Origin of the sequence: Halomonas sp. H33-56 (assembly GCF_040147035.1) — a bacterium.
GTDB lineage: Bacteria > Pseudomonadota > Gammaproteobacteria > Pseudomonadales > Halomonadaceae > Halomonas > Halomonas litopenaei.
The window spans coordinates 1,197,709-1,659,081 of the sequence record NZ_JAMSHP010000001.1; the positions used below are offsets into that span (position 1 = coordinate 1,197,709).

The window sequence follows — 461,373 nt, forward strand, 5'->3', positions numbered from 1 at the left end:
CGTGATTCCCTTTCTGCTGCTGGTATATCCGGCCCTGGCCGGCTTTGGCGATGGCATCGACATCCTGTTGGCGGCGAGCCAGGGGGTGGTCTTCGTGCTGGCCTTCGCATCCTTGATGTCTCGCGCCGCCTTCACCGGCCGGCCGTGGCTGGACGTCCTGGCGCTGGTGGCCCTCATTGCCCTGGCGCTGACCCCTGGCTGGCTATCCACCCTGGCGGCGCTGGTGGGCGTGTTCGCGATGTTCGTCTCCAGGCGTCGCCAACTGGGCAGGCTCGACAGCGCCCATGAATCGGTTGTCGGCGCCAGCACCCACTCGGAGGAGATCACCCGATGAGCTTTCTACTTGGTAGCGGTGCGGGCTTTTCCGGTGATCGTACCGATGCCGCGATCGCCGTGGTGGCGGAACTGGCCCGGCGCGGAGAACCCTGCGCACTGGTCTTCGAGACCCTGGGGGAACGCACCTTGGCGGGGGCTCACCGGCGTCTGCGTGACGATCCCGAAGGAGGCTACGAGCCGTTGATCGAAGAATTGCTCGAGCCGGTTCTCGCCACCTGCCAGGACAATGGCATCGCGATTCTCGGCAACTTCGGCGCCGCCGACCCGGCCAGCGCCTGCTGTCGTGTGCACACTCTGGCGCGACGGCTGGAGCTGGGGGCGCTGGAGGTGGCGGAGGTATTTGGCGATGACGTCCGTGACCGGCTGGAGGCGCTCGACCTGACACGCTGGGAGGCCGAATCCAGAGACCTGCCCGAAGCAGGAGCCCTGGTGTCGGCCAACGTCTATCTTGGTGCGGCGCCGCTGGTGGAGGCGCTCGAGCTCGGCGCCGAGGTCGTGGTCGCCGGCCGGGTGGCCGATCCGGCGCTGTTTCTGGCCCCTCTGATCAAGCATTTCGGTTGGTCGTGGGACGACTGGGACCTGCTGGCGGCAGGTACCATGGCGGGGCACCTCGGCGAGTGCGGTTCGCAGGTCAGTGGTGGGTATTTCGCCGATCCCGGGTTCAAGGACGTCCCGGACATGGCGCGGCTTGGCTATCCGATTATCGAAGTCGAGGCGGATGGCACCCTGGTGGTGACCAAGCCGCCGGGGACCGGTGGCCTGGTCACGATCGAGACGGTCAAGGAACAGTTGCTCTACGAGGTCCATGACCCCAGCGCCTATCTGACGCCCGATGTGGTGGTGGACCTGACAAGCGTGCGTCTTGAGCAGGTCGGTATCGACAGGGTGGCGGTGACCGGTATCCGAGGCAAGCCTGCCCCCGACCGATTGAAGACCACCGTATGCCACGATGCCGGCTGGCAGGGAGAGGCGGAAATTTCCTACGCCGGCCCCAATGCGCTGGAACGAGCCAGGTTGGCCGCCGATGTGCTGCGTGAGCGTCTGAGCTTCCGTGCTCCACCGGATCTCAAGGCGCGTTTCGACATCATCGGGCACCTCAGCGTCTTCAATGATGACGCCGGCCAACTGACGGGGTCGGGAAACCGTGATGGCGACTACCGCCTGCGTTTGGCGGTAGAGCACCCGAAGAAGCGTTGGGTCGAGCGTGCCACCCAGGAGCTGCTGGCACTCTACTGCGCAGGACCTGCGGGTGGCGGAGGGGTACGGCGGCAGTTCCAGCGTCGCTTGCTCAGCTCATCCTATCTGGTGCGGCGCGAGGATATCGTGGCCGGCGCGAGGCTCAAGTCTGCAACCCGAGGAGAACCGGCATGAGTCAGGAGAGCAATGCTGCGAGGCGTGCTGCACCAGAGCGGCTGCACGATATTGCCCACGCCCGGGCCGGTGACAAGGGTGATCGTCTGAACATTGCACTGTTTGCCTATCGGCACGACGACTATGAGCGGTTGGTGTCATTGGTGACCGAGGACAGGGTCAAGGCCATGTTCGCCCATCGAGGGGTAACACGCGTGCAACGTTATCTGATGCCTGCGCTGGGCGGGATGAACCTGGTCCTTGATGACGTGCTCCAGGGTGGCGTCAATGGCGCGCTGAACCTGGATGGTCACGGCAAGACGCTTTCCTTTCTGTTGCTGTCGATGTCACTGGATAGTGTCTAGAACAAGGTGTCAGGCATGGGGCTCGAGGCTGGTGCTGTCATTTAGGCGACAGCACCAGAGTGGCATGGCCGTTGGCGGTACCTGGCGTGACGGTGCCGGTCTTCACGTAGCGGGCCAGAAAGTCGAGCATCAAGATGTTGCCGCCCTGCGCATGAAGGTTGGTGTCGATCCAGCGGTAGGCATCGAAGGCGCTGCCTTCGGGGGTGATCGGCAGTGGCGCCAGGCTACCTGTGTGGATCAGCTGGATACCCACGCCGCTGGCGCTTTGCTCTTCGTTGTCCAAGGCCAGAATGCCCTGATTCCCGCCGGGATCGTAGGCCGCCGCCTTGCCCAGCACGGCCCACTTGATGTCGCCGTCGGTGTGACACCAGGCGGTGACGTGCACCGGGGTGTCGGCGACGCCCGTGGCGGGCTGGCCCAGGGTGGTGAAGCGATGGCTGCCCACCTCTCCCAGTGACACCGAGACATTGTTGATGCCATGGCAGGGATTGATTCTAACCCGTGTACTCTGGGCCAGCTGCAGCCTGACCAGATTGAATAGTTCGTGGTTGGCCCCGGAGGGCGTGCCCTGGCTGTTCAGCAACGAGAACAGGCTGAAGCCGGCGTTGTTGTTGTTCTGAAGCTGTACACCGCTGGTGCCGGGGGAACCGGCCATGCGGTAGAGCGTGACCTTGATCTGGAAGGGGGGAAGCTGGCGCCAGTTGACGGCGTAGTCGCCGATGGGGCAGTTGATTTCTATCAAGGGGGGGTAACCCTCGGCGGCACCCGTCCCCAGCAGGGCGTCGCGGCAGGGGATGCCGTGGATCTCCCCGCCGATCGGCGGAAGGTTCTTGTTGGGGGAAGCGGAAACCCAGGAGAACGCATGGGCGTTGCCGTTGACCAGCAATTCGGTGGTATAGCCGACGCTGCCGCTGCCCCCGCCGCCGTAGGGATTGCGGCTACCGCTGTCCTGCATGATGTAGACGCGCCCGTCGGCGCTGTCCACGCTGATGCCGGGGACCGGGTAGTAGCCGCTGGACTGGGAGTAGTGCTGCTCGAGCCACCAGTACTTGATCGCGTCGTCCTGATTGTTGCAGGTAGCGACCCAGCCTCCTTTGATCGCATAGAGCTGGCTGCCGGGGATGACCGCCGTGGCGATGGGCGTGCCGACGGCCACGTTTTCGTCGAGCACGATCTCGGCGCCAAAATTTACCGTCAGAGGCTGGTCACTCCATGGTGGGTTGATGCGTCGGCAGCTGGCCTCCACCGAGGTCGCCGACAGCAGTGCGGCGATCGACAGCAGCAAGCCGAGAAGTCTGATGGCGAAACGCAGCGGAGCGCTCGCGCTGCGGGTCTTCAAGCCGATGGTGCGCATTCACGTTGTCTCCAGCAGGTCTTTCAGTGGCGTTGGCTGGCAGGGGCTGGTGACGATCGGTATCTCGTCGCTGTCCGTCGGAGGCGTCCAGACAGGACGTGCCCAGCAACGTCGTTCGCCTCCCAACGTCACCTGGAGCGAGGTACCGGGCGTCAGATCGCGCAGTAGCAGCATGCCGCCGGCGCCGACCACCCCCAGCTTGCGTCCGTCGGTGGCGCTGACTTCGGCGCCCAGCGGTACGCCCCGGCCGTTCTGCTCCAGCACGATCACCACCGGCAGCCCGGTTCGAGTGGCGAAGCGCAGTGGCACCACCGCGCCGGCATAGGGCGCGACATCGATCGAAGTTCGCTGAAATTCCACCGAGGTGGCGGCGCCGCGCGGGTCCAGCTGGACCGCGTTGTCGTGGTAGGCCGTCAAGTAGGGGACCAATGCCTCGCCGTCATCGTCGAGGGTCAGGTTGGCGGCGTTGGTGACGCGAGCGCCGGCGCCCCCCGGGGCGCTGACCAGGCCTACGGTATCGCCGGTGCTCTGGCCGAAGGTCACGCCGTGGCGGTGTATCAGCACGGCGCCGCTGGCGCCGATGGAAAGTTGTCGGTAGTCGTCGCTTTTCGAGCCTGCCGCGGTGAAGCGGCCGACGGAGGTTCCGCTCGACAGGTTGAGCCCGTAGGAGCGGTAGCGCTCATTCGGGCCGCGGGTCTGATTGGCGAACAGCCCGTAGGACAGCTCGCGTTCGTCGCCCAGGGTGCCGGTGAGGTCGAGGTGGGCATCGTCATGATGGCGGCTGTCACGACTGGCGGAGACACCCAGACGTGGGGCGAAGGACGCGTTGGACAGTGGCAGCGTCAGCGATACCAGCGCGCGGTGCTCGGCCTCTCCTTCGCGGTTGTCGGTGCGCGACAGGTTGAGGGCCAGGCTGACGCGCCCGATGCGGTGACTCAGACTCAGCTGGTAGGACGACTCGGTGCCGCCGCGATGCCAGTAGTCCGCCAGGCTGCCGGTTGCGGAGATGCGTGTACGTGGCCCGAGGGGCTGGCTCAGATTGAGCTGCAGGCGACTGCGTTGATCGATGGTCGTGCTGTTGTCTACGTATCCTTCGTCTGCCTGAGCGCCGTCGTCGTCAGCGTCGGCAATCCAGGCGGCGTCGGCCAGCGACACGAACCCCGTGGTCGAGTAGCGATACGCCGCCAGATTGATGTCGGTATCGGTGGATTGCAGGTGGCGGCTGTAGGAGGCCTCGAGACTCCAGCCGTTGCGACCTCCCTGGGGAAGGTCGGCATGGGCGTACTGGGCATCGACAGCAATGGCCCCCGCGGGGGTATTGAAGGCGGCGCCGATCAGTGGAGACCAGTAGTGTTCACTGAGCTGGGCGCCGCCGTAGGCGGTGATGGCGTTGCCGAGCCCCCGTCGATAGCCGGCCTCCAGCAGTGAGGGAGGGTCATCGAGGCCTTTGGCATGGTACTGACCGGCGGCCAGCGAGAGGCGCGATTGACCCGGTCTCAGCAGGCCCGGGACGGCAGCGTAGGGCACGCTATAACGCTCGACGCGTCCATCGGCCTCGGTGACTTTCACCTCAAGATCGCCCCCGTAGCCGGTGGGATAGAGGTCGTCGATCTCGAAGGGGCCGGGAGGCACGCTGGTCTCGAGCAGACGCCGTCCCTGCTGGGAGATGGTGACATGCGCCTGGGTTCTGGCGCTGCCGCGGACCACGGGAGCGTAGCCACGTCGACTGTCGGGCAGCATGCGGGTCTCTGTGCGTAGCGTAACCCCGCGCAGCGCCAGCGAATCGAAGAAGTCCCCTCGGGTGTTGATCTCGCCGGCCCGCAGCAGCAAGCCCTGGTCCGGCAGGGGCCGCTGAACGTAGTGATGAAGGCTGTCCCAGTCGACGTCGCCGTCATCGCTGCGGGAAACGTTGAGGCTGCTGCGAAACTGCCACAGGCCAAGGTTGGCGCCGAGCGTCGTGCCGAGAAAGGCACTTTGATAGTGCCCTTCGTCGGTGCTCGAGCGATAACCGTTCACTTGATAGTTGGCCAGCAGGGCGGTGGTGCCGGGCTCCCAGCGCGCGCTGTCGACCTGGCCACGAGGCAGCCGATGAAGCAACGCCTGGGGCACGCTGAGGTGGGCACGCAGGTCACCGATGGCGAGATCCAGGCTGGCGCCGGGCAGGGCGGCGTCCACCCCCAGAAAGCAGTTGGCGTCCAGCCGGCAGCTATGTCGCACTTCCTGTTCGAGGGCCGGCTCAAGGCGTGCGGCCAACCAGGCGTCCAAGGGCAGGGTAAGTCGCTGTGTTCCGTCCGGGATGTCCTCGACACGTAGCGGATAGCGTCCCAGCGGCGTCTGGTTGAGGGTCAGATCGACCAGATAGTCGCCTGGTAGCACGTAGTCCGGTCGGGAGAAGCGACGCATGTCGAGACTGGCGTCTTCGAGGAAGGCTGGGTCGAAGGTCACCTCGTCGGCCTGGACCGGCCGTGGCCCAGTTACCGTCGCCACCACTGCCGCCGCGACCACCAATGCCGCTCGCCACCGGTAGCGCCCGGCGGTGAAGCACCACCGGCAGGGGGGAGGATGTCTGGCAGCGGCCAGCGGCGTCGACTCGGTAGACGGTAGTGCCATGTCGTCGGTTCATTCGGTGTCCGGGATGGCCTCGCGCACCACGACGGCGCCGTAGTCGTTGATCGCCCGGTACCACAGTGATGACCCTGGCGCAGGCCTCGTCTGCAGTGACCAGCTTGCCTCGCTGTGCGGAGCCAGCATGTCGAGGGAAAGATCATCGTGGTCGCTGAACTGCCGCCAGGCACCGCCGATCAACGACACGTGGTAGTTCGAGGGGTTGTCGCACACCAGGCGCAGGTCGGGGCCAGGCGCCAGATGCCACTGAAGATTGGCGATGGCGTCGCCGGGTTCACCGGCGAGGCCCGTCGGACGATAGAACAGTTTCAGGCGTGTCAGGATGCCTAGCTGCAGTCGGTTGGTGGTCCCCTGGGGTAGCGGTGGCACCTCCTTGATGTTGAGCCAGTAGAGCGACTCCTGGTCGGACCTTTCCACGTCGCGAATGCGCAGGATACGCAGGGTCTGACTCTCACCGGGGTCGAGACGGAATACCGATGGCGTCACCAGAAATGGCGACTCGGCGTCCCGCGCCGGGCGCCCTCCGGCGTGGCGGTCGGCCCAGGCCTGGACCAGCACCGGGACACTATCCTGGTTTTCCAGCCGGAGCGTCTGCTCCCGCTGGACCTCCTGATAGATGACGCGGGTGCCATTGATGGTGATGCTGGCCTCGGCCTTGTGGCCTGGCAACGCCGCGATCATGAGCGCAAGACACAGACTCAGACCCAGGCCGAGGGCGTGTATCACCAGTCGCTGCCACGCCCGCATGGCAAAGGGCGAAGCGCCGGGGCCTTCTATCGCGGTCATTGGTAGACAATCTCGATATTGCCGCTGGCCTTGACGGTGCCGGCGGTTACCGTGGCGGCGGTGGACTGGTACCAGGCGCTCAGGGAAATGACCGTCGTGTCATCGCCTGCCACGATGTCCACCGGCGGGGTGCTGTCGTTGTCGGCCGCCTTGACCCAATCGTCGTTGGCGTCGTAGACGGCGATCCCCACGTCCTTGGCAGTGCTGTCGCTGGTGAGCAGGAACAGCCCGGTGACCGGATCCACCTGGGTGTCATCTCCGGTAAAGCGCACCGAGACCTTGTTGCGGCCAGTGGTGCCGGCGGCGCATTTCAGCACGAGCTGGAAGGCCTTCTGGCCAGCTCGGGTGCCGGAGGCACCGAAGGCGCTGGTGGACACCTTGGGTAGCGTCACGGTAGTGGCCGCCGTCGGTATGGTGCAGTTGGCCGCGACGATTTCGCCGGTGAAACTGATGGTACCGTCGGCGGCCTGGGTCGAGGTGCCGGCAAGCAACAGAGCGACAAGGCTCAGCCGGGCGATGGAGAAGTGACGGACGGGCATCGTGGTTTCCTCTTGTTCGGGGCAGTCGGCTTTTCACGGCGGTGGAGAAGGCCTGCGTGAGGGGATCGGGGAAAGGCTATTAGAAAAAGTAAAATTAGATTTGACGTAAATCAGTGCAGCGACGAACGAAGGCTGCAAGCGCTCGTTGTGGTCAATATGGCGTTCGGGTGGCAACGGTGGCCGCGTGGGGGTGGCATCGAGAGGGCATTCGAGAGGTTGATCGAGGGGGCGGCCGAGGAGGCCGGCGATGAGAAAAAGCCTTGCGGTGGTTCTTCTGCAACTTCGCTATGCTGTAACGGCCAACCCAGCGACGAATGGAACTCTCGAATGCCCGTTATCGGAAAACCGCTGATGCTTGCCCTGTGGCTATCGGTGGCCGTGTTGTTAACTGGATGCAGCGGCCTGCCCTCCCTGGAAGGGCGTAGCCAGACACAGCATCTGACGCTGGAGCAGGCCCGCGACACGGCGCTCGGCGAGATGCTGGCACCCTATGTGGATGCCCATCCCGGCAAGAGTGGTATCCATACCCTGCGCAATCCCCACGACGCCTTTGCCGCACGACTGTTGCTGGCGGAAGCGGCAGAGCGGACCCTCGATGTCCAGTATTACATCTGGCACGACGACATCACCGGCTCGATGCTGTATCAGGCCATGCTGGACGCCGCCAATCGTGGCGTGCGCGTCCGCATGCTGCTCGATGACACCAACACTGCAGGGCTCGATGACAAGCTGGCAGCGCTGGATGCTCACCCCAATATCGAGATACGCCTGTTCAATCCCTTCGTGGTGCGCTCACCGCGGTTTATCGGCTACCTGACCGACTTCTCCCGGGCCAATCGGCGCATGCACAACAAGTCACTGACGGTGGACAACCAGGCCACCATCATCGGCGGGCGCAATATCGGCGACGAGTATTTCGGCGCCGGCGACAACGTGATGTTCGCCGATCTCGATGTCGTCGCCGTGGGGCCGGTGGTCGAGCAGGTCTCTGAAGACTTCGATCTGTACTGGGCCAGCCAGTCCTCCTACCCGGCCAGTCGGGTGCTCGACTCGGCGGGGCGCCAGGGGCTGGCACGCTTCGAGCAGGCCTCGGCGGAAATCGTCCGTACCCCTGATTCGCTGGAGTACCGGCAGGCGCTGGACGAAAGCCAGTTCATCGAGTCGATCGAGGACGGTAGCCTTGAGCTGGTCTGGGCAAACACCAGAATGGTCAGCGACGATCCGGCCAAGGGCCTGGGGCTGGCCGCCGATGAAGACCTGCTGACCGGACGCATACGTGGCCTGCTGGGGCCGCCCCGGGACAGCGTGCATCTGGTGTCGCCGTATTTTGTGCCGGTAGAGAAGGGCACTCGCATGTTCGCCGATCTAGAGGCGCGCGGCGTGGAGGTGACCATTCTGACCAACGCACTGGAGGCGACCGATGTGGCCGCGGTGCACGCCGGCTACGCCAAGCGGCGACGCGAGCTGTTGGAGGCTGGCGTCCGGTTGTTCGAGCTCAAGCGCGCGCCAGATGCGCCGGGGCGCAGCGAATCTGCCGGCCCCTTCGGCAGCTCGGGTGCCAGCCTGCACGCCAAGACCTTCGCCGTGGACGGCGATCGGCTGTTCGTCGGCTCGTTCAATTTCGACCCACGCTCGGCGCGACTGAATACCGAACTCGGCTTTATCATCGAGAGTCCGGAGCTCGCTCAGGAAATGCAGCGGGTGTTCAATACCGACGTGCTCGACAACGCCTACGAGGTCAAGCTGGACGAAGACGGCAGCATGATCTGGCTGGAGCGCACGCCGCAAGGGGTAGTGCAGTACGACGGCGAGCCCAACGTGGGCATCTTCCGCCGGGCGGCGGTAACCTTGATCTCGGTGCTGCCGGTGGAGTGGATGCTTTAGCGTCCCAAGCGGCAAGTGCCGAGATGCCAGGACAAGACTCGGCTCGACACGGCTCGATACAAAGACAGGACGGCCAGCATTGCGCTGGCCGTCCTGGTGTTATCTGGGGGAACAGGACGGGCTCTGACGCAAGTGGCGAAAGTCACCAACGCTGGCCAAGGGCCTGGCAGGAGCCAGTCTCAGGTGTCCTTGGAAAACGCCTCGAACAGTTCCTGGCCTGTCAGATTGCGGGTGTCGTTGCCGAAGTGGTACCAGTGGGGCTTCTCGTCGATGAAGATCTGGAGGTCGAACCGCCAGGCTTCTCCGCTGTCGATCAGGCCAACGGGCACCGAAGTGTGCTCGCCGTTCTTCAATCGGTAGAACAGGTGGGTGCCGCAGTGGCGACAGAAGGCACGCTCGGCCCAGTCGGACGATGAATAGAAGGTGACAGCCTCTTCGCCTTCGAGCGTCAGCTGACTGACCGACTCCAGTGCCAACAGCGGGCCGCCGCCCCAGGTTCGACACATCTGGCAGTGGCAGGCGCCGACGCTCTGCTGTTCAAGTGCTACCTTGAGTGTCACCGCACCGCACAGGCAGGTACCGCTCAAGCGCATGGCCTGGTCTGCTGTCGCGTTCATGGACCGTGCTCTCGTCAGTGGGGGCTACTCCCCAAGACTAGCAGAACTGTGCTGGATGACCGCCTTGAAGAAGGGGGGGAAGGCGGGGGCGTCAGCCCCCGCTTGCAGCTCCAGGCTTTATACGAAAAGCCGGCGAGCGATGGTTAGACAAGGCAAAAATCGGTGAGAAAGCGCAGTTTACGAGGAGTAAGTGAGCATGTTGACCGGGCTGGCGCACCAGCCGGTTTTTAACGCCGTATTACCGAGCGCAGGCACTTTTCGTACAAGCCTTAGAGCCTGGCCAGCACCGTCTCGGCACTGGACGCCTCGATCACGCCGCGTTCGGTGTCGACGCCCAGATACTCGACTACGCCGTCGTTGACGATCATCGCGTAGCGCAGGCTGCGCACGCCCATGCCTGCGGCACTGGCATCCTTGTCCATGCCGATGGCTCGGGTGAAATCGGCGTTACCGTCGGCCAGCATGGTGATCGCTTCGGCGTTCTGGTCCTTCTGCCAGGCGCCCATGACGAAGGCGTCGTTGACCGCCAGGCAGGCGACCGCGTCGGCCTTTTCCAGCAGCTTGTCGGCGTTGACCACGAAGCCGGGCATATGGGTGTTGGAACAGCCCGGAGTGAAGGCGCCGGGGACAGCGAACAGCACCACCTTGCGTCCTGAAAAGAAGGCGTCGGTGGTCAGTGACTCTGGACCCTTGTCGCCGTTGGTAAAGAGGGTCACGTCGGGCAGGCGTTCGCCGGTAGCAATGGTCATGAGGTCTCCATCTGGGTGTGGTGAAATCGCGTCGGTGATGGTGGTGTCCGAAGAGTGAAGACGCTCACTCTTCCAGCGGTGGCGTGGGACGCACCAGAATCTCGTTGACGTCGACATGGTGAGGCTGGGAGATGGCGTACATCACGGCGTTGGCGACGTCGCGATCTTCCAGAGCATGTTCCGGTGGTTCATCGAAGAAGGGGGTGTTGACCATGCCGGGCTCGATGAGCGTGACTCGGATCCCGCTGCCGCGCAGTTCCTCGCGCAGGTTGTAGCCGATGCCGGAGACCGCCCACTTGGTGGCACCGTACATGGAGCCGGGGATGGTGGTGCGCCCCGCTGCCGAGCCGGTCAGCAGGATGTGTCCGTGGCTACGCCTGAGCTCTGGCAGGCAGGCCTGGATGGTCAGCCCCAACCCGTACACGTTGGTCATCAGCATCGACTTCCAGCTTTCCGGGTCGGCCTCGCTGAAGCCGCCGGGAGAGCCACCACGTCCGGCGTTGGCGAACACCGCGTCGAGACGACCAAAGCGCTCGAGGGTCTCGTCCACCATGGTCTTCTGGGCCTCGATGTCGGTCACGTCGACGCCGACCGTCAGCACGTTCTCCGGTCCCAGCTCCTGAGCCAGGGCCTCGAGTCCGTCCTTCGAACGGGCCGCCAGGACGAGGTGATAGCCCTCTCGAGCGGCTGCCCTGGCCGTGGCGGCCCCGATGCCGCTTGACGCTCCGGTGATCAGCAACACTCGTTCTCGCATCGCTTCCTCCTGGTCTCTCGGTGACGGGGCTTGACGGGCTATCTCTGTATGATTGATTCAGCATGCTCGTCCATTGCCTTTGTTGCAATCCTTCGGGCGGCGTCTGCGACTTTCAAGGGGCATCTTTTCCCGGATATCGGGTAGCAGAAAAGGATGAGTCCTGTCGGATATTGGCGGACGGACCTGCACGGGAGGGGCTCGTCAGGCTGGGCCCGATACGAGAAGGCCCGGCAGGATGCCGGGCCCAGGTCGTCTTGCCAGGGGTCGCAACAGCGGACTCAGCGCAGCGACAGCGCGCCCCTTGTCTCGCCTGAGGCAGCCTGTTCGTAGGCGGCGGCTTCTTCGGCTTCGACCTCGGGGCTGAAGCGCACCAGCAGCGCGCACAGCGAGGCCAGGATCACCGCCGCGCCCAGGTAGAACAGCCCCTGCTGGTAGCTGATCGATTCGGAACGGAACAGGAATCCCGCCGCCACCGCACCGGCGTTGCCGCCGGCGCCGACGATACCGGCCACCGCGCCGAGGGCGCGACGGTTGATGAAGGGCACCACGCCGAAGGTGGCGCCTTCGGCCATTTGCACGAACAGACTGAACACCAGCATCAGGCCGATGGCCAGCGCCAGTACGTGCATCTGGGAGAAGAACATCAGTGCCACGCCCTCACACAGCATGGCGATGAACAGCCAGCGTACGCGACCCTTGAGCCCGGCGTTGCGGGCGAACAGGTCAGAGAAGACCCCGCCCATGGTGCGAGCGAACAGGTTCATCAGGCCGAACAGTCCGGCGATCATGCCGGCGGTGGCCAGGGTCAGGTCGAAGTTGTCGAAGAAGTAGATGGCGGCGATGTTGTTGATGGTGAGTTCGACGCCGAAACAGGCGGCATAGACCACAAACAGCGCCCACACGCGGATATCCCGGGCGGCGGCGCCGAAGGTGCTGGACATGGAGCCTTCGCCGGAGGCTTCCGGCAACTCGCCGCGTGCGCGCAGGTCCTTGAAGTTGCCGTCGGGCGCGTCCTGGGTGAAGCGGTAATAGCACAGACCGGCGATGAACATCACCACACCTGGGACCACCATGGCCAGGCGCCAGCCCAGGGTCTCGCTGACGCCCAGCATCAACAGGCCAGAAAAGATCAACGGCATCAGGATCTGGGTAGTGCCACCGCCCAGGTTGCCCCAGCCGGCGGAGGTGGCGTTGGCCGTACCCACCACATTGGGCGCGAACATCACCGAGGTGTGGTACTGGGTGATGACGAAGGAGGCGCCGATCGCGCCGATGGCCAGGCGGGCCATCAGAAAGGACTCGAAGCTGTCGGCGAAACCGATGCTCATCACCGGGATGGCGCCCAGGCACAGCAGCCAGGTGTAGGCCAGGCGCGGCCCGATGCGGTCACACAGGACGCCGATGGCCAGACGCACGATTACCGTGATGGCCACCGAGGCGATGATGGTGTTGCCGATCTGGGTCTTGGTCAGTCCGAGGTCATCTCTGACCACGGCCATCAATGGCGCGATGCCGAACCAGCCGAAGAAGCACAGGTGGAAGGCGAACCAGGAGAAGTGAAAGGCTCGCATCTGGGGAGTCGAGAAGGAAAACAGGCGAATCCTGTTGGCCTTGTTGCGCAGATTCATGAACACAGCCCTCGCTGGGTGGACGAACACTCGAACTTGTGTGGCCTTCGCCATTGAAGGTCGGGTCCGACGCACTCGTACCGCTGGGGCCTGGTCTACGTCTGGCTCTCGCTAACCACTACTAAGCAAGCGGGATGCCTGTTTTTATTGAAACCTCGTTATATCAACACCTTGTGGTTTTCATGCGGAATAGCACTTCAGCAGGATCGCATCATTGCGCTGCATCATTGTGCACTCGACACCGCCCCAGTGCGCCGACTTGGTGCCAAAGAGAGAAGGTAGAGGAGCGCAGCGAAGAGAGAAGGAGCAGGAAGAGAGAGAAGGAGCAGGAAGAGAGAAGGTAGAGGGAGAGAGAAGGGAGAGAACGAGAGAGGAGAACGACTCAAGAAGATGTGCGAACAGAACTGCGAACAAAAGAGAACAAGGAGGAGGCGTCACCCGTCGCTGGCGGGTGACGCCGATGCTGGAGCCTCAAGCGATGGACTCAGTCGTTGAGGGCCAGGCGCTCACTGCTGTTCGGACAGCGCAGAAAGGCCGAATTGTTGAGCCAACGCTGGTCCGGGTAGTAGGTGAACAGGTACTGATTGTCGCGAATGCTGTTGATCAAGGGTACCGCCACCTCGGTACGTACCGCCGGGCAGCCGTGGCTGCGGCCGATGCGTCCGGTACGGTCGATGAACTCCTGGCTGACGTAGTCCGCACCGTGCATCACGATGGCGCGATCGAAGGCGTTGTCGTTGACCCCCGGCTCAAGACCCTCGAGTCGCAGGGAATAGCCGTTGCTGCCTACATAGCTGTTCTTGGTGCGAAACAGTCCGATGCTCGACTGGTAGCTCTCGGGCACGTTGGAGAACAGCGTGGCCATGGCGTCGCCGGAGTTCTTGCCGTGGCTCACCCATTCGCGAAACATCAGCCTGGGCTGGCGCAGGTCGAAGACCCACAGGCGGCGTTCGGTTGAAGGCAGGGAAAAGTCGATGACCGCCAGGCGCTCGGCGCCGGGGTCGGCGCAGTTGAGCGCCCGTGCGGCCAGGCGCAGTACCCCCGGGTTGGCCTTGGGGGCGAGGCGGGCCAGGGTCTGTTCGAGCGATGTGGCTGACGGCGCATTCGCCCTGACGGATGTCCTGAGAAAGTCCTGAGCGAGAACAGGCGCCGCAAAAAAGGCACTTAGGGTCAATAATAAGAGGTAACGAAAAATCGAGAGACGAGGTGATGCATTGTCATGAGAGGAGCTTCGTGACATCTCTAGGCTTCCTGTCGGTGATGTCGCGGATACGCGAACAGGCGTTACGCAAGATCAAATAACGCGATACGCTAATACACAGAGCGGAGAAACATGATCTTCGCGCACGCTAGAAAAATCAGGTCGGCTCGGCGGAACCCGATACCGACGACTCTATTATGACAATACCGCCCAGGATGGCCAGTATTGACGTCATGTTGCAGGGAGTAGATGCCATGTTTAGCCCAAATGTTCTATTGCGACTCATGCCAAGGAGGGGCGTCGCTGTAGCGCTTTGTTATGGTCTGCTGGTAGCCCCGGTCTGGGGGGCAACGGCAAGCGACGGAGGCGACGTCAGTGGCGAGGTCGCCAACGGCCAGGGGCTTGCCAGCGATGCCAGCGTCGAGCAGAACCTTCAGGATCTCGACGGGGTCGTGCCGGGTCCCCTGGCCAACGAGTTGGTCGGCGCCTCCGAGATGGTACAGCGATTCTACAGTCTGCGTGGCCAGCGTCCGGTGTGGACCGACATGGGCCGCGTGGAGGCCCTGGCCGACGGACTCAAGACGCTCGAGGATGATGGGCTCTCACCCTCGGACTACGCGCCCGACGCGCTGCTTGGCCAGGCCAGAGGGGCCGATCTCGAGACCCCCGGAGGCTTCGAGCTCGAGGCCACCGAAACGCTGCTGACCGCCATGGCCCATCTGCAACGTGGCAAGGTCGATCCACACCGCATCGACAGTGACTGGGAGGTCGATATTGCGCCACCGACGTTCGACCTGGTGGCGTTGTCGCGTGCCCTGGACGACGGCGATGTCGAGGCTGCGCTGGCGCTGGCACGGCCTCCTTTCGAGCCGTATCGTCAGCTAAGGGCCGCCCTGGCACGCTATCGCAACATCGAACGTCTGGGGGGCTGGCCACTGCTGCCGAGTCGCGAGACGCCGCTGAGTCCCGGCGATCAGGACACCGACGTCGCGCTGTTGCGCCAGCGCCTGGCGATGATCGGTGAACTGGAAGTGATGTCCGCCGACACCGGCCACTACCCGCACGTTGAGCTCGAGGCCCCCGAAGCTGAGGTGTACGACAGCACCCTGGCCGAGGCGGTACGCCGTTTTCAGCGCCGCCACCTGCTCGCCGACGATGGGGTGGTCGGACCCAATACCCAGACCGCCCTCAATCTTCCGGTGGGCTTTCGCATCGATCAGATCCGCGCCAACCTGGAGCGTGCCCGCTGGCTGCTGCATGGCCTGCCGGAGTCTTTCGTGCTGGTCGATATCGCCGGTTATCGGCTCAGCTACTTCCGCCCCGACGGCGACGTCTGGCGCTCACGTATCGTCGTCGGCCAACCCTACCGGCGCACGCCGACATTGCGTTCGGAGATTACCCACCTGACCCTCAACCCCACCTGGACGGTGCCGCCCACGATCTATCGTGAGGACATTCTGCCTCGAGTGAAGCGCGATCCGGGGTATCTGGCCAGCCGTGACATGGTGGCGTTATCACCCTCCGGCAAGCGTGTTGATCCCTATTCGGTCAACTGGTCGAGCCCCGGCGGGGTGATGCTGCGGCAGGGGGCCGGGCCTCGCAACCCCTTGGGGAGGGTCGTGATCCGTTTTCCCAATGACCACCTGGTCTACCTGCACGACACCCCGTCGCGAGGGCTGTTCAACCGTACTCAGCGTGCGCTGAGCTCAGGCTGCATCCGCGTGGAAGGGGTGGCGGAGCTGGCCCAGCTGTTGTTCGACGACTCGGACACCTCCGCCAACGTCGGCCGCCTGATCAACGACGGCAAGACCCGCAACGTGGCTCTGGATCGGCGCATTCCGGTGGTGCTCAACTACTGGACGGTGCAACCCGAGACCGATGGCCACCTGGCCTTCCGTCCCGATATCTACGACCGCGACCAGGCGGTGGTAACGGCGCTGGATACCCCGGTCATCCTGTAACAGGCCTGGAGTATCCACGACGCCGCTCTTGCAAGCGGCGTCGTGCCTTGTGAGGGGGAGGGGCGGGCCTGTCAGTTTCGCGTTGTACAACGCTGTCTGGCTGGCGCATTATTTGCCTGCGAACCAAGCGCTTTTCAGACAAGATCAAACAACAACGACATGGAATGAGGCGAAGTCATGCAACGATGGATGGCGGTGGCAGCACTGGGCATGGTCAGTACCGGTGTCTGGGCGCAGGATGACGACAAGCTGTTTCTGTTCAACTGGACCGAGTACATGGACCCGGCGCTGGTCGAGGCCTTCGAGCAGGAGTTCGGGGTGGAGGTGGTGCAGAACTACTTCACCTCAAACGCCGAGATGTTCTCCAAGCTGGCCGCCGGTGGTGACGCTCAATACGACGTGGTGGTGCCCACCGACTACTACGTCACCCGGCTGATCGACGCCGGCCTGGTGAGGGAGCTCGACGACCCGCGCATCCAGCAGGGGCGAGAGGATCTGATGGAAGCCTTCCGTCAGCCGCCCTATGACCCCGTAGAGCGCTACAGCGTGCCCTACCTGTGGGGCGTTACCGGTATCGTCTACGACACCAACACCTTCGCCGAGCTGCCGCACTCCTGGAGCGTGCTGTTCGACCCCGAGATCAATCCCGACCAGCCCTTCGCGCTGCTGGGTGGCGATCCCCAGGTATCACTCGGCATGGCCTGCGCCTACCAGGGAGCTGGGTTCGACTGCGTCGGTCAGGAGGCCTGGATCAACGCCGCCAAGCTGGTCAGCCAGACCCTGGAGCGGGGCAACTTCACCGGCTTCGTCGACAGTACCGCGGCGGTGGAGCAGGTGGCACGAGGCGTCAGTGCAGTGGCGGTGACCTACAGCGGCGACGTGGACTACCGCAAGGCCGATTCCCCCGAGATCTATGGTGATCTGGCCTTCTTCGCCCCCGAGGAAGGCGCCCAGCTCGGCATGGATACCTTCGTGGTGCCGGCGAGAGCCCCCCATCCGCAGCTGGCCCAGGACTTCATCAGCTTCATGATGCGTCCGGAAAATGCCGCCAAGGCGGCGAACTATGCCTACTACAGAACACCCAATGAGGCTGCCCTGCCGATGGTCGACGAGGCGCTGCGAGAGGCCTCCAGGCTCGATCCCGAGACCAGCGGTCACCTGGTGACCACGCCGCTGATCGAGGGGGACTCGCTGACCATGCTGCAGCAGCTATGGACCGAGGTGCGCTCACGTTGAGGTAGCCGTCCGGTCAAGGAATGGCGGTAAAAAAGCGGCCAGGCGACCCTTTCAGGGTAGCCTGGCCGCTCGCTTTTGCGCGGACGTCACCGCGCAAGGGGGCTCACCTCGGTGGATGTCAGCCCTTCAGCTGGTTGCCCACCGGCAGCTCCCGGATGCGCTTGCCGGTGGCGGCGAAGATGGCGTTGGTCAGGGCCGGCGCCACCGGGGGAAGCCCTGGCTCACCCACGCCGCCCATCGGCGCATCGGGATTGTCTACCAGATGGACACGCACCTCACGCGGGGCGTTGGCCTGGCGTGGCAGCAGGTACTGGTGGAAGTTGTCCTGTTCGATGCGACCGCCGCTTGCGCTGATCTCGTTCAGCAGGCCGATGCCGATGCCCATCACCACCGAGCCCTCCATCTGGGCACGGATGCGCTCGGGGTTGACCCTGGGGCCGCAGTCGAAGGCCACGTCCGCCTGGTGGACGATCACACTGCCCTGATCGTTGACCTCCACGTCCAGCACGATGGCGGTGTAGGAGCAGAAGCTGTGATGCACCGCCAGGCCCTGGCCGCGGCCTTCGGGCAACGACTTGCCCCAGTCGGCTTCCTCGGTCGCCCGCTCGACGACGCCACGCAGGCGACCGACATCGATGGTATAGCGCTCCGGGTCCTCTCCATAGTTCCAGGTGGCGCCGACGGCCAGCGGGTCGATCTCGCGCGCCGGCCCCAGAAGTTCCAGCAGGTAGTCGCGATGATCGCGTCCGGCGGCTGCGGCGAGTTCGGCAACGAAGCTCTGGATGGCAAAGGCGTGGGGCAGGTTGACCACCGAGCGGAACCAGCCGATGCGCTTGTGTGCCGGGGCCTCGCCGTTTTCCAGCGATAGCGCGGGAATGTCGAAGGGCAGGGGCGTCAGGCCCATGCCGAGTTCGTAGGTCGCCTTGTACTTGGGGTCGTCCTGGAAGATCGACATGATGGTCGGCGCCAGGGTGCGATGACGCCAGCCCTGGACCTTGCCGTCGCTGCCAAGGCCGGCTTCCAGGCGGTCCACCGACAGCGCGTGGAAGTAGGTGTGGTGAAGGTCGTCCTCGCGGGTCCACTGAAGCTGCACCGGGCGGCCGTCGAGGGCGCGACTCAAGTGCGCCGCCTCCACCACGAAGTCAGGCTTGGCCTTGCGCCCGAAGCCGCCGCCCAGCAGCGTCTGGTTGACCTTGACGCTGGCGCCGTCGATGCCGAGCTGCTTGGCGACCTGGTCGCGGGCGCTCTGCGGGTCCTGCACCGGCGCCCAGGTCTCGGCACCGTCTGCGTTTACCCGGGCGATGGCCACCGGTGGTTCCATGGTGGCATGGGCCAGGTGAGGCATGTAGTAGGTGGCGCTGTGGCGGGACTCGGCGTCGGCCAGCGCTGCCTCGATATCGCCGCTGGCTCTGAGCACCTTGCCGGGGGAATCGGCGCGCTGCTCGAGCATCTCGCGGTAGCTTTCGGTGTCGTAGCCGGCGTTGGCGTCGAGCCCTTCGGTATTCCACTGGATCTTGAGCGCCTTGCGTCCTTCGATGGCCGCCCAGGTGTTGTCGGCGATCACCCCCACGCCGCCGAGCGGGTGGAAGGAAGACGGCTGGGAGGTGCCCTCGAGCCTGACGGTCTTGATCACCCCGGGAATCTTGAGCGTCTCGCTGTCATCGACGCTGGCGACGCTTGCACCCAGCACATCGGGGCGCGCGATCACCGCGTAGGCCATGTCCGGCAGGCGCATGTCGCCGCCGTAGATGGCCTTGCCGCTGACAATATCCTCACCGTCCACCGCCGGGGCGCGCTCGAGGTTGCCGGTATCACTGTCGTGGCTGGGGCCGAGGGACTTGCCGATCAGTCGCCATTCGCTTTCGGGCTTGAGTGTCAGCGAGTCTCGAGAGGGGATATCGAGCTCCCTGGCCGCCGCCGCCAGCTCGCCGAAGCCGAGTTCGCGCCCGCTAGGCGTGTGGACGATGACGTGGACGCCGGCCTGGCATTCGTCCACAGGTACGTCCCAGCGCTGGGCGGCGGCCTGTTCCAGCATCCGACGGGCCGACGCGGCGGCCCGCCGCATGGGATCGAACCAGTGGCGCATGCTGCGCGAGCCGTCGGTGTCCTGGTTGCCGTAGGTGTCGGAATCCCCCGGGGCCTGGGTAGCCTTGACCTTGCTCCAGTCGGCACCCAGCTCATCGGCGGCCACCATCACCAGGCTGGTGCGGATGCCCTGGCCCATCTCGGCGCGATGGTTGGTCACGGTGACGCTGCCGTCCTCGTCGATCTGGATGAACACGTTGGGATTGTCGACCCAGCCGTAGGCCATGCCGGCGGCGCCGTACTGCTTGTCCTCGGCGGCGGCGGCCAGGTCCCAGCGGGCGGCTACCACCAGCGCGCTGCCGGCGGCCAGTCCCTGGAGAAAGCGTCTGCGGCTGACGTTGGCCAGCAGCAGCGTATCGACGGTACGGTTCATGCCTGCTCCTCCTGTCCGGCTGCACGATGGATCGCGGTGCGGATCCGGTTGTAGGTGCCGCAGCGGCAGATGTTGCCCCCCATGGCGCTGGCGATGTCATCGTCGCTGGGGTTGGCGTTGTCCTTGAGGAAGGCGGTCGCGCTCATGATCTGGCCGGCCTGGCAGTAGCCGCACTGGGCCACGCCGACATCCAGCCATGCCTCCTGCACCTTGCTGCCGACAGCGTCGGTGGCCATGGCCTCGATGGTGGTCACGTGCTTGCCCGCAGCCGCCGCTACCGGCGTGACGCAGGAGCGCACGGCGGCGCCGTCCAGGTGAACAGTACAGGCGCCACACAGCCCCATGCCGCAGCCAAACTTGGTGCCGGTCAGATTTACCACATCGCGCAGCGCCCACAGCAGCGGCATCTGTTCGGGCACGTCCAGTTCATGCTGCTGGTCGTTGATCGTCAGGGTTATCACCGTTCACCTCCTGGTGCTTGTTGTTGTCGATGCGCTCTTTGTTGGCGCTGTGCTCTTTGTTGGCGCTGTGCTCTTTGTTGGCGCTGCGCTCTTTAGTGTCGATGCGCTTGCGATATCGCTGCGCTCTTCACTGGCGCTGCACTGGTCGTTGTCGCCATGCTTGCCGTTGCCTTGGCGTGTCACGGTCGAGGCTTTGCCCCTGCAGCTGATCATAGGCAATTTACCTGCAACTTATTGTTCCACTTTGGGCCGAAGTCGGCGCCCTTGGCTAAGCGTACTTAGGTGCACGAGTGCCGTAGCACGGCCTCGGCTCTGCCGACCGAAAACGGCAGCGGGAGAGGACCTAAAGGAATGCGCGAGCGCAAGATCGGTAACAATGCGACTGGCAGAAAATCGACAGGTGGGGAGAAGAGACAGGAGAGACAGGAGAGACAGGAGAGACAGGAGAGACAGGAGAGACAGGAGAGACAGGAGAGACAGGAGAGACAGGAGAGACAGGAGAGGAGAAAAGACAAGGGACACGCCACCCGAAGGCGGGTGGCGTGAAGGATCGATCAGTTCTGGTCGACGCGATCCTTGGCGGCGCTGAAGCCCATCAGCGACACGTTGAGGTCCTGACGCTGGCCGCGCGGGTTGACGATGCTGACGGTGGCGGTGCTGCCGGCCTTCAACTGGTTGAGCAGTTGCGGCTGCAGCGGGATGTCGGCACGGCAGCCCTGGGGCACACACACCTGGTAGGGCATGCCCACCGGCTCGTTGGTATCGACCTTGAGCTGCAGGCCTGGGGCCAGACGTACGCCCAGCGGAACCAGGAAGGTCATGGCAGAACCGTCCAGCTGAGCAGGGTTGCCGACCACGACCCGAAGGACCGGCTCGCCATCGGCACCATTGACCAGCTGGGTCATGGAGCAGGAGCCGTCGGACGGGTTGACCGGGCAGTTGACCTCCCAGGACTGGAAGGTTTCGGTGTTGACGGCGGGTCCGGCATTACCGGTGCTCTGGGCGAAGGTCAGCGGCGACAGCGCCAGCAGGCTCAGCACACCGGCGGCACGCAGGCCGGACGCAAGGCGATTGAACATAAACGGCAGGCTCCTTTCCAAATCCATTGGCAGACAAAGGCTCGGGGCATAGTTCAACACGGAATGGGGCCTGTTGGCGACTGTCGCGAGGGGTTAAGGGCACTGACCACGGCGCCATGTCGGATTTTCTCTTTTTCTCAGCCCAGCCCAGCCCAGCCCAACCCTACACAAGATGCGGTCGACCTCGGGTAGCGTGGAAGCAGGAGCGACTGCGGGATCGATCGAGAGATCGACAGCGGGATCGACTAGAGTGGGGCGAGATCCTCGTAGCTGGCCTTCAGTACGATCCCGAAGTGCTCTTCCAGCGCCGCCAGATAGGCCGCGCCCGGGGGCAGGAGCTGTTCGCTTGCCGCGCCCCCGCGTCGGATCTTCAGGGTGAAGTCGGAAAGGCTGATCTGGCCCTCGGGGGTGGTCAGCGCGGCCATGCGCGAGGTGGTGAAGTGCAGGCCTGGCCAGGTGGAGGTGAAGTGATTGGCCATCTGAATATCACCTTCGCACACCGTGGTGAAATCGACGCTATAGAGGTCGACCCATTGGGCTCCCATCAATGATTGCAGCATGATCCCGTAGCAAGCGTTCTCCACCAGTCGTAGCGTCTGGTCTCCGATGTGGAGCGGGGTGTCCGGGGTCAGCGGTATCGGGGCACAGGGCGTATTGGTGCCGAAGCCGGCGTCGACCAGCCATTGGCGGTTGTCCAGCGTCACCAGCGATACCTGATGACTGCGCCCGGTGGGGGTTCCCGACAGATGCACACGTCCCAACAGGGCCCTGGCCTCGAATCCGAAGGCCTCAAGTGCCATCAGCAACAGGCCGTTGAGCTCGAAGCAGTAGCCGCCCCGGCGTTGACCGATAAGCTTGGCCAGAATGCCCTGGGCACTGACATCCACGCCGCGGCCCAGGCAGATATCGAAGTTCTCGAAGGGCAGCGAGGTGAGCTGGGCGCGATGCAGCGCGTGCAAGCACTCGGCAGACACCTCGACAGGTTGCACAAGGCCGATACGCTCAAGGTATTGGTCGCAGGGAAAGTCCGAGAGGGGCATGGGCGGTTACGCGTAGCAAAGTTCGGTTTAGCCTAGTGCGAGGGCAGCGGCCTTGCCAGCCTTCGCGCGTCGTCACCACGCATGCGGACAGGCTCGGTCGCTTGCCTGCCTGCCCGGCACAGCGCAACAGCCGTGCTAGGATGACCGATCCTTTTTCGATCGCTTGGGGGCTTGGCATGGAGGAGATGGGGCTGCGATGGCTCGCCGGGCAGGCCGTCAGCCTGGTGGCGCTCACGCTCTGTGTGATCGGCTTCGCCAGCCGGCATGACGACAAGCTCCTGGTATTGCTGCTGGGAGCCAACCTGGCCTTCGCGACCCAGTTTGCCCTGCTGGGGAGCTGGGTAGCCGCGTCGATCTCGGCCCTGATCATCCTGCGCATCGCTCTGGCGCGACGCTTTCCCGGCAATCTGGCGATCATGCTTGGCATGTTGCTCGCCACCTTGCTGGTAGCGGCGCTGACCTGGAGCGATGCGCGTGATCTTCCTGCCCTGGCGGCAGGGCTGCTTGGCACCTTTGCCATGTTCATGCTCAGAGGGGTGGCGATGCGTCTGGTACTGGCCGGCGCCGCCTTCTGCTGGATCATCAGCAATCTGCTGGCAGGTTCGCTGGGTGGCACTCTGGCCGAGACGCTGATCTTCGCCACCAACATCATCACCATCGTGCGCCTGAGGCGCCAGGCCTCGGCCGCCGCCCACTGATCCTGGCGGCTGTCGTCGATTCCTTGTGGTGGACGCGAAACGGTCACGGAATTGACATCCTTGTCTCGTATATATGAAATTCCATATATCCTGAGGCGCCCCCGATGACGATGTCACAAGAGTCCCGCAAGCAACGCGTGTTGTTTCTGTGTCACGCCAATTCCGCTCGCTCGCTGATGGGCGAGGCGCTGTTGCGCCACCTGGCCGGTGATCGCTTCGATGCCTTCAGCGCCGGTACCGAGCCGGACGAGCCGCATCAGAAGACGCTGGCCGCGCTCAAGGAGCAGTCCATCAGCACCGAGGGGCTCGCCAGTCAGTCCCTCGACAGCTTCGAGGGACAGCACTTCGATGCCGTCATCGTGCTGTGCGACAAGGCCCAGGAAACCTGTCGCGACTGGGAGGGCAGTCGCGACGAGCATCTCTATTGGGATATCCGCGATCCCCGTGGCATCGAGCGTGACAACGCCTACGCCCAGGCGCTTCAGGAAATCCGCGTGCGCCTGATGCTGTGGCTGCAGATCAAGGATCGTGATCGCGCCCGCCACCTGGCCGACGATTGATGGCGTAACCCTCTGTCGGCAGAGCCTGGCGGGTGCCGGGGCGCAATACTCACTTTCTAAAGCGAGACTTTCATGACGCTACGTATCGGTATCAATGGTTTCGGGCGGATCGGCCGCCTGGTGGTTCGCAGTCTGTGGCCGCGTATCGCCGCCGGGGAGGTCGACCTGGTTCGCGTCAACGATCCCGGTGGTGACGCCGCCACCTTCGCCCACCTGCTGGAGTTCGATTCGGTGCACGGCCACTTTTCGCCCGAGGGCGGGATCAATGGCGAGGGCGAGCAGCTGAACCTCGACGGTCGCGCGGTGGCCTTCAGCGGAGCAAGCGTGCCGGCCGACGCGGACTGGTCCGGCTGCGACGTGGTGATCGAATGCTCCGGCAAGCACAAGACTCTGGACAGGCTTCAGGCCTATCTCGACCAGGGCGTGCGGCGCGTCGTGGTCAGCGCGCCGGTCAAGGAGGAGGGCGTGCTCAACGTGGTCATGGGGGTCAACGATGATCTCTACGAGCCCGAGCGGCACCGCATCGTCACCGCCGCCAGTTGCACCACCAACTGTCTGGCCCCGGTGGTCAAGGTGATTCAACAGTGTTTCGGAATCCGTCATGGCTCCATGACCACGGTGCATGACATCACCAACACCCAGACCATCCTCGACGCGCCCCACAAGGACCTGCGTCGGGCGCGGGCCTGTGGCATGAGCCTGATCCCTACCACGACCGGGTCGGCCAAGGCGATCACCGCGATCTTTCCCGAGCTCGAGGGCAAGCTCAATGGCCACGCCATCCGCGTGCCGCTGGCCAATGCCTCGCTCACCGACATGGTCTTCGAACTTGAGCGCGAGGTGACGGTGGATGAGGTCAACGCCGCCCTGCTCAAGGCCGCCGAAGGGGAGCTTGCCGGTATTCTCGGCTACGAGGAGCGCCCGCTGGTTTCCATCGATTACCGCACCGACCCGCGCAGCTCGATCATCGATGCGCTGTCGACCATGGTGGTCAACGCCACCCAGCTCAAGCTCTACGCCTGGTACGACAACGAGTGGGGCTACGCCAACCGCACCGCAGAGCTGGCGCTGAAGGTGGGTCGTGGCTGAATCGTTGATGGCGCGGGTGAAGGCGCTGCCCTTCGAAATCCGCCAGTACCTGCTGATCACCGGCAACTACTGGGCCTTTACCGTTACCGACGGCGCCCTGCGCATGCTGGTGGTGCTGCACTTCCACCAGTTGGGCTATTCGCCCCTCGAGGTGGCGATGCTGTTCTTGTTCTACGAAGCCTTCGGGGTGATCACCAACCTGGTGGGGGGCTGGCTCGGGGCACGGCTGGGGCTCAATCGCACCATGAATCTGGGACTCGCTCTGCAGATCGTGGCGCTGGCCATGCTGATGGTGCCGTCCTCGGCGCTGAGCGTGGCCTGGGTCATGGCGGCCCAGGCATTGTCGGGCATCGCCAAGGACCTCAACAAGATGAGCGCCAAGAGCGCGGTCAAGGTACTGGTGCCCGCCGAGAGTGCCTCGGCAAGCTCTACCCTGTATCGCTGGGTGGCGATCCTGACCGGCTCCAAGAACGCGCTGAAGGGGGCCGGTTTCTTCCTCGGCGGCCTGCTGCTGACGCTGATCGGCTTTCGTGGTGCGGTCATCGTCATGGCGCTGATGCTGCTGGCGGTGCTGGTCCTCTCGCTGGTTCGCCTCAAGGCCGATCTGGGGCGCGCGAAGCGCAAGCCCAAGTTCTCCGAGATATTTTCCAAGTCCCGCGCGATCAATGTCCTGTCGGCCGCGCGCCTGTGTCTGTTTGCCTCCCGGGACGTCTGGTTCGTGGTGGCCTTGCCGGTGTTTCTCTATGACCAGCATGGCTGGAGCCACTGGACGGTGGGCGGGCTGCTGGCGATCTGGGTGATCGGCTACGGCGGTGTCCAGACCCAGGCGCCCCGGCTGACCTCGCTGATGGCAGGAAGCCAGCGACGCACGACGGTATTCTGGGCGCTGGCCCTGGCGGGGCTGCCAGCCCTGCTGGCGGTGCTGCCGCTGGCTCAGGTGGGCTGGCTGGTGGTGGGCCTGTTGCTGTTCGGGGTGCTGTTCGCCATCAATTCGAGCTGGCACAGCTACCTGATCGTGCACTACGCCCGCGCCGAGGGTGCCTCCATGGACGTGGGCTTCTATTACATGGCCAACGCCATGGGGCGCCTGCTCGGCACCTTGCTGTCGGGCTGGCTGTATCAAAGCCAGGGGCTGTCGGCCTGCCTGTGGGTGTCAGCGGCGCTGGTGCTGGCCAGCGCCCTGATGGCACTGGCCTTGCCCGGCGATGGTCAGCCTGAGCCCGCAGCCGCTGACGACGAGGCAAGGCCCGCTTAAGATAGTCGGCCCGCGGAGGAACCCCGTGACGCTGAACGAAGAAGGCCGCTGCCCAGGGAAAAAAGATGAACAGGCAAAGATGAACAGGAAACGCCGATGATGTCGCTGGACCCGTTACGCCTCTACAAGTGCCTGTCGGAAGAGACGCGCCTGTCGATCATGCTGTTGCTGCTGCAGGAAGGAGAGCTCTGCGTCTGCGAAATGACCGCGGTGCTCGAGGTGTCGCAACCCAAGGTGTCACGCCACCTGGCAGAGCTGCGTCGCTGTGGGTTGCTCCAGGATCGTCGCGATGGCCAGTGGGTCCACTACCGCCTGAGCGCCGAGCTGCCCGACTGGGCGCTCGACTGTCTCGAAGCCGGCGCCCGGGGGCGACGGGCCGAGCTTGAGGCATTGCACGAAGGACTGGCCAGGATGGGGGATCGTCCGCAGCGCTGCGAGAGCCTCTGCTGAGGCGCTGTCGCCTTCCATGGTCACCCTGATCGCCTTGCCCGGCCTTTGAAAAGACGCAGGCAACTTGCCTGTATTACAAGAAGAGGGCCTACACTGAAGCTGTGCACCGGCATGTTAATTCTCATGCTAACCAATTAACATGCCGGCCACTTAAACGATTCAGTGCAAGGACCTTGGATCATGATCATCTACTCCCTCATCCTGTTGTTGGTGGGGCTTTCGCTATTGGGGGGCGGCGCCTGGCTGGTCACCCTGGGTGGAAGCTGGTACTACGCCCTGGCCGGTCTGGTGCTGATCGCGGTGGGCGCCATGGCGCGCTCCCGTCGCGTGCCGGCGCAGCTGTTTTACGCCGGGCTGCTTGTCGCCACGGCCGCCTGGGCCCTCTGGGAATCCGGCTATGACTGGTGGCCGCTGGCCACCCGCATGGGCCTGTTGATGCTGCTAGCCATTCCGCTGCTGTGGCCGCCGCGTGCCGGCAAGCGTCTGGGTACGGCGGTGCTGCTGCCGGTCTGGGCGGTGCTGGGTGTAGGCCTGCTGGGTAGTCTGGCGGTGGACGCTCATCGCATCGAGGGGCGACTCAACGAGGACGAGATCGTCCAGTCACCCGAGCTTGGCGATTCGCCGGAGGCGAGCTGGCATGCCTACGGCCGCAGCAACCTGGGTCAGCGCTACTCGCCGCTGGACCAGATCACCCCGGATAACGTCGGCGAACTGGAACTGGCCTGGCAGTATCAGACCGGTGACAGGAAGGGCCCTGACGACGTCGGGGAGACCACCTACGAGGCCACGCCGCTGAAGGTGGGTAATGCGCTGTTTCTGTGTACGCCGCACAACTGGCTGGTGACGCTGGACGCCGATAGCGGCGAGAAACTTTGGCAGTATGACGCCAAGGTGCCTGCGGAAAGCTCACGCCAGCACCAGACCTGTCGTGGCGTCTCCTACCTGCCGCCGGCATCCGGCGATGGCGATAGCCTCGACGTCGCGGCGGCGAGCCAGCCGGCCGAGGCGCTGGAGCCGATCCAGTGCGACGCCCAGCTGTTCATGCCGACCTCCGATGCGCGCCTGCTGGCCGTCGATCCGGCCACCGGTGCCCGCTGCGCCAACTTCGCCGACAACGGCGAGCTGGACCTGATGCACAACATGCCGTTCACCCAGTCCGGCTTCTACTACTCGACCTCGCCCCCCGTGGTGGCCAATGGCCTGGTGGTGGTGGCCGGGGCGGTCAATGACAACTACGCCGTCGATTCACCCTCCGGCGTGATCCGCGCCTACGACGCCAGGACCGGCGAGCTGCGCTGGAACTGGGATTCCGGCAACCCGAACGAGACCGCGCCGATCGGTGAGGACGAGACCTACGCCACCAGCTCCCCCAATAGCTGGGCGGTGGCCAGCGCCGACGAAGAGCTGGGGCTGATCTACTTCCCGATGGGCAACCGGACCCCGGACCAGCTCGGCCACTTCCGCAGTGAGGCCGAAGAGAAGTTCGCCACCTCGGTGGTGGCGCTGCGTCTGGACAGCGGCCAGGTGGAGTGGGTCCAGCAGTTCGTCCACCACGACCTGTGGGACATGGACACCCCGGCGCAGCCGAGCCTGGTCGACCTGGAGACCGACGAGGGCATGCAGCCCGCGCTGGTGGTGCCGACCAAGCAGGGGGACGTCTACGTCCTCAACCGCGCCACCGGCGAGCCGATCTTCCCGATCACCGAGGAGCCGGCACCGCAGGGCACCATCGAAGGCGACTACGCGGCACCGACCCAGCCCAGGTCTGCCCTGAGCTTCCGTCCGCCGAAGCTGCGCGAGGCCGACATGTGGGGAGGCAGCCTGATCGACCAGATGGTCTGCCGTATCCAGTTCCGCTCGCTGCGCTACGAGGGTCAGTACACCCCGCCGTCCGAGCAGGGCACCATCGTCTTCCCCGGCAACTTCGGCGTCTTCAACTGGGGTAGCCTGGCGGTGGACCCCAAGCGCCAGGTGATGTTCGGCATGCCGCTGTATCTGGCCTTCACCAGCACCCTGGTGCCCAAGGATGGCGCCGAACTCGGCGAGACCAACCAGGGTGAGCAGGGGCTCAACGAGAACGCCGGTGCCGACTACGCGGTGGAGATGAAGCCGTTCCTGTCGCCGCTGGGCATTCCCTGCCAGCAGCCGCCCTGGGGCTACGTGGCCGGCACCGACCTGCGTACCGGTGAGGTCGCCTGGCAGCACAAGAACGGCACCATCGAAGACATGACAGCGCTGCCGCTGCCCTTCGAGATGGGGGTGCCGGGTATCGGCGGTCCGATCATCACCGACGGAGGAGTGGCCTTCCTGGCGGCGTCCGTGGACGACTACTTCCGTGCCTACGACCTGACCACCGGCGAGCAGCTGTGGGAGTCGCGGCTGCCAGCCGGCGGCCAGGCCACGCCGATGACCTACCTCAATAGCAAAGGCGAGCAGATGGTCGTGCTGGTGGCCGGGGGGCATGGCTCGATCGGCACCACCATCGGTGACTACGTGATGGCCTACAAGCTGCCGGATCAGGCGTCACAGTAGGCGAGCAGGGAGGGGAGCCGAACATCCGGCTCCTGCCCTGAAACAACGCCGTTGCAGCAAGAGCCCTCGTCGGATACCCGACGGGGGCTCTTGCTTAGGTAACGGGGCGGATGACCGGGGTGCGGCAAAACACCCGCTACCGGCCATAATAAAAGATTCAGATAATGGGGATCTTTGTGCCGCTTCGGGATCGTGTGTCCCGACGGCCTACCGCCAGGGACAGGGAGAAACGCATGTCAGATATCGTCCTCTACGTGATGATCTACGCGGCCGTGCTGTTGTCGATCTATCAGGTCTACTACATCTACTACGAGCAGCACTTTGCCGACTTCGAGAAGCGTCCCGGAATGGACGCCGAGGCGCTTGAGGAGCTGTCTCGGCTGGCCGAGCAGGCCAGGAATACCGGTGATCGCGAGGCCTTTGCCCGGGCGGTGAACGAGCGCTTCGATGGCCGCGTCGACCCCAGGGTAGCGCTGGCGGCCTTTTCTCGGGACGACGAGCCGGTCAATGCCGCCATGCTGCTACGCCGGCGTCGCCAGATCGTCACCAATGGGCGCATCATGGTCCGCCATCTGGCCAGCTGGACGACCCGCCCGCCGAGCCGGGACCTGCGTGGCACCCTGATCATCGTGATCATCGCGCTGTGCCTGTCGGTACTGGGGCTGGGTGGGCTCAGCGTCTATACCATCGGCTATCAACTGGGCTCACCGGCGTTCGCCTGGGCCAACGATCCCGCCGTCCTGCTTTCGTTGATCGCGCTGCTGATCGTCGCCACCCACCTGGTCTACAAGCTGGACGTCTACCTTCACGATCTCTACGAAATTGGCAGGCTGAATCCGCACTTTCGCTAGGGCTTGTCTGAAAAGTGCCTGCGCTCGGTAGTACGGCGTTAAAAATCGGATCAAAATGCTCATTTACACCCCGTAAACTGCGCTTTTTCACCGATTTTTGCCTTGTCTAACCTTCGCTCGTCGACTTTTCGGACAGCGCCTAGGTGGTGACGGTACTGCAGCGGCACGTCCAGGCTTCAGTCGCTGGTTCGCAGATAGGCGTGTCGGTCGTCTGTATTGGCTAGATGGTTGCCTTGCCTGGGTGCGTCGACCAAGCGCCAGATATTGAGGCCCCGCTTAGGCGGGGCCTTTTTGTGCAATGTGCCTGCGTCAGGCTTGTGCGCCCCTGAATCGTTGGCGGAAGGCGCGTTGCCGCTTCAGGAAGGCGCTGGAGGTTGAAAGTGGTAAGACCACATGGCTGGCACCAAAGTCGCCTTTTGCAGCCCAGACCTGACGACTATGGTTCAAGGCATTGACGAGAAAGCGTCGGATTTCGCGGAAACTGGCAATAAGAAGGGCGGCGATCAGCATTGTCGTGACCGGCGAGAGTCGCTGTTGATGTGCGTCAGGTGAAATGGTCGAGAAGTGGTCTTGAAGGCTCTTAAGAGGTAAGACCAGTTGGATGGGAGGATGACCAATGTTGGACAGCGCGATCCGTGAGGGCGAGTCGGTCAACGGCTATCAAAGAGTGTTCGAGGTCTTTCGTGAACGCGTCCTCAATGGCGAGTGGCGGCCTGGCGATCGTTTGCCCAGCGAGCGTGAATTGGCTCTGGAGCTCAAGGTAGGCCGACCGCTGTTGCGTGAGGTGATGCGCTCGCTGGAGATGCTCGGGGTCCTCGACATCCGTCACGGCAAGGGCGCCTATGTGGCCAAGGCCGACTTCAAGGTGTTGTCGGATTTCTTCGCCTTTTACCTGGCTCAGGAGAAAAACGCCCTCGACGACGTCATGCAGGCCCGGATAGCCATCGAGTGTCAGGCGGTGCGACTGGCCTGTGATCGCGCTACCGATAACGACATCGCCCGCATAGAGACCTGCTTCAAGCAGTTGATGGCCACGCTTGAGGATCCCGAGCAGGGCGGGCGCGCCGACTACCAGTTTCATCTTGCCATCGTCGAGGCCAGCCATTGTCAGTCGCTGATGACCTTGTACCACGCGATTTCCGCGCTGTTGCTCAAGAGCCACGTCCAGCGTCGACAGATCACCCTTGGTTCGGACGAGGTGATCGAGGCGCATATCGATTCTCACCGACAGGTGTTCCTGGCCATCGTCGAAGGCGACGGTGACAAGGCCAACCAGCGCCTGCGCGAGCATTTTTCCATCGGCGACGAACTGCGCCGCAAGAGCATCATCGCCGCCTATACCCAGGAAGCCGAAGCAGGCCTTGGCCGACGTTGAGCGCCAGCCATCGTCATGGCGCCGCGTCAGTCTGTTGCCAGGAAGGTGACGACGCACCATCGATACCGAAGTACGACAACGACAATACAACGCTACGAGAGGTGAGCCTGATGAATTTCAAGACCGCTGCGACCCTTGCCACTCAGGGGGTGGCCCTGAGCCTCGCGATCAGCCTTTCGGCTGCAAGCGCTTCTGCCGAAACGATTCGCTATGCCCATGTCGGGGCTGAAGGCGATCTGCAGACACGTTATGCCAGCGAGGCGGCAGAGGCCATCGCCGAGGCCTCCAATGGCGAGTTGGAGATCCAGGTTTATCCGGCCAGTCAGTTAGGTGGCGTTGCCGAAATGGTGGATGGTGTGCGCATGGGCTCCATCGGTATGGGACATCATGACTTCGCGTCCCTTGCGCGTATCGTTCCCGAGGCGGCGGTGTTCAACGCCCCCTATATCTATCGCGATGCGGCCCACGCCCTGGCCGCCACCGATCCCGAGACACCCGCGGTCAAGGAGATCAACGAACGGTTGATCGAGGACGGTGGGGTGCGCATCGTCGGGCGCATCTATCGCGGTGCACGGCATGTATCGTCCAACTTCGAAGTCAAGTCGCCGGCCGACCTCAAGGACAAGCCCTTCCGGGCGGTTCCGCTGGATCTGTGGATCTCCATGGTCAAGGGTTTTGGCGCCAACCCGACGCCGGTGGCGGTGTCGGAATTGCCGACCGCGCTGATGACCGGTCTGGTGGTTGGGCAGGAAAACCCGCTGACCATGATCGCCGCCAACAAGCTCGATGAAGTGCAGTCCCACGTGGCCCTGACCGGACATATGCACTCGGTGCTGGCCGTCTTCATCAACGAGGATGTCTGGCAGGGACTGTCCGATGACCAGCGTTCTGCAATCACCGAGGTCCTCGACGACAAGGCCGATGAGTCGCTCGAGTGGGCTCAATCGTCCGAAGATGCCCTGGTGGAAGAGCTCAGAGGCCGTGGCATGACGGTGATCACCGCCGACGACGGCCTCGATCTCGATGCCTTCCGTGAGCAGGTCAGCGCGCAGATCAGTGCCGACTTTCCCTCCTTTGACAGCTATGTCGAGCAGATCGCCAAGGTCGATTGAACCGGCAAGCATCGTCAGCGATGGGCGGGGCGACGCCCCGTCCATCGAGAGGAAATAAGGAGAACGCCGTGTCCGGCTTGAAGCGTTTCTGGCAGGGGCTTTGTGCGCTGCTGCTGGTCGGCATCGTGGTAGTGCCACTGTCGCAGGTGGTAATGCGTGATCTCTTCCTGTCACCGCTGGTCGGGGCCGAGGAACTGACGCGCTTTCTGCTGGTGTGTCTGGTCTTCGCCAGCTATCCGCTGGTAGTAGGCCACGGCGAGAACATCGGCATGAGTGAGCTCCGCGATATGCTGACCGGCCGGCCTCGTCGTCTGCTCGATACCACCATTTTCGTGGCGTCGGCGGTGGCCAGCGGTGTGGTGGCGTTCGCTACCATCACGACCATCGCCGATAACCTCAACAATGCCACCCCGACCCTCAAGATTCCGTTCTGGATCTTCCTGGGATCTACCGCTATCGGCTTCGCGGTGGCGGCACTGCAGCATGTGATACGGCTGCGTGGCCAGTCCGCGACTGCATCTCATGACGATCCGCCGGAGGTTTCCTGATGGGACTGGCCTTGATCGTTGCCTTTCTGGTGCTGTTTCTGCTGGGCTTTCCGGTGGTCTACGCCATCCTGTTGCCGGCTATCGCCTATGTGGTGGTGGAGGGCTTTCCGCTGGGGCTGCTGGGGCAGCGTGTCACCTACGCGCTGGACAGTTTTCCGCTGGTGGCGGTGCCAATCTTCATCTTTGTCGGCAACCTGATGAACCTCTCCGGTGTCACCGACCGCATCTTTCGCTTCGCCGACACCCTGGTGGGGCGAGCCCCGGGAGGCTTGGCCCAGGTCAACATCTTTTCCAGCCTGATCTTCTCGGGAATGTCCGGGGCGGCGCTGGCCGACGTGGGTGGGCTTGGCAAGATCGAGATCGAAGCCATGCGCAAGCGCGGCTTCAAGGCACCCTTTGCCGCGGCGGTGACCGCATCCTCTGCGGTGGTCGGGCCGATCTTTCCGCCGAGCATTCCGCTGATCGTCTACGGCTCGGTGACCAGCGTCTCGATCATTCAGTTGCTGATTGCGGGTATCGTGCCGGCACTGATCTGTGTCGCACTGCTGATGATTACCGCCGCAGTGCTGGCACTGCGCTCCGACATGCCACGCTCTGCTCGCTGGCCGACGGCCAGGGAGGTCGTCACGTCGCTGCTGCCTGCACTGCCGGCGCTACTGGCACCAGTGCTGATGATCGCCGGCATGATGCTGGGACTGTTTACCCCCACCGAGGCGGCGGCGGTGACCGCAGCCTATGTGGTGCTGATCAGTGGCATGATCTACAAGGAGCTTACCTGGGCCCATCTGTGGTCCGCGCTGCAGGCGACGCTGCGCAGTACCAGCGCGATCCTGATCATCGTTGCTGCGGCTTCGCTGTTTGGCTGGATCCTGGCGGTGGAGCAGATACCCCAGAGCTTTGCGGCCTTTATTTTGCAGATATCCACAGATCCGTTGGTACTGCTGTTGATTGCCAACCTGATCTTCTTCGTGGTGGGCATGTTTCTGGATTCCACTACCGCGACCCTGCTGGTGGTGCCGGTGATTGCCCCTCCGATGGTGCTGGCGGGTGTCGATCCCGTACATCTGGGGATTGTCGCCATCTTCAACCTGATGATCGGGCTGCTGACGCCACCCATGGGGCTGTCGCTTTACTTGATCTCATCGATTGCTCAGGTCAGCTTGCGGCAGTTGTTGAAGGCGTTGATTCCGTTCTACGTCCCGCTGTTCCTGACCCTTGCGATCATCACCTTTGCCTCCGATCTGGTGCTGTGGCTGCCGGGTCTGATGCGCTAACTTTCCCTTGCCAGCAATGGAGTTGTCATGAAACTCGTCATTGGTTCAGATCATGCGGGCTTTCCGCTGAAGGCCTCCGTCGTGGCCTTTGTCGAATCCCTCGGTCATGAGGTGCAGGATGTGGGCTCCTACGATGACCAGCCGGTCGACTTCCCCGATATCGCCAGAGAGGTGACCTCTCGTGTCACCTCCGGAGAGGTCGAGCGTGGACTGATGGTCTGTGGAACCGGAGTGGGCGCGGCCATCGCCGCCAACAAGGTCAGGGGAATTCGTGCCGCCGTGGGCCATGACGTGCACTCGGCGCACCAGTGTGTCGAGCATGACGACGTCAATGTGCTGTGTATCGGCGCACAGATCGTGGGCCCCTGGCTTGCCAATGATCTGATCAAGGCTTTTCTGGAGGCGGAGTTCTCCAGTGATGAAGAGTACCGCCGGCGGGTGGAGAAACTCCACGCCATGGAAGGTGGACAGGGGCCGGTCGAGGGCTAGACCGAGGGTCAGGTCGAGAGCGGCGTGGCCGATTCAGGGTGATGTGATGGCCGAACCGGAATACCAGCAACCGCCCTCATGGAGACAGCCAAAATACGATCCTCGAAAATATGACCACGGGTGCACCGATGCCGGCGGCTACATCAGCCGTCTTCCAGCACCACCAGGCCGTAGCTGCCGAGCTCCGGCAGTCCGCCTGCACTGGTGCGCAGGGATAGACCACCATCCTCGGCGACATCGAAGGCCATCACCTGGCCGGTGTTGCCGACCAGCTGATAGAGGGTGTCGCCGTCGGGGCTCAGCGCCATGTCCGAGAAGAACAGCAATTCGCCGTCGTCCTTGTAGGCGGTAGCATCCTCGAGGGCGATGCTGCCGTTCGGTTTGACGCTGTAGCGGCTGATGGAACTCGACAGGGCGTTGGCGGTGTAGAGAGTGTCGCCGTCGGCGTTCAGCGCGACCCAGCAGTTGGCGATCTCTCCTCCTTCCATGGCAGCGCCGGTCAGGGCGTCGGCGGTCTTCAGGGTGAGTCCGCCATGATCATCCAGCACATAGCTCGAGACCGAGCTGGTCTGCCAGCTGTAGAGCGGGCTCTGGGGTACCTTGTCGGCCTCCTCACGCAGGCCGAACTCCGGCGTCAGGAAGCGTGCCTCCGACATCAGCAGGGTCTCGCCCTGGTCCCCCTGGCCGATGGCGAAGCCCACCGGTATGGCGTGGAAGCGTTCGGCCGGCGCACGCGGGCTGTCCACGCTGGCGATCGGATCGGCGGACAGACCATCGTCACTGACCGCAAAGCTGTGAATCTTGCCGGTCACCAGCTCGTTGACGATGACGAAGGCTCCGGAACGCGAGAAGGCGATGGTCGAGGGGCGGGCGCCCAGGTCGCGCCGGCTGCCCTGGATCGCGATCAGTCCTTCGGGGGTGTGGCGATACAGCGCGATGGAGCCGGCCTGGTTGCTGTCACCCACGCTGGCGGAGGCGACGAGGTGGCCGTGGATGGCGACAGAAATCGGGAAACGGTCCGAGGCCGTCACGCTGTTGACGGCCTGAAGGCTGCCGTCGGGGGCGCGGTTCATCAGGCTGAGGGTACCGTCGCCTGGGTTGACCGCCACCATCCAGCCGCCGTCCGCGGAGGCCGCGATGGCGTTGGCGGAGATCAGGGGGTCATCGCCGTTGGCCAGCGGGTGGTCAGGGTTCTTCTCCAGAGCCGGAATCTCCAGATCACCGGTACCAAGGCCCCCGGTGGGATACTCGGAGGCTAGGGAAAGCGTGCCGTCATCGTCGGCATGGAAGGCGGCGACCGAGTTGCCTTCGGTCTTGTTGGTGACCACGTAGATCGTTTCTGCCGCCAGGCAGGTGGACAGCGGGGCAAGTGTCAGCAGCATCAGGGTGGGCAGGCGTAGCGTCATGGGCGGGGCTCTCCATGGGAAGGGACTCTCGATAGCTGTCTCTTACCTTAGGGCAGTCCTGCAGCGGTGCTCTTCATGGCTGTGCCTTGCCACAACACGGCCGGAAAAAAGGTCGATGCGATGCCTCGATGCGCGATCTTGCAAGGTTTGTGGTGCGCCAAAGAAGAGCGCCGACATCCCGGGATGTCGGCGCTGTGGGCAGGGGCTGTAAACCGCGACGCTCTGATCGGAGGCGCCGCGGTCAGCGCTCAGTTTTCCTTGAGCTCCAGGTCCGGTACTTCGACCTTGAACAGGCGGGTCAGATAGAGCAGGTAGGCAAAGCCGACGGCGACCCAGGTGAGTCCCACCTGGAAGGTGTTGAGCGACAGACTCGACCACAGCCAGATAGTCAACAGGAAGCCGACGCTTGGCATGACGCCGTAGCGCAGCAGGTTCTTGGGTTGCATCAGGTGCTCATCCACCAGGTAGTGCTTGATCACAGAAAGGTTGACGAAGGAGAAGGCGACCAGAGCACCGAAGCTGATCATGGTGGCGGCCAGCTCCAGGCTGATGACCAGCGCCATCAGCGAGATGGCGCCGACGATCAACGTCGACCCCAGCGGGGTGCCGTAGCGCTGGCTGAGCTTGCCGAAGACCTTGGGCAGGACCTGGTCGCGGCCCATGGCGAACAGGATCCGGGAGACGCTGGCCTGGGCGGCCATGGCCGAGGCGAAGCAGCCTGCTACATATGCAGCGGTGAAGAAGGCGACCAAAAAGCCCCCGCCGGCGCGGCGCATCACGTCCACCGCGGCCGAGTCGGCGCTGCCGAAGTTGTGATAGTCGGGAAACACCAGATGCCCGACCCAGGAGGCCAGAATGAACAGGCCGCCGCCGATCAGGGTGCACAGCATGATGGCGCGGGGGATGTCACGCTTGGGCTCGCGAGTTTCCTCGCACAGGGTAGAGACGGCGTCAAAGCCAAGAAACGACAGGCACAGGATGGCGGCACCACCGACGATGGTGGTCCACTGGAGCCCTTCGCTGTGGAAGGGCGCCAGCAGCGAGGGGGCTTCGCCACCGGCGATGACCTTCAGCGAGATGGCGATGAAAGTGGCCAGAAAGACGAACTGAAAGCCGATGATGATCAGATTCATCTTGGCCACCAGCTTGATGCCCAGGATGTTCAGTGCGGTCACGGCGACGATGGCTCCTACCACCCAGACGCCCTGATCGATGGCGGGGAAGACCTCCTTCATGTAGATCCCGATCACCAGGTAGTTGATCATCGGCAGGAAGATGTAGTCGAGCAGCAGCGCCCAGCCCACCATGAAGCCCACACGGCCACCGAAGGCGCGGCGTGTGTAGGTGTAGGCGGAGCCGGCGGTAGGGTAGTGCTCGACCATCTTGCCGTAGCTGTAGGCGGTGAAGAACATCGCCGCCAGGGTGATGACGTAGGCCATGGGCACATGGCCGCCGGTGGTTTCGGTGACCACGCCGTAGGTGGTGAATACGGTCAGGGGCACCATGTAGGCGAGGCCGAAGAACACCAGGGCGGGCAGGCCCAGGATGCGCTTGAGGCCGCTGTCCTGGCCGTCGGGGGCCTCGGGGAGGCTGGAACGTCGTTGTTGTGTCATGGGTCGGTTCCTGTTGTTGCTGTTGTTGTTCTGAGCGCGGCTCAGGGCGTGGTCTACCGCCCGTTTCAGGTTGCCGTCGTCGATGCGGTCTGGTGGCTGCGTCGGGGGAGACGTTTCGCCGAGCCGTGCACGGTCCCCGTGGCAAACCAGTATGGGAAACCGGCGGTGCTCGCGTGGCGCTGACGCCCGTCCGGGACAAGCGACCTACTGATGTCGTACGGGGCGTCGAGCGTTTTCGTCGAATCGGTCGTGCCTTGTGCCTTGTGCCTTGTGTCTTGTGCCGTGTGCCGGGGCTCAGGCGTTGTCGAAGCCCTTGAGCACGTTGATCGCATTGACCCCGATTTCTTCCACCGCGTAGCCGCCTTCCATCACGAATAGTGTGGGCAGACCGATGCGCTTGAGGCGGGCGCCGATGTCCAGGTAGTCGTCGCTTTGCAGGGTGAAGGAGCTGATCGGATCGTTCTCGAAGGTGTCGACCCCGAGGGCGATGATCAGCATGTCCGGGGCGAAGTCCCTGACGCGCGCGATGGCGTCATCCAGCGCCTGCGCCCAACGGGCGTAGTCGGTGCCGCTGGGCAGGGGGTAGTTGACGTTGTAGCCCTCGCCCTCACCTCGTCCGGTCTCGTTGGCGAAGCCGAGAAAGTAGGGGAACTCGTCCATGGGGTCGCCGTGCAGCGAGAGAGTGAGCACGTCGCTGCGCTCGTAGAAGATGTCCTGGGTGCCGTTGCCGTGGTGGAAGTCGATGTCGAGGATGGCGACCCGCTGGTGGCCCCGGTCCAGTGCCCGCTGGGCGGATACCGCCACATTGTTGATGAAGCAGTAACCGCCGTACTGGTCCCGCGCGGCGTGATGGCCGGGCGGTCGGCACAGGGCGAAGGCTGGCGCGCCGCTGTCGAGCACCTGGTCCACGGCGGTCAGGGCGATGTCCTTGCTGAGCAGGGCCGCCTCGAAGGTGTCTGCGTTCAGCGAGGTTTCTCCGGCCAGGGCGTAGTAGCCAAGGCGGCCCTCGATATGGCGGGGTATGGGGCCGCCGGGCATCCGCCGTGTCGGCCAGATATTGGGAATCGCTTCGCCTTCGTAACCGGCCGCCTGCCAGTCGCGCCAGGCAACCCGCAGAAAGTCGATGTAGTCCGCGTCATGGATGGCCAGCACCGGCTCCAGTCCATGCTCGTCGGGGCCGCGGATCTCGCCGATGGACTCGGTCCTGGCGCGTTCGATGATGTAGTCCACCCGCTCGGGACACTCGAAGGGCGCGACCAGTTGGCCGGCAAACAGCTCGGTGAGAGTGCGACGGTCGCGGGTGGCGTCGCTATGAACGATCAACATGGCGGTGTCTCCTTTGGCAGTTCCGGGGCAAGGTGACGAGTGTGCGGCCTGCATCGCGGCTGTCGCTGTCTACTCGATCACGGCGGCAAAACGGTCGTTGAGTCGGCTCAGCGCCGGGCCGATCAGCGGCAGGTGGCGCTCACGCGACGCCAGGGCCTCCTCGGTGGCGTAGCTCAGGGTGATGGTCTGGGCGCCCAGCCAGCGCAGGGGTTCGGGCTCCCAGCGACGAACCACCTGGTCCAGTGCACAGCCATCGAAGGCCCAGGGGGCCCGTGTCAGCGGTGTGTCCTGTCCACAGAGCATCTCTGCCAGGGTGCGCGCCATCAGGTGGCTGGCGGCGACGCCTTCGCCGGCATAGCCGCCGGCGGTGGCGATGCCGGCTCGCCGATCGACGAGGGCGTGGGGGCGAAAGCTGCGCGAGAGGCCCAGGGTGCCGCCCCAGCCGTGGCTGATATCGACCTCGCCGAGGTCGGGAAACAGATCCTGGAGCAGCGCCTTGCGCATCTGGATGTCGCCCTGGGTGATGGAGGCCTGGTGACGCGGACGGGCGTTGAAGCGGTAGCGACCCCTGGCGCCGAAGATCAGGCGACCGTCGCGGCTGCGATGGCCGTAGTTGATCAACCGGCTGGCGTCGGCGAAGGTCGGTCGCTGTGCCAGGCCGATAGCGTCCCACTGGCTCTGACTCAAGGGCTCGGTGGCGATCACCAGGCTGGAGACCGGGACCAGGTGGGGACGCAGCTGGGGCAGGGTGTTGTAGCCTTCGGTGGCCATCACGATCATCGGTGCGCGGATGCTGCCCTGGGGCGTGGTCACCTTGCCGGCGTCGATGCTCGTCGCCGGGCTTTGTTCGTAAAGCCTGACCTGCATGGCCGCGAGTCGCGCGACCAGCCCATCGATCAGCTTGCCGGGGTGCAGCGTGGCGACCTGACGATGAAAGATGCCACCGAAGGGGCGGCGGAAGCGGGCCCGGTCGCTGAGTTCGTCGGCGGACAGCCAGCGGCAGTCATGCTGGCGATGGCCGAGTTCCAGCAGGTGTGCGAGGTAGTCCCGCTGGAGCGCCTCCTGGGCCGGGTAGCGGGCCGCCGCGTAGAGTGCCCCGCCCTTGTGGAAGTCGGCGTCGATGGCTTCCTGCGAGAGGGTCGCGCCGATCTCGTCGACATTGGCGGACAAAAGCTCGCACAGCGCCTGGCGCCGGGCCAGGGACAGGCCCTTCAGGTGCCGCTCGAGGCCCGCCAGGTTGCCCACCACCCAGCCTCCGTTTCGCCCGGAGGCTCCGTGGCCGAAGCGCCTGGCCTCGAGCACCCGGATGTCTTTCTCCGGGGCCAGGCGCTTGAGGTGATAGGCGGTCCACAGGCCGGTGAAGCCACCGCCGACAATGACCACGTCTGCCTGTTCATCCCCGGTCTGTTCATCGATAGCCTGTTTATCCCCGGTCTGTTCACCGATGGCCTGTTCATCGATGGCCTGTTTATCAATGGAGAGGGGGGCGAGTGGGACTCGCCCGTTGTCTCGGTGTGACCAGAAGATGGCGTCGTTGGACGGTGCTTTCGTCATCACATGAATCCCAGTACCAGATAGAGGGCGGCGGCCAGCAAGCCGGCCAGGGCCGCGTAGGGCAGTTGGGTAAAGGCGTGCTGGAAGGGCGTGCAGCCGCTGGCTTGGGCCGTCAGCACCGTGGCGTCCGAATAGAAGCAGGCGTGGCTGCCGAAGGTGCTGGCCGAGAGGGTGGCACCGATCACCAGCGTCATGTCGGCGCCCAGATTGTGGCCCAGGGTGGTGACGATGGGCAGGATGATCACGAACACGCCCCAGTTGGAACCGGTGGCGAAGGAGACGAAGCCCATCAGCGCAAAGATGATGAAGGGCAGGATCTGGGCGTTGATCAGCGGTTCGACCGTGGTGATGATGTACTCGTTGAGTCCCAGGGTGGTGTTGACGTCATTGAACATGAAGGCCGCCACCAGCACCGCCAGGGCATCCAGCATCGACTTGAAGCCCTCCAGAATGTTGTCGAAGGTCTCGCCGGGGGTCAGCTTCTTCAGGCCGATGAAGGCCACGATCATGCCGGCCAGGGTCACGAAGATGCCCATCAGGAAATCGAGATCGAAGTACCAGGTGAAGAAGGCCAGCGACATCATCGGCAGCAGGAACATCCAGACGCTGCTGCGTGTCTGGTCCTTGGCCGCCAGGTGGGCGATCTCTTCATCGATGTGCTCGGCGCCGGGCGGCACGCAGCGACCCTCGAGCTGGGCGCGCTGCTCGGCGCGCTTCATCGGGCCGAACAGCGGAATCTTGCCGTAGGCGACCAGCGGCACCATGGCCACCGCGATCCACGGATAGAACATGAAGGGGATGGCCTGGATATAGGTCCAGACTCCCTGGCCGTCGGCGGCCAGGCCGTTCTTTTCGATCAGCGCGCCGAAGAACACCGCCCAGGTCGAGATCGGGATCAGTACGCTGATCGGTGCGGCGGTGGAGTCGATGACGTAGGCCAGCATCTCTCGCGACGTCTTGAAGCGGTCCGTCACCTGACGCATCGAGGTGCCGACCGCCAGGGAGTTGAGGTAGTCGTCGACGAACAGCACGATGCCCATGAACCAGCAGCCGAGCAGCGCCCGGGGCTTGCTGGTGATGTAGCGCAACAGGCTTTCGGCGAAGGAACGCGAGGCGCCGGATTTCAGCAGCAGCGCAATGATCGAGCCCATCAGCCCGCATACCGCGATCACCCAGGCCACGTCCTCGTCGGTCAGGACGTTGAGCAGGCTCTCGGAAAGGGTGGACAGGGCGCTGGTCGGCTCGATCAACAGGGTGCCGACGAAGGCGCCGGCCACCAGCGGCTCGAGCGCGCGACGGCTCCACAGTGCCAGCAGCAGTACAACGGCGGTGGGCAGCAGCACCAGCCAGCCGCCTGCGGGGAAAAACGCTTCCATGGATGTCCTCCTGGACGATCATTGTTGTTGGTGAAGCGACCTGGCGATGGCCGTGGGTCGCGTCGATCAGGAGCGTGGCGTGACAGCTATTGGTTGTCGTTGATGTTGTCGTTGGCGTCGTTGATGGTGAAAGGTCCGGTCGATATCGAGCTGCCGACGGCGAGTCGGCGGCGGACGCTCAGCGCAGTTTTTCGCGCAACTGGTAGTACCACATGCCCGCGGCCAACAGGCCGTTGCCGAGGCGCTCGCTGACCGGGATGCGCCAGTGGCGCATGTCGGCGAACAGGTCGAACTCCTCCAGCTGACCGCTGACCGCCCTGGCCATGATGTTGCCAACGATATGCGAGGTGGCGATGCCGTGGCCCGAGTAGCCCTGGGCGTAGAAGACGTTGGGTGACAGCTTGCCGAGCTGAGGGATGCGGTTGATCACGATGCCCGCCTTGCCCTGCCACTGGTAGTCGAGCGCGATGCCCTTGAGCTGCGGGAAGGTGTGTTCGAGCCGGGGGCGCAGTTCGGCGCCGATATCCGCTGAGTCCTGGCCGGAATAGTTGGCGCCGCCACCGAACAGCAGGCGACCGTCGGCGGTCAGGCGGTAGTAGTCGAGCACGAAGCGGGTGTCGTAGACCGCCAGGTCCTGGGGATTGATCGCGGCCTGCTGCTCCCGGCTCAGCGGGGCGGTGGTGACGATGCCGAGAGAGGCGGGGAACAGCTTGCCCTTGAGCGCCTTGCGCTCCAGCCGGTGATAGGCGTTGCCGGCCAGCACCACGCTGTCGGCGTGGATCTGGCCACGCTCGGTGACGACACAGGGGGTAGCGCCGTGGCGAATCTCGGTGACCCGGGTGTCCTCGAACAGCAAGCCGCCCAGGTCCTCAAGGGCGCGGGCCTCGCCAAGACACAGGTTCAGCGGGTGCAGGTGCATGTTGTAGTCGTTGCGCACCGCGCCATGGTAGAGCTCGGTGCCCACCAGTTCGCGCGTCTGATCGGCGTCCAGCAAACTCAGGTGCCGGGCGATCTCGTGGCCCTGGGCCGCTTCGACGTCGCGCTTAAGCTCGGCCATGTGGCTCGGTCGGTAGGCGGCGTGCAGGTGGCCGAACTTCAGGTCACAGGCGATGGCGTACTTGTCGACACGCTGACGCAGAATGTGGTGGCCTCGCCAGCGAAGATCCCAGACGAAGTTCTCGGCTGCCTCTCGCCCTAGCGGGCCGGAGAGCTGCTTGAGCATGGCATCCTGCCCCGACAGGCTGCCGGTGACCTGACCGCCATTGCGACCGCTGGCCCCCCAGCCGATCCGGTTGGCCTCGACCAGCGCTACCCGGTAGCCACGCTCGGCGAGTTCCAGCGCGGTGTTGACGCCGGTGAAGCCGCCTCCGATCACCGCAACGTCGACCCGATGCTCGCCCTCGAGCCTGGGGTATTCGGCTTCTTCGTGGATGGTCGCGGCGTAGTAGGACGCGCAGCGCGGTTCGCTCATGACGACTCCCGAAACGATGGCAGCTTGTTATTGGTGTGATCACATGTTGTGATCACACTAGCAGGGCTTGCAGATGCGCACAAGATGCGAATTCGACCCTGGGCGGCCCAGGCTGCGGCGTCTCGGCGTGGGCTATCGTCATCGAGATGGGCTAGTCTTGACGCCAGACGCAGGTAGATATAGCCGTGATGGTGGCAGGCCAGCGGCCTGTCGGGTTTTCCGCCGATGGTGACAGACGAGCGGTCGACGGGCGGCCGGCAAAAGAAGCAAAAGGGGAGTGATAGAAAAGTTATAGTGGGTTGGCGTGAGGAGTGAAGTGGAGAAAGGAATGGCGAGGGGAATGGCGAGGGGAATGGAGAAGGGAATAGAGAGCGGAATGGCAGAAAGGAATGGAGAGCGGAATGGAGAAGGGAATAAAGAGCGGAATGGCTGAGAGGAATGGACAGAGGAGTGACAAGGAAGCGCAATGACCGACGTTCATACTGACAATAGCGATGACGCCATGGTCGCGCCGATCGGCACGGAACCATCGCCTCCGCCCTACCTGCCGGATACCGCCTCGACCCGAATTCACCGGGACCTGAGGCGTCGTCTGTGCGAAGGGGCCTTCAGTCCGGGCGAGGTGCTTTCGATCCGCGGCATCGCCGCCTGCTATGACACCAGCGCCATGCCTGCTCGGGAGGCGCTGCGCTGGCTGGTGAGCGAGGGGGCTCTGCAGTTTGTCGACAGCCGCAAGATCATCGTGCCGCACTTGAGCCGGGAGCGCTTCACCGAGGTGCTGTTCGCCCGCAGGCGGCTGGAAACCGAGTTGGCCCGGCAAGCCTTTACCGCGATCGAGCACCAGCACATCGACGCCCTGGAGGCGTTGGACGATGGCATCAATCGTGCCATCGAAGCTGCTGATCTCAAGAGCTATATGCGTGGCAACCACGCCTTTCACTTTCTGATCTACCGGCTGAGCGGCTCGACGGTATTGCTGCCGCTGGTCGAGCAGCTATGGCAGCAATACGGTCCCAGCATGGGCTTTATCTGCACGCGTTGGGGCGGCTCCGCCATCGCCGACGATCACCATCGTGAGATTACCCAGGCGCTGCGCCGGGGGGACAGGGACGCCTTCTGTCGCGCGGTGACCGCCGACATCGAGCAGGGAATGCGGCTGCTGGACGACTACTACGCCTCGTCGAAGTGATTTCTGGGCTATCTTGATGACGTCCGGCGCCAGTCCTTCGGACCGCCGACCCGAGCATCGAAAGAACGTCGTTGAGTCATCAGGAAAAGCTCATGCAAATCTACCCTTACCTGTTTTTCGACGGCCAGTGTGAAGAGGCCCTGGCGTTCTATGCCGAGCTGATGAACGGCCGAGTGAGCGAGCTTCATCGCTACAGGGACATGCCCGCCGATGCACCTGATGCTGGATGCGGGGAAGCGGGCACACCGTCACCAGAGCACATCATGCATATGCAGATCGAGGTGGCGGGTCATGTGCTGATGGGGTCGGACGCCTCTGGGGAGGCGCCTCAGGGCTTTTCTCTGGCGCTGTCAGTGGACACGCGCGAAGAAGCCGAACGGCTTTGTTCCGGGCTTGCTGAAGGTGGAGAGATCATGTTGCCCCTGTCGGAAACCTTCTGGGCCGAGCGCTTTGCCCTGGTGAAGGATCGCTTCGGCGTCGCCTGGATGGTCATGTATGAAGGCGCACGTGGCGGCTGAATACCGGTGCGTCTTGATGCAGGGCGTCCAGCGGAGCCGGAGGATTCCCAGGCGGCATTCGCAAGCGGGGGCAAGGAGCACGACAAGCGCTCAAGCATGGGCGGCGAATAGCGACAAGAGAAGGAGGATGGGGGCAAGGATGGAATTTTCAGATGTCAGGGGGCCCTATATCAGCGAGCCGCAGATGCTGCCGGGCTTCGGTGAGAAGAGTGGTATCTACAAGGTCGCTGCCGCTGAGCCTCAATGGCTGTCCCGACTGGGGCTTTCCAATGACAGCCAGGCCAATCAGGTCGACCACGGTGGGGTGGACCGCGCCCTGTGTCACTACTGCGCCGATCACTATCCCCGCTGGAGCGAGCGCTATCCCGACGCCGGTGTGGTGCTGGAGGCCGGCGTGCTGGGTGAGAATATTGCGAGCCAAGGGGCCGATGAGCGCGAGGTGCGTATCGGTGACGTCTATCGCATCGGCGAAGCGCTGGTGCAGGTGACCCAGCCCAGGCAACCCTGCGCCAAGGTCGATGCCCGTACCGGCCAGCCGGGGCTGGCGCGGGCCTTTATGCAGGAGGCCCGGATGGGCTGGCTCTACCGCGTGCTGGAGGAAGGATGGATTGCGCCGGGGCCTGTCATCGAGGTGGTCGAGCGCGGTGATGAAAGGTGGAGCGTGGAGGCCTGCTGGCGGGTGCTGGAAGACCGCAGGGCGCCCCTGGATACCATGGCCGAATTGCACGGTGTCGAAGCCCTGGCGCAACACTGGAAGGACCAGTTGGTCCGGCGCATGGACTATTGGCGCGGGCGCGCCTGAGGACGGCAGGCGGGTGAATACCACGCGCTGTAGGGTGCTGCTGCGCCTGGCACCGAACCGACTGAGCCTGTCTTCTCTACACCTGTCTCTCGTGTGCCCCTGTCTCCTCTGGCTCTGTCTCCTCTGCCCCAGTCTCCTGGGCTGAAACGACAAGGCCCTGCTGTGTCGCAGCAGGGCCTTGTTGCAGGGCCTTGTTGCAGGGCCTTGTCGTGATCAACCGCAGCGGAGCATCAGATGTCGCTGTCGGCGGCCAGGTCGTTGGCCAGCGCCACTTCGGAGCCGGGCTTGGCGGTCTGAAGCGCGGCCAGGGTGGGGCCGGTTTCCTGCTGGAAGGAGGCCAGCGCCTGACCGGACAGGCTCTGGTTTTCCGGAAGGGCCACGCGCATCGCATTGACCTGATTGTTGTTGACCATGACCTCGTAGTGCAGGTGAGGTCCGGTGCTGCGACCGGTGTTACCCGACAGGGCGATCCGTTCGCCCATGGTCACGCGCTGTCCGGTGCTGACCAGCGGGCGCGACAGGTGCAGGTAGCGTGTCTTGTAGCCATTGTCGTGACGAATCACGATATAGCGACCCGCCGCCGGGTGGTTGCCGACCTTTTCCACGCGACCATTGGCCGGGGTCTCGATGCCGGTGCCGATCGGCACGGCGAAGTCCGTGCCCTTGTGCGGGCTGACGCGGCCGGTGATCGGATGGCGGCGGTTGAGGTTGAAGTTGGAGCTGATGCGGTAGCTGCCGGAGAACGGGTAGCGGTTGAAGGCCGGGTCGAGGCTCTGGCCTTCGGGGGTGTAGAAGTTGTTGTCCTCGGGATTGCGCACCAGCGTCAGGTCCATGCGCTCGCCGTCGTAGGACACCGCCAGCACGCGGGGGTCCAGGCGCTGGCCGTCGATGATGTCGGACTCGACCAGTACCCGGAAGCTGTCTCCGCGACGGGTGTCGCGGCGAAAGTCGAGCTTCTTCTCGAGCACCCGTGCCATCTCCGAGACTTCGGCACGGCTCAGGCCTGCGGCCTCGGCGGAGCGAGCGAAGCTGCCGCTCACGGTGCCGGCGTAAAGGCGTTGTGAGGCTTCGCCGGCACGCTCGATGGTCGCCACGTCAAAGCCTGAATCCTGGCGTTCGATCAGGTAGCCGTCGCGCACGTTCTTCATGATGCGCAGCGCCAGCAGTCGACCGTCCTCGCCAAGCTGATACTCGAAGGTGTTACCGACGCGCCAGCGGGTCAGCACGTTCTGGTCGGGCAGGTCCTCGAGCAGCGCCATGACCTCGCTGTAGCCCAGCCCCAGGGTCTTTTCGGCCATTTCGGCGAAGGTGTCGCCCTGCTGGACGCGATAGGTCTGCCAGGTCGGGACGAACGGCTCGTTGGCCGCAATCTCTTCCTCGAGCACGATCGGGCCTTCATCGAACAGTTCGAGCTCGTCTTCGCTGACATCCTCATAGGAAGTGGCGTCGCTGGCGACGTCCAGTGACTGCTGCTCCAGCAGCCCACTGGCCACGGTGCCGAGCACCACGGCGATATGCAGGGAGCCTTCGTCGAGCTTGAAGGCGGGCGGCTGCGGATTGCCGTCCAACGCAACTGGCGCCGCGGTGGATGAATCAGCGGCGCCAGGAAGCGTGCGAGAGGATTGTAAGGTAAGAGGAGGTAGTCCCGACGATGAACGCATGGCGTTCTCGAACTTGACGTCGGCGTGGGCCTCGTCGACGAAGTCGATGTCGACGATTTCGCTGGCCTTGAGCTGGGAAATCGGGATGTGCTGGCTGGTGGCATCCAGCGCCAGGTCGATGGCTTCGGCGACCTGGGTTCGCTCGAAGTTCAGCGATGGCAGTTCCGGCGAGGCAGACTCTCCTAGCGGAACCAGAACTGACTCCAGCGATTCATTGCCTCGCTGAACGTCTTCGTAGGTGGTGACAATCTTGTGGGCGCCCAGCACGGTGACCATGGTGGCAACGGGTAACAGCAGCAGCTTGTGCGTGCGGGGCAGCGAATGGAGGATTCGCATCATGGTAAAAGGGCCATAGAAAAATTGATGAAGGTAAATATATAGGCTATTGCACCATACCCCATGAAGTATGGTATGCCTAGACTGTATGGCCATACAGCGGATGGCGCATCGCCCGGTGGTTTATGTGACCGGGGGCGCCAGGAATGGATGAAGCTGTGACAAAACCCTGTTCGAACGCTGTTTATTAACTGTTGTTCATTGGACCCTTAGCGTTGAACAAATGCAACCCCCCGGTAAGTCGTAGTGCTTTCTACTCCCCCTGAAGGACGATAAGTCTCATTTTGTTGATATAAGTCCAATGACTGGCCAGGCGCCGTACAAGGCCTCGCGCGGGAGGGGCGTATCGTGATTTTCATCGATGCGACTTTCATCGATGCCAAGTCGTGTCATTGGCGCCGTCGGCTGGCATGCTCAATGGATATCGTCAAAAGGATTCAAGCATGTCGCGTGTCACGCTCGCACAGTGGCAGATGCTGGCCGCCGTGGTCGATCACGGTGGCTTTGCCAGGGCCGCCGAAGCCGTTCACAAGAGCCCTTCGACCCTCAACCATGCAGTGCACAAGCTGGAGGAGCAGTTGGGGGTCAAGGTGCTGGAACCGGTGGGGCGGCAGGTTCGGCTTACCGAGGAAGGGGCCTTGCTGCTGCGCCGTGCCCGCCAGTTGCTGGAGAGCTCCGACGCGCTCGTGGATATCGCCGCTCGACTGCGGGAAGGCCTGGAGGCCGAGGTGGTGCTGAGCATCGACCAGATCTTTCCCTCGAACGTACTGGCCAAGGCGATGGAAGCTTTCTCCAGCGCTCTTCCGCAAGTCAGGCTGCAATTGCACGAGTCGGTACTCAATGGTGGTGTGGAAATGCTCGAGGATGGCCGAGCCGACCTGGTGGTGTCAGGGGTGACCACGTCAGGCTACCTGGGCGAACCCCTGGTCAGCGTGCCTTTTATCGCGGTCGCTCACCCGGACCACCCTCTACATGCCATGAGCAGGCCGCTGGACCTCAGGGATCTGGAGCACCATCGCCAGGTCGTGGTGAGGGACTCGTCGCAAAGGGCGTCGCGCGATTCGGGCTGGCTCAAGGCCGAGCAGCGCTGGACCGTCAGCCATATCGCCACCTCGGTAGAGATGCTCGAGCACGGGCTGGGGTTTGCCTGGTTGCCCAAGACCCGCATTCGCGACCAACTGGCCAGTGGCCGGCTCAAGCCATTGCCGCTGCAGGCCGGCGGTACGCGTGAGGTGCCCATCCAGCTGTATCATCGCGACGCCGACCGGGCGGGACCCGCCACCAGGGCCATGGCGGAGCATCTGCGTCAGGCTGTCCGGGACTGCAGTTGCTGAGGTCTGGGCACATCGGAGGCAATGGGTTCGAAAGAATCGAAAGGTTGGCGGCAAAATGTGCGCTTGTAGTCGATTCTTTCCACCGTATGCTGGGCTCTCCAAGGCGCTTCACGGGAGAGACCGTATGGGACTGTTAATCGATGGGGTCTGGCACGACCAGTGGTACGACACCGAGAGTACCGGCGGCGAGTTCGTGCGAGAGTCCGCCCAGTTGCGAGACTGGGTCAGCGCCGATGGCGCGCCGGGCCCCGATGGCCAGCCAGGCATCAAGGCCGAGGCGGGACGTTTTCACCTGTACGTGTGTCTGGCCTGTCCCTGGGCCCATCGCACCTTGATCATGCGCCGACTCAAGGGGCTTGACGCGCTGATCGACGTCTCCCACACCAGTCCGCTGATGGGCGACAAGGGCTGGAGCTACAACGAGGCCGAAGGCTCCAGTGGTGACTCGATCAACGGCGTGAGCTTTCATCATGAGCTCTACACCCTGACCGACCCTCACTACACCGGTCGGGTGACCGTCCCGGCGCTGTGGGACAAGCAGCGCAAGCGCATCGTCAACAACGAGTCGGCCGAACTGGTCAGAATGTTCAACTCGGCCTTCGACGAGCTGACCGGCAATCGTCTCGACTTCTATCCCGAGTTCCTGCGCCAGACCATCGACGAGATCAACGCCGACGTCTACGACAACATCAACAATGGTGTCTACAAGGCGGGCTTTGCCTCCGATCAGGCGGTTTACGAACGTCACGTCTCGGCGCTGTTCGCCTGTCTCGACAGGCTCGAGGCGAGGCTTGCCAATCATCGCTATCTGGCCGGAGCCTGGCTGACCGAGGCCGATATTCGTCTGTTCACCACCCTGGTGCGTTTCGATGCCGTCTACCATGGCCACTTCAAGTGCAACCTCTATCGCATCGAGGACTATCCCAATCTGTCGCACTACCTGCGCGAGCTCTACCAGTGGCCGGGTGTCGCCGAGACCGTGGACCTGGATCATATCCAGCGCCACTACTATATGAGCCACGACACCATCAATCCCAACGCCATCGTGCCGTTGGGGCCTGTGCTGAGACTGGATCGGGACCACGACAGAGAGCGTCTGGCCTCAGAAGGCGTCTACCAGGGCTGAGTCAGACGCTGGCGGAGAGGATCCGCTGGTGAGCCGTGGGTGGGGGAGGGGACCGGCTCGTGAGCCGGTCCGGGCGGCTCGATCAGCGTGCGTGCCTGGCCAGCCAGCGATCGAGGGCGTTGGCAAACTCCCGTCGATCACTGTCCGAGTAGCCCTTGGGGCCGCCGGTGTGCTCGCCGCTGGCACGCAGCGTCTCCATGAAGTCGCGCATCTGCACGCGTGCCTTGATGTTGTTGCGATCCAGGGTCTCGCCTCTGTTGGTCATTACCATGGCCCCCTTGTCCAGCGCCTCCAGTGCCAGCGGTAGATCGGCGGTGACCAGCAGGTCACCGGGTGCGATGCGGCTGACGATCTCGTTGTCGGCGGCGTCGAAGCCGTGGCTCACCGCCATGGCCTTGACCCACTTCGAACTGGGCAACGGGATCTGGTGGTTGGCGACGAACCAGGTCTGGGTGGTGGTGCGTTCGGCGGCGCGGACGATGATGTCGCGAGCGACTCTGGGGCAGGCGTCGGCGTCGACCCATAGTTGGGGCATTGGTGTCTCCGGTGCAGAAAAAGGGGGCTCGATCATAAAAGGGCTGGTCAGAGCCACGAGTCGATGGTAGCATGCGCCCTCCTCGCATGTGTTGACCCCACCATCATGACGCAGCGACCTCCGACGCCCAAGCGGCCTCGAGAGTTCAAACAGATGCTGCAACGCGCAAGACGCGTTCGAATTGTGAAGATGGAGCACCCGACGTCGATCCCGACGCCCGCGGTGCAAACGGTCGCCACGATGGCTCCACGCAGTTGCGTGAGCCGATGCCAGGTGCGACCGGCGTCCCCGACTCCGAATGTTGACAACAGACTTGTTGACCTTGCTCTACCACGAGTAGAGCGACGTATTTCTGTTCGCCCCGAATACGGGCGCGTCAGGGACGCCAACCACGTTATTTTGCCGGTAACCCCGGCCTACCAAGGTGTGATTCATGACCTCGACGACTGTCGCTTCACCGTCTTTTGGTGATCTGGCCCTGCTGCCTGCCGTTCTCTCCGCCATCGAGACCCTGGGCTACGAGACTCCCTCGCCCATTCAGGCGCAGACCATTCCAGCCCTGCTGGAAGGCCGCGACATGCTGGGCCAGGCCCAGACCGGCACCGGCAAGACCGCTGCCTTCGCGCTCCCCATCTTGTCTCGTATTGAACTCGATCGGCGTGAGCCCCAGGTGCTGGTGCTGGCGCCGACCCGCGAGCTGGCTCAGCAGGTAGCCGTCTCCTTCAGCAAGTACGGCCAGAACCTCAAGGGTCTGGAAGTCGCCACCCTGTGCGGCGGCCAGGAATACCGTGAGCAGCTCAGCGCGCTGCGTCGTGGCGCCCAGGTAGTGGTCGGTACCCCCGGCCGCGTCATCGATCACCTGGATCGTGGCAGCCTCAAGCTTTCCGGCCTCAACGCTCTGGTGCTGGACGAAGCCGACGAGATGCTGCGCATGGGCTTCATCGACGACGTCAAGCGTGTTGTCGCCGATACCCCCGAGAACGCCCAGCGTGTGTTCTTCTCGGCGACCCTGCCCACCGAGATCGAGCGCATCGTCAATCGCTACCTGGTGGATCCGGTCAAGGTCGCCATCGAGGCGCGTACCACCACCGCCGAGAGCATCGAACAGCGCCTGGTGCGCGTCGATGGTGGCGCCAAGCTGGAAGCGCTGTCGCGCATCCTTGAAGTCGAGCCGGTGGACGCCGCCATCGTGTTCGTGCGCACCCGTGCCGCCTGTACCACTCTGATGGAGCAGCTGTCTGCGCGTGGCGTCAATGTCGCCAGCCTGTCCGGTGATCTGGACCAGAGCCTGCGCGAGCGCACCATCACTCGCCTCAAGCGCGCCAAGGTCGATGTGCTGATCGCCACCGACGTGGCCGCTCGTGGTCTCGACGTGCCGCGCATCACCCACGTCATCAACTATGATCTGCCCCAGGATGCCGAGGCTTACACCCACCGCATCGGCCGTACCGGCCGTGCCGGCCGCAACGGTGTGGCGATCACCTTCGCCGGCTTCCGTGAAGGCCGCAAGGTAGGTTGGCTCGAGCAGGCCACCGGCCAGAAGATGGCGGTCATGGAGCTGCCCGACGAGGCCGCCATTCGTGCCCACCGCGACAACGTCTTCCATCAGCGCGTGATCGCCTCCGTCACCAAGGGTGCCGAAGAGCAGCGTGCTCTGGTCGAGCGTCTGGTCGAGGAAGGCTACGATCCCATCGAGCTGGCCTGTGCCTTCTCCGCCATGGCGCGCGCCGACGAGGCACCCATCGGTCGCCTGCAGGCGCCGCGCAAGGAGCGCAATGACCGCGCCCCGCGTGACGGCAAGCCGCAGCGTCGCCGCGAGAGCCGTGGACCCAGCGAAGGCATGACCCGCTACCGCGTCTCCGTCGGCCACAAGGATGGCGTCAAGCCTGGCCAACTGGTCGGAGCCCTGGCCAACGAAGGTGGTATCGAAGGCGCCCGTATCGGCCGCATCGACATCCGTAACGGCTTCTCCACCGTGGAGCTGCCCAATGGTCTGCCGGCCAGCATCCTGGCCAAGATGGCACGTGCCCGTGTGGCCGGTCGTCCGCTGGAAATCAGCGAAGACCGTGGCGGTGATCGCGCTGAGCGTGGTGGCGAGCGCAGCGGCGAGCGTGCTCCCCGTCGTCGTCGCGATGACGAGGCGCCTGTGCGTCGCCAGTCGCGCGCCTGATCGAGGTGCCAGGGGCCTGAGCCGACAGCTTGTACAAGGCCCCTGTTGATCCGATGACGCATCGGATCACGACAAGGCAAGTTTCGTGAACGGGCCGGTGGATATCCACCGGCCCGTTTGCGTGTGCATGTTTCGCTGGCTTCCTGGGCGTTGGCTCCCGGGGATCGGGCCCGATGTTCATCCCATTCCCTTGCATGTCGACTTTCTCCCCGCCTGACCTACGTCAACCTCTGACCCGATGCTGCCGCTCCTGATGGTCGAAGCACGACATAATGTTGCAAAGTGTAACATCCAGGTGCGGTGACAGGGTCTCTCTTGTCCCGGCCGGGCTGAAGGCATGATTGCAATGGAGAGCGACGGGACATGGAACGGAAAACAGGCAAGGGATGGCTGCTTGGCGTCATGCTTTTTACCCTGGCAGGCAATGGATACGCCGCCACCGGCACCATCACGATATCCGGGAAGGTGCTTGCCACGACCTGTACGGTAAAGGTCAACAATGCGGGAACCGGGGATGGCACTGTGGTGCTTCCCACGGTCAGTGTCAGCGATTTGAAGAGCGGTGAGACGGCGGGTGACACCTCCTTCACCATCGACATGAACTGCTCCGCTGCCGTGGACAATGTGAAGCCGTACTTCGAGCCTACCAATGTCGATGCCGCCACCGGCTATCTGGTGAATACCGCAGGTACCGGCGGCGCCAAGAACGTCGAGATACAACTGCTCGACCATACCAACAAGGTGATCAATCTGATCGCCAATGATGCCACCGCGATGGATCTGGCCGACGACACCACGGCGACTCAACTTCGCTACACCGCGCGCTATTACGCCAGTGGCGCGGACGCCGTCGCGGGGACCGTCAGCACCTCAGCGGTGTATACCCTGAACTACCAATAGATCTCGCAGTCCGCCCGCACTGGCAGAAGTGCGCGGAGGTAGGGCGTCTGGCAAGGCTTCATAAAGGCTACAGAAAGGCATAGGGATCATGCGTGTACGGGAGTCGTGGGGAAGGGGAGTGGCGCTGTTGGCGCTGGTGGCGCTTTGCAGCCTTGTCAGTCGTGTCGATGCCAGTGTGGTGGTTTCGGGCACCCGGGTGATCTACCCCGCCGATGCCAGGAATGTGAGCGTCGCGCTGACCAATGCGGGCGATACGCCCTCGCTGGTGCAGGTGTGGATCGATCGTGGCGACCCGGACTCCACGCCGGAGAGTGTCGAGGTGCCGTTTCTGACGACACCGCCGGTGACACGCATCAATGCCCATGGAGGACAGGCGATTCGGATCGCCTATCTGGGCGAGGTGGCGCCTGTCGATCGCGAGTCTGTCTACTGGTTGAACGTGCTGGAGGTGCCCGCCACCCAGGCGGCGCCGGACCGAAACGTGCTGCAGCTGGCATACCGCACCCGCATCAAGCTGTTCTATCGACCCGTCGGGCTTGCCGCTTCCCCCGAGCAGGCCGCCGAGCAGCTTCACTGGGAGCTTGAGCGGGGGCCAGGCCGCTGGACGCTGGTGGCCCGTAATGAGAGCCCCTACAGTGTGTCGCTTCGTCGGGTCGGGCTAGGCAACGAAGAGCACCAGGTCACGGCTCGTGGCAGCCTGATCCCGGCCCAGAGCTCCCGCCGTTTCGGCATCGAACCGCTGGCAACCTCCCAGGGTTTCTTCGATTGGATCAATGACTACGGGGTGACGCAGCGGCGCCGATTCGAGCTGTGAAACGTCTGTCCGGCACAGCAGCCGGCAAGGTTCGAGGCTTGCGGCGGCACGGAGGCCTGTCTGTGCTCATTGCGCTGGGGCTGTCCCTCGTCACCGACGCCGGTCTGTCCGCCCGGGCCGACGACGGTAGCAGGGTGACCGGCGGTGCGTCCGAGCGCCGGGTCGAGTACGCCTTCAACGCCAAGCTGCTGAAAGGATCACTCCAGGGCATGGACCTGACCCGCTTCGAGCAGGGTATGACGGTCCCCCCTGGTCGCTATGAACTCGACGTTCTGGTCAATGGCCAGGCGTTCGGTCGCGAGACGGTGACGATCGGTGAGGACCCGGAAGGGACGCGTCTGTGTCTGTCGCTTGATGCGATAAAGCGCCTGCCGCTGAAGCCCGCGGCAGGGGGAGGCGACTCAGGCCGCGAGTGCGTCGATCTGGCCGCTCGCTATCCCTACGTCGATAGCTCGACCGACTCGGCGAACATGCGACTTGAACTGAGCGTGCCCCAGGCCTATCTGCGGCATCGCGTCAGGGGAAAGGTGCCGGCCGAGGCGTGGCAGGACGGCATCAATGGCGCCTTTGTTCGCTACAACAGCAATGCCTTCCGTGGCGAGCGCGACGGGCAGGAGTCCCGTGAGGACTATCGACTCGGGATCAACGCCGGGGTGAACCTCGGCGGTTGGCAGCTTCGTCACAATGCCAGTCTCGATGACGCCAGTGGCGAGACCGCCCACTATCATGTCACCAACACCTACCTGCGCCACGACGTGACGCCCTGGCAGGCCGACCTGGTCATCGGCGAGTATCAGACCTCCGGGATGGGATTCGAGTCGATACCCTTCACCGGCGTCCAGCTCGCCAGCGACGATGCCATGCTGCCTCCTTCCCGGCGGGGCTACGCCCCGGTAGTGCGAGGCACCGCTCGCACCAACGCCAGGGTGACGGTCCGTCAGGGGGAGGACGTCATCTACGAGACCAGCGTGACGCCCGGCCCCTTTGCCATCGACGACCTTTACGCCACCAATGTGGCTGACGACCTTGAGGTCACCATTACCGAGGCCGACGGCAGCGAGCGCGCCTTCGTGCTGCCCTATACCTCGGTGGCACAGTTGCTGCGACCCGGCGCCCACCGCTTCCACCTGACCCTGGGGGAGTATCGGGATGACGGCCTCGTCGACCTGCCCCGGTTCGTTCAGGCCGAATACCGACGCGGGGTCAGCAATCGGCTGACGCTATACTCCGGCGCCATCCTGGCCGAGGACTATATGGCGGGGCTTGCCGGTGGCGCCGTGTCGACCCTGTTGGGCGCCTTCGCGCTGGATGCCACCATGACCCGGGCGAATCACCTGGAGGCGCTGAGCGGTGAGCCGGAGAGCCCGCGTGGCGAGAGCTTTCGTGTGAGCTACAACACCCGTTTTGATCCCACCGACACCGAGCTGTCGGTGGTCAACTACCGTTTTTCCAGTCAGCACTATCTGAGCCTTTCGGACGTTGCGCTGCTGCGCGATGACGGCATGACATCCTCACCACGGGACCGCGAGCGCCAACGTCTCGAGGTCAATCTGACCCAGACCCTGGCCGGCGGCACCAGGCTGTTTGCCTCTGGCATCAGCGCCGACTACTGGGATCGCGAGGACGCGACCACCTATCAGGTCGGTGTCAGTCGTGGCTTCTCCTGGGGCACCCTGAGCGCCACCGCAGGCCGTAGCGAGACCGAAGGCGACTACACCAACGAGTTCTACCTCAATCTCAGCGTTCCGCTGGGAGGCCACCTGCAACTGACCTCCAATCTGGCCCATCGGGGCGATCATCGCTCGGGCCAGTTGAACCTCAGCGGCGACAGCGGCGCGCTGAACTATGGTGTCTACGTCAACCACAGCCGTGATGACCGGTCGCACGATTCAAGCTATGGCGGCAACCTGGGGATGGACACCTCCAGGGTACGTCTTGGCCTCAACCTCAGCGCCGGAGATGACTACCGCAGCTACAGCGCCAGCGCCGATGGCACCGCCATTGCCTATGCGGGTGGCCTGGTGCTGACGCGGGATCAAGGCGAGACCATGGCGGTCATCGAGGCGCCGGGCGCCAAGGGCGCGGCGATTTCTCAACATGACCAGGTGTTGCTGGACGGGCGAGGCAAGGGGGCGATCAGCGGACTGACACCTTACCGCTACAACCGGGTGGCGCTGGATCCCTCCGGCATGACCGATGGCGTCGAGCTCAAGGGCAATGCCAGGCGGGTAGCGCCTCGCCGAGGCGCTATCGTCAGGCTGACCTACGACACCCTGGTGGGGGCGCCGACCCTGGTGCGGGTGACCACGCCGGCGCCTTTCGGCGCGCAGTTGATCGACGCCGATGGAGACGTGCTGGCGGTGCTGGGTCAGGGGCGCATGGCAGTGGTCAGGGGAATCGATGCACACCGCGGCTATCAGCTTCGCTGGGGGCCGAGCCCGCGGGAGCGCTGCCGCCTGACACTGGAGCCGCAACGCGAGGCGACGCCGCACCAGGGTGCAGCGCCGCGTATCGCCCAGCGCCAGGCGACCTGCTTGCCTGGAGATATCTCGTCTGGCTAGCTTCGCCGATCGAACAGGGTTAGGGCGAAGGCGTCCAGCAGGCTGCTGGCCTCGGGGGTCTCGACCACAGACCGCTCGAGTGCCTCGACGTCCTCGTCCTGAGCGACAAGAATATCGCGCTGGTGCGCCAGGTAGGCCGCGGTCACCTGGACGGTGAATTCCGGGTGGAACTGCACGCTGTACTGGGCTGGGCCATAGCGCAGGGCCTGGTTGGGGTCATGGTCGTTGGCCGCCAGGACCGTGGCGGTCTCGGGGCGTGACAGGGCGCTCTGGGCGTGGGTCAGCTGGGCGGCGAAAGCATCGGGCAGCGCACCGAACAGCGGGTCCCCGCGACCGGCCTCGGTCAGCGTGAGGGTACGCGTGCCGCATTCCCGCCCCCTGGGGTGGTAGCCGGCGCTGCCGCCGAAGGCTTCGGCCATCAGCTGGTGGCCATAGCACACGCCAAACAGTGGCAGGCCACAGTCGAGCGCCTCCCTCAGCCAGGGTTTGAGCGCTTCGCTCCAGGCTTCCCGGTCGGACACCATGGCGTGGGACCCGGTCACCATCACCCCGTCCTGATCAGAGATTGCCGGCAGCGGTTGGCGGCGAACGTCGATCACCTCGATGACGCCGCCACGACGACGAAAGCCGTCGAGACGTGCGCTGAACAGGTCCTCGAAGTCGCCGTGCTCGGCGACGACATCGGCGAAGCTGTCACCGGTCTTGAAGATGGCAAGGCGAGGCGGCTCAACAGGCCTCGCCGGGCTTGAAGCAGTGTGGGTCACGGTCTTGGCTCGAAAAGGGGAATCCAGGGGCGCTTGCAGGTGTAGATTCAGCCGCGCGTGAGGCGATCACCGAGGGCGACCATGAAACGGCTGCCGGCGTCGAGCTGTTCGCGCTCGATGTATTCGTCGGGCTGGTGGGCCTGGCTGATGCTGCCGGGGCCGCAGATCACCGTGGGCAGGCCGGCGAGCTGGAACTGACCGGCCTCGGTGGCGTAGGCCACGGCGGCGCCGTCGGGGCTGTCGCCGAGCAGTTCGCGGCACAGGCCCAGCGCCTCGCTGTTGTCACGATCGGCCAGGGCCGGCACGGTGGTGTTGAGCGCCTCTGTGGTGATCGAGGCCTCGGGGGCGCGCTGGCGCATGCGGGCTTCGAGTTCGCGGGCGGTGGCCTCGACCCGGGCCAGCAGCTCCTTGGCGTCATCGGTGGGCAGGTGGCGAATTTCCCATTCGAAGCTGCAGCGCCTGGCCATGATGTTGATGGCCGTGCCGCCCTCGATCTTGCCCACGTGCAGGCTCGAGTGGATCACGCTGAAGGCCTCGTCGACTCGACCCTCTTCCTTGAGCTCCGCCATGACGTCCTCGATGCGGGTGACCAGGCGGGCGGCGACGTGGATCGCCGAGACCCCTTGATACACCTGGCTCGAGTGGGCTTCGCGTCCGATCACCGTGGTACGGAAGTTGCTGGCCCCCTTGTGGGCCACCACCGGCTCCATCAGGGTCGGCTCGCCGACCACCACGGCGGCAGGGCGGGGGTGTTCGGCCATCAGCGTCTCGATCATGCGCGGGGCGCCGACGCAGCCGATTTCCTCGTCGTAGGACAGCGCCAGCCAGATCGGCACCTCAAGCTCCAGTTCGCTCCAGCGCGGTACCTCGGCCAGGGCGCAGGCGATGAAGCCCTTCATGTCACAGGTGCCGCGACCGTACAGGCGCCCGGCATTGTCGCCCTCGCCGGCGGTCAGGGTGAAGGGATCGCTGGTCCATGGCTGTCCCACCACCGGCACCACGTCGGTATGGCCCGAGAGCACCACACCGCCCTTGACCGCCGGGCCGATGCGCGCCAGCAGGTTGGCCCTGGAACCGTCGTCGCTCTCGACCCGCCAGTGATCGACGCCGTAGCGGTCGAGCCACTCTTCGACGAAGGCGATCAATTCCAGGTTGGAATCCCGAGACACGGTGGCAAAGCCCACCAGAGTCTTGAGCAGGTCGTGTGCGGTCATGAAGGCTCCGTCGACTGAGGTCACAAGGAGCGTCAATGTACCATGGCCAGGCGACGCGCCCCAGCGTATCGCCCCGGGTTACCGCCCGAGCACGCTGCTCTCCCGGATCGCCCAAGACTGGTCCGCCCGGCAGCGACGTGCGGGGCGGATGGGACTCAGTCGGACAGCGCGACCCGACTCTCGCCATTGCCGGCGGGGTGCACCTGGATCTGCACCGGAATGCGCTCATGCATCTCCTGGACGTGGGAGATGACCCCGACCCGTCGGCCCTGGGCCTGGAGACCGTCGAGGGCGTCCATCGCCAGCGCCAGCGACTGGGGGTCGAGGCTGCCGAAGCCTTCGTCGATGAACAGCGACTCGATGGCCAGCTCCCCCGAGGCCAGCGAGGCGAGCCCGAGCGCCATGGCCAGTGACACCAGAAAGGTCTCGCCGCCGGATAGCGAGTGCACCGAGCGACGCTCGTCGGCGACGTCCTGATCGATCACCAGGAGCCCCAGCGGGCTGCCCCCTCTCACCAGACGGTAGCGCCGGCTGAGGCCCGCCAGGTGGACATTGGCCTCGTCGATCAGGCGCTCCAGGTTCCAGGCCTGGGCGATGCGCCGAAAGGTCTTGCCGTCGGCGGCGCCGATCAACTCGGCGATGCGGCCCCAGCGATGATGCTCGGCCCTGGCCCTTTCCAGGGCCTCGAGGCCGTCACGTTGGCGCTGCCGGCGTCGATCATCGTCGCGCACGGCGTGCAGAGCGCCATCGCGGCGTTGCTGGGCGGCCTCCAGCCGCGGCCGGTTGGCCTCACGTCTGGCGTCGAGGTCGGCCTGGCGTGCATCCAGCTGGCGTTGGGTGGCCTCGTCGAGCAGTGTCTGCGGGTCCTGCTCCGGCAGATGGCGGGCCCGCCAGGCGCGCCAGCCCTGGCGACGCTCGTCGCGACTAGTACGGGCGGTATGGCAGGCCTCGCGGGCGCTGTCCAGTCGGGCGCGCAGGGCCTTGAGCGCATCATCGGCCTGGTCGAGCAGCCGCTCCAGGTCGCCATCGGTGATGTCCGGGTGCTCGTTGCGCCAGCGTTCCAGCTCGGCGTCCAGGCGGGTCTTTTCGTCCTCCAGCACCGAGAGCGCCTTGCCCTCGTGCTCGATCCGCTGGGTCAGGCTCAGCACCTGACGCTGGGCCTGGTCATGGGTCTGGCGGGCCTGCTCATGGTCCTGACGTGCCTGGCGGACCTGAGCTTCGAGACGCTCGAGCCAGGCATCCGCCGAGCGGTCATCGCCGAGCGCCTCGGCCAGACGTCGTCTGTGCTCGTCGATGCTGCGGGTCAGTTCGGGACGCTGATCGTCGAGTCGCTTGAGTTCCTCGTCGAAGTTGGCAGCGCGCAAGGCAAGCGCCTGACGCTCTCGCTCGTCGTCTTCGATGGCCTCTGCCAGCGGGGCAAGCTGGCGCTCGGCGTCGTCCAGTGCCTGGAGGCGCTCGCGAGCCTGTTGCTGGCGCTGGCGGGCCTTTTCGCTGTGCTCGGTGAGCCAGGCTTGGCGGGCCTCAGCGTCGAGGGCGCGCCACTGCTCGGCGAGCGCCGGGTCGTCGAGCCCGGCCTGGGCTTCTTCGAGACCGGCCTGGGCCTCGTTCCTTCGAGGTTCAAGCGCGAGCAGGCTGGTCTCGGCCTGTTCGACGCTGGCCTTCAGCGCCTGAAAGCGCCCGAACAGGACGTCACGCTGCTCGCGCAGCTCGCCGAGTCGGCTTTCGGACTCGGCAAGCTGATCATCCTCCAGTGCGATCTGGGCGGCGAGCTGGGTGGCCTCCGGGGTGGCGGGGGGCGAGTCTCGCCAGGGGTGCTCGTGACTGCCGCACACCGGACAGGCGGTGTCCGGTTCCAGGGTGGCGCGCATGTCGGCGACGCTGTCGCTTCGGGTGGCGCGGGCGCGCTGGATAAAGCGCGTGAGCTGCTCGTGCTCCGCCGAGGCGTGGTCCAGGCGCGCCCGCGCCTGCTTGCCTTGGTCCAGCAGTTCGTCGCGCTGTGCGCTGTCGCGGCGGCGCTCGGCGTCGAGCCGGCGCTGTTGCTCATCGAGCTGGCGCAGCAGACGCCAGCGCTGCTCCAGTTCGGACAGCGCCAGCAGACGATGGCCGGCGTCCTCGAGGTGCTGCTGGGCCTCGGCCCTGGCCGTTGCGACCTGCTGATGCTGGCCAAGATGGCGTGACAGGGTGCGGGTGGCGGCGTCGCGCTGCTCCAGATGGCGGCGATGGCGCTCTGCCAGGGCTCGCTGCTGCCCGTCGAGATCCTCGCGCTGGCGCTTGCGCTTCTGGTGTTCGTCCTCCAGCTGTCGATGCTGTTGCTCGCGGCCCTTGAGTTCGCTGGCAATTTCACGGGCCTGGGCGATGGCGGGCCGGGCCTGCTCGAGCGCCTGCTCGCTGTCCTCCAGGGTCTGGCGGCGACGGCTGGTTTGCTGGTGCTGTTGTTCCAGGGCGGTGCGTGCCTGGGCCAGGGCTGACGTGGCTTGTTCGAGCTGCTGGCGCTGGTCCGGCAACTGTCGAGAAAGGCTACGCTGGCGCAGCAACTGGGGGCGCCAGGGTGCGACGCGCTCGAGCATCTCGCACTCACGGCGCTGCTCGCTCAGTGCCTCCCATCGGGCCTCTGCCTCGACCAGGCTGGCGTCGGCTTGTTCGCAGCGCTGGCGCCACTGGGCGTCCTGGGCGAGCCACTGGGCCTCTTCGTCCAGCGCCTTCATCTGCCGCTGGCAGGTGTCCAGCTCGCCTTCGGCCTCGGCGAGTTCCTGCTCCATGGCCTGGCGTGCGGTGTCGTCGCTGGGCGCGTCCTCGGCGAGCAGCGCCTGCTGGCGGGCCACCGCGTCGCGGGCCTCCTTGGCCCGGGCGTAGCTTTCGACCGAGATGCGCGAGTATTCCTGGGTATTGGTGAGCTTCTCGAGCAGGTCCGAGCGGGCGTTGTCGTCGGCCTTGAGAAAGGCCGCGAACTCGCTCTGGGCCAGCAGCACGGCGCGGGTGAACTGCTCGAACGATAGCCCCAGGCGCTCGGGGATCAGCTCGGCGAATTCGCGCTTCTGGGCGGTCAACAGGCGTTCGTCGTCCAGGTCGGTCAACGATTGCTCCACCGCCTGCAGCTTGCCGTCGGCCTTGTCCCGGGCGCGCCGCACGGCCCATCGCGCGCGGTAACGGCGAGCGTCGCGGCCGATGAAGTCGACCTCGGCGTAGCCGCTGGCGGCGCCGCGCCTCAGCAGGCTGCGGGGGTCGGCGGTGGCGATCCGCGAGCCGTCCAGGTCCTCCAGATGGGAGTCGCGCCCCGGGGCGTGGCGAAGCCTGGGCGTATTGCCGAACAGCGCCAGACACAGGGCGTCGAGCAGGGTGCTCTTGCCGGCGCCGGTGGGGCCGGTGATGGCGAACAGGCCGGCATCGGCCAGTGGCGCCGCGGTAAAGTCCAGCTCGACTGGACCGGGCAGGGAGGCCAGTTGGGACAGGCGCAGGGCGAGAATCTTCATGGCTGCGTGCTCCCTTCGGCGGCGCCCTGGTCTTGTCCATCCGCGCTCTGGTCTTCGGCATCCGCGTCCTGGACGCGCTGGCACAACCAGTCGAAGTCGGCGATCACGCTGTCGTCCGGCGCCTCGCCCCAGCGCTCTTTCCAGGTGCGCGAAAACAGCTCACGGGGTCCGATGTCCTCGAGGCGCTCGCCACGTCCGGGTGCCTGTGACTCAGTGACCGGCAGCTCGCGCTTCAGTCGCAGCAGGCGTACCGCCCGGTCGCCCAGCGCCTGCTCGATGCGCGAGCGCAACTCCGGCATCGGGGCGTCCAGGCGCACGTTGATCTCGAGCCAGTCCCAGCGCTCGACCGGGCCGGCCCCGTCGCGGGCCGGCAGCGCCTCGATCGCGCCCAGGATCTCTTCCAGCGGGGCAGGGCCGAGGCGACGCATGGCCACCGCCCGCGGCACGCTGATGGGCTCGACATGGGCAAGGGCGCCATCGGCGAAGTCCGCCATCAGCACCTGATGGGGGTAGTCGACCTCGCTGAAGTCCAGCGGCAGCGGGCTGCCGCTGTAGCGTATGCGTTCGTCGCCGACCCGCTGGGCGCGGTGCAGGTGCCCCAGGGCGACGTAGTCGATGTCGTCGGGAAACAGCGAGGCCGACAGCGATTCCTCGCCGCCGATGACGATAGGGCGTTCGCTGGCCTCGGAGACGGTGGCGCCACGCAGGTGGGCGTGGCTCATGGCGATCAGCGCCTGGCCAGGCTCGCGCTTTTCCCGGGCCGCCGCGATCAGTTCGCGATGGACCCGCTCGACGCTGGCCACATAGTCGTCGCCGGCGTTCGTCTCTCCTCCTGCTGCGCCCGCCGCTTGTCTGCTCTGCCGGCCACGACCGGTGATCTCCGCTGGACGCAGGAAGGGCAGCGCCAGGCACCAGGCGCGGACCTCACCCTGGGCATCGCTCAAGGGCACCAGCAGGCGATCGCTGTCCAGCGCGCCGTCATCGACGAAGCGCACCCGGCCAAGGGCATGGGTGCGCAGGTGCTGCATCAGCGGGGCGGGCAGCTCGATGCGGCTGCCGCTGTCGTGATTGCCGGCGATCAGCGCAATGGTCAGGTCAGGGCAGCGCTGGTGGACCCTGACGATAAAGTCATAGAGCAGCTCCTGGGCGCGCAGCGACGGATTGACCACATCGAAGACGTCGCCGGCGACCAGCAGCGCGTCCACCTGGCGTTCGGCGAGGATGTCGACCAGCCAGTCGAGGAAGGCGCGATGTTCCTCGTGACGTTCCTGGCCGTGAAAGCTCTGGCCCAGATGCCAGTCTGCGGTGTGGATGATCCTCATCCGTCCTCCCTGATGGAGCGCCAGGCCCTGCGGCCGGCAGCTTGTTGATCCCCGTGACTGGCGCGTAGTCTACCGCGAGCGGGTGGTGTCTTCAGCCACCGCAGGTCATCAACAGGGAGGTGACATGACCCAGCACCCCAGGACACGAGAGACTGCGCTGCACGACTGGGACCTGGCACCGAAGGAGGCCATCGCCTTGCAGCGTACCCTGGCAGGACGCCTGATACGCGAGGACGCCCTCGGTGAAGTGGAACACATTGCCGGAGTGGATATCGGCTTCGAAGATGGAGGCGACACCACCCGCGCCGCGGTGGTGGTGCTGTCCTGGCCGGGGCTTGCGCCGATCGAGCAGGTGGTGGCGCGTCAGCCGACGCGCATGCCCTACGTGCCGGGGCTCCTGTCCTTTCGTGAGATACCGGCGGCCCTGGCGGCCTTCGAACGACTCGACAGCCGCGTGGATCTGGTCATGGTGGATGGCCACGGCATCGCCCATCCCCGGCGCCTCGGGGTGGCGGCGCACCTTGGACTGTGGCTGGATCTGCCCACCCTGGGCGTGGCCAAGAAACGCCTGACCGGGCGCCATGGCGAGGTCCCCGAGGGGCGTGCGGAAAGTACCGACCTGATGGACGGCGACGAGCGCATCGGGGTCGTGCTACGCTCGCGCGCCGGCGTCAAGCCGGTGTTCGTGTCGCCGGGCCACCGGCTGTCGGTGGATTCGGCCAGGGCCTGGGCGGTGGCCTGCCTCGGCCGCTACAAGTTGCCCGAACCCACAAGGCTGGCCGACAGGCTGGCGTCACGGCGCTGAGCCGGCCTTCACTCAAGCATCCGAGAACTCGCCATGTCCGACACAGAGGTATCACCCGGCGTTGCGGCCACCGCAGCCTGGGTCGAGGAATTCGTGGTTGGCCTCAACGTCTGCCCCTTCGCCGGGCGTGAGGTCACACGCGGATCGATTCGCTATATCGAGGTCGACGGGCGCAGGCTCGAGGACGCCCTGGTGGCGCTGCTGGAGGCCTGCCACCACCTCGAGACGACACCCGAGGTGGAGACCAGTCTGCTGGTGTTCACCCGAGGGCTTGCCGACTTCGACGACTATCTCGACGCCCTGGCCATGGCCGAGGCATTGCTCGCCGACCGTGGCTACGAGGGCGTCTTCCAGCTGGCGAGCTTCCACCCTGACTATGTCTTCGACGGCGTGGATGATGATGATCCGGCCAACTTCACCAATCGTTCTCCCTGGCCGGTCTGGCATCTGCTGCGTGAAGAGGGTCTGGAAAGGGCGCTGGCCCACTATCCCGACCCCGAGGCTATCCCCGAGCGCAATATCGAAAGGTTGAGGGAGATCGGCAGCGACAGTCTGGCCGAGCGGCTGGCGGAATTGAAAGCGCGCTTTCGCTGAGCCGAAGGCGCACTCAGCTCTCTCATCAGGTTGGACCCACCTAGACGATATCCAGCGGCACCTTACGCTGTGGCGCCGGATACAGGGCGTCGAGTCGCGCAAGTGTTGCCTCGTCCAGGGTTACCTCCAGCGCCCTGGCGTTGTCGTCGACGTGCTCGGGGGAGGCGGCCTTGGGAATCGCGATGACCTCGTGCTGGCCCTCGACCGGTCGGATGGCCCAGGCCAGCAGCAGTTGCGCCGGGGTCAGGCCGAGGTCCGCGGCGAGCTCACCAAGTTGCGGGTCGGCCAGGGGATCTGCGCCGACGGCGCCGGCCTGGGCCAGCGGACAGTAAGCCATCAGCGGCATCCGTTGCCGGCGTTGCCATGGCCTCAGGGCAATCTCGATTCCCCGCGACGCCAGATGGTAGAGGACCTGGTTGACCGCGCAGTCGCCGCCACCGGGCAGGCGAGCCAGCGTCTGCATATCGTCCACGTCGAAGTTCGACACACCGAAGCGACGAATCTTGCCGGCAGCGACCAGGCGATCGAAGGCCTCCAGCGTTTCGTCCAGTGGGATGCTCCCCGGCCAGTGCAGCAGGTACAGATCCAGGTAATCGGTGCCCAGGCGCTCAAGACTCGCTTCGCAGGCGGCGATGGCGCTGTCGCGACCGGCGTTCCAGGGGTAGACCTTGGAGACCACAAACGCCTGGTCGCGGCGACCCTGGATGGCCTCGCCGACCAGGCGTTCGGCGGCACCGTCGCCGTACATTTCGGCGCTGTCGATCAGCCGCAGACCTCGCTCCAGCCCACGTTGCAGGGCGGCGATTTCCTGTCGCCGGGGCGCACGCCCTTCACCCATGTACCAGGTGCCCTGGCCCAGGGCAGGCAGGGCCTCGGCGGTGCTTCCGGTTTCCAGCAGAACCTTGGCAGTCGTCATGTCGCACACCTTTGCGGAATAGTTTTCCAGAGATGCGATCGACTATCGCAGCCATGACCGTCGGCGCGCAAGACGAGGCTGGACAGACCTCGGTACAAGATGCATGGTGAAGTCATCAGTTGTCCCGCCAGGGATGATTGGCCCCGCAGGTACCGCCCATCGATGGGAGGTGGCGGGGCGAGCGCCTCAGGAAGAGGCGCCACCGTAGTGTGTTTACCAGCCCGTGTATCTCAACTGGAAGGAGTCGTCATGAGTATCACCAACACCGCATCCGCGCAGTGGAAGGGCAGTCTCAAGCAGGGCAAGGGCGTTGTGTCCACCAACAGCGACGCGCTCAGCGATGTTCCCTATGACTTCAAGCAGCGCTTCGAAGGCCAGGCCGGGACCAATCCGGAAGAGCTGATCGGTGCGGCCCACGCCAGCTGCTATTCCATGGCACTGTCGATGATTCTGGGCGAGTCCGACCTTGAAGCCGACAGCATCGACACCAGCGCCGAGGTGACCCTCGATGAGGTCGACGGTGGCTTCGCCGTGACCAAGGTGCATCTGACCACTCGCGCCAGCATCCCCGGCGCCGACGAGTCGGTGTTCCAGGAGGCCGCCGAGAAGGCCAAGGCCGGCTGCCCGATCTCCAAGCTGTTGAACGCCGAGATCAGCCTGGACGCCAAGCTGGCCTGATCCGGCCGGGTCGCGTCAGCGACGTCGTTGCCACGATGTTGTTGCCACATGGAAAAGCCCGCCGATTGGCGGGCTTTTTCGCGCAGCTGCATTGACCCTCGAAGGCTCGTGCTCAGGAGGCGCTTTGCGTGGGACGTTCGGCGCGGGGTTCCGGTGGCACCTGGCGCTCGGCGTGGGGCTTTCTCGCCGCGTCGACCAGAGCGCGGATGAGTCGTTGCTGGGGGCGATTGAAGATCAGGAATTCCGGGTGCCACTGAACCCCCAGCAGGAAGTCGTGCTCACGGGACTCGATCCCCTGAACCAGGCCGTCCCGGTCACGTGCCACGATATCGACACCGCGACCGGTGTGTTCCACCGCCTGGTGATGAAGGCTGTTGATGCGACACCAGCTGACCCGCAGCAGCTGATGTAGTCGGCTACCCTCGACGATGTCAACGGTCTTGCGTGGCAGCACGGTGCGCCGGCGCTTGAGCCCTTCGTGGGTGGTGTAGATGTCGCTGTCCAGGGTGCCACCCAGGTGGACGTTGATCAGTTGCGAGCCGCGGCAGATACCGAGTACCGGTGTATTGCGCGGGATCTCGCGGGCCAGCAGCTCGAGTTCCAGTTCGTCACGTTCTGGATCGACGCGCACGTCGAGCTGCATCTCGCCGCCGTACAGATGCGCCTGGATGTCATCACCTCCGCCGACGATCAGGCCATCGAGCCGGTCCGGTCGTGGCCGCGACGGCGATAGCCTGAGCGGTTTGCCTCCATGGCGCCACACCGCGAACCAGTCGAAGCACCAGGCCAGCAGGCTCTTGTGGTCGGAGGTGGAAATACCGATCACCGGGCGTTCAGCCATCCTTGGAGTCTCCCTTGAGCTTGTGCTTTATCTTTTGCCACAGCGAGCTGTCGAGGTGACGGGCTCGATACTCCGCCATACGCTCATGCAAGGTCTCGGGCGCGCAGGCCAGGCGTTCTACCTCGAGCCAGCGGTTCCATTCGGTCACCGCGCCCCAGTCGGCTTCGGAAAGCTGAGCGTTGGGCAGACGGTAGTGAAAGGTGGGTCGCGGCTGGACAAGTTCCTTGCGAAACAGCTCGTGGGGATGGTCGGGCCTCAGGTGGGCGAACAACGGCAGCATGTCCAGATCGCGGTTGCGAGTGTCGTTGTCGGCCAGATAGTCATCGATCAACTGGTCGATATCGGGAGCATAGTCCTCGTCGAACAGCTTGAGGCAGTAGCGTTTGTGGAAGGGATTGGCGTGGGGCAGCACCTCCCGGGTGATATCGACCCGGATCTGTTCGCGCAGCCAGTCGGCGGACAGCAGGTAGGCGCGCAGATAGCGCAGGATGTCCTCGGCCTCGAGACTCGGGAGCTCCGGATTCAGATGCAGACCGAAACCGTACATCAGGCTGGCCTCGGTGCCCTTGGCGCCGTGCTCGCGCAGTCCGTCGAACAGCGCGTCGAGCTTGTCGAGCTCATCCCAGGGGACCGGGGGGCAGACGATCTCCGTCGGCACCAGTCCGGTGACCATGTCGCCAAGCAGCTCGCGAGAGCGACGGTCGAGGTCGCGGCGCATGCGATCCCAGTCGTCGCCGGGTGTCTTGGCCGCGTCCTCGGGTGATTCGGGGTGGACGTACTGAGAGTCCAGTTCGATCTTGAAGTCGCCCCACTGGGTGTCGCTGACCTTCATCCGGTGGGCGCTCTGGACCTCGATACGACCGTCGAACAGGGACTGGACCATCTCTGCGGTGGCCATGGGGTCCAGGCCGGCGAACTCGATTTCCACTCCCACCTTGCGGATGTCTCCGTCGGCGGTGGTGGGCTCGGGTGGCGCTTGAGCTTTCATGGCGGCATCCTGATAAGGCATTAGTGGGACGTTACTTCGCAGACTACCATAGGCGGTCACTTTTCATCGGCGGCGGCGCCGAGTCCTCACCGGCAGGGAGCACGAATGTTGCTGCATAGAAGTAAAATAGTTCACATATTTCAATGGTTTGTGCTTCTCTTTCTCATTGGGGCATGTATTTTGCCCGTTCAGGCGTCGGCCCAGGGCCTGGCGCTGGAGGCCCTGGCCGGGGGCGGTGAACAGGCCCCACAGGAAGCCTCCTCCGAAGAGCTGCAGCGATCCCTGGATACCCTGATCCAGACGCTGGAAAGCGACCAGAGCCGTCAGGAGTTGCTCGATAGCCTCAGGTCACTGCGCGACGCGGGCCAGGCCGCAGCGGAAACCGGCACCAGTTCCCAGGGACTGCTGGGGGCGCTTGCCGATACCTTCACCGAGCTTGGCGAGCAGGCCGAAGGGGCCGGTTCGCCCATGGCCCAGTGGCGCGCCAAGCTGGCGGAGGGCTGGCGCGATATCAATGGCCTGATCGCCGACACCAGCCATAGCGAGCTGGCCCAGTTCGCCGTGGAGTTCAGCATCCTGCTGACGATCTGGGGTGGCATGGTGATCATCCTGGTGGCGCTGGGGCGTTTGATCGGGTCCCGCCGGGGCTGGCCGATGGACCTGCCGAGAGAGCCCAAGGCGTGGCTGCTGGCGGCTCACTTTCTGCGCCGCATGCTGCCCTGGGCGCTGGCCTTTCTGGCGGTGCTGGGGGTGTCACAGCTGGTGCCCGGCAGCGCCGGGCGCACCGTCGTATCGGTGATCGCCTACGCCGCACTGTGCGGGCGCATCCTGTCGGTGGTGGTCGAGATCGTCATCTCGGTGTTCACCCGCGGGCATCGCTATACCGCGGTCAAGCTGCTGCAGCAGCGGGCTCTGCGTCCGCTGTTCGTCATCGGCGCACTGATCGCCCTCGGCGACGCCTTCAAGACCGAACGTCTGGTGGACCTGCTGGGGGTCGACCTGTCCTCGCTAGCCTCGGTGCTGGCCAATATCCTGGCCGCGGTGCTGACCTTCCGCTTCATCGTTCGCTTCAAGCGGCCGATCAAGCATCTGATTCGCAACCGCACCTACACCATCCGCAGCGATTGCTCGAGTCCCACCGAGGTCACTCGGGTGATCGGTCGGCTGTGGCATATTCCCGCGTTGCTGCTGGTGGGGGCCTCGCTGGTGGCGATCTTCGTCACCGGAGGCGATGTCGGTACCGCACTGGCCCGTTCGATCATCAACGCCGCCCTGCTGGTGCTGACGCTGGTGGTCACCGCGCTGCTGCGCCGCCAGAACGAGCGTCATGACCACAGCCGGGGTCGCCACCGCCACCACAGCGAGTATCGCCGCCGGCTCGAACGTTTCGCCTATACCCTGGGGCATGTGCTTGCCTGGCTGGTGTTCGCCGAGCTGTCGCTGCAGGTGTGGGGCGGCTCGCTGGTGGGCATCGGCCGCGAAGGGGTGGCCAGCGTGCGCATCGGCCAGGCGATCCTGGCGATCGCCTTTACCGTATTGCTGGCCTGGCTGGTGTGGATCTTCGCCGATACCGCCATCCAGCGGGCGCTGACCTCCTCGGCGCGCTCGCGCGGGCGTCGGGTCAACCAGGCGCGGGCCCAGACCATCACCCCGATGATTCGCAACGTGATCTTCGCAGCCATCGTGATCATCGCCTCCATCGTCGGCCTGGCCAATCTGGGGGTCAACGTGACGCCGCTGCTGGCCGGTGCCGGGGTGATCGGTCTGGCCATCGGCTTCGGCGCCCAGACCCTGGTGCAGGACCTGATCACCGGCATCTTCATCCTGATCGAGGACTCCCTGGCGGTGGACGACTTCGTTCAGATCAATGGCCACATGGGCACGGTGGAAGGGTTGACGCTCAGGACCGTACGCCTGCGTGACCTGGACGGCATCGTGCATATCCTGACCTTCTCGCGTATCGACTCCATTCATAACATGTCGCGGCAGTTCGGCGTGGCGCTGATGAAGATCCGCATTCCCTTCGACATGAAGATCGACGACGCCACCACCCTGATGCAGGAGACCGCCCGGGATCTGCGCCAGGATCCGATCATGCGCCACCACATCTGGTCACCGCTGGAAATGCAGGGTATCGATCGTTTCGAGGATGGCTGCGCGATCCTGCGGATGCGCTTTCGCACCTCGCCGGAAATGCAGTGGGACGTGGCCCGTGCCTTCAACATGCTGCTCAAGCAGCGCATGGAGGAGATGGGCGTCGAACTGGGCGCGCCGCGCCTCAGCGTCAGCATGGAAGGCCGTGGCGGCGGGCGTCTCGATGGTACCACCAGCGAGGGCGAGGCCGACCACCAGGGGCGCGATGCCAGCGGGCGCGCCCGAGGCCAGGCCGGGGTGGCAGACCCCCATCATCAAACCAGTGCTACCGGCGCCTCGCCCGATCCGGGGACCTGACGGCGTTGTGCTGTACCCCGCATACATTGCACTGAGGTGAGAAAAGTCGGGAAAGGCTGTCAGGAACTCGTGAGTGTCGACACCAAGTTAGCAAGTCGGGCGGCGGCAAGGTCTGGTACCAAGGCTCAGCGCCAAGGTTGAACCTCCGGAACGCGCCGTCGCCTGCACCAACTGTTTCGGGTGTCGTCGACTCTTGAAGGGAGTGACGTCACCGACCACATCGTCAACGAGCGGTATCACCCACGAGGGAGTCGTCACCATGACCGTTGCCAAGGATCTCGCGCTTTACCATTTCGCCCACTGCCCGTTCTGCGCCTTTGTGCGCCGTGAACTCGACAAGCTCGGCGTCGAGGTGGATATCCGCGACGCGGGCGCCAACCCGGCGCACCGCAAGGCACTGAAGGAAGGCGGCGGCAAGATTCAGGTGCCGTGCCTGCTGATCACCAATGAAGACGGCAGCGAGACCTGGATGTACGAATCCATGGACATCGTCGCCTACCTGAAGAAGCGCTTCAGCAAGGGAAAGGTGGCCTGAAGCAAAGCGTCTGACGTCGTGGGGCTCATGAACCCAAAGCGGCCTGAAGCAAGCGCGGCCACCACTTGGGACAAACGAGCCTTCGAATCGCGTGGCGTCACCGCCAGTCTCGCCACGCGAAAGACACTACAGCACGTCTGATGGAACCGATCTCAGGCAAGTCCAGCAAGCCTTGTGGCCACCAGTGGTGGCCTTTTTTGCGTCCGGCTGGCTGCGGCAGCTGCAGTCAATCGACTCCGTTTTCCAATCTCACATCGTCGGGGGGCGAGTCATCGGCGGGTGACACCAGGTGGATGATATTGCAGGGGCTGGTGATCCAGAACGAGTTGAATTCTTTCGGCAGCTGCTCGATCTCGTCGCAGCGCTGACAGCCACGCTGTTCGAGGTAGCTCGAGGCGGCCTGGATGTCGCTGGCCAAGATCTGAAGCCAGATCTCCGCCTGGCTCAAGTGCGGCTCGCGATCCAGCCACAGTATCTTGTCGCCGAAGGCAAAGCGCGGCGTCTCCCGGACACCGGGTGGCGTCAATTCCTCGAACTTCAGGATCTCGCGGTAGAAGGCAACGGTCGCCTCGTACTCGTGGGCCGGAATCTTCATGGCGATATTTTCGCCGGGAGAGAAGTCTGTGGTCATGGACCGTTACCTTGTTGTTTGAATTGAGGCGGGTACTTGGACGCAGGAGTTTGCGCCGTGATGGCCGCCACCCCGATGACCTGCACAGGGTGATGCAGCGCGGGTGACCCTCGTCCTGCCTCGCGGCCAAAGCGAACGTCACGTCTCGAGCGATTGTGGTGAGCCGGGCGGGGTCGCGCTGAACAGTATTGAGCATAGGCCGAATTGGCTCGGGCCGGTGCTGCCCGCTGGCGGTGACGCGTTCCGCTGTGTGGTGGCGAGTCGGCGAAAGTGCCCCCTTGCCGAGTTTGGGTCATATTGATGTTGGTAAAACTTCGATCTGATGTATGCTGAAGCGTACAGGTGGGAATGTTGCTGGCGCCGTGCCAGCGAGTGAGCGCCGGGAGAACGCGATGGAGCTTCTCGAAAAGGACCGTGCAGCGGGTGGCGGGGTGATGGCGCAGATCGACCTGCCCCGCGAGGTGTACACCGATTCAGCCGCTTTTATCAGAACCGTCAGGCAAGGGCTGCCGGGAAGCGTGCTCAAACAGGCGATCGATGCACTGTCGGCCGACCGCGATCTCTTTGTACGACTGCTGGAGACGGACTCCGGCAATCTGCATCGCTTCTACAAGCGCAAGGCGCTGGGGCGTGCGCAAAGCGAAGAAGTGCTCGACACGCTGAAGTTGTTTGTCGAGGTAGGTGAGGTGTTCGCTGACGAAGCGGTCGGTCATCAATGGCTGCACGCCGAGGTACCCGCACTCGCCGGCTCGCGCCCGATCGAACTCCTGGATACCTTTGCTGGCCGTGAACTGGTACGACAGGTGCTGCGCAAGATCAGTCACGGCGACTTCAGTTGATGAGGCTGTACCGTATCGCCCCTGAGCGTTTTCTGGCCAACCTGTCCGGGCGCGGTGCCAGCTATCACGATGGGGCGCGCTGGAATGACCCCGGCCATCCGGTGCTGTATTTCGGTACCAGTGCCTCCGTCGCCATGCTGGAAATGGGTAACTATATTCCAGACCCGCGCTTGGTCCCGAAGGATTTTCGCCTGGGCATCTATGACGTACAAAGCAGCGCCGTCGAGAAGGTCGGAGTCGATGAATTGCCTGATGGCTGGGACCTGTTTCCCCCTCCTGAACACACGCGGCGACTCGGTACAGCGTTCCTGTCGGCGGCCCGCAACTTGATACTGCTGGTGCCAAGTACCGCTGCTGCGGGCATTGATCAGGTGGCGATGGTGAATCCGCTGCACCCGGACATAGATAAAGTCTCGCTCATCGACATCCGGGCACGGATCTACAATCCGAGATTGTTTCAGGGCATCCAGTAGGGCTCCGGTTGCCGAGTCAGTTCGTTTGGCGCTCCGGCAGGTCTGCCAGGCAAATCGAGCCGATTCGGCAACGTCAGAGCGGACAACTCCGAGGTAGTGAATTCGCTCGCCTAGCTGGCGAAGGCGGAGTCCTTGCCCAGGTTTTCCGGCCCGAAGGAGTCCGGCAGCAGCTCGTCCATGGTGTAGCGCTTGAGCAGTTGGCCGTCCGCGTCCACCACCCGGATCAGGGTGTCGGGGGAGGAGAACTCGCGCAGGCGCTGACGGCAGTCACCGCAGGGGGTGCACAGATGCTCGCCGGGACCGATGACGTAGACCTCCTTCAGCCGGGTCTCGCCGCTGGTGACCATGGCGGCGATGGCCGAGGCCTCGGCGCACAGCCCCTTGTAGTGGGCGACCTCGACGTTGGCGCCGACGTAGCGGGTTCCCGAGTCACTGATCAGCAGGGCGCCTACAGGATGGCTGGAGTAGGGCACGTAGGCGCGGCCGCGTACCTCGATCAGCGCCTTGACGATATCGGCGTCGACGGTCTCTGGCGTCCTTGGATCGCTCATCGGGTAGTCTCCTGGCGGCTGGTTTGCTGGCGGTCGTCCTCGAGCACGGCCTCGAGGGCGATGGTCATCATCTCGTCGAAGCTGGTGGCGCGCTCGTCGCTGGAGAGGCTGTCGCCGTTGACGATATGGTCCGATACCGTGCAGATGGTCAGGGCGCGGGCGCCGAATTCGGCGGCGACGCCGTAGAGCCCGGCGGCCTCCATCTCGACGCCGACGATGTCGAACTTGCGCAGGCAGTCGATTAGCGCCGGGTCCGGGTGATAGAACAGGTCGGCAGAGAAGATGTTGCCGACCTTGACCGGGGTGCCCTGAGCGCCGGCAGCGTCCACGGCGGCGCGGGTCAGGTCGAAATCGGCGATGGCGGCGAAGTCGAGGCCGCGAAAGCGCGAGCGGTTGACGCCCGAGTCGGTGCTGCCGCCGAGGCCGATGATCAGGTCACGTACCTTGACGTCGTCGCGCACGGCGCCGCAGGAACCCACGCGGATCAGCCGTCTGGCGCCGAATTCGGTGATCAGTTCCTTGGCGTAGATCGATACCGAGGGGATGCCCATGCCGTGGCCCATGACAGAGATCTCGCGTCCCTTGTAGCGGCCGGTGTAGCCGTACATGTTGCGCACCTCGTTGACCAGGCGCGCATCCTCGAGAAAGGTCTCGGCGATGTATCTGGCGCGCAGGGGATCGCCGGGCATCAGCACGGTGTCGGCGAAATCACCACGTTCGGCCTTGATGTGGGGGGTAGCCATCTAAGCTCCTCGTCTATCCAATGCTCGTTTGCGCTCGATAAAGCTCTCACCGTCGGCCATGGGGGCAAGACCGAAATAGCTCGCCAGGCTCTGGCCGATGTCGGCGAAGCTCTGCCGACGCCCCAGCGATCCCGCCGGAAGCCCGGCGCCGCTGGCCAGTACCGGGATGAACTCGCGGGTGTGGTTGCTGCCTTGCCAGGTGGGGTCGCAGCCGTGGTCGGCGGTGATCACCAGCAGATCGTCGTCGGTCAGCCGTTCGAGCAGCGCCGGCAACTGTCGGTCGAAGGCTTCCAGCGCCGCCGCATAGCCGGAGACGTCGCGGCGATGGCCGTAGACCATGTCGAAGTCGACGAAGTTGGTCATGATCAGGCGCTGGGTGTCGCTCGCCACCGGTTCATCCATGGCCGCCAGGGTCGCCGCCATCAAAGCGTCATGGCCCGACGCCTTGATCAGACGACTGATGCCGCAGTGGGCGTAGATGTCGGCGATCTTGCCGATGGCCACGACCTCGCCGCCGGCGTCGTGAAGCTTCGACAGCACCGTGGGCGAGGGCGGCTCGACGCTGTAGTCGCGACGATTGCCGGTGCGCTGGAAGCTCGCGGCGTCGTCACCGACGAAGGGGCGCGCGATCACCCGACCGATATTGTAGGGCTCGAGCAGCCGCCGGGCGGTCTCGCACAATGACAGCAGGCGCTCAAGGCCGAAGCTGTCCTCATGGGCGGCGATCTGGAAGACGCTGTCGGCGGAGGTGTAGACGATGGGCTTGCCGCTGGCGCAGTGTTCTTCACCCAGACGGGCGATGATCTCGGTGCCTGAGGCGTGGCAGTTGCCCAGCACACCGGGTAGCGCCGCCTCCTCGATCAATGCCTTGAGCAGTAGCGGCGGAAAGCTCTGCTCCCTGTCCTCGAAGTACCCCCAGTCGAAGCGCACCGGGACCCCGGCGATTTCCCAGTGCCCGGACGGGGTGTCCTTGCCCGAGGACACCTCCATGGCGTGGGCGTAGGCGCCGTCGACCTCGCCCAGCTGGATGCCTGCGGCGCTGGCGCCGGTGGCCTCGCGGTGGGCGTGATAGAGCCCCAGGCGGGCCAGGTTGGGAAGTTGCAGCGGGCCGCGGCGGCCACGGTCGTCGGCCTGCCCGCGGGCACAGGCCTCGGCGATATGGCCCAGGGTATCGGCGCCGGCGTCGCCGAAGCGCTCGGCGTCGGGGGCAGCACCGATGCCGAAGGAATCCATCACCAGCACGATCGCGCGGCTCATGGTGTCTCTCCCGTTATCGAAGGATCGCACAAGGTCTCGTGCACCAGTGGCGGGGGCGTGCCCTCGTCGCCGAAGGTGAAGGCCTCGCGTACCCGTGCCGCGAGTCTGTCAGCGTCCGCCTGGCTGGCGGCGTGAATGCGCGCCAGCGGGGTGTGACGGTCGACCGTCTGGCCGATGGCGGCGATGGCGTCCAGTCCGACACGATGGTCGATGGCGTCGCCGGCACGGCGGCGCCCGCCGCCCAGCTCGACCACCGCCATGCCCAGCGCCTTGACGTCCTGGCGTGCCACCCGTCCCGGATGCTCGGCCAGGACGTCCTGGATCACCGGGGCCGGGGCGGGCAGGGCGCCTGCGTTTTCCAGCAGGTCGGTCGGTCCGCCAAGACCTGCCACCATGCGCTCGAAGCGCTCGGCCACGTCGCCGCTGGCCAGGCGTGCCTCGAGCTGGCGTTCGGCGTCCTCTTTGGACGTCGCCAGTCGGCCGGCCAGCAGCGCTTCCACCGCCAGGCGGCGGGTCAGCGTCAACAGCCGCGAATCGCGCTGCTCACCGCGCATGATCGCCAGGCACTCGCGTACCTCGATGGCGTTGCCGGCGCTTTCGGCCAGGGTCTGGTTCATGTCGCTGAGCACCGCCGTGGTCGGGGTGCCGGCACGTCGGGCGACGTCGGCGATGGTGGCTGCCAGGGTTCGGGTCTCGTCGTCGTTCGCCATGAAGGCGCCGTTGCCGATCTTGACGTCCATGACCAGGGCATCGAGGTTTTCGGCGAGCTTCTTGCCGAGGATCGAGGCAACGATCAGCGGCAACGAGGCAACGGTGGCGGTGACGTCGCGCACCGCGTAGAGGCGCTTGTCCGCCGGCGCCAGATCGCCGCTCTGTCCGACGATGGCCACACCGACGTCCTTGAGCAGGCGCTCGAAGGTGGTGCGCCGAGGAGTGACGTCATAGCCGGCGATGGCCTCGAGCTTGTCCAGGGTGCCGCCGGTGTGGCCCAGACCACGACCGGAGATCATCGGCACGTGGGCTCCGCAGGCGGCGAGCCAGGGGCCGAGGATCAGCGATACCGGGTCGCCCACGCCGCCGGTGGAATGCTTGTCGAGGATAGGCCCCGGCAGATCAAGCTGTCGGTAGTCCAGCACGCTGCCGGAGTCCCGGGTCGCCTCGGTCAGCGCCACCGTCTCATCCAGCGTCATGCCGTTGAGATAGGTGGCCATGGCGAAGGCGCCGATCTGCTCCTGACCGGCGCTGTCATCGGCGATGGCCATCACGAATTGGCGGATGGCCTCGCTGGACAGCGCCTGGCCGTCACGCTTGGCGGCAAGAATATCCTGCAACAGCATCAGTAGCCTCCGGACTGGCCCCCGCCGTCGACACCGACACCGGCGGTCATCAGCAGGTTGTCGAGCAGGCCCGAGGCGCCGAAACGGAAGGTCTCGGGACGGGCCCAGTTGGCACCCATGATCTCGGCGGCAAGCTCCAGATAGACGGCGGCGTCCTCGACGCTGCGAACGCCCCCGGCGGCCTTGAAGCCGACCGGGCGGTCCGCGTCGCGGATGACTTCCAGCATCACTCGGGCGGCCTCGGGCGTCGCGTTGACGGCGACCTTGCCGGTGGAGGTCTTGAGGAAGTCGGCACCACCGGCGATGGCCTGCTCGCTGGCCCGGCGGATCAACTCGGCGTCCTTCAACTCGCCGGTTTCCAGGATCACCTTGAGGGTGCGGCCGCTGGCGGCGGCCTTGCACATCTCGACCAGTTCCTGGCCGATCTGATCATCGCCATTCATGAAGGCGCGGTAGGGGAAGACCACGTCCACTTCGTCGGCACCGGAAGCCACCGCTTCGCGGGTAGCGCGGGCGGCTGCCATGACATCGTCTTCGCCGTGGGGGAAGTTGGTCACGGTGGCGATCTTGACCTGGCCGCTGAGGTTGTGGGCGGTGAGGGCGCGCCGCGCAGGCACCACGAACTGCGGATAGATGCACACCGCAGCAGTGTGGCCCAGCGGCGTCTTGGCCCGCTGGCACAGGGCCTCGACGACATGGTCGGTATCGTCATCGTTGAGGCTGGTCAGATCCATCAAGGACAGTGCCTGGCGAGCGATCACGGAGGGGTTGGTCGACTGGGGAGACATGGGAGGCTCCTGAAGTGGGACAGGCCGCCGCCTCGGGCGGCCGAAGATGTGAGGGCGGGCGCTGGATCCGCGACGTGGGATCAGGCGCCCAGGGTCATGAAGAAGCCGGCGATGCAGGCCGACATCAGGTTGGACAGGGTGCCGGCCAGTACCGCCTTGAGGCCATAGCGGGCGATGTCGTGACGACGGCTCGGGGCAATGCTGCCGAGCCCGCCGAGCAGGATGGCGATGGAGGACAGGTTGGCGAAGCCGCATAGCGCGAAGGACAGCACCGCGGCGGTGTGGTCGCTCATCACCTCGCCGGTGGCGGCCACGAGCTGCTCGCCGTCGATATAGGGGGCCAGGTTGATGAAGGCGACGAACTCGTTGACTACCAGCTTCTGGCCGATGAAGGACCCGGCCAGGGTCGCCTCTTCCCAGGGAATGCCGAGCAGGAAGGCCAGCGGCGAGAACACCCAGCCCAGGATCAGCTCGAGGCTGAGATCCTCGAATCCGACCCAACCACCGACGCCACCGAGGATACCGTTGAGCAGGGCGATCAAGCCGATGAAGGCCAGCAGCATGGCGCCCACGTTGGCCGCCAGTTTGAGGCCGGACGAGGCGCCACCGGCGGCAGCGTCAAGCACGTTGGCCGGCTTGTCCTCGTCCTCGATGACCTCGGAGACACGGTCGGCCTTGTCCGCCTCGGGATCGATCTCCGGCATGATCAGCTTGGCGAACAGCAGGCCGCCGGGGGCCGCCATGAAGGAGGCGGCCACCAGGTATTCCATGGGGATGCCGAGTGCGGCGTAGCCGGCAAGCACCGAGCCCGCCACCGAGGCAAGGCCACCGCACATCACCGCAAATAGCTGGGAGGCGGTCATGCGGGCGATAAAGGGCCGCACGACCAGCGGCGCCTCGGTCTGGCCGACGAAGATATTGGCGGTGGCGGACAGCGACTCGGTACGCGAGGTGCCGAGCAGCTTCTGCAGCGCGCCGCCGAGCAGGCGCACGACCCATTGCATGATGCCCAGGTAGTAGAGCACCGCCGTCAGCGACGAGAAGAAGATGATGACCGGCAGCACCTTGACCGCGAACACGAAGCCGACGCTGTCGGCGTTGGCCAGGCCGCCGAACAGGAAATCGATGCCGTCGTTGGCGTAGAGCACCACCTGGCTGACGGCGTCCGATACGGTTTTCAGGACCTTCTGGCCAAAGGGCACGTAAAGGACGAAGGCCCCGAGACCAGCCTGGATCAGGAAGGCGCCCCCCACGGTTCTCAGGCGAATGGCACGGCGGTTGTAGGAGAACGCGACGGCGATGGCGATCAGGGTGGCCATGCCGACCAGGCTCATCAGGAGTGTCATAGGTTCCTTCGCCTCATCAAAATATGAACGTTGAAGAATAGATCATCGCACTTCGGGCCTGGTCTGGCGTCCCGCATCGCGTTGATAGCGGGCAATTGCCTCGAACGGGGCGGAAATCTCTTATGCCGAATGGGGTATCAGAACAGGAATTATAGAGGTGATGGGGCATGGCGGCGGCTCGTGTCGAGTGATTGTTGTCGAGCGGAATTGGCCGGCACGGGCTGGGCCCATCCGTCAATGAGTGTATAGTAACACTTGATGTGAGAAAAATAACATTTGTGCAGTGGCGTTTTCTTACCTGCCCGGGCACTGGCTGAACCCGGTAGTTCAGGGCATGCTTATTGAAAAACGACGGCAGCAAGCCATGACCGTCGAGGCGCGGGGGAGAATCCATGAATCAGCGCAGTATTCAGCGACAGGAGCGCCTTTTGCAGGCGCTCGCCGGAGGCGGCAGCCTGAGGCTGGCGGACGCCGCCATCCTCTGCGGTGTGTCAGAGATGACCCTGAGGCGCGACGTGTCCACCAAGGACAGCCCTCTGATGCTGATGGGCGGGCATCTGGTTCGCCGCGACGACCCCCACTTCACGCCAGTCTACGACCTGGAAACTCAACAGGATCGCGGCGCCGATATCAAGGCGCGTCTGTGTCGCCGCGCCAGTGGCTACGTGGAAGACGGCGATACCCTGTTTATCGATTGCGGCACCACCCTGGTGCCGATGATCGCAGAACTGGCCAGCCGACGAGACCTGACGGTGGTGACCTACGCCCTTAACGTGGCCAATGCGGTCAGCCATTTCGATGGCATCCGACTGATCCTGCTGGGCGGCGTCTATCAGGGCGTCTCCCAGTCCTTCGACGGCGATGACATCGCCCGCCAGGTCCGGGGACTCGGCATCAATCGCGCCTTTCTCTCCGCCGCCGGGGTGCATGCCGCACGGGGCCTGAGCTGCTTTCACTTTCATGAAGTGGCGCCCAAGCAGGCCGCCATCGAAACCGCCGCCCAGCGGATCCTGGTATTCGACGACAGCAAGTGGGGCGTGCTGCGTCCCGCCTTCTTTGGCGCCCTGATCGACGCCGATGTCATCATCACCCACGGCGAGGGTGCCGCAGGCCTGTCACGTACGCCGGAAGTGGCGTCTCGGCTGGTTCATCCCTGATTCCCCGGTTTCGGTTTCTTGCCCAGCGTGGATCCTTGGCTTGTGGATTCTTGTCTTGTGACTTCTTGTCTTGCGGATCATTGGCCTTTCAGTCTCTGACGGCCTTTCTCGATAGTGGTCCCCTGGGCGCACGGTTGCGCCTCTCGTTGTGGTCTGTCCCTTCTGCTCGAGCCTTCCCTTGGCCCCCTTGCTGATCTGGCCCTCGTCGCCGATTCGCTCTTTTATGACCAGGCCCTTGGTGAGCCGGCCCTTCCTTATCGATCCTCCCTTATCTGTCCCTTCCTTGTCTGACACTTCACGGTTTGGCCCTCTCGGCATCGTCATCGCTTTCGTCCTGGCGTTGGGGCGATGGCGTCGGGGGAAATAACGTCAGGCGATAACGTCAGACGATAGCGTGGCGACGGATATCGTTCTTTTCCATCAGATCGCCTTTCCCATGGGGGTGGGGTCCGGCCTCGCTGACACGGTTCCTGGTGGTGCTTCCTGGGTGTGGTGTTGGGTCGCAGGGCAGGTTCTGCTGGCCCAGGCAATTGGCCATTTGTGCACTGTTGCGACGTCTTGGTGCGACAGATCAAGGAAAGGTGCGACACCCCTGCGGCAAATCGTCGCTTCTCAAGTCTGGTCGCTCTGTCGACAATACGCCCCGGTCGCATTCCATCTACTTCTTTTGTTCAGGTGTCGACGTCTTGTCGTGGTACCGAGGCAGGGTAGGGGATGCGAAATTTTGCGGGTCTAGTCCGTGGTTCGGCACATTTCATGCAACTTTTGCCAAAGGTGCATGCAATGTTCCACCTCAGCGGCCCCTGCACATCGCGCGAGCCTGAGCTCGTAATCTCTGGTATTCCGCCTCCAAGCCCTGACGAGGTTGCTACATGAGAAGAAAGTCGTACCTGCGCGTGCTCAGCGTTGTGCTGATGCTGGCGCTGCCCCTGTTGCTGGCGGGCTGCGAATCGGCGCTGCTCGACCCCAAGGGGGAGATCGGCCGTGAGCAGCGTACCTTGATCCTCACCGCCTTCGGTCTGATGCAGATCGTGGTGGTGCCGGTCATCGTGCTCACCCTGTGGTTTGCCTGGCGCTATCGCCGTGGCAACACCGATGCCACCTATTCACCCGACTGGGCCCATTCGACCAAGATCGAGGCCATCGTCTGGTTCATTCCCTGCGTCATCATCGTCTTCCTGGCGCTGTTGACCTGGTACACCTCCCACAGTCTCGACCCGCACCGCAGTCTCGAGGCCAAGGAAGGACAGAACGAGCCCATGGAAATCCAGGCCGTATCGCTGGACTGGAAGTGGCTGTTCATCTACCCGGAGCAGGGCATCGCCACGGTCAACGAACTGGCCTTCCCCGAGGACACTCCGGTGCGCTTCCGGGTGAGCTCCGGTTCGGTGATGAACTCTTTCTTCATTCCGCGCCTGGGTAGCCAGATCTACGCCATGGCCGGCATGGATAACGACGTTCACCTGATCGCCGAAGAGCAGGGCGTCTATCCGGGCCGCTCCACCAACTACAGCGGTGCAGGCTTCTCCGAGATGACCTTCGACGCCCACGTGGGTTCCGTCGAGGACTTCGAAGAGTGGGTGGAGAAGGTGCGTTCCTCGTCCGATACGCTGACCTTCCCCGAGGAGTACTACGATCTCGCCACGCCAAGCGAGGACAACGAGGTCCAGTACTTCTCCGAGATCACCCCGGCGCTCTATGAGCGCATCATCAAGAGCTTCCTGGCCGGCGGCAAGCATGCCGAGTTCGTCGAGACCTACGGCGGCGTGGTCAACGGGCACGGCGCAGGCGGCCATGGCGACGAGAGCGAGTCTCACGGCGAGTCCATGAGCGCAGAGGCAGCGGAGTAAATCATGTTTGGAAAACTGACGTTAGACTCGATTCCGATCCAGGAGCCCATCATCATGGTGGTGGCGATCGGTATCGCCCTGGGCGGGATCGCCGTGGTCGGCGGCCTGACCTACTTCAAGAAGTGGGGCTATCTGTGGCGCGAGTGGATCACCTCCGTCGACCACAAGAAGCTCGGTATCATGTACTTCCTGGTCGCGCTGGTGATGCTGATCCGTGGCTTCGCCGACGCCATCATGATGCGTACCCAGCAGGCCATGGCCTCGGCCGGAGCCGAGGGCTATCTACCGCCTGACCACTATGATCAGATCTTCACCGCCCACGGTGTGATCATGATCTTCTTTGTCGCCATGCCCATGGTCATCGGTCTGATGAACCTGGTGGTGCCGCTGCAGATCGGCGCGCGCGACGTGGCTTTCCCCTTCCTTAACAACTTGAGCTTCTGGCTGTTCGTTGCCGGTGTCATCCTGGTCAACGTCTCGCTGGTGGTCGGTGAGTTCGCCGCGACCGGCTGGCTGGCCTACGCGCCACTATCGGGGATAGAGTACAGTCCCGGCGTCGGGGTGGATTACTGGATATGGGCGTTGCAGATATCTGGCATCGGTACGACCCTGACCGGTATCAACTTCTTCGTCACCATCCTGAAGATGCGCACCAAGGGCATGACCCTGTTCCGTATGCCCATCTTCACCTGGACGTCGCTGTGCGCCAACGTGCTGATCATCGCGTCCTTCCCGATTCTGACCGCGACCATCGCGATGCTGACGCTGGATCGTTACCTGGGGACTCACTTCTTCACCAACGATTTTGGCGGCAACATGATGATGTACGTCAACCTCATCTGGGCCTGGGGCCATCCTGAGGTGTACATCCTTATCCTGCCGGCATTCGGGGTGTTCTCCGAGGTCATCGCGACCTTCGCTCGCAAGCGGCTGTTCGGCTACGGCACCATGGTGTGGGCGACCATCGCCATCACCTTCCTGTCGTTCATCGTCTGGCTGCACCACTTCTTCACCATGGGGGCCGGGGCCAACGTCAATGCCTTCTTCGGCATCATGACGATGATCATCGCCATCCCCACCGGGGTGAAGGTATTCAACTGGCTGTTCACCATGTACCGCGGTCGTCTGGAGTTCACCTCTCCGGTGCTGTGGACCATCGGCTTCATCATCACCTTTACCCTGGGTGGCATGACCGGTGTGATGCTGGCGGTACCGGCGGCCAACTTCGTGCTGCACAACAGCCTGTTCGTCATCGCCCACTTCCACAACGTCATCATCGGCGGCGTGGTGTTCGGCATGCTGGCGGGTCTGACCTACTGGTTCCCGAAGGCCTTCGGCTTCACCCTCGACGAGAAGTGGGGCAAGCGCTCCTTCTGGTTCTGGCTGACCGGCTTCTACGTGGCCTTCATGCCGCTGTACGTTCTCAGCTTCTTCGGTGCCGTGCGTCGCATGCAGTCCTATGACAACGGCGCCTGGCAGCCGTGGATGATCATCGCCTGGATCGGCGCCGTGCTGATTCTGTGTGGTATCGCCTGCACCGTGATCCAGTTCTACGTCAGTATCCGTGATCGCAAGAAGAACCAGGACGTCACCGGCGATCCCTGGGATGCGCGTACCCTGGAGTGGGCGACCTCGTCTCCCGCACCGTTCTACAACTTCGCGCATCTGCCCGAGATCAAGGACATCGACGACTTCTGGAACCAGAAGCAGGCCAACGGCGGCAAGGCCGGCGTGTCCAAGGGACCGTACAAGGACATTCACATGCCCAAGTACACCTGGGAAGGTCCGGTGATCGGTCTGATCTCCGCGGTCTTCGGCTTCGCCCTGGTGTGGCATATCTGGTGGCTTGCCATCGTGACCGCACTGGGCATGTTTGCCACCTTCATCGCGCGTATCTTCAACGATGACGTCGACTACTACGTGCCGGCCGCGGAAGTCGAGCGTATCGAGCGCGAACACCAGAACCGTGTGGAGATGCAGGCATAACCATGGCAACCGACACCCTCAACCAGCAAGGTCATGCCCACGGGCATGACCATGATCACGACCACGACCATCATGATGCCGCGGGCACCAAGGTCTTCGGTTTCTGGGTCTATCTGATGAGCGACCTGGTGATCTTCGGGTCACTGTTCGCCACCTACGCCGTGCTCCTTCGGGGCACGGCCGATGGTCCGACCCCGGGCGAGATCTTCCAGCTCCCGTTCATCCTGGTCGGGACCTTCCTGCTGCTGTTCTCGAGTTTCACCTACGGCATGGCGGTGCTCGCCATGAACGCCAATCAGGCATCCAAGGTGATGAAGTGGCTCGGGATCACCTTCCTGCTGGGCGCGGCCTTCGTGGCGCTGGAACTCTATGAGTTCCGTCACCTGATCCATGAGGGCTTTGGTCCGGATCGTTCAGGCTTCCTGTCGGCCTTCTTCCTGCTGGTCGGTACCCACGGTCTGCACGTGACCGCCGGTCTGATCTGGATCCTGGTGATGATGATCCAGGTGAAGCAGCGTGGTCTCGACGATATGGTGCGTCCGCGCATCATGTGTCTGAGCCTGTTCTGGCACTTCCTGGACATCGTCTGGATCTGCGTCTTCTCCTTCGTCTACCTGATGGGAGCCCTGTGATATGAGCGGACACGCCAACGACCATCACAGCCATGGCAGCGTCAAGTCCTATGTGATCGGCCTGATCCTGTCCATCGTGCTGACCGTCATTCCCTTCGGGGCGGTGATGACCGGCGCCTTCGACACCTTCGCGACGTTGATCGTGATCGTCGGTACCGCGGTGGCTCAGGTGCTGGTGCAGCTCGTGCTGTTCATGCACATGAACACCAAGGCCGATGAAGGCTGGAACTTCATGTCCTTCGTCTTCACCGTGGCGATCCTGGTTCTGGTCATCGGAGGTTCCCTATGGATCATGTACCACCTGCATCGCAACATGATGATCGGCTGACGCCGACTCGCATGATGTTCAGGGACACTCTCAGGGACTACCTCACCATCACCAAGCCGGGCATCATCGGCGGCAACGTGATCTCTGTTCTGGGCGGCTACTTCCTGGCCGCCCAGGGCCAGTTCGATGCCGTGGTGTTCCTGTCGGCGCTGTTGGGTCTGGCCCTGGTAATCGCCTCGGGCTGCGCCTACAACAACGTCATCGACAAGGACATCGATGCCCTGATGGAGCGCACCCGCAACCGCCCGCTGGTGCAGGGGCGGGTCAGCGAAGCGGCGACACTTCGGTTTGCCACCCTGCTGGGCATCGCCGGCTTCGGTCTGCTGGCGCTGGGGACCAATGCGTTGACGGTGGGTCTGGCGGCCTTCGGCTTCGTCATCTATGTGGGGGCCTACAGCCTCTACATGAAGCGCAATTCCGAGTTCGGCACTCTGGTCGGCAGCCTCTCCGGGGCGGTGCCGCCGGTGGTGGGCTATTGCGCGGTGACCGGCAGCTTCGATACCGGGGCCTTGACCCTGCTGGTGATCTTCAGCCTGTGGCAGATGCCGCACTCCTACGCGATCGCGATCTTTCGCATGGAAGATTACCGCGCCGCCAACATTCCGGTGCTGCCGGTGGTTCGCGGTATCGGTACGGCCAAGCACCATATCCTGGGCTATATCCTGGCCTTTATCGGTGCGACGCTGTCGCTGAGTCTGGCCGGCTACGCTGGACCCGGTTACTTCATCGTTGCCCTGGTGCTGGGCGTCTACTGGCTGTATATCGCGGCCAAGGGCTACCGTACCGACGACAACGTGCGTTGGGCGCGACAGGTATTCGGCATCTCGATCCTCACCATCACGGCGCTGAGCCTGATGATGTCACTGGACGCGACGCTGATGCCAAGCACGCCGATGTGGACCTCGATGTCCTGATCGGGTGGCGCTGAAACCGAAACCCCGCATCTTCACCGATGCGGGGTTTTTTTGTGTTTATCAGTCGTATGGGTGAAGCGTGACTGGAGATCAAGTGTTGTACAGGACTTGTATAGTATGTACGGTAACGTTGGTAGCGAAGCGAAAAATCGCTTCTATACTGCAAGTTAAGGACAACGGAGTCGCGGGCGCCGAGTGCCGGTCTCGGGACTTACTTCAGCGGTAGCAGGAGGGAGTCAGTATGCTGACACACGTCTGGGGATTGATGGCCCACCCGAATCGCGAATGGAAGCAGATCAAGCAGGAAAGGGAGACGATAACGCACCTGTACGCGCATCACGTGTTGTTGCTGGCCGCCATACCGGTGATCTGCTCGTACATCGGTACCACCCAGGTCGGCTGGAGTCTCGGCGGCGGCACGACCATCAAGCTCAGTTATCTAGACGCCCTGGGGGCGGGGATCGCCTTCTATCTGGTGATCCTGGCGGCGGTCTACATCGTCGGCAAGACCATCCGTTACTCGGCTAAACGCTTTCCCAAGACACCCAGCCAGAGCCAGTGCATCATCTTTGCCGGCTATGTGGCGACCCCGATGTTCCTGAGCGGCATCGTGGCGATCTACCCGATCATCTGGCTGTGCCTGCTGGCCGGCGTTATCGGCCTCTGTTACACCGCCTACCTGCTGTATCTGGGCATTCCCTCCTTTCTCGATATCAGCGAAAAGGAAGGCTTCGTCGTCTCCAGCACCACCCTTGCGGTGGGGGTACTGGTGCTCGAAGGCCTGCTCGGCATGACCGTCCTGCTGTGGGGCTACGGAGAGCGCATCATTCTGTCGCTGCTGGGGTGACTAGAGGGTGACTGGAGGGTGACAAGAGGTCGACTAAAGGTCGATTAAAGGTCGGCTAAAGAGTGACAAGTCGACGGGGATGACCCGAGAGCACTGAAACTCGAGGCGTGCAGGACCTGGCCGTTCAGTCCGACAACACGGGTAAGACAAGAGGGGCGACGCTGATGCGTCGCCCCTTTTTCTATCTGGGCCTTTCTGTGCGGCCCGATCTGGTGGGTGTCAGCCCGTTTACCCCTTGATACTGTCCAGCGCCTTGCGCAGGTGGTCGATGCTGCGCTCGGGCTGATGCAGCTTGTCCAGGCCGAACAGGCCAATGCGGAAGGTCTGGAAATCGTCGCCTTCATCGCACATCAGTGGGACCCCGGCGGCGACCTGGACGCCGGCTGCGGCGAACTTGCCGACCAGCCCCGGGTCGTTGTGGTAGCAGACCACCACACCGGGCGCCTCGTAACCCTCGGCGGCGACGCTCTTGAAGCCGTACTCGGCCAGCAGGCTGCGCACTCCCTGGCCCAGGGCCCACTGTTCCTGTTTCACCTTGTCGAAGCCGTAGGCGTCGGTCTCGCGCATGATCTCGCGTAGCTCGCGCAGGCTGTCGGTGGGCATGGTCGCGTGGTAAGCGTGGCCGCCATTCTCGTAGGCCTCCATGATCTCGAGCCACTTCTTGAGATCGGCGGCGAAGCTGGTGCTGGTGGTTTCCTTGATGATCTCTCGCGCCTGGGCCGAGAGCATCACCATGGCGCAGCAGGGTGAGCCGCTCCAGCCCTTCTGGGGGGCGCTGATCAGCAGGTCGACGCCAGTGTCCTGCATGTCCACCCAGACGGTGCCCGAGGCGATGCAGTCCAGCACCATCAGGCCGCCGTGGGCGTGCACCGCATCGGATACGCGACGGATGTAGTCGTCCGGCAGGATCATGCCGGACGAGGTTTCTACGTGGGGGGCGAAGACGATGTCCGGCTGCAGTCGCTCGATGGCCTGCTCGACTTCCTCGATGGGGGGCGGGGCGAACGCTGAGGTCGGATCGCTGTCCTGCTGACGTCGGGCCTTCTCCACGCACAGTTCGGCCGGGATCTTGCCCATCTCGAGGATCTGGTGCCAGCGGTAGCTGAACCAGCCATTGCGGATGACCAGGGCGCTGCGGTTCTGGGCGAACTGGCGGGCTACCGCCTCCATGCCGAAGGTGCCGCTCCCGGGCACGATGACCGCGCTGTGGGCGTTGTACACCTGCTTCAAGGTGGTGGAGATGTCGCGCATTACGCCTTGAAAGCTCTGCGACATATGGTTCAGGGCGCGGTCGGTATAGACCACGGAGTATTCCAGCAGGCCATCGGGATCGACGTCCGGGAGCAAGCCAGGCATGAGGCGCATCCTTACAGTGGGCGTTGAACAAGCCGAAGACGCGGACTGCGTCAGCGACGACGGCGCCGAGCGGCTAGGGCTCGGCGCTCATTATTCTCTACAGCATAAGGTCAAAGGGCGGTGGCGGCCAGAGGACGGCGGCTCGCGCGTGGCGCGGTCATTTTCCTTGTGTGACTGTCGTTACATCCGAGTCCGTCGTGATATGTGTTTTTGTACTGATTCGAGTAAAAAACGGACTAACCCGCCAATAAGGATTTTCATGAGACTTATCAGCCATTTCGCGTAGATGTCATCTCAGTAGCTGAAGCAGCGCGGCATGACCGATGGCTGGCAAAGCAAACTTTGACCATGCTGAGAAGACCGCTGCCAATAAGGCGTCGCAGCGTGTTTCGTCTAACGCCGTCGGTGACGCCGGGAGGTCCGGCCGGCGGAGCACGATCTTCCCAGGTGGAGGACGTCGATCATGAACGAACCATCATCATGTACGTGTCAGGCCGCTGGACTGACGCCTGAGCAGCTCGACGTGCTGCTGGCGCGAAACCCGCAATTGGCACAGGAACTGGCGGCACGATATCAGCAAACACTGGCCGAACCGGCAGAGCTGGACAGGCCAGATGACCTGGCCGCGGTGGGACTGGGGCCGGATGGGGCGCCGCTGGTCAGCGGTCCTGCGGAGCCCATGCCGCTGGCCCGTTTCGATCTCAGCAACGGCAACCGCGTCGAATTCGTCGGGCTTAGAGGCGACGACAAGGAGGCCCAGGTAGGTATGCGGGAGTTGGGCGTGAGCGATCGTGCGACCCCGCGAACCTTTGCAAGCGAAGTTGGCAAGTCCGCGCTGGATCACTACCTTATGCTCGCCCCGCAGGAGGTGCCCATCCCGAAGATGCTGCTCGAGCTGAATCCCGACATCGACCGCAAGGCGTTCAAGAATCGCACCGTGGAGCGGTTGGAAGAACCCATCGAGGTGGATCTGGACGAGTTGGGCATAACGCCGGACACTGCCAGGGCAGGGTCCTCAGCAGGAGGCGGACCAGGCCAGCAATACTGTGTCCCGGGCGATGGTTATCATCTGTTTCGCAACCACAATTGCGAGACCGTCTCCTTCCCGAGCAACACCTGGTGGTGGTGCGACCCGGAGGCCCACTATTCCTTCCGGGATCGCTGGACCTCTGACCGCAAGCGTCGCAACTCTCTTGGTGTCACCACTGCCTGCCATGGGCCGGCGGCCACCCTGCACTACTACAAGAATGTCTTTGGCAACTGGAAGCATCTACATACCTTTCACCTGCCTTCAGGCTACTGGCAGTGGACCCGGTATGAGGGGCTATCCAAGCGAGACCGCTGGATACGACATCGCTGTGTGACCGCGGGAGGCAGCAGCTTCGTGCGCTGCGTCAGCTTCTTCTACAACTGAGGCCTGTGTCATCTGCGCAGCGCTCGTTGCTTTCGTTGCAGGAGGGGGGGGGGGCAGGGCAACAGGGTCGGCGATCAAGCGAGCGACTCGTCGAACCATCTCGGCGCCATCACCGTTGTCGCGGTGGTGGCGCCTTGCTGTTTGGCGTCTGGTTTGGTGAGGGTTCCGGCCATGCGGGGTTGCTGCGGCTAGGGCGTCAGGCAGAGGTTTCGGATTCTGCGATGGGCTCGGGCAGGGCGCCCTGGTTGATCCGCGCGATGGCGGCGGCGGCGCGCTCCAGCGCCGGCAGGCAGTCCAGTGCGCGCTGTTTATCCATGCGCATCACCGGTGCCTGGATCGCCAGGCCGACGTTGGAGACCCCGGTGGGGTTGGGGGCCAGCACCGCGATGCACAGAAGCCCCGGTAGGAATTCCTCGTCGTCGAAGGCGTAGCCGTCGCGCTTGACCTGCTCGATCTCCGCTTCCAGAGCGTCGATGTCGGTAAGCGTGTTTCGGGTGAAGGCCTCCAGGGTGGCATCGGCGAGCAGCCGACGGCGCTGGGAGGCGCTCATCTGCGCCAGAAACAGCTTGCCGCTGGCGGAGCAATGGGCAGGCACCCGGGAGCCGGGGTGTAGATAGAAGCGCAGCGGAGCCGACGTCTCGACGCGGTCCAGATAGAGCACCTCGCTGCCGGACAGGGCAGTGATGTTGCAGCTTTCCCCGACCTCGCGGACCAGCTCAGCCAACACGCCGTGACGTGCGCCCTGAACGGTGTCGTTGAGCAGCAGGGTCTCGGCCAGCCGGCGCAGGCGGCTGCCCTTGCTGTAGTGGCGGTTGTCCGCTTCGCGCTGCAGCATGCCGGAGTTCTCGAGCTGCTGCAGCATCCGGTGCAGCGTCGGCTTGGGCAGGCCGGTCTCGTCCACCAGGCTCTGCAGGGTGAAGTACTGGTCCTTCTCCGCGATCACCTCGAGCAGCGCCAGCAGGCGCTGGGCCGGGGTGTCGCCCTCGATGATCCGGGTGTCAAAGCTTGCTGTGCTCATGGCGGGGTCTCCTCGATACTACAAGCCTATACGTATCTAAAAATTAATCAATGTGTATCGGAAAACGGAATTCGCCGAGATCACTGTCGTCTCTGACTGAAGCACGTCGGCGTCGGGAACCGGGCGGCGGACGTGAGTGGACAGGCACCCATGAGCCAGGACTCGGCCATGGCCAACCGGTTGTCGCGGTATCCGGCATAGGCTGCCCTGTCTGAGCTTGCACCGAGTCAAAAGTCCGAGCGGATTTCGGCACGGTAGCTGAAGCGGTCGGCCCTTCCCTTGGTGGTACGGACTTCCACGATACGGTCGTGGCTGGTGTAGGTCATCCGCTTGAGCACCACCACCGGGGTGCCGGGAGCGATGTCCAGCAGGGCGGCGGTGTGGGTATCGGCGGCTTCTGCGGTCAGGGTTTCGTCGGCCCGGACGACGGGGATGCCGAATCGGTCGAGGATCAAGGCATAGAAGTAGTCGGGAATATAAAGCTCGGAATCTTCCAGCCCCGGCACCAGTACGCTTGGCCACCAGCTGTACTCCACCAGGGTCGGGGCGTCATCGACCACTCCCAGGCGTTCGATATAGGTGACTGGACTGGTCTGGCTCAGGCCGAGGCGGGTATATACGTCATCGGGAGCCTGGCGGATAGCGCGATCGGTGGTGGTCTTGTGGATACGCACGTCCTTGCCGTCGGCGTCCCCGTAGCTGACAAAGCGAAACAGGGTTTCCTCGAAGTCGGTCCGCGAGACATAGGTGCCCTTGCCCTGATGGCGGAACAGCAGTTTTTCCCAGACCAGATTGGAGATGGCCTTCTTGACCGTTCCCTGACTGATCTGCAGCCGGTCGGCGAGCTGCCATTCGGGTGGAATGAGGTCGCCCGGGGCCAGGTCCCCCCGTTCGATCAGGCCGCGAATATGGTCCTGCAGCAGTCGGTACAGCGGTTTCCCCGGCTGTGCCACCATCACCTCGGGGGAGAAGAGGCCAAGGCGATCAGATTCGTTTTCACTGGTCATTCGCAAGATCCCGCTGCTGGCAAGGTCGGAAGGGGAGGCTGCTCGGGTCAGGCGCTTGTCTGACTCGCCGCTGCCCTGCAGCAGCGTGACGGCGCTCGCCTCTTTCACACCTTGATTCATCCGTTTCATTCTTAAGTGGTATTTCATCAATCTATCACGGGGCTCCTGTGCAGACACCTTTCCGGCCGTGTGACCCCTGGCCTCAGACCGGAAAGAGAAACAGCGGGCGGCGGGTGCGACGACTGATCTTGCGCGCCACCGAGCCAAGCACCATATGACCCAGCCCGGACTGGCGCTGTGTTCCCATGACGATGCAATCGGCATCGATTCTGTCGGCCTCCTGCAGGATGATTCGGGATGGCTTGCCAATGCGGACGTGAATCTCCTTCAGAGAGGCGTGGTAGCTGTCTTCCGAGGCCAGCGTCGAGTGGCCGAAGTCTTCAAGGCGGCGCTTGATTTCGTCGATGGCCTGCCGGGTCGCTCGTTCGCGATAGTTGTCCAGCGGGGAAACGGCGGTATAGCGGCTGGCCAGGCTGTCTTTCAACAGTGCCGGATCTTCGATGACGTGCAGCAGGTGGACCGCGGCGCCGAAGCGTTCGGCGATACCGATGGCCTTGCGGAAGACGTCGGGGCTGTGGGCGCTGAGGTCAGTGGCATACAGCAGCCGGGATATCTGGAAGCTCATGGCTTCATCCTCACAAAGGTTGGATGGCGCAGGCGGTGAGCCGACGTGGCCGAGGCACCTTCGACGCCAAGGCCGGGCTCGCCGGCGCCAGGCCCGGCCGAAACATCGATCAGGCAGGACCCTGGGTACCGCGAGCGCAGGCCAGGGCATCGGGCGCCAGGCTAGGCCGGTGCTTGATGCAGATGGTCGATCATCTCCGCAATCTTGAGGCGCTGGACCTTGCCGGAGGGCCCTCTGGGCAGCCATTTCACGATGTGAACATGTTCAGGCGCCTTGTAGTCACCGACCTCCTCGCGACAGTAGTCGAGAAGTTCTTGCTGGGTCGCCCGATGGCCTTCCTTGAGCACCACGACGGCCTCTACGACCTGCCCGTAGTGCCGGTTTTCCATGGGATAGGCGGCTGCCTCCAGCACCGCCTCATGGGCCAGCAGGGCGTCATCGATCTCGCGCGGGGCGATGTTCTCGCCACCCTTAATGATCAGCTCCTTGATGCGGCCCGTGATGAAGAAGAAGCCTTCCTCATCGCGATAGCCAAGGTCGCCGGTGTGCAGCCAACCCTCGTTATCGATGGTGTCTGCTGTGGCCTCGGGATTCTTGTAGTACTCCTTCATGACGTTGTCGCCGCGGACAACGATTTCACCGGTCTGGTGGCAGGGCAGTACCTGTCCTGTCGAGTCGAAGACACTGACCTCGTTGCGGTAGGCGATACCGGGGGATCCGTAGCGAGATTCGAAAGGGGGCAAGGGGTTGGACAGGATCTGGGCCGCGGTTTCGGTCAGTCCCATGGTTTCCACCAGGCTGACACCGAAGGTGGTCTCGAAACGGCGGTGGCTCTCCGCCGGCAGTGCCGAAGAGGCAGATCGCCCGAAACGCACCTGACGCATGCGCGGATCCTCGCGCAGGTCCTTCGACTCTGGCTTCTCGGCATGCTCCAGCAGGTAGGCGACAATCGTCGGCACGATACTGAACCAGGTGCACTGGTTGTCGAGCAGCCAGTCCCAGAATGCCGAGACACTCAGCTTCTCCGGCAGCACCACACTGCCGCCACTGATCAGTGGCGCCATGATGGTGACCACCTGGGCGTTGATATGGTAAAGCGGCAGAACGCAGAGGGCGCGATCCTTCTGGCACAGCGAGTGGGCCTCCATGGTGCACCTTCCCCCCGCGATCAGATTGGTGTGGGTCAGCACGACGCCCTTGGGCTTGCCTGTTGTGCCCGAGGTATACATCAACAATGCCGTGTCGTCGGGCGCTACCACGGGCAAGGGCGAAGACGCGATACGCTCTTGCTGCCGCGGCCCGTTGCGAGGACAGGCGACCAGAATTTCCTTCTCGCTCCCGTCGAGCAGGCCATCAAGGCGCTGCTCGTAGTGGGGCGATACGATGACAGTCGTGGCATCACAGTGCTCCAGCACGTAGCGCAACTGGGCATCCCCTGCGATGGCGTTCAAGGAGACCGCGACACGACCGCTGGCCATGATCGCCAGCAGCAGTGAGGCGGTCCACAGTCCGTTGTCCATCAGCATGGCCACATGGTCGCCGGGCTGGCAGCCGCGCGCCTGAAGAAGGCCATGCACCCACTCGACTCGCTCCTGGAGTCGGGACATTGAGACCGTCTCGCCAGTGTCGGGACAGATCAGGAAATCAGTGGCGGGTTGGCGTTCACACTGATGCTTGATGGTGTCTTGAATGGTCATCATCTGGCCGGCCTCTAGAAGGGATTGGCGATGCCGTGCTTGTCGAAAAAACCGGAAAACAGATCCTGTGGCAGAGGGGGAGAGGCCTCGATGGTGCGCACGATGCGGGTCGTGTTGAGGTAGTGGCGGTAGTTCATGTTGTCGGAAATGCTGTTCTTGCCCCAGCTACCGCAGCCCATCGACAAGGAAAACGGAAGGGCGTTGTCGAAGTTGCCACCATTGCCGAAGGCGTGGGCCTGATTGACGATCACCCGGCAGACCGGCATCTCCAGTCCCAGCTTCTCGATGTGCTCATCGGTGGTGCTGTGGATACCGCAGGAGTGCCCCTTGCCCTGGTATTCGAGCAGTTCCCTGGTGATAGCAAAGGCGTCCTCGAAGTCTCTGGCCCGGTAGAGGGTCAGCACCGGTGACAGCTTTTCGCCCGAAAAGGGGTAGTCCGCCCCGATACCGCTTTCTTCCACCAGCAGGATCGAGGCGTCGAGACACGCCGGACGATCGAGCCCCACGGTGCTGGCGATACTGCCGGCATCCCGGGCGATCACGTCACGACTGAGGTTGCCATCCGTCCACATACGACCTTCGAGAATCCGCTTTTCCTGTTCGGTCAGCAGTACCGCCGCGTGGTCGCGCAGTGCCGAGACCATGCTGTCGTAAACGCTGTCGAGGATGACCAGGCTGTTCTCCGAGCTGCAGCTGGTCGCATTGTCGAAGGTCTTGGAGGCAAGAATCTTGCGCGCGGCATCTGCGATATTGGCGCTTTCATCGATGATGACCGGGACATTGCCTGCCCCGACGCCGATGGCCGGGGTGCCACTGGAATAGGCGGAGCGCACATTGTTCTGGGAGCCGGTGACGACGATCAGGTCGACCAGTTGCATCAAGGCATGGGTGCTCGCCTTGGTCACCGGGTCCGGTAGCAGTTGCACCAGAACCCGGGGGGCTCCGATACGGGCGAGCTCGTCCTGCATGTAGTTCACCAGCCGTTCGCACACGGCGTAGCCCTTGGGCGAGGGAGCCAGCACGATGGCGTTGCGACCCTTGAGTGCGTTGATCGTCTTGTTGGTGGGCGTGGCCGCAGGGTTGGTGGAAGGCACCACGGCGCCGACCACGCCGATCGGGCGGGATATCTCGACGATGCCTGTGCTCGGGTCTTCGGAGACGATACCCACGGTACGCTTGCCCTCGAGGTCGGCCAGCAATCCAAGGGTCTTGCGGTGGTTCTTGGCGATCTTGTCGGAAACCTTGCCAAGCCCGGTGGTGGCCACTGCGAGTTGTGACAGCTCCTCATTTCGCGTGGGCTCCATCAACGCCCAGGCGGCGGCCAGCACGACTTCATCGACTTGCTGCTGGTCGTATTGCTCGAACCGGCGCTGGGCTTCTCGGGCTCGTTCGACAATGGGGGCTACCAGCCGGTAGGCGCTATTGTCGTCAGAAGAATGCTTGTGGTTGGTGTTCATGCTGCTACCTCGACGTGTCGATGGGGTAAGCAAGGGCGGCTCAGGGTATGGATTGCGGCTCCCTGCGGTGCAGGGGAATGAGGCCTGTGTTCCACGCGTCGCTACCCTTGCTTTCGTTGCCGTTGGCCTGAAATCCGCAGAGGTCACGGTGTCTCGAGCTGAGCGAAGAGTTCAGTCAGGTACGCTTGCTGTTGTTTCCACAGCGCCTCGAGGTCGGACGCTTCCATGACGCGAAGGGTCGATCCGCCTTCTTTCATCTGCTCGGCGATTCCCTTGTCCTGGAACATGTCGATGAAGTTGGAAGAGAGGTAGTCGACCGTTTCCGCGTCGACCCCTCTGGGAACCATGATCCCCCTGAGGTTGAGGCTGGTGTCGTCGACGTCGTATCCCGCTTCGATAAAGGTGGGTACATCCGGCAGGAAATCTTCGCTTCTTTCGAGATCGGCAATGCCGAGGATCTTGATGCGGTCCTGGTTGCGGAAGGCGTCGGACAAGTTGTTGAATCCCGCCATCACCTGACCACCGACAACAAACCTGAGGGCGTCCACTCCTCCTGAGGTAGGAAGGTACTTCAGGGTCACCTCGGCGCTTTGCTGAAGCTGAAGGGCAGCAATATGGTGTCCGACGTAGAGCCCGGCGCCCGAGACCGTCAACTTTCCAGGATTGGCTCTTGCGTACTCCACCACGTCATCGATGGAATCGAATTCACTGTCCTTGCCGACGATGAGTACGGCAGGGTCTGCGCCCCAGTTTGCAATGGGCTGCAGGTTCTCGATGCTGTAGTCGGTGTCGTACATGATCGACTGAGCGATGAAGTGCGGCACGTTATAGGCCGCAATATCGTAGCCATCGGTAGCGCCGGTACTGACAAACTGATTCCAGCCGATCTGTCCGCCTGCACCCGGGCGGTTGATCACCGTGACCGGCTGCCCGAGGTACTCATCGCCCTTCGAGGTGACGATCCTGGCCTGGAAGTCTGTCGCACCACCAGCCGAATAGGCGACCGTCAGATTCAAGGGCTTTTCCGGGAAGTCCGCCAGGCTGGGGAGGGGAGCAAGCAACAGACAGACCGCGAGGGTTGACGCTGTTTGACGCTTTACTGAGGTGGCGTGAATAGTCATTGTTTTATGCCTTCTACAGAAGTAGGCCTTTGGGAAACTGCACCTTTAACAGGGCAGTGAATACGCCGAAGAGCACCGCCAGAAAGCCGGTACCGATGACGATGTTGAGAAGGATCTTTCGGCTCGAGGAAAGCCCGGGCATATAGACGCTACTGATGACGACGAACCCCACCAGGGTGGTGACGTAGAAGCCGAGAATTCGTAGTGCGAGCAGCAGCAGGAAAAAGATGGCAAGCGCCGGGATGATGCTGCCCCAGGGGATGGAGATGGCGCCTTCCTCGGCCTGGCCTGGGGCCAGGATTTCCACCGCGAGCAGCACGACTGCCAGAGTCAGTACGATCAATGACACCACTCGGGGAAAGCTGTAGCCGTATGCCCCGCCTGCCCAGGAGGCGGCTACCAGGCCAAGTGCAATGATCAGTGCGCCGAGGGCCACCTGACGCGGTTTAGTGAGCATCATGGTTGGCCTCCGGATGTACCTGGACTCGATGATCGGGCGTCGCACGCTGGCGGGTCTTGCGGGCCTGCCAACTGGCGTAGAGGCTGTAGGCCACCGACAGCAGGCACAGCGAGACCAGCAGGATATTGAGCCAGCCACCGAACATGTAACGCAGCATGCCGTCGCCGGCCTGGGCCAGCATCTGACTCTGCAGGAAGTTGGTTTCGGCAATAGGGCCGAGAATGATGCCGAGTACGATGGGCCCGGGGGTGAAGCCGTACTGCATGCCGAAGTACATCAGAGAGCCCATGGACATCATGATGATGACGTCGGAGAAGCTGTTCTGGACGCTGTAGGTGCCGAAGATGGCCAGCGTGGTCACCGCCGCCGCCATGATGTGGCGAGGAATCCGAATGACGTACTTGCCGATCCCGCTGATCCACAGCCCACACACCACCAGCAGAATCTGGCTGATCAGCAGTGCTCCCATGAAGGTCCAGGCGACCGATGCATGCTGGGTGAACAGGTCTGGTCCGGGAAAGAGGCCTTGAATCAACAGGCCGCCGAGCAGCACCGCGGCGGTGGGGCTGCCCGGTATGCCAAGCGACAGCATGGGCACCAGTGACGCCCCGACCATGGCGTTGTTGGCACTTTCTGCAGCGATGATGCCCTCCGGCTCGCCCTTGCCGAAATTGTCCTTGTTGTGACTGAATTTCTTGCACTGGTCGTAGGCAATCAGCCCGGCAATCTGGCCACCGGCGCCGGGAATGATGCCGACGATGATGCCGGACAGGCTGCCGATCACCAGCGCCTTGACCTTCTTCAGGTTGAAGATGATCGCCTTGATCACGGAGGTGGGTGCCATGTCGAAGCGTTCGCCGCCGTTGGCACCCTTGGCGCCCTCTACCATCTGCAGCACCTGGGGTATCGCAAACAGGCCGATCAGGGCCGGGATGATGGTGATGCCGCCCTGCAGATGCTCGCTGAAGACGAAGCGTTCGGTGCCGGTCACCGGGTTGAAGCCGATCAGCGAGATCCAGACGCCGATCGCGCCGCCGAGCAAGCCCTTGAGTACCGAGGCGCTGCCCAGAGAGCCGATGACGGTGATGCCGAGGATGGCCGTCCAGAACAGCTCCGGGGGGCCAAACTTCAGCGCCACATTGACCAGGTAAGGGGTCAGGAAGATCAGCACCAGGACCCCCAGCACGCCCCCGACGGCGGAGCTGATAAAGCAGTAGTACAGCGCCTGGGTCGCCTTGCCGGCCTTGGCCATGGGGTGGCCATCCAGCATCGTTGCAATGTTGGCGGGCGCCCCGGGGATGTTGATCAGGATGGCGCTGACCGCGCCGCCGGCGACCGTCGAGGTATACAGAACGCCGAGCAGGATCAGCCCCGAGGTAGCGTCCATCTTGAAGGTGAAGGGGATCAGTAGCGCCACCGCCATCGTCGGACTGAGCCCCGGCGTCGCCCCCAGAATCAATCCGACGATCGTGCCGCCGATCAGGATAAGCAGGTTCCAGCCGCTGAGAACCTGCGGAAGGTAATGCAGTAGTTCCACCTTGAGCCTCCCGTGACGCCACAGGGGCGGGCGTCTGTTGTCGTTGTCATTCAGTTGGGATAAGCGCGTTTGCCTTTGGCGTGCTTTCTTTCACGGGCTTGATGGCGGTCGCATCAAGGTTGGTGAGTGTGTAGAGGGTCTGGATCAAGTCATTTAACAGATGTACATGAGTTGTATGTCTAGAAGTCTCCCGCGTGACTGTCAACGTATTTTTCCCTCCGAAATGCCGCTGCAATGCAGCAATGGCGGGCCTTTCAGCGGGATGCGGGTGTTCGGCAAAAGGAGCGTGATCGATCCTGCAGGCAAGGGTGCAAGGGGCGCGGATGGAGGGGCGGGCGAGCGGTGGGAGGCGCTGCAGGGGCTTGGCGGAGCAAACAGGGTGGCACGACGACGGTCTGTTTTTATAAAAAACGAACCGTAACGTATCAAATAATGAAATTCGTCTTGACCGGGCACGAATCGGCCGCTACCTTTGGATCAAGTTTCGCAAATCGGAACTTATGGTATCGAAAAGCTTGAGGCGACCGATCCGGAGCGGCTCAAGCCAAGACAAGGCCCGAGGCCCTGATGGCCGACGCCGCCAGCATCCGCTTTTGTTCCCTGGAGGAGCCCCATGAGTCACAACGACAACACCAACAAGCGCCAGGTCGTGAAGGGTAAGCAGAAGATGACGCCCTCCGAGGCCTTCGTCGAAACCCTCGTCGCCAATGACGTCACCGACATGTTCGGCATCATGGGCTCGGCCTTCATGGACGCCATGGACATCTTTGCCCCTGCCGGCATTCGTCTGATTCCGGTGGTGCACGAGCAGGGCGCGGCCCACATGGCCGACGGCTATGCCCGTGTTTCCGGCCGCCATGGTGTGGTCATCGGCCAGAACGGCCCCGGCATCTCCAACTGCGTGACCGGCATCGCGGCGGCCTACTGGGCCCACAGCCCGGTGGTCATGATCACACCGGAAACCGGCACCACCGGTATCGGCCTGGGCGGCTTCCAGGAGTGCAACCAGCTGCCGATGTTCCAGGAGTTCACCAAGTATCAGGGCCACGTCACCCACCCGGCGCGCATGGCCGAGTACACCGGTCGCTGCTTCGAGCGGGCCATGTCGGAGATCGGTCCGACCCAGTTGAACATTCCGCGTGACTACTTCTACGGCGAGATCGAGGCCGAGATTCCCGAGCCGCGTCGCATCGACCGCGGCCCCGGTGGCGTTCAGTCACTGGACGAGGCGGCGGCCCTGCTGGCCGAGGCCAAGTTCCCGGTGATCGTTTCCGGTGGTGGCGTGGTCATGGCCGACGCGGTGGAAGAGTGCAAGGCCCTGGCCGAGCGCCTCGGCGCGCCGGTGGTCAACAGCTACCAGCACAATGACTCCTTCCCCGCCAGCCATCCGCAGTGGTGTGGTCCGCTGGGCTACCAGGGCTCCAAGGCCGGCATGAAGCTGATCTCCCAGGCCGACGTGGTGCTGGCACTCGGCACCCGTCTCGGGCCCTTCGGTACCCTGCCGCAGCACGGCATGGACTACTGGCCGAAGGACGCCAAGATCATCCAGGTGGACGCCGACCACAAGATGCTCGGCCTGGTGAAGAAGATCTCTGTCGGCATCTGCGGCGACGCCAAGGCCGCCGCGGTCGAGCTGAGCCAGCGCCTCGAGGGCCGTGACCTGGCCTGCGACGCCTCCAAGGACGAGCGTCTTGCCAAGATCAAGGCCGAGAAGGACGCCTGGGAGAAGGAACTCGACGAGTGGACCCACGAGCGTGATCCGTTCAGCCTCGACGCCATCGAGGAAGCCAAGGACGAAAAGCCGTTCTCCGGCGGCGAGTACCTGCACCCGCGTCAGGTGCTGCGTGAGCTCGAGAAGGCCATGCCGGAAGACGTGATGGTCTCCACCGATATCGGCAACATCAACTCGGTGGCCCACAGCTACCTGCGCTTCGAGAAGCCGCGCAGCTTCTTCGCCCCGATGAGCTTCGGCAACTGCGGTTACGCCCTGCCGACCATCATCGGTGCCAAGACCGCCGCGCCGCATCGTCCAGCCATCGCCTACGCCGGTGACGGTGCCTGGGGCATGAGCCTGATGGAGACCATGACCGCCGTGCGTCACGGTATCCCGGTCACCGCGGTGGTGTTCCACAACCGCCAGTGGGGCGCCGAGAAGAAGAACCAGGTCGACTTCTACAATCGTCGCTTCGTGGCCGGCGAGCTCGACAACGAGAGCTTCGCCGAGATCGGCCGCGCCATGGGTGCCGAGGGCATCACCGTGGACCGTCTGGAAGACGTGGGCCCGGCGCTGAAGAAGGCGGTGGACATGCAGATGAACGAGGGCAAGACCTGCATCATCGAGATCATGTGTACCCGCGAACTGGGCGACCCCTTCCGCCGTGACGCCCTGAAGAAGCCGGTGCGTCTCTTGGAGAAGTACCAGGACTACGTCTGATACCGGCGGCGAAGGACTCCCCTGTCTGACTCGCCACGCAAGACTCTCTCGTCCGGTATGACGACATTGCCCTGGCCTGGTGCCAGGGCTTTTTTACATTCGCCAGAGGGTGGTAAAGAGCCCCGGCCGAGTGAAGGGATGGGCGGAGTCTCCGATAACAATGACCCCGGGAGAGCTATTCCGATGAAAGCGCTCAATCATATACGCGACATGGCCCGCCAGGACCCCAGACGTATCGTGCTGTGCGAGGGCGACGATGCGCGGGTGCTCAAGGCAGGACTGGCGGCAAGCCAGGCCGGCTATGCCCGAATCTTGCTGGTGGGGGATCGTCAGGCGATCGACGCCCGGGCCGAGGCCGAAGGGCTCGAGATTGGGGCGATCGAGCTGATCGATCCCGCCGACTCCGAGCACACCGATCGCCTGGCAACGCTCCTGCTGGAACTGCGCGGGCCCAAGGGCATGACGGCCGAGGATGCCGCCCAGCGGGTACGTGAGCCGCTGATCTTTGCCAACCTGATGGTCCGCGACGGCCTGGCCGACGGCTGTGTGGCCGGGGCGGTGCACACCACCGCCGACGTCGTCCGTGCCGCCATCCAGTTGATCGGCAAGGCGCCGGGGGCGAGCCTGGTGTCGAGCTTCTTTCTGATGATGTTGTGCAAGGAGTTCCATAGCCTGAAGGGGGGCATGATCTTCTCCGACTGCGGGCTGGTGGTGGACCCCGACGCCGAGGCGCTGTCGCAGATCGCCATGGCCGCCGCCGACAGTGCCGAGGCGCTGCTCGACGAACCGGCACGGGTGGCGATGCTGTCGTTCTCCACCAGCGGCAGCGCTCATCACGCCTCGGTGGACAAGGTCGTGGAGGCGGCGCGCAAGGTCAAGAACGCGCGCCCGGGCCTGGCCATCGACGAGGACGTGCAGCTCGACGCCGCCATCGTCGCCGAGATCGCCGAGCGCAAGCTGCCGGACTCCAGGGTCAAGGGCAACGCCAATGTGCTGATCTTCCCGGACCTTGAGGCTGGCAATATCGGCTACAAGCTAGCCGAGCGGATCGGCGGCGCCGAGGCTATCGGTCCGCTGCTGCAGGGCCTGGCGCGGCCTGCCAATGACCTCTCGCGGGGCTGCAGCGAAGAGGATATCGTCAACGTGATCGCCGTCACCACGGTCCAGGCCCAGCGCCTGTCGGTGGCGTAACATTCATCTGGCCGGCCGGGAGGGAAGATGACACTGGTACCCGAGGGAATGGAGCTCTCTGGCCTTTTGGCGGTAATACTGATCACGGTGCTGGCAGGCTACCTGCACACGGTGTCCGGGTTCGGTATCGGCATGATCATCATCGGCGTGGCCAGTGGCTTCGAGCTGGTCAGCGTCGCCACCCTGGTGGCGGTGGTCAGTCTGGTGACCCTGGTCAACAGCGCCGTGGCCCTGCCCGGCAAGCTGCATCATCTCGACCGGCGCCATGTGCTGGCGCTGGGGCTCGGCATCGTGCCGTCCATCGGCCTCGGGGTGTGGGCGCTGAACTGGCTGAGCGTCAGCGCCGAGGCGCTGTTGATGCTGATGCTGGGGGCGCTGGTGTTCTACGGCGGGCTCAGCGTGGGCCTGCGGCCGCGCCCACGCGCGGCCGTATCGTCCTCGGCAGGCTTCGCCGCGAACGGCGTCATGACTGGGCTGCTGGCCGGAATGTTCGGCATGCCCGGGCCGCCGGTCATCTACCACTGCTATCGCCAGCCGCTGCCCACCGAGACCATCCGGCTATTGCTGATCGCTTGCTTCGCCATGACCTCGGGGGTGCGCACCCTGTATGTCGGCGCCGCCGGCGGGCTCGATGCCCAGGTCTGGCTGTTGGCGTTGTGGACCCTGCCGGCGGTGGCGCTGGCCACCTGGGCCGGACGCCGCTATCCGCCGCCCTGCAGCGCCGTGCTATTGAGACGAGTGGCCATGCTGACGCTGATGGTGATAGGCGTGGGGCTGATGCTCGACGGCAGCCTGGCGCTGTGGACCAGGGCGTGAGGTTCGCACAGATACTACAACGGAACAGGAGTTTGCCCGTGAGAGTCGCCATGGAAGAGGCACCGCTTGGGGTGCTGTGTCTGGATTCTTCCTTTACCAAGCCGCTTGGTCATCTGCGCAACCCCGACACCTTTCGCCACCCGATACGCTACGAGGTGCTGCAGGGCATCGATATTCCCCGCCTGCTGCATGCACCCGGGGATGAGCTGGGCGCGCTGCTGGTGGACCGCGCCAGGCGTCTGGAGCGTGAGGGGGTGTGTGCCATCGCCGGGAGCTGTGGCTTCATGGCGCGCTATCAGGAACGGGTCGCGGCCGCGGTGACGGTGCCGGTGGTATTGTCCAGCCTGACCCTGCTGCCGTGGCTCGCCAGCGTGCACGGTGGCACAGGACGGATCGGCGTGCTGACCGCAGACGCGGGGGCGCTCAAGCGCGCCCACTTCGTCGGCGCTGGCTGGCAAGGGCCTCTGCCGGTGGTGCAGGGGCTCGAAGACGGTGATGAGTTTCGTCAGGTGATCCTGGAAGGTCGACGCGATGACCTGGATCTCGCCGCCATGGCGCAGGAGCTGGCACAGGCAACCCGAAGACTGAAAGCGCAAGCGCCGCTGGACGCGGTAGTGCTGGAGTGTACCGACCTGAGCGCTTTCGTGGAGGTGGTGCGACGGGAGGCGGGCTGCCCGGTCTACGATATTGTGCCGGCACTCGAGCTGATCCTTCGCTCCGCTGCCGGCAGGCAGCAATCGGCGCCGGACCCGCTCGTCACGGGCTGAGCGGCGACAGCGCGCGCCGGTGCCAGGTGTCGAGTCCCTTTTCCAGATAGGGCAGAAACCGCTGGCACTGGCGCGAACTGGTGTGAAAGCGCGAAGTGATCACGGCGATATCGAGGTCGATGGCGGGAACGAAGGGCAGGATCGCCACGGCGCAGTCGCGACGCATCAGAAAGCTCCAGGCCGAGACCGGGTCCACCAGGGCATGGCCGATGCCGGCATTGACCAGGCTGATGGCGGAAGGGAACAGGTGGGTTTCGGCGGCGATCTGCCAGTCGGCGCCGGCCTGTCTGAGCGCCTGCTTCAACTTGAGTGTGCTCTGGTGGTGCTCGTCCAGGGTCACCAGGGCCTTGCCGTCAAGATCCGCCGCCTCTACCTGAGCAAGGCCCGCCAGCGGGCTGTGGCGCGGTACCGCCAGGTGCATGCGCAGGGACAGGTGGCGGGCATCGAGGTCGTTAAGGTCATCCTGGCGTTCGATCACGCCGACATCGAACTGGCCCTCGGCCACCCAGTCCCGGATCTTGCGCGAGCTGAAGGTCTGCAACGACAGCCGGGTATCGGGATAGTCGGCCAGGTACTCGGCCATGATCCCGGGCATGGCGGTGGGCGAGAGCCCCGGCATGCAGCCCAGGATCAGCTTGCCCGCGCGGCCCTGGCGCAGGCCATCGGCGAGTTCGTCCAGATGTGATACCGACGCCAGTACCTTGTCGACCCCCTCCATCAGATAGCGGGCCTCGGGGGTCAGCTCGGTGCCGTAGTTGTTGCGGCGAAACAGCAAGAACCCCACCTCCTGCTCGAGATTGGCGATGGCCGAACTGACCGCCGGCTGGCTGAGTTCCAGACGACGGGCGGCCTTCGACAGGCTGCCGGTGTGCACAACCTCACGAAATATCTGGAGCTGGCGAAGCTGGTGACGAACCTTCATGGGCGTCCCTCCGGGCGCCCTCGGGAAGTGAGCGAGCGCCTCTAAATTATATTTATGGTTTCATAGTTATCTCAAAGTTGTCTTTATGGCAATGGCGGTCGATGCTGAAACCACCCCCAACAACCATAACGAGGGTAGTTTCATGAATCCCATCGACCTCGGCGGTCTGCTTCTGTATTTCGCGATACTGATCTACATCGGCTATCGCAGCGCCAAGAAGGTCTCCGGCAGCGCGGACTTTGCGGTGGCCGGCAACAAGATCATCTGGCCGGTGCTGTTCGCCACCCTGGCGGCTTCCTTCCTCGGCGGCGGCGCCTCCATGGGGCGTGCCGGCAAGTCCTTCGACGAAGGCTACGCCTTCATGGTCGCCGCCTCGGCCTTCCCCCTGGCCACGGTACTGGCGGGTCTGTTCATCGCCCCCCGGCTCAAGCGCTACGTCAACGCCCAGACCGTAGGCGACATCATGGCGCAGCACTTCGGTGCCAGCGCGCGACTGTTCACCGGCATCTTTTCGCTGGTGTTCTGCATCGGCATCCTCGGCGCCCAGGCCCTGGCGGTGGGCACCGTGTTCCACGCCATCCTCGGTATCGAGGTCTCCACCGGCATCCTGATCGGCATGGCGGTGGTGCTGTTGTATTCCACCGTGGGTGGCATGTGGGCGGTGATCCAGACCGACGTGGTGCAGTTTCTGATGCTGGCGGTGTTCCTGCCGGTGACTATGCTGATCGGCATCCATGATCTGGGCGGCCCCCAGGCGCTGGTGGAGCGGTTGCCCGAGGGCCACTTCAGCCTGATGGGCGACTATTCGGTGGGCATGTTCCTGTCTATCTTCATCGCCTTTCTGCTCGGCGAGACCCTGGTGCCGCCCTACACCCAGCGCGCCCTGTCGGCCCCTGACTCGCGCCACGCTCGTATCGGCTATTCGGTGGCCGGCGGCTTCGGCTTCCTGTTCTATCTGGTCAGCGCCACCATCGGGCTGGTCGCGCTGGTGCTCTATCCGACCATCTCGCCCGACCAGGCGATGCCGACCCTGATCCGCGACGCCCTGCCGGTGGGCATCACCGGATTGGTGCTGGCCTCGCTCCTGGCCGTGGTGATGTCCACCGCCGACTCCTACCTCAACTCGGCGGCGGTGATCTTCGTCGGTGACATCTACAAACCCTTTATCGAGCCTGACGTCAGCGAGAAGAAGCGGCTGTGGATCGAGCGACTGGTCAACCTGCTGATTGGCCTCGGCGCGGTGGTCTTCGCCCTCTACGCCACCTCGATCATCGATGCGCTGCTGCTCAGCTACGCGCTGTGGGCGCCGACCATTCTGCTGCCCTTCGTGTTCGCGGTGCTGTTCGATCTGCGCTGCACCCGCTCGGCGGTCGCCGCCATGCTCGCCGGCGCCCTGGTGACCATCCTGTGGAAGTGGGGCCCGTTCGACCTGCAGGCGGCGACCGGTCTGACCGCGCTGATCGCCGGCGTCATCGCCAATGTGCTGGTGTTTGTACTGGTCTACCGACTGTTCCGCTCGGTCCCCGACGCCCCTGTCACCGCCAAGGCTCAGTGAAGGAGATTCCCATGACCTTGTACGCTCTTGCTCTGTATACCGTCAGTGCCGTCAGCATCCTCACCGCGGTGGGGGTGGGTATCGCCTCCTGGCGCTTCTACCGCGACAACTGAACCCCACGATATCGCCCACAAGACGCGGCTGGCCCCAAGCACGGGCCGGCCGCCCTCGTCCAACAGGAGACTGTGCATGAATACCATCGCCGTCGTGGGTGCCGGCATCGTCGGGCTGGCCGTGGCGCGTTCGCTGGCGGGACGTGGCCACCGGGTACAGCTTTTTGACCCGGGCCCGCCGGGGGAGGGCACCTCCTTCGGCAACGCCGGCCTGATCGCCAACTACGCCACCTCGCCCATGGCCAGTATCGATACCTTGAGGCAACTGCCTGGAGAGCTGTGTCGGCGTGACGCCTCGCTGTCTGTTGACCCTCGCTATCTGGCCCGCCTGGCGGGCTTTGGTCCGCGCTTTCTCAAGGCGGCGACGCCGTCGCGTTTCGCCCGCCACAAGTCGGATCTGGTGGCGCTGATTCAGGATGCGGTCAAGGCTCAGCACGCGTTGCTGGAGTCGCTCGAGGCGCCGGATCTGTACGCCGACACCGGCTGTCTGCAACTCGCCCGCCAAGGCGACCCGCTGGCCGCGACCCTGGAGGCGTCGGCCCGTGCCAAGCGGGCCGATGGGGTGGCCTGTGAGGCGCTTACGGCGCAGGAGGTGCGCGATCTGGAACCCACGATCCATCCCGCGGATCTCGTCGGCGGCCTGTACTTCCCCGAGACGCGCCACCTCAAGGATTCCCTGGCGGTGAGCCGAGCCCTGTGGCAGCGCCTGGCAGGCGAGGGCGTGGTGCAGCATGGTGCCCGCATCAGGGGGTTGGTGCCGCTGGCCGCGGGGGGCTGGCGCCTGATCGGTGAGAAGGGCGAGAACGGCGAGTCCCGTGAGTACCAGGCCGACCAGGTCGTGCTGTGCGCGGGCATCGCCAATGATGCCCTGCTCAAGTCGCTCGGCGTGTCGCTGCCGGTGGTGAGCGAGCGCGGCTACCACGTGCGGCTTGAAACGCCGCTTTCGCTGTCGCGCCCGGTGGGCTGGCTGGCCCGCCACTTCTATGCCACCCCCATGCATGGCGGCGTTCGCCTGGCGGGCACCACCGAGTTTACCGCTCCTGACCGCGCCGCCGACGAGCGCCGCTGGGAAAGGCTCAAGGGCTGGGGGGAAGCGCTGTTCGGACGGCCCCTGAGCCTGGCGGAGCGCTGGATGGGCGTGCGCCACTCGACACCGGACGGCCTGCCGGTGGTAGGGCAGGTAACGGGCAGAAAAGGGCTCTTCGTGGCCTACGGCCACGGCCACCTGGGGCTGACCCAGTCCGCCCACACCGGCGAATTGATCGCGGCCATGATCCACGGCGAAGCCCTGCCTGACTACGTCGCCAGCTTGTCCCCTGCACGGTTTTAGGAAGGGCGATTCTAGACGAGCACTTTGAGATCAGCACTGATAGACGAGCGCTAGGCTTAGTCCGAAAAGTCGGCGAGCGAAGGTTAGACAAGGCAAAAATCGGTGAGACAGCGCAGTTTACGGGGTGTAAATGAGCATGTTGATCCGATTTTTAACGCCGTATTACCGAGCGTAGACACTTTTCAGACAAGCCCTAGTAACGACGCCTCGACAACATTAGCTCCACCACTTCGTCGAGCAGGGCGTTGTCGAGGGTCTGGTCCAGGGCGATGACCCGGTGGCGGGCGTAGTAGGGACTCAGGTCCAGGCCGACGCCGAGGCCGATGATATCGATGGGGCCGGGGCGACGGCCGTTGCCGCCGCCGAAGGTTGCGACCACCGAGCGCAGGTGGTTGTCGAGGTAGTGGCGGTCGTTGGCCAGGTTGGTGGCGCTGTCCGAGGGGCTGCCGTCGGAGATCACCACCAGCAGGCGGCGATTGACGTCTGCCGCCATCAGGCGCTGGCAGGCCCACTCGACCGCTTCACCGTCTATCCCTTCCTTGTACAGGTCGGCCTTGAGCAGGGCGGCAAAGCGCTTTCGCGCGCGTCGCCACGGCTGCTGGGCGTCCTTGAAGATCAGATGGCGCGCCTCGTTAAGCCGTCCCGGCGTGGCGGGGCGCCCGGCCTTGAGCCAGTCGCGCTGGGCTCGGCCGCCGTTCCAGGCGGCGGTGGTGAAGCCCAGCACCTCGCTGTCGACACCGGCCATGTCCAGCGCCCGGGTCAACAGCTCGACCAGCATGGCGATGGACTCGCCGTGGGCCTTCATCGAGCCGGAGCAATCGATCAGCAGGGTGACCTGGGCGTCACTGACCGGACGGTAGCGCTCGCGCCGAAAGACGCGCCGCTCCTGAGGGGAGGAGACGATCTGGGACAGTCGGCGGCCGTCGATGACGCCGCTTTCCTCGCCGTCCTGCCAGCCATCGCGATCGGCCACCGACAGGTGGCGACGAAACTGGCGGGCCAGACGACGCACATTGACCTTCTGGGCGTGCAGGCGCTCGTCCAGGCGCGCCCGGTACTCTTCCAACTGGGCCTGACGCACCAGGCTGTCGGCCTCGCGCTCGCTGTCGTAGGCGGTGGTGAAGGCGCGATAACGATGGGCGCCGTCGGCTAGGGTGCGGCTCTGGCCGGTGGCGGCCAGGGGCACCTCGTCGTCGAGTTCGTCCTCGCTGTCGAGCAGCAGTGCCAGCGCCCGGCGTGGGTCCTTGGCTTCGTCCTCGCGCTCGCCCTGGGGCTCGTAACCTTCGAGCTGGGCAGCGATCCAGTCGGCGATGTCGCGGGCGTGACGCTGGAATCCTTGCTGGTCGTGGCGCTCGCGCCGCAGTCCTGCCAGGGCGTGGCCCAGCGCCGGTACGATATTGGCGCGGGTCGCTTCCAGCAAGTCCTCGAATTCCTCGAGCATGGGCGCCGCCATCAGCCGTGACCGGCTGATCTGGATCACGCAGAACAGCAACAGGCCCAGCGCGCTCTCGGTGAGCTGGGCGTGGTGATAGTCCAGCGACCAGCGCTCGAAGCGTGCTTTCAGGTTGCGCGCCATGCCTGGGGCTGGCCCGTCCAGCAGGGCCTCGACCCGACACTGCTCGAGCCAGTCGTAGATCAGTCGCGGCTCGGGTTCCTCGGGGCGCAGGCGCTGGTGCAGCCGGTCGTCGCTGAAGCGCTGGCGCAATGCCAGGGCGTCGCTGACGGCGCGATAGTCGGCGAGCGACAGGCAGTCCTCGGCGAGCTTGAGGTGAGGCGCGCGCAGGGCCACCCGGGACGCCCCTCGGTAGAGCCTGCGACCGGCGTAGAACCAGTCGTGCTCACCGGTATGGGCGCGCAGCACGGCGGCTTCCAGCTCCTCCAGGTACTGCTGGCGGCGCTGGCGGGCGAGCGCCAGCGCCGCCTCGCCCGCTGCGCTCATGGCGCCTCCCCGGCGTCTGCTTTCTTGTCCAGTGAATCGCTGGCCTGTGAATCGTCGTCTGACGACACACTGGCCACGGATTCGCTGAGTTCGGCATCGAAGCAGCGCTGGTAGAACTCGGCGACCAGGGGCCGTTCGTGCTCGTCGCACTTGTTGAGAAACGATAGCCGGAAGGCCAGCGCCGGGTCGCGGAAGATCTCGCAGTTCTCGGCCCAGGTGATGACGGTACGCGGCGACATCAGCGTCGACAGGTCGCCGTTGGCGAAGCCCTTACGGGTCAGTTCGGCCACCGCCACCATGGCGTCGATGTGGCGTCGGCCACGTTCGTTGTCCTTGCTCGGCACCCGGGCGAGCACGATCTTCACTTCCTCGTCGCGGCGCAGGTAGTCGAGCTTGGCGACGATGTTCCAGCGGTCCACCTGAGCGTGGTTGAGCAGTTGGGTGCCCTGGTAGAGGCCGTCCTGGTTGCCTAGCCCCACGGTATTGGCGGTGGCGAACAGACGAAACATCGGATGCGGGCTGATGACCCGGTTCTGATCGACCAGGGTGAACTGGCCGTCGCGCTCCAGAATGCGCTGGATCACGAACATCACGTCGGGACGCCCGGCATCGTACTCGTCGAAGATCAGCGCCACCGGGCGCTGCAGCGACCAGGGCACGATGCCTTCCTGAAACTCGGTGACCTGGACCCCGTCGCGAATGACGATGGCGTCCTTGCCGACCAGATCGAGACGGCTGATATGGCCGTCCAGGTTGACCCTGACGCAGGGCCAGTTGAGGCGGGCGGCCACCTGCTCGATATGGGTCGACTTGCCGGTGCCGTGCAGGCCCTGAACCATCACCCGGCGGTTGCGGGTGAAGCCGGCCAGGATCGCCAGGGTCACGTCGGGATTGAAGCGATAGGCGTCATCGATGGCCGGCACATGGTCGTCGCGCGTCTCGAACACCGGGACTTGGAGGTCGGATTCGATGCCGAAGATTTCCCGGGCGCTGTGCCAACGCTGGGCGGGGAGGGCGTCGTCGAGCAGGGGTGAGGCGTCGGCCATGGTCGTCAATCCTGAAACGCGGTGGAAAGGTGTGTCGTCACTATAGACCTGTTTTAAAAAATAACGCAAATTGTATCGAAAAATGAGATTTGGTGGATCTTGTGTCGCTGCGACGATTGGCCTTTGGCGGTGATAACAGCGGTGATAACAGCGGTGATAACGGTGGTGGCAGCGGTCGCGATAGCGGCGCTGAATTGACATGGGCAGACGAGCGAGGAGGCGAGCATGAGCGATGTAGTGGTGGTAGGCGGCGGGGTCATCGGCCTGATGAGCGCCTGGCAGTTGGCCGAGGCGGGGCTTTCGGTGACCCTGGTGGAGCGCGGGCGCTGTGCCCGGGAAGCCTCCTGGGCCGGTGGCGGTATCGTCTCGCCACTCTACCCCTGGCGCTACAGCGCCCCGGTGTCGGCGTTGTCGGCACTATCGGAAGAGGTCTATCCGGGACTCTGCGATGAACTCAGGGAGACCACCGGCGTCGACCCTCAGTTCAGCCGACACGGGCTTCTGTACCTGGCGGTGGAAGATGCCGACGCGGCGCGTCGCTGGGCCAGGTGTCAGGCCAAGCCGCTCGAGGACATCGACGCCGATGCCATCCGCCGGATGGAGCCGGCGTTGGCCGACACCCATTGGGTCCGCCAGGGCCTGGGCGGACTGTGGATGCCGACCCTGGGTAGTCTGCGCAATCCGCGCCTGGGCCGTGCCCTGCGTGTGCGGCTCGAGCGGCATCCAGGGGTCGAGCTGCGCGAGGGCTGTGAGGTGACCGGCTTCAAGGTCGTGGCCGGGCAGATCCAGGGCGTCGACACCGCCACCGGCGTGCTCACCGCGTCCAGGGTGCTGGTATGCGGCGGCGCCTGGAGCGGTGCCCTGCTCAAGCACCTCGGGGTCGGCATGGCGGTGGCACCGGTCAAGGGCCAGATGATGGTGCTGCGACCGGCTCCCGGCACGCCGCGGCCGCTGTCGCGGGTGGTGCTGGCCGATGGGCGCTACCTGATTCCACGGCGTGATGGCCGCATCCTGGTGGGGTCCACCCTTGAGCATCAAGGCTTCGACAAGCGCACCACCAGTGAGGCCCGGGTGTCGCTGTATCGCAGTGCCGTGCGCCTGCTGCCGGCGCTCGCCCGGGCGTCGATCGAGCACCACTGGGCGGGCCTGCGTCCCGGCTCCCCCGGGGGGATACCCTTTATCGGTGAGGTGCCGGGATGTCGTGGCCTCCACGTCAATGCCGGTCACTTTCGCAACGGCCTGGTGCTGGCGCCGGCGGCGGCGCGGCTGGGCGTCGAGCTGATGCTGGGGCGCACCCCTTGCGTGGATCCGGCCCCCTATCGCATCCAGCGCGAAGAGCCGGCGGGCCCTGTCTCTACCCCTGGCTCGACGTCCGTGTCGGGGCTGGCCCAATCGACGGCGGGCAACTGGTGCTAAGTGGCAGACGACCGGCCCCTATAGGCTCAAGGTGAGTCGAGGCGCGCTGCGCCTCGCCACCACTTTGCTGACACAGCGTGAGCGACACCCACCCGCGCTGCCAATAACAAGGAGTCTCACCATGAGCCAGCCCGACGCCCAGTTTCTCGCCGACTTCGCCGACGCCCTCAACCGTCACGATATCGATGCGGTGATGTCGATGATGACCGACGACTGCGAATTTCATGCAGTCGCAGGTCCCGACCTGCTCGGCAAGACCTTTCGTGGTCAGCAGGAGGTTCGCGCCGGGCTGCGTGCCGCCTGGGAAAACGCGCCGGACGCCCAATGGCTAGACGGCGTGCATCAGGTCGTGGGAGATCGCGGCTACAGCGAAAGCACCTATAGCGGCACCACCGCCGATGGCATGCGCTCCGAGGCGCGGATGATCGACGCCTTCACCTTCCGTGACGGCAAGATCGCGGTGAAGAACGCCTACCGCAAGCAGCGCCCCGCCACGCCGGTCAACAACGGCTGAGCGACCTCGGATACCTGACTCGGGAGCTTCGACATGCTGGATCTACAGACCCCGCTGGCCGCTTCGTCGGACGATGCCGCCCGGGCCACTCCGGCCCAGGCCCCCTATGATCCCGCCTATGATCCGTTGACCGCCAGGCAGGTCGGTACCGGCTGTGACTATGCGCCGACCTACTGGATCGCCACCGCCGGCGAGCCCCCGGCCGACGATGGCCCGATCGTGGCGGACACCGACACCGATGTGGTGATCATCGGCTCCGGGTTCACCGGTCTTACGGCGGCGATCTTTCTGGCCGAGCGCTACGGCATCAAGGCCACGGTGCTCGAGGCCAACCGCGTCAGCTGGGGATGCAGCACCCGCAATGGCGGCCAGGCCCAGTGCGCCTCGGGGCGGCTCAAGCGGTCTCAGTGGATCCAGCGCTATGGCCTCGATACCGCGCTCAAGTTGCACCGCGAGTGTGTCGAGGGCATGCAGACCTTCAAGTCGCTGATCGCCGATATCGACTGCGACCCGCAGCCCGGCGGGCACCTGTATATCGCCCACAAGGATAGGGTGATGCCGAGCCTGGAGAAGGAGGCGCGGCTTCTGCGCGAGACCTTCGACTACGACGCTCGCATCATCGACGGCGACACCGTCAAGCGCGAGTGGGTGGGCGACAGCGAGGCGGCCGGCGCCATGCACGAGCCCGAGGGCATCGGTATCCACGCCGCCAAGCTGGCCTTCGGCTACCATCGCAAGGCGCGCGCCCTGGGGGTGAAGATCCACCCGGCGAGCCCGGTGCTGGGCTGGGAGACCCATGGCGACGTGCACCATCTGCGCACGCCAGGCGGCGTGGTCAAGGCGCGGGCGGTGGGCATGGCCACCGGCGGCTACGTCACCGGCCAGCTGAGCCCCCACCTCAAGAACCGGCTGCTGCCGATTCTGTCGAACTCCATGGTCACTCGGCCGCTGACCGAGGCCGAGATCGAGGCCACCGGTTTCCGCACCCGACAGGTGCTGACCGACACCCGAATCCTGCGCCACTACTATCGGCTGCTGCCGGACAACCGCGTGCAGATCGGCAGTCGCAGCGCCATCAGCGGCCGCGATGCCCCCAGGGAGCGCTACGCGGCGGTACTCAGGGCCGACCTGGAGCGCAAGTTCCCGGCGCTTGCCGGCATCGAGATCGACTACTCCTGGTGGGGCTGGGTCGACGTCAGCCACGACATGATGCCGCGCATCCATCAGCCGGACCCGAAGGAGAGCGTCTACTACGCCCTGGGCTATGGCGGCAACGGGGTGATGTACTCGGCCCAGGCCGGCAAGCGCCTGGCCCAGTGGATCACCGGGGAGGGCAGGTCGTTGGATCTGCCGATCTTCACCTCGAAGCTGCCCTTTCCCAACCTGCGCGAACGTATCGAGTCGGAGGCCTTCGCCCCCTTCCGCCGATTCGGCCAGCGCTTCCTCTATCGCTACTACTACTTCAAGGATGAGGTGCTCTGAACTCGATCGGTCCCGTTCTGGATATGGGTAACCCTCACGACGATGCCGCGACCCTGGGGTCGCGGCTTTTCAATGTCTGCAGTGCTGCGGTGGGTGCTGCGGCTACTTCACTTCCTCCGGTGGCAGCATCTTGTCGAGGCGGTCGAGAAAGGCCTGCTGAACCGCTGTCACGCCGTCTTCCCGCCAGGCCACCTCGGTGACCAGGCACTCCTTTACCCCCTCCAGCGGCAGTAGGGTGACGCCCTTGCGCACATAGTTGGTGGCGCACTCCAGGTGCACGGTGACGCCGAAGTCGCAGGCGACAAAGGCAAACATGGTCTCGCTGTTGAAGGTCTCCTGGGCGACATGGGGTTCGAAGCCCGCCTGCCGACAGATCTGCTCGAGCATCTGGCGAAAGTGCAGCCACATGCTGCGGGCGCCAAGAATGAACGGCTCCCGGGCCAACTCCTCCAGCCGGATGCTCTTGCGCCCGGCCAACGGGTGGTTGTCACCGACCGCGGCGATAAAGTGATCTCGCTGGATGGGACGGGAACGCAGCCCCGGGGTCAGCACCGGGCCGGTAACGAAGCCGAAGTCCAGGCGTCCCTCGGTCAATTCGTCGAGCTGCTGGGCGGTGGAGCCGAAGCTCAGGTCGAAGTGGATGTCCGGATTCTGGCGGCGAAAGTCGTCCAATAGTGCCGGCAACTCACCGGTGATGGCGAAGTCGGTGTAGCCGATGGCCAGCCGGCCCAGTTCTCCACGGCCCGCTCGCTGGGTCTTGAGCACCGCATCATCGACCTGGCGCAGTATCTGGCGGCTCTCCTCGAGCATGATGCGTCCCGGATCGGTGAGGCGGACCTGGCGATTGTTGCGCACGAACAGCGCTTCACCGATGGCGTCCTCGAGCTGAGCGATGGTGCGACTCAGCGCCGGCTGGGCGACGTTGAGACGCTCGGCGGCGCGGCGAAAGTGCAGGCTGTCGGCCACGGCGACAAAGGCGTAAAGGTGGCGAAGCTCAATGCGCATTGATGCCTCACAGGTATCAAGTGAACGTTAAATGATATTATACGCGCAACGATGGCGTGCCTAGGCTGGAAGTGTTCGCTTCACTTCCAACAACGACAACGTCGAGGTGACTCCATCATGCAAGACTCCTTTCACGGGGTGATCGCCTTCGCGCTGCTTGCCCTCATGCTGTGGGTCGGCAGCCAGCTGAGAAGCCGGCTGAGCTGGCTTCGGGCCTCGCTGGTTCCGGCCAGCATCGTCGGCGGCCTGATCGGTTTCCTGGCGCTTTCGCTGGATCTGCTGCCGGGCTACTCACCCGCCGACTTCACCGCTCTGACCTTTCATTTCTTCACCCTGAGCTTCATGTCGCTATGCCTTACCGGGGGTGGTCGCCAGGACGCGCCCGGTGGTGGCGGCAGTATCGTGCGCGGCGGACTCTGGCTGACGCTTGCCTGGAGCATCAGCCTGGGCATGCAAGGTGCCATCGGCTTTCTGGTGGTGACCGGCTATGACGCCGTGACCGGCAGCGACGTCAGCGGATTTCTGGGAGCCATCGTGACCCACGGCTTTACCCAGGGGCCGGGCCAGGCGCTGACCTACGGCACCATCTGGGAGACCGAGTACGGCATCGCCAATGCCGCCCAGGTGGGGCTGATCTATGCCTCTCTGGGATTCTTGATGGCGTTTGCCCTGGGCGTGCCGCTTGCCCGGCGCTACCTGACCAAGGGGTTGAACGCCAATCGCGCCTCGCGCCTGGATGACAACTTTCGCCTGGGCTTCTTTACCCGGGCGGGCGACGACGAGGGCAACCAGCAGGCTCCCGGGATGGGGCGCATGGTGTCGCACCCGGGCAATCTGGATTCGCTGGCCTACCATCTGGGCCTGCTTGCCATCGCCTACGTGATCACCCACCTGTGGCTGACCTTCGTGCAGGGCATCATCGGCAATGCCTCGCCGTTCGGCATCAACGTCGGGGTGCTGTTCAGCCACAACCTGTTCTTTCTGCACGGGCTGGGTGTCTGCGTGCTGATGCGCATGGTGATCGATCGGCTCGGGCTTTCCCACCGTGTCGATGACGAGACGCTCAAGCGGATCACCGGCAGCGCGGTGGACTTCATGGTGGTGGGGACCCTCATGAGCATCCAGTTCGCGGTGCTCTACGCGCTGCTGGCGCCGATCCTGCTGGTGACCGTGACGGTGACGATCGTCACCCTGGTGGGCTGTCTGTTGATCGGGCGGTTGAGCGGCAATCTGGGACCAGAGCGTACCGTGACCTCGTTTGGATGCTGCTGTGGCTCCACCGGTACCGGGCTCTTGCTGTTGCGCATGATGGACGCCGACTTTTCCACCTCGGTGCCCAAGGAGCTTGCCTTCTTCAATCTGGCCATCGTGGTGGTCAACCTGCACATCCTGATGATCTTCGCCCCCATCGTGCCGTCGCTGACGCCGGCGATCTATCTGCTGGTGTTCGGCGGCACCGCCATCGCCCTGATCGCCTGCATCCCGCTGATGCTGATGTGGGGGCGGCACGGCAGAGCCTCATCGCCCTCGTCGGGCTGGGCCGAGGGTGTTCCCACCCAAGGCCATGCCGCTGCCCAGTCAGACTCAGCCTCCGCGTCTTCGCCCACCATCAGCAAGGGAGCTGCCTCCTGATGAGCATCACCGTCTATCCCGCTCGACGCATCCTGACCATGAATCCGTCCCAGCCCGAGGCGACCCATGTCGCGGTGCAGGGAGATCGCATCCTGGCGGTGGGGGATACGCAAGCCATGCCAACCGACGCCCGCATCGATGATCGCTTTGCCGACAAGGTGATCCTGCCGGGCTTCGTCGAAGGCCACAGCCACGCTCTGGAAGGCGCCATGTGGGACTACCTCTATCTCGGCTATTTCAGCCGGGTCGATGCTGAGGGCAAGGAGTGGCCGGGGCTGAAGAGCGTCGCCGAGATGCAGGCCCGGCTGCGCCAGCATGCCGAGAGCCTGCCGCCGGGCGAGCCGCTGGTCGCCTGGGGCTTTGATCCGGTCTACTTTCCCGGCCAGCGCTTAAGTCGCCACCAGCTCGACGAGGCGGTGGGAGATCGACCGCTGGTGGTGCTGCACGCAAGCCTGCACGTGATGACCGTCAATTCGGCCATGCTGGCACTGTCCGGCATCAGCGAGGGGCCGCGGGTCGAGGGCATCATGCTCGACGAGGACGGCCAGCCCAATGGCGAGCTCCAGGAAATGGCCGCCATGTTCGTGGTGTTCGATGCCCTTGGCAGGAATCTGTTCGAGGCGGTGGCGTCACCCGAGGTGCTCAGGCGCTACGGCGCCATCGCGGCGGCCAAGGGCGTCACCACCATCACCGATCTGTACAACCCCTTGAGCGATGACGCCATCGCCTCGATGGTCGAGGTGACCCGGGAGGCCGATTTTCCGGTGCGCCTGGTGCCGGCCATGGGGGTGCTGGCGTGGTCGGCCGAGGAGGGCATCGCGCGGCTCCAGGCGGCGATGGGCCACAGCCATGAGCGGCTGGTGTTTGGCCCGGCCAAGCTGATGACCGACGGCTCGATCCAGGGCTATACCGCGCGGCTGAAGTGGCCCCACTACCATGACGGTCATCCCAACGGGCTGTGGAACGCCGAGCCAGAGGGACTGGTGGCGCTGGTGCACGCCTACCACCAGGCGGGGCTTCAACTGCACATTCACACCAACGGTGACGAGGCCGTGGAGTTGATGCTGGACGCCCTGGAGGAGGCGCTGACCCTATGGCCGCGCTTCGATCACCGCCATACCCTGCAGCACTGCCAGATCATCGACCATGCCCAGTTACGTCGCGCCGCCCGTCTTGGACTGTGCCTGAACATGTTCGCCAATCATCTCTACTACTGGGGCGATGTGCACCTGGAACGCACCCTGGGACCGACGCGCTGCCAGCGCCTGGAGCCGCTGGCCTCGGCCCGCCGACTGGGCATCGTCACCGCCATCCACAGCGATGCGCCGGTGACCCCGCTGGGGCCGCTGTTCACCGCCTGGTGTGCGGTCAACCGGCAGAGCGCCAGTGGCCAGACGCTGGGTCACCATGAGGCGGTGAGCGTGGAAGATGCACTGGAAATGATCACCCTGGGCGCTGCCATCACGCTGGGTATGGACGACCGTGTGGGTAGCCTGGACGTCGGCAAGTTTGCCGATATGGCGGTACTGGACGACGACCCATTGCAAGTTTCAGCACAGGATCTGCGACACATCCGGGTACACGCCACGGTGTCGGGAGGACAGGTGCATGAGGTGTGATGATCGGGTGCCGGTGACGGTGATCGCAGGTTTCCTGGGGGCGGGCAAGACCAGCTATCTCAACCGCCGGCTGGCGTCGGGGGATATCGAGGATGCTCTGATTCTGGTCAACGACGTCGGCGAGGTGAACGTCGATGTGGCGGCGATCGACTACCGCGATGATCGAGTGCTGTCGCTGTCCAACGGCTGCGTCTGCTGCACCCTGGGGGGCACCCTGGCCGAGCAGTTGTCCCAGGCGCTGCGACTCAAGGCCAGGCCAACGGAAATTCTGATCGAGGCCAGCGGCGTGGCCAATCCTCAACGGATCGCCGATATCGCCAGGCTGGCGCCGGGGCTTGAGCTTGCCGATATCGTGGTACTGGTGGATGCGAGCCAGGCTGGCCGTCTGGCGCTGGACGCCCAGGTGGGGGAGCTATGGCGCGCCCAGGTGCACGCCGCCCATCGTCTGCTGGTCAATCGTCTGCCTCAAGAGGACAGCGCGCGCGACCAGCTGCTCGGATGGCTGGGACAGCTCGCCCCAGGTGCGGCGGTGGCGACGGAGCCGGTACAAGTCGCTCCCGCGTCGTCCAGGACGACGTCCTCTGGCCCGGCCTTTTGGCAAGCGAATGGCGCCAAGCCATCGGCGGAGCCGTTCGCCGAGCGTGCCCGACACTCGGGGCTGACCGATGCCACCCTGCACCTTCGCCACCCCCTGGTGGCCGAGGAGTTGCAAGCGCTGCTCGAGCGCTACCGCGACTGCCTGTTTCGCGCCAAGGGCTTCGTCCGCTGTCGGCTGGCGGACGGGGAAGAATGGCGAAGTCTGCAGTTGAGCGGACAGCGCCTCGCCTGGCAGAGCCACGGGCCGCCCGCCACCGGCGCCGTGCTGGTGTGCATCGGTCGCCGGGGCGAACGCTTTACTCGGCTGATGGAGGAGCTTGCGCAGCTCGACAGCGAGACTGATACGGCGCCGATGGCACCGATCGGGCGCTAGCCCAGTGCCTCCCGGATTCAGCCGGTGCGACGTGCCTGGGGCAGCAAGGCCGCCAGGCGTTCGATGCCGCGCTCGATGCGGGTCTCGTCGATGGCCGAGAAGCCGAGCCTCAGGGTGGGGCGATGCGCCGGGGTCAGGAAGTGCACCTCGCCGTTCTCGATCAGGATGCTGTGCTCCTCGGCCAGCCGCTTCAGCAGTGCCACGTCGGTGTCGGCGGGGGCCTCCAGCCAGAAGCAGGAGCCGCCGAAGGTGGAGCGGATACGCAGCTCGGGCAGGTGGGATGCGAGGGCGTCACGCATCAACAGCCAGCGGCGCTGGTAGGTCTGGCGAATCTGGCGCAGCAGCGCGTCGTGGTAGCCACGGTCGAGAAACAGCGCCACGCTGCGCTGGTTGTTGGTGGCGGGGTGGCGCAGCATCAGCCGGCGCAGGGCGCGCGCCTCGGCGATAAAGGCGGGGGGCGCCACCATGTAGCCGAGCCGAAGGCCCGGCGCCAGGGTCTTGGACAGGCTGCCCACGTAGATCACCCGGCCATCGCTATCGAGGCTCTTGAGTGCCGGCGTCGGGTTGTCGACGAAGTTGGTCTCGCTCTCGTAGTCGTCCTCGATGACCAGATAGTTGTTGGCGCTGGCGCTGTCGAGCAAGTCGCGGCGGCGCTGCATCGGCAGGGTCACGCCGGTGGGCGACTGGTGGCTCGGGGTGACGTAGGCCAGGTGGCAATCGGCCAGGCGCTGGTCGATCACCAGGCCCTGGTCGTCCACGTCCACCGCGACGATATCGTCGGTGAAGGTGCGGGCGATATTGACCATGTCGACGTAGCCAGGGTTCTCCATGGCGAAGCGTCGACCCGCCCCCAGGATCAGCATGGCGGTGATCCATAGCGCCTGCTGGGCGCCCACGGTGATCAGGATCTCCTCCGGTCGGGCCCAGACGCCACGGCGGGGCAGCAGTCGCTGGTGGATCTGTTCGATCAGCAGCGGGTCGTCTTCGCTCAGGTGATCTGCCGACCAGCGGCGGATGGCCGGCACGCTGACCGAGTCGCGGCTGCACTCCCGCCAGTGCTGGGTGGGAAACAGGTTGGGATCGATCTGGCCGTAGAGGAAGGGGTAGTCATAGTCGAGCCAGTTGGCCGGCTTGACGATGGTCGGCTGGCGCGAGGGTCGCATCGTCAACAGCTCGTCCCAGGGCGTCGCTGTGCCGGAGTGAGAGGTGGCGCTGGTGGCTGGGGGGGCGATGTCGTCCGGGGGCGTGACGCGTCCGGCGAGGATATCCGGATTGACGAAGTAGCCGCTGCGCTCCCGGGCGACCAGGTAGCCGTCGTCCAGCAGTTGCTCGTAGGCGATCATCACCGTGTTGCGGGCCACACCCAGCTCCTTGGCGAGCTTTCGGCTCGAAGGCAGCGCCTCACCGGTGGGCAGGTGCCCCTCGAGGATGGCGTGGGCGATCTGCTCGCGAAGCTGGCACTGAAGGCTTTCCTGACGCTTTGCGTCGAGTCGAAACAGGGGGGCGCTCATACCGACGACGGGTTCCCGGATGGTGGTTGTTGGACGAGTTCCGGCGTGGCCCAGGCCTGGCGGCCACGCCCGCCTACGATCTTACAGCGTCGACGTCTTGTCGAGGGCTCGCGGGTGCCTGGCCCAATCGATGTGGGGCCACTGGTCCTATGGCGTCGATGCTCGACGGGGGAGAGTGAGTCACATGGCGGGTCGGACCTGACCGCGCTCGCCAGCCAATGACGATCAAGATGTGACACCCGCAACAAGATTCCGCTTTAAGCGGCACAACAATGATGGGAGTTCCGCATGCACACCAAGTCCCCTTTCCTCCGTACCACGCCCCCGCGCAACATGACTCCTGCGGCCATCGGCGCTGCCGCCTCGCCCCGGCGCTTCGGCCCACGCCCGCTGGTGGCGGCGGTCGCCCTGGCGCTGCTGGGCGCCGCTGGCTCGGCCCAGGCGACAACCTGGAAGATGGCGCTGGGCGACGCCGCCGGTGGCACCCAGCACGAGATGGGACAGACCTTCGCCAAGCTGATCGAGGAAAAGTCCGGCGGCGACGTCAGCGTGGACCTGTTTCCCAACGGCCAGCTGGGCAGTGAGCAGGACACCGTCAACAACGCCAGCATGGGCCTGCTCGACCTGTCGGTACTGGCGATCAACAACATCACGCCGTTCTCGCCCACGGTCGGGGTGATGACACTGCCCTACGTGATCCAGAGTCCCGAGGACGCCCGCACCCTGACCCAGGGCGAGATCGGCCAGGAGATGGTCGACAACACCATCCGTGACGCCGGCGTGCGGATACTGGGCTGGGCCTACTCCGGCTGTCGCCGTCTGACCAACTCGGCGAGGCCGGTGGCGAGCCCCGAGGATCTGGATGGCCTGGTCATCCGGGTGCCTAAGAACGAGATCATGATCTCCGCCTACCAGTCCTGGGGCGTCAATCCCAACCCGCTGGCCTGGTCGGAAACCTTTACCGCCCTGCAGCAGGGCGTCGTCGACGGCCAGGACAACCCCTACATCACCATCGACGCGATGAAGTTCTACGAGGTCCAGGATCACGTCACCGACAGCTGTTATGTGTTCTCCATGGAGCCGTTGATCATGGGTGAAGGCATGTTCCAGAGCCTGTCCGAGGAGCAGCAGCAGTGGGTGCTGGAGGCCGCTCAGGAGGCCACCGACCACAGTTACGAGTATCTGCTGGCCCAGGAAGACGCGATCAAGACCCGGCTGGTGGAAGAGCACGGCATGGAGATCACCGAGCCTGCCGACGGCGAGCAGGCGTGGATCGAACAGGCCACCTCCATCTGGCCCGACTTCTACGACAGCATCGGCGGCAAGGCCAAGCTCGACGAGGCGCTCGCCGCGCTGGGACGTGAGCCAGCCCCCTGATCTGTCACGACGTCGCTATCGTCTTGAATCCTCCCGGCGCCTGACTCCAGGCGCCATGAATCATGGCACCGCCGGACGTCTGCCATTGGACGCCAGGTGGTGCCTGCTCAGAGGTCGTCGTGATGAATCGTCTATGGAAGCTCGTGGACAACCTCGAGAACTGGCTGTGCCAGCTATTGCTGGTGACCTTTGTGGCGCTGCTGTTTGCCCAGATCATGCTGCGCAACCTGTTCAGCTATTCGCTGCCCTGGGCCGATGAGCTGGCTACCTACGCCTTCGTCTGGTTCGCCTACCTGGGGGCGGTCTACGCCGCCAAGAAGTCGGCCCATAACCGTGTCACCTTCCAGTTCCGTTTCTTCCCGCGCTGGGTGGAGCTGGCCTGCGGTGCGCTGACCGACCTGATCTGGATCGCCTTCAACCTGGTCTTCATCTGGCTCAGTTACGACTTCGTGTTCAACAAGATGAATACCTTCTGGAAGTCCCAGACCCTGGGCATCCCGATGAAGGGGTTCTACCTGATCCTGCCGCTGGCCTTTGTGCTGATGACCCTGCGCATCCTGCAGAACAACTACCTGCGCTTCGTCAAGCATCGCGAGCCCGTCGATCCCGAGGCCGAGGCCATCGCCGAGGCCAAGTCCTCGACGCTGTCGTCATCCAACGAGAAGGGAGACTGATCCATGGAGACGACCATCATCTACGTGCTGTTCGGGGTGTTCTTTCTGCTGCTGGTGCTGGGCGCGCCGATCACGGTGTCGCTGGGGGTGGCCGCGCTTGCCACCTATCTGTCGCTGGGGGAGAACCCCATGGCCTTCGTGCAGATCGCCTTCACCTCGGTGGGGTCCTTTCCGCTGATGGCGCTGCCGGCCTTTATCCTCGCCGGGGCCTTGATGGAAGCCGCCGGCATTTCGCGACGCCTGGTGGATATCGCCGAGGCCTTCGCCGGGCCGGTGACCGGCGGTCTCGCCGCCGCCACGGTGTTCGCCTGCATGTTCTTCGGCGCGATTTCAGGCTCAGGGCCCGCCACCACCGCGGCGGTGGGCATGCTGATGATCCCGGCCATGGCCAACCGCGGCTATGATCGCGGCTATGGCTCTGCCATCACGGCGTCCTCCGGTGGCCTCGGCGTGGTGATACCGCCGTCCATTCCCATGGTCATCTTTGGTATCTCGGGGATGGGGCTGCAGCCACCGGCGGAGGCCGTGGCCGCTCACGGCGCCTTCCAGACGCTGTCGATTCCGAAGCTGTTCATCGCCGGCATTCTGCCCGGCATGGTGATCGCTGGCTGCCTGTTGACCGTCAACTACATCATCTCGCGCCGGCGCGGCTACAGCGGGCTGAGCGACAGCTGGTCCTGGGACACCATCGCCAGGAGCCTGAAGCGTGGCGTGTGGTCGATCCTGGCGCCGCTGATCATCCTCGGCGGTATCTACAGCGGTCTGTTCACGCCCACCGAGTCGGCCATCGTGGCCATCGCCTACACCCTGATCGTCGGCATCTTCCTGCACCGCGAGCTCAAGTGGAAGCCTACGCTCAAGACTCTGGAGACCACCACCTGGATCACCGGACGGGTGCTGTTGATCCTGTTCACCGCCACGGTATTCGGCCGCTTGCTGGTCGAACAGCGGGTGCCGGCGGTGATCGCCGAGGGCATGCTGGGACTGACCGATAACCTGTACTTGATCTGGGCCATGGTTATCGCATTTCTGCTTTTTGTCGGCATGTTCATGGAAACCCTGGCGGCTATCATGATCCTGACGCCGGTATTGCTGCCGATCATGTACATGCTGGGCATGGACCCGGTGCACGTCGGTATCGTCGTCGTCTGTGCCCTGGCCATCGGCTTCCAGACGCCGCCCCTGGGGGAGAACCTGTTCGTGGCCTCGGGCATTGGCGGCGCCTCCATCGAGGAGATATCGATCAAGGCGCTGCCGTTTGCCGCAAGCTCGGTGTTCGCGCTGTTCGTGATCGCCTACTTCCCGGAAATATCGCTGTGGCTACCCCGTATGCTGGGGTATTGATTGCGCACCGTCAGCGCACCGCAAAAAAGGCCGGGTGTCTTCGCATGTCGCGGCGACCCGGCCTCTCGCCAAGGAGTCACGCCATGCCTGTTTCGATCTCGCGTCTTCTCTGTTGCCTGGGGCTGAAGGACGATTGCCGCCAGGTGCTTGCCCACACCCTGACGCTGGCCAAGGCCACCGGGGCCGAGGTTCACGTGCTGCATGCGGTCAAGTCGTTGTCCGATGACGTCATGCATACCCTCAAGGCCAACATCGGTGAACGCGCCACCCTGGATGGCTTGATGGAGCAGCGCCTGCGTCTGGCGCGAGAGCGTCTGGACGAATTTGTCGAGGCCTTCTGGCAAGAGCACGAAGCGAACCTGCCTGGGCGCGAGGTGGTGGCCGCCAAGTCGGTGCTGGAGGGTTACCCGGCATCGGAGATTACCCGCTACGCCGTGCGCCATGACTGCGACATGATCATCATGGCCACCAACAAGCGCGGCTTCGCCTCGTCCTATGCAGGCCGGGTGACCAAGGGCGTGATCAAGCGTGCCAGTGTGCCGGTGGTGGTGGTGCCACCGATGTAGCCACGAAGAACGTCAGTCTGGCTGGCCGAGCGTGTCCTGACCCGATCGGTCAGTCAGCGTACCTTGGCAATGCGTTCATGCGTTCATGCGTTCGTATGCTCAGTGGTCGAAGGTATCCTGCAGCTGCCCGGCGATACGCCGCATCAAGGGCGCCCACTCCATCAGCGAGTCGATGCTGTGGCGCAGCCGGGGCGCGTGGATCGCCAGCGTCGCCTGGATGCGCCCGGTCTGGTCGTACACCGGCACGGCGATGGCCACCATGCCCTGGATGAACTCCTCGTTGTCGGTGCTCAGCTCCTTTTCGGCGATGTCCGCCAGGCGTCGCTCCAGCTCGTCTGCTTCGGTGGCGGTGTAGGGGGTATAGGCCTCCAGCGGCAGGTGCTTGAGCAGCTGGCGGCGCTGGGCCGGCCCCATCAGCGCCAGAAACATCTTGCCGCTGGCGGTGCAGTGCAGCGGAAGACGTGAGCCCGGCGGCAGCTGTATGCGTACCGGCCAGTTGGTCTCCACCCGTTCGTAGTAGAGCACCTCGTGACCTTCGAGCAGGGTCAGGTTGCAGGTTTCGTTGACCTCTTCGGCCAGGCGCTTGAGCAGCATACGGCGCGGCGCCTTGAGGCTCTCGTTGGCGAGCACGCCCATGGCCATGCGGTGCAGTCGTTCGCCGGGAAGCAGATGCCGTCCTTCCACGTCGCGCACGATCAGATCCTGCTCTTCGAGCTGCTTGAGCAGGCGATGCAGGGTGGGCTTGGGAATGTCGAGCTGACGCTCCAGGTCCGAGGCGCTGACGCCGTGGATCGAGATGGCGATGGTTTCCAGCAGTACCAGGCCTCGTTGCAGCGTCGAATTGGTCGTGGTCCGAGTGCTTGCTGTAGACATACGCGATCCTTGACGACGGAAAATGGTGGCAGGCACTCATGATAACGCGGCAAGCCCGGTGAGGCTTGCCGCGTGCTCCTGCTTGCCTGTCGGTGTTACAGGTTCACCAGCATCAGTGACAGCGCCGGCCACATCGAGATGGCGATCCAGCAACTGATCAGCGCAATGAAGTAGGGGATGACGAACTTCACCAGGCGCAGGTAGGGGATCCCGGTGATGCTCGAGGCCACGTAGAGGTTGAGGCCGAAGGGCGGGGTGACGAAGCCGATGGCGGCGCCGACCAGGAAGATCACCGCGAAGTGGATCGGGTCGACCCCGGCGTTCTGGGCGATGGGCGCCAGGATCGGTGCCAGGATGATGGTCACCGGCAGGCTCTCGAGGATCATCCCGGCCAGCAGGATCATCAGCATGCAGGCCCCCAGGATCACGTAGTAGTTGCCCAGACCACTGAGCAGGTCCTGCAGCGCCTGGCCCGCGCCCAGCACCGACAGCAGTTGCTGCATCACCACCGAGATCGCGATCAACGGCGCCAGCATGCCGGCGATCTGGCCCGAGCGCAGCATGATCGAGGGCAGCGCGGTGAAGCGAATCTCGCGGGTGATCAGTAGCCCCGCGATCAGGGTGAAGCCCACGGTAATGGCGGCGGCCTCGGTGGGCGAGAACTTGCCCGAATAGATGCCGTAGATCACCACCCCGATGGTAGCGAAGCCGAGATAGGCGCGCCTGGCGAAGCGCGCGCTTTCACCCGCCTTGAACGGAATCAGGGTGCCCCAGCCGTGACGTCGCGCCACCAGGTGACAGGCCGCCATCATGCCGAACACCATCATCGCCCCGGGGATCATGCCGGCGATGAACAGGTCGCTGATCGACAGGTTCATCATGAAGCCGTAGACGATAAAGATGATCGACGGCGGGATGATGATGCCGACCGTTCCGCCGGAGGCGGCGGTGGCGGCGGAAAAGCGCTCGTCGTAGCCGTTCTTGACCATCTCCGGCTGCATGATCGAGCCGATGGTGGCGGTGGTGCCGGCGTTGGACCCGGAGATCGCCGCGAACAGGCCGCAGGCGCCGAGGGTGGCCATGCCCATGCCGCCACGCAGCCAGCCCAGTACCGAATAGGCGAAGTCGGACAGTCGCTTGGCGATGCCGGCGGCGTTGATCAAGTCGCCGGTCAGGATGAACAGGGGCAGTGCCAGCAGGCCGAAGAAGCTCAGGCCCTGGAACAGGGTGACCCCGATATTGGCCAGGGTGAAGTCGATGATCAGGCTGGTGCCGACCACCCACAGGCCGATCACCAGGAAGATCGGTACCCCCAGCAGAAAAATGGTGGTGCAGCCCGCGGTGACCAGGCCGATAAGCATGCCGTCGGTCATGACGTCTCTCCTAGTCCATGATGGACGGTTGCAGGTTGAACGGCTCGCGGCGCCGGAAGCGCGCGATGTCGCTGGCCAGGTTCTGCAGTACCCGGAAGATGATCAGCGCCCAGGCCAGCGGCGTGGCCAGGTAGAACCACCACTGCATCACGTTGTCGGTGCCCGGCACGATGGCGAAGTTCATGTGCGCCAGTTCCACCTGGGCGATGGTGAAGTGGATGACCAGGGCGCCGAAGCCGATCCACAGCACGGCGTCGAGCACCTGGCAGGCGAACTGACCGGTGTAGGGCAGACGCATGCGAATCTCGTTGAGCGACAGGTGGGTACGCTGCTTGACGTTGAGCGAGGCGCCGAACCAGGTCAGCCACAGAAACAGCAGCACCGGAATGCTGGTGCTCCAGGGCGCCTGCAGGCTGAAGAAGAATCGGCGGATGACCTCGACGAAGATGATGCCCGCCATGCCGCTGTAGGAGAACAGGATGATCACCTTTTCCAGATTGGCGTCGAGCCACTTGAGTGGCGCCAGCCAGGCGGGGGTCGGCCGATCGGCGACGTCGTTCGACGTCGCCTGGGCCGCGGTGGCCTTGTGATCGGTCATTACGCCCTCCACCAGCGCTTCGGCGCCACGTTGACCGCCGCCATCTCACGCGGGATCTCCCGGGCGATGGTGTGGATTTCCTTGTAGATGTCGACGTCGCCGGCCCAGGCATTGAGCCGCTCGCGCCACTGCTCCCAGGGCTCTGGGTTGAACTCCGGGGCGCATAGCTGCTCGGCCTGGGCGCGGATCTCGTCGGACAGCGGGGCCACCCGCACGTTGTTCTCGGCGAACACGGTGCCGGCGGCGGGGTGTTCGGTGGCGCCGACGATCTGGTAGCGGCCGGCCTCGTTCATGCCCTGGGTAAAGATCTGGGCGGCGTAGGCCGACTCCATCACTTGATCCTGCAGCTCGGCGTCCAGCGCCTCGAATTTCGACAGGTTCATGGCGGTGTGCTCGGTACCGGCGAAGAAGCGCAGGTCGACCGCCTGGGACACCACCGGCGCCATGCCGGCGTAAGCCACCGCGCTCATCCAGGTCTCGGCGCCGTCCAGCAGGCCCTGACGCAGGCCGTCCAGGGTCTCTTCCCAGGCCACCGGGACCGGGTTGAGGCCAAGCTGTTCCATGGCGATGCGGCCAAGCTGGGTGCCGGTGACGCGGTTCTTGGTGCCCTGCAGCACCTCGAGGCTGTCCACTAGCGGCTTGTCGGCCCAGCTCTGGCCCATCATCAGCCCGCGCAGGTCGCAGTGGGTGAACAGGAACTGCAGGTTGTGGCGCTGGCGCATCGGCTCGCGCAGCAGGGCCTCGCTGCGAGGGTCGTAGAAGAAGTGAAACATCGAGGCGACGCTCGGGAACATGTAGGCGAAGTCCAGCACGTTCAGGTAGGGCGCGCCGCCGGCGGAATTCTGGGTCGAGGCCGAGAAGATGTCGACGATGCCCTGCTGGGCCTTGCTGACGCAATCGAGCTGGTTGCAGACCTCGTTGGAGCCCATGAACTCGACGCGGATGGCGCCGTTGGTGCGCTCCTCGACGTCACGGGCGAAGAACAGCTGCCCGGACTTCTGGATATCGAGATTGCGCTCGTTGAAGCCCGAGGCGCCAAAGCGCAGCTGGAACTTGGGTTCGGTCTGATAGCGGCGTTGCTGCTCGGCGTCGGCGGCTCGGGCCAGGCTCGAAGCGGTGAGGCCAGCGCCCAGACCACTGGCGGCCAGCAGCGTGGAGGTCATGCCGAAGCGACCCGAGATATTCAGGAAGTCGCGGCGCGACACGTCTGATGAGAAGAGGCGTGAACTCATGGAAGGCTCCCAGTCTTGTGTTTGGTGTAGGGATGCAGGGGAGTGCCGGGGCGTTCGCGCTTGGCGATCGTCGCCTGGCACCGGGCCCGATAAAGGGCCTTGACCACACCTTAGAAGTCTCTCGGGAATAGATCAATAAAAATGATTTTTTTTGTCTCAATATTGATCTTTTGAGAAAAATGTCTAGCATAAATTGAGATAAAACGTCTCGATTGAGTGAGCGACATGACAACCACAACACCACCGCCAGAGGCTTTCGACTACATCATCGTGGGGGCGGGCTCCGCCGGCTGCGTGCTGGCCAACCGCCTGAGCGAGGACCCCGAGGTGTCGGTACTGCTGCTCGAGGCCGGCGGGTCCGACTGGAATCCGTGGATCCACGTGCCCGTGGGCTACTTCAAGACCATGCACAATCCGGCCACCGACTGGTGCTACCTCACCGATCCCGACGAGGGCATCGACGGTCGCCGGCTGCAGTGGCCCAGAGGCAAGGTGCTGGGAGGGTCAAGCTCGCTCAATGGGCTTCTGTACATTCGCGGTCAGCGCGAGGACTACGACGATTGGGCGCAGCTGGGCAACGACGGCTGGGACTACGACTCGGTGCTGCCCTACTTCAAGAAGTCGGAGTGCCAGGAGCGGGGCGCCGATGACTACCACGGCGCCGACGGCCCCTTGAAGGTCTCGGACCTGCGTCTGCGCCGCGAGATCGCCGAACGCTTCATCGAGGCGGCCAAGGCCTCGGGGATTCCCGAGAATCGCGACGTCAACGGGGCCAGGCAAGAAGGCGTGGGCTACTTCCAGCAGACCTCCTACAAGGGCTTTCGCTGCTCGACCGCCAAGGCGTTTCTGCGCCCGGCGCTCAAGCGCCCCAATCTCACCCTGGTCAAGCGGGCCCACTGTCAGCGGCTGCTGCTGGAGGGCAAGCGCGTGGTCGGGGTCGAGTACCGCCAGGGGCAGGGGACCCATCGGGCGAGCGCCAGGCTCGAGGTGCTGCTGTCCAGCGGCGCCATTGGCTCGCCGCAGATCCTGCAGTGCTCCGGCATCGGGGATCCCGACCACCTGGCCGAGGTCGGCGTCGACTGCCGCCATGCCTTGCCAGGTGTCGGCGAGAACCTGCAGGACCATCTGCAGATCCGGCTGGTGTTCAAGACCTCCTGTCGCACCCTCAACGACGAGGTGCGTCATCCGCTGAGAAAGCTGGCGGTAGGCACCCAGTACGCCCTGACCCGCACCGGGCCGCTGACCCTGGCGGCCAGTCAGGTGTGCATCTTCACCCAGTCGCGGGAGGGCCTGGATCGCCCGGATATCCAGTTCCATATGCAGCCGCTGTCGGCGGACAAGCCGGCCGAAGGGGTGCATCCGTTCTCGGCCTTCACCTCCTCGGTGTGCCAGTTGCGTCCGACCAGCCGGGGGCGTATTCGCATCACCAGCGCCGACCCCGCCGTCTATCCCTCGATCCAGCCCAACTATCTGAGCACCGAAGAAGACTGTCGCGTGGCGGTGGACGCCATCAAGGTGGCGCGACGCATCGCCGAGCAGGCACCACTTGCCGAGGTGATCACCGATGAATACGTGCCGGGGCGGGAGTATCAGAGCGACGAGCAATTGCTCGAGGCCGCCCGGCGCTACAGTCAGACCATCTACCACCCGGCGGGCACCTGCAAGATGGGCCACGACGACCTGGCGGTGGTCGATGACCGACTGCGGGTGCACGGCCTCGAGGGACTGAGGGTGGTGGACGCTTCGATCATGCCGATCATCGTCTCGGGAAACACCAACGCCCCGACCATCATGATCGCCGAACGCGCGGCGGACATGATCAAGGCCGATCGCCGTGCCCAGGCGCGCGCCGCCTGACGTGCAGCGCTGGAACCTCGACGGCGGATCGATGCCATCGGGGCCTGGCCTTACTCGAGGCCACGCTCTGGCCCTAACGTCGCGACGGCAGGCTGGGCCAGGATCAAATCAATGGCGTGTCATCGCCTGACCCGCTGAGCGCGACCCCTGATACGCGAACAACGAATAAACGAGAGGACGCCCATGTCCCAGCCAACGACCCACGCCAAGCCCGAGACGCCCGTGACCGGATGGCGTCGCCATCTGGAGCCCGCCCGGGAGCGCATGCCGGGGGTACTGATCTGTATCACCATTGCCCTGGCCACCACCTTTATCGCCGATCACTACGGTGGCCCGACCCTGCTCTACGCACTGCTGTTCGGCATGACCCTGCACTTTCTCAGCGAGCAGGGCCCTTGCCTGGTGGGGGTGGAGTTTGCCGCCCGCACCATCCTCAGGCTGGGTGTTGCCCTGCTGGGGGTACGCATCACCCTGGAGCAGGTGGCGGAACTCGGGATCGGCCCGGTGGTGACGGTGGTCGCCGGGGTGGTGCTGACCATTCTGGCGGGAAGCGTGCTGGCACGACTGCTGGGGCTGAAAAATGACCTGGGGCTGCTGACCGGCGGGTCGGTGGCGATCTGCGGCGCCTCGGCGGCGCTGGCACTGTCTGCGGCGATGCCGCGCAACGAGATCGCCGAGCGCAATACCATCCTGACCGTGGTTGGCGTGACGACGCTGTCCACCGCCGCCATGGTGCTTTACCCGCTGCTGGTCGGTGCGCTGGAACTGACCGATACCCAGGCCGGCATCTTTCTTGGTGGCACCATCCATGACGTCGCCCAGGTGGTCGGTGCCGGCTACATGATCTCCGACGAGACCGGCGATATCTCGACCTTCGTCAAACTGTTGCGGGTCGCCATGCTGGTGCCGGCGGTAATGGTGTTCATGCTGCTGTTTCGCCGCGCCCGTGGCGGTGAAGGCGGCAAGGTGCCGATGTTCCCGAGCTTTCTGGTGGCCTTCGTGGTGCTGGTGCTGATCAATAGCATGGGCGTGATTCCCCAGGTGATGGTCGAGGGCATGACCGACCTGTCGCGCTGGTGCCTGGTCACCGCCATCGCCGCACTCGGTATCAAGACCTCCTTCCAGAAGCTCGCCGTGGTCGGCTGGAAGCCCGTCATCCTGATGGTCGCCGAGACCGTCTTCCTGCTTGGGCTGGTGCTGGTGTGCCTGTATACCGGCATCGCCGAGTGGTAGCGAGCGGTTTCGGGCTAAAGCCCATACAAATGCCGAGGCCCCGGTTCTCCCGGGGCCTCGGCGTTTCTGACGGTCTATGGCGCTTTTCTGGTCGTTACTGACCGGCCTGGATCGCGGTCAGCGCAATCGTATAGACGATATCCTCCACCAGGGCGCCCCGGGACAGGTCGTTGACCGGCTTGTTGAGGCCCTGAAGCATGGGGCCGATGCTGACCACCCGGGCGCTGCGCTGGACTGCCTTGTAGGTGGTGTTGCCGGTATTCAGGTCGGGGAACACGAATACCGTGGCGCGGCCGGCCACCGGTGACTCCGGCGCCTTCTGCCGGGCCACGCTGGCGATGGCCGCCGCGTCGTACTGCAGCGGGCCGTCGATGGCCAGGTGCGGCGCCCGTTGCCTGGCGATGCGGGTGGCCTCGCGGACCTTGTCGACGTCGGCGCCGCTGCCGGACTCGCCGGTGGAGTAGCTGATCATGGCGACCCGCGGCTCGATGCCGAAGGCCTCGGCGCTGGTGGCGCTCTGCAGGGCGATCTCGGCCAGCGCCTCGGCGTCGGGGTCGGGGTTGACCGCGCAGTCACCGTAGACCACCACCTGGTCGGGCAGCAGCATGAAGAACACCGACGACACCTGGCCGTAGCCGGGGGCGGTCTTGATCAGCTGAAAGGCCGGGCGCACGGTGTTGGCGGTGGTATGCACGGCGCCGGAGACCAGGCCATCGACCTCGCCTTCGGCGAGCATCATGGTACCCAGCACCACGCTGTCATGAAGCTGGGCCTCGGCGGTCAGCGGGGTCAGCTTGCCACGCCGGCGCTCGACCATGGGTGCGACAAAGCGACCACGCTCGGCGTCCGGGTCGAGGATCTGCAGGTCGTCGGGCAGTTCAAGGCCACGCGCCTTGGCCACCTCGAGGATGGCGCGACGCTTGCCCAGCAGCACGCAGTTGGCGATGCCACGACGCTGGCACAGGATGGCCGCTTCCAGGGTGCGTGGCTCGTCGCCTTCGGGCAGCACGATTCGCCGACGCTTGTGCTGGGCCATGCTGACCAGTTGATGGCGGAAGGCCGCCGGTGACAGGCGGCGCTGGGCGTCGTCGTGAATCAGCGCCAGTAGCCAGTCACGATCCAGGTGATCGGCGACGAAGGCGCAGATGGCCTCGGCGCGCTCGTGATCATCCACCGGGATGCCGCCGGACATCTCGGTGAGCCGGGCCACGGTGGCGTAGCTGTCGGTGTCCACCGAGAGGACCGGCAGCCCCGAGGCCAGCGCCGGGCGACAGACGTCGATCAGCTGCTGGCTGGGTGACTCGCCGTGGGTCAGCAGGAGGCCCGCCAGGGGCACGCCGTTCATGGTGGCCAGGGCCGCCGCCAGCAGGGTGTCGTCGCGGTCCCCGGGGGACACGATCAGCTCGCCGGGACGCAGGGCGTAGAGCAGGTGCTCGGCGCTGCGGGCCCCCAGCGTCGAGTGGGCGACGCGGCGGCGATCGGCCTCGCCGTGGTGCAGGATCCTGGCATCGAGGGCGCGGGCCACGTCGACCACTCGCGGTGCGGTCAGGGAGGCCCGGTAGGGCACCGCCGCGACCACCGGCAGGGTCAGATCGGCGCCGCTGGCGAGCTGCTGCTGCCAGTGCTGGCGATGGGCGCGGGCCTCGACCTCGCTGACCGAGGCCAGGGTCTGGTCGATGGCCGAGCCGTCGCCGTCCCCCGGCAGTCGCATCAGCATGGCGCCCAGGGTACGCACCGAACCCACCGCGTCGATGCTCTGGCGATGGAACTGCAACTGCTTGGCCAGTTCCTGGGGATCGGCGATCTGGCCATCGGCGACCAGTACCACCTGGGCGTCGAGGGCACTGGCCAGGCGCACGTTGAGGTCGAAGGCGTAGGCGTTTCGCGGCAGTGGGCGAACGCCCTCCACCACGATCAGCGCCGGCGCCTTGCCGGTGGCAGGGCGGGCGACGCGGGCGTGACGCTCCACGGCGAGTTCCAGCAGACCATCGCGATCGTCGCGGCCGAGATACTGCTCCAGTGTCTGGCGCGAGATCGGACGCGGCGAACCTATGCCCAGGGTGCTGGCCACCAGCGAGCGGGCGCGTTCGTCGTTGTCACTTGCCTGCTCGCCACCTTCGGACTGGCTGAAGGGCTGCAGAAAACCCGCGTCCAGCCCCAGCGTATCCAGCGCACGAAGCAGGCCGAGGCCGGCGGAGGTGAGGGCGACGCCGTCGTCGATGGGGATCAGCAGCAGCGTGCGGGACTGGGTGCTCACAGAACCTCCTCGAGCCTTGGCGTGGACGTCAGGCTCACGATCAATTCCCGGGTCTGGCTGGCGATATAGCCTTCTTCGTCGGTGGGGATGACGCGGATCTCCGGCGCCGAGCTGGCGCCTCGGTCGTGGATCTGGCCTTCCTCGCCACGCCCGAGGCTCTCGTTGGCGTCAGCGTCCAGGCGTACACCGAGGGCCTCCAGGTGGCCCAGGGTCCGGGCGCGCACCAGAGCAGAGTTTTCGCCGATGCCGCCGGTGAAGGCGATGCCGTCGATCCGGGGCAGGGCACAGGCCAGGCCCGCCAGGGACTTGGCCAGGCGGTAGCAGAACACCTCGATGGCCAGGCTCGCGCCGGCGTGACCTTCACTGGCGGCCTGTTCGAGCTCACGCATGTCGTTGGTCAGCTCGGACAGCCCCAGCAGTCCGCTCTTCTGGTTGAGCAACTGATCGACGCCCTCCAGCGACATGCCCAGCTGGCGCGCCAGGTGCAGGTGCAGGCCGGGGTCGACGTCACCGCTGCGGGTGCCCATCACCAGGCCTTCCAGCGGGGTCATGCCCATGCTGGTGTCCAGGCTTCTGCCGGCCCATACCGCGGTGGCGGAGCAGCCATTGCCCAGGTGGGCGATCAGCCAGCCGCCTTCACCACGGGCGCTGACTTCTGTCAGGCGTCCGGTCACGTAGGCATGGCTCGAGCCGTGGAAGCCGTAGCGACGGATGCCGTGTCGGCTGTAGAGCTCTTCGGGGATGGCGTAGCGGTAGGCGTGGGGCGGCAGGGTCTGGTGGAAGGCGGTATCGAACACCGCCACCTGAGGCAGATCCTCGAACAGCCGGCGCGTGGCGACGATACCGTCGAGGTTGGCCGGATTGTGCAAGGGGGCCAGGCTGATGGTCTGGCGAATGGTGCGCACCACGGCGTCGTCGAGCAGGGTGGCGGCGGTGAAGCGCTCGCCGCCGTGTACCACCCGGTGACCGATACCGATGGGCCGGTGGACGTCAAGGTGCTCGAGGATGGTCTTGAGCGCCAGGGCGTGGGTCGCACGGGGAAGCGAGACCTCGCGGGTGCTGCCGTGTTCGTCTACAAGCTTGAGGCGAGCCTCGTGGCTACCCAGGCGCTCGGCGATACCGGACAGTCGGGGAGCGTCGGGGGCCTGATCGATCAGCGCGAACTTGATCGAGGAGGAGCCGCAGTTGATCACCAGAATCGGGGCTTTCATGCCATCTCCAGAAAAGACGCCTTGGTGAGGCGAGAATGCGTGGGATGGCGGCGAATCTAGCACCGCCCCGGGGCGCGAATAACTGGCCTGGGGAGGTAGTCGAACGGCTTTGCTGGTGGATCCGACGAAGCCGTGATGAGCGTCAAGTGCATGAATCTTTGGATTAGACTTTTGTCTAACTTTGTGCGGAAGAGCTGGGACCGGGCGTACAAGACATGCATCCCCGGGCAGTCGAACGCTGCCCGGGGATGCGCCGGGGAATGGCTTGTCTCAGACCTCCTTGTTCAAACCTCCTTGTACAGCTCAGCGCCTTGTTCACGGAAGACCCGGGCGCGCTCCTCCATGCCGGCCATGACGGCGTCGCCGTCACCCTCCAGGCCGTTGTCGCGGGCGTAGTCGCGGACCTCCTGGCTGATCTTCATGGAACAGAACTTGGGGCCGCACATGGAGCAGAAGTGGGCCACCTTGGCGGAGTCCTTGGGCAGCGTCTCGTCGTGATAGGCGCGGGCGGTGTCAGGGTCGAGGCCCAGGTTGAACTGGTCCTCCCAGCGGAACTCGAAACGCGCCTTGGACAGGGCGTTGTCGCGGCGCTGGGCGCCGGGATGCCCCTTGGCCAGGTCGGCGGCGTGGGCGGCAATCTTGTAGGTGATGATGCCGGTCTTGACGTCGTCCTTGTCGGGCAGGCCCAGGTGTTCCTTGGGGGTGACGTAGCACAGCATGGCGCAGCCGTACCAGCCGATCATCGCCGCTCCGATGCCCGAGGTGATGTGGTCGTAGCCCGGGGCGATATCGGTCACCAGTGGCCCAAGGGTATAGAAGGGCGCCTCGTCGCAGTACTCGAGCTGCTTGTCCATGTTCTCCTTGACCAGGTGCATGGGCACGTGGCCGGGGCCTTCGATCATCACCTGGACGTCGTGCTTCCAGGCGATATGGGTCAACTCGCCCAGGGTCTTGAGCTCCGCCATCTGGGCCTCGTCGTTGGCGTCGGCCACCGAGCCCGGACGCAGGCCATCGCCCAGCGAGAAGGCCACGTCGTACTGCTTGCAGATCTCGCAGATTTCCTCGAAGTGGGTGTAGAGGAAGCTTTCCTGGTGATGGTAAAGGCACCACTTGGCCATGATCGAGCCACCGCGGGAGACGATGCCGGTGACCCGGTTGGCGGTCAGCGGCACGTAGCGCAGCAGCACGCCTGCGTGGATGGTGAAGTAGTCCACGCCCTGTTCGGCCTGCTCGATCAGGGTGTCGCGGAACACCTCCCAGGTGAGGTCCTCGGCCACGCCCTTGACCTTCTCCAGCGCCTGATAGAGCGGCACCGTGCCGATCGGTACCGGCGAGTTGCGGATGATCCACTCGCGGGTTTCGTGGATGTTCTGGCCAGTGGACAGATCCATGATGGTATCGGCGCCCCAGCGGATGCCCCAGGTCATCTTCTCGACCTCTTGCTCGATGGAGGAGGTCACCGCCGAGTTGCCCAGATTGCCATTGATCTTCACCAGGAAGTTGCGCCCGATGATCATCGGCTCGGCTTCCGGGTGGTTGATGTTGGCGGGGATGATGGCGCGCCCGGCGGCGACTTCCTGGCGCACGAACTCGGGGGTGATCTCCTCTGGCAGACGGGCGCCGAAGCCCTGCCCGTGATGCTGGTGGCCGAGGATGCGCTCGACCTCGTCGCTGCCTCGATAGTCATCGGCCAGGGCCTGTCGACGCTGGTTCTCGCGGATGGCGATGAACTCCATCTCCGGGGTGATGATGCCGCGGCGGGCGTAGTGCAGCTGGGTGACATTGCCGGCGCTGCCGTCGGCGCCACGACGTGCGCGGCGCGGCGTGCGGGTCAGTTCGAAACGCAGCGGGGCGAGTGTCGGGTCGTTGGCACGCCGGCGACCGTAGTCCGAGGTCGGTCCATCGAGCCATTCGGTGTCGTCGCGCTCCTCGATCCAGGGCCGGCGCAATTCGGCAAGCCCGTGACGCAGGTCGACCTCGACCTGGGGATCGGTGTAGGGGCCGGAGGTGTCGTAGACCAGCAGCGGCGGATTGGCCTCGTCGGCCCCGGAGGTGCGGGTCGCTGACAGCGAAATCTCGCGAAACGGCACCCGCAGGTCGTCGCGGGAGCCCTTTACATAGACCTTGCGCGAACCCGGCAGGGGCGTAACTGCGGCCTGGTCGACCTGGGCGGTCTCGGCCAGGAAGTGCGCGCTATGGCGGGGTTTGTTTGCGGAAACGGGGTGATCGAGCGGCATTGGCTTGTCCTTCTCACGGCACTGGGTGCTGTCGTTGTTGTGTGCATCGCGTGAGGAAGGAGGGGGCGTCGTGGCCTGGGCCGTGAGCGCTTGATCCCTACGCTGGTCCTCACCGCGATGCCATGGCATCGGGGTTACCCCCAGATCAGGTTCAACGGGTCCCATGCGCTGCATGATCTCAGCCGCCTCTGGCGGCCCCCCGTCAAGCGTGGTGCTGATTGTGTTAGTCGCTTAGATCGAGTCCCATCTGCCAGAAGTCGATCTCGAGTCGTGTTGCGTCGGCGAAGATCCGTGACAGTCGCGCAAAGCGCTCGCCGGATACCTGGGCCAGCTGATCGTCGAGCCAGGCCTGCTCCTGGCGTGCGGCGGCCTGGAAGTCGTCGCTTTCGTACATGGCGATCCAGGCGTCGAAGGGATTGTCGGCACCGCGCAGGGTGTCCGAACGGGCGTTGAGGTTTCGTGCGATATCGGCGTAGCCGACCATGCAGGGGGCCAGCGCCACGTGCAGGTCCAGGAGGTCGCCGCGGCTGCCGGCGTCCAGCACGTAGCGGGTATAGGCCAGGGTAGCGCGAGCTTCGGGCAGCTCATTGAGTTCGGCCTCGCCGATGCCCCAGTCGCGGCAGAAGGCGAGATGCAGGCCGAGTTCCACGTCGAGGATGGTCTTCATGCCGTCGAAGGCGCCGCGCAGCTCGTCGAGGCTGTGGCTCTTGTAGGCCGCCAGGGCGTAGGCCCGGGAGAACTGCAGCAGAAACAGATAGTCCTGCTTCAGATAGTGACGGAAGCTGGCGTCAGCCAGTTCACCACGGCCAAGGGCGAGCACGAAGTCGTGTTCGATGTAGGCGTGCCAGTCATCGCGGCAGGCGTCGACAAGATCGGTAAAGCGGTAGCCCATGTTGCCTCCGGTTGGTGCGGATCCGGAGTGCGGCGGCTGAGGACACGGCGACGAGAAAGGAGGGAGGTGCGCGCGCAGGGGCTGTCACCACCGCCTGATTCCCTACGCCGGTTCAAGGTGTGAAGCCACACCGCACCCGGATCAGGTTCCACGGGATCGGCGCTGGCGGCCGGTGATTCGTCACCCTGGCCCTGCGCCATCTCAGCCGGATTCACCGGCACCCCGTCAAGCGAGTCTGGATCGAGTCTAGCATGACCTCGAAGGGAGTCCACCTCGGCTTGGCAAGAACCGATCCCGATCAGTAGATACGCCGCTGGGGGGAGGAGGTTTCCACGATATCGCGAGAGTGCAACTGCCCAGATATCTGGAGAAGTTTCCGCATGGTTGAGAATGCATTTTATCCGATTGAGGAAAAGTGGCGAAGTAGAGTCCTGATTGATCAATTCGACAAAGTTTCGACGATTTTGTTGTTATTTAAAGGGATGTTTGCGTGGTTTTTCTTGGATGTTCTCTGGATTGTATTTGCGTGTTTTGCGGCTGCCTGATAGAGAATATGTGAGAGAATCTAGAGTGAAAAAAGTACGTTTGTTTTATCGATATTCTGACAGTCGTTGTGCGCTTGATGACTCCTTTGTGAAGAAGGACAGAAGGTGACAGGTGTGTTGGTCCCGTCTTTATGGGAAGCATTGGTTCGCCGAGTTTTCATGGAAGCTAAAAATGCTTGCTTTGTTCTCTTTTGAACCACCCGTGGGGCAGGGAAATGGTGCATGGGAAAGGTTCTATGAAGGGCTCCGGGGCCGTTGTCAGTGCTCGTTTCTCAACACAATAGACAAATATTTCGCCTATCTTTTTTTATGCAAATATTTTAGAAAGGAAGACGAGATGCCAGTGTTGGCGTAAACACTCCTATTCGTCGTGGTAATGTGTGATTTAAGATAGACGTTATCAATTTTGTTCGTTCACGACCGATGTTATATATTATGTTTGAGGTGATTAATATGAATCCATATTCGACACTTCCAGACCGTGCCTTCTGGAAAAAAGCTGTATCAGAAAAGTCGATTTTTGACATATCCAATTTGTGGTCTCCAAAGTTCAAGATCACAAAGGATAGTAGGGTGGTTACCTTCGGTTCCTGCTTTGCGCAACATATTGGAAACGCTCTTGATAGCAGAGGGTTCAACTGGGTCTCGACAGAAACTCCACCTAGGGGGCTCTCGCAGGAAAATGCAAAAAAATACAATTACAATATATTTTCGGCAAGAACCGGGAATATATACACCACCTCATTGTTGAAGCAGTGGGTAGAGTGGGCAACAGGGATAAAAGAGCCGCCTGAGGAGATTTGGGAAAAGAACGGAAGGTTCTATGATCCCTTTCGCCCCGTGGTGGAACCAGAGGGTTTCTGTAGTAAAGAAGAGTTAATGCTCTCTCGAGAGGAGACAATAAAAGCGTTTAGGGAATGCATCTTCTCATCAGACTTCTTTGTCTTCACCCTAGGGTTGACTGAAAGCTGGTTCAATTCGGAATACGGCTACGAGTATCCGATGTGTCCCGGGACTTCAGCAGGGACCTACCTGAAAGGTATCCATGCGTTCAAGAATCAGATGTATCCCTCTGTGATGAATGATCTGCGAGATGCCATAGAAATAATGCGTCATGAGAATCCTGAGTTACGCTTTATATTGACAGTTTCCCCTGTTCCTTTGGTAGCGACAAACTCCAGGAACAACGTGATCGTCGCTACAATGGAATCCAAGTCAGTGTTGCGTGCCGTGGCTGGGCAGATTTCTAGAGGTTGTAATTATGTGGATTATTTTCCTTCGTATGAAATAATCAACAGCCCGGTTTTCAAGGGGGTGTTTTTCGAACCCAATCAACGAAGTGTTAACCCCCACGGTGTCGATTTTGTGATGAATCATTTTTTTTCTTCTCTGAGGAAAAAGTTTGGCGCTGAGATTTTCGGAAAACAAAACAAGAGGGTAGGTAGCGTAAAGAAAATGAATGATCTGGTTTGCGAAGAAGAGATCTTCGACGCCTTTGGAGGTAAGGAATGAAGAAAAATATTTGTGTGCTGGGCAATAGCCACGTTGGTGCTTTGAAAAGAGCCTGGGACCTGATGCCAGAGTGGCATCAAGAATATAATCTTGTCTTCTTTACCGCTAGAAGTAATGGCTTGGGTGGACTGATTCTCATCGATAATAAACTGGTTCCAAAAACAGATAGATTAAAGAGGACCATCACCTATACATCGGGTGGCAAGAGTGAGATTGATATCGTTGAATATGATCTATTCTTGATTTACGGACTTCAGATGGAAGTTTTTTTTGTCGAACCTGGAAAATTTTTTTCATCAGCAGTAATAAAGCAAACCGTGCTGGATAGTGTCAAGGGTACGACGTCCTGGAAGATCATGGAAATGATCAGGAGCGTGACCAATAAAAAGATATATGTTGGACATAATCCCCTGCCTATTCGGAAGAAAGGTGATGATAGAAGTTATCCTCCGGAAAGCTACCTGTCCGGAATAAAGTTGATGAACGATGAAGTGTATGATAAATGCAATGCCGAGTTGATCGCTCAGCCTGCTGATACCATCGTCAACGGATTTTTTACGGAGCGGGAGCTCTCGAAGGGAAGTAAAAGATTGCCTGTAGGGGATGCCATGGATGAGGAAGCGCATCCAGACCATGATATCAGGCATATGAACGAAGAGTTCGGGAAAAAGTGGCTATCCTGCTTTTTAAGTAGAGATTGACAAAGGGTTTTCCTGGCGGATGTGTGTTATCCGGAGCTGGAGAACGCTCTTTGTAGAGCAAAGCGTTACCACCAGACAGCGGCAAACAGATGAATCATGGATCACGCTACTATGCTTGACGTGTAGTAGTCCGCTGGGATTCCCCCTCCGGATGATGCAAAAGGAGGGGGAGGACACAACGCTGTGCCACGGCACCGGCTCAGTCGACGGGCTTCTCGCCGGAGACCTCCGGCGCCGATTCCGTGCCGTGCTCGCGAAAGGACTGCACCGGCATCTCGCGGGGGATTTCCCGTGGCGGCTCAGCCGGGGTCGCCGGCGGCGGTGGTGCCTCGGCGACGCGAAGCTCGCCTACCACCGCCGGGGGGCGGGTCTCGCTCGGGACCAGCAACAGGCCGGCGCGCCTCAGGGCCCGGCCGATGCTCAGGCTGGAGCTCCAGCGGACCAGCGGGGCGGCCATCACCAGGCCGAGCCACACCGGCGTCAGCCAGATGAAGAAGCTCGGGGTGAAGGCCCAGGTCACCAGCGCCCACAAGGCGCCGATCAGTGACCATAGCCAGGTGTGGCGAAAGGCTTCCTTCCAGGGCAGGGCGCGGCCCTCGCGGGACTGTGGATCCCAGGCCACGGTGCGGCCGCTCAGTACCTGAATCACGAAACGACTGTGGAACACCATCATCAGCGGCGCGATGAGCATGGCAAACAGCGTCTCGAGCAGCATGCTGGCGACGAGCCGGGCCCGTCCGCCATAGGCCTGCGGGTTCTGGATCAGCCCCAGCACCAGCCCCAGTACCTTGGGCATCAGCAGCATGCCCAGGGTGCCGATCAGCAGCGGCATGATCAGGTTGGGCGGGGCGATCGGCCAGTCGGGAAACAGCTGCGAACTCGAGGTGAAGAAGTTGGTCGGCACCAGCGCCCGGATCAGGGCGTCGATGGTGCTGATCACCAGAATCGCCAGCCACACCAGCGACGACAGGTAGGCGAGGGCACCGAAGAAGAAGTGCAGACGGCTGAGCACGTGCAGTCCGCGCCCGCCGAGCAGGCGCATATGCTGCAGGTTGCCCTGGACCCAGCGCCGGTCGCGTTTGGCGTAGTCGAGGATATGACTCGGCATCTCTTCGAAGCTGCCGCCCAGGTCGGTGCGCATGCGCACCTGCCAGCCGGCACGGCGCAGCAGCGCCGCCTCGACGAAGTCGTGGCTCAGGATATCGCCACCCAGCGGTGGCTTGCCGGGCAGCTCCGGCAGGCCACAGGCATCGGTGAAGGCGTCCACGCGAATGATGGCGTTGTGGCCGAAGTAGTTGGCCGCGGTGGCGTGCCAGAAGCTCAGACCGCTGGCCAGCATCGGCGAGTAGAGTGCAGCAGCGAACTGATTGGCGCGGCCAAACAGACTGTCCTGGCGCACCGGAATCGGCACCGTCTGCAACAGGCCAAGGCGCGGGTTGGCCATCATCTCGTCGATCAGCTCGATGACGGTAGTGCCGCTCATTAGGCTGTCGGCGTCGATCACCAGCATGTAGTCGTAGTGGCTGCCCCAACGGGTGCAGAAGTCGCCCAGATTGCCTGCCTTGCGTCCGACGTTACTGTCACGGTGGCGGTAGTGCAGTTGGCAGTGGCCTTCCAGGCGCTTCTGCAGCTCGGCCATGGCGGCCTTTTCCTCGGCCACCACCTCGTCGTCGGTGCTGTCGCTGAGCACGAAGGCTTCCACCTCGATGCCTTGCGGCAGGTCATCCAGATCCTTGCAGGTGGCCTCGAGTCCGGCGGCGACTCGCAGCACGTCCTCGTTGTGGATCGGCATCACCAGGGCGGTGCGGGAGTGGGAGCCTTCGGGCCGCATGGGATAGGAATGGCGCGGCTTCAGGCTCAGCGGGTCACGCCCGGTCAGGTTGAGCACGAAGCCGATCAGCGCGCTCCAGAAGGCCATGGTGATCCAGCCGAAGGTGATCGCGAACAGGCCGATGATCGCCATCTCGAGCGGACTGATGCCCTCCACGTAGAGGATCCTGAACATGGTCCAGACCCCCAGCGCCGTGGTGGCGGCAATGGCCAGGCCGACGCCAAGACGTCGCAGGCGTGGCCAGGGTACCTCGGGAGTATGGGCGTTCATCAGGGGCTCCAGATGCTGTTCCAGGTTTCGCTCAGGCGCTCGCCACGAAGCATGAGAGTCAGGCGGATATCAGCGGGCTGGTCGCCATCGGGCAGCAGCGTGAAGCTGGCGCGCCAGGTGTCGTCGTCGGGCAGCGGTGTGACCTTGGCCTCGGCGGTCTCGCCGCTGGAGGTGGTCAGGGTCATCTCGACCGGTTGGCTGGCATCGAGTCCCTCGAGCTCACCGCCGCGGAAGTCGATGATGAACTGGCGCAGGCGCTCGTTGGGGGGATCGCTCTGTCCCGGCACACCGCCCCAGCCCTGGCGCGAACGCACCACACGAGCCAGCGGTTCGGCCGTGGGGGTGTCGCCGAAGGTCCAGGTACGATAGCGATAGGTGCGGGAGTCGCCGGCCATCAGCGGGTTGGCGGGCACCCAGTAGGCGGTGATGTTGTCGTGGGCCTCGCTGTCGGTGGGGATCTCCACCAGCTCGACATGGCCTTCACCCCACTCGCCCTGGGGTTCGACCCACTGACTGGGGCGACGCTCGTAGCGGGCCTCCATGTCCAGGTAGGCGTTGAAGTGCTGGGGCCGCTGGACCAGGCCATAGCCCTTGGGCGAGGTGTCCTGCAGCCCGGAGATCTGGAGGCTTTCGGGGTTTTCCAGCACGCGCCATGTCCACTCGCCGGTGCTGGTGGCCATCAGCAGGCCGCTGGAGTCATGTACCCGGATGCGGTAGTCGTCCTCCTGGCGGCGATCCATCTCGCCATGCAGGAACATGCTGGTCAGCGGTGCGACGCCGAGCTTCTCGACGTCTTCCCTGGCAAACAGGCGTGCCTCGGTGTCGACCTGGGTGCGCTTGCCCGGGGCGATGTCGAAGCGGTAGGCGCCGGCCAGAGACGGGCTGTCCAGCAGCGCCAGCACGGTCATGTGGGTATCGCCGGGCTGCGGCTTGACCAGCCAGTATTCACGAAAGGCGGGAAACTCCTCGCCCTGGGGCAGGGCGGTGTCGATGGCCAGGCCACGGGCCGACAGGCCGTAGCCCTGGTCGCGGCCGACCAGGCGGAAGTAGGACGCGCCCAGAAATACCGCGAACTCATCCTTGTAGTCGGCGCGGTTGAGCGGGTAGTGCAGGCGAAAGCCGGCATAGCCGAGCCCACTCAGGTCGAGCTCGGCGAGGTCGGCGGCATCGTCGTCGTAGCGAAAGCGCTCAGGCTCGAAGGGCAGCGAGCGTACCTCGCCATCCTCCAGCAGGTGGATATCCACCGGCTGGTCATACAGAAAGCCTGGGTGGAAGAGCTCCACCTCGAAATCGCCATCATCCTTCCACAGTGCCCGCTCATCGCGGTAGCGAATCTGTCGGTAGCGATCGTAGTCCATCTCGGTGAGGGCCTCGGGCAGCTCGGCCGAGGCCTCTTCATAGGGGGACGCGGCCAGTTCCTTGGCCCGGTTCGTGACCTGTTCGAACAGCGCGCCGGTCTCGACGGCCATGGCCGGCGTCGTCAATGCGGCGCTGGTGATGACGCCGACGAAGGCGAGCGCCAGGTTGCGCGAGCCAGGTCGCCGCCGTGCAAGGGTGTGTCGTGCTCGAGATATTGCCGTGTCCAAGTGCGCTCTCCTTGCGAGCGGACGAACGCCCGGTGGCTCGGGTTCGCCCGCTGGGGGTGTAGGGGATCCTTCTGCCGTTCACATCGATGGCATGTTCTATGCGACTTTCTATGCCACTTTCTATGTCGCTTTCTATGCCAAATCGAGCCAGCCTTTAATCTAGCCTATTGGCCGAGACAAAAGTTGCAATAGATGTCATTCGAGTGCATTTGAGGGTTTGTGCTAATTCGGGTTCCGTGTCGCCGATTAGCGACGGTGTCGGGGTGGGCAGGTTACTGAGCGGTAACGTTCAGGTGGCCAAGAGCGAACGACTGGGAGTCCAGGAAGGGAGGTTGCATGTTTGGGGGAAGAGTCTTGCCGCGCCTACCATAGCCAGCTGGATGGCCTGGGCGGCGGCAGGCGCTGGTGCAGGGCACGCCAGCCGACGATGCAGCGGATCACGAACCAGGCGGTGACCAGCAGTGGGGGCAGTGCCAGGCCGATGATCAGCACCGACAGTACCACCGCGGCGACCATGTAGAGCAGGCCGATCCAGAAGGTGCTGATCAGAAACTGGTAGTGGGCACGCAGCCAGGGGGCGGCGTCGGTGCGATAGACGTAGGCGACGACCAGCGCGATCAACAGTGTCACGAATCCGCTCACCAGCCCTGCCAGGTAGAGCAGATAGAGGACGTGGCCGACGCGAGTCTCCGGCGGCGGTGACACTGACGCTGTCGTCACTTCATGTTCCTCGAGCTGTAGAGGCGGTAACGGCGGAAGTCGGGATCGCCACGTTGTTCTTCCAGGGTCTTGGTGTAGCGCTTGTATTCCCACTGGTACTGGGCCGGGTCGAGTGCGATCACCGCCTCGATGCTGGCATTGACCCCGCTGCAGGAGATGGTCTCGTCTTCATCGTAGACGCGCTCGTCGGCGGCCAGGAAGTACAGCGCGAAGCCCCGCCCGGGACGGCGCAGAGCGACGCCGGTCACGACCCTTGCATTGGTGCGCGACACCAGCTTGGGCAACAGGGTGGCAGTGTAGGCGGGGCGCTCGAAGAAGGGCGCGAAAACGCCGCTGCCCCAGCTGGGTTCCTGATCGGGCAGGATGCCGACGGCCTCGGATCGCTTGAGCGCCTTGAGCAGCGCCGCCACGCCTCGGGGGTTGGTCGGCACCAGGCTGGCGCCGCAGCGCTCGCGCCCGGCGCGGATGATCGGGTCCAGCGGTGCCAGCTTGGGCGGCTCGTACATGGCGGTGAAGGGGAAGTGGCTCGACAGCCAGAAGTTCAGCACCTCCCAGTTGCCGAAGTGAGGCGCCAGGATGATCACGCCCTTGCCCTCGGCGCGGGCATCATCCAGCAGTTCGCGGCCATGTACCTCGACGATGCTGTCGGCCACTCGGTCGGGGTCGCCCTGCCAGGCAAAGCCGAGTTCCAGCATGGTGGCGGTGGAATGCTTGAGGCTTTCGCGCCCCAGGGTGGCGCGACGGGCCTCGGTAAGGTCGGGATAGACCACTTCCAGGTTGAGCCTGGTCACCGCGCGTTCGCGCTTGAGCAGGGGGTAGGCCACATTGACCAGGGCGACGCTGAGTCGCCACAGGGTCGTCGGTGACAGTCGTGACAGTATCCGCCACAGGCGTGATATCGCGGTAGCCTGGAGTCGCTGTTGCCAGGGGACGTTCATATCAGATCAACCAACTTTCCACATTGTCCGGAGCGCGCTTTTCCTGCAGTGCCTTGAAGCCTTTGACGCAGCGCACGATCAACCACACCGCCAGGGCCAGCAGCAGCGGCAGGCCGATCACGATCAAGGTCAGGATCGAGGCCACGATGCCGTAGAGCAGGCCTATCCAGAAGGTACGGATCTGGTAGCGATAGTGCTCGTCTAGCCACTCGGGGCCCTTGCCACGGTAGACGTAGGCGATGATCACCCCGATCACCGCGGTGAAGCCGGTGACCAGGTTGGCCAGCAGCAGCGCGTAGCCCACCAGCGACATGGTGGTGTCGGCGGGGGGCGTGTCGCCAGGTGAGGGAGGCTCGACAGTGGGTCGTTGAGGCGTAAGGTCGTGTTGGCTCATCCATGGTCCCTTGGGTGCATGTCATACGGCCCCGTTATCATACCCAGCCTGTGCCGCATTGCCATGACAGGCGAAGCGACCCGCAGGGACGACCGACGTTACTCCTGTTTGAGCGGACGGCTGATCTCCAGCAGGTTGCCGTCCGGGTCGCGAAGATGCAGCGACTCGATCTTGCCGGTGGCACCCTGACGTTCCACGGGGCCCAGTTCCACCTCGACCGACAGGGCATCGAGGTGAGCCTTCACCTCAGCCAGCGGCAGATGGCTCTTGAAACAGACGTCGAGGCTGCCTGGGGTAGGGGTGGCGGCCCTGGGGGTCACGTCGGTGGCGGTCCAGTGCAGGCGCAGGGCCAGCTCGCCGAGCATCAGGTCGACCCGCTCGGTATCGCGATAGCGGACGTCCAGGCCCAGAACGCGGGTGTAGAAGTCCACGGCGCGGGAAATATCGGTCACGGTGATGACCAGGTGATCTAGACCTGACAGCATGCCTCTCTCCACAAATGATCCAAGTCCCAGAGAATACGACGATGCCAAGCTGTCCGCTATGCGCAAACCCGACGACGCACCACTTTCATGCGGACGGGCGCCGCGACTATTTTCGCTGTTCGGTATGTGACCTGGTGGCGGTGCCTCCCGAGCAGCGACTGGGACCGCAGGCCGAGAAGGCGGTCTACGATCAGCACGACAACCGCCCGGATGATCCCGGCTACCGTCGTTTTCTGGGTCGTCTGTTTGATCCCCTGAGCGAGCGTCTGTCGCCGGGTGCCGAGGGGCTCGATTTCGGTGCGGGGCCCGGTCCGACGCTGTCGCTGATGTTCGAGGAGGCGGGGTTTGCCACTCGGATCCATGATCCCTACTACCACCCCGCGCCGGAGAACCTGAAGCGGTATTACGATTTCATCACCGCCACCGAGGTGGTCGAGCACCTGTTCGCGCCCGGCTCGGTGCTGTTTGCGCTGGCGCGACAACTGCGACCCGGTGGCTGGCTGGGGCTGATGACCAAGCGCACGCCGGAGGACTTTGCCCGCTGGCACTATATTCGTGATCCCACCCATGTGGTGTTCTTCAGCGAGACGAGTTTTCGCTGGTTGGCCGAGGCACTCGGCATGAGTGTCGACTTCCCCGCGGCCGATGTGGTTCTGATGCGCCGTGACACGAGTCACTGAGGCCGGATTTATGCTTGACCAACAATGCGTTACAGATGCATGGGTGACGCCCTTCGAAAGACATTGACAGGCGCGAAAAGGGGGGTATATTCGCCGCCCAAGAGTCGTCGATACGCACCGCGACGGACGGACTCGAAACATCAACACCCACCCGCCGCCGCCGTCCGCGTCGTCCGCATCGCTGGAGCCCGACTCCTCATGTCTCCCCAACTTCTGGCCATGGCCCTGCCCCCCGTTCTGGGGCTATTCATTCTGGGCATCGGCAACGGTTTTCTGTCTTCGCTTATCACCCTGCGCCTGGACGCCGCCGGTGAATCGCCGGTGGTCATCGGCTGGGTCTCCGGCGCCTACTTCATCGGTCTTGGCCTGGGTGCCCTGTTCAACGACCGGCTGCTGCTCGCCATCGGCCATATTCGTGCCTACGGCAGCTTCGCCTCGCTGGTGGCGGTGACGGTGTTGCTGCAGGGGCTGATCCTGGATCCGGTGGCCTGGTTCGGCCTGCGTCTGATCGGTGGCTGGGCCACGGTCGGGGTCTTCCTGGTGATCGAGAGCTGGCTGCTGGCCTCCGGAGACTCCAAGGTGCGCGGGCGTCTGCTGGCGCTGTACATGATCGCCCTGTACGGCTCAGGTGTGCTCGGTCAGCTGCTTTTGGGCATCACCCAGAATATGGGCGAAACGGCCCCCTTCATGGTCATCGGTGCCCTGGCCTCGCTGTCGGTGCTGCCGATGGCGATGATTCCGCGGGTCACGCCACTGCTCGACAAGGTCGAGCCGCTGTCGCCGCTGCGCCTGATGATCCTCACCCCCACCGGGGTGGTGGGGGCCTTCGGTTCCGGCATGCTGGCGGCTGCGGTGTACGCCCTGATGCCGCTGTACCTCCAGCGTACCGGCTTTGATCTGGCCGAGGTCGGCCAGCTGATGGCGATAACGGTACTCGGCGCCATGCTGCTGCAGTATCCGGTGGGCCGCTGGTCGGATCGTCACGACCGCCAGCTGGTGCTGATCCTGATCGGTCTGTTCTGCCTGGCCATCTCGCTGGCGGTGCTGCTGCTGCCGTTGCCGAGCTGGGGGCTGGCCGCGCTGCTGTTCCTGCTGGGCGGTGGCGTCTTCTCGTTGTATCCGGTCTCGGTCAGCCACTCGGCGGACCGTGCACCCGCCGGCGCCCTGGTGCCCATGAGTCAGGGCCTTTTGCTGATCAGCGCGCTTGGCTCCTCGGTCAGTCCGCCGCTGGTCAGCCCGGTAATGGCGGCGCTTGGCGATACCGCCCTGTTCATGGCCTTCGGCGCCCTCGGTGGCGCCCTGGTGCTGTTCTTCGCCTGGCGTCGCCTGGTGCGTCCGGCGCCGGTGCCGGTGGTGCCGTTCTCCCCGGCGACGCCGTTGTCGTCGGTGGGTGCGGAATTCGTGGTCACCGACGAATGGGTGGCGGGCGCCAAGGAGCACGAGCATATGGAAGACCTGTCCGACGTGGTGCCGGACGTGGACGTGGCCGAGCCCATGGTGGGGCCGCCAGCGGAGGAAGGTCAGTACGTGCCTTATTTCGATGAAGACGGCTACCACGATGGCGTGCTCGAGGTGAACCACCACGAGTCTGATGAAGACGTCGCCGCTATCGAGCCAACGCCCGTCGAACCCGGCTGGGAGCAGGAGTCGCCGTCGGCGGCTGAGCCGGGCGAGGCACCCAAGGGCTGATCAACGTGGCCGGCGAACTTGTCCCTTTGGGTCGCCGTGGGCGGCCCAGACCTGGCAAGAGGCGCCGGCCTGAGCGGTCAACATGTGGCAGACAGTGGGCCTCAGTTCGGTCCGAACAGCAGCTTGAACAGCGCACGACGTACCGCGGGTGTCGCCTGCTGGCGGGCGTAGGCCAGCAGCACGTCGTGATGGTTGGGGTGACGGGCGTTCTGTACCAGGATCTGACGAGCTTGCTGTAGCTGGGTGGCCGACATGACAGTCCCTCCGGAGCATCGGGTGCCCACCATGGGCACTTGAGTCCCACAGTAGTCGCGGTCCTGGCTCGCTCCTTACGATGCCTGGTTGTGCTGCAGCGGCCTATTTCCTTCCCACGTCGAAGACAGATGGTTTTTCTCAAGTGGTATCTGAGCTGCCACCTCCGCTGCTATCTCATCCGCTATCTGCGGCCTCATCGAGCTGCGCCCGCCAGGCCATGATGCGAGCGAAACGCTCTTCCTGGCCATGATCGGTGGGGCGGTAGAAGCGCTCGGTCGGCACTGCCTCGGGCCAGCAATCGTGGGCCGACCCCGCCGGGTAGCCGTTGGGCTCGGCGTGGGCGTAGCGGTAGCCGTCGCCGTGGCCCAGGGAAGCCATCAGCTTGGTTGGTGCGTTGCGCAGGTAGGTCGGTACCTCCAGGCTCGGCTGGGCCGCGACAAAGGCCTGGGCCTTCTTCCAGGCCTGGTCGATGGCGTTGCTCTTGGGCGCCACCGCCAGGTGGATGGCGGCGTGGGCGATGGCGCGCTGGCCTTCGTAGTCGCCCAGACGCAGGTAGGCATCCCAGGCCGACATGACCAGTGGCAGGCAACGCGGGTCGGCGTTGCCGACGTCCTCCGAGGCGATGGCCGCCAGGCGACGGATGACGTCCAGCGGATCGCCACCGCCCTGGATAAAGCGGGCCATGTACAGAAGGGCTGCGTCGGGGCGCGATGAGCGTACCGACTTGTGCAGCGCCGACAGCAGGTCGTAGTAGTGATCGCCCTGCTTGTCGAAGGCGCTGGCGGTGTGGCCGATGACGTCCTCGAGCGCCTCGCGGGGCAGACGCTCTGCACCGCCTTCCGCCTGGGTGAAGTCGCAGGCGGTCTCCAGAAGGCCCAGGGCGCGCCGGGCGTCGCCGGCCGAGGCGCGCGCCAGTATCGCCAGCACTTCGTCGTCGACGCGGATGTCGCGGTGACCAAGGCCGCGCTCGGGGTCGGCCAGGGCGCGGCGCATGACCTCGATCAGCGCGGCCTCGTCCAGCGCCTTGAGCACATGGACACGGGCCCGGGACAACAGCGCCGAATTGACCTCGAAGGAGGGGTTCTCGGTGGTGGCGCCGATCAGCGTCAAGAGCCCCGACTCGACGTGGGGCAGAAGGGCGTCCTGCTGACTCTTGTTGAGGCGGTGGATCTCGTCGAGAAACAGTACCGTGGTCTGCCCCTGGCCCTGGGCCACCCGGGCGCGCTCCACCACCTCGCGAATGTCCTTGACCCCGGCCATGACCGCCGACAAGCGCTCCAGCCGTGCGCTGGAGGCGCTGGCAAGGATGTCGGCCAGGGTGGTCTTGCCGACGCCGGGTGGCCCCCACAGGATCATCGAGCGTACCTGGCCGGCTTCTACCATGCGCCGCAATGGTTTGCCTGGCCCCACCAGCGACGGCTGGCCCACGTAGTCGTCCAGGGACCTCGGGCGCATGCGCCAGGCCAGGGGCGCGGCGTCTTCCTGGTGGGCCTGTTCGAACATGTCCATCGACGACTCCTGAGAAGAATGAATTGAGCGCCAGACGTCAACGCTCAGGCGGTGTGTAGGAAATCAACCCTTCTTAATGTGGCAATTTTCGTCGGGCAAAAACTCGATTATGCGTCTAGGGTGATACATTCCGGTTCCCGCACGATCCGGAACCTGACCCGAGAAGGCCAGTCTAAGCTAGGGTGCCTTCAGCTCATGCTGACCACAGGAGGTTTCCGTCATGCCCATGCTAAAGCAACTGCGACGGGATCATGCCAACATGGCGCGCATACTGCACGTCCTGCAACTCAAGCAAAAGACCCTCGCGCAGGGAGAGCGGCCCAACTTCCAGCTCGTCAGGGAGGTGGTTGACTATATTCTCGACTACATGGCGGGTTTCACCCTGCCCCTGGAGCAGATCTGTACCGACCGTCTCAAGGAGCTGGCCCCCGAAAGCGAGGCAGTGGCCGAGCAGCTGTCCGGCGACTACCGCAAGCTCAAGGCCCGGCTGACGCGCCTGTCCCGTGACATCGACATGATCCTGATGGATGTCGCCATCCCCATGGACCAGTTTGCCGATGACCTCAAGCAGTACCTGGACAGCCACCGTGCTTACCTTCGCCAAGAGCGTGAGGAACTGTTTCCGCTGATCAGCGAGCACTTCTCGGACGTAGATCTCGATCGCCTGGCCCACGCCCTGCCGGAGAACGCCACCGCCGAACTTGAGCGACTCCAGGCGGCCTACCCTGAACTCTATGCCGAGCTACGCGAGGAGCCGGTACCCGCCTGATCGGTTTTTCCCTTGTTTTCCCCTTGCTTCTCGAGCGCCACGTCGTCGGCCCGAACTCCGGTTCGGGCCGCATGACGTCTGCGCTCACCTCGGCGCGCTGGCGTATCCGTGAGCGCCCTTGCTGCGCTTATGCAGGTCCGCCAATGTCGGGTAGAATGGCGCCCATGTTGATTCAGGCGCCGTTTCCCTTGCTCAGCCTCTTGCCCCTCCTCCTTCCCCGTATCCGGTCGGTCTCGATGGCGGCCCGATCCGATCGTGGGGGATATCTCCCCGCCGTCCGGCAGTGGCGGTGGGCATGGGCTTTGCCCGTCAGGGAGGAGGCTTGATGGCCGGGCCTGTGCTGGTGTTCGACTCCGGCGTGGGCGGGCTTTCCGTGGTGGCGGCGCTCAGACGCCATCTGCCCGATACGGCGCTTGCCTACTGCTGCGACAACGCCATGCTGCCCTACGGTACGCGGCCGGACCCTTGGTTGGTCGAGCGGATCGTCGCGGTGTGCGAGGCGGCGGTGAATCGTACCGGTGCCGATACCCTGGTGGTGGCCTGCAATACCGCCAGCACCCTGGCACTGGAGGCCTTGCGCGAGCGCCTGGACGTGCCGGTGGTGGGCACGGTGCCGGCGATCAAGCCGGCCGCCCAGGCCAGTCGCAGTGGGCATCTGGCACTGCTGGCCACCAGCGCAACGGTCGCCCGGCCCTACACCCAGCGGCTGATCGACAGCTATGCGCCGCACTGCCAGGTCGAGAAGGTGGCCGCCGACGCGCTGGTGGCCGAGGCGGAGCGCGCCATCCAGGGGCACGCTATCGATCCTGCGGTGGTTCGCCAGGCGCTGGCAGCGCTTGTGGAGGATGCCCGTATCGATACGGTGGTGCTGGGCTGTACCCACTTTCCCTTGCTGCGTCGCTGGCTCGACGAGGCCATGCCGCGGGCCGTCACCTGGGTAGACTCCGGCGACGCCATTGCCCGACGGACGGCCCAGGTGGCGGTGGGCCCGGACGCCCGACAGGGCCTCGATGCGGCCTGGGTCACGAGTCTATTGCGGGATTCGTCAGGTGCGACGGACGCCTCGGAAAGGCTGACGCGAGGGCTTGCGTCCTTCGGCTTTGCGGCCCCTTGTCTGCTGGACGTGCCCAGCGCTTGACCCATCTCTTGTACACCGTTCGGCACCGGCGCTGACCACGCCGTCATCGCCCACGTCATTTGTTTATTGTTCATCGTTTTTCCAGGAGTTTCCGTGGCCATACCCGTCGTTGAACCCGAACGCTATGCCGAACAGCTCGCCGCCAAGCGTGATCGCCTGGTCGAGCAGTTTGCGCGGTTTTCTCCGCCCGAACTCGAGGTGTATCCGTCACCGCCGAGCCACTACCGGCAACGCTGCGAGTTTCGCGTCTGGCACGAGGGCGACGATCTCTACTATGTGATGTTCGAGGTCAATCCCGAGGACCCCGACGACAAGCGACTGGTACGCATGGACCAGTTCGCGGTGGCCAGCGAACGCATCAATGCCTTGATGCCGGCGCTGCTCGACGCCATCCGTGACAACCCGGTGATGCGGCGCAAGCTGTTTCAGGTGGAGTTTCTGACCACCCTGGCGGGTGAGACGTTGATCAGCCTGATCTACCACCGCCCGCTGGAAGAAGACTGGGAGCGGGATGCCCGGGAACTCGAGCGCGAGCTTGGGGTGATGATCATCGGCCGCTCACGCAAGCAGCGGCTGGTGCTGACCCGTGATCACGTGTGGGAACGTCTCGAGGTGGACGGACAGGTACTGCACTACCAGCAGGTGGAAAACAGCTTTACCCAGCCCAATGCGCGCATCTGCGCCTCCATGCTGTCCTGGGCACGGGAGGTGACCGCCGGCAGCCAGCAGCAGGACCTGGTCGAGCTCTACTGCGGCAACGGCAACTTCACCATCGCCCTGGCAGAGAATTTTCGCCGGGTTCTGGCCACCGAGATCTCGCGCACCTCGGTGGCCAGCGCCAGGGTCAATCTCGAGGCCAACGCGGTGACCAATGCCTTTGTCGCGCGGATGTCTGCCGAAGACTTCTCTTCTGCGCTCAAAGGGGAGAAAACAGGCCGGCGAGTGGACGAGATGTGCCTGGGTGACTATGACTTCTCCACAGTGCTGGTAGACCCACCGCGGGCCGGTCTGGACGCCGACAGCTGTGATCAACTGAGTGAATACCCGCGTATCGTCTATATTTCATGCAATCCGGACACCCTGGCCGTCAATCTCGAACAGCTCACCAGGACGCACCGCATCGTTCGTTTCGCTCTGTTTGACCAGTTCCCCTTCACCCATCACTGTGAGTGCGGGGTCTTGCTGGAACGGCGCTCCTGAGGCGCCAACGAGCCTAACGCAAGCGTGCTGTCAAGGGGGGATGCGTAACCGTCATGCTCCATGAGAAGGCGGGCATCTGGATGGGGGTGGGGTGGGGATTGGCGTAAGCTTGCCGAATGCGCCGGGAGCGCCGGATGCGTAGCGCCGCGCAGCACGCTCGTCACTACCTTTACACAGGCCACAGTGAAGTGGCCGCCGCCAACCGAGGTGAGGATGTTACACGTCGCACAGGATGACAGTCGCGAGGATCTGCTCAAGCAACTCGAGGAAAAGCTGGAAGGACGCCTCGATCAGGAAAAGGCCGGTCTGGTGGGTGACTTCGCTCGCCATTTCTACTCCACGGTGCCGCTGGAGGATCTCAGCGAGCGGCGCCTGGATGATCTGTACGGCGCCACCCTGTCGGTGTGGCACTTCCTGCAGCAGTTCGATCCGGCCTCACCCAAGGTCAAGGTCATGAACCCTGACTTCGAGGAGCACGGCTGGCAGTCGACCCACACCTTTGTCGCGGTGCTGCACGAAGACATGCCGTTTCTGGTCGACTCGGTGCGCATCGAGCTCAACCGTCGTGGCATGACCGTCCACGCCATCCACAATTCGGTCCTGTCGGTCGCTCGTGACAAGCAGCACCGGGTCGAGCGTGTGTCGTCTCCGGGTGAAAAGGACGCCCCCGAGCATCGTGAGTCGCTGATCGCCATCGAGGTGGATCGTCACTCCGACCCCGAGGAGCTGTCGGCCATCGAGCAGAGCATCCACGAGGTGCTGAAGGAAGTGCGCACGGCGGTGGCGGACTTCGATCCGATGCGCGCGCGCATCCGCGAGACCATCGACGAGCTCAAGAATTGCTGCCCGGGCCCGATCGACAAGGCCGATCACGACGAGGCGGTGGCCTTCCTCGAATGGATGCTGGAAGACAACTTCACCTTCCTCGGTTATGACGAGTTCACCGTCGACAAGGACAACGGTGGCCAGAGCCTCAATCAGGTCGACGGCAGCGAGCTCGGTCTGTTCCGTCTGTCCGATGCCCAGTATCGCCAGCGTATCCGCACCGACCAGGGGGTCGAGGGCGATCGCTACGTGCTGGTGCCGCAGCTTCTGTCATTCGCCAAGAGTGCCTTCCACGCCCGCGTCCACCGTCCCACCTATCCGGATTACGTGACTATCGATCGCTATGACGACAAGGGCAACGTCATCGGCGAGCGTCGCTTCCTGGGGCTGTTCACCGCTGGGGTCTACAACGACTCGCCGCGTCATATTCCGATCCTGAGGCGCAAGCTCAAGACGGTGATGGATATCGCCGGCTTCAACCCCAAGGGCCACAACGGCAAGCAGCTGACCCAGATCCTCGAGGTCTATCCCCGCGACGACCTGTTCCAGATCGACACAGACGAGCTGGCCCAGACGGCGCTGGGTATCCTCGATATCCGTGAACGTCGCCGGGTGCGGCTGTTCATCCGCGAGGATCGCTTCGGTCGCTTCTATTCGTGCCTGGTATTCGTGCCGCGCGACGTGTTCTCGACCGAGCTTCGTCTGCGTCTGCAGAACCTGCTGTGCGAGGAACTCGACGCCACCTTCGGCGACTTCAACACCTACCTGTCCGAATCGGTGCTGGCGCGGATCCAGTTCATCCTGCGCTTCAACGGCGACACGCCGACCGACTACGACATCAAGGCGCTGGAAGAGAAGCTGGCGCGGCTCGCCCGCAACTGGCGCGATGATCTGCTTAATGCCGCCATCGAAGGCTTCGGCGAGGAACACGCCAACCAGCTGCTGGATCGCTTCCGCGACGCCTTCCAGGCCAGCTACCAGGAAGACTTCAGTGCCCGCACCGCGGTCTACGACCTGCAGCACATCGGCGAGCTGGACAACGGCAAGCCGCTGGCGCTGTCGCTGTACCGACTGATCGAGGAAGAGGGCAGCGGCGTCAACCTCAAGCTGTTCCACAAGCGCAAGCCGATTCCGCTGTCCGACGTGCTGCCGATGATGGAAAACCTGGGGCTCAGGGTCATCGGTGAACGCCCCTACGAGGTCGAGGCGGTGGACGAGAGCTACTGGATCCACGACTTCGATCTGGAGCATCACACCGACACCGAGGTCAACCTGCAGGAGATGCGCAAGCCGTTCATCGAGGCCTTCCAGCGCATCTGGGCCGGCGAGGCGGACAACGACCGCTTCAACCGTCTGATCATCGGCGCCAACCTCGACTGGCGTGAAGTGGCGATGCTGCGCTCCTACGCGCGTTATCTGAAGCAGATCCGCTTCGGCATCTCCCAGAACTTCATCGCCAATGCACTGGTGGCCCACCCGCAGATCACCCGCGAGCTGGTGACCCTGTTCGAGCTGCGCTTCGATCCCGAGGATCGTCCCGCCGAGGGTGAGATCGAGGCCTGCGTCGAGCGCATCAATGGCCTGCTCGACGACGTCGCCAGCCTCAACGACGACCGGCTGCTGCGTCGTTACGTGGAGCTGATCCAGGCGACCCTGCGCACCAACTACTATCAGAAGACCGAAGACGGCGGCTTCAAGGACTACCTGTCGTTCAAGCTGGAACCGTCCAAGGTCACCGGCATGCCCAAGCCGCGCCCGATGTTCGAGATCTTCGTCTGCTCGCCGCGGGTCGAGGGTGTTCACCTGCGCGGTGGCAAGGTCGCCCGTGGCGGCCTGCGCTGGTCGGATCGCCACGAGGACTTCCGTACCGAGGTGCTCGGGCTGGTCAAGGCGCAGCAGGTCAAGAACTCGGTGATCGTGCCGGTGGGGGCCAAGGGCGGCTTCGTGTGCAAGCGCATGCCGGAAGGTGCCGATCGCGAGACCACCCAGAAGGAAGGCATCGCCTGCTACCAGACCTTCATCCGCGCGCTGCTGGACGTGACCGACAATCTGGTCGGTGGCGAGGTCGTCGAGCCGAAGAACGTGGTACGCCACGACGAGGCGGACCCCTACCTGGTGGTGGCGGCCGACAAGGGCACCGCCACCTTCTCCGACATCGCCAACGAGATTTCCATCGAGTATGGCCACTGGCTGGGTGACGCCTTTGCTTCCGGCGGCGCCAACGGCTACGACCACAAGAAGATGGGCATCACCGCCAAGGGCGCCTGGGAGTCGGTCAAACGTCACTTCCGTGGCCTCGGCATCAATACCCAGTCCGACGAGTTCAGCGTGGTCGGTATCGGTGACATGGCCGGTGACGTCTTCGGCAACGGCATGCTGCTGTCCGAGACCATTCGCCTGGTCGGTGCCTTCAACCATATGCACATCTTCGTCGATCCGACGCCGGATGCGGCCAGCACCTTCAAGGAGCGCAAGCGCCTGTTCGAGATGCCGCGCTCCAGCTGGGAAGACTATGACACCTCGTTGATCTCCGAAGGCGGCGGTGTCTTCTCCCGTGCGGCCAAGTCGATCAAGATCACGCCGCAGATGAAGGAGGTCTTCGGCATCAGCGAAGACAAGCTGCCGCCCAATGAGCTGATCCAGGCGATGCTGCGCTCGAAGGTCGACCTGATCTGGAACGGCGGCATCGGCACCTACGTCAAGGCCAGCACCGAGACCGACGCCGAGGTCGGCGACAAGGCCAACGACGTGCTGCGCATCGACGGCAAGGAACTGAACTGCCGAGTGGTAGGCGAGGGCGGCAACCTTGGCCTGACCCAGCGCGGGCGCATGGAGGCGGCGGCGCGTGGTGTGCGCGTCAACACCGACTTCATCGACAACGCTGGCGGGGTCAACTGCTCCGACCATGAGGTCAACATCAAGATCCTGATCGATGAGGTGGTGGCCAACGGTGACATGACCGACAAGCAGCGCAATCAGCTGCTGGCGGACATGACCGAGGAAGTCAGCGAGCTGGTGCTGACCGACAACTATCGTCAGACCCTGGCGCTGGATCTGTCCGAGCGGCTGTCCCACCAGGGGATCGGGCCCTATCGCCGCTTTATCAGCGAACTGGAAGCGGCCGGTCAGATCGATCGCGAACTCGAGTTCCTGCCCTCCGACGAGGAGCTCCAGGAGCGTTCCGCCAATGACCAGGGCATGGTGTTGCCGGAGCTGTCGGTGCTGATCTCCTACGCCAAGAGCACGCTCAAGGGCGACCTGATCGCCTCCGACGTGCCCGACGACGAGATCATCGCCCAGCACGCCACCCGGGCCTTCCCCCAGAGCCTGGTGGAGCGCTACCGCGACCAGGTCCTGAGCCACCGCCTGAAGCGCGAAATCGTGGCGACCCAGCTGGCCAACGATCTGGTCGACCACATGGGCATCGTATTCACCCGCCGGCTGATCGACTCCACCGGCATGGGGCGTGCGGACATCGCGCGGGCCTACGTCATCGCCCGTGACAGCTTCCAGCTGCCCAAGCTGTGGGAGCAGATCGAAGCGCTCGACAATCAGGTCTCGACCGATATCCAGTACGGAATGATGCTCGACCTGATGCGCATGATTCGCCGCGCTTCACGCTGGTTCCTGCGCCATCGTTCGGGCCAGGCTGCCGGTGACTGCATCGAGTACTACCAGCCGCGTATTGCCCAGCTGCAGGAGAATATCGGCAAGCGTCTGCGTGGCGAGGAACTCGAGGCCTGGCAGGCCCGCCGTGACGAACTCGTCGACGCCGGGGTGCCCGAGGCGCTGGCCTCCACCGTGGCCGCGGCCGATAGCCTGTACGCGGCGCTGGGCATCATCCAGACCGCCCGCCAGGTCAACGAGAAGCCGCAGAAGGTGGCCGAGGTCTGCTACGAGATCGGCGCCCGTCTGGAGCTGCCGTGGATGATCCAGCAGGTTACCGCCTTGCCGGTGAAGGATAGCTGGCAGGCCCAGGCGCGGGAGACCTTCCGCGACGACATCGAGCGTCAGCAGATGGCGTTGACCGCCAGCGTGATGAAGATGGAGAGCGGCGCCCGCGATACCGCCGGACGTGTCGATCAGTGGCTCAAGCACCACGAGTCCATGCACAAGCGCTGGTGCCGCCTGATCAACGAGGTCGACAGTGGCGCCCAGGGCGGCTTCCCGCTGTTTGCCGTGGCGGTGCGTGAGCTGGTGGATCTGGCCGAGAGCAACAGCGAGGTCTAGACCCCGGGTCAGTGAGTCGACCACTAGAGGACGCCCACGGGCGTCCTCGTCGTAGCCAACACCGATCGAGTGAATCCGTGACGTTGGTTCACACAAGGTGGCGGTTCACACCAGGTGGCGGTTCACACAATGCAAGAAGGGCGCCCCTGGGGGCGCCCTTCTTGCGTCTGGCCTTCGTAGGCCTTGTCGGCAACCAACGGACCGAGGCTTAGCGGCAGCTGATGCTCCAGATCGCCTTGAAGCCTTCGCTATCGTCGTTCAGCGCCGCCAGGTTGGTGTCTTCGTTGACGGTGCCGCCTTCGACCATGGCCTCGGCGCGCTCACGCTTTTCCGGGCTGGTGTTGGGGCCAAGCACCTGTTGCTCTTCGATGATGAATTCGTCGCGATCCTGGGCCTCGCACTGCTCCAGTGCGCGCTCCTTGGCCTCTTCCAGGGCTTCCTGGCGATCGTCGCCGAGCCCGGTGACGATGTAGTCGGTGCTCTCTTTCTCCATCGAGGCGCTGTCGCTGGCGCAGCCGGCAAGGCCGAGGGCGGCAATGGCGCCGAGGGCAAGCATCATGGGGCGAGTCTTGATCATCATGCGGTCTCTCCTTTTCCGTCTCGGGGATCCCTGTTTCCAGCAGGGATGGGCGCTTGTCACCCGCGCCTTGCTGACCATGCTAACGAATCAGCACAGCAGCACAAGAGTAGCGTGCCGGCGACGGGGGGTGTCGCAGACAGGAGACGGCAGGCAAGGGATGGCAAACAAGAGTCGGCAAACAAGAGCCGGTAGATAAGTGACAGCAGATGAGGGGGCGCACGAAGCGGGAGGCAAGAGTCGGTAGACAAGAGCCGGTAGATAAGCGACAGCAGACGAGGGGCGTACCAAGCGGGAGGCAGGAATCGGTAGATAGGCGACGAGGTGGCGGGACCACCGATCGGCCATCAGTGCCCGTGGGGCAGTGATGGCCGGTCGATGAATCCGCTCAGCGAAGCGCTACAGCAGGAAGATCGTCGCCAGGCCGAGGAAGGACATGAAGCCGATCACGTCGGTGACGGTGGTCAGAATGACCGAGCCGGACAGCGCTGGATCGATGTTCATGCGCTTGAGCACGAGGGGAATCACGATGCCGCAGACCCCGGCGGCCAGCATGTTGATGACCAGGGCGGCGGCGATGATCACGCCGATCGCCACGCTCTTGAACCAGAGCACCGCCAGCACCGCCACCACCAGTGCCCAGACGATACCGTTGAGCAGGGCAATGCCGACCTCCTTGCGCAGCAGCCAGTTGCTGTTGGTCTTGCTGATCTGGCCAAGGGCGAGGCCGCGAATGGCCAGGGTCAGGGTCTGGCTGCCGGCGATGCCGCCCATGCTGGCGACGATCGGCATCAGTACCGCCAGCGCCACCACCTTCTCCAGGGCATCCTCGAACTGACCGATGACCCAGGCGGCGAGAAAGGCGGTCAGCAGGTTGATGCCGAGCCATACCGCACGACGCTTGGCGCTGGGCAAAACCGGCGCGAACAGGTCTTCCTCCTCGTCGAGGCCGGCCATGTTCATCAGCGCCTGTTCGGAGTTCTCCTGGATGACGTCGACGATATCGTCGATGACGATACGGCCGATCAACATGCCGTCGTTGTCCACCACCGGGGCCGACGTCAGGTCGTGGGTCTGGAACAGGGTGGCCACGTCGCGGGACTTCATGTCGCCCTGGATGACGTCGACGTCGGCGTCCATCAGCTCCGCCACCGAGGTCTCCTGATCATGGGAAACCAGCCGGGCCAGCGGCAGCACGCCGACGAAGTGGCCGATGCGGTCCACCACCATCAGGTTGTCGGTGTTGTCCGGGATCGACTCCTTCCAGCGCAGGAAGCGTTGCACTGTCTCGAGGGTGACGTCGGAGCGCACCCCGATGGCGTCGGTGCGCATCAGGCGCCCGGCGCTGTCTTCCTCGAACGACAGGGTCTCCTGCAGACGAGTGCGCTGCATCTCGTCCATGGTGCGCAGCATGTCCTCGGCCACCTGCTTGGGCAGGTCCTCGAACAGCTCTGCCAGGTCGGCGGTGTCCAGGCTTGCCGTGGCGGCGACGATCTCCTCGGGGTCCATGTCCTCGAGCAGGGTGCTGCGCACCTCGTCATGGACGTGCAGCAGGACCTCGCCGTCGTCCTCCGCCGGTACCTGTTCCCATAGCCTGATGCGCTCGCTCAGCGGCAGCGATTCGAGCAGCAGGGCGACCTCGGCGGGTTCGAGATCCTCCAGGGCCTCGGAGACCTCCTGGGGGTTCTCGTCTTCCAGGGCCAGGTGGATGCGCGACAGCTGGCTTTCAAACGTCTCGGTCACTTCTGTCATGGGCCCTCCCGGCATATGTCGCTGACTGACAAGACAACGATCGTGTCCTACGTTGATGGAGTTAGTAGAACACAACTATTTACAAAGAAAAGGAGTGGCGAATGGCTGGATCGAGCGAGGGCTACCACGAACCGGTGGAAGAGTTGACGGCGCAGACCCGGGATTACCATCGCGCCATCGTGTCGTTGATGGAGGAACTGGAGGCAGTCGACTGGTACAACCAGCGAGTTGACGCCTGTCAGGACGAAGATCTACGCAAGATCCTCGAACATAACCGTGATGAGGAAAAGGAGCACGCGGCCATGACCCTGGAGTGGCTGCGCCGCAAGGATCCCGCCATGGACAAGTATCTACGCGAGTTTCTGTTTACCGAAGGGGACATTGGACACTGACGACCTGGGATGAAAGCCCGTTTGGGCAAAACGGCTGAGGTCTGATTCAGGAAGTCGTCGTGGCGTCGCGGCTGCGCTATACTCGCGCCCGGCCGCGCGCCCTCGTCCTTTTTCGCCTCGGAGACGCCATGTACGATCTCGCCCGCTCCCTGTTGTTTCGCCTGGATCCCGAACGGGCCCACGGCCTGTCCTTGACGTCGCTGGACTGGGCGGCGCGCGTGAAGGCGACGCGGTTGCTGGCAGGTGCCCGCGTGGACGATCCGGTCAAGGTGATGGGCTTGAGCTTCCCCAACCGTATCGGCCTGGCGGCGGGGCTCGACAAGAACGCCGATCACCTCGACGCCCTGGGGGCGCTGGGCTTCGGCTTCGTCGAGGTCGGCACCGTGACCCCCAGGGCCCAGTCCGGCAACCCCAAGCCCCGGCTGTTCCGCCTGCCCGAGCGTGGCGCCATCATCAATCGCATGGGGTTCAACAACCTCGGCGTGGATCACCTGGTGGAGCAGGTAAAGGCCAGCCGCTACCGCGGGGTGATCGGCATCAATATCGGCAAGAACCTGACCACCTCGGTGGAGGACGCCGGTGACGACTACCTTTACTGCCTGGAGCGGGTTCACGCTCACGCCGACTACGTGGCGGTCAATATCTCGTCACCGAATACTCCGGGGCTACGCAACCTGCAGTTCGGCGACCACCTCGATGAGTTGCTCGGACGCCTGCGCTCGACAGGCACTCGCCTCGATGAACAGAGTGGGCGTCGTGTGCCGCTGGCGGTAAAGATCGCCCCGGACATGGACGAGGAAGAGGTCGTTCTGGTGGCGCGGGCGCTGGCGGACAATGGCATCGACGCGGTGATCGCCACCAACACCACGGTATCCCGTGAAGCGGTGCAAGGGCTTGCGCACGCCGATGAGCAGGGCGGACTGTCGGGTTGCCCGGTGTTCGATGCCTCCAACCTTGTGATCGAGCGGCTGCGCCAGGCGTTGCCCGACATGCCGATCATCGGCGTCGGCGGCGTCGACAGTGGCCAGGCGGCGGTGGCCAAGCGTCAGGCAGGGGCGGATCTGGTGCAGGTGTATTCGGGCTTTATCTACCGCGGACCGGGGCTGGTCCGGGAGTGCGCCAGGGCGCTGGCGTCGGCGCGCTGAAAGGGCGGGCAGCAAAAAGCCCATGGCGTCTTTTGCCATGGGCTTGGCGGGTCTTTCCTTTACCTCGACAGTACTGCGTTATCAGAGCACCATGGGGTTCTTGTGAATGCCGGACACTCCCGTCATGCCCGACCACTGGTCCCCACGACCTTCACGCCAACCGCTCATCCAGTATTCCCGTAGATTGATGTCCTGGCTGGGGCAGTCATCGCGGGATCTACCCGAGAGACCGGCCTTGTAGCCATGTACATAGGCACGCTGGAAGCGATCACGTTTCTGTCGTTTCATGGGTCTACCTCGTGACAAAGGTACCAATCTGACCTGCCCCTGCGGGAAATTCGGGGGATGCAAGCGGCAGGCCCGTGATGCCCAAGCCCTGCGATGTGCAGGCTCTCCCGAGTCGCACGAAATGAAGGCTTGTTGACAGGGACACATGTGTCGTATCTCGTAGCTACCATTCCATTGATAGCGTAAGCCGCTCGGCATTGTCGACTGTTGTTTTGTAACAACCTGTTCACCTTGTCGTCATGAAATGGTTAACCGAATAATGGCTTTCGCAGTCATCATTAATGTAGGAGAAGCAAGTGCCTGAGAAGCTTGACCTTCTGGCAACCTGTCCGCGGGGCATCGAACAACTGTTAGCCGACGAGCTAGTCACATTCGGCTTGACACCGGGCAAGACCACCGTGGCAGGCGTGAACGCCGAGGGCGATCTCGAGGGTGCCTACCGGGCCTGTCTGTGGTCGCGCCTGGCCAACAGGGTCATCCTGTGTCTGTCGCGGACGGAAGGCGTCGAAACGCCGGATGCCTTGCACGATGCCGCCGCCGCCGTCGACTGGCAGCGCCATCTGCCTGCCGGTGCCAGCATTGCGGTGGACTTTCATGGTCGCAGTGACGAGATTCGACACACCCGCTTCGGCGCCCAGACGGTCAAGGATGGCGTGGTCGACCGTCTTGGTGCGGCCGGCCAGGCGCGTCCCGATGTCGACGTCCGTAATCCCGACGTTCGCCTCTATGCCCACCTGCACCGTGGCCGCTTGACGCTGGGCATCGACCTGTCCGGCGACAGCCTGCACCGGCGCGGCTATCGTCGCGATACCGGCCACGCCCCGCTCAAGGAAAACCTGGCGGCGGCGCTGCTGGTGCGCGCCGGCTGGCCGGAGTTGGCCAAGCAGGGCGCGCCGCTGGTTGACCCCATGTGTGGCTCGGGCACGCTGTTGATCGAAGCTGCGCTGATGGCCGCCGACATGGCGCCCAACCTGAATCGGGAGCGCTTCGGCTTTGCCCGCTGGGCCGGCCACGACCCGGCGCTGTGGCGCGAGGTCCTGCGCGAGGCCGAGGCCCGGGCGAGCATCGGACGAAAACGCGCGCGCTCGGTGATCTTTGGCTTCGACCAGAGCCCGCCGGCGCTGTCGGCGGCCAAGACCAACGCCATGCGCGCCGGCATCCCGGCGCTGATCCACCTCGATGGCGCCAGCGTGCATCGCCTGGCGCGGCCGCGGGTGCTCGACCCCGAGCTTGCGGGGCTGGTGATCAGCAACCCGCCTTACGGCGAGCGTATCGGCGAGCTGCCGGAGCTGGTGCGGCTCTATTCGGACCTGGGCGAGCGGCTCAAGGCCGACTTCGGTGGCTGGCGCCTGGCGCTGTTCACCGGCAATCCGGACCTTGGCCACCGTCTCGGCATGCGCGCCCACAAGCAGTACGCGCTGAGAAACGGCCCGCTCGAGGCCAAGCTGTTGCTGATCGATATCGCACGCCGCGATGGCCAGAGCCAGAACCAGGGCCAGGGTCAGAACCCGGATCGGAGCCAGGGTCGCCGCCATGACGCTGAGGCAACGTCGGCGGTCGACGGCCAGGCTAGCCCGGCCACCGGGGCAGGTGAAGGGTCGGCATCCTCCGATACCCAGGCAACATCCACGGCACCTCGTAGCGAGGGCGCCCAGATGTTTGCCAACCGTCTGGAAAAGAACCAGAAGAAGCTGCGCAAGTGGCTCAAGCGCAGCGGCGAGAGCTGCTATCGGCTGTACGACGCCGACATGCCCGAGTATGCCCTGGCCATCGATGTCTACGGCGATCACGTCCACGTCCAGGAGTACGCCGCGCCCAAGTCCATCGACCCGTCCCAGGCCCAGCGGCGTCTGTTCGATGCCCTTGGGGTGATTCCCGAGGTGCTGGAAGTGGACCCCGGCAAGGTGGTGATCAAGCGGCGCAAGCGTCAGCAGGGCAAGTCCCAGTACGAGAAGCAGGGGCGAAGCGGCCAGCGCTTCCAGGTCACCGAAGGTCGCGCGACGCTGTGGGTCAACCTGCGTGACTATCTGGACACCGGGCTGTTTCTCGATCATCGCCCGGTGCGCCGTATGCTCGGCGAGATGGCTGCCGGCAAGCGCTTTCTCAACCTGTTCTGCTACACCGCCACGGCCACGGTGCAGGCAGCGCTCGGCAGCGAGGCCGAGGGCGGCGCCAGTGACAGTGTCAGCGTCGACATGTCCAACACCTACCTGGAGTGGGCGCGGGACAATTTCGCGCTCAACCGGCTCGACCCGTCGCGCCACCGGGTGGTGCGCGACGACTGCCTGCGCTGGCTGGAGACCGCAGGCGGCGAGTTCGACCTGATCTTCATGGACCCGCCGACCTTCTCCAACTCCAAGAAGATGGAAGACACCCTGGATGTCCAGCGGGACCACCCGCGCCTGGTGCGCCTGGCCATGGCTCGGCTGGCGCCGGGCGGTACCCTGGTGTTCTCCAACAACCAGCGGCGCTTTCAGATGGATGACGAGCTTGCCGTCGACTTCGAGGTCAAGGACATCTCGCGTCAGACCTTCGACCCTGACTTCAGCCGCCGGCCGGACCTGCACCACTGCTTCCTCATCCGCCATCGGCAGGCGTCGTGATGGTACTGACGCTCTACACCACCCTGGGCTGCCATCTGTGCGAGCAGATGGAAGCCCTGGTGCGTGCCCTTGCCCGGGTGGAGTTCACCATCGAGCGTATCGAGATCAGCGAAGACGACACCCTGCTTCGCCGTTACGGCGAAAGGATCCCGGTGCTGATCGACGCTGAACGTCCCGATGACGTCCTGGAGGGGCGGGTGGAGCCGGATGCCGTCATGCGCTGGCTGACGACACGCGGGTGGTTGAGCGAGCAAGTGGTCGCTGTGCAAGCCGAAGCGGACTCGGCGAGCCAGGGGAGGGAGGCTCCCGCAGTAACAGCGTCCCGGGTGAAGGGACGCCGCGTCTTCGGCAAGCTCTGAGCGGGTGCCGGGATGGCTGTAGGATGACTGTAACAAGGGCTATGGCGAGAGCGCCCGTAGTGGTGGCCTCGTCGCCATGGCGGCCACCGCGTTAGCGGCGGGTCGCCAGGGCAGCGGCCAGCTCTCGCTGGTAGGCCTCGAGATGTGAGGTCGGCTCCTCGTCAAGACGCCCAAGTGCCACCGCCAGTTCGAAGAAGCCAGGGCCCGGCAGTTGGGGTGCCTGGCGGCTGACCACCAGGGCGGCGATCAGCGGTCGTTCGGCCGCGACATCCTCGCGCATGGTGATTTCCAGGGCTTCGGCCACCCGGCGGATGGTGCGTGGCGGGGTGAGCCCTAGAGCCTCGGCGGCCTGCTGGTAGGTGATCGGCAGGGCGCTGTCGGGCAGGCTCTCCAGCAGGGCACGCAGTCGGGGAGCCAGGCTGGCAGGGGAGGTGTCCGCCATGCTCAGTGCTCGTCCAGCAGTGACAATTGCCCCATGGCTTCACGGCCTTCCGGGCTATGGTCGTCGGCTTCCAGGACCTTGGTGAAACCTCGCGATCCGAGGATGGTCTTCTCGTCTTCCAGCCACATCATTGCCTGACCGTAGTCATCGGCCAGCTGATGCTTGAGCCCGCCGAACTGGGTTCCGATCTGGCCCCAGGCACGGCTGAAGATCCAGTCGCCGAACATGTCCTGGTGCACGTGCACGAGGACATAGTCATGGTCGGTTTCCCAGCGGACGATCACGGCGACTCCCGTCATATCACTTGGTGGCTACGGAGGGCGGGCGCCGGCTCCGTTTCTGGAAACGCTGATAAAGCCTTTGCAGTGTTTCCATTATGGTTATCATGGGCATTGTAAGCCCTTGAGGCTAATCCACAAATAGCCCGGTTGCATGACCGGGAGCCCGATACCTGCGACCCGGGGAACCCCATGAAGATTCTTGTCGATGCCAACGTGCCCGCCGCCGATGCCTGCTTTGCGCCGCTTGGCCAGGTCAGCCGCCGGCCGGGGCGCGAGATCGACGCCGACAGCCTGGCCGATGTGGATGCCCTGGTGATTCGCTCGATCACGCGTCTCGACGCCGATTTGATCGAGGCCACCAAGGCCAAGGGCTCGCCGCTGTCTTTTGTCGGCAGTTGCACCATTGGCACCGACCATGTCGACCAGGCCGCCCTGGCGCGCCATGCCATCACCTTCGCAAGCGCCCCGGGCTGCAATGCCGAGCCGGTGGTGGACTACGTGCTGTCGGCGTTGATGCTGGCCTGCGAGCGTCGTGGCCAGTCGCTGCTCGAGCGTCGCGTGGGTATCGTCGGCGTCGGCAATGTAGGCGGCCGGCTGGCGGCCCGTCTGGCCGCCATGGGCATCGAGCACCGGCTGTGCGACCCGCCCCGGGCCGAGAGGGAAGCCAGCAGCAGAGCCGGTGACGAGAACGGCCAGGACTTTGTCGAGCTGGACGCCCTGATCGACAGCTGCGACGTGCTGTGCCTGCATACCCCGCTGGTGCGCGAGGGACGCCACGCCACTCGCCACCTGCTCGACGCCCGGCGCATCGAGGCGCTGGCACCCGGTACGCTGCTGCTCAATGCCGGACGTGGCGACTGCGTCGACGGTCAGGCGCTGAGCCGACGCCTGGCTCGCGGTGATGACCTCACCGCACTGCTCGACGTGTGGGAGGAAGAGCCCTCCATCGACCAGGTACTGGCGCACCAGGTCGCCCTGGCCACGCCCCATATCGCGGGGCATAGCCTGGACGGCAAGCTGCGCGGTACCCATCAGATCCATCAGGCGCTGGTGGCCCACCTGGGGCTGGGGGAAAGGGTTTCCCTCGCTGAGCTGCTGCCCGCTCCCGCGCTGTCACGCCTGGTGCTCGATGGCGGCCTGTCGCCGGAAGAGGTGCTGGCGCTGTGCATGCGGGCGGTGTATGACCCGCGGCGCGACCATGATCGACTGCTGCGAGCCATGGCCGTCGATGACCCGGGCAAGGGCTTTGATCAGTGTCGGGCGAGCTATCCGCTGCGTCGTGAGTTTTCGACCCTGACGCTGGAGCTTGTCGGCCAGGCGCAGGAGCTGGCGCCCCTGCTGTCCGGGGCCGGCTTTCAAGTGGACTGCCGTTGACACAGACGGCACCGCTGACACAGACGGCACCGCCGCCCAAGTGGTCTTTCCCGACCAGCTGCATGGACACCCCAAGGGCCCGACGCCATGCGCCGGGCCCTTGTCTGTTGTGGCGGACATCCTCTACTGCGACTTCCATCGCGCGGCTGAGTCTTGGCGTCGCGGCCAAGTCTTGGCGTTGCCTGAGTGTCAGCAGGCTACAGCCCCATGGCCGAGGAGGTGGAACGGCGCGGATCGGCGCCGCCGTAGAAGACGCCGTCCTCGATCAGGATCGACTGGGCGGCACCCATGGCCTCCTGCTGGCTGACGGTGTGGCCCATGCTCTCCAGCAGGTCCAGGGTGTCGGGGCTGACGCCCTGTTCGATGCGGATTTCGTCGGGCAGCCACTGATGGTGGATGCGCGGCATGCTGACCGCTGCCTGGATGTTCATGTCGTGGTCGATCACGTTCATCAGCACCTGCAGGGTGGTGGTGATAATGCGCGAGCCACCGGGGCTGCCGGTGATCAGGTAGTTCTTGCCGTCGCGCTTGACGATGGTCGGCGTCATCGATGACAGCATGCGCTTCTCCGGCTCGATCTTGTTGGCTTCGCCGCCGATCAGGCCGTAGGCGTTGGGTACCCCCGGCTTGGCCGAGAAGTCGTCCATCTCGTTGTTGAGCAGGAAGCCGGCGCCGTCGACCACGATGCCCGAACCATAGCTGAAGTTGATGGTGTAGGTGTTGGACACCGCCAGGCCGTTGCCGTCGGCGATCGAGAAGTGAGTGGTTTCGTTGGACTCGTAGGGCAGTGGGTTGCCTGGCGCGATATCGGCACTTGGGGTGGCCTGGTCGGCGGCGATATCGCTGCGTAGCTCGGCGGCGTACTCCTCGGAGGTCAGTCCGGCCAGGGGCACCTCGACGAAGTCGGTGTCACCCAGATACTGGGAGCGATCGGCGTAGGCCCGCTTCATTGCCTCGGCCATCAGATGGATGGTGCGGGCCGAGTTGAAGCCCAGCTCGCCGATATCGTCGTCCTCGAGGATGTTGAGGATCTGCACGATATGGGCGCCACCGGAGGACGGCGGACTCATCGCGTAGACGTCGTGGCCACGGTAGCTGCCATGCACCGGCTCGCGCACGGTGGCCTCGTAGCTGGCCAAATCCTCCAGTGTCATCAGGCCGTCGTGACGCCCCATCTCGGCGGCGATCAGCTCGGCGGTCTCACCCTCGTAGAACTCACGGGGGCCCTGTTCGGCGATGCGCTTCAAGGTGGCGGCCAGGTCCGGCTGGCGGTAGATGTCGCCGACCTGGTAGCGCGAGCCATCCTCCTTGAAGAACTTGGCGCGGCTGGCCTCCCAGGGCTCGAAGCGTTCGCTGGCGCTGTCGATGCCGTCGACGAAGCGCTGGGGCACGGCGAAGCCCTCTTCGGCAAGCTTGATGGCTGGGGCCAGGGTCTCGGCCAGGCTCATGGTGCCGTAGCGCTCCAGCGCCAGTGCCAGCCCTGCCACGGTGCCGGGTACGCCGGCGGCGTTGTGGGTGTAGCGGGACAGCTCGGCCACAGCGTCGCCGTTGTCGTCCTGGAACATGGTCTCGTAGGCCGCCTTGGGCGCCTTCTCGCGGTAGTCGATGGCGATGACTTCATCGCTGTTCTCGTCGGAGATCAGCATGAAGCCACCGCCGCCGATATTGCCCGAACGCGGCTGGGTGACCGCCAGCGCAAAGCCTGCGGTGACGGCGGCGTCCACGGCATTGCCGCCGTTGGCCAGCACCTCGCGGGCCACCTCGGAGGCCAGGAAGTGGCTGGTGGCGACCATGCCGCGGGTGCTGACCTCAGGATGGAAGCGTTCGCCTTCCAGGATCGCCTGACTGTCGGCCAGCGCCGAGGTCGAGACGAGACCCAGAGCGAGCCCTAGCGCCGAGCCTGCGATTGCCCCGCGCAGGGAGTAGGAGACTGACATGGCATACCCTCGTGTTTTCAATAGATCGTTGCAGGCCGCTGGCCGTGCGGCCAGAACGCCTCGTTGTACGCTGCTTAACTATTGTCGTGACGAGGCGTACGCGCAAATGGCGAAGCGATCCTGGGTGTGCCGAGAGGAGTAAGTGAAAGCCGGCTCCAACGATAACGCCCCCGCCAGGCAGGGCCGGGCGGGGGCGTTGAGAGCGTATCAAGTGTGCGCTTACTGGCGGTAGGCGGCTTCCTTGAGCGCGCGGATGCGATCATCCAGCGGCGGGTGGCTCGCAAACAGCTTTTCCATCAGCTTGCGGGTCTGGCCGGTGGTGATGGCGAAGGCGGTCAGGGTGTCCGGCATCTGGTCGGGCATCTGGGTCTCGGCCTTGAGTCGAGCCAGGGCATTGATCATGGCGCCGGAACCGGCGAGCTTGGCCCCGGCGGCGTCGGCGCGGTACTCGCGGAAGCGCGAGAACCAGGCGGCGATCATCGAGGCCAGGATGCCGAAAACGATCTCGGCGACCATGACCACGGCAATGTAGCCGAAGAAGCCGAGGCCCTCGTTGTCGTCACGCCGCAGGAAGCTGTCGACCACTTGCGCGACCACCCGGGCGAAGAACATCACGAAGGTGTTGAGCACGCCCTGAATCAGGGCAAGCGTGACCATGTCGCCGTTGGCGACGTGGCCGATCTCATGGGCCAGCACCGCCTTGATTTCTTCGGGCTGCATGCGATTGAGCAGGCCGGCGGACACCGCGACCAGGGCATCGTTCTTGTTCCAGCCGGTGGCAAAGGCATTGGACTGCTGGGCCGGGAAGATGCCGACCTCCGGGGTCTTGATGTTGGCCTCGCGGGCCAGCTCGGCGACGGTGTCGACCAGCCACTGCTCGGTGGCGTTGGAGGGGTTTTCGATGATCACCGTGCCAGTGGAGCGCTTGGCCATCCACTTGGAGATGAACAGCGACACCATGGAACCCGCCATGCCGAACACGAAGCAGAAGATCAGCAGGCTGTTGAAGTTGATGCCCTGGGCGTTGAGGTAGGGCTCCACGCCGAGCAGGCGCAGGGTGATACTCGCCACCAGGATCACCGCCAGGTTGGTGCCCAGGAAGAGCAGGATTCTCATCATTGCCGACATTCTCCGTAAGGAAGGAAACCTGCCGAGCCAATCGGCTCGACGGGAGGAATCAGATGCTTAGATAAGCCCTGGAGCGACAAGTTTCAAGCGCCCGGGCGCGGATGACGCTATCGCCGTGCCAGCGTCGAGATAGCGGATTCGATGCTGGCACCCGGCGATGACGTCGGCGTGACCGCCTACTGGCGATAGCGCGAGAGGAAGCGGGCGAAGCGATCCAGGGCGTCGCCGAGCTGATCGGCCCAGGGCAACGTGACGATGCGCACGTGGTCCGGGTCGGGCCAGTTGAAGGCGGTACCCTGGACCAGCAGGATCTTCTCCTGCAGCAGCAGGTCCAGCACCAGTTGCTGGTCGTCCTGGATATTGAAGACCTTGGGGTCCAGGCGCGGAAAGGCGTAGAGCGCCCCCTTGGGCGTGGTGCAGCTGACCCCTGGGATGGCGTTGAGCTTTTCCACCGTGATGTCGCGCTGGGCCAGCAGGCGCCCGCCGGGCAGGATCAGGTCGTTGATCGACTGGTAGCCCCCCAGTGCGGTCTGGATGGCGTGCTGGGCGGGCACATTGGCGCATAGGCGCATCGAGGCCAGCATGGTCAGGCCCTGGATGAAGTCGTTGGCGCGCTGGCGTGCCACCGCCCCGGACAGGGTCATCCAGCCGCTGCGAAAGCCGGCGCAGCGGTAGCTCTTGGACAGACCGTTCATGGTCACCACCAGCTGGTCTTCGCTGGCCAGTGCCCCGGTGGCCACGTGCACGGTGTCGTCGTAGAGGATCTTGTCGTAGATCTCGTCGGAGAACACCACCAGGTTGTGCTCACGGGCGATGTCGAGCAGCTCGCGCAGCACCTCGGGGGGGTAGACCGCACCGGTGGGGTTGTTGGGGTTGATGATGACGATGGCGCGGGTGTGGCTGGTTACCTTGGCGCGGATATCGTCCATCGCTGGCGCCCAGTCGGCCTGTTCGTCGCACAGATAGTGTACGCCACGCCCGCCGGACAGGTTCACCGCAGCGGTCCACAGCGGGTAGTCGGGGGCCGGGATCAGCACCTCGTCGCCGTCGTTGAGCAGCGCCTGCATGGCCATCACGATCAGCTCGGAGACGCCGTTGCCGATGTAGATGTCCTCGATGCCGACGCCAGGGATCTCCTTGCGCTGGCACTCCTGCATGATCGCCTTGCGCGCCGAGTAGAGCCCCTTGGAGTCGCAGTAGCCCTGGGCGGTGGGCAGATTGCGCATCACGTCCTGCAGGATCTCTTCCGGCGCCTCGAAGCCGAACGGCGCAGGGTTGCCGATATTGAGCTTGAGGATGCGCTGTCCTTCGTCCTCCAGCCGCTTGGCGTGCTCGAGCACGGGCCCGCGGATGTCGTAGCAGACGTTGTCGAGCTTGTGAGACTTGGAAAGGGTGGGCGTGTCCATGGCGCGGGTCTCGCTGGGTCCGTGTGTCCGTGCCCGCCGGGGCGGGAGTGTCGTTGTTGGTGAGTCCTGTCGATGCGTTGCCGGGGCGGCGGTGGCCGGGCGTGCGGCCTAGTCGTCGCTCGCCGCTTCGCCCTGGGCACCCTGGTGAGGTGCTGCCTTCGAGGCGCCTTCTGCGACATCCTGCGAGCCGTCTTCCGAGGCATCTTCCTCGGCCTCGACAGCGGCTTCCTCAGGCGCCGGGATGTCCTCCGGGGTCTCCAGGGTCAGGCGCCCGAGCTTGCCATCACGCAGTTCGTGCAACAGCACCTCGCTGCCGCGGTGCAGGTCGATCTCGCCACCGGCGCGCAGGCCACCGCGCTTGGCGGCGATCTCGGCGAGGATGGCGTGGCCGTCGAAGCCGGCCAGCGCCATCAGGTCCGGGCGAGCGTCTCCATCGGCCTCGACCTTGTCGGCGTCGGGATTGGCCTCGTAGGCCGGCAGCGCCTTGAGTTTATAGCGTGCCTTGAGCGCCTCTGGATAGCGTTTGGCCAGCTCGGCGGCGGTGATCAGGGCCACATCGACATAGTCGATGGCGGTATCGCGGATGGCGCCGCTGGCCGCCAGACGATAGGCACTGGCCTGATCCTCGATCTTTGGCCACAGCACGCCCGGGGTGTCGGTCAGCGCCACGCGACCCTGGATGCGTACCTTCTGCTGGCGCTTGGTCACCGCCGGTTCGTTACCGGTCTTGGCGATGGTGCGTCCCGCCAGACCATTGATCAGCGTCGATTTGCCGACGTTGGGGATGCCCATCACCATCACCCGCACGTCGCGGTCGGCACGCACCTGGCCAGCCAGTTCATGGCACAGCTTGGGAATGCGCTTGAGCTCGCGGGTATTGGTGGTGGTCACCGCCAGGGCGCGGGTGTCTGGCTGGGCGTCGAAGTGGGCGGTCCAGGCGCGGGTACCCTCAGGATCGGCCAGATCGGCTCGGGACAGGATCTTGAGTACCGGCTTGTGGCGGGTCAGGCTCGCCAGCATCGGATTGGCACTGGAATAGGGCAGGCGCGCGTCCAGCACCTCGATGACCACGTCGATTTCCGGCAGCGCCTCGAGAATCTGGCGTCGCGCCTTGTTCATATGTCCCGGAAACCAGCCCAGCATCTCGTTCTCCTGCCTTTTCTAAAGGGTGTTGCGCAAATGGCTCCCCATCTTATGGAAATGCGAGGCAAATGTCGCGAGCGGTGGATGACAAGGTCGCAGATGATGGAGGGCAGGGTCGCACACGGCGGGAGGCGAGGTCGCAAGGTCCGGGCGACGAGAGCGCCAGGCCCGCCGAGAAACACCTGGCGGCGGGCACAGGGGCTTGCAACGAGGAGGGAAGGGGCAAGGGGAGAGAGACGTCTGAGGCGTAGGCCGGGGGAGGGCGCAACGCCTACTCCCCCTCATGAAAGTCGATGGCCAGCGAATTGATGCAGAAGCGCTCTCCGGTGCTGGTCGGACCGTCGGGGAACACGTGGCCCAGGTGGGCATCGCAGCGATGGCAGGTGACCTCGATGCGGTGCATGCCGTGGCTGGTGTCCTCATGGCGCTGCACGCTTTCGCAGGACAGCGGGCGGTCGAAGCTGGGCCAGCCGCAGCCAGCGTCGAACTTGTGCTCGTTTTCAAACAAGGGGGCGTTGCAGCACACGCAGTGATAGATGCCGTGCACCTCGGTGATCTGGTAGTCACCGGTAAAGGGACGTTCCGTGCCTTTTTCGCGGGTGACGTGGTACTGCTCCGGGGTAAGCTGCTCTCGCCATTCGGCGTCGGACTTCTCGATCTTCTTGCGCATGGACGGTCTCCCGTGACGTTCGGTCGAGGCTTGCGCATCGTGGTTCGCGTCGATGCGGCACCCACGACTGCATCAAAGTCGCAGCCTCGGTATTCAAGCTAAGACGTTTGCTGCAGTTTGACCAACTCCTGCGTTCCACGATGCAGGGGAGGGTGGCTAAAGCGTCGATGGAGAGTGAATGCGTATAGAAAGAGCCTATATAGAGAAGGGCGCTGAATCGAGCAGGAAATCCTTCAGCCGGGGTTGACACTTTTGAGGGTGCTCAGTAACATACGCGCCACCTCGAGATGAGACGAGGCGGATGCGTCCCATTCGTCTAGTGGTCCAGGACACCGCCCTTTCACGGCGGGAACAGGGGTTCGAACCCCCTATGGGACGCCAACTCGAATCTCGAGGCCGGAATGCGGCAGTAGTGCGCAGCGCGGGAATAGCTCAGTGGTAGAGCACAACCTTGCCAAGGTTGGGGTCGCGAGTTCGAATCTCGTTTCCCGCTCCAATGCGTCCCATTCGTCTAGTGGTCCAGGACACCGCCCTTTCACGGCGGGAACAGGGGTTCGAACCCCCTATGGGACGCCACTTTCCGGTACAATTTGCGATGCGTTTGCGGGAATAGCTCAGTGGTAGAGCACAACCTTGCCAAGGTTGGGGTCGCGAGTTCGAATCTCGTTTCCCGCTCCATGCGTCCCATTCGTCTAGTGGTCCAGGACACCGCCCTTTCACGGCGGGAACAGGGGTTCGAACCCCCTATGGGACGCCACTTCGCAGCGCAGGCAGGACACGATGAAGACATCGTTGGACTGCATCGATCAAGCGGGAATAGCTCAGTGGTAGAGCACAACCTTGCCAAGGTTGGGGTCGCGAGTTCGAATCTCGTTTCCCGCTCCAGTATCGAGAAGCGTCTCAAATACCTGTGGAAAGCACATCGCCAGAAGCAGCAACAGTCGCCTGAGCGACGCGAATCATCGCGTTGATCGGCGATTTTTTTGTGCTTGCGCGAAGCGAGTCCGGCGTAAGACCATCGAGTGCCCCTTGCGTCGACGCCGCATTTGCCGCTTTGTCCGGTTGAAGATGCTCCCGACCGACCCCATATGCTAAGCCTTCTATCGAATAGCGAATCCCGTCGCTCGGCACGGCGCGATCGCGACGGGTTGGGCAAGCCGATGCCAACCGTCAACGTCGAGTCACCCGCGACAGGCAAGCTAGCGAAGGCGTGCAGCGCTTGGCGTCCGATCTCATGCTTCAAAGCCCAAGCTTTCAACCCTGACACCAAGGATCCCTCATGGCCGAACCGGCTCTGTCCATTCGAGGCCTGACCAAGGTCTACGGCAATGGCTTCAAGGCCCTAAAGGGCATCGACCTCGACGTCCAGCAGGGCGACTTCTACGCCTTGCTTGGCCCTAATGGGGCGGGCAAGTCCACCACCCTGGGCGTGGTCTGTTCGCTGGTGCAGAAGACCGCCGGCCAGGTAAAGATCTTCGGCATCGATATCGACGAGGACTTTGCCCGGGCCAAGTACCATCTCGGGGTGGTGCCGCAGGAGTTCAACTTCAACCAGTTCGAGCGGGTCATCGATATCGTGCTGGCCCAGGCCGGCTACTACGGCATGCCTCGCCGTGAAGCCCTGCCTCGGGCGGAAAGTCTGCTCAGGGACCTCAGCCTGTGGGACAAGCGCAACGGCAGCGCACGCATGCTGTCCGGCGGTATGAAGCGCCGCCTGATGATCGCCCGCGCGCTGATGCACCGTCCCAAGCTGTTGATCCTCGATGAGCCCACCGCCGGGGTGGATATCGAGTTGCGCCGCAGCATGTGGGAGTACATGCGGCGTATCAACCGCGAGGAAGGCACCACCATCATCCTGACCACCCACTATCTGGAAGAGGCGGAGAGCCTGTGCCGCAACGTGGGCATCATCAACCACGGCGAGATCGTCAGGAACACCAGCGTGCGCGAGCTACTGAGTGAGCTCGACACCGAGACCTTCCTGCTGGATCTGGCCGAACCCATCGATCATGCCCCCGCCATCGAAGGCTTCGAGGTCAAGCAGGTGGACAGCGCCCAGCTATCGGTGATGGTGCATCGCGGGCAGTGCCTCAACGACGTCTTCGATGCCCTCAAGGCAGACGGCGTGCGGGTGCTGTCGATGCGCAACCGGGCCAACCGGCTGGAGGAAATGTTCGTGTCCATGGTGGAAAGCGGCAACGCCGACAAGGAGCTGAGAGGATGAACCCGAGTCAGATCGCGATCGCCCTGTGGACCCTGGTAGCCAAGGAAGTCCGGCGCTTTACCCGGATCTGGCCGCAGACCCTGTTGCCGCCGTCGATCACCATGACGATGTACTTCATCATCTTCGGCAACCTGATCGGCTCGCGCATCGGTGAGATGGACGGCTACAGCTATATGGACTTCATCGTCCCGGGGCTGATCATGATGTCGGTGATCACCAACAGCTACTCCAACGTGGCCTCGTCGTTCTTCTCCAACAAGTTCCAGCGCAGCGTCGAGGAGATGATGGTCTCGCCGATGCCCAACTGGGTGATACTGGCGGGCTTTATCCTCGGCGGCATGGCGCGCGGGCTCGGTGTCGGCATCATCGTCACCGGGGTGTCGCTGTTCTTTACCCGCATCGAGGTGGCCCACCCGCTGTTGACCATCGGGGTGGTGATCCTGACCGCGGCACTGTTCGCCACCGGCGGCTTCATCAACGCGCTGCTCGGCAAGAAGTTCGACGATATCTCCATCGTGCCGACCTTCGTGCTGACGCCGCTGACCTACCTGGGTGGGGTCTTCTACTCGATCTCGCTGCTGCCGGCCTTCTGGCAGGGCGCCTCGATGCTCAACCCCATCCTCTACATGGTCAACGTCTTCCGCTACGGTTTCCTCGGCGTCTCCGACATCCCGGTCGGCTGGGCGCTCGCCGCCATCTTCGGCTTTATCGTGGTGCTGTTCGCCATCGCCCTGTGGATGCTGGAAAACGGCAAGGGCATTCGCAGTTGATCGCTCCGGCCGCCTCGGGCGGCCGGTAGCCGTTTGTCTCTCGGACTCTCTCTTGTTCAGGTATTGCCATGTCCACTATCCCCCGGGATCCCCACCACCGCCCCGACACCCTGACCGATGCGCCCCTGGGGCGGGAATCGGACTATCCCGAGCGCTACGATGCGCAGCTTCTGTTCCCCATCGAACGCGCCGCCAACCGCAAACCGCTGGGGATCGAGGAGGGCGCGCTGCCCTTCGTCGGCGAGGACGAATGGCACGCCTTCGAGCTGTCCTGGCTGACGCCCAGAGGCAAGCCCTGTGTCGCCGTGGCACGCTTTCGCCTGCCGGCAAGCTCGCCCCGGCTGATCGAGTCCAAATCCTGGAAGCTCTACCTCAATAGCCTGAATCAAACCCGCTTTGCTGGCCACGACGAACTGATCGAAACGCTGAAGCGCGACCTGAGCGAGGCCGCCGGTGCCGAGCTCAGCGTGGAGATCCTGGCGGTGGACGACGCCGAGCTCAACCCGCGCCCGTTGCCGGGGGAGTGTATCGACGATCAGGACATCGAGATCAGCGACTATACGCCGAGCCCGGAGCACCTTTCGGTCAGTGACGAGATCGTCGAGGAAGCGCTGACGTCCCACCTGCTCAAGTCCAACTGCCCGGTGACCGGCCAGCCCGACTGGGGCAGCGTGATGATCCGCTACCGCGGTCCCCGGCTCGATCGCGAAGGCCTTCTGCGCTACATCGTCGGCTATCGCCAGCACCAGGACTTCCACGAGCACTGCGTCGAGCATATCTTCATGGACCTGATGGACAAGGCTCGCCCAGAACGGCTCTTGGTGCTGGCACGCTACGTGCGCCGCGGTGGTCTCGATATCAGCCCCTGGCGCGGTACCCCCGGCGAGACACCGCCCACGCCGCTGCGCCTGGCGCGCCAGTAGTCGGCAATGGCTCAGGGCGATAGCGATAGCGCCACAGACAATACCCGAGTGATCTGGTAGGGTAATGCGAAGAATTCTCGATCGCTGAACAGTGACAGGGCTCGGACCCTCTGGAGTGACACGATGGATGCAATGACACTGCTGCACGAGCGCAGCTCCATGGGCAAGCTGATGGGGCCGGCCCCTAGCCGCGAACAACTCGAGGCGATCTACTGCGCCGCCCTGCGCGCACCGGACCACAAGGAGCTCAGGCCTTGGCGGTTTATCGAGTTCTCCGGCGAGGGGCTCGACCGCCTGGGTGAATTGTTCGCCGAGGCCGAATTTCGCGAAGACCCCAAGGCGACAGACGAGTGCCTCAATAGCGCCCGAATGAAGCCCAAGCGCGCACCCATGATCATCGGCGTCGTCGCCAAGGTGGACCCGGACGTACCCAAGGTGCCGAAGATCGAGCAGGTCATCTCCGCTGGCTGCGCTGCCCACGGCATCCTGCTGGCCGCCCACGCCTTGGGGCTCGGCGCCATGTGGCGCAGCGGCAAGTACGCCTTCGACGACACCGTGCGCAAGGGCCTGCGGCTTGGCGACGACGACGAACTGGTCGCCTTTATCTACATCGGCCAGCTCGGAGGCCGCCACAAGCCCATCGCCTGTCACGATAGTGAGGATTTTGTCGAGCGTTGGGACTAGTAGAGAGCCGAGCGTTGGGACTGAACCATGGATGAATTGATCAGACGCGTTGGCACGGCCCACCCGCGGCCCGTCTTGCCGCCCGAGGGAGGCGAGGACGACCCCGGGGCCTTTCTCGACTGGCTGGGTGAGGCCATCCCCCTGGTCGGATCGCTTGGCATCACCTGCATGGCGCGCGACCAGGACTCGCTGCGCTGGGAGCTAGCCCTGACCCCTAACCTCAACGACAAGGGCACCGGTTTTGGCGGCTCGCTGGCCGCCCAGACCACCTTGCTCGGCTGGTGCTGGACCACCCTGTGGCTGCGCCGTCGAGGCTACAACCGCGACGTGGTGGTGGCCGAGGCCAGCCAACGCTTTCTCGCCCCGGTGACCGGCGACTACCGCCTGATCTGCCGACCCGAGGCGAGCGGCTCCTCAGATGTTGATGCCAGAGGTGCGGCAGGGCAGGGTAGTGCCGGGCAGGTCGGCAGCGAAACAGGCGCCGAAGCGGCGCTGGAGCAGCGCCTGGCGGAACGCGGCAAGGGCCGCATAGCCCTGGTCCAGCAGCTGTGGTGCGGCGACACCCTTTGCCTGGAAGCCAGGGGTGACTACGCCGTGCTGGCCAGCGAACCTCCCATCGCAGCACGCTGACGCCATCGCGCCGCTTCGCCACCGCGCCGCTTCGCCATCAGACCCCGAACTGCCACACGACGAATCTGATGTAAGCCGAAAAACGGCTTGCAATCGAGAACTTAAGGCGATAAAGTATGCGCCGTCTTGAGGGATAAGCACCGCGCAACGCGGGCATCATGTTTCTCGGGATGACAATGCGGAGGGGTGTCCGAGTGGTCGAAGGAGCACGCCTGGAAAGTGTGTAAGTCGAAAGGCTTCGAGGGTTCGAATCCCTCCCCCTCCGCCACAGAATTTGAGAAAGCCGCTGAGAAATCAGCGGCTTTTTTCTATGTGAATTCTATCCGCGTTGACCCCACCCCAATCCATGCAGGGTGTCTGTCCTTCCTCAGGTTCGCCAGCCTGATCCATCTGGCAGCGGTAAAGCCTCGCTTCACAGCACCGGAATTGACGATACCTCCCACTCTCAAACGGCAGATCTCCACCGCGTGGCACAGCACGCTGGCAGCAGGCCGGGCTTGCCCAGCCCAGGGGCTAGCGGAGAAAATTAGTCGTTTACCTATTGAGAGGGAGGTGCGTTTTGGCACACCTGTTTATCTACGGGACCTTGGGGCCGGGCGGACCCAACGAACACGTCATGCAGGCCATCGGCGGCCATTGGCAACCGGGCAGCATCAAGGGACGGCTGCACCAGGCGGGTTGGGGCGCCGAGATGGGCTTCCCGGGCCTGGTGCTGGATGACGCCGGCGACGATATCCGAGGCCACGTCTTCGTGTCCGACGCACTACCGGAACACTGGGCGGCCCTGGACGAGTTTGAGGGGCCCGAGTACCAACGTACCCCGGTCACCGTCAGCCTCGATGATGGCGGTAGGGTCGAGGCCTACGTCTACGCCCTGCGCAGAGAGGCCTGACGAGGGGGCTGATCTCACCCCGCGGTGGTGTGGAAAGGCGCGTCAAACCGGCCTGATGGTGCGTATTGCCCGTACCGCAAGATCACCGGCTATCGAAATACGTGTGGCGAGCTTTTCGCCATGGCGGTGGATCACTTACCAGTGAAAGGTCTGTGAAATACCATCCTCGCTCGCCGCATTGCCATAGCCCAAGTTGTGCATCAGATGCCATCAAGCTAGCCGATCCCGGGCCGCGAGCGCAGCTTTCTGCGCGAGCAGCTGGTTCCTATTAAGTGCAGCTTGATACTGAGATGCTGCTGCGGCCCGGCAGGGGTGTCGGGGTGAATCAAGCCTACCCTGGCGATGGCAGGGCAGCTTCCTGTCCGTGCGGGTATCTCTTGGCTACTGCCTTCATGGACGGGCCAGGGTCAGCTTGGGCGACAGGGCGTGTGGGTCTACCTTCAAGTCCAGGATCGCGGGAACCCCTGCCTCTCTGGCTGCCTGCAGTGCGGCTGGAAATTCGCTATCGCTTGTCACGGTTGCGCCAAAGCCCCCGTAACTTCTGGCGAATGCAGCGAAGTCGGGATTGTGCATTCGTGTTCCCGAGGGGCGGTCCGGATACTTTCGTTCCTGATGCATGCGAATGGTGCCGTACATGCCGTTGTTGGACACCAGAACGATGACATTTGCGCCGTACTGACAGGCAACACCAAACTCTTGCATCACCATCTGAAAGCAGCCATCCCCTGCCAGGCAGACCACGTCTCGCTCGGGGTGGCGCAATTTGGCGGCGATCGCTGCCGGCAAGCCGTAGCCCATTGAGCCACTGGTGGGGGCAAGCTGGGTGGGCCAGTTGCGATAGCGATAGTAGCGATGAAGCCACGCGGAGTAGTTCCCGGCACCATTTGTCAGGATGGCATCCTCACCGAGCGCCTCGTTGAGGTGAGAGATGACTTGTTCCATCTTCAGGTCACCGGGGCTCTGCTGTAGTTGCTGCCACTCCTCGTAGTCCGAGCGCGCGCCGGTGATCCATTGATCACGCGGTGACTCCGGCGACCTTGCTGCATCGGCCAGCTGACAGACGAGCTCAGCAGCGTTCGCGACGACGCCGAGGGCCGGTCGATAGACACGACCAATTTCCGCAGCGTCTGCGTGGACGTGTATGAGGGTCTGTCGCGGCAGGGGAGGCGTCAGCAAGGTGTAACCGCTGGTCGTCATTTCACCCAGTCGAGCACCGAGTGAGAGAATGACATCGGCATTCTTGACGCGTTCCGCGAGCTTGGGGTTGATGCCGATACCAACGTCGCCAACATAGTGTGAATGTCGGTTGTCGAGATAGTCCTGGCAGCGAAAAGAGGCTCCCACCGGTAGCGCGGCCTTGTCGGCAAATCGTCCGAGCGCATTGGCGGCTTTCTGGGACCAGGGCCCACCGCCGACGATAACCAACGGGCGTTCGGCCTTCGCCAGCATGTCGACAATGGCGCCGACATCGCTCTCAGCCGCCTTGCCCGAAGGTAGCGTGGCAGCCGGTACAGCCGGGGCGCCAGTGTAGTCTGATGAGAGGATGTCCTCGGGAAGTGCGAGCACAACAGGACCCGGACGGCCGCTTTGAGCGACATGGAAGGCGTGGCTTACGTACTCAGGAATCCGGTCGACGCGATCAATTTCCGCGACCCATTTTGCCAATGGATTGAACATGGCCCGGTAGTCGACTTCCTGGAAAGCTTCTCTGTCGCGCTGATCGCTCGCCACCTGCCCAATGAAGAGAATCATGGGCGTCGAGTCCTGGTAGGCGACATGTACGCCACAGGAAGCGTTGGTGGCGCCGGGGCCCCGCGTGACGAAAGCGATGCCAGGACGCCCGGTAAGTTTCCCATCGGCTTCGGCCATCAGCGAGGCCCCGCCTTCGTGTCGCGTCACGATGGTGTCCACGCCGGAATCGAAAAGCCCATCAAGAGCGGCCAGGTAGCTTTCTCCAGGCACACAAAATACCCGCTCCACCCCCTGTGCCTCGAGGGCTTCGACGAGAACTTTTCCACCATGACGTGACGGTTGTTCACTCATAAATCTAGACCCTTGTTCTTATAGAAAGTCTTCGCGAGCTGCCAGACGCTCAGCCGCGCGTTCGAAGCGTAGGCGTGTCGCGCTGCGAGCTAGCGATGCGTCTTGTATTGCCAGTGCATCTCTCACCGCGCGGTGTTCATCCAGAATGGAAGGGCCGAATTCAGAAGCCGCTGCATTCTTCAGAAAGGCCGAGCGCAGGTTGCTCTGTATATTCCCCTCAATCATGCCGATAACCTCGACATAATATTCATTGTCAGAAGCTTCGGTAATGCGCCGATAGAATTCGAGCTCGGTGTCGACTCTTTGCTCAAGCGCTCCATCTGGACCGAGTGCGTCAAGTCGCTCGATTTCTGCAAAGAGATCTTCTAAAGCCTGCATTTGCTCAGCCGTGCGTGTTCCAGCGGCAAGCGCCGAGGCCCCTGCCTGCACCTCTGCTCTAAGCTGAAGCAACTTTATGATCTGCTTGCGTTTTTCGAAACATCCCGGGCTGATGCGAAACGCCGAACGATTGGTGGTTTCCGTAATAAAAGTGCCGACGCCACGTCGAGAGTCGACGACGCCATCGTACTTGAGAAGCGAAATCGCCTCGCGGATCACCGTGCGCGCAACGCCAAATTTCTTGGAAAGTACCGCCTCGGTGGGAAGGCGGTCGCCAGGCTGAAGCTGGCCTCCTTCGATCGCCTTGGTCAGGGCTACCGCGACCTCATCAGGTAGCCGGCGAGGGCGATCAATACGCCCATAGATTTCAAAATCCTGCATTGGGATGTCTTCCTGATCGTCTGAACAGCTCAAGCCGCGACGCGTCGTTGAAGCGTAGGCCATGCGACCTGCAAGGGGCTAGTGCGACAAAGGTAGCACTAAAAACAGTTGTCAGACAAACAGGCTTGAACTAGCTTGAGGTCCACAGAACACAAGAGCAACAAGGAGAAGGTAATGGCAGGGCAACGTATCGGGTTTGTCGGTCTGGGTGGCATGGGGAGAGGGCTCGTCAAGAATCTCTGCCTCAAGGGCCACAGGGTTACGGTCTACGATCTGGATCCGGAAAGGGTCGCCAGAGCGGTCAATGAAGGCGCGGTAAAAGGAGGCTCGGTCGGCGAGATCGCCTCAGAGTCCGATATTCTTGCCGTCTGTATCACCACCGCAGAAGCGGTCCAGGCGCTCGCCCTCGGACCCGATGGCGCCTTGGCCAAGTTGCCTAAGGATGCCATCTTTCTGGACCACACGACGGTCTCGGTCGAGCATGTCGAGCTGATGCGCAAAGCGTGTGAGCAGGCCTCTGTTCAATACGCAGAAGCCCCAATGACCCGCACTCCCGCTCATGCTGAACGTGGTGAGGTCAACGTCTTGTTTGGTGGCGATGAGGCACTGCTGGAGCGACTGCGCCCCGTCTTCGGTGCTTATGCAGAAAACATTTTTCATGTGGGTCCCGCCGGACACGCGACACGCTTGAAGTTGATCCATAACTACATTGCCTTCGCCAATGTGGCGTCCTGGTGCGAAGGCTTTGCCCTTGCCGCGAAAGAGGGGCTCGATATGTCAAAGGTCATCGGGATTATCTCGGCGGCTGGTGGCAAGTCGGGGATGATGGACCTTTATGGCAACCTGACGCTCCAGCGTGATTTTACGCCACACATGTCGTTGGAAAATGCTCAGAAAGACGTTCGTTATTATGCCGAGTGGTTGGAACAGGCAGGTCTTCCGGCTTTCATGGCGCAGTCGGTGCACAACACCTATGCCCTCGCTTCGATAATGGGGCACGGTAACGAAGGTTGCACAGCCGTGATCAAGGCATATGAAGAGCTTTCTGGCATCGAAGCTTGCCTGAAGGAGTAGGCGCTCACTGATGTAATGAAACAGAACTGATAGCTATAATGAGAGGAAGATTGTACTATGTATTATAATAAAATCCTTTTCGGCACGCTCGCTTGCATTCTGTCAGCCTCGGTTGAAGCGCAGGATGTTACGTTACGAATGGCACATTTTGCTGCAGAATCTCATCCTGCCCATCAGGCGGCGTTGGCATTCGCGAAAAATGTTGAAGAAAGAACAGAGGGTGCGGTATCTGTCGAGCTATATCCCGCAAACGAGCTTGGCTCACCTCCCGAGCAGCTTGAGCAAACCGTTCTCGGTGTCGTCGATATGAACTTGCCGACTCAGGGGGGATTGGACAAGTATGTAAAAGCATTTGGTACGGTAATGACACCCTTCGCCTTCGGCAGTTACGAAGAGGCTCACAACGTCCTTGACGGTCCCTTCTTTGAGTGGGTTGCGCCACAGCTCGAAGAGGAGGGGCTGGTCATGCTGTCAAACTGGGAGTACGGGTTCAGAAATATCACCAATAGTGTCAGGCCGATCGAGAGCCCCGAAGATGTGGACGGCTTGAAGTTGCGCACCCCGCCAGAATTGCAGATCGTCGCAGCGCTTGAGGCACTTGGTGCATCAACCGCGCAGATTGCCTTCCCCGAGCTTCCCAATGCTCTTAATCAAGGGGTCGTTGACGGGCAGGAAAATCCCATCAGCGTTATCTACCACTTCAACTTTGACGAGTTGCAGGACCATCTGGCTCTGACACGCCATGTCTACAACTCCATGGTCCACGTGGTCAATAAGGACACCTGGGATTCTCTTTCCGAAGATCAGCAGTCCATTGTCCGTGAGGAAAGTGTCGCCGCCTCGACGATGATGCGGGACGCCGTCATCGCACAAGAGGAGAAAGATATTGCTGCCCTCAAGGAGCGAGGCATGCAAGTGACGGATCCCGACTCGGCGATGTTTGTTGAGCTGATGGGGCCGGCCAGAGATCGCGTTTCAGAGTATGTCGGTCAGGAAAACATGCAAACATTCCTGAGCTTCCTGGATTAATCTCTACGGCACGGATTGGAGCGCTGGACTGCGCTCCAATCCGTATGGGGTGTGCTATATGCTGACATTCGTCATCCTTGGAGCTCTTGTCTCTTTGATTGGTATCGGGCTTTCGGTTGCTGCTGCGCTGGGTCTGATTTCCGTTGGTTTTTATTCCCTGCAGGGGGACTTTGATATTCTGGCGATGTTGCCGCAACGAATGTTTTCGGCAACCACCGGTTTTACGCTTCTAGCGATACCGTTTTTCATCCTGGCCGGTAATCTCATGAACACGGGAGGGATTACTCACCGGATCTTTCGTTTCGCCGATGCGTGTGTCGGACATATTCGTGGTGGACTTGGGCAGGTAAACGTTCTGGCGTCACTCTTCTTTTCCGGCATGTCTGGTGCCGCTGTGGCGGATGCGGCCGGGCTTGGGCAGGTTGAGCTCAAAGCGATGGCGGATCGAGACTACGATCCGGACTTTTCTGCGGCAATCACGGCGGCCTCATCCACCATAGGGCCGGTGTTTCCGCCATCCATCCCCTTCGTCTTGTATTCATCGATCACCGGGGTGTCGGTAGCCCAGCTTTTTCTTGCAGGCGTTGTGCCTGGCGTCCTGATGGCGCTGGCCTTGATGCTGGCGGTTTACGTGCACGCCTTGCGCCACAAGATGTCCCGACGGGATCATGTCGATTGGGCCGAAATCGGCCGTAGTTTCCTGTCTGCACTTCTATCGTTGCTGACGCCGGTGATTATTATTGCGGGGATATTTGGTGGCGTGTTTACACCGACCGAGGCGGGGGTCATGGCCAGTGCCTACGCCATGTTTTTATCAATGGTTGTCTATCGTGAGGTTAAGGTATCCGACCTTCCTGAGATAATATGGGAAACATTGGTCCATACGGTACGGGTCATGTTCGTTATTGCTGCCGCCGGCTTCTTTGGCTGGCTGTTGATACACCAACGCATTCCCAATCAGTTGGTGGAGACCATGCTTTCCCTCTCCGAGAGTCCAGCAATAATAATGGCTATTATCGTTGCTATCTTGCTGGTCCTGGGGATGTTTCTGGAAGGTATCGCGGTCATCGTACTAACCGTGCCTTTGTTTCTTCCTGTCGTAACACAGATTGGCGTTGATCCGGTGCATTTCGGCGTGATCATGATCATGTGTTCGATGGTCGGTTTGCTGACGCCTCCCGTGGGTATGGTTCTCTTTGCAACATCGTCGATTGCCAAAATCAGCGTCGGCCGCTTGTCGCGTGCCTTGACGCCTTACTTGATTGGTCTTTTCGTGGTGTTGATGGCCGTCGTCATGATTCCAGCGATATCGACATGGCTGCCTGATCTGGTGATGAACTCATGAATAAACTTGATCGAGTGGTGGGCCAACTCCTGCGCGCGATTGCCTCGTTCTGTTTGGCAGCGTTATTCATCCTGCTGTTTTCAAGCGTCATTGCGCGCAGCTTTCAACTTGCGAGCTTCGCATGGCTGGATGAGGTGGTAAGGGGCTTGTTTTCCTGGATGGTATTCATGGGCTCCTCTGCCTTATGGCGAGAGCGGGGACACTTCAGAGTAGATTGGCTCGAGCAGGTGATAGGGCAAAAGCGTGCGGCACCTTTGCTCAGGGCCTTTCTGGCATTTCTATCCCTTGGGTTCATGCTCGCCATGACGTGGTACGGATGGGAGCTGACGGCACGGAGCAGTGCAGTAACGCCTGTACTGAACCTTCCGACGGGGCTTTTCTATGCCGCGATCCCCATCTCGGGAACATTGATGATGATTTACTCATTGCGTGATCTGTTTGAATCGATCGCGGACGTTAAAGCGCCATTTTCTACCATGATGAAGGAGAAGTAAGATGATCTACGATCTAAGAACATACACCTGCCGCCCGGGTACCATCAAGAAACACATGAAGCTCTATGAAGACCACGGGTGGAAGGTGCAGAGTAAACACCTGGGTTATCCCGTTGTTTATGGGGCGGTTGAAACGGGTGATGTCAACTCCTATGTGCATGTCTGGATGTACGAGGATGCGGCCGACCGCGCAGCCAAGCGCCAGAAGCTACAGGCAGACCCGGAGTGGAAAGAATATCTCGCGAAAAGCGCCGAGGCGGGGTACCTGGTCAGCCAGGAGAACAAGATACTCGTCGCCGCGCCTTTCTTTGATCCCTTTCACGTAAAGAAGGTCGAAGGGTAGTACATAGGAAATAGTGACTTTTGATGTGATCGACTTTTGATGGAAATACTTTCTAGTCGACTAAAATATATGTTTCGATATGGCAATGGGCTCCTTTTCTCACCGAGATAAGGAGCTTTTTGTCGAACTGGGGGATTGATGTCGGGGATCGTGGGTCGATGAAGCGGCTTCACACTGTTTTTTGTTTCCTGGCCGTGCCCGCCGGCGAACTGCCAGAATCGCCCAGTGAGCTTCGTGTCGGGATGACCGCGTGTCCTCGCATTGCGGGCGGGGTCGATCGCCAAGGGGGGCGCCATGCAATGCCATCTATCCAAAGACGTGAGGCGCTCCACCATGACAGCGGACTCAACGAGCCAACAGATGGTGGTGTCGTTCCCTTGTCTGGCTGAAGCGGCAATCAGGCTGAACCGGTTGCGTGAGCCTGACCGCCGTTGTCACCCAGTTTCGGCCCGATGGCCAAGCACCGAGTGAGTGATTCGCCCTGGTGCCTTGGTGTTTCAGCCAGTGGTTAGAGTGTCGGCCCGGAATCCTCGCCACCGCTGCTCTGGTAGAACCAATCATCGGCGAAGGGTACGCCATCGGTATCGTTGGCATCGACGCGGGCAATCTGACCGCGGCCGAATACCGGCTGTTTGGTGCCATCTCTTGCTGGATCGACGTACTGCTCGAACCACGCAACCATGCGCTGTTCCAGCTCTGCCGCGATATCGGCATGCTCGGGGGAGTGGATGAGGTCGTTGAGTTCGTCTGGATCCTCGGTCATGTCGTAGAGTTCGTTGGGCCAGTCACCCACGCGCCAGATAAACTTCCAACGGCTGTCGCGGAGCATTCGCACGGGTCCATATTCGTCGAACACCACGACATCCCGGCTTTGCGTGTCATCTGGCCCCGTCAGGATGGGCAGAAACGACCTTCCAGGCAGATTGTCGCCGACCTTCGCATCGATGCCGAGGTACTCGAGCAAGGTCGGGCAGAAATCGTAGTGACTGACGAGTGCCGTCGAGGCTCTTGGTGTGATCTTGCCGGGCTGGGCCATGATAAAGGGCACGCGAACCGCCTGGTCGTACATATTCTGCGGGTAGGTCGCGTTGCCTTTGCCGTAGATGCCGTGGTGGCCAAGGCTCATGCCATTGTCGCTGGTGAAGATGACCAGAGTATCTTCGGTGAGGCCGAGATCCTCGAGCCTGGCCAGGACCCGTCCGATCGCCGCGTCGGCTGCGGTCAGTGAGGTGCAGTAGCCCTGGATCATCTCGTTGACGTCTTCCTGGGGATAGACGCCGTTGTTGATCTGATCGGGATGGCGCGGCAGGCGAGGGAAGGTGGAAAACTCACAATCGTCGTACTGGCTCCAGACCTCGCGTGGATGCTGTGACTTGTGCCAGGGCCGGTGGGGAGCGGAAAAATTCAAGGACAGGAAGAAGGGACGGTCTTCTCCGGCACGGGACTCGAGATAGTGGGTCGCCTCGTCGGCCAGGAAGTCCGTAAGATAACCCGGGACTATCTCTTCGACGCCGTTGCGGTACATTCTGGCGCCGTAATAGCTGTCGGAGCCTTTCGGCATGGTGATCCAGTGGGTGAATCCTTTCTGGGGATGTGCGCTGTCACCCAGATGCCACTTGCCGATCAAGGCGCAGTCGTAGCCGTTGTCATGAAGCACGTCACTGAATCCCAGCATGCCTTGCAGGTATTCGACGGACCTGTCGCCATTCTTGTCCTCGGAGCCCTGGCGGATCCAGTCGAGCACACCGTGCTGCGACGGGATGCGTCCGGTGAGTAGCGAGGCGCGGGCAGGGGAGCACACCGGAGAAACACAGTAGCAGTTGACGAAATCCACTCCGCTACGCGCCAGAGCGTCGATATGGGGGGTCTGGACTTCCTGATTGCCGCGCGTTCCCAGGCTCCAGAAGCCCATGTCGTCGGCCAGGATCATTATCACGTTGGGTTGCTTATCCATATTGTTCTCCTCGCATGCGTGATGGATGACTGTAGAGCGAGATTTGTATAGACGTCAATAGAACGATCTAACTAGGTGTCAAGTGAGCTAGTATTTGTGGCAGGACGGCGGCATGATTGAGAAAAAGGAGGTCCGATGCGTAAGAAAGTGACGATGGAGATGGTGGCCAAGGCGGCCGGTGTGTCTCGGGCGACCGTATCGCTTGTCGCGCGAAATTCGCCACTGGTGTCGGATGCGACTCGCGAGCTGATCACCAAGACCATGAAAGATATGGATTATGTCGCTGATCGTGCGGCCGCCCGGCTGCGCAGTAATAGCAGCGGTACGGTGGGGCTGATCGTTCCAAACCTGATTAATCCGTTTTTCATTGATTTCCTGGCGGGCGCCGAGCGGACCATGGCCGACGAAGGTCGGGTCATCCTGTTGGCCAACAGCTATGACGACACGGAGCGTCAGGAGGATATCCTGCAGAGGTTCCGGGAGCATTCGGTCGACGGCATCATCCTGTGTCCGGCCGTAGGCACCCCACCGGAGCTACTTTCACGCATTGCCAACTGGGGTATTCCGGTGATCCAGGCCATGCGCGCAGTCTCTCCGACCGAGTCTGACTATGCCGGGACCGACAACGCCAGCGGCATGCTTAGCGCCGTTCGGCATCTGACCTCCCTTGGACACCAACGCATTGTTTTTGTGTCTGTTTCGTCCAGGTCGTCGGCTCGGTCCGAGCGTGTTGGCGCCTTCCATCAGGGGTTGGCCGAGGCCGACGGTGTCGAGGGAACCATCATCGAGACCGAGTTCTCGCTCGACGGCGCCATCGAGGCGGGGGCCCGCATCAAGGACGAAGCCGCTGACGCCACCGGCATCATCTGCTTCAACGATATCGTCGCTGCTGGGGTGATGCAGGGGCTACGCCAGAGCGGCGCAGTACCAGGCGAGACGCATGCCATCATCGGCTTTGGCGATCTGCCCGTGGCGCGGATGGCGTATCCGCAGTTGACGACGGTGGCAACGAACCCCGGCAACACGGGATCAAGCGCATCCACTCTTTTAGCGCGCCGTCTGGGCAAGCCGGAGGCGCCTTTCGAGCGTGTTCTTACCGTTCCCTCCCTGGTGGTTCGCGGCAGTACCTTCGCCCTGTAGTGGACAGTCGACGGTAGTGCTTACAGGCTACTTCGCTGTTTCTGCTTGCTATTTTTCGTCTAAATCACTCTCGCTGGAGCGGCTCGATGCTACCGGCGAGTGGTAGTGCGATCCTCCTTCGCCCTCCCGGTAGTCTCCCCTTGTCGGCGCTTGCTGCGGTATCGCCGACCCAAGCGGCAGGAGGCCTGAGATGTAGGCTTCTACGACTATTGATATCAAGCCTGGCGCCCGGCGAGTTTCCTGCTGTTCCGGCGTCGAAGAAGTTCTCGAATGCGCTAGAAATATCCATGTTTAACAGTGTTGTAGGTTCATATTCGACAACGCTAACAGATGGCTTGACGAAGGTGCCGGCAGCGATGGCCCTTGGCGTGAACCGGCCTCCTACCTTGACATTGTGTAAGGTGCAATTTAGAACGATATAAACAACAAGGAGGACCAACATGTACGATTTCAATTTTCAGCCAGTCTTCGCGAGCTGGGATGCGCTGCTCGTCGGGGCACTGCTGACCATTCGGCTATCGGCCACCGCGATGGTGTTCGGGCTGGGGATCTCGATTCTCGGTGCCGTCGCCCGCACGTCACATGTTCGACCCCTGCGAATGATCGTGGCGTCCTATGTCGAGGTCATCCGCAACACGCCCTTCATCGTACAGATCTATTTCATCTTCTTTGGCCTGCCGGCGGCTGGCATCACGCTTTCCCCGAACACCGCGGCGCTAATGGCGCTGACGATCAACGTCGGCGCATACGGCACCGAGATCGTACGATCCGGTATCGAAGCGATTCCGCGCGGCCAGATCGAAGCGGGGCGGGCGTTGGCACTCAGCCCGTTCAACATCTTTCGCCATGTGGTCATCAAGCCTGCGCTTCGCACGATATACCCCTCGCTGACCAGCCAGTTCATCTACCTGATGCTGATGTCGAGTGTGGTCTCGGTCATCTCGGCAAGCGACCTCGCTTCTGTCGGCGCCGACATCAACGCCGCGACCTTCGCAAGCTTTGAGGTCTATCTGGTGCTGACCGCCGCCTACCTGGCGATGGCGCTGGGCTTCTCGGGCGTATTCGCGCTCATCCGTCGCAAACTCTTCACCTACCCTGTGAGCTGACGCCATGATTCGTGAATTCTCGACCGCCGACATACTTTTCATGGCCTCCGCCGTGCGCTGGACGCTCCTGCTGTCGCTTATCGCCTTTGGATGCGGCGCGATTGGGGGCTTGCTGATCGCCGCCATGCGTACCTCCGGCTACAAGATGGTGAGCACTGCTGCAGCCTTGTATATCCAGTTGTTCCGGGGCACTCCGCTGCTCATGCAACTCTTCCTGATCTACTTCGGTTTCTCGGTGTCCAGCTTTCCGGTCAGCCCCCTCACCGCTGCCGCGGTGGGCCTCACCCTGCACGCCAGCGCCTTCCTTGGTGAAATCTGGCGAGGCGCCATCGAGGCCGTGCCGGGTGGACAGACCGAAGCGTCGAAGGCCCTTGCGCTCAGCTACGTCAACCGGATGCGTCATATCATCCTGCCCCAGGCAATCAAGATCGCCACGCCAGCCACCGTCGGTTTTTCGGTACAGCTGATCAAGGGCACCTCGCTCGCCTCGATCATCGGCTTCACCGAGTTGACCCGCGCCGGACAGATCGTCAACAACGCCACGTTCTCGCCGATTCTGGTCTTCGGCACGATTGCCATTTTCTATTTTCTGTTGTGTTGTCCGCTGTCGATGTTCGCCAAGCGACTCGAAGCGCGGATGAGACTCTCAACCGTTCGATAATCCCCTAAGGAGCATAAAAAGATGATAAAAATAAAACATCTTGTCGCCAGCACCGCCTTGACCCTCATGGCCGTTGGGACACAAGCATCCGCCGTCGCTGCTGAACTCACCGACATCCAGGAGTCCGGCAAGCTACGTGTCGGCATGCTGGTCGATTTCCCCCCCTTCGGTGTGCTCGATACCTCAGGCAATCCCGATGGCTATGATGCCGCCGTGGCAACCGAACTGGCGGAAAGCCTCGGCGTCGATTTGCAGATCGTGCCGGTGACAGGGCCTAACCGTATCCCTTACCTGCTGTCTGGCCAGGTCGATGTTCTTGTGGCGTCCCTCGGCATTACGCCGGCTCGTTCTGAAAAGGTGGATTTCTCTGACCCTTACGCGGCCATCAGTATTGCCGTGTACGGCGATGCGTCCAAGGAAGTCGAATCGAAAGCGGACCTGGCCGACTACATCGTGGGCGTAGCCCGGGGCTCCACCCAGGAAAGGGGCGTCGTCGAGGCGGCCCCGGAGGGCACGGAAATCCGTCGCTTCGATGATGGTGCCGGTGCAGTACAGGCGCTGATGTCGGGCCAGGTCGACCTTCTAGGCGCCTCCAACGTAGTGATGGGAGAAGTGATCGCCGTCACCGGTGGCCGTTTCGAGAAGAAGCTCGATCTGTCCAACCAACTCCAGGGAATCAGCGTGGCGCCAGGCTCCGACGAGCTGCTGGAGCAGATCAACAGCTACCTCGCCCAGATCAAATCCGATGGCACCCTGAACGACATCCACCAGGAGTGGCTGGGTGAGCCGCTTCCGGATTACCTGAACAAGTAAGCCAATAATTGGGGACTGCCAATGTCTGCACAAGCTGTCGTGATGCAGGATGTCGTGAAGTACTACGGCGAGTTTGCCGCCCTGACAGACGTCAACCTGTCCGTCGAGTCGGGTGAGCGTATCGTCATCTGCGGCCCATCCGGATCAGGGAAGTCCACCCTGATCCGCACCATCAACCAGCTCGAAGAGATACATTCGGGCACGATCGTTGTCGACGGGATCGAGCTTACCGCGGGAGGCAAGAACGTTGCCAAGGTACGTGAAGACGTCGGCATGGTGTTTCAGAGCTTTAATCTGTTTCCTCATATGACGGTGCTGGAGAACTGCATCCTGTCACCGATGAAGACCAAGAAGGTCAGTCGTGCCGAAGCCGAGAAGACCGCTCGTCACTACCTCGAGCGAGTCAAGATCCCCGAGCAGGCCGACAAGTATCCGGCGCAGCTCTCCGGTGGGCAGCAACAGCGCGTGGCTATCGCTCGGGCTCTGTGCATGAAGCCACGGATCATGCTGTTTGACGAGCCGACCTCTGCGCTCGATCCGGAGATGGTGAAGGAGGTACTGGATACGATGATCGATCTGGCCGGGGAGGGCATGACGATGATGTGCGTGACCCATGAAATGGAATTTGCCAAGGCCGTGGCCGATCGTATCGTCTTCATGGACGCGGGCAAGATCGTCGAGATCAACGAACCGACCGGGTTCTTCACCAACCCGCAGAACGAACGGCTACAGAACTTCCTGGGTCAGATCACCTGAGCTGACAAAGGGCCAGGCCTCCCTGCCGGTGCGTCGGCAGGGGGCGTCCTGCTTGGAGCAGAGGGACGCATGGCCTTCCATGCAAGGTGAGTGCTTTCTCTCCGGTTGAATACTCGCCATGGCAAGGGTGTCAGTACACGTAGTAGCGTATTCCCGATGTGAAGATGCTTTCATAATCTTCATCCGGGGAAAATACGTAGCTCGGGACGACCTCCGAGAAGACTGAAATATCGATCGGCGTCATCAGCTCAATGCCGATGGGAAGCCTGACTCCCCGGCGTTCGTTGGTATTGTTGCTCTTGTTCTCGAAGCCGTAGTCTTCTTGTCCTTTGAGCAACATGATCCCTGCGCCGGCGTAGAAGATGGGAGTTATACGTGCTAGCAGGTCCTTGGGTGATGTGTACAGGTGCGCATTCAGATGAAGCATGAATGAGTCGTCAAAGTCTGTGTGGGCGCCAAGCTCTGCACTGAAGTTTTCGTAAAATGCCTTGTCCGAGTAGTGTAGCTGTTCGTTGTTGTAATTTGCGATGCCGATGCCAAAGTGTAGCGTATCGCTGGCCCCCATGGTTGGCGCAAGGAATAGAACCGTCGCGATCGGAAGGGTCATGATATGCATTGCTTTTGCTCTCTTGTTTTTTCTGGTTTTTTCGTCTTGTCGAGATTTTTATATTTGCCATCCGATAGATGTTTCTTTTTCTGAGACTGCCCATAATTTCTCGGCGACGGCCCTGTCCCAGACAAATGGTTTGATCTCACATTTTCCGACTGGCCCTATCCAGTTAAATAAGCCGGAAGGACCATAATAAGCTTGCTGTTCGAGGTTTTTAGTGGTGGCACACATCACTTCCGGGTAGGCGCCTCTTTCCGCTGTTTGCACCATCGGTGATTTTGCCATCAACGAAAAGATCAAACGTGACGCCACATTGGCCTTTTCGTTTATCAGGGAAGTCCGGGATGCACCAGGATGGCACACATATACTTTTATGTTTTTCCCTGCCTCTGTTGTTCTTCTCTGTAACTCGTAAGCAAATATCATCTGAGCTAGCTTGCTATGGCAGTAAGTGCTGTTTGGGTGGTAATTCTTGTTCCAGTTCATATCATCGAACTGGATGGTTTTTAAGCCCATCTTGTAGCCTTCACTGCCAACTACGACTATGTGCCCGTTCGAATCATCGATTCGCTGGTAGAGCAGTCCACAAAGAAGGAAATGGCCGTAGTGGTTTACGCCGAGATGACTTTCAAAACCATCCTGAGTAAATTCCTGCCTGGCGACCTGTGCAATAGCACCGTTGCAGATAAGGGCATCAATTCGGGGGAGCGTTGCCAGTACTTCTGCCGATGCTTTACGCACCGAGTCAAGCGAAGCAAGATCCAGTCGAACGAACGTTGCTTGTACCTCTCTACCGAATTCTTGTTTCAGTGCTGCTATCGCTGCTTCCGATTTTTCGACACTACGATTCATCATCACCACCCCGGCGCCTTTGGACACTAGAATGCGCGCCGCCTGAAAGCCCGTACCTGAGTTGGCTCCAGTAATTACATAGGTGTTTCCCTGCAGGGACTCGAGTTGATCTGGTGTCCAGCCCTTCGCTAGGGTTTTTTTTGTACACATTTTCGTGTCTCCAATTCTAGCCAGACCGACTAGTAAAACAGTGACTGAAGTTTGTGGCGCCAATGATAACTCTCGGCCATGCGTGAATGTAGACCAGATAATCTCTAAAACATGCCTATTCGTATCACTTCGTTGACTTTGTCTCTTTTGGTTGATAGCTTTCTTCCACTAAGTTATTCGAGTTTTGTCGAATGAGCAGGCACAAGATAAAAGCGCTTGTCGAAAGCAAGCTTCACGAAGATGGGGTGATGGAAACGGGGGTATCGGGCGTTCAGATATTCCGTGTTACTGAGGCGCTTCATTGTACTCCTGCCGTCTACGAACCTAGCGTGATCGCGATCGTAGGCGGTTCCAAGGAAGCCATCGTGAATGGCAGGCGATATGTGTATGACAGCAGCCAATACATGTGTTGCCCCATTTCGTTGCCGGTCGAGGCGGGTACCCCGGCTGCCTCCCCAGAAAATCCCTTGTTGGGTGTGTCTATTTCCCTGAATACAAAAGTGATGAAAGAAATAGTTATTCAGGTAGAAAGCACCGCAGCGGGGGCTGAAAAACCTCGTGGGGATTCATTGTCGCAAAGCGTATCTCTCGCCCGATGGGATGATGAATTTTCTGAAGCACTGTTACGCTTGTTGCAATTAGGTGATAGCAAGACGCAGACCGAGGTTCTCGGAGAAGGGCGCCTTCGCGAGTTGTACTATGCCGTTTTGATGGGAGATGCCGGGGCTTCGGCGAGGCTCGCTTTTGGAGTCGGCAACGAGATTGCCAGAGCCATCGAATATTTACAGTCCCGCCTCGATGAAACTGTCACCATTGACGAAATCGTCTCGTATGTGGGGATGAGTCGTGCTGTTTTTCATCGGAAATTCAAGCAGGCGACCACGATGTCACCCATTCAGTTCGTGAAAACGATGCGGCTGAACAGCGCCGCCATGAAGATTGCTACGGGAATGAACGTGAGCGAAGCGTCAATGGCGGTCGGGTACGCAAGTGCTTCGCAATTCAGTCGAGAGTTCAAACGACTGTATGGAAAGTCCCCCAAGCAGTGGAGCCAATACCAGGCGCTTGCCAGGGGCTAGAGAAGTGGCAGGCATTCAGGTTTCAGGGGGAGAGCCCCAAGCGAGGGCGCCGAGCGCGTAATACCTGCTCGCCATTGTCTTGCCCGCTGCGATGGGTATCGATATTGGGTCGACCACGAGGTGATCTCGCTGAAGGCGGTAAATCCGGCTCGCAGGGCAGCATCCGCCGCCCTGCGTGTGTGAGTGGTAACTTATCCGAGCACGCCCTGGCTACGCAGGTAGTCGTCGTAGCTGCCACTGAAGTCGACGATGCCATCGTCCTTCATCTCGATGACGCGGGTGGCCAGTGAGCCGACGAACTCGCGATCGTGGCTGACGAAGATCAGGGTGCCGGGATAGTGCTCGAGCGCCAGGTTGAGCGCCTCGATGGACTCCATGTCGAGGTGGTTGGTGGGCTCGTCCATCACCAGCACGTTGGGGTTCTGCAGCGAGAGCTTGCCGAACAGCATGCGTCCCTGTTCACCGCCTGAAATCACCTTCACCGACTTGCCGATATCATCATTGGAGAACAGCATCCGCCCGAGGGCGCCGCGCACGATCTGCTCACCGGCGGTGGTCCACTGCTGCATCCATTCGAACAGGGTTTCGCCCCCCTCGAAGTCCGCCGCGTGGTCCTGGGCGAAATAGCCCACTTCGGCGGCATCGGTCCATTTGACCTCACCGGCATCGGGCTCCATCGCGCCGACCAGGCAGTTGAGCAGGGTGGTCTTGCCGATGCCGTTGGGGCCGATGATGGCGACCCGCTCTCCGGCTTCGATGCGCAACCCGAAGCGCTCGAACAGGACATTGTCGTCCCAGGCCTTGGACAGCGCTTCCACTTCCAGCGCCTGGCGGTGGATCTTCTTGTTCTGCTCGAAGCGAATGAACGGACTGATCCGTGATGACGGCTTGATCTCGTCGAGCTGGATCTTGTCGATCCTGCGCTGGCGTGAGGTCGCCTGCTTGGCCTTGGAGGCATTGGCCGAGAAGCGACTGACGAACTGCTTCAACTCGGCAATTTCTGCCTTTTTCTTGGCGTTTTCGGACTGCAGACGTTCACGCGCCTGGGTGGCCGCGGTCATGTACTCGTCATAGTTGCCGGGGAACAGCTGCAGCTCGCCGTAGTCCAGATCCGCCATGTGCGTGCACACACTGTTCAGGAAGTGGCGATCGTGGGAGATGATGATCATGGTCGACGAGCGCGCACGAAGAATGTCCTCGAGCCAGCGAATCGTGTTGATGTCCAGGTGGTTGGTCGGCTCATCGAGCAGCAGCACGTCGGGGTCGCTGAACAGCGCCTGAGCGAGCAGTACGCGCAGTTTCCAGCCCGGTGCCACCACACTCATCGGCTGGTCGTGCTGCTCAAGCGGAATCCCCAGACCCAGCAGCAGCTCACCGGCACGAGCCTCGGCGGTGTAGCCGTCGAGCTCGGCGTAGCGGACTTCGAGGTCTGCCACCGCCATGCCGTCTTCTTCGCTCATCTCGGCCTGGGAGTAGATGCGCTCGCGCTCAGCGGTCACGCTCCACAGTTCTTCGTTGCCCATGATGACGGTGTCGATGACACGTTCGTCCTCGAAGGCGAACTGGTCCTGGCGCAACTTGCCCAGGCGAGTGGTGGCGTCCTTCATCACCTGGCCGCTGGTCGGCTCGAGGTCGCCCCCGAGGATCTTCATCAGGGTCGACTTGCCACAGCCGTTGGCCCCGATCAGACCGTAGCGGTGGCCCTGGCCGAATTTGACAGAAACGTTTTCAAACAGCGGCTTGGGGCCAAACTGCATGGTGATGTTGGCGGTAGAGAGCACGGCAGAGTATCTCGCGGGATGAACATGAATGAGAGACTTGGGCCGGCACGGCAAGGGGCTTCGACCAAAGTGGAGGGCGCATTGTACGCGTCTGACCCGGTGGCTAGCTACTCGAGAACCGGGCGGCACCGGCAGCTGCCGGCCGGCGGGGCAGGGAAGGCCTTTGAAACGTGGAGTGAATCTTGGCGGTACGTCGTGAGAGGGGAGGGGTGGCAGGCTCGGTTTAGCCTCGTGTGTTGGTGGGCGTGTGTAAACGGGTGAAGCGGTCTCGTGATACCGTCAAGTGCTTGTCCAGCTCCCGCTCGGCCAGGAAGGTGTTGCGCTTCAGGGCGTTGGCAATATCGTAGTGGCCGGCGTTGGATAGATCGAAGGTGCGGGTCATGTTGTTGCGAGCGAGGCGGATCTTGTCTGCTACCAGGCGATAGGAGTCAATGAGGTATTGATTGCCGGAAGATTCGATCAAGGTCATGTGGTATTGGTAGTCGAACGCTTCATAGCTCAGCCAGTCTTCTTTCGAGATGGCTTCATCCATCTGATGGCACAGGGTCAACAGACTGTCTGAGAGGGATAACACATCTCGAGACATGTGCAGGGCGCCAATCTCCATCATCTTTCGGTACGCCATGAGCTGTTCAAGCTCGGTCAGCGTGGGGTTCCAGATCCTGTTGCCGCTCTTGGGTGAAATGGTGATCAGCCCTTCATGCTGCAGGCGTTTCAACGCCTCGCCTACCGGGCTGCGTCCAATCCCGAGGCCCTCGGTCAATTCCTTGATCGAGATCTTCTGGTCCAGGGCATAGGTGCCTTTCAGGACGCGATCCTTGATGATGGTATATGCCTGCTGCGACATCGACTCGGCACCGTCGGCCATCCTTCTTCTCCTGTTCTTGCTCTTTAGACCGTATCCGTTCCGCCGTGACAACGGGCGAGGTGCCAATGACACCAAGCCCGTGTGTTTTACTGTCGATCGTGGACTTAGTCCAGTTCTGGCGATACTGCGCCGGTATTGACTGGTGCATCGATGCCAGTGGTGGTCGGCGTTAGATACTTCTTGCCATCGATATCTCGCACCGCCGTTTCGTTGAACAGATCCCGATTCAGCATCAGCATGAAGCTACGTCCAACGATGGCGATGACGAAGCACAGCGGGAACCCCGTCAGGATCGATATCGTCTGTAGTGGCGTCAAGCTTTCTGGATTGAGGAAGTAGAGCGCTGTGGAGACCAGCCCGACCAGCACCAGCCAGAAAGACGCGTTATAGCGTGACGCCTCCTGCTCGGGAAGCAGGGTCTTTTGCGTCGCCGAGGCTAGTGAATAGCCGACCGCACATTGACCGCTGACATAGGACAGCAGGGCTACCAGACCGAACACCACGATGAACAGTCCTGCGGCAGGCAGTTGCTCGAGCATGGCCTTCACCACCTCGCCGCGACCCGCCTCGTTCATCACCGCGATGAGGTCCAGTTGGCCGCTGGTCTGGAGGTGGATGCCGAATGCCGGAAAGACCATGTAGAACACCATGCAGCCCAGCGACCCGGCCACCAGGCCGGCGAAGACGATTCCCCGAATGGTCCTGCCACGCGATATCTTGGCGATGAAAAGTCCGTAAGGCAGGGCGTAGACGACCCACCAGGAGAAGTAGAAGATCGTCCAGGCTTGGGGAAAGCCGGTATTGCGAATAACGTCTGTGGCGAAGCTCATGTAGACGAAGTTCTGGAGCATCAGGCCCAGCCCGTCTACCGATTGGTTGAGCGTGAAAGACAGCGGGCCACACGCCAGGACGCCCACCAGCAAGGCAATATCCAGGCGGACGTTGAAATTGGACAGGCGAGCGACGCCTTTCTGCAGGCCGAGGATCAGCGCCATCATCGGAATGGCGGTCCACAGAAATATCACGAAGACGTCGAGTACCGGGTTGCCTGCCTGCATGCCAAATGCGTAGGCGAAGGTGCTCGAAATAAGCGGCGTGCCAAGGGCGATCGACGTCATGACGCCGCCGATGATGCCGAACATATACAGAAAGTTGATGGCGTGACCGACCAGGCCATCGGCCCAGCGCCCTAGCACCGGGCGAGTCAGTTCACTGAGTTTCAGGTTGCGTTGCTTGCGGACGTACATGGCATAGCCGATCGGTATCGCGCAGGCGATATACCAGGCCCATGCCGAGGGGCCCCAGTGAAACATGCCGAACGCGCTGGCCCAGCGTGCCGCCTCTGCAGTACCGGGCTCGGCGCCGAAGGGAGGCGACTGCATGATCCAGATCCATTCGGCGGCGCTGAGGTACAGCAGGCTACCGCCGGTGCCCGAGGTGAAGATCATGCCCAGCCAGGTGAGGGTCGAGAATTCTGGACGAGTGTCGCGGTCTCCCAGAACCACCTTGCCGTAACGCGACATCGCCAGATACAGGCAGAAGCTGATCGCGCCGATGGTGGCCAGCAGGAAGAACCAGCCAAGTTCGTTGGTGGTGAAGGCGTGAATCTGATGGAGGAGGCTCCCGCTCTGCTCGGGCCAGAGGGAAAAGACCAGAGCCAGTAGCAGGGTGAGGAGGAGTGCAGGCATGAACACCGCTGGATCGATGCCGGCGATTTCCTTTCTTATTTTCTGATAGCGCATGGGCGAAGCCTTTGCAGGTGAAAACAAAAACCCTGTCGAAGCAGGGGGCAGGCGTGTTGTGGCTATCTAAAATGCTAGTTTAGGGGTTGTCTTTCAACTGCTGTGCGAAGGTGATGTCGTGTCAGAGCGAGAGATGTCACTGAGTGATCCCTTTAATTTCCATAAAAAACAAACATATGAAGGTTTGTTGTGTTTTGGTTAAAGGTTTTTCGCTACGACAAAAGTCTATGCTGTTGTGATGCGCATGACTATTTCGCGTCTTCACAACACCAAATCTAGAATGTTAGATTGTGGTCAGTCATCACCTTTCCTGGCTGGAGCAGCCCGCATGGTTTCAGAGGTCGACATCATCATCATTGGAGCAGGCTCCGCCGGCTGTGTATTGGCGGAAAGGCTGTCACAGGATTGCGATCGACAGGTGCTGGTGATTGAGGCAGGAGCCCGCGGCAAGACGCCGACAATCTCGGTGCCGGCGGGGTTCGTCCATCACTTCAACAGTCCTCGCTACAACTACTGCTATCGCTCCGAACCTGAGCCCGAGCTGGGGCAGCAGCGGGTTTACCAGCCCCGGGGGAAGGGGGTTGGTGGCTCCGGTGCGATCAACGCCATGATCTACGTGCGTGGTGATCGGCGAGACTTCGATGACTGGGCTGCGGTCAGCTCTCCACGTTGGTCCTATGACGCTGTCCTGCCCTATTTTCGGCGCCTGGAGCGACACCATAGCGAGGACACAAGGTATCACGGTCGTGATGGCAGCATTGGGGTCCTTTCCACCCGGGATAGTGCCCCCGAGCTTTGCCATGCCTTCTTCGCTGCCTGTGACGCGTCTGGACTGCCGAATAATCATGACTTCAACGGCGAGCGCCTGGATGGCTATGGCTTCTACGACATGAATGTTCGGGCCGGCCTGCGTTCATCGAGCGCTCGGGAATACCTGACCCCGGCGCTGAAGCGCTCGAATCTGTCGCTGATGACGCAGACCCAGGCGAGGCGACTGGTGTTCGAGGGGCGACGTGCCGTCGGTGTCGAGGTCGCGTGCGGTGGCGAACGACGCACGATCAAGGCCCGTCAGGAGGTAATCCTGTGTGCCGGAGCGGTGGATTCCCCGAAGTTGTTGCAGCTTTCTGGCGTTGGTGACGCCAAGGCGTTGGCGCGACTGGGCATCGACAGTGTCATCGACAACCCCAGGGTTGGGCAGAATCTGCAGGATCATTTGTGCGGCAGTCTGTTCTTCGAGAGTCGCGAGCCGACACTCAACGTGACGCTTGGCCGGCTGACGGGCAAGTTGCGGGCTGGCTGGGACTACGTGAGTCGCCGCCAGGGTCCCTTGGCCTTTGGCGTCAAGCACGCTGGCGCCTTTGTCCCCCTCGAGGGGACAGGGGTGTCGGGTCACGGGGAGCACCCGGTGCAAGAGAGTGGCGATGGTCACGCCAAGGCTCAGGTGTTCTTCAATCCCATCTCCTACGCCCTGCCGGAAGAGGCCGGGGGGCGCCTGGTGTTGCATCGGCACGCCGAGGTGTCGCTTTTCTACAATGTCTGCCGACCCTACAGTCGCGGCTCCGTGACGCTGAAGAGCGCTGACCCCGACGATGCGCCGGCGATTCACAATCGCTACCTGTCCGATGCTCGTGACAAGGCAGAACTGCTCGCGGCCTTTCGTCAGGTTCGCAGTCTGGCCAGCGCGGGGCCGCTCAAGGACATCCTGGTCGATCACCGCGGATACGCCGATATGCACAGTGACGAGGCCATTCTCGACGACTTCCGGGCGTCGTGCGGGTCGATCTACCACCTCTGTGGAAGCTGCGCCATGGGTACCCGGCTCGAGAATTCGGTCGTCGACCCGTCACTCAAGGTTCACGGAGCCGAGGGCCTGAGGGTCGTCGATGCGTCCATCTTTCCCAACATTACCTCCAGCAATACCCAGGCCCCCACCCTGATGGTGGCCGAGGTGGCCGCCGACATCATTCGCCAGTCCTGGAACACTTAGATGAAAATCAAGAAGGTCGAATCTTTCTACAGCGAGGACGTTGGTATCGTCCGCGTCACCATGGCCGACGGCAGCCAGGGCGTGGGCCAGGTGTCCACCTACAACGCCGACATCAGTGTCGAGATCATGCATCGTCAGGTGGTTCCCTGGTTCGAGGGGCGCGACATCAACGGGATTGATGATATCGCTGACAGCGTGGCCTTGGTGCTGGAACGTCAGCACAAGTTTCTGGGCTCGTATCTCTATCGCGCGCTGTGCGGTGTCGAGACGGCGCTGTGGGACTGGCTCGGCAAGGCTCATGACAAGACGGTCTGCGAGCTACTCGGTGGTACGGTTCGACCGCTCAGGGTCTATGCCTCCAGCATGAAGCGCGACATTACCCCCGAGCAGGAAGCTGAACGCTTTCTACGCTTGCGTGATCGCCACGGCTATGACGCTTTCAAGTTTCGTGTGGGCGCCGAGTGCGGTCGTAACCAGGATGAATGGCCGGGGCGCACGGAGGCGATCATCCCGACCATTCGTCGAGCCATGGGGCCTGACGTCGACCTGCTGGCCGACGCCAACAGCTGCTTTCGACCGGAGCGCGCCATCGAGGTAGGGCGTCTTCTGCAGGACAATGGCATCCAGCATTTCGAAGAACCCTGCCCCTATTGGGAAATGGAGTGGACTCGCCAGGTCACGGCCGCGCTGTCGCTGGACGTGACAGGCGGCGAGCAGGATCACTATCTGCCGGCCTGGCAGAAGATGATCGATGACCGCGTGGTCGACGTGCTGCAGCCAGACATCTGCTACATGGGCGGCATCACACGCACCCTTCAGGTGGTGGAAATGGCCCGCAAGGCTGGGCGTGTCGTGACCCCTCACACCGCGAATCTCAGCCTGGTGACCATCTTCACCCTGCACCTTCAAGGGGCCATCGACAATGCTGGCCCTTATCTCGAGTTTTCCATCGAGGAAGACGACTACTATCCCTGGCAGTACGGCATCTATGACAACTTCCCGGTGGCCAAGGATGGCAAGGTTGCCATCCCCGACGAGCCAGGCTGGGGCATCCGCGTGCGCCAGGACTGGCTGGAATCCGCCCACTACCGAGCGAGCGAATTGACATGACAGCACTCAAGACTCTTTGCGAGAAAGCCGGCGTGATCGATCCGACGCCGCACCTTACGCCGCAGCACTTCATTGACGGGCGGTGGCATACGTCTACCTCGGGCGAGACTATCGAGGTTACCGATCCCGGCAGCGAGAGCACGATTGCGCACATCGCCAGGGGCACCCCGGAAGACGTCGAGGCTGCAGTAACCGGCAGCCAGCGTGCCTTCGAACACTGGCGCCGCCTTGCGCCTGCCGACCGGGCCGAGCACCTCTTTCGTCTCGCCGACACGGTGCGCCGCAATAGCGAACTGCTCTCGGTCATCGAGTGTCTGGATTCGGGCAAACCCTACGCCGAGGCCGAAGCTGATATTCAGGGGGCAGCGTCACAGCTCGCCTACTATGCAGGGCTAGCCGACAAGATCGCGGGAAGCACCACCCCCCTGGGCGACGGGTTTGTCTCGATCAATCGCCGCGAGCCGGTGGGGGTGACCGCCCACGTCGCTCCGTGGAACTTTCCGCTGTTGACCGCCGTACGCGGGATCGCCCCGGCACTGGCGGCCGGCTGTACCGCGGTCGTCAAACCGTCCGAGCTGACGTCGCTGTCCACGCTGGTCATGGCGGCCTTGTTCAGCGAAGCCGGCCTGCCCGACGGTGTGGTCAATGTCGTGACCGGCTATGGTCACGATATTGGCGATGCCCTGACGTCCCATCGTCTGGTTCAGCACGTGACCTTTACCGGTTCGGTTGCGACCGGGAAGCAGGTAATGAAGTCGGCTGCCGACAATGTTTCCAGCGTGCTGCTGGAGTTGGGCGGCAAGTCCCCTGCCGTGGTGCTGGCCGACGCCGATATCGACAAGGTCGCCGAGGACATGGTCTGGGCGATCTACTACAACGCCGGCCAGGTATGCACCGCCGGTTCACGCCTGGTGATCCACGAGTCCCAGCACGAAGCCTTCATGCAGGCCTTTCTGCCGCGAGTGGCGGAGCTGACATTGGGACATGGCCTCAAGGGACGAGACATCGGCGCTATCAACTCCGCCGGCCACCTGGCCAAGATTGCCTCCTTCGTCGATGACGCCAAGGCGCGCGGCTTGACCATCCGCTGTGGCGGAAATGTTACCCGTGACCCTGAGAGCGGCAAGGGGCTCTTCTTTGAGCCCACCGTGATTGATCGACTGGAGCGTGATGACCGACTGGTGCAGGAAGAGATCTTTGGTCCGGTCCTGGCGGTACAGGTGGTCGCCAGCGATGAGGAAGCCCTCTCGATTGCCAATGGCACCGACTACGGCCTTGCCGCCTGTGTCTACAGCCGCGATGTCGCCAGGGCGCTTAGACTTGCCGCCGAGATCGATGCAGGTCAGGTCACCATCAACCAGTACTTTGCCGGCGGAATATACGCACCGGTCGGTGGCACCAAGCACTCAGGGTTTGGCCGAGAAAAGGGCCTTTTGGCACTCGACAATTACCTGAGGAACAAGAACGTGACGGTCAAGCTCTAGGGCTTGTCTGAAAAGTGCCTGCGCTCGTCGACTTTTCGGACAGCGCCTAGCGTCCCTGGACGGCTGAATGATACCGCGCCACCCGTGTGGTGGTGCGGTATCGAGCGCTGTTCACCCGTCTTCCCCATGCCAAACGCTCGGCCAGGTGGTACTTGGCCGAGCGCCCCTCTTGCCTGGCATCTTCCTGCCGATTCCCTCACCATATCCCCTTCAGATCACCGCACCCTTCGCGGCGCGCTCGCCAACCGCCTGCCTTGCACTGGATGGCTGGTGGTATCTGCCGCTGTCTGTCACCCCAGGGGCGTCCCTGCAAACTACCCGGCCCATCACATCTTCTGCCTATGAACCCCAACCCCGCTTCCATGAAGTCGCTGATCGCCTTCGAGGCCACGGCCCGGCTCGGCTCCATGACCGCCGCCGCGGAGGCCGAGCGAACCACCCAGCCGACCATCTCCCAGCGAATCCGGGGGCTGGAGGAATACCTGGGGTTGGTACTGTTCGACCGGCACGGCGGCCGGCTGAGCTTGACCGTCGAGGGCGAGCGCTTCTACCGCGAGATGGCGCCGAGTCTCACCACCCTCAGAGACACCTGTGATCGCTTCGTGCGCCACGGCCAGGGGCCAGCGCCAACGGTCGTCATCGCAGCCGACGCGGGTTTTACCCACCTGTGGCTGTTGCCTCGGCTACCGGCGCTCAAGCGGGCCTTTCCCGACTTCAGCTTTCACCTGATGCCGATCGATCGCTCGGACGATCCGCAGCTGCTGGCCGCCGACATCGCGATTCGTTTCGGGCCTTATCTGCCCCAGGAAGAGGGGCAGTTGGTGGCCCGGGAGGCGGTCTTCCCGGTGTGCAGCCCAGACTACGCGCAGGCACATGGGCTTTCAGGCCCCCTGTCAGCACAGGACCTGTCACGGCTCTTGCTGTTGCATCAGGACATCAGGAATCCGCGCTGGCTCGACTGGGCCCAGTGGTGCCGCCATGCGGGGCTCACTCCACCCCCGGCGGCGGATATCTTCGCCTACCACAACTACGCGCTGTTGCTGAACGCGGCGCTGGCGCATCAGGGCGTGGCGCTGGGCTGGTCGAACCTGGTCGAGGAGTATCTGGTCACCGGCCAGCTCACTGCCCTGGGACCGCAGGTCACGCGGGAAGACTATGGCTACTGGCTGAGCGTCAAGCACCAGCGCAGCGCGGTCACGGAGCCGGTCAGGGACTGGCTGCTGGACGCGGTGCATCGTGGTGAGGGTGCCACCTCGGGAGACCCGGGGCGGTTACGCTGAGGGGGCGCCAGATCGGGGCTGATAAGACGCACTGACGTAAAGCAGGGCATGCATTGGGCGTGGATGCGTTCGCCATGGTGATGGCAAAGGTGCAGAGAGGTAGAGAGGAAGAGAGATGACGAGGATAGAGAGAGGCGGGGCCCAGGACCCCGTGCCCGATGTGGGCACGGGGCGGCCTGTCAGCGCCGGCGCGGGCGCAGTCGAAAGCCTTGGCGATAGGGATCGCCCGGTTCGCGGAACAGCGAGAGCAGCACGCCGAGGGTCATGACCAGGATGACCACGCTGACCGGCAGGGCGGCAGCGATCAGGGCGGTCTGCAGGGCGGAAAGCCCACCGACCACCAGCAGCACGGCGGCCACCAGGCCGATCACCACACCCCAGAAGACGCGGAACAGCTTGGGCGGATCGTCATCGCCCAGCGACAGGATGGTGGTCAGCACCAGGGTGCCGGAGTCGGATGAGGTGATGAACCAGCTCATCAGCAGGAACACCATCATGGCCGACAGCACCCAGCCGAAGACGCCAGAGCCGACGATCCCGTCCGCGGTGGCGAACAGCGCAGACGGCAGATCCCAGGCGCGCACCATCTCCATGATGCCGGCAGTGCCAGCGCCACCGGCGGCGTTCAGCTCCTGGTGGATGGCGTTGCCGCCGAAGATGACCAGCCAGACAAAGGCCAGCAGCGTCGGTACCAGCAGCACACCGAGGACGAATTCGCGCAGGGTGCGGCCCTTGGAGATGCGAGCGATGAACAGCCCGACGAAGGGAGCCCAGGCGAGCCACCAGCCCCAGTAGAAGATGGTCCAGGCCTGCTGCCATTCGCTGGTACCGGATTGCTCGGCGTACCACAGGCCCATGGGAATGACCTCGGTGGCGTAGTCCGCCAGCGTCTCGCCGAAGGTCTGGATCAGCCACAGGGTCGGCCCGCCGAACAGGAAGATGCCGATCACGACCGCGGATACCCAGATGTTGAGCACCGAGATGATGCGGATGCCCTTCTGCACGCCGCTGACTACCGAGATGATCGATAGCGTCGAGATCACCGCGATCAGCACCAGTTGGGTCGGCAGGCCATCGTCGATGCCGAACAGCTTTTCCAGTCCCACGCCCATCTGGCTGACGCCGAGTCCCAGCGAGGTGGCCACACCAAACACGCAGCCCAGCACGCCGAAGATGTCGAACAGATGCCCGGCGGGCCCGAAGATGCGATCGCCGATAAAGGGGTAAAGCGCCGATCTTAACGCCAGCGGCAGGCCCTTGCGGTAGGCGAAGTAGGCCAGCGACATGCCGACGATGACGTAGATCGCCCAGCCGTGCAGCCCCCAATGGAAGACCGTCACCCGCAGCGCGTCGATGGCGCGCTCATGCCCGATGGCGGTGGCCCCGGCCATGTCGGCGTGGGGGTTGTTGGGGTAGCCGAAGGAGTCGGTATTATCGAGATAGAAGATCGGCTCGGCGACACCGAAGAACAGGATGCCGATACCGATGCCGGCGGAGAACAGCATCGAGAACCAGGCGAAGTTGCTGAACTCCGGTCGGCTGTCGTCGGTGCCCAGGCGAATGCTGCCGTAGCGACTGCAGACGATAAAGGCGCAGACCACCAGCAGGGCGACCACGGTCACCAGGTAGTAGCCGCTGAAGGTGCCCTCGATCCAGGCGCGTGCGGTGCCGAAGACCACGGCGGCGGTGTCGGAACTGAGACCGGTGAACAGTACGAAGAGCAGGATCAGTGCCCCTGACGTGATCGTCATGCCGCGGTGCATGCCCTGGAAGGGGCCGCGTTGTTCGAGTTCGGTCACCTTGTAGTCGGTGCCCATCACCGCGTGGGGATTGTCGTCGGAGGGAGACCCCGGGGAAGATGATTCTGGAGTAGCGATAGTCTGTGTCCTCTTGAGCCGGACCTCGGGCCGGCGATCCCGCTGCCGCTACCGTGAGCGGCCTTGTCGGCGCGGCGGCTCGGGGCGAGCCGCCGCGTCAGACCTGTGGCTCATGGCTCCAGCGGATGCTCCTCGCCGATCACCTCCGGATCGAAGGGCTGGCGAGCGAAGATGCGCCGCAGCATGGGCTCGAAGTGTTCCAGTGGTGGCGTCGGATAGTCCGGATCGAACGCCGCCTGATCGTAGCGTTCACAGAAGTCCACGCAACTCTGGTACCAGGGATGGTCCCGGTAGCGATCGCGTTCGTGCGGATCCTCTCCGAAGTGGTGCGCATAGTACACTTTTTGAAACAGCCCGTGGTGATGGATCACCCAGGTCACTTCGGCGCGCACATAGGGCCGGATGATGGCGGCGGCCAGCTGGGAGTGGTTGTAGGGTGCCAGGTCGTCACCGAGATCGTGCAGCAGCGCGGCCACGATCATGTCCTCGTCGGCACCGTCGGCTTCGGCCCGTGCCGCCGACTGCAGCGAGTGTTCCAGACGCGTCACCTGGTAGCCGCTCAGGCTGTTCTCGAGTCGGCGCAGCGCGTCCAGCAGGCGGTCGACCAACCCCTGGTTGAAGTTATCTTCGAGTTGCTCGAGAAAGACGTATTCCTCCCGAGTCCCGTCCTTCATCTGGCGAAACGTGACCGTTTCCATTCAGGCGACCTCCTCGATGGACGCATGTTGCTTCAAGAGACTGGCGAAACGCTCCCGCGGGCCGTCGGTATCCAGGTAGCAACCCTGCAGGTGGCGCTGTCCTTCGTTGCTGTCATAGCTGGTGCGGCCGTGTAGTACGCGACTGTTGTCGAACAGCATCAGTTCGCCGGCGCCGAGCGCGAAGCGTACCTCGTAGGTCGGGTCGGCAAACAGCTCGCCAAGGCGCTGGCGGGCGCGGTGGAACAGCCGTGTCTCGGCGTCGGAGAGCAGCGGCAGGCCATCCAGGCGCGGGCTGTAGTGAACGCCGGTGGGGCGACCGTCGTCATCGGTCTGGATCATGGTGCGCTGGGTCACCAGCTGGGTGCCGGCGTCGACGAAGCGAAAGCGTACCGGGGTATGTTTCAGTAGCTCGTAGCCCTCGGGGGTCTCCTGGCGTAGCCGCTCGAGAACCTTGAGGCTGTCGACCAGGGTGGACAGGCCGCCGCTGGTCTCGTTGACCAGACAGTGCAGCAGCTGGATACCCGGCACCGGGTTGCGGTAGGGGTTGTCGGTGTGGGGACCAAGCGCCACGCTGCGATAGGCCAGGTCATTGCCGCTGGGGCGTGAATAGACCTCGAAATAGCGACCGAAGTTGGTTTCCTTGACGTAGCCATAGTGGCTGCCGACCTGAAGGATGCGTTCCGGGTCGGTGGGTACCTTGTAAAGCACCAGATAGCCGTAGCGTAGATAGGCATCCAGTGACTCGCGAAAGACGTCGGGGTCGTCAAGCACCTGGGTCCAGTCAAAGCGCACCTTGTTCTGATCGAGCGAGGCGTCCCAGGGTTCGGCGGCCGGAAACAGCTCGCTTTCACCGAGTTCCTCGGCCAGGACGCGCAGATCGTAGGTCTCGCGATGGCCGTCGCTGAAGGCCAGCGCCACATGCTGCTCATCGACCTGGGTCGCCTGGGTCAGCGCCAGATTCGCGTCGATGGCATGGGAGTCGAACAGCCGTTGCTGGGTCATCGGCTCCAGTTGATCCGGCGCCTGGGTGCGTTCGCGCAGCCACAGCGGGCTGATTTCGCGGGACTGCTGGCCGTCGATGACAACGATGGCCGGGGGCTGTTCTTGGATGACGAACTCAGGGCGGGAGGTTGGCTTTCGCATCGCGGGTCTCCGGTGTCTGGCAAGCGTTCGGCGCGCATGCTGAGCCATCTCCCGGCGAAGGAGTAGAGGCGCTGGCTTATCCTCCACCATGCATTTTCTTTATACCCGTGATGGCAAAGCGCCCGGCAGTACCGGACGCCTGAGGTAGACGCTGTAATACGCGCAGAGGGGTTCATGGCCGTCAAGCTAACCTGGATTTGGCTCCAGGCGACAGCTCTCTACGGCCGCCAGTTGTCGCGAGTGTTATCCGGTGTCGAGCCTTGGCGTGAATGGTGGCGCGAGGGGGGGGCGTAAGCGGCTGTCGAGACCCGCAAGAATCACGTCGTTGCGAAATTCCGCGCGCACCAGATCGTCCTGTGTCAGACACAGTGTCTTGAGTTGGGCGGACGGCTTGGAAGAGGTGGTGAGGCTGCGAGCAGGGCGGGTGGAAGTGGTCATGTCTGTATCCTGGTCCCCTTGTGAGTCGGCAAGCGCCGACCCAGGGGTTAGGAGTCGCACGCCGCTTTAGCTGCACTTGTATTCCGCCCGCAAGTTGGTGCTTAAATCGGCGGCGTTACGTTGTTCGGTAATAAAAAGTGTTCGGGCAACAAAAAACCCGCTCAGCAATAGCTAAAGCGGGCCTCTGGCGTCGCTTTAGCTGCATTTTTTAAAGCGCCCGCAAGCTGAGATTCAAATCGGCGCTGGTTACAACCTATCCCGCAGGTGACCGGCTGTCAATGAGGGGGGAGGATGGGCGGTCTTTCTCTCGTCGGGCTGGTGTAGCCCTGCTGACGTCGCTAGCGAAAAGGGGGCTTGGGTATGCTGATGGCCTAGATGCCCCCCGGTGAGCAAGTGGTTGCTCATCGGGGGCGCGTCTGTTCTGGCGACGTCGCCTCAGGCGGTGGCGAGGGGCGCCGGGCGTTCCAGGGTCAGCAGGGTGTCGTGGTCGCGCAGTCGATAGAGGGTGTAGCAGGCGGCCAGCATCGGCAGGGCGGCGAAGAACAGCATATGGCCGAAGGGATCGGTCACCATCGCCGGGATAGTCACCAGTGTCGAGACGCCGTGTACCAGCAGCACGCCACCATAGCTTATGCGCTTGAAGCTGCCGCTGACGAAGGCCAGGATCAGCACCAGTTCGAGCACACCTAGCGCCACCACGACGGCGGTGCCGACGCCGGCGATGCCGAAGTACTTGTCCATGATCCCGCTGCCCTGGCTTGGATTGATGAACTTGCTCAGGGTCCAGACCAGCAGTACCAGAAAGATGCCGATACGCATCGCCAGCAGCCCGCCCTTGAGGCCCGCCATCTCGTTTCCTTCAGTGTGCATCTGAGCTTCCTTGGTCGTCTTCTAGGGGATGGCGCTCGATGGGCGAGCGCCGTGGGGGGCTGTGTCGCATCTGAAAGCGGGACCTTACAACCAGAAGAAAACTTTTCGTGCAGGAGCAGCGAAGGGGCCAGGCCATTTGCCGAGCCACCGAAAACGGAGGGGCTCAGCCGGCGACGCCCCTGGTAGCTGTTCGGACGGGGGCTACTTAGATCGGGCCTACTCGGATGGGGCTTACTCGGGCGGAGCTAGCTCGGACGGGGACTACTCGCGGGGGGCTTACTCGGGCGGGGACTGCTATGACCGGGCCTACTCGGGTGGGGCCTGTGGTGCGGCGCAGCCTTTGAGGTGGTCGACGAACTGGCGCACCTTGGCGAGCTCTCCCAGGTGCTCGGGATAGACCAGGTAGTAGGCGTTGGGACCGCGCAACAGGGTGGGCCAGGCGGGGACCAGGGCGCCGGCTTCTAGTTCATGGTCGATCATGAAGCGTGGAATCAGGGCAAGGCCGCCGCCGGCCATGACCGTGCGAATCAGCGTCTGAAAGGTCTCGAAGCGGATGCCGTGGTAGCTGCGATCGGTGCGAATACCCTGTTCGTCGAACCAGCGGTGCCAGGCGTCGGGGCGGGTCGACAGGTGCAGCAGCCGGCAGTTGGCCAGATCGGCGGGGCTGTCGATGCGCTGGCGCGCCAGGTAGCCGGGTGCGCCGACTGCCATTACCTCTTCCTCGAACAGCTTGTGACATTCGAGGTTGGGCCAGCTGCCGTGGCCGTGGAAGATCGCTACGTCGATGCCTTCGTTTTCCAGATCGAAGGTCTCCACGCGGTCGGACAGGTGCAGGGTGATACCGGGGTGAGCCTCGAAGAAGGCCGGTAGCTGCAACGACAGCCAGCGCGTGCCGAAGGTGGGAAGCGTGGCCACCTTGAGCACGTCACCGTGGCCGCTGTAGGTCATGATGGCGTTGGCCGACATCTCGAGGTGGGCCAGGATCTTGCGCACCTCGGTCAGGTACAGCGAGCCCTCCGGCGTCAGCACCAGGGTGCGCCTGAGTCGACGGAAGAGCTTGTGCTGAAGGTAGTCCTCGAGCTGGGCCACCTGCTTGCTGATGGCGCTCTGGGTGATGCTCAGCTCATCCGCCGCCCGGGTGAAACTCAGGTGCCGGGCGGCGGCTTCGAAACACTGAAGCGTGGTGGTCGAGGGGAGATGACGGGCCTTCATCGAACGCTGACTCCAGCGTAAAAAACGCCATTCTACCGCAGTCGAGGGACTACCGTTGAGGTCGATACCGTCTGCAGATATACGCCAGCAATGGCCGGTCAGATGTTTTTCAGGCCATTGCCAGGGCACCGTTCGGGCACATCTACGCAGCAATCGACACTGGTTCCGGCATGGAGGTCCGGTAAAACTCACCGTCTTGATCGCTCGTAAAATACAAGATGGATGTGAGGAATCTTCTTTCCATATCGCTTCTTTTTTCGACGCTTTATCGCAGCTGCTTTGCCTGAAAAGTCGGTGAAGCAATGATGGGGTCGGAAAGCGTAGAAACTGGGCTAGGCTGTTGTCTTTTCTTGTGTGGAAGTTCACAGGTGAGGATGTTCTATGCCACTTTTTACGATCTCCGGACTTGACTCGTCGGCCTCTGCCGAGCTCGCCGTCACCTCGCATGCGCTGGCGACCTACTCGCAGACAGACCGTGCGCTCGGGCTTCCCCTTGGACAGATGCTGGTGACCCTGGACAACATCGCAGGACCGGGGACCTTTTCAGCCAATCAGGTCACCAGTGGCCTGCCGGGTGGCTGGCGAGAAGTCTCGGCCAGCGAACTGGGGTTGCCATCCTCTCTGGTGGACGTCGATGGCTACATCACGCTTCAGAGCCCCTTGCTCGGCAATGTCTCCCGTGGCCCGCAGCTCAAGGTCCTGGCCGAGCAGGACGCCCTGGGCAACATCAGCCGCGTCAGCGTGGCCTATGCCGGTACCAATGCCCCGGTAGATGTCGTCGACTACTCCTTTCTGAATTCCGGCAAGGAGATCGCGAAGACCATGGCACCCGTGCTGTCCGGGGTGGCGTCGTTCATGGACCAGCATGGGCTTGAGGGTGATGACGCCATCATTACCGGCTATAGCCTGGGTGGGGCGCTGGCCAATATCCAGGCGCGCTTCTCGGATCAGTTGGCGGGCGGGTTCTTCGCTGACAGTCACTATCTTGGCCATGCGTCACCGCTGATCTTCGAAGCCGACAATGTGCTCAATATCGGTTTCGAGAACGACGTCATCCATCGTTTCGTCGGTGACCACGAGGATCTGAAGTCGGCGCTCGCGGGCTTCGATGGCTTTCTGGAGAACAGCGATGAGAGCTACTCAAGCTCCGTGGACAATCTGGTGCTGTTCGATGCTGTCTACAGCAAGTCACCCTGGCTGTTGGCCAGCGACAGCGGGCTGAATCCCTTCGCCTGGGGCGCGCATCTCGGTGGCATCACGTCGGACGCGGTCGCGCGCATTGTCTCCTCATCATTTTATGAGCTGATGAGTCAGGACAGCGTAGTGGTGGTGTCCTCGCTTGGTGCCGCTGGGCGCGCGATACACTGGGTGGGCGACGTCGACTCGCCGACATCCAATCACGCGGGCGAGCCGGCCTTTATTGTCGGCAGTGTCTTTGACGACCTGCTGCGTGACGGCACGTCAGATGATTACATCGAAGGCTTTGCCGGAGACGACCAGATCCGGGTCTCGACCGGCACCAATCAGGTCGAAGGGGGGCAGGGCACCGACACCCTGTTATTTGAGGGAGAGGCGGACGACTACGAGGTCTACCGGCTGGATGATGGGCGGATTGGCGTGTCCGGCAATGATTCCCTGACCCTGGCGAGCGGCATCGAGCGCATCGAGTTCGAGTATGGCGGCGGCTTTCGCGGTGCCGGTCCCGGCCTGCGCTACGTTATCGAAGACGATCGACTGGAAGACGAGTTTCGATTCGATTGGTTCGATCGCGATATTGCCTTCGTCGATGCACCTCAGGAAGGCCAAGGCGGCGAGTGGTCGAGGGAAGAGGTCGCGCTTGCCGATGCCGGCGATAGCGTCTTCTCGGCCGCGGCCCGTGACGACGCCCTTCACCTTGGTGACCTGTTCGATGACGAGGCTTCCTTCAGCGCTGAATCTTCTCGTGCCTCGGGCGACGGCATCTTCGGCTGGCAAGGTGGCGCCATGGCGCTGGCCGGACTCGAGGCTGCCGCCTCCTTTGTCGGACCGGCACTGAGTGGGCATGTGGAACTGCCGGAGGCATGGCAGGCGATTTAAGATCTGCAACAGGGCGCGGCTGGGGCCTGAAAGCGATTCTTCAGACCGTCCGCGTCCGTTTTCAGGCCATGAAGACACATCGGCCTGCTCGACCGCCCCCACGGCAAGCCCCTTGCGATAGTTGTCCGCCCCCTGCACGCCGATGGCCACGCAACGGCGCTCGAACACCATCCCCAACCCGTGCACGCCCAATACCGCCCGGTCTCCCGGGCGTCGTTGTTTGTGGCTTCAACTTTAGATGCAACGCCAGGACGTGATCGCCTGCTGAGGATGTCGCCGTGATGTCGATCGGCTGGGCACACCATCGTGATGCTGGCGCGCCTCGGGCGGTGAGTACCGTATCGGGTTCTCACTTAGTGGGTTTTGATATTTTCAAAACTTATATCTGGATTGCGAATAACTGAATTGTACTGGTCTGTAGTCCCCATATTCTGAGGCATAACCAAGAAGGAGCCCCACCAAGGGTCGATTCCCCTCGGTGCAGATTAAACAAATTTTATAAAGGGCCGATCCCTATGACCGCTATCGCTTCCCTTCTCGTCGCTGGCCAGATCGGTGAACGTGCCTCTCCGGGCCATCAGCACGCCTGCCACCGTGCCTCCGGTGTGGCCAGTCGCCAGCTGACGCTGGCGCTCGATACAACAACACAGGAGACAAGTTGATGGCCAACACACCACTGGACGAACCAAAGAAAGGGCCTCTGGACGGCGTGACGGTACTGGACTTCTCGCGGGTGCTTGCAGGGCCCTACTGCACCATGGTCCTGGCGGACCTTGGCGCTCGCGTCATCAAGGTCGAAAAGATCGGCACCGGTGACGACACACGAGAGTTCGGCCCCTTTGTCGAAAACGAAAGTGCCTACTTCAGTTGCTTCAATAGAAACAAGGAAAGCATCGTACTGGACATCAAGTCGCCGCGTGATCGCGAGTTGCTGGAGCGCCTGCTGGACGAGGCCGATGTGCTGGTGGAGAACTTCAGGCCCGGGGTCATGGAGCGTCTTGGCTATGGGCCGGAGCGTCTCGCCCAGACCCATCCTCACCTGATCTATTCCTCGATTTCAGGCTTCGGTCACACCGGCCCGTTCAGCGAGTTGCCAGGCTACGACATGGTGGTGCAGGCCATGGGCGGCGTGATGAGTCTGACCGGTTGGCCGGACGGTGAACCGGCCCGAGTCGGTACCAGCTTTGGCGACCTGAGCGCGGCCCTGTTTGCGGCGGTGGGCATCATCTCTTCGCTGTACAGCCGAACCAAGGACGCCCAGGGGACCCGTGTCGATATCGGCATGCTGGACTGCCAGGCGGCGATGATGGAAACGGCGCTGGCACGCTACGACATCGAAGGCGTCGTGCCGAATAGAACCGGTGATTGCCACCCGTCGCTGGCGCCCTTCGAAAGCTTCAAGGCCGAGGATGGCAAGCTGGTCATCGCCGCCGGCAACGACACCCTGTTTCTGCTGATGGCCGATGCCATCGGCGCCTCGCGACTGGCCTTCGATCCCCGGTTCATCACCAATGATCTTCGCTGCCAGAATCGCCCGGCGCTGGTGGAGGAGATGGAACGCATCCTGACGACCAGGCCCGTGCAGCACTGGGTCGACCTGCTCAACGAGGAAGGCGTTCCCTGCTCACCGATCAACACCATCGACAAACTGCTCGATCATCCCCAGTTGAAGGCGAGAAACATGATCGTCCAGGTCCAGGGAAGCGCCGGGAAGCCCTTCAGGACGGCGGGCAACCCGATAAAGATGACCGGCAGGGTGGACCTTGGCAGCGACACACCGCTGGTGGCGCCAGGCCTGGGTCAACATCGACAGGCCATTCTCGATGAGTTGATGGCGCGTCACGGCTCCTATTGCCTGCCTTCCACGCCAGGGCAAGCCGGCAAGGCGGGGTCGGCCAAGGCCGACACGGCATCCTCGGGGCAACGTCAAGGAGCCCAAGGCGATCAAGCAGCGATGGCCAGGCAAGACTCGCGCAAGGCGAGTGGCAGCGCCGCCACCCGGATAAAGGGGGCCCCGGCGGCCTCCGATAACCAGGGTCAAGGACCCGCTCGAGATCTGGGCAAGCGGGTCGGAAAACCCTAGTCGTCAGATGCGTTTTTTCATCAGATGTACGCCGCTTGGCGATATCGGGTCGTGAATATCCGGTGTGGCGCGGCGCAGTCAGGTCGCATCACGACCAGGCGAGGTGGCGGCCGCAGGTGGGAGCGTATCGAACCGATACGTAGCTGGTTTACGGGTAACGTCAGGAGACAAGAGATGAACAAGAAGGTCGAAGAACAAACACAGAATGTCGCCTCCGAGGCTTCGTTTGAGGCAGGTAACGGTGAGCCAGAGATGATCGTGGTGGAACGCCGTGAACGGGTCGGGCTGATCATCCTGAATCGCCCGAAAAGCTTGAACGCACTCAATCGCCAACTGGCGGAAGAAACGCTCGCGGTACTGCGCGAGCTGGACGCCGACCCCGGCATCGGTGCCATCGTGATTACCGGCAACCCGAGAGCCTTTGCGGCCGGCGCCGATATCGAGGAGATGGCCGAGAAGTCGTTCACCGATTTCTACATGGATGACTTCCTGGCCCCCTGGGACGAGGTGCGCCACATTTCCAAGCCCATCATCGCTGCGGTGGCCGGCTTTGCGCTGGGCGGCGGCTGCGAGCTGGCCCTGCTGTGCGACATGATCATCGCGTCCGACGACGCCCAGTTCGGGCAACCCGAGATCAAGCTGGGGATCCTGCCCGGCATCGGTGGCTCCCAGCGACTGGCACGTTCGGTCGGCAAGGCGATGGCGATGGACCTGGTGCTGACCGGTCGCAACATCGGCGCCCAGGAGGCCAAGGAGATTGGCCTGGTGGCGCGAGTCGTGCCGAAGGATGAGCTGATGCAGACTGCCCTCGAGGCGGCGCACACCATCGCAGGCTACAACGCGCCAGCCGTCAAGATGGCCAAGCGAGCGGTCAACGCGGCCTTCGAGACCCCGCTGGCGGAAGGCCTGCGCCAGGAGCGTCTACTGTTCCAGGCGGCCTTTGCCACCGAGGGGCAGAAGGAAGGCATGAATGCCTTCGTCAAGAAGCGTGCGCCGGTCTTCCGCCATCGCTAGACGTCGGCCGAGCTCGCGACGAAAGACAACCAACAGCGTCGAATACAGAGCGTCAATCATTGACCGGGACAGGAGGGGTGGATGCCGTTTGTGACGATCAATCTAGTGAAAGGGAAGTCGAGAGACTACGTCAGGGCCGTGGCGGCTCAGGTTAACGCTGCCGTCATCGATACCATGGGCTTCCCCGACGATGATCGCTACCAAGTGATCAATGAGTGCGAGCCGGAGAACCTGCAGTTGCAAAGGCGTGATTCGGATCGCGTCATGATGCACCTGGTGATGCGAAGTGGTCGCCCGGACGCCGACAAGAAGGCGTTCTACGCCAGGGTCGTCGAGTCACTTGCCGAAAACCCCGGCATCCCCCCGCATAACGTCATGATCACCATCACCGAGAACCAGGACATCGACTGGTCGTTCAGGGATGGTGTGGCGCAGTTCTGTGAAACCTGAAAACGGATGCACCGAGACGACCATGGCCCGCGAATAGCGGGCCATTTTTTAGGCGAATCAGAGGGCCTGCCCGGCTCGTTCGTCCACCGGTTCTCTTCCTTGATTTCTGAACTCTTTGCCAAGGCACTTCAGCAAAGCCCCTCATCAAACCCCTCGCCAAAGCCGCTTGCAAAGCCCTTCATCAAACCCCTCACCAAAGCCGCTTTCCCGGGAGTCGGGCTAGAGCGGTCGCCCATCCAGTGAATGCTCCATGATCGCAAGCGTCAGTGTGAAGTGATGCTGGGCGACGCTGAAGGCGTCGTCTGCGCGTCGCTCGAGGATGGCCTGGACCAGTTCACGATGTTCCCGTCTTGCCCTTGGCAATGATTCGGCGGGGTAGGGTTCGGAGCCGAATCCCAGGGTGGCGCGCGCCGTAAGCTGACGTGACTGGGCGACCAGATGGTGATTGTCGGCCATCGCCATGATGCAGTCGTGAAGGCGCTCATCGAGTTGGCGGGCGACGGAGGCGTCGTCGGTGTCGCAGAAGCGGTCCAGCAGCGCCTGCAACGTTTTGGCCTGGGCCTCGTCGTGACGCTCGGCGGCGGTTCTGGCCACCAGCCCCTCCACCAGACAGCGATAGTCGAAGAAGTCCCTGAGCTGGGGCAGCTCCTGTCCGAGGATACGCTGGGCGGTGTTGGGCGAGGCCTCGTCGACCCGTTTGAAGGTGACAAAGGTACCGCCATCACGACCACGGCGGGATTCGATCAGGCCAAGCTCGCCCACGATCTTCAAGGCGCCGCGGACGGTGACGCGACTGACCCCCTGGCGCTCCGCCAGGTCGCGCTCCGGCGGCAGGCGATCCCCGGGGGAGTAGGCGCCAATGGCGATCGCCGTCACGATCCGGTCCGCCAGCTCCTGGGTGGCAGAGCGGGCGCCGCCGGCGCCTGGCAGGTCGGTTCGAGACGGTTCAAGCATAGGGTTCTCTCCAAAAGGTATTGTCACAATACCTTTAAGTGTGATTTTCTAAAAATGAAGCGGCCAACGTCGCTGTGTCCGGCGCACTGTCGCAGGTCGCGAACCGCGTCCGGGTCTGCTGGCGGGTTCGAGTATACACGGCGCCGTCAGATTCTTGACCGGCCAAGGGAATGCACAGCAAGAGGCCGCCCAGTGTCGCCACGCAGGCAGTCTCGACCCGGTGGACGTCTTCGACCGCTCGATGGCGGGAGATCCCCGCCTTGCCAACTAGAACAAGAGGAAATCACCGATGAGTGACAATACCCTGGAGAGTCTGGGCTACACCCAGGAACTCTCACGAACGCTCAAGCTGAGAGATCTGGTGATCTACGGCCTGATCTTCATCGTGCCGATTGCTCCCTTCGGTATCTTCGGCCACGTCATGAGCGCCAGCGGTGGCATGATCGTCACCGCCTATGTCATCGGACTGGTGGGGATGCTGTTTACCGCCATCTGCTACTCCCAGATGGCCAAGGAATTCCCGGTAGCAGGCTCGGTGTACTCCTACGTGTCCCGCGGGGCGGGCAGCTTTGCCGGCTTCGTCGCGGGCTGGATCATGCTGCTGGACTACATCCTGATTCCGGCGCTGTTGTACGTGGTGGGGGCGCTGGCGATACACGACATCTTCCCGTCACTGTCACCGATCCTGCTGGTGGTGGCCTTCGTCGTGTTCAATACCTACATCAATATTCGCGGCATCAGCTTTACCGCCGCCTTCAACCGCTGGATGCTGGTGGCCGAACTGCTGGTGCTGGCGGTGTTTCTGGTGGTGGGGGTGGTGGCCATCAGCAACAACGTCAACGGTGCGGTCTTCTCGATGGCCCCGGTCTACGATGCCGATGACTTCTCGCTGGGGCTGATCATCTCTGCGGTGCCGATCGCGGTGCTGAGTTTCCTCGGCTTCGATGGCATCTCCACCCTGGCGGAAGAGGCCAAGGGCGGTGGCAAGGCGGTCAGCAAGGCGATCTTCCTGGTGCTGTTGATCATCGGTGGCCTGTTCATCGCCCAGACCTGGGTGGCGGCGCTGATCCAGCCCGATCCCGCCTCGTTCAACAATCTCGACACCGCCTTCTATGAAACCGCACGTATCGCCGGGGGCGGCTGGCTGGCGGTGCTGACCGCCGCGACCACCGCTATCGCCTGGGGCGTCGCTGACTCCCTGGTGGCCCAGATCGCGACCGCGCGAATCCTCTACAGCATGGGCCGTGATCGGCTGCTGCCGGCGCCGCTGGCTCGCGTTCACCCGCGCTTCAAGACGCCCTACGTCAGTGCGCTGCTGGTCGGTGCCGTGTCCATCGTCGCGGGGATCGCTTTCATGCAGCAGCTGGCGTTGTTGACCTCCATCGTGACAATCGGCGCCCTGACCGCCTTCATCATTCTGAACATCACCACGCTCTACTACTTCGTGTTCAAGAAGAAGGCAGCCAATCCCTTCCTGCATATCCTGTGTCCGCTGCTCGGCCTGGCCGTGGTCGGCTACATCTGGAGCGGGTTCGAGTCCTATACCGTGCTGATCGGGCTGGCCTGGGCGGTTGTCGGTGTCGGCGTCTACGCCTTTGCCAAGCGCGGTGGACGTGCCGTGCAGATGGAAATCTAAGGCTTGCCTGAAAAGTGCCTGCGCTCGTCGATGTTGAGAACAGCGCCCAGGGCCAATTGAAAACACTCGAGGCGTCGGTCGGCGGAGACGACCGGCGCCTCGAGGTGGAGACACAAGAATGAAGATCAAGACGATACACGACGTTCATCACTGTTTTGACCACGCCCTCGAGCCGCAGGAAACGATCAGTTCCGGTGATACTCGGCGCTTCGATATTCTCGATGCCAGCGGTGGCTTGATTACCCGACACAGCCAGGCCGACGCGCTGACCCGACTGCCGGCAGGGGAGCTCAATCCGGTGTGTGGCCCCCTCTATATGGAGGATGCTGAACCCGGCGATGTGATCGAGGTGGAACTGGTCGACTTCGAACCGGGGCAGTGGGGCTGGACGGGGCTGATCCCGGGTTTCGGGCTGCTGGCCGACGATTTCACCTCGCCCTGGCTCAAGGTGTCGGAGTACGACAGCGAGTCGGTGTACTTCGACGAGGACATCGTGATTCCGTTTCGGCCCTTCGCCGGTACCATCGGGCTCGCGCCTGCCGAGCCGGGGCAGCACTCCATCGTGCCGCCGCGCATCTGCGGCGGCAATCTCGACATCCGCGACCTGGTAAAGGGAGCTCGGCTGTACCTGCCGGTGCAGGTCAAGGGAGGGCTTCTGAGCATCGGCGATACCCACGCCTGCCAGGGCGACGGAGAGGTCTGCGGAACCGCGGTAGAGACCCGCATGGCCACCACGGCCACATTGCGTCTGCACAAGGCGGGCAATATTCCTGCGCCGATGTTCGACGTGCCGCCGGGAGCGTCGAGCGAGGAAGATGCGGGCTTTCTGGTCACCACCGGGGTGGGGCCGGACTTGATGCAGGGCGCCCGTGACGCGGTGCGCTTCATGATCGATCGGTTGCACCGTCAGGCCGGCATGGATGAGCAGCTGGCCTACGCGCTTTGCAGCGTGGCAGGGCGGCTACGGGTCAGCGAGATCGTCGATCAGCCCAACTGGGTGGTGTCCTTCTACATGCCTCGGTCGATCTTCCGCTCGAAGAGTCTTAGAGCCATCTAGGGTTGAGCTGAACTGACCTTTCCGTTCGTCAGAACGTAGGGTCAGGCCCGCGGGCCTGACCAATAACGCCGGGTGTTGTGGCACCCGGCGTTGTCGTCATGACGTCACTTCGGCTCGCTCGGCGGCCACCTGCGCAAGGACTTCCTGGTAGTTCTCGACGCCCTGGGCGCCTGTGACCAGGTAGCGGCGGTTGAACACCATGGCGGGTACCCCGCTGATGCCCTGCTGTTGCCAGAAGGCCTGGCGCTGTCGTACCGATTCGCCACGCTCGCCCGACTCGAGCGTCGCCACGACCTCGTCGCGGTCATGGCCGAGACTCTCCGCCACATCGGCCAGCACATCGATCCGGTGGAGGTCGCGGCGCTCGGTGAAGAAGGCGCTGAACAGGGCCTGCTTCATGCGGTGGCCTTCGTCTGGCGAGCGCTGCTCTGCCCAGTCGATCAACTGGTGGGCGTGGAAGGTATTCACCATGCGCATGTCATCGGCGTAGTTGAAGGTGAAGCCGAGGTCGGCGCCCATCTGGGTGAGCCGTTCCCGTGCGCTGCGCGAGTCCTCATCGCTGGTGCCGTACTTGGCGGCGATATGCTCTCGCAGGTTTTCGCCTTCCTCGCCCATCTGCGGATTGAGCTCGAAGGGGTGCCAGTGCACCTCGATGTCGATCCCGCTCTGGCGCGCCGCCTCGGCGAGCTGGCGGTAGCCGATGATGCACCAGGGACAGACGACGTCGGAGACGATGTCGATGGTGATGGTGGTGTCGCTGTCGCGGCTATCTGGGGATGTGGGCATGTCGGCCTCTACTCCTGAAGAAAGGTGTCCCGGGTTGGTCGTTAGCAGGGAAACCAACCTTACAGGCCCCGGGACACGATCAACAGACAAGCCTCAGATGAGTCGATCCCACAGCCCATCCTGATATTCCCTGGCACTGGCCTCGAAGCTGTCCGGGTAGACATTGCGGAAGCGGTGCTCGTCCAGCGGGATCAGTCGTGCCATCTCGTCGATCATCGCCGCCGGGTCCTGCTGCAGGTCGTCGCCGGCAAACTGCTGCTGCACCGAGCGAATCGGTTTTTCAGGGGTGAAGCAGGCGTCGGGGTCGTACCACTGGTCCAGGGTGTTGTACATGCGGTCGTTGAAGCCGGTGCGGAAGGGGCCGGGGTTGATGGTGGCCACCTTGACGCCCAGCGGGGCGAGCTCTTCGTAGAGCAGTTGCGCCATGCCTTCGAGGGCGTGCTTCGAGGCGACGTAGGGACCGAGGTAGGGGAAGGTGGTGAAACCAGCGATGGAGGAGGTCAGTACGATCTTGCCCTTGCCTCGCTCGACGAACTCGCGGGCGTAGGGCTGCACGAATTCCAGGGTCGAGAAGACGTTGGTCTCGAACACTCGGCGTACCCGGTCCACCGGGATCTCGGCCAGCGGACCGGTCTCGCCGATGGCGGCGTTGGCCACCACGATATCGACCTGGTGCCCGTAGCTGGAAAACACCGCGTCGCGGTCGCGCTTGTCGGTGATATCGAGCTTTTCGACGGTGAGCGTCAGTTCCTGCTGCCGGGCCTTTTCCTTGAGCGAGGTGACCTGGGGCCAGATCTCCGTGGTAGCGATGACCTTGTGTCCCGCCCTGGCCAGGGCCAGTGCCGTACCTTCGCCGAGTCCGCTGCCGGCGCCGGTGATCAGAATGGTCTTCATCATCGTGCTCCTGTCTGGGAAAAGGAACGGTCGCGGCACGCCTGGGCGTAGCGCCTGGCAAGGCTATTGGGCGCTTGCCTCTGGGTGCTTGCCTCTGGGCGTTTGACAATCCGGGACCCTAACGTGCCGCGACGGCGCTGCTCAACCATCGCGCCAGCATCGCGTCGGCACCCTGGCCCGTATCCTGGCCAACATCATGGCCAGCATCGTGATCAGGGCGGCCGACCGTCGCCACCGCGAGTCCCAGCGTGCTGCCGAGGTCATGTCACGATGATGACGCTTCGGTGTCGGGGACCGTCGATCGACGATCCTTGTGCACTGCCCTTGCCTGCGAGTGTGGCCTGCGGTCCTGTCGACCCAGCGGGACCATCATCGGGCGGCCGCTGACGGGATCGGCGAAGACGTGGCTGTCCAGTCCGAATACCTCCCTGACCATGGTGGTGGTCATCACCTCACTGGCCGGGCCGCTTGAGTAGACCTTGCCGGCGGCCATGGCGATCAACTCATCGGCATAGCGCGCGGCAAGGTTGAGCTCATGCAGCACCATGACGATGGTGGTGCCGCGCTGGCGGTTGAGGTCCTCGAGCAGATCGAGCACCTCGACCTGGTGGTGGATATCGAGATAGGTGGTGGGTTCGTCGAGCAGCAGCACGTCGGTGCGCTGGGCCAGGGCCATGGCGATCCATACCCGCTGGCGCTGGCCGCCTGACAGTTCCTCCAGCACACGCTCGGCGAGGCCGGTGGTGTCGGTGGCTTCCAGCGCCTCGCTGACGGCGTCATCGTCTTCGCGGCTCCAGCGCTGAAACATGCCCTGGTGGGGGTGGCGGCCACGGCTGACCAGCTCCAGCACGGTGATGCCTTCAGGGGCGAGTGGCGCCTGAGGCAGCAGTCCCAGGCGCTGGGCCAGGCGCCTGGCGGGCAGCCGGTGCAGGTCGTGGCCGTCGAGCAATACCTGGCCGCGCTGCGGCGCCAGCAGGCGTGACAGCGAACGCAGCAGGGTCGACTTGCCGCAGGCGTTGGCGCCGACGATGGCGGTGATACCCGCTGGCTTGACCTCCAGATCGATGTTGTCGAGGACCGCTCGGTCACGGTAGCCGGCGGTCAGGCCTCGGGCACTGAGTCGGGTAGGCGTCATCAGGTGGATCCTCGGGCGTTGTCGCGCATGACGAGGGTAATCAGGTAGGGGGCGCCGATCACGCCGGTGACCACCCCCACGGGATAGCGGGCCGGCAGCAGATGCTGGCCGATAAAGTCACCCAGCAGCACGAACAGGGCGCCGACCAGGGCGGCTGGGATCAGCACCGAGCCATTGTGACGGATCAACCAGGCGGCGACCGGGCCGCTGAGGAAGGCGACGAAGGCGATCGGCCCGGTCACCGCGGTGGCAAAGGCGACCAGCCCCACCGCCGCGATCACGATGCCCAGGCGGGTGAGCGACAGCCTGACACCGAGCCCCCGGGCCATGTCATCGCCCAGGCGCATCGCCTCCAGGTCCCTGGCGAAGTGAAGTAGCGGCAGGCCAAGCACGACCAGCGCCAGCAGCAGGGGCAGGCTCTGATCCAGGTGCACGCTGTTGAGGCTGCCGGTCATCCAGCGCATGGCCTCCTGCAGTGGCCAGGCCGGGGCCTGGGTCAGCAGGTAGGCGATGGCGCTCTGGAGCATGGCGGCGAGGCCGATGCCGGTCAGAATCAGGCGGGTATCGGCGACGCCGCGGCGCCACGACAGGGCATAGATCAGCACGGCGACGCCAAGACCGCCGACGATGGCCACCAGTGCCACCGGAGCGCCACGCAGCGACAGCATGACGATGGCGAAGACCGCCGCTGCGCTGGCGCCGGCGCTGATACCGATCACGTCGGGGCTGGCCAGCGGATTGCGCAGCATGGTCTGGAAGGCGGCGCCGCCGAGGCCGAAGCAGGCCCCGGCCAGCACAGCAATCAGCGCCCGGGGTAGCCTCAACTCCATCAGGGTGAAGGAGGCGCCGGGTACCTGCTCGCCGGACAGCACCGCGATCACCGTGGCAGGGTCGATCCACGACTGGCCCAGCATCAGGGTGAGGCAGACCCCGGCAAGCAGCGCACACAGCAGCAGCGCAATGATCCGCCGGCGCTGGCGTTGGCGTTGCCGTCGCAGTTGCCTGACGGTCGACGGCGTGGACCTTGCTTGGGTGGACCTTGCTTGAGAGGACGTCGCTCGGCAGGACATGGCTTGAGTGGCCGTCGCTCGCTGGGAGGTGGTCGGTGTCGTCGTCACAGTGACCTCAGCGTATGGCGGCGGACGATCCAGATGAAGACCGGACCGCCGAGCAGGGCGGTGACGATACCGACGTCGAGTTCTGCCGGTCGGACCAGCACCCGGCCCAGAGTGTCGGCAAGCATGACCAGCAGGGCGCCGCCGAGGGCACACAGCGGCAGCAGGCGGCGGTAGTCGGCACCGACCAGCAGGCGCAGCGCATGGGGCACCACCAGACCGACGAATCCGATGGGACCACAGGCCGCGGTGGTCGCCCCGCACAGCAGGATGGCCCCCACCGCGGCCAGCGCTCGGGCCATGGCCACGCGCTCGCCTAGGCCGGTCGCCGCCTCATCGCCCAGCGCCATCAGGTTGAGCTTGCGCGCCGCCAGCAGCGACGCGGCAAGGCCCAGGGCCAGGAAGGGCAGCACCGGGGTGATGCGATCGAGGGTAGCGCCGCCGACGCCGCCGATCAGCCAGGAATGGATCAGCCCGGCGATGTCGGCGCGGGGCAGAATCACGGCGGAGGTCAGCGAGGTCAGGGCGGCGGTCACCACCGCGCCGCTCAGCGCCAGCCTGAGAGGGGTGGCGCCGCCTCGTCCGAGGTTGGCCACCAGGTAGACCAGCAGTGCACTGGCGCCGGCGCCGGCGATGGCCACCCAGATGTAACGAGAGGCCTGCTGCATATCGAACCAGGCGATGCCGATGACGACTGCCAGCGCGGCGCCGGCGTTGACCCCGAGCAGGCCTGGATCGGCCAGAGGATTGCGGGTCAGGCCTTGCATGGTCGCCCCGGCCACGGCCAGCGCGGCCCCTGCCAGCAACCCCAGCAGGGTGCGGGGCAGACGGCTGGCGATCGCCGCTTCGTCGATGGAGTCGATACGCCCATCCAGCAGACCCATGAGCGCGGTCAGGTCCGTCGGCCTGGCGCCGATGACCACCGACATCATGACGCCGGCGGCCAGCGCCGCCAGCAGCAGATAGACGCCGGTCGGGCCCGAATGGCCTGTCCTGCCAGGCGCCAGCGGCCTTGCCTTCATATCCTTCCCTTCCTGCTCATTTGTGCGTATCCATCCTGTCCAGACGCTTGATTCAGGGTTGCTGACGCTTGCGAGCGGCTTCGGCCAGTCGTTCGACGTAGTCGTCGAGCACCCAGGGAATCGACAGCGGCGTCGGGTTGGCTGCGGTTCCGGTGGGATTGTTGCCGAGCAGCACCAGCGAGCCCTGTTCCACCGCGGGCAGGCGCGAGGTCAGCATATGCTCGTTGAGTCGCTCCACCAGCGGCTCGCCACCATAGGTGATGATGATGTCGACATCGGCGATCTCGTCGATACGCTCGGCGCTGATGGAGCCGGCGAAACGGCCGTCAACGGAGCTGTCGGTGACGAACTGGGGCGAGGTCAGGCCGATCTCGTGCAAGAAGCGCACTCGGGCGTCGTTGTCGTTGTAGAAGTTGATCTGACTGAGGTCGGTGGGCTTGATATGGCTGATCAGCATGGCGCTCTTGCCGGCGAGTTCCGGGTGCTCGGTGATCTGCTGCTCCACCTGGGCCTCCAGGCGTGCGATCAAGGCCTCGCCTTCCTCCGCCATGCCCATGCCTGCGCTGTTGAGTCGGATCATGTCACGCCAGCCCGAGGACCAGGGGGCTTCGGGGTAGGCCACCACCGGGGCGATCTTGCTGAGGGTGTCGTAGTCGGAGCGGCTGAGGGCGGAATAGGCCGCCAGGATAACGTCGGGCTGGCTCGCGGCCACCGCCTCGAAGTCGATGCCATCGCCTTCGTCGAACAGGTTGGGAGGGCCTGCGTCGAGCTCGTCAAGACGCTGCTCCACCCAGGGCCAGAGGCCATCGCCATCGTCATCGCCGAAGGTGGTAGCGGGAAAGCCCACCGGCACCACTCCCAGCGCTAGCGGCACCTCGTGGTTGGCCCAGGCCACCGTGGCGACCCGTTCGGGCTTTTCCTCGATCACGGTGACGCCGAGGGCGTGCTCGATTTCGATTGGATAGCCATCGTCGCCAGCGGCGAGGACAGGCTGGACGGCGGCGAGTAACACAAGGCCGAGCGGCCAGCGTGGGTGGATCAGGGGCATGGGGTCTTCCTTATAGAGGCGATGACCGGCTCTCGCAGGAGAGCCGGTTTGACAGTGGTGTCGCGAGTGCCGGTCGGGCGCACAGCGCCCGACGCGGATGTCGAGGTTTCGGCGTTCCAGGGCACTAGAAGTCGTAGGTCAGGCTCAGCAGCGCGCTGCGCGGCTCGCCATAGATACCCTGGCTATAGAAGCCGAGCTGCGAGTAGTACTCCTCGTCGAACAGGTTGGTGACGTTGAGCTGGGCGCTCATGTTGTCGTTGATGCGATAGCGGGCCATGGCATCGGCGACGAAGACGTCACCCTGACCGATCTTCTCGGTACCGTTGGGGGTGTCGTTGTCGCGGTAGGTGTCACCCTGCCAGCGCGCACCGCCGCCGAGGGTCAGGTTCGACCAGCGGCCAGGCAGCTGCCAGCTGGCGAACAGCTTGGCCTGCTGGCGGGCATAGCTGGTGTTGAGCTGCTCACCGTCAGCGTCCTCGGCGTCCACCAGGGCGTAGCTGGCGGACAGGTTGACGCCGTCGGCCACCTCGCCTGCGATCTCGAGCTCAAAGCCTTCGACCTCGGCGCCGTCGGTGGTGGTGTAGGCCTGGTCGGTGGTGCCCGCGACGAAGACCCCGGGGATTTCCACCGCCAGATTGTCCTGCTGGCTGTGGAACACCGCGAAGGACACGTCGGCACGATCGTCGAACAGCTCGGCCTTGAGTCCGGCCTCGTAGTTGATGCCTTCCAGCGGATCCAGCAGGGCGCCGCTGGGCGAGCGCTCGCTCTGGGTGTTGAAGATCTCGGTGTAGCTGGCGTAGGCGCTGAGGTCGTCGGTGATGTCGACGATCAGGCCCGCGTAGGGGGTGAACTCGTTGTCGTATTCGTACTCACGCTCGCCGCGATAGTCCTGGTCGATCTTCCAGTCGGTCATGCGCGCGCCGACGATAAAGTGCACCGGGTCTGCCAGCGAGAAGCGGGATACCGCGTAGTAGCCCTGCTGTTCGGTCACGGTGTCGTCGGTCAGGCCCCACTCGCCCCAGACCGGTTCTGCCAGGGCCGGGTCGTTGCGGTCGCTGAAGCTGCCCAGCGCCGGCACGTCGCCGGCAGGGCCGCGACTGTTGATCTGGTAGTCCTCGTGCAGGTCCATGTAGCCGAAGCCGAGCTGATGCTCGCGGCCGAACAGGGTGAAGGGACCTTCGGCGCTGACATGCAGATTCTTCTGGGTGCGATCGCCGCGATAGTCGACCAGGTAGGACTCGGTGGCGTAGCTGGGCGTGTAGTAGAGCACACCGGTCTCGCGATCCGGATAGCCGCCGCGGTAGTTGTAGGTCAGGCCATAGTTGGCGTCGCCGTAGCTGTAGGCGGCTCGGGCGGACCAGCCATTGTCGAAGTGGTGGGTCAGGTCGACGAAGGCGCGGGTGTTCTCGGTGAAGAAGTTGGCCCAGTCGGTGTTGTTGGCGGTGGAGCGGTCGAAGTCGGTACGGCCACCGTCCAGGTAGTACTGCGGCACGCCGATGTAGGCGCCGTCCTGGTCGTAGTGCTGGTACTCGATGCCCACGCTGAGCTCGGTGTTGTCGGTCAGCTCGGCGGCGATCACCCCGTAAAGGGTCTCGCGGTCGTTCTCGACGCCGTCCATGAAGCTGTCCGAGCTGTCCTTGGCCGCCACGAAGCGCACGCCGACGCGCCCCTCGCTGTCCAGCGGAGTGCTGACATCGACCACGCCGCGCCCCCGGTCCCAGCGGCCCACCGCGGCAGTCACGCTACCCGCCGCCTCGTCCAGCGGCTTCTTGCGCACAAAGTTGACGGTGGCGGAAGGGTCGCCGACCCCGGTCATCAGGCCGGTGGCGCCGCGCACGACCTCGACCCGGTCGTAGATGGCAGTATCCCACTCGGCGTCGCCGAACGGCCAGAACGCGCTGGTATTGCTCTGCAGGCCATCGAACTGGAAGTTGCGAATGGTGTAGCCGCGGGACTGGAAGCTGGTGCGAGTGCCGTCCAGACGGATCGCCGAGACGCCGGGCAGCCGTTCCAACGCCTCGGTGGTGCTGGTGATGGCCTCATCGTCCATCTGCTGGCGGGTCAGGAAGCTGATCGACTGTGGCGTCTGGCGCGGCGTCAGCGTCAGGCCGTTGGCGCTGGTGCTGGAGGCCACCTGATAGCTCTCGGTCGATTCGGTGGTGGCACGCAGATCGTCACCGACCACGGTCATGCTGGCGAGTTGCTCGGCGTCCTGGGCCAGCACCGGGGTCGACAGGACGGCACCGGAGGCAAGGGCAATGGCGATAGCCAGGCGGCCAGGAACGAGGTGGCCAGGAACGAGACGGCTTGGAACAAGGCAGGTGAGGGGAGCGGAATGGTACGGCACGAAAGGGGTTCCCTGTTTATGTTTTAAGAATGCAAATTATTCACGTTTCCATTGGTGGGTGTTTATGAGCGCTGCCAAGTTGTCTATGCGAGATGCCACAAATGCACAAAACGGCAGAACTTTTTGGCGAAGTGGCACCATTGGCCTGGTGCAGGGGCCGGGCAAGCGGAGAAGGTCAGGAACCACGAGAAGGTCAGGCAAGAAAAGGAAACCAGGCAAGAAGAGCAGCCCTGATGCGAACGATTTGGGGCAAGACGACGATCTGGCAGAAGGCGGCCGGCGGTAGAAGACGCCGCTGGAGGTGGGAAGGGACATTGGCGGTGATGCGGGGCCCCGCCAGCGCAAGGCACTGGCGGGGAAAAACGACGGTAGGCGTGTTCTGGCGGGCGCGTTCGGCAGGGGCCTGTCAGCTGCGCCCGGGTTCGGCGGCGCTCGCCGGGCCTTCCTCCAGGGAGGACTCCTTGTCCGCGTCCATCAGTTCCAGGTCGAGCTGCACCGGATCGTCGGCCGCTTCCTCGACCCAGGTTGCCCCCAGGGAGGCGGTGCCGGCGGGGACCGCGACATAGTGGCCGTGGGTGTCCGAGGGCTGGTTCGGATAGCGCCACAGGCAGTAGCCGCCGAAGACCACGATAAGCGCGTGGATCAGCGCCAGGTCCCACAGAAAGCCGGCAGAGCCCAGCAGGTCCATCAATAGCCCCGTGCTTAGCGGGCCGAGGATGGCGCCGATGCCGAGCGCCAGCACCAGACTGCTGCTGGCGGACACCGTCTGCTGCGGCGTCAGGACGTCGTTGGCGCAGGCGAGAAACAGTGAATAGAGCGTCAGGGTGGTGCCGCCCAGCAGCACGCCGAGCAGCGTCAGCGCATGGCTTGCGCCTTGGTCGAACAGCAGCCCGGCCAGCGAGAAGACGGTGGCCAGGGCGGCGACGATGAGGATCACCCACTGGCGATCGGTCTTGTCGGAGAGCTTGCCCAGCGGCCATTGAAACAGCGCCCCACCGAGGATGAACGCCCCCATGAAGGCGGCGATCTGGTGGGTTTCCAGCCCATGGTTGGCGGCAAACACCGCGCCCATGCCGAACACAGTACCGTTGGCGATCCCGGTCAGCAGGCAACCGAGGGTGCCCAGCGGCGACAGTCGATACAGGCGCAGCAGGTTCATCGCCTCGGGCTGGCTGGTGTCCGGCTGCGGGGTGTAGCTCAACAGGATCGGCACCAGCGCCAGCGACATCAGTATCGAGACGATCAAGAACAGCAGGATGCCGCTGGGGTCGGCCACGTTCAGCAGCAACTGGCCGCCGCCCATGCCGAGATAGCTGATGACCATGTAGAACGCCAGCAGTCGCCCGCGCAGGTGGTTGCTGGCGTGGCCGTTGAGCCAGCTTTCGGTCACCACGTAGAGCCCGGCGTAGGCGAAGCCGGTCATCAAACGCATCGCCGCCCACACCCAGGGGTCGATGAACATGACGTGGACCAGGATGGCGATGGAGGTGATCGAGGCCAGGGCGGCGAACACCCGGATATGGCCGACGTCGCGAAGCTTGCGTGGGGTCAGGGTGGAGCCGGCCAGAAAGCCGACGAAGTAGGCCGACATCACCAGGCCGGTGACCGTGTTGCCGAAGGATTCCTCGGCGGCGCGCACCCCGAGCAGGCTGCCCTGCAGGCCATTGCCGAGCATCAGCAGGCCAACGCCGAGCAGCAGCGCCCAGAGGCTCCAGGCCGCCGACAGGGTGGAAGTGGGAGTCGATGTGGTCACGGCGGCCTCGCTTGTCCGGGGAGGGGGCGACGGAAGTCTGTTGTCGTCTGGGGTACCGCGGCGCCAGTCCATCGCCGCCGCCGCTAATCGTCAGTGTGTCCGGCGTACCGCTGATCGGCAAGGGGCGCCTCGATCGGGTCAGCAAGTGGTTGTCGGCAAAGAATTTCCTTCCGCTAATACTGGATTAATCTTCGCCGCCTAACGTGCCCCTCGGAGTTGGACGGAACCACTCCTTGCGTCGGGATGCCCTCGGCGTCCCAAGCCAGGGACGCCCGATGAAGGGACTGGCAAGGCATCCCGACCACCCGTTTTCGCACCCGGCGACGAGCCCACCGCGCAGTGTTCAAGCGAGCCCGCGGCTTGCGCCGGTCTGCAGTGGAAGATCATTCGACGACAACGACCGACGCGTCGACCTGCGTTGCCAGGCATCGAGGCGGCTCGTCGCTGGAGCATAGAACCGCATGAATATCACCATCTTTGGATCGGGCTACGTCGGCCTGGTGACAGGCGCCTGTCTGGCCGACGCGGGACACAATGTGATCTGCATGGACGTCGACAAGGACAAGGTCGCGCGTCTGGAACAAGGCGACATCCCGATCTACGAGCCTGGCCTGGAAACGCTGATCGCCAGCAACGTCGAGGCCGGCCGTCTGAACTTCACCACCGACCCGGCCCTGGCCGTGGCCTTTGCCACCCTGCAGTTCATCGCTGTCGGCACGCCCTCGGATGAGGATGGCAGCGCCGACCTGCACTATGTGTTGAGCGTGGCGCGCACCATCGGTCAACACATGGAGGGTTACAAGGTCATCATCGACAAGTCCACCGTGCCGGTGGGCACCGCCGACCGGGTTCGCCAGACCGTCGCGCAGACCCTGGCCGAACGTGGCGCCGAGCAGGCCTTCGATGTCTGCTCCAACCCCGAATTCCTCAAGGAAGGGGCGGCGATCGATGACTTCAGTCGTGGTGCGCGCATCGTGGTCGGCACCGACTCCGACGAGGTCCGCCGCCTGATGCGGGAGTGCTACAGCCCGTTCAGCCGTCAGCAGGACAAGATGATCTTCATGGACGTGCGCAGCGCCGAGCTGACCAAGTACGCCGCCAACGCCATGCTTGCCACCAAGATCAGTTTCATCAACGAGATGGCTAATCTGGCCGAGGAGCTGGACGCCGACATCGAACAGGTCCGCCACGGCATCGGCAGCGACCCGCGCATCGGCTATCACTTTATCTATCCGGGCTGCGGCTACGGTGGCTCCTGCTTCCCCAAGGACGTCAAGGCGCTGGCTCAGACCGCCAACGAAGTGCAGCAGCCGGTGGCGCTGCTCAAGGCCGTCGAGCAGGTCAACAAGGGCCAGAAGCATCGTCTGTTTCGGATGCTCGACGAGGCCCTGGACGGCGATGTCGCCGGGCGCACCATCGCCCTGTGGGGGCTCGCCTTCAAGCCCAACACCGACGACATGCGCGAGGCGCCGAGCCGAGTGCTGATGGAGTCGCTGTGGGAGGTCGGCGCCAGCGTTCGCGCCTACGACCCCGAGGCCCAGGCGGAATGCCAGCGTCTGTATGGAGAGCGTGACGACCTGGCGCTGGCCGACTCCGCCGAACAGGCGCTCGAGGGTGCCGATGCCCTGGTGATCTGCACCGAGTGGAAGAGCTTTCGTGGCTTCGAGTTTGCCACCATCCGCGAGCGCTTGAAGCGTCCGGTGATCATCGATGGACGCAACCTGTTCGAGCCGAGCCGTGTGCGTGAGGCTGGGCTTCAGTACCACGCCATCGGCCGCCGTCACGTGGCCAACGGCTGAGGAGGAGGCATGAGCAAGGCGACCTTCGCCTCCTCCAGGGCCAGCCGCGTCACCGAGCTTGCAACCATGCTTCTGTTGCTGGCGCTGCTGACGATCCTGGTACTGGAGCTGCCCGACGACGTCTTTTCCCCCGAGTCGCAGAGCTTCTTCTTTGCCATCGGGGCCATCGGTGCCTGGCGCTACAGCTGGTGGTTCATCCATGCGGCGCGCTCGCTGTGGTACAACCGAGTGCGTTTTCCGCAGCTGCGCCGTGACGCCGACGCCACGGCCCAGGCCATACGGCCGGACGAACTCTTCGTACTGTGCACCTCCTTTCGCATCGAGCCGGAGGTGAGCTTCCCGGTCTATGAGGCGCTGGTGCAAGAGTGCGCCAACTACGGCGTGCCGACCACCATCTTCGCCTCGGTGTCCGACCGCACCGACGTCGACGTGATCCAGCACGTGATGGACGTATGCGGCCAGCCGGCCAACGTGTCCGTGCGTTACATGTTTCAGCGCGGAGACGGCAAGCGCTCGGCCATGGCCGAGGTGCTGCGTGCCATATCGCGCCAGATGCCCGGGCCCTCGTCGCTGCTGGTGTCGATGGACGGGGACATCCTGCTGGAGCCGGGCACCCTCGAGCGCTCGCTGCCATTTCTGCTGATGCGCTCGGATCTGGGCGCCATCACCACCAACAACCGCGCCAGGGTGACCGGTGGCGACGCTACCCGCGAGTGGTACGACCTGCGCTACGCCCAGCGTCACCTGATGATGAGCTCGATGTCGATCTCCGAGCGCCAACTGGTGCTGACCGGTCGCTACAGCGTGTTTCGCGCCGATGTGGCGGTGGAGCGGGAGTTTATCCAGACGGTCGAAAGCGACCATATCGACCACTGGCGCTTCGGCACCTTCAAGTTTCTGTCCGGGGACGACAAGTCCACCTGGTTCTGCCTGCTCAAGCGCGGCTGGAAGATGCTGTACGTGCCGGACGTGTACGTCAGTGGTTTCGAGGAGCTGCCCGATCGTCATCGCTTCTTTCATTCCACCACGGATCTGATGCGTCGCTGGTACGGCAACATGCTGCGCACCAGTGGCAGGGCTATTCAGCTCGGCCCCAGGCCCATGGGCTGGTTCACCTGGTGGTGTCTGGTCGATCAGCGGCTATCGATGTGGACCACCCTGATCGGTCCCACGGTGGCGATCCTGGTCACGCTCTTCGTGCGGCCTTCGTTCATCTTCGCCTACCTGCTGTGGATCCTGTTCACCCGCGGTATCGCGACTCTGGTGCTGGCCCTGCAGCGTCGCCGCTTCAGCGTGCTGTGGCTGCCGCTGCTCTACTACAACCAGATCTTCGGTGCGCTGCTGAAGACCTACGTCAGCTTTCGCTTCAACCGTCAGGCCTGGTCGCGCCAGGGCATCGCCGCCGGCGAGCCCGACGACCCCCGGGCGGCACGTCGCCAGCGGCGCATGGGCCACCTGCTGCATGGCTTCCATATGGGTGCACTGGTGCTGGTGCTGGTGCTGGTCACCGGGGCACTCAAGGCCCCTGATCTGCCCAGCGCCAACCTGCTGAGCGAGCAGCTTGCCGCCGACCAGGCCGACGCCGGCAGTGACAACCGCTGGTTGTCCCAGGCGGTAGTGCGGGCACCGGAAGGCACTGCGCTGCGCCTGCCCCCCGGCGTGGTGGCACTGGACCATCAGCTGGCCAGCGAACTGGGCAGCGAGGACGAGGTACGCGTCGAGCGCCTGCTCGGCGCCGATGACGGCGACGCCACCGTGCTGTCGCTGAGCCCCGAATTCGCCGCCCAGGCACTCAGGCTGCCGGGGCTGACCGCGAGCCGCGAGGCCAGGGTGAGCTGCCCGGTCGATGCCGGCTGTGCACTGTCCCTGGGCGGGCAGGAGATCGCCCTGGAACGCCTCGAGGTGCAGGTGCTCTAGCCACCGTCACACTGCCCGCGCGACACCACGTGCGCAGAGTGCCTGCCACTCGCCAACTTAACGACACCACAGCAAGCAAGCGCGTCCCGGCCCGAGAGGCGGGCGCGCCCTTCGGACACCAAGCACAACGGATCAACCATGACCACAGACAACGACGGCAACAGGCGTGACGACACCGCGAGCCGGATGGATCAGGTCAGCCATGAAGCTCGCAGCGAGCGTCACCATATTCGCGTCTCACCCGACTTCGAGGTGGTGATGCCGCAGGGCGAGCACGCCAGGGGCATCGATCTTTCCCTGGGCGGCATGGCCATGCGAGGCGACCAGCGCCACGCCCCCGGCGACTGGATCCAGGCGGAGCTGCGTATCCAGGAAGCCGGGCGCGAGTTCATCGTGCCCTTCTCGGCGGTGTGCCGCCACAAGACCGAAGCCCACCAGGGTGAAGCGCCGCTGACCGGCTGGGAATTCACCTCGATCGAGCCGCAGCACCTGGCGCTGGTCAAGGACATCGTCCGGGCACGCCTGAGCGGCCGCCACCTCGATCCCCAGTCGATGGTCGGCAGCGAGAACGCCCAGACACCGCGCAAGCGCAAGGGTGGCGCAGGTGCCGGCGCCAGCCACAAGGGTGGCGGTGGTCGGCGCTGGGGCCGCTATCTGCTGCTGGTCGCCGGTATCGCGGCGCTCGGTCTGGTGTTGACGGCGGCGCTGTATCGCAACTTCATGCTGATCGAACCAAGCTTTGCCGCGGTCAGCGCACCGCGTATCGAGGTGCGCGCCCCCGGGCCCGGCGTCTTGATGGAGCACGGGTTGCGCGCCGGGGATCGCGTCGAGCGCGATGAAAAGCTCACCAGTGTCAGGAACCACGAGCTGCAGTCCGGGCTGATCCTGACCCAGGCCGCCCAGGAGTATAACGACCAGCTGATCGACAACCTGGAGCAGAGCCTCGAGGCCGCGGGCTCCGGCCCGGTCAGTGTGGCCAACTCGTCGAAGCCGGCCGGGCGCAGTTCGGTGAGCTACGACACTGTGTCACCGGCGGTGGCGCGGGCCCGCATCGACCAGTTCGAGACCGCCCGCGAGTATCAGAGCTCGCGCCTGGCCGCGCTCGAGGCCGAGCAGGCCCAGAACGAGATCTTCAGTCCCTGCAACTGCCTGGTGGCCTGGGCGCTGTCCAGCGCCGACGGCACCTATATCGACCAGGGCGAGCGGATCATGACGCTGGTGCGCACCGGTGACGACGAGATCATGGTTGAGGCACTGGTTCACATGAGCGATATCGAGCGAATCGAGCCCAACCAGAAGGCCTTTATCTCGTTGCCCCACGAGTCCGGCATGATCGATGCCCGGGTGCGCAGCGTGGCGCTGGATGTCGAGCGCGAGCCGCGCGCCGGCTTTCCTGGCTGGGTTCGCCAGCAGAAGAACGTGGCCAGTGTGCTGTTGATTCCCGAGCAACCGCTACCTGCCAGCAGCGTCGGTACCCCGGTGGACGTTCGCTTCAACGAGACCCCGATCATCGGCGAGACCGTCGAGCGGGTCTGGCAGGGCGGCCGTACCGTGTTCAATGAGGCCCAGGACCTCTATGAGCAGGTAGAAGAGAGCGTGCGCGAGAACGTCTAGCGCAGCACTCGAGACGCCCCTGTGGCGGGGCCGACCAGACCCCGTCACGGCGATGACCGCCACCGAGGGCCCGAACGGGCCGACGGGAGCGACCGATGCACCACGACAAGACCATCGACACAACGCAGTCACAGACCGGGCCGACGCTATATGTCGGGCTCGCCCTGGGGCTCTCGCTTGCCACCCTGGCCCCCGGGGCAGGGGCCGACGCCATGGAGGTCACCAGCGACGTCTCGGCGACGCCCTGTTCGCAGCGGCTGCGCCCCGTGTTCGCGCCGGATCTCGACGACGTCGAGGGGGAGATCGACGACATCATCGAGCAGCGCTTCGGTAGCCATCGCGACTGGGGCCTGGAGAACCTGAGCCTGGTCGAGGACCCCGAGGCGGGAGCCGTGTTGCGGGCCTTCTATCCCGCGGGCACCTCTTCACCCAGCGATGGTAAACGTGGCGGTGCGGGCTTCTACGCCGCGCCCCAGGCCCTGGCCGGAGCCGAGCATGCCTGCCTGCGCTATCGGCTGCGTTTCCCCGACGGTTTCGATTTCGTCAAGGGCGGCAAGCTGCCCGGGCTTTATGGGGGCGAGGCGCCCAGTGGCGGCACCCAGGCGACCGGTGACAACGGCTTCAGCGCCCGCTTCATGTGGCGGCGCGACGGTCAGGGTGAGCTCTACGCCTACGTGGTCAATCAGGATACGGCCTACGGCGCCTCGCTGGGGCGCGGGAGCTGGCACTTCGCCAGTGGTGATTGGGTCACCGTCGAGCAGGAAATCCGGCTCAATGAGCCGAGCCGTCAGGATGGCCTGATGCGGGTGTGGATCGACGGCGAGCCTCGACTCGAGGTATCTGGCGTGGAGTTTCGCGACGTCGAGGACGGCTACATCGACGGCCTGATGTTTTCCACCTTCTTCGGTGGCACCGGCGAGTCCTGGCGCACCCCGCGAGACCAGCACCTGGACTTTGCCGACTTCGAATTTTATCGCCGGTAGCGACCCGCTGCCGGCCAGGAGACACGATGCTGAATGTAGCGATAACACTGCCGCGCCTGGCGCGAGCAGGCGGCCTTGCGTTGCTGCTGGGTGGCTGGCTGCCCGTGGCCAGCGCTCTGACCCTGGAGCAGCGCCAGGCGCTTGACCTCGAGGACTACCGGGTTTCGGACCCACAGGCCTCCTACTTCGATGTCGAGGCGCGCATGGCCCTGCTGGAAGAGCAGGACAACAGCATCCTGACGCAGATACAGGATTCCCTGGGTGAGGGTGTCAGCTGTCGTCAATTGTTGCAGCCGCCGCCCATCACCTCGCAGATGCGCATTCCCGGCTTCTACCCGAGCCCCGAGGAGTGGCGTGAAGCCTCGGCGCCGCTGTTCGAGTTCGAGGACAGCGTGTCGCTGCTGGCGGGAACCTTCGTCGCCACCGGCGATGACTACTACGCCAATTGTCTGGTGCGCTATCTCGATCACTGGGCCAGCCAGGACGCCCTGACTCGCTTCCATTACGAGCCCGAGGAGCCCCAGGCCTGGTTTGCCACCGAGTCGATGATCTTCGCCGCGGCGCTGGCCTACTCGGTGGTGCGCCCCGAGGTGGACGGTCTGGAAGAGCCGAGGCAGAGGGTCGAGCGCTGGCTCGAGGATCTGGCGCTTGAGCATTCGGCGATCCCCGGCGACGCCGGCAACAGTTGCTGCAACAACCACTTCTACCGGCGGGCGCTGTACGCCAGCACGGTGGGGGTGCTGGTGGAAAACGACGAGCTGTTTCGCTTCGGCGTCAGCGCCATCCACTCGGCGCTCAATGACATGACCGAGCAAGGCGCCTTTCCGCTCGAGATGGAGCGGGGGCGTCGCGCCACCCACTACCAGAACTACGCACTCTTGTACTTGATTACCAACATGCAGGTGATCGCCCGTCAGGGCTACGACATCTTCTCGCTGGAGGTGGACGGCAAGACGATCCATGACGCCGTGGACTTCACCATGAGCGCCATCGATGACCCTGGCGTGCTGGGGGATATGGCCCCCAGCGAGCAGTACCGCGGCTTTCTGACAGACCCCCAGTACTTCTCGTGGATGGAGGTCTACCAGTCGCGCTTCGACGACCCACGCATCGCCGATTTTCTCGAGCAGCGTCGGCCGATCTACAACCGCAGCGCCGGGGGCTACGTGACGCTCTATTTCATGGCGCCGGGAGCCCAGCAACACCTGGAGCTCGAGGATCAGTCGCGCAAGCAGCAGACCCTGGAGGCACTCAGCGAGGCCGATGGCGTCTCGCTGATACCCGATAACGGAGGCCCACAATGACAACACCCAGATTGATCACAAATGTCAGGCACTGGGGCAGCGCCGCCGGCGTGGCACTGCTGTTATCCGGCTGTGTCACCACCGCAAGCGACCTGGGGCCCCACGGGACACGCGAGCTTGCCGCCGAGGACCAGGCGCTGTTTGACGGCGGCCAGGCCAATAACCTTCTGTGGATGCACAAGAACCGCGTCGAGGAGGCCGACCGCGCCCTGGCCGCCGGCGACACGCAGCAGGCGATAAGGGCGCTGGAGCGGTTGACCCATCAGGGGCTGCCCCAGGGCTACTACGAGCTGGCCAAGATCTACGACCAGGGGCTTGGCGTGCCGCGCGATGCCGAGCGAGCCGCCGAGCTTTATCGCAAGGCGGTGGCGACGCCTTCCTGGATTCGCGGCCATGCGTCGCTGAACCTGGCGCGACTGACCCTGGAAGGCGACGGCGTGCAGCGGGATGATCTGCTGGGCTACTACCTGCTCCAGCAGGCCATCGAGGAGGACGTCGGGCGCGACGCCAAGGCCCGGCTGGCAGCACTGCTCAGCCGTGGAGGAGATGGCGTGCGTGCCGATCCGGCGAAGGCTCGAACGCTGTACCAGGAACTGGCCGATGACGGTGATAGCGAGGCCATGGCGGCGCTGGCCGAGGCCCATGCGCCGGGCGGCTGGCTGGCCGAAGCGCCGGAGCTGGTGGAAGACTATCGCCGGCGTCAGCTCAGGGCCCTTGAGCGCGAGGCCGAGGCCGGCGAACCCGCGGCCATGGTCGACCTGGCCGAGCTTTATGCCGAGGGTGGCTGGCATCCAGGCAACAGTGAACGGCGTCGGCAATGGCTGTCGCGGGCGGCAAACGCCGGTGAGGTGTCGGCGATGACCGCGCTGGGACGTGACCACCTCAGGGCCAGCGACGGCAATGCGCGCCTCGCCCGTCGCTGGCTCGATCGCGCTGTGGCCGCCGGGGACGTCAACGCCATGGTGGTACTGGGGCGAGCCCTGGTGGAAGGCAACGGCCTTGAGCGAGATCTGGACGAGGGCACGGCGCTGTTGAACCGGGCCGCCGAACAGGGCGACCCGTTGGCCCACGCCGTGCTCGGAAGCCTCTATCTGGACGGGGACAAGGTGCCTGCCCAACCGCAACTGGCGCTCGAGCATCTGCGCCAGGGACAGCAGCTTGGCCACCCCTGGGCGAGCTACCAGCTCGGCAAGGCCTACCTGGAAGGCGATCATGTCGGCCAGGACCCGCTGCGCGCGATGACACTGCTGCAGGACGCCATCGACAAGGACCACGCGGCGGCGCGACGCACCCTAGGCGCGGCGTTGCTCGAAGGTGAGGTGCTGGACGCAGACCCGGCGCGAGCCGAGGAATTGTTGACGCAGGCGGTCGAGCAGGGCGACGTGCGTGCCATGACGCTGCTCGGTCTGGCTCGACTCACCGGCCAGCTGCCGGGGGGCGGTGGCCGAGGCCAGGGCGTCTCGCTGCTTGAGCAGGCCGCCGAGCAAGGCGACGCCTACGCCATGCTGGTGCTCGGGCGCGCCTATCGCAAGGGTACCGGCGTCGGCGTCGACCTGGCGCGCTCGGCCGAATGGCTTAAACGTGCCGAGCAGGCCGGCCACACCTCCGCTGGCGACGCCTTGATGAGGACCCGTCTGGCCCAGGGTGACGCCGGCAATATCCGCCAGCTCCGGCGTGCCGCCGAGGCCGGCCACGCCGGTGCCATGACCCAGCTTGGCCAGGCCTACCTGGCGGGCAATGGGATCGCTCGCAATCCTGTACAGGCGCGTACCTGGCTTGCCCGTGGACTGAGTAGTGGCGATACCAGCGCCGCGGCGCCGCTGGGGCGCATCTACATGGAGGGCATCGGGGTGGCCCGGGACGCCGGCAGGGCCATGGACCTGTGGCGCCAGGCGGCCGAGGCGGGCGACAGCCACGCCATGGTCGACCTTGGGCGCGCCCTGCTCGAAGGAGACGGCGTTGCGGCCAATCCGCAACAGGGTGTCGCCTGGCTCGAACGCGCCGCCGAACACGGCCGCCTGGGGGCTCAGCTGGCGCTGGGCAAGGCCTATCTGGAAGGGGAGTCCGTGGCGGCCGATAGCCAGCGAGGCTTGTCGCTGCTGCGCGATGCAGCCGCTGCCGGCAACGCCTACGCGGCCCAGTTGATCGGCCGGGCCTTTCTTGACGGCCAGGGCGTGAGTGCCGATGGCGAGCGGGCCGACCGTTGGCTGACCCAGGCTGCCGAGTCGGGTAGCGATTCGGCCCAGAAGATTCTGGGCACCGCTCTGGTACGTGGCGAGGGACCGCTGTCGGTGGACGCCGAGCGAGGCCGGCGCTGGCTGACCACCGCCGCCGAGTCCGGCCATGCCGGGGCCAAGGCGACCCTGGGGCGCGAGCTGCTGCGAGGCCAGGCGCTCGAGCAGGATCGTGAGCGTGGCGCCGAGTATCTGGTCGACGCGGCGCTCGAGGGCCACGGCTCGGCGCGACTGGCGCTGGCCAAGGCCTACCTGGCGTCCAGGGGGCTTGAAACCGCCAACCAGCAGGCGGCGTTGTTATGGCTCGACGGCGTGCTGGAAGGCGAGGGGGATCTGGCCATCGAGACCCTGCATCAGCTATTGATGGAAACCCCCAACCTGGAAAGCTGAACACCCGCCGCGTTGCGCCTCTAGCGAGGCGTACCGCCATCAAGGTACAGGTCGCAAGACGCACGTTTCGCGGCGAACATCCTCAGTGTCGTGCCCAGGGCTGGTGCCGAAGATCAGATTCAGGCCCGGGGCAGGACCACGCGGATCTCGGTGCCCAGCATCGGCCTGCGGTGGGCGGAGACGTCACCGCCGTGGGCCTTGACGATGGCGCGCACGATGGCCAGGCCCAGCCCGCTGCTCTTGCCGGTCTCGCTCTGATAGAAGGGCGAAAAGATCTGGTTACTTTCTTTGGCATCGATGCCCGAGCCCTGGTCGGACACGCTGAGTACCAGCCACCTGTCGTCACTGCAGTTCACCCGAGTGAGGATCTCGCCGCCGCGAGGCGAGTAGCGGATGGCGTTGTCGATCAGGTTGGTCAGCAGAGTGCGCACCAGCTCAGGCTTGGCCTCGATCTCGGAGTCGTGGGGGCCGTCGACACGCCATTTGAGCACCACCCCTTCACGCTGGGCGGTGACGGTGCGCCGTTCGATGCTCTCTTGCACCAGAGCGCTGAGGGTGATGCGGGAAGGATTCTCCAGCGGCGCGGACGGGTCGGTGCGGGCCAGCAGCAGCAATTGATCCACCAGCTGGGTCATTTGCAACAGGGCGCGCTCGGCCTTGGCGAGTGATTGCTTGAGGCGGGAAGGGTCCTCGATGCGCTGGGCCACCTGGACCTGGCTGAGACAGCCGGCCAGGGGGGTGCGCAGCTCATGTCCGACGCCGTAGGCGAAGGTGCGTTGCTCTTCCAGCAGGTTCTTGGTCTGGTCAAGAATCCGGTCGAGCTGGGTCACCAGTGGGCGCACGTCGCGGGGCAGTCGCGCCGGATCCAGCGCCAGGGGGCGAGGGTTGAGCAGGTCTTGATTTGCGAGCGCGTCCTCGATCTTCTTGAGCGGGGTAAAGCACCGATTCTGAATAGCGATCGCCAGCAGACCGAGAAGCGTGATGGCCCATACCAGCGGCTGCTGCAGCGTCAGCAGCAACATCTCGGTCAGCGGCTTGGGCTCGGCCGGTGTAAAGGCGACGCGAGACCAGGTCTGCTGGTCTTCACTCACTGCGGTAAAGACGCGCCAGCGTTCGTCTCCCTGGGAATGACGGGAGAAGCCGTCGACTGCCTCTTCTGATAGGTCTGGAAAGGAGGAGGAGCGCAGTGCCTGGTCGCCAGAAGAGCGACCGAATTCGTAGGACATCGTTTCGCCCAGGCTTTCGCCGATCTGGTCCAGTTGGCGGATCAGGGCGTCTCCGGTGACAGGCTCGTCGGTCTGGCTGGCGGCGCGCAACATCAGCCAGGCCACCGCCTGGGCCCGCTGGGCCAGCTGCTCTTTGGAGGCTTGCTCGATACCGGAACGAGTGGCCAGCGAGCTGGCGATCCAGGTCAGCACGATCAACAGGCACGACAGAAGTACCACGCGCTTGCGTAGCCCGGTATAGAAGGTGCTCATGGCGACACCCGATAGCCTAACCCGCGCAACGTCTCGATCCTGTGGTCACCGAGCTTGCTGCGCAGCTTGTGGATCAGCACGCTCAGGCTGTTGCTGTCGGGACCATCGTCCCAGCCGTACAGACGCGCTTCGAGCTGACTGCGGGCGACCACGCGGCCAGGTCGCTCCAGCAGGCTTTCGAGTACCACGTATTCGTAGGCCGAGAGGTCCAGCGGTTCGCCACCGAGCCACGCCAGCCTGTCGCTTCGGTCGAGACGGATGTCGCCGCATTCCAGCAAATTGTCCGCATGTCCACGGGCTCGGCGCAGCAGCGCCTTGAGGCGAGCGTCCAGCTCGTCCAGGTCGATGGGCTTGGTGATGTAATCGTCTGCCCCCTCGTTGAGGGCCTCGACGCAGCGACGGGTATCCTCGTCGGCGGTCAGTACCAGAATCGGTTCACGAAACCCCTCGTCCCGCCAGCGCCTAAGCAGCTCCATGCCGGTAAAGCCCGGCAGGGACAGGTCGAGGATGACCGCGTCAAAGGCGTTGTCGGCAAGGGCGTGGGCCGCGGTGTCGCCACGGGTCAGCCAGTCGACCTGATGGCCGAGCAGCGATAGCCCCTCGGAGAGTCCATCTCCGAGGATATCGTCATCTTCAATAAACAGGATTCTCACGTCGATATTCCGAAACTGGCGTCTGATATCGACAAAAGCCTACCACCGATCGTTGGGTTTTTCCCGGCGCCCTGTCCCGCCCCTTTCCTGATCAAAGCAGACTTTGTTGCTTCGCACATTGGAAGTTGGTGAGTGAATAATTGGTAAGGATTATCATTTGCCGCTTCTCCTCGTTGACCTCACATGGGGAAGCTGACGCGTAGATGGGCAGGATAGCCTTCAGTAATAGGGACCAACGCAAAGCGTGTCGCTGATGAAAATGGCCAGGCAGTACCTGCTTCTTGTTGTCTGGATTTTCGATCGGCTACCGGAGGCGATGCGTGTGGAAGGGAAGAGCGAGATTGCCGAAGGTTTTACGCCACCATCCGAGAGAATTCCGCTATCTTGACGTCTGGTCGAAAATGGGTAAATTATCCTTCGTCCGTCAGGTTGGACATTTTCTGCACAGCACAGTAGGGTGTGTGCGCCGCAGCGATGGTTTTATCCCGCCTTTTACAGGCCTCACGTCGCTCTGGACGCCGAGCCCTTATCCTGGCTCGCGATCCGATGCCAAGCTGGCGTTATACCGCCAGGAGAAGTGCCATCGCTGGATGGATGTGGCACCTTCCCGACTGGATTACCCCGGGGCCAATGGCCCGGCGGGGACCTGTTTGTCTTGTCTAATGCTGTTCCTGCGTTGTCGCTGGAGAGGACCGAGATGTCGCCCCACTACACCGACCAGGGCCGCTGCATGCCGCGCCGCCCGCCTCCCTGACCCACCTGTGGTCTGCTGGCGTCTTCGATACGCCCCGCCGGTTGTCGCAATGTCGGCCCGTCTGCCTCTGCTGCAATGGCTGGCCATGTGCTGCGGCGCGTCCCGACGCCTTTCTGTGCCGAAAAAGCGGCAGTAATCCGTTTTATTTCGGCCCTTGAGACTTCAATGACCCCGAGGAAGCTTCGTCCTTTTCGTGGGCGGAATTCCTGTGGCGTTGTCGTGCTCGTCTAGTGAGTTTTTCGCGGTGAAGTGCCGGCATGCGTTCGCATGAACCGTCGCTCGCCTGTGTTCCACCAACAAGAGAATTGCCCTTGAATAGCGCCTCCCTCCACCAGTTTTCGACCCTGACGGTCATCCTGTTGATGATCGCTTTTTATGGCGGCACCTACCTGCTGACCCTGAGCATCCGCAAGAAGAAGGAAGACGCCGACGCCTTCATGGTCTCGAACCACCGGGTCGGCTTCGGCATCGGTGCCGCCAGCATGACGGCCACCTGGATCTGGGCCGCTTCTTTCTACGCCGCTGCCACTTCCGGCTATACCTATGGTGTGTCCGGCCCGATCCACTACGGGCTGTGGGGCGCGCTGATGATCCTGTTCATCTATCCGTTCGGCCGCCGCTTCCGGCGGCTGGCGCCCAACGCCCACACCCTGGGCGAACTGATCCACGCTCGCCACGGTTCCTCCAGCCAGCTGATCCTGGCGCTATCGAACCTGCTGGGCAGCATCATCAGCCTGATGGTCAACTTCACCGCCGCCGGGGCGCTGGTATCGGTGCTGTCGCCGCTGTCGTTCCAGGCCGGCGTCATCATCGCCGGTGTCGGGGTGCTGCTGTACACGCTATGGTCGGGCTTCCGCGCCTCGGTGCTGACGGACTTCGCCCAACTGGTGGCGCTGATGGCGATCGCCGTGGTGATCATCCCGGCGGTGTTCTTTGCCATGGGCGGGCCCACTGAACTGGTGGCCGCGCTCGACAACCTCACCGCCGAGCAGGCCAACTTCTTCTCGATGGACGCCATCCTCAATCAGGGCGCACCCTTCTTCGTTGCGGTGCTGGCCTATGCCATCGGTAACCAGACCATCTCCCAGCGTCTGTTCGCGGTGAACGAGGATCACATCAAGCCGACCTTCCTCACCGCCACCGTGGGCTACGGGGCCATCGTCATCGGCCTTGGCATGATCGGCCTGATGGCGCTGACCCTGGGGGTCGAGCCGCTCAACGGTGACATGAACAACCTGATCCCGCAGATGGTGTCCAGCTACCTGCCGCCGGTGTTCATCGCTGCCTTCTTTATTCTGGTGATCGGTTCGCTGTCCTCGACCGCCGATTCCGACCTGTCGGCACTGTCGGCGATCATGATGGCCGACGTCTACGGCAAGAACATCGCTCGAGGCAAGGCCGACCCCCGCCGCATGCTGCTGGTAGGGCGCATCACCATGATCGTGGCCACCGCCATCGGTATCGTCTTCGCCAGCTTCTCGCTGGATATCCTGGTGATGCTGGTCTTCGTCGGGGCACTGTGGGGAGCCATCGTCTTCCCGGTGATCGCCAGTTGCTTCTGGAGCCGGGTCACCAACGCGGCCTTCACCACCTCGGTGCTGGTGGCCATGGTGACCTTCTGCGTGGCGCGTTTTGAATGGCTGCCGATGACCGGTGTGGCCGGTCTTGGCTTCGAGTTCCTGGCCAGCATCGGTGGCGGCATCATCATCGCGCTGATGGTGTTCGGCTTCCTCGGCCGCGTGGCCGGCGCCGTCGCCGGGCTTGCTGCCTTTGTCGCCATGCTGGTGTTCGCCACCGGTTTCCTCAGGGAGTACACGGTGCTGCTGGCGTCGCTGACCGCCTACGGCACCAGCACCCTGGTGTGCGTGGTGATGAGCCTCGCCAGCCGCGAGCGGTTCGACTTCGACACCATCGCCGAGCGGGTCGGCAACTATGATGCCGCCGAGGCCGTGACGGTAGCCGACGAGCGCCCGTCCAAGTCCGCCCCGGCAGGGCTTGCGACCCAGCGCTGAACCCTTGTTTGACGGGCGCCGCAGGCTGGCGGCGCCCACCGACGGAGATTCCCCATGACTCTGCTTTTTGGCTTTTACGTATTGATCTGGCCTGCGCTCACCCTGGGCGTGCTGCTGCTGATCTGCCGCGCCGTTGCCCGCGATCGTCGTGAGGCGAAAAAGGGCCACCGCACCCTGGTGTGAGGCGCAACTCGCACTGACCCGTTGCGACACCTGCCCTTGATGCGAGGGACAGGCCGCAACCAAAGAAGCCGCCCCAAGGGGCGGCTTCTTTCGTCATGGCAGGCGGCAGGGCAGGGAGGTCGCGTCAGCGCCGCGCCAGGTAGCCCAGGTTGCCCGAAATGTTGCGACCGGCCTCGACCAGAATGCGCTTGTACTCCGAAGTCTTGTCTTGGTGGTAGCGGATGCTCGGGATCGACATGCTCAGGGCGGCGATGGCGCGCCCGGTGTGATCGAAGATCGGGGTGGCGAAGCAGCAGACGCCTTCATCCATCTCTTCGAGATCCTCGGACAGCTCGCTCTCGGCGATCTCGGCCAGCTCTTCGCGCAGTGCCGCTTCGGTGGTCACGGTGTTCTGGGTGCGTGGTTCGAACTTGACGTTCGCGAGCAGGGCGTCGAGCTGTGCTGGGGGCAGGTGGGCCAGCAGGGCCTTGCCGATGGAATTGGTGTAGGCCGGGCTACGGTCGCCGATGCGGGTGTGCATGCACAGGTTGAAGTGAGAGTTGTACTTGTGCACGTAGATCACTTCGGCGGTGGAGGTGTCCAGGGTGCCCAGGTGCACGGCTTCGCGGGTCAGCTCGGACAGTGCCGCCATGTCGGGATCGGCCATCTTGATCAGGTCGGCCTTGCCGAGCGCCGAACTGCCAAGCGCAAAGACCTTCATCGTCAGCCGGTATTTCTCGCTTTCCGGATTCTGGGCGACGTAGCCCAGGTTCTTGAGCGTCTGCACAAAGCGATAGGCGGTGCTCTTTGACATCACGGCGCGTTGGGACAGCACCGCCAGGCTGGATTCTCCGCCCTCATCCAGAGCCTCCAGGATCGCCATGACCTTGAGTACCGCTGTGACGTTGTCGACCTTCGCTTCAGTAGCCATAGGGCCAAGATTCCAGAAATTGTGAAATAGGGTTTTATCTCTTGGTTTCGAGTTATACGTCTTTTGTCGTATGTCTGCAATCTCCTACAACGGGAACCCGCGCAAAATCTACAAATTCGTTTTTAGAATAAGCTTATAATCAAACAGTATCTGAAATAGCGTTTTAAAAAATATGCATCGTTGCTAGCGTTGCTGAAACGCTATCCAAATATTTACAAATCGAGCTTCTGGCGACTGCCGCTAAATGCTTATTTACAGGCGCTGTGGGCGGGTTTGGCGACTTTTGCACGACACCTGATGACAAATATTGGCAATGGCGGCCGACGCTCCTCCCATGACAACCCATGAGGCAAGTCCATGTTTGACGATCTGAAAGGCAAGAAGATTCTGGTAACCGGCTCGACCGCTGGCATCGGACTGGAAGCCGCCAAGTCGCTGGCCAGCGCCGGCGCCAGGGTGGCGATCCATGGCAGCCGCCCTGCCGATACCGCCCAGGCGGTGCTGGAGCAGTTCGAGGCTGGCGCCGATGTGGCCTATTTTCAGGCCGATGTGCGCTCAAGCGATGCGTGCAAGTCGCTGGTCGAGTCCGCCGCGGAGCACCTCGGTGGCATCGATGTACTGATCAACAACGCCGGTGGCCTCGGGGGACGCAACGGACTCGAGAGCATCGACGATGCCTTCTTCGATCAGGTGCTGGATCTCAATATTCGCTCGGTGGTGATGGTGACCAAGTACGCCATTCCCTACCTGCGCCGGTCCGCCGAGCAGAGCGGGGAAACCAGCAGCGTGATCAGCACCGGCTCCATCGCCGCGCGTGAAGGCGGCGGTCCAGGTGCATCGCTGTACGGTGGCAGCAAGGCCATGGTCCACAACCTGCATCGCAACTGGGTCAAGGAGTTCACCAAGGACAACATCCGCTTCAACACGGTGGCGCCCGGGACCATCGATACCGCCTTCCACGAGGACAAGGACCAGGGCACGCGGGACAAGATCAGCGGCACCATCGCCATGGGGCGCTTCGGTTCCTCGGCTGAGCTGGCCCCGGCCTACGTCTTCCTGGCCTCCCACACGGCGAGCGGCTACGTCACCGGTCAGGTGCTCGACGTCAATGGCGGCCAGATGTGCCCCTGACGGCAGCCGCCCTCCAGGCCGAGTCGCCTTCGTCAGACGACGTGGCGACTCGGCGATCCGTCGCCCCCGCGTCGCACCGCCACCCACCGAATAGATGAAGTGAGTCGAGAACATGGATAACGCCTTGCTGTTTACCAAAAGCGAGATTCAGGAACTGCGCGAAGCGCTCGAAAGCAAGCGCCTGCCTGCGCTGTATCAGGAGCAGATCATTCTGGATCAGGTAAGACTGCGTCCATGTCTTGGCGAGCCCCCCCAGATCCCCGGGCAGGGGGAGGCGGGGGGCGCCGAGCACACCCGGCACAAGCAGAACTACCAGCAACTGCATCTTGCCTCGCAGTTGTGGCTGTTGACCGAACATCCCGACTATCTGGCCTTTGTCAGGTCGATGCTGCTGGGCTATGCCGACATCTACGAGTCGCTGCCGTCCCATGTGTCGAAGGACAGCAATCCGCCCGGTCGGCTGTTTCATCAGTGTCTGAACGAGAGCATGTGGCTGCTGTACGGCAGTGATGCCTACAGCAACGTGCGCGACGCGCTGAGCGAAGAGGAACGACGGCATATCGAACAGCGCCTGCTGGTGCCCATGGTCCAGTTAATCGCCGATCACAACGCCGACGACTTCGACGTCATCCACAATCATGGCATCTGGTCGGTGGCCGCAGGCGCCTTCGCCGGTCTGGTGCTGGGCGACAAGGAATTGGTCAATCGCTCCTTGTACGGTAACGCCGGCGACGGAGTGTCGGGCGGGTTCTACGCCCAGCTCGACCGGCTGTTCTCGCCGGACGGCTACTACCTGGAAGGGCCCTACTACCACCGCTTTGCCCTGCGCCCGATGATCCTGCTGGCCGAGGCGCTTTATCAGAGCGGCAACGACACCGGCATCTTCGGCTATCGCGACGGTATCATCGGCAAGGCGATCGCCTGTCTCAATGAGCTGACCTTCGAGGACGGACGATTCATCGCCATCAACGACAGCTCCAGGACGATGGGGCTTGCCGACGAGGGCGCCATCCTCGGAGCGATGACCCTGGTCGGTCGCTACCGTCAGAGCGATCTGCCGCTGGCCCTGCGCGAGATCCTGCTCGACCAGTCGACACCGCTTTCTTACCTCGCCACGCTGCCGCAACTCGCCAGCTACCTGGAGAGCGGCGGCCAGGCGCATGCCCCGCGCGACAGCCTGTTCATCACCGATGGCCGCGACGGCGGCCTGGGTGGCATCGGGGTGCTGCGCGCCGCCACCGAGGCGGGGCACGAGGCCATGGCCTATCTGACCTTCGGTCAGCACGGCAGCGACCCCAACTTGCACAGCGCCCTCGATCACGGCCACTTCGACGGCCTGCATCTGGGCTTCTACAACGGACGCCGCGAGACCCTCACCGACTACGGCTTCTGTCGTTGGGTCAATATCGAGCCCAAGTTCGGCGGGCGCTATACCGCCGAGAACAAGAGCTATGCCAAGCAAACGGTGGCCCACAATACGCTGGTTGTTGATGAGCAGTCCCAGCACGGCTTCAGCACCCCGCGGGCCTGTGACAATCATGGCAAGCTGGTGTTTTTCGAGACGTCCCGGCCGGAGGTTCAGGCCGTCAGCGCGCGCTTGAGCGGCTACTACGAAGGCGTCGAGCTGCAGCGCAGCGTGGCGCTGGTGAGCCTGCCCGAGATCGCTGAACCGCTGCTGGTCGACATCCAGTGCGCCGACAGTGACCAGACGCATCGCTACGACAGCCCGCTGCACATCAATGGCCAGCTGATGACCACACGGCCGACACTCGAGCCGGTCGCGGCGCCGGCGGCGCTGGGCAGCGCCAACGGCTACCAGCACCTGTGGAAGCTGTCCGAGAGCGCGACGATCGAGCCCGACCAATGTGCCCATGTCACCTGGCTTGACGGTGACACCTTCTCCACCGCCCACCTGGCGTCCAGCAACCGCTTCAGCGTGGGATACGGGCTGATCGGCGCGGCCGACCCCGACAATAACCTGCGCAACGAACCCTACCTGATGGCGCGTTCCTCGGGGCGTGGGCATATCTTCGCCACGGTCATCGAGACCCACGGCTACTTCAACGAGGCGCGCGAGATCTCGCGCGGAGCGCGGCCGAGCCTTGCGCGGGTGGCCATCGCGGCCGCCGACGAGACCCACCTGGTCGTGACCCTGACGCTGGATTCGGGCAAGGCCTATCACCTGGCCTGGGCGCGACAGCAGGGCGGTCATCACCAGGTCAACATCGACGGGAACAGCCTGGCCTGGGATGGCTGGGTCAGCCTCAGCGCCGTCGAGAACGCCTCCTGATGTGCGTCAGGAAATCTGACCGGCGAGACGCATCGCCGCGGCAACAATCAGTGAGAAGTCAGAAGATGTCGAAGACGATGATGGGACTACTGTGGACGCGGGACGACCTGGCGCGGATGGCCGAGCACGTCGGTAGCGCGAGCCGGCTCGGCGTGACCCTGGACGAGCTTGGCGAGCGGGTCGATGACGCCATGGCCGCAGGGATCGTGGTGCCCGGGCAGGGCGAAGCGGGCAGTTTCGAGCACAACACCCACAAGCACAACGGCAAGCTGATCGAGCAGGCCGCGCTGGTGGGGCGGGTGAGGGAAGATTCCGCCTGTCTGGACGTTGCCCGGGATCTGCTGCTTGCCTACGCCGAGATCTATCGGGGCATGCCCTATCAGGTGGCCAGGAACACCAACCCGCCGGGCAAGCTGTTCCACCAGATTCTCAACGAGCAGATGTGGCTGCTGGGGGCCTCGCTCGGCTATTCATTGCTGCGCGAAGACCTGAGCAACGACCAGCGCACACGCATCGAGCAGGGGCTTTTCGAGCCCATGCTCGAGATGTTCACCGTTACCTACGAGCACGACTTCGATCGCATCCACAACCACGGCCTGTGGGCGGTGGCCGCGGCGGGTATCTGCGCGCTGGTCATCGGCCGCCAGGACGTCGTCGACAAGGCGATCCTCGGCAATGATGGCAGTGGAGAAACCGGCGGCTTTCTGGCCCAGATCGACACTCTGTTCTCGGCCGATGGCTACTACGTGGAAGGGCCCTACTACCACCGCTTTGCCATCCACCCGCTGTGTCTGTTCACCGAGGCGCTGGCGCTGCATCGGCCCGAACTGGCGATCCATGAACGGTCGGACGGACGAATCGGCAAGTCCATCCGGGCGCTGCTGGCGACTGCCTACCCGGACGGGACCTTTCCCGCCCTCAATGACGCCTCGCGCACCATGGACATCGACGACGAAGGCGTACGGATCGCGCTGGCGGTACACATTGGCCGCCACGGTGCCGACCCGGAACTCGTCGCCATGGCGGCCCAGCAGCGTGGCACCTGGGCCCATGGTTTCGGCGTGGATCTGGCCGAGGCCGTCGCTCGGTCGTCGGCCTCTGCCACGATCCCCAGCGCACTTCTGAGTGATGGCGCAGGGGGACAGGCTCACCTCAAGCAGGGGGAGGGGGCGCAGCGCCACCATCTGGTGGTGGCGGCCGGCCAGCACGGCATGGGGCATGGGCACTTCGATCTGCTGGGCCTGTCCTTGTTCAGCGCTGGGCGCGAGCGCCTCAACGAGTATGGCTATTGCCGCTGGGTCAACGTGGAGCCCAAGTTCGGCGGGCGCTACCTGGCCGAGAACGAGGGCTACGCCAAGCAGTCCGTCGCCCACAATCTGGTGGTGGTGGACCAGGCCAGTCAGCACCGGGGCGACCATCGCCTGGCCGATCAGAGCGCCGGGCGCATCGAGCAGTTCATCGATCGCAGCGACGTGGATGGCGTCACCGCGGTGTGCTGCTCGACCGATGACGCCTATCCGGGAGTCAGCCTGCGTCGCCACTGCCTGCTGCTGACGACCGAGCTGAGCGAGCATCCGCTGCTGGTCGATATCGTCGAGGCCAGCGGCCATGAGCGTCACTGCTACGACTACGTGTTCAACTTCACCGGCCAGGTCATCAAGTGGTGGGGGGGCTACGCCGCCCGCGACACCCTCGAGGTGCTCGGAGAGGCCGATGGCTATCAGCACCTATGGGTGGTGGGCGAGCAGCGGGGCTCCCAGGAAGGCCCCAGCAGCCACGCGATGACCTGGCTGGATGGCGACCGTTTCATCACCTGGCACCAGCGCTCGCAGCACCCGGCGAGCGCCATGCAGCTATTGGTCGGCGCCAACGATCCTGAGCGCAATCTGCGCCATGAGAAGAAGGTCATGGCGAGAAGCCACGCCGAGGCGACCGTGTTCGTCAATGTCTTCGAGCAGCACGGTCACTTTGATGAAGCCCATGAAGCCTGTCTGAATGCCAGGCCGACCCTCAAGTCGGTGGAGTTCGACCGCCTGGCCGATGAGCGGATCGAGGTAAGGCTTACCTTCCCCTGGAGGCGCGAGACGCTGGTCATCGACCCGAACGCTGCCTCCGGCTCCGACTACGTCAGTCTGAAGGGAGGGGGATATATGAAATGATCTTTCCATGTTGAGGCAACAACGCCTCGTTCCGTTCAGTAATACCTCGAAATAAAAGCGTTAATGGTTCGGAAAGCTGAAATTTCGGCTCTCCGGGCATGGCCTCCTTATGCCCGAAATTCAGACAACGCCATGTCCCGGAAGTGATTGGCTCCAGTTTTCCGAGTGGAAGTACAACGACAACACGAGTTCGCCAACATGAGTCTAGATATCGATACGATCATCATAGGGGTCTATTTCCTCTTTCTGATTGCGATTGGCTGGATGTTCAGGACCTTTACCTCGAATACCAGTGATTACTTTCGCGGCGGCGGCAAGATGCTGTGGTGGATGGTCGGCGCCACCTCCTTCATGACCCAGTTCAGCGCCTGGACCTTTACCGGTGCTGCCGGCAAGGCCTATGACGATGGCTTTGCGGTCGCCATCATCTTCATGGCCAATGCCTTTGGCTATCTGATGAATTATCTGTATTTCGCACCGCGCTTCCGTCAACTGCGCGTGATCACCGTGATTCAGGCCATTCGTCTCAGGTTCGGCAAGGTCAACGAGCAGGTGTTCACCTGGTCAGGCATGCCCAACAGCGTCATCTCGGCGGGCATCTGGCTCAACGGTCTGGCGATCGTGGCCTCGGGCCTGTTCGGCTATGACATGGAGACCACCATCATCATCACCGGTCTGGTGGTGCTGTTCATGTCGGTGACGGGTGGGTCCTGGGCAGTTATCGCCTCGGACTACATGCAGATGGTGATCATCATGTCGGTGACCATCACCTGCGCCATCGTCGCCGTCTATCAAGCCGGTGGTGCCACCAATATCGTGGACAACTTCCCGGTCGACTTCTTTATCGGCGACAACATCAACTATCTGTCGATCTTCGCGATCTGGGGTTTCTGTATCTTCATCAAGCAGTTCAGCATCACCAACAATATGCTGAACTCCTATCGCTACCTGGCCGCCAAGGACTCGAAGAACGCCAGGAAGGCCGGCCTGCTGGCCTGCGTGCTGATGACCATGGGGCCCTTCATCTGGTTCATGCCGAGCTGGTTCATGGCCAGTGAAGGCGTCGATCTGGGGGCGCTGTATCCCGAAGCTGGCGCCAAGGCGGCCGACTTCGCCTACATGAGCTTCGTCGAGCTGTACATGCCGGCGGGTATGCTCGGGCTTCTGATCTCGGCGATGTTCGCCGCCACCATGTCCTCCATGGACTCCGGTCTGAATCGCAACTCCGGCATCTTCGTCAAGAACTTCTATGAAGTCATCCTGCGTCCCAACGCCAGCGAGAAGGAGCTGGTACTGGTCTCCAAGATATCGTCCACGGTGTTCGGTCTGGCCATCATCGGTTTTGCCTTGTTCATCAATTCGCTCAAGGGACTCAGCCTGTTCGACGCCATGATGTACGTCGGCGCCCTGATCGGCCTGCCGATGACGATTCCTGCACTGCTCGGCTTCTTTATCCGCAAGACCCCGGACTGGTCGGCCTGGGCCACCCTGATCGTCGGCGGCATCGTGTCCTACCTGGTCGGCGTGGTGATGACGGCGGAATTCATCCAGAACACCTTCCAGCTCGACACCGCTCTGACCGGACGTGAATGGGCCGATCTCAAGGTCGCGGTGGGCATCATCTCCCACGTCGTGATCACCGGTGGCTTCTTCGTCTCGACCTGCCTGTTCTACCGCGGCCACAGCCCCGAGCGTCAGGTCGAGGTCGACACCTTCTTTACCAACCGCGACACCCCGGTGGTCACCGGAAAGGACGAACAGGTCGAGGTGGACAACCGTCAGCGCAACATCCTTGGCTACCTGATCATCGTCGCCGGCCTCGGCGTGACCCTGATGTTCCTGCTGCCCAATCCGTTGTGGGGACGCGTCACCTTTGTGGTGTGCGGCGGCATCATCCTGGCGATCGGTCTGGTACTGATCGGCTCCATTCAGAAGACCACCAACAGCAGCAAGAAGGAGGAATACGCCTAGCACCCTTGAAGACACAACAAGCAACAAGGAGATCCATCATGCCACTCAATATTGACCACAGCAGGAAGACCGGACTTCTGCTGTCGGCGGTCCTGGACCCGAGCCTCTGCGAGGCTCGGTACCCCGCCCATCACTTGCTCGAGACGCTGGACCATGGCCACTTTCGCTTCCCTCAAGAGGGTAGGTCGTTATCCAGCGGGCCTTGTATCGATCGTCTGAACATCGGCCCCTGCAGGGCGCCAGACACGTTCAGGACCGATGGGCCGTCTCTGCCGAAAAAGCCGACGTCAAAGCAACAAGTACAATGAGTGAACCAATGAGCAAGAAATTTATCCTCGGTGTTCTGTCTTCCGCTGCGTTCATGTCCACCAGTGTCATTTCTACCAGCGTTGAAGCGATCACCCTCGACTATCGACACGAGTACAAGCATCACACCGAACAGCACGCCAACCGGGTCAAGGTCAGCGATTCCATGGGCATCTTCTACTACGGACTTGAGGCCAAGTTCGCTGGGCAAAGCGAAGATGATGGCACCCAGGGCGCCTTTTCCGACCTCGGCCGTGGTGACAGCGAGATCGACTGGGGCATCAAGTACCCCCTCGATGAAAACTGGTACATCCAGCCCGGCATGCCGATCACCTTCGGCGACGGCAACAACAGCCTCAAGCCGCAGTTTCGCATCGGCTATCGTGCCAGCAGCCTGCCGCTGACCACCACGCTGCGCTATCGCCGTCAGTACACCAGCTACAGTGACGACGATCGCGAAGACTATGTGCAGAACAAGATCACCTTTGTGATGAGCTATAGTCCCGGGGATTATCGCTACTGGCTGGAGCTGAACTACAACCACAACGAGGACCGGGACATCTTCGACAACGGCCGGGAAGCCTACGATGCGATCTTCGGGGCCGGACGGCGCTTCGGCTCCTGGATGCCGTATTTCGATCTGTCAGATGTCGGCGTCAGCTCCGATTCCGATACGCGTCAGCTACGCACTCGGGTGGGCCTCAAGTACTACTACTGAAAGGCTGCCGGGCGAAGTGAGCACTCGCTTCGTCCGGCCCTCGATCATGACCGACAACAAGGCGGCCTTCACCTCGCAAGGCCGCTTGCCGTCCAGGGCCGACCCTGTAATGGAGCCTGTCCACCGGGACCGGACATTCTGAGGAAGTTTCGGCTCGGGCGGCCTCTTTCTTAGCGGAGAATCACCCGATGCCTACCCTCGACAGGGTCGCGCTGTTGCTCGCCTTGATGGTCATCGTCGGCACGGTGATCGCCTATCGCCGCCGCGCCGAGACGCCGGACGGCTTCGTCCGTGGAGGAGGGCGGGTGCCCTGGTGGATGGCGGGCAGTACCGCCTTCATGACCCAGTTCTCCGCCTGGACCTTTACCGGCGCCGCCCAGAAGGCCTACGAGGACGGCTTTTCGGTGCTGATGATCTTCTGGGGCAACGCGCTTGGGTTTCTGCTGGCGGCGCTCTATTTTGCACCACGATTTCGGCGTCTGCGGGTGTCCACCTACTCCGAGATCATTCGGATGCGCTACGGCAGGTTCACCCAGCTTTTCTATGTGGTGAGCCAGATCCTTCTCACCCTGATGACCGCCTCCATCGCGCTCTATGGCGTGTCGCTGTTTCTCGGCGCGGTGTTCGATATTCGGGTGGCCTTCGTCACCCTGGTGATCGGCGCCGTCATCATCTGCGTGACGCTGATCGGCGGGGTCTGGGTGGTGTCCGCCAACAACTTCATCCAGATGGTCCAGCTGGCGGTGCTGACCTTCGTCATCGGTGGCTTCGGCCTGTGGCTTGCCGCCGATACCGACATGAGCGTGATCGGCGACGGCCGTGACTTCTGGATCGGCGGCGACGACTACAGCCTGGGCATCATGGTCGTGTGGTCGGCGGCGATGCTGGTCAAGCAGTGCATCAGCATCAACAACGCCACCTCCAGCTATCGCTTCCTTACCACCAATGGTGATCGCGATGCGCGCAAGGCCGCCTCCCTGGCATCGATCCTGTTCGTGGTGGGGCCGGTTAGCTGGTTTATCCCGCCCTGGCTGATCGGGCAGGCGGGCATCGATCTGGCCGCGCTCTATCCGGCGCTTGGCGAGGACGCCGCCAACGCCGCCTACGTCCACTTCATCCGTGACTTCCTGCCGCCGGGGGTGCTGGGGCTGGTGGTGGCGGCGATGCTGGCGGTCACGGTGGCGCCGATCACCACCTCGCTCAACCGCGACGCAGGGGTGATCATCAGCCTGCTGACGCCGCTGCTGGGGGCGAGCGAACGGCTCGGCCAGCGCCTGGTGGCCATCGGGCGTAGTTTCGGGGTGCTTCAGGGCAGCATCATCGTGACGTTGGCCATCGCCCTGGGCCAGGTCCACCACCTCAGCCTGTTCGACATCATGGTGATGTTCGGGGTGATCTTCCAGATGCCGCTGGCGCTGCCGGCCATGCTGTCCATCGCCAGGACCGGCGCCCCTGACTGGGCCGGTTGGGGCGGGGTGCTGGTGGGTATCCTGGTGACCACCTCGAGCTATGTGTGGCTCGACGTCGAGGCCCTGGGCCAGTGGCTCGGCCTGCCGTCGATCCATCCCTCCCAACTGGTCGATATCAAGCTCGCGGTCTCGCTGATGCTGCAGGTCGTCAGCGTGGTGGGTTTCGTCTACTTGGCACGCTTCGTCCATGCGCCGCCCAGAAGCACCGCCCGCCAGGCAGAGGTCGACGAGTTGTTTGCCCGGCTGGAGCGCCCGGTGGCCGCGGACACCACGCCGGACAGCGGTGGGCCGTCGCGCAAGCTGGCGCCGCGACTGGTGCGGTACGTCGCGCTGGTATCGCTGCTGTTGGCGGTACTCGCCGATACCTGGCTCGGCGCCGGCTTCTTCGTGATCGTGGCCTTGTGTCAGTTGGTTGTCTCGCGACTGCTGAAGCAATAGAGGTTATCGCCAGGCCATCACGAGCAAATTTCATCCGGCTGGCCAAGACGTCGCCGGGGGAAAACTGGATAATGCGCCCCAAAGGCGTTGTCGGTGGCGAGTGTCCGACGACCCAAACCCATTACTCCGGTGCTGACTCCATGGAAATCAAGGTCAATTTTCTCGACAACCTGAGGCTCGAGGCCAAGTTCGACGACTTTACCGTCGTTACCGACCAGCCCATCCGCTACAAGGGTGACGGCTCGGCGCCGAGCCCCTTCGACTATTTCCTGGCGTCGTCTGCCCTGTGTGCCGCCTACTTCGTCAAGGTCTACTGCGTCGCCCGGGATATCCCCACCGAAAATATCCGGCTGTCGCAGAACAACATCGTCGACCCGGAAAACCGCTACAACCAGATCTTCAAGATCCAGGTAGAGCTGCCCGAAGACCTGTCCGACAAGGACCGCCAGGGCATCCTGCGTTCCATCGAGCGCTGCACGGTGAAGAAGGTGGTGCAGACCGGTCCCGAATTCCAGATCGAGACGGTGGAGAACCTCGACGAGGACGCCCAGGCGCTGCTGATGGCGGAGCCGGAAGAAGGCCAGAGCACCTGGATCGAGGGCAAGGACCTGCCGCTGGAGCAGACCATCGCCAACATGACTGCCATGCTGGCCGAGCTCGGCATGAAGGTCGAGATCGCCTCCTGGCGCAACATCGTGCCCCACGTCTGGTCACTGCACATCCGCGACGCCGCCTCGCCCATGTGCTTCACCAACGGCAAGGGCTCGACCAAGGAGAGCGCTCTGTGCTCGGCGCTGGGCGAGTTCATCGAGCGCTTGAGCTGCAACTTCTTCTACAACGATCAGTTCTTCGGCGAGGAGATCGCCTCGAGCGAGTTCGTCCACTACCCCTGCGAGAAGTGGTTCAAGCCCGGGCCCAACGACGAGCTGCCCAAGGGCATCCTCGACGATTACTGCCTGGAGATCTTCGATCCCGACGGCGAGCTTCAGGGCTCGCACCTGATCGACACCAACTCCGGCAATGTCGAGCGCGGCATCGTCGCGCTGCCCTTCGTTCGCCAGTCCGATGGCGAGGTGATCTACTTCCCCTCCAACCTGATCGAGAACCTCTACCTGTCCAACGGCATGAGCGCCGGCAACACCCTGGCCGAGGCCCAGGTGCAGTGCCTGTCGGAGATCTTCGAGCGCGGTGTGAAGCGCCAGATCCTCGAGCAGGAGCTGGCCCTGCCCGACGTGCCCGAGGAGGTGCTGGCGAAGTATCCGGACATCGTCGAGGGCGTGAAGGCGCTGGAGGCCCAGGGCTTCCCGGTGCTGGTCAAGGATGCCTCGCTCGGCGGCCAGTTCCCGGTGGCCTGCGTGACCCTGATGAACCCCAAGACCGGCGGCGTGTTCGCCTCCTTCGGCGCCCACCCGAGCTTCGAGGTCGCCATCGAGCGCAGCCTGACCGAGCTGATGCAGGGGCGCAGCTTCGAGGGCCTCAATGACTTCATGCCGCCCACCTTCAACTCGCTGGCGGTGACCGAGCCCAACAACTTTGTCGAGCACTTCATCGACTCCTCCGGGCTGGTGTCCTGGCGCTTCTTCAGCGCCAGGTCCGACGTCGAGTTTGTCGAGTGGGACTTCTCCGGCAGCAACGACGAGGAGGCGGCGACCCTGTTCGGCATCCTCGAGGAGATGGGCAAGGAAGCCTACATGATGGTCCACGAGGACCTGGGTGCGCCGGTCTGCCGCATCCTGGTGCCGGGCTATTCCGAGGTCTATCCGGTCGAGGACCTGGTGTGGGACAACACCAACATGGCGCTGGACTACCGCGAGGACATCCTCAATCTGCATCGTCTCGACGACGACCAGCTCGCGGATCTGCTCGAGCGGCTGGAAGAGAGCCAGATCGACGAGCACATGGACATCATCACCCTGATCGGTATCGAGTTCGACGAGAACACCGTGTGGGGCCAGCTGACGATCCTCGAGCTCAAGCTGATGCTCCACCTGGCGCTCGGTCAGCACGAGGAGGCGCTGGATCGGGTCGAGATGTTCCTGCAGTACAACGACAACACCGTCGAGCGTGGCCTTTACTACCAGGCGGTGCGGGCGGTGCTGGAAATCACCCTGGACGACGAGCTAAAGCTCGATGACTTCCTCTACAACCTGCGCCGCATGTTCGGGGACGAGACCATGGACAGCGTGGTCGGTGCGGTCAACGGCGAGCTACGCTTCCCTGGCCTTACCCCGACCAGCATGGCGCTCGAAGGGCTGGAAAAGCACCAGCGCCTGATCGAGAGCTACAAGAAACTGCACGCGCGCAGGGCTCAGCTGGCCAAAGCCCAGGGCTGATCAGCCCAGCCACCGGCGCCGGTGTAACGGTCAGGCGCCGATGGCCTGCAATACCAACGCCCCCGACGTCTTCGTCGGGGGCGTGTGCTTGAGGGGCGCTCGCTGGATCGGGTCGCTCAGGCGCCTAGCCCGGTTACCTCACGCCTTCGGTCGGTTCACCGGCCACAGCACCTTCTCGCCGCTGGCGAAGCGTACCGCTTCCTCGGCCACCTTGCGCTTGAGCTCTTGCGCGGCGTCTTCTGAATACCAGGCCATATGCGGCGTGATCAGGCAGTTGTCGATGCCCCTGAGCGGACTGTCGGCGGGCAAGGGTTCCTGCTCGGTGGTGTCCAGGGCGGCGCCGGCAAGCCTGCCTTCCTTCAAGGCCTGGGCCAGGGCCGTCTCGTCGATGATGCCGCCACGAGAGGTGTTGATCAGATAGGCCGAGTCCTTCATCCGCTCCAGTGCCGCGGCGTCCACCAGATGGCGGGTTTCCTCGGTCAAGGGGCAGAACAGCCCGATCACGTCGGCCTCCTGGAACAACTCATCGAGTTCCAGGCAGCGAATCTCGTCGGTGCCGTCTTCGGCGTTGGGCTGATGGTAGCGGTCGTGGGCGATGACATTGAAGCCCAGCGCCGCCATCTTGCGGGCGTAGAGTTGACCGATGCGACCCAGGCCGACCACCCCGGCGGTCATCCGGGTCTGGCGTCGGATCGGCATGGCGTCGGCGTACTCCCAGCGTCCGGTCTGGCAGCCGGCGTTCATCGGCACCAGTTTGCGAATCAGCGCCAGGCTCAGGGCCAGGGCGTGATCGGATACCTCGTGCATGCCGTAGTCCGGGACGTTGCAGACCTGGACCCCGGCGGCGCTGGCGGCCTCGAGGTCGACGTTGTTGACGCCGACCCCGTAGCGCACGATCTGCTTGAGATCGGGCAGGGCCTCGAATACCCGGCGGGTGAAGGGGGCGTACTGGTTCAGGGCGATATCGACGCCCTGGAGCTGTTCGATCAGCGCATCTTCGCTTTGGCATTCAAGCAGCGGGACATCGAAGCCCGCGCGCTTGAAGATCTCGGTTTCCACGTCGTGGTTGGCGTGGTCGAGGTCGGTAAAGACGATCTTCATGCAAGTCTCCTGTCAGCGGCCGAGGTAGCCGCCATCGACGGGCAGGGTGACACCGTGGACATAGTCCGAGGCAGGGGAGGCCAGAAACAGCAGCGGTCCTTTCATGTCGTCGCCATTGCCCCAGCGCCCGGCGGGAATGCGTGCGGTGATCTCGGCGTTGCGACCCTCGTCGGCCAGCAGAGCGCTATTCATGTCGGTGGCCATGTAGCCCGGGGCGATGGCGTTGACGTTGATGCCCTTGGCCGCCCATTCGTTGGCCAGGGCCTTGGTCAGCTGCATCACGCCGCCCTTGCTGGCGGCGTAGGCCGGCACCGTCATGCCACCGAAGAACGACAGCAGCGAGGCGATATTGATGATCTTGCCCTGGCCGTCGGGCCCTTCGACGTCGCGCTCGAGCATATGCCGGGCGGCTAGCTGACACAGCTCGAACACCGCCGTCAGGTTGACCTCGAGCACCGCCTCCCAGTCATCGGCGGGGAAGTGCTCGGAAGGGTGTCGGCGCTGGACGCCGGCGGCGTTGACCAGGATGTCGAGGCGACCGCCGAGCTTGGCAAGGGCAGCGTCGAAGCCCTCGCTGCGCTGCTGGCGGCTAGCCAGATCGACGACCACGCCATGACAGGCGCTGGTCGACGTGGACAGGCCCGAGGCGACCTCATGGACCTTGTCCGACGAGCCCAGGATGACGACCTCGGCGCCTGCCTCGAGCAGGGCTTCGGCCATGCCGAGGCCGAGGCCCCGGGTTCCGCCGGTGACGATGGCCTTGCGGCCGTGTAGATCGAACAGCTTCATGATTGGCAGTCCACCAGAACCTTGACGGTGTTGAGGGAGGGCGTGGCGATCATCTCGAAGACACCGGCCGCGTCGGACAGCGGCACCACCTGGGTGATGGTCTGGCGCAGTTCATCGGCCAGGGTGTCGGCCAGAGCCAGGGCGTCGCCGAACTGCTTGTGGGTATAGACCCGGGAGCCGATCAGGGTCAGCTCCTTGAAGTTCACGTCGATCAGATTGACCGCGTGGGCCGCCTTGTGGGTGGCGGTCAGGCAGATGGTGCCGCCGACGCGTACTACCTTGGTCATCTCCAGCGCCGCGCTCTCGACGCCGGAGCACTCGAACACGGCGTCGGCGCCGTCGCCGCCGGTGGCGCTGGCCACCCGCTCGACCAGGCTCTCGCTGCGCACGTCCACGGTATCGAAGCCGAGCTGGCGACACAGCCCCAGGCGGCCTTCGTCGACATCGGAGACGATCACCCGGGAGGCGCCTGAGTGGCGCAGCACGATGGCGGTCAACAGGCCGATGGGGCCGGCGCCCATCACCACTGCGCTGTCGAGCAGCGCAAAGCGTGCCTGGTGCAGGGTCCTGACCACCACCGCCAGAGGCTCCACCAGCGCCGCCACCTCATCGGACAGGCTGTCCGGCACCTTGAACAGCACGCTTTCGTCGATCCACTGATGGTCGGTCATGCCACCGTCACGATCGATGCCGATCAGGCGCAGGTTGGCGCAGACATGCGGGGTGCCGTTGCGACAGGGATGGCAGTCGCCGCAGGAGATCAGCGGGTAGGCGACCACTCGGTCGCCCACCGCGAAGCGCGAGTCCGGCGGTGTCTGCTCGACGCGGCCGACGAATTCGTGGCCCAGCACCAGGGGCGCCTGGGCGCGCGGGTGCTTGCCCGAGTAGATACCGATGTCGGTGCCGCAGACACCGCAGTAGAGCATGCGAACCTTGACGGCGCCGGCCCGCTCGGCGGGCTCCGGCACCTCGGTGACCTCGACCTGGCGGGGGCCGGTATAGACCAGTGCTTCCATGGGGGTTCCTCGTGTCGTCGGGGCGTTGTGAAGAGGGAGAATTCAGGCGCTGTGCTGCTGGCGCTCGGCACCGCTGTCGCTGCCGAGCCGTGCACCGCCGGTGCGATGGGGGGCCATCCGGTCGCGGTCGAACTCGACCCCGATGCCGGGGCTGTCCGGGGCCACCGCGCGACCCTGGTCGAGGACCAGCGGACGTCGGGTGTAGTGATCGATGGGGAAGGAGTGGATCTCCATCCAGCCGGCGTTGGGCTGGGCCGACACCAGGCTTACGTGTAGCTCCTGCATGCCGTGGCTGCAGATGGGCAGGCCGTAGTGGCGGCTCTGGCGGGCGACATCGAGCCAGCCGCTGATACCGCCGCAGTTGGAGGCGTCGGGCTGGATGAAGGATAGCCGCGCCTGTTCGAAGGCGTAGCCGAATTCGTGAGAGGTGTGCAGGTTCTCGCCCATGGCCAGGGGCATGCCGGTCGCCTCGGCGATGCGGGCATAGCCCTGGTAGTCATCGGGAAGGGTGGGTTCCTCGAACCAGGTGATGTCGTAGGGCGCGAAGGCCCTGGCGGCCTCGATGGCGCCATCGACGCTCAGCGCGTAGTTGGCGTCCACCATGAAGGGACGCTCGGGGCCGATCAGTTCGCGTACCCGGGCCACCCGCTCGACATCCTCGGCAAGGGTCGGGCGGCCGACCTTGATCTTGATGGCCTCGGCGCCCTGGTCGAGGTAGCCCTGAACGTTGGCAAGCAGTCGCTCGAGGGAGAAGTTGAGGTCGATGCCGCCGAAGTAGGCCTGGCACTGGCGGCCCTGGCCGCCGGCCATCTGCCATAGCGGCTGGCCGAGGCGGCGGCCCTTGAGGTCCCACAGCGCGATATCCAGCGCCGAGATGGCGAAGGCGGCGATGCCGCCGCGGCCCACGTAGTGGATATGCCATAGCATGTCGTCGTAGCAGCCGGCGATGTCACCGGCGTCACGCCCCAGCAGCATCGGCGCCAGGTCGTGCTCGAGCAGTGCCAGGATGGCGTGTCCGCCGCGCCCGCCGGTATAGGTGTAGCCGGTACCGCTGTGGCCATCCGCGGTGGTGACGGTGGCGGTCACGACCTCGAAGTCGGTGTGCACGCCATGCTTGGCATCGCCCATGGGCTCGCTCAGCGGCAGTCGGTAGAGGTCGAGCTCGATGGAGGTGATCGTCGACATGGGAGGATTATCCTGTGTTGCGTGTGCGCGTGATCTGCACCTGGATCGCGATCACGACGAAGAGAAAGGCGCCGCGGATGACCATCTGCCAGTAGGCGCTGAGGTTGAAGGTGCCGAGTCCGTTTTCGAAGTTCAAAAGGTTGAAGATCAGACCGAGCATCAAGGCGCCGATCAGCGTCGCCACCAGCGACCCCTTGCCGCCGGTCAGCAGGGTGCCGCCGACGACGACGGCGGCGATGGCGGTCAACTCCCAGCCTAGTCCCTCCAGCGGCTGGCCGGCGCCAAAGCCCGAGGCCAGAAAGACCCCGGCGAGCCCGGCACAACCGCCGCTGATCAGGTAGGCCAGGGTCTTGGCCTTGCGTGCGGGCAGGCCCATCAGGTGGGCGGCTTCCTCGTTGTCGCCCACCGCGAGCATGGTGCGGCCGATGGGGCGTTGTTCCAGCAGCCACCAGAGACCGGCGCCGACCACCAGGGTGATGGCGAAGCTCCAGGGCAGCAGGCCGCCGATCGACTCCATCCCCAGTCGGGTAAAGCCGCTGGCCCAGTCCACCGGCACCGTCTGGTTGCCACTGATGATCAGGGCGGTGCCCTTGGCCGCGAGCAGGCTCGCCAGGGTGGCGATAAAGGGAGGGATATGCAGACGCGTGATCATCACGGCATTGACCAGACCCGCCGCCAGTCCGGTGGCGAGCCCCGCCAGGAGCGCCGGGACCAGGCCGTAGGGGCTTACGTAGGCGGCGGTGACCGAGGACAGCGCCGCCACCGTGCCTACCGACAGGTCGATGCCGCCGGTGATGATCACCAGGCACATGCCCAGGCTGATCAGCACGAACATGGCGTTGTAGTTGAGAAAGGACGAGAGATTGTAGGCGCTGCCGAAATTGTCGTAGCGGATCAGGCCGAGGCAGACCAGTGCCAGCAGGATCACGCAGACCCCGGTGGCCTGGCCATTGTCGGCAAGGCGCTGGCGCCAGGAGACGGTGGTCATGTCAGTGGGCTCCTCTGGGCGTCTGGAGATACACCGCCAGCACGATGATGGCGGCCTTCACCACCAGCGCCACCTCGTCGGCGACGCCGTTGGCGAGCAGGGTGTAGCGCACCAGCTGAATGATCGCGGCACCGAGGATGACCCCGGCGATGGGGGCCTTGCCGCCCTTGAGCAGGGCGCCGCCGACCACCGCCGCGGCGATGGCGTCGAGCTCCATCAGGTTGCCGTTCTTGGCCGCGTCCGAGGCGGAATTGATGGCCACGGTGATCAGCCCGGCGAGGCCGGCGAGCAGGGCACAGCTGGTGTAGGCTGCGAGCTTGACGCGGGTCACCGGGACCCCGGCCATGCGTGCCGCCTGGGGGTTGCCGCCGGTGGCCAGCAGGTAGCGGCCGTAGCGGGTGCGGGCGATGACCCAGGCCACCACCAGGGCGATGACCACCACCAGCCAGCCCTGGAAGGGCAGGCCGAGTAGCCGACCGGCGCCGAGGAACTCGAAGGCGGGATTGTCGAAGGTCTGCAGGTTGCCGTTGGTCAGCACCTGGGCCAGACCGCGGCCGGAAATGAACAGCACCAGGGTGGCGATGATCGGCTGCACGCCGAAGCGACTGACCAGCACGCCGTTGAACAGCCCGCAGGCTACGGCGACCGCCAGGGCCACGATGATGGCCACCAGGGTCATCGCCAGCGGCGCCTGCTGGCCGAACTCTGACAGAAAGATCAGCGGCGCCAGGGCGCCGGCCAGGGCCATCACCGCGCCCACCGACAGATCGATGCCACCGGTGGCGATGACCAGGGTCATGCCGATGGCGACGATGGCGATGGTCGACACCTGGGAGACGTTGACCGACAGCGTCTGCCACTCGAGAAAGTTGGGGGTGATCGCGACATTGAACAGGATCAGTGCCAGCAGGGCGACGAGCAGCGCCAGACTGCGGGGATTCACCGGCATGGCCTGGCGCCATCGCGGGCTGGCCGACCGGGGCGTCGCCTGACGGGAGGAGTGGAGCGACGTCATGGTGCGGTCTCCTGGTGGTCGGTGGCGGTAGCAGACGGTGCAGCGTCGTCACGCGCCGCGCCGTCGGCTCGGTCGTGCTGGGCGGTGGCGATGGCGGTGACCAGGGCGTCTTCGCTGAGCCCGGGGTTGTCGAGCACCCGGGTCGAGTGGCCTTCGTGCATGATCACCACCCGCTGGGCGCCCTCGGCGAGTTCCTCGAATTCCGAGCTGATCATCAGCACCGCGCCGCCCTGAGCCTGATAGTCCTGGACGATGCGCTGGATCTCGCGCTTGGCGCCAATATCGACGCCACGGGTCGGCTCGTCGAGGATCAGCAGTCGCGGCTGGGTCGCCAGCCACCGTGCCAGCAGTACCTTCTGCTGGTTGCCGCCGGACAGCTGGCCGATGGGTTGTTCCATGGAGGCGGTCTTGATCTTGAGCGCCTCGATATAGTGTGCGGCGAGTTCGCGCTCGCGCCGCCGTTGAATGACGCCACGACGGCTCAGCGTGCCGAGCAGGGGCAGGGTCATGTTCTCGCGCACGCTCATCTCGGGGATGATGCCCTCGACCTTGCGGTCTTCGCTGAGCAGCGCCACCCCCGCGGCGATGGCGTCGCGGCTGTGGCGGGGGGCGTAGCGCTGGCCGGCCAGCCGCATGCTGCCCCGGGTGGTGCGATCGAGCCCGAACAGGGCGCGGGCAAGCTCGCTGCGACCGGCCCCGAGCAGACCACCGAGGCCCACCATCTCGCCCTGATGCACCTCCAGCGAGGCGCCTCGCAGGCCCTTGTCGGTGGCCAGGGATTCGACCTCGAGCAGCGTCTCGTCGGTGTCGAGTTCCATCTCACGAAAGCTGGTGGTGCCGCTTGCCTGGATGTCCGAGGCCTTGCGGCCAAGCATGGAGGCCACCAGCTCCAGGCGCGGTGTCTCGCTGAGGGTGCGCTGCTCCACCGTGGCGCCGTTGCGCATGATGGTGGCGCAGTCGCACACCGCGTAGAGCTCCTCGAGGAAGTGCGAGACGAACAGCACCGAGGTGCCCTGGGACTTGAGCAGTCGGATGACCTCGAACAGCCGCTGGACCTCGCGTTCGTCCAGCGAACTGGTCGGCTCGTCCATGATCACCAGCCTGACCTGCTGGGACACCGCTCGGCCGATGGCCACCAGCTGCTGGATGGCGGTGGAGTACTCGCTGAGCGGACGGCGGACGTCGATGTCCAGCCCCAGCTCCTCGAGCACCGTGCGGGCCCGTCGATGGGCCTGGGGCCAGTCGATCCCGCCCCACCAGTGAAGGGGCTCGAAGCCCATCATCATGTTCTCGGTGACCGAGCGCAGCGGCACCAGGTTGAGCTCCTGGTAGATGGTGGCAACGCCTGCCTGCTGCGCCCGGCGCGGGCCGGAGAAGGCCACAGGCTCGCCGTCGAGCAGGATCTGGCCGCTGGTCGGTGTGTAGACCCCGGTCAGAACCTTGATCAGGGTGGACTTGCCCGCCCCGTTCTGGCCGATCAGGGCGTGCACCTCACCCGGCGCGATCGTGAGCGAGGCGCCGTCGAGGGCGACGGTGCCTCCAAACCGCTTGTGGATGTCGCGCATGTCGATAAGCGCTGTCATGACGTGGTACCTGGTTGGAATGTCAGGTCGGGATCAACCGGCGTGGCTCAGCTCAATAGGCGTCGTCGATATGCTCGGCGGCGTTGTCTTGGGTGAAGACACGGTCCTCGACGCGCACCCAGGGCTCGATGGTCTCGCCGGCGGCGTAGCGGTTGAGCACGTCGCAGGCCATCGGACCAAAGCGCGGCGACGACTCGACGCTGACCCCGAGCTTGCCGTCGAGGATCGCCTGCAGGGCGTCGCGGGTGCCGTCGATGGAGACCAGCAGCACGTCCTCGCCTGGGGTGCGTCCGGCCAGTTCCAGCGCCTGGATGGCACCGATGATCATCTCGTCGTTGTGGGCGTAGACCACGTTGACCTCAGGATGGGCCTGAAGCAGCGTCTCCATCACCTGGCGGCCGGTATCGCGGGCGAAGTCGCCGGACTGGGAGGCGATGATCTCCATGTTGTCCTGTTCGGCGATGACCGCATCGAAGCCTTCCTTGCGGTCATTGGCCGAGGAGGCGCCGGTGGTGCCCTCGAGCTCGATGATGTGGGCCTGTTCGCCTTCGAAGTTGTCGACCAGCCACTGGGCGGCGATGCGCCCCTGCTCGATGAAGTCGGAGCCGAGGAAGCTAACGTAGTGCTCACCGGCCTTGGCGACCTCGTCATCGACGATACGGTCGACCAGGAACACCGGGATGCCTGCCGCACGGGCCTTCATCACCGCCGGGATCAGCGCCTTTTCCTCGCGCGGGGGCAGGAAGATCGCATCGACGCCCTGGGCGATCATGCTGTCCACGTCGGCGACCTGCTTGGCGGCGGAACCGGCCGCGTCGGTGACCGTCAGCTGCCAGTTGCACTCGGGGGCGATATCACGAAACGACTGGGTCTCGGCGATGCGCCAGGGGTTGTTGCTTTCCATCTGGGCGAAGCCCACCCGGTAGCTGTCCTTCTGTTCCAGCGGCGGCAACTGCTGGGCCCAGCCGGGCATGGCGGAAAGTCCCAGCAGGGCGGCGGTGGCAAGCCCCGCCAGGCGGCGGGTGCGGGGGTGACGGGCGGTCGGGGAGTGGTGGGTCGAAGGCATCGTGTTCTCCTGGGCTATTGTGCTTGTTGTCAAAAGAGCACCGCGTCGGCAGTGCTCCGTGCTGCAGGGAGGGGGCGTTCAATCGCCCCAGTTGACGTACATCGTCTGCTTCTTGAAGTAGGCGGAAAAACCGTACTTGCCGTCCTCGCCGCCGACGCCGGAGTGGCCCCAGCCCGAGTGATAGGCGTGGACCTGCTCGCCGTTGGCGCGATTGAAGTAGATCTCGCCGAAGCGCAGCTCCGAGGGCAGCCGCATCAGTCGCTTGAGGTCGCGGGTGAAGACATAGGCCGAAAGGCCGTAGGAGGTGTCGTTGGCGAAGGCCAGGGCCTGCTCGAAGTCGTCGACCCGCTGGATCGGCACCACCGGTCCGAACACCTCGTCGTCGATCAGCGGCGAGCGATTGTCCCGGGTCTCGACGATGGCCGGGGCGATCCAGTAGCCCTTGGCGTAGTCGCCTGAGTCGAGCGGGCCGCCTTCGAGCAGCACGCGGTCGCCCTGGGCGATACCGCGCTGGACCATGGCGGCGACCTTGTCGCGTTCACCACGGCTGACCTTGGGGCCCATGTCGGGGTCATCCAGCGGATTGCCGATGCTCAGTGCGCGCGAGGCGGCGATGAACTTGTCGATGAACTCGTCGGCGATCTGGCGATGCAGGTAGATACGCTCGCTGCAGGTGCAGATCTGGCCGCAGTTGGTATAGCGCGCGGTGACGGCGGCCTTCACCGCGGCGTCGACGTCGGCGTCTTCCATCACGATGAAGGGCGCCTTGCCGCCGAGCTCCAGCCGCACGATCTTGAGTTCCTCGGCGGCGCTGCGAAAGATCTGTCGCCCCGCCCGGGTACTGCCGGTCATGGTGATCAGATCGGTGTCGGGGTGCTCCACCAGCGCCTGGCCCACCACCGGCCCCTGGCCGGTCACCACGTTGAAGACGCCGGGCGGAAAACCGGCGCGCTCGGACAGCGCCGCCAGGTAAAGTCCGGCGAAGGGGGTGATCTCGTGACCCAGCAGAATAAAGGTGTTGCCCGCCACCAGGGCGGGGCCAGCCTTGCGCGTGGCCAGGGCCGCCGGATAGTTCCAGGCGGTCAGTCCGGCGACCACCCCCAGCGGCAGCGAGCGAATCTGAATTTCCTCGTGGCGATTGTCCGAGGGCAGAATGTCGCCTTCGATGCGTCTGGCCCACTGGGCGCTGTAGCGCAGAAATTCGCTGCAGGCGCCGACCTCGCCGCGAGCCTGGGACAGGGGTTTGCCCTGCTCCAGAGCAATCAGCCGGGCGAAGGGTTCGAGATGGCGATCGATCTCCTCGGCCCAGCGGGTCAGCAGCTTGCCACGCTCGTTGGCCGGTCGCCTGGCCCAGTCGGACTGAGCCCTGGTGGCCGCGGCGACGGCGGCGTCCACGGCGGCGGCGTCACCGGCGGGGACCTGGCCAAGCAGCGCCTCGCTGGCCGGGTTGTCCACCTCGATGGCGTGGGAGCCGGCATGCTCAAACCAGCTACCGTCGACCCACATGCGGCCTTCCAGGGGGGTGGCACCGAACTGTTGGAAATCCATGGGGCGTCCTCTGTTGGGTAAGGCCAGAACGATGATTGGGTAACGCCAGAACAACGTTGGGGTGGTCAGAACGTCTGTTGGATAACGCTGAAATGACGTTTGGTACGACCATATATTGTTGATGGTCGAGGTGGCTGGCAAGCGTGAGGCGCTACGACCATTGTCTATATTTGTTTTAAGTTTTTGAAAAATAGCAATTTTATGGGTTGTTGTGGCGATATTAGCCATTGGTTGTAGTTGTTGTTCGAGAATTTAATGATTAGTTTGGTACGACGATAAACGAGGTGTTGTATGAGCGGACGCAGTGCGGACTCGATCACTCTGGATATTGAGCGCTCCATCGTTGCCGGCGAGCTGGAGGAAGGCCGTCCGTTGCCCGCTGAGCGGGCGCTGATGGAGCAGTACGGCGCCAGTCGCACCGTGATTCGCGAGGCGATCACCGCGCTCACCGCCAAGGGATTCTTGAAGAGTCGTCCGCGCTATCGCCCGATCGTCTGTCGCCCGGATGCGAGTTCGGCGATGCAGGCGGCGGGAGGGGTGATCAAGCACCTGCTCGATAACTCCCGAGGCGTACATGACCTCTACCAGGTGCGGGTGTTGTTCGAGCGGGTGCTGGTGCGGGACGCCGCCACCGGGGCGGGCAAGGACGACCTCAAGCGGCTGAAGGATGCGCTGGACGACAACCAGGCGGCGATCTGCGATTCAGAGCGCTTCTACGCCACCGATGTGGCCTTTCACCGGGTGCTTTACACCATCTCGGGCAACCCGGCTTATCCGGCCATTCACGCCGGCTTTGTCGAGTGGCTGGCGCCCCAGTGGAGCCGGATGCCACGCAGCGAGCAGCGCAATCACGACAACTTCCTGGCCCACCAGGCGATCTACGAGGCCATCCTGATGCGTGATCCCGACGCGGCGGAGCGTGCCCTGGTCGATCACCTCGAGGCCTCATGGGAGTTTGTGCGCAGCACTTTCTTTGCAGGAGAGAACGAGTGAGCGACGTCGATCATATTGTTGTCGGGGGCGGGGCCGCCGGGTGCGTGGTAGCCGCCCGCCTGGTGCGCGAGCAGGGTGCCAGGGTGTTGCTGCTGGAGGCGGGCTCGTCCCACCACCACCCGCTGCTCGACATGCCCCCGGGCATCTTCAAGATGATCAATGGCTCGAAGTTCATGCGCTATCACCAGACCGAGCCGCAGGCTCATCTGGGGGGACGGGTCCACGACATTCCCCAGGGCCACGTGCTCGGCGGCGGCACCTCGGTCAATGCCCAGGTCTACATGCGCGGGCGGCCCGAGGACTACGACGACTGGGATCGGCGACTCGCCGGCAACGCGGCGAGGGCCGACTGGTCCTGGCAAGGGGTGCTCGAGCACTTTCGCCGGATGGAGGACAACGACCGTCTGGTCAATGAACACCATGGGCGCGGCGGGCCACTCAAGGTCTCTGATCCCGGTCATGTGGATGTGGCCTCGCGCTGGTTTATCCAGGCCGCCCAGGCGGCGGGGCTGCCCTACAACGGCGACTTCAATGGCGAGCGTCAGACCGGGGTCGGCTTCTATCAGTTCATGAATCGGGCGGGCAAGCGCTGCTCTGCTGCCTACGCCTACGTAGAGCCGCTGCGCGAGCACCCGGGGCTCGAGGTCGCGCTCGACTGTGAGGTCCAGCAGGTGCTGGTCGAAGACGGACGTGCCGTGGGCGTCGAGTACCGCGACCGCAAGGGCAAGGTGCACCGGGTGCGCGCGCAGGGCGAGGTGATCCTGGCGGCGGGTGCGCTGGTGACCCCGAAGCTTCTGATGCTCTCGGGTATCGGGCCGGCCGAGCAATTGGCGCAGCACGGCATTGCGGTGAAGGCGGACCTGCCGGGAGTGGGGCAGAACCTGATCGACCACCCCGAGGTGCCGATCACCGCCTACGCCAGGACCCCGTGTGGCTACTATCGCCAGGGCGTCGGCTGGCGGATGCTGGCCAACGGGCTCCAGTTCAAGCTGTTCGGCAGTGGCCCGGTGACCTCGGCCGGGGTCGAGGCGGGCGCCTTCGTCAATCCCGTCGATCCTCAGGCGGCACCGACCATCCAGGCCTTCTGCGTACCCATCGTCTATCTGGACCGGGATACCCGGAACGCGCTCAAGGACGACTACGGCCTGACGGTGACCACCGTGGTGGTCAAGCCCAAGGCCAGAGGCAGCGTTTGCCTGCGCTCGGCCGACCCCGGCGACATGCCGCGGGTGTCGCCCAACCTGCTCGGCCATCCCGACGACATGCAGGCGATGGTGGAAGGGCAGAAGTTCTTTCTGCGCGCCTTCGAACAGTCACCGCTCAAGGAAAACCTGCACGGTGTGGCCTTGCCCTTCGCCGGAAGCGGCGCCAGCGACGATGAGCTGCTCGAACACTGCCGACGCTTCGTCAAGACCAACTACCACCCGGCCGGAACTGCGGCCATGGGTGCCGATGACGACCCCATGGCGGTGCTCGACGCACGACTGCAAGTTCGTGGGGTGCGCGGGCTGAGGGTCTGCGACATGTCCGCGGTGCCCGATATACCCGCCGGCAACACCACCGCCCCGGCGATGATGCTGGGCAGCCGCTGCGCCGACTTTATCGGCGAGGATGCCGGCCTGGGCCAGGACGCCCGGCGCGACGCTGCAGCGCCCGAGGTGAAGGCCACCGGGGCGGCGATGCATTGATCTACTGAACGGATTTTCAAGCACCGACAGCAACCGACAGCAACCGACAGCAACCAATAGCAACAATGAAAAAGGAGCATCCGATGACACGCCTTACTCTCCTTCCGCTGACCCTGAGCGTAGGTCTCGCCGCTGCAGCCAGTGCTGCCCAGGCTGCCGACACCGTCCAGTGGGCCCATGTGTACGAACCCTCCGAGGCCTACCATCACTGGGCCGAGTGGGGCGCCGAGCAGATCGCCGAGCGCACCGACGGTCGCTACGAAGTGGAGGTCTTCCCCGCCTCGACCCTGGGCAAGGAGGTCGAGATCAACCAGGGGCTGGTGCTCGGCACCGTTGACATCATCTACACCGGCCAGAGCTTCGCCGCCCAGACCTACGGGCCGCTGGCGCTGTCCGACGCCCCCTTCGTGTTCCGTGACTACGAGCACTGGAAGGCCTACGCCGACAGCGAGCTGTTCGCGGAATTCGCCGACGGCTACCGTGATGCCTCCGGCGGCAACGTGATCCTGGGTGACTGCTACTACGGCCAGCGCCACGTGACCTCCAATACCCCCATCGTCGAGCCCGCCGACATGGAAGGCCTCAAGATTCGGGTGCCCAATGCGCCCATCTACAGCCTGTTCCCCCGTGCGGTCGGCGCCCAGCCGACACCGGTGGCCTTCTCAGAGGTCTATCTGGCCCTGCAGCAGGGGGTGGTGGACGCCCAGGAGAACCCCTTGCCGACCATCCGCGCCAAGAAGTTCTACGAGGTCCAGGACTACATCAACCTGACCGGCCACGTGACCGGCTCCAACCTGATCGTTGCCGGCGGTCCCTTCTTCAACGGCCTGTCCGAGGAGGATCAGCAGATCTTCCGCGAGGTGCTCGGCGAGGTGGCCAGGAAGGTCTCCGACGATGTGCGCGAGCAGGAGCTGGCATCCATCGACTGGTTCAAGGAGCAGGGCGTGGAGGTGCTGGAGGTCGAGCGTGAGGCCTTCCGCGAGAAGACGTTGCCGGTGCTCAACGGCGACGAGGCGACCTGGACCCAGGAACAATTCGATCGCTTGCAGGCGCTGTAACGCCTCGGGAATAACGCTATGAACCACACTGACAGCAAGGCTCTGGGCCCCGCACGGGCATCCCGGGAGGATGCCCGTGAGGGGCCGCAAGGCCCGGATATCGACTTTGACGACGACGGCCCGACCTTCGCCTGGCGCGACATCGGGCTTGAGGACGCGCTCACCCTGGTGGTCTTCTGGACCATGGCAGCGGTGGTGTTCGCCCAGTTCTTCAGCCGCTACGTGCTTGGCTCGCCGCTGGGCTGGACCGAGGAGGTCGCCCGCTATCTACTGATCTGCGTCGGCTTTCTGGCGGCGACCGTGGGGGTGCGCAAGCGCAGCCACATCCGCCTCGAACTGCTGTATCGCTACCTTCCCCTGCGTGCCTCGGCGGCGATGATCTGGCTGGTCGACCTGGGCCAGCTCGTCTATTTTGTGCTGCTGGGGTGGGTCACCTGGAAGATCCTGCCGCTGATGAGCGCCCAGAAGATGACCTCGATGGCGGTCGGCATGGACACACTCTACAGCGTGGTGCTGTTGAGCATCGCCATCATGGCGCTGCGTCAGGCCTGGCAGCTGGTGCGGGCGAGCGGTCCGAAACAGTGGCTGGCGGCGCAGCGAGCTGACACCACCGGCGAGGAGGCATCATGACGCTACTGGTCCTGTTCGGCGGCCTGCTGCTGATGCTGGTGATGGGCTTTCCGGTGATGGTGGCGCTTGGCGCCTCGTCGCTGGCGGCGATCCTGGTCGATGGCAGCGTCCCCGACTTTATCGTGCTGCACCGTATGGTCGGTGGCATGGACAGCTTCCCGCTGCTGTCGATTCCCTTCTTTGTCCTGGCCGGTGCGCTGATGAACTCGGCCGGTATCACCAGTCGCATCTTCGATTTCGCCAGGGCCCTGGTGGGCTGGATGCCCGGGGGGCTCGGCCACGTCAACGTCGGCGCCTCGGTCATCTTTGCCGGCATGTCCGGTGCCGCGGTGGCCGACGCCGGTGGGCTCGGCGCGATCGAGATCAAGGCGATGCGCCGGGCGGGCTATGACCCTGGCTTTTCGGTGGGCATCACCGCTGCCTCGTCCACCATCGGGCCGATCATTCCGCCTAGCCTGCCGCTGGTGATCTACGGCGTGATGGCCTCGGCCTCGATCGGTCAGCTGTTCGCCGCCGGCCTGGTGCCGGGACTGTTGATGGCGCTTTCGCTGATGCTGATGGTGGCCTGGTACGCGGTGCGTTATCAGTATCCGCGTGACGTCGGCTTCGCCCTGGGCTGGATCGCCTTGACCTTCCGTCGTGCCTTTCTGTCGCTGCTGACCCCGGTGATCATCGTCGGCGGCATCGTGCTTGGCATCTTCACCGCGACCGAGGCCGCCATCGCCGCGGTGATCTACGCCATGCTGCTGGGGGCGGTGGTCTATCGCACCCTGACCTTCAAGAGACTGCTGGCGGTCACCATGGAGACCATCGAGACCACCGGGATCATCATGATGATCATCGCCGCCTCGTCGATCTTCTCCTGGCTGCTGACCAGTCACCATGTGGCCGAGAACTTCGCCAACTGGATGCTGGCGGTCACCTCCAACCCCACCATCATCCTGCTGTTGATGACGCTGATCCTGTTCGTGGTGGGCTGCTTCATGGAAACCATCGCGGCGATCACCATCCTGGTGCCGATCCTGCTGCCGATCGCGGTTAACCTCGGCGTCGACCCGGTGCAGTTCGGTATCGTCATGGTGCTGAACCTGATGATTGGCCTGCTGACGCCACCGGTGGGACTGGTGCTCTACGTGCTCTCGCAGGTGTCCAAGGTGCCCTTCGAGCGCTGCGCCTCGGCGACCCTGCCGTTCCTGATCCCGTTGTTGATCGTGTTGATGCTGGTCACCTTCGTGCCCTCCATCTCGCTGTGGCTGCCGACCTTGATCTATCGCTAGGCGCTGTCCGAAAAGTCGACGAGCGAAGGTTAGACAAGGCAAAAATCGGTGAGAAAGCGCAGTTTACGGGGTGTAAATGAGCATTTTGACCGGGCTGGCGCACCAGCCGATTTTTAACGCCGTATTACCGAGCGCAGGCACTTTTCAGACAAGCCCTAGCATCGAGCAGGCAAGGGGACACGTTGCGCCCCTGACAACCAACGCCCCCGACGTCTTCGTCGGGGGCGTTTGCTTGAGGGGGGGCCCGATGGTGCGTCCTCCTGCCTATCGCCCCATCCAGCCGCCGTCCACGGTCATCACGCTGCCGTGCATATAGTCCGAGGCGCTGGAGGCCAGAAACACCACCGGTCCCTTGAAGTCAGCGGCGTCCCCCCAGCGACCGGCGGGGATGCGCGCGAGGATGTCGCGGGAACGCTCGGGATCGTCGCGCAGTGCCTGGGTGTTGTCGGTGGCGATGTAACCCGGAGCGATGGCGTTGACGTTGACCCCGTGGGCGGCCCATTCGTTGGCGAAGGCCTTGGTCAACTGGGCGATGCCGCCCTTGCTGGCGGCGTAGCCGGGCACGGTGATGCCGCCCTGAAACGACAGCAGCGAGGCGGTGAAGATCACCTTGCCGCTGCCTCGCGCGACCATCTGCCTGCCGATCTCCCGGGTCAGCATGAAGGGGGCGCTCAGATTGACGTCGATGACCCTGTCCCACAGCGCATCGGTGTGCTCGGTGGCGGGGGCGCGTTCGATGGTGCCGGCGTTGTTGACCAGGATATCGATACGCCGGTCGGCAAGCTGCTCGACCATCGCCATCAGCGCGCTGCGGTCCGACAGGTCGCAGGCGATCCCTGTGCAGTCTCGCCCCAGGGCGCGAACTCGCTCGCCCAGGTCGCCGCCGTCGGCGGCCATGTTGGCGCTGACGGCGATGATGTCGGTACCGGCTTCGGCCAGGCCCAGCGCCATGGCCGCGCCGATGCCGCGTCTCGCGCCTGTCACCAGGGCGGTCTTGCCGTCGAGTGCAAAGGTCGTCAGTACAGCCATCGAAAATCTCCTGAGTGATCGGACAGGCATGTATAGCAACGGGGGGTATCAGCCTAGTGGGCATCCCGGGCGCGGGAAAGGCCGGGGAGGGGCATCGTGCGGATGGCAGTGCTCCGTCTCGACCACATCTTGTACCTTTTAAAGACAAATTCTTTCTTATTAGACCTATGTCTAAGGGGCAGGCATATTGATCGGCCCCGACTAGGAGATGTTTTTTAAATAATTGAAAATAAAAGATTAAATTTGGCGTTTCGGGTTCTGGGTGTGGTCTCGAGTGCCGTATAAAGGTCAAGATGAAAGCCAAGTTGTAAAAAGTTGTTTGAAAAGCCTTCCGGCGCTTCCTATAGTGACTCCGTCAACGAACAACCCAGTTTGCCAGCGATAGGCGGAGCCCATGAGCATCATCAACGATTACCCCCACGCAGAGCTGTCCAACCTGACCCGCGAGCGACTGATGCGGGCTTCGACGGCGTCGCTGCACACCCTGCTGCACAAGCGGGGTCTGAAGAACACCTATATCCAGAACGTCGGTCGCATGAACAAGAGCCAGGTCAAGATGGTGGGGCAGGCCTACACCCTGCGCTATATCCCGGCCCGCGAGGACCTGGACGTGGTGGCCGCCTTCCGTGATCCGGAGCACCCCCAGCGTCTGGCGGTGGAAAGTGTGCCGCCTGGCCGCGTACTGGTATCCGACTGCCGTCAGGATGCCAGCGCCGCGAGTGCCGGCAGCATCCTGTTGACCCGCCTGCAGGTGCGCGAATGCGCGGGCTTTGTGTCGGACGCCGGTGTGCGTGACTCGGAGTACGCCGAGAGCATGTCGATGCCGGTGTTCTGCACCAAGCCCAGCGCCCCGACCAACCTGACCAAGCACCACGCGGTGGATATCCAGCAGCCCATCGGCTGTGGCGGCGTGCCGGTCTATCCCGGCGACGTGCTGGTCGGTGACGGCGACGGCGTCATGGTGGTGCCGCTCGAGCTGGCCGACGAGATCGCCGAAGAAGCCAGTGGCATGGAGGCCTTCGAAGCCTACGTGCTGGACAAGGTCAACAACGGCGCGGCGGTCATCGGTCTTTATCCGCCGAACGAACAGGCCCAGGAGGAATACCAGGCCTACCTGTGCGAGCAGAAGTCTCGCGGCTGAAGCAGGAGTCGCGCGGCCAGACAAGCGCCGCCTCATCTATCCCCACACAATCACAAAATAATTCCAGGAGTCGCCATGTTTGCTCTCACTCCCCTCAACGCCACCCTCAGCACGACCATGCGCAAGCGCCTGATCAAGGGCGCGACCGGCGCTACCCTGGCCGGTGTAGCGCTGGCCGCGGTCGTCGCCGTGCCGACGGCCCAGGCCGACTTCCCCCAGCGTGACATCCGCATGATCGTGCCCTGGCCTGCCGGCGGCGGCGCGGATGCCATCTCGCGCAAGATCAGCAACCTGGCCGAGCAGTCGCTGCCGACCTCGATCTACGTCGAGAACATCGGCGGGGCGGTGACCGCCACCGGCCTGATGCAGTTGGCCAAGGCGCGTCCCGACGGCCACACCATCGGCGTGCTGACCTACGACAGCGTCGTCACCCTGCCGCGGGGCAACATGGTGCCCGGCTACTCGCTGGACAAGCTCGAGCCGTTCGCCCGTGTGACCCAGGAAGCCGACGCCATCGTGGTATCCAAGCAGTCGGGCTTCACCTCCTACGAGGAGCTGATCGAGGCGGCCAGGGAAAATCCCGGCACGGTGCGCATCGGTGTGGCGCCCCAGGGCTCTGGTCCCTACCTGGCGGTACGTCGCCTGGAGGCGGCCACCGGGGTCACCTTCAACGTGATCTCCTATCCGGGGTCGTCCACCGCCGAGGCCGAGGCGCTGTTGTCCGGCGAGATCGACGCCGCCATCTCGAGCCTGGGGGACTTCTCCGGGATCCTGTCCTCGGGGGATGCGCTTGGCGTGGTCGAGCTGTCCGGTTCGCAGAACCCGGCCTATCCCGAGGTACCGCCGATCTCCGAGTTCGACGTGGATCTCGAGACCGGCAGCTTCATCGTGCTGGCGGCGCCGGCCAACACCCCGGAAGACGCCATCGAGACCCTGGAGTCGACCTACCACGAGGCTTACCAGAGCGACGAGTTCCAGCAGTGGGTCACCAGTATCGGTGTCACCCCGGGCTGGCTCGGCAGCGAGGAAGTCAACGACTGGATCGGCAGCTACCAGGAGCGGACCTTCGCCGCCATGGATGAGCTGGACCTGTAATCCCGGGGCGGAAAGCGCCTGACTGTCGAACGGCGACCTTCCGCTTCCTGCCTCCATCTGGAGCGGGCGAGTAGAGCACCTGCCTCTGCCGGCCCGCTTCACTTCCCTTCCAACGAACACTGTGTTGTCGGTCTCCCGCCATTGGGGGCCGAGAGAGGTTTCGCATGTCTCGTTCATCTTCATCTCTGCTGGCGCGTGCGCTTGGCCTTGGCTCCAGTGCTGGCGCGATCCGTTTCCACGGCGTGCTGGCGCTGCTGGCCCTGGGCTACCTGATCGGTGGCCTGGCGATGGGGCCTCCGCTGGAGGCCGGCAAGCTGACGCCATCCTTCTTTCCGTTGCTAATCGGTGTGCTGGCCACCGTGCTGTGCGTGCTGCAGTGGTGGTCCTCGGTGCGCAGCGCCGCTGCCCTGGATCGGGACAACGCGGCCGATGAAGGCGATAGGCCGAGGGGCCGTCGTCTTTCGCCGGAGCTGACCCTGATGCTGGCGACTCTGGTCTATGTACTGGTGTTTCAGTCACTCGGCTATGTGCTGTCCACCCTGGTCTATGTACTGGGCGTGATGCTGTTGTTCTCGGGGCTCGACAAGTGGTTGAGCAAGGCCCTGATCGCGCTGGCCATCACCGCGGTGGGCTTCGTGCTGTTCAACCAGGTCTTCAACGTCCGTCTACCGACACTCTGGGGGTGAGCCATGATGACTGATGCAACCCGCTCGGCGCTCGCTGCCGGGCGACACGCCGGGGGTGACCCATGGACTTCCTGACCCAGGTGCTGGCGAGCTTCGGTTTGCTGCTCAATCCCACGGTGCTGTTCTATGTGGTGGCCGGTTTTCTGATCGGCACCGTGTTCTCGGCGATTCCCGGTCTGACCGCGACCCTGGCGCTGGCGCTGCTGCTGCCGCTGACCTACAGCCTGGACGTGACCACGGCGCTGATGGCCTGTGCCAGCATCTATATGGCCGGCATGTGCGGTGGCAGCATCACCGCCACCACCATCAATATTCCCGGTGCTCCCTCGTCGATGATGACGGCGCTGGAAGGCTACCCAATGCAGCAGCGCGGCGAAGGGCCTCTGGCGCTGGGCCATGCCTCCTTCGCCTCGATGATCGGCGGCGTCTTCGGGGCGGTACTGCTGGTGCTGCTGGCGCCCTTGATCGCCGACCTGTCGCTGCTGGTGCAGACCACCGGCAAGTGTGCGCTGATCCTGTTTGCGCTGATCGTCATCGTCATCGCCCAGCGGGGCAATGTCCGCCGTGCGGCTATCGCCGCCTGTCTGGGGCTGATGCTCGCCACCGTGGGGCTAGACGCCATGGTGCCGGTGGCCCGGTTCAGCTTCGGCATGGGTGACCTGGCGGCGGGGATCGACCTGATGCCGGTGATCATCGGTACCTTCGCCATCAGTGAGCTGTTGACCCAGCTTGCCGAGAACGACAAGGCCCAGGCCATTCGCGATAAGCTCAAGGGCGTGGCGAAGATTCGTCGCCGCGACTTCATCCCGTCGCGTTCGGCGATCCGCCGTATCGGCGCGGCCTGCTATCTGAAGTCTTCCACCATCGGCTATCTGGTAGGCACGCTGCCCGGGGCCGGGGGCTCCATGGGTGGCTTTCTGGCCTACGTGGAAGCGGTGCGTACCTCGCGTGAGCCGGACAGCTTCGGCAAGGGCAATCCCCAGGGGATCGCGGCGGCGGAAAGCGCCAACAACGCGGTCTGCGGCGGCGCCCTGGTGCCCATGTTGACCTTTGGTATCCCGGGCGACCCGATCACCGCCATCGTGCTCGGCGTGCTGGTCATCAACGGCATCCAGCCGGGGCCGCAGCTGATGGAATCCCAGGCCGGGCTGATCGCGCCCATGCTGGCGGCACTGATCTTCAGCGCGCTGATCCTGATTCCGCTGACCATGTACCTGCTCGGGCCTTACTTTATCCGCATCGTGCGCATTCGCCGTGATGTGCTGTTTGGCTCGATCGCCATGCTGGCGGTGGTGGGCAGCTACGTGGCGACCTACTCGACCTTCCAGATGATGATGACGCTGGTCATGGGGGTACTGGCCTTCTACCTGAGAAAGCACGGCTATCCGGTGGTGACGCTGCTGCTCGGCTTTATCCTCGGCCCGGGCCTCGAGGAGTACCTGCGCCGTTCCCTGACCCTGTCCAACGGTGACCTGACGGTCTTCGTGACCCAGCCCGACAGTCTGTTCTTCATCGTGCTGACCGGGGTGTTCGTGTACTTCCTGGCGATCCGCAAGCCGGTGCAGTTGAAGGGTAGCCAGAACACGACCTGAGGCCCGTACAGATTCCAGAGCAGGAAACTTCAGCGCCTGCCCGACGGCATATCGCCCGGGTCAGGCGATTTTTTTTGTTCATGATGCCGAGCGGAAGGGTCGGGCGAGTGGCCTGGTTGGCCACGATCCTCCATGAAGTCTTCGCTCGCTCCCTCCGCGTCAAACCAGTCGTCCCAGGTCTTGTCGGCAGGAGTGAGGGCGCCTCTTTGAGTCGTGGAGACGATAACGCCCCTGTTTGCGTCCTCGGCAAAGGCGGCTGCCTCTGGCAGGCGTACCGCCTGGGAACGGTTGGATGGAAAGACGTAGCCTTTACTCATCGTGGCGAGCCTCTTGTATGTAAAGGATGTGCCTAGCCTAGGCGAGCTTGGTCCTTGAAGGGCATCTCCGGGGTGTCTCAGGGGCATCTTGGGGGCAGTTCAGGGCAGACGCGACAAGTCGGGGCCCGCTGGAGCGTAGATCGACATCATCAAAAAAGGCCCTCGCCGGTGGCGAGGGCCTCGTTGATGGTGCGCCAGGGACGTCGGTGGGCTGGCGTCGCCTGTTGTAGAGAAGCAGAGAAGGAGAAAAAGAAAGAACGCTGAGTTAGCGCTTGCCGTTCACCTGGCGGGTCAGCCCCAGCGGGTTGTCGGCCTTGAGGCTGTCCGGGGCCAGGGCCTCGGGCATCGCCTGGTAGCACACCGGGCGCAGGAAGCGCTGGATCGCGGCGCTGCCCACCGAGGTGGTGCGCGAGTCGGAGGTCGAGGGCCAGGGGCCGCCGTGGACCATGGAGTGGCACACCTCGACGCCGGTGGGCCAGCCGTTGAACAGGATGCGACCGGCGCGACGCTCAAGCAGCGGCAGCAACTGGTCGGCCAGCGCGTAGTCGGCTTCCTCGAGGTGGACCGTGGCGGTCAGCTGGCCTTCCAGCGCGGTCAGCACCTGCTGCATCTGTGCTACCGAGTCGCACTCGACGATCAGCGCGCAGGCTCCAAAGACCTCGTCATGCAGAGCGGCGTTGCCGATGAAGTCACTGGCGCTGGTGCGCAGCAGGTGCGGCTGGCAGGGGCAGGCCAGATGGCCGGTGGCCTTGCCCTTGGCGACCAGGCTGACGCCCGGCTGGTCGACGAGTTGGGCGACTCCCTGCTCGTAGGCGGCGTGGATGCCGGGGGTCAGCATCAGCTGTGGGGCGGCTTCGCGTACCGCGGCACCGGCCTGCTCGACGAAGCGCTCAAGCGCGGCGCCGGACAGTGCCAGAATCAGCCCCGGGTTGGTGCAGAACTGACCGGCGCCCATGGTCAGCGACGCGACGAAGGCGTCGCCCAGGGCCTCGGCGTTGGCTTCCAGGTGCTGCGGCAGCAGCAGCACCGGATTGATGCTGCTCATCTCGGCGTAGACCGGGATCGGCTGGGGGCGTGCCTGGGCGGTGCGCAGCAGGGCGGTGCCGCCGTTGCGCGAGCCGGTGAAGCCCACCGCCTGGATGCGCGGGTCCTTGACCAGGGCCTGGCCGAGCTCGCTGCCGCTGCCGTAGAGCAGCGAGAACACGCCCTCGGGCATGTTGCTGCTCTTGGCGGCCTGCTGCAGGGCGCGCCCGACCAGCTCCGAGGTGCCGGGGTGGGCGGAGTGGGCCTTGACGATCACCGGGCAGCCCGCGGCCAGCGCGGCGGCGGTATCGCCGCCGGCCACCGAGAACGCCAGCGGGAAGTTGCTGGCGCCAAACACCGCCACCGGACCCAGCGGCACCTGCTGCTGGGCGAGGGAGGGGCGTGGCATGGGCGCGCGCTCGGGCAGGGCGTCCTCGATGCGCACGTCGAGATAGTCACCGCTGCGCAGGACCTCGGCGAACAGTCTGAGCTGTCCGCAGGTGCGGCCACGCTCGCCTTCAAGACGTGCCCTGGGCAGGCCGGTCTCGGCCATGGCGCGCTCGGTCAGGGTATCGCCGAGGGCATCGATATTGTCGGCTGCCGCCTCGAGAAAGGCCGCGCGGTCTGCAAGCGGTAGGCGGCGGTAGGCCAGGAAGGCGTCCTCGGCCAGCTGGCAGGCGCGCTCGACCTCGGCCTGGCCCGCCAGGGGGTAGGCCGGGGCAAGGGTCTCGCCGGAGGCGGGGTTGACCGCCGAGATGGTGCGTCCGTCGGTGGCACCGGCCACCGAGGCGAAGCCGATCAGATGATGACCTTCGAGTGTCATGGGGACTCCTGTTATTGCGCAGTGAAGATGATGGAAGGTGGCAAGGGGCGGCCGCTGCCAAACCGGGGTCGACGCGCACGAACGCCGAGTAGGGGAGTGGATAGCGAAGCGGCCGGAAGCATGTCCGGCCGCTCGGGGCTCAAGGGGTAGACGTCGATAGCGCCGTCATGCCGGTGGCCCGGGATGCTGCGATATGCCTCAGGGGCACATCTGGCCGCCGTTGACGTCGATCACCTGGCCGGTGATGTAGCCGCTGGCAGCGTGGGAGGCCAGGAACAGGAAGGACGGTGCAACCTCCTCGGAGGTGCCAAGGCGGCCCATGGCGATAGTGGAGGCGATCTTCTCTTTCACCTCAGCGCTCTTGTCTGCGTGGAAGGCGGTGTCGATGGTGCCCGGTGCGACGATGTTGAAGCGCACGTTGTCCTTGGTGAATTCCTTCACCCAGTTGCGATGCAGGTTGTGCAGCATGGCCTTGGAGCCGCCGTACAGGGAGGCGCCGAGGCCACCGCCTTCGCGACCGGCGATAGAACCGGTGCTGATGACGCTGGCGGTCTCGCCGCGCTTCTCGGCGGAGGCCTTCAGGTGCGGCATGGCGAAGCGGGTGGTCATGATCACCGAGCGCAGGTTCAGGTCCATCACCAGGTTGAAGTCGTCGTCCTCGAGGGACTCGAGGCCCTTGCGAACGCCGAGGCCGCCGGCGTTGTTCACCAGCACGTCAAGGCTGCCGAACTGATCGACAAATTCGTTGACCAGGGTCTCGCACTCGCCGCTCTTGGTCAGGTCGCGCTCATAGTAGGCGAAGCGCGCACCCTCGGACTCCAGCTGGGCGATCAGCTCCTCGGCGGCGCTGTCCTTCTGGCTGCTGTTGATGCCGACGATGGCACCCTGGCGGGCGAAGGCCACCGCGGCGGCACGACCGATGCCCTTGGTGGAGCCGGTGATAAGGACGGTCTTGTCGTTGAGATCGGCGAACATGAAGTGCTCCTGAACGAATCGGGCCTGCAACAGGCCGCATCATGGATGTTGATAGGAGAAAGGAGGGCGCAGCGCGACCAGCCTGGGATTGTGGGATAAACCTTAGCCTAGCGCCTGATGGACTTCAAACAAATACTAACAAGTGGGCATGGTACTTTGGTCTTGTAGGCAGGGAGCTGCTGTCAAAGAGAACTTTGGAAAGCGCAGTGCTTACGATTGATTTGTTTGTTAAATCTTTGTAAATAAAAGGTTTTAGTGGGGTGTCGGCGATCGATTTTTCCTCTCGACAGGTGGCGGTGACGGCTCGTCTCCGGGGCCCGTTAGCATAAAGTATAAGTTGTAATAACTTGTCTAGTTGGCGCCGTGGCGGCACTCTTGCAAGCGTTCTTTCCGGTGGCGGGTCGCCACGACCTTGACCGGATCCCCAGACGCTCGACGACAAGAGAGATAAATCATGCGAACGCTCCCACGCCTGCTTTGCGCCTCCCTGCTGGTGGCCACCTCCACGGTTGCCGTCGGTGACGACTATCCCTCCAAGCCGATCACCCTGATCGTGCCCTGGTCCGCCGGTGGCGGCACCGACGCCGTCGGTCGTCAGTTTGCCGCCGGTCTGCAGGAAGAGCTGGGGCAGCCGGTCAACGTGGTCAACCGTACCGGTGGCTCCGGTGTGGTCGGCCACATGGCGATGAAGATGGCGCGTCCCGATGGCTATACCCTGGGCCTGGGCACCGCCGAGATCGCGACCTATCGCCATATCGGCACCGCCGACCTGTCCTATGAGGACTTTACCCCAATCGCGCTGCTCAACCTCGATTATGCGGCCTTCACTGTCAACGCAGAGTCGCCCTGGCAGAACCTGGATGACGCCCTGTCCGACCTGGCCGCGTCACCCAACGAGTACACCGTATCGGGTTCTGCGCCAGGTGCTGCCTACCACCTGTCGTTCGCCGGCTTCCTCGACCAGCAGGGCATCGATCCGAATACCGTCAATCTGGTACCCAGCGAAGGCGCCGCGCCGGGCCTGCAGGAGCTGGCGGCGGGCGGTGTCGACATCGTCTTCTCGTCGCTGCCGGAAACCGAGTCCATGCGCGAATCCGACCGCGTCCGCACTCTGGCGGTGCTGTCCAGTGAACGCGAAGAAGCCTTCCCGGATATCCCGGCGGCCGGCGAGGTGACCGGTGATGACTGGTCTCACGGTTCCTGGCGTGGCCTGGTCGGCCCCGAGGGTCTGCCTGAAGACGTCTCCGAGCGCCTTTTGAGCGCCGCCGAGACGGTGTGGAACTCCGAGGACTTCCAGTCGTTCATGGACGGTCGTGGCTTCGGCACCGTGTGGGAAGGCCCGGAAGGTTTCGAGGCATTCATGGCCGAACAGGATGCCAACAACGCCTCCATCATCGACAAGCTTGGCCTGGCCCAGTAACCGAGAGTCCAGAAACTGAAGGCCCAGTAACTGAAGGCCCAGTAACCGAGGGCCCAGTGACAGATCGCTCGGTGACAGAAAGCTCACCGAGCGGTCGGCTGGCACAGTCTGCAATACACCCGATTGAGCGCCGCATCGGCGGCGCACTGACAAAGGTGCGGTAACGCCCGGGAGATCGTCATCATGCGTACCAGTGACGCGGTATCGGGAACCATGGCGGCGGCCCTCGGGGCCGCCCTCATCGTCGCTTCCGCGGACTTGAGTCCGCTGCCGCGCCAGGTCTATGGCGCCGGCACCTTCCCCAAGGTGGTGGGGGCCCTGCTGCTGTTGATGGGAGGGCTATTGGTGCTCAAGGGCCTGCGCCAACGCCAGCCCTGGGCGCGCTGGACCTCCAAGGTAACCGGCCGAGCGTTTGTACTGGCGCTGGCGGCGGTGGTCGCCAGTGTCATCGCCTACGTGGTGCTCACGCCGCTGCTGGGATTTCCGATCGTTGCGGTGGCGCTTCTGACGCTGTTGTTTCGCGCCTATCACCGTCGTGGTTGGGGGCGTGCACTGTTGATCGCGGTGATTGCCACAACCGTGATCTGGATGCTGTTCGCACAGCTTCTGCACGTGCCGCTGGAGGCAGGACTGCTTGAACGGGTGCTCTACTGATGAATGAATTGATGCAAGCCGCTGCCATGGTGCTCGACGGCGAGGTGCTGCTGGTAATTGTCGCCGCCTCGTTGTTCGGGCTCTTCATGGGGGCCATCCCTGGTCTCACCGCCACCATGGCAACCGCCTTGCTGGTGCCGGTGACCTTTTTCATGGAGCCGCTGCCGGCCATCGCCGCCATCGTCTCCGCCACCGCCATGGCGATTGTCGCCGGTGACATTCCCGGTGCCTTGCTGCGCATGCCGGGGACGCCAGCGTCGGCGGTCTACGCCGACGAAGCCTACCTGATGGGCAAGAAGGGCAAGCTTGGCCTGGCGCTTGGTATCAACGTCACCTGCTCGATGCTCGGTGGCATCATCGGGGTCGCGGTGCTGGCGCTGTTTGCCCCGCGGATCGCCGAATTTGCGCTGCAGTTCACCAGCGACGAGTACTTCTGGCTGGCGCTGCTGGGGTTGTCCTGTGCGATTCTGGTCGCCGGTGGTGATCCGCTCAAGGGCGCCATCTCGATGCTGATCGGCCTGTCGCTGGCGATGATCGGCATGGACAGTGTATCCGGCCAGATGCGCTTCACCATGGGCAGCTATGACCTGCTCGCGGGTATCTCGTTGCTGCCGGTGCTGATCGGCCTGTTCGCCATCACCGAGCTGCTGCGCAGCCTGCCCAACGCCGGGCAGCGCGCCTCAAGGGTGGAAACGCCCAAGGGCAAGCTGCTCGACGGCGTGGCCCGTACCACCTGGCGTTACAAGGGCGGCGTCGCCCGTGGCGGGCTGCTCGGCACCATGATCGGTGCACTGCCGGGCGCCGGCGCCGACATCGCCTCCTGGATCAGCTATGCCATCAGCCGCAAACTGTCGCGGGAGCCGCAGAAGTACGGCACCGGCCATCCGGAAGGGCTGGTCTCGGCCAGCGCCGCCAACAACGCGGCCCTGTCCGGCGCCTATATCCCGGCCCTGGTGTTCGGCATTCCGGGTGATACCGTCACCGCCATCATCATCGGTGTGCTGACCACCAAGGGCATCACCCCGGGCCCCGACGTCTTCACCGAGCAGGGGGCTCTGGTCAACGCCATCTTCATGGTGTTCGTGCTGGCCAACCTGTTGCTGCTGCCGCTGGGGCTGATGGCGATCAAGGGCGCCGGCAGGCTGTTGGCCGTGCCCACTGGCGTTCTCTACCCATTGATCCTGATGTTTTGTATCGTGGGGGCCTTCTCCGCCAATAACAGCATGTTCGATGTCTGGGTGATGCTCGGTCTGGGACTGGTCGGCGTATTCCTGATGGAGAATGATTTCCCGCTGGGCCCGCTGATTCTGGCCTTTATTCTCGGCCCGATCATCGAGAGCAATTTCATGCGCTCGATCCTCAAGTCAGACGGTGACCTGATGGCCTTCGTCGACCGACCCATCGCCATGGTGCTGGCGGGGCTGGCGATCCTGACCTGGACCCTGATCATCGCCAACGGCGTGTGGAAGGGCCGCAAGGCCGGCAAGGGCGGCGGAGTCACCACCGAGGCATCCTGATCCGCAGGCGGTGGTGATCCGCCCGGATAGGGCAGGAAGAGGCGAGAGGCGCCCTGTATGGCCTAAAGGCCCAATGCGGGGCGCCTTTTGCAGTGGTAAAAGGGAGGTGGCGCCTGATGGTACAAGTCAGGCGGCTTCCAGGGAACAGAGAACCGGAGCAGGGCAAGATGGCACAAGACGAAAAATTTTCACTGGCTTCGGCGGTCTACGAGAAGATTCTGGAAGCGATCATCGAGGGCCAGTATCCGGTCAACAAGAAGCTGCCGACCGAAGCGCAACTGTGCCAGCGCTACGAAGTGTCCCGGCCGGTGCTGCGCGATGCCCTGGCGCGCCTCAAGGAAGACGAACTGGTGGTGTCCCGGCGGGGCTCCGGCAGTTTCGTGATCCGTCAGCCCGACAGTGCGGTGCTCAAGTTCGCGCCGATCTCGAGCATCGCCGATATCCAGCGCTGCTTCGAGTTTCGTACCAATGTCGAGGCGCGGGCGGCGCACCTGGCGGCGTTGCGACGCACCCAGGACCAGCTCGACCAGATCCGTCGCTGCTACGACATCATCGATGAGGCCAACGCCCGCCACGATCTGGCCACCGACGAGGATTATCGCTTCCACCTGGCGATCACCGAGGCGGCCAGCAACCACTACTACATCACCGTACTGAAGTCGCTCAACGAGAGCATCAAGGAAGGCATGAACCTGACCCGGGGGCTGTCATTGATGGCCTCTCAGGAGCGCTTGAAGCTGGTCCAGGATGAGCACCTGGCGATCGTCGAGGCGATCAGCGACAAGGATGGCGAGCGCGCCGAAGCCGCCATGCGCGCCCATATCGACAACGCCCGGCATCGCATGTTCGAGGGGAGCCAATAGGGGTGCGGGGGAGTGCTGGCGTGCCCGAGCGCGGCCCTCCAGGATAGTTTGAAGTGGGTCGCTGAGTGGCTCGGGACTCGGAAGATTAGGAAGGTATTCCCGAGCGAGTGTTCTTTATCTGCACATGGACAGCCCAGCTGTCTGGCCTGGTGGCGTACTTAGCTGTGTGTGCCCTGTTCTTCGCTTGTCTCTCCATGTGGCACGTCAGTACGCTGGCTTTTGACATAGACAAACTCTGGGTCAAGATCGATTCCTGAATCCCATTCGATGGTGTCAAACGATACCCGAACGCGATCAAATGCCTTGCGATCCTTTAGCTTCTGAAACACTCCAAAATCCAGGTAGGGTTTCATATCCAGGACGCCATTCTCTCCGTTGTCAAAATGGATCGAGAGGCGATAGTCGTCAATCGGTGTAACCTTTTTCACAGATGGGTACATGATTTCCCCCTCACTGTAACGGCTGGATCTTGAAGGGTTCTTCGCCGTTCATGACCAGTCGCCAGTCTGCCATCAATTCGTCCTGATGAAGCTCGGCCCATGCCAGGACAAGCTTGGTTTGCTTCCTTGGCAGATCTCCTTGAATAATCTCACATGTACGGATATTGATCGTTCCCTTGTGTTCGCCGTAGTAGACATGGAAATGCGGCGGCGGGTGTTCTTTTGGAGCATAGTACATCCGAATGATGATGCCATAAAACATTGAAATTGTAGGCATTCAACCTCTCCTGCCCGAATATGCTGGTGCTGCTCTCGTGGCAATGGTGTGCGAGAGGCCTGACAGGAAGTAGTGTGAATAGCAGCTCCGAGCTCAGGCGGCCTATTGTGAAGCTAGCCGGGGCGCGGCGGTCATGTCCAGATGGCACGCCCGACTCCAATCGTATCCACTAGGCGGCTGACAGTCAGTCGTTTTCCTAAGGCTCGTTGCCGCCAGAGGGGATCTTGCCGACGCTGGTGAATCTCGAGGTGGCTCAGGCCAAGTTCGTGGCCCTCGCTATGATCGATAGCCCGGCCAGCGAGCGAGCCCCGTCGACGATGCTCGTCGACCTCGATGGTGTTCCCCTCACGCACGTCTTTACAGGATAAGCCCCGCCGAGGCGGGGCTTATCTCTTTACAACGGTGTACAGCGGTGGCTTTCGTACTCGCAGGGCTGCTGCGGGTCGCTTCGGGGGTCAGTAGAACAACAGCGGGTCGAGGATGCCCTGGGGATAGGTCAGGGTCAGAAACTCTGCCATGGCCAGCAGGAATGCCAGTACCCCCAGCGCCATCAGCACCGCGACCCAGGGCTTGAGCTTGGCGATGGCCAGCAGGAACACCAGGGTGAACAGTGTGGCCGTGGTGATGAAGCCCAGCGTCAGCATGGCGGCGACGAGGGCAAAGAAGCCGACCAGCCAGATGGCTTCTCGGGCGAAGGTCTGACGCTCCCAGCGGGGGCGACGTACCACGCTGCGGACGATCTCGGCCAGGCAGGCGAGGGCCATGATGGCAATCGCGAGCCGTGGCATGATGCCGCCGATCAGTGACAGCTCCGAGACGTTGACCCAGGCGCTGGCCGCCAGCACCAGCAGGGCTCCCAGCAGCACGATATCGATGATCCCCAGACGATGGGATTCAGCGTCGGGCTTCGGTTCGGTGGCCGCGGCGCCCACCGACATCGGCTGACGCCGCTTCTTGATCTGCTTGCCGATCACCGGAATGAACATGGCGGCAAGAATCATGGCGCCGATGATCAGCACGCCGGGGCGCAGGAAGGCGTCGGTGCCCTGGAACTGGACCGCCTGGTAGAAGTAGGCCTCGGCGCCCGGTGCCAGCACAAAACCGATCAGGAAGGCCGGACGTGACCAGTTGGCCTGCTTGAACAGCACGCCCAGCACGCCGATGGCACCCAGTGCGAGCAGATCGCCGGTGGCGCGGGTGGCCTGGAAGGCGGCGAACATGATCAGCACCGTGATCAGTGGCGCCAGGGTGGCAAAGGGCACCCGGGTCAGGTTGGCCACGGGACGGGCCAGGATCAGGCATAGCGCGGCGCCGAGGATATTGGCGAGGGCCAGCGACCAGATGATGGTGTAGGTCAGGTCCAGATGGGTCTCGATCATGCCGACCCCGGGCTGCAGGCCGAGCAGCAGCAGGCCGCCCAGGAACACCGCCGCAGTGCCCGAGCCGGGCACCCCGAACAGCAAGGTCGGCACCATCGCGCCACAGGCGCAGGCGTTGTTGGCCGACTCCGGGGCGATGACGCCGCGAATATCCCCCTTGCCGAACTCGGAGCTGTCCTTGGCCGATTGCACCGCATGGCCGTAGGTCAGCCAGTCCACCACCGAGCCAGCGAGCCCCGGAATGGTGCCGACCAGGCTGCCGATGGCGGCGCAGCGTGCGACCAGCCCGCGCTGCTGGCCGACGTCCTGGATACCGCGACGCCAGCCTTCGCCCAGGCGGCAGGGCTTCTCGGCGATGGCGCCTCGCTTGACCAGCAGATCGATGATCTCCGGCAGGGCGAAGATGCCGAGGCCGACGACTACCAGCGGCAGGCCATCGAACAGGTAGTCGATGTCGAGGTTCAGGCGAAATTCTCCGGTGGCTGGTGCCATGCCGATACCGCCCACCAGCAGACCCAGGCCACAGGCGGCCAGACCCTTGAACAGGTCGGCTCCCGACAGCACTGCCACCATGGAAAGCCCGAGCAGGGTCAGCATGAACAGTTCCGATGACGAGAACGACAGCACCAGCGGCCTGGCGATCAGGATAAAGCCGGTCAGCACCACGGCACCGATCAGGCCGCCGATCATCGAAGACAGAAAGGCGCTGGACAGGGCCCGTGCAGCCTGGCCTTTCTTGGCCAGGGAGAAACCGTCGATGACGGTGGCCTGGGACGCGCTGGAGCCGGGAATGCCCAGCAGCACGGAGGCGAAGGTGTCGCCGGTGGGGATGACCGCCACCAGGCCCATCAGCATGCCGAGTGCGACCGTGGGCTCCATGCCGTAGAGAAAGGGCAGCAGCAGCGACATGCCGGCGATGCCGCCTAGGCCTGGAATGATGCCGACGACCAGGCCAACCAGCACCCCCAGCGTCATGAACAGCAGATGGGACAGGGTAAACAGCTGTCCCAGGCTGGAAAGAAGGATATCAAGCATGGCGTGTGGCTCTCGAGTTGTTGGTGACGCCCGAGGGCGTCTTGTTGAAGTCGTTGAGCCAGGAGGCGCCGGCCGTCGCGGCCGGCGCTTCCCGAACGGTGTCAGATCCTGGCGTTGTGCTTCTCCTCGAGCCACTTGGCCAGCCACTCACGGGTCGCCTCATCGATCGACATGGCGTCTTCCAGGTGGCGCTGGATGACGTCACCGATGACCGGGGTATAGGGACCGAGCTGGGCCTCTGCGTCCTGCTTGAACTCATCGGTGGCGACGAACTCGCGGGCAGCGTCACGGTAGGCGTCGACCAGCTCCTGAGGGGTGTCCCTGGGCACCATGATCAACTTCTGCAGGGCGAAGCCAGAGGCGAAGAACTTGCGAAATGCCTCATAGGCAGGCCCGGAGGGCGCCTCGCCGTGACGCGCCTGGTAGACCTCGTTGAAGGTCGGCAGGTCTGGGAAGGCCGGGTCGCGAACAATCTTGCCGTCGTCGTCGAGCAGGCCCAGCGAGAACAGCGGCACTGCCTTGCCGGACTCGACCAGCGGGGTGACGTTGCTCAGGTAGGCCGAGCTGGTCTGGAAATCGATGTCCGCTTCGCCGCGTTCGAAGGCCAGTCGTCCCTCGCCGCGGCTACGCATACCGAACACCGCTTGGACGTCGGCGCCGAGCAGGTCGAGGGCGATCAGCACGGGCAGCTCGAGACCGGTGGGGTTCTGGGCGGCCAGCTTGACCGGCTGGCTGAGCAGGGCATCGATCGCCGCGTCGGCGGTGTCGCCAAGGCTCGGCTGGCCATAAACCACCCCGCCGGTGGGGGTCGCCAGGATCGGCGTCCATTCGCTGTAGTCATAGCGTACGCGGCGATCATCCAGCATCGCCGGGTACTGGGTGGATGCCGATGTGCCGAGCCAGTTTGAACCGTCGGCCTTGGCGCGCATGGCGAACAGATTGGCGCCATTGATCGAGCCGCCTCCCGGGACGTTGTCGATCATGATGGTCGGCTCGCCGGAGATATAGTCGCTGAGCCAGGGTGAAAAGAAGCGCGCCCACACATCGGTGCCGCCGCCGACGCCGAACGGCACGGTCCACTTGATATTGGCGGGTACCTCGACCTCTGCGGCCTGGGCATTGCCGGCGAGGCTGGCGCCTGCGATGGCGATGCCGAGTGCCGCGGCCCTGGTAACGCGGGACAAGGCGAGGCGTGATGCGGTGAACGAGGAAGGTTTACGGGTCATCATGGCGTGTCTCCTGACGGTCGTTGTGACGATTATTATGTCGGTTGGGGAGGTGGTGATTGTTATGGCGGTTGTGGTTGTCGGGCGCGGCGGCGCTCGGCGCAGCCGGCAGCGTCCTTGTCGGTGCAGATCAGTCCGGGCCGGGGCGGCTGGAAGGCGTGCCGGGCAGAGTAGGGTCGGGCAGGGCATAGAACAGGGTGCCGCTCATGATCTTTCTGGCGGTGCGGATCAATGAGGCCCGGGCGATATCGCCGGGATCGCCGTCGCGGTGCTCCACCTGGAGGTCGATGAACCCTGACGGGTGCTCCAGGCTGACGGCCGCCTTGAGGTCACCGGCCTTGAGCTGCCCTGCATCGATGGCGATGCGATTGGCGACGGTGCCAGGGACGCTGACGGCGCTCGCCACAGCGATGGCACCGGTGACAGCGATCGCCTTGTGACAGCGATGGGGGACAAAGTAGCGGGTGCACAGGGTGCGCTCGGCATCCTCGGCGGGCGAGGCCAGTACGGGCTTCGGTAGCACGCTGTCGCTGACGTCACCAAGCCCCATCAGCTCTCCTGCATGACGACGGATCCTCTCCAGACGCTTGAGCAGGTCGCTGTCGGCGTCCAGCTCGAGCGGCGTCTCGCGGCCACTCAGTCCAAGCTCTCGCGCGTCGATCATGATGATCGGGGTGGCCGCATCCAGGCAGGATACGGTGACACCGTCGATGGTGTCGGCGGCCTGGCCGGTCGGGAGTAGTCCCGACGTCTTGGTTCCGACGATGTCGAGAAAGCTCAGTTGAATGGCGGCGGAACTGCCGGGGACACCGCTGATGCGAGTGTCGCCGTCGTAGCGGACCTGGCCGGCGTCGGTGGGTACGTGGCACTCGATCAGTCGCTGGGTGTTGAGGTTGCGTACCCGCACCAGGGTGTAGTCCGGTTGCGGCTCCACCAGGCCGGACTCGATGGCGTAGGGGCCGACGGCAGACAGCATGTTGCCGCAGTTGGGGTTGAAGTCGACACGGCGGTTGAGCACGTCCACCTGGGCGAACAGGTAGTCCACGTCGGCGTCCGGGTGGCTGGAGCGCTCGACGATGGCCACCTTGCTGGTCAGCGGGTCGCCGCCGCCGATCCCGTCGATCTGCAGGGCGTGGCCGGAGCCCATCAGGCTGATCAGGATTTCCGCCCTGGCGGGCTCGTCGTCGGGGAGGTCGCTCATGCGCAGGAAGGGCCCGCGGGAGGTGCCGCCGCGCATGATCATGCAGGGGATGCTGTTCATCATCGTGATGCCACGCCGTTGTTGGAGGTCGTGGTATCAGCTTGTCAGGCGTCTATTGATGCTTCAAATGCAAAGTTTGGCGTCTATCAATGCGAAATGAGGATTAATGCGCTATGGTTATTAGTCCAAAAGCCTTCATGCAAGAGTGACCCGATGCAGCACCGTCTTGAATTTCTCGATCTGCAGGCCTTCATCCAGGTCGCGGAGCTGGGCTCCTTCCATGAGGCGGCTCAGCGCCTGCACCTGTCGCAGCCTGCGCTGTCACGGCGAATCCAGAAGCTCGAAGAGTTGCTGGAGGTGGGCCTGCTCGAGCGCACCACCCGGCGTACCCGGCTGACGCCGATAGGCGCCGACTTTCTGCCTCGGGCGCGACGGATGATCGAAGAGTACGAGTCCTCGATCCTCGGTATCCGCGAGCTGGCCACCCACCAGACCGGCACCGTGACCATCGCCTGCCTGCCGACCGCTGCCTTCTACTTTCTGCCAAGCGTGATCAGGGGGTTCAGCGAGGCCTGGCCGGGCATCCGTATTCGTATTCTGGATGTCAGCGCCAACGAGGGTCTCGAGAAGGTCATCAGCGGCGAGGCCGACTTCGGCATCAACATGTTCAGCGCCCAGCGGCCCGAGGTGTCTTTCACCCAGTTGATGAGAGACCCCTTCGTCTTGGCGCTGCGCTCCGATCACCCGCTGGCGGCCAGGGAGCAGATCGAGTGGTCAGACCTCGAGCAGGTGCGGCTGATCACCGTCAGTCGCGACAGCGGCAATCGCACCCTGCTGGACAATGCGCTGTCCGCCGAGGGCATCCACCTCAACAGCTTCTACGAAGTACAGCATCTGTCGACCTCGCTGGGGCTGGTGGAGTCGGGCCTGGGAGTGGCGATTCTGCCGCGCATGACCATGCCGGGCCCGGATCACGAGATCCTGTGTTCGCGGGAGCTGCCGGAGCCACGCATCCAGCGCACCATCGGCCTGGTACGCAGCAACGTGCACAGTATCTCGGGCACCGCCCAGCTGTTTATCGATCTGCTGCTGGAACAGTGGAAGCATTCGTAGGCGCAGCGAACCGCATAGCCATCTATCGCCGATTCAGTATGGATTCAGGTTCTTGCGCTACAAACAGAGGGACACACCCAAAACGGAAGGATGACGTCATGCGCAGCACACTGATGGTGGTCGCTCTTGGCCTATTGTCGACCCAGGCATTGGCAGGTCCCGGCCACGCTCAATCGGACGCCATGGACCCCGATCAGGCGGATCGCACCATCGCCGTCGAGGCCGGCGATATCTGGTTCGACCCGGAAAGCTTGAGCGTTGCCCCCGGGGAGGTGGTGGCCTTCGAGGTCACCAACAGCGGTCAGCTCGAGCATGAGTTCGTGATCGGCTCCGCCGAGGCTCAGAACGAACACCGCAAGATGATGCGTGAGATGGCCTCGGGAGGAGGGCATGGCATGCAAGGTGACGGCCACGACATGAGTCAGATGCAAGGCGCCATGGACATGCCGGCGGTGACTCTGGCGCCGGGAGAGACCAGGACGCTTGTCTGGCAGGCGCCGGAGCAGGGGGCATCGCTGACCTTCGCCTGCAATGTACCCGGACATTTTGAAGCGGGCATGCATGGCACCCTGAGTGTGGGAGAATAGGCGGCAAGCCTGGGACGGGGCCACCCCGTCCGGCTCGAGTGAGGCGTGGCATGCCTGGGCCCGCTGGCAGGGAGATGATGGTGATGAAGCTGTTGCTGGTCGAGGACGATGACCTGCTCTGCGAGAGTCTGAAGGATACGCTGGATGATCATGGCTATCGCGTCGACGTTGCCGAGCGACTGAGCGTGGCAAAGGCGCTGTTGCACAGCGAAGAGTATGCACTGATGATCCTGGATATCGGCCTGCCCGATGGTTCGGGGCTCGACTGGCTCGAGTTCCAGCGTGAACACGGCCTAGGCCTTCCGGTGCTGATCCTGACGGCTCGCGATGCCTGGCAGGACAAGGTGGACGGCCTTCGTCGGGGGGCTGATGACTACCTCACCAAGCCCTTTCACGAACAGGAACTGCTGGCGCGGGTACAGGCGCTGCTGCGGCGGCGTACCGAATTGACGGCGCGGCTGATCGTCAATGGCATCCGCCTTGACGAGGAGCAGCGCCAGGTCAGTTGCGCGGGAGGCCCATGGCAGACGCTTACCGCCACCGAGTTCTGCCTGCTGCGCTACCTGATGCACCACCCTGACCGGGTGCACTCCAAGACGAAGCTGCTCGATCAGCTCTACGCCCTGGAGCAGGATGCCCCGGCGCCCAACCTGGTGGAGGTCTATATCGCGCGCCTGAGGCGTCTGCTGGGCAAGCATGTCATCCAGACCCGCCGGGGCCAGGGGTACGTGCTTGTTTCGCATTAGACGCAATAGTCTCCGTCTGCGCCTGCTGGTCAGCCTCGGGGCGGTGTCCCTGCTGGTCATGGGATTGACCTGGTTCATGCATGGCCTGCTGCTGCGCGAGACCGCGCGGGACTTTCTGGGTGATCGACTGCGGCAGGAGGCGGAGTATCGCCTGGCGCAACTGCGTCAAGCCGCAGACCCGGTACCGGCCCCCACCTTGCCCTCGAGCCTGTCGGCCGAGGTCTTTCATCATCTTTACGTGCTCAAGCGCGGCGAGATCGTCACCACCTCCCATCCGACCTGGTTGTCGGCGCTGACGCCCCATCTGGATGGGCCTGACAGGTCGCTGCTGGATGTGCACCTGGAGGGGCGTCACCTGCTGGTGTTGAGGCGAACCTTTACGGTGGACGGCAGGCCTGGGGTGCTGCTCATCGGAGAATCCTTCGACAGCGTCGAGGAAGGCCTTGCGGCACTGCACTGGTGGATTGGCGCCATCGCAGGTCTGGTGCTGCTGGCTCTTTCGCTGCTTAACGGGTTGGCGGTCAATGCCGCCCTGCGGCCACTGGATCTGTTGCAGCGCCAGCTGGCCGAGCTGCGAAGTGGTCAGCGACAGCGTCTCAGAATGAAGGTGCCGCAGGAGTTCCGCCCTCTGGTCTCGCAGCTCAACCGTCTGATGGACAGCCAGGAGCGCCGATTGGTGCGTTCGCGTAACGCCGTTGCAGACCTGTCCCATGCGCTCAAGACCCCTCTGACAGCGGTGATGCAGGCGCTGCGCAGCAAGCGTGAGCTTGATAAATCCCGCCGTGAGCGTCTGCTGGAGCGGTTGACGCTGATGCAGGAGTTGATGGAATCCCATCTGCGTCAGGCGCGTCTGGCGGGCCCCGGTGGCGGCCAGCACACCCGGGTCAAGCGGGAATTTGACCAGCTTTTCGACATGTTTCGAAGCCTCTACCCCGACAAGCGCTTCGTCATGGCGCTCGGGGACGCCGAGGATGCCTGCATCGAGATGGAGCGACAGGACTTCCTGGAAATGATCGGCATCGTGCTCGACAACGCGGGCAAGTGGGCCAACCAGTCGGTGTGGCTCGCGCTGACGTTGGGGCGATGTCTAGAGCTGAAGATCCAGGATGATGGCCCCGGAGTGGCGGCGGAGTTGCTGCCGTTGTTGGGCCGGCGAGGGCAGAGGCTGGATGAAGGGCGGCCAGGCAACGGCATTGGCCTGTCGATTCTGCTTGAACTGGTCGAGCAGTACCGGGGAGAGGTCGGCTTTCGGGCGGCGCCCAGCGGTGGACTCGAGGTGACCATCCGCTTGCCGTTGGCGCTGGCGTCAACCTCCGAGAGAGAGGCCGTGCGTTAAGGATTCAGCTGGCTTTCAGCTTGGCGATGGAAGATGGCAGAAGTTCATCGCACAGGAAGACAGCACCCATGTCGACGACACTTCTGCCGCCACATCGGCTATCACGACGAGGATTCATCAAGGGAAGCGCGGCCCTGGGAATCGGCACCGCCGCCCTCGGTCTGGCGCCTGCCTGGGCCAACCCCTGGGGGCAGACCTCGAGTTACCCCAAGGGAGTGGAAAGCGGTCCGGATATCTCGCTGGCCATTCGTCGCCAGAGCGTGCCCATCGCTGGCCAGTCTGCACGGCCGATTACCCTCAACGGCACCAGCCCTGGCCCCCTGATCCGGCTCAAGGAAGGGCAGGACGTGACGCTGCGGGTGACCAATCTGCTGGACGAGCCCACCTCGATTCACTGGCACGGCATTCTCCTGCCGCCTGAGATGGATGGCGTCCCCGGCGTGAGCTTTGCCGGCATCATGCCGGGCGAAACCTTTACCTACCGCTTTCCCCTCCGTCAAAGCGGCACCTACTGGTACCACAGCCACTCAGGACTGCAGGAGCAGATTGGCCATGTGGGCCCCCTGGTCATCGACGCCGAACAGCGCGAACCCTTTCGCTATGACCGCGAGCACGTGCTGCTGCTGACCGACTGGAGTTTCGAGGACCCCTCGACCATCTTCCACAACCTGAAGACCGGGGAGGGGTACTACAACTTCCAGGAGCGCACCCTGGGAGACTTCATCGCCGATGTGGACCGTCAGGGGCTCGCCTCCACCTGGGAAGCGCGTGCCATGTGGGGCCGGATGCGCATGAGCTCCCGTGATATCGCCGATGTTACCGGCGCCACCTACACCTATCTGCTCAACGGTCATTCACCCGATGACAATTGGACTGCCCTGTTTCGCCCCGGCGAGACGCAGCGGCTACGTGTCATCAATGGCTCCGCCATGAGCTACTTCGACGTGCGGATTCCGGGGCTCGAAATGACGGTGGTGGCGGCCGACGGCCAGCCGGTTCGGCCCGTGCCCGTCGAGGAGTTCCGCATCGGGGTGGCGGAAACCTATGACGTTCTGGTGACGCCGAAAGACGATGTGGCCTACACCATCTTTGCCGAGTCCATGGACCGAAGCGGCTTTGCCAGGGGGACCCTGGCGCCGCGTATGGGGATGGTGGCGCCGCTGCCGGAACGCCGACGTATTGCCGATCGAGGAATGGAGGCCATGGGAGCCCACGAGGGCATGGATCACGGCTCGTTGGCCGGTATGGATCACTCGAGCATGGCGGGCATGGATCACGGCTCGATGGCCGGTATGGATCACTCGAGCATGACGGGCATGGATCATGGCTCGATGGCCGGTATGGATCACTCGAACATGGGCGGCATGGATCATGGCTCGATGACCGGTATGGACCACTCGAGCATGGCGGGAATGGATCACGCTCAGATGGACAGTACGGAGAGCGCCACTGGTACAGCCATGCTACCGGTGGGCGTGGCGCAGCCTGGCTCCCGCCTCGATCAGCCTGGAATCGGCCTGGATGCCCGCGAGCGTCGTGTGCTGGTGTATCAGGACTTGAAGGCCATCGCGCCATGGCCTGACCGTCGTCCTCCTGGTCGCGAACTCGAGCTTCATCTGACCGGTAACATGGAACGCTACATGTGGTCCTTCGACGGCAAGAAATTCAGTGAGGTCTCGGGGCCGATCCACTTCGACAAGGGCGAGCGTCTGCGCCTCATCCTGGTCAATCGCACCATGATGGAGCACCCGATCCACCTGCACGGCATGTGGATGGAGCTGGAGAATGGTGCCGGCGAGCTGATTCCGCGCAAGCACACCCTGAACGTCAAGCCTGGCGAGCGCCTTTCTGCACTGATCACGGCGGATGCCGAGGGCAGCTGGGCGTTCCACTGCCACCTTCTTTATCACATGGACGCCGGCATGTTCCGCGTCGTCAAGGTTGCCTGAGGAGAGATGACGCATGGAAATTCGTGTGGGCCGTATTTGCCTGGCAGCGCTATCGGGCCTTGGGTTGTCGTCGCTGGCGCTGGCTGAGGATGGCTACGACGCGCCAGATCACTGGCCGTCGCCGATGCAGGAACATCTGCGTGGCTCGGTGCTGGTCGACCGTCTGGAATACGTCTGGCCGTCTGAAGACAGCGAGGCAGTAACCTGGGATTTTCAGGCCTGGTACGGAGGCGACGTTCATCGCGTCTACCTGAAGGGGGAAGGGGATAACACCCAAGGGGATGGCGAAGATGCGGAATTTGAATCACTGGATCTGCTGTATAGCCGACTGATCGCCGACTTCTGGGAGCTACAGGGAGGGCTTGGCTACCAGGGCGGGCTTGGCAGCGATGACCATCCCGAGCGCTATTTCGGCGTGATCAGTCTGCAGGGGCTGGCGCCCTACCGGTTGGAAACCGAGCTGGATCTTCGTGTCAGTGACGATGGTGACACCTCCTTGAGTCTGGAGCAGGAATATGATCTGCGACTGACCCAGCGGCTTTATCTGCAGCCTCGCCTGGAAATGGAAGTGGCGTTCGATGATGCCGAGGAGTTCGGTGTAGGGGAGGGATTCAATTCCTTGCGCACCGGCCTGCGCCTTCGCTATGAGCTACATCGCAAGTTCGCGCCCTATATCGGCGCCTATTGGCAGAAACTTTATGGTGATACTGCCGATATGGCGCGTGATGAAGGCGATCAAGTGGAGGACACCGCAGTGGTTGCCGGGCTGCGCGTCTGGTTTTGATGCCTCTGCGCCTACGGTTGCCATTCAGGCCGCTGGCGGGATCTGCTTCACTACGCCGTTTTTCAATGTTTCAGCGTAGATTAAGCCAGATGACACATCATGAAGGTGCCAACATTCAAAGGAGGTAATCGTTATGAAATTGTGGCAACACATGATGGGTGTAGCTGTCCTCGTGGGCGTTTCTCTACCGGTATGGGCTGCGCAGGGCCATTCGCAGGAAGCCGAAATCTTGCGGCAAGGTGTGTCTGCCACCCAACAGCTTCGTGGTGCACCCGTGCGTTACCGGTTGCCGATCGAAGAGGAAGGAATGATCGTCGTCAGCAGTGAACATCTTGCCAGCGACTCGAGTCAGTCGATGAGTATCGAGGGAAGGCTGTATTCCCCCGCGGGGCAGCTGGTGGCCAGCGACGCGGACAACAACGGCCACTTCCTGCTGGAGGAGCCTGTCACTCCCGGAAACTATGAGCTTGAAGTGCGAGGCAGTGTGCTTGGCAGCGCCAATGAAAACAGTGGTCGCTACAGTCTGCATGTCGGCTTCGAATAAACGTTGCATCGTGCCAGAGAAAACCCGCCAGGCAATACCTGGCGGGTTTTTGCTACGCGTCTGGAACGGCCAGATCAGGCGCGCTCTACATCAGAAGTGCCTTGGCCGGCATCCACAGGCCCATCAGCAGCATGATCAGGTTCTCGCTCAGGGAAACGAAGCCCAGGGGAACGTTGCTGTTGCCGCCGACGCAGGCGCACTTGAGTTCGCGCTTGTCGATGTAGACCGCCTTGAACACCGAAATGGCCCCCACGGTACCGATGAACAGGGCCACAGGCGCGGCGATCCAGATCAGGCTGCCTGCCAGCATCAGTATGCCGGCCAGTGTTTCGGCGTAGGGGTAGATGTAGCCGTAGCGTACATCGCGTTGGGCCAGCAGGTCGTAGTTCAGGAACATGGTGCTGAAGCTTTCCACGTCCTGCAGTTTCTGCAGGCCCAGCAGAACCATGGCCGAGGCGACGGCGAACTCGATGGTGCGCACTGAGACCAGCGACTGGCCGGACACCCAGCCCACCGCCAGGCCGATCAGCAGGGCCGTGGCGAAGATGGCGATGACAGGACGGTAGCTGACTTCCTTGTCGCCGGGCACGCTCATGCCGAGGTAGCGGCGCAGTTCCTCGTAGCCGCCGATGCGCTCGTCGCCGATGTACACCTGGGGTGTGGTGTCCACGTCGGCTTCCTGCTTGAAGCGGTCGATGGCTTCACGTGATGTCAGGGTGTGGTCGTCGACCTGGTAGCCCTTGCGCTTGAGCAGCGACAAGGTCTTGAGGCCGAAGGGGCAGAGGTGATCCGCGGTCTTCATGCGATAGAGGCGGGCAGTGCTGGATGAGGCCCGCTGCGCCGGGCTTGCTGTGTTCGTGCTCATTTCCTCTCCCTGTGGTGGTTGAGAAAAGCCCAGACAGGCCAGGGTGGTGGCCCCTGAAGCTTCCGTCACTACTATGCAAGTTCGAGCATCTTCACCACAGACTAAAACCCTTGTGCAGCACAAGGGTCAAGGCGATAAGGACGTCTGCTGGTCAGTCCTGGACAACCTGCGCAGGGGGATCCAGGTGGCGGGATATATCGGCTCGGGACCGGGCGATAGCGCGATCGACGAGCGTGGGGGCGATGGCGTTGATCAGCGCGAACAGGCGCTCCTTGCCGCCGAGGACGGCGCGACGCTGGCCTCTTGTCAGCTGCTTGATGATGGCATCTGCCACGCGCTCGGGGCTGTCCACGGTATTGCCCAGGGCCTCGTTCATGGCCTCGGCGTCGGGGCCGTTCATGGCGGTCCGGGTGGCGCGGGGGGCCAGGTACTGCACCCGGACCGAGGTGTCTTCGAGCTCCCGGGACAGCGCTTCGGCGAAGCCCTTGAGGCCGGCCTTGCTGGCGCAGTAGGCGATATAGCCCGGGTGGCCGATATGCCCCAGCAGTGAGCCCACGAACAGCAGGTTGGCGCTGGGTTGGCCGAGAAACAAAGGCAGCAGGGCCTGGGTCAGCAGCAGGGTCGAGCTCAGATTGGTATCGAGCACCCGGATGACGTCGTCTGGCGAGGTTTCGCGAAACCAGCCGAGATGATTGATGCCGGCCAGGTGGACCAGCGTCGAAGGGCGCTGCTCGGGTGCTGCCTGACTTAGCTGGTCGAGTAGCCGCTGGCGGCCCATCGCGGTGGTCAGATCGACGCCAGCGACGAGGGTGTGTCTCGAGGCAGCCTTGCCAAGCTCGCCCGCCAGGGCGCTGAGCTTGCCCTCATCACGCCCTGCCAGCCACAGGCTGGCGCCTTCGGCGTCAAGCCGCTTCACCAGCGCCGAGCCGATGCCGCCAGTGGCGCCGGTCACCAGAATCCTGCGCTCGCTCAGTGATGGCATGAGTTTGCCTCCAGCGCTTCGTCCGTCCAGTGCTCGGCGTCTCGCAGGGCGGCGTCATGGACCGCGCCATAGAGGCGATAGAAGGCGCGGGCCGAATGGACGATCTGGGCCTGCTCCTCGGTGTCGGTGATGGTGTCCATCAGTTCGGCGAAGAAGGCCATATGGGAGATGTCCAGTTCGCCGTGGGAAAACAGGTAGTGGAAGGCGTCATCGGTCAGGCCCAGACTATCGCGGATGGCCCTGCCGGCGGCGCTGGCCGCCGAGGTGCTGGTACCCTCGAGCACCAGTACCATGCCGAACATGGCCAGCGGATGGCGCCGTCTGATGCTGTCGTAGGCGTAGGACACCATCCATTCCGTCTCGAACAGCGGTGGGCGTGAACGCGCGTGGTGCCGATCGACGCCGGTGGACTCGAGGTCATCGAGTATCCAATGTTCGTGGCCCTTTTCCTCGTCGATGTACTCGGCGATGGCCATGCGCAGGTTGTCGCGCAGCACGAAGTTCGGAGCGGACAACTCGGCGCCGCAGGCCATCATCAGTGAGACGGTGTGACGCACATGGTGATAGGCCTGGGCGAGAAAGGCGCGATATTCGGGCAGCGTGATCTTGCCGCCCTGGGCGCGCCCGATCAGTTCCCCTCCCATCAAGGCTTGGCGTTCGTCTTCGGTGGCAGCGAGCAGGTGGCGGTAGAAACCGTCGGGCTTGCCGTTGTCGACAGGTGGCGAGGTGACGATCGGGGTATCGGTCAGCGTGTTCATGGGGGTGGGGGTTCCTGTGGGTATGAAGGGAGGCCGTCGGCGGCGGAGGAAAGCGCTGCTGACACCTGCTCATGGCCGGGGAAGGTTCTGGCGACAAGCCGCTCGATGTCGCAGCGACGGCGGAGCTGAATGCTGGCCCGGCGCAGGCGTCCGTTGGCGGTCAGTTCGTTGCTGGCGATCGAAAGCGGCTCGGCGACGCCTGGCAGTTGCCGCATCAACGACTGCCAGCCGCGGACCCTGGCGTAGTCGGGCAGGCGCTGATTGAGCGCGGCGATGTGGGCTTCCAGGAGGGGGGGCTGGATAGCGGCTGAAGGGCAAAGGAGTGCCAGCACCCCCGGCAAGCCTTCGCCGAAGACGAAGGCACGATCGATACCGTCGATAAGCTCGAGCTCCGCCTCGAGCCACTCGGGACAGAGATTGCGTCCGTTCGACAGGATGATGACGTTGCGCTGACGCCCGTCCAGGCGCCAATGACCGTCCGCCAGGCGGTGACCGAGATCTCCGCTGGGCCAGGGCATCTCGGTTGATGGAACCTGATGATCGGACGCCAGATAGCCCAGCATGCGACGACCGTGGACCAGCAGTTGCCCCTGCTCATCGGTGCTCAGGCGCAATCCCTTGAGGGGGCACCCCACACGGCCATCCTGGGGCTCGTCCGGGCGGCTTAGACAGACCACCGAGCCCATCTCGGACATGCCGTAGCCTTGGGCGACAGGGAGTCCCAACTGGGTTGCCTGTTCGAGCAGGCTGCGGGGCACCTGGCCCCCGCCCACGGCGACTAGCGACAACACCTGTTGCCACCCGTTTGCCGCAGAATGATGTGAGGCCAGGTGAGTTAGCGCCTTGAGCAGCCCCGGTACCAGAATCAGGCTGTCGGGTCGGCGCTTGGCCAGCCAGCGTTGCCACTGGTCGGGGGCTAGCGTACCGCTGCCATGTAGCCCGGTAAGATCGGGCGTATCGATAACGATCGTGGCTCCTCGCCAGAGCGCGAAGAGTGCGCCGGCCAGATGTTCGAGCAGCACCGCCATGGGCAGCACCACGCCGTGACGATGGAGGGGAACACCTGCAAGGCGCTGTTCCAGTCCTTCAATGACCGACTCGAGATGAGGCCCGGACAGGCAGACCCCCTTGGGGGTGCCGGTGGTGCCGGAGGTAAAGGTGATCAGTCGCGTTCCGTCCGGTAGTGGTGCGGGCGTCGAGGGGCGCCGGAACAAGGCGATGGACAGGCCGGCCGGAGCGTCGAGTGGCTGGCGCTTGAAGTCGTTTGCGCGGGCAGACGGCAGCCAGGCGTCCAGCGGGCTGTCCTGCGCGATCAGAAGCCCGTCCAGCCCGGTGGTGTCGAGCAGATGGTTGATCTGTTGTTCGCTGAAAAACGCAGGAATCGGGGTGATTGGCAGGCCAGCCCGCCAGGCAGCGAGCTGGGCGACCAGCCAGCCAGGAGAGTTGTGACCCAGCAGGCCCAGGTGAGAAACGCCCGGCTGCTCGAGTTGGTGCGCGACAGCTTCGATGGCTTCCTCAAGTTGCCGGGCGGTAAGGCGGATGTCGGCGCCATCCGGGGATTGCCCGATCAGGCTCTCCACATCCGGCGACAGCCTCGCCCTTTGGCGCAGGCGCTGGTGTAGCCTATCCATGGGGCATGTCCCCGGCCGCCGAGCAGGCGTGGACATGGGGTAGCGCCGGTACGGGATCTGCCGCCTCCGGGGCAAGCTGTGCTGCGCCGGCGAGCAGCAAAGCGCCGAGCGGAGTGGCGCGCATGCTGTTGGCCACCTCGAGGGGGCGAATCACCACGACCCTGGGGTCCCGCTCGTAATACCGTCCCCAGTCCACAGGGTTGTCCAGGCAGTGGCGATGGGCGCGACCGATCGTGTGCATCTCGATGCCGAGTCGGGCGAGGCCGTTGCGCACGTCCCTGGACGCCGTCACCACCAGCCAGTCGATGCCCAGTCGCTCGAGCACCACCACCAGCGACAGCATCAGCCGTCGGCCGGCGCCTGGCGATGCGCTGGCCAGGGCGCCGACCTCCATGACCTGGTGGCGCGGCGGCGCAAGGTCGCAGAGGCCACGAGTGGCGAGCACCATCTCGACAGGTGCCTCGAGGTAGTGTTCCACCATGAGAGGGCCTTCATCGGCACGCCTGAGTCCTGTGGTGGCGACGAGCGCGCCATGGGGGTCTCGCAGTGTCAGCAAGCGCTGGTAGGGGTTGCTGATGGAGGCATTGTGATGGAAACGATAGACGTCGGAGATGAAGGCGTTTGCCTCGCCCAGCCGCTCCGGGGACGCCCAGCACAGTCCCGAGGGCATGTCCGGCTCGGGAGCATCCGTGTGGGCTGTCGTCTTCGAGGCCGATGCTGCGATTGCCGGGGCCATGTCATCGCGTCCTTGAAAGAGGAGTTGATGGCAAGGCTAGGCTGCCTAGCTTAGCGAAAACTTAACGTTCGCAGATGACTAACCCGCAGCGGGCAGGGCAGGCCGATGGGGGCGCAACAGATGGTGCTAGGCTGATCCTGCAGGGTCCGGTAACGGAGGTAACCATGTGCGGCCGTTTCGCCTGTTACACACCTTTTGCTCAGCTGGCGGCGCTGATGCGCTTGCCGGTGGCGCCGCGCCTGCCCGAGCAGGAGCCGCAACCTCGCTACAACGTCGCGCCAGGCACCTGGATCACGTCCCTCGCCATGGAGGGGGAGGGCGTACCTTCCTTTGCCTCGATGTGGTGGGGCTATCGACCCCACTGGGCCCAGGCCGGGTCGCCGGAGCCGATTAACGCCACCGTGGAGAAGGTCGCCACCTCGCGCTATTTTCGTGGGGCCTTTGCCCGCCATCGCTGCCTGGTGCCGGCGGACGGCTGGTACGAGTGGCTGCCGGGCGAGACCGGCAAGCAGCCCTATTTTTTATGTCGTGAAGATCGCGCGCCGCTGTGGCTGGCGGCAATCTTCAGTGAAAGGGCTGACGGCAGGCCGGGCCTTGCCATCCTTACCGAACCTGCCCGGGGCTGCGCGAGTCAGGTGCACGCCCGGATGCCGCTGGCGCTGGACGACGGCAGCCTTGAACCCTGGCTCGATCCTGCCCTGAGTGATCGCCACGTCATGCGCCAGACGGTGCGGCATCTACCCGCTGGCGCCTTCGAGGCATGGCCGGTCTCGACCAGGGTCAATCGGGCGGGAGAGGAAGGAAGTGACTTGATGCAAGCCGTCCAGGCACCGGGCTGACCGTCGGGTCTGAAGCGCCCATCTGCATGCCCTGGCTGCGGTGATGTTCCAGGTGCTGCGCGGCTTGTCCGTCCCGCGCCGATGGGCTAAGGTCGAAGGCGCATGGCACGGGGTGTCTCGCACGATAGCGGGGCTGAGAAACACCCGTCGAACCTGATCCAGTTCATACCGGCGAAGGGATGTCAGCGCAGTCGTCAGTCCAGGGGTCGGCGTGCGTTCCTCGCCTCGACCAAGGACCCGCCAGATGACCTTTTCCGACGCCTCACCCGCTACCTCCGCAAGCCCGCCCGCGCTTCCCATTTGCCGCCAGCTGGTCGTCGTCACCGGCGCCGGACGTGGCCTCGGCGTCAGCCTGGCGCGCAGTTTCCTCGAGCAGGGCGCGCGGGTGGTGGTCAACTATCGACGCAGCGAAGAGGGCGCCAACGCGCTGGTAGCCGACTATCCCGAGCAAGCCTTGGCAGTGGCCGCCGACGTCTGTGATCGCAGCGCCGTCGATGCCATGTTCGCGCGTGCCCGCGAGCACTTCGGCGCACCGGTCACCACCTTGATCAACAATGCGCTGCCGGACTTCGCTTTCAACGGCGACGCCCGTCCCGGTCCCGACGAGCTGACCTGGGAGCACCTCGATCATCAGCTTCAGGGCGTCGCCCGGGGAGCACTGAACACGGTGCAGGCGTCGCTTGCCGGCATGCGTGAGGCCGGCTTTGGTCGCATCGTCAATATCGGTACCAACCTGTTCCAGAACCCGGTGGTGCCCTACCACGACTACACCGCCGCCAAGGCGGCGCTGCTGTCGCTGACGCGCACCCTGGCCCACGATCTGGGCCCGGACAACATCACCGTGAACATGATCTCCGGCGGCCTGTTGCGCACCACCGATGCCTCCCGCGCCACGCCGGAGGCGGTGTTCGATCTGATCGCCGCCAGCACACCGCTGCGACGGGTGACCACGCCGCAAGAGTTTGCCGACGCCGCGCTGCTGTTCGCCTCGCCCTGGTCGCGGGCGGTCACCGGCCAGAACCTGGTGGTCGACGGCGGACTGGTGAAGGACTGATGGCCAGCATGCACCTCAATCTGTTCATCATGGGCTGTGGCCACCACAAGGCGGCCTGGCGTCATCCCCGTTCCAGCGTCGAGCGCCTGGCCGATATCCGCTACTACGAGGAGCTGGCGCGGCTCGCCGAGCGGGGTCGCTTCGATGCGGTGTTCTTCGCCGATGGTCACGCCGTGGGCAGCGTCGCCGACGGCCCGCTGTGGACCCTGGAGCCACTGACCATGCTGGCGGCCATGGCGCGGGCCACCGAACACATCGGGCTGATCTCGACCGTCTCCAGCACCTTCTATACGCCGTTTCATGCTGCGCGCATGCTGGCCTCGCTGGACCATATCTCCGGCGGACGCCTGGGCTGGAACCTGGTGACCTCGATGTTCGACAGCGAGGCGCGCAACCATGGGCTCGAGGCCATGCCAAGCCACGCCGAGCGCTATGCCCGGGCGGAGGAATTCGCCAATACCGTGCTGGCGCTGTGGGACTCCTGGAGTGACGACGCCCTGGTGAGGGACCGCCAGGGCGATTACGTCGACGCCAGCCGGGTCGGTCCCATCCATCATCACGGCGAGCACTTTCTGGTGGATGGCCCGCTGACGGTGCCGCGTCCGCCCCAGGGCCACCCGGTGCTGTTCCAGGCAGGCGCCTCGGATCAGGGCCGTGACCTGGCCGCGCGCTACGCCGAGGCCATCTACGCGGTGGCCTACGATCTGCCCTCCGCCCAGGCCTACTACAGCGACCTTCAGGCCCGGGTAAAGGCCGCTGGCAGACCGAAGGTCGCGATCATGCCGGGGCTGGTCACCTACGTCGGCTCCACCGAAGAGGAGGCCAGACGCAAGCAGCGGGAGCTCGACGAACTGTTGCCGGTGGACAGCTCACGGCGCCAGTTGAGTCAGTTCATCGGCCAGGACGTGAGCGACTGGGAGCTCGACGCCCCGGTGCCCGAGTTGCCGCCACTGGAGGCCTTCAGCGGGCCCAAGGGGCGCTACGCCACGATTCTGCGGATCATCGAGAGCGAACGACCGACGCTGCGCCAGTTGCTGGGACGGCTCGCCGCCGGTGGCGGCCACTGCACCATGGTCGGCACCCCGGAGCGTATCGCCGACGAGATGCAGCGCTGGGTCGAGCAGGGCGGGGCGGACGGCTTCAACCTGATGCCGCCGTCGCTGCCGGACAGCATCGAGGACGTGGTCGAACAGGTCGTGCCCGAACTGCAGCGTCGCGGGCTGTTTCGAAGCGAGTACCTGGGCCGCACCCTGCGCGACCACCTGGGGCTGGCGCGTCGCGAGCGCTGATGAGCCGGAACTGCCAGGGCCCCTGATCGCCAGGCCTTGAAACGACAACAGCGGGACGCGTCAGCACGTCCCGCTGTTTTTTATCACGCCTTGCCAGGCTGTCAGCGTGGCGGTGTCAGCTCTGGAAGCGCCGTACCAGGCTGCCCATGCGGGTGAAGTCATAGTCCTGGCGGGATGGCAGCAGCTTCATCAGCACCAGCGAGACCAGCACCGGCACGAAGGCCGCCAGCAGGAAGGATTCCAGCAGGGTGGCGGTACCGCCGCTGGGGGACGGGAACATCGCCAGCCCGGCGACCAGACCTGCAGCGGTGCTGAGGACCGCGTTGCGCCCGTCGTAGCGGCGATTGAACAGACCGAAGAACACCGGGAAGGCCGCCGCCGAGCACAGCAGGTCCGCCAGCAGGAACAGATAGAGCACGCTGTAGCCCTGGGCTGCCACCCAGGTCACCGGCACCGCTGCGGCGACGATCAGCCAGCGTGCCAGGCGCATCAGGGTGGCTTCGCTGGCCTGGGGCAGCAGCCGGTGCATGTCGACGGCGATGATGCTGGAGGTGGCGTTGACGGTGGTGTCGGCGCTGCTCATCACCAGGGCCAGACCCAGCGGAATCAAGGCCAGGGCGAACCACAGCGGCACCTCGGACAGCAGCACGCTGAACAGCGCCACCGAGCCGTCTCCCTCGAGCCCGAGGCCGACGAACGCCAGGCCGAACAGGCCCATCAGCACGATCACCGGAAAGTTGAACAGCCCTGCGATCCAGAAGCCCCGCCGCAACACCTTGCTGTCCCGGGCGGCGTAGATGCGCTGCCAGGTGCCCTGGTAGAACAGGCCGGTCAGCATCACCGCGATAAAGAACGTCAGGCCGGCACGCAGGCCACCGGCATCGGTGACATCCAGCAACTGGGGCGCACGTTCCTGCAGGCCCTCGAGCGTCGGCGCGACGCCGCCGGCGGCCTGCCAGCCGAACACCAGCAGCAGCGCCAGCAACGGCAGGATCACCAGCATCTGTACCTTGTCGGTGAAGATGGTGGTGCGCAGGCCGCCGTAGAAGGTGTAGAGCAGGGTCGCGATCATCACTACGCAGGCGGTCAGCCACAGCGGGATCGGCGCCAGCAGGGTGACCATATGGGCGATTGCGGTGAGGCCTGCCGCCAGCGAGATGAACAGATAGAACAGCATGATCGTCAGGGTGAAGGCGTACATGGTGCGCCCGTAGCGATGGATCACGAACTCGGTGAGGCCGTGGCCTTCGGGGATCAGCTCACGCATGCGTCGTCCCAGCGGGATCATCACCAGGCGCGGGACCATGGAACCCAGCGCATAGCCCAGTACCGCGCCGATGCCGCCCCAGGTGGCCGCCTGGGCGGGGCCGAACAGGATCCAGGTGCCCAGGGTGGTGGCCACCAGGGTCAACACCGTGGCGCGGGTGTTCTGGCTGTTGCGAGCCGAGATGTAGTCATCCAGGCCGCCCTGACGACGTCGGGCATAGATCAGGCCGGGGATGGCAAAGATGGCGGCGCACAGCAGAAGCCACAGCGCCGTCCAGGTGGGATCGAGCATCATCGAAAGAAGACCTCTTTCTTGTCGTTGTCCGCAGGGACCGGTGGACAGGCGGGACGAGCGGCGGACAGGAAGAAAGAGGAGATAACGCAACCATCCTTCCCTTCGCCGGCATGACCCGGATCAGGTTCAAAGGGTTACCGCGTGATGCGGAATCTCAGCCGTCAGGCTCCCCCAGGAATGCGCACAGCGTAGGACCGCCTCCGATGGCTGTCAATTGGCGCTTTGGCCGCAGCGACGGGGCGTCAGACGGTGGGCGAGGTGCGCAGGCTGTGCCAGCCATCGTAAAGCCAGTTCGCCGCTCGGCGTGGATCGATTTCAGCCATCGCCAGATAGCCATGACAGCAGGCCTCGCGGCTCGCTCGGGCAATGGTCGAGGCGTCGGTGGCGTCCATCACCAGGGTGCGTCGGTGCCCGCCGCCGCCGCGCAGGAAGGGGGCCGCGGGAGCGCGCTGGAACTCGACGCCTGCCGGCAGGGGTGCTGTCGAGTGATGCGTGTCGGGGTAGTCTGGGGCGCACAGGATGACCTCGAAACCGAGCCGTTGCCCCTGGCGCGCCAGGTCGGCATTGACCGGGGAGTGGCCGGTCAGTACCAGACGCAAGGCCGGCTGGATCAGCACCTCGACGACGTCGTCGCCGATCTGGACCAGCGGACTGGTTGGTGTGGGTCGCTGCAGGTTCATGGACGTACTGCCCAGGCTGACGCGGCGAATCAGCGATGGCTGGCCGGCGAGCGTTGCATGGATGACCTCCAGGTGCACCAGGGTCTCGCTGCTCGGTGACAGGCGCTCGACCAGACAGGGGGTGCCATCGTTGGCGTTGTTGTCGATATTGACCAGGCAGGCGCCGCCGTCCCGGGCCTGGGTCAGCAAGATGGGCTGTCCGGCGTACCTGGGGCCATCGGCATCGCTGGTGACGCTCAGGTGGGGGAAGGCGGGAGCAGGGGTGTCCAGGCGCGTGCACAGCCAGCTGGTATCCCCGCGATTGGCCAGCGTCAGGGCGTGTTCGATGGCGACAAGGTCCTGGTGGTTCATGGGCAGCTCCCGCGGCGGTGTCGGCGACGCCAGCATAACGTGGAAGCGGGCAAGCGAAATAATCCGGCATCTATAAGCATCTTTTCATAGGCTAGAGAAGACGGCACGCGAGCCGCCAGGGTATTGACCTGCTGCCGGTCCAGGGCAGGGCTTACGCAAGGAGATGTCCTCATGGAGCGTTTTGCCTGGGTGGAAGAGGCATTGGTGTCGTCCGGAACGGTGCTGGTACGCCTGACGCCGGAGTTGCAGGTGCACGACGTGGTCGGTGATGCCGTGCGCGTGCTGGGCGAGCCTGGAGACGTCTGGATCGGGCGGGGGCTGGCAGAGCTGCCTGGCGAGGCCGCGGCAGTAGCTGAAGCCTGGGTCTCCCGGGGTGCCGCTCACGTTGCCAAGCCTTCGATGCCGCTGGAACTGGGCGATGGTAGCTGCTGTCGCCTGGCCGATGGTGGGCTGGTGCTGCGACTGTCGGCTCGGCAGAAGGCAAGCCGCGGTGTCATCGCGCGGATGGCCGACCACCTGCCGGTGATGGTGGCCTACGTCGACCGCGACTTCTGCTTCCGTTTCAACAATCGTGCCTACCTCGACTTCATCGGCCTGCCTGCCGAGGCGCTGATGGGGCAGCCGGTGTCTTCGGTGCTCGATGCAGACTCCTACGCCAAGATCCGGCCACGTTTCGATCTGGCGCTGGCGGGGCAGGAGGTCAGCTACGAGGATTCCCTGGTGCTCCAGGATGGTCGCCAGATCTACTTCAAGGTCCACTATCTGCCGGACCTGGTGGAAGATGAGGTGATGGGCTTCTACGCCATCATCCAGGACGTCTCCGAGTATCGCTCGATGATCCAGCTGTTGCGGGATGTCCATACCGGGGTAAATCGCACCGATATTGGAGTATCAGAGATCGTCGACATGCTGCTGCGTGACGCCTTGAGCTACCTGAAGCTGGATATCGCGCTGGTCAGTCAGGTCGAGGGGGAGCGTTACACGGTGCGCTGGGCGGCCTCGGATAATGCGCCAGTAGGGGCCGGCGATAGCTTTGCACTGGGTGACACCTACTGTCGGCTGACCCTCGACGCCGATGACGTCTTCCATACCCACCGCGCCGGGCAGGACGAGCGAGTCAAGGGCCACCCCTGCTACGAGAACTTTCAGCTGGAGACCTATATCGGTGCACCGCTGCGGATCCAGGGCAAGGTATGGGGAACCCTGAACTTCTCCAGTCCGTCGGTGCGCCGGCACGCCTTCAGCGAGGTCGACATCGAGTTGGTCCGGCTACTGGTCGGGGCCGTCGAACGTGTCATTTCCAACGAGATGGAGGTCGAGCGTATTCGCCTCGAACGTGATCAACTGGAAGACCAGGCGATGACCGATGCCTTGACCGGACTCCCCAATCGAAGCCAGCTGGATCGCCACGTCACCCGCCTGATCGAGGAATGCGACAGTGGCGGGATGGTGTTTTCGCTGGCCGCGGTCGATATCGACTTCTTCAAGCAGGTCAATGATGGTTTCGGTCACGCGGCCGGTGACCAGGTGCTCACCTGGCTGGCGCAAACAGTAGCCAACTGCCTGCGTGATGGCGATCTGGTGGCGCGCACCGGCGGCGAGGAATTCGTGGTGGTCATGCGGCGCACCGCCTTGCCCGAGGCGATCAAGGCGGCCGAGCGGGTGCGTCGCGCGGTGGAAGGGGGGGAAATCACCCTGTCGGATGGACAGACGATTCGCATCACCATCAGCATCGGCGTCAGCCAGTATCGCAAGGGGGAGGGGTTTGCACCGCTGTTCGAGCGCGCCGACCGGCGCCTGTACAGCGCCAAGCGTAGTGGTCGCAACCGCATTGCCAGCCTGAATGAATAGCGCCCAGGTGTCGCCAGGTGCGGCGTTGTCATCGCTGACGTAGGACTTTGCTCGTTCTTTCGGTCTAGTCTGAAAGGATCAGTGTGGGTGGTTGGGTAATCTCAGGTGGCTGGGCTGAGGTGACAGCGGCTGCCAGGCCTTGAAGCAATCTGCTTGGCGCATGACTGCCGCCGCTCCCGTGTACCTGAAGATGGTCTCTTGTCCCGCGTAATTTCGGAACTTTCCAGGTTTCAATGTGTTACCCGATTCCCTTCGGTGGCGGAATGCGATAGCGAGTATGAACTTTCTCATCTTTTGCGATGTAGTTTCCTACTGCGTCGATACTGCGTTGATCATGTTGCCTGCAAAAGAGTAGATGGGAGCTGTGTTCCTACAAAAGATGTGGGTAATATCGTACATCCGTTGTTAATAAAATATTACAAAGCAGTTGCGCAATGCCGGTGTTTGTCCCACCGGTGCGCAGGGGAAAAATCATCATGCATCTCAACAAGCTTGCGTTCGGCCTGGCGTTGGGCGGGTGGGCGTGCCTGCTTGCTCCGTCCGTGCTGGCAGAAAGTCTGCTGGAACTTCACGAGCTCGCGGTGGACAGCGATCCTCAGTTTCAGGCCGACTTTCATGGTAAGCAGGCCACCGATGAGCGTTACTATCAGGCGCGCTCAGCGCTGCTGCCGCAGATCAATGTCAATGTCGAGCGCAGCGAGATCTCCCAGGACATCGTCAGTACCGACAACGAGGTCTACGGCAGCGGCAGCACGTCCTACCCGACCACCGTCTACGGTGTCTCGCTCGAGCAGTCGATCTATGACTATTCCCGCTGGGCGGCCTTTGGCCAGGCCAAGCTGGAGATCCAGCAGGCCGCGTCCGAGCTCGAGGTCTCGCGCCAGGATCTCTACCTGCGGGTGGCCGAACGCTACTTTGCGGTACTCGCCCTTTCGGAAAACCTGAGTTTCCTGCAGGCCGAAAAGAAGCAGGTCCAGACCAATCTCGAGCAGGTCAGGGCGCGTTTCGAGGACGGTTTGATTCGCGAGATCGACCTGCTCGACGCCCAGGCGCGCTTTCTGCAGGTCGAGGCGCGCGAGCTGGACGTGGCCAACCGTCTGCGCGATGCCCTCAATGCCCTGGCCGAGGTCAGCGGCGTGCGTCCGGTGGAGCTTAGCCTGGTCGATGAGGACCTGACGCTGGCGAGCCCAGAACCGTCGTCAGTCGAGGCCTGGATCGAGCTGGCGATGCAGCGCAATCCTCGTCTATCAGCCGCACGGCTGGCGGTGGAAGTGGCCAATCAGCAGGTCAAGGTGAGTCGCGGTGGTCACTATCCGACCCTCGATCTGAGTCTCGACTACGACAATGACGAGACCGAGGGCTCATTGTTCGGCGGCGGCAGCGAGGTCGAGACCCAGACCATTCGGGTCGGCCTCGATGTGCCGGTCTACAGCGGTGGGCGAGTGTCGTCGGAGGTGCGCGAAGGGACCCGTCTGATCGAGGCAGGGCAGGCTCGACTCGAACAGGTGCGGCGAGAAATCGACCGCGAGATACGTGCGGCTTTCGAGGGTATCGTCACCGCCATGTCCCGGGTCAGGGCGCTCAGCGAGTCCTTGACCGCCAACCAGCGCATCGTCGAATACCGCCAGGTGGCCTATGAATCCGGTGTCATGCCGGTGCTCGAACTGCTCGACGCCGAGCGCGATCTGTTCTTCGCCCGCAGCGAACTTGCCAGTGCGCGCTACGACTACCTGATCAGCGTGCTGCGGCTGAAGCATGCCGCCGGCGTCATCAATGGCGAAGACCTGGCGGAGATCGACGCCCATATGAATGACCGGATGGACCTCCTTGCCTTCCAGCACTGAACCCCGGGCCTTCGCCGAGCGTCAGGCGTTGATCGAGTCCTGGCTCGATAGCCTCGCGCGTCCCTACAGTGCCGAGCGCTCGGTCAAGTGCGCTCCCGCCCGCTGGGCTCCTCAGCGCAGGCTCTACAGTGTGCCGCTCGAGGGCGTTGACGCCGACGATCTTGCGGTGCGCCTCGAGGGGTTGCTGGAGTCGCTGGCGCTGGCGCCTGGCGACCGGAGGGCCTTTGTCGCCGGACTGTCGACGCAGACGATGGCGCACTATCTGCATCTCGGGCTGGAGGAGGCGACCACCAAGGTGTACTGGGAAGCGCCGCTGCCGGACAAGGCTCTGGCGGGGCGTCGCTTCCCGCTGTACCAGGCGTGGAAGTGGCGCCCTGGCGTCGACGCCAGTGTCTCCGACTATGTCCTGCTCGAGAGCGCCGAGGCGGTGCGCCATGCAATGGCGAGCACGCTTGCGGCGATGCCCCCGCTCGTCGGCGACCTGATCGAACAGCTCGAGGTCAGCCATGCGCTGGCACGAAAGCCCTGGCCACCGTTGACCGTGAGGATCGAGGAACGGCGCCAGGGCCGCGATACCGGTCGTGATTCCCTCAATCTGCATCTACATCCGGCCGAGATACGTCTGGGCGAACTGGCGGGCCTTTTGTTGTCGCTGGCTCGCGAGTGGCGCTGTACGTCGCGCGCACAGGCGATCGAGTGGATTGCCGCCCACGGCGACAAGCCGCTGAGCAACCTTTCTCTGGGGTTCGATGCGAAAGGCGAACCCTTCGTGACCTTCTACCACGGGGTGACACTGGTCTCCCCGACTTCCACCGGCGCGCTGGCCGCGCAACGACGCTGACGTCCAGGCCCAGGGACGACACTCAAGTACTAGAGGACGATTTCATGGCGACTCAACTTCTGATCTATCGCAACGTTCAGCCGATCACCCGCGACAAGCATGGCGAGCTGTCGCTCAAGGTCGGCAAGGACTTCGGCTTTGCCAGCGGGGTGAACTCGGTGCCGCTGATGGCGGCCGAATTTCCGACCGCCGCCACCGACCTGCCGATCGTCTTCACCAAGGCCGACGACGGGGTGCTGCCGGTCGCCGTGCTGGGACTCGAGCAGGACCAGAATCTGCTGGTGGACCGTGAAGGCCAGTGGCGCGGTGAGTACGTGCCGGCCTTCTTCCGCCGCTATCCCTTCGTGTTTGCCTCCGCCGATAACGACAAGACCTTCACCCTTTGCATCGATGATGACTACGAAGGGCTCAACCGTGACGGTCGCGGCGAGCGCTTCTTCGACGCCGACGGTGAGCAGACCCAGTACCTGGGCAAGGTACTGGACTTCCTTCAGGACTATCAGGCGCACTTCCAGCGCACCCGCGCCTTCTGCGCCCGTCTGGTCGAGCTCGACCTGCTCGAGTCGGTCGAGGCCCAGATTCGCTTGCCGGAAGGTGGTCAGCGCACCCTGACCGGCTTCCAGGCGGTCAACCGTCAGAAGCTCAAGGCGCTGCCCGAGGACAGCCTCAAGGCGCTGCTGGACAGTGACGAGCTGGAGCTGCTCTACGTCCACCTGCAGTCGCTGCGCAATCTCAATCGACTGAGCCGTCAGGCGCAGGGTGGTTCGCGGCTGGGTGCTCTGGCCAAGGGCGACCCCGCCGAGGAGGCGGTCGCGTCCGACGCCGAACAGGACACTCCCGTTCACTGATCGACCGAGATCAGGGGGCGTATCGTCGCCGCGATGCGCCTCTTGACGTTTTTCGCCACCGGAGTCCCCCCATGAGTCGCCACCAGCGCAAGCCTCTGTCCGAATTGATCGCTCGTCTTCTCCGCCAGCCCAGGCGTGCTCGTCGTGCCCAGGCAGAGCCGTCCCGGTTCGTGTTCGAGGGACTCGAGCCACGCATGCTGATGTCGGCGGACCCGCTGACCGCCAGCGTGGCCGGTGGTGCCGAGATGACGTTGCGGGTGGTCGAGGAGAACCAGCAGCAGGTGCTGCAGGTGGTCGAACTCGACGAGCAAGGCGTCAGTCAGGTGGTGGCCTCACGCGGTCTCGATGAGGCCAAGGCCAGTGGCGGCGTGGTCATCCAGGGCAGCGACGCCCAGGACATCCTGCGCGTGGACCAGAGCCTGCTGGGCCAGGCGGATGGTCTGCTGGTGAGCTTCCAGGGCGGCGACGGCGACGACGTCCTGGCACTCGAGCATAGCCAGGGGCTGACCATCACCTTCGCGGGGGGCGAGGGCGATGATCGCATCGAGGGCATCCAGGGCAACACCGAGTGGCAGGTGAGCGCCGATGGGGCGGGCAGCGTGGACTGGTCGAGCACCACCACGGCGGCGCGCAACGATAGCTGGCTCAGTTTCACGGGCATCGAGACGGTGAACGCCGCCTCCTATCGCCAGGGCGACGACGGCGTGCTGTCAGCCACGGACGATGCCGCCCAGCACCGGCTCTCGAGCAGCCAGGACGGGGCGCGTTGGTCGCTTTACGACGAGGGCAGTCTGGGGCTTGGCAATATCGCGTTCAACGGCATCGACCGACTCGACGGTCGGGCCGGCCAGATCCTCGACTTCAGCGACTTCTCCACCTCGGTAGAGGTCGATCTGGGGACCGGCAAGGCCACCGGCTTCGTCGGTATCGACGGCTTCAATCACGTTATCGGTACCGGCGGCGACGACCGCCTGATCGGTGATGTCACCTCGCAGGTCGACACTATCCTCGACGGGGGTAATGGCAACAACCTGATCGTCGGGGGCGGCGGCGACGATACCCTGAAAGCCGGCGCCGGTCGCAGTACCCTGGTGTCGGTGAGCGGCAGCGATCGCTTCGAACAGAGCGAGCTGGGCAGTGAGTTCACCCCCGAGGAGGCCGAGCTGACCTATGTGGTGCAGCGCGCATCCGGGGACATCTCCCTGACCAGCGCTGGTGCCACGGCCACGATCACCACCGGCGACGGCAGCCTGAGCTTCCAGCGCCAGCCCGTGGAACTGGTGCTGTCCGCCGCGGGGACCGGCCAGACGCTGAATGCCAGCGGCTACTCGCTTTCCGGCGTGACCTTCCAGAGCCTGGATGGCGCCAGCAATAGCCAACTTGTCGGCAGCGCGCAGGACGACCGATTCGTGCTCAGCGCCGGGGGCGGCAGTGTCCAGGCCGGTGGCGGCAACGACCGCATCGAGGCCAGCGCCGACGCCGACATGACCCTGACCGATACCGCGCTGAGCGTGACCGGCTGGACCAACTGGGTATTGGGCGACGTCGAACTCGCCACCCTGGTGGGCGGTGCTTCTGCCAATGTGCTGGACGCCTCTGCGTTCAGCGGTTCGGTTCAGCTGGAAGGCGTCGCCGGTGACAACACCCTCAAAGCCGGCGCCGGCGACGCGGTACTCCTGGGCGGCAGTGGCAACGACACCCTGGTCGGGGGTGTCGGTGACGACGTGCTGTTCGGCAATCGCGGCAGCAACAGCCTCGATGGTGGCAGCGGCAGCGACTCGGTGCTGGGCAGTACTTCCCACAGCTTACGTCTGTTCGGCGGCAGCGGCAGCGCCACCCTGGTGCGCGGTGACGTCGCCGAGGAGCGCGAGCTGGTGTGGTCGCGCAGCGCCGGTGAGACGGTGGTCTTCCACTTCGCCGGCGAGCAGACAGACGCGCTGGCCTGGGACGCCGACGCCCTGGCGGTACAGCAGGCGCTCGAGGCACTGTCTGCGGTGGGCGAAGGCAACCTGCAGGTGGCCCGCGAGCTGTTCGAATCCGCTGGTGAGCAGCAGGTACGCTGGCGCGTCAGCTTTATCGGCGACTTCATGGCCGTGGCCGACGACGGTGCCTTCGCCAAGGCGTTGGTCGGCAGTGGTCTGGCGTTGGGAGCTTCCGGGGCCAGCGCCACGGTGACCTCGACCCAGGTGCGCGCTCGGGAAGCGGGGCGTGACAGCCTGGTCGGCATCGAGCACGGCATGCTGCGTGCCGAGTTTGGCGACACCGTGCTCGACGCCAGCGGCTTTGGCGGCAGTGTCTATCTCCAGGGTGGCAGCGGCAACGACCTGATGATCGGTGGCGAGGCCACGACCCAGTTTGTGGCGGTGGCCGGAGATAACGTCATTCGTGCCGGGGCTGGGCAGAACGAGATCCGCGGCGGCGTCGGCCAGGATCGTCTGGAAATCGTCCTGGCCGATGGCCAGAACGCCGTCAATGTGAGTGGGGACAGCTTCAGCATCGACGGCGGGACCGCTTCGAGCTATCGCGATATCGAGGCGCTGACGCTGGTCGGCAACGCCGGCGCCAACACCCTCGATGCCAGTGGCTGGCACGGGGTCGGCGAACAGACCCGGGTCACTGCGTTGATGGCCGCTGGCGGCGCCTCCAACGCCGAGATCGAGACCTTCCTCTCGGCGCTGGGCGATGCGATTCCCGGTGCAGAAGACTTCGCCAGCCAGGCGGAGTACGAGTCCTATCTGGCGCGTTACGTCACCGGTAGCGAACTCGAGAACTCCGGCGCGCACCTGAGCTTCACCCTGCAGAACGGCGAGACGCGGGCGCTCAATGTGGCCGACGCCCGCACCCTTGGCGACCTGCTGGTGCTGCTGGACAACGTCGAAGGTCTGACCGCGAGCTTCGATGGTGCCAGCGGGCGTCTTGTGGTCACCGACACCACCACGGGAAGCGCGAGCTTCGCCGTCAGCGCCGACGCCACCGCGAAGATCCTGACCGATGCACTCGGCATGGGCGTCAGTGCCGACAAATGGCTGAGCACCGCCTTGAGCGGGACTGGCGTGGTGCTGGACGCCAGTACCGGGGGTAGCGACACCCTGACCGGTAGCCGTGGCGACGACCGTATCGTCGTCGTGTCCGGCGCCGCCAGTGTCGACGGCGGCGCCGGCACCGACAGCCTGCTGGCGGCGGCGGGCGACTCCATGACGCTGACCGATGGCGGGTTGGTCGTTGGTTCGGCCACAACCACGCTGTCCGGGATCGAGGCGGCGCGCCTGAGCCTGACCGGAGGCGCCGACAAGACCTTGACGGCCACTGCCTTTACCGGCGCTTTGGCCATCGATATCGCCGAGGCGGCGACCGGCACCATCGTGAACGCCAAGACCGGCGATCAGGTCGAGGTGGAACTGGCGGCGGGGAGCCTCGCCCGGCTCGACGACGTGACCGTCGGCGGGGGCGCCAGCCTGGTGGGCTACTGGGATGGCGACGCCTCCCTGTCCAACGTGACCAGAACGTTCTCCAGCAGTGTCGAGCTGCGTGCAGACGGTGCCTTGACCCTGGACAACGTCGATCTGAGCATGAGTGATCCGACGCTGGGACACGATCTGTCGATCCTGGCGCGTGAGCTGACGATCGGTGGCGATAGTGTGATCGATGCCGGTAGAGGCGAGTTGCACCTTGGCGCGCAGTTGTTTCAACCCCTGCTGGCGCCTGCCAATGGCCTGGTCGACGTGGGCCTGTTCGACCTGTCGGTGGATATCGACAAGGCCACGCTCAAGGGCGGGGGCGTAACCATCGATGCGCGCCTGGTGGATCCCGATCGCGACTGGTTCAACCTGCGCACCGGCGTGGCCTTCCTCGACCAGGGCATCGATACGGCGCTGGACTTCCTCCAGGGGCTGTCGCTGTTTGGCAGTGTCTCGGTGATGGTGGCCGAGGTCGCCATCGATATCGGCTCCGACGCGGTCATCACCGCCACCAGCGGGGACATCACCGTCGCCTCCGAGCTCGACATCAGTACCGAGGTGGGCGCCAGCAAGGCCTGGGGCCTGGGCGTGTCGGTCAGCACCCTGATCACCCGCTCAAGTGTGCACGTCCACGGTACCCTGAGCGCCGCCAATGACATCAACCTGAGCAGCAGTGTCAGCACCGCCCAGAGCGTCTCTGCTGAACCGGATGGCCTCAAGGGTGTGGCCGGCGCGGTGGCGGTCAGCGTGCTGGTCAGCGATTCCCGGGTGATGGTGTGGGAAGACGCCAGTCTGAGTGCAGGCAATGATCTGGTGGTTGCGGCGACCAGCGTGGAGGAAAACGAGACCTCCGCCAGTTCCGCCCCTGACAAGGGCAAGGTCGGCATCGCCCTGGCGATCAACGTCGAGACCAGCAACACCGAGGCGCAACTGGCCGGTGACGTCAGCGTGGGCGGCGATCTGACACTGAGCGCCGAGACCTCCCAGGGTGAAGACCACGGCGGTACCAGCGCCAGCGCCGGTACCGCCCCCGGTGGTGGCCCCGATAGCCTTGTCGACGGGGCCACGGCCAGCGCCGAGGACCTGTCGCCGACATCGGTGATCGGCAACTTTCAGGAGGCGCTCAGCGGCGTCATCGGTGACAAGATCAAGGAAGGCATCGCCGACCGCGGGCCTGCCTCCATCGGCGAGCACTTCAAGGAATCCCAGGGCCAGCAGAAGAACGCCCTGGACGTGGCCGCCGCCCTGGCGGTCTCGGTGGACATCAATCGTGCCGAGGCCCGCCTTGGCACCAGCGTGACGCGACTGGGCGCCATCGCCACCCAGCGCAGCGATATCGAGGTGGCCGGTGCGGTCAGTGTCAGCGCCACCAGCGCCCACCGCCCGGCGGTCAGTGCAGAGGGTTCGGCTACCGGCGTCGACCCCAACAAGAAGGAAAAGGAAGAGAGCTTCACTGACAAGGTGCTGGGCAACACCCTGATCGGCAAGCTGCGAGACGCCGCGGCGGAGTCCGAGGTCCAGGGCACCGACAGCGCCAAGGATCAGAAGGAAGACAGCCAGGTGGCCGATGTCGGTGTCGCCGGCGGCTTCGTCTTTGCGCTGCAGAATAACCACGCCGATGCGGTGGTCGAAGGCCTGGTGGACCTGGACGCCGGCGATGCCATCAGCGTCACCGCCGAGAGCCTCAACAGCGTCGATATGGATAGCCTGTGGGGGCGTCACCTCTATGTGGCGGGCAAGGCCCTGGGTGAACTCGATGGCACCTACGACCATGCAAGCGCCGACGGTGCGGCAGACCTGACCAACGGCGACAAGGTGCTGGTGGCCGATGACCACCAGCGCGGGGGCGAGGCCGGCCTGATCTATCAGTTCGAGGGGGCCGACGTCAGCGGTGTGGATCTCTCCAGTGAAGACTTCAGTGACGACAGCCGCTGGACTGCCCTGAGCTCGCCGTTGCAGACCCGCATCGAGGAATTCGTCGAGGCGCTCAACGCCTTTACTACCGGCAATCTGGGGATCAGCGGCAGCTTCGATAGCTGGACCGTGGCCACCGCCGAGGGGGGCAAGCTGGCCATCGCCGGTGCCGCCAACGTCTTCCTGGTCAATCAGGACAGCGAGGCCCGCATCCGCGAGGGTGCCCGGATCAATCTGGGGGGCGCCACCGATGTGGCCAGCGTCACACCCAGCGACGAGCAGCAGGTCGAGGTCATCGCTCGCAGCGACAACCACCTGTTGTCGCTGGTGGGCAATCTCAGCCTGCCGACCTTCGCTGGCGCCGACGAGGCCAGCGCCGAGGCCTGGCGTGACGCCTTCAAGAGCGATATCGATACCATCAAGTCCGGGTTCGCCGGCATCCAGTCCGATGGCAGCGCCATCGGTGCTTCCATCGGCGTGCATCTGCTCGGCGCGGATACCCGTGCGGTCATCGAGACAGGTGTGGCGCTGGTCGCCAGCAGTCTGGACGTGCGCGCCGACAGCGACACCCTGCTGATCGGGGCGGCGGTGTCCGGTGGCAAGGCCGACAAGGTCGCCTTCAACGCCACCTCAGTGGCCAATATCGTCGACAACACCACCCTGGCGCAGATTCAGGACGGGGTATCGCTGAACATTGGTGCCGTCTCGGTGGACGGGGCCAGTGGGCCGGCGCTCAGGGTCGGCGCCAACGACGACACCTACGCCTTTGGTATCGGCGGCAGCGTCGCCTCCGGCAAAAGCGCTGGCGTCGGTGTATCGGCGGTGGTCTCGGTGATGGAGCGCGACACCCGAGCGGTGATCGGTGGTGTGACCACGCCAGCCAGCGCCAGCGGCAACATCACCGTAGGAGGTGATCTGCTGGTCGAGGCCAATAACGGCGGGGTGGTAGCCAACCTCGCCCTGGCCGGAGCCAAGGCGGGCAGCAGCGGTACCAGCGGGCTGGATTCGGCGAGTGATACCGGTAGTTCGGGCTCCGGCGGCGGCACCACTACCGACGACCCCAACAAGTGGCCCAACAACCAGAGCAATTATGACAGCGTGCTCAAGGAGTTGAGTGGCAAGCTCGGCGGTGCCGCCAAGGCGTCTTCCGGCGGCAGTGGCGGCACGTCTTCCTCCTCGTCCGGCGGTGACCAGAAGGGTAGCTTCGGCCTCGGTGTCTCGGGTTCGGTGGTGGTGAATATCGCCGACTATCGTACCGAAGCCCTGATCCAGGGGATCGAGACGCTGAAAATCACCGGCAAGACGTCGGTGGCCGCCAAGGACAGCAGCCATCTTGGCATGCTGGCCGGTGGCGCGGCGCTGTCGCTGGGCAGCAGTGGCACCCAGGTGGCGGTGGCCGGGGCCGCCGCCCTGGCCTTCGACAGCGGCATCACCCGGGCGCGGATCGATCGCGTCACCTCCTTTGATACGGGCGGTCTGGCACTCAGCGCGGCGCGTGAGGGCTGGACGGTGGTCGCTGCCGCTGGTGTCGCCGTCGCTTCGGGCGCCAAGGGCTTTGGTGTGGCCGGGGCGGCCAGCGTGCTGACTTCCGCTCGCACCGTCGATGCGGGGCTGTTGAACATCCAGTCCGGTGATCTCGGGGACGTCAGCGTGGGGGCGCGTGACGCCGCCAACGCGGTACTGATCGCCGGTGCGGTGGCCGGCGCCGGCAAGGCCGGTGTCGGCGGGGCGGCGGCCTTCGCCGATATCAGCCACGACGTCGACGCCCATGTCGAAGCGCTGGGCAGTGCCAGCGAGTCGCTGGTGATCGGCAGACTCTCGGTTCAGGCGCTCAGCGATACCCTGATCATTAGCCTGGCCGGTTCGGCCGGCATCGGTACCGGACCCAAGGGGGGTGGCCTTGCGGGGACCGCCGCGGTCAACCTGATCGACAATGCCACCCAGGCGCGTTTGGTCGACAGCTTTCTGGACAAGGGCAGTGACGCCCTTGCGCCGGCGCCGAAAGTGGAGATCAACGCCGAGGACAACAGCAGCGTCTGGACGCTGGCCGGCGCCGTCGGTGTCGGCGGCACCGCCGGCTTTGGCGCCGGGGTGTCGGTCAACAGCCTGTCCAATCAGACCCAGGCCCTGATCAGCGGCGGCGTCATCGCCAACGCCGGCAGCGTGGCGGTGGTAGCGGCCAACACCGGTCTGGTGCGATCGCTGACCCTGGGGATCGGCGCCAGCACCAAGTTCGCTGGTTCCGGCAGTGTCTCGGTCAACCAGATCGCCAATACCCTGCGCAGTTCAATCAGCAACGCCAACGTCTCGACGGTGGGCCAGGTGCTGGTGGCCACCCGCGATCGCGCCGAGCTTGTGGCGATCAGCGGCGCCGGTGCCGGTGCCGGCAAGGTGGCCCTGGCCGGCAGCGTCTCGGTCAACCTGATCGACAATGACAGCCAGGCGCTGATCCAGAACGCCAGCGTTTCGGCCGGCGGCGATGTGGTGGTGGACGCCGAGGCCAGCAGCCTGGTGGTGTCGGTGGCTCTTGGCGGTGCCGGGGCCGGAAAGGTGGGCCTCGCCGGTGCCGTCAGCGTCAACCTGATCAAGGGCAAGGTGGAGGCGCTGATCGACGGTGGGCGCGTCGAAAGCAGTACCGGTGATATTCGCATCCAGGCCACCGACAGTGCCCAGGTGGTAGTCGTGGCCATCGGCGCCGCGGGCGCCGGCACCGTAGCCGGCGGGGTCAGCAGCGGCACCGTTCAGGTCGACAACGCCATTGTGGCCCGGGTGACGGGGGCCACCTTGATCGCCGGTGGTGACGTAGCCGTCTGGGCGGGCCTGGCCGAGCGCAGCGGTCGCGCCGCGCTGGAATTGTCGGCACTGGGACTTGAGGTGGACCCGGCGACCCAGGGCACCGAGACCAATCCGAGCACAGGGTCATCGGATATTGCCGCCCGGGACATGTCCAACATGGATTGGACCGCCGGGGTGATCAACCTGACCATCGCCGGTGCGGGCGCCGGCAGCGTGGCCGGCTCCGCTGCGGTGGGGCTCAACTGGCTGCGCTCCAGCGTGCTGGCCGAAGTCTCGGGCGGCGCCAGTATCACCGCCGCTGATAGTGTCAGCGTGCTGGCCCAGGACAAGAAGGGTCTGGTCAACTTCTCCTTCGGCGCCGCCGGTGCCGGCAATGCGGCGGGGGGCGCGGCGATCGCCTTCAATTATCTGGGAGGCGACCCCAGCGATCCCTCGCGCACCGTCGACAACACCAGCGACCAGAACGTCGACGCCAGCGAAGACGCCTTCATTCTCCAGGGCGAGCGCAGCGACCACGGCTACAGCGTGGGCCAGATCGCCGCCTTGATCGATGCCTCCAGTGTGACCGCCACCAGTGGTGACGTGCTGGTGGACGCCCGTTCCGAAGCCAGCATGCTCAACATTACCGCCGGCGGTGCGGGCGCCGGGGCGGTGGCCCTGGCCGGCTCCATCGGCATCAACTTCATGCAGAATGATGTGCTGGCATCGATTGGCAATGGCGCCGTGGTCAGGGCCAGCGCCGGTGACGTCAACGTGCATGCCTCGGTGGCGCCGATCATGATCAACGTGGCCGGCGCGGCGGCTGGTGCCGGCTCCGTCGGTCTTGCCGGCGCCTCGGCGACCAACGACATGGCGTCGGCGCTGAGCGCGAGCATCCTCGGGGCGAGCACCGTGGTAACGGCGGGTGGGCGCGTCGACGTCAAGGCCGAGTTGATTCGGATCACCGATGTGCCTTCGGTCAAGGTCGATGACAGCCTGATACCGCCAGAAGACTCAGACGAGAATCGCCCGGCGACGCCTGGGCAGGGCGACCAGGTCTGGAGCTTTGCGCTGGCCGGTGCCGGTGCCGGCAAGGTGGCGGTGGCCGGGGCGCTGTCGCTCAACTGGCTGCGCGGCAGCGTCACGGCGGTGATCGACCAGGCCACGGTCTCGGCGACGGGAGACATTGCCCTGTCGGCCAGCGATGATCTCGGCCTCAATGCCTTTACCGTGGCGGGGTCCGGTGCCGGGGCCTTCGCCCTGGCCGGTTACCTGGCCTACAACTATATCGGCGGTGATCCGGACGACCCCACCAGCGACAGCGCCAACCGTATCCACGCGCTGATCAAGGGCGGCGCCAGCGTGGCGTCCAGCGCCGGCAAGGTCAGCCTTTCAGCGGTCTCATCCTCGAGCATCAGCGCCTACTCCCTGGGTGGTGCCGTGGCCGGCTTCGCCGCACTCAGCGGTACCACCTCGCTCAATTTCACCCGCAAGGACGTGGTCGCCGATATTCGCGACAGCGCCACCGAGGTGAGTGGCGCCGGCGGCATCGCGGTAAGCGCCAGCGACACCAGCGCGATCTCGGCGGCCAGTGCCCAGGTCAACGTGGCGGTCAAGGGTGGTGCGGCCGGTCTTTCGGTGGCCTATCTGGACATCGACAACAGCATCCTGGCCGGTAGCCAGGGCGCCACGCTCGACTCGAGCGGCGGCGATATCGCCATTGATGCCCGCTCGCGCTCCACCAACCTGATCGTGATAGCCGGTGTCAGCTATGGCACCTTCGGCGCAGGTGCCGGCAACGCCGGCAGCTCGTTGATCAACAACACCAGCGTCGCGCGCATCGACGGCGGCAGCGTCGATGCCGCCGGCAACGTCAGCGTGGTCAGCGACAGCAAGGACGTTAGCACTATTACCCTGGGCACCGTCAGCGTGGGTGCGGTGGCGCTGGGCGGCGGTGTCGGGGTCGACCTGCTGGGCAGCACCTCTGAAGCCTGGATCGGTGGTGGTGCGCGCGTCAGCGCCGGCGCCGGCGGTGCGGCCGTATCGGTGCGCGATGACTGGAACAATGGCTGGACGACAGACAGCCACAAGGGTGTGGTGGTGCTGGCCACCAGCGAGGTGTCCTTCACCAGCGTGGCGGTGACCGCGGCGGGCGCCGCCGGCAATGCCCTGGCGGCCAATGTGGTGGTGGATGGTGTCACCGGCGCGACCCGCGCCTACATCGACAAGGCGCGCATCGACAGCACCGCCGACGTGGTGGTACGGGCCCTGCATCGTGGCGACGCTGACAGTGGCGGTGGCGCGGCGGCGGTCAGTGGGGGCAGCTCCGGCGCCGCTGGTGTCGATGTCACCCTTTTCCAGCACAAGACCGAGGCCTTCATCAGCGGTGACGGCTTCGACCACTCGGCTGAAAGCGACGGCCTGATGGTCAAGGCTGGCGGCGACGTGGCGGTGGAGGCCCGCGCCGACGTGAGCTTCCTGTCCACGGTGATGGGGGCGGCGGTGGGCCTCAACGGCGTCGCCGGTGCGGGATCGGCCAGCGTGGTCGATCTGTCGCTTGAGACCCTGGCCTATCTCAAGGACGTGGAGGTCGCCGGCACCAACGTGGCGGTACGTGCCGACAACGACGTGGACGGCCGCTTTATCGTCGGTGCGGTGGCCGGTGGCTCCGTCGGCTTTGGCGCCTCGCTGGCGCTGGGGTTGCTCAACCCCGAGGCACGAGTGTCGCTGGACAAGGCAATAGTGACTGCCAGCAATGATATCGTGGTGTCGGCAAGCCAGCGCCTGGATCTGGGGATCACCGTAGCCACCGCCGGTGGCGGTGCGGTCGGTGTGGCCGGCGCGGTATCGGTGATGACGGCGGATTCGGTGACGCAGGTGCTGGTGTCCGGCGATAGCGAGCTGAACGCCGGCAATGACGTGCTGCTCGAGGCATCCACCACCACCCTGGTCAATGAGCGCAGTGGCCTGGCCGGCTATCTGCAGGGGGTCGGCGCTGCCGCCGTCGGCGCGGCGGGCTTCGGTGCTTCGGTGGACGTCATGGTGCTGCGCGAGCAGACCCGTGTCAGTGTGGCGGATGGTGCGCAGATCATCGCGGGGGGCGATGTGACCGCCGAGGCCAGGCTGTCGCGTACCCTCAACTCCACGGTGATCGCCTTTGCTGGCTCCGGCTCTTTGAGCCTCAGTGGCGCCATCTCGGTGATCAGTCTGGGCAAGGGGCTGAGTGAGGAGAGCTTCGAGCGGGTCGAGGACCTGCAAGACCTGGTGAGCGATACCTTCGCCGGCTTCCAGAGCGGCGAGTTCGCCATGAAGGCCGAGGCCGAAGACTCTGATTCCGGCACCGATACGCCGCTGGACAGCGACGAGCAGGCGGCGTTCGACGGTGACTTCGATCGTCCCGACGATGCCGGAAACCACAACAAGGCCAACCGCACCTCGACCAACAGCGCCCTGAGCACCCTGACCGGTGGTCTCTCGGGTGACAAGCTGTTCGACGTCAAGTCGCCTCTGAAGGTAGGTGACACCGCCGCGACCCTGGGACGTGGCGTGGTGATTACCGCCGGCGGGGACGTCAGCGTCAAGGCCAGCGAAGCCCTCAAGGTGCAGACCCTGACCGGCTCCGGTGCGGTCAGCGGTGTTGCCAGTGTCGGCCTGTCGGTGGGGGTGGTCGAGCTCAACGGGGCGGTGACCGCCCAGGTGGGCCGCGGCTCGACCCTGGATGCGGCGGACACCATCGAGGTGGCGAGCGACTACGACGGTGACGTGTCGATCAGCGCCTATGGCGGTTCGGCGGCACCCAGCATCGCGGTGGGTGGCCAGGTGGCCATCCTGCTGGATCGCACCCAGCAGCTTGCCTCGCTGGAAGGCGCCACGAGCGCCGCTGGCGGCACCCTGATCAAGGCGGCGGATCGCGTCGATATTATGGCCAGCGCCGATCGCGACTATTCACTGAGGGCTGCAGGTGGGGCCATCGGCCTGGTGGCCGCAGGCGTGTCGGTGGGCACCGTCGAGATCAGCGGTGCGACGAGGGCCTGGGTCGGCGAGCATACCAGGGTGGGCGAGAACCAGAGCGTCGGTTCGCTGAACGTCTCGGCCACGAGTATCGATCGGGTCGCGCTGGAGGTGGTGGCGGTGGCCGCCGGGATGGCCGGCGGCAGCGCCAACGTGGCCCTGGTGACCCTGTCCCAGGAGGTGCAGGCGTGGATCGGTGACGGCGCGCGGATCTCGTTGTCTGACGCCCTGAGCATCAACGCCAGCCTGACGCCTGCGGTACAGATCAAGACCCTGGGGGTATCGGTGGCGGCGGGCGTCGGCATCGGCGTCTCGGTGGTCGAAGGAGAGCTCAAGGCCAAGGTGCTGGCGCGGGTCGGCACGCCTGACTCCAGCGCGGCCCATGATATCCGCATCACCGCCGGGTCCATGGACGTTGCCGCGTCCCTGAATACCCTGGCGAATGGCAACAGCCTGAGCGGTGAGGCCCTGGGTTCCGCCGGGGGGGCGCTGTTGGGCGTCGATGCGACCCTGGTGACGCTCAAGGACAGCACTGAGGTGGTGGCAGAGATCGCCGACACCTCCCTGGAGGACGGCAGCGGCAGCAGCCTGCGCGAGAGCACCAATCTTGCCATCGCCGGGCGGCTGGACGTCACCAGCGACCTGATCTCGCGCCTCTCTGGCAAGTCCAGCAGCATCGTCGGCGGCCTGGTGGCGGCGGGGGCTGCCAAGGTTACCGTCGAACAGCGGACCGTCAGTCGCGCACGCATCGGCAGCGGCAATGGCATCCTCGCCGGAGACGCCAGCGTCCGTGCGAACGGGCAGCTGGAAGCGACCCTCGACGCCCTGGCCGGCAGTGGCGGTGTGGCCGCCGGCGCCGGCGCCGCCACCCACGTCACCCAGCATGCCACCACCGAAGCGCTGATCGGCGCCGCCGAACTGCTGCTGGTGAAGGCTGCCGGCAACAGCGGCCTGCTGACCGTGCACGCCGATCAGAGCTTCGACGTCGACGCCCGCATCATGAGTGTCTCCGGGGGCGTGTTCGCCGGAAGCGGCGCCGAGTCGCGCTACTGGATTACCGCCAATACCCTGGCCGAGGTCGGTGACAAGGCGCTGGTCAAGGCTGCGGCGATCGACGTATTCAGCGATACCCGGCTGGACAAGCAGCGTCTGGCAGGCACCGACGATGGCAATATCCGTGGGGTGGCCGGTGGTGCGGTGGCCGGCGCCGGCGCCTCCAGCGTCGCCCGTCTCGATCTGAATACCCGAGTGGTGGTCGGTGCGGGTGCGTACCTGCACACCAGTGACGGTGATCTGCGCCTGGCGGCGAAGAACCAGGTGGTGTTCAAGGAGAAGGTCAACCTGACCGCTGGCGGCCTGGCCTCCGGCGCCGGTATCACGGTGGACATCCTGACCACCAATCTGGCCGCCAGCGTCGAGATCAAGAGCAACGCCGAGCTGGTCAGCCAGGGCGAACTGCTGATGTCGGCCCGTGGCGGCGGCGACCTGGCGGCGACCCTGCTGATGGATACCTATGGCGCGGCCACCGTCGGGGTGGGCAGCGCCAAGGTGGTGGTGACTCCGGACAACAGGGTCACCGTGCGCGGTGGTGCCAAGGTGTCCGCGCTTGGCAATATCGATATCGTGGCCGGTGGTAGTGCCCAGGGCGAGCGTGATCGCTACGCGGTCAGCGCGGTGCTCGACAGCTTCGCCGGCAGCATCATTCCGATCGATGACCTCAACGCCCTGGCCAAGATGGACCAGACCAACCGCATCGAGGTGGCAAGCGGGGCCGAGGTCATCGGTGCGCGGGATATCCTGCTGTTTACCGAGCGCTTTGGCTTCAGCGACATGGAGGCGCGGGCCAAGGGCGTCAACTGGCTGTCGGCGGTGGGCAGCGCCATCGACGCAGCCCTCGGCAGCGGCGGCGCTCAACTGGTGGACGGCGATGTCGAGACCGACGCCGACGCCGACGTGATTATCGACGGCCGGGTGGAAACCGGCCTGGGGCGCCACAAGACGCTGGTGCTCGGGGTGATCGACGTAACGCAGGAACAGCAAGACATCGCGGATCTCAATTCGCGCATCAATGCCCTCGCAGAAGCGCTCAACAGCACCAGCCTGACCCCCGCCGAGCGCACCCAGAAAGAAGCCGAAATGGCAGCCCTCGAGGACCAGCTAGCGGCCAAGGTGGCCAATAGTGGCAACTATATCGTGGCCGAATCCGGCCATGACGATATTGGTTTCGCGGTGAGCGTCACTCCGGGTCAGAGCGGACTGGTCGACGAACTTCAACGCATTCGCGAGGCATACAACGTCTATCGCAACTCCGGCAATACCCGGCTGGTCGACTTCTACCAGGGCGAGATCGCGCGCCTCGAGCAGGCCCTGGTCGATGAAGGCTATGGCGAGAAGGTCAATGGCCAGCTGATCGTCAGTCGGGTGGACGAATTGACCATCACCCTGGATGACGTCTGGGCCCAGGCGGGGGCGGTCTACGTCTACGCCGACGACTTGAGCGGTGACGGCGTTGTCGAGGCGCCCACCGACGCCAGCATCACCATCCTCAACAAGGCGCCCTCGCGCATGGTACTGGGCGATATCGAGATTCCCCAGGTTACCGGGGGGCTCTATCTGAACCTGACCCAGGTGGCTTCCAGCGCCGAGATCGACGCCATCAACGCGAGCGTGAGCACCGGCTTGAAGGTGGAGGGAGACCCTGGCGCCCAGAATGGCCAGCCGCGCATCACCGTGGTCAACAGCTACGGTGTTGCCTTCAGCGAGGACGACGCCAACCAGAAGAAGATCCGCGACGTGCTGATGGGGGCGCTTGGCTACAGCGACGCGGAGTCGCTCTACGACCGACGAATCTTTGACACCGCTCCGCCCTCGAGCCTGGTGTTCGGCGGGCTGACCCGCAATATTTCCGGCGAGCTGATCGGCTACGCCAAGGGATCCATCTCGGTGGAAAACGAGATGCGCGCTGAAAGCATCCTGTTGAGCTCGCCGGGCGAGCTGACGATCAAGGGGCTGTCACAGTTCAACCCCGGGGGTAATGCGGATGCTGCCGCGGTGCGAGCCGATGGCGACGATGGCGCAGGGGCGCTGGACGCCGATGCGCTGTCCGCGATCGCCAACAGCGCTAGCGCGAGCCCACAAGTGGAGGCGCGCAGCATCGTCATCGATGCCGAATACGTCAACCTCAACGGCTATATTCGTGCCGGCGTCGACGGCTACGACCTGACCATCGGCGCCGCCGATGCCCAGCGTATCGCCGACCACATCCGCAGCGGCTCCAGCGGTAACCTGACGCTGTCGGCGTCCTCCGGCGACGCCCTGGTGATCTTCAATGGCCATACTCGCCAGATAGAGGTCACCGGCCTTGCCATCAGCGGCGGCAAGCTGGATATCACCGGTCACATCGCCAATACCGGCAACGGCAAGCTTGAGGTGCTGGGGGGCTATGGTGCGATCAATATCACCAACAACACTTCCTACACCCTGGCGGTGGGGGATCTCGACGTCAGCCGTCATGGCGAGGGTTATCTACGGATCGCCGACAAGTACAAGGGCTCCAGTACCAATCCGCTGGTGACCGAGTATCGCTACGACTTCGCCGATCCTGGCAAGACCTACACCTATACGCCGGACAGTGATGTGCGCTACGGCTTCAGCGTGGTCCAGGACAGCTCCAAGCGGCGTTATGCTCAGACCGCCTCCAGCGCCTGGGCGGGAATCGACGCCTTTGCCGCCGACCCGGATACCCTGAACTGGGGCGAATCCGAGATATCGCCCGGACGCCTGCAGGATTCGCTGTCCTACTTCTATACCAGCAGCGAGACCGGTTATCAGTACAACAAGAGCGAGGTCAACGCCAGCGAGTGGACCGATCCGCAGCTCGTCGACAAGTGGTCGACCAGCACCTGGTATGGCAAGAAGACCCACTACGCCAAGTTCGTCCAGGAACAGTCGAGTCAGATCCTGCACACCCACTCGGTGGCCGCCAACAAGTCGGTGGATATCAGCTTCTTCGGCCAGGCTACGGGTTCGATCAATATCGATTCGATGGGCGACGTGGTGGTGCTCGGGGATCTGGCCAACTACAACGGCGAGACACGCATCGACAGCGATGGCCAGATTCTTCACTACAATGACCCGACCCGTGATGTGCGGGTCTCCGGCGCCAGCGTGGTATTGCGCGCAGCGGACGGTATCGGTGACGGTTCGGCGTTGAAGCTCCTGTCCATCGAGGGCGCTGGCGGCGCTGCGGCGATGACCATGACGGTGGACGCCGTGACCGAGCGTGGTCCGCTGAATCTGGCGCACGAAAACGCTGACCTGATCGTGCTGCGCGCCCACAGCGGCTGGGGCGACGTCAGCCTGTCTGCCGAGGGCTCGCTCAAGGCGGGCAGTGCCCTTGGCGGTGTCCACGTCAAGGGCAACAACCTGAGTCTGGCGGCCGACGATGCGATCGGCTCCTTGGCCGCCCCCCTGACCCTGGCCCAGCACGCCGATGGCCGTCTCAATGCCGTGGCCGGTGGCGATATTGCCATCGATCAGCTCAGCGGGGACCTGGGGATCGAACGGGTCGAAAGCCGCCTGGGCGACGTCTGGGTGCGTGCCGCGGGGAATCTGCTCGACCGCAATGACGCCGCCACGGTCGATGAACGTACGGTCGAGCAATTGCGTGACGGCGTCTGGTCACAGCTCAATCTGGTCGGCAGCGCCGCCGAGCAGAAGATTCAGGACGCCCAGGACGACCTGGCAACCCGCAAGACCCAGGAGTACAACACCTACTGGAACTACCGCCAGGCAACCTCCGACGACTGGATCGGCGGCTTGGCCGATGGCACCAGCTACAGTGTGCTCAGCGTCGACAGCGGGGCCATCCTGCTCGGTCTTGTGCGTCAGATCAGCGATGGTAGCGGCGGCACCCTGGAAGTACGTGACGAGCTGCGCCTCAGCGCGCCGGACATCGCCGCCGGTGATGCCCGGGTCGCGCATCGTTTCTATCGGGCCGATGGCAGCTACTTCACCATCGACAGTCTGAACGACCTCAGCGCAGAAGGGTTGATCCTGGCCTCCGGGGCTGGCGTGGCCCAGGGCAACACCTTGACCTACCGTCGTGTGGCGTCCTACGCCAGCGATCAGGTGATCAGGCTGTCCCAGGCGGAGCGTGACGCCTATCGTCAGCGTTTCGCCGACCAGGGTCTCGACGACGCCCAGATCGAGGCTCGCCTCACGGGCATCGAGTCCGATCGCACCGATATCTACCACGAGCTGCATGACGTCTACGGCAGTGCGACCGAGTACCAGGACGCAAGCTACAGGGTGACCCTGAGCGCGGCAGAGAAGGAGCAGGTGCGCGGCAGCATCAAGGTGTGGACCGAGCAGGAGCTGCTGTCGCTGATCGGCGCGGGCCTGTTGCAGGAAACCACCGATACTCGCACCGAGATTCAGGAACCCAACGTGATTGCCGGGGGCGATATCACCCTGATCGCCGGCGACAGTGTCGGTGTGGCCCGCGGACGCGAGCTGCTCGACATGTCAGGTGGGCTGACCGGGCTCTCCGACGAGCAGCGGGTACTGCTGTCCGCCGCCGAACGGGCCGATGTCACCTACCTCAAGCAGGCGCCACATAGCGCCGTGGTGGACTTCCTTGATATCCAGCGCGACCAGGGCGTGACCACGGTCAAGCTGGTGCGCACCGACGGGCAGAGCTGGGATACCAGCGTGTTCAAGGTGGGCGAGGCCGTCGATCTTGCCGGCAAGTCGCTCAATGTGACTGAGAATGGACGCTACTACACCGTGACCGCGATAAGCGGCGGCACGCTGGAGCTGTCCACCGCGCTGGAGGTGGTCGGCGAGCTTGGTGCCCAGGTGGAGCTGGCAACGGTGTTGCTGGACCCCCAGACCCAGGTCAGTAGCGGTGAGCAGTTGATTCGCTACATCTCGATCAACCTGATCGATGACTTCGCCATCGAAAACGCAGGCGATACCTTTATCACCGCCGCCAACTCGGCCTACGTGGTGTCGGAGACCGATATTCGCCTGGCCAAGCTGGTGGCCGGACAGGACGCCAGGGTCAAGGTGTCCGGATCGATCCTGGCGGCCACGTCCTCCGGTGCCGACCTGGTCATACGCACCTCGGATCTGGTGCTGGAAGCGGCCAGCGGGCAGATCGGTTCCGGCGCCAGTGCACCGCTCAAGCTGGCCCTGACCGATGCCGCCACCCTGACCGCACGCGCTCAGGGCGATATCTCGCTGCACGAGATCGAGGGGGATCTGGCGATCTCGACCCTGTTCACCGAGCGCGGCGACCTGTGGCTGAAGGCCGCGGGCAGCATCATCGACGGGCTGAACCATGACCTGCTCAAGGTGTTGGCCAACAATGTCACCTTGATCGCCGGCGACAGCGTGGGCCAGGCGACCAACGCCATCGAGCTGGCCACGCGCGGCGATGGTGTCGTCACCGTCGATGCCGGCGAAGACGTCTACCTGGCGGCGGTGGATGGCAATCTCAGGGTCGGCCATATCAAGGGGGGGGAGCGGGTCGAACTCAGCGCGCTCAACTCCATCATCGCGACCCATGCCGATGAATTCCGCGGCGACATCGAGGCGAAAACGCTGCAGCTCGAGACTGGCTTCGGCGGAGTCGGCGCCGCCGATCGCCTGCTGGCGCTGGTCACCGATGACACCGCGGGGCGCGTCGATATCGATAGCGCCGATTCCGTGTTCGTGCGTGAGGTGAAGGGTGATCTGCGGCTGGGAACCGTGCAGGCGGGGCCGGCGGGCTCCACCGATGCACTGGCGTTCGTGTTCTCGCAGGGCGCCATCTACAGCGCCCTGGGTGCCAACGAGACGTTCAACCTGTTGACCGCCGGGGTACGTCTGATCGCGGTCAAGGACGTGGGTACCAAGAGCAAGGTGCTGACCTCCCGTATCGGTACCCTGGAAGGCCAGTCCCGCGACGGCAAGGTCTACCTCAACAACACCGGACATCTGACCATCCATGGTCTGGGACTGACGGCCACCGGCGATATCGAGATAACCGCCAACAGTCCGATCACGGTGACCGAGGATATCGTTTCGGCTGATGGCGATATCGTGCTGACGGCCAGGGAAAACACCTCTGACGCCAATGACAACGAAGACTACCTGCACATCGAGGCAGGGGTGATGCTGGATGCCGGTCGCGACATCCTGATGACCGCGGGCGACGATCTGCTGTTCAAGGCCAACGACATCATCGTGAAGGCCGCGCGCCATGTGGTGATGAAGGTCGACACGCCAGATGAAGACCAGCCTGCCTTCCGTGATACGCCGGAGGCCAAGGTCGAATTGCGTGGTGACTGGACAGTTACCGGTGATATCACTCTGGAAGGGGGTGACAAGCGCCAGACGGTACTGATCGCGGCGGGTGCAAGCCTGAAAGCCGACAGCATGAGTGTGGCGCTGGGCGGCGGCGATGATGCGCTGACCCAGCAGGGTAGCCTGGACATCGCCCAGCAACTCAACATTGCCGGCGGCGATGGTGACAATAGCGTCACTATCGAGGGTAGTGTCGAGGCGGCGAGCCTGAGAATCGACGGCAACGCAGGCGTCGACACCGTTACCTTCAACGGCACCCACCAGGCCGGCGCGCTGAGTCTGTCGCTGGGCGCCGGGAATAACGTGCTGAGCGTTAAAGACAGCCTGACGGTAACCAACGCCTTTAATGTCGAAACCACGGGTGGCGATGACTCCCTGACCTTCGACGCCAGTATCCAGGCCGGCTCGCTCGCCATCGCCATGGGCGAGGGCGCCAACACCCTGGACGTGACAGAAGACTTGACGGTCACCGCAGCGGCCAGTGTTACCGCCGGCGCTGGTGTGGACACCGTCACCTTTAACGGCACCCATCAGGCGGACTCGCTGAGTCTGTCGCTGGGCGCCGGGAATAACGTGCTAAGCGTGAGTAACGCACTCAGCGTAACCAACGCCTTTGATGTGACGACCGGAGAGGGCGATGACCGCTTCACCCTCGACGCCAGCGTCAAGGCCGGCTCGCTCTCCATCGCCATGGGCGATGGCGCCAACACCCTGGACGTGACCGAGGACCTCACCGTCACCGGCCTGGGCAGTGTCACCGCTGGCACCGGCGTCGACACCGTCACCTTCAACGGCACCCATCAGGCGGGCTCGCTGAGTCTGTCGCTGGGCGCCGGGGATAACGTGCTGTCCGTTAAAGATAGCCTGACGGTCACCAACGCCTTTGATGTCACGACCGAAGAGGGCGATGACTCCCTGACCTTCGACGCCAGCATCCAGGCCGGCTCGCTCTCCCTCGTAATGGGCGAGGGCGCCAACACCCTGGACGTGACAGAAGACCTTACCGTCGACGGTCTGGCCGAGGTCACCGCTGGATCGGGTGTGGACACCGTCACCTTTAACGGCACCCATCAGGCGGACTCGCTGAGCCTGGCGCTGGGCGCCGGCGATAACGTGCTGAGCGTCAGCAACTCACTGGGCGTGACCGACGCCTTCGATGTGACGACCGGAGAGGGCGATGACCGCATCACCTTCGACGCCAGCGTCCAGGCCGGCTCGCTCTCCCTCGTCATGGGCGAGGGTGCCAACACCCTGAGCGTGACTCGAGACCTTACCGTCACCGCAGCGGCCAGTGTCACCGCTGGCACCGGCGTCGACACCGTTACCTTTAACGGCACCCACCAGGCTAGCGCGCTGAGTCTGTCGCTGGGCGCCGGGAATAACGTGCTGTCCGTCAAAGACAGCCTGGCGGTAACCAACGACTTTGATGTCACGACCGAAGAGGGCGATGACTCCCTGACCTTCGACGCCAGCGTCCAGGCCGGCTCGCTCTCCCTAGCCATGGGCGAGGGTGCCAACGCCCTGGACGTGACAGAAGACTTGACGGTCACCGCAGCGGCGCTTGTCACCGCCGGCTCCGGTGTGGACACCGTCACCTTTAACGGCACCCATCAGGCGGACTCGCTGAGTCTGTCGCTGGGCGCCGGGAATAACGTGCTAAGCGTGAGTAACGCACTCAGCGTAACCAACGCCTTTGATGTGACGACCGGAGAGGGCGATGACCGCTTCACCCTCGACGCCAGCGTCAAGGCCGGCTCGCTCTCCATCGCCATGGGCGATGGCGCCAACACCCTGGACGTGACCGAGGACCTCACCGTCACCGGCCTGGGCAGTGTCACCGCTGGCACCGGCGTCGACACCGTCACCTTCAACGGCACCCATCAGGCGGGCTCGCTGAGTCTGTCGCTGGGCGCCGGGGATAACGTGCTGTCCGTTAAAGATAGCCTGACGGTCACCAACGCCTTTGATGTCACGACCGAAGAGGGCGATGACTCCCTGACCTTCGACGCCAGCATCCAGGCCGGCTCGCTCTCCCTCGTAATGGGCGAGGGCGCCAACACCCTGGACGTGACAGAAGACCTTACCGTCGACGGTCTGGCCGAGGTCACCGCTGGATCGGGTGTGGACACCGTCACCTTTAACGGCACCCATCAGGCGGACTCGCTGAGCCTGGCGCTGGGCGCCGGCGATAACGTGCTGAGCGTCAGCAACTCACTGGGCGTGACCGACGCCTTCGATGTGACGACCGGAGAGGGCGATGACCGCATCACCTTCGACGCCAGCGTCCAGGCCGGCTCGCTCTCCCTCGTCATGGGCGAGGGTGCCAACACCCTGAGCGTGACTCGAGACCTTACCGTCACCGCAGCGGCCAGTGTCACCGCTGGCACCGGCGTCGACACCGTTACCTTTAACGGCACCCACCAGGCTAGCGCGCTGAGTCTGTCGCTGGGCGCCGGCGATAACGTCCTGAGCGTCAAAGATAGCCTGACGGTAACCAACGCCTTCGATGTCACGGCCGAAGAGGGCGATGACCGCTTCACCTTTGACGCCAGCATCCAGGCCGGCTCGCTCGCCCTCGTCATGGGTGAGGGTGCCAACACCCTGAACGTGACTCGAGACCTTACCGTCACTGCAGCGGCCAGTGTCACCGCCGGCACCGGCGTCGATACCGTCACCTTCAACGGCACCCATCAGGCGGGCTCGCTGAGTCTGTCGCTGGGCGCCGGGAATAACGTGCTGTCCGTCAACAACTCACTGGACGTGACCAACGCCTTCGATGTCACGACCGGAGGGGGCGATGACCGCATCACCTTCGACGCCAGCATCCAGACCGGCTCGCTCTCCCTCGCCATGGGCGAGGGCGCCAATACCCTGGACGTGACCAAGGACCTGACCGTCACCACCGCGGCCAAGGTCACCTCCGGGGCTGGTACCGATACTGTTACCTTCAACGGCGATCACCGAGCCGACACCCTGCTGGTAGACAGCGGGGATGGTGATGATCTGGTGTCCTTCCTGGGCCAATGGCAGTTTGCCGACAGCCTGACGGTGGTGACCCGGGCGGGAGACGATCGTCTGCTCTTCGATGGCCGGCATCGCGCAGGGTCAATCGCCGTCGATCTGGGAGACGACAACGATATTCTGCATGTGCACGGCGATATCGCGGTGACCAACAACATGGGCTTCCGGGGTGGCAGCGGCAACGACGACATGTTGATCCATGCCGATACCCTGGTGGGCGCCATGCTGGTGGCCGGCGACGGCGGCAAGGATCGTCTGACCGTGGTGGAGCTCAATGATCGCCAGGCGCTGTTGACCCTGGATGGTGGTTCCGGCAGCGACGAGCACCGGATTGTCACGCGCCAGGCGGATCAGGGCGACTACCGCATTCGCGTTCTCGACAGCGGTGCCAGCAATGCCGGAGCGGACACCCTGTTCATCGAAGGTCGTGGCTACGACAACTATGACGGCAGTATGGTCCGGGCCCAGACGACGGCGTCTACCACGGGCGATCTGTTCCTGGTCCGCGACAACTTCGTTGCGCGCCTGGCCGAGGCTGGCAGCGCCGTGGAGCGTATCGATGTGGGGGCCAGCATCAATGCCCGGGTGACCATCAATGGCCACGACGGCGCCGACCGCTTCGTGGTCGATGGCTCATCGACCGTGATGACGCTGGACGGAGGTCGCGGCGACGATCGCTTCGAGATTGGCCAGCAGTACGGCGAGCATCCGAACCCTGTAGGCACGGCCAGCGCGGGCGTCTACGCCTCGGGCGTCGTCGTGGGCGATGAGATCGCGGTGACCCAGGCCGGCGACGGCTTTGTCAGTCGAGGCAACGGCCAGGCAATGAGCGTGCTGGGGGGCCAGGGCAACGATCAGTATCAGGTCTACGCCACCCAGGCGCCTCTGGCACTTGATGGCGAAGACGGCTACGACAGTCTGAGTGCCTTCGGCAGCAGCGCAGACGACAACTTCGTGATCACCGCGGGTGCCGTGTTCGGCGCTGGACTCAATCTGTCCCATGACGATCTCGAGCGTGTGCGCGTCGAAGCTGGAGCGGGAGACGATCGAATTCACGTGCTGAGCACCCGCGAAAGCGTGCTGACTGAGGTCATCGGTGGTCTCGGCAGTGACCAGATCCAGGTGGCGGGGGACGTCAGCGGCGAGGTGAAGGCGATTGACGCCAGGGGGGGCAGCAGCCTGGTGGGCCATGGCACCGTGTCTGCAGACGAGGCCTACGCAAATCTTCTGGCCGAGGCGCTGACGGTGCAGGTGGCTAGCCCCGAGCACGGTGCCATCCTGGTCGAGCAGCCCGGTGGGGCGACGCGGGTGGTGGAAGGCGGCGACGCTGCCGCTTACTGGCTGTCGACGAACCTGCCGATCTCCGGTATCGCCGAGGGCAGCAGGGTGACGCTGACACTGTCGGCCAGCATGGCGTCGACTCAGGACCGTCACGCGGCGGGCGCGGCGTCGGCCGAGACGCTGCTTCTGTCACTCGACGCTTTGGGCGAGTTTACCCAGGCGATCACCGTGGACTTCGTGTTCACCGGGGGCAGCTGGTCACCGCGCCAGCAGATCTTCGTCAAGGCGCCGACCGATGGTCTGGTCGAAGGGACTCGACAGGTGGCGATCAGCTATCTGGCCCAGGTCGAGACGCCCTCGTCGTCTCCGTTGCCCCAGGCGTTGGCCTCGCTGCTGGATCAGCCCATCGCCGATACCGAGATCACGGTATTTGATGCGACGCGCGGAGATGTGGTGGTGTCCACGGCCCAGGATCGACTCCAGGTGATCGAAGGCAAGGGTGCGTCGGCTCAGTCCGGCAGCGTCGAAGTGCGCCTGTCGGTGGCGCCCCAGGCCGGTGAGGTGATCACGGTCAGCGTGGATCTGTCGGCCTTCGGCGATCGTCTGGTGGCAAAGCACGGCGCCACCCTGAGCTTCGATGCCTCCAACTGGGACAAGCCCCAGACGCTGGTGCTGGAGGCGCTCGGCAACACCGACATCGAAGATCGGATCGACGCCCAGCTGGGCTTCGATATCTCCAGCAATCTGGGGCAGGCCAGCTCGTTTGCCGAGCGCGCCACGAGCAAGGTCGACGTCAGCGTCCACGACGATGACAGCGCTGGGCTGGTGGTGGAGCAGTCGGATGGCGGTACCCGAGTCTCGACCCTGGGCGGCAGCGACAGCTACACCCTGAGGCTGACCAAGGCGCCGAGCGCTGAGGTCAGGGTCCACCTCAATAGCGATGGCCAGACCGAGTTCCCCCTGGGTGGGCGCATCGTACTGGATACCCTGTTCGACGGTGAGCGCAGCGTGACGGTGCTGGCCGCGCAGGGAGCCGGGGCGATTCTGGTCCTGGAAGGTGGTGACTGGGCATCGTTGGGGGCCCAGACCGGGCGCTACCTGAGCCTGGAAGATGGCTCGGGATCGAGCATTGCCGGGCGTCTGCGGATCAACCACATCGATGCCCAGGGAAGGCTGCACCTGATGTCCGACGATACCCTGGGAGGCTGGGTCGGTGACAGCCTGACGCTGACCTCCGTCACCACCCCTGCGGTGGTGTTCGACGCCAGCAACTGGGCCGACAAGGTGGCCGTCGAGGTGGTGGCGGAGACCCGATATCGGGCTCCGGTCGAGGCGGGCATGCAGTTTGTCACCGAACGGCGTCTGTCCGACATTCAGGGACCGCTGATCGTCGAAGGGGGCACTGTCGCCGATACGCCGGTGCCGTCTGTGCCGCTGATGCTGCCTTCTGAAGGTGTCAGCGCGCTGGCCGCCGAGACCTCCGGCACCGCGCATGAGGATAGCGACAGCCTGGTGCTGCACGTGGATGCCAGCGTGGCCGACCTGTCCGGTGTCATCGGTGCCGAGCGGATCGGCGGGCTCGGCATGGGTGAAGGCATGCTGTCCCAGGACAACGGTGTGGGCGGTACCATCGATACCGAGCGAGGGGTTCATTTCCACGGTGTCGAGGTCTTCGAGGCGCTGCTGGGCGCAGGCAATGATCAGCTTGCCATCGATGCCGATCCGGTGGCCTTCGACGGCGACTGGCAGGCACAGACGGTGGCGGGTGTTTCCCAGCTGAATCGTAGTGCCGGCAGCTGGTACGCCGATGGCTTCCGCGCTGGTGACAGCGTACTGGTCGGCGAACAGCGTCTGTTGATTCGCGACATCACCAGCGCCGGGGCGCTGGTGCTCGACGGAGTGGTGAGTGCCAGCAGTGGCCGTGTCATTCGTGAAATGCCGCTCAGTGTGGTTCACGGTGGCGGCGGTGATGACCACATCCGGGTGAGCGGTGGCTATCAGTGGCAGATGCCGCTGGTGGTGTTCGGCGATACCTCTCGCAGTGGCGAGCGCTACAGCGCCGTCGGTGGCCGGCCGACGCTGCTGGCTCAGCCGTTCCTGGAGGCCGGTGATAACCTGCTGGACGCCAGCCAGGCCATCGGTGGCGTGGTGCTGGTGGGAGGCGCCGGCGCGGATACGCTGATTGGCGGCCTCGGTAATGACCAGCTGTTTGGTGGATCCGGCGATGACCGTCTGAGTGATGAAAAGGGCGGTAACAACCATCTGTTCGGTGATGGTGGCATCGACGTGGACGTTTCCCGACGCCTCAGCCAGGCCGATACGGTGATGACGGTGCATGCCAGCGCCGCAGCGATTGCCCATCCGACCGGAGATAGCCTCACAGCCGGTGATGACGTGCTGAGTACTGGGGCAGGCAACGACATCCTGCTGGGGGACCACGGCGTGATCCAGCTGGAGGCTCGCCCCGGAGAGGCAGGCCTGCGACTGCTCGATAGTCAGCGGGTGATCGCGGTGGAAGGCGTCGACATGGCGTCGGGCGGCGATGACAGCTTGAGCGTCAGCGGCGGCGACAACCTGTTGATCGGTGGCAGTGGTAACGACGTCCTGAGTGGAGGCGGCGCTTCCGACTGGCTGATCGGTGACAACGCCAAGGTTGCCTTGAAGGTGGTGAACGATCTGTCCAGTGGTGCCACGCTGGTGCTCAAGGACAGTATCCACGACGGAGGCGACCGACTGTTCGGCGGCGACGGCAATGACTTGCTGCTGGGGGGGGGCGGGACTGACGTGCTTTACGGTGGCAGTTTGACCAGCGGCGGTCGCAGCGGTGATGACCTGCTGGTGGGCGACTACGCCCGGCTGGACGTGGTGGGCACCCAGGTGCGTGAACTGGTCACGCTGCCAAGCGCCAATGGGGCAGCGGATCGTCTTGACGGTGGTGATGGTCGCAACGTCCTGATCGGCGGAGAAGGCAGTGACAGCCTCAGCACCGGTGGCAATGACAGCGTGACCGTCGCCTCGCCTGAGCGCAGTGCCAGCGTGGCGATCGGTGACCATGGTCTGCTTGAGTGGAACGCCGCGGGTGTCCTGGTCAGTGCGACCTCCCGCCTGGCGTCCGATACTGACGCCAGCGAGACGGCGGCTATGCTGAATACCCGCGGCGGTGACGACAGCATTCGCTTGAGCGGTGGCCACTCCGTGGTCATCGGCGGGGTGGGCAGTGACCTGATCGAGATCGTCAAGGCTGGCGACGGGGCGCGCCATGTGGTGCTGGCCGATCGCGGCACCCTGAGCTGGACCGACGTCGGCGTTCTGGTCAACGGCGATAGTCTGACGCCCAACGTCGGCGGCGCCGATCGTGTGGCTGTCGAGTCGGGTTCGGTCACCGCTCTGGGCGGCGCCGGTGCGGACACCATCGAGATCAGCGCAGCATCGGTCGACGCCCGTCACCTGCTGTTTGGCGATAACGGTTCTCTGCGCCAGAGTGCCAGCGGAGTGTTGTTGAGCGCCGCCTCCAGTGCGACTGCCATCGGCGGCGACGACACCCTCGAGGTGAATGCCGGTTCGGTCACGGCCATCGGCGGCGCTGGCGATGATCGGATTTCGATCACCGCCGCCTCGGCCACCAGTCGTCACCAGTTGATCGGTGACAATGGGCGACTCCAGTGGGACGACACCTCGGTGTTGAGGACGATGACCAGTACCGCATCGGCGGTGGCGGGACAGGATCGCATCGGCGTCAATGCCGGTCGCAATGAGATCGTCGGTGGTGCGGGCAGCGATGTCATCACCACGGGTGATCAGACCAGCACGGTGCTTGCCGACCTCGGTCGCCTGGAGTGGAACGCAGCGGGACATCTGGTGAGCGCGCGTTCGTTGGCGCACGGTCACGGCGCGGCGGATAGCGTCAGTGTCGGCAGCGGCGGCAACCTGGTGATCGGCGCCGAAGGCGACGATGTCATCACCTCCGCCGCTGGTGCTGACAAGGTAGCGGGTGATCACGCCGAGGTACTGTTCGACGCCAATGGCGTGGTGACGTCCTTTGCGTCCCTTCATTTCGCCATCGGCGGGGTAGATACCATCACGACCGGCAGAGGTGATGACTGGATCATCGGCGGGTTTGGTGGTGAACGCATCAGTGCCCTTGGCGGCGACAACGTGGTCATTGGGGACAATGGGTCGATCACCGCACAAGATGGTGTTCGCCAGGAGGTGAAGAGCCTCGATCAGCGCCAGGGCACCGGTGGGGATGACGTCATCCTGCTGGGATTGGGCCGGGATCAGGCGATTGGCGGTGTCGGCGCCGATACCCTTGTCAACGCCGGCGGCGAGACCGTGGCCATCGCCGATGACGGCCGTATTCTCAGTGATACCACCGGCCGTTACCGCCTGGCGGAAACCGGAAATATTGCCCTGCGCAGCGACAATCACCTGATTGGCGGCATCGATCGCGATGTGCTGCTGGGTGGTGGTGGCCAGGACACGCTCGAGGGCGGTGCCGGTAACGATATTCTGATGGGTGATTTCGCTCGGGTGACTCGCGTGCCAGGGCTGATCACCATCGAGACCATCGACAACTTCGAAGGTAGCGACGACGTCATCCTGACCGGACTGGGCCACGATGTGGCGATGGGCGGCGCCGGCTTCGACGGCTTCGGTGGTGACTACGGCTTCGACATCCTGATCGGCGAATATGGCCGAGTACGGTTGAGTGTGGCCTCTGCCGGTTCGACGAGCGTGCCGGAGGTCGAGCGTGTCACCTCCATCGTGACCCTGGCTCAGGGCAAGCTGGATCTGGTGCGCGGTGCGCAGCAGAACCTCTACCGTGAGCAGGAGCCAGGCGGCCGCCTGGCCGCCTGGAGCTGGATGGATCGCACCGAGTTCGCCCTGGGCGAGGCGATGGTCTCGAACAACCGCCCGGCAGCGGTGGCTCCGAGTCAGGGACTCGAGGATCTACGTGGTGTTGTCGCTGGTTGGGCGGCCCACCATGACAGTCGCGGTGGCATGATCAGCGGCTTGCCGCTGTTCGCCGCTCCCCCGGCTGCCGGCAGCGTGCCAACGGCGCCAGACGCTGCGGAGGGTAGTGAGTCGCTCGAGGCGGTACCGTCGGTCGATGACGCAATCCTGGAACAGTCGCCACAGGCGGCAGGCTCACCGGCGTCGACCGAGGTATCGCCCAAGGTGTCGAGCGAGGCAGATGCGTCCGTCCCTGCCGAACAGCAAGGTGCTATGGGCAGTTCGGCACTGGGTGGCCTGGCAGCGGCGCTGGCCGGCGCTGGCTGGGGTGTCGCCCGAGCCATGACGTCGTCTACCGAGCACACCGATAGACTAAAGACGCTTCGACGTGAACAGGCCGCCGAGCAATGGCGTCGGCTGCGCAAGGATGACGATGAGGAGACGTCTTGATTGACACCTTGATGAGGGGCCTGAACGGGCCAGCGGGAGCGGTATGCTGCTAGACGAGGCAAGGGGCGACGTTGAAGCGTCCATGCGTGAACGGATGCAGCACTGGCTGGCCCGGCACTGTGAGCGTAGCGGCGCTGTCGATGAGGTGCGGCTGGTCGAGGGATTGGTGGCGTGGCGTGGGCCATCCGGCATCGAGCCAGTGGCGCTGTGGCCGGGCCTCAGCGAGGGCGAGGGCGCCGGCGAGGCACTGTTGGCGCTGGCAAGTGAAGTCGCCGAGGTTGCCAGTGGCATGGTCAGCCAACTGAATAAGGCGCACCTGGGCATCGGCTATCCGGTGAGCATGGATGGCGAGGTGGCAGGCGCGGTAGCGCTGAGCCTGGCGATTCCGCCAGGCCTGCGCGACACCTCCGACGACGGTGTGGCGCGGGCACGTCAGTCCCTGGTGCCACTGATGCAGCGACTCGAGGAAGGTGTCGCTGCGCTGGAACGGGACCTGATGAGTGAGCGGCAAGAAGACATGCTGCGACACCAGGCGGTACTCGGGGACCGCCTGTCCCTGCTGGCCGGCGTGCTGTCGGAGGCTACCTTCGCCGCAGCCTCGGCACAGCTGGTGACCCGTCTGGCCGAGCAGTTCGGTGCCGAACGCGTAAGCCTCGGCTGGCGCCGCGGTGCCAGTTGTCGCGTGTTGCAGATTTCCCACAGCGCCCAGTTCAATCGCAAGATGAATCGAGTGAAGGCCACGGCGGCGGCGATGGATGAGGCGCTCGACCAGTTGGCCAGCGTGGCCTGTCCTCCCGTGGAAGGTGCGGCAGGGCGGCACGATGGCGGTGTCCAGCTGGCCCATCAGGAGCTGGTCGCCCTAGGCGGTGTTCCTTCGGTGGTCAGCGTACCCTGCCTCGACGATGGGGTGGCGCGTGGCGCCGTGACCCTGGAACGCGATCGACCCTTTACCCTCGACGAGATCGAGGCGCTGGAGAGTCTGCTGGCGCTATGCACCCGTGCGCTGGAGGAGAAAAGGCGCAACGACCGGCCGCTGGTGGTCAAGGCGCTGGCATCGGCTGGGGAGCAACTGGGGCGCCTGCTTGGACCGGGACATCTCGGGCTCAAGCTGGCGGTGCTGGCGCTGGTGGCTCTGCTGGTCGCCTCCACCCTGATCACCACGGTGGACGAGGTGGCGGCGGAGGTGACCGTCGAAAGTCGTGTGCAGCGGGTTATCTCGGCGCCGTTCCGGGGGTATCTCGAGGCAACCAGCGTGCGAGCCGGTGATCGTGTCGAGCGCGGGCAGGTGCTGGCGAGCATGGAAACCCGGGAGCTGCTGCTGGAACGGCTGCAATGGCAGAGCGAAATCGCCAAGCTGTCACGCCAGGAGCAGGAGTCCCGCGCGCGTGGTGATCGCGCCGGGCTCAACGTGCTGGCGGCTCAGCGAGAGCAGGCCGAGGCGCGGGTTGCGCTGGTCGAGTCCAGGCTCAATCGGGCCACCCTGGTCGCGCCCTTCGATGGGGTGGTGGTCAGTGGCGACCTGACCCAGCGACTGGGCGCGGTGACCGAGCAGGGCGAGGAGCTGTTTCGCGTCTCTCCGCTGGACGGGTTTCGCCTGGACCTGGCCGTGCCCGAGGGCCGTATCGATGATCTGGCGCCGACCCAGCATGGCTCGATGGTGCTGGCCTCGATGACCGGCAAGCGTTGGCCGCTGGTGGTCGAGCGGATCACACCCCGGAGCACCAGCGGTGAAGGTCAGACCCGCTTTATCGTCGAGGCTCGCCTGGAGATGAACGCCGGCGAGGTTGACCCCCGGCAGGTGGAACGCTTGCTGCGCCCTGGGTTGTCGGGTATTGCGCGGGTCGAGGTCGGCGAAGGTCCGCTGATCGAGATATGGACCCGCGGGCTGCGAGACTGGCTCAAGCTGACGCTGTGGCGCTGGTGGGGGTGAATCATGACCACTGCACTGTTCAGCCAGCACTGGCACCGAGTCGCCGATCTACGCCTGCGCCTGCGCCGGCATGCGCGTTTGTCACGCCACGAGTATCGCGGCGAGCCGTGGTACGTGCTGCACGATTCGCTGACTGGACAGGTGCATCGTTTTACGCCGGAGTCCTATCAGATCATCGGGCGACTCGATGGACGACGCACCCTCGACGACATCTGGCATCAGGTCAGCCGGTCTTTGGGCGAAGCCATGCCGACACAGCAGGAACTGGTCACCCTGATCGGTCGCTTGCATCGTGCCAATCTGCTTTCGGGGCACGAAGACATCAATATCGAGGAACTGTCACGGCGTCAGACGCGGCAGCGTCGCAGCAAGTGGCTGCAGCTGATCAAGTCGCCGCTGGGCATTCGCATCCCGCTGCTGGATCCGGAGCGCTTCGTCGCCGCGAGCTACCCACTGGTAAGGCCGCTGCTGGGCCCGCTGGGCGCGATGCTCTGGCTGGCGACCGTGGTGCTGGCGCTGGTGGTCGCAGGCATCCACTGGACGCAGCTGAGCGACAACCTGGCCGATCGGGTGCTGGGGGTCGACAATCTGTTGCTGATGGCACTGGTCTACCCGTTGATCAAGACCCTGCACGAACTGGGGCACGCCTGGGCCACCCGCGACGCGGGCGGCGAGGTCCACGAGATCGGGGTGATGCTGCTGGTCTTTTTCCCGGTACCCTACGTCGACGCCAGCGCCGCTGCGGCCTGCCCGGACAAGGGCAAGCGTATGCTGGTCGGGGCCGCCGGGGTGCTGGTCGAACTCTGGCTGGCGGCGGCGGCCATGCTGGTGTGGGCCATGGCCGAGCCTGGCGTTGTTCGCTCGCTGGCCTTCAACGTCATGTTGATCGGCGGTGTCTCGACCCTGATGTTCAACGGCAACCCGCTGCTGCGCTTCGACGCCTACTACGTGCTGGCCGACTACCTGGAAATTCCGAATCTGTTTTCCCGCGCCAACCAGCAGCTCACCTACGTGGTCAAGCGCTACCTGCTGGGACGTCGCGATGTCAGCGGTCAGGCCGGTTCGCTCAAGGAGGCCTGGTGGCTGGTGGCCTATGCAGTGCTGTCCTTCGTCTACCGACTGATCATCATGGTGGTCATCGCCACCTTCGTCGCCACCCAGTACCTGTTCATCGGTATCCTGCTGGCGCTGTGGTCGGTGACCATGACGCTGCTGTTGCCCCTGTTCAAGCTGTTGAAGGCCATGTCCGTGGATAGCCAACTCGAAGGTTCTCGCACTCGCGCCTGGAGCTGGTTGCTCGGCGGCCTGGCGTTGCTGCTGGCGGGCCTGCTGCTGGTGCCCGCGCCTCACGCCACCACCCTAAAGGGGGTGATCGATTCTGCCGAGCCCGCGCGCCTGCGGTCCGGTGTCAGCGGTGAGCTGGTCGAACTGATGGCGATACAAGGGCAGCCACTTCGCACCGGAGACCCGATTGCCCGTATCGCGGCACCGGAACTCGAAGCCGAGGTGAGGCTGCTCGAGGCCAGGGCACGGGAAATCCAGCAGCAGCAGCAGGCCGACATTCGGGACCCGCAGGCGCTGTCGATGCTGGCGGAGACTCAACGCCTGGTCGATGGTCAGCTGGTCGATGCCAGGCGCAGAGCGGCGGCGACATTGCTGACGAGCCCCCACGATGGACGCTGGATGATGCCCGAAGGGGCGCCCCTCCTGGGTAGCCATGTTCGCCGCGGCCAGGCCCTCGGGGTGCTGGTCAAATCCGGTGACTTGCGAGTGCGGACGCTGGTGCCGACCCACCAGGCGGAACTCGTGCGCGACGACCGGCGCAGCGTCAGCGTGCGTAGCGGCGGTGATGTGGAGGCCGCCGCCTCGCACCTGCTGCGGTTGTCCCCTGGCGCCAGTCATGAGGTGCCAAGCCTGAGTCTCACCCAGAAGGGCGGAGGCGATGTCGCCCTGGACCCCACGGCGGCGTCGGGGGAAGGCGAGCCGCTGAGGGCCTTTCGTCGGCATCATCTGGCGGACTTCAGCGCCACCGGCCTGATCGAGAGCGCTGCAAGGGTGCGCCTGGGCCAAGGTGTCCAGGTGCGTATCGAGCACACACCGGAGCCGATTGGATTCCGCATGTGGCGGCAGGTCCGGCGTTCCTTCCTGCGCCTGTTCGAGCGCTGAGTCGATGCTGACACGAGTTCCCGCAGACGTCATCAGCCGCGCCGAGCGCCCGGTGTCAGCACCTGGTGCACTGGAACGGGCCTGGCACGGGTTGAGGGCAAGCCTCGGCGGGCCCTCCTCGGTCAGACGATGGGTCTTGCGTTGCCGCCTTCCCGTCATTCACTGGCATGCGCGGCAGCTGTCACGACTCGACGACACCGCGCTCGATGCGCAGGCCGGCCTTCTGCGCCAGGCGTTGCGCCGTCGCGGCGTGGTTGGGTGGCTATGGCCACGTGCCTTCGCCATGGTCAGGGAAGTGGCACGACGTGAATTGGGCATGGCACACCACGACGTGCAGCTGTTGGGGGGCATGGTCCTGCTGAAGGGGCAGGTAGCGGAAATGCAGACCGGCGAGGGCAAGACCCTGACGGCCACTCTGCCGGCTGCTACCGCCGCCCTGGCCGGCATCCCGGTGCACATCATCACGGTCAACGACTACCTGGCGTCAAGGGACGCCGACAAGATGGGCCCCGTCTACGCCCGCCTGGGTCTCTCGGTGGCCTCGGTGGTCCACGGCATGACGCCCGCCGAAAGGCGCAGGGCCTACTCGGCGGATGTGGTCTACTGCACCAACAAGGAACTGGTATTCGACTACCTGCGGGACACCCAGGAGCTGGGCACCAGGCGTCACCCCTTGAGCGCCCACGCTGCACGACTGCAGGGGCGTCTCACCAGCCACAGGCTGCTGCTCAGAGGGCTGCACTTCGCCATCGTCGACGAGGCCGACAGCGTGCTGATGGACGAGGCGCGGACTCCCTTGATCCTGTCTGGCCCCGCCGGCGAGGGTGCACTGGATATTGCACTTGTCGATGAGGCCATCGCCATGGCGAAGCGCTTTGTCGAGGACGAGCACTTCGTGCGGGAACAGGGGCAGCTGTTGTTGACCGACAGCGGCAAGCGTTACCTGGAATCGCAGGTCGAACGACTGTCCCGCCAGGCGATGGCCGGACACTGGCAGGGACGTTCCCGTCAGCAGTGGTTGATCCAGCAGGCTCTGCTGGCGCAGCACCACTTTCAACGTGACGTCCACTACCTGGTACGGGATGGCAAGGTGCTGATCATTGACGAGCACACCGGCCGGGTGATGGAGGATCGGCGCTGGGAAAAGGGGCTGCAGCAGATGATCGAGCGCCGCGAAGGGTGCGAGCCCACCGATCCCAACATTACCCTGGCGCGTCTGACCTACCAGCGTTTCTTTCGCCGCTATCGCCACCTGTCGGGTATGACCGGTACGGCCAGGGAGGTGCGGCGCGAACTCTGGACGACTTACCGTCAGAGGGTGGTGACGGTGCCCCCCCATCGGCCTGGCTGGCGGCGTCTCGGCAAGGTGATGCGTTGCGACACGAAGGCGGCCAAGTGGGAATGGATCTGCCAACGTCTCCCTTCTCTCGTCACGCAAGGGCGTGCTGTGCTGGTGACCACCGTCAGCCTCGCTGATGCCGAAGCGCTTTCGGCGAGACTCAAGGCCAACGACATTGCACACCGAGTACTGAGCGCTCGCCAGGACGCCGACGAAGCGGCGGTCGTCGCCGCAGCCGGGGCGCCAGGGGCGGTCACCCTTGCCACCAGCATGGCAGGACGCGGGACCGATATTCCGCTTGATCCGGTGACTCGTGGTGCGGGCGGCCTGCACGTGATCCTGGCGGGCCATCACGACGCTGCGCGGATAGATCGTCAGATCATGGGGCGCTGCGCTCGCCAGGGTGATCCGGGCAGCGTCGAGTGGGTGCTGTCCGAAGAGGATGAATTGCTGACGGAACTGGATGGCTGGCAACGCCGTCTTGGAAGGCTTGCCACACGACTGCGCCGTGCGCAGCAGACGAGGGAGCGTCGCCACGCCCGGGAGCGGGCACGTTTGCTCGAAGCCGACTGGCGTGAAGATGACCAACTGGGTTTCAGCGGAAGAGGGGAGTAGCGTGGCGCGGAAGTGGCATGGCGCGGAAAGAGGCGCGTTCATTCCTTTCATCCGCTCTATGGTTTTTCCCACTGGCAGATCTGTATGGCCATGGTCTGCGCTGATAGCCGATCGTTGTTTAACCCTTGTCTCCGTCATGGAAAGGAAGTGCGCATGAAAGCAGCGAGATCACTGATCGTCGCCCTGGGATGCATCGCCGCGCCGGCACTGGCGCAGGACACGGACCTGCAAGAACCGGGATTTGGTGAAATAAGCTGCCTGGTGGAGCCAGGTCGCCAGGCTGCTCTGTCGAGCCAGGTGCCGGGCGTCATCGAGCGAATCGACGTACAAGCGGGCGTGCGGGTGGCGGCTGGCGATCCGCTGTTTTCGCTGATGCGGGATGTCGAATCCGCCAGTGTCGAACTGGAGCGTTCTCGCGCCGCCTATGCGTCACGACGCATGCAGCGAAACCAGCGAATGATCGAGCGCAATATGCTCAGCGAGAGCGAACGTGACGAGATCGATACCGAGCTTCGCCTGGCCCGCCTGCAGGTCAATCTCGCCAATGCACGTCTGCAACAGCTCACGACGCGGGCTCCCTTCGATGGGTGGGTGAGCGAACGCCTGGCGGAGGAGGGTGAATTCGTTGACGCCACGCCGGTGCTTGAACTGGTTCAGCTCGATCCGCTACGCATCGAGGCCGCTTTGCCGCTGGCCGCTTACGGAAGAATCGCTGCAGGAGATGTCATCGAGGTAACGCTATCGAGCCCGGTGGGGCAACGCTATTCAGCGGAGGTCATCCATGTGGACCCGGTGATCGACGCTTCGAGCGGGACCTTCGCCTTGGCCATGCGGCTTGCCAACCCAGATGAGCAGATTCCGGCAGGGATCGCCTGTGAGCTCGGCGGCATCGTGGAAGGTGGCGACGCCTAGGCCGATTCGATACGTCAGTGGATGCTCCATGACGAGCCGGGTAAGCAGAGGCCGGGTAAGCAGAGAAAGCCCCGGCGGTTTGCTGCAGTTTCTTGGCGCCTTCCTCGTCGCCTTGTCGGGGATGTCATGCAGATGACGGTGGCGTGAAATTTTTTTACACGAAGTGCTTGCCAAGGCCGGCCTCGATCCGTAAAGTACGCATCCGCTGCCGGCGACGAGCAAACGTCACAGGCGGTGAAGGGTGGTAAAAGTGATTGTTTTGAAAAGGCTTTTTCAAGTCTTCGAAAAATTCCCCACTTGACGGGCAACGAGAAATCGGTAAAATGCTCGCCACTCGATCGGAGTCGCCAGGACGGCATCGCAGGATGCGCGTCAGGCTCGCTTCGCTTTCTCTTGGGTCCTGCAGGCATCGCTTGCACGGCGAAAAAGAAAGCCTTGACGAGGCGCTTCGATTCTGTAGAATACGCCTTCCTCGCAGGGCGCTGTGACAAGCCTTCGGGCTGCGGCGCAGCAAAGCGAGAAGCTCTTTAAGCTCTTCTATAGAGCCCAGAGCACGCTCTTTAATAATTTGATCAGGTAATTCATGTGGGCGCTTGCCGATGAGTCAGTGACACTGTCACTGAAATATCAAGGCAAGCGACTCGTCAAGCGAGACGTTTGAACCTTGAGCCAAGTTTGGTCCGCTTAACGGACTATCAGACTTTAAACTGAAGAGTTTGATCATGGCTCAGATTGAACGCTGGCGGCAGGCCTAACACATGCAAGTCGAGCGGAAACGATCCTAGCTTGCTAGGAGGCGTCGAGCGGCGGACGGGTGAGTAATGCATAGGAATCTGCCCGGTAGTGGGGGATAACCTGGGGAAACCCAGGCTAATACCGCATACGCCCTACGGGGGAAAGCAGGGGATCTTCGGACCTTGCGCTATCGGATGAGCCTATGTCGGATTAGCTAGTTGGTGAGGTAACGGCTCACCAAGGCTGCGATCCGTAGCTGGTCTGAGAGGATGATCAGCCACATCGGGACTGAGACACGGCCCGAACTCCTACGGGAGGCAGCAGTGGGGAATATTGGACAATGGGCGAAAGCCTGATCCAGCCATGCCGCGTGTGTGAAGAAGGCCTTCGGGTTGTAAAGCACTTTCAGTGAGGAAGAAAGCCTTGAGGTTAATACCCTCGAGGGAGGACATCACTCACAGAAGAAGCACCGGCTAACTCCGTGCCAGCAGCCGCGGTAATACGGAGGGTGCGAGCGTTAATCGGAATTACTGGGCGTAAAGCGCGCGTAGGCGGCTTGATAAGCCGGTTGTGAAAGCCCCGGGCTCAACCTGGGAACGGCATCCGGAACTGTCAGGCTAGAGTGCAGGAGAGGAAGGTAGAATTCCCGGTGTAGCGGTGAAATGCGTAGAGATCGGGAGGAATACCAGTGGCGAAGGCGGCCTTCTGGACTGACACTGACGCTGAGGTGCGAAAGCGTGGGTAGCAAACAGGATTAGATACCCTGGTAGTCCACGCCGTAAACGATGTCGACTAGCCGTTGGGCTCCTTGAGAGCTTTGTGGCGCAGTTAACGCGATAAGTCGACCGCCTGGGGAGTACGGCCGCAAGGTTAAAACTCAAATGAATTGACGGGGGCCCGCACAAGCGGTGGAGCATGTGGTTTAATTCGATGCAACGCGAAGAACCTTACCTACCCTTGACATCGAGAGAACTTTCCAGAGATGGATTGGTGCCTTCGGGAGCTCTCAGACAGGTGCTGCATGGCTGTCGTCAGCTCGTGTTGTGAAATGTTGGGTTAAGTCCCGTAACGAGCGCAACCCTTGTCCCTATTTGCCAGCGATTCGGTCGGGAACTCTAGGGAGACTGCCGGTGACAAACCGGAGGAAGGTGGGGACGACGTCAAGTCATCATGGCCCTTACGGGTAGGGCTACACACGTGCTACAATGGCCGGTACAATGGGTTGCGAATCCGCGAGGTGGAGCTAATCCCATAAAGCCGGTCTCAGTCCGGATCGGAGTCTGCAACTCGACTCCGTGAAGTCGGAATCGCTAGTAATCGTGAATCAGAATGTCACGGTGAATACGTTCCCGGGCCTTGTACACACCGCCCGTCACACCATGGGAGTGGACTGCACCAGAAGTGGTTAGCCTAACTTCGGAGGGCGATCACCACGGTGTGGTTCATGACTGGGGTGAAGTCGTAACAAGGTAGCCGTAGGGGAACCTGCGGCTGGATCACCTCCTTAAACGACACGTCATCTGACTGTCGGTAAGTGCTCACAATGAATTACCTGATCGATAGAGCGGTTAACGGAACTTTAAGTTGGACGTTTGTGCTTCATTAGCAAGCTACAAGCCGCCAGCTTAGAGTTTTGTGCTCTAATGCTCTTTAACAATGTATATCATGCTGACAAAGTAAGATACGTTTCAAGCGTATCCGGCAATTGTCGTGACATCATCGATTGACAGACCCTTTGGGGTTATATGGTCAAGCGATGAAGCGCATACGGTGGATGCCTAGGCAGTCAGAGGCGATGAAAGACGTGGAAGCCTGCGATAAGGTTCGGCGAGGTGGCAAACGACCTGCGACCCGGACATCTCTGAATGGGGAAACCCACCCAAGGTAACTTGGGTATCTCATGTTGAATATATAGACATGAGAGGCGAACCGGGGGAACTGAAACATCTAAGTACCCCGAGGAAAAGAAATCAACCGAGATTCCCCTAGTAGCGGCGAGCGAACGGGGACCAGCCCTTAAGCAACACAACTGGTAGGTGAACAGACTGGGAAGTCTGGCCATAGTGGGTGATAGCCCCGTAACCGAAACCTGAGTGTTGTGAAATCGAGTAGGTCGAGGCACGTGAAACCTTGACTGAAGACGGGGGGACCATCCTCCAAGGCTAAATACTCCTGACTGACCGATAGTGAACCAGTACCGTGAGGGAAAGGCGAAAAGAACCCCGGAGAGGGGAGTGAAATAGATCCTGAAACCGTATGCGTACAAGCAGTGGGAGCCAACTTGTTTGGTGACCGCGTACCTTTTGTATAATGGGTCAGCGACTTATTTTCAGTGGCGAGCTTAACCGTATAGGGGAGGCGTAGAGAAATCGAGTCTTAACTGGGCGACCAGTCGCTGGAAATAGACCCGAAACCGGGCGATCTATCCATGAGCAGGTTGAAGGTTGAGTAACATCAACTGGAGGACCGAACCAGGATCTGTTGAAAAAGATTTGGATGACTTGTGGATCGGAGTGAAAGGCTAATCAAGCCCGGAGATAGCTGGTTCTCCTCGAAAGCTATTTAGGTAGCGCCTCACGTATCACCGCCGGGGGTAGAGCACTGTTTCGGCTAGGGGGTCATCCCGACTTACCAACCCGAGGCAAACTCCGAATACCGGTGAGTGCAAGCGTGGGAGACACACAGCGGGTGCTAACGTCCGTTGTGAAAAGGGAAACAACCCAGACCGTCAGCTAAGGTCCCGAAATCCTGGTTAAGTGGGAAACGATGTGGGAAGGCTTAGACAGCTAGGAGGTTGGCTTAGAAGCAGCCATCCTTTAAAGAAAGCGTAATAGCTCACTAGTCGAGTCGGCCTGCGCGGAAGATGTAACGGGGCTCAAACCAGGTACCGAAGCTACGGGTGTGTTCGCATCACTTAAGGTGATTCGATAGTGTCAGTTCGCTGCCATCGCGAAGCGATGGCAAAGCGCTTCCCGAACGTTGAGTCGGGCAGGGCAAGGTGAACGGCCTGAGTCATTTTAAGGATGCGAACACGCGGTAGAGGAGCGTCGTGTAAGCCGATGAAGGTGTGTTGAGAAGCATGCTGGAGGTATCACGAGTGCGAATGCTGACATGAGTAACGACAAGGGGAGTGAAAAACTCCCCCGCCGGAAGACCAAGGGTTTCTGTTCGACGCTAATCGGAGCAGAGTGAGTCGGCCCCTAAGGCGAGGCCGAAAGGCGTAGTCGATGGGAAACGGGTCAATATTCCCGTACCTCACAGTATTGCGATGGGGGGACGAAGAAGGCTAGGTGAGCCAGGCGTTGGTTGTCCTGGTGAAAGCCGGTAGGCTGAGGATTCAGGTAAATCCGGATCCTCAAGGCCGAGAGGCGAGACGAACTGACTACGGTCAGGAAGTCATCGATGCCACGCTTCCAGGAAAAGCCTCTAAGCTTCAGATACTGTGAGACCGTACCCCAAACCGACACAGGTGGTCAGGTAGAGAATACCAAGGCGCTTGAGAGAACTCGGGTGAAGGAACTAGGCAAAATGGTGCCGTAACTTCGGGAGAAGGCACGCCGCATTAGGGTGAAGGTCCTCGCGACCGGAGCCTGACGCGGTCGAAGATACCAGGTGGCTGCAACTGTTTATTAAAAACACAGCACTCTGCAAACGCGCAAGCGGACGTATAGGGTGTGACGCCTGCCCGGTGCCGGAAGGTTAAGTGATGGTGTTAGCTCACGCGAAGCTCCTGATCGAAGCCCCGGTAAACGGCGGCCGTAACTATAACGGTCCTAAGGTAGCGAAATTCCTTGTCGGGTAAGTTCCGACCTGCACGAATGGCGTAATGATGGCCACGCTGTCTCCACCCGAGACTCAGTGAAATTGAAATCGCAGTGAAGATGCTGTGTACCCGCGGCTAGACGGAAAGACCCCGTGAACCTTTACTACAGCTTCACACTGGACGCTGATGTTGCTTGTGTAGGATAGCTGGGAGGCTTTGAAACCCTGTCGCCAGATGGGGTGGAGCCAACCTTGAAATACCAGCCTGGCATCATTGGCGTTCTAACTCAGGACCGTAATCCGGTTCGAGGACCGTGTGTGGTGGGTAGTTTGACTGGGGCGGTCTCCTCCCAAAGAGTAACGGAGGAGCACGAAGGTACCCTCAGCACGGTTGGAAATCGTGCAGTGAGTGCAAGAGCATAAGGGTGCTTAACTGCGAGACAGACACGTCGAGCAGATACGAAAGTAGGTTCTAGTGATCCGGTGGTTCTGTATGGAAGGGCCATCGCTCAACGGATAAAAGGTACTCCGGGGATAACAGGCTGATACCGCCCAAGAGTTCACATCGACGGCGGTGTTTGGCACCTCGATGTCGGCTCATCACATCCTGGGGCTGAAGTCGGTCCCAAGGGTATGGCTGTTCGCCATTTAAAGTGGTACGCGAGCTGGGTTTAGAACGTCGTGAGACAGTTCGGTCCCTATCTGCCGTGGGCGTTGGAGATTTGAGAAGCGCTGCTCCTAGTACGAGAGGACCGGAGTGGACGTACCTCTGGTGTTCCGGTTGTCACGCCAGTGGCATTGCCGGGTAGCTATGTACGGACGGGATAACCGCTGAAAGCATCTAAGCGGGAAGCCCCCTTCAAGATGAGATCTCCCTGAGGCCTTGAGCCTCCTAAAGGACCCAGCAAGACCAGCTGGTTGATAGGCCGGGTGTGGAAGCGCTGCAAGGCGTTGAGCTAACCGGTACTAATGGTCCGTGAGGCTTGACCATATAACACCCAAAGGGTTTTGGTCGATGATGTCTCGAATCAATTGACGGATACGATGAAACGTATCGTCGGCATGGTGTACGTTGTCTTTTTTCCGCCTGACGACCATAGCGAGTGGGAACCACCTGATCCCTTGCCGAACTCAGAAGTGAAACCGCTCAGCGCCGATGGTAGTGTGGGGTCTCCCCATGCGAGAGTAGGTCATCGTCAGGCATTTATTCAGAAGAAGCCCAATTCCGAGAGGAGTTGGGCTTTTTCGCATGCATGGGGAAGACCCCGCTCTTTATATGTGGGGCCGCACTGCGTGCGGTCCGGCCGCTCGCAGGCTCGCGTCGTTCGTCTCCCCTTGCGGCGTTGCCGCAAAAGCTCGGGGTGACTCACCCCCATGCGAGCGACATTGCTGTCTAAGTGTCATCGTCAGGTATCGATTCGAAAGAAGGCCCAATTCCGAGAGGAATTGGGCCTTCTTTTTGTAAAGAGCGCATGCATGGGCTCTCTACAAGTTCAGCCCCTCTCTTTATATGTGGGGCCGCGCCGATAACCCCCTCGGCGCGGTCCGGCCGCTCGCAAGCTCGCGTCGTTCGTCACCCCTTGCGGCGTTGCCGCAGCCCTTGTAAAGAGCGCTGGGGTGACTCACCCCCATGCGAGCGACCTTGCTGTCTAAGTGTCATCGTCAGGATTTTCTTTAGAAGAAGCCCAATTCCGAGAGGAGTTGGGCTTCTTTCGTTTCTGCTTCCTATGCGGAATGCTGCTCTGGATGGAACAAAGGTGCTAAAGAAAGATCGAAATGGCATATTCATCGTGCGCAGAGCGAAGGAGGTGCCAGATGCAACGAATTCGTCATTCCGAGGGACGGCCACAGGTGACGGGGTTCTTCGATACCGCGACATCGAGCGTCCAGTACGTGGTCACGGACCCCGATACCAGACGGTGTGCCATCATCGATCCGGTGCTTGATTTCGATGCGGCCTCCGGTGCGACGTCCACCGCCAGCGCGGATGAACTGCTTGGCTACGTTAAGGAACACGGCCTCGAAGTCGAGTGGGTGCTGGATACCCATCCCCATGCCGATCATCTGTCGGCGGCGCAGTATCTCAAGCAGCAGACGGGGGCGCCGACGGCAATTGGGCAGAAGATCACCGAGGTACAGGCGCTGTGGAAGGATATCTATCATTGGCCGGAGCTGGCCTGCGACGGTAGTCAGTGGGACAGGCTGTGGGCTGAGGGGGATCGCTTCTCCATCGGTAGTCTCGAGGTCGAGGTGATGTTCTCTCCCGGGCATACCCTGGCGTCGGTGACCTACCGCGTCGGTGATGCTGCCTTCGTCCACGACACCCTGTTTCAGCCTGACTTCGGCACGGCCCGGGCAGACTTTCCCGGTGGCGACGCTCAGGCGTTGTGGCAGTCGATACAGGATCTGCTTGCCTTGCCGGAAGATACCCGCATATTTACCGGGCACGACTATCGCCCCGGAGGCCGGGAGCCCCGGTGGGAGAGCACGGTGGCTGAGCAGCGCCGTGACAACATCCATCTCCAGGGTCAGCACGAGGCCGGCTACATCGCCATGCGCAATGGACGCGACCAGGACTTGCCGATGCCTGCGCTGATGCTGCCATCACTCCAGGTAAATATTCTGGGAGGACGTTTGCCCAAGGCAGAGTCCAACGGCCGTCGCTACCTCAAGATCCCTCTCAACGCCTTTTAAGCTCCGTGACGGTTGCTGAGAGCGGCCTCCGAGAGCGGAGTCCATGAATATCCCTGCGGCGGGCGCTTGCCGATAGGGTCCGGTGAATATCACCCAGTGATGGTTCCTCGGGCCTTGCCCTTTCGATAGCGACTTCGATATCGACGTCGTTAGCGAGCGCGGGCGCTTGGGCAAGCGTTTCTGGTGAAGTGTCTGCTTTCACGCTAGGTTGGTCAGGCGGTTGTCGGCTCGGGTGGCATGAATGGCGCCTCTGCTTGATGGATAGTATTTCCACTTAGCCTGCGCACATCGGTGGTGACGCCGATCGTGCGATGGGCGCTTATGCCTTCGGCTCCAGGGCGATTGATGGAGTCCAGTGTCAGGAGAAAGGGATGTTCGATACGCTTGGTCTTGCCCTGGTGATCGGTGTCGGCGGGACTGCCCTGCTGGATCTGTGGAATTGGCTGTTGAACAAGTCGATAGGGCAACCACTGCCACCCTGGCATCTGGTCGGCCGCTGGTTTTCGGGCTTGCCCAAGGGGAGACTGGTCCATCGGCAGGGGATCGCTTCCTCGCCTGCGATCGGCGGGGAGCTCGCCATCGGCTGGATCATGCACTACGTCGTGGGCGTGAGCTTTGCCCTGGCGCTGTTATTGGTGTGGGGAGATGGCTGGGCGTTGGCACCGACCTTTGGCCCGGCCTTGATCGTGGGCCTGGTGACGGTAGGTGCGGGCTGGTTCATCCTGCAGCCTGGCATGGGAGTGGGAGTTGCCTGCTCGGGCGCTCCCAACCCGAGCCTCGCCCGCATGAACAACGTGGTGGGCCATATCGTCTTTGCCCTGGGCATGTATCTGGCGGCGCGTCTGATCACGGCGGGCTGAGCAGATACCTTGGGGTGAAGCGAGGTTCCAGATAGACGGTCTGGGCCGTCAGAGCAATGCTCTCGAGTGCCTTGTTCAATCGCTCCGGTGTCAGATCGGCCCCCGCTGCAGCCAGGGCTTCTCCGAGCAGGGCGCCAAGGGCGTAGCCACGCAGGGCTTCGGGCCCCTGATCGTGGAGGGCGGCCCAGCTCAGGGCGTCCTGGTGCGGTATGGCGAGGATAACCTCATGGCCGGCTTCTGCCAGGGCAGCGGCGTGTTCGCCGAGATGATCCAGACAACCGACCAGGGTTCTGGGGGTGTCCAGCAGTTCACCATTTTCCAGTTCGTCGACAATATTGTCGCTGGCGACCAGGGTCACATCGGCTGCCGCCGAGAGCGGAAGACTCATGGTCATCAGCCGAAAGCGAAATTCATCGCCATGGCGGCCGAGCAGGCCCACGCGCTGTGCGCTGGTATTGCGCACTTCCTTGACGGCGGCCACCAGGCAGGCCGTCTGCAAGCGCTCTTCCAGCCGGTCATCGATCTCGGCCAGGGTCGTTAACACGTCAGGCCGCGTCGTCACCTCGATACGTCGACCAAAAGCGCCGCCCTGGCTATTGAAGGCAGCAATGGCCGCGCTGAAGCCGATATCCAGGTCCGAATTTCCGGAGATGCCCACCAGCACACGTGTGGGTTCGATGCCGGTGTCCGTCGCCGCCGAGAGCTGTTGCAGGTGGTCGATCAGCGAGTCCAGAACGTCGTCGTCCAGTGCATAACGTGGCATCTGCGCAGACAGTCGGCGTTGATCGGGAGCGATGCCCTGACTCAGTGCCTTCAGCAGACTCGTTCGATCATAGCCAGGCTGGTGGTCTTCGCTGGTCAATGCCGTCCAATGGACAGCGGGTGCAGTGCCATCGATCCCCAGGCCATCGACACCGTGGCAGCTTGCACAGGAGGGATGAGGTGACTCGCCGTGGGTTCCCTGCTGGTAGAGGGTCTGTCCGGACGTCAGAGGAGGGGAGTCGGCGGCTCGGGCGGAAAGCACGATGCATGAGGCCATGACGGCAAGTCGAATGCTGGCTCTCAAGGCAGGGTGTCCTCCCGCTATTGCGTGTCCATGTACAGTAACGCAGCTTCCGAGTGACTGGGCAAGCTACCATCGTCCACCCGCTGGCTCCTTGGTGCCCACACACTGTAGCCGGAATTGCCGACTCAGGGCGGCTGACCTAAGAGTTTGTAGTCAGTCGACGTAGCCTCTGTCGGATGCTAACCGACAACCTGTCGGTGCGACTCGAGGTGTTCCCGAAGCCGCCCGATTTGGCACGTACCGAGCAAGAATTTGCCAATTGGGTCCGCCCGAAAATGACGTCCGTCCCAATGCTGGCGGTCGCTACCTGGCGTCTCCTGGACGAGCCCGACCGGCTAGCGTCCTCAAGCGTTCGCAAAGCGCTCTCGCTGGTTCACTGAGCAAGCTTTATTCCCGTAGCCGTCTGGCCTGGGAGTAAAGGCCAGCAGGAGTGGAGCAGAATTGGGCAAAAGACTCGGTAGACTTAGGCGATCGTAGGCTTCGGGTTGCGGATCTTGAACAATAAAACCATCCTTGTATAAGTTTGGTATATGGAAGAGCCGTGACATCGCCATGGAACAGACGCCGTCGACGGCGCGATCCTGGCACCGCTTCTACAAGGAGGAAGAGATCCGTGACCATCTTTGAAGCCCTGCGTGAGAGCCACGACAAGCAGCGCCGCCTGCTGGAACTGCTGGTGGAGACCGAAGGCGACAGTGACGGGCGCGATGAGCTGTTCAAGCGCGTCAAGGAGGAGCTCGAGAACCACGCTGGCGCAGAAGAGCGGGCCCTGTACATGCCGATGATGGAGCATGACATGACCCAGGAGAAGGCGCGGCACAGCGTGGCCGAGCACCACGAGATCGATGAGCTGATCGAGGCGCTCGAGACGACCGACTACAGTTCACCGGGCTGGCTTGCCAGCGCCAAGAAGCTGCAGCATCTGGTCACTCACCACCTCGACGAGGAAGAGCAGGAGGTGTTTCAGCTCGCCGGACGCGCCTTTGACGATGCCACCAAGGCCAACCTCGCTGAAGAGTATCTGCAGGACATGCAGGATCGGGAAGCCGGCTGAAGGCAGACGTTTTTCAAGCCGCTTGCACAAAAGGCGCTGGAGGAAACTCCAGCGCCTTTTTCATGGAGAGCCATCAGACAGCCATATGGTCGCAGAATGGTCAGCTGTCTTGCTGCTCGTCGAGCAGGTGGCTCAGGGCGTCCTTGCGGTTCTCGTAGATGTGCGGTGCATCGGCACGGCGCTCCAGCGCGTCGCCGAGCTTGAGGCGCAGGAAGGCACTGGTGGTGTAGCGAGTGACGCGCTCGTAGAAGCGCTCGGACAGGCCGCAGATCATTTCGGTGTAGCGCTCGACAAGGTGCGGCGCGATGGTGAAGTTGTCGTAGTTGACGATGGCATAGACGGGACGGCCCAGGGGCTCAAGCAGGCGTTCGACCTCCCTCTCGATGGTGGCGATGGTGTCATCGTCGTTGACCGCCAGTCCCTCGAAGTTGATGAAGAACTGGTAAGTGTCGAGATCGACGCTCAAGCGCTCGGCGATCGGCCGCTCCAGCAGGGTCTCGAGCAGGTCCATGGAGGCGCTGTCGAACAGGCGGGGATCCATGGTGGCAAGGGGCGCGTCGATGTGGGGCCGAAAGTCCATCAGCGCCAGGATGTCGCGCTCAAGTTCCATCCCCGGGGCGATCTCGATCAGCGTCAGCCCTTGCGCGCGCAGTTCGAACACGCAGCGCTCGGTGACGTAGAGCACCGGCTGGCCGCGCTTCGCCGCCAGGGGGCCACTGAAGGTGCGGTGCTCGACGCGCTCGACAAACTTGCGCTGGCTGCCGTCGGCGTCGATCTTTAGTCTTCCCGAGTCGATGGACAGCTGGGCACCGGCGGTGAAGGTACCGACGAACACTAACCGTTTGGCGTTCTGGCTGATGTTGATAAAGCCGCCGGCGCCGGCAAGCCTGGGGCCGAAGCGGCTGACGTTGACGCTGCCCTCCTGGTCGACCTGGGCGAGACCGAGAAAGGCGATGTCCAGGCCGCCGCCATCGTAGAAGTCGAACTGGCTTGGCTGGTCGATGATCGCCTGGGTATTGATGGCGGCGCCGAAGTCGAGCCCGCCCGCCGGCAGGCCGCCGATGACGCCGGGCTCGGCGGTCAGCGTCAGGTACTCGAGCAGCCCTTCCTCATTGGCCACGTTGGCGATGCCCTCGGGCATGCCGATGCCCAGGTTGACGATGCTGTTGGGCCGAAGCTCGAAGGCGGCGCGGCGGGCGATGACCTTGCGCTCGGTCAGCGAGAGGCTGGCGATGTCATTCATCGGCGCCTTCAGTTCGCCGGCGAAGGCGCGACTGAACTGGGTGGCGAAGGTCTGCCAGTGATACTCGGGCTGTGCCAGCACCACGGCGTCGACCAGCACGCCGGGGATCTTCACGTCCTTGGCCTTGAGGGTGCCTCGTTCGGCCAGACTCTCGACCTGGACGATGACGATGCCCCCGGAATTGTGCACCGCCATGGCAATGGCCTGCATCTCCAGAAATAGCGCCTCACGCTCCATCGTCACGTTGCCGTCGGCGTCGGCGGTGGTCCCGCGCAATAGCGCGACCTGAATCGGCTGAGCCTGGTAGAACAGGTACTCCTCGCCATCGATGGGCATCAGCCGCACGCGATCCTCGGTGGTGCGCTCGTTGATCTTGCCGCCCCCCTGACGTGGGTCGACAAAGGTATCGAGCCCCACCTTGGTCAGGGTGCCCGGCTTGCCGGCGGCGGTGTCGCGAAACAGATGGGAGATCACGCCCTGTGGCAGGTTGTAGGCCTCGATCTGGTTGTCGATGGCCAGCTTCTGCAAGCGCGGTACCAGCCCCCAGTGGCCTCCGATGACGCGCTTTAGTAGTCCAGGGTGACCGAAGTGATCGACGCCACGGCCCTTGCCGTCGCCCTGGCCAGCGGCGTAGATCAGCGTCAGATCACGAGGATGGCCGGACTCCACGAAGCGTTGCTCCAGCGCTACCGCCAGTGCCTCGGGAAAGGCCACCCCGACGAAGCCGCCGGTGGCAAGGCTGTCGCCGTCACGGATCAGCTGTACCGACTCCTCGGCACTGACCACCTTGTTGCGTTGGCGACTGACGCTGGGAGGAGTGCGATGGGGCATGGGTGTTCCTTTTCAAGCCATGGGGATAGGAGGCACGTCGGCACGCAGAGCCTATTGACCAGTGTGAGCGACATGAAGGCGGCGAGAGGTCGAGATGCTTGACGGTGCAAAGTCGTTGCTTGCCCCTTGAAGTCAGTCGCTGACTGTCCCACTCTGTACAAAAGTGGTACACAACCTTCACGTCACGTGCAGAAAAGGGCTTCTGCCGCAGACGCCTGTTGCGTACCGCCGGCCCCCAGGGATGCCCGTGGTGGCGGGGGCCATGACGTTCGCCATGTCGATGAGCCGAAGGAGTGGATCCATGTCTACACAGCAACCCCCTCAGCAACAGCATCGTCAGCCCGGCAGCGAGTCGGCCATGCAGCCCGAGCCGGAGGTGATCCGTGACAGCTACCGTGGCAGCGGCAAGCTGGACGGCAAGGTGGCGCTGATCAGCGGCGGCGACAGCGGTATCGGTCGCTCCGTGGCGGTGCACTATGCCCGTGAGGGCGCGCACTGCGCCATCGTGCATCTGGAAGAAGATCAGGATGCCGAGACCACCCGCCAGATGGTCGAGAAGGAAGGCGGTGAGTGCCTGGTGCTCAAGGGGGACGTCGGTGATGCCGACTTCTGTCGTCAGGCCGTGGCCAGCACCATCGAGCGCTTTGGACGGCTCAATATCCTGGTCAACAACGCCGCCGAACAGTATGACTGGTCCGATATTACCGAGGTGGATGATGCGCAGCTGGAGCGGACCTTCCGCACCAATGTCTACAGCCACTTCTATCTGTCCAAGGCGGCGGTGCCCCATCTCGACGCCGGCGATACCATCATCGCTACCTCCTCGATCAATGCCTTCAAGGGCAATGACACCCTGCTCGACTACACCGCGACCAAGGGGGCGGTGCAGGCACTGGTACGTTCGCTGGCGGCGACCCTGATGGATCGCGAGATTCGCGTCAACGCAGTGGCCCCGGGGCCGGTATGGACGCCGTTGATCCCGGCGAGCTTCGACGAACAAAAGGTCGCCGAGTTCGGTGGTCAGGTGCCGATGAATCGGGCAGGCCAGCCCAGCGAGATGGGGCCCGCCTATGTCTATCTGGCCAGCGAAGAGTCGTCCTACATGAGTGGCCAGACGCTGCACCTCAACGGTGGCGTGGTGCTCAATACCTGAGATGCCGCAGGAGGCTGCGCGACTCGCCTCTCCAGCGGCAGCGATGAAAGGCTGGATCGAAATGACAGGCGAGCCGGCACGGGCCGGCTCGCCTGTTGACCGTCTGGGCGACGTTACTGGTTGAGTTCCTGCTCGGTGAACAGGTCGGCGAACAGCGCCGAGCTCAAATAGCGCTCAGCGCTGTCTGGCAGTACCACCACGATATTCTTGCCGGCGAACTCGGGCAGCTTGCTGACACGCACCGCAGCCTCGACCGCTGCCCCGCAGGAAATGCCGCAGAGGATGCCTTCTTCACGCATCAGTCGATGGGCCATGGCCATGGCGTCCTCGTTGGTGACCGTCTCGACGCGATCGACCAGATCCATGTCCAGATTGTCCGGCACGAAGCCGGCACCGATGCCCTGGATCTTGTGGGGAGCGGGCTTGAGTTCCTTGCCTTCCCTGGCCTGGGTCAGGATAGGGGAGTCGGTGGGCTCCACCGCCACGGTGGTGATCGCCTTGCCCTGGGTCTTCTTGATGTAGCGCGAGACCCCGGTCAGGGTGCCCCCGGTGCCGACGCCGGCTACGAAGACATCGACCTCGCCGTCGGTATCGTTCCAGATCTCGGGGCCGGTGGTGGTCTCGTGGATGCGCGGGTTGGCCGGGTTGGAGAACTGCTGGGGCAGGAAGTAGGTCGACGGATCGGACTTGGCCATCTCTTCGGCCTTGGCGATGGCGCCGGGCATGCCCTTGGCCGGTTCGGTCAGCACCAGTTCGGCGCCCAGGGCCTTCAGTACCTTGCGCCGCTCCAGGCTCATGGAGGCCGGCATGGTCAGGGTCAGCGGGTAGCCCTTGGCGGCGGCAACGAAGGCGAGGGCGATGCCGGTATTGCCGCTGGTTGGCTCGATGATGGTCATGCCCGGCTTGAGCACGCCGCGTTCCTCGGCATCCCAGATCATCGCCGCACCGATCCGGCACTTGACGCTGTAGGCCGGATTGCGCCCCTCGATCTTGGCCCAGATCGTGGCGCCTTCATTGACCCGGTTCAGCCGCACCAGCGGGGTGTTGCCGATTGCCTGGGCATTGTCGTCGTGGATGCGAACCATGTCTGACCTCCGTTGCAGGGCCCCGGGTAGCCAGTACAGGCGAGTCGACCAGGGGCAAATGATGGATGCGAAAGAAATCTATCGAGCGTCCACTATGCCTCAGGTTGGCGCCCGCCACGAGAGAGCGAGGGCTCGCTTACCGCCAGGGGAATTAAAGCGGCTGGCGAAACAGCACGCGCCCGCATCAAGCGGGCGCGTGATCGGCATGGTGAACGCCGTCGCCGTTCAGGACCCAAGGTCGGGTCTCCCGGCGAGCAGCGCTGACAAGGGCGGAACCTCCTACTGCTGGTCCCACGCAACGAAGGCGTCGACCACCTCCTGGGGGCGCTCCAGCGGATAGAAGTGGCTGGCGTCCAGATATTCCCAGGTGGCGTGGGGCATGATGCGGGCCAGTGCCACGCCGGAGACGTAGGGCGGCTGGAAGGGGTCATGCACGCCCCACAGCAGCATCGCAGGCTTGTTCCACATCACCATCCGAGGTGAGGCCTCAAGGGTAAGGCGGTTATCCATGGCCTTGAGGTACTCGATGAAATGGTTGCGGGTCGACTCGTTCTCGGCATAGTTGCCGTAGAGGTCCTCGAGGATCTCGTCGGTCAGGGTCTCCTCCGGCTGCATGAGACCTGCCGAGGCGAAGTTCTTGACGATCTCGCGGACGTTGTCGGCACTGAAGATCTGGCTGGCCTCGGCGGACTTGGCCTTGGCGATGGCGGCGTTGGCCTCCGGGACCGGCCACATGTCGAGCACGGCGGAGTTGCCGATCACGATCTTGCGGACCTGGTTCTGCTCCTTGAGCTCGGGATCGGTCACCATGATCTGGGCGATGCCGCCCCCCAGGTCGTGGCCGAACAGGATGTAGGGGCCGGGCATGACCTGATTGGCGAAGTCGGTCATGATTTCGGCCTGGCCCTTGAGCGAGTGGTCGGCGTCCATGGGGCCGTCGGTGTAGCTGAGCCCGAGTTGGCCGGGCGCGAAGACGTGATAGCCCTGTTCCGCCAGCAGCGGGCCCACCCGGGAGAACAGCACGCTGTTGAGCGGAATGCCATGGATCAGCATGACCGCCGGGTCACCAGGCTCGCCCCATTCGCGATAGGCGACGCGAAAGTCTCCTACATCAGCAAACTGACGGCCGGGCATCTCGTCGGCAAAGGCCGCAAGTGGTGTGACGGCAAGCGGCGGGATGGCAAGGGCGAGCGACAGGGCAAGGGCGTTGATCGTGCGGATGGGCATGGCGGCTCCTGGGATGGTTATCGATAGCGCTGGCGCCGATGAACACGGTCGTGATGGCGGTGGTGCAGGCACGAGTGTCAACGGCGGTGCTGACATGGGAGACGGTGGCCGGCCGAGGGCCGAGGCCAGTCGCTTCAAAGGCACTTCATACTCTAGATCAGCGTTACCCGATAAGAAGCCCCCCTGGATTGTCCAAGCATGTTTGAGCATAACGTGATGAAAGCTCGAGTCTGTGCCTTCTCTCCGAGGCCTGTGCCTCTTCACCATGGTCGGGGCTAAAAGAGCACAAGATCGAGCACCTACCTCGAAAGGTGAGTGCCATCTTCGAATTCAAACGCGCTAGCGTGGTAACCGAATCCATGAAATAGGGAGCTTGGCCGTTGAACCATCAAGGGACTGAAAGGTGCGTGCTGGTGACAGGGGCGTCGTCAGGGATCGGCGAGGCGATCGTCACCGCGCTGCTCGAGCAGGGGTTTATCGTATACGCAGGCGCTCGGCGGGTCGAGCGCATGAGCCACCTAGCTGACAAGGGCGCCCGGGTGCTGGCGCTGGATATCACCGACGCCGACAGCATTGCCGCGGTGCTGACACGTATCGAGCGCGACGGCGTCGAGCTCGATGGGTTGGTCAACAACGCCGGCTACGGCAGCTATGGCGTGCTGGAGGAAGTCCCGATCGAGGAGGCCAGGCGTCAGTTCGAGGTCAACGTGTTCGGGCTGATGGCGTTGACTCGGGAGGTCTTGCCCGGCATGCGACGTCGACGGCGCGGTCGCATCGTCAATATTGGCTCCATGGCCGGCCGTATCTGGTTTCCGGTGGGTGGCTGGTACCACGCCACCAAGTACGCGTTGGAAGCGCTGAGTGATGCCCTGAGGGTCGAGACGCGCCCCTTTGGCCTGTCCGTCAGCCTGATCCAGCCCGGGGTGATTCGCAGCGAATGGGCGGCGATTGCCCGCAAGCCCTTGTGCGAGAACCCTCCCGAGGCGCCCTATGCGCGGATCAAGCGCGGCATGGCCGCCATCCTTGCCGATCACTCCCGGGCCGGCACCCCCGAGATGATCGCCGAGGCGGTGGTCCATGCCCTGACCGCCAGTCGCCCACGTCGACGCTACGCGCGGCCTCGGGACGCCAGGATATTGATCTTCCTGCATTGGCTTTTACCCACCTGGGCGTGGGAGAGAGGCGTCAGGTGGTTGCTGGCGCAGTATGCCCGCAAAGCGAGTGATAACGGCGGCGGTGCTAGTGTCGACGGAGACGAGGCCGGCCCTGACAGCGGTCCGGAAAACAACAACGAAAGCGGTAATAAAAGCGACGGCGAAAAGCGGGGTGAGGCGGAAAGCTGAGCCGACGCCGGTCAGACCAACGTGGGAAGCATCGAGGGAAGCATCAAGGGAAGCTACAGGGGAAACCACGAAGGAAACGACAAGGGCCCGCCATGCTCAGGCGGGCCCTTGTGATTGCCATGCCGGTTACAGGCGGCTGGCGGGGCGCAGGTCGTAGTCGAAGTACTGCTCCATCAGGCGCTGGAAGGTGCCGTCGGCGTAGACCTCGTTTAGAGCCTGGTTGAAGGTCTCGGCCAGGGCTTCATCGCGGGGGCGCACGGCGATGGCGTTGCCGCGCCCGAAGATCGATTCTGGCGAATTGATACGCTCGCCGACCTGGGTGAAGTCGCCATCCTCGGCCTTGATATCCAGCGCCTCGATGGCCACCGGGTAGTTGATGAAGGCCAGGTCCAGACGCCCGCTTTCCATGTCGAGGGCGACCTCGTCGGCGGTGGCGTAGCGACGGATATCGAGGGTGTCGCGATAGCGCCCGGTGATGTAGGTGTCCTGGGTGGTACCGCGCTGGACGCCGACGGTCATGCCCTCGAGGCTTGCCAGGTCTTCTGGGTCGACGGCCTCGCCGCGACGGGCCACCCAGACCTTGGGCGACATGGCGTAGGGCTCGCTGAAGCGAACCTGGCGTTCACGCGCTTCGGTGATGCGCATCGACGACAGGATGGCGTCGTACTTGCGTGCCAGCAGGCCGGGGATGATGCCGTCCCAGCCCTGGACGATCCACTCGCAGTCCAGTTCGGCGCGTTTGCACAACTCGTTGCCCAGATCGATCTCGAAGCCCGCGAGTTCGCCGTTGGCATCGCGGTATTCGAACGGTGGATAAGGCACATCGACGGCGATACGCACCTGGCGAGCCTCGTCGGCGAAGGCGGCGGGCATCGTCAGCATCGTCGCGCAGGCGATGGCCAGGGGGGACAGCAGACGCTGGGAGAAAGAGCGCATGGGGAACCTTATCGTCAGGGAAGAAGGGGGAGGGGTTATCGTTATGGTGACCGTCGACGGGGCCAGCAGGGCCCCGCCGAGGGTCTGTCGGGTGAGTTGCACCCAGGCCGTCAGGCCGCCTGCAGGCGCTTGGCTCGACGGTGGTGACGTACCGCCAGCACGATCGACAGTGCCGCCAGCAACAGCAGGCCCAGCGAGATAGGACGGGTGAAGAACAGCATCCAATTCTCGTCGGACATCAGCGCGCGGCGCAGGTTGGTCTCGGCGATGGGGCCGAGAATCACGCCCAGTACCAGCGGTGCCAGCGGGTAGTCCAGCTTGCTGAGCACATAGCCGAAGACGCCCACGCCGAGCAGCAGGTAGACGTCGGTGACCCGGTTGTTCAGCGCGAAGGCACCGATCACGCAGCACACCAGGACCACCGGCACGATGATCGACTTGGGCACCTCGGTGACGCGCAGAAACCAGCGCATGCTGAACAGACACACCACCAGCACCATCAGCGCGGCCACCAGCATCGCCATGAACATGCCGTAGACCAGATCACCGTGATCCATGATCAGGCGCGGACCGACGCCGATGCCATGGACCATCAGCGAGGCCATCAGCACCGCGTCCACCGCGCTGCCTGGGATACCGAGGGCGATCATCGGAATCAGGCCGCCACCGGAGGTGGCCGAGTTGCCGGACTCCGAGGCGATCACCCCTTCCGGCGTCCCGGTGCCGAAGGCCTCCGGGGTCTTCGAGGCGCGCTTGGCCTGGTCATAGGCCAGCAGGTTGGCGATGCTGCCGCCGGCGCCGGGCACCGCACCGATGAACACCCCGACCAGTGAAGAACGCACCAGGTTGACCGGATAGCTTAAGGTTTCCTTCAGCGCCGCCATGGGGTTGAAGTTGACGTCGTCGGGCATCAGCGCCTTGCCGTGCTTGACGCCCTCGGCGTCTTCCACCTCGGACAGCAGCTGGCTGACGGCGAAGATACCGATCAGCACCACCAGGAAGGGGAAGCCGTTGGCGAGCAGGTCCGAGTCGAAGGTGAAGCGTGCCACTCCCATCATCGGGTCGGAGCCGACGGTGGCAATGAACAGTCCCAGCAGGCCGGTCATCAGGCCCTTGAGCATGGACTTGCCGACCAGGCTTGCGACCACCGTCATGGCGAAGATGATCAGAGAGAAGTACTCCCATGCGCCCAGCTTGACGGCGATCAGTGCCAGCGGTGGGGCGGCGATGATCAACACCACCACGCTGACCAGCGCGCCGAAGAAGGAGGCCCAGATACCCAGCGCCAGGGCGCGGCCAGGCTCGCCCTTGCGCGCCATCGGGAAGGCGTCGAAGGTGGTCGCCACCGACGACGGCGTGCCGGGGATGCCGAGCAGCGCGGCGGAGATCAGGCCGCCTGTGTAACCGCCGACATAGACCGCCAGCATGGTGGCCACGCCCTGCAGCGGGTCCATGGTGAAGGTCAGCGGCAGGGTCAGCACGATGGCCATGGTGATGGTGAAGCCAGGAATCGCCGAGGCGATGACGCCGGCGATGACACCCAGCAGCATGGCGATCATGGTCGAGAGCGTAAACAGTTGGTCCATGCCGGACAGCAGCGCATCCATCATGAGCAATTTCCTCGAGGAGTCGTTGCCGCCTCAGCCGAACAGGCCGCGGGGCAGGCTGATGACGAAGACGTCGCGGAAAAGGGTGTCGACCCCAAGCGAGAACACCAGGGCGACCACCACAGCGATGGCCAGGGCCTTGAGCGAGCGCGCGCCCAGAAGCCATTGACCCGCCAGCAGGAAGGCCAGCGAGGCCAGGCTGAAACCCAGCCAGGGCAGGGCGATGATGTACACCGCAAACAGCGCCAGCACAGCGAAGGCCAGCCGGTGACGCCAGATCCAGGCGCCGACCTGGCCGCGCTCACCGGCGCTCTGGCGCAGGAAGGCACGCGCCTCCTTGAAGGCGATGGCCAGGTTCAATGCCACCAGCGCCGCCAGTACCAGCCGCGGGAAGCTGCCCGAACCCAGTGGTTCCCACATCGACGATGGCAGCGCCTGGGCCCTGACAAAGAGCGCGGTGAACAGCGCCGCCAGGGCGATGTTCAACAGCACATGGGCCAGGGGACCACCCCGGCCCGGGGCGTGCCGCTCCCCGGAAGGGGAGCGGTCGGTGGTGCTCTGGCTCATCGTGCAAGCTTCCCTGACAGACGCTCGATGGTGGCGTTGCTGGTCTCGAGGTACTCGGCGAACGCCTCGGGGTCTTCGAACACCACACTGGCGCCGGCGTTGTGTACCGACTGGGCGAAGGCCTCGTCCTGGCTCATGGCCTCGAAGGCCTCGGCCAGGGTGTCGATGCGTTCTTCCGGGGTGCCCTTGGGTGCCAGAATGCCGCGAATGATGTTCAGCTTGAGCTCAGGATGGCCGAGCTCGGTGAAGGTCGGTACGTCCGGCGCTTCGGGCTGGCGCTCCTCGCTGCCCACCGCCAGGAATCGCAGGTCACCGTTCTTGACGAACTCGCCGCTTGAGGAGATGTCGCCGATGGCGGCGTCGATGTGGCCGCCGACCAGGGCGCGGATGCGCGAGCCGGTGCCCTCGAAGCCGACGTAGCGGAATTGCAGGTCTTCGGCTTCTTCCATCATGGCGGCGTGGATATGCGGCACGCCGCCCAGGGTCACGCCGAAGCGGACCTCACCCGGATTGGCCTTGGCGTACTCGACGAACTCCTCGAAGGTGGTGTAGGGCGCGCCGGCAGGAACCGTCAGGTACTGGGGCGACTGGGTGACGCCGGCCACCGGTTCGAAGTCATCGTAGTTGAGCGGAGTCAGGCCGGTGTGGTGGGCCACCATCAGACCTTCGTGGACCTGACCGATGGTGTAGCCGTCGGCGTCACGCCGGGACAGTTCCTTGAGGCCAGTGGTGCCGCTGACCCCGGGCATGTTGATCACGGGGATCGGCTGACCAAGCTGGGATTCGGCGTGGTTGGCGACCAGGCGCATCAGGGTGTCGCTGCCGCCACCCGGCGACCAGGGCACGATGAATTCCACCGGCTTGTCAGGGTAGGCGTCCTGGGCCACGGCCACACTGGCGGCGGCCAGGGCGGAGGCAGAGACCACCAGGGCCAGCGCGGTCCGGGTGCAAGAGCGGCGGGAAAGAGCGATCTTTGACGGGGTACGGTGCAGGGTCATGGGATTGTCCTGTGCGTTGAGGGCTTTTGTCAGTGATTGTTGGATTGGGTGGTCGGGTTGATTGTTATGGGTGGATCGAAGGTCACGCGTCGTTGTTGTGGATGTATCGGTGGTGTCGTGTCGTCTCTCAGCCCAGCAGCAGGGCGCCGTAGCCGAGCCCGAAGCACACCACCAGGGCCGGGTGTACGCGGGTCTTGAGCAGCAGCAGTGCCGCCACAGCGGCGATGATCAGGGTGTGCACCAGGCCCGAGGTCGCCATGCCCTCCTTGAGGAAGCTGACGGTCAGGTAGGCCATCAGCACCATGACGACAGGACGGACCCACTGGCTCATGGACTTGACCTTGATCGAGTCGCGGTAGCGATAGAGGGTGCCCAGGGCCGCCAGCATCAACAGCAGCGAGGGACCGACGGTGGCCAGCACCGCCACCATGGCGCCGCCGGCGCCGGCCACTTCGTAGCCGATATAGCCGGCCATCTTGGTGGCGATGGGGCTCGGCAGGGCATTGCCCAGCGCCAGCGTCTCGGCGAAGCCCTGATGGGTCATCCAGCCGTAGGTGCCGACCACCTCGTTCTCGATCAGCGGAATGATCGCGGGGCCACCGCCGTAGCCGACGATATTGGGGATGAAAAAGGCCAGAAACAGCTGCCAGTAGATCATCAGGAGCGACCTCCTTCAGGGGCGTTGCGGGGCTTCTCGGGCCTGAGCAGAGCGGCGATCAGAATGGCGCCGATGATCAGCCCAGGGTGTACGCCAAGACCATAGATCAGGCCACCGGCGGCCACTCCCATGATCAGGGTGGCGACCACGCCGAGCCCGGCCCGGGACTTCTGGAAGAAATCGAAGGTCAGCTGGGCCATCATCACCATCACCACCGGCACCACGCCCAGCCCCATGCCCTGCACCCAGCGTTGGTCGCCGTAGCGGCTGTAAAGGCCGAGCAGCGCGATCATGGCGAAGATCACCGGCACGATCACCGCCACCACCGCATTGATGGCGCCGAACACCCCGCCGACCCGATAGCCGATGTAGCCGGCCATCTTGGTGGCGATGGGCCCCGGCAGGGTATTGCCGATGGCCAGGACATCGGCGAAGGCGTCGTCGTCCATCCAGGCGTGGCGCTTGACCACCTCCTGGTGGACCAGCGGAATCATCGACGGACCGCCGCCGAAGCCGAAGATACCGATGCGAAAGAAGGCGGCAAATAGCGAAGCTTGTACGCTCATGGGTCAGAGCACCGCGATGGTGGCGTCGGTGCGGGGCTCGGTGCCGCCACAGTAGATGCCGGTATCGGGGTCTCGCAGGATCACCTGGCCACGGCCGTAGCTGCGGCTGTCGGTATCTACCTGCATGCGATGACCACGTGCGGCCATGGCACGTACCAGCGGTGCCGGATAGCCGTGCTCGATACCGATGGTACGACCGCCCATCCACTGCCAGCGCGGTGCGTCCAGTGCCGACTGGGGGTTGAGGCCGAAGTCGACCAGGTTCATCACCACCTGAACGTGGCCCTGGGGCTGCATGAAACCGCCCATCACGCCAAAGGGCCCCAGCGCCTTGCCGTTTCGGGTCAGGAAGCCCGGGATGATGGTGTGGAAGGTCTTCTTGCCAGGCTTGAGCACATTGTCGTGGCTCTCGTCGAGGCTGAAGTCGTGACCGCGGTTCTGCAAGGCGATGCCGGTTCCCGGCACCACGATGCCGGAGCCGAAGCCGTGATAGTTGCTCTGGATGAAGGACACCATGTTGCCGTCCGCGTCGGCGGTGGCCAGATAGACGGTGCCACCGGCCCTGGGCTTGCCCGGCTGCGGGTCGATGGCCGCGTCCTGGATCAGCTCGCGACGGGCCTCGGTGTAGGCGTCGGACAACAGCTCCTCGACCGTGTAGGTCATGGCCTGTGGCTCGCTGATATGGGTCTTGCCGTCGGTGTAGGCGAGCTTCATCGCCTCGAGCTGACGATGCAGCAGTTCTGGGTCGTCGCGGTGGGACGCCGGATAGCCATCGAGCAGGCGCAGCGCCATCAGCGCCACCAGGCCCTGGCCATTGGGCGGGATCTCCCAGACGTCGACGTCGCGGTAGCGGGCCGAGATCGGGGTGACCCACTCGGGCTGATAGGCCGCCAGGTCGTCCTTGCGCAGATAGCCGCCGGTGCGACGCGAGAAGGCGTCGATGGCCTCGGCCAGCTCGCCCCGGTAGAAGCTCTCCGCCTGACTCTCGGCGATGGCCTCCAGGGTCCTGGCCTGGTCTTCGTTGCGAAACCACTCACCGGCGTCGGGAGCGCGGCCATCGAAGGTAAAGGTGTCGAACCAGGGCTGGGTGGCTTCGCCTTCGAGGTGCTTGTGGAAGGTCGCGGTGTCGCGCTGCCACAGGCTGGCGATGACCGGTGACACCGGAAAACCATCGCGGGCCAGGCGAATGGCGGGTTCGAGCAGGGTCTTGAAATCCAGCTTGCCGAAGCGGCGAGACAGTTCGGCCCAGGCGGATGGCGTGCCGGGCACCGTCACCGGGGTCCAGCCGTAGAGCGGGACCTTGTCGTGGCCGGCCTCGACCAGCGCTTCCCGGTTCAGCGCCTGGGGCGCCACGCCGCTGGCGTTGAGCCCGTGCAGCTCGCCGTTGCCCTGATCGTCGTTGGCGATCCACACCAGCGCGAAGGCATCGCCGCCGATGCCGCAGCCGGTGGGCTCGACCACCGTCAGCGCGGCGGCGGTGGCGATGGCGGCGTCCACCGCGTTGCCGCCGCGGGCGAGCATATCGCGGCCGATCTGCGCGGCCTGGGGCTGGGACGCCGCCACCATGCCATCGCGAGAATAGGTCGGGCTGCGCCGGGACGGGTAGGGCGTGGCATCGGGGTAGGGAGTGGACAGGGAGCTGGGGTTCGCGCGCTGGGAAGACATGGCGTCTCTCTTCAAGGTGGCTGACTCGAGGTCGCTGATCCAAGCTGGATCGGGTCAATCGTTATTGGTGTTAAAAATCGATTTTATGACCCGACTATGCCGCGCCCTCGAAAGGCCGTCAATCCCCTCGAGAGCGATCCAACGGTTCGGGGCCCGGCAAGGCGGGCCCCGAGAATGATGGCGGGTTTGATGTTCATCGTGGCCGCGATCCAGCGGTGACGCAGGCCCTGGCGGAATATCAGGCCCCGGAGGCGGAGCCGGCCGGCTGGCGCTCGTCGCTGCCATGACCCAGGGTCAGGCCGGTGAGTACATAGAGCAACGAGAAGGCGATGGCGCCGTAGCAGAGGATGGCGTAGACGAAGAAGTCGTCGGTGGCGACCCCCAGGGTGGCGGCGGTGAAGGCGCCGGTGACGCCCCAGGGCACCAGCGGCGACAGGGTTGTGCCGGTGTCCTCGAGGATACGTGACAGGTTCCTGGTCGGGCTGCCGCTGCTGGCGACCAGCGGGCGCAGCAGCGGGCCAAGCAGCGAGAAGGTCACGTAGTAGCTGCCGGTCAGCAGAAAGGCCAGGCTATGCAGCGCCATGGAGCCACCGAGCACCTGGCGCCGGCCGGCGTGGCGTCGGGCCAGGTAGGCGATGGCGGCGTCCAGGGTGCCGGCACTCTTGAACGGGGCCCCCAATACGGCGGCGGCGATCAGCACCGCCACGGTGGACATCATGCCCTGCAGGCCACCCCGGGACAGCATCTTGTCGACCATGGCGACCCCGGTATCGGCGACGAAGCCTGCGTTCATGGCGGAACCGATCTCGGAAAGGCTCGCGCCCTGCAGCAACACCGCGATCAGCGCCGCGCTGACGATGCCGAGCATGAAGGCGGGCAGCACCGGCTTCTTGGCCAGGATGCAGCCGAACACCACCAGGGGCGGCAACAGGGTCAGCAGATTGTCGCTGAAGGTGGCGGCCAGGGTGTCGATGATCGCCTGGGTCTGGGTCGACATGCCGTCACCGGCGAGGGTCGCCCCGGAGGTGGCGACGTCGCTGCCGAGCCAGGCGTAGACCACCAGGGCGATCAGGTAGGCCGGCAGGGTCGAATACAGCATATGGCGGATGTGGGTGATGATATTGACCTCGCATACCGCCGAGGCCATCACCGTGGTATCCGACAGCGGCGACAGCTTGTCGCCGAAGAAGGTGCCGGTGACGATGGCGCCGGCGGCGTAGGCCGGGGGAATGCCGAGCCCCAGCGCGACCCCCATCAGCGCCACGCCGATGGTGCTGAGGGTGCCCCAGGAGGTCCCGGCCATGACCGACATCAGCGAGCATGACAGGCAGGCGACGACCAGAAAGAGCCCCGGCGTCAGCGACTCGAGGCCCAGGGTGACCATGGCAGGAATGGTGCCGGAGAGCATCCATACCCCCACCATCATGCCGACGCTCATCAGGATCAGGATGGGTACCAGCATGGCCTGGATGCCCTTGAGCAGATCACTTTCCAGACGGGACCAGGCGATACCCCAGGCAAGGCATAGCGTCATGGCGATGGCGCCGGCGACGATCAGCGCCACCGCGGTGGGAATGCCAAGGCCCATGATGCCGACCAGCAGACTGCCGATGGCGGCGATGAGCAGAATCAGATGGCGAGAGCCAGACAGCGAGACAGCGGGCGCTGTCGAAGGGGAAGCGTCTTGGGACATGGGCGTGTTCCGAGGCTGTTGTTGTGGTGAAGGGGACAGGCTCCGCCCTGTTGGGTCAGGGTTTTCTGTGTCAGGGCATTCTGTGCCAGGGCCTGTTTTGTCAGAGATATCGACCCTTGTGGAAGAAATATCTCGATCGTTGTAAGAAATATCGTCTACTGTTGTTAATATCGATATTTTCTAAAAACTATGGCCCAGCGCTTGGCGAACGTCAATTGCCGACGTACTCTGCAAGCCTGTTATTTGCGAGTGTTGTCATGATCAATTCCCAACCAGCCGAGGTGGCGGCGAGCGGCGAGACGGCGGCGAGCCAGGTATTCAGTGCGCTGAAGCAGGACCTGATCCGTGGGCGTTTTGCGGCGGGGGAGAAGCTCGCCATCAGCGCGCTGAAAGAGCGCTACGAGGTGGGGCTGAGCCCGCTGCGCGAGGCGCTCAACCGGTTGGCCGCCTACGGCCTGCTGGAGCAGCACAATCAGCGCGGCTTCCGGGTGCCGCCGCTGTCGGCGGAAGAACTCGAGGATATCTCTCGGCTACGTATGCAGCTGGAGTGCATGGCGCTGACCCAGGCCTTCCAGGAGGGGGACGCCGAGTGGGAGTCGCAGTTGCTGGCCGCCAGCCATCGTCTGTCGCGGGCCAACAAGGCCCAGGGCGAGATCGAACAGTGGGAGCAGGCCCACCAGCGTTTTCACCGCACCCTGCTGGCGCCCTGTGGTTCACACTGGCTGTTGCGCTTCATCGAGCAGTTGCACGATCAGTTCGATCGCTATCGTCGTCTGGCACCGGGCAACCCGGAGATTCGTGACCGCCTCGATGCCCAGCACGGCGAGCTGGTCGAGCTGGCGCTGGACCGGCGTATCCACGATGCCCGCTACCTTCTCGAAGATCATATCCGTCAGTCCTGGGAGGTCGCCAAGGGCGCCTGCGAGCAAGGCTGACATCTTGCTGACGGTCTGGCCTGTCGGCTGCTGGAAGACGCGCTGGAGGACGCGCTGGAAGAGTCTAGTGGCGCGTCAGTTCCCGGAGGTCGCCAGGGGCGCCTGCCAGGGGCGCCTTCAAGGGATGCCTGCGACGGATGTCAGCGCCTAGCGATTGGAAGGATGCAGCTCGAGGTAGCGATTCTTGGAGGGCAGCAGGTGCTGACGGCACAGCTCGCGCAGTGCGTGGCGGTCCTGCTGTCGGATCGCCTCGATCATCGCCTGATGCTCATGGCGCGCCCGGGACAGGCTGTGGCTGTCGGCGATGGCGATAAAACGAATGCCGTGGGCCTTCTGGGCGAACTCGTTGATGGTCTCGTAGAGGTAGGGATTGCCGGTCGCCGCGAACAGGGTGCGGTGAAAGGCGATATTGAGATGGAATACCCGTCGCAGATCATGGGCGTCCACGGCAGCGCTGTAGCGCTGGTGGATGTCCTCCAGTTCGCTCAGCCACCGCTCCGGCGCCGGTAGTGGCAGGGCGTCGACACCGGCGAGTTCGAGGATCTCACGCATGGCGTAGAGCTGCTCGACCTCTTCGGGCGTGTAGGCCTTGACGAAGGCGCCGCGGTTTCTGATACGTTCGACCAGGCCGATGCTCTCGAGCTGGAACAGCGCCTGACGCACCACGTGGCGCTTGCAGTCGAAGCGCTCGATCAGGTCCTCCTCGACCAGTCGCTCCCTGGGGTGCAGACGCCCCAGCACGATGTCCTCCTCGACACTGCCGACGATGTCCTCCGCCACGCTGGTGGCGCTGGGACGACGGGTGCTGTTGGAAGGGTCCTGCACGTTGACCTGGCTCATCTCGCATCCTCTGCGATCACGATGGTGAAGCGGCGACGAGACGGTCCCGTCGCCGACTCCAGTCTATCAATAGCGCTCACCGCCTTCATCGGCTCGAATGACTTTCCTCACTCCTGGGTCGGCACGCGACAGTGGGGCTCGGGGCGGCACACCTTGAAGTCACAGCCTTGGTCGGCCTGCAGGATCTGCTCCATGAACAGCCGACGATAGCCGAGCATCGGTGGCTGCTCACGCGGCGGGGCCGTGGTCTCCTGGCGGCGGCTCTCCAGGGTCTGCTCGTCCACTTCCAGCGAAATACGGTTGGCAGAGACGTCGAGTTCGATGATGTCGCCGTCGCGCACCAGCCCCAGCGTCCCTCCTTCGGCGGCCTCCGGCGATACGTGCAGCACGATGGTGCCGGCGGCGGTGCCGCTCATGCGTCCGTCCGAGATGCGCACCATGTCCTTGACGCCCTGGGTGGCGAGCTTCTTCGGGATTGGAATGTATCCGGCCTCGGGCATGCCCGGAGCACCCTTGGGGCCGATGTTGGCCAGCACCAGGACGTCGTCGGCGTTGACGTCCAGGTCCGGATCGTCGATGCGCGTCGCCAGATCCTCCAGCGAATGAAAGACCACCGCCCGTCCGCGATGCTGCATCAGCTCCGCAGACGCCGCCGACTGCTTGATGATGGCGCCGGCCGGGGCCAGGTTGCCGCGCAGCACGGCGATACCGCCTTGTGCGTAGACAGGGCGGGAGCGTGGGCGCACCACCGGCTGCTCGACCAGATGCACCGCCGCGTCGATGTTCTCGCCCAGGGTGCGACCATTGATCGTCATGGTGTCCAGGTGCAGCAGGGGCTTCAGCTCTCGCAGCAGCGTCGGCAGGCCGCCGGCGCGATGCAGATCCTCCATATAGCCCTCGCCGGAGGGCTTGAGGTCGACCAGCACCGGCGTCTCGCGGCTCATGCGATCGAAGGCGTCCAGGTCGATGTCGATGCCCAGCCGACCGGCGATGGCGGTCAGGTGGATCAGACCGTTGGTCGACCCTCCCAGTGACAGCAGCACCCGCAGGGCATTTTCAAAGGCCTTGGGGGTCAGGATCCGGGAGGGCGTGACCCCGTCACGGGCCAGCCGTACCGCTTCGGTCCCGGACTGCTCGGCGATGCGCTGGCGGTCGGCGTAGACCGCCGGCGCGGTGGCGCTGTTGGGCAGCATGATGCCCAGGGTCTCGGCCAGGCAGGCCATGGTGCTGGCGGTGCCCATCACCGAACAGGTACCCACGGTAGGCACCAGCTTGTCGTTGACCTCGCTGATCTCGGCGTCGTCGATGTCCTGGCCGCGGTAGGCCGCCCAGTAGCGACGGCAGTCGGTACAGGCGCCGACCCGGGTGCCGCGATGGGAGCCCGACAGCATGGGCCCGGTGACCAGCTGGACGGTGGGTATATCGGCGCTGGCCGCCGCCATCAGCTGGGCCGGCACCGTCTTGTCACAGCCGCCGATCACCACCACGGCATCCATCGGCTGGGCACGAATCATCTCCTCGGTGTCCAGTGCCATCAGGTTTCTCAGGTACATGCTGGTGGGGTGGGCGAAGGACTCATGCAGCGTGATGGTGGGGAACTCCACCGGCAGCCCGCCGGCCAGCATCACCCCTCGCTTCACGCTCTCGACCAGCCCCGGCACGTTGCCGTGACAGGCGTTGTAGCCGCTGTAGGTGTTGGCGATGCCGATCACCGGCCGCGACAGCGCATCGTCGGTATAGCCCATGCCCTTGATGAACGCCTTGCGCAGAAACAGCGAAAAGTCGGCGTCACCGTAGTTGGTCAGGCGGTTGGACATGCCCCGGGTGGCGTTGTTGTGGTTGTTGTCTGAGTCCTGGCTCATCGATCGGTCCTCGTATCTTTATCGCTGGCGCCGAACAGCCCCTTCGCAGGAGGGCGTTGCGTCGTGGTTCGCTAGCTAGGTTAGGACGAGAAAAGATGGTTAACAAGATTATTGACAATTTTATTGGCGACCGTCTACGTTGAATCTGGCAGTCACGACGTGCCCGGCGCCTTCGCCCCGACTCAGCGCCCCAGCGTCCTGAGACAGGGCCCAGCGCTCGGAGACAGCGCCTGAGCAGGTGCGCGATGACCGCGCCCGTCGCACGTACCAGTGCAAGACAACGATAAAGACAACGACAACCGCACAAGAGGTGCAGCCATGAAACATCGTGGAGCTTACGCCGCCATCCTTCTGTCGACCCTGCTTCTGCCCGGCGCCGCCATGGCGGAGTACTCCGCCGGCGACGAGATCAAGGTGCTGCAGGGATTCAAGGCCGGCGGGGGCAGTGACGCCCTGGCCCAGCTGACCCAGCCGTTCCTGCGCGAGTCGCTGGGAGTGGACTTCGTCAACGAGTACCTGCCGGGGGCTACCGGTGCCATCGCCTGGACCCGCCTGGCCAAGCAGACCGAGGCCGACGGCACCACCATCAGCATCACCAATACGCCGATGCTGATGACCAACTACATCATGAACGACACCATCACCTACTCGGTGGACGAGCTGACCCCGATCGCCAATGTGGTGACCGACCCGGGCATCATCGTGGTACCGGCGGAGAGCCCCTACGAGACGGTGGAGGAGTTCCTGGCCGCCGCCGAAGAGAACCCGGGCACCATCACCGTGGGCAACTCCGGCGTGGGCGGTGATGACTTCTTCTCCACCATCCTGATCGAGCAGGCCTCGGGGATCAGCTTCCAGAAGGTGCCGTTCCAGGGTGACGGACCTTCGGCCACCGCCGCCATGGGCGGGCAGATCGACGCCAGCTTCAACAACCTGGGCAACGTCTACGGGCACATTCAGTCCGGTAGCCTGAGGCCGCTGGCGGTGTTTGCCCGCGAGCGCCTGTCGATGCTGCCCGACGTGCCGACCCTGAGCGAGAAGGGCATCGAGGTGGTGGCCGGCTCCTCACGTGGCTACAGCGCACCGGCCGGCATCCCCGATGAGGCGCGCCAGCAGCTGATCGACGCCTTCGAGGCACTCAAGACCAACGAGGAGTTCAAGAAGGTCGCCGAGGAGCGGGCCATGAACCTCGATATCCAGACCGGCGACGACTATCGCCAGATGATCGAGGACATGGAAGGCCAGTTCGAGGAGATCTGGGCCAGCGTGAAGGACGAGATCAACGGTTGATCGGTGCGCTTGCCGACGGGCCTGGCCCGTCGGCAAGCGACCTAGGGAGTCATACTGATGAAACTCAGTCGCCTGCTGTTTGGCCTTTTCGCCCTGGGGGTGGCCACGCTGTTCGGGGTCACCTCGCTGGGCTATCCCGACGCCGCGGCGCGGATGCCGCTGATCTACGCGGTGGTGGTGGGACTGTTCGCCATCGCCATGATCGTGCAGGAGTTGACCGCGCATTCCCGCGCGCGGGCCCAGGCCTCGTCGAGCGCCGCGCCCACCCTCGAGGGCAGTCAGCTGGCCGAGGGCGAACTCACCGAAGGCGATGGCGCGCCCGCGCCGCCCGCCAGGCCGCTCAAGGCGATGGCGGTGTTCGTGTTCGCCGCCGTCTACATCTACAGCATCTCCTGGCTCGGCTATGTGGTCGCCACGGCGGCCTTCATGGGCCTGTCGCTGTGGCTGGTGCGCCATGTGTCGCTGCGCTTCAGTCTGATCGGCATCGCCGGTCTGATCACCGTGGTCTGCCTGGTATTCATCGGCTTTCTGGGCCTGCCCGTGCCGCTGTTGCCACCGTTGTTTTAAGTCCTGTCGTGCGCTTCGCCACACCGATCGGCTTCGCTGAGGTCGTCATTGCACCCGCGCGAACCTGGAGCCTGACCCTATGAACGACTCGCTTGTGATGGTGGGGCTGAGCAACGTGCTCACCTTTACCAATATTGCGCTGATCCTCGGCGGCACCCTGCTGGGGCTGTTCGTCGGCGCCATGCCGGGGCTGTCCGCCACCATGGCGCTGGCGTTGCTGTTGCCGCTGACCTTTACCATGGACCCGGCGACGGGGCTCAGCATGCTGGCCTCGCTGTACGTCGGCGCCTCCTACGGCGGCTCCATCGCCGCCATTCTGCTGCGGACCCCAGGCACGCCCTCGGCGGCGGCCACCGTGCTCGACGGCTTTCCGCTGTCCCAGCAGGGGCAGGCGGGCAAGGCGCTGGGGGTGTCGCTGTTCGCCTCCTTCTTTGGCGGCCTGATGAGCGGGATCGCCCTGCTGACCGCCGCACCGTTGCTGGGGGTGCTGGTGTTGAAGTTCGGCCCGGTGGAGCTGTTCGCCATCGCCGTGCTGGGCATCACCATCATCGGCTCGCTGTCCCAGGGCTCCATCGTCAGCGGATTGCTGTCCGGCATCATGGGGCTGCTGCTCAGCACCGTGGGCATGGACCTGATCACCGGCACACCGCGCATGACCTTCGGCAACATCAACCTGTTTTCCGGCATCGAATTCACGGTGGCGCTGATCGGGCTGTTCTCGATTCCCCAGGCGTTGATCCTGATCGAAAACGCCCACGACAGCGACAAGGTGGCCAGCAAGATCACCGATCGGCTGGTGCCGCGGCTGAAAGAGCTGCGCACGCTGATGCCCAACATCCTGCGCTCCGGCGGCATCGGTATCGTTACCGGCCTGATCCCCGGCACCGGCGGCGACACCGCGAGCTGGTTTGCCTACAACGAGGCCAAGCGCTTTGCCAAGGACAAGAGCCGCTTCGGCAAGGGCGACATCGCCGGCGTCGCCGCCCCCGAGGCCGCCAACAACGCGGTGGTCGGCGGCGCGCTGATTCCGACCATCGCCCTCGGTATCCCCGGCAGTTCGTCCACCGCCATCCTGCTGGGGGCGCTGATGGTCCAGGGCATCCTGCCAGGCCCCAACCTGCTCACCGACTATGGCGATGTCACCTACACCCTGATCTGGGCGGTGATCTTCGCCAATGTCGGCCTGCTGGCGGTGGGGCTGATGTTCACCCGGCTGTGCGTCGGGGTGACCAAGGTGCCGGACAGCTTCGTCGCCTGCGCCATCATCACCCTGTGCGTGATCGGCGCCTTCGCCATCAACAACAGTCTGTTCGAGGTGGGGCTGATGCTCGGCTTCGGCCTGTTCGGCTACTGGATGAACAAGGCCGGCATCTCACCGGCGCCGATGGTCATCGGTCTGATCCTGGGGCCGGTGATGGAAACCAGCTTCCAGCAGTCGATGCTGATCGGCCAGAACAGCCCGATGATCTTCGTCGAAAGCCCCATCGCCATGGTGCTGCTCGGCATCGCGGTGCTGTCGATCCTCCAGGCCACGCCGGTCTTCCGCTGGCTGCAAAGCTCGTTGCGGCGCGGGGCACGCACCGGCTGATCGAGGCGCTGTCACCGCTTCAATAGCGGTGACAGCGCTTCATCCACGCCTGCAACCACGCTAGCGACAACCACAACAATATCTTGAAAGGAGCCCACCATGACGCGTATCAGCGACGTCCGTGCCCGCACCATCAGTGTTCCGCTGGACCATCCCACCAGCTTCTCCAATCGTCAGGTGTTCAAGCGCGACTACGCCCTGGTGGAGGTCGAAGGCGACGACGGCGTGGTCGGGATCGGCTTCTGCTACGGCGGCAACAATGCCGGTCTGCTGGTATCACAGGCGGTTCGCGAACTGCTGAGGCCTGTACTGCTGGGGGCCGACGCCCATGCCACCGAAGGCCTGTGGCAGGCCATGTATCAGGAGTCGCTGCTGCATGGTCGCTGTGGCTCGGTGATGCGGGCCATCAGTATTCTCGACACCGCCCTGTGGGATCGCAACGCCCGGGCGGCGGGGCTGCCGCTGTACAAGTACCTGGGGGCGAGTGACAGCGACAGCGTCCCGGCCTACGCCAGTGGCGGCTACTACCTCGACGGCAAGACGCCGGAGATGCTGGGCGAGGAAATGGCCGGCTACGTGGCGCAGGGCTTCAAGGCGGTGAAGCTGAAGGTGGGCCGCGAGGACCTGGCCGGGGAGGAGGCGCGACTGGCGGCGGTGCGCGAGGCGGTCGGCCCCCATGTGGCGGTGATGATGGATGCCAACAACGCCTGGCGCGACCTGCCATCTGCGCTCGCGTTCATGCGCATGGCCGAAGCGTACTCGCCGTTCTGGATCGAGGAGCCGTTCAGCCCCGACGACATCGACAACCACCGCCGTCTGGCCGAGCGTACCCCGGTGCCGGTCGCCACCGGCGAGATCGAGGCCGGACGCTGGCGCTTCAAGGAGCTGCTGGACAAGGAGGCGGCGATGATCCTGCAGACCGACGCCGCCGTGTGCGGCGGCATCACCGAGTTTCGCCGCATCACCGCCACGGCGGCGAGCTACGGGGTCGAGGTCTATCCCCACTGGTTCCATGACCTGCACGTGCACCTGGTGGCCTCGGCGCCCAACGCGCGCATGGTGGAGTTCTTCGCCGATGACCAGGTCCTCAACTTCCGCCGGCTGATCGACACCCAGCTTCAGTTCTCCGACGGCAACCTGCTGCTGCCGAGCGCCCCGGGCCTTGGCTTCAACTTCGACAGCGAGGCGCTGGAGCGCTACGCCAGCGAGCCCTGGTCGTGACCCGTCGTCATCGGCCGCTGGTCGGGCGGCGCCCGACCCCGATCGAGCGCTCCACCCCATTTAAGGAAATCGCATCATGACAGCCACCAACCTGGCCCATGCCAGCGACGCCTGGTCGCCGGTGATCACCCCCTTCACGTCGGATCTCGCCGTCGATACCGAGCGCTTTATTGCCCACTGCCGCTGGCTCGATTCCCACGGGGTCGGACTCGCGGTGTTCGGCACCAACTCCGAGGCCAACTCGCTGACCCTTGGCGAGAAACGCGAATTGCTCTCACAGCTGGGGCAGGCGGGCATCGATCCCTCCCGGCTGATGCCGGGCACCGGCCACTGTGCCATCGACGATACGGTCGTGCTGACCCGCGACGCGGTAGACATGGGCGCGGCCGGAGTGCTGATGCTGCCGCCGTTCTACTACAAGGGCGTCAGCGACGAGGGGCTCTATCGCTACTATTCCGAGGTCATCGAGCGGGTAGGCGATGCGCGCCTACGGCTGTATCTCTACCATATTCCGCCGGTGGCCCAGGTGCCGCTGTCGATCGAGCTGATCGCACGGCTGCGCGAGGCCTTCCCCGAGATGGTCGCGGGGATCAAGGACAGCGGTGGCGACTTCGCCAACACCCAGGCACTGATCGACGCCTTCGGCGCCGACGGCTTTGCGGTGTACGCCGGCAGCGAGCGTTTTCTGCTGGATACGCTGCGCGGCGGGGGAGCGGGCTGCATCAGTGCCACCGCCAACGTCAATCCGGCGGCCATCGCCGGGCTCGCCGCCGACTGGCAGACAGCCGAGGCCGATGAAAGCCAGGCAGGGTTGAACGCCATGCGCGATCTGTTCGAGCGCTATCCGCTGATACCGGCGATGAAGGTGGCTACCGCACATTTTTCGGGACAGGCGTCCTGGGCGACGCTACGCCCGCCCTTGATTGAACTGGCCGCAGGGCGTCGCCAGGAGCTGATCGCGGCGCTGGAAGAGCGAGACTTCGCCATGCCGGGACTCAAGGAGGAACAACATGGATAAAGCACCCGCTGCCCGCGATCGTGGGCAGGCGCCTCGTATCGTCGCCCTGAGGCGGCTGGGCGAGGAGGAACTCGCGGCCTTGAACGAGGTGGGGCAGGTGGACTATTTCGAGGATCTGAACGAGGGCAATCGCGAGGCCTTCGAGGCAGCGATGGCCAGCGCCCACGGTCTGATCGGCGGCAAGCTCGAACTCGATGAGGCGATGCTCGAGCGCTCTCCTAATCTCGAGGTGGTGTCGACCATCTCGGTCGGCTACGACCAGCTGCCGCTCGAGGCGATGAATCGTCGGGGCATCCTGCTGTGCAATACCCCGGACGTGCTTACCGAGACCACCGCAGATACCGCCTTTGCCCTGATCATGGCGACTCAGCGGCGGTTGGTGGAGCTGTCCTGCATGGTGCGGGAAGGACGCTGGACGTCCCATGTCGGTCCCGACCAGTTTGGTCACGACGTGCACGGCAAGGCACTGGGCATCGTCGGCGCGGGGCGTATCGGCGCGGCGATCGCCAGGCGCGGCGCGCTGGGCTTCGGCATGTCGGTGCTGTACACCGCGCGGGCACCGAAGCCTGAGCTCGAGCAACACCTCGGCGCCGAACACTGCTCCCTGGACGAGCTGCTCGCGCGCGCCGACATCGTCTGTCTGGCGGTGCCCTACAGCGATGACACCCATCACCTGATCGACGCCGACGCCCTTGCCCGGATGAAGCCCTCCGCCGCGCTGATCAACATCGCCCGGGGCAAGGTCGTCGACGAGACGGCACTGATCGAGGCGCTGGAACAGGGCACCATCCGCGCCGCCGGGCTCGACGTCTTTACCCGGGAGCCGCTGGACGCCGACTCGCCGCTCGCGCGCATGGGCAACGTGGTGGTGCTGCCGCATATCGGTTCGGCCACCCACGAGACCCGTGCTGCCATGGCGCGGCGCGCGGTGGACAACCTGATCGGTGCGCTGGTCGGCGAAGGCCCGGTCAACGCCGTCAACGAGTCATCCTGGCGAGCAGGGAGGGCATCATGAAGCGACGTCTCGAGCGCATCCTGAGCCTGGACGACTTCGAGCGGGCGGCGCGTCGCCACCTGCCGCGGCCCCTGTTCGGCTATGTCGCCAGCGTGGCCGAGGAGGGCGAGACGGCAAGGGCCGGTCGCGAGGCCTTCAACGAGGTGCACTGGCTGCCCAGGGCGCTGGTCAATGTGTCGTCGATTTCCACCGAGGTGGAGCTGTTGGGGCAACGGTTCTCGCAGCCCTTCGGTATCGCCCCCATGGGTATCAGCGCGCTGACCGCCTACCGGGGCGACATGGTGCTGGCCGAACAGGCCCAGCGTGCCGAGATCCCGATGATCGTCAGCGCATCCTCGTTGATACCCATGGAGGAACTCGCCGAAGCCACCGGTGCGGACTGGTTCCAGGCCTACCTGCCCGGCACCCTGGAGGGCATCGACGCCTTGCTTGAGCGGGTCATCCAGGCCGGTTACAAGCGTCTGGTCATCACCGTCGACTACCCGGTGCCGCCCAACCCGGAAAACCATCGTCGCTCGGGCTTTTCGAGCCCCTTGAAGCCGAGCGCGCGGCTGGCCTGGGATGGTCTGACACGTCCGCGCTGGCTCACCGGCACCTTCCTGCGCACCCTGTTGCGTCATGGCGTTCCCCACTTCGAGAACAACGCGGCGACGCGCGGGGTGCCGGTGCTGGCGAAGCACGCCGCCCGCGACTTCGCCGGCCGGCGTCATCTTGACTGGTCGACCCTCGAGCACGTGCGCTCGCGCTTTCCCGGCCAGCTGGTGGTCAAGGGGATCCTGCATCCCGACGACGCGCGCCGGGCCTGCCAGGCGGGCGCCGACGGTCTGATCGTGTCCAACCACGGCGGTCGCCAGCTCGACGCTACGGTGGCTCCCTTGACCATGCTGCCCGAGGTGGTAAAGGCGGTGGAGGGCAAGGTTCCGGTGATGATCGATGGGGGCTTTCGCCGCGGCGGCCAGGTGCTCAAGGCGCTGGCGCTGGGGGCCGACTTCGTGTTCGTCGGCCGGCCCTTCAACTATGCGGCGAGCGTCGCCGGAGGGGCAGGGGTCGCCCACGCCATTCGTCTGATGAGCGAGGAGATCGAGCGCAACATGGCGCTGCTCGGGGTGACCGCCATCGACCAGCTCGGCCCCCACCTGCTGCGCCGCAGGGAAGGTGGGACGGCGGGTGCCACGACAGCCGCCGATACGGGTGTCGGGGCAGGCGTCGAGACCGGCGACAAGGCATCCGACTGAGCCGCTCGCGCCTGATGTGCGTCAGGCCCCGTGGTAGCCCTTTTGCTCGGGCTCTTCATCGGCGTCATCGGTGGCTGCTTCTGGCAGTTCGGCCACCCACTCCATGGCCGCGCTGTGCTCCTTGTGGGAGAAGGTGCGGATCTCGATCTTCCTGACCAGCTTGTCCTCGAGATGGGCGATGTGCTTGATCCACTCCTTGTCGGTGATCACCGCGGCGCGATGGTAGTGGTCAAGCTCGCCGATCTGGGTCAGGCCATAGCCCAGGTCACGCAGCAGCGCGGTCAGGGTCATCCATCGCAGGTTATCGAGTTCCGCCACCAGGCTGACCTTGGGGCAGCGCTTCTTGGTCATTTCGATCAGATCGATGGCTTGCTGGAGTTCCTGCGCGGTCACGGTACCGCCGGCGCGGATGGCGACCACGTGTTCGGCCGGGTGGGGAATCTGCTCGAGCATCTTGAATCTCCTTGTCGGGGACGGCGGGACTCACGTCGCGATGCAGCGTGACGGGATTTTCTCAGCATAGTCGCTGTGGCATCCATGGCGGCCGATATTCCGTGTTCGACGCCAACGCTTTGCCGTCCTTGCACTCGGTCGTAAGGCCTGACGTAACGATAGCGACAACGACAGGTAGGCCCCGACCTTGCTTCGAACGTAGCGATAGATACAGGTGTGAACACAGCAATGTCGGCGCCATGACCAGACCAGGCATCATCATGCAAAGGAGGGTGGCGAACATGCAAGCGGATGGAGAGAAAGGCCAGACGGTGGGGTGGGCGAGCTGGGCCCTGGCCTTCGGCCTGGTGGGGGCACTGGGCTGGGTCGCGCCGGCCCATTCACAGCAAGCCCAGGCAGCCGACACGTCCTCCGGTCAGGCAACCGTCATCGAGTTGACTCAGCTGGGCTGTCAGTTCCTGGAAAGCGAGAACGGCACCGATCACGGCATTCACCCGCAGAGCAAGGCCGACTGCGAGGCCTTCAACGACGACACCGGTGAGGCGCGGCTGGCAGAGGCCAGGGTGCTGAAAGTGCCCGCCGGAGACTATGTGTTCCGGGTCAAGAACGAGGGCGTGCCCTATGACCTGGGTTTCTGGCTGCGTGGCGACGGCCTGCTCAACCGCGCTCGGCTACCCAGCGTATCCGGCGGTGGCCTCGGCACCGGCCAGACCGAGGATTTCGCCGTCAGCCTGGAGCCCGGTGAATACGTCTACTCCTGCCCACTGAATCCAACCCTGGACTATAAGCTGGTTGTCGAAGGCTAAGGATAAAGCGGAAGGCTTGCGCGAAAAGTGCCGGTGCTCGCCGACCTTCCGAAGAAAGCCCGAGGCTTGTCTGAAAGGTGCCTGCGATTGTCGACGGCGGGTGCGAGGCGAGGCCAGGTCAAGTCTAGTCAGGCTAGACTAGACCCCGGTCAGTGCGCGCGTGCCTCAGACCCATAGGATCGCGACACCTGACGATCGCCTACGCATCCGACGAAAAAGCTTAACCACCTTGATACCCGCTGTGTCGTTTCGACACGGCGGGTTTTTTGTATCTCCAGCATCAGAGTTTTCCCGTCTAGGCTCTCAGCAATAGCTGTCGTACGCCAAAGCGTCAGGAGGGCCAGATGGCAAAGGTCGAACCCCGCGCGCCCAAGCCGCGTATCGGAATGATCACCCTCGGTGTTCACTCGCTCGAACGGGCCATCGACTTCTATCAACAGGGGCTTGGCTGGCCTCGCCTGGAAGACAGCGCCCCCAGGATCGCCTTCTTTTCGCTGCAGGGTACCTGGCTTGCCTTGTACGGCTGGCACGATCTGGCCGATGACCTGATGGTCAACGCCGGTGGCGAGGGCTTTCGCGGCGTGACCCTGGCCTACATGGCCGAGGACCCCGAAGAAGTGGACGCGGTGCTGCTCCAGGCCCGGCGAGCGGGCGGGAACCTGCTCAAGCCTGGGCAGAAGGCCTTCTGGGGCGGCTACTCCGGCTACTTTGCCGACCCTGACGGGCACCTCTGGGAGGTGGCCCACAATCCCTTCTTCTGGCCTGGGCCGGGCGAACCCCAGGCCAGGTCCAGCAGCGCCAGGCCCAGCAACGCCAGATCCAGCAACGATAGTTGATCTCGGTCCACATTCTGTCGGATATCCAATATGCTGTTTTTCCAATAAAAACAAAGCTGTTAAGCAGGGGGTAGGACGTCGAGGAGAGCCTGGTGGCTACGGGTGCTGTGCTTTCAGGAAGGGACCCTCGACGCAAGGCCGTTACCAATAACCTGCCGCAAGGGAGTCGCTCATGAGTGCAGTCATCGTGTTGGTCCTGGGGTTGGCCGCCATGGCCCTCGGGTACTTCATCTACTCGAAGTTCATCGCCGAGAAGATCTTGAAGCTGTCCAGGGACTTCGTCACCCCCGCCCACGAGTTCGAAGATGGCGTCGACTTCGTGCCGACCAACCGCTACGTGCTGTGGGGCCACCACTTCACCTCGGTGGCCGGAGCGGCGCCCATCGTCGGCCCGGCCATCGCGGTCATCTGGGGCTGGGTACCGGCCTTCCTGTGGGTCATCTTCGGCACCATCTTCTTCGCCGGGGTTCATGACGCCGGCGCGATCTGGGCCAGCGTGCGCAACAAGGCCAAGTCGGTGGGCGCGCTCACCGGGGAAGTGGTCGGCACCCGCGCCCGCAGCATCTTCATGATCGTGATCTTCCTGCTGCTGCTGATGGTCAACGCGGTCTTTGCCGTGGTCATCGCCGGCCTGATGATGAAGTTCCCCTCGGCGGTCATCCCGGTGTGGGGCGCCATCCTGGTGGCGCTGGTCATCGGTCAGTTGATCTATCGCCGGATCATCGGCCTCGGCCTGGTATCGGTGATCGGTGTGGTGGCGCTCTACGCCCTGATCGGCATCGGGCCGGCGGTGCCGATCCAGATGCCCACCGAGGTCGGCGTGCTGTCCGGTCAGGCGGTGTGGATCCTCCTGCTGTTCGGCTATGCCGCCATCGCCTCGCTGCTGCCGGTGTGGATGCTGCTGCAGCCGCGCGACTACATCAACGGCCTGCAGCTGTTCATCGGCCTGATCATCCTTTACGGCGCCCTGGCGCTGTTGAACCCGGACATTGTTGCGCCTGGCTTCAACAGCGATGTACCCGAGGGCACGCCGTCGCTGTTCCCGCTGTTGTTCGTGACCATCGCCTGCGGCGCGATTTCCGGTTTCCATGGTCTGGTGTCTTCCGGCACCACCTCCAAGCAGCTGGATCGCGAGACCGACGTGCGCTTCGTCGGCTACTTCGGCGCGGTGGGCGAGGGCATGCTGGCGCTGGGGTCGATCCTGGCGGCCACCGCAGGCTTCGCCACCCTCGGCGACTGGCAGGCCATGTACGACGCCTTCGGCAAGGGTGGGGTCAACGCCTTCGTCGAGGGCGGTGCCTTCATCATCCACAACGGCATCGGCCTGCCCCAGGCCACCGCCGCGACCCTGCTCACGGTGATGGCGGCACTGTTCGCCGGCACCACCATGGATACCGGCCTGCGCCTGCAGCGCTACATCTTCCAGGAGTGGGGTGAGATCTACGACCAGCCGTGGATGAAGAAGCCGGCGGTGGCGACCCTGCTGGCGGTGCTGTCGTGCCTGGTGCTGGCCTTCGGCGCCGGGGCAGACGGTTCCGGTGGCCTGATCATCTGGCCGCTGTTCGGCACCACCAACCAGCTGCTGGCCGGCCTGACCCTGCTGGTGGTCACGGTGATGCTGATGCGCAACCATCGCCCGGTCTATTACACCCTGATTCCCCTGGTGTTCCTGCTGATCGTCACGGTGCTGGCGCTGCTGGCCCAGCTCAAGAGCTTCTTCGTCGCAGGCAACTACTTCCTGCTGGCGCTCGATATCGTGGTGCTGATCGCCTCGGTGCTGGTGGCGATGGAGTGCGCCTCGGCGCTCAAGCGTCTGCGTCATGAGGTGCGCGGGGAGGCGCCGTGAGCGATCACGACGAGGGTCTGGCGAAGTGGCGTCGCTGGCTATCTTCGGCGCGCCACTTCGCCGAGGAGTCCTACTCGGCGCCGTATCGCGGCGCCATCGCCCGCGCCCGGCGCGACGAGGACGACCTGTTCATGCTGCTGGTGTTCTCGGAGCTGATGGGCATGCCCAATCCGGTGGGCTACTACACCCTGGAGCTTCAGCCACTGTTGATGGAACGGTTCCACGACTGGCACCAGCGCATGGGCATGGAGCGCTCACCGCTGGACGATTTTCGCTGCTGCTGAACCGGGGGCGGAGGACCATCACGCCCCCCTTTAGCAACCTTCGCCGGGACCGAGCGTGCGCTGGACAGGGGGTAACGCTGTGCCGGGGGTGACAAGGGCAGGGCTGACAAGGGCAGGGCTGACAAGGACAGGGCTGACAAGGGACCAGAATGGACAAGGGAAGACCATGAAGGAACTGCTGGATCGACGCCGACTGTGGGTCGGCGGCAAGGGCGGCGTCGGCAAGACCTCGATGTCGGCGGCGCTGGGCGTGCTGGCGGCACGCCGAGGCAAGCGCGTGCTGGTGGCCTCCACCGACCCCGCCCATAGCCTGGGCGACGTCTTTGCCAGTGAACTCGGGGATACCCCGCGGCGGCTATTGCCCGGCCTGGACGCCATGGAGATCGATCCTGATCGCGAGGTCGAGGCGCATCTGGCGCGGGTAACCGCCCAGATGCGGCGCTATGCGACGCCTGCCATGATGGATGAGCTGGAACGTCAGATGCGCCTGTCGAGGCAGTCGCCGGGGACCCAGGAGGCGGCGCTGCTGGAGCGGCTGTCGCGACTGATGACCGACGACAGCCTGCCCTACGATCTAGTGCTGTTCGACACCGCGCCCACCGGTCATACCCTGCGCTTGTTGAGCCTGCCCGAGGCCATGGCCGCCTGGACCGACGGTTTGCTCGCCCACAGCCGCAAGTCCGAGCATCTGGGCAAGGTGCTGGCCCATCTGACGCCTGGCTCTCGGCGCGACGTGACCTCGCCGTTCGAGTCGGACGACGAGGCAGCGTCCCGGGATCAGGACCCGCGCACCCGGGATATCGCCGAGACCCTGCTGGCGCGACGGCGGCTGTTTCATCAGGCCCGCCGGCGCATCCAGGACGCAAGTCACAATGGCTTCCTGTTCGTGCTGACACCGGAGCGTCTGCCGATCCTCGAGACCGCCCGTGCCGTGGCGTCACTGGAAGAGGCGGGGATTCCCGTTGCCGCCACCCTGGTCAACCGCGTACTTCCGGTAGAGGCGGACGGCGACTTTCTTGCCGCCCGCCGCCTGCAGGAAGAGACCTACCTTGCGCGTATCGATACGACCTTCGCCCACCTGCCGCGTCCGCGGGTGCCCTGGCTCGCCACCGACGTCCAGGGTGTCCCGGCGCTGGAGACCCTGGCCGACTGCCTGGAGAACGCAGGTTTTTAAGACGCTGGATTCCAGGGCTACGGTTCAGTGGGCGTCCGGCGACTGTTCCATCTCTCGCTCCAGCTTGCGCGCCACGTCGCCGGGCGAGCCGGTGCGCCGGGCCATCAGATCGTAGGCCACCGGTACCACGAACAGCGTAAAGAAGGTGGCGGCGGCGACGCCGGTGAAGATCACCGTGCCGATGACGATGCGCGTCTCGGCGCCGGCGCCGCTGGACAGGATCAAGGGCACGCTGCCGGCGATGGTGGTGACCGAGGTCATCACGATGGGACGCAGGCGGGTCATGGCCGCACGCATCAGCGCCTCGCGGAACTCGGTGCCTTCGTCTCTTAGCTGGTTGGCGAACTCCACGATCAAGATGCCGTTCTTGGCGGCGAGCCCCACCAGCATGACCAGGCCCACCTGGCTATAGATATTCAGCGACTGACCGGTCAGCCACAGGCCGAGCAGGGCCCCGCCGATGGCCAGGGGCACCGTCAGCATGATCACCAGCGGATGGACGAAGCTCTCGAACTGGGCCGCCAGCACCAGGAACACCACCAGGGTGCCGAGTACCAGCAGGAAGGTGGTGGCGCCGGTGGACTCGCGATAGTCCCGGGCCGCGCCCTTGACGTCGGTCTGCACGCCCGCCGGCAACACCTCACTGACGGCGTTCTCGAGGTAGTCCAGCGCTTCGCCCATGGAGTAGCCGTCGGCCAGATCGGCCTGCAGGGTGATCGCGCGCAGGCGGTTGTAGCGGTTGAGCTGGCTGGGCCCGGCGAAGGCCTCGACGGTGACCAGGCTAGACAGCGGGATCAGCTCACCGGTGCGGTCCGAGCGCACCCGCACGTTGTCCAGGGAACTCGGCGTGGGGGTGGAGCCGCGCTCGCCTTCGAGGATGACGTCGTATTCTTCGCCCTGGTCGGTGAAGCGGGTCACGGTGCGGCCACCCAGCAGTGTCTCCAGGGTGCGGCCGATCTCGCTGACGGTGACGCCGAGATCCGCGGCGCGGGTGTAGTCGATATTGACGTTGAGCTGGGGCTGGTTTTCCTCGTAGTCGCTCTCGAGGTTCAACAGTCTCGGATTGGTCTGGCGAATATGGTCCATCAGGGCGTCGCGCCAGGTCACCAGCTGCTCGTAGCTGCCCCCGCCAAGCACGAACTGCACGCCCTGTTCGGTGCCGCCGCCGAAGCCCTGGCGCATCACCGGGAAGGCGCGGATGCCGGGCAGGTCGGCCAGTGACTGGCGCACCTCGTTCATGATCGGCCAGGCGGGTCGACGCTCGGCCCAGTCCGACAGGCCGACGATGGCGAAACCGGAGTTGAAGTTCTCGGTGTTGCCGCGCCCCTGGGGAGCGATGATCAGCACCCGTTCGACCTCGCCGGTCTCGCGCAGGGGCAGCAGCCGTGCCTCGACCTCGTCCATGTAGTCCTCCATATAGGAGAAGGTGGCGCCGGGCGGGCCGCTGATGATGACGAAGAAGGTGCCGCGGTCTTCCCGCGGGGTGTACTCGGCCGGCAGCTGAGGATACAGCCAGGCGATCCCGGCCAGCATCGCAACAAAGCAGGCTACCACCAGCCAGCGCGCCTTGAGCACGACCTCCAGGCAAGCCCGGTAGACGCCCTGGGCCCAGTTCAGCCCTTCGTCGACCCAGTGGGCCAGGCGCCCCTCGTGAAGGCTTGGCGACAGGATCTTGGAGGCCATCATCGGGGTCAGGGTCAGCGCCAGCAGGGTGGAGATGGCCACCGCCGCCGACAGGGTCAGGGCAAACTCGGTGAACAGCTTGCCGACGTCGCCCTGGATAAAGCTCAGGGGCACGAACACCGCGATCAGCACAAGGCTGGTGGCGATGACCGCAAAGGCCAGCTGGCGGGCGCCGCGGAAGGCCGCCACCAGCGGCGTCTCGCCGTACAGGTGCATGCGTCGATGGATGTTTTCCAGCACCACGATGGCGTCGTCCACCACCAGGCCGATGGCCAGCACCAGTGCCAGCAGGGTCAGCAGGTTGATGGTGAAGCCCATGGCCGCCAGGGCGGCGAAGGTGCCGATCAGGGTGACCGGCACGGTGACCGCCGGCACCAGGGTGGTGCGCAGGTTACCGAGGAAGACGAAGATCGCCACGACCACCAGGCCGATGGCGATCAACAGGGTGCTGACCACCTCGCGAATGGCGCCGGACACGAAGGTGGAGGCGTCGTAGTTGAGTGACAGGCTCATGCCGTCCGGCAGGCGAGGGGACAGCCGTTGCATTTCGGCGCGCACCGCCTTGGACAGCGCCATGACGTTGGCGGTGGACTGCTTGACCATGCCAAGGCCCACCACCGTCTGGCCGTTGCCGCGAAACAGCGAGCGCTCCTCCACGGTGCCGAGTTCCACCCGGGCCACGTCGGCCAGCCGAACCAGATAGCCGCCTTCGCCGCGATCGAGCACCAGGGCGCGGAAGTCCTCGGGGGTCGAGAAGCTTCGTGGCAGGCGCACCATGAACTGACGATCCTGTGACTCCACCGCGCCGCCGGGCAGCTCGACGTTTTCAGCCCTGAGTGCGGACTCCACGTCGCTGACGGTCAGCCCGCGGGCGGCCAGGGCGTCATTGTCGAGCCACACCCGCATGGCGTATTCCTTGGCGCCGCCGACGAACACCCCGGAAACGCCTTCCTGCACCGAGAAGCTGTCCACCAGGTAGCGCTCGGCGTAGTCGGTCAGCTCCGCCGTGGTATAGCCCTCGCCGGACAGCATCAGCCACATCACCACCTCGGAGCTGGTGTCCTCCTTGCGCACCTCCGGTGGGTCGGCCTCGTCCGGCAGATTGTCGGCGGCGCCGGAAATACGGTCGCGCATGTCATTGGCGGCGGCGTCGATGTCGGTGGACAGGCTGAACTCGACGTTGATATTGGAGCTGCCGTCGGTGGAGGTGGAGGAGATCACCTCGATGCCGGCGATGCCGGCGATGCGCTCTTCGAGTACCTGGGTGATACGGGTCTCGACCACGTCGGCGGACGCCCCGGGGTAAGCGGTGCGGATGCTGACGATGGGCGGATCGATGGTCGGGTATTCCTGCAGCGGCAGACGGGTCAGCGCCAGCAGGCCGAAGGCGACGATCAGGGCGGCGAGCACGGTGGCCAGCACCGGGCGCTGGACGGAAACGTCGGACAGGCGCATCAGGTGTCGTCTCCCTGGCGCTGCTCGAGCAGGATGTCGCTGACGCTGGTGGTCTCGTCCTCGATGCCGATCAGCGTGATCCGGGAGGCTTCATGCAGGCGGTCATTGCCGTGGGTGACCACCAGCTCGCCGGCCTCGAGCCCCTTGACGACTTCCACGTCGCCTTCGCGCCGCGAGCCCACCTCGATATCCCGGCGAACCACCTCACCGGCCTCGGTCGACGTCGGCTCACGCGTGGTCAGTACCCAGACCCGCTGGCGCTGGCCTTCCGGGACCAGCGCGGATTCGGGAATCACCAGCGCCTGACGCGGGCTTCTGGCGATGGTCACCCGCATCAGCATGCCGGGACGCAGCAGCCTCTCTTCGTTGTCGAGCAGGGCGCGCACCGAGATGCTGCGGCTGATCGGGTCGATGCGCGAGTCGATGGTGGCGATCTCTCCCTCGAACACCCGGTCCGGGTAGGCCGCGGTGGTGGCGGTAAGCGTGAGCCCCCGTGACAGCGAACCGAGCTGGACCTCGGGCACGTCGAAGTCGAGCTTCATGTGGGAGACGTCGTCCAGGGTGGTCAGCTCGGTGCCTGGAGTGACCAGGGTGCCGACGCTGATGTCACGCACCCCGACCACGCCGTCGAAGGGCGCCTTGACCCTGTAGTTCTCGAGCATCGCCTCGAGCCCAGCGATGGTCGCGTCCACCTGCTGAAGCTGGGCACGACTGTCCTCGACGTCGGCGCGGGGCGCCAGATTGCGGCTTTCGAGTTGGGCGAAGCGATTGACCGCGTTCTGTCGCTCGGTGCGCAGTGCCTGGGCCTCGCGCAGGGCGGCGCGTTCCTCGATGTCGGACAGCTCCAACAGCACATCGCCTTGGCTGACCTCTTCCCCGCCCTCGAAGTTGAGCGCCGAGACGGTGTCGGTCACCGTGGCCGACAGGGTCACGCTCTCGTTGGCCGATAGCGTCCCCAGCGACTCCAGCGGATCGGACCAGGCCTCCTGGGTCACCTCGGCGGCGATCACCGGGGTGGGGGGAGGCCCCTGGGTGCCGGCACCGCGCTGCTGCGCCAGGCTGGGCGACACCACACCCGCCAGCACCACCAGAGCCAGGACCAGGCGAAAACCCACCCTCCCTGGTCTCGACGTGCGATGCGATAGGGTCCTGGGGCAACGAACTGACGGCATGGCAAGCTTCCTGCGTTGGGCATTCTACGGTGGACGGCGCTCGAGGCGTGGCCGACGCACAGCGTAAACGATCGGATACGATGGTCGTACACAAGTGTCCGAGGATAGCGACAGCATGCCTGAGACATGGCCTCGCTGGCTTGAGCAAGGTGCGGGTTGCACAATCTTTTCGCAAGTCGTTCGCCGAGTAACAACAGGCTGTTGCATGCCACGGTGTTTCAGGGCGAATCGAGAGGACGGCTCTGCTAGTATGGCGGGCTTTTGTTGCGCCAAGGGTTTCGGCAGCGCGCTTGCACATGGCGACCAGCCCAGGGTGAGGCGCGGCCGACGAGGGCGCCAGGGCGTGATGCGAACAACGGGCGGTGAGGGGAATGATCCATGAAGGTTGACGTGGTAGTGATTGGTGCCGGAGCCGCCGGTCTGATGTGTGCGCTGACGGCGGGCTACTCCGGACGCTCGGTGCTGGTGATCGATCACGCCAACAAGCCGGGCAAGAAGATCCTGATGTCCGGCGGCGGGCGCTGCAACTTCACCAATATGGCGACGACCCCGGCCAACTTCTTCTCCGCCAATCCCCACTTCTGCATCTCGGCGCTCAAGCGCTATCGCCCGGAGCACTTCGTCGAGCTGGTCGAACGCCACGGCCTCGAGTACGTCGAGAAGGCGCCGGGACAGTTGTTCTGCGCCGACTCCGCCAAGGACCTGCTCCAGGTGCTGCTGACCGAATGCGACTGGGCCGGCGTCGAGCTACGCCTGAAGACCAGCGTCGAGCGCATCGAACGCCAGGGCGAGGGCATGCGCCTGGCCACTTCCGCCGGGCGCATCGATGCCGGTGCAGTGGTCGTCGCCACCGGTGGGCTGTCGATCCCCAGCATGGGCGCCACCGGCTTTGGCTACGATATCGCCCGTCAGTTCGGCCTGGAGGTCACCGATACCCGGGCGGCGCTGGTGCCCTTTACCCTCACTTCGCAGTGGAAGGAGCGGGCGGCGGCGCTTGCCGGGGTGTCCACCGACGTCGTCGCCCGCTGTCGCGGGGGCGAGTATCGTGAACCCTTGCTGTTTACCCACCGTGGGCTGTCCGGTCCCGCCATGCTGCAGATCTCCAGCTACTGGCAGCCCGGCGACGACCTCGAGATCGACCTGATGCCCGGCAAGGACGCCTTCGAGGCGCTGTGTCAGGCCCGCCGCGATACCCCCAAGCGTCGCCTGTCCACCTGGCTGTCCGAGCACTACCCCAAGCGCCTGGCGCAGTCCCTGGTGGAGTGGCAAGGCGATGACGGCGTACTCGCCGAGCGCTCCAACGCAAGCCTTGCGGCCTGGGCGGACTTCCTCAACCGCTTTCGCATCAAGCCCTCCGGCACCGAAGGCTGGCGCACCGCCGAGGTGACCATGGGCGGCGTCTGCGTCGACGCCATCTCGTCGAAGACCTTCGAAGTCCAGGGCCTGCCCCAGCTTCGCTTTATCGGCGAGGTGCTCGATGTCACCGGCGAACTCGGCGGCTACAACTTCCAGTGGGCCTGGGCGTCGGCCGTGGCCTGCGGCCAGTCGGTGTAGACGCTTCGTCCCCCCCTGCCTACTCATGCGACGGCAAGGCCTCCATCTCGCTGACCAGATGGTCGATGAAGCGGCGGATGCGGATCGGCAGGTGATCGGCGTAGGGGTAGACCGCGTAGATGTCGGCGTTGGGTAGCTGGTAGTCCGGCAGCACCCGTACCAGGCGTCCCTGCTCCAGATGTTCGTGCACGTCCCACTCGGCGCGCACGGCGATGCCGTGGCCGCGAATGGCCCAGGTCAGCACGCTCTCGCCGTCGTTGGCCGACAGGTTGCCACGGACCTTGACCTGATGGTGACGTTCTCCCCGGGTGAAGCGCCAGTTGCCGTAGGTGTCCTCGTTCTGTCTGAGCACGATGCAGTTGTGTTCGCTCAATGCTTCCGGGGTGTCGGGATGCCCGTGTTTCTTCAGATATTCGGGTGATGCACAAAGCAGACGTCGGTGGGAGGCGATCTTTCTGGCATGCAGTCCCGAGTCGGGAAGGGTGCCGAATCGGATACCGATATCGAAGGCATTTGCCACCAGATTAAGCGGGTGATCCGAGAGGTGAAGCTGACAGTCGATATCGGGGAATTGTTCGACGAAAGATGCGACGAAAGGAGCAATGTGACGTCGACCGAATCCGAAGGGGGCGTTGATTCTTATCTGTCCCGAGGCTTCGTCGGCGTTCACCTTTAGTGCATGGTGAAGCGCTTCCATGTCGGCCAGCATGCGCTTCGCGTAGCGCAACATGACGACCCCGTCCGGGGTCAGACTCATGGCTCTCGGGGTGCGGTAAAAAAGCTGGGTGTCCAGGGATTTTTCCAGATTTGCCAAGCGCTTGCTGGCAGCAGCCGGGGTGATGTCGAGATCCTTTGCGGTGCGCGACAGGCTGCCCGCTTCACACAGGATGACAAAGAATTCGAGGTCGGCAAGCGATTTCATGGTTAACCCAGGCGTCATGGTAGCTTCAACCGCCAGTCTATTGCCGCCAATTGTCCCTGTCACCTAGCCTTCGTGAACCCGGCAAGACCTCCGGTTTACAGAATCTTCAGTGAGGTGACAGCAGATGAGAACGCATAAGGTGGCGGTGATTCCCGGTGACGGTATCGGCCTTGAGGTCATCGAGGCAGGCAAGCAGGTCATCGAGGCGCTGGCCAAGAAGAGCGGCGACTTCAACTTCGAATTCGAGGACTTCGACTGGAGCTCGAAGCGCTATCTGGAACAGGGCGAGTACATCCCCGAGGGTGGCCTCGCTAAGCTCGCGAAGTTCGACGCCATCTACTTTGGCGCCGTGGGCAGCCAGGACGTGCCCGACCACGTGTCGCTGTGGGATCTGCGCCTGGCCATCTGCCAGGGCTTCGATCAGTACGCCAATGTGCGCCCCGCTCGGGTGCTGCCGGGTGTGAAGAGTCGTCTCGAGGGCGCCGACAAGATCGACTGGGTGATCATCCGCGAGAACAGCGAGGGTGAGTACTCCGGCAACGGCGGGCGCGTGCACCAGGGGCTGCCCGACGAGATCGGCACCGAGCTTTCCATCTTCTCGCGCAAGGGCATCGAGCGGATCCATCGCTTTGCCTTCGAGATGGCCCAGAGCCGCCCGCGCAAGAAGCTGACCCTGGTGACCAAGTCCAATGCCCAGCGTCACGGCATGGTGCTGTGGGACGAGGTGTTCTTCGAGGTGGCCAAGGACTTCCCCGAGGTCGAGATCGATCGTGAGCTGGTCGATGCGGTGACCACCCGCATGGTGCTCAAGCCCGAGACCCTGGATGTGGTGGTCGCCACCAACCTGCACGCCGACATCCTCTCGGATCTTGCGGCAGCGCTTTCCGGCAGCCTGGGTATTGCGCCTACCGCCAACCTCAACCCCGAGCGCAGCTTCCCCTCCATGTTCGAGCCGATCCATGGCTCTGCCTTCGATATCGCGGGCCAGGGGATCGCCAATCCGGTGGGCTCGTTCTGGACCGCGGCGATGATGCTCGAATACCTCGGCGAGAACACCGCCGCCGAGCGCCTGATGGCAGCCATCGAGCGCCTGACCGAGTCCGGCATGCAGACCAAGGACCTGGGCGGCGACGCCATGACCCGCGACGTGACGGCGGCCATCTGCGCCGACATCGAGGCCCAGGGCTGAGTCTGAGATCCCCGTCGTTTCCTGCCCCCTGCGGGCAGGAGGCGATGACCTTGTCCCCGTCGGATGGCATCGATGCCGAAACACCGACGCGGGATTCGGGGAGGCTCGGCTTTCGAGCAGAGACTCCCCGCTCCACGAGCCCATCGAGAGGCTTGGCAGTAACAATCACAACGCCAAGGAGCAACGCCATGAAATCCCAAACCCTTCTTTTCAGTGCAGTGATCGCCGCGGTGGCGGCGAGTCCGAGCATGGCCGCCGACGACCAGAGTGACTGGCCCCAGAGTGTCACCATCGGCACCGGTAGCCAGGGCGCTACCTACTACATCTACGGCAGCGGCTGGGGCAACCTGGTCGGTGAGCGCACCGGCATCTCGTTCGGCGCCGAGGTCACCGGTGGCCCGGTACAGAACGTCACCATGGTGCAGATGGGCGAGCACGAGTTCGGCATGGTCACCATGGGACCGGCCTACCAGGCCTGGCAGGGCAACAGCAAGCTGGCTCCGGGGGTCGAGCACACCGACGTGCGCGCAGTCTTCCCGATGTACCAGACGGCGCTGCAGGTGATCGCGCTCGAGGACTCGGGCATCGACTCCATCGATGACCTCGACGGCAAGACCGTCGGTATCGGGCCGGCCGGTGGTACCGGCGATCTGTATTTCCCGCAGATCTTCGACAAGCTCGGGATCGAGGCAGATACCCGCAACGGCGGCGCTGCCGACCAGGCCGGTCAGGTCCAGGATGGCCTGCTCGATGCGTTCGCGTTCGCCTCGGGGATTCCGGTATCGGCGTTCAGTCAGCTGGAAGCCCAGGCCGACGTCAACATCTTCTCGTTCTCGCCGGAGGAGAGTGAGCAGTTCCTCGAGGACTTCCCGGCACTCAGCGCCTCGTCGATCCCGGCCAGCGCCTATCAGTCGCTGGACGAGCCGACACCGGCGGTGTCGATCTGGAACTTCGCCATCACCCACAAGGACATGCCGGAGGGACTGGTCTACGAGGTCACCAAGGCCGTGATGGAAGAGCATGAGCGCATGCTCAAGGTTCATGGCTCGGCCAAGGAGACGCTGCCGGAAAACTTCTCCCAGAACAGCTTCATGCCCTGGCATCCGGGCGCCGTGCGCTGGTTCGAGGAGAACGGCTACGACATCCCGGACGATCTGGAAGGCTGAAGTGCTATGGCGCCGGCCGTCTGAGACGGTCGGCCCTTGAAGCTCGTGAGCCGGGGTCCGCCAGGGCCTCGGCCCTCGTGACCTGAGGTACAGCGAGATGACAACGACAAGACAACCGGAGCCCGCTGACGAGGTGGCTCCGCTTCAGACGGTGGTGGCGGATGGCGCCGACGAGCTGCCCCGTGCCCACAACGAGCGCGTCCTCGGCGGGCTGGTCGGCAGGACAGTGATGCTCGGCTGCGTGCTGTTTACCGCGATGCACCTCTACGCGCTGAATATCGCGCCGATCGAGACCTGGACCTTTCGCATTCTGCACATCGCCGGTGGACTGATGGTCGGCTTCGCCATCACCGCAGCGATGTCGGTGGACCCTGAAGGCGGGGCCGGCAAGGGCTCAAGGCCAGCAGGACTCGAACGTCTCGCTGCGCTGATCACGGCACTCGCCAGTGGCTACGCGGGTGCCTGCGCGCTGGCCCTGTGGGGGCTGAGTGAAGGCCCTGGTGTGGCGGTGACCAACTGGCTGCCGCTGCATCTGGCGGTGGCGCTGGCGATCGCCAGCGTGGCGGGGGTGGTATCGAGCTGGTGCTTTCCCAGTCGTGGTGATCGCATTCACTGGCCGGATCTGGCGCTGATGGTATCGGCGCTGGTGGTGGCGGCCTTTCTGATCTTCGTACTGGGACGCTGGCGCATGGCGGCGGGCACTCCGCTGGTGGGCACGCCTGAGCTGCTGGTCTCGGCCAGTGGGGTGCTGTTGATCATGGAGCTGACCCGGCGTATCGCCGGTCTGGCGCTGATCGCCATCACCAGTGTCTTCCTGCTCTACGCCTTTGCCGGGCCCTACCTGCCGGGCATCCTCGAACATGACGGCTACACGGCCAAGCGCTTCTTCACCTACCTGTACACCGACAGCGGGGTGCTGGGGCCGACCACCGCGGTGTCGTCCACCTACATCATCCTGTTCATCACCTTCGCCGCCTTTCTGCAGGCCTCCAAGGTCGGGGACTACTTCGTCAACTTCGCCTTCGCCGTGGCCGGGCGTTCGCGCGGTGGTCCGGCCAAGGTGGCGGTATTCGCCTCGGGGCTGATGGGCATGATCAACGGCACCTCGGCGGGCAATGTGGTGGCCACCGGCTCGCTGACCATCCCGTTGATGAAGCGGGTGGGCTACCATCCGCTCAGCGCGGGCGGCATCGAAGCGGCAGCCTCCACCGGTGGCCAGATCGTGCCACCGATCATGGGCGCCGGCGCCTTTATCATGGCTGAGATCACCGGCATCCCCTATACCGAGATCGCCTTCGCCGCGCTGATTCCGGCGGCGCTGTACTTCCTCGCCATCTATCTGATGGTGGACCTGGAAGCCCGGCGCGACGGCATGCAGGGTCTGCCCAAGGACCAGTTGCCGCTGGTCACCGAGATGCTCAAGCGGGTCTATCTGTTCCTGCCGATCATCATCCTGATCACCACCCTGTTCATGGGCTATTCGGTGATCCGTGCCGGCACCCTGGCGATGGCCAGCGCCGCCGTGGTGTCCTGGCTGACGCCGCACTGGATGGGGCCCAAGGCCTTGCTGCGGGCGCTGGAACTGGGGGCCCGAATGTCGGTGCCCTTGATCGCAGTGTGCGCCTGTGCCGGCATCATCGTCGGCGTGATCTCGCTGACCGGCGTCGGTGCGCGCTTTGCCTCCATGTTGCTGGGGCTGGCCGACACCAGCCACTTCCTGGCGCTGTTCTTCGCCATGTGCATCTCGATTCTGCTTGGCATGGGCATGCCGACCACGGCGGCCTACGCGGTGGCGGCGTCGGTGGTGGCGCCGGGGCTTCAGCAGATCGGCATCTCGCCGCTGGTGTCGCACTTCTTCGTGTTCTACTACGCGGTTCTGTCCGCGATCACGCCACCGGTGGCGCTGGCCGGCTACGCGGCGGCGGCGATCTCCAACACCAATGCGCTGAAGACCGCGGCCACTTCGTTCAAGTTCGGCCTGGCGGCGTTCATCGTGCCCTTCATGTTCTTCTACAGCCCCGAGCTTCTGATGCAGGGGACCTGGTGGGCGATCTTGAGGGTGGCGATCACCGCCGGTATCGGCATCTATCTGCTGGCGGCGGCGCTTCAGGGCTATTTCCTGGCGGCTCCGGCGAATCTGCTCCAGCGTGTGGTGCTGGGGGCAGCCGCCCTGGCGATGATCTCCGGTGGCCTCGTCACCGACTTGATCGGCCTGGGACTGGGCGCGGCGATCTGGGGCGTGCAACGCTGGCGCCACAAGAGCGCCGGTACGTTGCCCTCCTGAGGAGCGCAAGGCAGCAAAGCCAGGACGCCGCGGTACCTGGCGTCCTGGACCTGAGCGCAAGCCCAGGTGGTAAATCGCGGGGAGGCGGCCTACGGGCCGCCTCTTTTTGTGCTACTACCGTTTGCAGACGTGGAGGCTTCCTGTTCAAGCGATGCCTGTTCGCCACTTTTTTTCTCAGCCGCCCAAGGAATCGGCTACCAGCGACGTCTTTACATATAGATGCCCCCCTGTGGGGTGATGTGTATTTCCGAGAGCCCGACCGCGAGGAGCGGCCACTTGTCGATTCAAGAGCCCGAAACCCGGGCGCCAACGGATGTAGAACTGGTGAAGGGCGCCGCCGGAGGCGAGCGTGAGGCCTTCGCGCGCCTGCTGTCTCGCCACTACGACCGGCTTTATGTGCTGGCCTGGCGGCTGACCGGCAGCCGCGCCGAGGCCGAGGATCTGACCCAGGACATCTGTCTTGCGTTGCCCGACAAGCTAATCCGCTTCGATGGGCGCGCCGCCTTTACCACCTGGCTCTATCGGGTCGCGGTCAACGCCGCCCACGATCGTCGCCGGCAGCAGGCCACGCGGCGCAAGGCTGCCGAGGGCTGGGAGGCCTGGGAGCAAGACCGACATCGGCGCAATCGACAGCGCGACGATGAACAGCGCTGGCTCGCCAGGGCGATGGCGACGCTGTCGACTGATCTGCGTGACACCGTGGCGCTGTCCCTGGGCGAAGGCATGACCCAGGCGCAGGTGGCCGAGGTGCTGGAGGTTTCAGAAGGTACCGTGGCCTGGCGCATGAGCGAGGTGAAACGACAATTGAGCGCGCTGGCCCAGGCGGAGGAGGAAAGATGAGTGATGAGCTGAAGCGCCTCGAACGGGCCCTGTCATCGGCACCCGCGCCGCAGGCGGAGGTGAAGTCCGGGCATCTAAAGGCGGCGCTTGACCGGTTCGATCAACGTCAGGCCGCCGACCAAGAGTCCAACGCCGAGTCACGTCTCTCGGGGGAAGGCCGCGACGACATCAGGTCGCGGCCGCGTTCACCCCGGAGGGATGCCAGCATGAACCGATCGCTTAGCCACAGCCCGTCACACCGTAGCCCATTGCATCGTCGACCCTTGCATCGTCGACCAACGCTGGCTGCCGCCGCCTCGCTGGCGGCGATGTCACTGGGGCTTTACCTGCTGTGGCCCCAGGCCCAGGACTTCGACGCCATGACAGGGCCCGAGCCGAGCCAGGATGCCGAGATGGCCGTCTCGCCACCTCGAACTGCCAGCAAGCCCGAGTCTGCCCCTGAGTCGACCGAGGGCGAACGTCTGGCGATTGTGGCGAGCAAGACAGGACCGGTGGCAGACCAGATGGCCGGTGACATGCCCCTTGATACGGCCGTCGTGACGGCTGTCGAGACGGAAAGCAAGTCTGCGGGGCAGGTCACTCAGTTGGCCGAGGCTCCCAGGCTCTCTGTGTCGCGATCTCCCGCGCTCTCTTCTTCACCATCGACGTCGCTCTCTCCTTCGACATCGATGGAGATGCGCGGCCTGATGCCGAGTCAGGAGGTCGCACGGATAGCGCCCTTGCCGAGCCCGGGACCTTCGGTCCAGATGCCCACCGACACCTCGGAAGCCTATCCCGAGTTCGACGCCTCGAGTGTCAGGGTGACCGCCGAGACGCCGGTGTCGACCTTCTCGGTGGACGTGGACACGGCAAGCTACGCGGTGGTGCGTTCTTCGCTGATGCAGGGAGAGTTGCCGCCGCCCCAGGCGGCGCGCATCGAGGAGATGATCAACTACTTCGGCTACGACTACCCCCAGCCGGACGCCGAGGCCTTTCGCCCGATGGTCGATGTCTTTGCCTCGCCGTGGAATCCCGAGCGTCAGCTGGTGCGCGTGGCGCTGCAGGGAAGGGCGGCCACGCCTGGCCCCCGCTCGCCGGTCAACCTGGTGCTGCTGATCGACACCTCCGGCTCGATGCGCTCGCCAGACAAGCTGCCCTTGCTCAAGCGCTCCATGGCGCTGTTGCTGGGTGAGCTGAATGACGACGACGAGGTCGCCATCGTCACCTACGCCGGCAGCGCCGGGGTGGCACTGGCACCGACTGCGGCATCGAACACAGAGGAGATCATGCAAGCGCTCGAGAGCCTGGCGCCCAGCGGCGGTACCGCCGGTGAAGCCGGCCTGAGCCAGGCCTATCGGCTGGCGGGGCAGATGAACGGCGAGGACGAGACGACCCGGGTGCTGCTGGCCACCGACGGTGACTTCAATCTTGGCCTGAGTGATCCCGAGGCGCTAGAGCGCTTTATCGCCGACCGGCGTGAGGGCGGCGTATATCTGTCGGTGCTGGGCTTTGGCCGAGGTAATCTCGACGACGCCGTGATGCAGTCGCTGGCCCAGCATGGCAACGGCCAGGCCGCCTATATCGACAGTCTGGCCGAGGCGCAGAAGGTGCTGGTGGACCAACTGGCGGCGTCGCTCGAGCCCATCGCCAACGACGTCAAGGTGCAGGTCGAATTCAATCCGGCGCGGGTGCAGGAGTATCGCTTGATCGGCTACGAGACCCGAGCGCTCAGGCGGGAGGACTTCCGCAACGACCGCGTCGATGCCGGCGATATCGGCGCGGGTCATCAGGTGACGGCGCTCTACGAGATTGCCCCGGTGGGCTCGAGGGCTGCCCTGACCCGGCCATCTCGCTATCAGCAGGGACAGCAAGTGACGGAGGGCCAGCATGACGAGCTGGGGCATGTGGCGCTGCGCTACAAGGTGCCTGGGGAGTCGCAAAGCCGCCTGATCGAAACGCCGATCTCGCCAGGCCTGACGACAGCCGACAGCGAGGCGTCCTTCGCCGCCGCCATCGCCGGCTTCGGCCAGCTGCTGGGTGACGATCGCTACCTGGGCGACTGGGGTTGGGATGAGGCTATCGCGCTGGCCGAGGCCAGCAAGGGCAAGGATCGCTACGGCTATCGCGCCGAGGCGGTACGCCTGATGCGCCTGGCCGGCGGACTGTCGGATCGCTGAGTTTCTGCGCTACGCTTGAATGCATCATCTATTTCTTGTGCAGGAGAGAGTGTATGGCCAAGGCGCTGGGACAACGGCGGCTGGGGACGGTGCTTGAAGCCGTCATCCTCGAGATGCTCGATGAGGCTCGTCAGGCCTATCCGCGCATCCAGGACCCCGAGGACAGCGAAGGGCTGCACGATTTTCGGGTGGCCTTGAGGCGCCTTCGCAGCACCATCAAGGAGTATGGCGATCAGCCGGGGTTTGCGATCGACAAGGCGCTGTTGCGCCAGTTGACGGCGCTGGCGCGAGCCACCAACGACGCTCGTGACGGTGAGGTGATGCTGGCCTGGCTCGATAGTGTGGCCGAGACGACGGGAGCGCCGGAGCGTGGCGCCATCGGCTGGTGGCGGGAGCGCCTGGCGGCGCAGGTGGAACAGGAGTACGCCTCCATCGACGCCAGTGTGGCGGGGTTTCCGCTGCTCGACACCCGCCTGCGCGAGGCTGCCGGCAAGGCCGCTCTCAAGGACAAGGGCAAAGACAAGGACAGCAAGAAGAAGGACAAGAACAAGGACAAGAAAAAAGGCAGCAACAAGGCCGGCAAGGAGCCTCGGTTTGGTGACGCCTCGGCCCAGGTGCTGGCCCGGCTTGGTGAGGGCTGGCTTGAGGAACTCGCCGCGGTAAAAGGGCGCGAGGAAGAAGAGACGCTGCACCGGCCGCGTATCACCGGCAAGCGGCTGCGCTACCTGCTGCGTCCTTGGCGGGAACAGGGCGAGGTCTTCGCCGAGCTCGAGGAAGAGCTGAAGACCTTTCAGGATGCCTTTGGCGATCTCCATGACGATCTGGTGAGGGGCGACGTGCTTACCACGGCGGCGCTCTTGCATACCGAGGAAGAAACCCTGGATCGCCTGGAGGCAGCGCTCGAGCAGGCCTCACCCAGGGCCACCGCGCCTCGCCACCTGCGCGGTTTCATGCTGCTGCACGCGCACCACGAGGCGCAGACAGAGCAGAACCTCAAAAGGGTGCAGGCGCTATGTCGCAAGCCGCGCCTGGAGCGTCTCGAGGCCAGGATCAATGAGGCCGTGACACTGATGAAGGCTCCGCAATAGCGCTGAAAAAGACCCAGGGCGGCCCTGAGGGCGCGCCCGAGAACAAGCCTCGGGCCGTTCAATCAGGCCAGGCGCTGTTCGATCTCCTTCCACAGGCTGGCGTAGGCGCGGCACGCTGGGGTATAGGGGGCGAAGTGGCGTACTGGGGCGCGCTCAAGCCCCATGCGCTCGACCGCACTGGCCGCCGGGATGACGCTGGACAGCCGCAGCGGCCAGCGCTTGCCGAAGCTTTCCATCACCTCGCGATGCATGGTGCGGCGACGATCGGCCAGGGTGATGAAGGGCCACAGCGGGCAGACCAGATCCTGGTCGTCGAGGAAGGTCTCGAGTTGCTCCAGGGTGCGTAGCGAAAGGGTGGAAGGCACCACCGGCACCAGCAGGGCGTCGACGCTGGTGAACATGTTCTCGGACATGTGGGACAGCGTCGGTGGGCAGTCCAGGATGACCAGATCGTACTCGTCGCGTACCTTGCCGAGGATCTGACGCAGATGACTGGAGCCATGATGCTCGAGCAGCTGGTCCATCTCGCGGGAGTCCAGCGAGGCCGGCAGCACATCGAGGCCATCCACGTTGGTCGAGCGGATGACCTTGTTGAAGGCCGCCTTGCCTTTCACCAGCTTCTCGACGCCACCGCGGATCTTGGGCTTGATCTTCAGATAGAACGTCGTTGCCGCCTGGGGATCCAGGTCCCACAGCAGCACCCTGTGGCCACAGGCGGCGGCTTCGCAGGCTAGATTGACCGCCGACGCCGTCTTGCCCACGCCCCCCTTGATGCTGTAAAGCGACAACATCCGCATCGCAATTCGCCCCGTGAATTTGATGAACTAGAACAACGACTTTAGCACAGCTTTGTGCAGTGAATGGCGTTGTTCACCAGGGGATATTGACGTTGTTTTGTATACGGTCTTGGTAGTCGCTGCAACAACAACCTTTCTTGATTGAAGTTCTGGGCGCTGAAGGTCTGGGCGCAGAGGGGCAGGGTACTGTAGAGCTGGACAGAGAGGGGGCGGTGTCCTGTCAGCGCTTGACCAGACGCCTGACGCGCTGGATGGCGAGACCGGTCACTACCAGCTTGCGACCCCAGCGAGCCAGTCGGCCGGGGTGGCGCAGCACGGGAATCAGCGCCGTGCCGGCGGCAAGCAGGGCCGGCGTACGATAGCGACTGAGGGCCTGCCAGCCGGCGTCGATGCGCTCTCCGGCAAGATGGAAACGGCGCGAGGCCAGCAGGATGTCCAGCCGCTGCTGTTCGATGGTGGCCTCGAGTTCGGCCTTGCGCTCGGCGCGAGAGGGGCTCGCACGGCGGTCATCGCGGCTCATGGCATTGCTCCCTGACGTGTCGGCAGAAAGATGGCGGCTCATCGACGATGTGGCTCATCGACGTCCGGCCGCATCGATTCTTCGGCAAGCTCTCGATCCAGGGCCAGGTGCTTCAAGGTGCTGACCAGCAGCGTGCGACGGCGTGCCAGGCGCATGGCCGCCAGGGCCAGCCCGACGCCTCCTGCCAGAAGCACCGCCGCGCATACGGCGATGGCGGTAAGCCGGAAGGAGTTCCAGAACAGCACCACGACGAAGGCCGTCAGGGTGGCGATGCCGAGCATCAACAGCACCATGCTCAGCCCCAGCAACAGGGCCAGGGTTACCAGTCGAGCGCGTTCTTCCTCGAGTTCCAGAACGGCGAGACGCAGGCGCGTCTCGCCGGTGGCGATCAGGGTCGAGAGGACCCGCTTGCCCGCCCCGAATAGCCGTTGTGCCGGTCCTTGGCTGTCTGCCATCAGCGCCGCCCGATCAGCATACCGACGATGCAGCCGACGGCAGCACCGATGCCGATGCTCTTCCAGGGGTTGTCGTGGACGTAGCGATCACAGGCATCGACCTGGTCGGTGACGCTGTCGCGGGTCTGACGGTAGACGCGCTCTCCAGTGGCTTCGAGGCGAGCACGGGTATCCTTCAGTCGTGCCTCTGCCTTGCTGCGCCATTCCTTGACGGTCTCGCTGGAGTCGTCGGCGGTGGCGCTCAGCAGGTCTTCGAGGGTGCTCGATAGCTGCTTGAGGTCGTCCCTGAGCTGCTCGGTGGAGGCGCTGGAGCTGCTGGTGTCCGCGTCGCTTGCAGCGCTCTTGGCGTTGGACTTGCTGGCGGTGGTGCTGGAGCTTCGTGTAGCCATCGTGTCTTCCTTTGACGCAGGTGGATTAACGGTACCAGAGATGAATCTTTACCCGTTCATGCTCGCATCAGAATAGCAGTCACGGCAATGGCCGGCGGCCGACTGTGCAAAGAAGCACAATTGGCCGCCGCCGGCATCACGGATTGAAGCCGCCCGCCGAGAACAGCGGGTTCATGCTGAAGCCGATACCCAGGCGATTGACGCGCTCGTCGTAGTCGATAAGGCTCTCGCCGTAGCCATAGTAGTACTGCACGTGGCCACGCACCTTGCCGAACAGCGGCCAGGAGTAGTCGAGTTGGGTGCCGTAGTTGCCTTCGTCGGGGTTGCCGCGCATCAGCAGGCTGGCTTCGTGGGTATCGAACATCTGCCGGGCCACGGTGACGTCGGCATAACCCACGTAGTCCTCGATGTCGGGGTTGTCGTCATCACTATCGTCTTCCGGGATGCGCCAGAACGGCGAGACTGCCAGCGCCCACTCGTCGTTGATCCAGGAAGTGGTGCCGATGACCCGGTTCCAGCTGCGAGACAGCGGGTCCGAGCGGCCATTGGACTGGTGATTGAGCGAGATGCGGTTGTTGACGTTGGTCCAGCCCCACAGGGTGGTGTCGTTCTGGAAGTCGATGAAGAACTCAGGCTCGTAGTTGGTCTCGCGAAACGGCGAGGACTCGTCGCTGTTGTAGGCCTGCCACCAGCTCTTCTGGGTGTAGGCGAAGTAGAGGTCGGCGTTGTCGAACAGCACGTCCTCGGCGATGTTGAACTTGGCACTGAACTGAAACTTGAGTTCGGTGTTGTCCATGTCAGCATCGTCTTCACCGGCACGAAAGGCGCCGGAATTCGGGTTGGTGTTGTAGCTGATCGGCAGGATGTAGTTGCGTCGGTGGGTGGTGATCGAGAACGGGTTGCTCTCGGACTCCTGCTCCAGCTGACGACGCTCCTCGACGGTCTCCTCGATGGGCTTGCCCGAGGCACGTGCAACGATCTCCTCGGAGGCGGGCAGACCGGTGGTGTCGGGGGCTTCGGCGTTGACCGTCGATGAAGTGCCGGCGCTACTGACGGCCACGGCCTGTGCACCCTCGCGCTGGGCCTCGTCATCGTCGAGTTCATTTTCCAGCTTGGCGAGCTCAGCCTTCAGGGCCTCGATACGCGCCTCCTTGGCCGCGCGCTCGGCGTCGGACAGGCCGCCGTCGGCGACGGCCTGTCCACTGATGGCAAGCGCCAGCAGGGAAGGGAACAGGGAGGAACGGACGGCGGGGCGGGTCATAGGGTGAATCCATTCGACAGGTTGAGGCGTTGTTCTACCATGGCGGCGCAGCGAGTCAACTTCGTGGAAGAATCTTGCACTGGATTGCCATACTGACACACTGGGTTGAGAATCTCGCCTCCTCCACGCTGCGACAGGAAGTTCTCTTAAGATGCCCAGCTCGCCTTCTTCGTTGTTCCGAATACTCCCCCTCTTGCTGGTGTTGCTGCTGTCTCTGCTGTCGGTATCTGCGGTGGTGGCCCAGGAAGCGCCCGAGAAGAGGCTGCCGGACAAGCAAGAGCTGCAGTCGCGCCTTGACGAGCGCGTCGCCAATGCCAGCGATCCGCCAAGCGCCACGGCGCAGGAAGAGATCGATGCGCTGTCAGAGGCGATCGATGCGGTGGAGAAATTGGCCGAGGTCGAGCGTGACCTGGAGAGTCTAGAGCGGCGTATCGAGGAGGCACCCGAACGGCTGGCGGCGCTGGAAGAAGCGCTGCGCCAGAGTGAAGAAGGCGAGTCGCACAATCTGGCTGAGCTCGAGGGGCTGAAGATGCCGGCCGTCGAGCAGCGCCTGAGCGACGCCACCCGAGTGCTGCAGTCGACCCAGGATACCCTGACCAGTGTGCAGAGCCAGTTGCTGGGGGCCCAGACGCTGCCGGAGCGGGCGCAACAGGCCATCACCGAGGCCAATCGGGAGATGGATGAGGCGAGGGTCAAGCTCGAAGACCTCAATCGTCGTGACGTGCCGGAAGATGCCCCCTTGCGGGTGGCGGCGCGGGCGCGCCAGGCTCTGGCCGAGGCTCAGCTCGAGCTGCACCAGCGTCAGCTCAATACCAATACACGTATGCGTGAGGTGCTGCAGCAGCGCCTCGCGCTGTTGAAACTGGAGGCGGCAAGCGAGGAGGCCTGGGTCTCCGCGCTGCAGGGTCGGCTCGATCGACTGCGCCGCGAGCAGACCGAGCGGGCCATCGCCGAGGCAGTGCGCGATGAGCCAGAGGCCATCTCACGGCATCCGGTGATTCAGGCGGCCCAGACCACCAACCGGCAGCTCTCCAAGGACTTGCTCAACGCCACCTCGCGAGCCAACGATCTGGTGCGTGACGGACTCGAAGTGCGTCGCCAGCTCGAACGGGTGCGTCGCCTGCAGCAGGGGCTGACCCAGAACATCGAGGCGGTGCGCGGCAGTGTACTGTTGTCTCGCATCCTGCGTGAGCAGCGCGGATCGCTGCCCGAAGTGCAGCCACGGCCGGGCCTGCGTGACGAGATCGCCGATGTACGCCTGGCGCAGTTCGAACTCGACAGCGAACGCGACGCCTTGCGCTCCCCGGAGGCACTGGCAAGGGAGGTGTTGGCGCAGGCCGAGGTGGATGAGCCCGAGCCCCTGGTGGAGCCGCTAGTGCAGCTGTTCAATTCTCGGCGTGAGCTGATCAGCCAGCTAGAGCCCACCTACGGTCAGATTCTCACGGCTGCCATCGATATGCAGCTCAACCAGCAGCAGTTGCTCGACATCAGTGCGCAGCTGCGCACAAGTATCGACGAACAGCTGTTCTGGGTGGCCAACGCCAGGCCCATCGATCTCGGCTGGCTGATGAAGATCCCCCAGAACCTGATGATGGAGTGGCGGGAAGGCGAGTGGCGCCAGATCCTGCCTCACAACTGGCGCTGGCCGGGGCCTGGTGCCTGGGTAGCGGTCCCGGTACTGCTGGTGGTGTTGCTGCTGCTGGCGCTCAGGCGCGCGATCATGCGTCGCCTGGTCACCCTGCACGACCAGATCGGTCGACTTCGCTACGATTCTCAGCTGCATACGCCCAAGGCGGTGGCGCTGAACGCCCTGGTGGCCGCACCGGGACCGCTGTGCCTGGTGGCCTTCGGCCTGCTGTTGACCCTCGGTGGCTCCGAGGTGGCAGCGGATGTCGGCTACTCGGTACTGCAGCTTTCACTGGCCTGGGGCGTGGTCGCCTGGTCGCGTCGCCTGCTGGTCAGCGACGGCGTGGCGACACGTCATTTCCACTGGCCGGTCAAGTACGTGGGCAAGCTGCGCTGGTGGCTTTTGTGGCTTGGCGTCAGCATGGCGCCGGTGCTGCTGATCGCGCCGCTTGCCAGGGACGCTGCGGTGACGTTCAACCAGCGCCCGCTGGGGCTCGGACTGTTGCTGCTGGGGCTGATCGGCATGAGCGTTGCGCTCAGCAAGCTGATCATGGCCCACACCCCCTTCTTCGGGGTGAAGCTCTTTCGTCTGGTGCTGGGGCTGGCGCTGGCGATGGTGCCGGTGGTGCTGGGTGGCGCCGTGCTTTATGGCTACGTCTACTCGGCGTTGAGTCTGGTCAGCCGCTTCGTGATCTCGTTGTACCTGCTGGGCGTGTGGATCCTGGTCGAGGCAGCGGTGGTCCGCGGATTGGCGGTGGCGGCCCGGCGTCTGGCCTATCGTCGTGCGCTCGCCCGCAGGCGAGCCCTGGCCCAGGACGACAACGACCGTGGCCTCGATATCGTCGAAGAGCCGCCGCTGGACATGGAGCAGGTCAACCAGCAGTCGCTGAGGCTGTCCAAGCTGCTGCTGACCATCGGCTTCGCCGCCTTGCTGTATGTGGTCTGGACCGACTTTCTCGGGGTCATCGGCTACCTCGATAACGTCACCCTGGTGGAAGGTGCCACCGGAGAGGGTGGCGAGGCGCTGGAGGACAACCTGAGTGTCGGCGACGTGCTGGTGGCCTTGTTCATCGCCGGGGTGACCATGATGCTGGCGCGCAACCTGCCGGGTCTGCTCGAGGTGATGGTGCTGTCGCGCCTGGAGCTCAAGCAGGGCAGCGCCTACGCCATCAGTTCGCTGTTGTCCTACACCATCGTCGGCACCGGTACGGTGATGACCCTGGGCGCACTTGGGGTGTCATGGGCCAAGTTGCAGTGGCTGGTAGCGGCGCTTGGCGTGGGTCTCGGTTTCGGTCTTCAGGAGATCTTTGCCAACTTCATCTCGGGTCTGATCATCCTGTTCGAACGGCCTGTACGCATCGGCGACACCATTACCCTGGGCAACCTCACCGGCACGGTGAGCCGGATTCGCATCCGCGCGACCACGGTCACCGACTTCGATCGCAAGGAGATCATCATCCCCAACAAGACCTTCGTCACCGACCAGCTGATCAACTGGTCACTGTCGGACAGCGTGACGCGGGTGACGTTGAAGTACGGGGTCAGCCACGACGCCGATCGCAGCCTGGTGCATCGCCTGCTAGAGCAGGCCGCCGAGGAGAACGAGCGGGTGCTGTCCGACCCGCCCCCCGAGATCTACTTCATGGCCTACACCGCCAGCACCATGGAGTACGAGTTGCGCATCTACGTGAATGCCCTGGGGGATCGACTGCTGGCCACCGACGAGCTCAACGGCCGCATCGGCGACATGTTCTCCGAGCATGGCATCCGCATCGCCTTCGACCAGCTCGATGTACACATTCGACGCTCGGGGCAGCGCGACGTGTGGAAGGGCGTGCATCGCGTCAAGGGCGACCCCCAGGAAGGCCACCCGCCCCCCGGGGCCAAGGGTGACCCGGGTGACGTCGGTATCGGGGATGGCGGCGGCAGCGATGGGGGCGGAGACGCCGGCGGGCGCTAAGGGCGGCCGACCACGGCCACCGGCGTGATGCTATGTGGTCTGCTGTAAGGCCCGTTGCTAGCGCCGGCGGGCCTGTAGCAGAAACTCGCGATTGCCGTCGCCGCCAAGGATCGGACTTTCCTGCCAGTGCAGGATCTCGAAGCCGACCGAGGCGCAGCAGTCGCGGATGCGCTGCTCGACCTCGGCGTAGCGGCGGGGGTCGCTGACCACGCCTCGCTGATCCACCGCACCAGGCCCCAGCTCAAACTGGGGCTTCACCAGCGACAGCAGCAGGGCGTCCTGTGCCAGCAGCGTCGCCAGCTCCGGCAGAATCAGCGTCTGCGAGATAAAGGACACATCCATTACCGCGACCTCCGGCCGACCGATTTTCTCCATCAGCGTCATGAGTTCGCGGCTGTCACTCAAGTGGCGTGCGTTGAGCCCCTCCAGACAACTGACGCGGGCGTCGCCCCGCAGGCTGTCGTCGAGCTGGCCGTGGCCCACCTCGACACCGATGACGTGGCGCGCGCCGGCGGCCAGGGCGCAGTCGGTAAAGCCCCCGGTGGACTGGCCCACGTCCAGTACCAGGCGGCCGTCCAGTGACAATTCCAACGCCGAGAGCACCGCCTCCAGCTTGAGTCCGGCGCGGGACACATAGCGCTCCTCCGGGTCTTCTGCGACCACCAGAGCGAGGTCGTCGGGGCACTTCTCCCCGGGGCGTGTCAAAACCTTGCCGTCATCCCGGCGGGAGACACGGCCGTGGCGGATCAACCGCTGGGCGCGGGTGCGAGAGCGAACCAGGCCCTGGCTGACGAGGAGTTGGTCGAGACGTGGCATGGGGTGTCCTGTGGCGCCTTGGTCGGGCCGTCTGGAGTTCAAGCAGAAAATGCCGGCGCATTATGCCACGGCGAGGCCCCCGTGGGGGGCGCACACCAGTCTCAAGCGCTTTGAGCCGTCAACCACAGCCGTCCCCGCAGCTTTCCATCATATCCCGTCAGTTTCTACTCGCTAACCTGTTGTTCGCCTCTGGCTAGCTATCGTGGCCTTTCGACACCGCCTGGGCTCTCACGACATGGGGGATCATCTATTTTTTGTTTCATCTTCCAGTCGAAATGGCCGGGGTCAGGGGCTATGCTGAAAGCAATGTGCTAATTTAGAAATTCATAAGATGATGAGTTCTGTGCAGAGTTGCGACGAGTGACGGCGAGATAAGCAGTACGGCGAGGGAATGCTGTTCGATCGGGCATCATCGGGTGACAAGACAAAGCCATCACTCGGGCGTGTCATACGTTAACCGATGGGGCCATAAATCGAACCGTCAGTTTTCAAGTGGATAAACGAAGATTTTGCAGGATCATTCGCGTCAAGCTCGAGCATGCATACGATTGAAAATGTTGGGCGGAAGTTATACGTAAGTGCCGCGTGTGCTGACGCGTAAAAATACGTTATAAATTTTAAATCGGTTTGGGGGCAGGTGAGTGAAGGGGACTGTAAAATGGTTTTCAGCAGACAAGGGGTATGGATTCGTCACTGGAGAGGATGGTAAAGATCGATATATAAATGCACAGTCGGTGGTTGGCCCGACTCTCCCCAAAAACGGCAGCACGGTGCAGTTTGAAAGCTATCAAGGAAAGAAAGGACTCGCCGGGAAAAACGTTACGATAATGACCCAAGGCTCAACTCAAGAATCGAGTGGCCGTGTTAACTGTTCGAGTTGCCACAAAGAGATAATCCCTCGAATTATTACTGGGCCGCCTACCATCCGTGGTGCATATGGATGGACGCCAGTACCCAAAAAATCTATTTGTCCCTTCTGTGGTTCCACATTTAAGACCTTCACGAATGCGAGTGACGTCATTGGATGGATAATAATGGCGATTATTGTAATATTTCTTCTTGGTGTGTTTTTTGTGTGAACGTTCGCCGAAAATAATATCAATATTAGAACACATGTTTTCGAAGGCAGGCGCTCTGCAAAAATTTTGCAAGACTTGACATTGGAGGATTTTCCGTCCACTAAATCGTTTCAGCGGGCATTGGGCCCCATCACTCATTTTTGCTGCCGCAAAACGGGCGCCGTCTCAAATGCCTATGAACTCAAGCGTTATTCCGAAGGAGAGTGACAATGCAGTGTCCAAAGTGTGGATCTTTAAAGATTGACAAGCGGAATTATGGAAAACGAGCAGGCGCTACCATCGGCGGGATGGGAGGAGCAGCCGGTGGGGCGGCAACCGCCGTGGCCGGTGCTGCTGCGGGAGGAAAAGCAGGTGCGGCAGTTGGCTTGATTGCTGGCCCTCTCGGTGCGGCAGCGGGAGCCTCGATTGGAACAGTGGCGGGAGCTATCGCTGGTGCCTTGGCAGGAGGTACAGTAGGTGCCACGGCTGGAGCGATGACGGGTAGGGCAGTAGACGAGAATATTCTTGATAATTTTAAATGTTTGAGCTGCGAGCACGCATTTAATGAGGCTTAGTTGCGGTGTGACAAGTGGCTGCAGACGCAAGAAGGTTGGGCCTTTACCATTTCTTCTATATTGTGGTCGATATGTCGGTTATCTCTGCGATATGGAGTAAACTCGCCTAACTACAGCGTGAGCACGGGCAGGCTTTGTCGCTGAACTTCATATATCGATGGTACGTTAAACGTCAAGCAGTAGGGGGGAGTTGTGTACGCGAATGTGTCACGTTACGGAGTCATCCTGAACTCCGAAAACTATTCAGATTGCGTTGTCTCTTGGTCGTGGCCTGTTTTGTCTTCCTCTATTTTTCAAAAAAATGAGGATGGCGTTGGGATAGCCTAGTTTGAGTATAGGCGCTGATACCTGATGGTCGAGCAGGGTGGCAAGGCGAAGAACGGGATCGAGGGTTTACACAGGTAGAGGGAAGGGCACTGGCCCGGACTTGGCGGAAGGAAGCATTCTTCCCCTCAAGTCCGGGCCAGTGGCGTTTTAGACGCCCTCGTCGGCCTGTAGGCCACCTGCCGGGATGCGGTCGGCGCCCCAGCTTTCCTGAATCATGGCGACGACGCGGTCGAGTTCCTGCTGGTCGACCTGGGCCAGTTCGCCGTGCTCCAGCGGGTCGTAGTGGTAGATGTACAGACGCGAGGCGAACTGCTCGAAGGGCAGAGAGGCCTCGCCAAAGCGCTCGCCGTGGCTGGAGGTGCTGACCTTCACGCCCAGGCCCCAGTCCTGGCCGCTATCGTTGTTGGGGTTGAAGAAGTAGATGCGCATCTGTCCCGACGGATCCAGCGAGGCCCGCAACACGGTGATGGCATGCCAGCCGATGAAGCGCCCGGCGCTGTCGGTGACGGCGATGCCGGCGGGCTGGGGGTGAATCAGCGGCTGGTTACCGTTGTAGTAGGGGTGGTAGCTCGCATAGAAATGGCGCAGGAAGGTGTCCAGGTCGGTGAGCTGGCCGGTGGCCACGTCGACATTGATACGAAACCCGCGTCCTGCCCACCAGCCATGGAACTCCGGGTTGACCCAGCGGTGGGGATCACCCTCGCGGCCCAGGCAGCGACGCCCCATCTCGGCGTAGATACGGTCCAGATGCGGCACCACCAGCAGCGACACTGGATCAAGGTCCAGCGGCAGGGTCTGCGCGACGCCGGAGATGCTCTCCTGAGACGAGATCGGCTGGCCTTCGAAGTGCATCAGGATCTCATCGTCGCGGGCGGCCCAGGCTACCATCTGCAGCAGATAGTCCGGGTCGTTGTAGGCCCACATGGACAGCGCCCGCGCCGACTGGCAGGTCGGGTTGTTGCCCTGGCCGACCCCCAATGGAAGGCCCAGCATGCACAGCACACCTTCCATCAGGCGGGCCCGATAGGACACGCCATCACCGAAGGCGGCGTGGAGTCGCGCCTCGGACCAGTCGGATAGCTTGAGGCCAAGCTGCCGCCACAGTGCCGGCGCCACCGGTGGCTGGTAAAGGATGCCACGTTCCAGGGTCAGTGCCAGCCCATAGACGGCCTGGGCGGTCTCTGGATAGATGGCGGTGCGCACCATGGTGTGGACCAGATCGCAGTAGCACAGCAGGCAATCGCGGCCGGTGGACGAAAGCCCCAGCGCCTCGGACAGCAGGTTGTCGCCAAAGTCGAGCAGGTGGCGCAGCAGCACCGGGTGATAGGGCGACACCAGGCCGGTGTCGTGCATCGCCCTGGCAAAACCGCTGGCTTCGTACTGCAGGCCTCTCGCGTCCATGCTGGCTAGCCGTTCGCGGTAGACCTCGATGCCCGGGTCCTCACGGCAGCCCTGGGTCGGGCCAAACAGCGAGCTGACGAGGCGGTCCGCGCCCTGGCCACTGGCGCCCAGGTCGATCTCGGGGTTGGCCTGACACAGGGCGATCTGAGTGATCATCTGCTTGACCGGATCGACCTGGATCGGGCGCTGCTGCAGGATCCGCCAGATCTCGCTGATCAGCTCGTCGATGACGTGTTCGTAGCCGATGCGCTCGGCCAGGTACTGAAACAGCTGGCGGGGAATCTCGGCCAGACGGCCCTGGGTCTCACGCTCGGCCTCCGACGGGGCGGAAAACAGCAGCGGCAGATTGATCGCCATGACCTGGGTGAGGTAGTGGTGGGCCCCCTCATCGGAAATGAGGTGGTGGCGATAGCGTCCCTTGGCGACTGCCAGCATGCGCAACTCGCTCAAGGCCTCGATAACCACCAGCGAACTGTCGGCGCTCTTGAGCGACTGGGTGGTCAGGGAGGGGATCAGAATATGCGGGCTGGCCCAGTCCGATCCCAGAAACAGGCCAGCCTGTTCGAGGGTTTCGGCGCGCTGTTCGATTTCCGCGCAGCCTCCCGGCTGCATCAGCACCCGGCGACAGGTATCGATGACCCGAGGCAGCTTGGCCGGTTTGGCGAACTCCCGGGACTCGCCAAGACTGGCGATCGCGTCGTCCAGCTTGGTCAGCAGGCCCCGAAGCTTGTCGCTATCCGCGGGGGATGGAGTGTCTGGGTTGGTCACACCGGCTCCTTGTCGTCCTGAAGTTGGCTCCCGGAGGAGTTCCGGCAGCAGTCCCTACATCAGGGGGTCGAGTCGTGTCACGTCGAGCGGACGACGCCAGTATACGCATGCTCGGGCGGCGGCGTCGCCAATCCGGCGGCGCTGCCCCGACGGGGCAGCGCTTAGCAGGCAGGCCTAGATGTAGTAGTCCTCGTCTTCCTGTGCCTTCAACAGGTCGCGCAAGGTATGGGCGTCGTCGCCCTTGAAGTAGACCAGGCCCCAGTGGGTACCGAAGGCGGTACGCTTGGTGACGGTCTCTTCCAGAGGCGCGGTCAGCTCGTGTGACTCGAAGTAGGGGTGGTCTTCCACCGACTCCGGGATTTCCAGGCGGCTGACCACACGGCGGCGCGGATAGACCCCGAAACAGCCGGCGAAGCCGTTGGCGTCGACCACTTCGCGGGGGAAGAACTCGGCGACTTCCTCGGGCGTGGTCTTGGGGTCGAACACCAGCATGCTGGCCTGGTAGGCGTTGAAGCCATAGACCCGTTCGAGCAGCTCGAACACCTTGAAGCCGGGCGGACGATAGGCCACTTCGCCGAAGTACATCTCGCCATCGCTGGTGACGAAGTACTCGGGGTGGATCAGGCCGAAATCGATGTCGAAGGCCTTGATCAGCTTCTCGATCTGCGCGCGGATCTGCTCGCGGTAGCGCTCAAGCTCCGGCGAGGCCGGCACGAACACCGAATAACCCAGGGTCACGTACTCGGAGATGTTGAGAAAGGCGATCTTGCCATCATGGATCCAGGCCTCCACCGCGAACTCCCAGCCGTCCAGGTGGGATTCCATCAGCACCGGAAATTCCTCTTCCGGGATGGTGTCGACCTCGTCGGGCGTGCGGATCACCCGGTGGCCAAGGCAGCCTGCCTTGTCGAAGGCCTTGAGGTGGATCGGGTCGTTGGGGTCACCGTCGAGCTTGAGCAGGGTCTGGTTGACCCGCTTGAGGAAGCGGATGACGTCCTGGTGGTCGTGGGCTTCCTCGAAGATGCCGACGCGAATACCGCCGAGCTGCGCACGCCGCTTCATCAGGGCCTTGTCACGCAGCAGCAGCGACTGGCCGTAGAGGCGCGGGTTGTCGAGTAGCACTGAGTTGATCGCACCGGCCCACTCCACGGTTTCCTCGAACAGCGGAATGGACACGTCCACGCCCATGTCGCGCAGGGTCTCGGCGATTTCCAGTGAGCGGTCGTTGAGCCGTTCGAAGTTCCAGGAGACGTAGGGGATATCGTGCTGCTTGCAGTAGTCCTCGGCCCAGTCCGGGGCCACGACAACGTAGCGACGGTCGAAATTCTCGGCGGCCTCGATGGCGTTCAGGCTCCAGCCGAGTAGTGCGATGTAGCCTTTGTTGGGATCCTTGTTCATGCAGCGCCTCCTTGGAATGGGCGTTGGTGGGCGTAATGGTGCTGGTTGTTCGTGGTCGTCATCCTCAAAAAGTGACGCCTGGTGAGTATGAGCTCCCAGGCGTTAAGGTGCTTCCACCATACAGCTTCAGTGTAGAAGTCTCACATTTCGAGCGCTGCATGACTGTTGAGGCAAAGTCTACTGGGTTTGCCCTTGTGGCCCGGGCATGACCTTGGTATAGTGCCCGCGTCCTGAGCAAGAGGCTGATTTTTCAGGCCTTGCCCGGTGACGTTTTCAGGCAGTCGACATTTCCTTGTTGTCGAGCTCGCCTTGCAGTGGTGGCCCTGTCGGTCCTCCCGCAACGCTAGACCGCAAACCCCGCCAGGCCCGGAAGGGAGCAACGGTAGTGGTGGACGCGTGTGCCGGGATGTGGCTGTCGGGGCCGCCTCCATTTCAGGCCATGCCTTTGATCCTGCAGGACCTTCTACCTCATTGATCCCGCTGTTACACAACAGTGGTGCAAAGAGGTGGGACAACCGTGTCTGCTATCTTGCGCTGAGTATTCCTTATTCCCGCATTTGTGGGTCGGTATTGAGGTGCCCCTTCGATGTGGCATTCGCCGGTCTGATGCGCCGCCCGCGCTGCGATATCAGGAACTTCCTGTTTACACAGCGGAGCGCCTTGCTCGGCGCCCCTACCTGTCTTTCTCGTCTCGGCTCTTCCTCGCCCAGGCGGATACTGCCTTGCCTAGCGGATCTCGCGATCCAGGGCAAAGTAGTCATCGGACTTGAGTTTGGCGATCTCCGCCGAGAGAGTGGATTCTTCGTTGCGCGACAGCAGCACGCTGGCGACGGCGCTCAGCGAACACAGCACCTCCTTGCATTCGGTGCGGGTGCGCTGGATCGACTGGCGTGCCAGCAGCAGGCACATGGCCTGGGCGCGGGCAGGGCGCTTGATCAGGGTGCCGTAAAGGTTACCGATGACCACGCCACTCAGCTCCTGGTCCTGGATCTCCCGATTGTCGTACTCACGGTAGAAGGCTTCTTCCTGGCCGTCGGGGATGAAGTAGTGGATGAACTCCTTGTAGTCGGGGTCGTAGGCGATGCTGCTGACGGCGTTGACCAGCTTCTTTTTCAGGGCGGCGTGCTCGGGATCCTGCTCGTCGACCTTGGCGAGCCGGCTGGCAATCTTGACTGCGCCTTCCAGTTCACGCAGCAGGTGGGCGTAGCCTGAGTTGATCTCGTCATGGCAGCGGGCGATATCGTCGAAGTCGCTCTTGATGCTGGCGACCATGCCGTCGCCTTCGGGCAGGCTGCCGAGGACAGGGAACAGCAGGTACTTGTGGACGTGGCAGCTCTCGTAGTAGCGCGAGACCTCGTCCTTGAACGCCTGCAGGTATTCGCCGACCTCTTCCAGGTAGTCGTCGTTCTGCTCGATATGCCGCTGGACCGCATCCACACCATCCTGTTTCCACAGCCGGTTGAGGCGTCGTTCGATCTTGCCGGCGTTGGTGATCATGCTGTTGAAGTCTTTTGACAGCTGGATGGTGGTTTCCTGGACCTTGGTCACGGCGATGGCGCGGGCCTGGTCATTGATGCCGACCTCGCGAGCCATGCGCCGCTGACGGTGATTGTCCAGCGTCCAGGACACGAAGGCACCAAGGATCGCCAGGCTGGTGGCGATGTCCACGCCAATCGATAGGTTGTCCACTGCGTTGTCTATCCTTTTTAGGGGTTATCGTTATGTGCTGGGAATCGCTTCCGGGGTTACCAGAAGCGATGGCCGTCTCACGGGCATACTGGTGTAGCCTTAAACAGGTATGCTGAATCAGGCTAATACGATAGTAGTGGCTGTCGATGACGCTTAGAAGGGGAAATCCCGTCGTTTCGATGTGGGTTGTCAGTTTTTTATCAACATGATCGGGAGATTGCATGTCAGACGTCCTTCGTCGGCTCGAGCGGTTGCGGGCGCCAGCCATCGGCCTTGGCTGCATGAACGTGTCCCACGCCTATGGCAGTCCGTTGCCGGAAGCCGAGGCGGTCAGGGTGTTGCAGCACGCTTTCGAGGTGGGCTACCGCCACTTCGATACCGCCACCCTCTACGGCAAGACGGCCAATGAGCGAGTCGTGGGGCAAGCGCTTGCCGGTCGCCGTGAAGAGGTCTTCCTGGCCAGCAAGTGTGGCATGGCCTTCGACCCGGAGATCGGTACCAAGCGCATCGACGGGCGGCCTGAGACGCTGCGCCGCCAATGCGAGCAGAGCCTTTCGCGGCTGAAGACCGATCATCTGGATCTCTACTACCTGCATCGACGGGATCGTCAGGTGCCGATCGAGGAGAGCGTGGGAGAACTTGGACGACTCGAGCAGGAAGGCAAGATCGGCGGGCTCGGGCTGTCCGAGGTGTCGGCGGCGACGTTCAGGCAGGCCCGTCAGGAGCATCCCATCGCGGCGGTGCAGTCGGAGTACTCGGTGTGGACGCGCAACCCCGAGATCGCGCTGCTCGACGCCTGCCGTGAGTCGAATACCGTGCTGGTGGCGTTCAGCCCGCTGGGCCGCGCCTTTCTGACCGGTACCCTGCGTGACCCCGCCAGGCTCGAGGAGGCCGACATGCGTCGAGGCATGCCGCGCTTTAGTGCCGATAACTACCCGCGCAATCTTGCCCTGCTGGCCGAGTTCGAGGCGCTGGCGCGCCAGCGCGAGTGCACCCCCGCCCAGTTGGCGCTGGCCTGGCTGAGAGGGCAGGGGGCGGACGTGATACCGATCCCCGGATCGCGTACCGCCGCCCACCAGAAAGAGAACCTGGCCGCCGAGGCGCTGACGCTGGATGCCGGCACGCTTGCGCTGATCAACGCCATGATGACGCCGGACCAGGTGGTCGGTGCGCGTTACAGCGAGGCCCAGCAGGCGGATATCGACACCGAGGAGTTTGCAACGGCGCGTGGCGACGGGGATCACTGAAGCGTCGACAGGCCTCGGGGAGAAATTTGTTCGGCAGCCACGCCGAACTCTGGTCGAATCCTCCTGTCCACCGTGGCGGGCCGGCGCTATGCTGTTTAGCCCCCTGAATCTGCCGAGAGCCTTCGCCATGCGAAGGCTGGTCGCACAGCCATGCCGCAAGGAGAGACAGCCATGAGCCATTACAAGGTTACCAACCCGGCGACCGGAGAGGTCGAAGCCACCTACCCCGACGCCAGCGACGGCGAGATTCTGAAGGCCGTGGAGTCGGCGCATCAGGCGTATCTGGCCTGGCGTGACGTCACCCCCGCCGAGCGTGCGGCGCTGCTGCACCGGGTCGCCGACCTGCACGAACAGCGCCGTGACCAGCTCGCCGATATCATCGTGCGCGAGATGGGCAAGCCGAAGTCCCAGGCCCTGGGCGAAATGTCGGTGGTGGTGGACATATACCGCTACTACGCCGACAACGGCCCGGCCTGGCTGGAGCCGGAGCCCATCGTCACCGGCGGCGCCAAGGCCGAGGTGCGCAAGCAGGGGCTCGGGGTGCTGCTGGGCATCATGCCCTGGAACTTCCCCTACTATCAGGTGGCGCGCTTTGCCGGTCCCAACGTGCTCAACGGCAACACCATCCTGCTCAAGCACGCTCCCCAGTGTCCGGAGTCGGCCAAGGCCATCGAGGACATCTTCACAGAGGCGGGTGCGCCCAAGGGGCTTTACACCAACCTTTACGCCAGCAACGAGCAGGTGGGCGAGCTGATCGCCGACCCGCGGGTGCAGGGCGTGTCGCTGACCGGTTCAGAGCGTGCCGGTGCGGCGGTGGCCGAGCAGGCCGGTCGCCAGCTCAAGAAGGTGGTGCTGGAGCTGGGTGGCTCCGATCCCTTCCTGGTGCTGCCCGACGCCGATCTGGAGCAGGCCGTCAAGCAGGCGGTGCAGGGACGTTTCGGCAACTGCGGTCAGGCCTGCAACGCGGCCAAGCGGATCATCGTCGACGACGCCGTCTACGACGACTTCCTGGCGGCCTTCCACGAGGCGGTGGAGCAGATCAAGGTCGGCGATCCCATGGCGGACGATACCGTGATGGGACCGATGTCCTCGGAGCAGGCGCTTACCAACCTGGATGCTCAGGTCCAGGACGCGATCCGCCAGGGCGCGACCCTGGTCACCGGCGGCAAGCGCCTGGATCGCGCTGGCGCCTGGTACGCCCCGACCCTGCTGACCGGCGTGACCCGCGACATGCGCATCTTCCAGGAGGAGCTGTTCGGACCGGTGGCTGTGGTCTACCGCGCCGCCGATCTGGAGGACGCGATCGACCTGGCCAACGACACGCCCTATGGCCTGGGTGCAGTGATCCAGACCTCCAACCCCGAGGGAGCGCTCGAGCTGGCCAATCGTCTCGAGGTGGGCATGGTCCACATCAACGAGCCGCCCGGCAGCGAAGCCGAGCTGCCCTTCGGTGGCGTCAAGCGCTCCGGCTTCGGCCGTGAGCTTGGCAAGGATGGCATGGATGAGTTCGTCAACCGCCAGATGGTGAAGATGGCACGCTGATCCCGGGCCGACATTTGAGCCGACAGCGGGATGCGCCGCTGGACAAGGACCCGTCAAGTTCGCTTGGCGGGTTCTTGCGTTCAGGGGGCTTGGTCTGGATGGACAAAACAGGAGGCCAAGGCTAGTGCCAGTGTCTATGGTGACGCCATGGGCCCTTGTCCGCGGTTGAATCGAGATGGCGGCTCGTATCCAGGGAACCTCGCCGTCGTCGAGCTTTCCAATGACCATCGACCAAGGAGGAGTGCGATATGAATGCCAAGTACCTGCTCGACCAACTGATGAAACAGGCCGGCGGTTCGTCTTCCGGCGGTTCGTCTTCCGGCAAGGGCGGCTTCGACGTGCAGGGGCTGATCAACAGCGTCTCGTCCCAGCTTTCCGGGGGATCGTCGTCGTCCAGCGGTGGCGGCGGCATGGACATGAAGAGCCTGCTCGGGGGCGGCGCGCTGGGCATGCTGATGGGATCCAAGCGCGGCCGCAGCATGGGCGGCAAGGCGATCAAGTATGGCGCCATCGCCGGCGTCGGCATGCTGGCCTGGAAGGCCTGGCAGAAGTCCCGTGGCGGTGACGAGGCCACCCCCGCGTCTCAGGGGGCTCAATCCGGTGAAGGGGCTCCGCTGGAGGAGCTCGGCGGCGAGGCCCAGGAACGGCGTAGCCTGGAGGTATTGCAGGCGGTGATCATGGCGGCCCGGGCCGACGGCCACATCGACGCCCAGGAGCGCGCCCTGATCAGCGAGCAGATTCAGCAGCTCGGGGCCGATGATGAGCTGCATGCCTGGGTCGAGCGTCAGCTCCAGGCGCCGCTGGACGCCCAGGCGCTGGCCAGTCAGGCCGACTCGCCCCAGGCGGCGCGGGAGATGTACCTGGCCAGCGCCGCGGTGATCGACGACCAGAATGCCATGGAACGCGCCTGGCTGGACGAGCTGGGCACCGCGCTGTCGCTGGACGAGAACGTGCGTCGCGAACTGGAACGCCAGCTCGAGGGGCAAGGCTGAGCCACCGTCACGCACGACCGCTTGAGAAGCCCTCGGACACGCAAGCTCTGACAACAGCCCTGACAGAAAAGCCTTTTGATGATGAAGCCCGGCGCCGGTCGCCGGGCTTCCCTTGTTGACGGGCCCGGCGGCACAATACGTTCGCCCGATTTGCGCTGAAGGCGTTGTCGGTCAACCCGTCGCCGGTCAACAAAAGGAATAATGCAAGCATGCAGGTGTACCACAGTGAAGCGACCAAGCTGCGTCGTGCCAGGACCGAACTCCACGATGGCCAGCTGATGACCCCCTTCGAGTGCCCCGAGCGGGTCGACCTGGTGCTCGCACGGCTCCGTGACAGCGGTGTCGGACCGGTCGCCGCGCCGAGGGAGCACGGCCTGGCGCCGGTGCTTGCGGTGCATGATGCAGCCTACGTCGAGTTTCTCTCGACCTGCTGGGACGAATGGCAGGCCGCCGGTCACGGCGGCGAGGCCATCCCCACCATCTGGCCGACACGCACCATGCGCGAAGATCGTATTCCCGGCCATGTCGGCGGCAAGCTCGGCTACTATGCCCTCGGTGGCGATACCTCGATTTCCCCCGGCACCTTCGAGGCGGCGATGGCCAGCAAGGACGTGGCGCTGTCGGCCTACGAGCACACCGCTTCCAGCGGCCAGCCGAGCTTCGGCCTGTGCCGCCCGCCGGGGCATCACGCCGCCAGTGATCAGTTCGGTGGCTACTGCTTTTTCAACAATGCGGCCATCGTGGCCCAGCGTGCGCTCGACGATGGTCACGCTCGGGTGGCGATCCTCGACGTCGACTTCCACCACGGCAACGGCACCCAGCAGATCTTCTATGGCCGTGACGATGTCCTGACCCAGTCGATCCACGGCGACCCGGACCAGTGCTTTCCCTACTATCTCGGCCACGCCGACGAGAAGGGCGAGGGGCCGGGGCTTGGCTACAACGTCAACTATCCGCTGCCGCCGGGTACCGACTATGCCACCTGGCGCGAGCGCCTGGAGCTTGCCCTGGCCGAGATCAGCGACAAGCAGGCAAGCCTTCTGGTGGTGTCGCTGGGTGTCGATACCTTCGAAGGCGACCCCATCTCGAGCTTCCGCCTCAAGAGCGATGACTTCCTCGACATGGGGCGTCGGCTGGCAAGCCTGGGCCTGCCCAGCGTCATCCTGATGGAGGGCGGCTACGCGGTGGAAGAGATCGGCGTCAATGTGGCCAAGGTGCTTCAGGGCTTCCAGGGCGCCTAGGCTTCCAGGGGGCGGCGTTCAGTCTCGCGACTCGACGTCTGCCTGGGGTGGCGGATGGATCACTCGCTCCTGCCTGGGTGGCGGCAGGCGAAGCGATGCCCCGGGCCGCGAATACAGCCCCTTGAACAGCTTCAGCCCAAGCCATAGAAACAGCAGCGGAATCACCAGGGTGCGCATCACAAACAGCGCCATCAACTGGAGGATGGCGTTGGTGCCGGATTCGACTCGGCTCTGAATGGCGCTGATGCTGAGGCCGTCGGTAAGGGCTCCGATGCGCTCGGCCAGGCTGTCGAACAGGCCTTCGTCCGGGTCCTCGCCCGCCAGGCGGCGGCGCAGGGTGTCGCGTTCGCGGTCCACGGCGGCGAGCTCGGCGAGCTGGCTCTCGCGCTCGTCGGTGAGCTCGGCCAGGCGCTGTCGCCGTTGGCCAAGCTGCTGTTCGAGGCGCTCGATCTCGGGGTTGTCGTGGAAGGGGTTGAGGCGCTCGGTCAGACTCAGCCGGGCGGTCAACAGCGACAGCCGACCGCGACTCTGTTCCACCGCGTCCTCGGCCTTGCCGATCTGTCGATTGGTCTCGATCAGCGTTTCGCGTAGTTGCTGGCGTCGCTGGTCGGTATCGGCCATCTCGGCCTCAAGCCGCTCGCGCTGCTGTGGCGTCAAGGCATCGCCGGCCTCGGCCAGGCCGGTGGCCTGGACCTCTTCGGACAGGCCCTGGACCTCGGCCATGCTGGCGCTGGTGCGCTCATCGAGAAACGCCTGGTCCACCAGGGTGCTGGCCACCAGTGTCAGCAGCAGCAGAAACCGGCCGAGTCCGATCAGTGCGAAGGCCTTCCACGCCAGTGGCGTCAGCCGCCAGTCTCGCCACAGGCACAGGATCAGCAAGGCACCGGCCAGGCTCAGGGCGATCTTGAACATCAGCGAGCCGGTGATTTCCAGCAGCAGGGTCTGGCCGATCAGTGAGCCGATGGCCAGCTTCATCACGCTGGCGTAGTCCTCCACCAGGTCGTTGAAGGGGTCCAGCGCCTCGAAGGGATGGGTCGACACGCCAACGCCCATCTCGGTGGACTGCAGCACCGAGATGCCCGCATTGAGCCCCCGGGCGGCAGCGAAGGCGAGCAGCGCCTGGGTAGTGGCGCCCTCGACCTGACGCTGGGTCGCACGATCGAGCACATCGAGCCAGGACAGCGCCATCACCGCGACGATGGCCAGCGTCAGCAGTACCTTCAGTCGCCGTGAGGGCGAAAGCCGTCGCTTCGCGGTGGGGGGCGTCTCATAGGAGGTGGGCGCGGAGTCAGACATGAAGGGGCCTGTGGCAATGGAAGGCGGGACGCTACCGTCGGTTGGCTGCGGGGAACTCTCACCAGTGGCGGATGCGAGCAACGCCAGACGGGCGCACTGGTGTGAGGTGCCGCTTCAACGGCGTGAATCCCCTTGGCCTTTGCGCCCAAGGCCCCACCCGGTAGAATGCCACGACCATCGGGCGGGAAACACCGTCGCGTGACCGCCACGCCGCCTCGCTCCCGCCGCGTTGTCTCAGCGGGTCGCCTGGCCCAAAGCCCAGCCGCAGGAAAGAACGTTCAATGAGCTATCAGGTACTGGCCCGCAAATGGCGGCCTCGCACCTTCCATGAACTGGTGGGGCAGGAGCATGTCCAGCGGGCGTTGGTCAATGCCCTGGACCAGGGCCGCCTGCACCATGCCTACCTGTTCACCGGGACCCGAGGTGTCGGCAAGACGACCCTGGCGCGTATCCTGGCCAAGTGCCTCAATTGCACCGACAAGGGGGAAGGTGACGACGGCGTGACCTCGACCCCCTGTGGCCGTTGCGATAGCTGTCAGTCCATCGACCAGGGCCGCTTCGTCGACCTGATCGAGGTCGACGCCGCCTCGCGGACCAAGGTCGAAGACACCCGCGAGCTGCTCGACAATGTTCAGTACGCGCCGACCCAGGGTCGCTACAAGGTGTACCTCATCGATGAGGTGCACATGCTCTCCACCAGCAGTTTCAATGCGCTGCTGAAGACTCTGGAAGAGCCGCCGCCCCATGTGAAGTTCCTGCTGGCGACCACCGATCCGCAGAAGCTGCCGCCGACGGTGCTGTCGCGCTGCCTGCAGTTTACCCTCAAGCATATGCCGCCGGAGCGTATCGTCGGCCACCTGTCCAAGGTGCTGGAAGCCGAGCAGGTACCCTTCGAGGAGTCTGCACTGTGGCTGCTGGGCAAGGCCGCCGCCGGCTCCATGCGCGATGCCATGAGTCTGACCGACCAGTCGATCGCCTTCGGCCAGGGTGAGGTTCGCCACGCCGACGTCGCCGCCATGCTCGGTACCCTCGACCATCGCCACGTGCTGGCGCTGATCGAGGCGCTGGCCGAGGTGGACGCCGCGCGGCTGCTCCAGGAGGTGGCGAGCCTGGCCGAGCAGGGCCCGGACTTCGGCGCGGTGCTCGACGATCTGACGGCGGTGCTGCACCGCCTGGCGATCGGTCAGATGGTGCCGTCGGCGCTGGACAACGGCCACGGCGACCGTCAGGCGCTGCTTGAGCTGGCCGGACGCTTCGCCGCCGAGGACGTGCAGCTCTACTATCAGATCGGAGTGCAGGGGCGTGCCGACATGGCCCACGCCCCAGACCTGCGTACCGCCCTGGAAATGACCCTGCTGCGGATGCTGGCGTTTCGTCCCCAGGGCGTGCCCAGGCCCGCCCGGACGCCGCTGCCGATGCGCGGCGAGGCAGCGCCGCAGGCGGGTTCAGCGTCTACCGCGCAGCCTGACTCTAGGAGCGAACCGCAGCCCGAAGTTAAGACACAAGTTCAGAACCAAGCCCAGAACCAAGCCCAGAACCGAGCTCAGCCTCACGGCCAGGTTCAGACTCAGCCCGAGGCTCAACCTCACGTTCAGCCCGCACCGCAGCCTGAACCACAGCCCGAGCCTGGTGCGCCATCCCCGTCCGAGACCCAGGTGCAGACGGCGGCGCCGGTCGAGGCCAGTGTCGATGCCGCGCCGGCGCCCGTCGATGGGCCTGCGCCCATGCCGGGTGAGGCGCCAGACAGTCGCGATGATAGTGGTGGCGAAGCCGACTATCGTGCGAACAACCACGCCAGTGACGTGCCGCCGCCCTGGGAGGGCGGTGCTCCCGAGGACCCTACGCCGGGCGCTGACGCGCCCACCGCCGTCGCCAGCGAGCCGGTCGGCCTGGCCGAGACGCCGTCCGCCGAGGCCCAGGCCGGGCAAGCGATGGCGTCCACACAGGACCAGCCGCTCCCGACCGAACCGCTCCCGGTTGAGTCGCACCTGGCCGAAACGCCTGCGGTCGCCGGGAGCGAAGCGAGTAGCGAAGAGCCAAGCCCCGAGCCAAGCTTTGGGCCAAGCCTAGAGCCAAGCGCAGAGCCCAGCCCCGAGCCAAGCCTTGAGCCCGACGCCGAGGTCGAGGAGATGGCGGCAGAGGCGATGGCGGCCGAGGCGATGGTCGACGAGGCCTCGCAGCACCAGCAGCACGCCGCAGAGCCCGCCGCTGGCGAGGCTGCCGCGATGCCGACAGGGGCGCTGACTCACAGCGCCTGGCTGGCCCACTTCGATGATCTTGGCGTGTCGGGCCTGACCCGTAACCTTGCCGCCCACTGCGTGGTGGCCGCCGACGACGGTGAACGGCTACATCTGCATCTGGACCCGTCGCAATCGGCGATGAACGCCGAGGTTCACCAGAACCGGATTCGCGATGCCCTCGAGGCCCTGGGGTATCCCCGTCGACTCGAGATCGAGGTGCGTCAGCTCGACACCCGCGTCGAGACCCCGCGGCAGATGGCCGAACGCCTGGCAGCGGAACGCCACGCCGAAGCGGTTGAGGCCTTGAAGCGTGATCCCCATATTCAACAATTGCAGCAGACATTCGGCGCCAGGCTGGTGGAGTCCACCGTGACCCCCGCCGGCGAGACCCGCAAGGCCAGACGCTGAGCGTCTGCGCCTGACAGTTTAAAACGAGAGGATCGGACCATGATGAAAGGTGGAATGGGTAACCTGATGAAGCAGGCCCAGGAAATGCAGGACAAGATGCAGCGGGTCCAGGAAGAAATCGCCAAGGCCGAGGTGCTGGGTGAAGCCGGCGCCGGCATGGTCAAGGTGACCATGAACGGCCGCCATGACGTCAGCAAGGTCGAGATCGACCCGTCGGTGATGGAAGAGGACAAGGAACTGCTCGAGGACTTGCTGGCCGCTGCGGTCAACGATGCCGTGCGCAAGGTCGAGACCAGCTCCAAGGCCAAGATGGAAGAGGTGACCTCGGGCCTCAACCTGCCGCCCGGCTTCAAGATGCCGTTCTAAGCCGACCCTGACGCGACCCGGGCCAGCGACTGGCCTGGGCGAGAGTGTATCCGCCGGACGCAGTGTTTGCCCGGCGCTGGACGAGTTTGCCCATGAGTTTTTCTCCCCTGGTCGAGCAATTGATGGACGCACTGCGCGTGCTGCCGGGCGTCGGGCCCAAGACCGCCCAGCGCATGGCCATGCACCTGCTGGAGCGCCAGCGTGAAGGCGGCCAGCGTCTGGCCGAGGTGATGCGTGAGGCGGTCGAAAGGGTAGGCTACTGCCAGCGCTGCCGGACCCTGACCGAAGAGCCGCTGTGCGGGCTATGTCAGAGCGCGCGTCGGGATGACAGCCTGCTGTGTGTGGTCGAGTCGCCGGCGGATATGCTGGCCATCGAGGAGGCCGGCGGCTTTCAGGGACGTTACTTCGTGCTGCACGGCCACCTGTCGCCTCTGGACGGTATCGGGCCCGAGGACATCGGTCTCGATCAGCTCGAGACCCTGATGGAAGAGGGCCTGATCGAAGAGGTGGTGCTGGCGACCAATCCCACCGTGGAAGGCGAAGCCACCGCCCACTATATCGCCACCCAGATCCAGCGCCACGGTGCACGTCTGTCGCGTCTGGCCTATGGTGTTCCCATGGGGGGTGAGCTCGAGTACGTCGACGGCGGGACCTTGAGCCGCGCCTTTTCCGGTCGCCTGCCCTTCGACAGTGAATAAGTCGGGCGAACGTTGTTGCCTCAAATGGATGCTTGAATGCCTGTAATCCCTGATATTCGATGGATCGATAGCGCCGACGCTCTCGACGACGCCTGCCAGGCGCTGTCCCAGGCACCGGTACTGGCGCTGGACACGGAGTTCTTTCGCGAGAAGACCTTTCACCCGGTTCCCGCACTGATCCAGATCTACGGTGGCGACGCCACCTATCTGATCGACCCGCTGGAGGTCGCCTGCACCGAGCGTTGCCGGCAACTGCTGACCAATGACGCCTTGAAGCTGCTGCACGCCAGCAGCGAGGACCTCGAGGTATTCGGCCACTGGGCCGGGGTCGCGCCGACGCCGCTGGTCGACACCCAGGTGGCCCAGGGGCTCCTGGGCGAAGACGCCGCCATGGGCTACCAGCGGCTGGTGGAGTTCTGGGTGGGCGAGACGCTGCCCAAGGAAGAGACCCGTTCGAACTGGCTGGAGCGCCCCCTGAGCGATTCCCAGCTGAGCTACGCGGCGCTGGACGTGGTCTACCTGCTGATGGTGTGGCAGCACCAGCGTGAGTCGCTGGAGCGCCACGGTCGACTCGAGTGGGTGCTGGAGGACTGTACCGACCTGGTGGCCCAGTCGCAGCGCTCCAGCGAAAGCGACGGCCAGTGGTACCTGCGTCAGCGTCAGCTATGGCGGCTGGCCCCGCGTCAGGTCGAGGCCTACCGCCTGATGACCACCTGGCGCGAGGGCGAGGCCCGGGCCAGGGACCTGCCGCGCAACTGGGTGATTCAGGATCGTGTGCTCTACGCCATCGCCGAGAAGATGCCGGCCAACCGTCATGACCTGGCGGCGGTGGAGGGCGTCAAGCCGACCCTGATCAAGCGAGAGGGCGACACCCTCTTGGCGATGGTCAAGCAGGCCGCCCACCGAGAGGTCTCGGAGCTCGCACCTGCGCCACTGGCACCAACCTTGCCGCCGTTCAAGGCGCGCATGAAGGCGCTCAAGAAGGTGGTCAATCTCGACGCCGAGTCGCTGGGCGTCGCCCCCGAAGTGCTGCTGCGCCGGCGTGAGCTGGAAGCCCTGGTCACCGCCAGCCTGCGCAACCAGCCGCTGCCGCTGCCCAGTGGCTGGCGTGGCGAACGACTTAATGAGCGCCTTGAAGGAGCCCTGGGGGAGTTGGCCCAAGCCGGCTAGAAAGAAGGACTCGACCAGGCTGACGAAACACTAACAGCAACGACGAGGCGTCCGATGAATCGAAAGGACGCCCACCAGACCGACAGGGCAGCCCAGGTGGCGCCCGATGAGACCGACATGACGACGATGCAGGGCAAGATGCTGTGCGAGATATTCAAGAGCTCGCGCAAGGACGAGATGTATCTCTACGTGGACAAGCGCGAGGGGCTCAAGCGGGTCCCCGAAGCGCTGATGGAGCGCTTCGGCACGCCGGTATCGGTGATGACCATGATCCTCACCGCCGACAAGGCGCTGGCGCGCGCCAGCGGCGCCGAGGTGATGGCGGCGATCGAGGAAAAGGGGTTCTATTTTCAGATGCCGCCGGCCAAGGACGAGTATCTGCTGGACCTGTATCGCACCCCCACCGAAGCCCGCTACTGACGTCATGGCCGAGCTGAGAGAACGTTTCTGGGAGCGCTACGCGCTCGATGAGCTGACCCAGCAGGAATGGGAGGCGCTGTGCGATGGCTGCGGCCAGTGCTGCCTGCGCAAGCTCGAGGACGAGGACACCGGCGATCTGGCGGTGCTGGGCCTGTCCTGCCGGCTGCTCGATACCCACAGCTGCCGCTGCAGCGACTATGACAATCGCCTCGCCAAGGTGCCGGACTGCACCCACCTGACGCCCGAGCTCGCCCACCAGTTCAAGTGGTTGCCGCACTCCTGCGCCTACCGACGGCTGGCCGAGGGACGAAAGCTCGCCGGCTGGCACCATCTGATCTGCGGTGATCCCGAGCGGGTCCACCGCAAGGGTATCAGCGTGCGCAGCTTCGCCATCCCCGAGACCGAGGTGGACGAGGCCGACCTCGAGGACCACATCATCGCGGTGATCCCGGTCGAGGGCTGAACGCCTCTTGTGGCAACGCCACCTGCAATCTCTGATAGCGACCTCCTTCGGGAGGTCGCTTGCGTTGTGGCATGCCCCTGGTACCTGGCGTGCCGTCAGCCCGCCGCCATGGCCTCGATCAGGGCGTCGCGAAACGCTTGGGCCGGCGGCGACAGTGCTCTCTTGCGGTCCCAGGCGAAGCCCACGTCCATGGTCGGGATGGGGTCGGCCAGGTCGATGTGCTCGATGCGTCGGCCCTCCAGCGACCAGGGCCGATAGACCATGTCCGACAGGATGCTGACGCCCGAGCCGCTGGCGACAAGGGAGCGCACCGCTTCCACCGAGGATGTGCTGAACAGCGTCTGTGGGCCGAGTCCCGATGGTGCCCAGTAGCGCAGTGCGGTCTGCTCGGCCTCGTCGACGTTGAGCATGATATAGGGCTCGCGGGCGACGTCGGCCAGGCCAACGTCGCGCCTGCCGTGAAGAGGGTGGTGGCTGGCGACCCACAGGCGGCGGGGCGATCGGATCAGCAGGTGCTGGGCCAGCGGGGCACCCGGTTCAAGGTTGGAGATCAGCATGATGGCCAGATCGAAGCGCCCGCCGAGCAGGCCGGCCTGGATCGTCGGCCTCGAGGCCTCGTGCAGGCGTACCGTCACACCGGGATAGCGACGTTGAAACTGTGCCAGCAGCGGCGGAAGAAAGTAACCCGCCACGGTATAGCTCATGGCCAGATCGAGGCGTCCCTCCAGCGTCGGCGAGTGCACCCGGGTCGAGTCGAAGGCCTCGTCCACCGCCTGGAAGACGTGTCTGACCCGGTCGAGAAAACGCGTGCCTTCGCGGGTCAGCACCATGCCCTGGGCCTGTCGGTCGAACAGCTTGACGCCCAGCTCGTCCTCGATTTCCCGCACCCCGGTGGTGATCGACGACTGGGACACGTTCAGGTCCACCGCGGCCTGGGTCACCTTGCCGCTTTCCGCCACCGCCACGAAGTAGCGCAGCTTGCGAAGGGAAGGACTGCGCGCCATGTGAGATCTCCCTCAAGTTCTGTTGTTCGAACCTGTTATTCGGATTTTTTGATAATGCCAAACAAGAATTGGTATTTCCAATCAGTGGCGTCTCTCATATACAACGATGGAACACCCGCGAGGAGACCCACAATGACAACACTGGACCTCAATGCCGACATGGGGGAGGGATTCGGCGCCTGGCGCATCGGCGGAGACATCGACGATCGCATCATGGCCGGCATCAGTTCCGCCAATATCGCCACCGGCTTCCACGCCGGCGATCCCACCATCATGACCCATAGCCTGCAGCAGGCGGCGAAGCACGGTGTCGCGGTGGGGGCCCATCCCGGTTTCCGCGACCTGGTCGGCTTTGGTCGCCGGCATATTCACGCCGCCGCCGATGAACTGGTCAATGACGTCATCTATCAGCTCGGCGCCCTGCGCGAACTGGCCGCCCGGGAGGGCCTAGGCCTTCATCACCTGAAGCTTCACGGGGCCCTGTTCATGCACGCGGCCAGGGACGAGGGCTTCGCCACGGCGCTATGTCGCGCACTGATGACCATCGACGCCAATCTGCCGATCTACTGCCTGGCCGGGTCGGTGATCGATCGGGTCGCCGAGGCCGAGGGCATCCAGCGCGTCCACGAGTTCTACGCCGATCGTGACTACGACGATCAGGGTTCCATCGTCTTTGTCCGGCAGGTGCAGCGCCTCGACCCCGAAACGGTAGCCGAGAAGGTGCTGCTGGCGGCCCGCGAGGGCGTGGTCGAGACCGCCAGCGGCAAGCGTGTACCGGTCAGCTTTCAGTCGGTGTGTCTGCACAGCGATTCCCCCGGGGCGCTGGAGATGCTCGACGCCATCCGCCGCCGGCTGGCCGATGCCAGCATCGAGCTCAAGGCTCCCTGAGCCTGCGGCCGCCTGGCCACAGCCATCTTCACCTTGATCGTGTTCAGCGCAAACCAATTCCAATGACAAGCGAGAGACCTCATGTCCCAGCAAACACAGCAAGCCCCCTTTCCCGGCGTCTTCTATCGCCGTCCCTCGCCCGAGGCCGAGGCCTTCGTGTCCCCGGGTGATAGCGTCCAGGCCGGCGACACCATCGGCCTGCTCGAAGTGATGAAGCAGTTCTGCGAACTCAAGGCCGAGGTGACAGGCCAGATCGCGTCCATCGAGGTGGATGACGGCGATGTGCTGGAAGCCGGTCAGGACATCCTGGTCATCGACGTTTCGGAGGGCGAGGCATGAATGCGACCCGTCTGTTGATCGTCAATCGCGGTGAGATCGCCGTGCGGGTGGTGCGCGCCGCCCGCGAACTCGGCCTGACCAGCATCGTCACCCACAGTGAGGCCGACGCCGACAGCCTGGCGGTCAAACTGGCCGATGAGGCGGTATGTATCGGCCCGGCCCAGGCCGCCAAGAGCTATCTGAACATCGAGGCGATCCTGGCGGCAGCCCGGGAAGTCGGTGCCGAGGCGGTCCATCCCGGCTACGGCTTCCTGTCGGAGAGCGCCGACTTCGCGCGCCGTGTGGTCGAGGCCGGCATGATCTTCGTCGGCCCCGACGCCGAATTGATCGAGCGCATGGGCAACAAGGCCGAGGCCAGGCGCACCGCTCTGGTCGCAGGTGTTCCGGTGGTGCCGGGGTCGCCGTCGGCGGTGGCCGACGTGGAGGAGGCGGTGAAGGTCGCCCTGGAGGTCGGCTATCCACTGCTGATCAAGGCCGCCGCCGGCGGTGGCGGGCGCGGCATTCGCACCGCTGCCGACGAGGCGGAACTCCGCGCCCAGCTACCGCTGGCCCAGAGCGAGGCGCGAGCCGCCTTCGGCGATGACAGCGTCTATCTCGAGCGCTTTATCGAGCGTGCACGACATATCGAGGTGCAGATCCTGGCCGACGGTGAGCGTGCCGTGCATCTGTACGAGCGGGAGTGCTCGCTGCAGCGACGGCGTCAGAAGGTGTTCGAGGAAAGCCCATCGCCGGCGCTGGACGAGGCCGCCCGCGAGCGCCTCTGCGCCTCAGCGGTGGCGCTCGCCGAGCACGTCGGCTACAAGGCCGCCGGGACGCTTGAGTACCTGTACGACGATGACAGCGGTGAGTTCTTCTTTATCGAGATGAATACCCGCATCCAGGTGGAGCATCCGGTCACCGAGATGATCACCGGTGTCGATCTGGTGCGGGCGATGCTCAGGGTATGCCTGGGTGAGCCGCTGGGGGTGGCCCAGGACGATATCGCGATACGTGGCTGGGCCGTGGAGATGCGTATCAACGCGGAAGACCCGGACAATGGCTTCTTTCCGTCGCTGGGGCAGGTCGAGCGACTGACCTGGCCCACCGGCCCGGGGGTGCGCGTCGACAGCGCCCTGTACGAGGGCTACAGGATGCCGCCGTTCTATGACTCGCTGGTGGCCAAGCTGGTCGTCTGGGACGAGGATCGCGCCTCGGCGCTGGTCCGTGCCGGCCGTGCCCTCGACGAATTCACGCTGGAAGGCTTCACCACCACGGCGGGGTTGCACCGTCGGCTGGTCGAGGACCAGGCGGTACGTCGCGGCGACTTCCATACCGGCACCCTGGAGCACTGGCTGGGCACAGCATCGGCGGCGTCAGCGCCATCAGTACAGGAGAAAGCGTCATGAAGCCATCCACCCAGCGTGACCCCGGGCAGGCCAAGCCCGCACGCTACAGCGCCGCCGGAGACGAGTTCCTGTTCGTCGAGCTGTCCGAGGCGATGAACCTGGAAGCTTTCTTTCGCGGGGTGTCGATCACCAGTCGGCTTGCCGAGCGCAAGATCCCCGGGGTGACCGAGATCTGTCCCGCCAACGCCTCCTATCAGGTGCGCTACGATCCCGACCGGCTGCCGCTGTCACGCTTGATCGAGACTCTGGAGCAGATCGATGCCGAGGTGCTCGGCCAGCAGGTTCAGCGCCTGGAGACCCGGGTGGTGGAGGTGCCGGTGCTCTACAACGACCCCTGGACCCACGAGACGCTGATGCGCTTTCGCGATCGCCACCAGGACCCGTCAGGCACCGACCTGGAGTACGCCGCCAGGATCAACGGCTTTGCCAGCGTCGATGGCTTTATCGAGGCCCACAGCGCCAGTCCCTGGTTCGTGTCCATGGTGGGCTTCGTCGCCGGCCTGCCGTTCATGTACCAGATGGTGCCCCGTGAGCGCCAGATCGAGGTGCCCAAGTACGTGCGGCCTCGTACCGATACGCCCAAGCAGACCGTCGGCTATGGCGGCTGCTTCAGCTGCATCTACTCGGTGCGCGGCGCCGGGGGCTATCAGATGTTCGGGGTGACCCCCATGCCGATCTACGATCCCATCGGCAGCCAGCCCCACATCGACGACTCGATGATCTATTTCCGCCCCGGTGACATCGTCAAGCATCGGCCCGTCGATCGCAGCGAGTACGACGCCATGGTGGCCGCTGCCGAGGCCGGGCGCTTCCGCCCGAAAACCGCGCCATTCGTGTTCGACCTGGATGAATATCGCGAGGCCCCCGAAGCCGTGGCCCGTCGCGTCGAGGAGGTGCTCAATGAGCATTGAAGTGATCAAGCCGGGGCTTGCGACTTCGGTCCAGGATGCCGGACGCGCCGGTCATTACCACCTGGGCATTCCGCCCTCTGGCGCCATGGACCAGTTCGCCATGCGCTCGGCCAACCTGCTGCTGGGCAACGCCGAGGACGCCGCGGTACTCGAGTGCGCCCTGATGGGACCGGAGCTGCGCTTTACCCAGGCCTGCCGTATCGCCACCGGCGGCGCGGAAATGGTGCCGAAGATCGATGGCCAGCCCCATCCCAACTTCGAGGTGCTTGAGGTGCCCGCCGGCAGCGTGCTGAGTTTCGACTTTGTGCGCGCCGGGGCGCGGCTCTACCTGGCGGTGGAAGGCGGCATCGATGTGCCCGAGCGTCTGGGTAGCCGCAGCACCTACGCGCTCGGCGCCCTCGGTGGCTACGAGGGGCGTCCGCTCAAGGCTGGCGATGTGCTGCCCGTCGGTCAATCGAACGCCGCAACCCGCGCGGCAGTCGGTCGGCGTATTCCCGAGGCCTTTGTGCCGCGCTTTGCCAAGCACTATGAGTTGCGCGTTGTGCCCGGACTTTACGACCACCTGCTCGAGGAAGAGGCGAGGGAACGCTTCTATCAGGAGGACTGGAGCGTGGCATCGGAGGCCGATCGCATCGGCTATCGCTTCAAGGGCGGTACACCGCTTCGGTTCATCGAGCGAGAGCCGCCCTTCGGTGCCGGTGACGACCCGTCCAACATCGTCGATGCCTGCTATCCCATCGGTTCGATCCAGGTGCCCGCCGGCAGCGAGCCGATCATTCTCCACCGAGACGCCGTGTCCGGCGGTGGCTACGCCATGGTTGGCACGGTGATCAGCGCCGACATGGATCTGGTGGGCCAGATTCAGCCCCATCAGAAGGTGCGCTTCGTGGAGGTGTCCCTCGAACTGGCGCTGGAGGCGCGTAAGGCCTACGCCGAGCGCCTGGAGGCGCTGCGCATCGCCCTGGGCCAGGCCCAGGGTCAGGCGCTCGACTAGCCGGCTGAAAAGGATCGAAGGCAAGAGCCTGAGTGCTTCGATCCCGTCTCACTTATTCCCGCAATTGCCACTTTGCCCGGCGGAGCCAGATGTCTCCGCCCGGGCTCCCCTTGCCCGGAATGTCACTCGAGCCCTGTCACCGAGGTATGGGCTGGCTTTTCGGTCCAAGGGCTTCGTCCAACCACAACAACAGCACGAGGCAACAACCATGAACGACACGACATCCCGCGAGAAGGCTGGGCAAGGCGCCGGCGACTTCGCCGACCGCCCCATGCCCCTGGACCAACGCATGCCCAGGGGCAATCTGATGATGGCCTGGTGGGCGGTATGCAGCGCCATCTTCTACATGGTGGTGGCCGCCGCCATGGCCCGCAGTTACGGCACCACCAACGCGCTGATCGGGATCGCCCTGACGGTGGTCTGCTACGGCGTCATCAATGCGGTGATCAGCCGCTATGCGATACGTACCGGGCTGACCGTGGCGCTGTTTTCCCGGGTCCTGTTCGGTCATCTGGGAGCGATGATCGCGACCCTGATCTTTTTTGCCACGGCGCTCTACTACGCGGTATTCGAAGGCTATGTGATGGCGCTGGTGCTGTCCGAGTGGTCGCCCTTGCTCGGCATGGCCAGCGCTACCCTGATCGTGGTGGTGGTCGGAGTCTCGCTGATCTTCGGCAGCGTCCAGCACTGGCTCGACAAGTTCAACGGCGTGCTGCTGCCGGTGTACATCGTCGGCATGCTGATCGCCGTGGGCATGGCGATGGCCGAGTTCGGCTATCCCTCCGGCTGGCTCTCCCGGGTGCCCGAAGGAGGCGCCAGTCCCTTCGGCTGGCTGTCCACCTTTGCCTACTACATGGGGGTCTGGGTGCTGATGATGTTTACCTTCGACTACGCCCGCTTCGGTCGCGTCGAGGATAGCCGCTTCCATGCCCGCGTCACCTTCGGCATTCCCTTTTATCTGATGACCTTCGTGTTCAGCGGAGTGGTGGGGATCCTGCTCGACGCCTGCCTGCCTACCGACGGCCTGTCGGAGGCGTCCATCGTGCTGGGACTGCTCGAGCTCATGGGGCTCGGCGGGCTGGCGCTGGTGTGGGTGACCCAGAGCCGTATCAATACCGCCAACTTCTACCTGGCGACGGTCAATCTCGAGGCCTTCGTCGGCAAGCTCACCGGCCTCAAGCTCAACAAGATCCTGGCCGGCTGTCTGGTGGGCGGGCTTGCCTACCTGCTGATGCGGGCGGACGTGTTCAGCTACCTGCTGGCGGCCCTGGCCTATCAAGGCGTGTTCGTGGTGGCCTGGGTGGGGGTGGCACTGGCCCATATCCTGTCGCCGGAGGGGCGTCTCGAGGTCGATCTGGACGCTGACATCAGCGCCTTCAACCCTGTGGGGCTGGCGGCCTGGGCCCTGGCGGCGATCGTCGGCATCGCGCTGATGCTGTCGCCGAGTCTGGCCGGAGCCTCGGCACCGCTGACCTTTGTGGTGGCCAGGGGGATCTATGTCCTGGGGCGTGGTCTGGCCAGGCATGGAGCCACCGCCGCCTGACCGGCTAGATAGGGAAACGACAGCGCCGGGCCTCGTGAAGAGGCCCGGAGCCTTGTCGGCAAAGAAGGCTTCGCCGAGTGTTGGCGATCAATTGCCGCTGTGGCTAGCGTCCGTTTGCCGGTCGTCGCCGTCTTCTGTGCTTTCTCCTTCGTGGTCAGCCTGGTCGTCATCGCTACCTTGCGGTGCGGCGGCTGTAGCGGCGGCGTCGGGGTCGACCTCCGGCTCTGAACGCTCGCTTTCCATCGCTTCTTCCATCTCGCCTTCCATGTCACCTTCGAGAGACCCCGACATGGCCCCCTCACCGGTGAACAGCGGACGGGCGTCATCGAGGCTGTTGAAGTCTTCAATCAGGACGGTGGCGTTCTCGGCCTCGCCTTCGTTGCCTTCGGCTTCGACGTAGCTGCTGCCGTCGAAGCGCAGGTGCAGGGCCTGAGCCGGCTGATCGGCGGCCAGGTGGCGCTTGACCACCAGGTCTCGCCAGCCCTCGTGAGATGCTTCGCCAAGCTGGATCGGAGGCTGGGTGGTGGGCTGGGCGCTGATGACGCGGTAGGCGTCGTCCTGGGCTTCGAGGATCAGGGTATCGCAACCACCGGTGCCGCAGACCATCGGGCCGACCACGTGGACCACGGCCTCGTCCTGACCATCGTCGTTCAGGTCACTCCAGCCGACCAGGTAGCGAATCTCGCCGAGCTGGGGATCAAAGTTGGCACGCAGGGACTGCTCCAGTGCCTCGCGGCGATCCGCCGGGCTCATCTCCGAGATGTCGTCGCCTTGTTCGCCGCTGGTGTCGTCTTCACTGGCGGAGTCTGCGCTCTCGTTGCTGCCGCCACCATTACCGGAGGTGACGTTTTCGCTCTGCTGTGACGCGCCCTCGGACGTCTCGGAATCGCTGTCGTCGGAGCAGCCGACGAGGGAGGTGCCGAGCCATAGCGCAGCGGTGAGGGCGAGCATCGGTTTGGCGTTCATGAAATTCCTTATTCTGAAAGTGGCCGCTAAAGCGGCCAAGGGCGTCCAAAGGTGCGGTCAGGCCTGCGGGTTCTCGTCGGTGGAGCAGGGATGGGGCCTTGGTGATTCGACCGGAGGGTTGCCCATCAGGTCCGCATTCACCAGGTCTGCATCCAGCAAGTCCAGGGCCCAGAGCACGAAGGCATCCTGGCGTGCCCCTTCGCGCCAGGCCTTGAAACGACCCGAGGCGCCGCCGTGACCGGACGTCATGTCGGTCTTCAATAGGGTTGCCCGGTTGGACAGTGCCGCCTGCTCGGCGTTCGCCAGGCTCAGGCGTGCGTAGAGCTTGGCCGGCTCCCAGTAGGGCACACGGCTATCGTGCCAGCCACCCTGCAGGAATACCGGCGGCCAGGCCTCGGCATCGAGGTTGTCCAGCGGTGAATAGCTGCCGATGCGTCGGGCGTCGGCGGCGTGGCTGGGGTTGCCCCATTCGGTGTACTCCGCCGTGGTCAGCGGCAGGTCCGGGTTTTCCATGGTACGCAGGACGTCCACAAAGGGCACGTCGAGTACCGCCGCGCAGAATGCCTGTGGTGCGCGATTGAGGCTGGCGCCCACCAGCAGACCGCCGGCGCTGGCGCCGTAGGCGACGATACGCTGGGGATTCGATACACCCGCGTCGACCAGGGCGTCACGTGCGGCCAGGAAGTCCTCGAAGCTGTTGGGCTTGTGCTCGAGCTTGCCGGCCAGGTACCAGGGCTCGCCGCGCTCACCGCCGCCTCGCACGTGGGCCACCGCGAAGGCCGCGCCACGCCGGAGCAGTTCCAGTCGAGACACCGAGAACCAGGGATCCAGCGCCTCGCCGTAGGCACCGTAGCCATACAGCAGCGTCGGCAGCGGCTGGTTCGCCAGGTCCTTGCGGCAGACCACGGACACCGGTACCCGCTCGCCGTCGTGGGACTCGGCCCACAGCCGTTGGCAGTGCAGGTCTTCCGGTGCCAGATCGCCGTGCAGAGGCTGCCGCTTGAGCAGTCGGCGCTCGCCGCTATCAAGATCCAGCGACCACCAGCTTGGCGGGGTGCAGAAGGATTCCTCGCGCAGGCGCAGTACCCGGTCGTCGAAGTGTGGGCTGTCGCCGAGCCCCAGGCTAAGCGGTGCGGGCGAGCAGGGCAGGGGGGCGTCGAGGGTGACGCTGTGGTTGCTGTCGAACTCGAGGCGACGCAGGCGCACCTGGGCCTCGAGGTGGTCGCGTTCGGCGATCACCAGGCCCCAGGCGTAGGCATCGACACCCTCCAGGGTGGTCTCCTGGCGATGGGGCACCAGTACTTGCCGCTGACCGGAGCGGTCTTCGTTCTCCACTTCCAGCTGAAAGTGCACCAGCCCTTCGTTGTGCAACACATAGAAGTGACCGGGACGATGATCCAGGGCGTACTCGACACCCGGGCGACGGGGCTGAAAGCAGTGCGGGGGAGTCGCTGGCGCGTGGGCCGGAACCAGATGGGTCTCGCTGGTGTCCTTGGAGGCCGACTCGATGGTCAGCCAGGCCCGCGATCGGGTCTTGCCCAGACCGATCCAGAACTCTGCGTCGTCCTCGCGCAGGACCAGCTCGTCGGTCTCGACCCTGGCGTCTGCGCTGGCCGCATCCAGCGACAGGCTGAGCCGCCAGGCGCTGTCGGGTCGCTGGGTGGCGTCGTAGCGGGTGAACAGCAGGGTCTGGCCGTCCTCGGCCCAGCACAGCTCAGGGCCGATGTCGTCCAGCAGTCGATGCTCGGCGCCATCGGGCAGGCGCTTGATGAACAGGCGATAGGTCTCGTCACCCTGGGTGTCCTCGGTCCAGGCCAGCCACTGCTCGTCCGGGGACAGCGCCATGTCACCGAGTTCGAGGAAGGTGTGCTCCTGCGCTCTGGCCTCGAGGTCGAAGAACACCTCGCGCGACTGCGGGGCATCGTTGGGGTGGCGCCACCAGACCGGATAGTCGGCGTCGGCGGCGGTCTCGCTCCACAGGGTGAAGTGGTCCAGGCGACTGGGCAGCCCCTTGACGGCCAGCTCTCGCCGCGCCAGGTGGCCCTGGTAGAGCCGCTCGATCAAGGATTCCAGAGGGGCAAACCAGGCGTCGGCCTGGCGGTTGGCGGCCTCGAGAAAGTCACTCACGGCGGGGTCGTCGCGATTCTCGAGCCAGTGCCAGGCGTTATCGTCCTGACGCGTGAAGTCCGGGGCGGGGCCCCGAGTTGCTGCGGCCGGTGCATTTGGCGGCTGTGCTTTCATGGTGCGAGATGTACCATACTCAAGAGAAATTTCATCTGTGCGCGGCGCGCACGTCAGGTTGGAGCATGCAATGTTGATTTCGGATTCCATGTCCACGCTGTGGTTGATCTATGGCGCATTGTCGCTGGTCGTACTGTTGGCTGGCTACCTTGGACTGGCTTTTTTACCGCGCCTGCCACGCCTGGTGCTGACCTGGGCGGTGGCCGGCGTGATGTGGATGCCGTCGATGTTCGAACTGCCGCTGATCGAGGAAGGCCAGGTCTACAGCGGTCAGGCGCCGGCCATCATGGTGGCGGCGGTCGCCTTCATGGACGGCAACAATGGCGTGCTGGTGCCGGCGGCCACGCGCGTCATCGTCGGCGCCGCGATCGGTGGGCTGTTCGGACTGGCACTGTGGTGGAGTGGCCGTCGTCGCCGTCTGCGCAAGGCCGAGGCCGCTGCAGCGGCGCGTGACCAGGACGCAGAGGCTCATGGGACGTCGCGTGAAGAAGGGCGGGAGCGTCAGGAGCCGGTGCTCGGCTAGAAACGGCTGGCGACGTCGCTCTGGCCACCGTGAACGGTGGACCATCGATGAACACGTCGAAGGGGGATGTAAAAGACGTCCACCGCCCACGGCCTGGAGATTCCGGGCGAGTTCCAAGGAGGACACATGGCCAAGCGGGGCCAGCAACGCTGCGGGAAAGGGGTAATGATGGCGACAATCGTGGCGTTGTGCCTGTCGCCGCTGACGGCGCTTGCCCAGTCGGTGACTGGGCAAGCGGGCTCGGATGAGCCACCGGACGTTCGCGTCGTGGTGGACGTGTCCGGCAGCATGAAGACCAATGACCCCAATCGCCTGGCAGGCAGTGCGCTGGACATGCTGGTGGCGCTGTTGCCGAGTGGCGTCAGCGCCGGTATCTGGACCTTCGGCGAGTCGATCGACAATCCGTTGCCTCTGGGGCAGGTCGACGCCCAGTGGCGCGAGCGGGCCTTGGCGCTGCCGCCGGCGCTGGAACAGTATCAGCAGCATACCGATATCGAGGCGGCGTTGCGCACCGCGGCTGCAGCCGAGGGTGACGGCTGGCGCCACCTGGTGTTGCTGACCGACGGGGTGATCGACCTGTCGCCGGGCCGGGGTGCCAAGCCCGACGTGGACCTTGCCTCTCGCCAACGCCTGGTCGAGGCGATGGTGCCGGACCTGGCCAACCAGGGGGTGGCCATCCACGCCATCGCCTTTTCGCCAGGCGCCGACGTTGCCCTGGTCGAGCGACTGGCGCAGCGCACCGGGGGACTGGCGGCGGTGGTCGAGACACCGGACGCCCTGTTGGGCGCCTTTCTCGATATCGTCGAGCGCATCTTCCCGGTGGATCAGGTGCCGCTTGAGGACCGCCGTTTCACCGTCGATGCCGGCGTCGACGATTTTTCCGCGTTGATCTTCCACGACCCCGGCCAGGGAGAGGTGACCCTGGTGGCGCCGGACGGCACCCGTTACACCCGCGACACCGCACCCGCAGAGGTGCGCTGGCAGCGGGAACCACGCTTCGACCTGATCCGCGTACCCGACCCCGCCCAGGGGGAGTGGCGGATCGAGGGTCCTCTGGCGGCGGACTCGCGGATTACCGTCAACAGCGATCGCCACCTGGTGACGGAGGCGCTGCCCGCGACGCTGTATTCCGGCTTCGAGGTGCCGTTGGCGGTGCGTGTCGAAAGTGACGGCGAGGTGACGGTGCCCGAGGGGCTCAAGGTGACGGCGGAGCTGTCCGGCGAGGCGGTGGACGGCCTGCAGATCCTGGCGCTTGGCAACGATGATGGTGTGTTTCGCGGGCGGCTGCCGTCGCCGTCGGGCACCGGCGCGGCTGAGCTGGTGATCACCGCCGAGGGCGAGGACTTCCATCGCCGACGGGTGCAGGCGGTCAATGTGCTGCCGGCCGTCGGCGCGGCACTGGACGAATCCGGGCGTCGGGTGACGCTGGTGGCCGAACATCCGCGCCTTGGCCACGACAACACCCGCTTCGAGGCCGATCTGCTGGGCCAGTCGCTGGAGGTGGCCCCGGCAGACGCCAGGCGCTGGAGCCTGGAAATTCCGCCCCAGGAGGATGAGGTCAGCCGTCCGCTGCGGATCTCGGCGGTGGCGACGATCGACGGCAATGAGACCCGCTGGAACCTGCCGCCGCTGTGGATCAATCGCGATGGCGAGGTGGCCCTGGATCGGGCGCTGGCAGGCCCCACCCTGTCCGGTGAACGCTTCGCCGAAGCCAGTGAGCGACAGGCCGAGGAGGAGGCTGGCGAGGCGCTGGCCGACCAGTTTGTGGCGTTGGTGAATGAAGGCCCCGAGCGGCTGGTGCAGTGGTGGCGCGAGGGAAGGCCTGGTCTTGAGCCCGCCCTCGAGCGTGCTCGACATGATCCGCGCAGCTGGCTGGTAGCCGCTATCCTGGCGGTGGTGGTGATCGCCTGGCTGTTGTGGCGTCGCCGGCGCACTCGCCTGGCTGCGGCCGGGTCAACAAGAGAGGAACCCCATGTGTGAGCTTCTGGGCATGAGTGCCAATGTGCCCACGGATATCTGTTTCAGCTTTACCGGCTTTCTGCATCGTGGCGGCGGCACCGGCCCCCACCGTGACGGCTGGGGCATCGCTTTTTACGAAGAGGGGGGCTATCGCGAATTTCGCGACCCTCATCCTTCGGTGCACTCGCGAATCGCCCGGCTGATCTGTGAATACCCGATCAAGTCGAATATCGTCATCAGCCACATCCGCCAGGCCAATGTGGGTGGAGTGAAGCTGGCCAATACCCATCCGTTCGTGCGCGAGATGTGGGGGCAGCCCTGGTGCTATGCCCACAACGGCCAGTTGTCCGGCTGGGAGACGCTGGACCTCGCCAGCTATCGACCGGTGGGGTCCACCGACAGCGAGCACGCCTTCTGCCACCTGCTGGGTGAGCTCCGGCGGCGCTATCCAGACCCGCCGGAGGATCGTCGCGGTCTGTGGTCGTCGCTGCACGAGCTGTGCGAGAAGCTCAGAGGTCTGGGCGTCTTCAACCTGCTGCTGGCCGACGGCGAGTACCTGTACACCTATTGTTCCACCAAGCTCGCCCATATCACCCGCCGCGCGCCCTTTGGCGAGGCCAACCTGTCGGACGCCGAGATGGTGGTCAACTTTGTCGAGCACACCACCCCCGACGATGTGGTCTCGGTGCTGGCCACCGAACCGCTCACCGACAACGAAGAGTGGGTGCGCATGCAGCCGGGTGAGCTGCTGGTGTGGCGGGAAGGCGAGATCGTGGCCCGTTATCTAAGCGATGAATAGCGGGTTTTAAACGAAAGTTTGAATCAAGCGTATTACAGTCGCTGCGGGACTGGGCTATGGTAGCCAGTGTCGACACCACAATTTGATAATAAGAGGGGACCTGGTCCCCCGAATGGAGAACGCCCATGAGTGAGAACGCCGCTGCATCGATCGTTCGGGGGGAGGCCCTGGAAGGGCTCGATGACTATCATTCGGTGATGGATATCTTCCACCGCTCCGTCAAGCGCTACGACGAAAAGGTGGCCTTCTCGTGCATGGGCAAGTCCCTGACCTACGCCGAGCTTGACCGGCTGTCCGGTGATTTCGCCGCCTGGCTGCAGCACGAGACCAACCTTGAGCCCGGTGATCGGGTGGCGATCCAGTTGCCGAATCTGCTGCAGTTCCCGGTAGCGGTGTTCGGTGCCATTCGCGCCGGCATGGTGGTGGTCAACACCAATCCGCTGTACACCGAGCGCGAGATGACCCACCAGTTCAAGGATTCCGGCGCCAAGGCGATCCTGATCCTGGCCAACATGGCAGACAAGCTCGAGCGGGTGCTGGACAAGACCGACATCGAGCATGTGGTGATCACCGAGATCGGTGACCTGCACGACTTCCCCAAACGACCGCTGATCAACTTTGTGGTCAAGTACGTCAAGAAGATGGTGCCGCGCTACTCGATCCCCAAGGCGGTCGGGTTGCGTCAGGTGCTCAAGCAAGGCGCCTCCCTCGAGCACCGTGAGGTGGAACGCGAGCTCGACGATATCGCCGCGCTACAGTACACCGGGGGGACCACCGGGCTTGCCAAGGGCACGATGCTGACCCACCGCAATCTGGTGGCCAACATGCTGCAGGCCAAGCAGATCATCGGGGGTGGCTTGAGCGAGGGTAGTGAGGTGGTGGTCGCGCCGCTGCCGGTCTATCACATCTATACCTTTACGGTGAACTGCCTGTTCATGCTGGAAGGCGGCAACCATTCGCTGCTGATCACCAATCCGCGGGACCTCGATACCTTTATCAAGGAGCTCTCGAAGACGCGTTTCACCGGCTTCGTCGGGCTCAATACGCTGTTCAATGCGCTATGCAATCGTGACGACTTCAAGGCGCTGGACTTCTCCCACCTGCACCTGACCATCTCCGGTGGCATGGCGCTGACCAAGGCCGCGGCCAAGCGTTGGGAAGAGGTGACAGGCTGCCCCATCGCCGAGGGTTACGGCCTGACCGAGACCTCGCCGATCGTCAGCTTCAACCCGGTGGAGGCGATCCAGCTCGGCACCATCGGCCGCCCCGTCGCCGGCACCGAGCTCAAGCTGTGCAACCCTGACGGTGGCGACCCCGAGCCGGGTGAGCCGGGCGAGCTGTGCGTGCGCGGCCCCCAGGTGATGAAGGGATACTGGAACCGCGATGACGAGACGGCCAAGGTCATCGATGCCGATGGCTTCTTCCACACCGGTGACATCGCGGTCATCCAGGACGATGGCTACGTGCGTATCGTCGATCGCAAGAAGGACATGATTCTTGTGTCCGGCTTCAACGTCTATCCCAACGAGATCGAGGACGTGGTCGCGGCCCATCCCAAGGTGGTCGAGTCCTGCGCCGTCGGGGTGCCCGACGAGACCAGCGGAGAAGTCATCAAGCTGTTCGTGGTGGCCAAGGACAGCTCCTTGACCAGTGACGAGCTGCGCGCCTGGTGCAAGAAGGAATTGGCCGGCTACAAGGTGCCCAAGCTGGTGGAGTTTCGTGACGAACTGCCCAAGACCAACGTCGGCAAGGTGCTCAGGCGCCAGTTGCGTGACGAAGGCAGCACCGAAACCGGGACCGGCACCGACGGCTGACGCCCGCCGACAAGGTCCGGGGAAGGGCAGGGGCCGGCGATTGGCCCTTGCCTTGGCTGCGGCGTTACAATAGCGCCCTTTGCGTTGCGGGAGCCTTCCCGCCCCGCGTCCGTGCGACGCGGCGCCCATGATCCACCCGGAGCCTTCGACCCCAACGTGAGTAGTTCTACGCCCACCGCCCAGCAAAACGCCGACGACGCCTCTCGCCTGAAGTCTCTGACCGAAGGACTGGAACAGGTGATGCTTCGCGATCGCCCGACGCTGGCCAAGCGTCTGGCCGGTCTCGAGCGTCGTCGACGCGACGGCAAGCCCATCGACCGGGGACTCAAGGAGGTCGAGCACCACTGGCAGCGCTCCCGTCAGACCCTGGCCTCGCGCCAGGCGCGCCCGGTCACGCTCGACTATCCCGAACAGCTCCCGGTGGCGGCGCGGCGAGCCGATATCCTCAAGGCACTGGAGTCCCATCAGGTGGTGGTGGTGGCCGGCGAAACCGGCTCCGGCAAGACCACCCAGCTGCCCAAGCTGTGTCTGGAGCTGGGGCTTGGCCGTCGCGGGCTGATCGGCCACACCCAGCCGCGGCGCCTGGCGGCGCGCTCGGTGGCGACCCGCCTGGCAGAAGAACTGCAGGTGCCGCTGGGCGAGCAGGTGGGTTATCAGGTCCGCTTCACCGACCAGACCAACGACGACACCCTGGTCAAGCTGATGACCGACGGCATCCTGCTGGCGGAGACCCGCCAGGATCCGGACCTGCGCCGCTATGACACCCTGATCATCGACGAGGCCCACGAACGCAGCCTCAATATCGATTTCCTGCTCGGTTACCTCAAGCGCCTGCTCGATCGCCGCCCTGACCTCAAGGTCATCATCACCTCCGCCACCATCGATGTGGAACGCTTCAGTCAGCACTTTGCCAGCCGAGACCAGGACGGTGTCGTGCGCCCTGCTCCGGTGGTGGAGGTCTCGGGTCGTACCTACCCGGTGGAGGTGCGTTATCGTCCGCTGATCCGCGACGAAGATGACGAGGAAGACCGCACCCTCAGCGAGGGTATCCTTCACGCGGTGGAGGAAATCGAGACCATCGAGCGCGAAAAGCGCTGGTTCCATGGTCCCCGCGATATTCTGGTGTTTTTGCCCGGTGAGCGTGAGATCCGCGAGACCGCCGACGTGCTCCGGCGCGCCGATCTCAAGAGCACCGAGATACTGCCGCTCTACGCCAGGCTTTCTAACGCCGAGCAGAACCGCGTGTTTGCTCCCCACAGTGGGCGGCGCATCGTGCTCGCCACCAACGTGGCCGAGACCTCGCTGACGGTGCCGGGTATCCGCTACGTGATCGACCCGGGGCTGGTGCGCATCAGTCGCTACAGCTATCGCGCCAAGATTCAGCGCCTGCCGGTGGAGGCGGTGAGCCAGGCCAGCGCCAATCAGCGCAAGGGCCGCTGCGGCCGGGTGGCGGAAGGCGTGTGCATCCGTCTGTATGACGAAGACGACTTCCTGGCGCGCCCTGAGTTTACCGATCCGGAGATCCGGCGCACCAACCTGGCCTCGGTGATCCTGTCGATGCTGTCGCTGAAACTGGGCGACATCCAGGACTTTCCCTTCGTCGATCCACCTGACTCGCGCTTCGTCACCGATGGCTTCAAGTTGCTCTATGAGCTGGGTGCGGTCGACGACAACAGCCGCCTGACGACATTGGGGCGACGGCTGGCGCGACTACCCATCGATCCGCGCCTGGCCCGCATGGTGCTGGCCGGGGTCGAGCAGCAGAGCCTGCGCGAGGTGCTGATCGTGGTCTCGGCGCTGGCGGTGCAGGACCCGCGTGATCGACCCTCCGACAAGCGCGAAGCCGCCGATCAGGCCCACCGCCGCTGGCAGGATCCGGATTCCGACTTCGTGGCCCTGCTCAATCTGTGGCACGGCTTCGAAGCCGCCCGAGAGGAACTCTCGGGCAACCGGCTGCGTCGCTGGTGCCGCGATAATTTCCTGAATTACCTGCGCCTGCGCGAGTGGCACGATACCTTCCGCCAGTTGCGTCAGCTGCTCAAGGACATGGATATCCAGGTGCCGTCGGCCAGGCCCGCCATCGCCGCCGAGGGTGAAGATGACGACGGTCAGGCCAAGGAGCGCCAGCGTCAGCAGACGGTGGCCATGCACAAGGCGCTGTTGACCGGCCTGCTGAGTCATCTGGGCACCCTGACCGAGAACCGCGAGTACCTGGGGGCGCGCAATCGCAAGTTCATGATTCATCCGGCATCGGGGCTTTCGAAGAAGTCTCCGAAGTGGGTGATGGCGATGGAGCTGGTCGAGACCTCGAAGCTGTTCGCGCGCAGCGTGGCCAAGGTCGAGCCACAGTGGATCGAGCCTCTGGCGGGCCATCTGGTCAAGCGCAGCTACAGCGAGCCCCATTGGGAGATGAAGCGGGCACAGGTGGTGGCCTTCGAACAGGTCACCCTGTTCGGGCTGCCGATCGTGGCCCGGCGCAAGGTCCACTATGGTCCCATCGCCCCGGTCGAAAGCCGTGAGCTGTTTATCCGCCGGGCGCTGGTGGAAGGCGAGTTTCGTACCAAGGGCGAGTTCTTTGCCCACAACCGGGCGCTGATCGACGAGGTCGAGGACCTCGAGGATCGCGCTCGGCGGCGCGACATTCTGGTGGACGAGGAGCAGCTGTTCGACTTCTACGACGCTCGCCTGCCTGAAGATATCGTCAACGGCAAGGGCTTCGAAGCCTGGCGGCGAAAGGCCGAGCGCAGTGACCCTGAGCTGCTCAAGTTCGACCGTCAGGCGCTGCTGGCACGGGAGGCGGATGACGTCACCGGTGACGCCTATCCTGACGAGCTGTCGATCGACGGGGTGCGCTATCCGCTGGCCTATCACTTCGCGCCAGGGGCCGAGGATGACGGTGTGACCATAACGGTGCCGGCGGCGATGCTGTCTCAGCTGTCGTCGTCTCGCCTCGAGTGGCTGGTGCCGGGATTGCTCCGGGACAAGTGCATCGCCCTGTTGAAGTCGCTGCCCAAGTCGATACGCCGACAGGTGGTGCCGATACCCGACTGGGTCGACGCAGCGCTGGAGGCACTGGTGCCCGGGGACGGCAGCCTGACCGAGGCGCTCGGTGAATTTCTGCGGGTCAAGACCGGGTTGCGCCTGTCGCCGGACGACTGGCGCCTCGATCAGCTCGAGCCCCATCTGGTGATGAACCTCAAGGTGGTCGACCACAGCGGCAAGGTGCTGGGCCAGGGCCGTGACCTGCGGGCGCTGGAGCGGCGCTTCGAGGCTGCCGCCAGTCAGGGTGCCCGGGCGCTGGCCAAGAGCGTGGA

Annotated in this window: 355 protein-coding genes, 7 tRNA genes, 3 rRNA genes, 1 other RNA gene and 4 riboswitches (2 of these 370 cut by a window edge); of the genes, 208 read left to right on the forward strand and 158 right to left on the reverse strand. The window is 64.0% G+C overall.

The window, feature by feature from the left end:
* The 3 genes in view from NFH98_RS05355 to NFH98_RS05365 are tightly spaced (each overlapping or abutting the next) and all read left to right on the forward strand, a layout consistent with a single transcriptional unit that may run on beyond the window.
* Positions 1 to 334: the 3' portion of a TRAP transporter permease gene (locus tag NFH98_RS05355; protein ID WP_124802542.1), read on the forward strand. Its footprint begins 1,577 nt before the window's first position; 334 of the gene's 1,911 nt are visible here — the last part of the coding sequence; its start codon lies beyond the left edge, outside the window; its stop codon occupies positions 332 to 334.
* On the forward strand, positions 331 to 1,707 hold the full coding sequence (locus NFH98_RS05360; protein ID WP_124802540.1) for an acyclic terpene utilization AtuA family protein: 1,377 nt from the start codon (positions 331 to 333) through the stop codon (positions 1,705 to 1,707). The genes NFH98_RS05355 and NFH98_RS05360 overlap by 4 nt, the downstream gene beginning before the upstream one ends.
* On the forward strand, positions 1,704 to 2,051 hold the full coding sequence (locus tag NFH98_RS05365; RefSeq protein WP_124802538.1) for an AtuA-related protein: 348 nt from the start codon (positions 1,704 to 1,706) through the stop codon (positions 2,049 to 2,051). Before NFH98_RS05360 ends, NFH98_RS05365 begins: the two co-directional genes overlap by 4 nt.
* A gap of 37 nt (positions 2,052 to 2,088) precedes the next feature.
* Here NFH98_RS05365 and NFH98_RS05370 read toward each other — a convergent pair whose 3' ends face one another.
* Genes NFH98_RS05370 through NFH98_RS05385 form a run of 4 tightly spaced genes read right to left on the reverse strand, consistent with a single transcriptional unit; the run spans position 2,089 to position 7,355 of the window.
* Positions 2,089 to 3,405 (reverse strand): fimbrial protein, encoded by a 1,317-nt coding sequence (locus NFH98_RS05370; protein WP_124802536.1) that lies wholly within the window; start codon positions 3,403 to 3,405, stop codon positions 2,089 to 2,091.
* Positions 3,406 to 6,015 (reverse strand): fimbria/pilus outer membrane usher protein, encoded by a 2,610-nt coding sequence (locus NFH98_RS05375; protein ID WP_124802534.1) that lies wholly within the window; start codon positions 6,013 to 6,015, stop codon positions 3,406 to 3,408.
* 9 nt (positions 6,016 to 6,024) lie between these two features.
* Complete coding sequence (locus NFH98_RS05380; protein WP_124802532.1) at positions 6,025 to 6,816, reverse strand: fimbrial biogenesis chaperone; 792 nt, start codon at positions 6,814 to 6,816, stop codon at positions 6,025 to 6,027.
* A complete protein-coding gene (locus tag NFH98_RS05385; protein ID WP_124802530.1) occupies positions 6,813 to 7,355 on the reverse strand; it encodes a fimbrial protein in 543 nt (180 codons plus the stop codon). The genes NFH98_RS05380 and NFH98_RS05385 overlap by 4 nt, the downstream gene beginning before the upstream one ends.
* 327 nt (positions 7,356 to 7,682) lie before the next feature.
* Here NFH98_RS05385 and NFH98_RS05390 point away from each other — a divergent pair, with 327 nt between their 5' ends.
* The gene (locus NFH98_RS05390) at positions 7,683 to 9,239 is read left to right on the forward strand and encodes a phospholipase D family protein (protein WP_249743055.1); all 1,557 of its coding nucleotides are present in this window, start codon (positions 7,683 to 7,685) and stop codon (positions 9,237 to 9,239) included.
* A 179-nt stretch (positions 9,240 to 9,418) separates the two neighbouring features.
* Here the strand turns inward: NFH98_RS05390 and NFH98_RS05395 are convergent, their stop codons facing one another.
* The 5 genes from NFH98_RS05395 to NFH98_RS05415 all read right to left on the reverse strand — a co-directional run bounded on the left by NFH98_RS05395 (position 9,419) and on the right by NFH98_RS05415 (position 14,161).
* Positions 9,419 to 9,856: a GFA family protein gene (locus tag NFH98_RS05395; RefSeq protein ID WP_045994383.1), complete on the reverse strand. Its 438-nt coding sequence runs from the start codon at positions 9,854 to 9,856 to the stop codon at positions 9,419 to 9,421.
* A 269-nt stretch (positions 9,857 to 10,125) separates the two neighbouring features.
* Entirely contained in the window at positions 10,126 to 10,605 is a 480-nt protein-coding gene (locus tag NFH98_RS05400; RefSeq protein ID WP_108450219.1) for a peroxiredoxin, read from the reverse strand.
* Positions 10,606 to 10,669: 64 nt separating this feature from the next.
* Positions 10,670 to 11,359: an SDR family oxidoreductase gene (locus tag NFH98_RS05405; protein WP_045992600.1), complete on the reverse strand. Its 690-nt coding sequence runs from the start codon at positions 11,357 to 11,359 to the stop codon at positions 10,670 to 10,672.
* A 278-nt stretch (positions 11,360 to 11,637) separates the two neighbouring features.
* Positions 11,638 to 12,987, reverse strand: coding sequence for an MFS transporter (locus tag NFH98_RS05410; RefSeq protein ID WP_045992599.1), 1,350 nt, complete (start codon positions 12,985 to 12,987; stop codon positions 11,638 to 11,640).
* Positions 12,988 to 13,471: 484 nt separating this feature from the next.
* Positions 13,472 to 14,161 carry a murein L,D-transpeptidase catalytic domain family protein gene (locus tag NFH98_RS05415; RefSeq protein WP_045992598.1) on the reverse strand — a complete coding sequence of 230 codons (690 nt, stop codon included), beginning with the start codon at positions 14,159 to 14,161 and terminating at the stop codon, positions 13,472 to 13,474.
* A 281-nt stretch (positions 14,162 to 14,442) separates the two neighbouring features.
* Here NFH98_RS05415 and NFH98_RS05420 point away from each other — a divergent pair, with 281 nt between their 5' ends.
* Together NFH98_RS05420 and NFH98_RS05425 are read left to right on the forward strand one after the other, a co-directional pair.
* Positions 14,443 to 16,149, forward strand: coding sequence for a L,D-transpeptidase family protein (locus NFH98_RS05420; protein ID WP_260425263.1), 1,707 nt, complete (start codon positions 14,443 to 14,445; stop codon positions 16,147 to 16,149).
* A gap of 177 nt (positions 16,150 to 16,326) precedes the next feature.
* Positions 16,327 to 17,385: a polyamine ABC transporter substrate-binding protein gene (locus tag NFH98_RS05425; RefSeq protein WP_124802528.1), complete on the forward strand. Its 1,059-nt coding sequence runs from the start codon at positions 16,327 to 16,329 to the stop codon at positions 17,383 to 17,385.
* 118 nt (positions 17,386 to 17,503) lie between these two features.
* Here NFH98_RS05425 and NFH98_RS05430 read toward each other — a convergent pair whose 3' ends face one another.
* Together NFH98_RS05430 and NFH98_RS05435 are read right to left on the reverse strand one after the other, a co-directional pair.
* On the reverse strand, positions 17,504 to 19,843 hold the full coding sequence (locus NFH98_RS05430) for a xanthine dehydrogenase family protein molybdopterin-binding subunit (RefSeq protein ID WP_124802526.1): 2,340 nt from the start codon (positions 19,841 to 19,843) through the stop codon (positions 17,504 to 17,506).
* Entirely contained in the window at positions 19,840 to 20,304 is a 465-nt protein-coding gene (locus tag NFH98_RS05435; RefSeq protein WP_124802524.1) for a (2Fe-2S)-binding protein, read from the reverse strand. Before NFH98_RS05435 ends, NFH98_RS05430 begins: the two co-directional genes overlap by 4 nt.
* 351 nt (positions 20,305 to 20,655) lie before the next feature.
* On the opposite strand from NFH98_RS05435, the gene NFH98_RS05440 reads away from it, so the two are divergent.
* Positions 20,656 to 20,850, forward strand: a complete 195-nt coding sequence (locus NFH98_RS05440) for a hypothetical protein (RefSeq protein ID WP_124802522.1) — start codon at positions 20,656 to 20,658, stop codon at positions 20,848 to 20,850.
* Positions 20,851 to 20,858: 8 nt separating this feature from the next.
* Here the strand turns inward: NFH98_RS05440 and NFH98_RS05445 are convergent, their stop codons facing one another.
* Entirely contained in the window at positions 20,859 to 21,383 is a 525-nt protein-coding gene (locus NFH98_RS05445; RefSeq protein WP_045992593.1) for an invasion associated locus B family protein, read from the reverse strand.
* Between the two features lie 245 nt (positions 21,384 to 21,628).
* Positions 21,629 to 22,342 carry an arylamine N-acetyltransferase family protein gene (locus NFH98_RS05450; protein ID WP_260425262.1) on the reverse strand — a complete coding sequence of 238 codons (714 nt, stop codon included), beginning with the start codon at positions 22,340 to 22,342 and terminating at the stop codon, positions 21,629 to 21,631.
* A 221-nt stretch (positions 22,343 to 22,563) separates the two neighbouring features.
* Between NFH98_RS05450 and NFH98_RS05455 the strand changes: the two genes are divergently transcribed.
* From NFH98_RS05455 to NFH98_RS05485, 7 genes are all read left to right on the forward strand, one after another.
* A complete protein-coding gene (locus tag NFH98_RS05455; RefSeq protein ID WP_231498492.1) occupies positions 22,564 to 23,121 on the forward strand; it encodes a YgjV family protein in 558 nt (185 codons plus the stop codon).
* Between the two features lie 104 nt (positions 23,122 to 23,225).
* On the forward strand, positions 23,226 to 23,681 hold the full coding sequence (locus NFH98_RS05460) for an arsenate reductase ArsC (protein ID WP_308812402.1): 456 nt from the start codon (positions 23,226 to 23,228) through the stop codon (positions 23,679 to 23,681).
* Between the two features lie 72 nt (positions 23,682 to 23,753).
* Positions 23,754 to 24,770, forward strand: coding sequence for an ArsJ-associated glyceraldehyde-3-phosphate dehydrogenase (locus tag NFH98_RS05465; protein ID WP_349622318.1), 1,017 nt, complete (start codon positions 23,754 to 23,756; stop codon positions 24,768 to 24,770).
* A gap of 7 nt (positions 24,771 to 24,777) precedes the next feature.
* Positions 24,778 to 26,025, forward strand: coding sequence for an organoarsenical effux MFS transporter ArsJ (gene arsJ, locus NFH98_RS05470; RefSeq protein ID WP_124802937.1), 1,248 nt, complete (start codon positions 24,778 to 24,780; stop codon positions 26,023 to 26,025).
* A 96-nt stretch (positions 26,026 to 26,121) separates the two neighbouring features.
* The gene (locus NFH98_RS05475) at positions 26,122 to 26,475 is read left to right on the forward strand and encodes a metalloregulator ArsR/SmtB family transcription factor (protein ID WP_108449713.1); all 354 of its coding nucleotides are present in this window, start codon (positions 26,122 to 26,124) and stop codon (positions 26,473 to 26,475) included.
* Positions 26,476 to 26,655: 180 nt separating this feature from the next.
* Entirely contained in the window at positions 26,656 to 29,007 is a 2,352-nt protein-coding gene (locus tag NFH98_RS05480; RefSeq protein ID WP_124802516.1) for a glucose/quinate/shikimate family membrane-bound PQQ-dependent dehydrogenase, read from the forward strand.
* A gap of 233 nt (positions 29,008 to 29,240) precedes the next feature.
* Entirely contained in the window at positions 29,241 to 29,858 is a 618-nt protein-coding gene (locus NFH98_RS05485) for a carbon starvation CstA 5TM domain-containing protein (RefSeq protein ID WP_185696363.1), read from the forward strand.
* A gap of 309 nt (positions 29,859 to 30,167) precedes the next feature.
* On the opposite strand, the gene NFH98_RS05490 is transcribed toward NFH98_RS05485, so the two are convergent.
* A complete protein-coding gene (locus tag NFH98_RS05490) occupies positions 30,168 to 30,368 on the reverse strand; it encodes a hypothetical protein (protein WP_124802512.1) in 201 nt (66 codons plus the stop codon).
* 106 nt (positions 30,369 to 30,474) lie between these two features.
* Between NFH98_RS05490 and NFH98_RS05495 the strand changes: the two genes are divergently transcribed.
* From NFH98_RS05495 to rpiB, 5 genes are all read left to right on the forward strand, one after another.
* Positions 30,475 to 31,233, forward strand: coding sequence for a FadR/GntR family transcriptional regulator (locus NFH98_RS05495; protein WP_124802510.1), 759 nt, complete (start codon positions 30,475 to 30,477; stop codon positions 31,231 to 31,233).
* 110 nt (positions 31,234 to 31,343) lie between these two features.
* On the forward strand, positions 31,344 to 32,345 hold the full coding sequence (locus tag NFH98_RS05500) for a TRAP transporter substrate-binding protein (protein ID WP_124802508.1): 1,002 nt from the start codon (positions 31,344 to 31,346) through the stop codon (positions 32,343 to 32,345).
* 68 nt (positions 32,346 to 32,413) lie between these two features.
* A complete protein-coding gene (locus NFH98_RS05505; RefSeq protein WP_221621127.1) occupies positions 32,414 to 32,893 on the forward strand; it encodes a TRAP transporter small permease in 480 nt (159 codons plus the stop codon).
* On the forward strand, positions 32,893 to 34,167 hold the full coding sequence (locus tag NFH98_RS05510; RefSeq protein ID WP_124802504.1) for a TRAP transporter large permease: 1,275 nt from the start codon (positions 32,893 to 32,895) through the stop codon (positions 34,165 to 34,167). The genes NFH98_RS05505 and NFH98_RS05510 overlap by 1 nt, the downstream gene beginning before the upstream one ends.
* A gap of 27 nt (positions 34,168 to 34,194) precedes the next feature.
* Complete coding sequence (gene rpiB, locus NFH98_RS05515) at positions 34,195 to 34,656, forward strand: ribose 5-phosphate isomerase B (RefSeq protein ID WP_124802502.1); 462 nt, start codon at positions 34,195 to 34,197, stop codon at positions 34,654 to 34,656.
* 143 nt (positions 34,657 to 34,799) lie between these two features.
* On the opposite strand, the gene NFH98_RS05520 is transcribed toward rpiB, so the two are convergent.
* From NFH98_RS05520 to NFH98_RS05545, 6 genes are all read right to left on the reverse strand, one after another.
* Complete coding sequence (locus NFH98_RS05520; RefSeq protein WP_124802500.1) at positions 34,800 to 36,062, reverse strand: lactonase family protein; 1,263 nt, start codon at positions 36,060 to 36,062, stop codon at positions 34,800 to 34,802.
* A gap of 248 nt (positions 36,063 to 36,310) precedes the next feature.
* Positions 36,311 to 37,675: an APC family permease gene (locus tag NFH98_RS05525; protein ID WP_045991889.1), complete on the reverse strand. Its 1,365-nt coding sequence runs from the start codon at positions 37,673 to 37,675 to the stop codon at positions 36,311 to 36,313.
* 294 nt (positions 37,676 to 37,969) lie between these two features.
* Positions 37,970 to 39,001 (reverse strand): histone deacetylase family protein, encoded by a 1,032-nt coding sequence (locus tag NFH98_RS05530; RefSeq protein WP_108131523.1) that lies wholly within the window; start codon positions 38,999 to 39,001, stop codon positions 37,970 to 37,972.
* 69 nt (positions 39,002 to 39,070) lie between these two features.
* A complete protein-coding gene (locus tag NFH98_RS05535; protein ID WP_124802496.1) occupies positions 39,071 to 40,555 on the reverse strand; it encodes an NAD(P)/FAD-dependent oxidoreductase in 1,485 nt (494 codons plus the stop codon).
* The gene (locus NFH98_RS05540) at positions 40,555 to 41,931 is read right to left on the reverse strand and encodes a Na+/H+ antiporter NhaC family protein (protein ID WP_045991891.1); all 1,377 of its coding nucleotides are present in this window, start codon (positions 41,929 to 41,931) and stop codon (positions 40,555 to 40,557) included. Before NFH98_RS05540 ends, NFH98_RS05535 begins: the two co-directional genes overlap by 1 nt.
* 178 nt (positions 41,932 to 42,109) lie before the next feature.
* Positions 42,110 to 43,402, reverse strand: coding sequence for an NAD(P)/FAD-dependent oxidoreductase (locus NFH98_RS05545; RefSeq protein WP_108449707.1), 1,293 nt, complete (start codon positions 43,400 to 43,402; stop codon positions 42,110 to 42,112).
* Between the two features lie 466 nt (positions 43,403 to 43,868).
* On the opposite strand from NFH98_RS05545, the gene NFH98_RS05550 reads away from it, so the two are divergent.
* From NFH98_RS05550 to NFH98_RS05560, 3 genes are all read left to right on the forward strand, one after another.
* Positions 43,869 to 44,591, forward strand: coding sequence for a GntR family transcriptional regulator (locus NFH98_RS05550; RefSeq protein ID WP_108449706.1), 723 nt, complete (start codon positions 43,869 to 43,871; stop codon positions 44,589 to 44,591).
* Positions 44,592 to 44,662: 71 nt separating this feature from the next.
* Positions 44,663 to 45,109 carry a VOC family protein gene (locus tag NFH98_RS05555; RefSeq protein WP_124802494.1) on the forward strand — a complete coding sequence of 149 codons (447 nt, stop codon included), beginning with the start codon at positions 44,663 to 44,665 and terminating at the stop codon, positions 45,107 to 45,109.
* A 139-nt stretch (positions 45,110 to 45,248) separates the two neighbouring features.
* On the forward strand, positions 45,249 to 45,911 hold the full coding sequence (locus NFH98_RS05560) for an MOSC domain-containing protein (RefSeq protein ID WP_162816517.1): 663 nt from the start codon (positions 45,249 to 45,251) through the stop codon (positions 45,909 to 45,911).
* A gap of 230 nt (positions 45,912 to 46,141) precedes the next feature.
* Here the strand turns inward: NFH98_RS05560 and NFH98_RS05565 are convergent, their stop codons facing one another.
* Positions 46,142 to 47,911 (reverse strand): peptidoglycan DD-metalloendopeptidase family protein, encoded by a 1,770-nt coding sequence (locus tag NFH98_RS05565; protein WP_108449703.1) that lies wholly within the window; start codon positions 47,909 to 47,911, stop codon positions 46,142 to 46,144.
* Positions 47,912 to 48,351: 440 nt separating this feature from the next.
* Here NFH98_RS05565 and NFH98_RS05570 point away from each other — a divergent pair, with 440 nt between their 5' ends.
* Both NFH98_RS05570 and NFH98_RS05575 read left to right on the forward strand, forming a co-directional pair.
* Complete coding sequence (locus NFH98_RS05570; RefSeq protein ID WP_045991896.1) at positions 48,352 to 49,242, forward strand: LysR family transcriptional regulator; 891 nt, start codon at positions 48,352 to 48,354, stop codon at positions 49,240 to 49,242.
* Positions 49,243 to 49,366: 124 nt separating this feature from the next.
* The gene (locus NFH98_RS05575) at positions 49,367 to 50,368 is read left to right on the forward strand and encodes a glutathione S-transferase family protein (RefSeq protein ID WP_045991897.1); all 1,002 of its coding nucleotides are present in this window, start codon (positions 49,367 to 49,369) and stop codon (positions 50,366 to 50,368) included.
* Positions 50,369 to 50,450: 82 nt separating this feature from the next.
* On the opposite strand, the gene NFH98_RS05580 is transcribed toward NFH98_RS05575, so the two are convergent.
* On the reverse strand, positions 50,451 to 50,903 hold the full coding sequence (locus NFH98_RS05580; protein ID WP_045991898.1) for a YaiI/YqxD family protein: 453 nt from the start codon (positions 50,901 to 50,903) through the stop codon (positions 50,451 to 50,453).
* Positions 50,904 to 51,336: 433 nt separating this feature from the next.
* On the opposite strand from NFH98_RS05580, the gene NFH98_RS05585 reads away from it, so the two are divergent.
* The 4 genes from NFH98_RS05585 (at position 51,337) to NFH98_RS05600 (ending at position 57,348) form a co-directional block, all read left to right on the forward strand.
* A complete protein-coding gene (locus NFH98_RS05585; protein ID WP_045991899.1) occupies positions 51,337 to 53,073 on the forward strand; it encodes a DEAD/DEAH box helicase in 1,737 nt (578 codons plus the stop codon).
* Positions 53,074 to 53,436: 363 nt separating this feature from the next.
* Positions 53,437 to 53,973: a fimbrial protein gene (locus NFH98_RS05590; protein WP_052704279.1), complete on the forward strand. Its 537-nt coding sequence runs from the start codon at positions 53,437 to 53,439 to the stop codon at positions 53,971 to 53,973.
* A gap of 88 nt (positions 53,974 to 54,061) precedes the next feature.
* Positions 54,062 to 54,787, forward strand: coding sequence for a fimbrial biogenesis chaperone (locus tag NFH98_RS05595; RefSeq protein WP_124802492.1), 726 nt, complete (start codon positions 54,062 to 54,064; stop codon positions 54,785 to 54,787).
* A 62-nt stretch (positions 54,788 to 54,849) separates the two neighbouring features.
* Entirely contained in the window at positions 54,850 to 57,348 is a 2,499-nt protein-coding gene (locus NFH98_RS05600; protein ID WP_124802490.1) for a fimbria/pilus outer membrane usher protein, read from the forward strand.
* Here the strand turns inward: NFH98_RS05600 and NFH98_RS05605 are convergent.
* The 4 genes from NFH98_RS05605 to NFH98_RS05620 all read right to left on the reverse strand — a co-directional run bounded on the left by NFH98_RS05605 (position 57,345) and on the right by NFH98_RS05620 (position 64,118).
* Entirely contained in the window at positions 57,345 to 58,112 is a 768-nt protein-coding gene (locus NFH98_RS05605) for a glutamine amidotransferase (protein ID WP_124802488.1), read from the reverse strand. The genes NFH98_RS05600 and NFH98_RS05605 overlap by 4 nt on opposite strands.
* A gap of 47 nt (positions 58,113 to 58,159) precedes the next feature.
* Positions 58,160 to 59,326 carry an acetylornithine deacetylase gene (gene argE, locus NFH98_RS05610; RefSeq protein ID WP_124802486.1) on the reverse strand — a complete coding sequence of 389 codons (1,167 nt, stop codon included), beginning with the start codon at positions 59,324 to 59,326 and terminating at the stop codon, positions 58,160 to 58,162.
* A gap of 155 nt (positions 59,327 to 59,481) precedes the next feature.
* The gene (locus tag NFH98_RS05615; protein WP_349622319.1) at positions 59,482 to 62,796 is read right to left on the reverse strand and encodes an AAA family ATPase; all 3,315 of its coding nucleotides are present in this window, start codon (positions 62,794 to 62,796) and stop codon (positions 59,482 to 59,484) included.
* Positions 62,793 to 64,118 carry an exonuclease SbcCD subunit D C-terminal domain-containing protein gene (locus NFH98_RS05620; RefSeq protein WP_124802482.1) on the reverse strand — a complete coding sequence of 442 codons (1,326 nt, stop codon included), beginning with the start codon at positions 64,116 to 64,118 and terminating at the stop codon, positions 62,793 to 62,795. The genes NFH98_RS05615 and NFH98_RS05620 overlap by 4 nt, the downstream gene beginning before the upstream one ends.
* Before the next feature lie 124 nt (positions 64,119 to 64,242).
* Here NFH98_RS05620 and nfi point away from each other — a divergent pair, with 124 nt between their 5' ends.
* Entirely contained in the window at positions 64,243 to 64,923 is a 681-nt protein-coding gene (gene nfi / locus NFH98_RS05625; protein ID WP_045991905.1) for a deoxyribonuclease V, read from the forward strand.
* Positions 64,924 to 64,956: 33 nt separating this feature from the next.
* Entirely contained in the window at positions 64,957 to 65,517 is a 561-nt protein-coding gene (locus NFH98_RS05630) for a DUF1415 domain-containing protein (protein WP_124802480.1), read from the forward strand.
* A gap of 40 nt (positions 65,518 to 65,557) precedes the next feature.
* Here the strand turns inward: NFH98_RS05630 and NFH98_RS05635 are convergent, their stop codons facing one another.
* Complete coding sequence (locus NFH98_RS05635) at positions 65,558 to 66,433, reverse strand: aldo/keto reductase (protein ID WP_108449693.1); 876 nt, start codon at positions 66,431 to 66,433, stop codon at positions 65,558 to 65,560.
* A 249-nt stretch (positions 66,434 to 66,682) separates the two neighbouring features.
* Here NFH98_RS05635 and NFH98_RS05640 point away from each other — a divergent pair, with 249 nt between their 5' ends.
* The gene (locus NFH98_RS05640) at positions 66,683 to 67,111 is read left to right on the forward strand and encodes an OsmC family protein (RefSeq protein WP_045991908.1); all 429 of its coding nucleotides are present in this window, start codon (positions 66,683 to 66,685) and stop codon (positions 67,109 to 67,111) included.
* A gap of 112 nt (positions 67,112 to 67,223) precedes the next feature.
* Here the strand turns inward: NFH98_RS05640 and NFH98_RS05645 are convergent, their stop codons facing one another.
* Both NFH98_RS05645 and NFH98_RS05650 read right to left on the reverse strand, forming a co-directional pair.
* Positions 67,224 to 67,952: a gamma-glutamyl-gamma-aminobutyrate hydrolase family protein gene (locus NFH98_RS05645; RefSeq protein ID WP_045991909.1), complete on the reverse strand. Its 729-nt coding sequence runs from the start codon at positions 67,950 to 67,952 to the stop codon at positions 67,224 to 67,226.
* A complete protein-coding gene (locus NFH98_RS05650; protein WP_108131539.1) occupies positions 67,945 to 68,940 on the reverse strand; it encodes an amidoligase family protein in 996 nt (331 codons plus the stop codon). The genes NFH98_RS05645 and NFH98_RS05650 overlap by 8 nt, the downstream gene beginning before the upstream one ends.
* A 105-nt stretch (positions 68,941 to 69,045) precedes the next feature.
* On the opposite strand from NFH98_RS05650, the gene NFH98_RS05655 reads away from it, so the two are divergent.
* Both NFH98_RS05655 and NFH98_RS05660 read left to right on the forward strand, forming a co-directional pair.
* The gene (locus NFH98_RS05655; protein WP_213230335.1) at positions 69,046 to 71,391 is read left to right on the forward strand and encodes a mechanosensitive ion channel domain-containing protein; all 2,346 of its coding nucleotides are present in this window, start codon (positions 69,046 to 69,048) and stop codon (positions 71,389 to 71,391) included.
* Between the two features lie 259 nt (positions 71,392 to 71,650).
* On the forward strand, positions 71,651 to 71,926 hold the full coding sequence (locus NFH98_RS05660; RefSeq protein WP_052704282.1) for a glutaredoxin family protein: 276 nt from the start codon (positions 71,651 to 71,653) through the stop codon (positions 71,924 to 71,926).
* A gap of 226 nt (positions 71,927 to 72,152) precedes the next feature.
* On the opposite strand, the gene NFH98_RS05665 is transcribed toward NFH98_RS05660, so the two are convergent.
* Positions 72,153 to 72,557 carry a VOC family protein gene (locus NFH98_RS05665; RefSeq protein WP_222569201.1) on the reverse strand — a complete coding sequence of 135 codons (405 nt, stop codon included), beginning with the start codon at positions 72,555 to 72,557 and terminating at the stop codon, positions 72,153 to 72,155.
* Positions 72,558 to 72,949: 392 nt separating this feature from the next.
* Between NFH98_RS05665 and NFH98_RS05670 the strand changes: the two genes are divergently transcribed.
* Together NFH98_RS05670 and NFH98_RS05675 are read left to right on the forward strand one after the other, a co-directional pair.
* Positions 72,950 to 73,396 carry an Xre family toxin-antitoxin system antitoxin gene (locus tag NFH98_RS05670; RefSeq protein WP_045991913.1) on the forward strand — a complete coding sequence of 149 codons (447 nt, stop codon included), beginning with the start codon at positions 72,950 to 72,952 and terminating at the stop codon, positions 73,394 to 73,396.
* Complete coding sequence (locus NFH98_RS05675) at positions 73,396 to 73,869, forward strand: RES family NAD+ phosphorylase (protein WP_222569200.1); 474 nt, start codon at positions 73,396 to 73,398, stop codon at positions 73,867 to 73,869. Before NFH98_RS05670 ends, NFH98_RS05675 begins: the two co-directional genes overlap by 1 nt.
* A 110-nt stretch (positions 73,870 to 73,979) precedes the next feature.
* Here NFH98_RS05675 and cdd read toward each other — a convergent pair whose 3' ends face one another.
* From cdd to NFH98_RS05705, 6 genes are all read right to left on the reverse strand, one after another.
* Positions 73,980 to 74,420 carry a cytidine deaminase gene (cdd, locus tag NFH98_RS05680; protein ID WP_222569199.1) on the reverse strand — a complete coding sequence of 147 codons (441 nt, stop codon included), beginning with the start codon at positions 74,418 to 74,420 and terminating at the stop codon, positions 73,980 to 73,982.
* A complete protein-coding gene (gene deoD / locus NFH98_RS05685; protein WP_045991916.1) occupies positions 74,417 to 75,163 on the reverse strand; it encodes a purine-nucleoside phosphorylase in 747 nt (248 codons plus the stop codon). Before deoD ends, cdd begins: the two co-directional genes overlap by 4 nt.
* Positions 75,164 to 76,420 carry a phosphopentomutase gene (locus tag NFH98_RS05690; protein ID WP_222569198.1) on the reverse strand — a complete coding sequence of 419 codons (1,257 nt, stop codon included), beginning with the start codon at positions 76,418 to 76,420 and terminating at the stop codon, positions 75,164 to 75,166. It lies immediately after the preceding gene.
* Complete coding sequence (gene deoA, locus NFH98_RS05695; protein WP_108449686.1) at positions 76,417 to 77,757, reverse strand: thymidine phosphorylase; 1,341 nt, start codon at positions 77,755 to 77,757, stop codon at positions 76,417 to 76,419. The genes NFH98_RS05690 and deoA overlap by 4 nt, the downstream gene beginning before the upstream one ends.
* Positions 77,757 to 78,545 carry a deoxyribose-phosphate aldolase gene (deoC, locus tag NFH98_RS05700; RefSeq protein WP_108131547.1) on the reverse strand — a complete coding sequence of 263 codons (789 nt, stop codon included), beginning with the start codon at positions 78,543 to 78,545 and terminating at the stop codon, positions 77,757 to 77,759. Before deoC ends, deoA begins: the two co-directional genes overlap by 1 nt.
* A gap of 80 nt (positions 78,546 to 78,625) precedes the next feature.
* A complete protein-coding gene (locus NFH98_RS05705) occupies positions 78,626 to 79,891 on the reverse strand; it encodes a NupC/NupG family nucleoside CNT transporter (RefSeq protein WP_349622320.1) in 1,266 nt (421 codons plus the stop codon).
* Positions 79,892 to 80,283: 392 nt separating this feature from the next.
* Between NFH98_RS05705 and NFH98_RS05710 the strand changes: the two genes are divergently transcribed.
* The 7 genes from NFH98_RS05710 to NFH98_RS05740 all read left to right on the forward strand — a co-directional run bounded on the left by NFH98_RS05710 (position 80,284) and on the right by NFH98_RS05740 (position 87,605).
* Positions 80,284 to 81,048, forward strand: coding sequence for a DeoR/GlpR family DNA-binding transcription regulator (locus NFH98_RS05710; RefSeq protein WP_045991921.1), 765 nt, complete (start codon positions 80,284 to 80,286; stop codon positions 81,046 to 81,048).
* An 872-nt stretch (positions 81,049 to 81,920) separates the two neighbouring features.
* Complete coding sequence (cyoA, locus tag NFH98_RS05715; RefSeq protein WP_045991922.1) at positions 81,921 to 82,898, forward strand: ubiquinol oxidase subunit II; 978 nt, start codon at positions 81,921 to 81,923, stop codon at positions 82,896 to 82,898.
* Positions 82,899 to 82,901: 3 nt separating this feature from the next.
* The gene (cyoB, locus tag NFH98_RS05720) at positions 82,902 to 84,884 is read left to right on the forward strand and encodes a cytochrome o ubiquinol oxidase subunit I (protein ID WP_045991923.1); all 1,983 of its coding nucleotides are present in this window, start codon (positions 82,902 to 82,904) and stop codon (positions 84,882 to 84,884) included.
* Positions 84,885 to 84,886: 2 nt separating this feature from the next.
* Complete coding sequence (locus tag NFH98_RS05725; protein ID WP_045991924.1) at positions 84,887 to 85,516, forward strand: cytochrome o ubiquinol oxidase subunit III; 630 nt, start codon at positions 84,887 to 84,889, stop codon at positions 85,514 to 85,516.
* A 1-nt stretch (position 85,517) separates the two neighbouring features.
* Complete coding sequence (cyoD, locus tag NFH98_RS05730; protein WP_045991965.1) at positions 85,518 to 85,844, forward strand: cytochrome o ubiquinol oxidase subunit IV; 327 nt, start codon at positions 85,518 to 85,520, stop codon at positions 85,842 to 85,844.
* 14 nt (positions 85,845 to 85,858) lie between these two features.
* Positions 85,859 to 86,758: a heme o synthase gene (gene cyoE, locus NFH98_RS05735; protein ID WP_231498497.1), complete on the forward strand. Its 900-nt coding sequence runs from the start codon at positions 85,859 to 85,861 to the stop codon at positions 86,756 to 86,758.
* A gap of 241 nt (positions 86,759 to 86,999) precedes the next feature.
* Positions 87,000 to 87,605 (forward strand): Yip1 family protein, encoded by a 606-nt coding sequence (locus NFH98_RS05740; protein ID WP_083970270.1) that lies wholly within the window; start codon positions 87,000 to 87,002, stop codon positions 87,603 to 87,605.
* A 228-nt stretch (positions 87,606 to 87,833) separates the two neighbouring features.
* Here the strand turns inward: NFH98_RS05740 and NFH98_RS05745 are convergent, their stop codons facing one another.
* Positions 87,834 to 88,961 carry an aminotransferase class V-fold PLP-dependent enzyme gene (locus NFH98_RS05745; protein ID WP_045991926.1) on the reverse strand — a complete coding sequence of 376 codons (1,128 nt, stop codon included), beginning with the start codon at positions 88,959 to 88,961 and terminating at the stop codon, positions 87,834 to 87,836.
* Positions 88,962 to 89,424: 463 nt separating this feature from the next.
* Here NFH98_RS05745 and NFH98_RS05750 point away from each other — a divergent pair, with 463 nt between their 5' ends.
* Entirely contained in the window at positions 89,425 to 90,375 is a 951-nt protein-coding gene (locus NFH98_RS05750; RefSeq protein WP_108449685.1) for a hypothetical protein, read from the forward strand.
* Between the two features lie 196 nt (positions 90,376 to 90,571).
* On the opposite strand, the gene NFH98_RS05755 is transcribed toward NFH98_RS05750, so the two are convergent.
* The 8 genes from NFH98_RS05755 to NFH98_RS05790 form a co-directional block, all read right to left on the reverse strand.
* Positions 90,572 to 91,393, reverse strand: a complete 822-nt coding sequence (locus NFH98_RS05755) for an IclR family transcriptional regulator (RefSeq protein ID WP_045991928.1) — start codon at positions 91,391 to 91,393, stop codon at positions 90,572 to 90,574.
* Between the two features lie 227 nt (positions 91,394 to 91,620).
* Positions 91,621 to 92,400 carry a GntR family transcriptional regulator gene (locus tag NFH98_RS05760; RefSeq protein ID WP_162197827.1) on the reverse strand — a complete coding sequence of 260 codons (780 nt, stop codon included), beginning with the start codon at positions 92,398 to 92,400 and terminating at the stop codon, positions 91,621 to 91,623.
* Positions 92,401 to 92,602: 202 nt separating this feature from the next.
* On the reverse strand, positions 92,603 to 93,085 hold the full coding sequence (locus NFH98_RS05765) for a universal stress protein (RefSeq protein ID WP_045991929.1): 483 nt from the start codon (positions 93,083 to 93,085) through the stop codon (positions 92,603 to 92,605).
* A 161-nt stretch (positions 93,086 to 93,246) separates the two neighbouring features.
* Positions 93,247 to 94,785, reverse strand: coding sequence for an AMP-binding protein (locus tag NFH98_RS05770; RefSeq protein ID WP_349622321.1), 1,539 nt, complete (start codon positions 94,783 to 94,785; stop codon positions 93,247 to 93,249).
* 11 nt (positions 94,786 to 94,796) lie between these two features.
* The gene (gene sauS / locus NFH98_RS05775; RefSeq protein ID WP_349622322.1) at positions 94,797 to 96,239 is read right to left on the reverse strand and encodes an acylating sulfoacetaldehyde dehydrogenase; all 1,443 of its coding nucleotides are present in this window, start codon (positions 96,237 to 96,239) and stop codon (positions 94,797 to 94,799) included.
* A 143-nt stretch (positions 96,240 to 96,382) separates the two neighbouring features.
* Positions 96,383 to 97,360 carry a tripartite tricarboxylate transporter substrate binding protein gene (locus tag NFH98_RS05780; protein WP_287165822.1) on the reverse strand — a complete coding sequence of 326 codons (978 nt, stop codon included), beginning with the start codon at positions 97,358 to 97,360 and terminating at the stop codon, positions 96,383 to 96,385.
* Between the two features lie 13 nt (positions 97,361 to 97,373).
* The gene (locus tag NFH98_RS05785; protein ID WP_045991932.1) at positions 97,374 to 97,820 is read right to left on the reverse strand and encodes a tripartite tricarboxylate transporter TctB family protein; all 447 of its coding nucleotides are present in this window, start codon (positions 97,818 to 97,820) and stop codon (positions 97,374 to 97,376) included.
* Positions 97,807 to 99,357, reverse strand: coding sequence for a tripartite tricarboxylate transporter permease (locus NFH98_RS05790; RefSeq protein WP_045991933.1), 1,551 nt, complete (start codon positions 99,355 to 99,357; stop codon positions 97,807 to 97,809). The genes NFH98_RS05785 and NFH98_RS05790 overlap by 14 nt, the downstream gene beginning before the upstream one ends.
* Before the next feature lie 613 nt (positions 99,358 to 99,970).
* Here NFH98_RS05790 and xsc point away from each other — a divergent pair.
* The 4 genes from xsc (at position 99,971) to NFH98_RS05810 (ending at position 104,565) form a co-directional block, all read left to right on the forward strand.
* A complete protein-coding gene (gene xsc / locus NFH98_RS05795; protein ID WP_349622323.1) occupies positions 99,971 to 101,791 on the forward strand; it encodes a sulfoacetaldehyde acetyltransferase in 1,821 nt (606 codons plus the stop codon).
* A gap of 183 nt (positions 101,792 to 101,974) precedes the next feature.
* The gene (gene pta, locus NFH98_RS05800; protein ID WP_045991935.1) at positions 101,975 to 102,982 is read left to right on the forward strand and encodes a phosphate acetyltransferase; all 1,008 of its coding nucleotides are present in this window, start codon (positions 101,975 to 101,977) and stop codon (positions 102,980 to 102,982) included.
* Between the two features lie 27 nt (positions 102,983 to 103,009).
* Positions 103,010 to 103,798, forward strand: coding sequence for a TSUP family transporter (locus tag NFH98_RS05805; RefSeq protein WP_204248926.1), 789 nt, complete (start codon positions 103,010 to 103,012; stop codon positions 103,796 to 103,798).
* A gap of 38 nt (positions 103,799 to 103,836) precedes the next feature.
* Positions 103,837 to 104,565, forward strand: coding sequence for an aspartate/glutamate racemase family protein (locus NFH98_RS05810; protein ID WP_124802470.1), 729 nt, complete (start codon positions 103,837 to 103,839; stop codon positions 104,563 to 104,565).
* Here the strand turns inward: NFH98_RS05810 and NFH98_RS05815 are convergent.
* Positions 104,555 to 105,487: a LysR family transcriptional regulator gene (locus NFH98_RS05815; protein ID WP_052704284.1), complete on the reverse strand. Its 933-nt coding sequence runs from the start codon at positions 105,485 to 105,487 to the stop codon at positions 104,555 to 104,557. The two genes, NFH98_RS05810 and NFH98_RS05815, sit on opposite strands and share 11 nt — an antisense overlap.
* A gap of 142 nt (positions 105,488 to 105,629) precedes the next feature.
* Here NFH98_RS05815 and NFH98_RS05820 point away from each other — a divergent pair, with 142 nt between their 5' ends.
* Both NFH98_RS05820 and NFH98_RS05825 read left to right on the forward strand, forming a co-directional pair.
* Positions 105,630 to 107,042: a sodium:solute symporter family protein gene (locus NFH98_RS05820; RefSeq protein ID WP_045991937.1), complete on the forward strand. Its 1,413-nt coding sequence runs from the start codon at positions 105,630 to 105,632 to the stop codon at positions 107,040 to 107,042.
* A gap of 189 nt (positions 107,043 to 107,231) precedes the next feature.
* On the forward strand, positions 107,232 to 108,485 hold the full coding sequence (locus NFH98_RS05825) for an NAD(P)/FAD-dependent oxidoreductase (protein WP_045991938.1): 1,254 nt from the start codon (positions 107,232 to 107,234) through the stop codon (positions 108,483 to 108,485).
* A gap of 193 nt (positions 108,486 to 108,678) precedes the next feature.
* On the opposite strand, the gene NFH98_RS05830 is transcribed toward NFH98_RS05825, so the two are convergent.
* Both NFH98_RS05830 and NFH98_RS05835 read right to left on the reverse strand, forming a co-directional pair.
* Complete coding sequence (locus NFH98_RS05830; protein ID WP_349622324.1) at positions 108,679 to 110,424, reverse strand: cobaltochelatase CobT-related protein; 1,746 nt, start codon at positions 110,422 to 110,424, stop codon at positions 108,679 to 108,681.
* Positions 110,421 to 111,470, reverse strand: coding sequence for an AAA family ATPase (locus NFH98_RS05835; protein ID WP_124802468.1), 1,050 nt, complete (start codon positions 111,468 to 111,470; stop codon positions 110,421 to 110,423). Before NFH98_RS05835 ends, NFH98_RS05830 begins: the two co-directional genes overlap by 4 nt.
* A gap of 225 nt (positions 111,471 to 111,695) precedes the next feature.
* Between NFH98_RS05835 and thiO the strand changes: the two genes are divergently transcribed.
* The 3 genes from thiO to NFH98_RS05850 all read left to right on the forward strand — a co-directional run bounded on the left by thiO (position 111,696) and on the right by NFH98_RS05850 (position 114,882).
* Positions 111,696 to 112,886 carry a glycine oxidase ThiO gene (thiO, locus tag NFH98_RS05840; protein ID WP_222515408.1) on the forward strand — a complete coding sequence of 397 codons (1,191 nt, stop codon included), beginning with the start codon at positions 111,696 to 111,698 and terminating at the stop codon, positions 112,884 to 112,886.
* 121 nt (positions 112,887 to 113,007) lie between these two features.
* Positions 113,008 to 113,400 carry a nuclear transport factor 2 family protein gene (locus NFH98_RS05845; RefSeq protein ID WP_045991941.1) on the forward strand — a complete coding sequence of 131 codons (393 nt, stop codon included), beginning with the start codon at positions 113,008 to 113,010 and terminating at the stop codon, positions 113,398 to 113,400.
* A 33-nt stretch (positions 113,401 to 113,433) separates the two neighbouring features.
* Positions 113,434 to 114,882, forward strand: a complete 1,449-nt coding sequence (locus tag NFH98_RS05850) for an NAD(P)/FAD-dependent oxidoreductase (protein ID WP_222515407.1) — start codon at positions 113,434 to 113,436, stop codon at positions 114,880 to 114,882.
* 102 nt (positions 114,883 to 114,984) lie between these two features.
* On the opposite strand, the gene NFH98_RS05855 is transcribed toward NFH98_RS05850, so the two are convergent.
* A complete protein-coding gene (locus NFH98_RS05855) occupies positions 114,985 to 115,887 on the reverse strand; it encodes a LysR family transcriptional regulator (RefSeq protein ID WP_108131561.1) in 903 nt (300 codons plus the stop codon).
* Positions 115,888 to 116,004: 117 nt separating this feature from the next.
* Between NFH98_RS05855 and NFH98_RS05860 the strand changes: the two genes are divergently transcribed.
* The 3 genes from NFH98_RS05860 to NFH98_RS05870 are packed head-to-tail and all read left to right on the forward strand — an operon-like array spanning position 116,005 to position 120,108.
* The gene (locus tag NFH98_RS05860; RefSeq protein WP_124802464.1) at positions 116,005 to 117,519 is read left to right on the forward strand and encodes a sodium/glutamate symporter; all 1,515 of its coding nucleotides are present in this window, start codon (positions 116,005 to 116,007) and stop codon (positions 117,517 to 117,519) included.
* The gene (locus NFH98_RS05865; RefSeq protein ID WP_349622325.1) at positions 117,519 to 119,138 is read left to right on the forward strand and encodes an amidohydrolase; all 1,620 of its coding nucleotides are present in this window, start codon (positions 117,519 to 117,521) and stop codon (positions 119,136 to 119,138) included. The genes NFH98_RS05860 and NFH98_RS05865 overlap by 1 nt, the downstream gene beginning before the upstream one ends.
* Complete coding sequence (locus NFH98_RS05870; protein ID WP_348815618.1) at positions 119,128 to 120,108, forward strand: CobW family GTP-binding protein; 981 nt, start codon at positions 119,128 to 119,130, stop codon at positions 120,106 to 120,108. The genes NFH98_RS05865 and NFH98_RS05870 overlap by 11 nt, the downstream gene beginning before the upstream one ends.
* A gap of 17 nt (positions 120,109 to 120,125) precedes the next feature.
* Here the strand turns inward: NFH98_RS05870 and pdxR are convergent, their stop codons facing one another.
* Positions 120,126 to 121,619, reverse strand: a complete 1,494-nt coding sequence (pdxR, locus tag NFH98_RS05875; RefSeq protein WP_349622326.1) for a MocR-like pyridoxine biosynthesis transcription factor PdxR — start codon at positions 121,617 to 121,619, stop codon at positions 120,126 to 120,128.
* 288 nt (positions 121,620 to 121,907) lie between these two features.
* Between pdxR and NFH98_RS05880 the strand changes: the two genes are divergently transcribed.
* The 4 genes from NFH98_RS05880 (at position 121,908) to NFH98_RS05895 (ending at position 125,580) form a co-directional block, all read left to right on the forward strand.
* A complete protein-coding gene (locus NFH98_RS05880) occupies positions 121,908 to 122,996 on the forward strand; it encodes a TRAP transporter substrate-binding protein (protein ID WP_349622327.1) in 1,089 nt (362 codons plus the stop codon).
* 122 nt (positions 122,997 to 123,118) lie between these two features.
* Positions 123,119 to 123,670, forward strand: a complete 552-nt coding sequence (locus NFH98_RS05885) for a TRAP transporter small permease (RefSeq protein ID WP_349622328.1) — start codon at positions 123,119 to 123,121, stop codon at positions 123,668 to 123,670.
* Positions 123,671 to 123,673: 3 nt separating this feature from the next.
* Positions 123,674 to 125,014, forward strand: coding sequence for a TRAP transporter large permease (locus tag NFH98_RS05890; RefSeq protein WP_108131566.1), 1,341 nt, complete (start codon positions 123,674 to 123,676; stop codon positions 125,012 to 125,014).
* An 83-nt stretch (positions 125,015 to 125,097) separates the two neighbouring features.
* Positions 125,098 to 125,580 carry a universal stress protein gene (locus tag NFH98_RS05895; RefSeq protein WP_045991948.1) on the forward strand — a complete coding sequence of 161 codons (483 nt, stop codon included), beginning with the start codon at positions 125,098 to 125,100 and terminating at the stop codon, positions 125,578 to 125,580.
* A 99-nt stretch (positions 125,581 to 125,679) separates the two neighbouring features.
* Here the strand turns inward: NFH98_RS05895 and NFH98_RS05900 are convergent, their stop codons facing one another.
* The 4 genes from NFH98_RS05900 to NFH98_RS05915 form a co-directional block, all read right to left on the reverse strand.
* Positions 125,680 to 126,453, reverse strand: a complete 774-nt coding sequence (locus tag NFH98_RS05900; RefSeq protein ID WP_349622329.1) for an IclR family transcriptional regulator — start codon at positions 126,451 to 126,453, stop codon at positions 125,680 to 125,682.
* A 95-nt stretch (positions 126,454 to 126,548) separates the two neighbouring features.
* Positions 126,549 to 127,826, reverse strand: coding sequence for a TRAP transporter large permease (locus tag NFH98_RS05905; protein ID WP_045991950.1), 1,278 nt, complete (start codon positions 127,824 to 127,826; stop codon positions 126,549 to 126,551).
* 10 nt (positions 127,827 to 127,836) lie between these two features.
* The gene (locus NFH98_RS05910) at positions 127,837 to 128,424 is read right to left on the reverse strand and encodes a TRAP transporter small permease (RefSeq protein WP_349622330.1); all 588 of its coding nucleotides are present in this window, start codon (positions 128,422 to 128,424) and stop codon (positions 127,837 to 127,839) included.
* Complete coding sequence (locus NFH98_RS05915) at positions 128,424 to 129,656, reverse strand: TRAP transporter substrate-binding protein (RefSeq protein WP_197037057.1); 1,233 nt, start codon at positions 129,654 to 129,656, stop codon at positions 128,424 to 128,426. Before NFH98_RS05915 ends, NFH98_RS05910 begins: the two co-directional genes overlap by 1 nt.
* 225 nt (positions 129,657 to 129,881) lie before the next feature.
* Between NFH98_RS05915 and NFH98_RS05920 the strand changes: the two genes are divergently transcribed.
* Together NFH98_RS05920 and NFH98_RS05925 are read left to right on the forward strand one after the other, a co-directional pair.
* Positions 129,882 to 131,513 (forward strand): GMC family oxidoreductase, encoded by a 1,632-nt coding sequence (locus tag NFH98_RS05920; protein ID WP_349622331.1) that lies wholly within the window; start codon positions 129,882 to 129,884, stop codon positions 131,511 to 131,513.
* A 183-nt stretch (positions 131,514 to 131,696) separates the two neighbouring features.
* Entirely contained in the window at positions 131,697 to 132,746 is a 1,050-nt protein-coding gene (locus NFH98_RS05925; protein WP_349622332.1) for a YeiH family protein, read from the forward strand.
* Between the two features lie 94 nt (positions 132,747 to 132,840).
* Here the strand turns inward: NFH98_RS05925 and pta (NFH98_RS05930) are convergent, their stop codons facing one another.
* The 4 genes from pta (NFH98_RS05930) to tenA form a co-directional block, all read right to left on the reverse strand.
* A complete protein-coding gene (pta, locus tag NFH98_RS05930; protein WP_222515401.1) occupies positions 132,841 to 135,003 on the reverse strand; it encodes a phosphate acetyltransferase in 2,163 nt (720 codons plus the stop codon).
* A complete protein-coding gene (locus NFH98_RS05935) occupies positions 135,000 to 136,214 on the reverse strand; it encodes an acetate/propionate family kinase (protein ID WP_349622333.1) in 1,215 nt (404 codons plus the stop codon). Before NFH98_RS05935 ends, pta (NFH98_RS05930) begins: the two co-directional genes overlap by 4 nt.
* A 284-nt stretch (positions 136,215 to 136,498) precedes the next feature.
* A complete protein-coding gene (thiC, locus tag NFH98_RS05940; protein WP_349622334.1) occupies positions 136,499 to 138,451 on the reverse strand; it encodes a phosphomethylpyrimidine synthase ThiC in 1,953 nt (650 codons plus the stop codon).
* A 77-nt stretch (positions 138,452 to 138,528) separates the two neighbouring features.
* A riboswitch (TPP riboswitch) is annotated at positions 138,529 to 138,663 on the reverse strand.
* Between the two features lie 11 nt (positions 138,664 to 138,674).
* A complete protein-coding gene (tenA, locus tag NFH98_RS05945) occupies positions 138,675 to 139,343 on the reverse strand; it encodes a thiaminase II (RefSeq protein WP_349622335.1) in 669 nt (222 codons plus the stop codon).
* Positions 139,344 to 139,424: 81 nt separating this feature from the next.
* Positions 139,425 to 139,578, reverse strand: a riboswitch (TPP riboswitch).
* Positions 139,579 to 140,341: 763 nt separating this feature from the next.
* On the opposite strand from tenA, the gene NFH98_RS05950 reads away from it, so the two are divergent.
* Together NFH98_RS05950 and NFH98_RS05955 are read left to right on the forward strand one after the other, a co-directional pair.
* Positions 140,342 to 141,400, forward strand: a complete 1,059-nt coding sequence (locus tag NFH98_RS05950) for a GSCFA domain-containing protein (protein ID WP_124802454.1) — start codon at positions 140,342 to 140,344, stop codon at positions 141,398 to 141,400.
* A complete protein-coding gene (locus NFH98_RS05955) occupies positions 141,397 to 142,101 on the forward strand; it encodes a hypothetical protein (RefSeq protein WP_349622336.1) in 705 nt (234 codons plus the stop codon). The genes NFH98_RS05950 and NFH98_RS05955 overlap by 4 nt, the downstream gene beginning before the upstream one ends.
* Positions 142,102 to 142,300: 199 nt before the next feature.
* Here the strand turns inward: NFH98_RS05955 and mdoH are convergent, their stop codons facing one another.
* From mdoH to NFH98_RS05985, 6 genes are all read right to left on the reverse strand, one after another.
* Complete coding sequence (mdoH, locus tag NFH98_RS05960; RefSeq protein WP_222515397.1) at positions 142,301 to 144,202, reverse strand: glucans biosynthesis glucosyltransferase MdoH; 1,902 nt, start codon at positions 144,200 to 144,202, stop codon at positions 142,301 to 142,303.
* Positions 144,202 to 145,788, reverse strand: a complete 1,587-nt coding sequence (locus NFH98_RS05965; protein WP_349622337.1) for an OpgD/OpgG family glucan biosynthesis protein — start codon at positions 145,786 to 145,788, stop codon at positions 144,202 to 144,204. The genes mdoH and NFH98_RS05965 overlap by 1 nt, the downstream gene beginning before the upstream one ends.
* 363 nt (positions 145,789 to 146,151) lie before the next feature.
* Positions 146,152 to 146,508 (reverse strand): DUF4870 family protein, encoded by a 357-nt coding sequence (locus tag NFH98_RS05970; RefSeq protein ID WP_231498501.1) that lies wholly within the window; start codon positions 146,506 to 146,508, stop codon positions 146,152 to 146,154.
* Positions 146,505 to 147,446, reverse strand: coding sequence for a lysophospholipid acyltransferase family protein (locus NFH98_RS05975; RefSeq protein WP_045994905.1), 942 nt, complete (start codon positions 147,444 to 147,446; stop codon positions 146,505 to 146,507). Before NFH98_RS05975 ends, NFH98_RS05970 begins: the two co-directional genes overlap by 4 nt.
* Position 147,447: 1 nt before the next feature.
* Complete coding sequence (locus tag NFH98_RS05980) at positions 147,448 to 147,840, reverse strand: DUF4870 family protein (protein WP_045994904.1); 393 nt, start codon at positions 147,838 to 147,840, stop codon at positions 147,448 to 147,450.
* A 98-nt stretch (positions 147,841 to 147,938) separates the two neighbouring features.
* A complete protein-coding gene (locus NFH98_RS05985; RefSeq protein WP_349622338.1) occupies positions 147,939 to 148,325 on the reverse strand; it encodes a VOC family protein in 387 nt (128 codons plus the stop codon).
* A gap of 41 nt (positions 148,326 to 148,366) precedes the next feature.
* On the opposite strand from NFH98_RS05985, the gene NFH98_RS05990 reads away from it, so the two are divergent.
* The gene (locus tag NFH98_RS05990) at positions 148,367 to 149,005 is read left to right on the forward strand and encodes a class I SAM-dependent methyltransferase (protein ID WP_349622339.1); all 639 of its coding nucleotides are present in this window, start codon (positions 148,367 to 148,369) and stop codon (positions 149,003 to 149,005) included.
* 198 nt (positions 149,006 to 149,203) lie between these two features.
* Complete coding sequence (locus NFH98_RS05995) at positions 149,204 to 150,694, forward strand: MFS transporter (protein WP_222515396.1); 1,491 nt, start codon at positions 149,204 to 149,206, stop codon at positions 150,692 to 150,694.
* Positions 150,695 to 150,795: 101 nt separating this feature from the next.
* Here NFH98_RS05995 and NFH98_RS06000 read toward each other — a convergent pair whose 3' ends face one another.
* Positions 150,796 to 150,948 (reverse strand): hypothetical protein, encoded by a 153-nt coding sequence (locus tag NFH98_RS06000; protein ID WP_156088597.1) that lies wholly within the window; start codon positions 150,946 to 150,948, stop codon positions 150,796 to 150,798.
* A gap of 175 nt (positions 150,949 to 151,123) precedes the next feature.
* Positions 151,124 to 152,458 carry a replication-associated recombination protein A gene (locus NFH98_RS06005; protein ID WP_349622340.1) on the reverse strand — a complete coding sequence of 445 codons (1,335 nt, stop codon included), beginning with the start codon at positions 152,456 to 152,458 and terminating at the stop codon, positions 151,124 to 151,126.
* A gap of 226 nt (positions 152,459 to 152,684) precedes the next feature.
* Here NFH98_RS06005 and NFH98_RS06010 point away from each other — a divergent pair, with 226 nt between their 5' ends.
* The 4 genes from NFH98_RS06010 to NFH98_RS06025 all read left to right on the forward strand — a co-directional run bounded on the left by NFH98_RS06010 (position 152,685) and on the right by NFH98_RS06025 (position 160,620).
* Positions 152,685 to 153,227, forward strand: coding sequence for a hemerythrin domain-containing protein (locus NFH98_RS06010; RefSeq protein WP_349623105.1), 543 nt, complete (start codon positions 152,685 to 152,687; stop codon positions 153,225 to 153,227).
* A gap of 325 nt (positions 153,228 to 153,552) precedes the next feature.
* Positions 153,553 to 154,365 carry a glutamate racemase gene (gene murI, locus NFH98_RS06015; protein WP_045994899.1) on the forward strand — a complete coding sequence of 271 codons (813 nt, stop codon included), beginning with the start codon at positions 153,553 to 153,555 and terminating at the stop codon, positions 154,363 to 154,365.
* 93 nt (positions 154,366 to 154,458) lie between these two features.
* Positions 154,459 to 155,565 (forward strand): tRNA (uridine(54)-C5)-methyltransferase TrmA, encoded by a 1,107-nt coding sequence (gene trmA, locus NFH98_RS06020; protein ID WP_253555700.1) that lies wholly within the window; start codon positions 154,459 to 154,461, stop codon positions 155,563 to 155,565.
* 213 nt (positions 155,566 to 155,778) lie between these two features.
* Positions 155,779 to 160,620, forward strand: a complete 4,842-nt coding sequence (locus NFH98_RS06025) for an NAD-glutamate dehydrogenase (RefSeq protein ID WP_045994897.1) — start codon at positions 155,779 to 155,781, stop codon at positions 160,618 to 160,620.
* Between the two features lie 208 nt (positions 160,621 to 160,828).
* Here NFH98_RS06025 and NFH98_RS06030 read toward each other — a convergent pair whose 3' ends face one another.
* Both NFH98_RS06030 and mgtE read right to left on the reverse strand, forming a co-directional pair.
* Positions 160,829 to 161,200, reverse strand: a complete 372-nt coding sequence (locus tag NFH98_RS06030) for a hypothetical protein (protein ID WP_222515392.1) — start codon at positions 161,198 to 161,200, stop codon at positions 160,829 to 160,831.
* Between the two features lie 396 nt (positions 161,201 to 161,596).
* Positions 161,597 to 162,949 carry a magnesium transporter gene (gene mgtE / locus NFH98_RS06035; protein ID WP_045994895.1) on the reverse strand — a complete coding sequence of 451 codons (1,353 nt, stop codon included), beginning with the start codon at positions 162,947 to 162,949 and terminating at the stop codon, positions 161,597 to 161,599.
* A gap of 101 nt (positions 162,950 to 163,050) precedes the next feature.
* Between mgtE and NFH98_RS06040 the strand changes: the two genes are divergently transcribed.
* Entirely contained in the window at positions 163,051 to 163,341 is a 291-nt protein-coding gene (locus tag NFH98_RS06040; protein WP_045994894.1) for an encapsulin-associated ferritin-like protein, read from the forward strand.
* 128 nt (positions 163,342 to 163,469) lie between these two features.
* A complete protein-coding gene (locus tag NFH98_RS06045) occupies positions 163,470 to 164,486 on the forward strand; it encodes a quinone-dependent dihydroorotate dehydrogenase (RefSeq protein ID WP_108449714.1) in 1,017 nt (338 codons plus the stop codon).
* An 81-nt stretch (positions 164,487 to 164,567) separates the two neighbouring features.
* Here the strand turns inward: NFH98_RS06045 and rmf are convergent, their stop codons facing one another.
* Positions 164,568 to 164,774: a ribosome modulation factor gene (rmf, locus tag NFH98_RS06050; RefSeq protein ID WP_045994893.1), complete on the reverse strand. Its 207-nt coding sequence runs from the start codon at positions 164,772 to 164,774 to the stop codon at positions 164,568 to 164,570.
* Positions 164,775 to 165,070: 296 nt separating this feature from the next.
* On the opposite strand from rmf, the gene rlmKL reads away from it, so the two are divergent.
* Together rlmKL and NFH98_RS06060 are read left to right on the forward strand one after the other, a co-directional pair.
* A complete protein-coding gene (rlmKL, locus tag NFH98_RS06055; protein ID WP_222515391.1) occupies positions 165,071 to 167,377 on the forward strand; it encodes a bifunctional 23S rRNA (guanine(2069)-N(7))-methyltransferase RlmK/23S rRNA (guanine(2445)-N(2))-methyltransferase RlmL in 2,307 nt (768 codons plus the stop codon).
* A complete protein-coding gene (locus tag NFH98_RS06060) occupies positions 167,377 to 167,736 on the forward strand; it encodes a glutaredoxin family protein (RefSeq protein WP_349622341.1) in 360 nt (119 codons plus the stop codon). Before rlmKL ends, NFH98_RS06060 begins: the two co-directional genes overlap by 1 nt.
* A gap of 91 nt (positions 167,737 to 167,827) precedes the next feature.
* Here the strand turns inward: NFH98_RS06060 and NFH98_RS06065 are convergent, their stop codons facing one another.
* Positions 167,828 to 168,178, reverse strand: a complete 351-nt coding sequence (locus NFH98_RS06065; RefSeq protein WP_045994891.1) for a hypothetical protein — start codon at positions 168,176 to 168,178, stop codon at positions 167,828 to 167,830.
* Positions 168,179 to 168,180: 2 nt separating this feature from the next.
* On the reverse strand, positions 168,181 to 168,462 hold the full coding sequence (locus NFH98_RS06070) for a hypothetical protein (protein WP_045994908.1): 282 nt from the start codon (positions 168,460 to 168,462) through the stop codon (positions 168,181 to 168,183).
* A 186-nt stretch (positions 168,463 to 168,648) separates the two neighbouring features.
* Between NFH98_RS06070 and pdxB the strand changes: the two genes are divergently transcribed.
* Positions 168,649 to 169,833, forward strand: a complete 1,185-nt coding sequence (gene pdxB, locus NFH98_RS06075) for a 4-phosphoerythronate dehydrogenase PdxB (RefSeq protein ID WP_222515390.1) — start codon at positions 168,649 to 168,651, stop codon at positions 169,831 to 169,833.
* Between the two features lie 197 nt (positions 169,834 to 170,030).
* Here the strand turns inward: pdxB and ggt are convergent, their stop codons facing one another.
* The 5 genes from ggt to msrB form a co-directional block, all read right to left on the reverse strand.
* Positions 170,031 to 171,770, reverse strand: coding sequence for a gamma-glutamyltransferase (ggt, locus tag NFH98_RS06080; RefSeq protein ID WP_213228448.1), 1,740 nt, complete (start codon positions 171,768 to 171,770; stop codon positions 170,031 to 170,033).
* Between the two features lie 219 nt (positions 171,771 to 171,989).
* Complete coding sequence (gene htpX, locus NFH98_RS06085; protein ID WP_045994888.1) at positions 171,990 to 172,889, reverse strand: protease HtpX; 900 nt, start codon at positions 172,887 to 172,889, stop codon at positions 171,990 to 171,992.
* A gap of 185 nt (positions 172,890 to 173,074) precedes the next feature.
* The gene (locus NFH98_RS06090) at positions 173,075 to 174,304 is read right to left on the reverse strand and encodes a pyridoxal phosphate-dependent aminotransferase (RefSeq protein WP_045994887.1); all 1,230 of its coding nucleotides are present in this window, start codon (positions 174,302 to 174,304) and stop codon (positions 173,075 to 173,077) included.
* A gap of 108 nt (positions 174,305 to 174,412) precedes the next feature.
* Positions 174,413 to 175,447, reverse strand: coding sequence for a ribosome biogenesis GTPase YlqF (ylqF, locus tag NFH98_RS06095; RefSeq protein WP_222515389.1), 1,035 nt, complete (start codon positions 175,445 to 175,447; stop codon positions 174,413 to 174,415).
* A 271-nt stretch (positions 175,448 to 175,718) separates the two neighbouring features.
* On the reverse strand, positions 175,719 to 176,117 hold the full coding sequence (msrB, locus tag NFH98_RS06100) for a peptide-methionine (R)-S-oxide reductase MsrB (RefSeq protein WP_045994885.1): 399 nt from the start codon (positions 176,115 to 176,117) through the stop codon (positions 175,719 to 175,721).
* Positions 176,118 to 176,422: 305 nt separating this feature from the next.
* Here msrB and NFH98_RS06105 point away from each other — a divergent pair.
* From NFH98_RS06105 to NFH98_RS06165, 13 genes are all read left to right on the forward strand, one after another.
* Positions 176,423 to 176,498: transfer RNA gene (locus NFH98_RS06105), tRNA-Glu, on the forward strand.
* A gap of 40 nt (positions 176,499 to 176,538) precedes the next feature.
* Positions 176,539 to 176,613 (forward strand) — tRNA-Gly (locus NFH98_RS06110).
* 4 nt (positions 176,614 to 176,617) lie between these two features.
* Positions 176,618 to 176,693 (forward strand) — tRNA-Glu (locus tag NFH98_RS06115).
* A 27-nt stretch (positions 176,694 to 176,720) separates the two neighbouring features.
* Positions 176,721 to 176,795, forward strand: a tRNA-Gly gene (locus NFH98_RS06120).
* A gap of 3 nt (positions 176,796 to 176,798) precedes the next feature.
* Positions 176,799 to 176,874, forward strand: a tRNA-Glu gene (locus tag NFH98_RS06125).
* A gap of 53 nt (positions 176,875 to 176,927) precedes the next feature.
* A tRNA-Gly gene (locus NFH98_RS06130) sits at positions 176,928 to 177,002 on the forward strand.
* A 394-nt stretch (positions 177,003 to 177,396) separates the two neighbouring features.
* Positions 177,397 to 178,341, forward strand: coding sequence for an ABC transporter ATP-binding protein (locus NFH98_RS06135; RefSeq protein ID WP_124802432.1), 945 nt, complete (start codon positions 177,397 to 177,399; stop codon positions 178,339 to 178,341).
* Complete coding sequence (locus tag NFH98_RS06140; RefSeq protein WP_045993708.1) at positions 178,338 to 179,111, forward strand: ABC transporter permease; 774 nt, start codon at positions 178,338 to 178,340, stop codon at positions 179,109 to 179,111. The genes NFH98_RS06135 and NFH98_RS06140 overlap by 4 nt, the downstream gene beginning before the upstream one ends.
* A gap of 68 nt (positions 179,112 to 179,179) precedes the next feature.
* Positions 179,180 to 180,034 carry an NADPH-dependent 7-cyano-7-deazaguanine reductase QueF gene (gene queF, locus NFH98_RS06145; RefSeq protein ID WP_349622342.1) on the forward strand — a complete coding sequence of 285 codons (855 nt, stop codon included), beginning with the start codon at positions 179,180 to 179,182 and terminating at the stop codon, positions 180,032 to 180,034.
* 123 nt (positions 180,035 to 180,157) lie between these two features.
* Positions 180,158 to 180,718, forward strand: coding sequence for a nitroreductase family protein (locus tag NFH98_RS06150; RefSeq protein WP_045993706.1), 561 nt, complete (start codon positions 180,158 to 180,160; stop codon positions 180,716 to 180,718).
* 27 nt (positions 180,719 to 180,745) lie between these two features.
* On the forward strand, positions 180,746 to 181,348 hold the full coding sequence (locus NFH98_RS06155; RefSeq protein WP_349622343.1) for a YiiD C-terminal domain-containing protein: 603 nt from the start codon (positions 180,746 to 180,748) through the stop codon (positions 181,346 to 181,348).
* A 180-nt stretch (positions 181,349 to 181,528) separates the two neighbouring features.
* A tRNA-Ser gene (locus NFH98_RS06160) sits at positions 181,529 to 181,616 on the forward strand.
* 291 nt (positions 181,617 to 181,907) lie between these two features.
* A complete protein-coding gene (locus NFH98_RS06165) occupies positions 181,908 to 182,240 on the forward strand; it encodes a gamma-glutamylcyclotransferase family protein (protein WP_349622344.1) in 333 nt (110 codons plus the stop codon).
* Between the two features lie 390 nt (positions 182,241 to 182,630).
* Here the strand turns inward: NFH98_RS06165 and NFH98_RS06170 are convergent, their stop codons facing one another.
* Together NFH98_RS06170 and NFH98_RS06175 are read right to left on the reverse strand one after the other, a co-directional pair.
* Positions 182,631 to 184,283 (reverse strand): thiamine pyrophosphate-binding protein, encoded by a 1,653-nt coding sequence (locus NFH98_RS06170; protein WP_348827782.1) that lies wholly within the window; start codon positions 184,281 to 184,283, stop codon positions 182,631 to 182,633.
* 18 nt (positions 184,284 to 184,301) lie between these two features.
* Positions 184,302 to 185,042 (reverse strand): FadR/GntR family transcriptional regulator, encoded by a 741-nt coding sequence (locus NFH98_RS06175; RefSeq protein WP_348827783.1) that lies wholly within the window; start codon positions 185,040 to 185,042, stop codon positions 184,302 to 184,304.
* A gap of 135 nt (positions 185,043 to 185,177) precedes the next feature.
* On the opposite strand from NFH98_RS06175, the gene NFH98_RS06180 reads away from it, so the two are divergent.
* Genes NFH98_RS06180 through NFH98_RS06200 form a run of 5 tightly spaced genes read left to right on the forward strand, consistent with a single transcriptional unit; the run spans position 185,178 to position 189,327 of the window.
* On the forward strand, positions 185,178 to 186,116 hold the full coding sequence (locus NFH98_RS06180; protein ID WP_348827784.1) for an NAD(P)-dependent oxidoreductase: 939 nt from the start codon (positions 185,178 to 185,180) through the stop codon (positions 186,114 to 186,116).
* A gap of 57 nt (positions 186,117 to 186,173) precedes the next feature.
* Complete coding sequence (locus NFH98_RS06185) at positions 186,174 to 187,145, forward strand: TRAP transporter substrate-binding protein (protein WP_124802376.1); 972 nt, start codon at positions 186,174 to 186,176, stop codon at positions 187,143 to 187,145.
* Positions 187,146 to 187,203: 58 nt separating this feature from the next.
* Entirely contained in the window at positions 187,204 to 188,490 is a 1,287-nt protein-coding gene (locus tag NFH98_RS06190; protein WP_124802374.1) for a TRAP transporter large permease, read from the forward strand.
* Positions 188,487 to 188,984 (forward strand): TRAP transporter small permease, encoded by a 498-nt coding sequence (locus NFH98_RS06195; protein WP_306169318.1) that lies wholly within the window; start codon positions 188,487 to 188,489, stop codon positions 188,982 to 188,984. Before NFH98_RS06190 ends, NFH98_RS06195 begins: the two co-directional genes overlap by 4 nt.
* Before the next feature lies 1 nt (position 188,985).
* The gene (locus NFH98_RS06200; RefSeq protein WP_124802370.1) at positions 188,986 to 189,327 is read left to right on the forward strand and encodes an NIPSNAP family protein; all 342 of its coding nucleotides are present in this window, start codon (positions 188,986 to 188,988) and stop codon (positions 189,325 to 189,327) included.
* A gap of 508 nt (positions 189,328 to 189,835) precedes the next feature.
* On the opposite strand, the gene NFH98_RS06205 is transcribed toward NFH98_RS06200, so the two are convergent.
* Positions 189,836 to 191,281, reverse strand: a complete 1,446-nt coding sequence (locus NFH98_RS06205) for a sulfatase family protein (protein ID WP_348827785.1) — start codon at positions 191,279 to 191,281, stop codon at positions 189,836 to 189,838.
* Positions 191,282 to 191,416: 135 nt separating this feature from the next.
* Here NFH98_RS06205 and NFH98_RS06210 point away from each other — a divergent pair, with 135 nt between their 5' ends.
* From NFH98_RS06210 to NFH98_RS06230, 5 genes are all read left to right on the forward strand, one after another.
* Positions 191,417 to 192,421, forward strand: coding sequence for a LacI family DNA-binding transcriptional regulator (locus NFH98_RS06210; RefSeq protein ID WP_287165741.1), 1,005 nt, complete (start codon positions 191,417 to 191,419; stop codon positions 192,419 to 192,421).
* 440 nt (positions 192,422 to 192,861) lie between these two features.
* A complete protein-coding gene (locus tag NFH98_RS06215; RefSeq protein ID WP_253028971.1) occupies positions 192,862 to 193,527 on the forward strand; it encodes an amino acid ABC transporter permease in 666 nt (221 codons plus the stop codon).
* Positions 193,528 to 193,531: 4 nt separating this feature from the next.
* Positions 193,532 to 194,188 carry an amino acid ABC transporter permease gene (locus NFH98_RS06220; protein WP_124802362.1) on the forward strand — a complete coding sequence of 219 codons (657 nt, stop codon included), beginning with the start codon at positions 193,532 to 193,534 and terminating at the stop codon, positions 194,186 to 194,188.
* Positions 194,189 to 194,209: 21 nt separating this feature from the next.
* The gene (locus tag NFH98_RS06225; protein ID WP_349622345.1) at positions 194,210 to 195,001 is read left to right on the forward strand and encodes a transporter substrate-binding domain-containing protein; all 792 of its coding nucleotides are present in this window, start codon (positions 194,210 to 194,212) and stop codon (positions 194,999 to 195,001) included.
* Positions 195,002 to 195,022: 21 nt separating this feature from the next.
* On the forward strand, positions 195,023 to 195,757 hold the full coding sequence (locus NFH98_RS06230; RefSeq protein WP_124802358.1) for an amino acid ABC transporter ATP-binding protein: 735 nt from the start codon (positions 195,023 to 195,025) through the stop codon (positions 195,755 to 195,757).
* A 130-nt stretch (positions 195,758 to 195,887) separates the two neighbouring features.
* On the opposite strand, the gene NFH98_RS06235 is transcribed toward NFH98_RS06230, so the two are convergent.
* Positions 195,888 to 196,373, reverse strand: a complete 486-nt coding sequence (locus NFH98_RS06235) for a hypothetical protein (RefSeq protein WP_348827786.1) — start codon at positions 196,371 to 196,373, stop codon at positions 195,888 to 195,890.
* A 48-nt stretch (positions 196,374 to 196,421) separates the two neighbouring features.
* Positions 196,422 to 197,432: an SDR family oxidoreductase gene (locus NFH98_RS06240; protein ID WP_349622346.1), complete on the reverse strand. Its 1,011-nt coding sequence runs from the start codon at positions 197,430 to 197,432 to the stop codon at positions 196,422 to 196,424.
* Positions 197,433 to 197,560: 128 nt separating this feature from the next.
* Here NFH98_RS06240 and NFH98_RS06245 point away from each other — a divergent pair, with 128 nt between their 5' ends.
* Positions 197,561 to 198,448 (forward strand): AraC family transcriptional regulator, encoded by an 888-nt coding sequence (locus tag NFH98_RS06245; RefSeq protein ID WP_124802352.1) that lies wholly within the window; start codon positions 197,561 to 197,563, stop codon positions 198,446 to 198,448.
* Positions 198,449 to 198,639: 191 nt separating this feature from the next.
* On the opposite strand, the gene NFH98_RS06250 is transcribed toward NFH98_RS06245, so the two are convergent.
* The 3 genes from NFH98_RS06250 to NFH98_RS06260 form a co-directional block, all read right to left on the reverse strand.
* Positions 198,640 to 200,229, reverse strand: a complete 1,590-nt coding sequence (locus NFH98_RS06250; protein WP_124802350.1) for an ABC-F family ATPase — start codon at positions 200,227 to 200,229, stop codon at positions 198,640 to 198,642.
* Positions 200,230 to 200,452: 223 nt separating this feature from the next.
* Positions 200,453 to 201,097, reverse strand: coding sequence for a GntR family transcriptional regulator (locus tag NFH98_RS06255; RefSeq protein WP_213228402.1), 645 nt, complete (start codon positions 201,095 to 201,097; stop codon positions 200,453 to 200,455).
* Positions 201,098 to 201,201: 104 nt separating this feature from the next.
* Positions 201,202 to 202,839, reverse strand: coding sequence for a BCCT family transporter (locus NFH98_RS06260; RefSeq protein ID WP_348827787.1), 1,638 nt, complete (start codon positions 202,837 to 202,839; stop codon positions 201,202 to 201,204).
* 328 nt (positions 202,840 to 203,167) lie between these two features.
* On the opposite strand from NFH98_RS06260, the gene NFH98_RS06265 reads away from it, so the two are divergent.
* The 4 genes from NFH98_RS06265 to NFH98_RS06280 all read left to right on the forward strand — a co-directional run bounded on the left by NFH98_RS06265 (position 203,168) and on the right by NFH98_RS06280 (position 208,700).
* Entirely contained in the window at positions 203,168 to 204,826 is a 1,659-nt protein-coding gene (locus NFH98_RS06265; protein WP_349622347.1) for a GMC family oxidoreductase, read from the forward strand.
* On the forward strand, positions 204,827 to 205,936 hold the full coding sequence (locus tag NFH98_RS06270; protein WP_286984839.1) for a mandelate racemase/muconate lactonizing enzyme family protein: 1,110 nt from the start codon (positions 204,827 to 204,829) through the stop codon (positions 205,934 to 205,936).
* A complete protein-coding gene (locus NFH98_RS06275; RefSeq protein WP_348827789.1) occupies positions 205,933 to 207,420 on the forward strand; it encodes an aldehyde dehydrogenase family protein in 1,488 nt (495 codons plus the stop codon). The genes NFH98_RS06270 and NFH98_RS06275 overlap by 4 nt, the downstream gene beginning before the upstream one ends.
* Before the next feature lie 362 nt (positions 207,421 to 207,782).
* Positions 207,783 to 208,700, forward strand: coding sequence for a LysR substrate-binding domain-containing protein (locus NFH98_RS06280; protein WP_349622348.1), 918 nt, complete (start codon positions 207,783 to 207,785; stop codon positions 208,698 to 208,700).
* Positions 208,701 to 208,879: 179 nt separating this feature from the next.
* Here NFH98_RS06280 and NFH98_RS06285 read toward each other — a convergent pair whose 3' ends face one another.
* From NFH98_RS06285 to NFH98_RS06310, 6 genes are all read right to left on the reverse strand, one after another.
* The gene (locus NFH98_RS06285) at positions 208,880 to 210,517 is read right to left on the reverse strand and encodes a BCCT family transporter (protein WP_181248556.1); all 1,638 of its coding nucleotides are present in this window, start codon (positions 210,515 to 210,517) and stop codon (positions 208,880 to 208,882) included.
* A gap of 170 nt (positions 210,518 to 210,687) precedes the next feature.
* A complete protein-coding gene (locus NFH98_RS06290) occupies positions 210,688 to 211,275 on the reverse strand; it encodes an HD domain-containing protein (RefSeq protein ID WP_348827791.1) in 588 nt (195 codons plus the stop codon).
* On the reverse strand, positions 211,276 to 212,418 hold the full coding sequence (locus NFH98_RS06295; RefSeq protein ID WP_222515376.1) for a TauD/TfdA family dioxygenase: 1,143 nt from the start codon (positions 212,416 to 212,418) through the stop codon (positions 211,276 to 211,278).
* Between the two features lie 243 nt (positions 212,419 to 212,661).
* Positions 212,662 to 212,856 carry a hypothetical protein gene (locus NFH98_RS06300; protein ID WP_222515375.1) on the reverse strand — a complete coding sequence of 65 codons (195 nt, stop codon included), beginning with the start codon at positions 212,854 to 212,856 and terminating at the stop codon, positions 212,662 to 212,664.
* A gap of 435 nt (positions 212,857 to 213,291) precedes the next feature.
* Positions 213,292 to 213,726, reverse strand: a complete 435-nt coding sequence (locus tag NFH98_RS06305) for a hypothetical protein (protein WP_045990950.1) — start codon at positions 213,724 to 213,726, stop codon at positions 213,292 to 213,294.
* Positions 213,727 to 214,032: 306 nt separating this feature from the next.
* Positions 214,033 to 214,938, reverse strand: a complete 906-nt coding sequence (locus NFH98_RS06310) for a LysR substrate-binding domain-containing protein (protein ID WP_287165748.1) — start codon at positions 214,936 to 214,938, stop codon at positions 214,033 to 214,035.
* A gap of 381 nt (positions 214,939 to 215,319) precedes the next feature.
* Between NFH98_RS06310 and NFH98_RS06315 the strand changes: the two genes are divergently transcribed.
* The 4 genes from NFH98_RS06315 to NFH98_RS06330 all read left to right on the forward strand — a co-directional run bounded on the left by NFH98_RS06315 (position 215,320) and on the right by NFH98_RS06330 (position 220,561).
* Positions 215,320 to 217,014, forward strand: a complete 1,695-nt coding sequence (locus NFH98_RS06315; RefSeq protein ID WP_348827792.1) for a hypothetical protein — start codon at positions 215,320 to 215,322, stop codon at positions 217,012 to 217,014.
* Positions 217,015 to 217,675: 661 nt separating this feature from the next.
* Positions 217,676 to 219,097, forward strand: a complete 1,422-nt coding sequence (locus NFH98_RS06320; protein WP_348827793.1) for a CaiB/BaiF CoA transferase family protein — start codon at positions 217,676 to 217,678, stop codon at positions 219,095 to 219,097.
* Between the two features lie 174 nt (positions 219,098 to 219,271).
* Positions 219,272 to 220,111 (forward strand): enoyl-CoA hydratase-related protein, encoded by an 840-nt coding sequence (locus NFH98_RS06325; RefSeq protein ID WP_502878738.1) that lies wholly within the window; start codon positions 219,272 to 219,274, stop codon positions 220,109 to 220,111.
* An 81-nt stretch (positions 220,112 to 220,192) separates the two neighbouring features.
* Complete coding sequence (locus tag NFH98_RS06330) at positions 220,193 to 220,561, forward strand: tautomerase family protein (RefSeq protein ID WP_348827794.1); 369 nt, start codon at positions 220,193 to 220,195, stop codon at positions 220,559 to 220,561.
* 219 nt (positions 220,562 to 220,780) lie between these two features.
* Here NFH98_RS06330 and NFH98_RS06335 read toward each other — a convergent pair whose 3' ends face one another.
* Complete coding sequence (locus NFH98_RS06335; RefSeq protein WP_108449868.1) at positions 220,781 to 221,515, reverse strand: FadR/GntR family transcriptional regulator; 735 nt, start codon at positions 221,513 to 221,515, stop codon at positions 220,781 to 220,783.
* A 289-nt stretch (positions 221,516 to 221,804) separates the two neighbouring features.
* On the opposite strand from NFH98_RS06335, the gene NFH98_RS06340 reads away from it, so the two are divergent.
* Both NFH98_RS06340 and NFH98_RS06345 read left to right on the forward strand, forming a co-directional pair.
* Positions 221,805 to 223,151: an APC family permease gene (locus tag NFH98_RS06340; RefSeq protein ID WP_108449869.1), complete on the forward strand. Its 1,347-nt coding sequence runs from the start codon at positions 221,805 to 221,807 to the stop codon at positions 223,149 to 223,151.
* Between the two features lie 118 nt (positions 223,152 to 223,269).
* The gene (locus NFH98_RS06345; protein WP_349622349.1) at positions 223,270 to 224,208 is read left to right on the forward strand and encodes an acetamidase/formamidase family protein; all 939 of its coding nucleotides are present in this window, start codon (positions 223,270 to 223,272) and stop codon (positions 224,206 to 224,208) included.
* A gap of 96 nt (positions 224,209 to 224,304) precedes the next feature.
* Here NFH98_RS06345 and NFH98_RS06350 read toward each other — a convergent pair whose 3' ends face one another.
* From NFH98_RS06350 to NFH98_RS06385, 8 genes are all read right to left on the reverse strand, one after another.
* The gene (locus NFH98_RS06350) at positions 224,305 to 224,994 is read right to left on the reverse strand and encodes a DsbA family oxidoreductase (protein WP_349622350.1); all 690 of its coding nucleotides are present in this window, start codon (positions 224,992 to 224,994) and stop codon (positions 224,305 to 224,307) included.
* A gap of 93 nt (positions 224,995 to 225,087) precedes the next feature.
* Positions 225,088 to 225,888 (reverse strand): SDR family oxidoreductase, encoded by an 801-nt coding sequence (locus NFH98_RS06355; RefSeq protein ID WP_108131693.1) that lies wholly within the window; start codon positions 225,886 to 225,888, stop codon positions 225,088 to 225,090.
* Positions 225,889 to 226,153: 265 nt separating this feature from the next.
* The gene (locus NFH98_RS06360) at positions 226,154 to 227,023 is read right to left on the reverse strand and encodes an ABC transporter ATP-binding protein (protein WP_253029095.1); all 870 of its coding nucleotides are present in this window, start codon (positions 227,021 to 227,023) and stop codon (positions 226,154 to 226,156) included.
* A complete protein-coding gene (locus tag NFH98_RS06365; protein WP_349622351.1) occupies positions 227,023 to 228,093 on the reverse strand; it encodes a FecCD family ABC transporter permease in 1,071 nt (356 codons plus the stop codon). Before NFH98_RS06365 ends, NFH98_RS06360 begins: the two co-directional genes overlap by 1 nt.
* A gap of 44 nt (positions 228,094 to 228,137) precedes the next feature.
* A complete protein-coding gene (locus NFH98_RS06370) occupies positions 228,138 to 229,160 on the reverse strand; it encodes a FecCD family ABC transporter permease (protein ID WP_124802318.1) in 1,023 nt (340 codons plus the stop codon).
* 52 nt (positions 229,161 to 229,212) lie between these two features.
* A complete protein-coding gene (locus NFH98_RS06375) occupies positions 229,213 to 230,208 on the reverse strand; it encodes an iron-siderophore ABC transporter substrate-binding protein (RefSeq protein WP_045990933.1) in 996 nt (331 codons plus the stop codon).
* A 124-nt stretch (positions 230,209 to 230,332) separates the two neighbouring features.
* A complete protein-coding gene (locus NFH98_RS06380; RefSeq protein ID WP_349622352.1) occupies positions 230,333 to 232,555 on the reverse strand; it encodes a TonB-dependent siderophore receptor in 2,223 nt (740 codons plus the stop codon).
* A 406-nt stretch (positions 232,556 to 232,961) separates the two neighbouring features.
* Positions 232,962 to 234,308, reverse strand: coding sequence for an MFS transporter (locus tag NFH98_RS06385; protein ID WP_349622353.1), 1,347 nt, complete (start codon positions 234,306 to 234,308; stop codon positions 232,962 to 232,964).
* Positions 234,309 to 234,769: 461 nt separating this feature from the next.
* Between NFH98_RS06385 and NFH98_RS06390 the strand changes: the two genes are divergently transcribed.
* The 6 genes from NFH98_RS06390 to NFH98_RS06415 all read left to right on the forward strand — a co-directional run bounded on the left by NFH98_RS06390 (position 234,770) and on the right by NFH98_RS06415 (position 244,549).
* Positions 234,770 to 236,107, forward strand: a complete 1,338-nt coding sequence (locus NFH98_RS06390; RefSeq protein ID WP_287165754.1) for a UDP-glucose dehydrogenase family protein — start codon at positions 234,770 to 234,772, stop codon at positions 236,105 to 236,107.
* Between the two features lie 9 nt (positions 236,108 to 236,116).
* On the forward strand, positions 236,117 to 238,024 hold the full coding sequence (locus tag NFH98_RS06395) for a glycosyltransferase (protein ID WP_287165755.1): 1,908 nt from the start codon (positions 236,117 to 236,119) through the stop codon (positions 238,022 to 238,024).
* A 138-nt stretch (positions 238,025 to 238,162) separates the two neighbouring features.
* Positions 238,163 to 239,638: a PilZ domain-containing protein gene (locus NFH98_RS06400; RefSeq protein WP_287165756.1), complete on the forward strand. Its 1,476-nt coding sequence runs from the start codon at positions 238,163 to 238,165 to the stop codon at positions 239,636 to 239,638.
* Between the two features lie 95 nt (positions 239,639 to 239,733).
* Positions 239,734 to 240,621: a polysaccharide lyase gene (locus NFH98_RS06405; RefSeq protein WP_287165757.1), complete on the forward strand. Its 888-nt coding sequence runs from the start codon at positions 239,734 to 239,736 to the stop codon at positions 240,619 to 240,621.
* Between the two features lie 26 nt (positions 240,622 to 240,647).
* Positions 240,648 to 241,925 carry an alginate lyase family protein gene (locus NFH98_RS06410; RefSeq protein WP_287165758.1) on the forward strand — a complete coding sequence of 426 codons (1,278 nt, stop codon included), beginning with the start codon at positions 240,648 to 240,650 and terminating at the stop codon, positions 241,923 to 241,925.
* A complete protein-coding gene (locus NFH98_RS06415; protein WP_349622354.1) occupies positions 241,922 to 244,549 on the forward strand; it encodes a tetratricopeptide repeat protein in 2,628 nt (875 codons plus the stop codon). Before NFH98_RS06410 ends, NFH98_RS06415 begins: the two co-directional genes overlap by 4 nt.
* Before the next feature lie 119 nt (positions 244,550 to 244,668).
* Here NFH98_RS06415 and NFH98_RS06420 read toward each other — a convergent pair whose 3' ends face one another.
* Both NFH98_RS06420 and NFH98_RS06425 read right to left on the reverse strand, forming a co-directional pair.
* Entirely contained in the window at positions 244,669 to 246,027 is a 1,359-nt protein-coding gene (locus tag NFH98_RS06420; RefSeq protein WP_348827801.1) for a sensor histidine kinase, read from the reverse strand.
* Positions 246,024 to 246,680: a response regulator gene (locus NFH98_RS06425; protein ID WP_124802300.1), complete on the reverse strand. Its 657-nt coding sequence runs from the start codon at positions 246,678 to 246,680 to the stop codon at positions 246,024 to 246,026. Before NFH98_RS06425 ends, NFH98_RS06420 begins: the two co-directional genes overlap by 4 nt.
* A 1,116-nt stretch (positions 246,681 to 247,796) precedes the next feature.
* Here NFH98_RS06425 and NFH98_RS06430 point away from each other — a divergent pair.
* Together NFH98_RS06430 and NFH98_RS06435 are read left to right on the forward strand one after the other, a co-directional pair.
* The gene (locus tag NFH98_RS06430) at positions 247,797 to 249,446 is read left to right on the forward strand and encodes a sodium:solute symporter family protein (protein ID WP_502878758.1); all 1,650 of its coding nucleotides are present in this window, start codon (positions 247,797 to 247,799) and stop codon (positions 249,444 to 249,446) included.
* Between the two features lie 54 nt (positions 249,447 to 249,500).
* Positions 249,501 to 249,629, forward strand: a complete 129-nt coding sequence (locus NFH98_RS06435; protein ID WP_213228344.1) for a putative transporter small subunit — start codon at positions 249,501 to 249,503, stop codon at positions 249,627 to 249,629.
* A gap of 124 nt (positions 249,630 to 249,753) precedes the next feature.
* Here NFH98_RS06435 and kdgR read toward each other — a convergent pair whose 3' ends face one another.
* Positions 249,754 to 250,539: a DNA-binding transcriptional regulator KdgR gene (gene kdgR, locus NFH98_RS06440; protein WP_108449877.1), complete on the reverse strand. Its 786-nt coding sequence runs from the start codon at positions 250,537 to 250,539 to the stop codon at positions 249,754 to 249,756.
* A gap of 357 nt (positions 250,540 to 250,896) precedes the next feature.
* On the opposite strand from kdgR, the gene NFH98_RS06445 reads away from it, so the two are divergent.
* From NFH98_RS06445 to NFH98_RS06475, 7 genes are all read left to right on the forward strand, one after another.
* Positions 250,897 to 251,670 (forward strand): SDR family NAD(P)-dependent oxidoreductase, encoded by a 774-nt coding sequence (locus NFH98_RS06445; protein ID WP_348827802.1) that lies wholly within the window; start codon positions 250,897 to 250,899, stop codon positions 251,668 to 251,670.
* Between the two features lie 112 nt (positions 251,671 to 251,782).
* Positions 251,783 to 253,960: a heparinase II/III domain-containing protein gene (locus tag NFH98_RS06450; protein WP_349622356.1), complete on the forward strand. Its 2,178-nt coding sequence runs from the start codon at positions 251,783 to 251,785 to the stop codon at positions 253,958 to 253,960.
* A 65-nt stretch (positions 253,961 to 254,025) separates the two neighbouring features.
* Positions 254,026 to 256,119, forward strand: coding sequence for a heparinase II/III domain-containing protein (locus NFH98_RS06455; RefSeq protein WP_185696353.1), 2,094 nt, complete (start codon positions 254,026 to 254,028; stop codon positions 256,117 to 256,119).
* 198 nt (positions 256,120 to 256,317) lie between these two features.
* On the forward strand, positions 256,318 to 258,090 hold the full coding sequence (locus NFH98_RS06460) for a sodium:solute symporter family transporter (protein ID WP_348827804.1): 1,773 nt from the start codon (positions 256,318 to 256,320) through the stop codon (positions 258,088 to 258,090).
* A 316-nt stretch (positions 258,091 to 258,406) separates the two neighbouring features.
* Positions 258,407 to 259,114 (forward strand): oligogalacturonate-specific porin KdgM family protein, encoded by a 708-nt coding sequence (locus tag NFH98_RS06465; RefSeq protein WP_162816532.1) that lies wholly within the window; start codon positions 258,407 to 258,409, stop codon positions 259,112 to 259,114.
* A gap of 188 nt (positions 259,115 to 259,302) precedes the next feature.
* Complete coding sequence (locus NFH98_RS06470; RefSeq protein WP_348827805.1) at positions 259,303 to 261,021, forward strand: sodium:solute symporter family transporter; 1,719 nt, start codon at positions 259,303 to 259,305, stop codon at positions 261,019 to 261,021.
* A gap of 140 nt (positions 261,022 to 261,161) precedes the next feature.
* Complete coding sequence (locus NFH98_RS06475; RefSeq protein ID WP_348827806.1) at positions 261,162 to 263,354, forward strand: OsmC domain/YcaO domain-containing protein; 2,193 nt, start codon at positions 261,162 to 261,164, stop codon at positions 263,352 to 263,354.
* Positions 263,355 to 263,492: 138 nt separating this feature from the next.
* Here the strand turns inward: NFH98_RS06475 and NFH98_RS06480 are convergent, their stop codons facing one another.
* The 9 genes from NFH98_RS06480 to NFH98_RS06520 all read right to left on the reverse strand — a co-directional run bounded on the left by NFH98_RS06480 (position 263,493) and on the right by NFH98_RS06520 (position 273,645).
* The gene (locus tag NFH98_RS06480) at positions 263,493 to 264,455 is read right to left on the reverse strand and encodes a C-terminal binding protein (RefSeq protein ID WP_348827807.1); all 963 of its coding nucleotides are present in this window, start codon (positions 264,453 to 264,455) and stop codon (positions 263,493 to 263,495) included.
* A 12-nt stretch (positions 264,456 to 264,467) separates the two neighbouring features.
* Positions 264,468 to 265,244 (reverse strand): SDR family NAD(P)-dependent oxidoreductase, encoded by a 777-nt coding sequence (locus NFH98_RS06485; protein ID WP_108131707.1) that lies wholly within the window; start codon positions 265,242 to 265,244, stop codon positions 264,468 to 264,470.
* Entirely contained in the window at positions 265,241 to 266,260 is a 1,020-nt protein-coding gene (locus NFH98_RS06490; protein ID WP_045995140.1) for a zinc-dependent alcohol dehydrogenase, read from the reverse strand. The genes NFH98_RS06485 and NFH98_RS06490 overlap by 4 nt, the downstream gene beginning before the upstream one ends.
* Before the next feature lie 42 nt (positions 266,261 to 266,302).
* Positions 266,303 to 267,445 (reverse strand): mandelate racemase/muconate lactonizing enzyme family protein, encoded by a 1,143-nt coding sequence (locus NFH98_RS06495; protein ID WP_124802276.1) that lies wholly within the window; start codon positions 267,443 to 267,445, stop codon positions 266,303 to 266,305.
* A gap of 7 nt (positions 267,446 to 267,452) precedes the next feature.
* Entirely contained in the window at positions 267,453 to 268,433 is a 981-nt protein-coding gene (locus NFH98_RS06500) for an ABC transporter permease (RefSeq protein ID WP_045995138.1), read from the reverse strand.
* 1 nt (position 268,434) lies between these two features.
* Positions 268,435 to 269,448: an ABC transporter permease gene (locus NFH98_RS06505; protein ID WP_205254732.1), complete on the reverse strand. Its 1,014-nt coding sequence runs from the start codon at positions 269,446 to 269,448 to the stop codon at positions 268,435 to 268,437.
* On the reverse strand, positions 269,445 to 271,031 hold the full coding sequence (locus tag NFH98_RS06510) for a sugar ABC transporter ATP-binding protein (RefSeq protein ID WP_348827808.1): 1,587 nt from the start codon (positions 271,029 to 271,031) through the stop codon (positions 269,445 to 269,447). Before NFH98_RS06510 ends, NFH98_RS06505 begins: the two co-directional genes overlap by 4 nt.
* 52 nt (positions 271,032 to 271,083) lie before the next feature.
* Complete coding sequence (locus NFH98_RS06515) at positions 271,084 to 272,097, reverse strand: ABC transporter substrate-binding protein (RefSeq protein WP_348827809.1); 1,014 nt, start codon at positions 272,095 to 272,097, stop codon at positions 271,084 to 271,086.
* A gap of 78 nt (positions 272,098 to 272,175) precedes the next feature.
* The gene (locus NFH98_RS06520) at positions 272,176 to 273,645 is read right to left on the reverse strand and encodes an aldehyde dehydrogenase family protein (protein ID WP_348827810.1); all 1,470 of its coding nucleotides are present in this window, start codon (positions 273,643 to 273,645) and stop codon (positions 272,176 to 272,178) included.
* A 291-nt stretch (positions 273,646 to 273,936) separates the two neighbouring features.
* Between NFH98_RS06520 and NFH98_RS06525 the strand changes: the two genes are divergently transcribed.
* From NFH98_RS06525 to NFH98_RS06545, 5 genes are all read left to right on the forward strand, one after another.
* Positions 273,937 to 274,638 (forward strand): FCD domain-containing protein, encoded by a 702-nt coding sequence (locus NFH98_RS06525; protein WP_108131711.1) that lies wholly within the window; start codon positions 273,937 to 273,939, stop codon positions 274,636 to 274,638.
* A complete protein-coding gene (locus tag NFH98_RS06530; RefSeq protein WP_306169118.1) occupies positions 274,635 to 276,326 on the forward strand; it encodes a GMC family oxidoreductase in 1,692 nt (563 codons plus the stop codon). The genes NFH98_RS06525 and NFH98_RS06530 overlap by 4 nt, the downstream gene beginning before the upstream one ends.
* A gap of 83 nt (positions 276,327 to 276,409) precedes the next feature.
* Entirely contained in the window at positions 276,410 to 277,384 is a 975-nt protein-coding gene (locus NFH98_RS06535; RefSeq protein ID WP_231498535.1) for a sialic acid TRAP transporter substrate-binding protein SiaP, read from the forward strand.
* Positions 277,385 to 277,402: 18 nt separating this feature from the next.
* A complete protein-coding gene (locus NFH98_RS06540; RefSeq protein WP_349622357.1) occupies positions 277,403 to 278,014 on the forward strand; it encodes a TRAP transporter small permease in 612 nt (203 codons plus the stop codon).
* The gene (locus NFH98_RS06545; protein ID WP_108131714.1) at positions 278,011 to 279,291 is read left to right on the forward strand and encodes a TRAP transporter large permease; all 1,281 of its coding nucleotides are present in this window, start codon (positions 278,011 to 278,013) and stop codon (positions 279,289 to 279,291) included. The genes NFH98_RS06540 and NFH98_RS06545 overlap by 4 nt, the downstream gene beginning before the upstream one ends.
* Before the next feature lie 264 nt (positions 279,292 to 279,555).
* Here the strand turns inward: NFH98_RS06545 and NFH98_RS06550 are convergent, their stop codons facing one another.
* A complete protein-coding gene (locus tag NFH98_RS06550; protein ID WP_108131715.1) occupies positions 279,556 to 280,320 on the reverse strand; it encodes an SDR family NAD(P)-dependent oxidoreductase in 765 nt (254 codons plus the stop codon).
* A gap of 394 nt (positions 280,321 to 280,714) precedes the next feature.
* Here NFH98_RS06550 and NFH98_RS06555 point away from each other — a divergent pair, with 394 nt between their 5' ends.
* From NFH98_RS06555 to NFH98_RS06570, 4 genes are all read left to right on the forward strand, one after another.
* On the forward strand, positions 280,715 to 281,461 hold the full coding sequence (locus NFH98_RS06555) for a ribonuclease activity regulator RraA (RefSeq protein ID WP_349622358.1): 747 nt from the start codon (positions 280,715 to 280,717) through the stop codon (positions 281,459 to 281,461).
* A 75-nt stretch (positions 281,462 to 281,536) separates the two neighbouring features.
* Positions 281,537 to 282,556 carry a Bug family tripartite tricarboxylate transporter substrate binding protein gene (locus NFH98_RS06560; protein ID WP_349622359.1) on the forward strand — a complete coding sequence of 340 codons (1,020 nt, stop codon included), beginning with the start codon at positions 281,537 to 281,539 and terminating at the stop codon, positions 282,554 to 282,556.
* 164 nt (positions 282,557 to 282,720) lie between these two features.
* The gene (locus NFH98_RS06565; RefSeq protein WP_349622360.1) at positions 282,721 to 283,242 is read left to right on the forward strand and encodes a tripartite tricarboxylate transporter TctB family protein; all 522 of its coding nucleotides are present in this window, start codon (positions 282,721 to 282,723) and stop codon (positions 283,240 to 283,242) included.
* Between the two features lie 62 nt (positions 283,243 to 283,304).
* A complete protein-coding gene (locus tag NFH98_RS06570; RefSeq protein WP_108449895.1) occupies positions 283,305 to 284,834 on the forward strand; it encodes a tripartite tricarboxylate transporter permease in 1,530 nt (509 codons plus the stop codon).
* Positions 284,835 to 284,863: 29 nt separating this feature from the next.
* Here NFH98_RS06570 and vapB read toward each other — a convergent pair whose 3' ends face one another.
* The 3 genes from vapB to NFH98_RS06585 form a co-directional block, all read right to left on the reverse strand.
* Positions 284,864 to 285,238, reverse strand: coding sequence for a type II toxin-antitoxin system VapB family antitoxin (gene vapB, locus NFH98_RS06575; RefSeq protein ID WP_349622361.1), 375 nt, complete (start codon positions 285,236 to 285,238; stop codon positions 284,864 to 284,866).
* 178 nt (positions 285,239 to 285,416) lie between these two features.
* Positions 285,417 to 286,997 carry an aldehyde dehydrogenase (NADP(+)) gene (locus NFH98_RS06580; protein ID WP_045994117.1) on the reverse strand — a complete coding sequence of 527 codons (1,581 nt, stop codon included), beginning with the start codon at positions 286,995 to 286,997 and terminating at the stop codon, positions 285,417 to 285,419.
* Positions 286,998 to 287,195: 198 nt separating this feature from the next.
* Positions 287,196 to 287,972 carry an SDR family NAD(P)-dependent oxidoreductase gene (locus tag NFH98_RS06585; protein WP_045994118.1) on the reverse strand — a complete coding sequence of 259 codons (777 nt, stop codon included), beginning with the start codon at positions 287,970 to 287,972 and terminating at the stop codon, positions 287,196 to 287,198.
* A 454-nt stretch (positions 287,973 to 288,426) separates the two neighbouring features.
* Between NFH98_RS06585 and NFH98_RS06590 the strand changes: the two genes are divergently transcribed.
* The 4 genes from NFH98_RS06590 to NFH98_RS06605 all read left to right on the forward strand — a co-directional run bounded on the left by NFH98_RS06590 (position 288,427) and on the right by NFH98_RS06605 (position 292,426).
* Entirely contained in the window at positions 288,427 to 289,392 is a 966-nt protein-coding gene (locus NFH98_RS06590) for a Bug family tripartite tricarboxylate transporter substrate binding protein (protein ID WP_349622362.1), read from the forward strand.
* A gap of 183 nt (positions 289,393 to 289,575) precedes the next feature.
* Positions 289,576 to 290,046, forward strand: a complete 471-nt coding sequence (locus NFH98_RS06595) for a tripartite tricarboxylate transporter TctB family protein (RefSeq protein ID WP_052704466.1) — start codon at positions 289,576 to 289,578, stop codon at positions 290,044 to 290,046.
* On the forward strand, positions 290,046 to 291,563 hold the full coding sequence (locus tag NFH98_RS06600; RefSeq protein WP_231498536.1) for a tripartite tricarboxylate transporter permease: 1,518 nt from the start codon (positions 290,046 to 290,048) through the stop codon (positions 291,561 to 291,563). Before NFH98_RS06595 ends, NFH98_RS06600 begins: the two co-directional genes overlap by 1 nt.
* Positions 291,564 to 291,730: 167 nt before the next feature.
* Positions 291,731 to 292,426, forward strand: coding sequence for a FadR/GntR family transcriptional regulator (locus tag NFH98_RS06605; protein ID WP_108131721.1), 696 nt, complete (start codon positions 291,731 to 291,733; stop codon positions 292,424 to 292,426).
* 158 nt (positions 292,427 to 292,584) lie between these two features.
* On the opposite strand, the gene NFH98_RS06610 is transcribed toward NFH98_RS06605, so the two are convergent.
* The 5 genes from NFH98_RS06610 to NFH98_RS06630 form a co-directional block, all read right to left on the reverse strand.
* Positions 292,585 to 292,866: a DUF2442 domain-containing protein gene (locus NFH98_RS06610; RefSeq protein ID WP_349622363.1), complete on the reverse strand. Its 282-nt coding sequence runs from the start codon at positions 292,864 to 292,866 to the stop codon at positions 292,585 to 292,587.
* Between the two features lie 10 nt (positions 292,867 to 292,876).
* Complete coding sequence (locus NFH98_RS06615; RefSeq protein WP_108449899.1) at positions 292,877 to 293,143, reverse strand: DUF4160 domain-containing protein; 267 nt, start codon at positions 293,141 to 293,143, stop codon at positions 292,877 to 292,879.
* Positions 293,144 to 293,598: 455 nt separating this feature from the next.
* Positions 293,599 to 295,557, reverse strand: coding sequence for a tripartite tricarboxylate transporter permease (locus NFH98_RS06620; protein WP_348815718.1), 1,959 nt, complete (start codon positions 295,555 to 295,557; stop codon positions 293,599 to 293,601).
* Positions 295,558 to 295,658: 101 nt separating this feature from the next.
* Positions 295,659 to 296,786, reverse strand: coding sequence for a Bug family tripartite tricarboxylate transporter substrate binding protein (locus NFH98_RS06625; RefSeq protein WP_349622364.1), 1,128 nt, complete (start codon positions 296,784 to 296,786; stop codon positions 295,659 to 295,661).
* A 127-nt stretch (positions 296,787 to 296,913) separates the two neighbouring features.
* A complete protein-coding gene (locus NFH98_RS06630; RefSeq protein ID WP_045994125.1) occupies positions 296,914 to 298,047 on the reverse strand; it encodes a 4-oxalomesaconate tautomerase in 1,134 nt (377 codons plus the stop codon).
* A 150-nt stretch (positions 298,048 to 298,197) separates the two neighbouring features.
* Between NFH98_RS06630 and NFH98_RS06635 the strand changes: the two genes are divergently transcribed.
* The 7 genes from NFH98_RS06635 (at position 298,198) to NFH98_RS06665 (ending at position 305,043) form a co-directional block, all read left to right on the forward strand.
* Positions 298,198 to 299,097, forward strand: coding sequence for a LysR family transcriptional regulator (locus tag NFH98_RS06635; protein ID WP_045994126.1), 900 nt, complete (start codon positions 298,198 to 298,200; stop codon positions 299,095 to 299,097).
* Between the two features lie 98 nt (positions 299,098 to 299,195).
* On the forward strand, positions 299,196 to 299,684 hold the full coding sequence (locus tag NFH98_RS06640; protein WP_045994127.1) for a cupredoxin domain-containing protein: 489 nt from the start codon (positions 299,196 to 299,198) through the stop codon (positions 299,682 to 299,684).
* A gap of 50 nt (positions 299,685 to 299,734) precedes the next feature.
* On the forward strand, positions 299,735 to 300,430 hold the full coding sequence (locus NFH98_RS06645; RefSeq protein WP_349622365.1) for a response regulator transcription factor: 696 nt from the start codon (positions 299,735 to 299,737) through the stop codon (positions 300,428 to 300,430).
* Entirely contained in the window at positions 300,417 to 301,766 is a 1,350-nt protein-coding gene (locus NFH98_RS06650; RefSeq protein ID WP_349622366.1) for an ATP-binding protein, read from the forward strand. Before NFH98_RS06645 ends, NFH98_RS06650 begins: the two co-directional genes overlap by 14 nt.
* 68 nt (positions 301,767 to 301,834) lie before the next feature.
* Positions 301,835 to 303,715, forward strand: coding sequence for a copper resistance system multicopper oxidase (locus NFH98_RS06655; RefSeq protein ID WP_349622367.1), 1,881 nt, complete (start codon positions 301,835 to 301,837; stop codon positions 303,713 to 303,715).
* 13 nt (positions 303,716 to 303,728) lie between these two features.
* Positions 303,729 to 304,499, forward strand: a complete 771-nt coding sequence (locus NFH98_RS06660) for a copper resistance protein B (protein ID WP_108449902.1) — start codon at positions 303,729 to 303,731, stop codon at positions 304,497 to 304,499.
* Positions 304,500 to 304,632: 133 nt separating this feature from the next.
* On the forward strand, positions 304,633 to 305,043 hold the full coding sequence (locus tag NFH98_RS06665) for a hypothetical protein (RefSeq protein WP_124802262.1): 411 nt from the start codon (positions 304,633 to 304,635) through the stop codon (positions 305,041 to 305,043).
* Positions 305,044 to 305,128: 85 nt separating this feature from the next.
* Here the strand turns inward: NFH98_RS06665 and NFH98_RS06670 are convergent, their stop codons facing one another.
* The 5 genes from NFH98_RS06670 to NFH98_RS06690 form a co-directional block, all read right to left on the reverse strand.
* Positions 305,129 to 305,908, reverse strand: a complete 780-nt coding sequence (locus NFH98_RS06670) for a glutaredoxin family protein (protein ID WP_197037071.1) — start codon at positions 305,906 to 305,908, stop codon at positions 305,129 to 305,131.
* 151 nt (positions 305,909 to 306,059) lie between these two features.
* Entirely contained in the window at positions 306,060 to 306,890 is an 831-nt protein-coding gene (locus NFH98_RS06675) for an SDR family oxidoreductase (protein WP_348827829.1), read from the reverse strand.
* Positions 306,878 to 307,648: an iron-containing redox enzyme family protein gene (locus NFH98_RS06680; RefSeq protein WP_108131729.1), complete on the reverse strand. Its 771-nt coding sequence runs from the start codon at positions 307,646 to 307,648 to the stop codon at positions 306,878 to 306,880. Before NFH98_RS06680 ends, NFH98_RS06675 begins: the two co-directional genes overlap by 13 nt.
* Complete coding sequence (locus tag NFH98_RS06685; RefSeq protein WP_349622368.1) at positions 307,645 to 309,279, reverse strand: AMP-binding protein; 1,635 nt, start codon at positions 309,277 to 309,279, stop codon at positions 307,645 to 307,647. Before NFH98_RS06685 ends, NFH98_RS06680 begins: the two co-directional genes overlap by 4 nt.
* Entirely contained in the window at positions 309,272 to 310,015 is a 744-nt protein-coding gene (locus NFH98_RS06690; RefSeq protein ID WP_349622369.1) for a thermostable hemolysin, read from the reverse strand. Before NFH98_RS06690 ends, NFH98_RS06685 begins: the two co-directional genes overlap by 8 nt.
* Before the next feature lie 164 nt (positions 310,016 to 310,179).
* Between NFH98_RS06690 and NFH98_RS06695 the strand changes: the two genes are divergently transcribed.
* The 3 genes from NFH98_RS06695 to NFH98_RS06705 all read left to right on the forward strand — a co-directional run bounded on the left by NFH98_RS06695 (position 310,180) and on the right by NFH98_RS06705 (position 313,197).
* Positions 310,180 to 310,854, forward strand: coding sequence for an SOS response-associated peptidase (locus NFH98_RS06695; RefSeq protein WP_306169112.1), 675 nt, complete (start codon positions 310,180 to 310,182; stop codon positions 310,852 to 310,854).
* A gap of 98 nt (positions 310,855 to 310,952) precedes the next feature.
* Positions 310,953 to 311,051: riboswitch (TPP riboswitch) on the forward strand.
* Positions 311,052 to 311,098: 47 nt separating this feature from the next.
* The gene (locus tag NFH98_RS06700) at positions 311,099 to 311,908 is read left to right on the forward strand and encodes a 3-oxoacyl-ACP reductase (protein WP_349622370.1); all 810 of its coding nucleotides are present in this window, start codon (positions 311,099 to 311,101) and stop codon (positions 311,906 to 311,908) included.
* A complete protein-coding gene (locus NFH98_RS06705; RefSeq protein ID WP_349622371.1) occupies positions 311,908 to 313,197 on the forward strand; it encodes an LLM class flavin-dependent oxidoreductase in 1,290 nt (429 codons plus the stop codon). Before NFH98_RS06700 ends, NFH98_RS06705 begins: the two co-directional genes overlap by 1 nt.
* 115 nt (positions 313,198 to 313,312) lie before the next feature.
* Here the strand turns inward: NFH98_RS06705 and NFH98_RS06710 are convergent, their stop codons facing one another.
* Positions 313,313 to 314,758 (reverse strand): sodium:solute symporter family protein, encoded by a 1,446-nt coding sequence (locus NFH98_RS06710; protein ID WP_108449909.1) that lies wholly within the window; start codon positions 314,756 to 314,758, stop codon positions 313,313 to 313,315.
* 80 nt (positions 314,759 to 314,838) lie between these two features.
* A riboswitch (TPP riboswitch) is annotated at positions 314,839 to 314,941 on the reverse strand.
* Between the two features lie 59 nt (positions 314,942 to 315,000).
* Complete coding sequence (locus NFH98_RS06715) at positions 315,001 to 315,789, reverse strand: hypothetical protein (RefSeq protein WP_349622372.1); 789 nt, start codon at positions 315,787 to 315,789, stop codon at positions 315,001 to 315,003.
* 171 nt (positions 315,790 to 315,960) lie between these two features.
* Between NFH98_RS06715 and NFH98_RS06720 the strand changes: the two genes are divergently transcribed.
* From NFH98_RS06720 to NFH98_RS06785, 14 genes are all read left to right on the forward strand, one after another.
* A complete protein-coding gene (locus NFH98_RS06720) occupies positions 315,961 to 317,640 on the forward strand; it encodes a sensor domain-containing diguanylate cyclase (RefSeq protein WP_349622373.1) in 1,680 nt (559 codons plus the stop codon).
* A gap of 476 nt (positions 317,641 to 318,116) precedes the next feature.
* The gene (locus NFH98_RS06725; RefSeq protein ID WP_349622374.1) at positions 318,117 to 319,484 is read left to right on the forward strand and encodes a TolC family outer membrane protein; all 1,368 of its coding nucleotides are present in this window, start codon (positions 318,117 to 318,119) and stop codon (positions 319,482 to 319,484) included.
* Positions 319,468 to 320,325, forward strand: a complete 858-nt coding sequence (locus NFH98_RS06730) for a hypothetical protein (protein WP_349622375.1) — start codon at positions 319,468 to 319,470, stop codon at positions 320,323 to 320,325. Before NFH98_RS06725 ends, NFH98_RS06730 begins: the two co-directional genes overlap by 17 nt.
* Positions 320,326 to 320,369: 44 nt before the next feature.
* Positions 320,370 to 321,173: a SapC family protein gene (locus NFH98_RS06735; protein WP_045994636.1), complete on the forward strand. Its 804-nt coding sequence runs from the start codon at positions 320,370 to 320,372 to the stop codon at positions 321,171 to 321,173.
* A 71-nt stretch (positions 321,174 to 321,244) separates the two neighbouring features.
* Entirely contained in the window at positions 321,245 to 350,386 is a 29,142-nt protein-coding gene (locus NFH98_RS06740; RefSeq protein WP_349622376.1) for an LEPR-XLL domain-containing protein, read from the forward strand.
* 43 nt (positions 350,387 to 350,429) lie between these two features.
* Positions 350,430 to 352,316 carry an efflux RND transporter periplasmic adaptor subunit gene (locus NFH98_RS06745; protein ID WP_349622377.1) on the forward strand — a complete coding sequence of 629 codons (1,887 nt, stop codon included), beginning with the start codon at positions 350,430 to 350,432 and terminating at the stop codon, positions 352,314 to 352,316.
* A 3-nt stretch (positions 352,317 to 352,319) separates the two neighbouring features.
* Positions 352,320 to 354,482, forward strand: coding sequence for a peptidase M50 (locus tag NFH98_RS06750; RefSeq protein WP_349622378.1), 2,163 nt, complete (start codon positions 352,320 to 352,322; stop codon positions 354,480 to 354,482).
* 4 nt (positions 354,483 to 354,486) lie between these two features.
* Entirely contained in the window at positions 354,487 to 356,436 is a 1,950-nt protein-coding gene (locus tag NFH98_RS06755; RefSeq protein WP_349622379.1) for a preprotein translocase subunit SecA, read from the forward strand.
* 153 nt (positions 356,437 to 356,589) lie between these two features.
* Positions 356,590 to 357,348: an efflux RND transporter periplasmic adaptor subunit gene (locus NFH98_RS06760; protein WP_052704557.1), complete on the forward strand. Its 759-nt coding sequence runs from the start codon at positions 356,590 to 356,592 to the stop codon at positions 357,346 to 357,348.
* Between the two features lie 704 nt (positions 357,349 to 358,052).
* Positions 358,053 to 359,590, forward strand: a 16S ribosomal RNA gene (locus NFH98_RS06765).
* A 240-nt stretch (positions 359,591 to 359,830) separates the two neighbouring features.
* Positions 359,831 to 362,836 (forward strand): 23S ribosomal RNA (locus tag NFH98_RS06770).
* 95 nt (positions 362,837 to 362,931) lie between these two features.
* Positions 362,932 to 363,047 (forward strand): 5S ribosomal RNA (gene rrf / locus NFH98_RS06775).
* Together the 16S, 23S and 5S rRNA genes form the textbook arrangement of a ribosomal RNA operon.
* Before the next feature lie 613 nt (positions 363,048 to 363,660).
* Positions 363,661 to 364,539 carry an MBL fold metallo-hydrolase gene (locus NFH98_RS06780; RefSeq protein ID WP_108447577.1) on the forward strand — a complete coding sequence of 293 codons (879 nt, stop codon included), beginning with the start codon at positions 363,661 to 363,663 and terminating at the stop codon, positions 364,537 to 364,539.
* Between the two features lie 371 nt (positions 364,540 to 364,910).
* Positions 364,911 to 365,399: a DUF2938 family protein gene (locus NFH98_RS06785; RefSeq protein WP_108132572.1), complete on the forward strand. Its 489-nt coding sequence runs from the start codon at positions 364,911 to 364,913 to the stop codon at positions 365,397 to 365,399.
* On the opposite strand, the gene NFH98_RS06790 is transcribed toward NFH98_RS06785, so the two are convergent.
* Positions 365,386 to 366,438 (reverse strand): c-type cytochrome, encoded by a 1,053-nt coding sequence (locus NFH98_RS06790; RefSeq protein ID WP_349622380.1) that lies wholly within the window; start codon positions 366,436 to 366,438, stop codon positions 365,386 to 365,388. The two genes, NFH98_RS06785 and NFH98_RS06790, sit on opposite strands and share 14 nt — an antisense overlap.
* 640 nt (positions 366,439 to 367,078) lie before the next feature.
* Here NFH98_RS06790 and NFH98_RS06795 point away from each other — a divergent pair.
* Positions 367,079 to 367,519 carry a hemerythrin domain-containing protein gene (locus tag NFH98_RS06795; protein WP_108447580.1) on the forward strand — a complete coding sequence of 147 codons (441 nt, stop codon included), beginning with the start codon at positions 367,079 to 367,081 and terminating at the stop codon, positions 367,517 to 367,519.
* Between the two features lie 100 nt (positions 367,520 to 367,619).
* Here the strand turns inward: NFH98_RS06795 and NFH98_RS06800 are convergent, their stop codons facing one another.
* A complete protein-coding gene (locus NFH98_RS06800; protein ID WP_349622381.1) occupies positions 367,620 to 369,593 on the reverse strand; it encodes an acyl CoA:acetate/3-ketoacid CoA transferase in 1,974 nt (657 codons plus the stop codon).
* Positions 369,594 to 369,894: 301 nt separating this feature from the next.
* Between NFH98_RS06800 and NFH98_RS06805 the strand changes: the two genes are divergently transcribed.
* The gene (locus NFH98_RS06805) at positions 369,895 to 370,746 is read left to right on the forward strand and encodes an SDR family oxidoreductase (RefSeq protein WP_045993342.1); all 852 of its coding nucleotides are present in this window, start codon (positions 369,895 to 369,897) and stop codon (positions 370,744 to 370,746) included.
* A gap of 113 nt (positions 370,747 to 370,859) precedes the next feature.
* On the opposite strand, the gene cysK is transcribed toward NFH98_RS06805, so the two are convergent.
* Positions 370,860 to 371,831, reverse strand: coding sequence for a cysteine synthase A (gene cysK / locus NFH98_RS06810; RefSeq protein WP_253029355.1), 972 nt, complete (start codon positions 371,829 to 371,831; stop codon positions 370,860 to 370,862).
* 279 nt (positions 371,832 to 372,110) lie between these two features.
* Positions 372,111 to 373,058, reverse strand: a complete 948-nt coding sequence (locus tag NFH98_RS06815; protein WP_349622382.1) for an alpha/beta fold hydrolase — start codon at positions 373,056 to 373,058, stop codon at positions 372,111 to 372,113.
* A gap of 407 nt (positions 373,059 to 373,465) precedes the next feature.
* Here NFH98_RS06815 and NFH98_RS06820 point away from each other — a divergent pair, with 407 nt between their 5' ends.
* Positions 373,466 to 374,401 carry an oxidoreductase gene (locus NFH98_RS06820; RefSeq protein ID WP_349623106.1) on the forward strand — a complete coding sequence of 312 codons (936 nt, stop codon included), beginning with the start codon at positions 373,466 to 373,468 and terminating at the stop codon, positions 374,399 to 374,401.
* 126 nt (positions 374,402 to 374,527) lie between these two features.
* On the opposite strand, the gene NFH98_RS06825 is transcribed toward NFH98_RS06820, so the two are convergent.
* From NFH98_RS06825 to NFH98_RS06860, 8 genes are all read right to left on the reverse strand, one after another.
* Positions 374,528 to 375,337 (reverse strand): transporter substrate-binding domain-containing protein, encoded by an 810-nt coding sequence (locus NFH98_RS06825; protein WP_124804274.1) that lies wholly within the window; start codon positions 375,335 to 375,337, stop codon positions 374,528 to 374,530.
* A 110-nt stretch (positions 375,338 to 375,447) separates the two neighbouring features.
* Positions 375,448 to 376,947: a tripartite tricarboxylate transporter permease gene (locus NFH98_RS06830; protein WP_249743023.1), complete on the reverse strand. Its 1,500-nt coding sequence runs from the start codon at positions 376,945 to 376,947 to the stop codon at positions 375,448 to 375,450.
* A gap of 30 nt (positions 376,948 to 376,977) precedes the next feature.
* On the reverse strand, positions 376,978 to 377,511 hold the full coding sequence (locus tag NFH98_RS06835; RefSeq protein ID WP_052704387.1) for a tripartite tricarboxylate transporter TctB family protein: 534 nt from the start codon (positions 377,509 to 377,511) through the stop codon (positions 376,978 to 376,980).
* Positions 377,508 to 378,509 carry a Bug family tripartite tricarboxylate transporter substrate binding protein gene (locus NFH98_RS06840; protein ID WP_349622383.1) on the reverse strand — a complete coding sequence of 334 codons (1,002 nt, stop codon included), beginning with the start codon at positions 378,507 to 378,509 and terminating at the stop codon, positions 377,508 to 377,510. The genes NFH98_RS06835 and NFH98_RS06840 overlap by 4 nt, the downstream gene beginning before the upstream one ends.
* 127 nt (positions 378,510 to 378,636) lie before the next feature.
* Entirely contained in the window at positions 378,637 to 379,167 is a 531-nt protein-coding gene (locus NFH98_RS06845) for a chromate transporter (RefSeq protein ID WP_045993337.1), read from the reverse strand.
* A complete protein-coding gene (locus NFH98_RS06850; protein ID WP_222516907.1) occupies positions 379,167 to 379,733 on the reverse strand; it encodes a chromate transporter in 567 nt (188 codons plus the stop codon). The genes NFH98_RS06845 and NFH98_RS06850 overlap by 1 nt, the downstream gene beginning before the upstream one ends.
* Positions 379,734 to 379,736: 3 nt before the next feature.
* Positions 379,737 to 381,398 carry a gamma-glutamyltransferase family protein gene (locus NFH98_RS06855; protein ID WP_349622384.1) on the reverse strand — a complete coding sequence of 554 codons (1,662 nt, stop codon included), beginning with the start codon at positions 381,396 to 381,398 and terminating at the stop codon, positions 379,737 to 379,739.
* 238 nt (positions 381,399 to 381,636) lie between these two features.
* Positions 381,637 to 383,091, reverse strand: a complete 1,455-nt coding sequence (locus NFH98_RS06860; protein ID WP_349622385.1) for a Na+/H+ antiporter NhaC family protein — start codon at positions 383,089 to 383,091, stop codon at positions 381,637 to 381,639.
* A 257-nt stretch (positions 383,092 to 383,348) separates the two neighbouring features.
* Between NFH98_RS06860 and NFH98_RS06865 the strand changes: the two genes are divergently transcribed.
* On the forward strand, positions 383,349 to 384,026 hold the full coding sequence (locus NFH98_RS06865; RefSeq protein WP_045993333.1) for a GntR family transcriptional regulator: 678 nt from the start codon (positions 383,349 to 383,351) through the stop codon (positions 384,024 to 384,026).
* A gap of 147 nt (positions 384,027 to 384,173) precedes the next feature.
* Here NFH98_RS06865 and NFH98_RS06870 read toward each other — a convergent pair whose 3' ends face one another.
* Together NFH98_RS06870 and NFH98_RS06875 are read right to left on the reverse strand one after the other, a co-directional pair.
* The gene (locus NFH98_RS06870; protein WP_349622386.1) at positions 384,174 to 384,866 is read right to left on the reverse strand and encodes a GntR family transcriptional regulator; all 693 of its coding nucleotides are present in this window, start codon (positions 384,864 to 384,866) and stop codon (positions 384,174 to 384,176) included.
* 107 nt (positions 384,867 to 384,973) lie between these two features.
* Entirely contained in the window at positions 384,974 to 386,728 is a 1,755-nt protein-coding gene (locus NFH98_RS06875; protein WP_349622387.1) for an IlvD/Edd family dehydratase, read from the reverse strand.
* A gap of 318 nt (positions 386,729 to 387,046) precedes the next feature.
* Here NFH98_RS06875 and NFH98_RS06880 point away from each other — a divergent pair, with 318 nt between their 5' ends.
* The 7 genes from NFH98_RS06880 to NFH98_RS06910 all read left to right on the forward strand — a co-directional run bounded on the left by NFH98_RS06880 (position 387,047) and on the right by NFH98_RS06910 (position 394,662).
* Positions 387,047 to 388,018, forward strand: a complete 972-nt coding sequence (locus NFH98_RS06880; RefSeq protein WP_045993331.1) for a tripartite tricarboxylate transporter substrate binding protein — start codon at positions 387,047 to 387,049, stop codon at positions 388,016 to 388,018.
* 57 nt (positions 388,019 to 388,075) lie between these two features.
* Entirely contained in the window at positions 388,076 to 388,585 is a 510-nt protein-coding gene (locus tag NFH98_RS06885) for a tripartite tricarboxylate transporter TctB family protein (RefSeq protein WP_349622388.1), read from the forward strand.
* Positions 388,586 to 388,664: 79 nt separating this feature from the next.
* Entirely contained in the window at positions 388,665 to 390,173 is a 1,509-nt protein-coding gene (locus NFH98_RS06890) for a tripartite tricarboxylate transporter permease (protein WP_349622389.1), read from the forward strand.
* Positions 390,174 to 390,272: 99 nt separating this feature from the next.
* Positions 390,273 to 391,394, forward strand: a complete 1,122-nt coding sequence (locus tag NFH98_RS06895) for a mandelate racemase/muconate lactonizing enzyme family protein (RefSeq protein WP_108447595.1) — start codon at positions 390,273 to 390,275, stop codon at positions 391,392 to 391,394.
* Positions 391,395 to 391,470: 76 nt separating this feature from the next.
* Entirely contained in the window at positions 391,471 to 392,412 is a 942-nt protein-coding gene (locus tag NFH98_RS06900) for a dihydrodipicolinate synthase family protein (RefSeq protein ID WP_286985101.1), read from the forward strand.
* Positions 392,405 to 393,427, forward strand: a complete 1,023-nt coding sequence (locus NFH98_RS06905) for a 2-hydroxyacid dehydrogenase (RefSeq protein ID WP_349622390.1) — start codon at positions 392,405 to 392,407, stop codon at positions 393,425 to 393,427. The genes NFH98_RS06900 and NFH98_RS06905 overlap by 8 nt, the downstream gene beginning before the upstream one ends.
* Complete coding sequence (locus NFH98_RS06910; protein WP_349622391.1) at positions 393,424 to 394,662, forward strand: alpha-hydroxy acid oxidase; 1,239 nt, start codon at positions 393,424 to 393,426, stop codon at positions 394,660 to 394,662. Before NFH98_RS06905 ends, NFH98_RS06910 begins: the two co-directional genes overlap by 4 nt.
* A gap of 21 nt (positions 394,663 to 394,683) precedes the next feature.
* Here NFH98_RS06910 and NFH98_RS06915 read toward each other — a convergent pair whose 3' ends face one another.
* Positions 394,684 to 395,115 carry a SpoIIAA family protein gene (locus NFH98_RS06915; protein WP_045993324.1) on the reverse strand — a complete coding sequence of 144 codons (432 nt, stop codon included), beginning with the start codon at positions 395,113 to 395,115 and terminating at the stop codon, positions 394,684 to 394,686.
* Positions 395,116 to 395,396: 281 nt separating this feature from the next.
* On the opposite strand from NFH98_RS06915, the gene NFH98_RS06920 reads away from it, so the two are divergent.
* The 5 genes from NFH98_RS06920 to NFH98_RS06940 all read left to right on the forward strand — a co-directional run bounded on the left by NFH98_RS06920 (position 395,397) and on the right by NFH98_RS06940 (position 400,061).
* A complete protein-coding gene (locus NFH98_RS06920) occupies positions 395,397 to 395,921 on the forward strand; it encodes a hypothetical protein (RefSeq protein ID WP_349622392.1) in 525 nt (174 codons plus the stop codon).
* 344 nt (positions 395,922 to 396,265) lie between these two features.
* A complete protein-coding gene (locus tag NFH98_RS06925) occupies positions 396,266 to 396,757 on the forward strand; it encodes a VOC family protein (RefSeq protein ID WP_349622393.1) in 492 nt (163 codons plus the stop codon).
* Between the two features lie 172 nt (positions 396,758 to 396,929).
* Positions 396,930 to 398,603 (forward strand): carbon starvation CstA family protein, encoded by a 1,674-nt coding sequence (locus tag NFH98_RS06930; protein ID WP_287164760.1) that lies wholly within the window; start codon positions 396,930 to 396,932, stop codon positions 398,601 to 398,603.
* A gap of 17 nt (positions 398,604 to 398,620) precedes the next feature.
* On the forward strand, positions 398,621 to 398,887 hold the full coding sequence (locus NFH98_RS06935) for a cory-CC-star protein (RefSeq protein WP_045993347.1): 267 nt from the start codon (positions 398,621 to 398,623) through the stop codon (positions 398,885 to 398,887).
* Between the two features lie 166 nt (positions 398,888 to 399,053).
* A complete protein-coding gene (locus NFH98_RS06940) occupies positions 399,054 to 400,061 on the forward strand; it encodes an ArsA family ATPase (RefSeq protein ID WP_349622394.1) in 1,008 nt (335 codons plus the stop codon).
* Positions 400,062 to 400,085: 24 nt separating this feature from the next.
* On the opposite strand, the gene NFH98_RS06945 is transcribed toward NFH98_RS06940, so the two are convergent.
* The gene (locus tag NFH98_RS06945; protein ID WP_222569267.1) at positions 400,086 to 403,199 is read right to left on the reverse strand and encodes an efflux RND transporter permease subunit; all 3,114 of its coding nucleotides are present in this window, start codon (positions 403,197 to 403,199) and stop codon (positions 400,086 to 400,088) included.
* A complete protein-coding gene (locus NFH98_RS06950) occupies positions 403,199 to 404,371 on the reverse strand; it encodes an efflux RND transporter periplasmic adaptor subunit (RefSeq protein ID WP_349622395.1) in 1,173 nt (390 codons plus the stop codon). The genes NFH98_RS06945 and NFH98_RS06950 overlap by 1 nt, the downstream gene beginning before the upstream one ends.
* Before the next feature lie 378 nt (positions 404,372 to 404,749).
* Here NFH98_RS06950 and NFH98_RS06955 point away from each other — a divergent pair, with 378 nt between their 5' ends.
* A complete protein-coding gene (locus tag NFH98_RS06955; protein ID WP_349622396.1) occupies positions 404,750 to 405,925 on the forward strand; it encodes a BaiN/RdsA family NAD(P)/FAD-dependent oxidoreductase in 1,176 nt (391 codons plus the stop codon).
* A gap of 19 nt (positions 405,926 to 405,944) precedes the next feature.
* Here NFH98_RS06955 and NFH98_RS06960 read toward each other — a convergent pair whose 3' ends face one another.
* Positions 405,945 to 406,847 carry a LysR family transcriptional regulator gene (locus NFH98_RS06960; RefSeq protein ID WP_108132603.1) on the reverse strand — a complete coding sequence of 301 codons (903 nt, stop codon included), beginning with the start codon at positions 406,845 to 406,847 and terminating at the stop codon, positions 405,945 to 405,947.
* Between the two features lie 124 nt (positions 406,848 to 406,971).
* On the opposite strand from NFH98_RS06960, the gene NFH98_RS06965 reads away from it, so the two are divergent.
* From NFH98_RS06965 to NFH98_RS06990, 6 genes are all read left to right on the forward strand, one after another.
* Entirely contained in the window at positions 406,972 to 408,036 is a 1,065-nt protein-coding gene (locus tag NFH98_RS06965; protein ID WP_045993316.1) for a tartrate dehydrogenase, read from the forward strand.
* Positions 408,037 to 408,224: 188 nt separating this feature from the next.
* Positions 408,225 to 409,202, forward strand: coding sequence for a TAXI family TRAP transporter solute-binding subunit (locus tag NFH98_RS06970; RefSeq protein ID WP_045993315.1), 978 nt, complete (start codon positions 408,225 to 408,227; stop codon positions 409,200 to 409,202).
* Positions 409,203 to 409,299: 97 nt separating this feature from the next.
* Positions 409,300 to 411,486: a TRAP transporter permease gene (locus NFH98_RS06975; RefSeq protein WP_045993314.1), complete on the forward strand. Its 2,187-nt coding sequence runs from the start codon at positions 409,300 to 409,302 to the stop codon at positions 411,484 to 411,486.
* Positions 411,487 to 411,762: 276 nt separating this feature from the next.
* Entirely contained in the window at positions 411,763 to 412,326 is a 564-nt protein-coding gene (locus NFH98_RS06980) for an RNA polymerase sigma factor (protein ID WP_349622397.1), read from the forward strand.
* Positions 412,327 to 412,532: 206 nt separating this feature from the next.
* The gene (locus NFH98_RS06985; protein WP_349622398.1) at positions 412,533 to 414,482 is read left to right on the forward strand and encodes a vWA domain-containing protein; all 1,950 of its coding nucleotides are present in this window, start codon (positions 412,533 to 412,535) and stop codon (positions 414,480 to 414,482) included.
* Positions 414,483 to 414,535: 53 nt separating this feature from the next.
* The gene (locus NFH98_RS06990; RefSeq protein WP_349622399.1) at positions 414,536 to 415,570 is read left to right on the forward strand and encodes a CHAD domain-containing protein; all 1,035 of its coding nucleotides are present in this window, start codon (positions 414,536 to 414,538) and stop codon (positions 415,568 to 415,570) included.
* Between the two features lie 62 nt (positions 415,571 to 415,632).
* Here NFH98_RS06990 and NFH98_RS06995 read toward each other — a convergent pair whose 3' ends face one another.
* The 5 genes from NFH98_RS06995 to NFH98_RS07015 form a co-directional block, all read right to left on the reverse strand.
* Positions 415,633 to 416,367, reverse strand: coding sequence for a ParA family protein (locus NFH98_RS06995; RefSeq protein WP_124804312.1), 735 nt, complete (start codon positions 416,365 to 416,367; stop codon positions 415,633 to 415,635).
* 220 nt (positions 416,368 to 416,587) lie between these two features.
* Positions 416,588 to 416,887, reverse strand: coding sequence for a YqjK-like family protein (locus NFH98_RS07000; protein WP_045993311.1), 300 nt, complete (start codon positions 416,885 to 416,887; stop codon positions 416,588 to 416,590).
* Positions 416,888 to 416,925: 38 nt separating this feature from the next.
* Complete coding sequence (locus NFH98_RS07005) at positions 416,926 to 417,342, reverse strand: phage holin family protein (protein ID WP_045993310.1); 417 nt, start codon at positions 417,340 to 417,342, stop codon at positions 416,926 to 416,928.
* Positions 417,342 to 417,731 carry an ElaB/YgaM/YqjD family protein gene (locus NFH98_RS07010; RefSeq protein WP_045993309.1) on the reverse strand — a complete coding sequence of 130 codons (390 nt, stop codon included), beginning with the start codon at positions 417,729 to 417,731 and terminating at the stop codon, positions 417,342 to 417,344. Before NFH98_RS07010 ends, NFH98_RS07005 begins: the two co-directional genes overlap by 1 nt.
* A 136-nt stretch (positions 417,732 to 417,867) precedes the next feature.
* Positions 417,868 to 418,992 carry a phospholipase A gene (locus NFH98_RS07015; protein ID WP_349622400.1) on the reverse strand — a complete coding sequence of 375 codons (1,125 nt, stop codon included), beginning with the start codon at positions 418,990 to 418,992 and terminating at the stop codon, positions 417,868 to 417,870.
* Positions 418,993 to 419,143: 151 nt separating this feature from the next.
* Between NFH98_RS07015 and mscK the strand changes: the two genes are divergently transcribed.
* A complete protein-coding gene (gene mscK / locus NFH98_RS07020) occupies positions 419,144 to 422,578 on the forward strand; it encodes a mechanosensitive channel MscK (protein ID WP_349622401.1) in 3,435 nt (1,144 codons plus the stop codon).
* Positions 422,579 to 422,635: 57 nt separating this feature from the next.
* Here mscK and NFH98_RS07025 read toward each other — a convergent pair whose 3' ends face one another.
* Positions 422,636 to 423,394 carry a TlyA family RNA methyltransferase gene (locus NFH98_RS07025; protein WP_349622402.1) on the reverse strand — a complete coding sequence of 253 codons (759 nt, stop codon included), beginning with the start codon at positions 423,392 to 423,394 and terminating at the stop codon, positions 422,636 to 422,638.
* A gap of 641 nt (positions 423,395 to 424,035) precedes the next feature.
* On the opposite strand from NFH98_RS07025, the gene NFH98_RS07030 reads away from it, so the two are divergent.
* A complete protein-coding gene (locus NFH98_RS07030) occupies positions 424,036 to 424,473 on the forward strand; it encodes a cold-shock protein (RefSeq protein ID WP_349622403.1) in 438 nt (145 codons plus the stop codon).
* A 287-nt stretch (positions 424,474 to 424,760) separates the two neighbouring features.
* Complete coding sequence (locus NFH98_RS20985) at positions 424,761 to 425,027, forward strand: glycine zipper domain-containing protein (RefSeq protein WP_502878759.1); 267 nt, start codon at positions 424,761 to 424,763, stop codon at positions 425,025 to 425,027.
* A gap of 474 nt (positions 425,028 to 425,501) precedes the next feature.
* On the opposite strand, the gene NFH98_RS07035 is transcribed toward NFH98_RS20985, so the two are convergent.
* On the reverse strand, positions 425,502 to 427,523 hold the full coding sequence (locus NFH98_RS07035) for a hypothetical protein (protein ID WP_349622404.1): 2,022 nt from the start codon (positions 427,521 to 427,523) through the stop codon (positions 425,502 to 425,504).
* A 174-nt stretch (positions 427,524 to 427,697) separates the two neighbouring features.
* The gene (locus NFH98_RS07040; protein ID WP_349622405.1) at positions 427,698 to 428,921 is read right to left on the reverse strand and encodes an ATP-grasp domain-containing protein; all 1,224 of its coding nucleotides are present in this window, start codon (positions 428,919 to 428,921) and stop codon (positions 427,698 to 427,700) included.
* Positions 428,922 to 429,245: 324 nt separating this feature from the next.
* On the opposite strand from NFH98_RS07040, the gene ffs reads away from it, so the two are divergent.
* An RNA gene (ffs, locus tag NFH98_RS07045) (signal recognition particle sRNA small type) lies at positions 429,246 to 429,342 on the forward strand.
* A gap of 305 nt (positions 429,343 to 429,647) precedes the next feature.
* On the opposite strand, the gene NFH98_RS07050 is transcribed toward ffs, so the two are convergent.
* Complete coding sequence (locus NFH98_RS07050; protein ID WP_108132611.1) at positions 429,648 to 430,610, reverse strand: hypothetical protein; 963 nt, start codon at positions 430,608 to 430,610, stop codon at positions 429,648 to 429,650.
* 221 nt (positions 430,611 to 430,831) lie between these two features.
* On the opposite strand from NFH98_RS07050, the gene NFH98_RS07055 reads away from it, so the two are divergent.
* The 4 genes from NFH98_RS07055 (at position 430,832) to NFH98_RS07070 (ending at position 435,632) form a co-directional block, all read left to right on the forward strand.
* Positions 430,832 to 431,857: an aldo/keto reductase gene (locus NFH98_RS07055; RefSeq protein ID WP_348815773.1), complete on the forward strand. Its 1,026-nt coding sequence runs from the start codon at positions 430,832 to 430,834 to the stop codon at positions 431,855 to 431,857.
* A gap of 171 nt (positions 431,858 to 432,028) precedes the next feature.
* Positions 432,029 to 433,399 (forward strand): NAD-dependent succinate-semialdehyde dehydrogenase, encoded by a 1,371-nt coding sequence (locus NFH98_RS07060; protein WP_222516928.1) that lies wholly within the window; start codon positions 432,029 to 432,031, stop codon positions 433,397 to 433,399.
* Positions 433,400 to 433,647: 248 nt separating this feature from the next.
* Positions 433,648 to 434,391, forward strand: coding sequence for a tellurite resistance TerB family protein (locus tag NFH98_RS07065; RefSeq protein WP_108132614.1), 744 nt, complete (start codon positions 433,648 to 433,650; stop codon positions 434,389 to 434,391).
* 209 nt (positions 434,392 to 434,600) lie between these two features.
* The gene (locus tag NFH98_RS07070; protein WP_108132615.1) at positions 434,601 to 435,632 is read left to right on the forward strand and encodes a histone deacetylase family protein; all 1,032 of its coding nucleotides are present in this window, start codon (positions 434,601 to 434,603) and stop codon (positions 435,630 to 435,632) included.
* An 18-nt stretch (positions 435,633 to 435,650) separates the two neighbouring features.
* Here the strand turns inward: NFH98_RS07070 and NFH98_RS07075 are convergent, their stop codons facing one another.
* Positions 435,651 to 436,928, reverse strand: a complete 1,278-nt coding sequence (locus NFH98_RS07075; RefSeq protein WP_349622406.1) for a hypothetical protein — start codon at positions 436,926 to 436,928, stop codon at positions 435,651 to 435,653.
* Positions 436,929 to 437,209: 281 nt separating this feature from the next.
* Here NFH98_RS07075 and dnaX point away from each other — a divergent pair, with 281 nt between their 5' ends.
* The 6 genes from dnaX to NFH98_RS07105 all read left to right on the forward strand — a co-directional run bounded on the left by dnaX (position 437,210) and on the right by NFH98_RS07105 (position 442,693).
* Positions 437,210 to 439,576, forward strand: coding sequence for a DNA polymerase III subunit gamma/tau (dnaX, locus tag NFH98_RS07080; RefSeq protein WP_349622407.1), 2,367 nt, complete (start codon positions 437,210 to 437,212; stop codon positions 439,574 to 439,576).
* A gap of 39 nt (positions 439,577 to 439,615) precedes the next feature.
* Positions 439,616 to 439,942, forward strand: a complete 327-nt coding sequence (locus NFH98_RS07085) for a YbaB/EbfC family nucleoid-associated protein (RefSeq protein WP_045993209.1) — start codon at positions 439,616 to 439,618, stop codon at positions 439,940 to 439,942.
* 92 nt (positions 439,943 to 440,034) lie between these two features.
* Positions 440,035 to 440,640 (forward strand): recombination mediator RecR, encoded by a 606-nt coding sequence (recR, locus tag NFH98_RS07090; protein ID WP_045993210.1) that lies wholly within the window; start codon positions 440,035 to 440,037, stop codon positions 440,638 to 440,640.
* A 36-nt stretch (positions 440,641 to 440,676) separates the two neighbouring features.
* On the forward strand, positions 440,677 to 441,810 hold the full coding sequence (rnd, locus tag NFH98_RS07095; protein WP_045993211.1) for a ribonuclease D: 1,134 nt from the start codon (positions 440,677 to 440,679) through the stop codon (positions 441,808 to 441,810).
* A 117-nt stretch (positions 441,811 to 441,927) separates the two neighbouring features.
* A complete protein-coding gene (locus NFH98_RS07100; protein WP_083970450.1) occupies positions 441,928 to 442,230 on the forward strand; it encodes a YcgL domain-containing protein in 303 nt (100 codons plus the stop codon).
* A 4-nt stretch (positions 442,231 to 442,234) separates the two neighbouring features.
* A complete protein-coding gene (locus tag NFH98_RS07105) occupies positions 442,235 to 442,693 on the forward strand; it encodes a YcgN family cysteine cluster protein (protein ID WP_348815776.1) in 459 nt (152 codons plus the stop codon).
* Positions 442,694 to 442,788: 95 nt separating this feature from the next.
* Here NFH98_RS07105 and NFH98_RS07110 read toward each other — a convergent pair whose 3' ends face one another.
* The gene (locus NFH98_RS07110) at positions 442,789 to 443,697 is read right to left on the reverse strand and encodes a LysR substrate-binding domain-containing protein (protein WP_045993213.1); all 909 of its coding nucleotides are present in this window, start codon (positions 443,695 to 443,697) and stop codon (positions 442,789 to 442,791) included.
* Positions 443,698 to 443,829: 132 nt separating this feature from the next.
* Between NFH98_RS07110 and NFH98_RS07115 the strand changes: the two genes are divergently transcribed.
* From NFH98_RS07115 to NFH98_RS07140, 6 genes are all read left to right on the forward strand, one after another.
* Positions 443,830 to 444,585: a 5-oxoprolinase subunit PxpA gene (locus NFH98_RS07115; protein WP_045993214.1), complete on the forward strand. Its 756-nt coding sequence runs from the start codon at positions 443,830 to 443,832 to the stop codon at positions 444,583 to 444,585.
* 81 nt (positions 444,586 to 444,666) lie between these two features.
* Positions 444,667 to 444,924, forward strand: a complete 258-nt coding sequence (locus NFH98_RS07120) for an acetyl-CoA carboxylase (RefSeq protein ID WP_045993215.1) — start codon at positions 444,667 to 444,669, stop codon at positions 444,922 to 444,924.
* Positions 444,921 to 446,309: an acetyl-CoA carboxylase biotin carboxylase subunit gene (locus tag NFH98_RS07125; protein ID WP_045993216.1), complete on the forward strand. Its 1,389-nt coding sequence runs from the start codon at positions 444,921 to 444,923 to the stop codon at positions 446,307 to 446,309. The genes NFH98_RS07120 and NFH98_RS07125 overlap by 4 nt, the downstream gene beginning before the upstream one ends.
* The gene (locus tag NFH98_RS07130; RefSeq protein WP_349622408.1) at positions 446,306 to 447,220 is read left to right on the forward strand and encodes a 5-oxoprolinase subunit B family protein; all 915 of its coding nucleotides are present in this window, start codon (positions 446,306 to 446,308) and stop codon (positions 447,218 to 447,220) included. The genes NFH98_RS07125 and NFH98_RS07130 overlap by 4 nt, the downstream gene beginning before the upstream one ends.
* On the forward strand, positions 447,210 to 448,214 hold the full coding sequence (locus NFH98_RS07135) for a 5-oxoprolinase subunit C family protein (protein ID WP_349622409.1): 1,005 nt from the start codon (positions 447,210 to 447,212) through the stop codon (positions 448,212 to 448,214). Before NFH98_RS07130 ends, NFH98_RS07135 begins: the two co-directional genes overlap by 11 nt.
* 208 nt (positions 448,215 to 448,422) lie before the next feature.
* On the forward strand, positions 448,423 to 449,757 hold the full coding sequence (locus NFH98_RS07140; RefSeq protein ID WP_349622410.1) for a purine-cytosine permease family protein: 1,335 nt from the start codon (positions 448,423 to 448,425) through the stop codon (positions 449,755 to 449,757).
* 87 nt (positions 449,758 to 449,844) lie between these two features.
* Here the strand turns inward: NFH98_RS07140 and NFH98_RS07145 are convergent, their stop codons facing one another.
* Both NFH98_RS07145 and NFH98_RS07150 read right to left on the reverse strand, forming a co-directional pair.
* Positions 449,845 to 450,723, reverse strand: a complete 879-nt coding sequence (locus NFH98_RS07145; RefSeq protein WP_349622411.1) for a COG3650 family protein — start codon at positions 450,721 to 450,723, stop codon at positions 449,845 to 449,847.
* Between the two features lie 57 nt (positions 450,724 to 450,780).
* Positions 450,781 to 452,964 (reverse strand): S9 family peptidase, encoded by a 2,184-nt coding sequence (locus NFH98_RS07150; protein ID WP_349622412.1) that lies wholly within the window; start codon positions 452,962 to 452,964, stop codon positions 450,781 to 450,783.
* Between the two features lie 70 nt (positions 452,965 to 453,034).
* Between NFH98_RS07150 and NFH98_RS07155 the strand changes: the two genes are divergently transcribed.
* The 5 genes from NFH98_RS07155 to hrpA all read left to right on the forward strand — a co-directional run.
* Positions 453,035 to 453,487, forward strand: coding sequence for a hypothetical protein (locus NFH98_RS07155; RefSeq protein ID WP_349622413.1), 453 nt, complete (start codon positions 453,035 to 453,037; stop codon positions 453,485 to 453,487).
* A gap of 165 nt (positions 453,488 to 453,652) precedes the next feature.
* Entirely contained in the window at positions 453,653 to 455,467 is a 1,815-nt protein-coding gene (locus NFH98_RS07160; RefSeq protein ID WP_045993221.1) for a vWA domain-containing protein, read from the forward strand.
* Positions 455,460 to 456,245, forward strand: coding sequence for a class II glutamine amidotransferase (locus tag NFH98_RS07165; protein ID WP_108132628.1), 786 nt, complete (start codon positions 455,460 to 455,462; stop codon positions 456,243 to 456,245). The genes NFH98_RS07160 and NFH98_RS07165 overlap by 8 nt, the downstream gene beginning before the upstream one ends.
* 125 nt (positions 456,246 to 456,370) lie before the next feature.
* Positions 456,371 to 458,059 carry an AMP-binding protein gene (locus tag NFH98_RS07170; protein WP_349622414.1) on the forward strand — a complete coding sequence of 563 codons (1,689 nt, stop codon included), beginning with the start codon at positions 456,371 to 456,373 and terminating at the stop codon, positions 458,057 to 458,059.
* Between the two features lie 156 nt (positions 458,060 to 458,215).
* Positions 458,216 to 461,373: the 5' portion of an ATP-dependent RNA helicase HrpA gene (hrpA, locus tag NFH98_RS07175; protein ID WP_349622415.1), read on the forward strand. 865 nt of this gene lie beyond the right edge of the window; 3,158 of the gene's 4,023 nt are visible here — the first part of the coding sequence; it begins with the start codon at positions 458,216 to 458,218; its stop codon lies beyond the right edge, outside the window.

Excerpts from the sequence above, each read along its gene's own strand:
- NFH98_RS05360 (WP_124802540.1), top strand. The coding sequence starts at position 331 with ATGAGCTTTCTACTTGGTAGCGGTGCGGGCTTTTCCGGTGATCGTACC.
- NFH98_RS05365 (WP_124802538.1), top strand. The coding sequence starts at position 1,704 with ATGAGTCAGGAGAGCAATGCTGCGAGGCGTGCTGCACCAGAGCGGCTG.
- NFH98_RS05370 (WP_124802536.1), bottom strand. The coding sequence starts at position 3,405 with ATGCGCACCATCGGCTTGAAGACCCGCAGCGCGAGCGCTCCGCTGCGT.
- NFH98_RS05375 (WP_124802534.1), bottom strand. The coding sequence starts at position 6,015 with ATGGCACTACCGTCTACCGAGTCGACGCCGCTGGCCGCTGCCAGACAT.
- NFH98_RS05380 (WP_124802532.1), bottom strand. The coding sequence starts at position 6,816 with ATGACCGCGATAGAAGGCCCCGGCGCTTCGCCCTTTGCCATGCGGGCG.
- NFH98_RS05385 (WP_124802530.1), bottom strand. The coding sequence starts at position 7,355 with ATGCCCGTCCGTCACTTCTCCATCGCCCGGCTGAGCCTTGTCGCTCTG.
- NFH98_RS05390 (WP_249743055.1), top strand. The coding sequence starts at position 7,683 with ATGCCCGTTATCGGAAAACCGCTGATGCTTGCCCTGTGGCTATCGGTG.
- NFH98_RS05395 (WP_045994383.1), bottom strand. The coding sequence starts at position 9,856 with ATGAACGCGACAGCAGACCAGGCCATGCGCTTGAGCGGTACCTGCCTG.
- NFH98_RS05400 (WP_108450219.1), bottom strand. The coding sequence starts at position 10,605 with ATGACCATTGCTACCGGCGAACGCCTGCCCGACGTGACCCTCTTTACC.
- NFH98_RS05405 (WP_045992600.1), bottom strand. The coding sequence starts at position 11,359 with ATGCGAGAACGAGTGTTGCTGATCACCGGAGCGTCAAGCGGCATCGGG.
- NFH98_RS05410 (WP_045992599.1), bottom strand. The coding sequence starts at position 12,987 with ATGAATCTGCGCAACAAGGCCAACAGGATTCGCCTGTTTTCCTTCTCG.
- NFH98_RS05420 (WP_260425263.1), top strand. The coding sequence starts at position 14,443 with ATGTTTAGCCCAAATGTTCTATTGCGACTCATGCCAAGGAGGGGCGTC.
- NFH98_RS05425 (WP_124802528.1), top strand. The coding sequence starts at position 16,327 with ATGCAACGATGGATGGCGGTGGCAGCACTGGGCATGGTCAGTACCGGT.
- NFH98_RS05430 (WP_124802526.1), bottom strand. The coding sequence starts at position 19,843 with ATGAACCGTACCGTCGATACGCTGCTGCTGGCCAACGTCAGCCGCAGA.
- NFH98_RS05440 (WP_124802522.1), top strand. The coding sequence starts at position 20,656 with ATGCGCGAGCGCAAGATCGGTAACAATGCGACTGGCAGAAAATCGACA.
- NFH98_RS05445 (WP_045992593.1), bottom strand. The coding sequence starts at position 21,383 with ATGTTCAATCGCCTTGCGTCCGGCCTGCGTGCCGCCGGTGTGCTGAGC.
- NFH98_RS05455 (WP_231498492.1), top strand. The coding sequence starts at position 22,564 with ATGACCGATCCTTTTTCGATCGCTTGGGGGCTTGGCATGGAGGAGATG.
- NFH98_RS05460 (WP_308812402.1), top strand. The coding sequence starts at position 23,226 with ATGACGATGTCACAAGAGTCCCGCAAGCAACGCGTGTTGTTTCTGTGT.
- NFH98_RS05465 (WP_349622318.1), top strand. The coding sequence starts at position 23,754 with ATGACGCTACGTATCGGTATCAATGGTTTCGGGCGGATCGGCCGCCTG.
- arsJ (WP_124802937.1), top strand. The coding sequence starts at position 24,778 with ATGGCGCGGGTGAAGGCGCTGCCCTTCGAAATCCGCCAGTACCTGCTG.
- NFH98_RS05475 (WP_108449713.1), top strand. The coding sequence starts at position 26,122 with ATGATGTCGCTGGACCCGTTACGCCTCTACAAGTGCCTGTCGGAAGAG.
- NFH98_RS05480 (WP_124802516.1), top strand. The coding sequence starts at position 26,656 with ATGATCATCTACTCCCTCATCCTGTTGTTGGTGGGGCTTTCGCTATTG.
- NFH98_RS05485 (WP_185696363.1), top strand. The coding sequence starts at position 29,241 with ATGTCAGATATCGTCCTCTACGTGATGATCTACGCGGCCGTGCTGTTG.
- NFH98_RS05490 (WP_124802512.1), bottom strand. The coding sequence starts at position 30,368 with ATGCTGATCGCCGCCCTTCTTATTGCCAGTTTCCGCGAAATCCGACGC.
- NFH98_RS05495 (WP_124802510.1), top strand. The coding sequence starts at position 30,475 with ATGTTGGACAGCGCGATCCGTGAGGGCGAGTCGGTCAACGGCTATCAA.
- NFH98_RS05500 (WP_124802508.1), top strand. The coding sequence starts at position 31,344 with ATGAATTTCAAGACCGCTGCGACCCTTGCCACTCAGGGGGTGGCCCTG.
- NFH98_RS05510 (WP_124802504.1), top strand. The coding sequence starts at position 32,893 with ATGGGACTGGCCTTGATCGTTGCCTTTCTGGTGCTGTTTCTGCTGGGC.
- rpiB (WP_124802502.1), top strand. The coding sequence starts at position 34,195 with ATGAAACTCGTCATTGGTTCAGATCATGCGGGCTTTCCGCTGAAGGCC.
- NFH98_RS05520 (WP_124802500.1), bottom strand. The coding sequence starts at position 36,062 with ATGACGCTACGCCTGCCCACCCTGATGCTGCTGACACTTGCCCCGCTG.
- NFH98_RS05525 (WP_045991889.1), bottom strand. The coding sequence starts at position 37,675 with ATGACACAACAACGACGTTCCAGCCTCCCCGAGGCCCCCGACGGCCAG.
- NFH98_RS05530 (WP_108131523.1), bottom strand. The coding sequence starts at position 39,001 with ATGTTGATCGTTCATAGCGACGCCACCCGCGACCGTCGCACTCTCACC.
- NFH98_RS05535 (WP_124802496.1), bottom strand. The coding sequence starts at position 40,555 with ATGACGAAAGCACCGTCCAACGACGCCATCTTCTGGTCACACCGAGAC.
- NFH98_RS05540 (WP_045991891.1), bottom strand. The coding sequence starts at position 41,931 with ATGGAAGCGTTTTTCCCCGCAGGCGGCTGGCTGGTGCTGCTGCCCACC.
- NFH98_RS05545 (WP_108449707.1), bottom strand. The coding sequence starts at position 43,402 with ATGAGCGAACCGCGCTGCGCGTCCTACTACGCCGCGACCATCCACGAA.
- NFH98_RS05550 (WP_108449706.1), top strand. The coding sequence starts at position 43,869 with ATGACCGACGTTCATACTGACAATAGCGATGACGCCATGGTCGCGCCG.
- NFH98_RS05560 (WP_162816517.1), top strand. The coding sequence starts at position 45,249 with ATGGAATTTTCAGATGTCAGGGGGCCCTATATCAGCGAGCCGCAGATG.
- NFH98_RS05565 (WP_108449703.1), bottom strand. The coding sequence starts at position 47,911 with ATGATGCGAATCCTCCATTCGCTGCCCCGCACGCACAAGCTGCTGCTG.
- NFH98_RS05570 (WP_045991896.1), top strand. The coding sequence starts at position 48,352 with ATGTCGCGTGTCACGCTCGCACAGTGGCAGATGCTGGCCGCCGTGGTC.
- NFH98_RS05575 (WP_045991897.1), top strand. The coding sequence starts at position 49,367 with ATGGGACTGTTAATCGATGGGGTCTGGCACGACCAGTGGTACGACACC.
- NFH98_RS05580 (WP_045991898.1), bottom strand. The coding sequence starts at position 50,903 with ATGCCCCAACTATGGGTCGACGCCGACGCCTGCCCCAGAGTCGCTCGC.
- NFH98_RS05585 (WP_045991899.1), top strand. The coding sequence starts at position 51,337 with ATGACCTCGACGACTGTCGCTTCACCGTCTTTTGGTGATCTGGCCCTG.
- NFH98_RS05590 (WP_052704279.1), top strand. The coding sequence starts at position 53,437 with ATGGAACGGAAAACAGGCAAGGGATGGCTGCTTGGCGTCATGCTTTTT.
- NFH98_RS05595 (WP_124802492.1), top strand. The coding sequence starts at position 54,062 with ATGCGTGTACGGGAGTCGTGGGGAAGGGGAGTGGCGCTGTTGGCGCTG.
- argE (WP_124802486.1), bottom strand. The coding sequence starts at position 59,326 with ATGACCGCACACGACCTGCTCAAGACTCTGGTGGGCTTTGCCACCGTG.
- NFH98_RS05615 (WP_349622319.1), bottom strand. The coding sequence starts at position 62,796 with ATGAAGATTCTCGCCCTGCGCCTGTCCCAACTGGCCTCCCTGCCCGGT.
- NFH98_RS05620 (WP_124802482.1), bottom strand. The coding sequence starts at position 64,118 with ATGAGGATCATCCACACCGCAGACTGGCATCTGGGCCAGAGCTTTCAC.
- nfi (WP_045991905.1), top strand. The coding sequence starts at position 64,243 with ATGACCCAGCACCCCAGGACACGAGAGACTGCGCTGCACGACTGGGAC.
- NFH98_RS05630 (WP_124802480.1), top strand. The coding sequence starts at position 64,957 with ATGTCCGACACAGAGGTATCACCCGGCGTTGCGGCCACCGCAGCCTGG.
- NFH98_RS05635 (WP_108449693.1), bottom strand. The coding sequence starts at position 66,433 with ATGACGACTGCCAAGGTTCTGCTGGAAACCGGAAGCACCGCCGAGGCC.
- NFH98_RS05640 (WP_045991908.1), top strand. The coding sequence starts at position 66,683 with ATGAGTATCACCAACACCGCATCCGCGCAGTGGAAGGGCAGTCTCAAG.
- NFH98_RS05645 (WP_045991909.1), bottom strand. The coding sequence starts at position 67,952 with ATGGCTGAACGCCCGGTGATCGGTATTTCCACCTCCGACCACAAGAGC.
- NFH98_RS05650 (WP_108131539.1), bottom strand. The coding sequence starts at position 68,940 with ATGAAAGCTCAAGCGCCACCCGAGCCCACCACCGCCGACGGAGACATC.
- NFH98_RS05655 (WP_213230335.1), top strand. The coding sequence starts at position 69,046 with ATGTTGCTGCATAGAAGTAAAATAGTTCACATATTTCAATGGTTTGTG.
- NFH98_RS05660 (WP_052704282.1), top strand. The coding sequence starts at position 71,651 with ATGACCGTTGCCAAGGATCTCGCGCTTTACCATTTCGCCCACTGCCCG.
- NFH98_RS05665 (WP_222569201.1), bottom strand. The coding sequence starts at position 72,557 with ATGACCACAGACTTCTCTCCCGGCGAAAATATCGCCATGAAGATTCCG.
- NFH98_RS05670 (WP_045991913.1), top strand. The coding sequence starts at position 72,950 with ATGGAGCTTCTCGAAAAGGACCGTGCAGCGGGTGGCGGGGTGATGGCG.
- NFH98_RS05675 (WP_222569200.1), top strand. The coding sequence starts at position 73,396 with ATGAGGCTGTACCGTATCGCCCCTGAGCGTTTTCTGGCCAACCTGTCC.
- cdd (WP_222569199.1), bottom strand. The coding sequence starts at position 74,420 with ATGAGCGATCCAAGGACGCCAGAGACCGTCGACGCCGATATCGTCAAG.
- deoD (WP_045991916.1), bottom strand. The coding sequence starts at position 75,163 with ATGGCTACCCCCCACATCAAGGCCGAACGTGGTGATTTCGCCGACACC.
- NFH98_RS05690 (WP_222569198.1), bottom strand. The coding sequence starts at position 76,420 with ATGAGCCGCGCGATCGTGCTGGTGATGGATTCCTTCGGCATCGGTGCT.
- deoA (WP_108449686.1), bottom strand. The coding sequence starts at position 77,757 with ATGCTGTTGCAGGATATTCTTGCCGCCAAGCGTGACGGCCAGGCGCTG.
- deoC (WP_108131547.1), bottom strand. The coding sequence starts at position 78,545 with ATGTCTCCCCAGTCGACCAACCCCTCCGTGATCGCTCGCCAGGCACTG.
- NFH98_RS05705 (WP_349622320.1), bottom strand. The coding sequence starts at position 79,891 with ATGACACTCCTGATGAGCCTGGTCGGCATGGCCACCCTGATCGCCATC.
- NFH98_RS05710 (WP_045991921.1), top strand. The coding sequence starts at position 80,284 with ATGAATCAGCGCAGTATTCAGCGACAGGAGCGCCTTTTGCAGGCGCTC.
- cyoA (WP_045991922.1), top strand. The coding sequence starts at position 81,921 with ATGAGAAGAAAGTCGTACCTGCGCGTGCTCAGCGTTGTGCTGATGCTG.
- cyoB (WP_045991923.1), top strand. The coding sequence starts at position 82,902 with ATGTTTGGAAAACTGACGTTAGACTCGATTCCGATCCAGGAGCCCATC.
- NFH98_RS05725 (WP_045991924.1), top strand. The coding sequence starts at position 84,887 with ATGGCAACCGACACCCTCAACCAGCAAGGTCATGCCCACGGGCATGAC.
- cyoD (WP_045991965.1), top strand. The coding sequence starts at position 85,518 with ATGAGCGGACACGCCAACGACCATCACAGCCATGGCAGCGTCAAGTCC.
- cyoE (WP_231498497.1), top strand. The coding sequence starts at position 85,859 with ATGTTCAGGGACACTCTCAGGGACTACCTCACCATCACCAAGCCGGGC.
- NFH98_RS05740 (WP_083970270.1), top strand. The coding sequence starts at position 87,000 with ATGCTGACACACGTCTGGGGATTGATGGCCCACCCGAATCGCGAATGG.
- NFH98_RS05745 (WP_045991926.1), bottom strand. The coding sequence starts at position 88,961 with ATGCCTGGCTTGCTCCCGGACGTCGATCCCGATGGCCTGCTGGAATAC.
- NFH98_RS05750 (WP_108449685.1), top strand. The coding sequence starts at position 89,425 with ATGAACGAACCATCATCATGTACGTGTCAGGCCGCTGGACTGACGCCT.
- NFH98_RS05755 (WP_045991928.1), bottom strand. The coding sequence starts at position 91,393 with ATGAGCACAGCAAGCTTTGACACCCGGATCATCGAGGGCGACACCCCG.
- NFH98_RS05760 (WP_162197827.1), bottom strand. The coding sequence starts at position 92,400 with ATGACCAGTGAAAACGAATCTGATCGCCTTGGCCTCTTCTCCCCCGAG.
- NFH98_RS05765 (WP_045991929.1), bottom strand. The coding sequence starts at position 93,085 with ATGAGCTTCCAGATATCCCGGCTGCTGTATGCCACTGACCTCAGCGCC.
- NFH98_RS05770 (WP_349622321.1), bottom strand. The coding sequence starts at position 94,785 with ATGATGACCATTCAAGACACCATCAAGCATCAGTGTGAACGCCAACCC.
- sauS (WP_349622322.1), bottom strand. The coding sequence starts at position 96,239 with ATGAACACCAACCACAAGCATTCTTCTGACGACAATAGCGCCTACCGG.
- NFH98_RS05780 (WP_287165822.1), bottom strand. The coding sequence starts at position 97,360 with ATGACTATTCACGCCACCTCAGTAAAGCGTCAAACAGCGTCAACCCTC.
- NFH98_RS05785 (WP_045991932.1), bottom strand. The coding sequence starts at position 97,820 with ATGATGCTCACTAAACCGCGTCAGGTGGCCCTCGGCGCACTGATCATT.
- xsc (WP_349622323.1), top strand. The coding sequence starts at position 99,971 with ATGAGTCACAACGACAACACCAACAAGCGCCAGGTCGTGAAGGGTAAG.
- pta (WP_045991935.1), top strand. The coding sequence starts at position 101,975 with ATGAAAGCGCTCAATCATATACGCGACATGGCCCGCCAGGACCCCAGA.
- NFH98_RS05805 (WP_204248926.1), top strand. The coding sequence starts at position 103,010 with ATGACACTGGTACCCGAGGGAATGGAGCTCTCTGGCCTTTTGGCGGTA.
- NFH98_RS05815 (WP_052704284.1), bottom strand. The coding sequence starts at position 105,487 with ATGAAGGTTCGTCACCAGCTTCGCCAGCTCCAGATATTTCGTGAGGTT.
- NFH98_RS05820 (WP_045991937.1), top strand. The coding sequence starts at position 105,630 with ATGAATCCCATCGACCTCGGCGGTCTGCTTCTGTATTTCGCGATACTG.
- NFH98_RS05825 (WP_045991938.1), top strand. The coding sequence starts at position 107,232 with ATGAATACCATCGCCGTCGTGGGTGCCGGCATCGTCGGGCTGGCCGTG.
- NFH98_RS05830 (WP_349622324.1), bottom strand. The coding sequence starts at position 110,424 with ATGAGCGCAGCGGGCGAGGCGGCGCTGGCGCTCGCCCGCCAGCGCCGC.
- NFH98_RS05835 (WP_124802468.1), bottom strand. The coding sequence starts at position 111,470 with ATGGCCGACGCCTCACCCCTGCTCGACGACGCCCTCCCCGCCCAGCGT.
- thiO (WP_222515408.1), top strand. The coding sequence starts at position 111,696 with ATGAGCGATGTAGTGGTGGTAGGCGGCGGGGTCATCGGCCTGATGAGC.
- NFH98_RS05845 (WP_045991941.1), top strand. The coding sequence starts at position 113,008 with ATGAGCCAGCCCGACGCCCAGTTTCTCGCCGACTTCGCCGACGCCCTC.
- NFH98_RS05850 (WP_222515407.1), top strand. The coding sequence starts at position 113,434 with ATGCTGGATCTACAGACCCCGCTGGCCGCTTCGTCGGACGATGCCGCC.
- NFH98_RS05855 (WP_108131561.1), bottom strand. The coding sequence starts at position 115,887 with ATGCGCATTGAGCTTCGCCACCTTTACGCCTTTGTCGCCGTGGCCGAC.
- NFH98_RS05860 (WP_124802464.1), top strand. The coding sequence starts at position 116,005 with ATGCAAGACTCCTTTCACGGGGTGATCGCCTTCGCGCTGCTTGCCCTC.
- NFH98_RS05865 (WP_349622325.1), top strand. The coding sequence starts at position 117,519 with ATGAGCATCACCGTCTATCCCGCTCGACGCATCCTGACCATGAATCCG.
- NFH98_RS05870 (WP_348815618.1), top strand. The coding sequence starts at position 119,128 with ATGAGGTGTGATGATCGGGTGCCGGTGACGGTGATCGCAGGTTTCCTG.
- pdxR (WP_349622326.1), bottom strand. The coding sequence starts at position 121,619 with ATGAGCGCCCCCCTGTTTCGACTCGACGCAAAGCGTCAGGAAAGCCTT.
- NFH98_RS05880 (WP_349622327.1), top strand. The coding sequence starts at position 121,908 with ATGCACACCAAGTCCCCTTTCCTCCGTACCACGCCCCCGCGCAACATG.
- NFH98_RS05885 (WP_349622328.1), top strand. The coding sequence starts at position 123,119 with ATGAATCGTCTATGGAAGCTCGTGGACAACCTCGAGAACTGGCTGTGC.
- NFH98_RS05890 (WP_108131566.1), top strand. The coding sequence starts at position 123,674 with ATGGAGACGACCATCATCTACGTGCTGTTCGGGGTGTTCTTTCTGCTG.
- NFH98_RS05895 (WP_045991948.1), top strand. The coding sequence starts at position 125,098 with ATGCCTGTTTCGATCTCGCGTCTTCTCTGTTGCCTGGGGCTGAAGGAC.
- NFH98_RS05900 (WP_349622329.1), bottom strand. The coding sequence starts at position 126,453 with ATGTCTACAGCAAGCACTCGGACCACGACCAATTCGACGCTGCAACGA.
- NFH98_RS05905 (WP_045991950.1), bottom strand. The coding sequence starts at position 127,826 with ATGACCGACGGCATGCTTATCGGCCTGGTCACCGCGGGCTGCACCACC.
- NFH98_RS05910 (WP_349622330.1), bottom strand. The coding sequence starts at position 128,424 with ATGACCGATCACAAGGCCACCGCGGCCCAGGCGACGTCGAACGACGTC.
- NFH98_RS05915 (WP_197037057.1), bottom strand. The coding sequence starts at position 129,656 with ATGAGTTCACGCCTCTTCTCATCAGACGTGTCGCGCCGCGACTTCCTG.
- NFH98_RS05920 (WP_349622331.1), top strand. The coding sequence starts at position 129,882 with ATGACAACCACAACACCACCGCCAGAGGCTTTCGACTACATCATCGTG.
- NFH98_RS05925 (WP_349622332.1), top strand. The coding sequence starts at position 131,697 with ATGTCCCAGCCAACGACCCACGCCAAGCCCGAGACGCCCGTGACCGGA.
- NFH98_RS05935 (WP_349622333.1), bottom strand. The coding sequence starts at position 136,214 with ATGAAAGCCCCGATTCTGGTGATCAACTGCGGCTCCTCCTCGATCAAG.
- thiC (WP_349622334.1), bottom strand. The coding sequence starts at position 138,451 with ATGCCGCTCGATCACCCCGTTTCCGCAAACAAACCCCGCCATAGCGCG.
- tenA (WP_349622335.1), bottom strand. The coding sequence starts at position 139,343 with ATGGGCTACCGCTTTACCGATCTTGTCGACGCCTGCCGCGATGACTGG.
- NFH98_RS05950 (WP_124802454.1), top strand. The coding sequence starts at position 140,342 with ATGAATCCATATTCGACACTTCCAGACCGTGCCTTCTGGAAAAAAGCT.
- NFH98_RS05955 (WP_349622336.1), top strand. The coding sequence starts at position 141,397 with ATGAAGAAAAATATTTGTGTGCTGGGCAATAGCCACGTTGGTGCTTTG.
- mdoH (WP_222515397.1), bottom strand. The coding sequence starts at position 144,202 with ATGAACGCCCATACTCCCGAGGTACCCTGGCCACGCCTGCGACGTCTT.
- NFH98_RS05975 (WP_045994905.1), bottom strand. The coding sequence starts at position 147,446 with ATGAACGTCCCCTGGCAACAGCGACTCCAGGCTACCGCGATATCACGC.
- NFH98_RS05980 (WP_045994904.1), bottom strand. The coding sequence starts at position 147,840 with ATGAGCCAACACGACCTTACGCCTCAACGACCCACTGTCGAGCCTCCC.
- NFH98_RS05985 (WP_349622338.1), bottom strand. The coding sequence starts at position 148,325 with ATGCTGTCAGGTCTAGATCACCTGGTCATCACCGTGACCGATATTTCC.
- NFH98_RS05990 (WP_349622339.1), top strand. The coding sequence starts at position 148,367 with ATGCCAAGCTGTCCGCTATGCGCAAACCCGACGACGCACCACTTTCAT.
- NFH98_RS05995 (WP_222515396.1), top strand. The coding sequence starts at position 149,204 with ATGTCTCCCCAACTTCTGGCCATGGCCCTGCCCCCCGTTCTGGGGCTA.
- NFH98_RS06000 (WP_156088597.1), bottom strand. The coding sequence starts at position 150,948 with ATGTCGGCCACCCAGCTACAGCAAGCTCGTCAGATCCTGGTACAGAAC.
- NFH98_RS06005 (WP_349622340.1), bottom strand. The coding sequence starts at position 152,458 with ATGGACATGTTCGAACAGGCCCACCAGGAAGACGCCGCGCCCCTGGCC.
- NFH98_RS06010 (WP_349623105.1), top strand. The coding sequence starts at position 152,685 with ATGCTAAAGCAACTGCGACGGGATCATGCCAACATGGCGCGCATACTG.
- murI (WP_045994899.1), top strand. The coding sequence starts at position 153,553 with ATGGCCGGGCCTGTGCTGGTGTTCGACTCCGGCGTGGGCGGGCTTTCC.
- NFH98_RS06025 (WP_045994897.1), top strand. The coding sequence starts at position 155,779 with ATGTTACACGTCGCACAGGATGACAGTCGCGAGGATCTGCTCAAGCAA.
- NFH98_RS06030 (WP_222515392.1), bottom strand. The coding sequence starts at position 161,200 with ATGATGATCAAGACTCGCCCCATGATGCTTGCCCTCGGCGCCATTGCC.
- mgtE (WP_045994895.1), bottom strand. The coding sequence starts at position 162,949 with ATGACAGAAGTGACCGAGACGTTTGAAAGCCAGCTGTCGCGCATCCAC.
- NFH98_RS06040 (WP_045994894.1), top strand. The coding sequence starts at position 163,051 with ATGGCTGGATCGAGCGAGGGCTACCACGAACCGGTGGAAGAGTTGACG.
- NFH98_RS06045 (WP_108449714.1), top strand. The coding sequence starts at position 163,470 with ATGTACGATCTCGCCCGCTCCCTGTTGTTTCGCCTGGATCCCGAACGG.
- rmf (WP_045994893.1), bottom strand. The coding sequence starts at position 164,774 with ATGAAACGACAGAAACGTGATCGCTTCCAGCGTGCCTATGTACATGGC.
- NFH98_RS06060 (WP_349622341.1), top strand. The coding sequence starts at position 167,377 with ATGGTACTGACGCTCTACACCACCCTGGGCTGCCATCTGTGCGAGCAG.
- NFH98_RS06065 (WP_045994891.1), bottom strand. The coding sequence starts at position 168,178 with ATGGCGGACACCTCCCCTGCCAGCCTGGCTCCCCGACTGCGTGCCCTG.
- pdxB (WP_222515390.1), top strand. The coding sequence starts at position 168,649 with ATGAAGATTCTTGTCGATGCCAACGTGCCCGCCGCCGATGCCTGCTTT.
- ggt (WP_213228448.1), bottom strand. The coding sequence starts at position 171,770 with ATGTCAGTCTCCTACTCCCTGCGCGGGGCAATCGCAGGCTCGGCGCTA.
- htpX (WP_045994888.1), bottom strand. The coding sequence starts at position 172,889 with ATGATGAGAATCCTGCTCTTCCTGGGCACCAACCTGGCGGTGATCCTG.
- NFH98_RS06090 (WP_045994887.1), bottom strand. The coding sequence starts at position 174,304 with ATGGACACGCCCACCCTTTCCAAGTCTCACAAGCTCGACAACGTCTGC.
- ylqF (WP_222515389.1), bottom strand. The coding sequence starts at position 175,447 with ATGCTGGGCTGGTTTCCGGGACATATGAACAAGGCGCGACGCCAGATT.
- msrB (WP_045994885.1), bottom strand. The coding sequence starts at position 176,117 with ATGCGCAAGAAGATCGAGAAGTCCGACGCCGAATGGCGAGAGCAGCTT.
- NFH98_RS06135 (WP_124802432.1), top strand. The coding sequence starts at position 177,397 with ATGGCCGAACCGGCTCTGTCCATTCGAGGCCTGACCAAGGTCTACGGC.
- NFH98_RS06140 (WP_045993708.1), top strand. The coding sequence starts at position 178,338 with ATGAACCCGAGTCAGATCGCGATCGCCCTGTGGACCCTGGTAGCCAAG.
- queF (WP_349622342.1), top strand. The coding sequence starts at position 179,180 with ATGTCCACTATCCCCCGGGATCCCCACCACCGCCCCGACACCCTGACC.
- NFH98_RS06150 (WP_045993706.1), top strand. The coding sequence starts at position 180,158 with ATGGATGCAATGACACTGCTGCACGAGCGCAGCTCCATGGGCAAGCTG.
- NFH98_RS06155 (WP_349622343.1), top strand. The coding sequence starts at position 180,746 with ATGGATGAATTGATCAGACGCGTTGGCACGGCCCACCCGCGGCCCGTC.
- NFH98_RS06170 (WP_348827782.1), bottom strand. The coding sequence starts at position 184,283 with ATGAGTGAACAACCGTCACGTCATGGTGGAAAAGTTCTCGTCGAAGCC.
- NFH98_RS06175 (WP_348827783.1), bottom strand. The coding sequence starts at position 185,042 with ATGCAGGATTTTGAAATCTATGGGCGTATTGATCGCCCTCGCCGGCTA.
- NFH98_RS06185 (WP_124802376.1), top strand. The coding sequence starts at position 186,174 with ATGTATTATAATAAAATCCTTTTCGGCACGCTCGCTTGCATTCTGTCA.
- NFH98_RS06190 (WP_124802374.1), top strand. The coding sequence starts at position 187,204 with ATGCTGACATTCGTCATCCTTGGAGCTCTTGTCTCTTTGATTGGTATC.
- NFH98_RS06195 (WP_306169318.1), top strand. The coding sequence starts at position 188,487 with ATGAATAAACTTGATCGAGTGGTGGGCCAACTCCTGCGCGCGATTGCC.
- NFH98_RS06200 (WP_124802370.1), top strand. The coding sequence starts at position 188,986 with ATGATCTACGATCTAAGAACATACACCTGCCGCCCGGGTACCATCAAG.
- NFH98_RS06205 (WP_348827785.1), bottom strand. The coding sequence starts at position 191,281 with ATGGATAAGCAACCCAACGTGATAATGATCCTGGCCGACGACATGGGC.
- NFH98_RS06210 (WP_287165741.1), top strand. The coding sequence starts at position 191,417 with ATGCGTAAGAAAGTGACGATGGAGATGGTGGCCAAGGCGGCCGGTGTG.
- NFH98_RS06215 (WP_253028971.1), top strand. The coding sequence starts at position 192,862 with ATGTACGATTTCAATTTTCAGCCAGTCTTCGCGAGCTGGGATGCGCTG.
- NFH98_RS06220 (WP_124802362.1), top strand. The coding sequence starts at position 193,532 with ATGATTCGTGAATTCTCGACCGCCGACATACTTTTCATGGCCTCCGCC.
- NFH98_RS06225 (WP_349622345.1), top strand. The coding sequence starts at position 194,210 with ATGATAAAAATAAAACATCTTGTCGCCAGCACCGCCTTGACCCTCATG.
- NFH98_RS06230 (WP_124802358.1), top strand. The coding sequence starts at position 195,023 with ATGTCTGCACAAGCTGTCGTGATGCAGGATGTCGTGAAGTACTACGGC.
- NFH98_RS06235 (WP_348827786.1), bottom strand. The coding sequence starts at position 196,373 with ATGCATATCATGACCCTTCCGATCGCGACGGTTCTATTCCTTGCGCCA.
- NFH98_RS06245 (WP_124802352.1), top strand. The coding sequence starts at position 197,561 with ATGAGCAGGCACAAGATAAAAGCGCTTGTCGAAAGCAAGCTTCACGAA.
- NFH98_RS06255 (WP_213228402.1), bottom strand. The coding sequence starts at position 201,097 with ATGGCCGACGGTGCCGAGTCGATGTCGCAGCAGGCATATACCATCATC.
- NFH98_RS06260 (WP_348827787.1), bottom strand. The coding sequence starts at position 202,839 with ATGCGCTATCAGAAAATAAGAAAGGAAATCGCCGGCATCGATCCAGCG.
- NFH98_RS06265 (WP_349622347.1), top strand. The coding sequence starts at position 203,168 with ATGGTTTCAGAGGTCGACATCATCATCATTGGAGCAGGCTCCGCCGGC.
- NFH98_RS06270 (WP_286984839.1), top strand. The coding sequence starts at position 204,827 with ATGAAAATCAAGAAGGTCGAATCTTTCTACAGCGAGGACGTTGGTATC.
- NFH98_RS06275 (WP_348827789.1), top strand. The coding sequence starts at position 205,933 with ATGACAGCACTCAAGACTCTTTGCGAGAAAGCCGGCGTGATCGATCCG.
- NFH98_RS06280 (WP_349622348.1), top strand. The coding sequence starts at position 207,783 with ATGAAGTCGCTGATCGCCTTCGAGGCCACGGCCCGGCTCGGCTCCATG.
- NFH98_RS06285 (WP_181248556.1), bottom strand. The coding sequence starts at position 210,517 with ATGGGCACCGACTACAAGGTGACCGAACTCGAACAACGCGGCCCCTTC.
- NFH98_RS06290 (WP_348827791.1), bottom strand. The coding sequence starts at position 211,275 with ATGGAAACGGTCACGTTTCGCCAGATGAAGGACGGGACTCGGGAGGAA.
- NFH98_RS06295 (WP_222515376.1), bottom strand. The coding sequence starts at position 212,418 with ATGCGAAAGCCAACCTCCCGCCCTGAGTTCGTCATCCAAGAACAGCCC.
- NFH98_RS06300 (WP_222515375.1), bottom strand. The coding sequence starts at position 212,856 with ATGACCACTTCCACCCGCCCTGCTCGCAGCCTCACCACCTCTTCCAAG.
- NFH98_RS06305 (WP_045990950.1), bottom strand. The coding sequence starts at position 213,726 with ATGCACACTGAAGGAAACGAGATGGCGGGCCTCAAGGGCGGGCTGCTG.
- NFH98_RS06310 (WP_287165748.1), bottom strand. The coding sequence starts at position 214,938 with ATGAAGGCCCGTCATCTCCCCTCGACCACCACGCTTCAGTGTTTCGAA.
- NFH98_RS06315 (WP_348827792.1), top strand. The coding sequence starts at position 215,320 with ATGCCACTTTTTACGATCTCCGGACTTGACTCGTCGGCCTCTGCCGAG.
- NFH98_RS06320 (WP_348827793.1), top strand. The coding sequence starts at position 217,676 with ATGGCCAACACACCACTGGACGAACCAAAGAAAGGGCCTCTGGACGGC.
- NFH98_RS06325 (WP_502878738.1), top strand. The coding sequence starts at position 219,272 with ATGAACAAGAAGGTCGAAGAACAAACACAGAATGTCGCCTCCGAGGCT.
- NFH98_RS06330 (WP_348827794.1), top strand. The coding sequence starts at position 220,193 with ATGCCGTTTGTGACGATCAATCTAGTGAAAGGGAAGTCGAGAGACTAC.
- NFH98_RS06335 (WP_108449868.1), bottom strand. The coding sequence starts at position 221,515 with ATGCTTGAACCGTCTCGAACCGACCTGCCAGGCGCCGGCGGCGCCCGC.
- NFH98_RS06340 (WP_108449869.1), top strand. The coding sequence starts at position 221,805 with ATGAGTGACAATACCCTGGAGAGTCTGGGCTACACCCAGGAACTCTCA.
- NFH98_RS06345 (WP_349622349.1), top strand. The coding sequence starts at position 223,270 with ATGAAGATCAAGACGATACACGACGTTCATCACTGTTTTGACCACGCC.
- NFH98_RS06350 (WP_349622350.1), bottom strand. The coding sequence starts at position 224,994 with ATGCCCACATCCCCAGATAGCCGCGACAGCGACACCACCATCACCATC.
- NFH98_RS06355 (WP_108131693.1), bottom strand. The coding sequence starts at position 225,888 with ATGAAGACCATTCTGATCACCGGCGCCGGCAGCGGACTCGGCGAAGGT.
- NFH98_RS06360 (WP_253029095.1), bottom strand. The coding sequence starts at position 227,023 with ATGACGCCTACCCGACTCAGTGCCCGAGGCCTGACCGCCGGCTACCGT.
- NFH98_RS06365 (WP_349622351.1), bottom strand. The coding sequence starts at position 228,093 with ATGTCCTGCCGAGCGACGTCCTCTCAAGCAAGGTCCACCCAAGCAAGG.
- NFH98_RS06370 (WP_124802318.1), bottom strand. The coding sequence starts at position 229,160 with ATGAAGGCAAGGCCGCTGGCGCCTGGCAGGACAGGCCATTCGGGCCCG.
- NFH98_RS06375 (WP_045990933.1), bottom strand. The coding sequence starts at position 230,208 with ATGCCCCTGATCCACCCACGCTGGCCGCTCGGCCTTGTGTTACTCGCC.
- NFH98_RS06390 (WP_287165754.1), top strand. The coding sequence starts at position 234,770 with ATGAATATCACCATCTTTGGATCGGGCTACGTCGGCCTGGTGACAGGC.
- NFH98_RS06395 (WP_287165755.1), top strand. The coding sequence starts at position 236,117 with ATGAGCAAGGCGACCTTCGCCTCCTCCAGGGCCAGCCGCGTCACCGAG.
- NFH98_RS06400 (WP_287165756.1), top strand. The coding sequence starts at position 238,163 with ATGACCACAGACAACGACGGCAACAGGCGTGACGACACCGCGAGCCGG.
- NFH98_RS06405 (WP_287165757.1), top strand. The coding sequence starts at position 239,734 with ATGCACCACGACAAGACCATCGACACAACGCAGTCACAGACCGGGCCG.
- NFH98_RS06410 (WP_287165758.1), top strand. The coding sequence starts at position 240,648 with ATGCTGAATGTAGCGATAACACTGCCGCGCCTGGCGCGAGCAGGCGGC.
- NFH98_RS06415 (WP_349622354.1), top strand. The coding sequence starts at position 241,922 with ATGACAACACCCAGATTGATCACAAATGTCAGGCACTGGGGCAGCGCC.
- NFH98_RS06420 (WP_348827801.1), bottom strand. The coding sequence starts at position 246,027 with ATGAGCACCTTCTATACCGGGCTACGCAAGCGCGTGGTACTTCTGTCG.
- NFH98_RS06430 (WP_502878758.1), top strand. The coding sequence starts at position 247,797 with ATGATCGCTTTTTATGGCGGCACCTACCTGCTGACCCTGAGCATCCGC.
- NFH98_RS06435 (WP_213228344.1), top strand. The coding sequence starts at position 249,501 with ATGACTCTGCTTTTTGGCTTTTACGTATTGATCTGGCCTGCGCTCACC.
- kdgR (WP_108449877.1), bottom strand. The coding sequence starts at position 250,539 with ATGGCTACTGAAGCGAAGGTCGACAACGTCACAGCGGTACTCAAGGTC.
- NFH98_RS06445 (WP_348827802.1), top strand. The coding sequence starts at position 250,897 with ATGTTTGACGATCTGAAAGGCAAGAAGATTCTGGTAACCGGCTCGACC.
- NFH98_RS06450 (WP_349622356.1), top strand. The coding sequence starts at position 251,783 with ATGGATAACGCCTTGCTGTTTACCAAAAGCGAGATTCAGGAACTGCGC.
- NFH98_RS06455 (WP_185696353.1), top strand. The coding sequence starts at position 254,026 with ATGTCGAAGACGATGATGGGACTACTGTGGACGCGGGACGACCTGGCG.
- NFH98_RS06460 (WP_348827804.1), top strand. The coding sequence starts at position 256,318 with ATGAGTCTAGATATCGATACGATCATCATAGGGGTCTATTTCCTCTTT.
- NFH98_RS06465 (WP_162816532.1), top strand. The coding sequence starts at position 258,407 with ATGAGCAAGAAATTTATCCTCGGTGTTCTGTCTTCCGCTGCGTTCATG.
- NFH98_RS06470 (WP_348827805.1), top strand. The coding sequence starts at position 259,303 with ATGCCTACCCTCGACAGGGTCGCGCTGTTGCTCGCCTTGATGGTCATC.
- NFH98_RS06475 (WP_348827806.1), top strand. The coding sequence starts at position 261,162 with ATGGAAATCAAGGTCAATTTTCTCGACAACCTGAGGCTCGAGGCCAAG.
- NFH98_RS06480 (WP_348827807.1), bottom strand. The coding sequence starts at position 264,455 with ATGAAGATCGTCTTTACCGACCTCGACCACGCCAACCACGACGTGGAA.
- NFH98_RS06485 (WP_108131707.1), bottom strand. The coding sequence starts at position 265,244 with ATGAAGCTGTTCGATCTACACGGCCGCAAGGCCATCGTCACCGGCGGA.
- NFH98_RS06490 (WP_045995140.1), bottom strand. The coding sequence starts at position 266,260 with ATGGAAGCACTGGTCTATACCGGCCCCCGCCAGGTCGAGGTCACCGAG.
- NFH98_RS06495 (WP_124802276.1), bottom strand. The coding sequence starts at position 267,445 with ATGTCGACGATCACCTCCATCGAGCTCGACCTCTACCGACTGCCGCTG.
- NFH98_RS06500 (WP_045995138.1), bottom strand. The coding sequence starts at position 268,433 with ATGACCACCGTCTCCTGGCGCCAGCGCCTTGCCGACAATGGCCAGGCC.
- NFH98_RS06505 (WP_205254732.1), bottom strand. The coding sequence starts at position 269,448 with ATGACGTCGCTCCACTCCTCCCGTCAGGCGACGCCCCGGTCGGCCAGC.
- NFH98_RS06510 (WP_348827808.1), bottom strand. The coding sequence starts at position 271,031 with ATGACAGCGCTTATCGACATGCGCGACATCCACAAGCGGTTTGGAGGC.
- NFH98_RS06515 (WP_348827809.1), bottom strand. The coding sequence starts at position 272,097 with ATGCCTTCGACCCACCACTCCCCGACCGCCCGTCACCCCCGCACCCGC.
- NFH98_RS06520 (WP_348827810.1), bottom strand. The coding sequence starts at position 273,645 with ATGGATTTCCAACAGTTCGGTGCCACCCCCCTGGAAGGCCGCATGTGG.
- NFH98_RS06525 (WP_108131711.1), top strand. The coding sequence starts at position 273,937 with ATGAGCGGACGCAGTGCGGACTCGATCACTCTGGATATTGAGCGCTCC.
- NFH98_RS06535 (WP_231498535.1), top strand. The coding sequence starts at position 276,410 with ATGACACGCCTTACTCTCCTTCCGCTGACCCTGAGCGTAGGTCTCGCC.
- NFH98_RS06540 (WP_349622357.1), top strand. The coding sequence starts at position 277,403 with ATGAACCACACTGACAGCAAGGCTCTGGGCCCCGCACGGGCATCCCGG.
- NFH98_RS06545 (WP_108131714.1), top strand. The coding sequence starts at position 278,011 with ATGACGCTACTGGTCCTGTTCGGCGGCCTGCTGCTGATGCTGGTGATG.
- NFH98_RS06550 (WP_108131715.1), bottom strand. The coding sequence starts at position 280,320 with ATGGCTGTACTGACGACCTTTGCACTCGACGGCAAGACCGCCCTGGTG.
- NFH98_RS06555 (WP_349622358.1), top strand. The coding sequence starts at position 280,715 with ATGAGCATCATCAACGATTACCCCCACGCAGAGCTGTCCAACCTGACC.
- NFH98_RS06560 (WP_349622359.1), top strand. The coding sequence starts at position 281,537 with ATGTTTGCTCTCACTCCCCTCAACGCCACCCTCAGCACGACCATGCGC.
- NFH98_RS06565 (WP_349622360.1), top strand. The coding sequence starts at position 282,721 with ATGTCTCGTTCATCTTCATCTCTGCTGGCGCGTGCGCTTGGCCTTGGC.
- NFH98_RS06570 (WP_108449895.1), top strand. The coding sequence starts at position 283,305 with ATGGACTTCCTGACCCAGGTGCTGGCGAGCTTCGGTTTGCTGCTCAAT.
- vapB (WP_349622361.1), bottom strand. The coding sequence starts at position 285,238 with ATGCCCCTGAGACACCCCGGAGATGCCCTTCAAGGACCAAGCTCGCCT.
- NFH98_RS06580 (WP_045994117.1), bottom strand. The coding sequence starts at position 286,997 with ATGACACTCGAAGGTCATCATCTGATCGGCTTCGCCTCGGTGGCCGGT.
- NFH98_RS06585 (WP_045994118.1), bottom strand. The coding sequence starts at position 287,972 with ATGTTCGCCGATCTCAACGACAAGACCGTCCTTATCACCGGCTCCACC.
- NFH98_RS06590 (WP_349622362.1), top strand. The coding sequence starts at position 288,427 with ATGCGAACGCTCCCACGCCTGCTTTGCGCCTCCCTGCTGGTGGCCACC.
- NFH98_RS06595 (WP_052704466.1), top strand. The coding sequence starts at position 289,576 with ATGCGTACCAGTGACGCGGTATCGGGAACCATGGCGGCGGCCCTCGGG.
- NFH98_RS06600 (WP_231498536.1), top strand. The coding sequence starts at position 290,046 with ATGAATGAATTGATGCAAGCCGCTGCCATGGTGCTCGACGGCGAGGTG.
- NFH98_RS06605 (WP_108131721.1), top strand. The coding sequence starts at position 291,731 with ATGGCACAAGACGAAAAATTTTCACTGGCTTCGGCGGTCTACGAGAAG.
- NFH98_RS06610 (WP_349622363.1), bottom strand. The coding sequence starts at position 292,866 with ATGTACCCATCTGTGAAAAAGGTTACACCGATTGACGACTATCGCCTC.
- NFH98_RS06615 (WP_108449899.1), bottom strand. The coding sequence starts at position 293,143 with ATGCCTACAATTTCAATGTTTTATGGCATCATCATTCGGATGTACTAT.
- NFH98_RS06620 (WP_348815718.1), bottom strand. The coding sequence starts at position 295,557 with ATGCTTGATATCCTTCTTTCCAGCCTGGGACAGCTGTTTACCCTGTCC.
- NFH98_RS06625 (WP_349622364.1), bottom strand. The coding sequence starts at position 296,786 with ATGATGACCCGTAAACCTTCCTCGTTCACCGCATCACGCCTCGCCTTG.
- NFH98_RS06630 (WP_045994125.1), bottom strand. The coding sequence starts at position 298,047 with ATGATGAACAGCATCCCCTGCATGATCATGCGCGGCGGCACCTCCCGC.
- NFH98_RS06635 (WP_045994126.1), top strand. The coding sequence starts at position 298,198 with ATGCAGCACCGTCTTGAATTTCTCGATCTGCAGGCCTTCATCCAGGTC.
- NFH98_RS06640 (WP_045994127.1), top strand. The coding sequence starts at position 299,196 with ATGCGCAGCACACTGATGGTGGTCGCTCTTGGCCTATTGTCGACCCAG.
- NFH98_RS06645 (WP_349622365.1), top strand. The coding sequence starts at position 299,735 with ATGCCTGGGCCCGCTGGCAGGGAGATGATGGTGATGAAGCTGTTGCTG.
- NFH98_RS06655 (WP_349622367.1), top strand. The coding sequence starts at position 301,835 with ATGTCGACGACACTTCTGCCGCCACATCGGCTATCACGACGAGGATTC.
- NFH98_RS06660 (WP_108449902.1), top strand. The coding sequence starts at position 303,729 with ATGGAAATTCGTGTGGGCCGTATTTGCCTGGCAGCGCTATCGGGCCTT.
- NFH98_RS06665 (WP_124802262.1), top strand. The coding sequence starts at position 304,633 with ATGAAATTGTGGCAACACATGATGGGTGTAGCTGTCCTCGTGGGCGTT.
- NFH98_RS06670 (WP_197037071.1), bottom strand. The coding sequence starts at position 305,908 with ATGAGCACGAACACAGCAAGCCCGGCGCAGCGGGCCTCATCCAGCACT.
- NFH98_RS06675 (WP_348827829.1), bottom strand. The coding sequence starts at position 306,890 with ATGCCATCACTGAGCGAGCGCAGGATTCTGGTGACCGGCGCCACTGGC.
- NFH98_RS06680 (WP_108131729.1), bottom strand. The coding sequence starts at position 307,648 with ATGAACACGCTGACCGATACCCCGATCGTCACCTCGCCACCTGTCGAC.
- NFH98_RS06685 (WP_349622368.1), bottom strand. The coding sequence starts at position 309,279 with ATGGATAGGCTACACCAGCGCCTGCGCCAAAGGGCGAGGCTGTCGCCG.
- NFH98_RS06690 (WP_349622369.1), bottom strand. The coding sequence starts at position 310,015 with ATGGCCCCGGCAATCGCAGCATCGGCCTCGAAGACGACAGCCCACACG.
- NFH98_RS06695 (WP_306169112.1), top strand. The coding sequence starts at position 310,180 with ATGTGCGGCCGTTTCGCCTGTTACACACCTTTTGCTCAGCTGGCGGCG.
- NFH98_RS06700 (WP_349622370.1), top strand. The coding sequence starts at position 311,099 with ATGACCTTTTCCGACGCCTCACCCGCTACCTCCGCAAGCCCGCCCGCG.
- NFH98_RS06705 (WP_349622371.1), top strand. The coding sequence starts at position 311,908 with ATGGCCAGCATGCACCTCAATCTGTTCATCATGGGCTGTGGCCACCAC.
- NFH98_RS06710 (WP_108449909.1), bottom strand. The coding sequence starts at position 314,758 with ATGATGCTCGATCCCACCTGGACGGCGCTGTGGCTTCTGCTGTGCGCC.
- NFH98_RS06715 (WP_349622372.1), bottom strand. The coding sequence starts at position 315,789 with ATGAACCACCAGGACCTTGTCGCCATCGAACACGCCCTGACGCTGGCC.
- NFH98_RS06720 (WP_349622373.1), top strand. The coding sequence starts at position 315,961 with ATGGAGCGTTTTGCCTGGGTGGAAGAGGCATTGGTGTCGTCCGGAACG.
- NFH98_RS06725 (WP_349622374.1), top strand. The coding sequence starts at position 318,117 with ATGCATCTCAACAAGCTTGCGTTCGGCCTGGCGTTGGGCGGGTGGGCG.
- NFH98_RS06735 (WP_045994636.1), top strand. The coding sequence starts at position 320,370 with ATGGCGACTCAACTTCTGATCTATCGCAACGTTCAGCCGATCACCCGC.
- NFH98_RS06740 (WP_349622376.1), top strand. The coding sequence starts at position 321,245 with ATGAGTCGCCACCAGCGCAAGCCTCTGTCCGAATTGATCGCTCGTCTT.
- NFH98_RS06745 (WP_349622377.1), top strand. The coding sequence starts at position 350,430 with ATGCTGCTAGACGAGGCAAGGGGCGACGTTGAAGCGTCCATGCGTGAA.
- NFH98_RS06750 (WP_349622378.1), top strand. The coding sequence starts at position 352,320 with ATGACCACTGCACTGTTCAGCCAGCACTGGCACCGAGTCGCCGATCTA.
- NFH98_RS06755 (WP_349622379.1), top strand. The coding sequence starts at position 354,487 with ATGCTGACACGAGTTCCCGCAGACGTCATCAGCCGCGCCGAGCGCCCG.
- NFH98_RS06760 (WP_052704557.1), top strand. The coding sequence starts at position 356,590 with ATGAAAGCAGCGAGATCACTGATCGTCGCCCTGGGATGCATCGCCGCG.
- NFH98_RS06780 (WP_108447577.1), top strand. The coding sequence starts at position 363,661 with ATGCAACGAATTCGTCATTCCGAGGGACGGCCACAGGTGACGGGGTTC.
- NFH98_RS06785 (WP_108132572.1), top strand. The coding sequence starts at position 364,911 with ATGTTCGATACGCTTGGTCTTGCCCTGGTGATCGGTGTCGGCGGGACT.
- NFH98_RS06790 (WP_349622380.1), bottom strand. The coding sequence starts at position 366,438 with ATGGCCTCATGCATCGTGCTTTCCGCCCGAGCCGCCGACTCCCCTCCT.
- NFH98_RS06800 (WP_349622381.1), bottom strand. The coding sequence starts at position 369,593 with ATGCCCCATCGCACTCCTCCCAGCGTCAGTCGCCAACGCAACAAGGTG.
- NFH98_RS06805 (WP_045993342.1), top strand. The coding sequence starts at position 369,895 with ATGTCTACACAGCAACCCCCTCAGCAACAGCATCGTCAGCCCGGCAGC.
- cysK (WP_253029355.1), bottom strand. The coding sequence starts at position 371,831 with ATGGTTCGCATCCACGACGACAATGCCCAGGCAATCGGCAACACCCCG.
- NFH98_RS06815 (WP_349622382.1), bottom strand. The coding sequence starts at position 373,058 with ATGCCCATCCGCACGATCAACGCCCTTGCCCTGTCGCTCGCCCTTGCC.
- NFH98_RS06825 (WP_124804274.1), bottom strand. The coding sequence starts at position 375,337 with ATGCGCTCTTTCTCCCAGCGTCTGCTGTCCCCCCTGGCCATCGCCTGC.
- NFH98_RS06830 (WP_249743023.1), bottom strand. The coding sequence starts at position 376,947 with ATGATGGATGCGCTGCTGTCCGGCATGGACCAACTGTTTACGCTCTCG.
- NFH98_RS06835 (WP_052704387.1), bottom strand. The coding sequence starts at position 377,511 with ATGAGCCAGAGCACCACCGACCGCTCCCCTTCCGGGGAGCGGCACGCC.
- NFH98_RS06840 (WP_349622383.1), bottom strand. The coding sequence starts at position 378,509 with ATGACCCTGCACCGTACCCCGTCAAAGATCGCTCTTTCCCGCCGCTCT.
- NFH98_RS06845 (WP_045993337.1), bottom strand. The coding sequence starts at position 379,167 with ATGATCTACTGGCAGCTGTTTCTGGCCTTTTTCATCCCCAATATCGTC.
- NFH98_RS06850 (WP_222516907.1), bottom strand. The coding sequence starts at position 379,733 with ATGAGCGTACAAGCTTCGCTATTTGCCGCCTTCTTTCGCATCGGTATC.
- NFH98_RS06855 (WP_349622384.1), bottom strand. The coding sequence starts at position 381,398 with ATGTCTTCCCAGCGCGCGAACCCCAGCTCCCTGTCCACTCCCTACCCC.
- NFH98_RS06860 (WP_349622385.1), bottom strand. The coding sequence starts at position 383,091 with ATGTCCCAAGACGCTTCCCCTTCGACAGCGCCCGCTGTCTCGCTGTCT.
- NFH98_RS06865 (WP_045993333.1), top strand. The coding sequence starts at position 383,349 with ATGATCAATTCCCAACCAGCCGAGGTGGCGGCGAGCGGCGAGACGGCG.
- NFH98_RS06870 (WP_349622386.1), bottom strand. The coding sequence starts at position 384,866 with ATGAGCCAGGTCAACGTGCAGGACCCTTCCAACAGCACCCGTCGTCCC.
- NFH98_RS06875 (WP_349622387.1), bottom strand. The coding sequence starts at position 386,728 with ATGAGCCAGGACTCAGACAACAACCACAACAACGCCACCCGGGGCATG.
- NFH98_RS06880 (WP_045993331.1), top strand. The coding sequence starts at position 387,047 with ATGAAACATCGTGGAGCTTACGCCGCCATCCTTCTGTCGACCCTGCTT.
- NFH98_RS06885 (WP_349622388.1), top strand. The coding sequence starts at position 388,076 with ATGAAACTCAGTCGCCTGCTGTTTGGCCTTTTCGCCCTGGGGGTGGCC.
- NFH98_RS06890 (WP_349622389.1), top strand. The coding sequence starts at position 388,665 with ATGAACGACTCGCTTGTGATGGTGGGGCTGAGCAACGTGCTCACCTTT.
- NFH98_RS06895 (WP_108447595.1), top strand. The coding sequence starts at position 390,273 with ATGACGCGTATCAGCGACGTCCGTGCCCGCACCATCAGTGTTCCGCTG.
- NFH98_RS06900 (WP_286985101.1), top strand. The coding sequence starts at position 391,471 with ATGACAGCCACCAACCTGGCCCATGCCAGCGACGCCTGGTCGCCGGTG.
- NFH98_RS06905 (WP_349622390.1), top strand. The coding sequence starts at position 392,405 with ATGGATAAAGCACCCGCTGCCCGCGATCGTGGGCAGGCGCCTCGTATC.
- NFH98_RS06910 (WP_349622391.1), top strand. The coding sequence starts at position 393,424 with ATGAAGCGACGTCTCGAGCGCATCCTGAGCCTGGACGACTTCGAGCGG.
- NFH98_RS06915 (WP_045993324.1), bottom strand. The coding sequence starts at position 395,115 with ATGCTCGAGCAGATTCCCCACCCGGCCGAACACGTGGTCGCCATCCGC.
- NFH98_RS06920 (WP_349622392.1), top strand. The coding sequence starts at position 395,397 with ATGCAAGCGGATGGAGAGAAAGGCCAGACGGTGGGGTGGGCGAGCTGG.
- NFH98_RS06925 (WP_349622393.1), top strand. The coding sequence starts at position 396,266 with ATGGCAAAGGTCGAACCCCGCGCGCCCAAGCCGCGTATCGGAATGATC.
- NFH98_RS06930 (WP_287164760.1), top strand. The coding sequence starts at position 396,930 with ATGAGTGCAGTCATCGTGTTGGTCCTGGGGTTGGCCGCCATGGCCCTC.
- NFH98_RS06940 (WP_349622394.1), top strand. The coding sequence starts at position 399,054 with ATGAAGGAACTGCTGGATCGACGCCGACTGTGGGTCGGCGGCAAGGGC.
- NFH98_RS06945 (WP_222569267.1), bottom strand. The coding sequence starts at position 403,199 with ATGCGCCTGTCCGACGTTTCCGTCCAGCGCCCGGTGCTGGCCACCGTG.
- NFH98_RS06950 (WP_349622395.1), bottom strand. The coding sequence starts at position 404,371 with ATGCCGTCAGTTCGTTGCCCCAGGACCCTATCGCATCGCACGTCGAGA.
- NFH98_RS06955 (WP_349622396.1), top strand. The coding sequence starts at position 404,750 with ATGAAGGTTGACGTGGTAGTGATTGGTGCCGGAGCCGCCGGTCTGATG.
- NFH98_RS06960 (WP_108132603.1), bottom strand. The coding sequence starts at position 406,847 with ATGAAATCGCTTGCCGACCTCGAATTCTTTGTCATCCTGTGTGAAGCG.
- NFH98_RS06965 (WP_045993316.1), top strand. The coding sequence starts at position 406,972 with ATGAGAACGCATAAGGTGGCGGTGATTCCCGGTGACGGTATCGGCCTT.
- NFH98_RS06970 (WP_045993315.1), top strand. The coding sequence starts at position 408,225 with ATGAAATCCCAAACCCTTCTTTTCAGTGCAGTGATCGCCGCGGTGGCG.
- NFH98_RS06975 (WP_045993314.1), top strand. The coding sequence starts at position 409,300 with ATGACAACGACAAGACAACCGGAGCCCGCTGACGAGGTGGCTCCGCTT.
- NFH98_RS06985 (WP_349622398.1), top strand. The coding sequence starts at position 412,533 with ATGAACCGATCGCTTAGCCACAGCCCGTCACACCGTAGCCCATTGCAT.
- NFH98_RS06990 (WP_349622399.1), top strand. The coding sequence starts at position 414,536 with ATGGCCAAGGCGCTGGGACAACGGCGGCTGGGGACGGTGCTTGAAGCC.
- NFH98_RS06995 (WP_124804312.1), bottom strand. The coding sequence starts at position 416,367 with ATGCGGATGTTGTCGCTTTACAGCATCAAGGGGGGCGTGGGCAAGACG.
- NFH98_RS07000 (WP_045993311.1), bottom strand. The coding sequence starts at position 416,887 with ATGAGCCGCGATGACCGCCGTGCGAGCCCCTCTCGCGCCGAGCGCAAG.
- NFH98_RS07005 (WP_045993310.1), bottom strand. The coding sequence starts at position 417,342 with ATGGCAGACAGCCAAGGACCGGCACAACGGCTATTCGGGGCGGGCAAG.
- NFH98_RS07010 (WP_045993309.1), bottom strand. The coding sequence starts at position 417,731 with ATGGCTACACGAAGCTCCAGCACCACCGCCAGCAAGTCCAACGCCAAG.
- NFH98_RS07015 (WP_349622400.1), bottom strand. The coding sequence starts at position 418,992 with ATGACCCGCCCCGCCGTCCGTTCCTCCCTGTTCCCTTCCCTGCTGGCG.
- mscK (WP_349622401.1), top strand. The coding sequence starts at position 419,144 with ATGCCCAGCTCGCCTTCTTCGTTGTTCCGAATACTCCCCCTCTTGCTG.
- NFH98_RS07025 (WP_349622402.1), bottom strand. The coding sequence starts at position 423,394 with ATGCCACGTCTCGACCAACTCCTCGTCAGCCAGGGCCTGGTTCGCTCT.
- NFH98_RS20985 (WP_502878759.1), top strand. The coding sequence starts at position 424,761 with ATGGGAGGAGCAGCCGGTGGGGCGGCAACCGCCGTGGCCGGTGCTGCT.
- NFH98_RS07040 (WP_349622405.1), bottom strand. The coding sequence starts at position 428,921 with ATGAACAAGGATCCCAACAAAGGCTACATCGCACTACTCGGCTGGAGC.
- NFH98_RS07055 (WP_348815773.1), top strand. The coding sequence starts at position 430,832 with ATGTCAGACGTCCTTCGTCGGCTCGAGCGGTTGCGGGCGCCAGCCATC.
- NFH98_RS07060 (WP_222516928.1), top strand. The coding sequence starts at position 432,029 with ATGAGCCATTACAAGGTTACCAACCCGGCGACCGGAGAGGTCGAAGCC.
- NFH98_RS07065 (WP_108132614.1), top strand. The coding sequence starts at position 433,648 with ATGAATGCCAAGTACCTGCTCGACCAACTGATGAAACAGGCCGGCGGT.
- NFH98_RS07070 (WP_108132615.1), top strand. The coding sequence starts at position 434,601 with ATGCAGGTGTACCACAGTGAAGCGACCAAGCTGCGTCGTGCCAGGACC.
- NFH98_RS07075 (WP_349622406.1), bottom strand. The coding sequence starts at position 436,928 with ATGTCTGACTCCGCGCCCACCTCCTATGAGACGCCCCCCACCGCGAAG.
- dnaX (WP_349622407.1), top strand. The coding sequence starts at position 437,210 with ATGAGCTATCAGGTACTGGCCCGCAAATGGCGGCCTCGCACCTTCCAT.
- NFH98_RS07085 (WP_045993209.1), top strand. The coding sequence starts at position 439,616 with ATGATGAAAGGTGGAATGGGTAACCTGATGAAGCAGGCCCAGGAAATG.
- recR (WP_045993210.1), top strand. The coding sequence starts at position 440,035 with ATGAGTTTTTCTCCCCTGGTCGAGCAATTGATGGACGCACTGCGCGTG.
- rnd (WP_045993211.1), top strand. The coding sequence starts at position 440,677 with ATGCCTGTAATCCCTGATATTCGATGGATCGATAGCGCCGACGCTCTC.
- NFH98_RS07100 (WP_083970450.1), top strand. The coding sequence starts at position 441,928 with ATGACGACGATGCAGGGCAAGATGCTGTGCGAGATATTCAAGAGCTCG.
- NFH98_RS07105 (WP_348815776.1), top strand. The coding sequence starts at position 442,235 with ATGGCCGAGCTGAGAGAACGTTTCTGGGAGCGCTACGCGCTCGATGAG.
- NFH98_RS07110 (WP_045993213.1), bottom strand. The coding sequence starts at position 443,697 with ATGGCGCGCAGTCCTTCCCTTCGCAAGCTGCGCTACTTCGTGGCGGTG.
- NFH98_RS07115 (WP_045993214.1), top strand. The coding sequence starts at position 443,830 with ATGACAACACTGGACCTCAATGCCGACATGGGGGAGGGATTCGGCGCC.
- NFH98_RS07120 (WP_045993215.1), top strand. The coding sequence starts at position 444,667 with ATGTCCCAGCAAACACAGCAAGCCCCCTTTCCCGGCGTCTTCTATCGC.
- NFH98_RS07125 (WP_045993216.1), top strand. The coding sequence starts at position 444,921 with ATGAATGCGACCCGTCTGTTGATCGTCAATCGCGGTGAGATCGCCGTG.
- NFH98_RS07130 (WP_349622408.1), top strand. The coding sequence starts at position 446,306 with ATGAAGCCATCCACCCAGCGTGACCCCGGGCAGGCCAAGCCCGCACGC.
- NFH98_RS07135 (WP_349622409.1), top strand. The coding sequence starts at position 447,210 with ATGAGCATTGAAGTGATCAAGCCGGGGCTTGCGACTTCGGTCCAGGAT.
- NFH98_RS07140 (WP_349622410.1), top strand. The coding sequence starts at position 448,423 with ATGAACGACACGACATCCCGCGAGAAGGCTGGGCAAGGCGCCGGCGAC.
- NFH98_RS07145 (WP_349622411.1), bottom strand. The coding sequence starts at position 450,723 with ATGAACGCCAAACCGATGCTCGCCCTCACCGCTGCGCTATGGCTCGGC.
- NFH98_RS07150 (WP_349622412.1), bottom strand. The coding sequence starts at position 452,964 with ATGAAAGCACAGCCGCCAAATGCACCGGCCGCAGCAACTCGGGGCCCC.
- NFH98_RS07155 (WP_349622413.1), top strand. The coding sequence starts at position 453,035 with ATGTTGATTTCGGATTCCATGTCCACGCTGTGGTTGATCTATGGCGCA.
- NFH98_RS07160 (WP_045993221.1), top strand. The coding sequence starts at position 453,653 with ATGATGGCGACAATCGTGGCGTTGTGCCTGTCGCCGCTGACGGCGCTT.
- NFH98_RS07165 (WP_108132628.1), top strand. The coding sequence starts at position 455,460 with ATGTGTGAGCTTCTGGGCATGAGTGCCAATGTGCCCACGGATATCTGT.
- NFH98_RS07170 (WP_349622414.1), top strand. The coding sequence starts at position 456,371 with ATGAGTGAGAACGCCGCTGCATCGATCGTTCGGGGGGAGGCCCTGGAA.